434 protein-coding genes, 5 tRNA genes, 11 pseudogenes and 1 riboswitch (2 of these 451 cut by a window edge) are annotated in these 452092 nt (G+C 67.3%); of the genes and pseudogenes, 211 read left to right on the forward strand and 239 right to left on the reverse strand.

The features are described from left to right. A protein-coding gene (locus tag MKCMC460_RS25990; RefSeq protein ID WP_236977941.1) for an OmpA family protein crosses the window boundary here: on the reverse strand, positions 1-521 show its 5' portion. It extends 517 nt beyond the left edge of the window; only the first 521 of its 1038 coding nucleotides appear in the window; it begins with the start codon at positions 519-521; the stop codon falls past the left edge of the window. A 117-nt stretch (positions 522-638) separates the two neighbouring features. On the opposite strand from MKCMC460_RS25990, the gene MKCMC460_RS25995 reads away from it, so the two are divergent. Next, positions 639-902: a DUF2630 family protein gene (locus tag MKCMC460_RS25995; protein WP_238305037.1), complete on the forward strand. Its 264-nt coding sequence runs from the start codon at positions 639-641 to the stop codon at positions 900-902. Between the two features lie 6 nt (positions 903-908). Further along, positions 909-2471, forward strand: coding sequence for an NAD(P)/FAD-dependent oxidoreductase (locus tag MKCMC460_RS26000; protein WP_238305039.1), 1563 nt, complete (start codon positions 909-911; stop codon positions 2469-2471). On the opposite strand, the gene MKCMC460_RS26005 is transcribed toward MKCMC460_RS26000, so the two are convergent. From MKCMC460_RS26005 to MKCMC460_RS26015, 3 genes are all read right to left on the reverse strand, one after another. After that, positions 2468-3760 (reverse strand): citrate synthase, encoded by a 1293-nt coding sequence (locus MKCMC460_RS26005; RefSeq protein ID WP_236977942.1) that lies wholly within the window; start codon positions 3758-3760, stop codon positions 2468-2470. The two genes, MKCMC460_RS26000 and MKCMC460_RS26005, sit on opposite strands and share 4 nt — an antisense overlap. A 364-nt stretch (positions 3761-4124) precedes the next feature. Beyond that, positions 4125-4640 carry a PE family protein gene (locus tag MKCMC460_RS26010; RefSeq protein ID WP_236977943.1) on the reverse strand — a complete coding sequence of 172 codons (516 nt, stop codon included), beginning with the start codon at positions 4638-4640 and terminating at the stop codon, positions 4125-4127. Positions 4641-4689: 49 nt separating this feature from the next. Next, positions 4690-5967 (reverse strand): MFS transporter, encoded by a 1278-nt coding sequence (locus tag MKCMC460_RS26015; RefSeq protein WP_236977944.1) that lies wholly within the window; start codon positions 5965-5967, stop codon positions 4690-4692. 62 nt (positions 5968-6029) lie between these two features. Here MKCMC460_RS26015 and MKCMC460_RS26020 point away from each other — a divergent pair, with 62 nt between their 5' ends. The 3 genes and pseudogenes from MKCMC460_RS26020 to MKCMC460_RS26030 all read left to right on the forward strand — a co-directional run bounded on the left by MKCMC460_RS26020 (position 6030) and on the right by MKCMC460_RS26030 (position 14657). Beyond that, complete coding sequence (locus tag MKCMC460_RS26020; protein ID WP_236977945.1) at positions 6030-7094, forward strand: putative zinc-binding metallopeptidase; 1065 nt, start codon at positions 6030-6032, stop codon at positions 7092-7094. Positions 7095-7105: 11 nt separating this feature from the next. Continuing rightward, positions 7106-7936 carry a class II glutamine amidotransferase gene (locus tag MKCMC460_RS26025; RefSeq protein WP_236977947.1) on the forward strand — a complete coding sequence of 277 codons (831 nt, stop codon included), beginning with the start codon at positions 7106-7108 and terminating at the stop codon, positions 7934-7936. Between the two features lie 82 nt (positions 7937-8018). Beyond that, positions 8019-14657: pseudogene (locus MKCMC460_RS26030) on the forward strand (BTAD domain-containing putative transcriptional regulator). Between the two features lie 72 nt (positions 14658-14729). On the opposite strand, the gene pdxH reads toward MKCMC460_RS26030, so the two are convergent. Next, entirely contained in the window at positions 14730-15356 is a 627-nt protein-coding gene (pdxH, locus tag MKCMC460_RS26035; protein ID WP_236984422.1) for a pyridoxamine 5'-phosphate oxidase, read from the reverse strand. Between the two features lie 107 nt (positions 15357-15463). On the opposite strand from pdxH, the gene MKCMC460_RS26040 reads away from it, so the two are divergent. Both MKCMC460_RS26040 and MKCMC460_RS26045 read left to right on the forward strand, forming a co-directional pair. Next, positions 15464-16582 (forward strand): citrate synthase 2, encoded by a 1119-nt coding sequence (locus tag MKCMC460_RS26040; protein WP_236977949.1) that lies wholly within the window; start codon positions 15464-15466, stop codon positions 16580-16582. Between the two features lie 119 nt (positions 16583-16701). Continuing rightward, positions 16702-17154 (forward strand): VOC family protein, encoded by a 453-nt coding sequence (locus MKCMC460_RS26045; RefSeq protein WP_236977951.1) that lies wholly within the window; start codon positions 16702-16704, stop codon positions 17152-17154. On the opposite strand, the gene MKCMC460_RS26050 is transcribed toward MKCMC460_RS26045, so the two are convergent. Both MKCMC460_RS26050 and MKCMC460_RS26055 read right to left on the reverse strand, forming a co-directional pair. Beyond that, positions 17151-18836 carry an FAD-dependent oxidoreductase gene (locus tag MKCMC460_RS26050; protein WP_236977953.1) on the reverse strand — a complete coding sequence of 562 codons (1686 nt, stop codon included), beginning with the start codon at positions 18834-18836 and terminating at the stop codon, positions 17151-17153. The genes MKCMC460_RS26045 and MKCMC460_RS26050 overlap by 4 nt on opposite strands. Positions 18837-18855: 19 nt before the next feature. Further along, positions 18856-19881 carry a diiron oxygenase gene (locus MKCMC460_RS26055; RefSeq protein WP_236977955.1) on the reverse strand — a complete coding sequence of 342 codons (1026 nt, stop codon included), beginning with the start codon at positions 19879-19881 and terminating at the stop codon, positions 18856-18858. A 207-nt stretch (positions 19882-20088) separates the two neighbouring features. Between MKCMC460_RS26055 and serC the strand changes: the two genes are divergently transcribed. Then, positions 20089-21219, forward strand: coding sequence for a phosphoserine transaminase (serC, locus tag MKCMC460_RS26060; RefSeq protein WP_236977957.1), 1131 nt, complete (start codon positions 20089-20091; stop codon positions 21217-21219). Between the two features lie 101 nt (positions 21220-21320). Next, on the forward strand, positions 21321-22115 hold the full coding sequence (gene sepH, locus MKCMC460_RS26065; RefSeq protein WP_236977959.1) for a septation protein SepH: 795 nt from the start codon (positions 21321-21323) through the stop codon (positions 22113-22115). On the opposite strand, the gene MKCMC460_RS26070 is transcribed toward sepH, so the two are convergent. Genes MKCMC460_RS26070 through MKCMC460_RS26080 form a run of 3 tightly spaced genes read right to left on the reverse strand, consistent with a single transcriptional unit; the run spans position 22098 to position 23648 of the window. After that, the gene (locus MKCMC460_RS26070) at positions 22098-22370 is read right to left on the reverse strand and encodes a DUF2537 domain-containing protein (RefSeq protein WP_238305041.1); all 273 of its coding nucleotides are present in this window, start codon (positions 22368-22370) and stop codon (positions 22098-22100) included. The genes sepH and MKCMC460_RS26070 overlap by 18 nt on opposite strands. 10 nt (positions 22371-22380) lie before the next feature. Then, complete coding sequence (locus tag MKCMC460_RS26075) at positions 22381-23220, reverse strand: RNA methyltransferase (RefSeq protein WP_238305043.1); 840 nt, start codon at positions 23218-23220, stop codon at positions 22381-22383. Continuing rightward, positions 23217-23648, reverse strand: a complete 432-nt coding sequence (locus MKCMC460_RS26080; protein WP_238305044.1) for a MarR family transcriptional regulator — start codon at positions 23646-23648, stop codon at positions 23217-23219. Before MKCMC460_RS26080 ends, MKCMC460_RS26075 begins: the two co-directional genes overlap by 4 nt. 98 nt (positions 23649-23746) lie before the next feature. Between MKCMC460_RS26080 and MKCMC460_RS26085 the strand changes: the two genes are divergently transcribed. Together MKCMC460_RS26085 and MKCMC460_RS26090 are read left to right on the forward strand one after the other, a co-directional pair. Beyond that, the gene (locus MKCMC460_RS26085; protein WP_236977964.1) at positions 23747-24028 is read left to right on the forward strand and encodes a DUF2530 domain-containing protein; all 282 of its coding nucleotides are present in this window, start codon (positions 23747-23749) and stop codon (positions 24026-24028) included. Further along, positions 24028-24489 (forward strand): SRPBCC family protein, encoded by a 462-nt coding sequence (locus tag MKCMC460_RS26090; protein WP_236977966.1) that lies wholly within the window; start codon positions 24028-24030, stop codon positions 24487-24489. The genes MKCMC460_RS26085 and MKCMC460_RS26090 overlap by 1 nt, the downstream gene beginning before the upstream one ends. 215 nt (positions 24490-24704) lie before the next feature. Here the strand turns inward: MKCMC460_RS26090 and MKCMC460_RS26095 are convergent. Beyond that, a pseudogene (locus tag MKCMC460_RS26095) lies at positions 24705-25487 on the reverse strand (DUF3027 domain-containing protein); the annotation flags it as partial. A 136-nt stretch (positions 25488-25623) separates the two neighbouring features. On the opposite strand from MKCMC460_RS26095, the gene MKCMC460_RS26100 reads away from it, so the two are divergent. Then, complete coding sequence (locus tag MKCMC460_RS26100; RefSeq protein WP_236977970.1) at positions 25624-27285, forward strand: MFS transporter; 1662 nt, start codon at positions 25624-25626, stop codon at positions 27283-27285. A 7-nt stretch (positions 27286-27292) separates the two neighbouring features. Beyond that, positions 27293-27787, forward strand: coding sequence for a DUF2771 domain-containing protein (locus MKCMC460_RS26105; protein ID WP_370653033.1), 495 nt, complete (start codon positions 27293-27295; stop codon positions 27785-27787). A gap of 18 nt (positions 27788-27805) precedes the next feature. Here the strand turns inward: MKCMC460_RS26105 and MKCMC460_RS26110 are convergent, their stop codons facing one another. Continuing rightward, on the reverse strand, positions 27806-28810 hold the full coding sequence (locus tag MKCMC460_RS26110) for a glutathione S-transferase family protein (protein ID WP_236977971.1): 1005 nt from the start codon (positions 28808-28810) through the stop codon (positions 27806-27808). Between the two features lie 50 nt (positions 28811-28860). Next, positions 28861-29283, reverse strand: coding sequence for a cold-shock protein (locus MKCMC460_RS26115; protein WP_236977972.1), 423 nt, complete (start codon positions 29281-29283; stop codon positions 28861-28863). Between the two features lie 161 nt (positions 29284-29444). Here MKCMC460_RS26115 and MKCMC460_RS26120 point away from each other — a divergent pair, with 161 nt between their 5' ends. From MKCMC460_RS26120 to MKCMC460_RS26135, 4 genes are all read left to right on the forward strand, one after another. After that, positions 29445-29840 (forward strand): YccF domain-containing protein, encoded by a 396-nt coding sequence (locus MKCMC460_RS26120; protein ID WP_236977973.1) that lies wholly within the window; start codon positions 29445-29447, stop codon positions 29838-29840. Continuing rightward, the gene (gene moaA, locus MKCMC460_RS26125; RefSeq protein WP_238305045.1) at positions 29837-30907 is read left to right on the forward strand and encodes a GTP 3',8-cyclase MoaA; all 1071 of its coding nucleotides are present in this window, start codon (positions 29837-29839) and stop codon (positions 30905-30907) included. The genes MKCMC460_RS26120 and moaA overlap by 4 nt, the downstream gene beginning before the upstream one ends. Then, positions 30900-31190 carry a MoaD/ThiS family protein gene (locus MKCMC460_RS26130; RefSeq protein ID WP_236977975.1) on the forward strand — a complete coding sequence of 97 codons (291 nt, stop codon included), beginning with the start codon at positions 30900-30902 and terminating at the stop codon, positions 31188-31190. Before moaA ends, MKCMC460_RS26130 begins: the two co-directional genes overlap by 8 nt. Before the next feature lie 215 nt (positions 31191-31405). Continuing rightward, positions 31406-31612: riboswitch (cyclic di-AMP (ydaO/yuaA leader) on the forward strand. A gap of 9 nt (positions 31613-31621) precedes the next feature. Further along, positions 31622-32461: a transglycosylase family protein gene (locus tag MKCMC460_RS26135; RefSeq protein WP_236977976.1), complete on the forward strand. Its 840-nt coding sequence runs from the start codon at positions 31622-31624 to the stop codon at positions 32459-32461. 29 nt (positions 32462-32490) lie between these two features. Here MKCMC460_RS26135 and MKCMC460_RS26140 read toward each other — a convergent pair whose 3' ends face one another. From MKCMC460_RS26140 to MKCMC460_RS26155, 4 genes are read right to left on the reverse strand one after another with little or no spacing between them, the layout of a single operon-like run. Further along, positions 32491-32916, reverse strand: coding sequence for a molybdenum cofactor biosynthesis protein MoaE (locus MKCMC460_RS26140; RefSeq protein ID WP_236977977.1), 426 nt, complete (start codon positions 32914-32916; stop codon positions 32491-32493). Then, positions 32913-33392, reverse strand: coding sequence for a molybdenum cofactor biosynthesis protein B (locus MKCMC460_RS26145; RefSeq protein ID WP_236977979.1), 480 nt, complete (start codon positions 33390-33392; stop codon positions 32913-32915). The genes MKCMC460_RS26140 and MKCMC460_RS26145 overlap by 4 nt, the downstream gene beginning before the upstream one ends. Further along, a complete protein-coding gene (gene moaC, locus MKCMC460_RS26150) occupies positions 33389-33886 on the reverse strand; it encodes a cyclic pyranopterin monophosphate synthase MoaC (RefSeq protein ID WP_236977981.1) in 498 nt (165 codons plus the stop codon). Before moaC ends, MKCMC460_RS26145 begins: the two co-directional genes overlap by 4 nt. Positions 33887-33894: 8 nt before the next feature. Continuing rightward, the gene (locus tag MKCMC460_RS26155) at positions 33895-34089 is read right to left on the reverse strand and encodes a hypothetical protein (RefSeq protein ID WP_180919196.1); all 195 of its coding nucleotides are present in this window, start codon (positions 34087-34089) and stop codon (positions 33895-33897) included. 63 nt (positions 34090-34152) lie between these two features. On the opposite strand from MKCMC460_RS26155, the gene MKCMC460_RS26160 reads away from it, so the two are divergent. Both MKCMC460_RS26160 and MKCMC460_RS26165 read left to right on the forward strand, forming a co-directional pair. Further along, a complete protein-coding gene (locus MKCMC460_RS26160) occupies positions 34153-36411 on the forward strand; it encodes a helicase-associated domain-containing protein (protein ID WP_238305046.1) in 2259 nt (752 codons plus the stop codon). A gap of 81 nt (positions 36412-36492) precedes the next feature. After that, on the forward strand, positions 36493-38142 hold the full coding sequence (locus MKCMC460_RS26165; RefSeq protein WP_236977982.1) for a DNA repair helicase XPB: 1650 nt from the start codon (positions 36493-36495) through the stop codon (positions 38140-38142). Positions 38143-38761: 619 nt separating this feature from the next. Here the strand turns inward: MKCMC460_RS26165 and MKCMC460_RS26170 are convergent. From MKCMC460_RS26170 to MKCMC460_RS26180, 3 genes are all read right to left on the reverse strand, one after another. After that, complete coding sequence (locus MKCMC460_RS26170) at positions 38762-39907, reverse strand: thiolase family protein (protein WP_236977983.1); 1146 nt, start codon at positions 39905-39907, stop codon at positions 38762-38764. 1 nt (position 39908) lies between these two features. Further along, on the reverse strand, positions 39909-40334 hold the full coding sequence (locus tag MKCMC460_RS26175; protein ID WP_236977984.1) for a Zn-ribbon domain-containing OB-fold protein: 426 nt from the start codon (positions 40332-40334) through the stop codon (positions 39909-39911). Positions 40335-40460: 126 nt separating this feature from the next. Next, entirely contained in the window at positions 40461-41456 is a 996-nt protein-coding gene (locus MKCMC460_RS26180; RefSeq protein WP_236977985.1) for an LLM class F420-dependent oxidoreductase, read from the reverse strand. Between the two features lie 92 nt (positions 41457-41548). Here MKCMC460_RS26180 and MKCMC460_RS26185 point away from each other — a divergent pair, with 92 nt between their 5' ends. Beyond that, the gene (locus MKCMC460_RS26185) at positions 41549-41809 is read left to right on the forward strand and encodes a hypothetical protein (protein WP_236977986.1); all 261 of its coding nucleotides are present in this window, start codon (positions 41549-41551) and stop codon (positions 41807-41809) included. A gap of 15 nt (positions 41810-41824) precedes the next feature. On the opposite strand, the pseudogene MKCMC460_RS26190 reads toward MKCMC460_RS26185, so the two are convergent. Then, positions 41825-42070, reverse strand: a pseudogene (locus tag MKCMC460_RS26190) (TetR/AcrR family transcriptional regulator); the annotation flags it as partial. A gap of 106 nt (positions 42071-42176) precedes the next feature. Between MKCMC460_RS26190 and MKCMC460_RS26195 the strand changes: the two are divergent. Continuing rightward, positions 42177-43040: an LLM class F420-dependent oxidoreductase gene (locus MKCMC460_RS26195; protein WP_236977987.1), complete on the forward strand. Its 864-nt coding sequence runs from the start codon at positions 42177-42179 to the stop codon at positions 43038-43040. Positions 43041-43046: 6 nt separating this feature from the next. Here MKCMC460_RS26195 and MKCMC460_RS26200 read toward each other — a convergent pair whose 3' ends face one another. From MKCMC460_RS26200 to MKCMC460_RS26215, 4 genes are all read right to left on the reverse strand, one after another. Continuing rightward, positions 43047-43379, reverse strand: a complete 333-nt coding sequence (locus MKCMC460_RS26200; RefSeq protein WP_236977989.1) for a rhodanese-like domain-containing protein — start codon at positions 43377-43379, stop codon at positions 43047-43049. A 35-nt stretch (positions 43380-43414) separates the two neighbouring features. Next, the gene (locus MKCMC460_RS26205; RefSeq protein ID WP_236977991.1) at positions 43415-43843 is read right to left on the reverse strand and encodes a MarR family winged helix-turn-helix transcriptional regulator; all 429 of its coding nucleotides are present in this window, start codon (positions 43841-43843) and stop codon (positions 43415-43417) included. An 84-nt stretch (positions 43844-43927) separates the two neighbouring features. Next, positions 43928-46072 carry a 3-hydroxyacyl-CoA dehydrogenase NAD-binding domain-containing protein gene (locus tag MKCMC460_RS26210; protein WP_236977993.1) on the reverse strand — a complete coding sequence of 715 codons (2145 nt, stop codon included), beginning with the start codon at positions 46070-46072 and terminating at the stop codon, positions 43928-43930. A 17-nt stretch (positions 46073-46089) separates the two neighbouring features. Continuing rightward, a complete protein-coding gene (locus tag MKCMC460_RS26215) occupies positions 46090-47301 on the reverse strand; it encodes an acetyl-CoA C-acetyltransferase (protein WP_236977995.1) in 1212 nt (403 codons plus the stop codon). Between the two features lie 359 nt (positions 47302-47660). On the opposite strand from MKCMC460_RS26215, the gene MKCMC460_RS26220 reads away from it, so the two are divergent. Continuing rightward, a complete protein-coding gene (locus MKCMC460_RS26220) occupies positions 47661-48839 on the forward strand; it encodes a pyridoxal phosphate-dependent aminotransferase (RefSeq protein WP_236977997.1) in 1179 nt (392 codons plus the stop codon). On the opposite strand, the gene MKCMC460_RS26225 is transcribed toward MKCMC460_RS26220, so the two are convergent. The 3 genes and pseudogenes from MKCMC460_RS26225 to MKCMC460_RS26235 all read right to left on the reverse strand — a co-directional run bounded on the left by MKCMC460_RS26225 (position 48832) and on the right by MKCMC460_RS26235 (position 50297). Beyond that, positions 48832-49269 (reverse strand): SRPBCC family protein, encoded by a 438-nt coding sequence (locus MKCMC460_RS26225; protein WP_236977999.1) that lies wholly within the window; start codon positions 49267-49269, stop codon positions 48832-48834. The two genes, MKCMC460_RS26220 and MKCMC460_RS26225, sit on opposite strands and share 8 nt — an antisense overlap. Next, positions 49269-49733: an SRPBCC family protein gene (locus MKCMC460_RS26230; protein ID WP_236978001.1), complete on the reverse strand. Its 465-nt coding sequence runs from the start codon at positions 49731-49733 to the stop codon at positions 49269-49271. Before MKCMC460_RS26230 ends, MKCMC460_RS26225 begins: the two co-directional genes overlap by 1 nt. Before the next feature lie 120 nt (positions 49734-49853). Beyond that, positions 49854-50297 (reverse strand): annotated as a pseudogene (locus MKCMC460_RS26235) (SRPBCC family protein). A 51-nt stretch (positions 50298-50348) separates the two neighbouring features. On the opposite strand from MKCMC460_RS26235, the gene MKCMC460_RS26240 reads away from it, so the two are divergent. Further along, entirely contained in the window at positions 50349-52046 is a 1698-nt protein-coding gene (locus MKCMC460_RS26240) for an alpha-keto acid decarboxylase family protein (RefSeq protein ID WP_238305047.1), read from the forward strand. 3 nt (positions 52047-52049) lie between these two features. On the opposite strand, the gene MKCMC460_RS26245 is transcribed toward MKCMC460_RS26240, so the two are convergent. From MKCMC460_RS26245 to MKCMC460_RS26275, 7 genes are all read right to left on the reverse strand, one after another. Continuing rightward, a complete protein-coding gene (locus MKCMC460_RS26245) occupies positions 52050-52235 on the reverse strand; it encodes a bacterioferritin-associated ferredoxin (protein WP_238305048.1) in 186 nt (61 codons plus the stop codon). Between the two features lie 9 nt (positions 52236-52244). Continuing rightward, positions 52245-52874 carry a fatty-acid--CoA ligase gene (locus MKCMC460_RS26250; protein ID WP_238305049.1) on the reverse strand — a complete coding sequence of 210 codons (630 nt, stop codon included), beginning with the start codon at positions 52872-52874 and terminating at the stop codon, positions 52245-52247. Between the two features lie 7 nt (positions 52875-52881). Next, positions 52882-53490: a twin-arginine translocation pathway signal gene (locus MKCMC460_RS26255; RefSeq protein ID WP_370653034.1), complete on the reverse strand. Its 609-nt coding sequence runs from the start codon at positions 53488-53490 to the stop codon at positions 52882-52884. Further along, on the reverse strand, positions 53487-54410 hold the full coding sequence (locus MKCMC460_RS26260; RefSeq protein WP_236984424.1) for a hypothetical protein: 924 nt from the start codon (positions 54408-54410) through the stop codon (positions 53487-53489). The genes MKCMC460_RS26255 and MKCMC460_RS26260 overlap by 4 nt, the downstream gene beginning before the upstream one ends. 383 nt (positions 54411-54793) lie before the next feature. Continuing rightward, on the reverse strand, positions 54794-56239 hold the full coding sequence (locus tag MKCMC460_RS26265; RefSeq protein ID WP_255731005.1) for a FadD3 family acyl-CoA ligase: 1446 nt from the start codon (positions 56237-56239) through the stop codon (positions 54794-54796). Beyond that, complete coding sequence (locus MKCMC460_RS26270) at positions 56236-57426, reverse strand: amidohydrolase family protein (protein WP_236978005.1); 1191 nt, start codon at positions 57424-57426, stop codon at positions 56236-56238. Before MKCMC460_RS26270 ends, MKCMC460_RS26265 begins: the two co-directional genes overlap by 4 nt. A gap of 107 nt (positions 57427-57533) precedes the next feature. Continuing rightward, the gene (locus tag MKCMC460_RS26275; RefSeq protein ID WP_236978006.1) at positions 57534-57956 is read right to left on the reverse strand and encodes a lipoprotein LpqH; all 423 of its coding nucleotides are present in this window, start codon (positions 57954-57956) and stop codon (positions 57534-57536) included. Positions 57957-58098: 142 nt separating this feature from the next. Here MKCMC460_RS26275 and MKCMC460_RS26280 point away from each other — a divergent pair, with 142 nt between their 5' ends. Both MKCMC460_RS26280 and MKCMC460_RS26285 read left to right on the forward strand, forming a co-directional pair. Further along, positions 58099-58863, forward strand: coding sequence for an enoyl-CoA hydratase/isomerase family protein (locus MKCMC460_RS26280; protein WP_238305050.1), 765 nt, complete (start codon positions 58099-58101; stop codon positions 58861-58863). A gap of 38 nt (positions 58864-58901) precedes the next feature. Continuing rightward, positions 58902-59300 carry a hypothetical protein gene (locus tag MKCMC460_RS26285; protein ID WP_236984426.1) on the forward strand — a complete coding sequence of 133 codons (399 nt, stop codon included), beginning with the start codon at positions 58902-58904 and terminating at the stop codon, positions 59298-59300. Here MKCMC460_RS26285 and MKCMC460_RS26290 read toward each other — a convergent pair. After that, a complete protein-coding gene (locus MKCMC460_RS26290; protein WP_238305051.1) occupies positions 59216-59911 on the reverse strand; it encodes a TetR/AcrR family transcriptional regulator in 696 nt (231 codons plus the stop codon). The genes MKCMC460_RS26285 and MKCMC460_RS26290 overlap by 85 nt on opposite strands. A 214-nt stretch (positions 59912-60125) precedes the next feature. On the opposite strand from MKCMC460_RS26290, the gene MKCMC460_RS26295 reads away from it, so the two are divergent. Then, positions 60126-61397, forward strand: coding sequence for a cytochrome P450 (locus MKCMC460_RS26295; protein WP_236978007.1), 1272 nt, complete (start codon positions 60126-60128; stop codon positions 61395-61397). A gap of 113 nt (positions 61398-61510) precedes the next feature. Here the strand turns inward: MKCMC460_RS26295 and MKCMC460_RS26300 are convergent, their stop codons facing one another. From MKCMC460_RS26300 to MKCMC460_RS26315, 4 genes are read right to left on the reverse strand one after another with little or no spacing between them, the layout of a single operon-like run. Continuing rightward, positions 61511-61792: a cytochrome C oxidase subunit IV family protein gene (locus tag MKCMC460_RS26300; protein WP_236978008.1), complete on the reverse strand. Its 282-nt coding sequence runs from the start codon at positions 61790-61792 to the stop codon at positions 61511-61513. A 3-nt stretch (positions 61793-61795) separates the two neighbouring features. Next, positions 61796-62383 carry a cytochrome c oxidase subunit 3 family protein gene (locus MKCMC460_RS26305; protein ID WP_236978009.1) on the reverse strand — a complete coding sequence of 196 codons (588 nt, stop codon included), beginning with the start codon at positions 62381-62383 and terminating at the stop codon, positions 61796-61798. Then, positions 62380-63210, reverse strand: a complete 831-nt coding sequence (locus MKCMC460_RS26310) for a hypothetical protein (RefSeq protein ID WP_236978010.1) — start codon at positions 63208-63210, stop codon at positions 62380-62382. The genes MKCMC460_RS26305 and MKCMC460_RS26310 overlap by 4 nt, the downstream gene beginning before the upstream one ends. Next, positions 63207-63995, reverse strand: a complete 789-nt coding sequence (locus tag MKCMC460_RS26315; protein WP_236978011.1) for a hypothetical protein — start codon at positions 63993-63995, stop codon at positions 63207-63209. The genes MKCMC460_RS26310 and MKCMC460_RS26315 overlap by 4 nt, the downstream gene beginning before the upstream one ends. A 107-nt stretch (positions 63996-64102) precedes the next feature. Here MKCMC460_RS26315 and MKCMC460_RS26320 point away from each other — a divergent pair, with 107 nt between their 5' ends. Both MKCMC460_RS26320 and MKCMC460_RS26325 read left to right on the forward strand, forming a co-directional pair. Next, positions 64103-64681: a TetR/AcrR family transcriptional regulator gene (locus tag MKCMC460_RS26320; RefSeq protein ID WP_236978012.1), complete on the forward strand. Its 579-nt coding sequence runs from the start codon at positions 64103-64105 to the stop codon at positions 64679-64681. Positions 64682-64727: 46 nt separating this feature from the next. After that, positions 64728-65009 (forward strand): hypothetical protein, encoded by a 282-nt coding sequence (locus MKCMC460_RS26325; RefSeq protein WP_236978014.1) that lies wholly within the window; start codon positions 64728-64730, stop codon positions 65007-65009. A gap of 126 nt (positions 65010-65135) precedes the next feature. Here MKCMC460_RS26325 and MKCMC460_RS26330 read toward each other — a convergent pair whose 3' ends face one another. After that, a complete protein-coding gene (locus MKCMC460_RS26330; protein ID WP_236978015.1) occupies positions 65136-65540 on the reverse strand; it encodes a hypothetical protein in 405 nt (134 codons plus the stop codon). A gap of 167 nt (positions 65541-65707) precedes the next feature. Here MKCMC460_RS26330 and MKCMC460_RS26335 point away from each other — a divergent pair, with 167 nt between their 5' ends. The 3 genes from MKCMC460_RS26335 to MKCMC460_RS26345 all read left to right on the forward strand — a co-directional run bounded on the left by MKCMC460_RS26335 (position 65708) and on the right by MKCMC460_RS26345 (position 67614). Continuing rightward, positions 65708-66445 carry a hypothetical protein gene (locus MKCMC460_RS26335; protein WP_236978016.1) on the forward strand — a complete coding sequence of 246 codons (738 nt, stop codon included), beginning with the start codon at positions 65708-65710 and terminating at the stop codon, positions 66443-66445. Further along, positions 66442-67008: a twin-arginine translocation pathway signal gene (locus MKCMC460_RS26340; protein WP_236978017.1), complete on the forward strand. Its 567-nt coding sequence runs from the start codon at positions 66442-66444 to the stop codon at positions 67006-67008. Before MKCMC460_RS26335 ends, MKCMC460_RS26340 begins: the two co-directional genes overlap by 4 nt. A gap of 84 nt (positions 67009-67092) precedes the next feature. Continuing rightward, positions 67093-67614: a hypothetical protein gene (locus tag MKCMC460_RS26345; RefSeq protein ID WP_236984427.1), complete on the forward strand. Its 522-nt coding sequence runs from the start codon at positions 67093-67095 to the stop codon at positions 67612-67614. A 68-nt stretch (positions 67615-67682) separates the two neighbouring features. Here the strand turns inward: MKCMC460_RS26345 and MKCMC460_RS26350 are convergent, their stop codons facing one another. From MKCMC460_RS26350 to MKCMC460_RS26395, 10 genes are all read right to left on the reverse strand, one after another. Further along, positions 67683-69380 (reverse strand): MCE family protein, encoded by a 1698-nt coding sequence (locus MKCMC460_RS26350; RefSeq protein WP_236978018.1) that lies wholly within the window; start codon positions 69378-69380, stop codon positions 67683-67685. Then, positions 69381-70547, reverse strand: a complete 1167-nt coding sequence (locus MKCMC460_RS26355; protein WP_236978019.1) for an MCE family protein — start codon at positions 70545-70547, stop codon at positions 69381-69383. Then, positions 70544-71968 (reverse strand): MCE family protein, encoded by a 1425-nt coding sequence (locus MKCMC460_RS26360; protein ID WP_236978020.1) that lies wholly within the window; start codon positions 71966-71968, stop codon positions 70544-70546. Before MKCMC460_RS26360 ends, MKCMC460_RS26355 begins: the two co-directional genes overlap by 4 nt. Continuing rightward, on the reverse strand, positions 71965-73047 hold the full coding sequence (locus MKCMC460_RS26365) for an MCE family protein (protein WP_236978021.1): 1083 nt from the start codon (positions 73045-73047) through the stop codon (positions 71965-71967). Before MKCMC460_RS26365 ends, MKCMC460_RS26360 begins: the two co-directional genes overlap by 4 nt. Further along, positions 73040-74071 (reverse strand): MCE family protein, encoded by a 1032-nt coding sequence (locus tag MKCMC460_RS26370; protein ID WP_236978022.1) that lies wholly within the window; start codon positions 74069-74071, stop codon positions 73040-73042. Before MKCMC460_RS26370 ends, MKCMC460_RS26365 begins: the two co-directional genes overlap by 8 nt. After that, a complete protein-coding gene (locus tag MKCMC460_RS26375; RefSeq protein WP_236978024.1) occupies positions 74068-75264 on the reverse strand; it encodes an MCE family protein in 1197 nt (398 codons plus the stop codon). Before MKCMC460_RS26375 ends, MKCMC460_RS26370 begins: the two co-directional genes overlap by 4 nt. A 5-nt stretch (positions 75265-75269) precedes the next feature. Continuing rightward, positions 75270-76115, reverse strand: a complete 846-nt coding sequence (locus tag MKCMC460_RS26380) for an ABC transporter permease (protein ID WP_236978026.1) — start codon at positions 76113-76115, stop codon at positions 75270-75272. A 24-nt stretch (positions 76116-76139) separates the two neighbouring features. Next, positions 76140-76946 carry an ABC transporter permease gene (locus MKCMC460_RS26385; RefSeq protein WP_236978028.1) on the reverse strand — a complete coding sequence of 269 codons (807 nt, stop codon included), beginning with the start codon at positions 76944-76946 and terminating at the stop codon, positions 76140-76142. Between the two features lie 310 nt (positions 76947-77256). After that, entirely contained in the window at positions 77257-78462 is a 1206-nt protein-coding gene (locus MKCMC460_RS26390) for a CaiB/BaiF CoA-transferase family protein (RefSeq protein WP_236978030.1), read from the reverse strand. Further along, on the reverse strand, positions 78459-80006 hold the full coding sequence (locus tag MKCMC460_RS26395) for an aldehyde dehydrogenase family protein (protein WP_370653035.1): 1548 nt from the start codon (positions 80004-80006) through the stop codon (positions 78459-78461). The genes MKCMC460_RS26390 and MKCMC460_RS26395 overlap by 4 nt, the downstream gene beginning before the upstream one ends. Before the next feature lie 260 nt (positions 80007-80266). On the opposite strand from MKCMC460_RS26395, the gene MKCMC460_RS26400 reads away from it, so the two are divergent. The 3 genes from MKCMC460_RS26400 to MKCMC460_RS26410 are packed head-to-tail and all read left to right on the forward strand — an operon-like array spanning position 80267 to position 82581. Next, positions 80267-80968 carry an SDR family NAD(P)-dependent oxidoreductase gene (locus MKCMC460_RS26400; RefSeq protein WP_236978034.1) on the forward strand — a complete coding sequence of 234 codons (702 nt, stop codon included), beginning with the start codon at positions 80267-80269 and terminating at the stop codon, positions 80966-80968. Positions 80969-80977: 9 nt separating this feature from the next. After that, entirely contained in the window at positions 80978-81172 is a 195-nt protein-coding gene (locus MKCMC460_RS26405; protein ID WP_236978036.1) for a ferredoxin, read from the forward strand. Between the two features lie 20 nt (positions 81173-81192). Continuing rightward, positions 81193-82581, forward strand: a complete 1389-nt coding sequence (locus MKCMC460_RS26410) for a cytochrome P450 (protein ID WP_238305053.1) — start codon at positions 81193-81195, stop codon at positions 82579-82581. 46 nt (positions 82582-82627) lie between these two features. On the opposite strand, the gene MKCMC460_RS26415 is transcribed toward MKCMC460_RS26410, so the two are convergent. Next, on the reverse strand, positions 82628-83803 hold the full coding sequence (locus MKCMC460_RS26415) for an acyl-CoA dehydrogenase family protein (protein WP_236978037.1): 1176 nt from the start codon (positions 83801-83803) through the stop codon (positions 82628-82630). Further along, complete coding sequence (locus MKCMC460_RS26420) at positions 83787-84785, reverse strand: acyl-CoA dehydrogenase family protein (protein ID WP_236978038.1); 999 nt, start codon at positions 84783-84785, stop codon at positions 83787-83789. Before MKCMC460_RS26420 ends, MKCMC460_RS26415 begins: the two co-directional genes overlap by 17 nt. Positions 84786-84871: 86 nt before the next feature. On the opposite strand from MKCMC460_RS26420, the gene MKCMC460_RS26425 reads away from it, so the two are divergent. Genes MKCMC460_RS26425 through MKCMC460_RS26435 form a run of 3 tightly spaced genes read left to right on the forward strand, consistent with a single transcriptional unit; the run spans position 84872 to position 87455 of the window. Then, positions 84872-85366 (forward strand): nuclear transport factor 2 family protein, encoded by a 495-nt coding sequence (locus MKCMC460_RS26425; RefSeq protein WP_236978039.1) that lies wholly within the window; start codon positions 84872-84874, stop codon positions 85364-85366. Further along, on the forward strand, positions 85363-86460 hold the full coding sequence (locus MKCMC460_RS26430; protein ID WP_236978040.1) for an NAD(P)-dependent oxidoreductase: 1098 nt from the start codon (positions 85363-85365) through the stop codon (positions 86458-86460). The genes MKCMC460_RS26425 and MKCMC460_RS26430 overlap by 4 nt, the downstream gene beginning before the upstream one ends. Then, positions 86457-87455: an NAD-dependent epimerase/dehydratase family protein gene (locus tag MKCMC460_RS26435; RefSeq protein WP_236978041.1), complete on the forward strand. Its 999-nt coding sequence runs from the start codon at positions 86457-86459 to the stop codon at positions 87453-87455. Before MKCMC460_RS26430 ends, MKCMC460_RS26435 begins: the two co-directional genes overlap by 4 nt. Before the next feature lie 15 nt (positions 87456-87470). Here MKCMC460_RS26435 and MKCMC460_RS26440 read toward each other — a convergent pair whose 3' ends face one another. The 5 genes from MKCMC460_RS26440 to MKCMC460_RS26460 form a co-directional block, all read right to left on the reverse strand. Further along, a complete protein-coding gene (locus tag MKCMC460_RS26440; protein WP_236978042.1) occupies positions 87471-88109 on the reverse strand; it encodes a nitroreductase family protein in 639 nt (212 codons plus the stop codon). 31 nt (positions 88110-88140) lie between these two features. After that, positions 88141-88983, reverse strand: a complete 843-nt coding sequence (locus MKCMC460_RS26445) for an NAD(P)-dependent oxidoreductase (RefSeq protein ID WP_236978044.1) — start codon at positions 88981-88983, stop codon at positions 88141-88143. Continuing rightward, positions 88980-90185: a cytochrome P450 gene (locus MKCMC460_RS26450; protein ID WP_238305055.1), complete on the reverse strand. Its 1206-nt coding sequence runs from the start codon at positions 90183-90185 to the stop codon at positions 88980-88982. Before MKCMC460_RS26450 ends, MKCMC460_RS26445 begins: the two co-directional genes overlap by 4 nt. Positions 90186-90259: 74 nt before the next feature. Beyond that, positions 90260-91327: a phosphotransferase family protein gene (locus tag MKCMC460_RS26455; RefSeq protein ID WP_238305056.1), complete on the reverse strand. Its 1068-nt coding sequence runs from the start codon at positions 91325-91327 to the stop codon at positions 90260-90262. After that, the gene (locus MKCMC460_RS26460; RefSeq protein WP_236978046.1) at positions 91324-92442 is read right to left on the reverse strand and encodes a hypothetical protein; all 1119 of its coding nucleotides are present in this window, start codon (positions 92440-92442) and stop codon (positions 91324-91326) included. Before MKCMC460_RS26460 ends, MKCMC460_RS26455 begins: the two co-directional genes overlap by 4 nt. A gap of 56 nt (positions 92443-92498) precedes the next feature. Between MKCMC460_RS26460 and MKCMC460_RS26465 the strand changes: the two genes are divergently transcribed. Then, positions 92499-93119 carry a TetR/AcrR family transcriptional regulator gene (locus MKCMC460_RS26465; protein ID WP_236978048.1) on the forward strand — a complete coding sequence of 207 codons (621 nt, stop codon included), beginning with the start codon at positions 92499-92501 and terminating at the stop codon, positions 93117-93119. Positions 93120-93221: 102 nt separating this feature from the next. Then, positions 93222-94358, forward strand: a complete 1137-nt coding sequence (locus MKCMC460_RS26470) for an ecdysteroid 22-kinase family protein (protein ID WP_238305057.1) — start codon at positions 93222-93224, stop codon at positions 94356-94358. On the opposite strand, the gene MKCMC460_RS26475 is transcribed toward MKCMC460_RS26470, so the two are convergent. Continuing rightward, positions 94359-95105: an alpha/beta fold hydrolase gene (locus MKCMC460_RS26475; RefSeq protein WP_236978049.1), complete on the reverse strand. Its 747-nt coding sequence runs from the start codon at positions 95103-95105 to the stop codon at positions 94359-94361. 183 nt (positions 95106-95288) lie between these two features. On the opposite strand from MKCMC460_RS26475, the gene MKCMC460_RS26480 reads away from it, so the two are divergent. Beyond that, on the forward strand, positions 95289-95696 hold the full coding sequence (locus MKCMC460_RS26480) for a DUF4189 domain-containing protein (RefSeq protein ID WP_236978050.1): 408 nt from the start codon (positions 95289-95291) through the stop codon (positions 95694-95696). A 3-nt stretch (positions 95697-95699) separates the two neighbouring features. On the opposite strand, the gene MKCMC460_RS26485 is transcribed toward MKCMC460_RS26480, so the two are convergent. Continuing rightward, a complete protein-coding gene (locus MKCMC460_RS26485; protein WP_236978051.1) occupies positions 95700-96332 on the reverse strand; it encodes a TetR/AcrR family transcriptional regulator in 633 nt (210 codons plus the stop codon). A gap of 58 nt (positions 96333-96390) precedes the next feature. Between MKCMC460_RS26485 and MKCMC460_RS26490 the strand changes: the two genes are divergently transcribed. From MKCMC460_RS26490 to MKCMC460_RS26515, 6 genes are all read left to right on the forward strand, one after another. Next, positions 96391-96777: a carboxymuconolactone decarboxylase family protein gene (locus MKCMC460_RS26490; protein WP_236978052.1), complete on the forward strand. Its 387-nt coding sequence runs from the start codon at positions 96391-96393 to the stop codon at positions 96775-96777. Continuing rightward, positions 96774-97673, forward strand: coding sequence for an NAD(P)-dependent oxidoreductase (locus MKCMC460_RS26495; protein WP_236978053.1), 900 nt, complete (start codon positions 96774-96776; stop codon positions 97671-97673). Before MKCMC460_RS26490 ends, MKCMC460_RS26495 begins: the two co-directional genes overlap by 4 nt. A 205-nt stretch (positions 97674-97878) precedes the next feature. Beyond that, positions 97879-98976: an amidohydrolase family protein gene (locus tag MKCMC460_RS26500; RefSeq protein WP_238305058.1), complete on the forward strand. Its 1098-nt coding sequence runs from the start codon at positions 97879-97881 to the stop codon at positions 98974-98976. Between the two features lie 27 nt (positions 98977-99003). After that, the gene (locus MKCMC460_RS26505) at positions 99004-100161 is read left to right on the forward strand and encodes an amidohydrolase family protein (protein ID WP_236978054.1); all 1158 of its coding nucleotides are present in this window, start codon (positions 99004-99006) and stop codon (positions 100159-100161) included. Position 100162: 1 nt separating this feature from the next. Continuing rightward, the gene (locus MKCMC460_RS26510) at positions 100163-100573 is read left to right on the forward strand and encodes a Rieske (2Fe-2S) protein (protein ID WP_236978055.1); all 411 of its coding nucleotides are present in this window, start codon (positions 100163-100165) and stop codon (positions 100571-100573) included. 17 nt (positions 100574-100590) lie between these two features. After that, complete coding sequence (locus tag MKCMC460_RS26515; RefSeq protein WP_236978057.1) at positions 100591-101460, forward strand: alpha/beta fold hydrolase; 870 nt, start codon at positions 100591-100593, stop codon at positions 101458-101460. Positions 101461-101462: 2 nt separating this feature from the next. Here the strand turns inward: MKCMC460_RS26515 and MKCMC460_RS26520 are convergent, their stop codons facing one another. Then, positions 101463-101936 carry a hypothetical protein gene (locus tag MKCMC460_RS26520; RefSeq protein WP_236978059.1) on the reverse strand — a complete coding sequence of 158 codons (474 nt, stop codon included), beginning with the start codon at positions 101934-101936 and terminating at the stop codon, positions 101463-101465. Between the two features lie 33 nt (positions 101937-101969). Here MKCMC460_RS26520 and MKCMC460_RS26525 point away from each other — a divergent pair, with 33 nt between their 5' ends. From MKCMC460_RS26525 to MKCMC460_RS26540, 4 genes are read left to right on the forward strand one after another with little or no spacing between them, the layout of a single operon-like run. After that, positions 101970-103250 carry an NADH-ubiquinone oxidoreductase-F iron-sulfur binding region domain-containing protein gene (locus MKCMC460_RS26525; protein WP_236978062.1) on the forward strand — a complete coding sequence of 427 codons (1281 nt, stop codon included), beginning with the start codon at positions 101970-101972 and terminating at the stop codon, positions 103248-103250. Between the two features lie 8 nt (positions 103251-103258). Further along, positions 103259-103555, forward strand: coding sequence for a ferredoxin (locus MKCMC460_RS26530; protein WP_236978064.1), 297 nt, complete (start codon positions 103259-103261; stop codon positions 103553-103555). Continuing rightward, the gene (locus MKCMC460_RS26535; protein WP_236978067.1) at positions 103552-104334 is read left to right on the forward strand and encodes an SDR family NAD(P)-dependent oxidoreductase; all 783 of its coding nucleotides are present in this window, start codon (positions 103552-103554) and stop codon (positions 104332-104334) included. Before MKCMC460_RS26530 ends, MKCMC460_RS26535 begins: the two co-directional genes overlap by 4 nt. Then, positions 104322-105308, forward strand: coding sequence for a phosphotransferase family protein (locus MKCMC460_RS26540; protein WP_236978068.1), 987 nt, complete (start codon positions 104322-104324; stop codon positions 105306-105308). The genes MKCMC460_RS26535 and MKCMC460_RS26540 overlap by 13 nt, the downstream gene beginning before the upstream one ends. Here the strand turns inward: MKCMC460_RS26540 and MKCMC460_RS26545 are convergent. Further along, positions 105281-106576, reverse strand: coding sequence for an acyl-CoA dehydrogenase family protein (locus tag MKCMC460_RS26545; protein WP_236978069.1), 1296 nt, complete (start codon positions 106574-106576; stop codon positions 105281-105283). The genes MKCMC460_RS26540 and MKCMC460_RS26545 overlap by 28 nt on opposite strands. Positions 106577-106593: 17 nt before the next feature. Beyond that, the gene (locus MKCMC460_RS26550) at positions 106594-107373 is read right to left on the reverse strand and encodes an enoyl-CoA hydratase/isomerase family protein (protein WP_238305059.1); all 780 of its coding nucleotides are present in this window, start codon (positions 107371-107373) and stop codon (positions 106594-106596) included. A 77-nt stretch (positions 107374-107450) separates the two neighbouring features. Between MKCMC460_RS26550 and MKCMC460_RS26555 the strand changes: the two genes are divergently transcribed. The 4 genes from MKCMC460_RS26555 (at position 107451) to MKCMC460_RS26570 (ending at position 111514) form a co-directional block, all read left to right on the forward strand. Next, positions 107451-109106: an OB-fold domain-containing protein gene (locus MKCMC460_RS26555; RefSeq protein WP_236978070.1), complete on the forward strand. Its 1656-nt coding sequence runs from the start codon at positions 107451-107453 to the stop codon at positions 109104-109106. A 44-nt stretch (positions 109107-109150) separates the two neighbouring features. Then, entirely contained in the window at positions 109151-109996 is an 846-nt protein-coding gene (locus MKCMC460_RS26560) for an alpha/beta hydrolase (RefSeq protein WP_238305060.1), read from the forward strand. 121 nt (positions 109997-110117) lie between these two features. Beyond that, a complete protein-coding gene (locus MKCMC460_RS26565; RefSeq protein WP_236978071.1) occupies positions 110118-111323 on the forward strand; it encodes a cytochrome P450 in 1206 nt (401 codons plus the stop codon). Then, the gene (locus MKCMC460_RS26570; RefSeq protein ID WP_238305061.1) at positions 111320-111514 is read left to right on the forward strand and encodes a ferredoxin; all 195 of its coding nucleotides are present in this window, start codon (positions 111320-111322) and stop codon (positions 111512-111514) included. Before MKCMC460_RS26565 ends, MKCMC460_RS26570 begins: the two co-directional genes overlap by 4 nt. A 7-nt stretch (positions 111515-111521) precedes the next feature. On the opposite strand, the gene MKCMC460_RS26575 is transcribed toward MKCMC460_RS26570, so the two are convergent. The 7 genes from MKCMC460_RS26575 to MKCMC460_RS26605 all read right to left on the reverse strand — a co-directional run bounded on the left by MKCMC460_RS26575 (position 111522) and on the right by MKCMC460_RS26605 (position 118206). Next, complete coding sequence (locus MKCMC460_RS26575) at positions 111522-111710, reverse strand: ferredoxin (RefSeq protein WP_236978072.1); 189 nt, start codon at positions 111708-111710, stop codon at positions 111522-111524. After that, on the reverse strand, positions 111707-112990 hold the full coding sequence (locus MKCMC460_RS26580; protein WP_238306048.1) for a cytochrome P450: 1284 nt from the start codon (positions 112988-112990) through the stop codon (positions 111707-111709). Before MKCMC460_RS26580 ends, MKCMC460_RS26575 begins: the two co-directional genes overlap by 4 nt. Before the next feature lie 213 nt (positions 112991-113203). Further along, positions 113204-113707: a hypothetical protein gene (locus MKCMC460_RS26585; protein ID WP_236978073.1), complete on the reverse strand. Its 504-nt coding sequence runs from the start codon at positions 113705-113707 to the stop codon at positions 113204-113206. Further along, positions 113704-114315 carry a TetR/AcrR family transcriptional regulator gene (locus MKCMC460_RS26590; protein WP_236978075.1) on the reverse strand — a complete coding sequence of 204 codons (612 nt, stop codon included), beginning with the start codon at positions 114313-114315 and terminating at the stop codon, positions 113704-113706. The genes MKCMC460_RS26585 and MKCMC460_RS26590 overlap by 4 nt, the downstream gene beginning before the upstream one ends. 91 nt (positions 114316-114406) lie before the next feature. Continuing rightward, positions 114407-115555, reverse strand: coding sequence for a thiolase family protein (locus tag MKCMC460_RS26595; RefSeq protein ID WP_236978077.1), 1149 nt, complete (start codon positions 115553-115555; stop codon positions 114407-114409). Positions 115556-115637: 82 nt separating this feature from the next. After that, positions 115638-116804, reverse strand: coding sequence for an acyl-CoA dehydrogenase family protein (locus tag MKCMC460_RS26600; RefSeq protein ID WP_236978079.1), 1167 nt, complete (start codon positions 116802-116804; stop codon positions 115638-115640). 103 nt (positions 116805-116907) lie between these two features. Beyond that, entirely contained in the window at positions 116908-118206 is a 1299-nt protein-coding gene (locus tag MKCMC460_RS26605) for an amidohydrolase family protein (protein ID WP_236978080.1), read from the reverse strand. A gap of 312 nt (positions 118207-118518) precedes the next feature. Between MKCMC460_RS26605 and MKCMC460_RS26610 the strand changes: the two genes are divergently transcribed. Genes MKCMC460_RS26610 through MKCMC460_RS26640 form a run of 7 tightly spaced genes read left to right on the forward strand, consistent with a single transcriptional unit; the run spans position 118519 to position 124217 of the window. After that, positions 118519-119070, forward strand: coding sequence for a carboxymuconolactone decarboxylase family protein (locus MKCMC460_RS26610; protein WP_236978081.1), 552 nt, complete (start codon positions 118519-118521; stop codon positions 119068-119070). Between the two features lie 15 nt (positions 119071-119085). Beyond that, positions 119086-120378: an aromatic ring-hydroxylating dioxygenase subunit alpha gene (locus MKCMC460_RS26615; RefSeq protein ID WP_236978082.1), complete on the forward strand. Its 1293-nt coding sequence runs from the start codon at positions 119086-119088 to the stop codon at positions 120376-120378. Beyond that, positions 120359-120685: a hypothetical protein gene (locus MKCMC460_RS26620; protein ID WP_236978083.1), complete on the forward strand. Its 327-nt coding sequence runs from the start codon at positions 120359-120361 to the stop codon at positions 120683-120685. Before MKCMC460_RS26615 ends, MKCMC460_RS26620 begins: the two co-directional genes overlap by 20 nt. A gap of 3 nt (positions 120686-120688) precedes the next feature. Next, positions 120689-121897, forward strand: a complete 1209-nt coding sequence (locus MKCMC460_RS26625; protein ID WP_238305063.1) for an amidohydrolase family protein — start codon at positions 120689-120691, stop codon at positions 121895-121897. Then, positions 121887-122318: a nuclear transport factor 2 family protein gene (locus MKCMC460_RS26630; RefSeq protein WP_236978084.1), complete on the forward strand. Its 432-nt coding sequence runs from the start codon at positions 121887-121889 to the stop codon at positions 122316-122318. The genes MKCMC460_RS26625 and MKCMC460_RS26630 overlap by 11 nt, the downstream gene beginning before the upstream one ends. After that, positions 122315-123418, forward strand: coding sequence for an acyl-CoA dehydrogenase family protein (locus tag MKCMC460_RS26635; protein WP_236978086.1), 1104 nt, complete (start codon positions 122315-122317; stop codon positions 123416-123418). Before MKCMC460_RS26630 ends, MKCMC460_RS26635 begins: the two co-directional genes overlap by 4 nt. A 4-nt stretch (positions 123419-123422) precedes the next feature. Further along, positions 123423-124217 (forward strand): acyl-CoA dehydrogenase family protein, encoded by a 795-nt coding sequence (locus MKCMC460_RS26640; protein WP_236978088.1) that lies wholly within the window; start codon positions 123423-123425, stop codon positions 124215-124217. 96 nt (positions 124218-124313) lie between these two features. Here the strand turns inward: MKCMC460_RS26640 and MKCMC460_RS26645 are convergent, their stop codons facing one another. Continuing rightward, positions 124314-125489, reverse strand: coding sequence for an acyl-CoA dehydrogenase family protein (locus MKCMC460_RS26645; protein ID WP_236978089.1), 1176 nt, complete (start codon positions 125487-125489; stop codon positions 124314-124316). Between the two features lie 200 nt (positions 125490-125689). Here MKCMC460_RS26645 and MKCMC460_RS26650 point away from each other — a divergent pair, with 200 nt between their 5' ends. From MKCMC460_RS26650 to MKCMC460_RS26665, 4 genes are all read left to right on the forward strand, one after another. Further along, entirely contained in the window at positions 125690-126343 is a 654-nt protein-coding gene (locus MKCMC460_RS26650; protein WP_236978090.1) for a TetR/AcrR family transcriptional regulator, read from the forward strand. Positions 126344-126561: 218 nt separating this feature from the next. Beyond that, a complete protein-coding gene (locus MKCMC460_RS26655) occupies positions 126562-127764 on the forward strand; it encodes a cytochrome P450 (RefSeq protein ID WP_236978091.1) in 1203 nt (400 codons plus the stop codon). Positions 127765-127788: 24 nt separating this feature from the next. Continuing rightward, on the forward strand, positions 127789-128628 hold the full coding sequence (locus tag MKCMC460_RS26660; protein ID WP_236978093.1) for a mycofactocin-coupled SDR family oxidoreductase: 840 nt from the start codon (positions 127789-127791) through the stop codon (positions 128626-128628). Between the two features lie 21 nt (positions 128629-128649). Continuing rightward, the gene (locus tag MKCMC460_RS26665; protein ID WP_370653201.1) at positions 128650-129486 is read left to right on the forward strand and encodes an SDR family NAD(P)-dependent oxidoreductase; all 837 of its coding nucleotides are present in this window, start codon (positions 128650-128652) and stop codon (positions 129484-129486) included. A gap of 35 nt (positions 129487-129521) precedes the next feature. On the opposite strand, the gene MKCMC460_RS26670 is transcribed toward MKCMC460_RS26665, so the two are convergent. The 10 genes from MKCMC460_RS26670 to MKCMC460_RS26715 all read right to left on the reverse strand — a co-directional run bounded on the left by MKCMC460_RS26670 (position 129522) and on the right by MKCMC460_RS26715 (position 140915). Next, positions 129522-130325, reverse strand: coding sequence for an SDR family NAD(P)-dependent oxidoreductase (locus tag MKCMC460_RS26670; protein ID WP_236978095.1), 804 nt, complete (start codon positions 130323-130325; stop codon positions 129522-129524). Next, positions 130322-132709 carry a CoA transferase gene (locus MKCMC460_RS26675; RefSeq protein WP_236978096.1) on the reverse strand — a complete coding sequence of 796 codons (2388 nt, stop codon included), beginning with the start codon at positions 132707-132709 and terminating at the stop codon, positions 130322-130324. The genes MKCMC460_RS26670 and MKCMC460_RS26675 overlap by 4 nt, the downstream gene beginning before the upstream one ends. Continuing rightward, the gene (locus MKCMC460_RS26680; protein WP_236978098.1) at positions 132709-133695 is read right to left on the reverse strand and encodes an enoyl-CoA hydratase/isomerase family protein; all 987 of its coding nucleotides are present in this window, start codon (positions 133693-133695) and stop codon (positions 132709-132711) included. Before MKCMC460_RS26680 ends, MKCMC460_RS26675 begins: the two co-directional genes overlap by 1 nt. Before the next feature lie 2 nt (positions 133696-133697). After that, a complete protein-coding gene (locus MKCMC460_RS26685; protein ID WP_236978099.1) occupies positions 133698-134816 on the reverse strand; it encodes a Xaa-Pro peptidase family protein in 1119 nt (372 codons plus the stop codon). After that, positions 134806-136029, reverse strand: a complete 1224-nt coding sequence (locus MKCMC460_RS26690) for a Xaa-Pro peptidase family protein (protein WP_236978100.1) — start codon at positions 136027-136029, stop codon at positions 134806-134808. Before MKCMC460_RS26690 ends, MKCMC460_RS26685 begins: the two co-directional genes overlap by 11 nt. Next, a complete protein-coding gene (locus tag MKCMC460_RS26695) occupies positions 136026-137183 on the reverse strand; it encodes an amidohydrolase family protein (RefSeq protein WP_236978101.1) in 1158 nt (385 codons plus the stop codon). The genes MKCMC460_RS26690 and MKCMC460_RS26695 overlap by 4 nt, the downstream gene beginning before the upstream one ends. Before the next feature lie 38 nt (positions 137184-137221). After that, the gene (locus MKCMC460_RS26700; protein WP_236978102.1) at positions 137222-138460 is read right to left on the reverse strand and encodes a cytochrome P450; all 1239 of its coding nucleotides are present in this window, start codon (positions 138458-138460) and stop codon (positions 137222-137224) included. Positions 138461-138462: 2 nt separating this feature from the next. Next, complete coding sequence (locus MKCMC460_RS26705; protein ID WP_236978103.1) at positions 138463-138657, reverse strand: ferredoxin; 195 nt, start codon at positions 138655-138657, stop codon at positions 138463-138465. Further along, positions 138654-139325 (reverse strand): TetR/AcrR family transcriptional regulator, encoded by a 672-nt coding sequence (locus MKCMC460_RS26710; RefSeq protein WP_236978105.1) that lies wholly within the window; start codon positions 139323-139325, stop codon positions 138654-138656. The genes MKCMC460_RS26705 and MKCMC460_RS26710 overlap by 4 nt, the downstream gene beginning before the upstream one ends. Before the next feature lie 81 nt (positions 139326-139406). Continuing rightward, positions 139407-140915: an FAD-dependent oxidoreductase gene (locus MKCMC460_RS26715; RefSeq protein WP_236978107.1), complete on the reverse strand. Its 1509-nt coding sequence runs from the start codon at positions 140913-140915 to the stop codon at positions 139407-139409. A gap of 305 nt (positions 140916-141220) precedes the next feature. Here MKCMC460_RS26715 and MKCMC460_RS26720 point away from each other — a divergent pair, with 305 nt between their 5' ends. From MKCMC460_RS26720 to MKCMC460_RS26740, 5 genes are all read left to right on the forward strand, one after another. Beyond that, entirely contained in the window at positions 141221-142285 is a 1065-nt protein-coding gene (locus MKCMC460_RS26720; protein WP_236978109.1) for a glycosyltransferase family 1 protein, read from the forward strand. Further along, a complete protein-coding gene (locus tag MKCMC460_RS26725) occupies positions 142282-143529 on the forward strand; it encodes a glycosyltransferase family 4 protein (protein ID WP_236978111.1) in 1248 nt (415 codons plus the stop codon). Before MKCMC460_RS26720 ends, MKCMC460_RS26725 begins: the two co-directional genes overlap by 4 nt. After that, the gene (locus MKCMC460_RS26730) at positions 143483-144379 is read left to right on the forward strand and encodes a glycosyltransferase (RefSeq protein ID WP_236984431.1); all 897 of its coding nucleotides are present in this window, start codon (positions 143483-143485) and stop codon (positions 144377-144379) included. Before MKCMC460_RS26725 ends, MKCMC460_RS26730 begins: the two co-directional genes overlap by 47 nt. Beyond that, positions 144376-145221: a glycosyltransferase family 2 protein gene (locus MKCMC460_RS26735; protein WP_236978113.1), complete on the forward strand. Its 846-nt coding sequence runs from the start codon at positions 144376-144378 to the stop codon at positions 145219-145221. The genes MKCMC460_RS26730 and MKCMC460_RS26735 overlap by 4 nt, the downstream gene beginning before the upstream one ends. Before the next feature lie 200 nt (positions 145222-145421). Beyond that, entirely contained in the window at positions 145422-147425 is a 2004-nt protein-coding gene (locus tag MKCMC460_RS26740; RefSeq protein WP_236984433.1) for a catalase, read from the forward strand. A 6-nt stretch (positions 147426-147431) separates the two neighbouring features. Here the strand turns inward: MKCMC460_RS26740 and MKCMC460_RS26745 are convergent, their stop codons facing one another. Both MKCMC460_RS26745 and MKCMC460_RS26750 read right to left on the reverse strand, forming a co-directional pair. Next, positions 147432-147824: a hypothetical protein gene (locus tag MKCMC460_RS26745; protein ID WP_236978115.1), complete on the reverse strand. Its 393-nt coding sequence runs from the start codon at positions 147822-147824 to the stop codon at positions 147432-147434. 26 nt (positions 147825-147850) lie between these two features. Further along, positions 147851-148660 carry an SDR family NAD(P)-dependent oxidoreductase gene (locus MKCMC460_RS26750; protein WP_236978117.1) on the reverse strand — a complete coding sequence of 270 codons (810 nt, stop codon included), beginning with the start codon at positions 148658-148660 and terminating at the stop codon, positions 147851-147853. Between the two features lie 167 nt (positions 148661-148827). Between MKCMC460_RS26750 and MKCMC460_RS26755 the strand changes: the two genes are divergently transcribed. Beyond that, positions 148828-149595, forward strand: coding sequence for an SDR family oxidoreductase (locus MKCMC460_RS26755; protein ID WP_236978119.1), 768 nt, complete (start codon positions 148828-148830; stop codon positions 149593-149595). 13 nt (positions 149596-149608) lie between these two features. Here the strand turns inward: MKCMC460_RS26755 and MKCMC460_RS26760 are convergent, their stop codons facing one another. Genes MKCMC460_RS26760 through MKCMC460_RS26770 form a run of 3 tightly spaced genes read right to left on the reverse strand, consistent with a single transcriptional unit; the run spans position 149609 to position 152150 of the window. After that, positions 149609-150385, reverse strand: a complete 777-nt coding sequence (locus MKCMC460_RS26760) for a glucose 1-dehydrogenase (RefSeq protein WP_236978121.1) — start codon at positions 150383-150385, stop codon at positions 149609-149611. Further along, entirely contained in the window at positions 150385-151185 is an 801-nt protein-coding gene (locus tag MKCMC460_RS26765) for an SDR family oxidoreductase (RefSeq protein WP_236978123.1), read from the reverse strand. The genes MKCMC460_RS26760 and MKCMC460_RS26765 overlap by 1 nt, the downstream gene beginning before the upstream one ends. Next, positions 151182-152150: an alpha/beta hydrolase gene (locus MKCMC460_RS26770; RefSeq protein WP_236978125.1), complete on the reverse strand. Its 969-nt coding sequence runs from the start codon at positions 152148-152150 to the stop codon at positions 151182-151184. The genes MKCMC460_RS26765 and MKCMC460_RS26770 overlap by 4 nt, the downstream gene beginning before the upstream one ends. A 129-nt stretch (positions 152151-152279) precedes the next feature. Between MKCMC460_RS26770 and MKCMC460_RS26775 the strand changes: the two genes are divergently transcribed. Next, positions 152280-153692 (forward strand): wax ester/triacylglycerol synthase family O-acyltransferase, encoded by a 1413-nt coding sequence (locus MKCMC460_RS26775; protein WP_236978126.1) that lies wholly within the window; start codon positions 152280-152282, stop codon positions 153690-153692. A gap of 111 nt (positions 153693-153803) precedes the next feature. Further along, on the forward strand, positions 153804-155168 hold the full coding sequence (locus tag MKCMC460_RS26780) for an HNH endonuclease signature motif containing protein (protein WP_238305064.1): 1365 nt from the start codon (positions 153804-153806) through the stop codon (positions 155166-155168). 32 nt (positions 155169-155200) lie between these two features. Here MKCMC460_RS26780 and MKCMC460_RS26785 read toward each other — a convergent pair whose 3' ends face one another. Genes MKCMC460_RS26785 through MKCMC460_RS26820 form a run of 8 tightly spaced genes read right to left on the reverse strand, consistent with a single transcriptional unit; the run spans position 155201 to position 164347 of the window. After that, positions 155201-156019: an alpha/beta fold hydrolase gene (locus tag MKCMC460_RS26785; protein WP_236978127.1), complete on the reverse strand. Its 819-nt coding sequence runs from the start codon at positions 156017-156019 to the stop codon at positions 155201-155203. Next, positions 156019-157008 carry a cyclase family protein gene (locus MKCMC460_RS26790; protein ID WP_236978128.1) on the reverse strand — a complete coding sequence of 330 codons (990 nt, stop codon included), beginning with the start codon at positions 157006-157008 and terminating at the stop codon, positions 156019-156021. Before MKCMC460_RS26790 ends, MKCMC460_RS26785 begins: the two co-directional genes overlap by 1 nt. Beyond that, a complete protein-coding gene (locus MKCMC460_RS26795) occupies positions 157008-157823 on the reverse strand; it encodes a coniferyl-alcohol dehydrogenase (protein ID WP_236978129.1) in 816 nt (271 codons plus the stop codon). The genes MKCMC460_RS26790 and MKCMC460_RS26795 overlap by 1 nt, the downstream gene beginning before the upstream one ends. A gap of 3 nt (positions 157824-157826) precedes the next feature. Next, on the reverse strand, positions 157827-159140 hold the full coding sequence (locus tag MKCMC460_RS26800; protein WP_238305065.1) for an LLM class flavin-dependent oxidoreductase: 1314 nt from the start codon (positions 159138-159140) through the stop codon (positions 157827-157829). Between the two features lie 42 nt (positions 159141-159182). After that, a complete protein-coding gene (locus tag MKCMC460_RS26805; protein WP_238305066.1) occupies positions 159183-160919 on the reverse strand; it encodes an FAD-binding protein in 1737 nt (578 codons plus the stop codon). Beyond that, positions 160916-161833: a 3-carboxyethylcatechol 2,3-dioxygenase gene (locus MKCMC460_RS26810; protein ID WP_238305067.1), complete on the reverse strand. Its 918-nt coding sequence runs from the start codon at positions 161831-161833 to the stop codon at positions 160916-160918. The genes MKCMC460_RS26805 and MKCMC460_RS26810 overlap by 4 nt, the downstream gene beginning before the upstream one ends. Further along, positions 161781-163484 (reverse strand): bifunctional 3-(3-hydroxy-phenyl)propionate/3-hydroxycinnamic acid hydroxylase, encoded by a 1704-nt coding sequence (locus MKCMC460_RS26815; RefSeq protein ID WP_236978131.1) that lies wholly within the window; start codon positions 163482-163484, stop codon positions 161781-161783. Before MKCMC460_RS26815 ends, MKCMC460_RS26810 begins: the two co-directional genes overlap by 53 nt. Continuing rightward, positions 163484-164347, reverse strand: coding sequence for an alpha/beta fold hydrolase (locus MKCMC460_RS26820; RefSeq protein WP_236978132.1), 864 nt, complete (start codon positions 164345-164347; stop codon positions 163484-163486). Before MKCMC460_RS26820 ends, MKCMC460_RS26815 begins: the two co-directional genes overlap by 1 nt. A gap of 125 nt (positions 164348-164472) precedes the next feature. On the opposite strand from MKCMC460_RS26820, the gene MKCMC460_RS26825 reads away from it, so the two are divergent. Both MKCMC460_RS26825 and MKCMC460_RS26830 read left to right on the forward strand, forming a co-directional pair. Continuing rightward, on the forward strand, positions 164473-165138 hold the full coding sequence (locus MKCMC460_RS26825; RefSeq protein WP_238305068.1) for an IclR family transcriptional regulator: 666 nt from the start codon (positions 164473-164475) through the stop codon (positions 165136-165138). Between the two features lie 21 nt (positions 165139-165159). Beyond that, entirely contained in the window at positions 165160-166785 is a 1626-nt protein-coding gene (locus MKCMC460_RS26830) for an FAD-dependent oxidoreductase (RefSeq protein WP_236978134.1), read from the forward strand. On the opposite strand, the gene MKCMC460_RS26835 is transcribed toward MKCMC460_RS26830, so the two are convergent. Then, positions 166775-167992: a sensor histidine kinase gene (locus MKCMC460_RS26835; RefSeq protein WP_238305069.1), complete on the reverse strand. Its 1218-nt coding sequence runs from the start codon at positions 167990-167992 to the stop codon at positions 166775-166777. The two genes, MKCMC460_RS26830 and MKCMC460_RS26835, sit on opposite strands and share 11 nt — an antisense overlap. Positions 167993-168071: 79 nt before the next feature. Between MKCMC460_RS26835 and MKCMC460_RS26840 the strand changes: the two genes are divergently transcribed. Continuing rightward, entirely contained in the window at positions 168072-168725 is a 654-nt protein-coding gene (locus MKCMC460_RS26840; RefSeq protein WP_236978137.1) for a response regulator transcription factor, read from the forward strand. Here MKCMC460_RS26840 and MKCMC460_RS26845 read toward each other — a convergent pair. From MKCMC460_RS26845 to MKCMC460_RS26855, 3 genes and pseudogenes are all read right to left on the reverse strand, one after another. After that, positions 168722-169921, reverse strand: a complete 1200-nt coding sequence (locus MKCMC460_RS26845; RefSeq protein WP_238306050.1) for a sensor histidine kinase — start codon at positions 169919-169921, stop codon at positions 168722-168724. The two genes, MKCMC460_RS26840 and MKCMC460_RS26845, sit on opposite strands and share 4 nt — an antisense overlap. Before the next feature lie 154 nt (positions 169922-170075). Next, positions 170076-172004: pseudogene (locus MKCMC460_RS26850) on the reverse strand (APC family permease); the annotation flags it as partial. Positions 172005-172101: 97 nt separating this feature from the next. After that, a pseudogene (locus MKCMC460_RS26855) lies at positions 172102-174018 on the reverse strand (APC family permease); the annotation flags it as partial. A 565-nt stretch (positions 174019-174583) separates the two neighbouring features. Between MKCMC460_RS26855 and MKCMC460_RS26860 the strand changes: the two are divergent. Both MKCMC460_RS26860 and MKCMC460_RS26865 read left to right on the forward strand, forming a co-directional pair. Continuing rightward, positions 174584-176350: an NAD-binding protein gene (locus MKCMC460_RS26860; RefSeq protein ID WP_236978139.1), complete on the forward strand. Its 1767-nt coding sequence runs from the start codon at positions 174584-174586 to the stop codon at positions 176348-176350. A 170-nt stretch (positions 176351-176520) separates the two neighbouring features. Then, the gene (locus MKCMC460_RS26865; protein WP_238305070.1) at positions 176521-177879 is read left to right on the forward strand and encodes a PPE domain-containing protein; all 1359 of its coding nucleotides are present in this window, start codon (positions 176521-176523) and stop codon (positions 177877-177879) included. A 15-nt stretch (positions 177880-177894) separates the two neighbouring features. Here the strand turns inward: MKCMC460_RS26865 and meaB are convergent, their stop codons facing one another. Next, positions 177895-178806, reverse strand: a complete 912-nt coding sequence (meaB, locus tag MKCMC460_RS26870) for a methylmalonyl Co-A mutase-associated GTPase MeaB (protein WP_236978140.1) — start codon at positions 178804-178806, stop codon at positions 177895-177897. A gap of 165 nt (positions 178807-178971) precedes the next feature. Here meaB and MKCMC460_RS26875 point away from each other — a divergent pair, with 165 nt between their 5' ends. From MKCMC460_RS26875 to MKCMC460_RS26885, 3 genes are all read left to right on the forward strand, one after another. After that, positions 178972-179844, forward strand: a complete 873-nt coding sequence (locus tag MKCMC460_RS26875; RefSeq protein ID WP_236984435.1) for a proline iminopeptidase-family hydrolase — start codon at positions 178972-178974, stop codon at positions 179842-179844. Between the two features lie 73 nt (positions 179845-179917). Next, positions 179918-180772, forward strand: a complete 855-nt coding sequence (locus MKCMC460_RS26880) for a transglutaminase family protein (RefSeq protein WP_370653036.1) — start codon at positions 179918-179920, stop codon at positions 180770-180772. Between the two features lie 122 nt (positions 180773-180894). Then, the gene (locus tag MKCMC460_RS26885; protein ID WP_236978143.1) at positions 180895-181137 is read left to right on the forward strand and encodes a CsbD family protein; all 243 of its coding nucleotides are present in this window, start codon (positions 180895-180897) and stop codon (positions 181135-181137) included. 59 nt (positions 181138-181196) lie between these two features. Here the strand turns inward: MKCMC460_RS26885 and MKCMC460_RS26890 are convergent, their stop codons facing one another. The 4 genes from MKCMC460_RS26890 to MKCMC460_RS26905 are packed head-to-tail and all read right to left on the reverse strand — an operon-like array spanning position 181197 to position 185351. Continuing rightward, on the reverse strand, positions 181197-181964 hold the full coding sequence (locus MKCMC460_RS26890; RefSeq protein WP_236978145.1) for an enoyl-CoA hydratase/isomerase family protein: 768 nt from the start codon (positions 181962-181964) through the stop codon (positions 181197-181199). Between the two features lies 1 nt (position 181965). Beyond that, positions 181966-183060, reverse strand: coding sequence for an acyl-CoA dehydrogenase family protein (locus tag MKCMC460_RS26895; protein ID WP_236978147.1), 1095 nt, complete (start codon positions 183058-183060; stop codon positions 181966-181968). Then, positions 183047-183952 (reverse strand): acyl-CoA dehydrogenase family protein, encoded by a 906-nt coding sequence (locus tag MKCMC460_RS26900; RefSeq protein WP_236978148.1) that lies wholly within the window; start codon positions 183950-183952, stop codon positions 183047-183049. The genes MKCMC460_RS26895 and MKCMC460_RS26900 overlap by 14 nt, the downstream gene beginning before the upstream one ends. Continuing rightward, positions 183930-185351 carry a class I adenylate-forming enzyme family protein gene (locus MKCMC460_RS26905; RefSeq protein ID WP_236978149.1) on the reverse strand — a complete coding sequence of 474 codons (1422 nt, stop codon included), beginning with the start codon at positions 185349-185351 and terminating at the stop codon, positions 183930-183932. Before MKCMC460_RS26905 ends, MKCMC460_RS26900 begins: the two co-directional genes overlap by 23 nt. Positions 185352-185469: 118 nt before the next feature. Between MKCMC460_RS26905 and MKCMC460_RS26910 the strand changes: the two genes are divergently transcribed. Genes MKCMC460_RS26910 through MKCMC460_RS26920 form a run of 3 tightly spaced genes read left to right on the forward strand, consistent with a single transcriptional unit; the run spans position 185470 to position 187375 of the window. Further along, a complete protein-coding gene (locus MKCMC460_RS26910; protein WP_236978150.1) occupies positions 185470-185751 on the forward strand; it encodes a 2Fe-2S iron-sulfur cluster binding domain-containing protein in 282 nt (93 codons plus the stop codon). Between the two features lie 13 nt (positions 185752-185764). Continuing rightward, positions 185765-186073: a DUF4286 family protein gene (locus MKCMC460_RS26915; RefSeq protein ID WP_236978151.1), complete on the forward strand. Its 309-nt coding sequence runs from the start codon at positions 185765-185767 to the stop codon at positions 186071-186073. A 39-nt stretch (positions 186074-186112) separates the two neighbouring features. Next, entirely contained in the window at positions 186113-187375 is a 1263-nt protein-coding gene (locus MKCMC460_RS26920; protein ID WP_236978152.1) for an amidohydrolase family protein, read from the forward strand. Here the strand turns inward: MKCMC460_RS26920 and MKCMC460_RS26925 are convergent. From MKCMC460_RS26925 to MKCMC460_RS26940, 4 genes are read right to left on the reverse strand one after another with little or no spacing between them, the layout of a single operon-like run. Further along, on the reverse strand, positions 187372-188406 hold the full coding sequence (locus tag MKCMC460_RS26925; RefSeq protein ID WP_255731035.1) for a CaiB/BaiF CoA-transferase family protein: 1035 nt from the start codon (positions 188404-188406) through the stop codon (positions 187372-187374). The genes MKCMC460_RS26920 and MKCMC460_RS26925 overlap by 4 nt on opposite strands. Next, the gene (locus MKCMC460_RS26930) at positions 188403-189359 is read right to left on the reverse strand and encodes an LLM class F420-dependent oxidoreductase (protein WP_236978153.1); all 957 of its coding nucleotides are present in this window, start codon (positions 189357-189359) and stop codon (positions 188403-188405) included. Before MKCMC460_RS26930 ends, MKCMC460_RS26925 begins: the two co-directional genes overlap by 4 nt. After that, positions 189344-189769, reverse strand: coding sequence for a cobalamin B12-binding domain-containing protein (locus tag MKCMC460_RS26935; RefSeq protein ID WP_236978155.1), 426 nt, complete (start codon positions 189767-189769; stop codon positions 189344-189346). The genes MKCMC460_RS26930 and MKCMC460_RS26935 overlap by 16 nt, the downstream gene beginning before the upstream one ends. Further along, positions 189769-191346 carry a methylmalonyl-CoA mutase family protein gene (locus MKCMC460_RS26940; protein WP_236978156.1) on the reverse strand — a complete coding sequence of 526 codons (1578 nt, stop codon included), beginning with the start codon at positions 191344-191346 and terminating at the stop codon, positions 189769-189771. Before MKCMC460_RS26940 ends, MKCMC460_RS26935 begins: the two co-directional genes overlap by 1 nt. A gap of 207 nt (positions 191347-191553) precedes the next feature. On the opposite strand from MKCMC460_RS26940, the gene MKCMC460_RS26945 reads away from it, so the two are divergent. Beyond that, on the forward strand, positions 191554-192027 hold the full coding sequence (locus MKCMC460_RS26945) for a hypothetical protein (protein WP_236978157.1): 474 nt from the start codon (positions 191554-191556) through the stop codon (positions 192025-192027). Between the two features lie 251 nt (positions 192028-192278). Then, the gene (locus MKCMC460_RS26950) at positions 192279-193004 is read left to right on the forward strand and encodes a cutinase family protein (protein WP_370653037.1); all 726 of its coding nucleotides are present in this window, start codon (positions 192279-192281) and stop codon (positions 193002-193004) included. A 15-nt stretch (positions 193005-193019) separates the two neighbouring features. Here the strand turns inward: MKCMC460_RS26950 and MKCMC460_RS26955 are convergent, their stop codons facing one another. Together MKCMC460_RS26955 and MKCMC460_RS26960 are read right to left on the reverse strand one after the other, a co-directional pair. Next, positions 193020-193832, reverse strand: coding sequence for a class I SAM-dependent methyltransferase (locus MKCMC460_RS26955; RefSeq protein WP_236978158.1), 813 nt, complete (start codon positions 193830-193832; stop codon positions 193020-193022). Positions 193833-193890: 58 nt separating this feature from the next. Continuing rightward, positions 193891-194595, reverse strand: coding sequence for a M15 family metallopeptidase (locus tag MKCMC460_RS26960; RefSeq protein ID WP_238306052.1), 705 nt, complete (start codon positions 194593-194595; stop codon positions 193891-193893). Positions 194596-194893: 298 nt separating this feature from the next. On the opposite strand from MKCMC460_RS26960, the gene MKCMC460_RS26965 reads away from it, so the two are divergent. From MKCMC460_RS26965 to MKCMC460_RS26975, 3 genes are all read left to right on the forward strand, one after another. Continuing rightward, positions 194894-196300, forward strand: a complete 1407-nt coding sequence (locus tag MKCMC460_RS26965) for a PP2C family protein-serine/threonine phosphatase (RefSeq protein ID WP_236978159.1) — start codon at positions 194894-194896, stop codon at positions 196298-196300. A 27-nt stretch (positions 196301-196327) separates the two neighbouring features. Continuing rightward, on the forward strand, positions 196328-196894 hold the full coding sequence (locus MKCMC460_RS26970; RefSeq protein WP_236978160.1) for a TetR/AcrR family transcriptional regulator: 567 nt from the start codon (positions 196328-196330) through the stop codon (positions 196892-196894). A gap of 108 nt (positions 196895-197002) precedes the next feature. Next, complete coding sequence (locus tag MKCMC460_RS26975; RefSeq protein ID WP_236978161.1) at positions 197003-197653, forward strand: heme oxygenase (biliverdin-producing); 651 nt, start codon at positions 197003-197005, stop codon at positions 197651-197653. Positions 197654-197845: 192 nt separating this feature from the next. Here the strand turns inward: MKCMC460_RS26975 and MKCMC460_RS26980 are convergent, their stop codons facing one another. Further along, on the reverse strand, positions 197846-198127 hold the full coding sequence (locus MKCMC460_RS26980) for a GlsB/YeaQ/YmgE family stress response membrane protein (RefSeq protein ID WP_236978163.1): 282 nt from the start codon (positions 198125-198127) through the stop codon (positions 197846-197848). 501 nt (positions 198128-198628) lie between these two features. Between MKCMC460_RS26980 and MKCMC460_RS26985 the strand changes: the two genes are divergently transcribed. Next, a complete protein-coding gene (locus MKCMC460_RS26985) occupies positions 198629-200266 on the forward strand; it encodes a PE-PPE domain-containing protein (RefSeq protein WP_236978165.1) in 1638 nt (545 codons plus the stop codon). Further along, complete coding sequence (locus tag MKCMC460_RS31925) at positions 200263-200727, forward strand: protease pro-enzyme activation domain-containing protein (RefSeq protein ID WP_370653038.1); 465 nt, start codon at positions 200263-200265, stop codon at positions 200725-200727. The genes MKCMC460_RS26985 and MKCMC460_RS31925 overlap by 4 nt, the downstream gene beginning before the upstream one ends. Here MKCMC460_RS31925 and MKCMC460_RS26990 read toward each other — a convergent pair. The 4 genes from MKCMC460_RS26990 to MKCMC460_RS27005 all read right to left on the reverse strand — a co-directional run bounded on the left by MKCMC460_RS26990 (position 200657) and on the right by MKCMC460_RS27005 (position 201528). Next, positions 200657-201061: a hypothetical protein gene (locus MKCMC460_RS26990; RefSeq protein WP_236978167.1), complete on the reverse strand. Its 405-nt coding sequence runs from the start codon at positions 201059-201061 to the stop codon at positions 200657-200659. The two genes, MKCMC460_RS31925 and MKCMC460_RS26990, sit on opposite strands and share 71 nt — an antisense overlap. A 178-nt stretch (positions 201062-201239) precedes the next feature. Further along, a tRNA-Phe gene (locus MKCMC460_RS26995) sits at positions 201240-201313 on the reverse strand. A gap of 33 nt (positions 201314-201346) precedes the next feature. Then, a tRNA-Asp gene (locus MKCMC460_RS27000) sits at positions 201347-201423 on the reverse strand. A gap of 32 nt (positions 201424-201455) precedes the next feature. Beyond that, positions 201456-201528 (reverse strand) — tRNA-Glu (locus MKCMC460_RS27005). Positions 201529-201651: 123 nt separating this feature from the next. Here MKCMC460_RS27005 and MKCMC460_RS27010 point away from each other — a divergent pair. The 5 genes from MKCMC460_RS27010 to MKCMC460_RS27030 all read left to right on the forward strand — a co-directional run bounded on the left by MKCMC460_RS27010 (position 201652) and on the right by MKCMC460_RS27030 (position 203952). Continuing rightward, positions 201652-201727: transfer RNA gene (locus MKCMC460_RS27010), tRNA-Lys, on the forward strand. A gap of 102 nt (positions 201728-201829) precedes the next feature. Continuing rightward, a complete protein-coding gene (locus MKCMC460_RS27015) occupies positions 201830-202657 on the forward strand; it encodes a TIGR04255 family protein (protein WP_236978169.1) in 828 nt (275 codons plus the stop codon). Between the two features lie 148 nt (positions 202658-202805). Continuing rightward, positions 202806-203306, forward strand: a complete 501-nt coding sequence (locus MKCMC460_RS27020) for a nucleoside deaminase (RefSeq protein WP_236978170.1) — start codon at positions 202806-202808, stop codon at positions 203304-203306. Between the two features lie 47 nt (positions 203307-203353). Beyond that, complete coding sequence (locus tag MKCMC460_RS27025) at positions 203354-203725, forward strand: metalloregulator ArsR/SmtB family transcription factor (RefSeq protein WP_236978171.1); 372 nt, start codon at positions 203354-203356, stop codon at positions 203723-203725. Between the two features lie 29 nt (positions 203726-203754). Beyond that, positions 203755-203952 (forward strand): zinc transporter Slc39a7, encoded by a 198-nt coding sequence (locus MKCMC460_RS27030; RefSeq protein ID WP_236978172.1) that lies wholly within the window; start codon positions 203755-203757, stop codon positions 203950-203952. 19 nt (positions 203953-203971) lie between these two features. Here MKCMC460_RS27030 and MKCMC460_RS27035 read toward each other — a convergent pair whose 3' ends face one another. After that, positions 203972-204979 (reverse strand): oxygenase MpaB family protein, encoded by a 1008-nt coding sequence (locus MKCMC460_RS27035; protein WP_236978173.1) that lies wholly within the window; start codon positions 204977-204979, stop codon positions 203972-203974. A gap of 66 nt (positions 204980-205045) precedes the next feature. On the opposite strand from MKCMC460_RS27035, the gene MKCMC460_RS27040 reads away from it, so the two are divergent. The 5 genes from MKCMC460_RS27040 to phoU all read left to right on the forward strand — a co-directional run bounded on the left by MKCMC460_RS27040 (position 205046) and on the right by phoU (position 211043). Continuing rightward, a complete protein-coding gene (locus tag MKCMC460_RS27040; protein WP_236978174.1) occupies positions 205046-205687 on the forward strand; it encodes a TetR/AcrR family transcriptional regulator in 642 nt (213 codons plus the stop codon). A 155-nt stretch (positions 205688-205842) separates the two neighbouring features. After that, positions 205843-206865 (forward strand): acyl-ACP desaturase, encoded by a 1023-nt coding sequence (locus MKCMC460_RS27045; protein WP_236978175.1) that lies wholly within the window; start codon positions 205843-205845, stop codon positions 206863-206865. A gap of 5 nt (positions 206866-206870) precedes the next feature. Continuing rightward, positions 206871-208004 (forward strand): tRNA dihydrouridine synthase DusB, encoded by a 1134-nt coding sequence (gene dusB, locus MKCMC460_RS27050; protein WP_255731049.1) that lies wholly within the window; start codon positions 206871-206873, stop codon positions 208002-208004. 250 nt (positions 208005-208254) lie between these two features. Further along, a complete protein-coding gene (locus MKCMC460_RS27055) occupies positions 208255-210321 on the forward strand; it encodes an LCP family protein (RefSeq protein ID WP_370653202.1) in 2067 nt (688 codons plus the stop codon). 56 nt (positions 210322-210377) lie between these two features. Beyond that, positions 210378-211043: a phosphate signaling complex protein PhoU gene (gene phoU / locus MKCMC460_RS27060; protein ID WP_236978179.1), complete on the forward strand. Its 666-nt coding sequence runs from the start codon at positions 210378-210380 to the stop codon at positions 211041-211043. On the opposite strand, the gene pstB is transcribed toward phoU, so the two are convergent. From pstB to MKCMC460_RS27090, 6 genes are all read right to left on the reverse strand, one after another. Continuing rightward, entirely contained in the window at positions 211040-211816 is a 777-nt protein-coding gene (gene pstB, locus MKCMC460_RS27065; protein ID WP_236978180.1) for a phosphate ABC transporter ATP-binding protein PstB, read from the reverse strand. The genes phoU and pstB overlap by 4 nt on opposite strands. A gap of 11 nt (positions 211817-211827) precedes the next feature. Continuing rightward, complete coding sequence (gene pstA, locus MKCMC460_RS27070) at positions 211828-212745, reverse strand: phosphate ABC transporter permease PstA (protein WP_236978181.1); 918 nt, start codon at positions 212743-212745, stop codon at positions 211828-211830. Then, positions 212742-213785: a phosphate ABC transporter permease subunit PstC gene (gene pstC / locus MKCMC460_RS27075; protein WP_370653203.1), complete on the reverse strand. Its 1044-nt coding sequence runs from the start codon at positions 213783-213785 to the stop codon at positions 212742-212744. The genes pstA and pstC overlap by 4 nt, the downstream gene beginning before the upstream one ends. A gap of 81 nt (positions 213786-213866) precedes the next feature. Further along, positions 213867-214937, reverse strand: coding sequence for a phosphate ABC transporter substrate-binding protein PstS (gene pstS, locus MKCMC460_RS27080; protein WP_238306053.1), 1071 nt, complete (start codon positions 214935-214937; stop codon positions 213867-213869). A 147-nt stretch (positions 214938-215084) separates the two neighbouring features. Then, on the reverse strand, positions 215085-215993 hold the full coding sequence (gene mshD, locus MKCMC460_RS27085; protein WP_236978182.1) for a mycothiol synthase: 909 nt from the start codon (positions 215991-215993) through the stop codon (positions 215085-215087). After that, complete coding sequence (locus MKCMC460_RS27090) at positions 215990-216754, reverse strand: response regulator transcription factor (protein WP_236978183.1); 765 nt, start codon at positions 216752-216754, stop codon at positions 215990-215992. Before MKCMC460_RS27090 ends, mshD begins: the two co-directional genes overlap by 4 nt. A gap of 254 nt (positions 216755-217008) precedes the next feature. On the opposite strand from MKCMC460_RS27090, the gene lmeA reads away from it, so the two are divergent. The 6 genes from lmeA to MKCMC460_RS27120 all read left to right on the forward strand — a co-directional run bounded on the left by lmeA (position 217009) and on the right by MKCMC460_RS27120 (position 224182). After that, a complete protein-coding gene (lmeA, locus tag MKCMC460_RS27095) occupies positions 217009-217845 on the forward strand; it encodes a mannan chain length control protein LmeA (RefSeq protein ID WP_236978184.1) in 837 nt (278 codons plus the stop codon). Positions 217846-218181: 336 nt separating this feature from the next. Then, positions 218182-219015 carry a sulfurtransferase gene (locus MKCMC460_RS27100; RefSeq protein ID WP_236978185.1) on the forward strand — a complete coding sequence of 278 codons (834 nt, stop codon included), beginning with the start codon at positions 218182-218184 and terminating at the stop codon, positions 219013-219015. A gap of 1 nt (position 219016) precedes the next feature. After that, positions 219017-219319: a DUF1416 domain-containing protein gene (locus MKCMC460_RS27105; RefSeq protein WP_236978186.1), complete on the forward strand. Its 303-nt coding sequence runs from the start codon at positions 219017-219019 to the stop codon at positions 219317-219319. A gap of 129 nt (positions 219320-219448) precedes the next feature. Further along, positions 219449-220117 (forward strand): FABP family protein, encoded by a 669-nt coding sequence (locus MKCMC460_RS27110; protein WP_236978189.1) that lies wholly within the window; start codon positions 219449-219451, stop codon positions 220115-220117. 8 nt (positions 220118-220125) lie between these two features. Further along, positions 220126-222504, forward strand: coding sequence for a hypothetical protein (locus MKCMC460_RS27115; protein WP_236978191.1), 2379 nt, complete (start codon positions 220126-220128; stop codon positions 222502-222504). Between the two features lie 133 nt (positions 222505-222637). Further along, positions 222638-224182 carry a sensor domain-containing protein gene (locus MKCMC460_RS27120; RefSeq protein WP_236978193.1) on the forward strand — a complete coding sequence of 515 codons (1545 nt, stop codon included), beginning with the start codon at positions 222638-222640 and terminating at the stop codon, positions 224180-224182. Between the two features lie 240 nt (positions 224183-224422). On the opposite strand, the gene MKCMC460_RS27125 is transcribed toward MKCMC460_RS27120, so the two are convergent. Both MKCMC460_RS27125 and MKCMC460_RS27130 read right to left on the reverse strand, forming a co-directional pair. Next, positions 224423-225289, reverse strand: a complete 867-nt coding sequence (locus tag MKCMC460_RS27125; protein ID WP_236984443.1) for an aminodeoxychorismate lyase — start codon at positions 225287-225289, stop codon at positions 224423-224425. A gap of 20 nt (positions 225290-225309) precedes the next feature. After that, positions 225310-225474 carry a hypothetical protein gene (locus tag MKCMC460_RS27130; RefSeq protein ID WP_238305071.1) on the reverse strand — a complete coding sequence of 55 codons (165 nt, stop codon included), beginning with the start codon at positions 225472-225474 and terminating at the stop codon, positions 225310-225312. A 15-nt stretch (positions 225475-225489) separates the two neighbouring features. Between MKCMC460_RS27130 and MKCMC460_RS27135 the strand changes: the two genes are divergently transcribed. Beyond that, on the forward strand, positions 225490-226584 hold the full coding sequence (locus MKCMC460_RS27135) for a folate-binding protein YgfZ (RefSeq protein WP_236978195.1): 1095 nt from the start codon (positions 225490-225492) through the stop codon (positions 226582-226584). 146 nt (positions 226585-226730) lie between these two features. After that, a complete protein-coding gene (locus tag MKCMC460_RS27140; protein WP_236978197.1) occupies positions 226731-226904 on the forward strand; it encodes a DUF3073 domain-containing protein in 174 nt (57 codons plus the stop codon). A 63-nt stretch (positions 226905-226967) separates the two neighbouring features. Here MKCMC460_RS27140 and purM read toward each other — a convergent pair whose 3' ends face one another. From purM to MKCMC460_RS27155, 3 genes are all read right to left on the reverse strand, one after another. After that, positions 226968-228041, reverse strand: coding sequence for a phosphoribosylformylglycinamidine cyclo-ligase (gene purM / locus MKCMC460_RS27145; protein WP_236978203.1), 1074 nt, complete (start codon positions 228039-228041; stop codon positions 226968-226970). Between the two features lie 64 nt (positions 228042-228105). Continuing rightward, positions 228106-229641: an amidophosphoribosyltransferase gene (purF, locus tag MKCMC460_RS27150; RefSeq protein ID WP_236978205.1), complete on the reverse strand. Its 1536-nt coding sequence runs from the start codon at positions 229639-229641 to the stop codon at positions 228106-228108. A gap of 126 nt (positions 229642-229767) precedes the next feature. Continuing rightward, positions 229768-230160, reverse strand: a complete 393-nt coding sequence (locus MKCMC460_RS27155) for a sterol carrier family protein (RefSeq protein ID WP_236978207.1) — start codon at positions 230158-230160, stop codon at positions 229768-229770. Positions 230161-230179: 19 nt separating this feature from the next. Between MKCMC460_RS27155 and MKCMC460_RS27160 the strand changes: the two genes are divergently transcribed. Together MKCMC460_RS27160 and MKCMC460_RS27165 are read left to right on the forward strand one after the other, a co-directional pair. Continuing rightward, complete coding sequence (locus MKCMC460_RS27160; protein WP_236978209.1) at positions 230180-231394, forward strand: MCE family protein; 1215 nt, start codon at positions 230180-230182, stop codon at positions 231392-231394. Between the two features lie 173 nt (positions 231395-231567). Continuing rightward, a complete protein-coding gene (locus MKCMC460_RS27165; RefSeq protein WP_236978211.1) occupies positions 231568-233187 on the forward strand; it encodes a stealth family protein in 1620 nt (539 codons plus the stop codon). Here the strand turns inward: MKCMC460_RS27165 and MKCMC460_RS27170 are convergent. The 3 genes from MKCMC460_RS27170 to purL form a co-directional block, all read right to left on the reverse strand. Beyond that, positions 233108-234058 (reverse strand): phosphodiesterase, encoded by a 951-nt coding sequence (locus tag MKCMC460_RS27170; protein WP_236978214.1) that lies wholly within the window; start codon positions 234056-234058, stop codon positions 233108-233110. The genes MKCMC460_RS27165 and MKCMC460_RS27170 overlap by 80 nt on opposite strands. A gap of 76 nt (positions 234059-234134) precedes the next feature. Beyond that, on the reverse strand, positions 234135-234776 hold the full coding sequence (locus tag MKCMC460_RS27175) for a lysostaphin resistance A-like protein (protein WP_370653204.1): 642 nt from the start codon (positions 234774-234776) through the stop codon (positions 234135-234137). Further along, positions 234764-237025 carry a phosphoribosylformylglycinamidine synthase subunit PurL gene (gene purL, locus MKCMC460_RS27180; protein WP_236984444.1) on the reverse strand — a complete coding sequence of 754 codons (2262 nt, stop codon included), beginning with the start codon at positions 237023-237025 and terminating at the stop codon, positions 234764-234766. The genes MKCMC460_RS27175 and purL overlap by 13 nt, the downstream gene beginning before the upstream one ends. 147 nt (positions 237026-237172) lie before the next feature. On the opposite strand from purL, the gene MKCMC460_RS27185 reads away from it, so the two are divergent. The 3 genes from MKCMC460_RS27185 to MKCMC460_RS27195 are packed head-to-tail and all read left to right on the forward strand — an operon-like array spanning position 237173 to position 240185. After that, positions 237173-238345, forward strand: a complete 1173-nt coding sequence (locus tag MKCMC460_RS27185; RefSeq protein WP_236978217.1) for a GGDEF domain-containing protein — start codon at positions 237173-237175, stop codon at positions 238343-238345. Next, entirely contained in the window at positions 238342-239514 is a 1173-nt protein-coding gene (locus tag MKCMC460_RS27190; RefSeq protein ID WP_236978219.1) for a diguanylate cyclase, read from the forward strand. Before MKCMC460_RS27185 ends, MKCMC460_RS27190 begins: the two co-directional genes overlap by 4 nt. 26 nt (positions 239515-239540) lie before the next feature. Further along, entirely contained in the window at positions 239541-240185 is a 645-nt protein-coding gene (locus MKCMC460_RS27195; protein ID WP_238305072.1) for a GNAT family N-acetyltransferase, read from the forward strand. 2 nt (positions 240186-240187) lie between these two features. Here MKCMC460_RS27195 and MKCMC460_RS27200 read toward each other — a convergent pair whose 3' ends face one another. Further along, entirely contained in the window at positions 240188-241438 is a 1251-nt protein-coding gene (locus MKCMC460_RS27200; protein WP_238305073.1) for a M18 family aminopeptidase, read from the reverse strand. A 51-nt stretch (positions 241439-241489) separates the two neighbouring features. Here MKCMC460_RS27200 and MKCMC460_RS27205 point away from each other — a divergent pair, with 51 nt between their 5' ends. The 4 genes from MKCMC460_RS27205 to MKCMC460_RS27220 all read left to right on the forward strand — a co-directional run bounded on the left by MKCMC460_RS27205 (position 241490) and on the right by MKCMC460_RS27220 (position 245428). Next, the gene (locus tag MKCMC460_RS27205; protein ID WP_236978221.1) at positions 241490-242509 is read left to right on the forward strand and encodes a Dyp-type peroxidase; all 1020 of its coding nucleotides are present in this window, start codon (positions 241490-241492) and stop codon (positions 242507-242509) included. Beyond that, on the forward strand, positions 242506-243309 hold the full coding sequence (locus MKCMC460_RS27210; protein ID WP_236978223.1) for a family 1 encapsulin nanocompartment shell protein: 804 nt from the start codon (positions 242506-242508) through the stop codon (positions 243307-243309). Before MKCMC460_RS27205 ends, MKCMC460_RS27210 begins: the two co-directional genes overlap by 4 nt. Positions 243310-243363: 54 nt before the next feature. Beyond that, entirely contained in the window at positions 243364-244803 is a 1440-nt protein-coding gene (locus MKCMC460_RS27215) for an NAD(P)/FAD-dependent oxidoreductase (protein ID WP_236978224.1), read from the forward strand. 154 nt (positions 244804-244957) lie between these two features. Then, complete coding sequence (locus tag MKCMC460_RS27220) at positions 244958-245428, forward strand: hypothetical protein (protein ID WP_236978225.1); 471 nt, start codon at positions 244958-244960, stop codon at positions 245426-245428. Positions 245429-245433: 5 nt separating this feature from the next. On the opposite strand, the gene MKCMC460_RS27225 is transcribed toward MKCMC460_RS27220, so the two are convergent. Continuing rightward, positions 245434-246525, reverse strand: coding sequence for an NAD(P)-dependent oxidoreductase (locus MKCMC460_RS27225; protein WP_236978226.1), 1092 nt, complete (start codon positions 246523-246525; stop codon positions 245434-245436). Between the two features lie 153 nt (positions 246526-246678). Here MKCMC460_RS27225 and MKCMC460_RS27230 point away from each other — a divergent pair, with 153 nt between their 5' ends. Further along, entirely contained in the window at positions 246679-247488 is an 810-nt protein-coding gene (locus MKCMC460_RS27230) for a lysophospholipid acyltransferase family protein (protein ID WP_236978227.1), read from the forward strand. Positions 247489-247500: 12 nt separating this feature from the next. Then, positions 247501-248886: a wax ester/triacylglycerol synthase family O-acyltransferase gene (locus MKCMC460_RS27235; protein WP_236978228.1), complete on the forward strand. Its 1386-nt coding sequence runs from the start codon at positions 247501-247503 to the stop codon at positions 248884-248886. A gap of 6 nt (positions 248887-248892) precedes the next feature. Here MKCMC460_RS27235 and purQ read toward each other — a convergent pair whose 3' ends face one another. The 4 genes from purQ to MKCMC460_RS27255 all read right to left on the reverse strand — a co-directional run bounded on the left by purQ (position 248893) and on the right by MKCMC460_RS27255 (position 251402). Next, on the reverse strand, positions 248893-249567 hold the full coding sequence (gene purQ, locus MKCMC460_RS27240; protein ID WP_236978229.1) for a phosphoribosylformylglycinamidine synthase subunit PurQ: 675 nt from the start codon (positions 249565-249567) through the stop codon (positions 248893-248895). After that, positions 249564-249803, reverse strand: a complete 240-nt coding sequence (gene purS / locus MKCMC460_RS27245) for a phosphoribosylformylglycinamidine synthase subunit PurS (RefSeq protein WP_236978231.1) — start codon at positions 249801-249803, stop codon at positions 249564-249566. The genes purQ and purS overlap by 4 nt, the downstream gene beginning before the upstream one ends. A gap of 68 nt (positions 249804-249871) precedes the next feature. Next, entirely contained in the window at positions 249872-250624 is a 753-nt protein-coding gene (locus tag MKCMC460_RS27250) for an LLM class flavin-dependent oxidoreductase (protein ID WP_236978232.1), read from the reverse strand. A 49-nt stretch (positions 250625-250673) separates the two neighbouring features. After that, the gene (locus MKCMC460_RS27255; RefSeq protein ID WP_236978233.1) at positions 250674-251402 is read right to left on the reverse strand and encodes an ATPase; all 729 of its coding nucleotides are present in this window, start codon (positions 251400-251402) and stop codon (positions 250674-250676) included. Here MKCMC460_RS27255 and MKCMC460_RS27260 point away from each other — a divergent pair. Further along, positions 251379-252017, forward strand: a complete 639-nt coding sequence (locus tag MKCMC460_RS27260; RefSeq protein ID WP_236978234.1) for an MBL fold metallo-hydrolase — start codon at positions 251379-251381, stop codon at positions 252015-252017. The two genes, MKCMC460_RS27255 and MKCMC460_RS27260, sit on opposite strands and share 24 nt — an antisense overlap. A gap of 180 nt (positions 252018-252197) precedes the next feature. On the opposite strand, the pseudogene MKCMC460_RS27265 reads toward MKCMC460_RS27260, so the two are convergent. Then, positions 252198-253900: pseudogene (locus MKCMC460_RS27265) on the reverse strand (FAD-binding dehydrogenase). 32 nt (positions 253901-253932) lie between these two features. Continuing rightward, on the reverse strand, positions 253933-254637 hold the full coding sequence (locus tag MKCMC460_RS27270; protein ID WP_238305074.1) for a DUF2334 domain-containing protein: 705 nt from the start codon (positions 254635-254637) through the stop codon (positions 253933-253935). Positions 254638-254734: 97 nt separating this feature from the next. Here MKCMC460_RS27270 and MKCMC460_RS27275 point away from each other — a divergent pair, with 97 nt between their 5' ends. Next, the gene (locus MKCMC460_RS27275) at positions 254735-256336 is read left to right on the forward strand and encodes a DHA2 family efflux MFS transporter permease subunit (protein ID WP_236984446.1); all 1602 of its coding nucleotides are present in this window, start codon (positions 254735-254737) and stop codon (positions 256334-256336) included. A 1-nt stretch (position 256337) separates the two neighbouring features. Here MKCMC460_RS27275 and MKCMC460_RS27280 read toward each other — a convergent pair whose 3' ends face one another. Further along, the gene (locus MKCMC460_RS27280; RefSeq protein ID WP_236978237.1) at positions 256338-256907 is read right to left on the reverse strand and encodes a TetR/AcrR family transcriptional regulator; all 570 of its coding nucleotides are present in this window, start codon (positions 256905-256907) and stop codon (positions 256338-256340) included. A gap of 92 nt (positions 256908-256999) precedes the next feature. On the opposite strand from MKCMC460_RS27280, the gene MKCMC460_RS27285 reads away from it, so the two are divergent. Continuing rightward, positions 257000-257446, forward strand: coding sequence for a DoxX family protein (locus MKCMC460_RS27285; protein WP_236978239.1), 447 nt, complete (start codon positions 257000-257002; stop codon positions 257444-257446). On the opposite strand, the gene MKCMC460_RS27290 is transcribed toward MKCMC460_RS27285, so the two are convergent. Then, positions 257408-259525: a S9 family peptidase gene (locus tag MKCMC460_RS27290; RefSeq protein WP_236978240.1), complete on the reverse strand. Its 2118-nt coding sequence runs from the start codon at positions 259523-259525 to the stop codon at positions 257408-257410. The genes MKCMC460_RS27285 and MKCMC460_RS27290 overlap by 39 nt on opposite strands. Next, positions 259522-260427 carry a phosphoribosylaminoimidazolesuccinocarboxamide synthase gene (locus MKCMC460_RS27295; protein WP_236978241.1) on the reverse strand — a complete coding sequence of 302 codons (906 nt, stop codon included), beginning with the start codon at positions 260425-260427 and terminating at the stop codon, positions 259522-259524. The genes MKCMC460_RS27290 and MKCMC460_RS27295 overlap by 4 nt, the downstream gene beginning before the upstream one ends. A 61-nt stretch (positions 260428-260488) precedes the next feature. Between MKCMC460_RS27295 and MKCMC460_RS27300 the strand changes: the two genes are divergently transcribed. After that, complete coding sequence (locus MKCMC460_RS27300) at positions 260489-261106, forward strand: hypothetical protein (RefSeq protein ID WP_236978242.1); 618 nt, start codon at positions 260489-260491, stop codon at positions 261104-261106. Between the two features lie 29 nt (positions 261107-261135). Here the strand turns inward: MKCMC460_RS27300 and MKCMC460_RS27305 are convergent, their stop codons facing one another. From MKCMC460_RS27305 to purB, 3 genes are all read right to left on the reverse strand, one after another. Continuing rightward, positions 261136-263406, reverse strand: coding sequence for a serine/threonine-protein kinase (locus MKCMC460_RS27305; RefSeq protein ID WP_236978243.1), 2271 nt, complete (start codon positions 263404-263406; stop codon positions 261136-261138). Between the two features lie 136 nt (positions 263407-263542). Next, positions 263543-264775, reverse strand: coding sequence for a cytochrome P450 (locus MKCMC460_RS27310; protein ID WP_236978248.1), 1233 nt, complete (start codon positions 264773-264775; stop codon positions 263543-263545). Next, a complete protein-coding gene (gene purB, locus MKCMC460_RS27315; protein WP_236978249.1) occupies positions 264772-266190 on the reverse strand; it encodes an adenylosuccinate lyase in 1419 nt (472 codons plus the stop codon). The genes MKCMC460_RS27310 and purB overlap by 4 nt, the downstream gene beginning before the upstream one ends. 118 nt (positions 266191-266308) lie before the next feature. Here purB and MKCMC460_RS27320 point away from each other — a divergent pair, with 118 nt between their 5' ends. Next, positions 266309-267064, forward strand: coding sequence for a DUF429 domain-containing protein (locus MKCMC460_RS27320; RefSeq protein ID WP_236978251.1), 756 nt, complete (start codon positions 266309-266311; stop codon positions 267062-267064). Here MKCMC460_RS27320 and MKCMC460_RS27325 read toward each other — a convergent pair. Further along, entirely contained in the window at positions 267018-267683 is a 666-nt protein-coding gene (locus MKCMC460_RS27325; RefSeq protein ID WP_236978252.1) for a TetR/AcrR family transcriptional regulator, read from the reverse strand. The two genes, MKCMC460_RS27320 and MKCMC460_RS27325, sit on opposite strands and share 47 nt — an antisense overlap. A 55-nt stretch (positions 267684-267738) precedes the next feature. Between MKCMC460_RS27325 and MKCMC460_RS27330 the strand changes: the two genes are divergently transcribed. The 3 genes from MKCMC460_RS27330 to MKCMC460_RS27340 all read left to right on the forward strand — a co-directional run bounded on the left by MKCMC460_RS27330 (position 267739) and on the right by MKCMC460_RS27340 (position 272063). After that, positions 267739-268650 (forward strand): alpha/beta hydrolase-fold protein, encoded by a 912-nt coding sequence (locus tag MKCMC460_RS27330; protein WP_236978254.1) that lies wholly within the window; start codon positions 267739-267741, stop codon positions 268648-268650. A 70-nt stretch (positions 268651-268720) separates the two neighbouring features. Continuing rightward, on the forward strand, positions 268721-270304 hold the full coding sequence (gene ggt, locus MKCMC460_RS27335) for a gamma-glutamyltransferase (RefSeq protein ID WP_236978255.1): 1584 nt from the start codon (positions 268721-268723) through the stop codon (positions 270302-270304). Between the two features lie 193 nt (positions 270305-270497). Next, on the forward strand, positions 270498-272063 hold the full coding sequence (locus tag MKCMC460_RS27340) for a serine/threonine-protein kinase (RefSeq protein ID WP_236978256.1): 1566 nt from the start codon (positions 270498-270500) through the stop codon (positions 272061-272063). Positions 272064-272067: 4 nt separating this feature from the next. Here MKCMC460_RS27340 and purD read toward each other — a convergent pair whose 3' ends face one another. Then, positions 272068-273336, reverse strand: a complete 1269-nt coding sequence (gene purD / locus MKCMC460_RS27345) for a phosphoribosylamine--glycine ligase (RefSeq protein ID WP_236978257.1) — start codon at positions 273334-273336, stop codon at positions 272068-272070. A gap of 94 nt (positions 273337-273430) precedes the next feature. On the opposite strand from purD, the gene MKCMC460_RS27350 reads away from it, so the two are divergent. Further along, on the forward strand, positions 273431-274576 hold the full coding sequence (locus tag MKCMC460_RS27350; RefSeq protein WP_238305075.1) for a peptidase M42: 1146 nt from the start codon (positions 273431-273433) through the stop codon (positions 274574-274576). Here the strand turns inward: MKCMC460_RS27350 and MKCMC460_RS27355 are convergent. Genes MKCMC460_RS27355 through MKCMC460_RS27370 form a run of 4 tightly spaced genes read right to left on the reverse strand, consistent with a single transcriptional unit; the run spans position 274533 to position 278108 of the window. Continuing rightward, positions 274533-274970 (reverse strand): carboxymuconolactone decarboxylase family protein, encoded by a 438-nt coding sequence (locus MKCMC460_RS27355; protein WP_236978258.1) that lies wholly within the window; start codon positions 274968-274970, stop codon positions 274533-274535. The genes MKCMC460_RS27350 and MKCMC460_RS27355 overlap by 44 nt on opposite strands. Continuing rightward, positions 274970-275857 carry an NAD(P)-dependent oxidoreductase gene (locus MKCMC460_RS27360; RefSeq protein WP_238305076.1) on the reverse strand — a complete coding sequence of 296 codons (888 nt, stop codon included), beginning with the start codon at positions 275855-275857 and terminating at the stop codon, positions 274970-274972. The genes MKCMC460_RS27355 and MKCMC460_RS27360 overlap by 1 nt, the downstream gene beginning before the upstream one ends. Next, positions 275854-276606: an SDR family oxidoreductase gene (locus MKCMC460_RS27365; RefSeq protein WP_236978260.1), complete on the reverse strand. Its 753-nt coding sequence runs from the start codon at positions 276604-276606 to the stop codon at positions 275854-275856. Before MKCMC460_RS27365 ends, MKCMC460_RS27360 begins: the two co-directional genes overlap by 4 nt. A gap of 32 nt (positions 276607-276638) precedes the next feature. Next, positions 276639-278108, reverse strand: a complete 1470-nt coding sequence (locus MKCMC460_RS27370; RefSeq protein WP_238305078.1) for an aldehyde dehydrogenase — start codon at positions 278106-278108, stop codon at positions 276639-276641. Positions 278109-278303: 195 nt separating this feature from the next. Here MKCMC460_RS27370 and MKCMC460_RS27375 point away from each other — a divergent pair, with 195 nt between their 5' ends. From MKCMC460_RS27375 to MKCMC460_RS27420, 10 genes are all read left to right on the forward strand, one after another. Next, positions 278304-278966, forward strand: a complete 663-nt coding sequence (locus MKCMC460_RS27375; protein WP_236978262.1) for a TetR/AcrR family transcriptional regulator — start codon at positions 278304-278306, stop codon at positions 278964-278966. Beyond that, positions 278963-280180 (forward strand): cytochrome P450, encoded by a 1218-nt coding sequence (locus tag MKCMC460_RS27380; RefSeq protein ID WP_236978264.1) that lies wholly within the window; start codon positions 278963-278965, stop codon positions 280178-280180. Before MKCMC460_RS27375 ends, MKCMC460_RS27380 begins: the two co-directional genes overlap by 4 nt. Continuing rightward, on the forward strand, positions 280181-281005 hold the full coding sequence (locus tag MKCMC460_RS27385; protein ID WP_236978266.1) for an SDR family oxidoreductase: 825 nt from the start codon (positions 280181-280183) through the stop codon (positions 281003-281005). Beyond that, positions 281002-282357, forward strand: coding sequence for a cytochrome P450 (locus tag MKCMC460_RS27390; RefSeq protein ID WP_236978268.1), 1356 nt, complete (start codon positions 281002-281004; stop codon positions 282355-282357). Before MKCMC460_RS27385 ends, MKCMC460_RS27390 begins: the two co-directional genes overlap by 4 nt. Before the next feature lie 12 nt (positions 282358-282369). Beyond that, positions 282370-282576, forward strand: coding sequence for a ferredoxin (locus MKCMC460_RS27395; RefSeq protein ID WP_236978271.1), 207 nt, complete (start codon positions 282370-282372; stop codon positions 282574-282576). Position 282577: 1 nt separating this feature from the next. Further along, positions 282578-283123 (forward strand): nuclear transport factor 2 family protein, encoded by a 546-nt coding sequence (locus MKCMC460_RS27400; RefSeq protein WP_238305080.1) that lies wholly within the window; start codon positions 282578-282580, stop codon positions 283121-283123. Positions 283124-283293: 170 nt separating this feature from the next. Beyond that, positions 283294-284622, forward strand: a complete 1329-nt coding sequence (locus tag MKCMC460_RS27405) for an NAD(P)/FAD-dependent oxidoreductase (RefSeq protein ID WP_236978274.1) — start codon at positions 283294-283296, stop codon at positions 284620-284622. After that, positions 284619-285659 (forward strand): LLM class flavin-dependent oxidoreductase, encoded by a 1041-nt coding sequence (locus tag MKCMC460_RS27410; RefSeq protein ID WP_238305082.1) that lies wholly within the window; start codon positions 284619-284621, stop codon positions 285657-285659. Before MKCMC460_RS27405 ends, MKCMC460_RS27410 begins: the two co-directional genes overlap by 4 nt. A gap of 209 nt (positions 285660-285868) precedes the next feature. After that, the gene (locus MKCMC460_RS27415; RefSeq protein ID WP_238305084.1) at positions 285869-286996 is read left to right on the forward strand and encodes an NDMA-dependent alcohol dehydrogenase; all 1128 of its coding nucleotides are present in this window, start codon (positions 285869-285871) and stop codon (positions 286994-286996) included. A gap of 7 nt (positions 286997-287003) precedes the next feature. Continuing rightward, positions 287004-287420: a ketosteroid isomerase family protein gene (locus MKCMC460_RS27420; RefSeq protein WP_236978282.1), complete on the forward strand. Its 417-nt coding sequence runs from the start codon at positions 287004-287006 to the stop codon at positions 287418-287420. 4 nt (positions 287421-287424) lie between these two features. On the opposite strand, the gene MKCMC460_RS27425 is transcribed toward MKCMC460_RS27420, so the two are convergent. Together MKCMC460_RS27425 and MKCMC460_RS27430 are read right to left on the reverse strand one after the other, a co-directional pair. Then, positions 287425-288852, reverse strand: a complete 1428-nt coding sequence (locus MKCMC460_RS27425) for a hypothetical protein (protein ID WP_238305085.1) — start codon at positions 288850-288852, stop codon at positions 287425-287427. 102 nt (positions 288853-288954) lie between these two features. Next, positions 288955-289872, reverse strand: a complete 918-nt coding sequence (locus tag MKCMC460_RS27430; RefSeq protein WP_236978285.1) for a C1 family peptidase — start codon at positions 289870-289872, stop codon at positions 288955-288957. Positions 289873-289910: 38 nt separating this feature from the next. Between MKCMC460_RS27430 and MKCMC460_RS27435 the strand changes: the two genes are divergently transcribed. Continuing rightward, positions 289911-290315 carry an HIT family protein gene (locus tag MKCMC460_RS27435; RefSeq protein WP_236978286.1) on the forward strand — a complete coding sequence of 135 codons (405 nt, stop codon included), beginning with the start codon at positions 289911-289913 and terminating at the stop codon, positions 290313-290315. A 1-nt stretch (position 290316) separates the two neighbouring features. Here MKCMC460_RS27435 and MKCMC460_RS27440 read toward each other — a convergent pair whose 3' ends face one another. Both MKCMC460_RS27440 and MKCMC460_RS27445 read right to left on the reverse strand, forming a co-directional pair. Continuing rightward, positions 290317-291726 carry a cell wall metabolism sensor histidine kinase WalK gene (locus tag MKCMC460_RS27440; protein ID WP_238305086.1) on the reverse strand — a complete coding sequence of 470 codons (1410 nt, stop codon included), beginning with the start codon at positions 291724-291726 and terminating at the stop codon, positions 290317-290319. A gap of 41 nt (positions 291727-291767) precedes the next feature. Next, complete coding sequence (locus tag MKCMC460_RS27445) at positions 291768-292493, reverse strand: response regulator transcription factor (protein ID WP_236978288.1); 726 nt, start codon at positions 292491-292493, stop codon at positions 291768-291770. 159 nt (positions 292494-292652) lie between these two features. Here MKCMC460_RS27445 and MKCMC460_RS27450 point away from each other — a divergent pair, with 159 nt between their 5' ends. From MKCMC460_RS27450 to MKCMC460_RS27470, 5 genes are all read left to right on the forward strand, one after another. Then, positions 292653-293369, forward strand: coding sequence for a hypothetical protein (locus tag MKCMC460_RS27450; protein WP_236978289.1), 717 nt, complete (start codon positions 292653-292655; stop codon positions 293367-293369). Between the two features lie 50 nt (positions 293370-293419). Continuing rightward, positions 293420-293491: transfer RNA gene (locus MKCMC460_RS27455), tRNA-Thr, on the forward strand. Positions 293492-293659: 168 nt separating this feature from the next. Next, positions 293660-294148, forward strand: a complete 489-nt coding sequence (locus MKCMC460_RS27460; protein ID WP_236978291.1) for a sterol desaturase family protein — start codon at positions 293660-293662, stop codon at positions 294146-294148. Between the two features lie 143 nt (positions 294149-294291). Then, the gene (locus MKCMC460_RS27465; RefSeq protein ID WP_255731069.1) at positions 294292-296310 is read left to right on the forward strand and encodes a serine/threonine-protein kinase; all 2019 of its coding nucleotides are present in this window, start codon (positions 294292-294294) and stop codon (positions 296308-296310) included. Positions 296311-296424: 114 nt separating this feature from the next. Next, complete coding sequence (locus MKCMC460_RS27470) at positions 296425-297420, forward strand: alpha/beta fold hydrolase (RefSeq protein ID WP_236978292.1); 996 nt, start codon at positions 296425-296427, stop codon at positions 297418-297420. A 119-nt stretch (positions 297421-297539) separates the two neighbouring features. On the opposite strand, the gene MKCMC460_RS27475 is transcribed toward MKCMC460_RS27470, so the two are convergent. From MKCMC460_RS27475 to MKCMC460_RS27520, 9 genes are all read right to left on the reverse strand, one after another. Next, on the reverse strand, positions 297540-298364 hold the full coding sequence (locus tag MKCMC460_RS27475; protein ID WP_236978293.1) for an enoyl-CoA hydratase: 825 nt from the start codon (positions 298362-298364) through the stop codon (positions 297540-297542). Positions 298365-298434: 70 nt separating this feature from the next. Further along, positions 298435-299313, reverse strand: coding sequence for an MAP_0585 family protein (locus MKCMC460_RS31930; protein WP_370653039.1), 879 nt, complete (start codon positions 299311-299313; stop codon positions 298435-298437). Positions 299314-299406: 93 nt separating this feature from the next. Beyond that, positions 299407-299874: a lipoprotein LpqH gene (locus tag MKCMC460_RS27490; RefSeq protein ID WP_236978297.1), complete on the reverse strand. Its 468-nt coding sequence runs from the start codon at positions 299872-299874 to the stop codon at positions 299407-299409. Positions 299875-300001: 127 nt separating this feature from the next. Continuing rightward, positions 300002-300877: an alpha/beta fold hydrolase gene (locus tag MKCMC460_RS27495; protein WP_236978299.1), complete on the reverse strand. Its 876-nt coding sequence runs from the start codon at positions 300875-300877 to the stop codon at positions 300002-300004. 9 nt (positions 300878-300886) lie between these two features. Further along, positions 300887-302482, reverse strand: a complete 1596-nt coding sequence (locus MKCMC460_RS27500) for an MFS transporter (RefSeq protein WP_238305090.1) — start codon at positions 302480-302482, stop codon at positions 300887-300889. 134 nt (positions 302483-302616) lie between these two features. Then, complete coding sequence (locus MKCMC460_RS27505; RefSeq protein ID WP_236978300.1) at positions 302617-302772, reverse strand: hypothetical protein; 156 nt, start codon at positions 302770-302772, stop codon at positions 302617-302619. 104 nt (positions 302773-302876) lie between these two features. Continuing rightward, positions 302877-305144, reverse strand: coding sequence for a serine/threonine-protein kinase (locus MKCMC460_RS27510; RefSeq protein WP_236978302.1), 2268 nt, complete (start codon positions 305142-305144; stop codon positions 302877-302879). Between the two features lie 196 nt (positions 305145-305340). After that, positions 305341-306033: a GAP family protein gene (locus tag MKCMC460_RS27515; RefSeq protein ID WP_236978304.1), complete on the reverse strand. Its 693-nt coding sequence runs from the start codon at positions 306031-306033 to the stop codon at positions 305341-305343. A gap of 92 nt (positions 306034-306125) precedes the next feature. Then, positions 306126-307280, reverse strand: coding sequence for a TDT family transporter (locus MKCMC460_RS27520; RefSeq protein ID WP_236978306.1), 1155 nt, complete (start codon positions 307278-307280; stop codon positions 306126-306128). 166 nt (positions 307281-307446) lie between these two features. On the opposite strand from MKCMC460_RS27520, the gene MKCMC460_RS27525 reads away from it, so the two are divergent. The 3 genes from MKCMC460_RS27525 (at position 307447) to MKCMC460_RS27535 (ending at position 309791) form a co-directional block, all read left to right on the forward strand. Beyond that, positions 307447-307629, forward strand: a complete 183-nt coding sequence (locus MKCMC460_RS27525) for a hypothetical protein (protein ID WP_236984448.1) — start codon at positions 307447-307449, stop codon at positions 307627-307629. Further along, positions 307626-308009 carry an integrase gene (locus MKCMC460_RS27530; protein ID WP_236978308.1) on the forward strand — a complete coding sequence of 128 codons (384 nt, stop codon included), beginning with the start codon at positions 307626-307628 and terminating at the stop codon, positions 308007-308009. The genes MKCMC460_RS27525 and MKCMC460_RS27530 overlap by 4 nt, the downstream gene beginning before the upstream one ends. Positions 308010-308222: 213 nt before the next feature. Continuing rightward, positions 308223-309791: an LCP family protein gene (locus MKCMC460_RS27535; RefSeq protein ID WP_370653040.1), complete on the forward strand. Its 1569-nt coding sequence runs from the start codon at positions 308223-308225 to the stop codon at positions 309789-309791. A gap of 11 nt (positions 309792-309802) precedes the next feature. Here the strand turns inward: MKCMC460_RS27535 and MKCMC460_RS27540 are convergent, their stop codons facing one another. Genes MKCMC460_RS27540 through MKCMC460_RS27555 form a run of 4 tightly spaced genes read right to left on the reverse strand, consistent with a single transcriptional unit; the run spans position 309803 to position 313104 of the window. Further along, on the reverse strand, positions 309803-310579 hold the full coding sequence (locus tag MKCMC460_RS27540) for an SDR family NAD(P)-dependent oxidoreductase (RefSeq protein ID WP_236978310.1): 777 nt from the start codon (positions 310577-310579) through the stop codon (positions 309803-309805). Further along, positions 310576-311229: a nitroreductase family protein gene (locus tag MKCMC460_RS27545; RefSeq protein ID WP_236978315.1), complete on the reverse strand. Its 654-nt coding sequence runs from the start codon at positions 311227-311229 to the stop codon at positions 310576-310578. Before MKCMC460_RS27545 ends, MKCMC460_RS27540 begins: the two co-directional genes overlap by 4 nt. A gap of 49 nt (positions 311230-311278) precedes the next feature. Next, complete coding sequence (locus MKCMC460_RS27550; RefSeq protein ID WP_236978317.1) at positions 311279-312112, reverse strand: SDR family oxidoreductase; 834 nt, start codon at positions 312110-312112, stop codon at positions 311279-311281. A gap of 56 nt (positions 312113-312168) precedes the next feature. Next, the gene (locus MKCMC460_RS27555; protein ID WP_236978318.1) at positions 312169-313104 is read right to left on the reverse strand and encodes an enoyl-CoA hydratase; all 936 of its coding nucleotides are present in this window, start codon (positions 313102-313104) and stop codon (positions 312169-312171) included. Positions 313105-313231: 127 nt separating this feature from the next. Here MKCMC460_RS27555 and MKCMC460_RS27560 point away from each other — a divergent pair, with 127 nt between their 5' ends. From MKCMC460_RS27560 to MKCMC460_RS27570, 3 genes are all read left to right on the forward strand, one after another. Continuing rightward, a complete protein-coding gene (locus MKCMC460_RS27560) occupies positions 313232-313396 on the forward strand; it encodes a hypothetical protein (protein WP_099051228.1) in 165 nt (54 codons plus the stop codon). Next, positions 313396-314844, forward strand: coding sequence for a trehalose-6-phosphate synthase (locus tag MKCMC460_RS27565; protein WP_238305092.1), 1449 nt, complete (start codon positions 313396-313398; stop codon positions 314842-314844). The genes MKCMC460_RS27560 and MKCMC460_RS27565 overlap by 1 nt, the downstream gene beginning before the upstream one ends. Before the next feature lie 87 nt (positions 314845-314931). After that, positions 314932-315510, forward strand: a complete 579-nt coding sequence (locus MKCMC460_RS27570; RefSeq protein ID WP_238305094.1) for a hypothetical protein — start codon at positions 314932-314934, stop codon at positions 315508-315510. A 6-nt stretch (positions 315511-315516) separates the two neighbouring features. Here MKCMC460_RS27570 and MKCMC460_RS27575 read toward each other — a convergent pair whose 3' ends face one another. The 12 genes and pseudogenes from MKCMC460_RS27575 to MKCMC460_RS27630 all read right to left on the reverse strand — a co-directional run bounded on the left by MKCMC460_RS27575 (position 315517) and on the right by MKCMC460_RS27630 (position 327378). After that, positions 315517-316008: a mammalian cell entry protein gene (locus tag MKCMC460_RS27575; protein WP_236978320.1), complete on the reverse strand. Its 492-nt coding sequence runs from the start codon at positions 316006-316008 to the stop codon at positions 315517-315519. After that, positions 316008-316729, reverse strand: a pseudogene (locus MKCMC460_RS27580) (mammalian cell entry protein). The gene MKCMC460_RS27575 and the pseudogene MKCMC460_RS27580 overlap by 1 nt, the downstream one beginning before the upstream one ends. Before the next feature lie 13 nt (positions 316730-316742). Continuing rightward, a complete protein-coding gene (locus MKCMC460_RS27585; RefSeq protein ID WP_236978321.1) occupies positions 316743-318425 on the reverse strand; it encodes a virulence factor Mce family protein in 1683 nt (560 codons plus the stop codon). An 11-nt stretch (positions 318426-318436) separates the two neighbouring features. Further along, positions 318437-319591: an MCE family protein gene (locus MKCMC460_RS27590; protein WP_236978322.1), complete on the reverse strand. Its 1155-nt coding sequence runs from the start codon at positions 319589-319591 to the stop codon at positions 318437-318439. Beyond that, the gene (locus MKCMC460_RS27595; protein WP_238305095.1) at positions 319588-321057 is read right to left on the reverse strand and encodes a virulence factor Mce family protein; all 1470 of its coding nucleotides are present in this window, start codon (positions 321055-321057) and stop codon (positions 319588-319590) included. Before MKCMC460_RS27595 ends, MKCMC460_RS27590 begins: the two co-directional genes overlap by 4 nt. Next, a complete protein-coding gene (locus MKCMC460_RS27600; protein WP_236978326.1) occupies positions 321054-322130 on the reverse strand; it encodes a virulence factor Mce family protein in 1077 nt (358 codons plus the stop codon). Before MKCMC460_RS27600 ends, MKCMC460_RS27595 begins: the two co-directional genes overlap by 4 nt. Further along, a complete protein-coding gene (locus tag MKCMC460_RS27605) occupies positions 322117-323172 on the reverse strand; it encodes an MCE family protein (RefSeq protein ID WP_238305097.1) in 1056 nt (351 codons plus the stop codon). Before MKCMC460_RS27605 ends, MKCMC460_RS27600 begins: the two co-directional genes overlap by 14 nt. Continuing rightward, positions 323172-324374: an MCE family protein gene (locus MKCMC460_RS27610; RefSeq protein WP_236978328.1), complete on the reverse strand. Its 1203-nt coding sequence runs from the start codon at positions 324372-324374 to the stop codon at positions 323172-323174. Before MKCMC460_RS27610 ends, MKCMC460_RS27605 begins: the two co-directional genes overlap by 1 nt. A 4-nt stretch (positions 324375-324378) precedes the next feature. After that, positions 324379-325221 (reverse strand): ABC transporter permease, encoded by an 843-nt coding sequence (locus tag MKCMC460_RS27615; RefSeq protein WP_236978332.1) that lies wholly within the window; start codon positions 325219-325221, stop codon positions 324379-324381. A gap of 46 nt (positions 325222-325267) precedes the next feature. Beyond that, positions 325268-326032, reverse strand: coding sequence for an ABC transporter permease (locus tag MKCMC460_RS27620; RefSeq protein WP_236978333.1), 765 nt, complete (start codon positions 326030-326032; stop codon positions 325268-325270). Between the two features lie 193 nt (positions 326033-326225). After that, on the reverse strand, positions 326226-327161 hold the full coding sequence (locus MKCMC460_RS27625; protein ID WP_236978334.1) for a 3-oxoacyl-ACP reductase: 936 nt from the start codon (positions 327159-327161) through the stop codon (positions 326226-326228). 25 nt (positions 327162-327186) lie between these two features. Then, positions 327187-327378: a ferredoxin gene (locus MKCMC460_RS27630; RefSeq protein WP_180919227.1), complete on the reverse strand. Its 192-nt coding sequence runs from the start codon at positions 327376-327378 to the stop codon at positions 327187-327189. Between the two features lie 217 nt (positions 327379-327595). Between MKCMC460_RS27630 and MKCMC460_RS27635 the strand changes: the two genes are divergently transcribed. From MKCMC460_RS27635 to MKCMC460_RS31940, 6 genes and pseudogenes are all read left to right on the forward strand, one after another. After that, on the forward strand, positions 327596-328777 hold the full coding sequence (locus tag MKCMC460_RS27635; protein WP_236978336.1) for an acyl-CoA dehydrogenase: 1182 nt from the start codon (positions 327596-327598) through the stop codon (positions 328775-328777). A gap of 36 nt (positions 328778-328813) precedes the next feature. Then, entirely contained in the window at positions 328814-329911 is a 1098-nt protein-coding gene (locus tag MKCMC460_RS27640) for an acyl-CoA dehydrogenase family protein (protein WP_236978338.1), read from the forward strand. A 14-nt stretch (positions 329912-329925) separates the two neighbouring features. Then, complete coding sequence (gene fadD17 / locus MKCMC460_RS27645; protein WP_238305099.1) at positions 329926-331428, forward strand: long-chain-fatty-acid--CoA ligase FadD17; 1503 nt, start codon at positions 329926-329928, stop codon at positions 331426-331428. A gap of 224 nt (positions 331429-331652) precedes the next feature. After that, positions 331653-331910, forward strand: a complete 258-nt coding sequence (locus MKCMC460_RS27650) for a hypothetical protein (protein WP_236978340.1) — start codon at positions 331653-331655, stop codon at positions 331908-331910. Positions 331911-332068: 158 nt separating this feature from the next. Then, positions 332069-333981, forward strand: a pseudogene (locus tag MKCMC460_RS31935) (PE family protein); the annotation flags it as partial. Between the two features lie 2489 nt (positions 333982-336470). Beyond that, on the forward strand, positions 336471-337529 hold the full coding sequence (locus MKCMC460_RS31940; protein ID WP_370653041.1) for a hypothetical protein: 1059 nt from the start codon (positions 336471-336473) through the stop codon (positions 337527-337529). A gap of 6 nt (positions 337530-337535) precedes the next feature. Here the strand turns inward: MKCMC460_RS31940 and MKCMC460_RS27660 are convergent, their stop codons facing one another. The 3 genes from MKCMC460_RS27660 to MKCMC460_RS27670 all read right to left on the reverse strand — a co-directional run bounded on the left by MKCMC460_RS27660 (position 337536) and on the right by MKCMC460_RS27670 (position 340221). After that, positions 337536-339083, reverse strand: a complete 1548-nt coding sequence (locus tag MKCMC460_RS27660) for an acetolactate synthase large subunit (protein ID WP_236978341.1) — start codon at positions 339081-339083, stop codon at positions 337536-337538. Then, positions 339080-339253 carry a hypothetical protein gene (locus tag MKCMC460_RS27665; RefSeq protein WP_238305100.1) on the reverse strand — a complete coding sequence of 58 codons (174 nt, stop codon included), beginning with the start codon at positions 339251-339253 and terminating at the stop codon, positions 339080-339082. The genes MKCMC460_RS27660 and MKCMC460_RS27665 overlap by 4 nt, the downstream gene beginning before the upstream one ends. Before the next feature lie 200 nt (positions 339254-339453). Further along, on the reverse strand, positions 339454-340221 hold the full coding sequence (locus tag MKCMC460_RS27670) for a fructosamine kinase family protein (protein WP_236978342.1): 768 nt from the start codon (positions 340219-340221) through the stop codon (positions 339454-339456). Between the two features lie 155 nt (positions 340222-340376). Between MKCMC460_RS27670 and MKCMC460_RS27680 the strand changes: the two are divergent. Continuing rightward, positions 340377-344437, forward strand: a pseudogene (locus tag MKCMC460_RS27680) (PE family protein). 12 nt (positions 344438-344449) lie between these two features. On the opposite strand, the gene MKCMC460_RS27685 reads toward MKCMC460_RS27680, so the two are convergent. Then, a complete protein-coding gene (locus tag MKCMC460_RS27685) occupies positions 344450-346102 on the reverse strand; it encodes an acyl-CoA synthetase (protein WP_236978343.1) in 1653 nt (550 codons plus the stop codon). 64 nt (positions 346103-346166) lie between these two features. Here MKCMC460_RS27685 and MKCMC460_RS27690 point away from each other — a divergent pair, with 64 nt between their 5' ends. The 5 genes from MKCMC460_RS27690 to MKCMC460_RS27710 all read left to right on the forward strand — a co-directional run bounded on the left by MKCMC460_RS27690 (position 346167) and on the right by MKCMC460_RS27710 (position 350869). Beyond that, positions 346167-346976: a crotonase/enoyl-CoA hydratase family protein gene (locus MKCMC460_RS27690; protein WP_255731075.1), complete on the forward strand. Its 810-nt coding sequence runs from the start codon at positions 346167-346169 to the stop codon at positions 346974-346976. A gap of 172 nt (positions 346977-347148) precedes the next feature. After that, positions 347149-347496 carry a hypothetical protein gene (locus MKCMC460_RS27695; protein WP_236978344.1) on the forward strand — a complete coding sequence of 116 codons (348 nt, stop codon included), beginning with the start codon at positions 347149-347151 and terminating at the stop codon, positions 347494-347496. A 4-nt stretch (positions 347497-347500) separates the two neighbouring features. Further along, entirely contained in the window at positions 347501-349195 is a 1695-nt protein-coding gene (locus MKCMC460_RS27700; RefSeq protein WP_238305102.1) for a DUF4185 domain-containing protein, read from the forward strand. A 31-nt stretch (positions 349196-349226) separates the two neighbouring features. Beyond that, the gene (locus tag MKCMC460_RS27705) at positions 349227-349778 is read left to right on the forward strand and encodes a hypothetical protein (protein ID WP_236978350.1); all 552 of its coding nucleotides are present in this window, start codon (positions 349227-349229) and stop codon (positions 349776-349778) included. A 674-nt stretch (positions 349779-350452) separates the two neighbouring features. Further along, on the forward strand, positions 350453-350869 hold the full coding sequence (locus tag MKCMC460_RS27710; RefSeq protein ID WP_236978351.1) for an SUR7/PalI family protein: 417 nt from the start codon (positions 350453-350455) through the stop codon (positions 350867-350869). Between the two features lie 532 nt (positions 350870-351401). On the opposite strand, the gene MKCMC460_RS27715 is transcribed toward MKCMC460_RS27710, so the two are convergent. Continuing rightward, positions 351402-352622 (reverse strand): cytochrome P450, encoded by a 1221-nt coding sequence (locus tag MKCMC460_RS27715; RefSeq protein WP_236978355.1) that lies wholly within the window; start codon positions 352620-352622, stop codon positions 351402-351404. Positions 352623-352667: 45 nt separating this feature from the next. Here MKCMC460_RS27715 and MKCMC460_RS27720 point away from each other — a divergent pair, with 45 nt between their 5' ends. Next, complete coding sequence (locus tag MKCMC460_RS27720) at positions 352668-353378, forward strand: acetoacetate decarboxylase family protein (protein WP_236978357.1); 711 nt, start codon at positions 352668-352670, stop codon at positions 353376-353378. Positions 353379-353429: 51 nt separating this feature from the next. Here the strand turns inward: MKCMC460_RS27720 and MKCMC460_RS27725 are convergent, their stop codons facing one another. Further along, positions 353430-354461 (reverse strand): LLM class F420-dependent oxidoreductase, encoded by a 1032-nt coding sequence (locus MKCMC460_RS27725; RefSeq protein ID WP_236978361.1) that lies wholly within the window; start codon positions 354459-354461, stop codon positions 353430-353432. A 58-nt stretch (positions 354462-354519) separates the two neighbouring features. Between MKCMC460_RS27725 and MKCMC460_RS27730 the strand changes: the two genes are divergently transcribed. The 4 genes from MKCMC460_RS27730 to MKCMC460_RS27745 are packed head-to-tail and all read left to right on the forward strand — an operon-like array spanning position 354520 to position 358663. Further along, entirely contained in the window at positions 354520-355512 is a 993-nt protein-coding gene (locus tag MKCMC460_RS27730; protein ID WP_236978363.1) for a Zn-ribbon domain-containing OB-fold protein, read from the forward strand. Positions 355513-355527: 15 nt separating this feature from the next. Beyond that, complete coding sequence (locus MKCMC460_RS27735) at positions 355528-356592, forward strand: thiolase domain-containing protein (RefSeq protein ID WP_236978364.1); 1065 nt, start codon at positions 355528-355530, stop codon at positions 356590-356592. Next, on the forward strand, positions 356592-357785 hold the full coding sequence (locus MKCMC460_RS27740; RefSeq protein ID WP_236978365.1) for a thiolase domain-containing protein: 1194 nt from the start codon (positions 356592-356594) through the stop codon (positions 357783-357785). Before MKCMC460_RS27735 ends, MKCMC460_RS27740 begins: the two co-directional genes overlap by 1 nt. Then, entirely contained in the window at positions 357782-358663 is an 882-nt protein-coding gene (locus MKCMC460_RS27745; RefSeq protein WP_236978366.1) for a TIGR03619 family F420-dependent LLM class oxidoreductase, read from the forward strand. The genes MKCMC460_RS27740 and MKCMC460_RS27745 overlap by 4 nt, the downstream gene beginning before the upstream one ends. A 90-nt stretch (positions 358664-358753) precedes the next feature. Here MKCMC460_RS27745 and MKCMC460_RS27750 read toward each other — a convergent pair whose 3' ends face one another. The 3 genes from MKCMC460_RS27750 to MKCMC460_RS27760 all read right to left on the reverse strand — a co-directional run bounded on the left by MKCMC460_RS27750 (position 358754) and on the right by MKCMC460_RS27760 (position 361000). Continuing rightward, a complete protein-coding gene (locus MKCMC460_RS27750) occupies positions 358754-359038 on the reverse strand; it encodes a hypothetical protein (protein ID WP_236978367.1) in 285 nt (94 codons plus the stop codon). A gap of 114 nt (positions 359039-359152) precedes the next feature. Beyond that, the gene (locus MKCMC460_RS27755) at positions 359153-360433 is read right to left on the reverse strand and encodes a glycosyltransferase 87 family protein (RefSeq protein WP_236978370.1); all 1281 of its coding nucleotides are present in this window, start codon (positions 360431-360433) and stop codon (positions 359153-359155) included. Positions 360434-360475: 42 nt separating this feature from the next. Continuing rightward, entirely contained in the window at positions 360476-361000 is a 525-nt protein-coding gene (locus MKCMC460_RS27760) for a gamma carbonic anhydrase family protein (protein ID WP_236978371.1), read from the reverse strand. A gap of 128 nt (positions 361001-361128) precedes the next feature. Between MKCMC460_RS27760 and MKCMC460_RS27765 the strand changes: the two genes are divergently transcribed. The 3 genes from MKCMC460_RS27765 (at position 361129) to MKCMC460_RS27775 (ending at position 363272) form a co-directional block, all read left to right on the forward strand. Continuing rightward, on the forward strand, positions 361129-362298 hold the full coding sequence (locus tag MKCMC460_RS27765; protein WP_236978372.1) for a Rieske 2Fe-2S domain-containing protein: 1170 nt from the start codon (positions 361129-361131) through the stop codon (positions 362296-362298). Between the two features lie 5 nt (positions 362299-362303). Then, positions 362304-362750 (forward strand): hypothetical protein, encoded by a 447-nt coding sequence (locus MKCMC460_RS27770; RefSeq protein ID WP_236978375.1) that lies wholly within the window; start codon positions 362304-362306, stop codon positions 362748-362750. A 189-nt stretch (positions 362751-362939) separates the two neighbouring features. Then, positions 362940-363272: a DUF732 domain-containing protein gene (locus MKCMC460_RS27775; RefSeq protein ID WP_236978377.1), complete on the forward strand. Its 333-nt coding sequence runs from the start codon at positions 362940-362942 to the stop codon at positions 363270-363272. A 6-nt stretch (positions 363273-363278) separates the two neighbouring features. On the opposite strand, the gene MKCMC460_RS27780 is transcribed toward MKCMC460_RS27775, so the two are convergent. The 8 genes from MKCMC460_RS27780 to MKCMC460_RS27815 all read right to left on the reverse strand — a co-directional run bounded on the left by MKCMC460_RS27780 (position 363279) and on the right by MKCMC460_RS27815 (position 369974). Continuing rightward, on the reverse strand, positions 363279-364427 hold the full coding sequence (locus MKCMC460_RS27780; RefSeq protein ID WP_236978379.1) for a sulfotransferase: 1149 nt from the start codon (positions 364425-364427) through the stop codon (positions 363279-363281). Further along, on the reverse strand, positions 364427-365209 hold the full coding sequence (locus MKCMC460_RS27785) for an SDR family oxidoreductase (protein ID WP_236978380.1): 783 nt from the start codon (positions 365207-365209) through the stop codon (positions 364427-364429). Before MKCMC460_RS27785 ends, MKCMC460_RS27780 begins: the two co-directional genes overlap by 1 nt. Then, positions 365206-366345, reverse strand: a complete 1140-nt coding sequence (locus MKCMC460_RS27790; protein WP_236978382.1) for a hypothetical protein — start codon at positions 366343-366345, stop codon at positions 365206-365208. Before MKCMC460_RS27790 ends, MKCMC460_RS27785 begins: the two co-directional genes overlap by 4 nt. 91 nt (positions 366346-366436) lie before the next feature. After that, entirely contained in the window at positions 366437-366709 is a 273-nt protein-coding gene (locus tag MKCMC460_RS27795) for a hypothetical protein (RefSeq protein WP_236978383.1), read from the reverse strand. Between the two features lie 91 nt (positions 366710-366800). Further along, the gene (locus MKCMC460_RS27800; RefSeq protein ID WP_236978385.1) at positions 366801-367079 is read right to left on the reverse strand and encodes a hypothetical protein; all 279 of its coding nucleotides are present in this window, start codon (positions 367077-367079) and stop codon (positions 366801-366803) included. 117 nt (positions 367080-367196) lie between these two features. Next, positions 367197-368252, reverse strand: coding sequence for a 4-hydroxy-2-oxovalerate aldolase (gene dmpG, locus MKCMC460_RS27805; RefSeq protein ID WP_236978388.1), 1056 nt, complete (start codon positions 368250-368252; stop codon positions 367197-367199). Then, positions 368249-369166 carry an acetaldehyde dehydrogenase (acetylating) gene (locus tag MKCMC460_RS27810; RefSeq protein ID WP_236978389.1) on the reverse strand — a complete coding sequence of 306 codons (918 nt, stop codon included), beginning with the start codon at positions 369164-369166 and terminating at the stop codon, positions 368249-368251. Before MKCMC460_RS27810 ends, dmpG begins: the two co-directional genes overlap by 4 nt. Before the next feature lie 22 nt (positions 369167-369188). Further along, positions 369189-369974: a 2-keto-4-pentenoate hydratase gene (locus tag MKCMC460_RS27815; RefSeq protein WP_236978391.1), complete on the reverse strand. Its 786-nt coding sequence runs from the start codon at positions 369972-369974 to the stop codon at positions 369189-369191. A 72-nt stretch (positions 369975-370046) separates the two neighbouring features. Here MKCMC460_RS27815 and kstD point away from each other — a divergent pair, with 72 nt between their 5' ends. Both kstD and MKCMC460_RS27825 read left to right on the forward strand, forming a co-directional pair. Continuing rightward, positions 370047-371729, forward strand: a complete 1683-nt coding sequence (kstD, locus tag MKCMC460_RS27820; protein ID WP_236978393.1) for a 3-oxosteroid 1-dehydrogenase — start codon at positions 370047-370049, stop codon at positions 371727-371729. A 1-nt stretch (position 371730) separates the two neighbouring features. Next, positions 371731-372591 carry a MaoC/PaaZ C-terminal domain-containing protein gene (locus tag MKCMC460_RS27825; protein WP_236978395.1) on the forward strand — a complete coding sequence of 287 codons (861 nt, stop codon included), beginning with the start codon at positions 371731-371733 and terminating at the stop codon, positions 372589-372591. 485 nt (positions 372592-373076) lie between these two features. Here MKCMC460_RS27825 and MKCMC460_RS27830 read toward each other — a convergent pair whose 3' ends face one another. Further along, positions 373077-373949: a hypothetical protein gene (locus tag MKCMC460_RS27830; protein ID WP_236978403.1), complete on the reverse strand. Its 873-nt coding sequence runs from the start codon at positions 373947-373949 to the stop codon at positions 373077-373079. A 375-nt stretch (positions 373950-374324) separates the two neighbouring features. Between MKCMC460_RS27830 and MKCMC460_RS27835 the strand changes: the two genes are divergently transcribed. The 7 genes from MKCMC460_RS27835 (at position 374325) to MKCMC460_RS27865 (ending at position 382329) form a co-directional block, all read left to right on the forward strand. Further along, positions 374325-375209 (forward strand): cyclopropane mycolic acid synthase family methyltransferase, encoded by an 885-nt coding sequence (locus MKCMC460_RS27835; protein WP_238305103.1) that lies wholly within the window; start codon positions 374325-374327, stop codon positions 375207-375209. Positions 375210-375378: 169 nt separating this feature from the next. Beyond that, positions 375379-376035: an HXXEE domain-containing protein gene (locus MKCMC460_RS27840; RefSeq protein ID WP_238305104.1), complete on the forward strand. Its 657-nt coding sequence runs from the start codon at positions 375379-375381 to the stop codon at positions 376033-376035. Positions 376036-376114: 79 nt separating this feature from the next. Beyond that, positions 376115-376576 carry an MmpS family transport accessory protein gene (locus MKCMC460_RS27845; protein WP_238305105.1) on the forward strand — a complete coding sequence of 154 codons (462 nt, stop codon included), beginning with the start codon at positions 376115-376117 and terminating at the stop codon, positions 376574-376576. After that, positions 376573-379506: an RND family transporter gene (locus MKCMC460_RS27850; RefSeq protein WP_238305106.1), complete on the forward strand. Its 2934-nt coding sequence runs from the start codon at positions 376573-376575 to the stop codon at positions 379504-379506. Before MKCMC460_RS27845 ends, MKCMC460_RS27850 begins: the two co-directional genes overlap by 4 nt. Positions 379507-379532: 26 nt before the next feature. Further along, positions 379533-380015, forward strand: a complete 483-nt coding sequence (locus MKCMC460_RS27855) for a hypothetical protein (RefSeq protein WP_236978406.1) — start codon at positions 379533-379535, stop codon at positions 380013-380015. Positions 380016-380046: 31 nt separating this feature from the next. After that, positions 380047-380844: a TetR/AcrR family transcriptional regulator gene (locus tag MKCMC460_RS27860; protein ID WP_238306054.1), complete on the forward strand. Its 798-nt coding sequence runs from the start codon at positions 380047-380049 to the stop codon at positions 380842-380844. A gap of 234 nt (positions 380845-381078) precedes the next feature. After that, positions 381079-382329 (forward strand): KasA/KasB family beta-ketoacyl-ACP synthase, encoded by a 1251-nt coding sequence (locus MKCMC460_RS27865; protein ID WP_238305108.1) that lies wholly within the window; start codon positions 381079-381081, stop codon positions 382327-382329. Between the two features lie 19 nt (positions 382330-382348). Here MKCMC460_RS27865 and MKCMC460_RS27870 read toward each other — a convergent pair whose 3' ends face one another. The 6 genes from MKCMC460_RS27870 to MKCMC460_RS27895 are packed head-to-tail and all read right to left on the reverse strand — an operon-like array spanning position 382349 to position 388359. Continuing rightward, entirely contained in the window at positions 382349-383530 is a 1182-nt protein-coding gene (locus MKCMC460_RS27870; RefSeq protein WP_236978412.1) for a lipid-transfer protein, read from the reverse strand. Further along, positions 383531-383932 (reverse strand): MaoC family dehydratase, encoded by a 402-nt coding sequence (locus MKCMC460_RS27875; protein ID WP_236978414.1) that lies wholly within the window; start codon positions 383930-383932, stop codon positions 383531-383533. It abuts the gene before it with no gap. Next, the gene (locus MKCMC460_RS27880; protein WP_236978417.1) at positions 383929-384885 is read right to left on the reverse strand and encodes a bifunctional MaoC family dehydratase N-terminal/OB-fold nucleic acid binding domain-containing protein; all 957 of its coding nucleotides are present in this window, start codon (positions 384883-384885) and stop codon (positions 383929-383931) included. The genes MKCMC460_RS27875 and MKCMC460_RS27880 overlap by 4 nt, the downstream gene beginning before the upstream one ends. Next, the gene (fadE29, locus tag MKCMC460_RS27885; protein WP_236978419.1) at positions 384882-386045 is read right to left on the reverse strand and encodes an acyl-CoA dehydrogenase FadE29; all 1164 of its coding nucleotides are present in this window, start codon (positions 386043-386045) and stop codon (positions 384882-384884) included. The genes MKCMC460_RS27880 and fadE29 overlap by 4 nt, the downstream gene beginning before the upstream one ends. Then, on the reverse strand, positions 386045-387109 hold the full coding sequence (locus MKCMC460_RS27890; RefSeq protein ID WP_238305109.1) for an acyl-CoA dehydrogenase family protein: 1065 nt from the start codon (positions 387107-387109) through the stop codon (positions 386045-386047). Before MKCMC460_RS27890 ends, fadE29 begins: the two co-directional genes overlap by 1 nt. After that, the gene (locus tag MKCMC460_RS27895) at positions 387109-388359 is read right to left on the reverse strand and encodes a cytochrome P450 (RefSeq protein WP_238305110.1); all 1251 of its coding nucleotides are present in this window, start codon (positions 388357-388359) and stop codon (positions 387109-387111) included. The genes MKCMC460_RS27890 and MKCMC460_RS27895 overlap by 1 nt, the downstream gene beginning before the upstream one ends. A 121-nt stretch (positions 388360-388480) precedes the next feature. Between MKCMC460_RS27895 and MKCMC460_RS27900 the strand changes: the two genes are divergently transcribed. The 3 genes from MKCMC460_RS27900 (at position 388481) to MKCMC460_RS27910 (ending at position 391408) form a co-directional block, all read left to right on the forward strand. Then, positions 388481-389644: a steroid 3-ketoacyl-CoA thiolase gene (locus tag MKCMC460_RS27900; protein ID WP_236978420.1), complete on the forward strand. Its 1164-nt coding sequence runs from the start codon at positions 388481-388483 to the stop codon at positions 389642-389644. Between the two features lie 73 nt (positions 389645-389717). Beyond that, positions 389718-390173 (forward strand): nitroreductase family deazaflavin-dependent oxidoreductase, encoded by a 456-nt coding sequence (locus MKCMC460_RS27905; RefSeq protein WP_236978422.1) that lies wholly within the window; start codon positions 389718-389720, stop codon positions 390171-390173. A 5-nt stretch (positions 390174-390178) separates the two neighbouring features. Further along, positions 390179-391408 (forward strand): bifunctional 2-polyprenyl-6-hydroxyphenol methylase/3-demethylubiquinol 3-O-methyltransferase UbiG, encoded by a 1230-nt coding sequence (locus tag MKCMC460_RS27910; RefSeq protein WP_238305111.1) that lies wholly within the window; start codon positions 390179-390181, stop codon positions 391406-391408. A gap of 7 nt (positions 391409-391415) precedes the next feature. Here the strand turns inward: MKCMC460_RS27910 and MKCMC460_RS27915 are convergent, their stop codons facing one another. Both MKCMC460_RS27915 and MKCMC460_RS27920 read right to left on the reverse strand, forming a co-directional pair. Next, positions 391416-392336 (reverse strand): SDR family oxidoreductase, encoded by a 921-nt coding sequence (locus MKCMC460_RS27915; RefSeq protein ID WP_236978424.1) that lies wholly within the window; start codon positions 392334-392336, stop codon positions 391416-391418. A 15-nt stretch (positions 392337-392351) separates the two neighbouring features. Beyond that, positions 392352-393149: an SDR family oxidoreductase gene (locus tag MKCMC460_RS27920; RefSeq protein WP_236978426.1), complete on the reverse strand. Its 798-nt coding sequence runs from the start codon at positions 393147-393149 to the stop codon at positions 392352-392354. A 74-nt stretch (positions 393150-393223) separates the two neighbouring features. Here MKCMC460_RS27920 and echA20 point away from each other — a divergent pair, with 74 nt between their 5' ends. From echA20 to ipdC, 4 genes are read left to right on the forward strand one after another with little or no spacing between them, the layout of a single operon-like run. Further along, a complete protein-coding gene (echA20, locus tag MKCMC460_RS27925) occupies positions 393224-393979 on the forward strand; it encodes a (7aS)-7a-methyl-1,5-dioxo-2,3,5,6,7,7a-hexahydro-1H-indene-carboxyl-CoA hydrolase (protein ID WP_236978428.1) in 756 nt (251 codons plus the stop codon). After that, complete coding sequence (gene ipdA / locus MKCMC460_RS27930) at positions 393976-394860, forward strand: cholesterol ring-cleaving hydrolase subunit IpdA (protein WP_236978430.1); 885 nt, start codon at positions 393976-393978, stop codon at positions 394858-394860. The genes echA20 and ipdA overlap by 4 nt, the downstream gene beginning before the upstream one ends. Continuing rightward, complete coding sequence (gene ipdB, locus MKCMC460_RS27935; RefSeq protein WP_236978432.1) at positions 394857-395597, forward strand: cholesterol ring-cleaving hydrolase subunit IpdB; 741 nt, start codon at positions 394857-394859, stop codon at positions 395595-395597. Before ipdA ends, ipdB begins: the two co-directional genes overlap by 4 nt. Continuing rightward, a complete protein-coding gene (gene ipdC, locus MKCMC460_RS27940) occupies positions 395597-396664 on the forward strand; it encodes a (3aS,4S,5R,7aS)-5-hydroxy-7a-methyl-1-oxo-octahydro-1H-indene-4-carboxyl-CoA dehydrogenase (RefSeq protein ID WP_236978433.1) in 1068 nt (355 codons plus the stop codon). Before ipdB ends, ipdC begins: the two co-directional genes overlap by 1 nt. Here the strand turns inward: ipdC and MKCMC460_RS27945 are convergent, their stop codons facing one another. Both MKCMC460_RS27945 and MKCMC460_RS27950 read right to left on the reverse strand, forming a co-directional pair. After that, a complete protein-coding gene (locus MKCMC460_RS27945) occupies positions 396665-397045 on the reverse strand; it encodes a VOC family protein (protein ID WP_236978436.1) in 381 nt (126 codons plus the stop codon). Beyond that, complete coding sequence (locus tag MKCMC460_RS27950) at positions 397042-397731, reverse strand: DUF899 family protein (protein ID WP_236978437.1); 690 nt, start codon at positions 397729-397731, stop codon at positions 397042-397044. Before MKCMC460_RS27950 ends, MKCMC460_RS27945 begins: the two co-directional genes overlap by 4 nt. 85 nt (positions 397732-397816) lie before the next feature. Between MKCMC460_RS27950 and MKCMC460_RS27955 the strand changes: the two genes are divergently transcribed. Beyond that, positions 397817-398386: a TetR/AcrR family transcriptional regulator gene (locus tag MKCMC460_RS27955; RefSeq protein WP_236978438.1), complete on the forward strand. Its 570-nt coding sequence runs from the start codon at positions 397817-397819 to the stop codon at positions 398384-398386. Positions 398387-398489: 103 nt separating this feature from the next. Here the strand turns inward: MKCMC460_RS27955 and fadA6 are convergent, their stop codons facing one another. From fadA6 to MKCMC460_RS27970, 3 genes are all read right to left on the reverse strand, one after another. Next, positions 398490-399650, reverse strand: coding sequence for a steroid 3-ketoacyl-CoA thiolase FadA6 (gene fadA6, locus MKCMC460_RS27960; protein WP_236978439.1), 1161 nt, complete (start codon positions 399648-399650; stop codon positions 398490-398492). Positions 399651-399652: 2 nt separating this feature from the next. Beyond that, the gene (gene kstR2, locus MKCMC460_RS27965) at positions 399653-400255 is read right to left on the reverse strand and encodes a TetR family transcriptional regulator KstR2 (RefSeq protein WP_236978442.1); all 603 of its coding nucleotides are present in this window, start codon (positions 400253-400255) and stop codon (positions 399653-399655) included. A 67-nt stretch (positions 400256-400322) separates the two neighbouring features. Next, positions 400323-401489, reverse strand: a complete 1167-nt coding sequence (locus MKCMC460_RS27970) for a hypothetical protein (RefSeq protein ID WP_238305112.1) — start codon at positions 401487-401489, stop codon at positions 400323-400325. Between the two features lie 489 nt (positions 401490-401978). Here MKCMC460_RS27970 and MKCMC460_RS27975 point away from each other — a divergent pair, with 489 nt between their 5' ends. Next, complete coding sequence (locus tag MKCMC460_RS27975; protein WP_236978446.1) at positions 401979-403649, forward strand: PPE family protein; 1671 nt, start codon at positions 401979-401981, stop codon at positions 403647-403649. A gap of 77 nt (positions 403650-403726) precedes the next feature. Here the strand turns inward: MKCMC460_RS27975 and ipdF are convergent, their stop codons facing one another. Next, a complete protein-coding gene (gene ipdF, locus MKCMC460_RS27980) occupies positions 403727-404515 on the reverse strand; it encodes a (5R,7aS)-5-hydroxy-7a-methyl-1-oxo-2,3,5,6,7,7a-hexahydro-1H-indene-carboxyl-CoA reductase (RefSeq protein ID WP_236978449.1) in 789 nt (262 codons plus the stop codon). Further along, complete coding sequence (gene ipdE1 / locus MKCMC460_RS27985) at positions 404512-405660, reverse strand: acyl-CoA dehydrogenase IpdE1 (RefSeq protein WP_236978451.1); 1149 nt, start codon at positions 405658-405660, stop codon at positions 404512-404514. The genes ipdF and ipdE1 overlap by 4 nt, the downstream gene beginning before the upstream one ends. Before the next feature lie 76 nt (positions 405661-405736). On the opposite strand from ipdE1, the gene fadD3 reads away from it, so the two are divergent. From fadD3 to MKCMC460_RS28010, 5 genes are read left to right on the forward strand one after another with little or no spacing between them, the layout of a single operon-like run. Continuing rightward, positions 405737-407266 carry a 3-((3aS,4S,7aS)-7a-methyl-1,5-dioxo-octahydro-1H-inden-4-yl)propanoate--CoA ligase FadD3 gene (fadD3, locus tag MKCMC460_RS27990; RefSeq protein WP_236978452.1) on the forward strand — a complete coding sequence of 510 codons (1530 nt, stop codon included), beginning with the start codon at positions 405737-405739 and terminating at the stop codon, positions 407264-407266. Between the two features lies 1 nt (position 407267). Beyond that, positions 407268-408404 (forward strand): acyl-CoA dehydrogenase family protein, encoded by a 1137-nt coding sequence (locus tag MKCMC460_RS27995; protein WP_236978453.1) that lies wholly within the window; start codon positions 407268-407270, stop codon positions 408402-408404. A 7-nt stretch (positions 408405-408411) separates the two neighbouring features. Beyond that, the gene (locus MKCMC460_RS28000; RefSeq protein WP_236978454.1) at positions 408412-409347 is read left to right on the forward strand and encodes an acyl-CoA dehydrogenase family protein; all 936 of its coding nucleotides are present in this window, start codon (positions 408412-408414) and stop codon (positions 409345-409347) included. A gap of 54 nt (positions 409348-409401) precedes the next feature. Then, positions 409402-410352, forward strand: coding sequence for an acyl-CoA dehydrogenase family protein (locus tag MKCMC460_RS28005; protein WP_236978455.1), 951 nt, complete (start codon positions 409402-409404; stop codon positions 410350-410352). Further along, entirely contained in the window at positions 410349-411515 is a 1167-nt protein-coding gene (locus MKCMC460_RS28010) for a pyridoxal phosphate-dependent aminotransferase (RefSeq protein WP_238305113.1), read from the forward strand. Before MKCMC460_RS28005 ends, MKCMC460_RS28010 begins: the two co-directional genes overlap by 4 nt. Here MKCMC460_RS28010 and MKCMC460_RS28015 read toward each other — a convergent pair. Then, a complete protein-coding gene (locus tag MKCMC460_RS28015; RefSeq protein ID WP_236978456.1) occupies positions 411480-412328 on the reverse strand; it encodes an arylamine N-acetyltransferase in 849 nt (282 codons plus the stop codon). The two genes, MKCMC460_RS28010 and MKCMC460_RS28015, sit on opposite strands and share 36 nt — an antisense overlap. A 104-nt stretch (positions 412329-412432) precedes the next feature. Here MKCMC460_RS28015 and MKCMC460_RS28020 point away from each other — a divergent pair, with 104 nt between their 5' ends. Next, the gene (locus MKCMC460_RS28020) at positions 412433-412855 is read left to right on the forward strand and encodes a hypothetical protein (protein ID WP_236978457.1); all 423 of its coding nucleotides are present in this window, start codon (positions 412433-412435) and stop codon (positions 412853-412855) included. Positions 412856-412923: 68 nt separating this feature from the next. Here the strand turns inward: MKCMC460_RS28020 and MKCMC460_RS28025 are convergent, their stop codons facing one another. The 6 genes from MKCMC460_RS28025 to hsaA all read right to left on the reverse strand — a co-directional run bounded on the left by MKCMC460_RS28025 (position 412924) and on the right by hsaA (position 417898). Then, positions 412924-413274, reverse strand: a complete 351-nt coding sequence (locus MKCMC460_RS28025) for a type II toxin-antitoxin system HicB family antitoxin (protein ID WP_236978458.1) — start codon at positions 413272-413274, stop codon at positions 412924-412926. Between the two features lie 177 nt (positions 413275-413451). Continuing rightward, a complete protein-coding gene (locus MKCMC460_RS28030) occupies positions 413452-414276 on the reverse strand; it encodes a CHAD domain-containing protein (protein WP_236978460.1) in 825 nt (274 codons plus the stop codon). 80 nt (positions 414277-414356) lie between these two features. Then, positions 414357-414923 (reverse strand): 3-hydroxy-9,10-secoandrosta-1,3,5(10)-triene-9,17-dione monooxygenase reductase subunit, encoded by a 567-nt coding sequence (gene hsaB / locus MKCMC460_RS28035; protein ID WP_236978462.1) that lies wholly within the window; start codon positions 414921-414923, stop codon positions 414357-414359. Positions 414924-414939: 16 nt separating this feature from the next. Beyond that, entirely contained in the window at positions 414940-415842 is a 903-nt protein-coding gene (hsaC, locus tag MKCMC460_RS28040; protein WP_236978463.1) for an iron-dependent extradiol dioxygenase HsaC, read from the reverse strand. Next, positions 415839-416714, reverse strand: a complete 876-nt coding sequence (hsaD, locus tag MKCMC460_RS28045; protein ID WP_236978464.1) for a 4,5:9,10-diseco-3-hydroxy-5,9,17-trioxoandrosta-1(10),2-diene-4-oate hydrolase — start codon at positions 416712-416714, stop codon at positions 415839-415841. Before hsaD ends, hsaC begins: the two co-directional genes overlap by 4 nt. Next, on the reverse strand, positions 416714-417898 hold the full coding sequence (gene hsaA / locus MKCMC460_RS28050) for a 3-hydroxy-9,10-secoandrosta-1,3,5(10)-triene-9,17-dione monooxygenase oxygenase subunit (protein ID WP_236978465.1): 1185 nt from the start codon (positions 417896-417898) through the stop codon (positions 416714-416716). The genes hsaD and hsaA overlap by 1 nt, the downstream gene beginning before the upstream one ends. A 169-nt stretch (positions 417899-418067) precedes the next feature. Here hsaA and MKCMC460_RS28055 point away from each other — a divergent pair, with 169 nt between their 5' ends. Both MKCMC460_RS28055 and MKCMC460_RS28060 read left to right on the forward strand, forming a co-directional pair. Continuing rightward, positions 418068-419165 (forward strand): ferredoxin--NADP reductase, encoded by a 1098-nt coding sequence (locus MKCMC460_RS28055; RefSeq protein ID WP_238306055.1) that lies wholly within the window; start codon positions 418068-418070, stop codon positions 419163-419165. A 45-nt stretch (positions 419166-419210) separates the two neighbouring features. Continuing rightward, on the forward strand, positions 419211-419744 hold the full coding sequence (locus tag MKCMC460_RS28060) for a hypothetical protein (RefSeq protein ID WP_236978466.1): 534 nt from the start codon (positions 419211-419213) through the stop codon (positions 419742-419744). A 20-nt stretch (positions 419745-419764) separates the two neighbouring features. On the opposite strand, the gene MKCMC460_RS28065 is transcribed toward MKCMC460_RS28060, so the two are convergent. The 3 genes and pseudogenes from MKCMC460_RS28065 to MKCMC460_RS31945 all read right to left on the reverse strand — a co-directional run. Beyond that, positions 419765-422533 carry an AAA family ATPase gene (locus MKCMC460_RS28065; RefSeq protein ID WP_238305114.1) on the reverse strand — a complete coding sequence of 923 codons (2769 nt, stop codon included), beginning with the start codon at positions 422531-422533 and terminating at the stop codon, positions 419765-419767. A 223-nt stretch (positions 422534-422756) separates the two neighbouring features. Then, positions 422757-423053: a hypothetical protein gene (locus MKCMC460_RS28070; protein ID WP_236978471.1), complete on the reverse strand. Its 297-nt coding sequence runs from the start codon at positions 423051-423053 to the stop codon at positions 422757-422759. A 103-nt stretch (positions 423054-423156) separates the two neighbouring features. Beyond that, a pseudogene (locus tag MKCMC460_RS31945) lies at positions 423157-423636 on the reverse strand (MAP_0585 family protein); the annotation flags it as partial. Positions 423637-423646: 10 nt separating this feature from the next. Here MKCMC460_RS31945 and MKCMC460_RS28080 point away from each other — a divergent pair. Next, on the forward strand, positions 423647-424162 hold the full coding sequence (locus MKCMC460_RS28080) for a hypothetical protein (RefSeq protein ID WP_238305117.1): 516 nt from the start codon (positions 423647-423649) through the stop codon (positions 424160-424162). A gap of 215 nt (positions 424163-424377) precedes the next feature. On the opposite strand, the gene MKCMC460_RS28085 is transcribed toward MKCMC460_RS28080, so the two are convergent. The 3 genes from MKCMC460_RS28085 to MKCMC460_RS28095 form a co-directional block, all read right to left on the reverse strand. Next, positions 424378-424842 (reverse strand): lipoprotein LpqH, encoded by a 465-nt coding sequence (locus MKCMC460_RS28085; protein ID WP_238305118.1) that lies wholly within the window; start codon positions 424840-424842, stop codon positions 424378-424380. Positions 424843-424908: 66 nt separating this feature from the next. Then, a complete protein-coding gene (locus MKCMC460_RS28090) occupies positions 424909-425262 on the reverse strand; it encodes a hypothetical protein (RefSeq protein ID WP_236978478.1) in 354 nt (117 codons plus the stop codon). Between the two features lie 338 nt (positions 425263-425600). Further along, entirely contained in the window at positions 425601-427715 is a 2115-nt protein-coding gene (locus MKCMC460_RS28095; protein ID WP_236978480.1) for an acyl-CoA dehydrogenase, read from the reverse strand. Positions 427716-427956: 241 nt separating this feature from the next. On the opposite strand from MKCMC460_RS28095, the gene kstR reads away from it, so the two are divergent. Beyond that, the gene (gene kstR, locus MKCMC460_RS28100) at positions 427957-428556 is read left to right on the forward strand and encodes a cholesterol catabolism transcriptional regulator KstR (RefSeq protein ID WP_236978482.1); all 600 of its coding nucleotides are present in this window, start codon (positions 427957-427959) and stop codon (positions 428554-428556) included. 102 nt (positions 428557-428658) lie between these two features. On the opposite strand, the gene MKCMC460_RS28105 is transcribed toward kstR, so the two are convergent. Further along, positions 428659-429738: a substrate-binding domain-containing protein gene (locus MKCMC460_RS28105; protein ID WP_236978484.1), complete on the reverse strand. Its 1080-nt coding sequence runs from the start codon at positions 429736-429738 to the stop codon at positions 428659-428661. A gap of 126 nt (positions 429739-429864) precedes the next feature. Here MKCMC460_RS28105 and MKCMC460_RS28110 point away from each other — a divergent pair, with 126 nt between their 5' ends. Genes MKCMC460_RS28110 through MKCMC460_RS28135 form a run of 6 tightly spaced genes read left to right on the forward strand, consistent with a single transcriptional unit; the run spans position 429865 to position 434837 of the window. Continuing rightward, positions 429865-430773 (forward strand): metal ABC transporter solute-binding protein, Zn/Mn family, encoded by a 909-nt coding sequence (locus tag MKCMC460_RS28110; protein WP_236978494.1) that lies wholly within the window; start codon positions 429865-429867, stop codon positions 430771-430773. 10 nt (positions 430774-430783) lie between these two features. After that, the gene (locus tag MKCMC460_RS28115) at positions 430784-431545 is read left to right on the forward strand and encodes a metal ABC transporter ATP-binding protein (protein ID WP_236978495.1); all 762 of its coding nucleotides are present in this window, start codon (positions 430784-430786) and stop codon (positions 431543-431545) included. Next, a complete protein-coding gene (locus MKCMC460_RS28120) occupies positions 431542-432411 on the forward strand; it encodes a metal ABC transporter permease (RefSeq protein WP_236978501.1) in 870 nt (289 codons plus the stop codon). Before MKCMC460_RS28115 ends, MKCMC460_RS28120 begins: the two co-directional genes overlap by 4 nt. A gap of 34 nt (positions 432412-432445) precedes the next feature. Then, on the forward strand, positions 432446-433162 hold the full coding sequence (locus MKCMC460_RS28125; RefSeq protein ID WP_236978503.1) for a sensor domain-containing protein: 717 nt from the start codon (positions 432446-432448) through the stop codon (positions 433160-433162). Continuing rightward, a complete protein-coding gene (locus MKCMC460_RS28130; protein ID WP_236978504.1) occupies positions 433159-433917 on the forward strand; it encodes a LamB/YcsF family protein in 759 nt (252 codons plus the stop codon). The genes MKCMC460_RS28125 and MKCMC460_RS28130 overlap by 4 nt, the downstream gene beginning before the upstream one ends. Continuing rightward, positions 433917-434837, forward strand: coding sequence for an MBL fold metallo-hydrolase (locus tag MKCMC460_RS28135; RefSeq protein WP_236978507.1), 921 nt, complete (start codon positions 433917-433919; stop codon positions 434835-434837). Before MKCMC460_RS28130 ends, MKCMC460_RS28135 begins: the two co-directional genes overlap by 1 nt. A 6-nt stretch (positions 434838-434843) precedes the next feature. On the opposite strand, the gene MKCMC460_RS28140 is transcribed toward MKCMC460_RS28135, so the two are convergent. The 8 genes from MKCMC460_RS28140 to carD form a co-directional block, all read right to left on the reverse strand. Then, positions 434844-436040, reverse strand: a complete 1197-nt coding sequence (locus MKCMC460_RS28140; RefSeq protein WP_238305119.1) for a PPE family protein — start codon at positions 436038-436040, stop codon at positions 434844-434846. 63 nt (positions 436041-436103) lie between these two features. Beyond that, positions 436104-437321 (reverse strand): PPE family protein, encoded by a 1218-nt coding sequence (locus MKCMC460_RS28145; protein WP_236978510.1) that lies wholly within the window; start codon positions 437319-437321, stop codon positions 436104-436106. Positions 437322-437350: 29 nt separating this feature from the next. Continuing rightward, on the reverse strand, positions 437351-437650 hold the full coding sequence (locus MKCMC460_RS28150) for a PE family protein (RefSeq protein ID WP_236978512.1): 300 nt from the start codon (positions 437648-437650) through the stop codon (positions 437351-437353). Between the two features lie 475 nt (positions 437651-438125). Continuing rightward, positions 438126-439058, reverse strand: coding sequence for a 23S rRNA (guanosine(2251)-2'-O)-methyltransferase RlmB (gene rlmB, locus MKCMC460_RS28155; RefSeq protein ID WP_236978516.1), 933 nt, complete (start codon positions 439056-439058; stop codon positions 438126-438128). After that, entirely contained in the window at positions 439059-440465 is a 1407-nt protein-coding gene (gene cysS, locus MKCMC460_RS28160) for a cysteine--tRNA ligase (RefSeq protein ID WP_236978517.1), read from the reverse strand. Positions 440466-440502: 37 nt separating this feature from the next. After that, the gene (ispF, locus tag MKCMC460_RS28165; RefSeq protein WP_236978519.1) at positions 440503-440982 is read right to left on the reverse strand and encodes a 2-C-methyl-D-erythritol 2,4-cyclodiphosphate synthase; all 480 of its coding nucleotides are present in this window, start codon (positions 440980-440982) and stop codon (positions 440503-440505) included. After that, complete coding sequence (gene ispD, locus MKCMC460_RS28170; protein ID WP_255735373.1) at positions 440979-441680, reverse strand: 2-C-methyl-D-erythritol 4-phosphate cytidylyltransferase; 702 nt, start codon at positions 441678-441680, stop codon at positions 440979-440981. Before ispD ends, ispF begins: the two co-directional genes overlap by 4 nt. Before the next feature lie 17 nt (positions 441681-441697). After that, entirely contained in the window at positions 441698-442186 is a 489-nt protein-coding gene (gene carD, locus MKCMC460_RS28175; RefSeq protein WP_007166539.1) for an RNA polymerase-binding transcription factor CarD, read from the reverse strand. Positions 442187-442536: 350 nt separating this feature from the next. Here carD and MKCMC460_RS28180 point away from each other — a divergent pair, with 350 nt between their 5' ends. The 3 genes from MKCMC460_RS28180 to disA are packed head-to-tail and all read left to right on the forward strand — an operon-like array spanning position 442537 to position 445693. Further along, positions 442537-443109, forward strand: a complete 573-nt coding sequence (locus MKCMC460_RS28180; RefSeq protein WP_370653042.1) for a hypothetical protein — start codon at positions 442537-442539, stop codon at positions 443107-443109. 58 nt (positions 443110-443167) lie between these two features. Next, positions 443168-444586: a DNA repair protein RadA gene (gene radA, locus MKCMC460_RS28185; RefSeq protein ID WP_238305120.1), complete on the forward strand. Its 1419-nt coding sequence runs from the start codon at positions 443168-443170 to the stop codon at positions 444584-444586. 30 nt (positions 444587-444616) lie between these two features. Next, positions 444617-445693 (forward strand): DNA integrity scanning diadenylate cyclase DisA, encoded by a 1077-nt coding sequence (gene disA / locus MKCMC460_RS28190; protein ID WP_236978524.1) that lies wholly within the window; start codon positions 444617-444619, stop codon positions 445691-445693. 15 nt (positions 445694-445708) lie between these two features. Here the strand turns inward: disA and MKCMC460_RS28195 are convergent, their stop codons facing one another. Further along, a complete protein-coding gene (locus MKCMC460_RS28195; protein WP_236978526.1) occupies positions 445709-446512 on the reverse strand; it encodes a hypothetical protein in 804 nt (267 codons plus the stop codon). Positions 446513-446601: 89 nt separating this feature from the next. After that, on the reverse strand, positions 446602-447225 hold the full coding sequence (locus MKCMC460_RS28200; protein ID WP_236978528.1) for a carbonic anhydrase: 624 nt from the start codon (positions 447223-447225) through the stop codon (positions 446602-446604). Between MKCMC460_RS28200 and MKCMC460_RS28205 the strand changes: the two genes are divergently transcribed. Next, positions 447224-448135, forward strand: a complete 912-nt coding sequence (locus MKCMC460_RS28205; RefSeq protein ID WP_236978530.1) for an A/G-specific adenine glycosylase — start codon at positions 447224-447226, stop codon at positions 448133-448135. The genes MKCMC460_RS28200 and MKCMC460_RS28205 overlap by 2 nt on opposite strands. 3 nt (positions 448136-448138) lie before the next feature. Here MKCMC460_RS28205 and MKCMC460_RS28210 read toward each other — a convergent pair whose 3' ends face one another. Continuing rightward, positions 448139-448909, reverse strand: a complete 771-nt coding sequence (locus MKCMC460_RS28210; protein ID WP_236978531.1) for an alpha/beta fold hydrolase — start codon at positions 448907-448909, stop codon at positions 448139-448141. Positions 448910-448923: 14 nt separating this feature from the next. Here MKCMC460_RS28210 and mhuD point away from each other — a divergent pair, with 14 nt between their 5' ends. Further along, on the forward strand, positions 448924-449241 hold the full coding sequence (gene mhuD, locus MKCMC460_RS28215; RefSeq protein WP_236978532.1) for a mycobilin-forming heme oxygenase MhuD: 318 nt from the start codon (positions 448924-448926) through the stop codon (positions 449239-449241). Beyond that, entirely contained in the window at positions 449216-450586 is a 1371-nt protein-coding gene (locus MKCMC460_RS28220) for a serine hydrolase (protein ID WP_236978534.1), read from the forward strand. The genes mhuD and MKCMC460_RS28220 overlap by 26 nt, the downstream gene beginning before the upstream one ends. 12 nt (positions 450587-450598) lie before the next feature. On the opposite strand, the gene MKCMC460_RS28225 is transcribed toward MKCMC460_RS28220, so the two are convergent. The 3 genes in view from MKCMC460_RS28225 to MKCMC460_RS28235 are tightly spaced (at most 18 nt apart) and all read right to left on the reverse strand, a layout consistent with a single transcriptional unit that may run on beyond the window. Continuing rightward, on the reverse strand, positions 450599-451138 hold the full coding sequence (locus MKCMC460_RS28225; protein WP_236978536.1) for a histidine phosphatase family protein: 540 nt from the start codon (positions 451136-451138) through the stop codon (positions 450599-450601). Continuing rightward, positions 451135-451872: a CbtA family protein gene (locus MKCMC460_RS28230; protein WP_236978538.1), complete on the reverse strand. Its 738-nt coding sequence runs from the start codon at positions 451870-451872 to the stop codon at positions 451135-451137. The genes MKCMC460_RS28225 and MKCMC460_RS28230 overlap by 4 nt, the downstream gene beginning before the upstream one ends. A gap of 18 nt (positions 451873-451890) precedes the next feature. Next, positions 451891-452092, reverse strand: partial view of a CbtB-domain containing protein gene (locus tag MKCMC460_RS28235; RefSeq protein WP_236978539.1) — the 3' portion only. The gene runs 14 nt beyond the window's last position; only the last 202 of its 216 coding nucleotides appear in the window; its start codon lies beyond the right edge, outside the window — the gene reads right to left on this strand; its stop codon occupies positions 451891-451893.

The following is a 452092-nucleotide window of genomic DNA, read 5'->3' on the forward strand; positions in this document are numbered from 1 at the left end:
GTGACGGTCCCACTCAACGTGACGGTGTCCCTCTCCACCGTGAGGTTGAAGTCGGGGATCGGTGCGACCGCGACGAACACCGGGTCCGCGCCGGTGAAATCGAGCGTCTGCACCGTCGGGTCGGTGCGGAGCTGGTCGACGACGTTGACGCCGGGGGCCAGCAATCCCCTGAGCGACTTCATCAATGCCGCCTTCGACACGGCGTCCGGCACGTCGCCGATCAGCGTGACGCTGTTGCCGGTGTGGCTGATCGACAGCAGCGCCAGCGACAGGCTCGGCGCGATCGACACGCTGGTCGAGGGTTTGGTGAGGGTCGGCAGATCGCCGGATGGACCGTTGACGGCCATGGGTCGCCCGTCGACGCCGTACCCGATCAGGGCGAGCAGCAACGGGATCACCGCCACGCCGATCAGCCACGGCCGACCCGGCCGCACCCGACGGAACTTCGGGGTCGACGGCGCGTGGTCGACGGCTTCGGCGGTTGCGGGCGCTTCGCCAACACCCACCTCGGTACCGACCATCGCTCCTCACTCGGCTGCTATTCGGGGTTTGTCCGCGATTTCCAGGCGATATGCAGCCTACCGAGTACTTGCCGGTGCCAGCGGCATCTACGGAGAACTGTCGGGCAGACTGAGGCGATGACCCACGGGAGAAAACCCAACGAACACGACACCCTGGCGCATATCCGCGACCTGGTCGCCCAGGAGAAAACGCTGCGGACCCAGCTACAGCAGGGCGAAATCTCGACCACTGAGGAGCATGAGCGGCTGCAACGGATCGAGATCGAACTCGATCAGTGCTGGGACCTGCTGCGACAGCGGCGGGCGCTGCGCGAAACGGGCGGTGACCCCCGGGAAGCTGCCGTGCGGCCGGCCGACGAGGTCGAGGGCTACACGGGCTAGCCGCAGATGGACTACGACGTAGTCGTGGTCGGCGGGGGTCACAACGCCCTGGTCGCGGCCGGCTATCTGGCCCGCGGCGGTCTTCGGGTGCGCGTCCTAGAGCGTCAAGGCCAGGTCGGCGGGGCGGCGATCTCGGCGCGGGTCTTCGACGGCGTCGACGTGCGACTGTCCCGCTATTCGTACCTGGTCAGCCTGCTGCCGTCGCGCATCCTGGCGGACCTGGGCGCGCAGGTCCGGCTGGTCCGGCGGGCGTACTCCTCCTACACCCCGGACCCCGGCACGGGCGGCCGCACCGGGCTGCTGGTGGGCGCACCCGGCGGGTTCGGCTCGATCGGCGCCGGCGCCGACGAGCACGGCTTCGAAGACTTCTACCGGCGCTGCCGACTGGTCACCGAGCGGCTCTGGCCCACTCTGCTGGAACCGCTGCGCACCCGCACCCAGGTACGTCGACTCGTGGTGGACGGGTCGGACCGGGACTCTGCGGTGGCGTGGCGGGCGCTGACGGAGGAGCCGGTCGGCCACGCGATCGCCGCTGCGGTGGACAACGACGTGGTGCGCGGGGTGATCGCCACCGACGCTCTGATCGGCACGTTCGCCCGACTGGACGACCCGTCGCTGATGCAGAACATCTGCCTGCTGTACCACGTGCTCGGCGGCGGCACCGGCGACTGGAACGTCCCGATCGGCGGGATGGGCGCGATGACCTCAGCGCTGGCCGCCGCGGCAACTCGCTTTGGGGTCGAGATATCAACGGGCGCTGACGTTTTCGCTATCGCCCCGGACGGCGAGGTGCGGTATCGCAGCGCGGGCGACGAACATGTGGTTCGGGGCCGGTTCGTGCTGTCCGGCATCGCTCCGTCGGTGTTGGCCGGCCTGATGGGTGACACAGCGCCTGCGTCGGCGCCAGGTGCGCAAGTCAAGGTGAACATGGTGCTGCGACGCCTGCCCTGCCTGCGCGATCAGACTGTCACGCCGGAGCAGGCCTTCGCCGGGACGTTCCATATCAACGAGACCTGGTCGCAGCTGGACGCCGGCTACCTGCGGGCCGCCGGCGGTTCGGTGCCGGATCCGCTGCCGTGCGAGGCCTACTGTCATTCGCTGGCCGACCCCAGCATCGTCTCACCCGAATTGACCGGGGTGCACACCATGACGGTGTTCGGCCTGCACACCCCGCACTCGTTGCGAGCCGATGCCGCCGCACTCACCGATGCCGTGCTTGAGTCGCTGAATTCCGTTCTGGCCGAACCGATTCAGGATGTGCTGCTACCCGACGCGCACGGCCGCCCATGTATCGAGACGACGACCACGTCGGACTTGCAGGACAAGCTGGGCATGACGGCGGGCAACATCTTCCACGGTGCGCTGGACTGGCCGTTCGCCGCCGACGACGATCCGCTGGACACCCCGGCCCGCCGATGGGGCGTGGCAACCGGGCACCCCCGAATCATGGTGTGCGGTGCCGGCGCACGCCGCGGCGGCGCTGTTTCAGGCATCGGGGGTCACAACGCCGCGATGGCGGTGCTGGACACCCTCGGCGGTGGTGACCCACCCCCCGCGAGCGGAGACTAGCGCCCGTCCATGCCGACGTAGTCGCGCTCGGTGTAGCCGGTGTAGATCTGCCGCGGACGGCCGATCTTGCTGTCGCCCTCGTCGTGCATCTCGCGCCAGTGGGCGATCCAGCCGGGCAGCCGGCCGAGCGCGAACAACACGGTGAACATCCGGACCGGGAATCCCAGTGCCCGGTAGATCAGGCCGGTGTAGAAGTCGACGTTCGGGTAGAGCTTGCGCTCGATGAAGTAGTCGTCGGTCAGCGCGGCCTCTTCGAGCTGCTTGGCGATGTCGAGCAGCGGGTCGCCGCCGAGCTTGGCCAGGATCTTGTCGGCCTGCTCTTTGACGATGCGGGCGCGCGGGTCGTAGTTCTTGTAGACCCGGTGGCCGAAGCCCATCAGCTTGACGCCCTCTTCGCGGTTCTTCACCTTGCGGACGAACTCGCCGACGTCGTCGCCGCTCTCCTTGATCTGCTCGAGCATCTCGAGCACCGCCTGGTTGGCACCGCCGTGCAGCGGGCCCCACAGCGCGTTGATGCCGCCGGAGATCGAGGTGAACAGGTTGGCCTGGGACGAGCCGACCAGCCGTACCGTCGACGTCGAACAGTTCTGCTCGTGGTCGGCGTGCAGGATCAGCAGCATGTCCAGGGCACGGACCACCTCGGGGTCGGCCTGGTAGGGCTCGGCCGGCAGCCCGAACGTCATGCGCAGGAAGTTCTCCACCAGGGTCAGCGAGTTGTCCGGGTAGAGGAACGGCTGGCCCACCGACTTCTTGTAGGCATAGGCGGCGATGGTGGGCAGCTTGGCCAGCAGCCGGATGGTGGACAGCTCGACCTGCGTGTTGTCGGTCGGGTCCAGCGAGTCCGGGTAGTACGCCGAGAGCGCATTGACCGTGCTGGACAGCACCGGCATCGGGTGGGCGTTGCGCGGGAAGCCGTCGAAGAACCGTTTGAGGTCCTCGTGCAGCATGGTGTGCAGCTGGATCTTCCCGGTGAACTCGGCCAGCTGGTCGGCGGTGGGCAGTTCGCCGTAAATCAGCAGGTAGGACACCTCGATGAAGTTGGACTTCTCGGCCAACTGGTCGATCGGGTAGCCGCGATAACGCAGGATTCCGGCGTCACCGTCGATGTAGGTGATGGAACTCTTGCAGGCTGCGGTGTTGACGAAGCCGTTGTCGAATGTGGTGTGTCCGGTCTTGGACAGCAGCGGACCCAGCGCAATACCGTCGGCACCTTCGGTGGCATGGACGACCTTCAGGTCGATCTCGCCACCCGGGTACTTCAGAGATGCGGTGTCGTCGGTGTCGCCCACGAGAACCCCTTTGCGCTCAGGCTTGATATGGCTGCCCGCCCCGGTGCGTACGCGTGTGCACTGGGTGCGTCATAGGTGAAGGTAGTCGTTATCGCAGCGGCGTGCCTGCCCGGGGTCGGGTCTGCAGGTCTGCGGGCCTCCGAGCGTCAGTCCGGTGTCGCGCTGGTGTTCGAGGATGACCCCCGAAGCCCCTCGGCTGACAGAAACTACGGGTAGCCGATCACAGCCGGGGCGGTGGTCGCGACAGCGCTCCCAATACCGGGCGTATCTGGACCCGGCGGCAGCGAAGCACGCGAACGCGCGTATCTCACCGTCGTGCCAGCAACGTTGCCGGCGCAGCGGTCGAGGGGATCAACCCACCCGTTCAATCCGCATAAATGTACGGATACGAAATCGGCGCCCCGGTGAGCACCTCGAGAAACAGCGTCAGGAACTGCTGAGCGACAAGGAAGGGGAGCAAGGGCAGAATTGGCCAGAGCAGCGGAATCACCAGAAAACCCACTATTGCTGTGGGGATGTTGACCAGCATTGATAGCAACGCTCGCCCGGCGGTCGTGTAGTAGGCCACGTTGGCATCCACTGCCTGCAAGAGCGATGCGATCGAATCCTCGGCGGCGGCGTAGGACGACCCGCTCGCCGTCAAGGCCTTGACGAACTGCTGCTGGTAGGTCGTCGCCTGCTGGGCCACCGCGTGAAAGTCCTGGGCGTGTTCAGCAAAGAGGCGCGCAATGCCGGCCGACACTTCGTCCGCGGCTGGCGGCGCCACGTCCAGGGTCGCGGGGGCCACCGCTTTCTGAACCTCGCCCAGCTTCGAACCGATAGATTCCAGATCCCCCGCCGCCGCCTGCACGACGTCCGGCGCCACCATCACCTGAGACATGTCGAAAGTCTCACCCGATGCAAGTCGACCAGCTTGAGTAGCCGACTACTCAATCTCGCCGTGGGAGTGACGATGGCGCGCGGTACCGGATGAATGCCGGCGCAATCAAGGCGGCGACGACCACACCGAGCACCACCAGCGCCCCGCCACCGGCCGCCGCTGCGGTCGTTCCGACCACCGCGGCCGCGGCGCCGTGCAGGGTGTCGGCCAGCCGCGGGCCGCCGCCGACCACCACGGCGAACACCCCTTGCAGCCGCCCCACCACGTCGTCGGAGGCAGCCTGCTGCAGGATGGTCGACCGGAATGCCGCCGACACCATGTCCGCCGCGCCGCCGACGGCCAGGAACGCCACCGCGCCCCACAGCACTGCGCCTGTCCGGCCGTGCGCCAGCCCGCTGGCCAGCCCGAACCCCACCATCGCCAGGCCCCACACCACGATCGAGACGACGATCACCAGCCCCTGGCGCCGGACCTTCGGAAACCACCCGGAGAACACTCCCCCGGCCACCGCGCCGACCGCGATGGCCGCCGACAGCAACGCCATCGCCGACCCTCCTTCGATGGGGCCGCCGAAGCTCTGATGCGCCAGCTGCGGGAACAGTGCGCGCGGCATGCCGAAGATCATGGCGATCAGGTCGACGACGAACGACATCAGCACCACGGTGTTGCCGGCCAGGTACCGGAAGCCGTCCAGCACCGCCCCAAGACCCCACCGGTTTGTGCCGTCGGGTTCCAAGGCGGGCATCGGCGCCAGCCGGAATGTCGCCCAGATCGGCAACAGGCACGTCACCGCGTCGAGCAGATACAACGCGGACAGGTCGACCCAGTTCAGCAGCACCCCGGCCAGCAGCGGACCGGCAATCGCGCCGAACTGCCCCACGGTCATGTTCAGCGCATTGGCGGCCGGCAGTTGCTCGCCGGGCACCATCCGCGGGATGGCCGCCGAGCGCGCCGGCGAGTTGACGGCGAAGAACGCCTGCTGCACCGCCAGTAGACACAGCACCACCCAGACGTCGTTGAGCGCCAGCAGCGCCTGCAACCACAGCAGCACCGAGGACACCGCCAGCCCGCAAGACGCGACGATCAGCAGCACCCGCCGGTCCATGGCGTCGGCCCAAGCTCCACCCAGCAGGCCGAACACCACCAGCGGCAGCAATGAGAACAAACCGGCCAGCCCGACATACGCGGAGTTCTGGGTCAGCGCGTAGATCTGGACCGGCACCGCGAAGATCGTCAGGTTGGCGCCGATGACGGTCGGAATCCCGGCAACCCAGAGTCGGCGGAAATCGGGCGAGCGCAAGGGCGCGGTGTCCGCGAAGAGGGGCATCGTCGACGAGCGTAGTGGTGCGCCGCGAGTCAAAACGCAGCTGGCAGGGCTAGGCTCGCTGCGTGCGCGCGTTCGCATGTCCGCTCTGCCACAGCTTCGTCCCTTTCGAGTCGCGACGCTGCCCGGGCTGCGCGGTGGAACTCGGCTTGCACGTCCCCAGCCGTGCCATGGTCGCGACCTCGTCGGGCGTGGCGAAAATCGACAGCCAGACCTGGATTCCGTGTGCGAAATCGACCAGCCTGGACTGCAACTGGCTGGTGCCCGACGAACACGAATTGGGCGGTAAACGAGGGCGGTGTCTGGCCCATTCCCTGATCCGTCGCGAACCCGAAGCCGATGACACCATCGCGCAGGAAAAGCTGGTGTCCACCGGAATTGCGTTGCGGCGGTTGGTTTATCAGCTGATCGACATCGGCTTGCCCGTCGACCCGTTCTGGCGCAAAGACGGCGGCCTGGCGTTTGATCTGCTGTCCAGTCACAGCGATGGTCAGCGAGTCACGATCGGCCACGCCGGCGGGGTGATCACCATCGACTTGGTGGAATCGCTGGACGCATACCGCGAATCACTGCGGGTCCGACTCGGCGAGCCCTACCGCACCATGCTGGGCCATTTCCGTCACGAGGTCGGCCATTACTACCAGAACATCCTGGTGGAAACCGGCGACCAGCACTATCTCGCCGAGTGCCGGGAGATCTTCGGCGACGAGCGCGCCGACTACCAAGCCGAGATTGCCTGGCACTACAAGTTCGGCGCCCCGCCCGATTGGGCCGACTCGTTTATCTCCGAGTACGCGACGATGCACCCGTGGGAGGACTTCGCCGAGTGCTTCGCCCACTACCTGCACATCACCGGCACCATCGACACCGCCCGGGAGTCCGGGCTGATCCTGCATGCCGAGAAGGTCCGTTTCTTGATGCAACGTGACGTCGTGCCCCGGGAGTCCTACGAGGATGCGCCGATCGAGGCGCTGCTGGAGGACTGGAAGTGGTTGGCGCTGAGCTTCAATCGCGTCAACACCGCCATGGGCAAGAACCCGTTGTACCCGTTCGAGATTCCGCCCGCGGTGGTCCGCAAGCTGGCGTTCGTGCACAAGGTGATCCGCGAGACGGCGCGTGCAGCGCATTAAGGAGCTCAGACATGTGTCGGTGGGTTGGGTACCTGGGTGCCCCGATCGCGCCCCGCGAGCTGTTGCATGATCCGCAGCGCTCACTGATCGAGCAGAGCCGTCGGCACGCGCCGAACATGGACATTCCCAACGGGGACGGCACCGGACTGGGCTGGTATGAGCACCGCGCCGAGCCGGCTCTGTTCCGCAGCATCACCCCGGCGTGGGGTGATGACAACCTGCTCGAGCTGGCTACCGAGATCCGCACCCGACTGTTCCTTGCGCATGTGCGTGCGGGTACCGGCACTCCGGTGCAACAGACCAACTGCCACCCATTCCGTTGGCGTAACTGGCTTTTCGTACACAACGGGCACGTCGGCGAATACCGGCGGCTGCGACGGGATCTGCTGTTGGCCGTGCGCCCGGACCTGTTCGACAACATCGCCGGCTCCACCGATTCGGAGCTGTTGTTTCACCTCGCGCTCACCTTCGGTCTCACCGACGACCCCCTCGGCGCCCTGGCGCGGATGGCGGGTTTCGTCGAAGCGGCCGCCACCGCGGCCGGAGTGGCCGAACCCGCGCTGCAGATGACATTGGGGGTCAGCGACGGGCAACGGCTCTATGCCGTCCGCTATGCGAGCGGCCCGGAGGCCAACACCTTGTTCGTGAGCGAAGATCCGGATTCGGTGCGGATGTTGTATCCCGAGAGTGAACGGTTGGGGCATTTTGGTGACGCCGCCCGAGTGGTTGTTTCCGAGCCGCTGACCGAGCTACCCGGGATGTGGCGCGAAGTGTCCGCAGGGTCGGCACTGGTCATCGGCGAGGACATTGAAGAGCAGCCGTTCCGGCCGATCGGTCCGTGACGCTGTCCGCGGTCTTTACTCGACCTTGACCGCGCGTTGAATCGTCTTACCGACGATGGCTGATGTGACTACCCTTCAAGACGTGGAACTGGGGGTTTTAGGGCCTCTTCAGGTCCGGCAGGGCGGCGCGCCCGTCGTCATACCGGGCGCCAAACCACGCGCTCTGCTCACCATGCTGGGCCTGCACCTCGGCTCCGTCGTCCCCGCGGACACCCTCCTGGAACTGCTGTGGGGCACCGATCCGCCCCGCACCGCGGACAAGGCCCTGCAAACCCACATCTCCGCGCTGCGACGCACCCTGGGCGACGGCTTCGTGTTAACCGAGGGCTTGGGCTGGAAGCTCACCGGGGCGGACATCGATGCCTCGCGTTACCGGGCGGCTGCCCGCGCGGGACGGGATGCGGCCGCCGCCGGCGACCCCGGACAGGCGGTGGCCCGCTTCGAGGAAGCGCTGGCGTTGTGGCGCGGAATCCCCGAACTGCCCGACGGCCGGCGCGGCATCTCGGAAAAGACCCGCTGGATCGAAGGCCACGCCGCGCTCGTCGAAGACCGGGCCGACGCACTGTTGGCAACCGGCCGCGCCGCCGAGATAATCGGCGACCTCGAAGCCGCGGTGGCCGAGGCGCCGCTCCGCGAAAGGCGTTGGGGCCAGCTGATGCTCGCGCTCTACCGGGCCGGCCGGCAAGGGGAGGCCCTCGGCGCCTACCAACGGGCCCGGACAATGCTCGCCGACGAGCTGGGAGTGGACCCCGGACCGGAACTGCGGCGCCTCGAGGCGGCTCTGGTCGCGCAGGACGCATCGCTGGACGTCTTTGTGGAACAACAACTCCCGTCCGTAACGCGGGCAGTTACCTTCCTGCTGACCGATATCGAGGGATCTACTGCCGCCTGGGAATTGGACGCCGGAGCCATGGCGATCGCACTGGCCCGTCACGACGAACTCGTCGAGCAGGTCGTGACCGCCCGCGGCGGACGGCTGGTCAAGACGCGTGGCGAGGGCGACGCGACCTTCTCGGTGTTCGAGCGTCCGTCCGCGGCGGCCGCCGCCGCCATCGAGATGCAGGAAGCGATCGGTCACGAACCGTGGGAGTTGGCGCAGCCGATGCGAATTCGGGTGGCGCTGCATAGCGGTGAGGTCGAGCTTCGCGACGGCGACTACTTCGGCCGGGCGGTCAACCGCGCTGCGCGGCTACGCTCGCTGGCCACCGGCGGGCAGATCCTATGCTCGGGTGCCGTCGCCGAACTCGTCGTCGACTCCCTGGCCGACGATGTCGTGCTCGACGATCTGGGTATGCGCAACCTGAAGAATCTGGCGCGACCCGAGCACGTTTTCGAACTGCGGCTGGACACCGCGCCGCAGCCGCGGCCGACGGCGGCGCCCATCGAGCGGCCGGCGCTGCCGCCGGTGCTGATCGGACCCGGCCCGTTCGTCGGCCGCGGGCCCGAACTCGCGCAACTCATTTCGGCCTGGCAGGCCCGTGGCACGCACGCCGTGCTGATCGCCGGCGAACCGGGCGTCGGCAAGACGCGCCTGGCCGGCGAATGGTCGCAACAGGCGTACGGGCACGGGGCGGCGGTCCTGTACGGCCGCTGCGACGAAGACCTCGGCGCGCCGTATCAGCCGTTCGCCGAAGCGTTGCGTTGGCTGGTGCCGTGCGTCGGTGCCGATCGGCTACGGGGACTGCGCGGTGTCGAAGCGCTGCTCCCGCTGGTTCCCGGATTGCCAGACATCGTCCCGGATTTGCCGGCACCGGCCAGTGCTGATCCCGACACGGAGCGCTACGCATTGTTCGACGCCGTCGTCGCTTTGCTCGAAATAACTTCTGCTGCAGCGCCTTTGGGTCTTATACTCGACGACTTACACTGGGCCGCCAAGCCGACGCTGCTGCTGTTGCGCCACCTGCTGCGCTTCGGGGACCACGCCCGTGTCCAGGTGGTGGGGACCTACCGCAGCACCGACCTGGACCGCTCTCACCCGCTGGCGGCGATGCTGGCGGACCTGCACCGTGACGGCACCGCGAGCCGGTTGAGCCTGAGCGGCCTGGACGAGCACGACGTGACCGCCTATGTCGCCGAGGCCGGTTACGAAGACGAGCAACTCGCCCACGCGTTGGCATCGGTCACCGGTGGTAACCCGTTCTTCCTCATCGAGGCCTTACGACATGTCGACGAGAGCGGCGGTGTGTGGGACCAGAGCACCTTGCCGCAGGGTGTGCGGGAGGCGGTGAGCCGCCGGCTTTCTCGACTCTCCATGGAGACCAACAAGGCCCTTTCCGCCGCGGCGGTGGTGGGCAGCCGGTTTGCGGTTGAGCTGGTGGAGCAGGTGGTCGGTGAGGATCTCGTCGACGCATTCGACGAAGCGGCCAAAGCCGGCCTGGTCATCGAGGAGCCCGGTGGTCGTTACCGGTTCAACCACGCCCTGGTTCGTCAGTCGCTGCTCGCCGAGTTGGCTTCGGTGCGACGCATGCGGCTGCACCAGCGCATCGCCACCACGCTGGAAAACCAGCCAGGCGCTGACGACCCGATGCTCGCCGAGTTGGCCCACCACTACTTCGAATGCGCCTGGGCCGGAAACGCATCCAAGGCAGTGTTCTACTGTCGTCGGGCCGCGGATCAGGCGATGGCCCGGCTGGCCTACGAGGGGGCGGCCGACTTGTACGGCCATGCGCTGCACGCGTTGGAGGAAATCGACGAGGAACTGCCTGACCGCGACGAGCAGGCCGCCGAGCTGCTGGTGGCGCGCTGCGAGGCGCTGCTGGCCGCGGGTGACATGGCGTCGGCATCGGGCGCCGTGGCGCAACTACGTTCGGCGACAGCTCATTTGATGCGGTTGGCGGCGTGGGCGACGTGCTTCGACGGGCAACTGTCCATGCTGATCCGCCCCGAACGGCTCGACGAGGTCGAAGCCGCGCTCGGCGCGGCAGCCGCCAGGCTGGCCGAACTGGACGACGCGGCAGGGGAAGCCAAGGCTCATACCGTTCGGGCCGGGTGCCTGGCCCGCCTCGGGCGTATCGGCGACTGCGAAGTCGCCCTGGACGACGCCCTGACCGCGGCCCGGCGGGCACGCGACCACCGCCGGGTGAACGCGGTGCTGGCGGGCGCACCCGTGGCGGCGCTGTGGGGTCCCAATCCCGTTCCGCGAGCCGGTGGTCGGTGTCTTGACGTGGTGCGACTGCTGCGCATCACCACCGAATCACCCACGGTCGAGGCCACCTCGACACGGTGCCAGGCCGTGCTGGAGGCGTTTCGCGGTCGCGCGGCCGCGGGCCGGCGCATGATCGACTCGGCCCGGCGCACGGTCACCGAGCTCGGCTTGCGGCACGCACTGCTCGAGGTGGAGCAGTTCGCCGGCATCGTCGAAATGGTCGCCGGTGATCCTGCCATGGCTGAGCGGCATCTGCGCAAGGCCTACAACGGTTTCCGTCGCTTGGGCTTGGATGCCGATACCGCCGAGACCGCCGCGCTGCTGGGTCGGGCCTGTCTGCTGCTCGATCGTGAACCCGAGGCGGCCGAGTTGTGTTCGGAAAGTGAGCGGTTGGCCGGCCACGTGTTGAAGGCGTCGATTGCGTGGCGCACGCTGCGGGCGCACTTGCTCACCCGCTCAGGCGATCACGAGCAGGCCAGAAGGATCGCCGAAGATGCCGTCGCTCTGGCCGAGCGTACCGACGCGTTGGTCGATCACGGCGATGCGTGCCTCACACTCGCAACGGTCCTGCACGGCGCCGGCGACATGGCGGGATCTCGCGCGGCCGCCGAGCGAGCCGTCGATCTGTACGAGCGGAAACAGGCAGCCGCACTTGCCGATACGGCACGTCTTCTGCTCGCCGGCCACAGTTCGACGTTGGCGCCCGCCGCAGCCGTAGCAGCCAGCGTCGAACTGGACAACGCCTGTGTGCGGTCAGCCGGCCAAGTCGCGGTGGCGGTGGATCGCGAAGCTTGGGACGAGCTGGAGCGGCTGTTTTCGCCGTCGGTAATCGTGGAGAGCCGCCGCCGAGTTGTCGGCTTTGCCGTCGATGACCTGCCTGCCGGCCCGTGGCCGCAGAAAGTCAGGCGGGTATGCGAGAACGGCGCACTGCGGTTCCGCATCGTCGGCGTCGTCGCTGTACGAGGAGACCGCCTGGCACTGACTCGACTTACGGTCGGGACCGCCGACGCGAGCGCGGGATCACCACACGACGAGTTCCTTCAACTCTGCCGCATCGACGCGGACGGGCGGATCGACCTTCAGGTGTGGTTCGACCTCGAAGACATGGACGTGGCGGTCACTGAACTCGACACCACTCACGCACGGCTGCAGCAGGCACGCCCGCGAACTACGTTGCACAACAGTGCGACTCGAGTGGGCGACCAGCGCTACGCATTCTGCGCTGCTGGACGGCTGGACGAAGTCGGCGCGTTGTACGCCGACGACACCCGAGTCGATGATCGACGGCAGGGGCTACGCCGCGAGACCGGCGGCCGCGCTGCAGCGATCGACAAGGTCCGCGCGATTTCGGGCTCGGCCGCGGGCATCGCCACGACACCGCTCGCGCTGCGAGGTGAACGCCTCTGCCTTCGCCGCGTGAAGTTCGAGGCGCCTGACCCGCGCTCCGACGCGTTGGGCGTCGAAACATTGGAGATCACTGAGATCGACACCACCGGGAGGGTCTCGGGCACGGTGATATTCGACCCCGCTGACCTCGACGCCGCCTTCGAGGAACTCGATCGCCGATATCTGGCTGGCGAGGCGTCCGCGTACGCCCACACCTGGTCGGTGATCATGCGGAACTTCGCGGCGTTCAACGGACGCGAACTCCCCTCCGTGACGCCGGACTGGGTGAATCTCGACCACCGCCGAGCAAGAGCGTTCTCTCCGGGCGACCTCGTCCCGTATATCCGCGCCACCTGGGAACTCGCGCCGCAGTCCACCATCTACGTGGTGGCCGTGCATCGACTGAACGACCTCGGGGCGGTCGTCGCCGAGGCGACGGATGTGACGTCGCCGGAGGGTTTCGACGCCGAGTGGCAAGAGATCAACCTCCTAACCATCGAAGGCGACCTGATCGACCGTAGCGAGGTATTCGATGAGGCGGACCTCGGCGCTGCGCTGGCAAAGTTCGATCAGCTCAGCGAACAGGTGGTACGACCCGAAAACGCAGCGACCAGAGTGTGCCGGCGGATCGACTCGTATTTCGTCGCCGGCGACTGGGACGCAGTGGCGCAAGCGCTGGCCACCAACGCCTTCTAGGACGATCGCCGCAAGGTGGTGGGGTCTGGACTTCGGCAGGGCCGCGGCGAGGTGATGGCCGAAATCTCGGTAGTCGCCAGGGCCGGGGTTGTGAGCATGGTCACTGACACCATCGCGACCCGCGGGGAGCGTGTCGTGCTGAACCGTGTCCGTACTGCGTTCGGCGACGATCGTCCGGACGCATTCGGCATCGATGTGCTCGCCGTGGTCGAAATCGATTCCGACGAGAAGATATTAGGGCGCGTCGTGTTCGACCTCGATGACTTCGACGCCGCCATAGCGAAACTCGATGACTGCTATCTGGCCGGCGAGGCCGCCCCCTACGCACGCACCTGGTCGGCCATCACTGATGGTTACGCCGCGCTCAATCGGCGCGAAATCCCGCTGACTACACCGGATTTTGTCAATATCGACCATCGCCCGGTGGCGTTCGCACCCGGAGAGCTCACCGAATTCTTCCGTGCCTCTTGGGATCTCTATCGGGAACAAACCGTCTATATCGAGGCCGTACACCGACTGGGTGAATCCGGAGCCGTTGTCATTCACGCGGCGCGAGGGACCTCGAATCAAGGACTGCAGACAGAGTCGCGGTATGTCAACCTCGCGATGCTCGACGGGGAGGTGTGCAACCGCTGCGAGATTTTCGACGAATCCGATCTAGACCTCGCGATCGCGAGATTCGATCAGCTCAGCCAGCCAACACCGCAGCTTGAGAGCGCAGCATGCCAGGTGTACGAACGTTTCTTCAGGCGCTTCGCCGCTCGCGACTGGACTGCCCTGGCGCAGATGTATGCCGAAGACATCTGCACAGACGATCGCCGCCAGGTGGTGGGCTCGGGAACGCTCCGCGGTCGAGAGGCCAATGTCGCGAATATGCGGGCCATCGCCGAAGCCGGTACCAGCGACCTGACTTCATCTCCAATTGCGAACCGCGGCACGCGTATCACGCTCACTCTTCTGCATTCTGCGATGTTCCAAACCGACGTGCTCAACCTCGTCGAGATCGATGCCGACGAGCGGATCAAGGCGGTCGTCGTATTCGACCCCGATGACGTCGATGCTGCCTTCGCCGAGCTGGACGCCCGCTACCGTGCTGGTGAGGCCGCGCCGTACCTGGACACCTGGTCGGCGATCAACCAGGGTTTCGCCGCGCTCAACCGTCGTGAACTCTTTGCAGCAACACCGGATTGGGTGAACATCAATCACCGCAAAGGGGCGTCGATTGCGCCCGGCGAGATGCCCGCGCTACTCGACGCGGCATGGCGGGCGCCGTCCGAGCTGAGTTACCGCATTGTGGCGGCGCCACGTTTGAACGAACGCGGAGCCGTCATCACCCACTTGACCCGCGAGACCTCGCACGAGGGTTTCCAAGCCGAGTGGCGGGTGATCAGCGTGATCATCTTCGAGGGCGAATTGGTGAGTCGTTGCGAGGTTTTCGACGAAAAGGACCTTGACGCCGCACTTGCCCGCTTCGACGAACTCTCGCGAAGGTAACCCCACCGCGAAATCCAGCCCCGAAAATCTCGGCCCGGTCACACTCGCGGCTAAGGCTCAAGCCGAAATCAGTTAGGGCTGCAGCCGCTCCACGACACCACCGGCTACCCGAATCCTGTTGTGCACCCGATTCTCTCGGCCCTGCCAGAACTCCACCACCTCGGGCGCGATCACATACCCACCCCAGTTCGGCGGCACCGGCACCCGCTCCATGTCGGCGAACCGCGCCGTCACCGCCGCGAGCTGGTCGAGCAGCGCCGCCCGCGAGGCGATCGGCTGCGACTGATGGGAGGCCCAGGCCCCCAATTGCGACCCGCGCGGCCGTTTGGACCAGTAATCCTCGGTCGCCTCCGGTGCGACCTTGGTGACCGCACCCCGGACATGGATCTGACGCCCCAGCAGATACCAAGGAAAGGTCGCCGACGCGTACGGCGTCGCCGCCAACTCGAGTCCCTTGGCCGAGTTGTAGTGGGTGAAGAAGGTGATCCCGTTTTCGTCGGCGCCTTTGCACAGCACCGATCGGCTCACCGGCCGTCCCTCGGAGACGGTGGCTACCACCATGGCGTTGGGTTCGGCGACTCCGGCGCGTTCGGCGTCGTCCATCCAGCTGCGGAACAGAACCAGCCAGCCATCGGCCAACCAGTTCGCATCGAGATCCGGGCTGCCGTCCTTCTCGACGGATCCATACTCCGCCCGCATCGCAGCCAGGCGATTCTCCTCAGGTCCGGTCACCGCGCCCACGCTACTCGTCGCCGGTTACCGGCCGGTAGTAACCGACCGGCGCGTAAGTGCAAGAATCAAGCCCCATGACTGTGGTCCCCGAGGATTTCGTCCCAGGCTTGGAAGGCGTGGTGGCATTCACCACCAAGATCGCCGAACCGGACAAAGATGGCGGCGCGCTGCGCTACCGCGGCGTCGATATCGAGGACCTGGTAGGCCGCGTCCATTTCGGTGACGTCTGGGCACTCCTCGTCGACGGTGACTTCGGGCGCGGCCTGCCGCCGGCCGAACCGTTCCCGTTGCCGATCCACACCGGCGACGTACGCGTCGACGTTCAGGCGGGCTTGGCCATGCTGGCGCCCATCTGGGGGTACAAGCCGCTGCTGGACACCAACGAGCCCACCGCTCGCGACCAACTCGCCCGCGCATCGGTGATGGCGCTGTCCTACGTCGCGCAATCTGGGCGCGGCATCTACCGGCCCGCGGTTCCGCAACGCGTCATCGACGAATGCTCAACCGTCACAGAACGTTTCATGACCCGCTGGCAGGGCGAACCGGACCCCCGCCACGTCGAGGCGATCGACGCCTACTGGGTGTCGGCGGCCGAGCACGGGATGAACGCCTCGACGTTCACCGCGCGGGTGATCGCCTCCACCGGGGCCGACGTGGCCGCGGCGCTGTCCGGCGCCATCGGAGCGATGAGCGGCCCCCTGCACGGCGGCGCTCCGGCCCGGGTGCTACCCATGATCGAGGAAGTCGAGCGCACCGATGACGCCCGCGGCCTGGTCAAGGGCATCCTGGACCGCAACGAGAAGCTGATGGGTTTCGGGCACCGCGTCTACCGCGCCGAAGACCCCCGCGCCCGGGTGTTGCGGACCGCCGCCAAGCGGCTGAACGCACCGCGGTACGAGGTCGCTGCGGCTCTCGAGCAGGCCGCCCTGGCTGAACTGCGGGAGCGCCGCCCCGACCGGCCGATCGAGACCAACGTCGAGTTCTGGGCAGCCGTGATCCTGGACTTCGCCCAGGTACCCGCGGAGATGATGCCCGCGATGTTCACCTGTGGCCGCACCGCCGGCTGGTGTGCGCACATCCTGGAGCAGAAGCGGCTCGGCAAGCTGGTCCGCCCGTCCGCGATCTACGTGGGCCCCGACCCGCGCAGCCCGGAATCCGTGCCGGGTTGGGACGCCGTCCTCGCCCGGGCGTGAGCGCCCGGCGCCCTCGCCCGCTAAGGCAACTGGCGAATTCCGAGCGCTGAACAGCGATGAGTTTTCGTCATGACCCTGGTCAATACCGGCGAAGGCACATCGAACCCTAGGAGTAAGCCATGGCCATCACCGTCCAACCCACGCTGTCCCCCCACCTCGTCGTCGACGACGCTGCCGCCGCGATCGACTTCTACGTCAAGGCATTCGACGGCGTCGAACTCGTCCGCATCCCCGGCCCCGATGGCCGGCTAATCCACGCCTCGGTGCAGATCAACGGCTTCATGGTGATGCTCGCCGACGACTTCCCGGAGATGTGCGGCGGCAAGTCGATGACCCCGAAGGCCCTGGGCGGCACCCCGGTGACCATTCACCTGACCGTCACCGACGTCGAAGCCAAGTTCCAGCGCGCTCTGGACGCCGGCGCCACCGTGGTGATGCCGCTGGAAGACCAGTTCTGGGGTGACCGCTACGGCGTGATCGCCGACCCGTTCGGGCACAACTGGTCACTGGGGCAGCCCGTCCGCGAGGTCAGCATGGAGGAGATCGCCGAGGCGATGTCCGCGCAGGCTTAGCGGCGCAGCCGTGCCAGCAGGCGCTGGCCCCGGGTCGGCGCCTGCGGCAGCTCGGCGGCAACCGCGAGCATCTCGGCGACGTCGGTGAACTTGACCCGCGGCCGTCCGACCGCGCTGCCGCGCGCAACTTCGGCGGCGTCGATGGCGCGCCATCCCGCGGAGTCGACGACTGCCGGCTGGCGGGCGGCCACCAGCTTGGCCAGAGCCGCGGGCTTGGCCGCCGGGTCAGTCAGCTTCCCGGCGTTGAAGTCGGCCACTAGCGCCTGGATGGTCTGCAGCGAGCACGACTTGTTGGTGCCGATGAAGCCGGTGGGTCCGCGCTTGATCCAGCCGGCGACGTAGGCGCCGACGACGGGCTGCCCGGCGAGGTCGACGACGCGGCCGCCGTCGTTGGGGACGACGGCCGCCACCTCGTCGAACGGCAGGTCGCGAATTGCCTTGCCGCGGTAGCCGATCGAGGTCAGCACCAGGCCGGCGTCGATGCGACGTGTCTCATCGGTGCCGGTGACGTCGAACTCGACCCCGGTGGCGTGCGCAGCACCGAGGACGCGTCGCGGCGTCAGGTGATAGGCCAGCCGGATACGCGGCCGCGACGCCGGCTCCGAGCTGCCACCGAGCGCGGCCAGGATCTCCAGCTTCTTGCGGGTCAGTCGATCCGACGCGGTGGCCAGGTCCTGCTGCGCCCGTCGGTGGTCGTCGGCGTCGAGCACCACATCGGCGGTCGCAGTAAGCCCGATCAGCTCGGGCAGGGTGAACGCCGAGTGGGCGGGTCCGCGGCGGGCCGCGATCACCACCTCCCGCACCGCCGACTTGCGAAACGCCTTCAGCGCATGGTCGGCGATGTCGGTGCGAGCCAATTCGTCCGGGTCGGCGGTCAGCAGCCGCGCGACGTCGAGCGCGACGTTGCCGTTGCCGATGATCACCACCCGCTCGTGGCTGAGATCGACTGGCAGCGAAGCATATTCGGGATGGCCGTTGATCCAGGCGACCAGTTCGGTGGCGGTGCCGGTACCCGGCAGGCCCATGCCCTCGATGTCGAGGCGACGGTCGTCGGGCGCACCCACCGCGTACAGCACGGCATGGTGGTGCTCCAGCAGTTCGGCGTGGCTCAGGTGTTCGCCGACTTCGACGTTGAGGAAGAACCGGAACCGATGGTCGGCGGTCACCCGGTCGAACAACCGCGTCACCTGCTTGGTGTGCTGATGATCCGGCGCCACCCCGGCCCGCACCAAACCATATGGGGTGGGTAGCTTTTCGAAGACGTTGACCCGCACATTCTGCTGGACCAGCAGTTCGTCGGCGGCGTACATCGCCGCCGGCCCCGATCCCACGATGGCCACCGTCAGCGGCTCGTGTCGGGCGCGCACCTCGGCTGCCGGAAGCACCGCGGCCAGCTTCGAAGTCGGCGGCAACTTCTCGCCGGCGGGGCGCTCCGGATAGAACGACGCGTTGATCTCCGCGAACGGCAACTGCTTGAGGTCCAGCTTGCTGTCGGGCACGATAGCGCCGACGGGGCAGGCACTGACACAGGCGCCGCAGTCTACGCAGGCCACCGGGTCGATATACAGCATCTCCGACGTCGCGTAGCCCGGCTCGTCCGGGGATGGGTGGATGCAATTGACCGGACACGCGAAAACGCAGGACCCGTCATTGCAGCACGACTGAGTAATTACGTGCGGCACAAGTGAACTCGCGGAATCTTCAGGCGGCCGGCACAGCGGTCAGGTGCTGGCGCTGCGGCTCGCTGCGGTAGCGCGACGGCTTGCCGTTGATCTTGCAGAGCCGCCACATCAGGCGGGCCGACCGGTTTTCCATCAAACCGGTGTCGTAGGCCAGCATCCTCACGTCGGAGAACATGTCTCGCAACCACTTTCGCGACTCCGGCGAGCGGAAGAACAGTTCCTTCTTCACCGAGCGCGGGATGTCGAACTCGTCCCAGAAGGCTTTCGGCGGGATCAAGATCGCGTTGCACAGCACCCGCATGGTCAGTGGGAAGTACAGCGAGACCCAGAACCGTTGCCGCCGAGTTAGATTCGGCAACCGCCTGCGCAAAAACTCGTGCGCGAAGGAGATGTGGCGGGCTTCCTCGGCCACGTGAATCGCCATCACCCGCTCCATGATCGGGTGCAGCGCCTTGCCCTCGCGAAGCACCTGCTTCTGGGTGTGGTCGATCGGCTCCTCGCCGGCGAGCACGCCGATGAAGAACGCCACCGGCAGCGGCCCGGCCACCAGCGGCACCAGCGGCGAGATCCACTTCAACCGGCGCGGCATGCCCGGAACATCGGCGCCGACCCGGTTCACCATCTCTTGGAACATCATGGTGTGGTTGCACTCTTCGACCGATTCGTGCAGGCAGTACCGGTATTCCGGCGAGCCGTTGGGCACCCAGAAGGTGTAGGTCATCAGGCCGCGGATCAGGATGGACTCGAAGTGCAGGCCGACCTTGGCCACGTTGGCCTGGCGCCACATCCCGATCTTGATCTTCACGTCGTCTGGCTGCGCCTGATACCAGGGGTGGCGGCCCAGCGGGTCGGTCGCCGGCAGGATCCAGCGGGGGTCGTTGTCGGTGACAGCGAATTCCGGTGAGTCCCAGTCGATATCGGTGTACGGGTTGAAGTTCCGCCGCACCGACCCCTCGGACAGTGTGGCGAGCATTTCCACGTACTCGGCGTCGTCTCGAACTTCCATGTTGCGGCGCCACCGTCGAACCATGCGCGTCCTAGCCATTCAAGCCTCCCCAACGAGGTGTTTACATCGGACGTGTAAACAACACGATACCGCCGGTACCGGGAATCCACCAGACTGCGCCAACCGACTGTGGCCTAGCCCGCACCGCCCGACTCGCTGTGGGCCAGGTCACATGGAGCGCCAGTCAGCGGCCTTGCGGGGTCCCGATTTGTCGGTCACCCCACGCCGCTCACTACCCTGATCGTCATGGCTGAACAGCTCACGACTTCCCTCGAAATTCCCGCCGACCTCAAACCACGCGACGGACGCTTCGGCTGCGGCCCGTCCAAGGTGCGCCCCGAGCAGTTGCAGGTGCTCAGCACTACCGCGGCTCACTTGTTCGGCACCTCGCACCGCCAGGCGCCGGTCAAGAACCTGGTGGGCCGGGTGCGCGAGGGCCTGTCGCAGCTGTTCTCGCTGCCCGACGGGTACGAGATCATCCTGGGCAACGGCGGAGCGACCGCGTTCTGGGACGCCGCCGCCTTCGGCTTGATCGACAAGCGCTCGCTGCACCTGACCTACGGCGAGTTCAGCGCGAAGTTCGCCTCGGGCGTGGCCAAGAACCCGTTCGTCGGCGACCCGATCATCGTCAAGGCCGACCCGGGCAGTGCACCCGAGCCGCAGTCCGACCCGTCCGTCGACGTGATCGCCTGGGCGCACAACGAAACTTCGACGGGCGTCGCGGTGCCGGTGCGGCGGCCGGCCGACTCCGGTGACGCACTCGTCGTCATCGACGCCACCTCGGGCGCCGGCGGGTTGCCGGTCGACATCACCGAGGTCGACGCCTACTACTTCGCGCCGCAGAAGAACTTCGCCAGCGACGGCGGCCTCTGGCTGGCTGCGATGAGCCCGGCCGCACTGGCCCGCGTCGAGGCGATCGCGACGTCCGGTCGCTGGGTGCCGGACTTCCTCTCACTGCCGATCGCGATCGAGAACAGCGTCAAGAACCAGACCTACAACACCCCCGCGGTCGGCACGCTGATACTGCTGGCCGAGCAACTCGATTGGCTGCTGGGCAACGGCGGCCTGGACTGGGCGGTCAAGCGCACCGCGGACTCGTCACAGCGGCTGTACTCCTGGGCCGAGGAACGCTCCTACACCACCCCGTTCGTCGCCGATCCGGCGCTGCGCTCGCAGGTGGTGGGCACCATCGACTTCGTCGACGAGGTCGACGCTGCGGCGGTGGCCAAGACGCTGCGGGCCAACGGCATCGTCGACACCGAGCCGTACCGCAAACTCGGCCGCAACCAGTTGCGGATCGCGATGTTCCCCGCGGTGGACCCCGACGACATCAGCGCCCTGATCGCCTGCGTGGACTGGGTGGTCGAGCGGCTCTGACCCGCGCCCCGCGTGTCAACCAGGTTAACGGCGTTCGGCGCATTAGAGTGCGCACGTGACGGGTCCGGCGCTGACCTGCACGGAACCTGCGAGGAGAAGCCATGCGGGAACTCAAGGTGGTTGGGCTAGACCCCGACGGCAAATACGTCCTCTGCGAAGGCGCCAGCTCGGCCGAGAAGTTCAAGCTGCCCGCCGACGACCGGCTACGTGCCGTGCTGGACGGCGAGCCGATGCCCCCCGAGCAACCCGCTCTTGACATCGTGGTGACGAACATGTTGAGCCCCAAGGAAATTCAAGCCCGGATCCGGGCCGGAGCATCGGTCGAGCAAGTGGCCGCCGCGTCGGGATCCGACGTCGCCCGCATCCAGCGGTTCGCCAACCCGGTGCTGCTGGAACGCTACCGCGCGGCCGAGCTGGCAACCGCTGCGCACCCGGTGCTGGCCGACGGTCCCGCGGTAATGAGTTTGCTGGAGACCGTGACCGCAGCGCTGGTGGGCCGCGGCTTGAGCCCCGACAAGCTCACCTGGGACGCGTGGCGCAACGAGGACAGCCGCTGGACGGTGCAGCTGGGCTGGCAGGCCGGCCGGTCGGACAACGTGGCGCACTTCCGCTTCACTCCCGGCGCACACGGCGGCATGGTCACCGCAATCGACGACGCGGCCAGCGAACTGATCGACCCGGACTTCAAGCCTCGCCAGCTGGCCCCGGTGGCGCGCCTGGCCTTCGAACCCACCGACGAATCAGCGCAACCCGCCCAAGCCGTCCCCCCTGCCCAACCCGCGCAGCCGGAGGCCGCCGCACCGGCCGAGCCGCCCACCCAGGCTCGACGCGGTAAGCCGGCCATCCCGGCCTGGGAGGACGTGCTGCTCGGCGTCCGCTCAAGCGGACAGCGCTAACGCCGCCAGCGCCAACCAGGCGCCGAGGACTCCGACTCCGGCGCCCAGGACGAACCAGCGCAACACCAGGGTTCGTCGCCATCCCCAGAAGGTCGGCGCCAGTCCCCCGACCGCCACGATGTTGAGGCCGACGGCCAGCAGCGGGTGAACACGCATCAAACCCAGGCTGAGCACCACGATCGCCGCACCCACCACCGCGGCGACGAACGCGGCCACCCCCAAACCCGTTCCCCACGGCACGGACTCGTCGTTCACGACCGGAAGCCTATCCCGATCCCCGGCAAACGGTCCGTTCGTAGAACGCCAGCGCCGCGGCCGTGGCGACGTTCAAGGAGTCGGTGCCACGCGACATCGGTATACGGACCCGCGCGTCGCTGATTCGCAGCGCGGCCGGCGTCAGCCCCGGCCCCTCGGCGCCCACCAGCAGCGCGACCGGATCGTCGGCAACCGCCGCCATCGCCTCGGGTAACGGGAGCGCATCGTGGTGCGGGGTCATCGCCAGCAGACGAAAGCCCAACTCTCTGAGGCGGGCCAGGTCGGCGGGCCACTCGTCGGCGCGCGCATAGGGCACCAGCAGCGCGTGTCCCATCGATACCCGCACTGCGCGGCGGTACAGCGGGTCGGCACAGCCGCTGCCGAATACCACCGCGTCCACCCCGAGACCGGCCGCGTTGCGGAAGATCGAGCCCAGGTTCTCGTGGTCGTTGACGCCTTCGAGCACCGCCACGGTGCGGGCGCCGTCGACGACCTGGGCGACGGTGGGCTCGGCAACCCGGCTCGCCGCGGCCAGCACACCCCGGTTCAGGTGGAACCCGACAGCCTGCGCCATCACCTCTGCGGAGGCGCGATAGTAGGGCGCCGAGGCACCGGCCAGGTCGTCCCTGAGTTCGGCGAGGCGACGATCGGTACCCAGCAGCGCCCGCGGGGTGAACCGCGACGCCAGCATGCGCTGCACCACCAACACACCCTCGGCGATCACCAGGCCTTTGCCGGTGGGCAGGTCAGGACGGCGGTCGACGCTGTTCAGGTCGCGGAAATCGTCGAGACGCGGGTCGTCTGGGTCGGTGACGTCCTGAACATCGAGGCCCGGCGCCGGCGACCTCACGGACTTTCGTCGACCAGCATCGACATCAGATCGGCGGCCCTGCGCAGGATCTCGCGCTGCTCGTCGTTCAGGGTGGCCAGCCGCCCGGCCAGCCATTCCTGACGTGCCCGTCGGGCCGCCTTGACCAGCTCGGCGCCGGCTTCGGACACCGACACCAGCACCTGACGACCGTCGACCGGATGCGGAGCGCGGTCCACCAGCCCTTCGTCGGCCAGCGAGGCGATCACCCGGGTCATCGACGGCGGCCGGACGCGTTCGCGGATGGCCAGCGCACCGGGCGTCATCGCCCCCTCGTTGGCCAGCGTGGTCAGCGCCGACAGCTGCGACAACGACACCGGTGACGAGGGATTTCGGAACCGGAGCTGCCGGGACAACCGCATGACCGCCAACGACAGGTCGGCAGCCAGCCGCGCATCGCTGTCAGGCACAGCGCGAGGTTACAACGGAACCTGGCAAACAGCGACGAGAAACGGCGAACGCGCGGCACGGGTCGGCGCTGCCGGCCGGCACGTTATCTTGAGAACCGATGAGCACCGAGGCCACCGAACCCCAACCGCCGCCGCTGCCACCGGCGCTGCTCAAGATCTGGCCGATCATCATCGTCGGCGCCCTGGGCTGGGTGATCGCCGCCGCGGTCGCGTTCCTGGTCCCCAGCTGTCAGAGTTGGCGGCCCATCACCCTCGCGGGTCTCGGAGTGTCAGTGCTCGGCACCAGCATCTTCCTGCTGCAGTTGGCCGCCGCCCGGCGTGGCGCGCGCGGCGCGCAGTCCGGCCTCGAACGGTATCTCGAACAGAAATTGGAGGACTAATGGCAACCCCCACCGCCCTGTTACAAGCCCAGATCGATATCGATGCTCCGCCGGCGAAGGTGTGGGCGCTGATCTCCGACCTGCGGCGGATGCCCCAGTGGAGCCCCCAGTGCCGGTGGATGCGCCAGTTCGGGCCGTTGCGCACGGGTACCCGCACCCTGAATTTCAATCGGCGCAACAAGCTGTTCTGGCCTACCACCAGCACGATCGTGGAAGTCATCCCGGAGCAGAAGCTGGCGTTCCGGGTCGACGCCAACCGCACGATCTGGAGCTACGAGCTCGAGCCGCACGGTGCGGGCACCCGGTTGACGGAAAGCCGACACGCCGAGAACGGCGTCTCCGCGTTTTCCAGCATGACGGTCAACGCGTTGATGGGTGGGACCAGCAGCTTCGAACGCGAGCTGGTCGACGGGATGCAGACTTCGCTGGCCAAGATCAAGGCGGCCGCCGAGCAGGGCTAGTCGGCGGACGGTTCCTCCACGGCCGGTCCCTCGGCCGAGGGTTCCCGGGTCGCGTCTTCGGTGGCCGGTTGTACGACCGGTTCCGCCGCGACCGGCTCGTCCGGCACCGGCTCCGCTGCGACCGCGTCGCCCGGCACCGGCTCGCCCGTCACCGGGTCCTCCGCGACCGGCGCGGCCACGGTTTCCTCCGCCGCCACCTCGGCAACCACGGTCGTCTGAACCACCTCCAGCACGCCGTCGTCGTACGGCTCGTACATCGGCGACCCGGTGCCCGGCGGAGCCGGCGTGTCCGAGTGCGCACCGCAGCCGTACAGCTTGTCCACGACGTGGCCATCGGCGGACAGTTCGTTGCCGCACACCCCGAACATCGCGCCCAGCGACCCTGCCAGCGGCAGGAAGAACCCGCAGTCGCGGCACACCCGCTTGGTAGACCGCGACATCGCCGAATCCGGCCCGTAGTCGCCCTCGTGCCAGCGCTCGGCGGCATCCGCGCGGCCCCAGGCGCTCATCACCCAGCGACGGCCCAGCCCCAGCTCGTAGGCGACGTCGTCGACCTGCGGGTCACCGCTGGCGGTGTAACCCGGCACCAGCCGCGGGTCGTCCTTGACGGGGGCCAGCAGATCCCCCGGCCCCAAATCGCCGGGCCGCACCCGCTGCTCCCACGGCACCCACTCGGGCGCCAGCAGTGCCGTCGGCCCCGGGATCAGCACCACTTCGCTGATGGTGGCATGGTCCGCGCCCAGGTACGAGGCGACGACGACGGCCCACTGCCAACCCTGGTAACCCGGCAGGTGCGCCAGGAACCGATGGGTGGCGGCGTTCGGGTCCTCGTAGCTGACACCCAGGTAATCCCCTACGGCCTCGGCCCCGCTGAACTCCGCGACGGCGGCCCGGGCCTGCTCGGCCGCACCCGTGAGCACCTCCGCGATCTCGTCGGGCCAGGCCGTCGCCGTCACGGCACCAGCCGGCCGGGAGGACTCCTCGATGGGTCCGGTCACGCTCTCACCTCTCTGCATTGCCTCACCAATACTGCCGGAAGACACGTCCGCCCAGCCACACCGGTTTCCTCCGCCGGCAGCCGACATAAGACAGAATTGAACCGTGTCTGGACCGAGGCGTGATCAACCGGGCCGTATGGCCCCACCCCCGGGCCGCCGGACCCGAGACGAAGGATCCTTTCAGGAACATCCCGGGATGGCCAACTACCCGGCTGGCGACGCCGACCACCGCCGGTCCCGGCGGCCACCGCCGATGCCCAGTTCCAACCGGTACCTGCCGCCGCTGGGTCACGAACCGCCCCGTCGCGACACGACGCCTCCCCCGCCGCGCGGCTTCAACAACGGCGAACGCATCACCGTCACCCGTGCCGCGGCCATGCGCAGCCGTGAGATGGGCTCGCGGATGTACTGGATGGTGCAGCGCGCCGCCACCGCCGACGGCGCCGACAAGTCCGGCCTCACCGCGCTGACCTGGCCGGTGATGGCAAATTTCGCGGTCGACTCCGCGATGGCGGTGGCCCTGGCCAACACGTTGTTCTTCGCGGCGGCCAGCGGGGAGAGCAAGTCCAAAGTCGCCCTCTACCTACTGATCACCATTGCGCCGTTCGCCGTGATCGCGCCGCTGATCGGACCGGCGCTGGACAAGTTGCAGCACGGTCGCCGGGTCGCGCTGGCGCTGTCCTTCGCGCTGCGCACCGCGCTCGCGCTGGTGCTGATCATCAACTACGACGGCGCAAGCGGCAGTTTCCCGTCGTGGGTGCTCTACCCCTGCGCGCTGGCCATGATGGTGTTCTCCAAGTCGTTCAGTGTGCTGCGCAGCGCGGTCACCCCGCGGGTGATGCCGCCCAGCATCGACCTGGTGCGGGTCAATTCCCGGCTGACGGTCTTCGGGCTGCTCGGCGGCACCATCGCCGGCGGTGCGGTCGCGGCCGGCGTGGAGTTCGCCTGCACGCATCTGTTCAAGCTGCCCGGCGCGTTGTTCGTCGTCGTCGGCATCACGATCGCCGGGGCGCTGCTGTCCATGCGGATCCCGAGTTGGGTCGAGGTCACCGCCGGCGAGGTGCCGGCCACGTTGAGCTATCACCGCGACAGCGACACGATGCGGCGCAGCTGGCACACCGAGGCCAAGCCGGTTAAGGAGAAACCTCGACAGCCGTTGGGCCGCAACATCATCACCTCGCTGTGGGGCAACTGCACGATCAAGGTGATGGTCGGGTTCCTGTTCCTCTATCCGGCGTTCGTCGCCAAGGCGCACGACGCCGACGGCTGGGTTCAGCTGGCCATGTTGGGAATGATCGGTGCGGCCGCAGCCATCGGCAACTTCGCCGGAAATTTCGCCAGCGCGCGGTTGAAGCTGGGCCGCCCCGCCGTGCTGGTGGTGCGCTGCACCCTGGTGGTCACCGCGTTCGCGCTGGCCGCCGCGGTGGCCGGGCATCTGATCGCGGTCGTCGTCGCCACGCTGTTCACCTCGGGGTCCAGCGCCATCGCGAAGGCGTCGCTGGACGCGTCGTTGCAGAACGATCTTCCCGAGGAGTCGCGTGCCTCGGGTTTCGGGCGTTCCGAGTCGACCCTGCAGTTGGCGTGGGTGTTGGGTGGCGCCCTGGGCGTGTTGGTCTACACCGACCTGTGGGTGGGTTTCACCGCGGTCAGCGCGCTGCTGATCCTGGGTCTGGCCCAGACGGTCGTCAGCTTCCAGGGCCGCTCGCTGATTCCTGGGCTCGGCGGCAACCGACCGATCATGGTCGAGCAGGAGGGCTGGCACCGGGGCGCGCCGGAAACCCGGGTGACGCCGCAGTGAGTCCCCGGTGAGGCCGTCGCTCAAACCCCGCATCGTCGCACTGCTCGTCAGCGTGATCGTGCTTGCCGCGGCGGCGGGGGTCGGGACCTGGCTGCTGGTGCGTGATCGCGGCCCGTCCTACCCGGTGATCAGCGCCTATTCGAACGGTCACCTGACCAAGGTGGGCCCCTACATGTATTGCAACGTCCTGAATCTCAACGACTGCCAGGAGCCACGGACGCAGGGCGAATTATCGGTGAGCGAGCGTTATCCGGTGCAGCTCTCGGTGCCGGAGGCCATCAGTCGCGCACCGTGGAAACTGCTGCAGACATATGAGGATCCGACCAAGGACACCACCACCATCTTCCGGCCGAACAGCACGCTGGCCGTCACCATCCCCACCACCGACCCGCAGCGCGGCCGGCTAACCGGGGTGGTGGTGCAGCTACTCACCAAGCTCGTCTACAACGGGGAGGAATTCTTCCCGCCCCACGCCGAATGGTCTGTGCGCGTTAACTTTTGATCGTCCCCAGCCGGCGGGTTACGCGCCGTGACCGACCGGCACCCGTTCGCCATCGGGCGTCGGCCCCGGCGGCGTGCCGTCACCAAAAGGCCTGCCGCCCAACGCTTCACGGCCGTGCGGCGAAAGCCAGTTGGCCAGGTCCGGTCCCTTGGGGACGATACCTGTGGGGTTGATGTCGGAATGCACGATGTAATAGTGCTGCTTGATCTGGACGAAGTCGGTGGTATCGCCGAAGCCCGGGGTCTGGAACAGGTCTCGCGCGTAGGCCCATAACACCGGCATCTCGGATAGTTTCTGGCGGTTGCACTTGAAATGCCCGTGGTACACCGGATCGAAGCGGGCCAGGGTGGTGAACAATCGCACATCGGCCTCGGTAATGGTGTCGCCCACCAGGAATCGCTGAGCTCTCAAGCGTTCACTCACCCAGTCGAGCGCGGTGAACAGCCGGTCGTAGGCGGACTCGTATGCCTGCTGCGCGCCGGCGAACCCGCACCGGTAGACACCGTTGTTGATCTCGGTATAGATCCTCTTGCTCACTTCGTCGATCTCGGCGCGCAGTTCCTCGGGATACAGCTGCGGCGCCCCCGGCCGGTGGTAGCCGGTCCATTCGGTGGAGAAATCCAAGGTGATCTGGGCGAAGTCGTTGGTCACCACCGCGCCGGTCGGGATGTCCACGATCGCCGGAACGGTGATGCCCTTGGGATAGTCCGGGAATCGCCTGAAGTAGGCATCCTGTAGCCGCGGGATCTTCAGGACCGGGTCTACGCCGCCGGGATCGAGATCAAAGGTCCAACTGCGCTGGTCATGCGTCGGACCGCAAAAGCCAATGGAGAGAACCGATTCCAGACCCAGCAACCGCCGCACGATGATCGCGCGGTTGGCCCACGGACAGGCGCGGGCCACCACCAGCCGGTATCTACCCGGCTCGACCGGATAGCCGTCGCGACCATCGGCGGTGATGCGGGTGGTGATGTAGTTGGTGTCGCGGTTGAATTCGCCCTTGCCGGCCACATAAGAGGACATGTAGACAATCCTGCCCTCTCGGGCGCCGGCGTAGCACGCGCGGCGGGGCGTTACGCCTCGAACTCCCGCGCGACCGCCTTGACCACCTCGGAGATCTGCCGGGCGGTCTTGCGGTCCGGGTAGCGGCCCTTGCGCAACTCGGGCTGCACAGTGCTCTCCAGCAGAGTGATCATGTCCTCGACCATGCCGTGCAACTCGTCGGGACTGTGCTTGTGCTCGGCGGGTGGTTCCCGGCGTGAGGCCTCCCGGCGCGTCCGGGCCAGGCTCGGCGGCGGCTCGAGCAGCTTGAGGCTCAGGGCCTGCGGTCCCCGCCGTCCCGAGGCGATGCCGAACTCGACGCGCTGTCCCGCCTTGAGCCCCTCGACACCGGCGGGCAACGCCGACGAACGGACGTAGACGTCCTCGCCGTCCTCCTGCGACAGGAAGCCGAACCCCTTCTCGGAGTCGTACCACTTCACTTTGCCGGTCGGCACTGCTCTCACCTGCTTGTCTCACGGATGGGGTATTCCACACAAAGACGCGTCCCGCCTGCGCAGGACGCGATGACGATCACAGATCCTACTCGGCGCATCGGCCGCCGAGCATCCCGGTTTACCCCTAACTCGGTAGGCTGGCGGTACCGCTGGAGGAGATTATGCGCCTGATCCTGAACGTCATCTGGCTGGTATTCGGTGGCCTCTGGCTGGCCCTCGGATACCTGCTGGCCGCGCTCGTCTGCTTCCTGCTCATCGTCACGATCCCGTTCGGCTTCGCCTCCCTGCGGATCGCGTCCTACGCGCTGTGGCCGTTCGGTCGCACCATCGTGGACAAGCCCGGCTCCGGAGCGGGCGCCCTGATCGGCAACGTGATCTGGATCCTGCTGTGTGGGCTGTGGTTGGCGATCGGTCATCTGACCAGCGCGCTGGCGATGGCCGCCACGATCGTCGGCATCCCGCTGGCATTGGCGAATTTGAAGATGATCCCGGTGTCGCTGATGCCGCTCGGTAAGGAGATCGTTCCCGCCGACTGGCCGGCGCGGGCCCGAGCATGACGCCGACCGCGCTGGGATTGCCCGGGATGCCCGCCCCCAGCAAACATCGGCGGCCACCCGGCGCCGGACCGCTGCTCGACACGTACGGCCGGATCGCCACCGACCTGCGCGTCTCGCTGACCGACCGCTGCAATCTTCGCTGCACGTACTGCATGCCCGCGGACGGCTTGGACTGGCTGCCCGGCGACCAATTGCTGCGCAGCGACGAACTGGCTCGTCTGCTGCGGATCGCGGTGACCCGACTCGGCATCACCAGCGTGCGCTTCACCGGGGGTGAGCCACTGCTGGCCCGCCACCTCGAAGACGTCGTGGCCACCGCAGCCCGCCTCACTCCGCGCCCGGAGATTTCATTGACCACCAACGGCGTCGGACTGGCGCGGCGGGCGGCCGCGCTGGCGGCGGCGGGTCTGGACCGCGTCAACGTGTCGGTGGACAGCATCGACCCCGCCCACTTCGCGGCCATCACCCGTCGGGACCGGCTGGCCGACGTGCTGGCCGGACTGGCCGCCGCTGCGGCAGCCGGTCTGGCACCGGTGAAGGTCAATGCCGTTCTGGACCCCGCGACCGGTCGCGAAGACGTCGTCGAGTTGCTGAGGTTCTGCGTGGCGCACGGCTACCAGTTGCGGGTCATCGAGCAGATGCCGCTCGATGCGGGCCACCGGTGGCGCCGCCAAGCGGCGCTGAGCGCCGACGACGTGCTGGCTGCGCTGCGCCCGCACTTCCGGCTGCGACCCGATCCAGCGCCGCGCGGTTCGGCCCCCGCCGAACTCTGGCTGGTCGACACCGGCCCCGGCACGCCCGCCGCCAAGTTCGGCGTCATCGCCTCGGTGTCGCACGCGTTTTGCTCGGCCTGCGACCGCACCCGGCTCACCGCCGACGGCCAGATCCGCAGCTGCCTGTTCTCCACCGAAGAGACCGACCTGCGCGCCCTACTGCGCGGCGGCGCCGGGGACGACGCCATCGAGGCGGCGTGGCGCGACGCGATGTGGGCCAAGCCCGCGGGGCACGGCATCAACGACCCCGGGTTCGTCCAGCCCGACCGCCCGATGAGTGCCATCGGTGGCTGAGGGCCCCGTTGACGCAGCTACGACGGCCGTCCGGATCGAGGTGACCGTCCGGTACTTCGCGGCCGCCCGGGCAGCCGCGGGTATCGAGTGGGAAACGGTCGAGTTGCCAACCGGCACCACGGTGGCCGGCCTGGTTCAGAATCTGGCGCGCCGGGGTACCCGCCTGGCAACGGTATTGGAACGCTGCTCTTATCTGCGCGACGGAATTGCCGTTCGAGATGAGGCCACCGCGTTATCCGCCGGCGACACCGTTGACGTACTCCCGCCGTTCGCCGGCGGTTAAAACTGTGAAATGCCTCACATAACGGAACGATAACGGCCCGGCCACGCTCCGGTTTCGGCCGCTCCGAGCTGCGCAAATGCAGACCGTTCCTGCGGTTTTTCGCGACTTTTGTGTCCAAAACGCCGGTTTCTTCTAGACGTGACGGGATCGCCGGAACCCGCTACCGTCTCGGAAGGTTCGTCAGCCAACCCGAAAGACGGACCCTCCCTCACCTGTTACGCGCCTAGCTCCATCCAGTAGGTCGAGGGATTCCGACCCGCGGATGGAGGCGGGGGACCCACCAGGTCCGCCGAGATCGGACTGGGGCCGTCATGGTCCCTAGGGGTGAAGCCGACGTCGTGGCGACAGCCGCGAGGCGGCCGGGTGACCTCTCCCACCCGAACCCGACAGCTGACCTCGCAGGCGTGTACACGAGAGGAATTTCTGGACGTATGAGTGGACGGCACCGCAAGCCCACTACCTCCGGCGTCAGCGTCGCCAAGATCGCCTTCACCGGCACGGTCCTCGGTGGCGGCGCCATCGCCATGGCCGGCCAGGCGACCGCTGCCACCGATGCGGAGTGGGACGCTGTAGCCCGCTGCGAATCCGGCGGTAACTGGGCCATCAACACCGGTAACGGCTTCTACGGCGGCGTGCAGTTCGCGGCCGGCACCTGGGCCTCGCACGGCGGCAGCCAGTACGCCCCGTCGGCGCAGATGGCCACCAAGGACCAGCAGATCGCCGTCGCCGAGCGCGTACTGGCGACCCAGGGCCGCGGCGCGTGGCCGGTGTGTGGCACCGCGCTGTCGGGACCGTCGCCCCGCAACCCCCTTCCCGAGCCGGCCGGCTTCGGTCCGTTCGACCAGCCGCAGGAAGTGCCCGCCGCGAACAGCGAGCTGCCACCGCCCGTGGAGGAGGCCCCGGCGCCGATCCAGATGACCGGCAACGAGCTGGCCCCCGCGCCGGCCGACCTGCCGCCCGCGCCGGCCGATTTGCCGCCCGCTCCCGCGGACCTGCCCCCTGCTCCCGCGGACCTGGCTCCTGCTCCCGCGGACCTGCCCCCGGCTCCGGCCGACCTGCCCCCGGCTCCGGCCGACCTCCCGCCGGCTCCGGCGCCTGTCGATGCCGGCTTCCAGCCCGGTGACGTGCCGCCGCCCGTCGACGCCGGCCCCACCGGGGTTCACGACGTCACCACCGTCGGTTACACGCAGCAGCTGTGGCAGTCGATCGTGGGCCAGGGCATCGCCGGCAACGACGCGCTCGACGCGCTCGTGGCGGGTCCCGTCCTGTAACCGTCAGGTTCGGCCTGCGCCGCGCCGGCTCAGGCCGAACCCACCCACTCTTCGGATCCGTCGTCGAAGAATTGGTGCTTCCAGACCGGAAGCCGCTCTTTGATGCTGTCTACCAACACGGCACACGTAGCAAACGCCGCTTGGCGATGGTCGGCGGCGACGGCAGCCACCAGCGCGGCCTCCCCGATGTGCAACACCCCGACCCGGTGACTGGCCGCGACCGCTCGGACGCCGCTGGCCTGCCCGGCTACGTCGGCAACCACCTCAGCAAAAACCTCGGGGGCTGACGGGTGCGCGGTGTACTCCAGCCGCACCACCCGACGACCGCCGTCGTGGTCACGGATCATGCCGACGAAGCCGACGACGGCCCCTGCGGATTGGTGACCCACCAACGCCTCGTGCTCGGCGAGAAGGATCGGCTGCTCGGTCACTGCGGCGCGCAGGACCAGGTTCATCGCCGGTGATCTTCGCCGGCGAGTTGGGCAAGCGCGTGATCCAGTACGCCCGCGAGCACCCCGAGGCCGTCCCGCACCCCGCCGGGTGAGCCAGGCAGGTTGACCACCAAGGTGTTGCCGGCCACCCCGCAGACCCCGCGCGACAGCACCGACGTCGGCACCCGCGGCAACCCGGCCTGCCGGATCGCGTCGGCCAATCCGGGAATGACGAAATCCAACACCGCAACGGTTTGCTCGGGGGTACTGTCGGTGGGTGAGATACCGGTTCCGCCGGAGGTGATGATCACATCTACGTTGTCGTCGAGCGCGTCGTTCAGTGCATCACCGACCGGATTTCCGTCGGCCACCACCCGCGCTTCGACAGATGAAAAGCCTTGATCCTCAAGCCATTCAGTGATGATCGGCCCGCATTCGTCGGCGTAGGCACCGGAAGCAGCCCGAGTGGACGCGATCACCACTCGTGCAGATCGGCTCATTGTCTCACCCAACTTCCGCTGCGACCGCCCTCTTTGCTGAGCACCCGGATATCGTCGATGCGCGCGCCCGGATCCACCGCTTTGATCATGTCGTAGAGGGTCAGGGCCGCCACGCTGACCGCAGTCAGGGCCTCCATCTCCACCCCCGTTCGGTCGGTGCTGCGCACCGTCGCGTTGATCTCGATATCTGAGGTGCCGACGCTGAAGTCGACGTCGACCCCGGTGAGCGCCAGTTGGTGGCACAGCGGTATCAGATCGCTGGTGCGCTTGGCGGCGAGGATGCCCGCGACCCGTGCGGTCGCCAAGGCATCGCCCTTGGGCAGGCCGCCGGTCGAGATCAACGCCACTACGTCCGGGGAGGTGCGCAGCGCGCCCGCCGCGACAGCGGTGCGCCGGGTGGTGCTTTTGTCGGTGACGTCGACCATGTGCGCGGCGCCCCGCTCGTCCAGGTGCGACAGCGCGGGAACCTCTGAGTGCTCAGCCGCCCCGGACATACCGGCGACTACCAGGTGGCAATGGTCACCGGATGAACATAGGGCAACTCCTCGGCGGGCACCGGGAACACCACTTCGCCAAAGGGTGACAGCGCGCCCGTGCGGTCGGTCACGAGTTCGCTCACCGCGTGGTCGTCGGGGTCCGTAGTGGGCCAGCCGTTGTCCACATACTTTGCCTTGCCTGCGTCAGCCACGCGGTCCATTCTGACAGGTCCGCACACCGTACGCGACGGAAGGCCACCGGTCGGGCCTACGCTTGATCAGCAATGACCGAACACACCCCGGATATCCCGCTGGGGTCTTGGCTGGCCGACCTGCCCGACGAGCGGCTGATCCTGCTGTTGGAGCTGCGGCCGGACCTTGCCCAGCCCCCACCCGGCAGCATCGCGGCACTGGCCGCACGCGCCCAGGCTCGACAGTCGATCAAGGCCGCGACCGACGACCTCGACTTCCTGCGCCTGGCGGTTCTCGATGCGCTGCTGGTGCTGCAGGCCGACGTCGAGCCGGTGCCGGTGGCCAAGCTGTTGGCCCTGATCGGCGACCACGCTCCGCAGCCGGACGTGCTCGCCGCACTTGACGACCTCAGACAACGTGCCCTGGTGTGGGGCGACGCGGCGGTGCGGGTGGCCGGCGACACCGGGACCGCCCTGCCGTGGCATCCCGGCCAGGTGACGCTCGAGGATCGCTCACCCACCGCCGAGCAGATCGCCGCCCTGATCGACGGACTCGACGCACCGGAACGAGACGTGTTGGAAAAGCTGCTGGAGGGCTCCCCGATGGGGCGTACCCGCGACGCCGCCCCTGGCGCTCCCCCGGACCGGCCGGTGCCACGGCTGCTGTCGGCGGGACTGCTGCGCCGCATCGACGCCGAAACGGTCATTCTGCCGCGCCACGTCGGGCAGGTATTGCGCGGGGAGAATCCCGGTCCCATCCGACTGACCGCCCCCGACCCGGTAGTTTCGGCCACCAAACCCGCCGATGCCGATGCCGCGGCCGCCGGGGCGGTCATCGATCTGCTGCGCCAGGTCGACGTCCTGCTGGAAAACCTCAGTGCCACACCGGTCTCCGAGCTACGCAGCGGCGGGCTCGGGATTCGCGACATCAAGCGGTTGGCCAAGTCGACCGGCATCGACGAGCCCCGCGTGGGCCTGATCCTCGAACTCGCGGCGGCGGCCGGCCTGATCGGTAGCGGGATGCCCGATCCGGAACCGACCTATGGCGAGGGACCGTACTGGGCGCCGACCACAGCCGCCGATCGCTACACCACTCTTACCGCCGCCGACCGTTGGTTCCTGCTGGCCGACACCTGGCTGGACCTGCCCGGTCGGCCCACGCTGATCGGCACCCGCGGCCCTGACGGCAAAACTTATGGCGCACTGTCGGACTCGCTGTTCTCCACCGCAGCCCCGTTGGACCGGCGGCTGCTGCTCGGCATGCTCGCCGAGTTGCCGGAGGGCGCCGGGGTCGACGAAACCACCGCGTCGGCGGCGTTGATCTGGCGCCGCCCGCGGTGGTCGCGACGGCTGCAACCCGGGCCGGTCGCCGATTTGTTGTCCGAAGCGCACGCGCTGGGCCTGGTGGGCCGCGGGGCGATCAGCACGCCGGGTCGAGTTCTGCTGGGGTCCGAAGATGATCCGGGTGCGGTCATCGCCGCGATGGCCCGCGCGCTGCCCAAGCCGATCGACCACTTCCTGGTGCAGGCCGATCTGACAGTGGTGGTGCCGGGCCCATTGGAACGTGAACTTGCCGACGAACTAGCCACCGTCGCCGACGTCGAATCTGCCGGCGCGGCAATGGTTTACCGAGTCAGCGAGCAGTCCATCCGGCACGCGCTCGACATCGGCAAGACGCGGGACTGGATGCAAGATTTCTTCGCCAACCACTCGAAAACGCCCGTGCCACAAGGACTCACCTATCTGATCGACGACGTCGCGCGGCGGCATGGACAGCTCAGGATCGGCATGGCGGCGTCGTTCGTGCGCTGCGAGGATCCGGCGTTGCTCGCCCAGGCGGTCGCTGCGGCAGCTGCCAACGATCTACAGCTGCGGGCATTGGCCCCGACGGTGGCGGTGTCCCCGGCGTCGATCGCCGAGGTACTGGCGGCGTTGCGGTCGGCGGGGTTCGCCCCGGCGGCCGAGGACTCCACCGGCGCGATCGTCGACGTGCGCAGCCGCGGCGCGCGCGTACCCGCGCCACAGCGCCGCCGACCCTACCGGCCCCCGGCGCGGCCCGGCGCCGACACCCTGCAAGCGGTGGTGGCGGTGTTGCGCACGGTGACCGCGGCGCCGTTCGGCAGCAGCCGCATCGATTCCACCGTCGCCATCGCGCTGCTGCAGCGCGCCGCGAAAGACCAGGAAACGGTGCTCATCGGATACCTCGACGCCGCCGGCGTGGCGACTCAGCGGGTGGTGTCCCCGATCGTGGTCAAGGGCGGTCAGCTGATGGCGTTCGATTCGGCGTCCGGGCGGCTACGCGACTTCGCCATCCACCGGATCACCTCGGTGATGTCGCCCGACGAACGGTAGTTGTCGGTCCACCGACGATAATGAACTGATGTGCGCCGACGACGATGCAGAGCACAGCGACGGGGAAGGAGTGGCGCTGAAATGACTGACGGACCGTTGATAGTGCAGTCCGACAAGACTGTGCTGCTCGAGGTGGATCACGAGCTCGCGGGGGCGGCGCGCGCCGCCATCGCGCCGTTCGCCGAGCTGGAACGCGCACCCGAGCACGTGCACACCTATCGCATCACGCCACTGGCGCTGTGGAACGCGCGAGCGGCGGGCCACGACGCCGAGCAGGTGGTCGACGCACTGGTCAGCTTCTCGCGCTACGCGGTGCCCCAGCCGTTGCTCGTCGACATCGTCGACACCATGGCGCGATACGGGCGATTGCAACTGGTCAAGCACCCCGCGCACGGTCTGACGCTGGTCAGTCTGGACCGCGCGGTGCTCGAGGAAGTGTTGCGCAACAAGAAGATCGCGCCGATGCTGGGTGCCCGCATCGATGACGACACCGTCGTCGTGCACCCCAGCGAGCGCGGCCGGGTCAAGCAGCTGCTGCTCAAGATCGGTTGGCCCGCAGAGGATCTCGCCGGGTACGTGGACGGCGAGGCACACCCCATCAGCCTGCAGCCCGACGGCTGGGAGTTGCGTGACTATCAGCAGCTGGCCACCGATTCGTTCTGGGCCGGCGGGTCAGGTGTGGTGGTGCTGCCGTGCGGGGCCGGCAAGACGCTGGTCGGCGCGGCGGCGATGGCCAAAGCTCAGGCCACCACGCTGATCCTGGTCACCAACATCGTGGCGGCCCGGCAGTGGAAACGTGAGTTGGTGGCGCGCACGTCGCTGACCGAAGACGAGATCGGCGAATACTCCGGAGAAAAGAAGGAGATTCGCCCCGTCACCATCTCGACGTATCAGATGGTCACCCGTCGCAGCAAGGGCGAGTACCGGCACCTCGAACTCTTCGACAGCCGCGACTGGGGACTGATCATCTACGACGAGGTGCACCTGCTGCCGGCGCCGGTGTTCCGGATGACCGCCGACCTGCAGTCGCGGCGGCGACTTGGCTTGACCGCCACCCTCATTCGGGAAGACGGCCGCGAGGGCGACGTGTTCTCCCTGATCGGCCCGAAGCGGTATGACGCGCCGTGGAAGGACATCGAGGCGCAGGGCTGGATCGCTCCGGCGGAGTGCGTAGAAGTTCGGGTCACCATGACCGACAGCGAGCGGATGAACTACGCGACTGCCGAACCAGAGGAGCGCTATAAACTGTGCTCGACGGTGCACACCAAAGTTGCTGTGGTCAAGTCGATTCTGAAAAATCATCCCGGCGAGCAGACGCTGGTGATCGGCGCCTACCTGGACCAGCTCGAGGAACTCGGCGCCGAACTGGATGCACCGGTGATTCAGGGGTCGACGAAGACTCGGGAGCGTGAGGAGCTGTTCGACAAGTTCCGCACCGGCGAGGTCTCCACGTTGGTGGTGTCCAAAGTCGCCAACTTCTCCATCGATCTACCGGAAGCGTCGGTGGCGGTGCAGGTTTCGGGTACCTTCGGGTCCCGCCAAGAGGAGGCCCAGCGGCTGGGCCGGCTGCTGAGGCCGAAGGCCGACGGCGGCGGCGCCATCTTCTATTCGGTGGTGGCACGCGACAGCCTGGATGCCGAGTACGCCGCGCACCGGCAACGCTTCCTGGCCGAGCAGGGCTACGGCTACATCATCCGCGACGCCGATGACCTGCTGGGGCCGGCCATCTGAGCGACGCCGCGGCGGTCGAGGGTTTGTCGGCGGCTTCTAGGGTGAAGCGTCGGCGTTGCGGGTGAAGTGCAGGCGTTGCGTGTGAAGCCACGGCGTTGAGAGTGAGGCTTCGGCGTTGGGTGTGAAGCTTCGGCGTTGGGTGTGAAGCTTCGGCGTTGGGTGTGAAGCTTCGGCGTCGAGAGTGAACCCACGGCGGCCAAACGTCGAAAATCCCGCCACCACTACACAATCAACGCCCAGACTTCACACCCAACGCCCAGACTTCACACCCCAACGACCGCACACGCAACAACATTGCGCCGCCTGCTAATTGGGTGAACCCAAGGGATCGAGAGTGAACCCACGGCGTTGCGTGTGAAGCCACGGCGTCGAGAGTGAATCCACGGCGTCGAGAGTGAACCGACGGCCTTGCGTGTGAAGCCACGGCGTCGAGAGTGAACCCACGGCGGCCAAACGTCGAAAATCCCGCCACCACTACACAATCAACGCCCAGACTTCACACCCAACGCCCAGACTTCACATCCAACGCCAAGGCGTCGCACCCAAAGCCAAGGCACCGCACGCACCGACCCAGAGCCCACTCAAGCGACTGCAAACCCGCAAACCCACTGCGGCACAGCTAGAGCGACAGGATCGTCGCCGACGCGGTGCCCGGCGCCCCGTAGACCTGCGCCAGCCCGACCCGCGGATTGCCCGGCACCTGACGTTCACCGGCCTCCCCGCGCAGCTGACGCACCAGCTCGTGCATCTGCCGCAGCCCCGACGCGCCGATCGGCTCGCCGTTGGCGATCAGCCCGCCGTCGGTGTTGACCGGCATCGAACCGTGTATCTCGGTGGCGCCGTCTGCCAGCAGCTTCTCCTGCTCACCGTCGGCGCACAGGCCGGTCTCGGCCATGTGGATGACCTCGTTACCTGCATCGGTGTCCTGCAACTGGGCCACGTCGACGTCCTCGGGCCCGATGCCCGCGGCCTCGTACGCCGCCTTGGACGCATACACCGTCGGTGAGACGTCCTCGTCGAGCGGTGCGAACGTGGCGTGCACCTCGTAGGCGCCGTAGCGGCGGGTGCGGATTTCGCAGGCCCGCACGTAGACCGGCTTGTCGGTGTACTTGTGCGCCATATCGGCGCGGCACATGATCACCGCGGCTGCGCCCTCGTCGGGCGCGCAGAACATGTACTGCGTCAACGGGTAATTCAAAACCGGCGAGTTGAGGATCTCTTCGACTGAGATCTCCTTGCGCCGAAACGCATTCGGGTTCAGCGCACCGTTGCGGAAGTTCTTGTTCGCCACCCGCGCCAGTGTCTCTTGGGAGATGTTGTGGTCGTGCAGATACTTGTTGGCCTTCATCCCGAAGAACTTGGTGGTGACGAACTGCCCGTTCTGCGCATACCACTGGGGCAGCGCCAATTTGGCCGGGTCGTCGGTGAAGGCGCCGCGCGGGTGCTTGTCCAGACCGATGGCGATGCCGATGTCGTATTTGCCCAGCCGGATGGTGTCGGCCGTCTGCTGAATCGCGCTGGCCGCGGTGGCGCAGGCATTGAACACGTTGGTGAATGTGATGCCGGTCAGCCCGACCAGTCGGGTGACGGCGTCTGGGTTGGAGACCTCGTGGCTGCCGCCGAACCCGAACTGGATGTCCTTCCATTCCACTCCGGCGTCGGTCAGGGCGGACTGGATGGCCTCGGCGCCCATCTGCATGGCCGTCTTGTCGAACCGGCCGAATGGGTGCAGGCCCACACCGATGATCGCGACGTCGTTGGTCATCTCAGGCACCCTGTCCCACCGGCCGGAACGCGAACGTCACGACCTCGTTGCCGTCCTCGTCGGTGGTGAGCGGCACCATGGTCAGCTCGACCTCCTGGCCGAACTGCAGCTTGGCGGGGTCGTTCTCGGTGAGCCGGCCCTCGACCCGAATCACGTCGTCGAGTTGCACCAGGCCCACACCGAACGGCACGAAGTCCTTGCCGGTAGGCCCAGCATACGGGGCGCCGGGCGGGAAACCCTGCGTGGTCCATGCGACGACGGTGCCGCGGCGCGGCAGCAACACGTCGCTCATCTCACCCAGGCTGCAGCGCGGACAGCGCTCCTGCACGGGGAAGGTGGTGGCGCCGCAGCCGCCACAGCGACTGCCGATCAGCTGCGGGTCCTCGTCGGGCCAGGTCGAGATCTCCGGGGCGAGTGCCTTCTGCATCGAGGATCCTCCGTGGGACGTCAGACACGGGATAATGCAACTCACCAGACGGTACAACAGCGTTCCGCAAAAATGGAAATCTAATTCTCAGAGTCACGTGCCGGGCGCTCCCCGGCACCACCACTACTAACCGTTCGGCGAGCTCAGTGCGGGGATCACTTCCCGCTCGAACAACTCGATACCGGAGCGGTCGTAAGCCGCCTCGGGGAAGTAGCAGATCGCGTATTCGCAGCCCAGTTCGCGCACGTTGGTGAGCCGCTCGATGATCTGCTCGGGTGTCCCGGACGCCGAGTCCGGGATGGCACCCACCATCGACTCCGCCAACGACTCGGGCACGTAGCCGGCCAGCCGATCCTGGACACGTCGGACCCGGTCTGCAACCTCGGCCTCCGAGGCGCCGACAACGGCGGTGAAGTTTGCCGACCGGACGATGGCGTCGAAGTCGGTCCCGAGGTTGCGGCAGTGCTCGGCGAGGACCTGCGACTTGTGCGCAAACGCCTCCGGCTCCGGGGTGAAGTTGGTGAACTGCGCGTACTGCGCGGCGATGCGCAGCGTCTTCTTCTCGCCACCGCCGGCGATCCACAACGGAATACCATTGTCCTGCAACGGCTTCGGCGCAACGATCGCACCGTCCACCTGGTAGTGCCGGCCGTCGAAGCTGACTTTGCCGTCGCGCCAGGCATCCCGCATGATCTGCACGCCCTCGTCCAGCCTGGCCAGCCGCACGCCGGCCGACGGGAAGCCGTAACCGTAAGCGCGCCACTCGTGTTCGTACCAACCGGCGCCGATACCCATCTGGACGCGGCCACCGGAGATGATGTCGGTGGTGGCCGCCACCTTGGCCAGATAGACCGGGTTGCGGTAGCTCATTGCGGTGCACATCTGGCCGAGCTTGATCCGCGAGGTGACCGCCGCATACGCCGCCATCAACGACCACGCCTCGTGGGTGGCTTCGTCGCTGGGCAGCGGCACGGTGTGGAAGTGGTCGTAGACCCACAGTGAATCCCAGGCGCCCCCGTCCGCATAGGTGGCCAGCTCGCGCATCACCTCCCAGTGTCGCTGGGGTTCGATGCCGACGAGATCCATTCGCCAGCCTTGCGGGATGAAGAGACCGAAGCGCATGGTCGAACTCTAGCCGGGGCAGCCGACGGACTCACAGCACATCGATAAGTGCGGCCAATCCAGCGGCTAATAGCTAGCCGGAATATGGGAGCATGACCCCCACAGGCAGGACCGCTCGTCAAATACGCTTTGCGCAACTGGTATTCGCCGGCGCTGCAGCCGCGGGGTTGTTGGCGCTGTCCGGTCTTGGGCTGCTCGGTCAAACTGCCCCGGCCACGTCTGCGGTCGCTTCCCCGGGCAGCTTCGCCACCGACGACAACGGCAACTCGGTCAACGACCAGGGCCAGACGTCCGGCGACATCTTCACGCAAAACGCCCAGGACCAAAGCACCGCAGACGGGGCTGGAACGTAAGTTCCGGGCCGGGCCTCACATCTCCAATGCGGCCAGCGCTGCCTCCACCGAACGGGAGCGCAACTCGTCGTGAGGGGCCTCGGGAAACTGCATGCAGCAGTCCTGCAGGCTGCCGAAAGCGAGCACCGCGCGAGTCGCCTGCGCCAGCGTCGGCGCCGGACCGAACACCAGGCGTCCGAGCTGCTCGCTTCAGGCCAGCACGGTGTCGATCAGCCCGAGGTCGGCCAGCATGGTCAATTCGGCCAGCACCAGCACCAGATCCGTCGCCAAGTTGAACACGAAGGTCGTGCGACTCTTCGACACCATGCACTACCCGGACTACCCGTTTGGCAACATAGGACCAACCCACGGACGAGAGGCGACCTGAATGGAACTCAACGGTGTCGGAATCTGGAGTAGTCAACTGCGCTACGGTGATGCAGCCGAATCTGCCGAAGCCGCAGCCGAATTAGACGAATTAGGGTTCCCGGCGCTGTGGATCCCCGACGTCGGCGGACCGGTGTTCGACGCGGTGGGCCGCCTGCTGGCCGCCACCAAGCGCACCGTGATCGCCACCGGCATCCTCAACCTCTGGATGCACACCCCGCAGGACACCGCCGCGTCCTTCGCAAAGCTGACCGCCGAACACGGTGACCGATTTCTGCTGGGGATCGGCGTCAGCCACGCCCCACTGATCGACGCCGGCGCGCCGGGGCGCTACCGCAAACCCTTGGCCGCGACGGCATCGTTCCTGGATGGACTCGATGCTGCGGACCAGCCGGTGCCCACCGATCGGCGGGTGTTGGCCGCGCTCGGCCCAAAGATGTTGACGCTGGCGGCAACCCGGGCTCGCGGCGCGCACCCCTATCTCGTCACACCGGAGCACACCGCTTCTGCCCGTGCAACTCTGGGTCAGGGCCCGCTGTTGCTGCCGGAACAGACCGCGATCTTGACCGACGACGCCGAGGAGGCGCGCCGCATCGGAACCGATTGGCTGCGTGGCTATCTGGCGATGCCGAATTACGCCAACAATATGCTGCGCAGTGGGTTCTCCGAAGACGACGTCACCCAGATCAGCGATCGGCTGTTGAACGCGATCATCGTGTGGGGCGACGAGGCCGCAATCATGCGAAGGGTCGGCGAACATCAAGCGGCCGGCGCCGACCATGTCTGCGTTCAGATCCTCACGGCCGACCCCAAGGAGTTTCCGCGGGAGCAATGGCGTCGCCTGGCCGCGGCCATCCAGAGCTGAGACGTTTCAGCGGTCGGTCAACGGCCCGCCGGCGGCGCGCCAGTGGATCAGCCCACCACTCATGTTGACCGCCTCGAACCCGTTCTCCACGAGCAGGTTTGCCGCGCCAGCGGAGCGGAGGCCGCCGGTGCAGAAGGTGATGATGAGGCGATCCTCGGGAAGCTGAAGGCCGCGGTCCGCCAACGTCTCCAGCGGCATGTGCACGGCAGAGGGGATGTGCACCCGTTTCCACTCGAACTCGCGGCGAACGTCGACAACGAGCGCGCCCTCGCCGACAAGCCGGACGGCGTCGACCGCAGAAACGGCCGGTGGCCGGCGCAGATAGTGACGCAGACTCATGCGGCACCGGACGCGGCGAAACGCATACCTTCAGTTTAACTGAAGGTATGCGTTTCGGTAAGTGCGCGTCCGAGGTACGCGCGCAGCGCCTCGGTCAACTCGGGTTGCTGCGCGGCAAATTCGGCGTCGAGACGGTCGACCACCTCGGCGGCACGCCGCAGCAGGGCTTCGCCTGCCGGCGTCACCCGCAACGTGGACGCCGAACCCGCGTGCGCGGTCCCGTCGTCGACCAGCCCGGCGTCGACGAAGGCAGCCACCGCGGTGTGCGCGCTCTGCACGGTGATCCGCGACCGCCGGGCCAGCTCGCTGAACGAGATGCCGGGCGTGCCGCGGATATGCCCCAGTAGTCCGTACTTGCGGGTGGTCAGCCCGAGCGGTTTGAGCTGCTGCGCGAAGGCCGCCTCCCACACCCGCCCGACGGTCAACAACGCGACGGTGGGGCTGAACGGCGGTGGTTCGGCCATTCAGGCAGGCTACCGCCGGTCGCGCGAACAGACGCAAAAGCCCCCGAAAGCAAGGCTTTTCGGGGGCTTTTGCGTCTGCTCAACCTAGGTCAGCGAGTCCGGCGGCAGGAAACGGTCGCCGTACTTCTCGGCCAGCTGCCGGGCCCGGGCCACAAAGGCCTCCTTGCCCCGTCCCAGCGGGCCCTCGTAGCCGACGATGTACTGCGCGCTACCACCGGTCCACGGCGGGAAACCGATCCCCATGATGGATCCGATGTTGGCATCGGCCGTCGAGGTCAGCACGTTCTCGTCGAGGCACTTCTGGGTTTCCAGTGCCTCGGCGAACAGCATCCGGTCGATCATGTCCTGCAGCGGCGGCTGCGAGGAGCCCGACTTGAACGTCTCGCGCAGGCCCGGCCACAGACCCGACCGCTTGCCCTCGGGGTACTCGTAGAAGCCGGCGCCTTTGAGCCGACCCGAGCGGCCGAGCTCGATCATCTTCTCCACCACGGCTTCTGCCGGATGCGGCTCGTATTTGCCGCCGGCATCCTCGACGCCCTTGCGGGTAGCGACCGCGATCTTGTGCATCAGCTCCAGGTTGAGCTCGTCGGAGAGCTGCAGCGGCGGCGCCGGGTAGCCGGCCTGCGAACCGGCCTGCTCGATGGACGCCGGCTCCACGCCCTCGCCGAGCATTGCCAGCGCCTCGTTGACGAAGGTGCCGATCACCCGCGAGGTGAAGAAGCCGCGGCTGTCGTTGACCACGATCGGAGTCTTGCCGATGGCCAGCGTGTAGTCGAACACCCGGGCCAGCGCCTCGTCAGATGTCTTCTCGCCCTTGATGATCTCCACCAGCGGCATCTTGTCGACCGGCGAGAAGAAGTGGATCCCGATGAAGTCCTCCTGCCGCTTGACGCCGGTGGCCAGACCGGTGATCGGCAACGTGGAGGTGTTGGATCCCAGCACCGCGTTCGGTTCGACGATGTCCTCGATCTCCTGGAACACCTTGTGCTTGAGGTCCTGGTTCTCGAAGACAGCCTCGATGACGAAGTCGACGCCCTTCAGGTCGGCCGGGTCGGCCGTCGGATGGATCCGGCCCAGCAGCGCGCTGGACTTCTCTTCAGTGGTCTTGCCGCGCTGAAGTGCTTTGGCCTCAAGCTTTTCCGAGTATCCCTTGCCCTTCTGCGCCGCCTCCAGGGAGACGTCCTTGAGCACCACGTCATAGCCGGCCTTCGCCGACACGTAGGCGATGCCGGCCCCCATCATGCCGGCGCCGAGCACGCCGATCTTGTTGATCTTGACCGGCTGGATGCCGTCCGGCCGCGACCCTCCGCCGTTGATGGTCTGCAGGTCGAAGAAGAACGCCTGGATCATGTTCTTGGCGACCTGACCGGTCACCAGCGACGTGAAGTAACGGCTCTCGATACGGCAGGCGGTGTCGAAGTCCACCTGCGCACCCTCCACCGCGGCGGCCAGGATCGCCCGCGGCGCCGGCATGTTCGCGCCCTTGAGCTGCGAGCGCAGCAACGACGGGAACGACGGCAGGATCGCGGCCAGCGCCGGCGACGACGGAGTACCGCCGGGGATCTTGTAGCCCTTGACATCCCACGGCTGGGTGTGCGCCTCGGGGTTGGCCTTGATCCACGCCTTGGCGGCCGGAATCAGCTCGTCGACGGAGCCCACCAGTTCGTCGACCAGACCGATCTCCTTGGCCTTGGTCGGGTTGAACCGGGTGCCCTGCGAAAGCACGTTCATGAAGGCGTTCTGGATACCGAACATCCGCACGGTGCGCGCCACGCCGCCACCACCGGGCAGCAGTCCCAGGGTGACCTCGGGCAGGCCGACAACCAAGCCTTTGACGTCAGCGGCGATGCGATGGTGACAGGCCAGCGCGATCTCCAGGCCGCCGCCCAGGGCGGCGCCGTTGATGGCCGCCACCACCGGCTTGCCCAGCGTCTCCAGGGCGCGCAGGTCGCGCTTGACGCTTTCGACGAGAGCGAACGCTTCGCCCGCGTCCTCCGGGCCGAGCTTGATCATGCCCTTGAGGTCACCGCCGGCGAAGAATGTCTTCTTCGCGCTGGCGATCACCACGCCGGTGATCGTATCCTTCTCGGCGACAAGGCGTTCGACCGCCTTGTGCATGGACTCCTGGTAGTGCTCGTTCATCACGTTGGCCGACCCGGTCGGGTCGTCCAGCGTCAGGGTGACGATGCCATCGGCATCCTTGTCCCACTGAATCGTGTTCTCAGCCATGACTTTTCGAATGCCTCTCAGACTCGCTCGATGATGGTGGCGACACCCATGCCGCCGCCGACGCACAGCGTGATCAGCGCGCGTCGGGCGTTGCGGCGCTCGAGCTCGTCGACCATGGTTCCGGTGATCATGGCGCCGGTGGCGCCCAGCGGGTGGCCCATCGCGATGGCGCCGCCGTTGACGTTGAGCTTCTCGTCGGGAATGTGCAGGTCCTTCTGGAACTTCAGCACGACCGACGCGAAGGCCTCGTTGAGCTCGAACAGGTCGATGTCGTCGACGGTCAGCCCGGCCCGGTCCAGCGCTTTCTGGGTGGCCGGGGTGGGGCCGGTGAGCATGATGGTCGCGTCGGCACCGGTGGTGGCCGTCGCTACGACGCGCGCCCGCGGGGTCAGTCCCTGGGACTTGCCCGCCGCCTCGGAACCGATCAGCACCAGCGCCGCGCCGTCGACGATCCCGGAGCTGTTGCCGCCGGTGTGCACGTGGTTGATTTTTTCGACCCAGTGGTAGCGCTGACGGGCCACGTCGTCGAAGCCGGCCATCGCGGCCAGGCCCTCGAACGCCGGCTTGAGCTTGCCCAGCCCCTCGGCGGTGGTGTCGGGACGCATGTGCTCGTCGTGGTCCAGGATCACCAGGCCGTTCATGTCGCGGACCGGCACGACGGACTTGGCGAAGTATCCGCCGGACCACGCCTCGGCCGCCTTGGCCTGGGACCGCAGCGCGTAGGCGTCGACGTCGTCGCGCGAGAAGCCCTCGATGGTGGCGATCAGGTCGGCGCCGATGCCCTGCGGAACGATGTAGGCGTCGTAGCTGGTGGCCGGGTCGGCCATCATCGCGCCGCCGTCCGAACCCATCGGAACCCGGCTCATCGACTCCACACCGCCGGCGATCACCAGGTCGTCCCAGCCGGACCGCACCTTCTGCGAAGCGATGTTGACGGCTTCCAGACCCGAGGCGCAGAACCGGTTGAGCTGCACGCCGCCGACGGTGTCGGGCATCTTGGCCGCCAGCACCGCGGTGCGGGCGATGTCGCCGCCCTGGTCGCCCACCGGCGACACCACGCCCAGCACAACGTCGCTGATCAGGTTCTCGTCGAGGTCAGGGTTGCGCCGCCGCAGTTCGTCGATCAGACCGACGACCAGGTCGAGCGGCTTCACCTCGGTCAACGATCCGTTCTTCTGCTTGCCGCGCGGTGTGCGGATGGCCTCGTAGATGAAGGCTTCTTCGGACATATCGATTTCCTGTTCCAAAAGGGGTTTCGGATCCGTCTTACAGAGTAGGTCCAGTACAGGCACCCTAACAGGGCACTCGGCCAACCTGTTGGTTGGGAGCGATTTCGCAGGTCAGCCGCGCTTTGGCCGCCCCTTCTCCCGCCGAACGTCACGCCAGGGTGACGCTCGGCGCCCAACGCCACGCTGGCGTGACGCTCGCCGGGCGTGGGGGGCCGCAGTCGGGCGCGGGGGCCGCAGCCGGGCGTGGGGGGCCGCAGTCGGGCGCGGGGGCCGCAGCCGGGCGCGGGGGGCCGCAGCCGGGCGTGGGGGGCCGAAGTCGAGCGCGGGGGCCGCTGTCGGGCGCCTTAAGCTCGACCACCATGACCGTCCCGCGGCTGCGGCCCTACGCGACCACGGTGTTCGCCGAGATGTCGGCGCTGGCGGCGCGCCTCGGCGCGGTCAACTTGGGGCAGGGTTTTCCCGACGAGGACGGCCCGCCGGAGATGCTGCAAGCCGCACAGGAAGCCATCGCCGCCGGCGTCAACCAATATCCGCCGGGCCTCGGCATCGCACCCCTGCGCCAGGCCGTCGCCGCCCAGCGTCGCAGGCACTTCGGCACCGAGTACGACCCCGACACCGAGATCCTGGTCACCGTCGGGGCAACCGAGGCCATCGCCGCCGCGGTCCTCGGACTGATAGAACCCGGCTCCGAGGTGTTGCTGATTCAGCCGTTCTACGACTCCTACTCACCGGTGGTGGCAATGGCCGGTGCGCGCCGGGTGCCGGTGCCCATGGTCGCCGACGGTGACGGTTTCGCCCTGGACGCCGACGCGCTGCGCCGCGCCGTCACACCCCGCACCGCGGCACTGATCGTCAACTCCCCACACAACCCCACCGGCACCGTGCTCAGCGCCCACGAGCTGCAGGCCATCGCCGAGATCGCCACCGCCGCAGACCTTTTGGTGATAACCGACGAGGTGTACGAGCATCTGGTGTACGACGGTCACCGGCATCTGCCGCTGGCCAGCCTGGACGGCATGGCGCAGCGCACCGTCACCATTTCCAGCGCGGCCAAGATGTTCAACTGCACCGGCTGGAAGATCGGATGGGCTTGCGGCCCAGCACATCTCATTGCCGGGGTGCGGGCGGCCAAACAGTATCTGAGCTACGTCGGCGGCGCGCCGTTCCAGCCCGCGGTGGCCCTGGCGCTGAACACCCAGGACCACTGGGTCGGGGCGCTGCGAAGTTCGCTGCAGGCCCGGCGCGATCGGCTGGCCTCCGGCCTGACCGACATCGGGTTCGCGGTGCACGACAGCCACGGCACCTATTTCCTGTGCGCCGACCCACGTCCGCTCGGCTACCACGACAGCACCGCGTTCTGCGCGGCGTTGCCGGAGCGGGTCGGCGTGGCCGCCATCCCGATGTCGGCGTTCTGCGATCCGGACGCGCAGGCGGCCGAGCTTTGGAATCATCTGGTGCGCTTCACATTCTGTAAGCGCGACGACACCATCGACGAGGCGCTGCGGCGACTGGCCGCACTCAAAGACGGAATCAGGTAGGCGCGAGGACCTGCTCGCGCAGACCCTCTGTCGCCACCCACAAAACCTTGTCGCGGGCGCGCTTGACCATGAATTCCGGCAACAACGCCGAGGTCTCGACGGTGAGCGTGAATCGCACCCGGGTCCGGTCGTCTGCTTCGCGGCTGAAGTTGTACTCACCGTGCTGGGCGTGCTGCCGCCGCGTCTTTTTGGCGTCCCACACCACCCAGTCCGGGCCCCAGTGGTATTCCAGGATCTCCTTGTCGACGATGCCGGCGACCTTGACGATGACCTTGACATGCCGCGGCCGGCCGTCGGGCCAGGTATCGACGACCTTGGCCCGCTTGTGTACCGAGGACCACCCCGGCAGAGCCTCGATGTCTGCGATCGCGTCGATGATCGCCTCGGGCGGTGCGTCGATGACGATCTCGGAGGACGCTTGAACGGCCATTACTGGTTGTTCTCTGCCGGTTCGTCGTCGGCCTCGCCCAGCACCCGGTCGCGCAATCCCTTTGCGGCAGCGTCCAATACATGTTCGCTGGCTCGCCGGACGATGAAGCCCGGGATGGGACCGGCCGGTTCGACGGTGATGTCGAATCGCACCCGCGTTTTGTCGGGCCCCTCGGCTGTGACGTTGTACTCGACATGCTGGGCGTGCTGCTGGTTGGTCTTGCCGGCATCCCAGACCACCCAGTCTGGGCCCCAGTGGTACTCGAGGATCTCCTTGTCCACCAGTCCCAGGATCTTGACCGTCGCCTTCACGTGGTGCGGTTTGCCGTCGGGGTAATAGTCGAGCACTTCGACGCTCTTGTGCAGCGGCGACCACGACATCAGCACGCCAACGTCCGCCAGCGCCTCCATGACAGCTTCCTGGGGCGCCTCAATGACGAACTCTCGCGATGCTTTTACGGCCACCGCGTTCAAAACTAGCAACGTCATCCTGACATCGGGAGCGGTTGGGGCAAATTGTCTGTTACCACCCGATTTCGCTGGGCGCGTGGTGTCGGGCGGAGGGATTGCCCACCGGTCCGGGCGTCAGTTGGCCTTTTTCACCTTCAGCACCCGGTCGCGCAATCCCTTGGTGGCCGAGTCGATGGATCCCTTGACGGCCCGCTTGAGTACGAATCCGGGCAGCGGCACGTTCGGGTCGACGGTGACCTCCATCTTCACCAACGTGTCGCCACCTTGCGGCACCAGGGTGTATTTGCCGTCCTGCGCCTTCTGCTAACTGGAATTCACCAGCGTCCAGGTGACCTCGTTGCCGGCAAAGGTGTAGGCCACCACCTGGTCGTCGGTGATGCCCGCGGTCTTCACCTTCATCTTGACTTTGCTCGGGCGTCCGTCGGCCCCGGTCTCGAGGATCTCGACGCTCTGGTGCGGTTCGGACCACTCGGGCATCGCTTCGAAATCAGCGATGACATCCAGGATCTCCTGGGGACTGGCTTCGATGACGATGTCGCGGGACTCTTTGATTGCCATGGCCGCACGATATCGCGGGCGGTGTCCCGGGGGAATAGCGGTTGCGCCGAAATGTCGACCCCAAGGCGTACCGTCGTCTGCGTGACCGAATCCGTCTACACCGTCGGCGACTACCTGCTGGACCGCCTCGCGGAACTTGGCGTCACCGAGATCTTCGGCGTTCCCGGCGACTACAACCTGGCGTTCCTCGACCATATCGTCGCTCATCCGAAGCTGCGCTGGGTGGGTAACGCCAACGAGCTGAACGCCGGCTACGCCGCCGATGGCTACGGGCGTCTGCGCGGAATGTCGGCGGTGGTAACAACTTTCGGGGTCGGTGAGCTCTCGGCGACCAATGCGATCGCGGGCAGCTACGCCGAGCACGTGCCGGTGGTGCACATCGTCGGCGGTCCGTCCAAGGACGCCCAGGCCACCCGGCGGGCGTTGCACCACTCGCTCGGAGACGGCGACTTCGAGCACTTCCTCCGGATCAGCCGCGAAATCACCTGCGCACAAGCCAATCTCATGCCTGCGACGGCTCGCCGCGAGATCGACCGGGTGTTGAGCGAAGTGCGCGAGCAGAAGCGGCCCGGTTATCTGCTGATGTCCACCGACGTGGCACGCTTCCCCACCGAGCCGCGCGACGCGCCGTTGCCGCGCTACACCGGCGGCACCAGCCCACGGGCGCTGGCCATGTTCACCGAGGCCGCCGCCAAGCTGATCGGCGACCATCAGTTGACCGTGCTCGCCGACCTGCTCGTGCACCGATTGCAGGCGGTCGGCGAGTTGGAGGCGTTACTGGCGGCCGATGTGGTGCCGCACGCAACGCTGGTGTGGGGCAAGAGCCTGCTCGACGAGAGTTCACCGAATTTCCTTGGTATCTATGCCGGTTCGGCCAGTGCCGAGCGAGTACGCACCGCGATCGAGCAGGCTCCGGTGCTGGTCACCGCCGGGGTGGTGTTCACCGACATGGTCAGCGGCTTCTTCAGCCAGCGCATTGACCCCGCCCGCACCATCGACATCGGCCAGTACGAGAGCAGCGTGGCCGACGAGGTGTTCGCGCCGCTGGAGATGGGCGCGGCGCTGCAGGCGTTGGCCGCGATACTCACCGAGCGCGGGATCAGTTCGCCGGCGGTGGAGCCCCCGCCCGCCGCGCCGCCGTCGCCCATGCCGGGCCGCGACGAGGCACTCACGCAGCGGGTGTTGTGGGACCGGCTGTGCTCGGCGCTGACGCCGGGCAACGTGGTGCTGGCCGATCAGGGCACCTCGTTCTACGGTATGGCGGACCACGTGCTGCCGCAGGGTGTCACCTTCATCGGGCAACCCCTTTGGGGCTCAATCGGTTACACGCTACCGGCGGCGTTCGGCGCAGCGGTGGCACATCCGGAGCGCAGGGCAGTGCTGTTGATCGGCGACGGGGCCGCACAGCTGACGGTGCAGGAGTTGGGGACGTTCGCCCGCGAGGGGCTGTCCCCGGTCATCGTGGTCGTCAACAACGACGGCTACACCGTCGAACGTGCGATCCACGGAGAAACGGCCCCCTACAACGACATCGTCGGCTGGCGCTGGACTGATCTGCCCGAAACGCTGGGGGTGCAAAACCACCTCGCGTTCCGGGCGCAGACCTATGGCGAACTCGACGATGCGCTCACCGCGGCCGCGCAGAACCGGGACCGCATGGTGCTCGTCGAGGTGGTGTTGCCGCGGCTCGAAATCCCGCCGCTGCTGGCCCAACTCGTCGGACCGATGGCGCCGCCGGGACAACGCTGAAGCTCAGGCAGGTTGCGAAGGACGTTTCACAGTCGCTGAGGAGATGATTGCCCGCACGGTACGACGGCACCGCCCACAATCGGCGCCCGCCCCGCAGGCGGCGGCGACCTCTTTGCTGGTGCAGGCGCCGGCGGCAACGGCCTCAGCAACCATGTGGCTGGTGATGCCATTGCACAGACACACATACATGGCGCGCGGTCAGTCCGTTCCGATCCGGATCATGTCGGCGAAGCGCCCGACGAACAGCGGCGGGTAGGCACCGATGCCCACCCCCCTGAGCCATTGCGCCGCCGCATCCGGGTGCTCGATCCATTCTCGGGCGCTGTCCTCGTCGGGAAACTCCTGCAGGATCAGCACCTCGTGCGAATCGTCGAAAGCCTGGAATACCCAGGTCTTGCGGATACCGGCGGCGGTGAACCGATCCATCGCATGCCCGACTTCGGCGCTCAGCGTCGGCACGCTGTCCACCGACGCGAACGCGGCCACCACCACCCCGGGCGCCTTGGGCGTTGCCGGTGGAGGTTCGGCGACAAAGCGGTCCACGATTTCGCCGGCGAATACGGCCGGGATGTCCTCGACTCCGACCGCGTCGAACCAGTCGAAGAACACCCGCGACCGCAGCAGTTCCACGATGGGCTCGCGGCTGTGCACGCCGATCATCACCAGCACACGGCCGTAGTCATGGGTGGAGGTGTAGACCAGCACATGGTGTGCACCGATGTCGGCCAGCGCCGCCTTGCGACGCTCCAACAACGGCCACACCTTGGCCGGGTCCGGAATGCGGTAGTCCGACGCGATCACCATCGAATGAATGTCGCCGTCGGTCATCGCGTTCCTAGGCCGGATTGAACTGTGAAATAAGCCATTTGCCGTCAGCCTTGACCACGGTGACCAGCACCGTGCTGGACGCCATGGACGGCTCCGGCCGGTCCTTGCTCTGGGTGGTCTGGTTGACGAACAACAGCACGACGGCGGAGTCGGGGTGGAATTCGGTCAGCGCTCCACGCAGCACCACCGCGGTGGTCTTCAGTGACTTCTGGGTGGCGGCCGGAGCGATGACCTGCCGCGAGAAATTGTCGTAGTAGGACAGGAAGTCACCGGTCAAACGCGTTCTGGCAGCGGAGAAGTCGTGGTCGAGCGTTTCGGGTGAATAAGACAGGATGGCGACCACCCCGTCGCTGGCGGCGGTGACTGCGGCCTTAGCGGCGTCCCCGTCGAGCGCCTTGTCCTGGCGGTAGGAGAACCAGTACAGTCCGCCGAGCACCGACAGCGACGCCACCACGAGCACCGCCAACGAGATGACACCGGCTTTCGAGGACCACCGGTTCTTGGCCCGAATCGTGCTCGACCGGACGCGAAGACGCGTGAACCGGCCCGGCCGCGGGTCGTCGGCGGTGACGGACTCCTCGGTCTCCTCGACGACGGGTGCTTGCTCGGCGCTCACGGCACGAACTCCACTCTGGACATCTTGAGCTGGCCGCCGTCGCGAGTCAGTGTCACGATCAGCCGGTACTTACGTGGATCCTGTTTAGCGCCAGCCGCATTCGTGATCTCGGCGGTGCTGGCCACCAGCACGACCGCCGAGTTCTCGGTCATGGTTTCGCGCTCCACAGCGGTGGCTTGAACGCTGCCCTGCGCCACCACCTTCGACTCCTCGACGGTGCGGGTGAAGTCGTCGGCCATCTTCAGGAAGTCGGCCTTGAAGTCGCCGGTGGCGACTTCCTCGATGCGCTGGACGCCTTCTTTGGCGTGCTCGAAGTCCAGCGAGGTCAGGGTCACCACGCCTTGGCGCGCGGCGGCGGCGTACTGCTCCACCTGCTGCCGCTCCCGGACCGCGTTGCGGTGCAGAATCGACATCTCGACGCCGGCCCCGAGCGAGGCCAGCACGATCAGCGCCGCCACCACCGCGGCGACTTCGGAAAGTTTCGGGCGGTGCAGGCCGAAGAAGCGCCGGGCCGGTTCGGTGGTGGTCGATTCCGCGTCGACGTCCGCTGCGGTTTCCTCGCCCTCGACCGCTGCCTCTTGCCGGGCCTCTTGCCTGGCCGCTTCTCGAGCCTCAACCGCCGCTTCCGGCTCGTCTGCTTTGCTCAGCTCCACCTTCGCGGGGCTGTTGGTTTCGGCCGCGTCGGCGGCCTCCGCTTCATCGGCGGCCTCCGCTTCATCGGCGGCCTCCGCTTCGTCGGCGGCCTCGACGGTCAGCGGTTCTGCGGTTTTCGCTTCGGCCGTGTCCGGGCTGGTCTTCTCGGATTCGACGAGTTCGGCCTCGCGGCGCAGCCGGATGGCCCTGGCTCTCGCCCGCGCGGCGGCGGCGAGGGCTTCGGCCTCGGCTGCCTCGGCCTCGGCTTCCTCGGCCAGCGACCACATTTCCGCGACGTCCCGCGGCGTCTCATACTTTTTCAGCGGAGACAACGTCGTGTCGGCAGCGTCCTGTCGGATACCGCCGCCCTCCGCTCGTCGGCTCGAGAGCGAGACTGCTTGTCGCTCAACCTGACACTCCTCTACCACCTACCCGCCGACGACTACCGGCATCGCCGACCGGCCCAAACCCTACTCGGCACCGGCAATGCTGCGCGACAACTCGAGCGTGATCGACTCCCCCGCGCCGGTAGCCCTTGGAGAGCGAGATTATCACTCCTCTCGCGCCAGCTGCCGGCAACGGCGGACGAACCGACCGTAACAGGCATCACTAGCTGCGGAAATAGCATTCTCACTTTCGACATATGCTCCTACACCGCGAGGCCGAGGGGTCAGCGCAGCAGATCCTTGACGACCTTGCCGGTCGCATTCAGTGGCAGCGCGTCGAGAAACTCCACCGATCGCGGCACCTTGAATCCCGCCATGCGCTCGCGGCACCAGGCGATCAGATCCTGGGCGTCGACAGGGCTGTTGCACACCACGAATGCCTTGCCGACCTGCCCCAGTCGCTCGTCGGGCGCGCCGATCACCGCCGCCTGCGCGATGGCGGGGTGCTCGAGCAGATAGCCCTCGATCTCGGCCGGATAGGCGTTGAAGCCGCCGACGATGAACATGTCCTTCTTGCGCCCGTTGATGCGCAACCGTCCGGCGGCGTCGATGCTGCCCAGGTCGCCGGTGTGCAGCCAGCCGTCGCTGTCGATCGCCTCGGCGGTCGCTGCCGGATCGTCGAGGTAACCCTGCATGACGCCGTAGCCGCGGACCAGCACTTCCCCGTCGTCGGCGATGCGCACCTCGACACCGTCGCAGGGCAGGCCCGCTGTGGTGGCTACATCCTCGAAGGAGTCGCCGGGCCGGGACAGCGTCACGTTGCCGGCCTCGGTCAGTCCGTAACCGGTCATCAACGTCTGGAACGGCAGTTCCTCGTGGATGCGGCGGACCAGTTCGACCGGAATGTCGGCAGCGCCGGTCACGCCCGCCCGCAGCGTCGACAGCCGGGACTTGTCGCGCACCGTCAGCAGCGAGTGGTACAGCGTCGGTGGGCCCGGGAGCATCGTGATGCGTTCGCGCTCAATGAGATCCACCACGGCGTCGACGTCGAACGCCGCGACCGGAAGCATTGTGGCGCCACGCAGAAACGACGTGACGAGGCCCGCCTTCAACCCGAAGGTGTGGAAGTACGGGTTGATCATCAGGTAGCGATCACCCTCGCGCAGATCGGCGAGAGTGGCCCATTCCTCGTACATCCGCAGCGTCTGCTGGTGATTCATCATCGCGCCCTTGGGACGCCCCGTGGTTCCCGAGGTGAAGATGATGTCGCAGATGTCGGTGCCCGCCGACGCCGCTTCGAACGGCGTACCACTTTGCAGGAAGCCTGATTTCAGGTCGATGACCGGTACGCCGGGTGGCGCGGTGTACTGCTGGCCGAGGAATCCCTGCTGGACCAGGACGGCCTTGGCTCCGCTGCGGACGATGACGTCGCCGGCTTCCTCGAACTTGAACCGCGTGTTGACCGGAACGAGCACACCACCGGCGGTCAGCAGACCGAACGACGCAATGATCCACTCTGCGGAGTTGGGAGCCCATAGCGCGACCCGATCCCCCTTGCCAACCCCCAGGTCAGCGAAAGCACCTGCCGCGCAGCGTATTTGCTCGATGAGCTCGCTGAAGGTGAAGCGCAGCGGACCGTCGACGACCGCTTCCGCGTCGCCGAACCGGTCCGCTGCACTCAAGACCATCTCGGGGATGGTCCGCCAGGTCGGCCTGGCCGAGTCGGTCACACCGTGACGAGACGACCGAGGTTGCCGCCCATGATCTTCGCCTGGTCGTCAACGGATAGATGCGACAGCGCGTTGACGTAGAAGGTCGGCTCTGCCAACCCTTCCGGATGTGGCCAGTCCGAGCCGTACAGCACCTGATCCACGCCGACCAGGTTGACCAGGTCGTCGATGCCGTCCTCGAAGAACGGGCTGACGTAGATCCGGTTCTTGACCATCTCGACCGGGTCGCTCGGGAAAGCCTCCGGTGCCTTGCGAAATACCTCGGCCAGGCCGTCGAGCAACGGCGTCATCCACTTCGAACCGGCCTCGACGATCGCGACCTTCAGCTTCGGGTGGCGGTAGAGCGCGCCGTGGATGACCCACGACCCGACCGAGTCCTGGATCGGCCGCCACTCGTTGAGGATCCCCATCGCATTGGTCTGGAACGGCAGCATCTCCTGGTCGGCACCGTCCCACTCGGAGGTGTAGCGAGAGTAACCACTGTCGCTCGAGTGCATGCCGACCAGCACGTCGTACTCGACGACGCGCTCCCAGAACGGGTCGAATTCGGGCAGCGCGAACGACCGGGGGCCGCGGAAGCCGGGGACCGGCGCCGGGCGGATCAGGATGCAGCGCGCGCCGCGCTTGACCGCCCACTCCAGCTCCTCGATCGCCTTTTCGACGATCGGCAGGGTGATGACCGGGGTGGTGAAGATCCGGTTCTGGTAATTGAAGCCCCAGACCTCGTCCAGCCACTGGTTCAGTGCGTGGACCAGCACATGGATGGCAACCGGGTCGTCGCGCAACCGCTCCTCGAGCAGGCTGGCCAACGTCGGGAACATCAGGGTTTTGTCCAGCCCCAGCTCGTTCATCACCTCCAGTCGCGGCCCAGGTTCGAAGAACGCCGGGATCGCGCGCATCGGCTCACCGAACAATTCGCGCTTGGTCTTGCCGTCCGGGTTGCCGTACTTGAAGTACTCCTCCCAGGCCCCCGGCCGGGCGACCACCTCGAAGGTCGGGTTGGGAATGTAGTTACTGATCTGGCCCCGGATGGCGATCTTGGTGCGCCCGTTGACCTGCACGTACTGGACGTAACTCCGGTACTCCTTGGGCAGGTACTTGGTCAGCGCCTCCGGCGGCTCGTAGAGATGATTGTCGGCGTCAAAGATCGGGAAGGGAACGTCCTCCCGATGCGATAACTGGCCCATGAAATCCTCCTTCGCAATTTGCGAGAATCATATTCTCTGCCCTCGCGCGCCGCAATGGCCCCCCCGGTTTAGCGGGAATCCCGCTCCGGACTCAGCCCGTCAGGGGGTCAGCACTTGGCCGCGATTTTGAAATCGACGCTGGTCGCCTCGTTGGGCTTGGCGGTGTTGGCCCCGTTGGCCGTACCGGTGATGGTGAACGTCTCACCGTCGAAGCGGGTGCCCGCCTTGTTGGTGTCGTTGCGCGCGAAGTCTCCGGTGAAACCGCCGAGGTTGTGGAACCGGACGGACAGCGCAGTGGCCGGGTGGTCGCGTTGGTCGAGGACCACTTTCGCCCCGGATGCGTCGTCGCCCAACTCGATGGTGCGGAACCACTCTTGCTGGTAGCAGCGGACGAGATGCGGGTGCACCTCGTGTCCGTTCAGCGTCACCGTCGCGGTGCTGGCGAGTTGGTGCTGAGACGGTGTGCTGCAGGCGCCCAGCACGGCGACCGCTGCCGCCGCTGCCGCAACCGCCGCCATTCGATTCCGCACCCGGCACCTCGATCCTGGGACTGCACGACCAATGGGCAACTTCTGGACCTGCAGCGATGATGCTATTCTCCTGAGACGAGAATGCCAATATCAGCCTGGTCTTTCCGGGTCTTTTAGGCTCAAGCCAAGGAGCTGAACACGCATGGTGGACCTGGAGTTCGACGAGCTGGACCCGGGCCTGGCGGTGCTCACCATCGACCGCCCGCATGCGCGCAATGCCATCGCGCTGCAAACCATGGACCAACTCGAGGACGCACTCGGCGCCGCGGCCGGCGCTCAAGCCCTGGTGATCAGGGGCGCCGGGGACCGCGCCTTCGTCTCCGGCGGCGACCTCAAGGAACTGAGCGCGCTGCGCACCGAGGAAGACGCCGCGGCGATGGCCAAGCGGATGCGGACCGTCTGCGATCGGATCGCCGACTTCCCCGCGCCGGTGATCGCCGCGCTGAACGGGCACGCCTTCGGCGGTGGCGCCGAGGTCGCCGTCGCCGCCGACATCCGGGTGGCCGCCGACGACGTCAAGATCGCCTTCAATCAGGTGCAGCTGGAGATCATGCCGGCCTGGGGCGGCGCCGAACGGTTGGCGACGCTGGTCGGGCGCAGCAGGGCGCTGTTGCTGGCCGGTTCCGGAACCGCGGTGGACGCCACCGAGGCGCAACGCCTCGGCCTGGTGGACGTGGTGCTGCCACGCGCCTCCTTCGACTCCTCCGACCACGGCTGGCGATCGATCGCCAGGTCGCTGGCCCGGCGTCCGGCGGCCGAGATAAAGCGGGTAATCGGGGGAGTTTCCGCTGATGAGGCGATAGCATCGTTTGCACGGCTGTGGGTGTCGGATGCGCACTGGGAAGCTGCAGATCGGGTCGTGAACCGCACAGCCAATCCGCGCCCGGCAGCCGGAGGAGCGAAATGACAACCACCGCAACGAAGCACGTGGTTTTTGGCGCTGCGATGCTGTTGGCCGCCGCGGCGACGGTGCCGGCGCTCGGCAGCGGCCGGGCGCACGCCGACGACGATCCGCCGCCCATGCACCAGGTGGTGTACACGATTTCGGCGAAGAATCCGATTTATGCCGACATCTACTACCAGGATCAAGATCCGCGGGTGTTCTCCGACTACAGCCACAACCCGTACACCTTCACCCCGAACGTTCAGGCCGACATCGGGCCGGGCCGGCCGTGGGTTCAGCAGGTGATGCTGTCCAATCCCGCGCAGTGGGCGATGGTCAGCGTGAGCACCGGACGGCAGTCAGCCGTCCCGCAATTTCACTGCACCGTGTCGGTCGACGGCGCGGTCGTCGTATCCAAGGACGGTGACCGGGGCGCGCTCTGTTCGCTACGGACCTGGTGAACCAGCCAGGTGGGCGGCAGGTCGGTGATCGGTTGCGGTTCGCCCTCGAGTCGGCGCAGGTGCTCTTCCACGAACGCCTTGGTCTCGGCGTGACCACCCGACATGCCCAACGCCTGCTCGAGCACCAGAAACCGGGACAGGCTGGTCATCAGGACGGTCCACACCATCGGGGGCACCTCGTCGTGTCCGTAGCGCTGCAAGGCCGCCGCCACCACCTGGGCTTGCTCTTCACGGAAACGCTCTGCGTAGTAAGCGATTTCGGCGCGCATCTCCTTGCGATGGTTCGCCAGCGCCATGAACTCCATCGAGATGCGGGTGAACGCGGGGTCGGTGCCGAATCGCCACAGCGCCCACAGCGGTTGCGGCAACTGGAGCAGCTGCGCCTGCGCCGACAGGCCCTCGTCGGCGCGCCGGCGGAACACGGCCAGGAAAAGCTCTTCCATGGTGCGGAAGTAGTAGTGGACCAGCTGGGGCTTGAGGCCGGCCTTGTTGGCCAGGCGCCGCGACGTCACCGCGGCATAGCCCTCTTCGAGCATCAGCTGTTCGGCCGCATCGAGCAGCAGGCCGCGATTCTTCGCGTCCGGCGCCCCGATCCTGCGGGCCGAAGTCATGCCGTTACCTCGTCCTCTCTGCGCTCCCCGTACGGTCCCGACGCTCTCGAAGATCCTAGCCAGTACGTCCGGCCGCACCGGCCGTGTGACCTTGACCACGACAATACCGCCATGCTAAGCAGGTGCTCAGCACAGCATCTGATCCGGGCGGCACCAGCTCACGCCGCCGCCACATTCACTCGGTAACAGCCAGCTTCGGGAGGGCATGCACGACATGAGCGACTACGACACCATCGACTTCTTCACCGATCCGTCGCTGATCCCCGACCCCTACGAGTATTTCGACTACCTGCGCGGCCAGCACCCCGTGTTGCGGCTCCCCCACTACGGCGTCGTCGCCGTCACCGGGTATGAGGAGGCCACCGCGGTCTATAAGGACACCGATTCCTTCTCCAACTGCGTCGCGCTGGGCGGCCCCTTCCCGCCGCTGCCGTTCCAGCCCGAGGGCGACGACATCAACGCACAGATCGACGAGCATCGGGAGAGTTTCCCGATGTTCGAGCACATGGTCACCATGGACCCGCCCGACCACAGCCGGGCACGCTCGATCCTGAGCCGGCTGCTGACGCCCAGCCGACTCAAGCAGAACGAAGAGTTCATGTGGCGGCTGGCCGACCAGCAGCTCGACGAGTTCCTCGTCAACGGCAAGTGCGAGTTCATCGGCGAATACTCAAAGCCGTTCGCCACGTTGGTGATTGCCGACCTGCTCGGCGTCCCCGAGGAGGACCACAAGGAGTTCCGGGTGGTGCTGGGCGCCGACCGACCCGGCCGGGTCGGAGCCCTGGATCACGAATCGGTGGGCGTCAACCCATTGGAGTGGCTCGACGACAAGTTCTCCGCCTACATCGAGGACCGGCGCGCACATCCGCGCGACGACGTGTTGACCGCACTGGCCACCGCGAAGTACCCGGATGGGTCGACGCCTGAGGTGATCGACGTAGTCCGCTCGGCCACCTTCCTGTTCGCCGCCGGACAGGAGACCACGGCCAAGCTGCTCAGCGCCGCGCTGCAGGTGATCGGCGACCGGCCCGACATCCAGCAGCAGCTGCGCGACGACCGCAGCCTGATCCCGGGCTTCATCGAAGAGTCGCTGCGGATGGAGAGCCCGGTCAAGAGCGACTCGCGGCTGGCCCGCCGATCCACTCAGGTTGGCGGGGTGGACATTCCGGCCGGCACCGTCGTGATGGTGCTGCCCGGGGCGGCCAACCGTGACCCGCGCCGGTTCGAGAATCCACACGAATTCCGTCTCGACCGTAAGAACGTGCGCGAGCACATGGCTTTCGCGCGCGGCGTGCACTCCTGTCCCGGCGGACCGCTTGCCCGGGTGGAGGGCCGCGTCTCGATCGAACGGATCCTGGATCGGATGGCCGACATCGCCGTCGACGAGGCCGAGCACGGGCCGGCGGGCGCTCGCCGCTGGGTGTACGAGCCGACCTACATCCTGCGCGGGTTGAACCAGTTGCACCTCACGTTCACGCCGCAGTAGCTGTTGCCCCCTGCTCTTCGCGCCGAGCGTCTGCTCTTCGCGCCGAGCGTCACGCCAGCGCAACGGTCGACGCGCAGCGTCACCCTGGCGTGACGCTCGGCGTCAGTGCGGCGTCAGTGCAGGGCCAGGCCCACGAAGTAGCAGCTGAACATGGCCACGCCGATCAGCACCACCCAGGCGTCGGTCAGCCGGCGCAGCGCCGCCGGGGCTTCCCGGACCTCCATAAACTCGCGAAAGATGATGCGCACCTTCAGGAGTGCGATCACGATGACACTTGAGGTGATGACGGCGTTGGCTCTCGCCGAGTCACCGGCGGAGTGGTCTATTAACAGATAGCCCAGCGTGAGCAAGGCCAGTACCACCCACACGAGAAGAAGCCGTTTGTTCAACTTCATCCCTCATCTCACCACGTACAGCAGCGCGAAGATCATTACCCACAGGAAATCGACTGTGTGCCAATAGGTTGCGCAGGTTTCGACCAGCACCTGAGATTCCCGGGACTGCCGCGCCGGACTCCGGAGGCGGTAGACGATCACACCGAGGACCACGAAGCCGATCATCAGATGGACGAAGTGGATACCGGTGAGAAAGAAGTAGTAGGTGAAGAAGTCGTTGCTCTCGAACCCGTTTCCGGTGCGCACCAACCGGACCCACTCGAACAGCTTGAACACCAGAAAGACTGTCGCGAAAGCGGCGGTGAGGTAGACGTCCCGCAGTGCGGTCCGGTAGGCGCCGGCCCGAGCGGATTGCACGCAGCGTGCCACCGACCACGAACTCAGCAGCAGGACGAGAGTGTTGGACACGCCGATTCGCAAGTCCAGGTGCGCTTGGGAGTGCAGGAACAGCTCGGGACTTCGGGTGCGATAGAACAGGTAGAAGCCGAAATAGCCGGTGAAGACCAGTGTCTCGAACAACACGAAGGCCCACATGTCCGGCTGGCCCGGTACGAATGGTGCACGCTGCTTCTTCTCGGCGTGGTCGGTCATGACGCGCTCGCCCATCTCGTCCGCTGTCTGCGGGGCGGGTCAGGCAGCGGACCGGTTCCGAAGTCCTCCCGTCGAATCATCTTGAAGAGCATGACGACGAAAGTGACTTGGTAGATACCGAATACGACCATGTCCAGCCACCATGCGATCTGGCCGTTCCAGGCCAGCACGCCCCGCCCGAAGATCCAGCAGGGAGCCACGACGACCTCGGTGAGCGCGTTGCAGAGGTTGAGATAGCCGAACCATTTGGGGAACACCCGGTTCTTGTCGATCAGAATCGCGACCATCCAGATCAGCGAGCCGATCAGGAATACTCCCATGGTGCCGTCGAACGACAAGAAGGCGAAGTCGTAGAGCCAGCCCAGCACTTTGGGATCGCGTTGCGGGCGCAGCGTTCCGACGATCAGCGCGATGCAGAGCAGCAGCAAGCCCGGCAGCGCGCTGAGCGAGTAGATGATCAGATACGAATACCCGAACGCCGGGCTCACCGACATGCGTCGCATCGAGTACGCGATGAGGGCATTGTTGACGGCGGTCATGCCGGTGATCGCGAAGATGACGCCCAAGCCGATCGGAATGCCGAGGTGACGTTCGCTGAACCAGTGGACCTGCGTCGCGAGGTCCCAGGTGGGTTGCGGGGGAGGCTGAACCTGGGCCACCACGAAGACCATCGGAAAGAAAAGGTTGTAGAAGAGGACAAGTGCGCCCCACGCAAACCACAACTCGCGCTTGGGATTATGCCGCGCATGCCAGGCAATCCGGCGATGCAACGGACCGGACGGTGGCGCTGTCTCGAGGTTGCCACCCGGCCCGGGCGGGGTCGTCACGGTGCTCGTGGGCCGTCCAGCTCCGCACTGCGCCTTGCGATATCGGCGCGTTCCCGATACACCGCCGCGCGCAGCACGACGCCCATCACGACGACCCAGACGCCGATCGCGATGTTCTTCAACCAGAACGACAGCACGCCGTCCCACGCCAATGGGCCGGACAATGACAGCCCGACGAAGGTCGCCGGTACCAGCGCCGCGGCAACCAGCAGGTTGAAGACGGCAACCCAGCGCGGGAATATCGGCCGCGAGTTGTCGTCGAAATAGATTGCCAGGGCCAGGATTACGCATTGCCCGATCAGAAATGGCACCAACATGGTGAAGGTGATCCAGGCGAAGTCGTTGAGCAGTTGCGTCAACTCCGGGCTGCGCTCGGGCCGGAACGCGGCCAGCAGCCAGCAGACGTTGGCGACGAGGAAAAGGCTGGGGCCGCCGGCTACGCAGCCCAGCATCGCGTAGGAGAAGATCGGCGTGCGATGGGCCATCCTCCGGATCTGCAGCACGATCAGCGTCAGGATCGGAACGAGGCACACGCCGAACCAGTTGAAGACGATCATGCTGTACCGGATCTCCGGGAGATGCGCCGGATCGCGATAGAACGCCGCGACCTGCTCCGCCGACATCGTCGGCGACATCGGCGGGTTGAAGCCGGGAAACAGCACGAAGGCGGCGATCCAGATCACCACCGTGACGGGCAACGTCCAGAGCAGGATGAGCTCACCATCGTTACGTCGCAAGCGAATTCGTGGAGGTGCCGGATCTTGGTGTGCGCCGATCGCGGTCATAGACGACTCCTTCCCGCGCACGACATCGTGCGGCTACGGTCGGCTCAGCCAACGAAACTAGCCGATCGGCTATTTCGGGTCAATAGCCGGTCGGCTAGGCTGCACGTGTGGTCGATACGGAGTCGCGGAGCCAGTTCCGTTTCATCACGCGCAGCGCCGCGCAGACGCGGATCCTGGACGCCGCGTTGCAACTGATCGCCGAACACGGGGTCGGTGGAACCTCGCTGCAGATGATCGCCGACGCCGTCGGGGTGACGAAAGCCGCGGTCTACCACCAGTTCAAGACCAAAGAACAGATCGTCGTCGCACTCACCGAACGCGAACTCGGCGGTCTCGAGCAGGCTTTGGAAGCCGCCGAGGAACACCAGCAGGGGTCTCGGGCGCGCGAGGTGCTGCTGGATCGGGTCATCGACCTGGCGGTCGAACGTCGCGGCGCGGCCAGCACCCTGCAGTTCGATCCGGTCGTGGTGCGACTGCTCGCCGAGCAGGAACAGTTCCAGCAGTTCATCTCCCGGCTCTACGGGGTGCTGGTCGGCGACAGCACCGAGGACGCGCGGGTCACTGCGGCGATGCTCTCGGGCGCCATCGCGGTCGGGGTGATGCATCCTCTGGTCGCCGATGTCGACGACGCCGCGTTGCGTGCTCAACTGCTGCGAATCACCCGGCGGCTCTTCGATGCGGACTAGCCGGGTTTCGTTTTCATCGAGCGGTCGCTCGGATACCGTGCTTGGTATGAACACAGTTCGGCGTCTGGCCGCCGCGGCATTGGTGGTCAGCAGTGGCTTCGGATTGGCAAGTAATACCACCGCCGCGGCCGACGACCCACCCTGGCCGTTCGTGGGATATCACTGGTGTCCGGGCCTGCCCTTCGACCCGGCCTGGGGGCCGAACTTCGATCCGTCCACCTGCCACGACGCGCACCACCGCGATATGGACGGAACCATCCATAACCGGGATTACTTCGGGCCCAGCCCATTCCAGGACCTGCCCAACATTCCGAACAACCGGCCCTAGTCTCCTAGCCGCTCGGCCTTGGGGTGTCCGCTGTTCACCCCGAGGGTGAAAGTCCGCAAAATGCCGGTAAACCCGGCCGGTGACCGCACATTTGAGGACGCTGGCGCGAAAAACAAAGCGCAGGGCTCAGGTGTCGCCGCGTTCCCAGCGCTGCGTCCCGTCATGCGGATTGCAAACCAGGAACAAGCCGTCCGGCGCCTGTGCGACGTAGTACGACGGATACTCATTGCACGGCGAGTTCTCCACCTTGACGCCCACCATCGGTGGCGAGCGGAACCAGCGCGGCTCGTACCTGCGCGGCGAACCGCAGAACATCAGCCGGCCCGGTTCGGTCGCGAACGACACGTAATAGTCGGCGGTGCCGAATACGTAGTAGGTGGTGTTGTCACACGGGGCGCCGAGCACCATGTGACCGGCGATGCCCGGCGTGCAGTCTGGATAGTCACAGCTGGCCGGATCGGCGGCGGCCGGCGGGGCCCCCAGCACACCGACACTCAGCGCTGCGGCGACCGCTCCCACGATGAATCGCACCAACTAAATTTGCCACAGCCGTCCGGAAAATTCATTACCTTGGCCATAGCTGGTAAGAAAATTCTCCCTATCGGAGAGCGCATGCATCGAACACCACCGGAACCGGGCGGGCAGTCCCGGCAATGATAATGTGGCCCTCTCGATAGTTGCGGGCGAGGAGGTGATCCATGCCGCCGCGCGAGCTTTCCGACGAGGCGTTCGACGCCGATAATCCGCGGGCGGTTGTCCTCACCGAAGCGGCCTCGGACCCGGCGCCGACTTCGACGACCCACCACGACGATCTCGCGGCGATCGAAGCACGCGCCGAGTCCGCTCGCGCCAGAGCGACCGCCTTGCGCGAGCAGGCCGAGGCCGCCGCGGCGGGGGAAACACGCGCCGATCAAGCGGTCCGGGCGCCGCGCAGCCGCCGCAGGCTGCCTCAGCTGGGACGCAAAGGCCGAGCCGTCGTCGCTGCGCTACTGATCAGCTGCGCCGCGCTGGCGGGCAGCGGCTATCTGGTCTGGGACCACCACCAAGCCGAGCAGCAACGTCAGCGCGCCAAGGAATTCGCCGCGGCGGCCCGCAACGCCGTCCTGACGATGATGTCGATCGACGGCAACAGAGCGCGCGATGACATGCAACGGTTCGCCGACGAAACCACCGGACAATTCAAGGCCGGCGTCCTGATGGGCGCCGAGGACATGGTCAAGGCGCTCGAGCAGTCGAAGATCACGGCGAAGGCCACCATCCAAGCCGTCGGCGTGCAGTCGATGACCGAAAATTCGGCGGTGGTGCTGGTAGCCGCGAAATCCGAACTCACCAAACCCGACAAAGACAAACCCGAAATCCGGATGTGGCGGCTTGTGGTCAACGTCGAACGAGACGGTGGCCGGCTCAAGGTGGCCAAAGTCGAGTTCGTTCCATGACGGTTGTCGAGCAGCCCAGTCAGCAGTCGGCCGGTCGCCGCCGCCCGGTCCACCTCCTTGCGCGCGGGGCACGCAATTGTTTGGCGCATTGGCGTGCCATTCTCTTGACCGTTGTGGTCATTTCCACGGCCGGGTACGCCGTCGGCTACTACTTTTCCGTCTACCGCCCGGACCAGCAGACCGACCGCGCGGTGACACGCCAGGTGATCAAGGCTGCCAGCGAAGGTGCCGTGGCGTTGCTGTCCTACTCGCCGGAAACACTCGGTCGCGACCTGGCGAACGCGAAATCCCGGGTCACCGAGGATTATCTGACCTACTATCAGCAATTCGCCGATCAGATCGTGGGCCCGTCGACGCAGCGGGCCCGGATCACCACCACCGCCACCGTCGTCAAGGCCGCGGTCGCCGAACTCAACGCTAATTCGGCTGTCGTACTTGTTTTCATCAGACAGAAAACAGCGAGCAAGGAAAAGCCGGAACCCGTAGTGACATCCAACAGCCTTCGGGTAACGTTGAAAAAGGTCAACAGTTCGTGGCTTATCGAGAAATTCGAAGGCGTATGAGCGTACTAATTATTTCTGCAGAGCCGGGATTTGACGTCTGTCTATCAGTAGGTCCATAAGCAGCGCGTCGAGGAGTGACGGATGATGCGTTCGACAAAAGAGGTGACCGCACCCCTGACCGCACTGGTTGCCGCGAGTCTGGTCGGCGGCTTGCTGACAGCCGCTCCGGCGGCGGCCTATAACCCGGCCATCAACGGGACCTACACCGCCACCCAGATCGGCGACTGGGCCCGGACTCGGACCGTGTATCACGACGAGCCGGTGGTGCGCAGTACCTGGACCATCACCACGTCGTGCGAGACCGCCCAGGACTGCACGGGTCAGGTGGTCAGCGACCAGGGCTGGTCGGCGCCGCTGGTCATGCACGACGGATCCAACTGGTACCTCAAGCGCGATATCCCCAATTGGCAGACCTGCGAAGACGGCACCACCTGGGTTGGTCACGACAGTTTTTACTTCTATCCCGCCGACCCGGTGACCGGTCAGAACGTGCTCGGGTCACCGGTCCTGGCGGGCCGGGAACACACCACTTCGGTGAGCGGTGCCTGCGGCGTGAACGCCCCCCTGTATATCGAGCAGCCGTTCCGCCTGGACAAAATAGGCTGAGCCAGTCTGGCCGGCCGACGCCCAACCGCCGCGCCGACGCCCTACGGGCCCGCATGCCGAAAACCCGCTCAGATGGGGAACATGTCCTTCCACGTCTTCGGCGTCTTTGTGGGTACCAGGTCCGTCTGGCGGAAGACGTGCCCGTCCGGGGTGACGTAACTCCCGGTCTCCGGACTGTACTGAGCCACCGCAACGGAGGGTCCCGTCGGCGCACCCGATGGTAATCCGTTGTGTTCAAACGCACTTGGCGCCGCGGCGGGAGCCCCAGCCGGTGCGGCGGCCGGTGCGGGCGGTGCCGCCGCAGCCGGACCATCGAGTGGTGCGAGGGGCGATACCGCCCCCATCGGACTCAGCTGCGCCGGCGGCGGCAGATCGGGTGGCAACTGCGATCCGACCGGCGGCCCCAACCCTGGCGGTAGCGGCGCCGGTTGGCCGGGCGCAGGCGGTGCCCCCGGCGGCATCGGGGTGCCGTCCACCGGCCCGAAGATCCGTTCGCGGTTCCAGTTGACCCGGTCATCGGGCGGAATCCCCTGCGACAACAGGTTCGGGTCCAGCGGGTAGGTACCGAAGGCATGCTGCCTCATCGCCAGCGGCTGGAAAGGCTGGTCGCTGTCACAGATTTCGACGGTGGGTGCCCGCTTGCCGGGGTGCCCCATGCACGGGTAGTTGCGGGCGCCGCGCACCCCGATGGGTGAATCCTGGGGCAGTTTGCAGTACAACCCGTCCGGGGTGTCGATGGTGGTGGTGTCCGACGGCGACCGCCATTGACTCGGCGGCAGGAAGCCGACAGTGCAGGCGGGCGGGTCGCTGATGATGAGATTGAAAGCGCCCGTTGCCAATCCGGTCGGGCTCTTGGTGCCCAGGAACGACTGGATCGCCGCGGTGAACGGCGGCAACAGCACCAGGACCTGCTCGAGCGACGCGTGATAGGTGACACCGATCTGCCCGATCGTGGTGAGGTTGGCCAGCAGCACCGGCAATGTCGGCTTGATCTGGTCGAGCAACTTCGACGCCTCGTTGAAGGCTCCCGGTCCGTTGTCCAGCACGTTGCGGATCTGCGGGTCGTTGGTCGCCAGCTGCCCGGTGACTCCGGCCAGACTGCGCGCCCACGTCCGGATGTCGCCGGCGGTCTGCGCCTGACTGTCCAGCAGTGGCCCGGTGTCCTCGGTCAGCCGGCGCGTCTGCTCGGAAACACCGTTGAGGTCTCCGGAAATCTGCGTCGCCGAGTCGAACAATGACCCGAAATCGTAACTGGCACCGTTGAACGCCTTGAACGACTCGTCGAGCAACTGACTGATCTTGCCCTTGGGGATGCTGTTGATCAGGGCGCTGGTCTGGTCGAGTACCGGCCCGATCGGCTGGGGGACCTTGGTGTCTTTGACCGCGATCACCGAGCCGTTGTGCAGGTACGGCGGCGAGTCGGTGCGCGGCCGCAGGTCCACGTACTGCTCACCCACCGCCGAGATGCTGCGCACCTCGGCATCCAGACTCGCCGGGATCTTCGGCGAAGTGTCAAGGCGCATTTTGGCTTTCGCGCCGTGCCCGGTCAGCTCGACCGCAGTCACCTTGCCGATCTGCACCCCGCGGTAGGTCACGTTGCTGAACCGGTAGAGGCCGCCGGCCTCGGGCAGTTCGAGGGTGACGGTCATCTTGCCGATCCCGAGCAGCGTCGGTGCCTGGATGTAGTAGACGACCATCACGAAAATCCCGACGATCCCGACGATGGTGAAGATCGCCAGCTGGATTCGGATGAAGCGAGTCAGCATCTAGCCAGTCCCCTCCGCCGGTGCGACCGCGGCCGGCAGCCCTGGCGGCGGCGCGAACGACCCCGGTGTTCCCGGCGGTGCCCCGTAGCGGAACTGCAGATGCTCCGGGTCGCCGGGCGCCGGCACACCCTCCGCGCCCAGCCGTTCCCAGTGGGTGCCGCGCAGGATGCTCTTGCGCAGACCGGAATTCGTCAGGTCGATGATGAAGTACCCGTTGACGTAGTCGCCGCGCACATAGCGGTCGATGAAGCCCTGGGTGAACGGGAACGTCGGTGCATACGAGATGGCGGCGTCGAGGTCCGGGCCCACGTCGGCCAGGGCCTTGATGGTCGGCTCGAGGTTCTTCAGGTTGTTGACCAAGTCGGAACCCGCGTCGTTGACCAGCCGGGTGGCCGTGTCGCCGAACGTACCGAGCTTGTTCAGCGCGCTGGTGAGCCGGGGCCGCTCCCTGATCAGTACGTCGAGTGCCGGCGGAATCTTGTTGAGCGCCTGCGTGATCACGTCACGCTGACCGGCAAGTGTGTTGGACAACCGGTTCAGCGACTGGATCGAGGCGACGAGGTTTTCGCGCTGGGCGTCGAACGTGCCAACGAATTTGTCCAGCCGATGCAGCAGATCGCGGATCTCTTTCGGGTGTCCGGACAGTGCCGCGTTGAAGTTGTTGATGATGTCGCCGATCTGCCCCAACCCGCCGGCGTTGAGCACCACCGACAGCGAAGACAGCGTCTGCTCAGTCGACGGATACGTCGACGTGCGGTCCAGCGGGATCGTGGCACCCGGCTGCAGCTTGCCTTTCGGCTCCTGGCCCAGCGGGGTGTTCAGGGCCAGGTGCATCGATCCCAGCAGGCTGGTCTGCCCGACGCTGGCCACCGCATTGGCCGGGATCACCACACCGGGCTGGACCGAGATATCGACGTTGGCGTGCCAACCCCGCACCGACATGCTCCGGATGCTGCCGACGATGACGTCGTTGATCATCACCGGCGAATTCGCTTCCAGCGTACCGACATTGGCGATTTCGACGTGATAGTCGGTGGAACCCGGGCCGCGCCCGACCGCGCCGGGCAACGGCAGCGAGTTCAGGCCGCTGAACGCACACCCGGACGTGGTGAGCATCACGCAGGCGGCCACGCCCATCAGTCGTCGAATACCACGCCGCACGGTCATGGCTGCGGCCTTTCTGCCGGCAGCAGCAACTCCGGCACACTCGCCGGGGCGGGCGGCGGCTCCTGCGGCACGCTCGGGGGTGGCGGCTCGGGCATCGCGGCGCCAGGGATCCGCGCCGGCGGACCGGGCGGCGGCGGCGCCTCCGGAACATCGCCCGGCAGTCCGGTGTACGCCGACACCGCGGGCGGCAACTCCGGTGCTGCCGGTTTCGGACCGGCCCCACCGGGTGCCAATCGCTGCTCGCTGTACACCACGTTGCTCGGGTCGAAAGCCGGTGCCAGGATCGGGTTCACCGGGATGGGCAGGTAGTTGAAGTTGAAGAACGTCAACGGGTTGAACACCTTTAGCGCCGGGCTCAGGTACAGGCCGCACAACTTGCCCGTCTCGACCGAGGTGGCGTTCTCCAGCGCTCCGATCTGGGAGCAGAAGGCGTTCGTCGGATTGCTGAGGTTCTGCACGCCGACCCCACCGCGGACGTTGCCGACGTCGGGGTCATAGTCGTTGTAGGCGTTCGCGATTGCGTTCGGCGCCACGTGCAGCACGTTCTGCAGGGCCATCTTGTTGTCGACGAGAATCTGGGTGAGGTCAGCCAACCGGGTGATCTGCTCCGCGGTCTGTTCGCGGCTGCCCGCGATGAATCGCTGGACTTCGCCGACCGCGCTGGACAGGTCGGTCAGGGCCGCGTCGAGGGTGGGCTTGTTGTCGTCGAGCACGCTGCTCAGGGTGGCCAGCCGATCGTTGAAGTGCACGAGCTGGACGTTGCTGTCCCGCAGCGCGCCCACGAAGGCCTGCAAGTTCTTGATGATGTCGACGAAATTACCGCTGCCGCTGGCGAAAGTCCTTGCCACCGCTGACAATTGGGCCAGCGTATCGCGCAACTTCTGGCCGTTGCCGCCCAGAGCGTTGGCCGCCGAATCGATGAAGCGTGCCACCGCCGGCGTCGACACCTGGCTGTTGGGCCCGAAATCCGTTGCCAATTTCATCAATTGATCTTTGATCTCGTCCCATTCGACGGGCGTCGCGGTCCGCTCGACCGGTATCACCGCGCCGTCCTTCATGGTGGGGCCACTGGACCGATACGCGGGCGTGAGCTGGACATAGCGTGCCGCCACCAGGTTCTGGGCCACGATCACCGCTTTGGCGTCCGCGGGAATGGAGATCCCGTGATCGACGTGCATCACCAGTCTGGCCTGGGTTCCCGCCGGCTCGATCGCTTCGATGGTGCCCACTTTCAGGCCCGATACCCGGACATCGTCGCCGGGATAGATCGCGGTGGCGGTATGGAAGTAGGCGGTGATCTTCGTCGGCCGGAACACCGTGTTGCGGACGGCGATCACTGCGCCCACGACCACCAGCAGGGCCAGCAGGACGGCCAGCGCGACCTTGAACTTGTTGCGCAGCAACGACTCGAGCCGCGTCATCGCGACCCTCCCGGGTTCTGGTTGAAGGGGAACGGGAACAGTGCCCGCGGCCCGGCGTTGTCCGGCGGCTGCCCTGGCGCGCCGTTGGCGCGGAAGCCGAAGGAGTAATCGAACAACCACTGGAAGAACTGCAGCGTGAACAGGTTCGGGATGAACGGGTTGTAGTAGAACCCGCTGGACACCGTCTCGCCCTGGGTCAGTTCGAATTTCGCCAGCCCCGGTATCGCCTTGGCGAGGTTGTCCCGGTTGCTTTCCAGCATCGCGGTCACCGAGTTGAGCTTCGCCAGCGTCGGCGCCAGCTTGGCTTCGTTGTCGTGCACCAGACCGGACAGTTGCTTGGCCACCGCCGACGTGCTGGCCAGCAACCGCACGATCGCCTGCCGCCGCTCCACCAGCATGGAGAGCAGTGCGTCGGAGTTGAGGATCAGCGTGTTCACCTGCTGACTGCGCTCGGACAGGATGTGCGTGACGTCCGCGGCGCCCTTGAGCAGCTGGCTCAGAGTCTGATTGCGGGCGTTCAAGGTTGACGACAGCCGGCTCACCCCGTCGAACGTCGGACCCAGTTGCGGGGCGATCTGATCCAGCGTCGTCGACAGCGTGTTCAGGGACCGGTTCAGCGAGTCGGTGTCGGTGCCCTCGACGTCGGTGGCCAGGTCGCCCACCGCCTCGGACAACGAATACGGCGACGAGGTACGCGATATCGGGATCACCGCGTTGGGGCGCATGGTGCCGCTGCCGGTGGAGTCGACGGTGAGCACCCGCTGTCCGAGCAGCGAACCGGTCTTGATGTGCGCGGTGCTGGCCGAGCCCAGTTGCACCGCACCTTTTACGGTGAACGTCACCAGGACGTCGCCGTTTTTGAGTGACATGTCCGAAACGCTGCCCACTTTGATGCCCGACACCGTCACGTCGTTACCGGTTACCAGGCCGCCCGCGTCGGCGAACACCGCCTGATAGCGGACCGTCGTCGCCCGTTGCAGCAGCGCGTCGGGCGACAACCCGACGGCAATCACCAGCACGATCAGCACCACACCGATGAATCCGGCCCGAATGAGTTGAGTCCCGCGGTATTTAAGCATCGGGTTCCGCGCACCTCCCGGTGACCTGGTGGGTGATGCCGACTTCCACCGTCCGGTACTGCAGGTCGGAGACGCGCAACGCAAGCCCGCACAAGTAGTAGGGGAACCAGGCGCCGTAGGATCCCAGCCTCGTCAGCTTGCGGTAGTTGTTCGGCAACTTGTGCAGCGAGACATCGATGAGGTTCTTGTCCTTGTCCAAAATCGGTGCCAGCCGGTTCAATTGGTCGACGGTGCCGGCCAGCGGCGGGCGGGCCCGGGTGAGCAGGTCAGCGATCGAGGCGGTGCCGTTGTCCAGGGCGGTGATGGCCGCGCCGATGGTATCCCGGTCCGACGCCAGCCCGCTGATCAGCCGTTCCAGCCGATCGATCGCACCGGAGAACTTCGTGCCCTCCGCATTCACGGTGCCCACCACGGTGTTGAGGTTGTCGATCAATGCCTGCACGGTTTCACCGTTGTCGGCCAGCGTGTTCGAGAACGACGACGTTCGGGACAGCAACGACTGCAAGGTGCCGCCTTCGCCCTGGAAGACCTCGAGGAGCGCCGCGCTGAGCGCGTTGACGTCTTCGGCCTTGAGGCCTTTGGTGACCGGCTTCAGCCCGCCCAGCAGCAGATCGAGGTCAAGGGCCGGTGCGGTGCGGTCGATGGGGATCTGCGCGCCGGCGGGCAGTGGGCTGGTGGATCCGGGACCGTCGAGCAGTTCCAGGTATCGGTCGCCGACCAGGTTGAGGTAACGGATCACGGCCCGGCTGCCGTTGGTGAGCACGACGCTGCGGTTGGCGTCGAATTTCACCAGAACCTTTTTGTCCGACCGCAATTCGACGCTGTTCACCGTGCCCACCCGGACGCCCGCGACCCGCACCGTCTGCCCCTCCTTGAGGCGCGACACGTCGGTGAACAGCGCGGAATACTCTGTGGTGGAACCGGTTTGGTACTGCCCGAAGATGAAGAACAACGAAATGGTGAGCAGTATCATGATCAGCGCGAAGGCGCCGAACTTGATGATCATTCCGCGTGAGCCGGTCATCCGGGTTGTCCTACCTGGAAGGAGTTGCGTGGCGGTCCGTCGATCGGACCGTACAGCAACTGCTTGAGCCCGTCAGAGTTGAGCAGCAACTGCGGGTTTCCGTACTCCTGGGGGTTCGCGCCGACGTCGGCAACCACGAAGGGCGGCGCCTTGTCGAACGGCACCACCGGCAGGTCGTAGCATTGCGGCCCGCCGGTGGCGGCGACCTTGGGCAGGTTGCTCGGGTAGCGGTAGCGCTCGGCGCCGAAACCGAGATAAACCAGCACTTTGATCATCGGCTCGGGCAGGTTGGGTGCGTGCAGGTTGACCAGCGATCCGGACAGACCGCACCAGAGCGCTTCGTGGTACTCGTTGGTGAGGTTGGTGGTGGGCAGCAACAGGTGCAGGGTATCGGTGAGTCCCTGCCGGTTTCCACCGACCACCTCGTTGCCGATGTCGGCCAACCCGATGGAACTGATCAGGAACGCGTCCAGGTTCTGTTGTTCTTCCACGATCGACTTGCTGATCCGGATCGTGTTGTCGGCCGCACCGATCAAGTTGGGCGCCGCGTCCGCGTAAGCCGCACTGACCACCGGCAGCACGGAAAGGTCGTGACTGAACGCGGGCAGGGCCGGATCCTGGCTCGCCAGAAAGGCATCCAGGTCGGCCAGCGCCTGGCCGATCTTGTGACCACGGCCGTTCATCGCCGACGCGATGGCGCCGAGAGTCTCGTTGAGTTTGGCGGGATCGATGTTCGACAGCAGTGAGGTGAGCTGCTGGAAGACCGTGTTGATCTCCACCGTCACGTTCTTGCCCTGCAGCACCTGGTGGGGTTGCAGGCTCTGCTGCGACGGTTGGTCGGGTGCCATCAGTTCGACGAACTTGGCGCCGAACACCGTGGTGGACGCGATGTCGACGAGCACATTGTGCGGAATCAGATGCATCTGCGACGGCTGCATCGCCAGGTGCAGAACAGCTTCCCCGTTCGGGCGCTCCTCGATCGATTCGACCTTGCCCACCACCACGCCGCGCATCTTCACCTTGGCGTCCGGGTTCATTACCAGGCCGGCCCGCGGCGACACCACGGTGACGGGCACGCTCTCGGTGAAATCGCTACGGAACAAGCCCACTGCGACGGCGACGATCGCCAGGATCACAAGGATGGTCGCCAGGCCCGTCAGCGGGCGTAGATATGCGCGTGTTTCCTGCACCATCCTCCCTATCCCGACAGGTTGAAGTTGCCGTTGGCACCGTAAATGGACAACGAGATCAGCAGGGTCACCGAGACGACCACGATCAGCGAGGTGCGCACCGCGTTACCGGTGGCCACCCCGACGCCGGCCGGCCCGCCCGAGGCGAAGAAGCCGAAGTAGGTGTGGATCAACAGAATCGTGATCGCCATCAGCACCGCCTGCAGGAACGACCACAGCAAGTCGATGGGATTGAGGAATGTGGTGAAGTAGTGCTGATACAAGCCACCCGACTGGCCGAACAGGACCACGGTGGTGAACTGGCTGGCCAGAAACGACAGGCTGACGGCGATGCTGTACAGCGGCGTGATCGCCAGCATCCCGGCCACGATTCGAGTGCTGACCAGATACGAAACCGGCCGGATAGCCATCGATTCCAGCGCGTCGATCTCCTCGTTGATCCGCATCGCACCGAGTTGTGCGGTCACACCCGCGCCGAAGGTGGCGGCCAGGCCGATTCCCGCAACGATCGGCGCCGCGATGCGGACGTTGATGAAGGCGGCCAGGAATCCGGTGAGCGCCTCGATGCCGATGTTGCCCAGCGAGCTGTACCCCTGCACCGCGAGCGTGCCGCCGGCGGCCAGCGTCAAGAAGCCCACGATCACCAGCGTCCCGCCGATCATCGCCAATGTGCCTGCGCCCATGCTGATTTCGGCGATCAGGCGGATCACCTCGCGCCGGTAGTGGACGGTCGCGAAAGGTATTCCGGCTATTGCCTTCCCGTAGAACAGGGTGTGATCGCCAACCCGGCCCAGGCTGCCGACCGGCTTCTGCAGGGTCCGCGTCAAGCGCGGATAGGTGGCTCGCAGCGTCACAGTGTGTCCTTACACCCCCATCCGCTACTTCGCCGACATCCGGATACCGATGGCGGTTACCACCACGTTGACCACGAACAGTGACATGAATGCGTACACCACTGTCTCGTTGACCGCGTTGCCCACCGCTTTGGCGCCGCCGCCGGTGATCGTCAGGCCGCGGTAGCAGGCGACCAATCCGGCGATCAGGCCGAAAAGCGCTGCCTTGACACAGGAGATGATGACCTCGGGGACGCCCGTCAGCAGGGTGATGCCCGCGGCGAAGGCGCCTGGATTCACGTCCTGGACGAATACCGAGAAGATGTAACCGCCCAGAATCCCGATGATGACGACCAAGCTGTTCAGCAGCAGCGCCACCAGCCCGGAGGCCAGCATGCGCGGCGTCACCAACCGCTGAATCGGGTTGATGCCCAACACCTCCATGGCGTCGATCTCTTCGCGGATCGTCCGCGAACCCAGATCCGCGCACATCGCGGTGGCGCCGGCGCCGGCCACGATCAGCACCGTCACCAGCGGGCCGACCTGCGTCACCGCCCCGAACGCGGCACCCGCACCGGACAGGTCCGCAGCGCCCAGCTCCCGCAACAAGATATTGAGGGTGAAGCTGACCAGGACGGTGAACGGGATGGCCACCAACAATGTCGGCGCCAGTGCGACGCGGGCCACGAACCAGGACTGCTCCAGAAACTCCCGCCACTGAAAAGGCCGACGGAACGCGAACCTGATGGCGTCGGCCGACATCGCGAACAGAGCCCCGACCGCCTCCATGGGCTTGGAACCGCGCCCCAGCGAGATGCCGGCGGTCCAGCGCTCCGCGCCCTTACTCGCCATCGGCCACGGACCCCTTCCAGACGGCAGGAACGAACTGGGGCCTTACCGCAACGACGCTGTCCGGCATCGCGATCCACGGGGCGAATGCCAAGGGACGGCGCGTCCTTCCGGTGCGGCCCCTACCGATTACCATCCGCACGACCGTCCTCCGCTCCGTTGCGTGAGCTGGCGCTTCCAAGCGATGCCGGGCGCCCGAAGCCGCACGCCTTGACGCGTTCGGCGATTATTACTCATAGCTCGTCCAGTGGGAATGGAAAACGCATAACCGTTATCGGGCGATCCGAGTGCGCTTGAGCTGGCATCCGCGGTCCTAGGTGACCGCGCCGGCGGTCTTGAGTTCGATGATGCGATCCCAGTCCAGTCCGAGTTCTTCCAGAATCTCCTCGGTCTGCTCGGCGAATCCGGGAGCCGGCCCGGTGTGCGGAGCGGTGACGTCGAACTGCACCGGGTTGGCGACCAGTTCGAGTTCGCCTGCGCGCACGATGTATTCGTTGGCCCGGATCTGTGCGTCATCGGCCGCCTGCAGCGTGTCCTGCACCGGCGCCCATGGTCCCGCGAGCGTCGCAAAGCGTTCGCTCCACTCGGCAAGCGTGCGGGTGGCGATGACTTTGGTCAAGATCTCGACCGCATCCGCGGTGTTGGCTGCGATCGTCTCCGCGTCGGCGAACCGGGGATCGTCGATCAGGTCTTCCCGGTCGATGTGCCGGCACACGTCGGCCCAGAACTTGCCGGGCTGCATCATCACCAACGAGATGTAGCGGCCGTCGGCCGTCGGATAGACACCCACCAGGGGGTTCACCGGCGAGCCGTGGATGCCGGGCGGTGGGGACACCATGAGCTGCTTGAGGTGGTTGGTCAACGCCACCGTGTGTCCCAGCGACCACAGCCCGCTGCCCAGCAGTGACACATCCACGATCGACGGTTCACCGCTGCGTTCGCGCTTGAGCAGTGCGGCCGCGATGCCGCCGGCGAGGTTGGTGCCCGAGATGGTGTCGCCGTAGGCCGGGCCGGGCGGATTGATCATGCCCTCATAACCCATCGGCGTGATGGTGGCCGCCGTTCCGGCCCGGCACCAGAAGGCCGTCATGTCGTAGCCGCCCTTGACCGACTCCGCACCGCGCGGGCCGAGCGCACTGCCGCGCGCGTAGATGATCTTCGGGTTCACCGCGCGGATGTCGTCGACGTCGATGCCGAACTTCTGCCGATGGTCGGGCAGGAAGCTGGTCAGGAAAACGTCGGAGCGACGGGCGAGTTCATAGAGCACTTCCTTGCCTTCGGGCACCGACATGTCCAGGCCGATGCTGCGCTTGCCGCGGTTGGCGTGCTCGATGTTGGGATTGGGGTCACCTTCGACGCGCAGCATGCCGGTTTGGCGCAGCCCCCGCTGCGGGTCTCCGGTCACCGCGTGCTCGACCTTGATCACCTCGGCGCCCCACTCGGCGAGCACCGCACCGGCCGACGGGACGAACCCGTACATGGCGACTTCGAGAACACGGATTCCGTCGAGCGGCTTCATGCCGGGACTTCTCCTTCTGCCGCTGACACGGCTGGGATGACTGGGACGGCAAATGTCTTGCGCTCCAAGAACTCTTCGAGTCCGGCGACGCCCATCTCGCGACCCACCCCCGACTGCTTGAAACCGCCGAACGGGCTGTCGGCGCCAAAGTAGTTGCCGCCGTTGATGGAAAACGATCCGGCCCGGATTCTGCGGGCCACCGCCAGCGCACGATCCTGGTCGCGGCTGAACACCGCTCCGGCCAGTCCGTAGATGGAGTTGTTGGCGATGCGAACGGCGTCGTCGTCGTCCTCGAACGGGATCACCACCAGCACCGGTCCGAACACCTCGTCCTGGGCGATCTCGCTGTCCGGGTCGACGCCGGCGAGCAGGGTCGGCGCGTAGAAGTAGCCGGGGTCGAGTCTTTTGCCGCCGGTGACCAATGTGGCTCCGGCGGCGACCGCACGGGCCACCATGCCGTCGACCTTGTCCCGCTGGGCCTCGTTGATCAGCGGCCCCATGTAGGTCTTCGGGTCGGCCGGGTCGCCGTGCCGCACCTTGGCGAAGTTCTGCGCGATCAGGTCGACGATCTCGTCGTGGTGGGCACGGGGCACCAGCAGCCGGGAGGTGAGCGCGCACCCCTGCCCGGCGTGGGTGACCATGCTGAAGGCGGCGAACATGGCGGCGGCGGCGAAGTCGGCGTCGTCGAGCATGATGACCGCCGACTTTCCACCCAGCTCCAGGAAGACACGCTTCACGGTGTTGCTGGCGGCGGCCATGATCTTGCGCCCCACCGCGGTGGATCCGGTAAAGGTGATGACGTCGACGTCCGGGCTGGTGGTCAGTGCGACACCCGTCGCGGGGTCCGACGAACTCAGCACGTTGACGACGCCGGCCGGGATGTCGGTGTGGTCGGCGATCAGCTCACCGAGCGCCAGGGTGACCAGCGGGGTGTCCGGTGCGCCTTTCAAAATAACCGTGCAGCCCGCGGCAAGTGCCGGAGCCAGCTTGGCCAGCGCGAGCTGGTTCGGATAGTTGTAGGCGATGATCGCGCCGACGACGCCGGCCGCTTCCTTCTCCACCCAGCGGTGGTGCTTGATCCCCCGGGATTCCCTGATGCCGAGGTCTTCGGAGAATTCGTAGTCGCGCAGCAGGTCGGCGTAGAACCGTACGATGCCGATCGGCTCGTCGAGCTGAGCGCCGTGGGTCAGTGCGCGGGTGGCGCCGACTTCGGCGATCGTCAACTCACGCAGTTCCTCGGCGTGGTCGAGCAGCGCCTGATGCAGTTGGTCCAGGCAGCGGATCCGCAGATCGACGTCGGTGGACCACGTCGTGGTGTCGAACGCGCGCCGGGCTGCCGCGATAGCCTGTTGCGCTGCCGCGGCGCCGGCCTCAGGTGCGTATCCCAGCACTGCGCCGGTGGCCGGGTTGATCGAGGGAAAGGTCTGATCCGTGGTGACGAGTCGCCCGTCGATCAGCAGCCGGCGGGCAGCTGCGATCTCCACCGCGTCCTGCACTGACATGGCGAAACCCCCTACCCGGCCGGCTGATGTGGTGACGGTCACGATAATTTCATTCTCATCCCGGGCGAATCTTACATTCGGCAGACGAGAACTCAAGAAAGCCGCCGAACCGAATCCACCCTTCTGTAGGCTGTGCAATCGCTCAGCGGTCGGCCGGCGGCACCCCTTGTCGCAGGCCGGACGGGGTTTCACGGCTCACTTGCCACCAACTTCAGCAGGAGAGTACGATTCTCATAATTGTAAGGGAGATTCTTTGTGGGTGAGATGACTACGCCGCCACCCGGGCCCGGGGCGTCGCCGAAATGAGGACTGCGGTGGTCACCGGAGGCGGGTCCGGCATCGGGCTGGCCGTCGCGCAGCGACTGCGCGCCGACGGGCGCAACGTCGCCACGATCGACCTCAAACCTTCCGACGACGACCTCTGCTATACCGCCGACGTGACCGACCGTTCACAGGTGGACGCGGCGCTGTCGGCGATACGTGAGCGCCTGGGACCGGTCACCGTCCTGGTCAACGCCGCCGGCCTGGACGGGTTCAAGAAATTCACCAACATCTCGTTCGCGGACTGGCAGCGGGTGATCGACGTCAACCTCAACGGCGTCTTCCACATGATTCAGGCGGTGCTGCCCGACATGCTCGAGGCCGAGTGGGGGCGGATCGTCAACATCTCCTCGTCGAGCACCCACTCGGGGACTCCCTACATGTCGCACTACGTGGCGGCGAAGTCGGCAGTCAACGGGCTCACCAAGTCCCTGGCACTCGAGTACGGACCGAAAGGCATCACCGTCAACGCCGTGCCGCCGGGGTTCATCGACACCCCGATGCTGCGCAACGCGGAGACCCAGGGGTTCCTCGGCGACGTCGAGCAGAACATCGCCAGGACACCGGTGCGCCGGATCGGCAAGCCCGAAGACATCGCGGCGGCATGTTCGTTTCTGACGTCCGATGAAGCCAGCTACATCACCGGTCAGATTCTGGGTGTCAACGGCGGCCGAAACACCTGAGGAGGTTGCGTGAAAGTCTGGGTAGATCCGGAACGCTGCCAGGGGCACACCCTGTGCGCCATGATCGCGCCGGATTCGTTCCAGCTCAGCGACATCGACGGCAGCTCGTCGGCCGTCAATGAAGTGGTCCCGGAGGATCAAGTGGACGCAGTGCGCGAGGCCGCGCAGTCCTGCCCCGAGCAAGCCATCGTGCTCAGCGACTGAACATCAAGGGAGACCCGGCTTTGAGTGTGGATGACATCGTGACCGACAGCGATCGAGATCGTGATCCTGATCGCGAACGCAAGAAGAACACCTACCACTTCGACCGGCACTCTCCGGAGTACCGCTCGCAGTTCACCCGCATCACCGAGGAGATGCACGCCAAGTGTCCGATGGCGTGGACCGACACCTATGGTGGGCACTGGGTCGCCGCGGGCAGCAACGAGGTGTTCGAGTTGGCACGGTGCCCCGCGGTCTCCAACGACCATGACATCCACGGGGAACGCCGTGGCTACAAAGGGATTTCGATCCCGACCGCGCGACGGGTCAGCGTGGTGCGCGGTGGCATCCTGGAGATGGACGATCCCGAGCATCGCACCTACCGCAACGTGCTCAACCCCTACCTGTCGCCGGCCGCGGTCAAGCGCTGGGAGCCGTTCATCGCCGAGGTAACGCGGGCGTGCCTCGACGAGAAGATCGAAGAAGGCCACATCGACTTCGTCGACGACCTGGCCAATATCGTGCCCGCCGTGCTGACTTTGGCGATGCTGGGCATCCCGCTGAAGAAATGGAACATGTACAGCGAGCCGGTCCATGCCGCGGTGTACACCCCGGAGCACTCGCCGGACATCGAGCGAGTCACCGAGATGCACCGCAACATGGGACTCGACATGGTCAACAACATGATCGAGATCCGGGAGAACCCTCGGCCCGGAATCGTCAACGGGCTGCTGCAGATGCGCATCGACGGCGAACCGGCGCCGGATCTGGAGATCCTGGGCAATCTCGGTCTGGTGATCGGCGGCGGTTTCGACACCACCACCGCGCTCACGGCGCACTCGCTGGAATGGCTTTCGGACCATCCCGACGAGCGGGAGCGACTGCGCCGCGAGCGCGGCGCGCTGCTCGACGCGGCTACCGAGGAATTCCTGCGTTACTTCACCCCGGCACCGGGTGACGGCCGCACGTTCTCCGACGATGTCGAAGTCAACGGCACCCAATTCAAAGAGGGTGAGCGGCTATGGATTTCGTGGGCGATGGCCAACCGCGACCCGGCCGTATTCCACGACCCGGGCGAGGTCATCTTGGACCGCAAGGGCAACCGCCACTTCAGCTTCGGCATCGGCGTGCACCGCTGCATCGGGTCCAATGTGGCTCGCACGGTGTTCAAGTCGATGCTGAACGCCGTGCTGGACCGGATGCCGGATTACCGCTGCGATCCCGAGGGAGCGGTGCACTACGAGACCATCGGCGTGATCCAGGGCATGCGCAAGCTGCCGGCCGACTTCACCCCGGGTCCCCGCGTCGGCGCCGGCCTGGACGAGACTCTCGAGAAACTGCAACGCATTTGTGAGGAGCAGGAGCTGGCCCGGCCGATCACCGAGCGTAAGGAAGCCGCGGTCATCGACTGAGCCGGCCCCGCGCGAGCGCCACCCCCGGCGTCCCAGGCGTCGCCACTCAGGCGCGCGGCAGGCCCAGCACCCGCTGGGCGATGATATTGCGCTGGATCTCCGAGGTTCCGCCGGCGATGGTGCCGGAGAAACTGCGCGCGTACCGCTCGAACCAGCTCGCGAAGTAGTGGTCCAGGTTCATCGGGGCGTACGGTCCGGTGAGCCCAGGGTGCACCAAACCGTCGCCGCCCGCGGCCGCCAACGCATGCTCGGAAATCCGCAATTCCGCTTCGGAGCCAAGCAGTTTCAGCACCGAGATCGCCGCCGTGTCGTCCTCGCCGCGCGAGGCGCGGGCCAGCGCCACCGAGCCCAGCAGCCGCAGCGCCTGCTTGTCCATGATCGTGCTGGCGTACTGGTCGCGGTCCAGCTCCGACACGGGATGGAAGTCGGCGAGCATGTTGTCCATCCGGTCGGCGAAACCCAGCCACATCATCGTGCGTTCATGTCCCAGTGAGCCGTTGGCGACCCGCCAGCCCTGGTTGAGCTCACCGACCAGGTTCTCCGCCGGCACCTTGACGTCGGTGAAGAACACCTCGTTGAAGTCCAGGTCGTCGGCGGCGCACACCGATGGGAAGGGCCGCCGCACCACACCCTCGGTGTCGGTCGGTATCACCAAGGCGCTGATGCCCTTGTGTTTCGGCGCGTCCGGGTCGGTGCGGACGAACGTCAGCAGCACGTCGGCGTCGTGCGCGCCGGAGGTCCACACCTTCTGCCCGTTGACCACGAAGTGATCACCCTGCAGCTCCGCACGAGTGCGCAGCGAGGCCAGGTCCGAACCCGCGCTGGGCTCGCTCATCCCCAGCGAAGCGGTGATTTCGGCGCGCAGGATGGGCACCGCCCAGCGTCGCTTCTGCTCGTCGCTGCCGAACGAGATCAGCGATGCCGCAACAATATTCACACCCTGCGGGTTGAGGCTGTGGTAGATCCGGCGCCGGCACAGTTCTTCCAGGTACACGTACTGCTGCAGCACGGTCGCGTTGCGGCCGCCGAACTCCGGTGGCTGGGTCGGCAGCAGCCAGCCGTTGTCGAAAAGCAGCCGCTGCCAACGCCGGGCCCAATCCGGCATATGGGAGACGGAGCGGGGCCGCTCGATGCATTCGCTTGCCGGAGGCAGGTTTTCGTCGAGAAAGGCCGAGAACTGCGCCCGGAACTCCTCGACGTCGGCATCAAAAGTCAGCTGCACGGTACTCCTCGGCGATCAGGGCGCGGTGCTCTGCCGCGCCGCCGAGCATCAGCTCTCCCGCCTTCGCGCGCTTGAGCGCGAACTGCACGTCGTTCTCCCAGGTGAATCCCATGGCGCCGTGCAGTTGCAGTCCGTGCCGGAATACCAGCGACTGGCATTCCCCGGCCGACGCCTTGGCCATCGCCGCGGCCAGCCGTCGGCGGGGGTCGTCGGCCGAGATCGTCAGTGCCGCATAGTAGGACAACGCGCGGGCTCGCTGCACGGCGACGTGCATATCGGCGGCTTTGTGCTGCACTGCCTGGAATGAGCCGATGGGAACCCCGAATTGGTGGCGGCTGCGGACATGTTCGAGCACCATGTCCAGGATGCGTTGGCACGCACCGACCATCGTGATCGCCATGCCGGTCAGCGCGATATGACGGGCTCGCTCGCGGTCGACGACCAACCGGTCGCTGTCCGGCACCCGAATCCCGCTGAACGACAGATCGGCGACATGCAGCACCGGGTCGAACACCGATTCGCGCCGCGCCGACAATTGGCCGGCGTCGACGGCGAACACACCGGCCTCGGTCACCACCGCCACCCGCTCGACCCGGTCACCGTCCAGCACATGTCGCGCGGTGCCGTCCAGTACCCACCCGTCGGCGTCCCGGCGCGCCGACACCCCGCTGTACACGGCGGTGCCGGACTGGTTCGGATCGAACCGGTCCCCGGCCAATGGCGCGAACTGGGTCATGGTCGCCAGGAACGGGGTCGGGTCGGCGGCGTGGCCGAGCTGCTCGAGCACGATCGCCAATTCCACCGCACTGGCCGGGTCGTTGAGCTCCGTCCAGCCCAGTTCCCGGTAGAGCTTCCACAGCGGTTCGGTATCCGCGCCGTCCTCGGCGACACTGCGCACCAGGGACGGCGGACACTGCTTGGTGACGACGTCACGCACGGTGTCCTGCCACAGCCGCTGGTCGGCATCAAACTCCAAGAGCATCCACGGAGAATATCATTCTCACTGCCGGAAGTAGTAATCTCGAAATCCGGATACCGCGGTTAAGCCGATACCACGAAGGGGCCGGGATGCAGGACGCCGCAGCCGCGCTGTGGGAGGTCGAGTTGATCAAGCAACTCAAGGCCCGATACTGCCGCTACCTGGACACCAAGCGCTGGGACGAGTGGCGTGCGCTATTCGCCGACGATTTCGTCAGCGACACCTCACCGTCGGGCGGAAAGCGGATTACCGGTGCCGACGAGTTCGTCTCGTACGTCCGCGGGACGCTGGGTACACAACCCACCGTGCACCAGGTGCACGCACCCGAGATCGAACTGACCTCCCCGACCACCGCCGCCGGCGTCTGGGCGCTCGAAGACGTGGTGCGCCTGGCCCCGGGAGTCAACCTGAACGGTTTCGGGCATTACCAGGAGACGTACGCGAAGGTCGACGACCGTTGGCTGATCAAGACATCGACCCTGACCCGGTTGCGTGAAGACGTCTTCAATCCGCTGTTCTCCGTTCGGATCTCGCCTCGGCTGCGCGACGCCGGGGCAGCGTTGGCCCGCAGGTTCGAGCGATGATTGGGACCACTCTGGTCACCGGCGCCTTCGGCCAGGTGGGGACGCGCTGCGCGGAAATCCTGCTGAGCCGGGGGCACACCGTGATCGCGGTCGACCTGCCAAACGACAACGCGGCGGAAGCGCTGGCACGACAAGCCCACCCGGGCGCCTTGGTCACCGAGTACACCGACCTCACCGACGCCGGCGCGGCCGCCGCCGTGATGCACCGGCACCGCCCCCAGGCGATCGTGCACCTGGCCGCGATCGTGTCGCCGCCGTCGTATCGCAATCCGGGACTGGCCCGCAAAGTCAACGTCGAGGGCACCCGCAACCTGGTGACTGCGGCGCAGCGCCTCGCCGAGCCGCCGCTGTTCGTATTCGCCTCCAGCGCAGCCGTTTACGGATCCCGCAACCCGAACCGGCACCCGGAACGCATCACCGGTGCCACTCCGGTCAATCCGATCGACCAGTACGGCGAAGACAAAGTGCTGGCCGAAGCGGTCATCACCGAAAGTGGGCTGCCACACGCGATACTGCGACTGGCAGCGATCGTCTCCCCCGACGGCGCCACCAACTTCGACGGCGACTACATGACCCTGGTGCGCGCCACCCCGGTGGACAATCGCATGCACGCGACCGACGCCCGCGACGTCGCGTTGGCATTCGCCAATGCCGTGCAACGGCGCGACGCGGTCGATGGCAAGGTGCTGGTGATCGCGGGCAACGAAACCAATGTGCAGCTGATGAGCGATCTGCAGGACGACGTGATGGCCGCCGTGGGCATCGGCCGGCTGGGCCCCTCCGCCGGGCTGCCCGGCGACCCCGACGACGACCGCGGCTGGGCCTTCACCGGATGGTTCGACACCACCGAATCCCAAGCTCTGCTCGACTATCAGCAGCACGACTGGCGCGACAGCCTGACCTGGATCGGCGAGTCGATGGGCCGGCAGCGCATCCTGTTGCGTGCGATCGGGCCGGTGGTGCGGCCCGCGCTGCGTGCGTTTCTGGCGGTGCAGCGAAGACTCGAACACCGCGGCCGCTACGCCGACCCCTGGACGTTCCTGAGCCACAAGTACGGACCCCAGATGCTGGCACAGATCCCCGAGGCAACATGACCAAGAAACTCGTGATCGGAGCCAGCGGCTTTCTGGGCTCCCACGTCACCCGCCAACTCGTGGAGGCCGGCGAAGACGTCCGGGTCATGCTCCGAAAGACCAGCTCCACCAAGGGAATCGACGACCTGAAGGTGGAACGGCAGTACGGAGACATCTTCGACGACGCGGCGCTGCGCGCGGCCATGGACGGCTGCGACGTCGTCTACTACTGCGTGGTGGACGCCCGCATGTGGCTGCGCGATCCCGCGCCCCTGTTCCGCACCAATGTGCAGGGCCTGCGCCACGTCCTCGACGCGGCCGTGGCGGCCAACCTGCGCAAGTTCGTATTCACCAGCAGCTCCGGCACATTGGCGATCAACGACCACCGGCTGGTCACCGAGGCCGACCCACACAACTGGACCGACGGCGGCGCCTACATCGAATCGCGGGTGGCAGCGGAGAATCTGGTGCTGCAGTACGCCCGCGAAAAGGGGCTGCCTGCCGTGGCGATGTGCATTTCGACCACCTACGGGCCGCGAGACTGGGCACCGACGCCGCACGGCGGCGCCATCGCGCGGGTGGCCGCCGGCCAGATGCCCTTCTACATGGGCTTCGCCTTGGAGGCCGTCGGTATCGAAGATGCCGCCCGTGCAATGCTTCTCGCGGCCGAAAAAGGCCGCAACGGTGAGCGTTACATCATCTCCGACCGTTCGATCAGTACCAAGGAGCTACACGCCATCGCGGCCCGTGCCGTCGGCCGGCGGCCACCGCGCATCCCCATTCCGATGCCGGCCCTGCTGCTGGCCTCGCGCATCAACGACCTGGCCGCCCGTCTGCTGAACCGTGACCTGCCGTTCGCCTACGTGGGGGCCAAAATGGCGCAGCTGATGTCGCCGCTGGATCACAGCAAGGCCGAGCGCGAACTCGGCTGGAAGCCCGAGCCGGTCGAGGATTCCATCGCCAAAGCGGCGCAATGGTTTGCCGCGCAATCCGCGAGTAATCCGCCGCAGCGGTGATCACCCGCCCAGCGCTCACAGCGGGAACGGCTCGTCCCAGTGGTCGAGATTGACGGCCTCGGCGAGCGGGCGCCGGCGCACCGGCCCGTGATTGCCCCGAGGCCAGCCGATCACGATGTGACCTGCCAGCATCCAGTCGTCGGGAACGCCGACAGCCTCGCGCAAGAGTTGTTCGCCGCCATAAGACGCCCAGCTGGTCATGCAGGCGCCGAGCCCCTGCGCGCGGGCTGCCAACAGGAAATTCTGCATCGCCGGAAAGATCGATCCGCCGAGCAGCAGTTCGGACGCCGTCGGATAGTGCAGCTGCGCGAACAACAGGGAGGTGAATTCACCTGCCCGGTCATGCAATTCGTAGGTGGCTCGGTTGTCGCGGGCGCGGCGGCTGTTGTCACCGGGCTGGGGCCGGCTCATTCCGTAGACCGGCTCGATCACCTGCAGGGCCTGCGCGGCCGCCTTGGCCACCACGGCCCGCTGTTCGGGTGATCGGAGCACGATGTAACGCCAGGCTTGCGCGTTGGCCCCCGAGGGCGCCCACCTGGCTGCCTCCAGACAACGCTTCAAGGTTGCGTCGTCGACTGGGTCGTGGGTGAAGCGGCGAATGGTGCGGGCGGTGGACATCACCTCCCAGATGTCATCGCTTGCTCCGGAAGTCATGCTCGCGCCGACGAGTTTGTCGCAGCGTCGGTCATCGGTGATCACCCGGCGGGAACTCATCGAGAAACAGGTCGAGGATCGGGTCGGGCCCGCCGCCGTACTCGCTGAGGTCTCGTTTGCCCGCCGCCCGCAGCACGTCTGCATCGATCAGGCATTCCCCGGTCACCGAAACCGCCGGGCGGCAGACGATCTCCACGGCCGCGTCGGCCATGATGGTCGGTTGGCGCGATCTGGCCAGTTCGGTTTCGGCATCCGGCGAGTTGGCGACCGCGGCGGTGGCGATATACGTCTGCGGCCACAGACAGTTGAAAGCTATACCGTCATCGGCATATTCGGCGGCCCAACCGAGCGAGAGCAGCGTCATGCCGTACTTGGACAGCGTGTAGGACGGATGCGCGCCCAGCCATCGCGGGCTCAGGTTCAGCGGCGGCGCAATGGTCAACACGTGCGGGTTCGGCGACCGCCGCAGGTGCGGCACGCCGGCTTTGGTCAGCAGGAAGGTGCCGCGGATGTTGATGTCCTGCATCAGGTCGAACTTCTTGGCCGACAGCAATTCGGTGGGCTCGGTGGCAATCGCGCTGGCGTTGTTGACGCAGATGTCCAGGCCACCGAACTCCGCGACCGCGGCGTCGACCGCACGCTGCACATCCTCTTCGCGACGCACGTCGCCGACCACCGCCAGCGCCCTGCCACCGACGTCTTCGATCTCGCGTGCCGCAGTGTGGACAGTGCCCGGCAATTTCGGATGTGGCTCAGCGGTTTTGGCGAGCAGCACGACATTGGCCCCGAGCCGGCCCAACCCGATGCCGATGGCTAGGCCGATGCCCCGGCTGGCACCGGAGATGATCGCGGTGCGGCCCGCCAACGCGCTCATCGGTGCACCCGCACCGGGACGTTGGCGTAGCCGGCGACGCTGGTCATCGACACGCGCCGTAGGCCGTCCTCGTCGAGGGCGAAGTCGGGCATGAAGTCCAGCAGATGTTCGATCGCGATGACGCTCTCCATCCGGGCCAGTGCGGCGCCGAGGCAGCTGTGCACGCCGTAGCCGAAGCCCAGATTCGGCGCCTCGCTGCGGTTGCGGTTGATGTCGAAGACGTCGGCATCGGTGAAGGCACGCTCGTCACGGTTGGCCGAGGCACCCAGCAGCATCACCGCCTTGCCGGCCGGGATCGTGACGCCGTGCAGCTCAACGGGTTTGAGCGTGTAACGGCAGTCGTACTGCACCGGGCCCTCGTACCGCAGCACCTCCTCGACGGCGGCGGGAACCTTGCTGCGGTCGGCGAGCAGCTGCTGCCACTGCTGCGGGTGCCGGGCGAACAGCACCACGGCCGTACCGACCAGCTTGGTCACCGTTTCGGCGCCGCCGCCACCCAACAGCGTTGCGAAACCGGCGATCTCGACGTCGTCCAGGCGGGTCGTCCCGCCTTCGTCGCGTTGAATCTCGGCGTTGATCAGGGCGGTGATCATGTCGTCACCCGGTTTTTCGCGTCGTTGCTGGATCAGGTTGTAGTAGAGCATGCCGGTCTGCATCATCGCCTCGGCGCCGGCGCGGCTCATCTTCACCTGGCCGGGTTCGCGGTGCAGCGCCGCGTCGATCCACAGCCGGATGTTCTGCCGCTGGTCTTCGGGCACGCCCATCATGATGGTGATGATCTCGACGGGGAACAGCGCCGAGAAATCCTCGACCACGTCGAAGGCCTCGGGGTTCACGCGCGACAGGTGGTAGCGGATCCGGTCGCGGACCATGGCCTGCTGAGAGGTGATGGCGCGCGGGGTGAACACCTTGTTGACCAGGCTGCGCATCCGGCGGTGCTCGGGCGGGTCCATCCAGATGATCGATTGCTGGTGGGAATGCCGGCCGGTCTGGATTTCCTCGAGCGTGACGCCTTTCGACGACGAGTACGTCTCGAAATCCTTGAACGCCGCCGCCACGTCTTGGTGGCGGCTCAGCGCATAGAAGTCGTACTGCTCGCTGTAGTACACCGGCGCCTCGTCGCGCAGCCGCCGGTAGGTCTCATAGGGATTGGCGTAGTACTCCGCAGAGAACGGGTCGAAAACCAACTGAGACGTGGTCACCGCATCATCCTTCGTACACTTCTCGGTCCGTCACCGGCGGCTACAGCGTGACAGTTTAGGGGAAATCTGTAAAGTCAGCTCCCGGCCAGCAGCTGCTGGATCCGTTCGTCGCGGGGCAGCACCGGGCCGTCTTGCAGCGGTTCGTCGATACCGAGTTCGGCCAGCCCCGCCTTGGTCAGCAGCGCGGTGCCGTAGGAGGCGAGCACGAGTTTCTGGTCGTCGCTGTGGCCGTCCTCGATCAGCATCGCCCCAATCAGGCAGATGACCGCCATCTTGTAAGCATTGAAAGCGCGGTACCACGAACGATTTTCCAGCGTGATACCGCTGAGCCTCTGGTAGTGCGCCAGCAACTCGTCGATGGGCAGTGCGGCCGGGTGGCTGGTTATCCCGACCGGCTGCGCCCACAGCATCTCCAGCCAGCCGATGTCAGTGCGCGGGTCGCCGACCGTAGTCATCTCCCAGTCGAACACTGCACTCACCTCGCCGCCGGTGAACGCGAAGTTGCCGGGTTTGGCGTCGCCGTGCACCAGGCAGACCCGAGGGCAGGGTTCCGGCCGACGTTCCCGCAGCACCGCCAGCAGCCGCTGCAGCGCGGGCAGCTCCCCGCGCTGGACGCGATGCATTTCGCCGGCCCAGCGATCGAGCTCGCGGTCCAGGTGGTTGCGGCCGTCATCGAGGGTGACCAGCCCCGTCTGGTCCAGGTCGACGGCGTGGATAGCGGCGAGTTGTTCCGCCAGGCTCTGACACATCCGCACCACGGTCGCGTCGTCGCCGGCGGGGGTTTCCATCTCGTAGACGTCACCGCCGAGGTGTTCCATCACCAGGAACGGGCGACCCAGGACCTCGCCGCTGTCCTCCAGCCACAATGCCCGCGGAGCTCGCACATCGGTGCCTTCCAGGGCGCGCAGGATGTCGAATTGTCTTGCTAGATCATACGGTTCCAGCAGTGCGGGCGGCTTCGGCCGCAACCGCAGTACCGCTGCGATGCGGGTGTCGTCGGCCGCGATGGTGAGCAGCATCATCTCCGCGGAGTGCCCGAAGTCGACCCGGTCGAGGCCCTCGACCCGCACCTGCCGGGCGTCGGGCAACCGGGTGCGCAGCCAGCCGGTCAACCGCTCGGTTACGTCGGTGCCCGATGTCATTGATCTGCCAATCTTTCGGCCGGGGTTTTGTCCTGGGTGAACGCGGACATGTCCATCGCCGTCCAGTTCGGGTAGCGCCGGTATCCCTGCCCGCCGAGCAGCAATTCGAAGATGCCCCAACCGGTCTGGCCGCCGACTTCAAACCGCATCAGCTGGTCCAGTGCCATCGACTTGCCTTCGGCCTCGGCCAGTTGGTCGGGATCGTTGCTGTCCCAGCGGAAGTGGATGAAGTATCCGCCGCCACCCTGGTCCTGGTATTGGCAGTGCGCCATGGGCAGCCCGTAGTAGGCGTTGACATCCTGGTGTGGGGTGTCGGCGGTGACGCGGTAGGTCTTGCCGTCCTCGTCGGTGAAGTCGAGGACGGCGCGGGCCGGGCGCTTGCGGTCGCCGTCGAATTCGACGTCGTGGCTGATCCCGACGAACCTCTTGGACAGCGTGCCGTCGTTGTGGGTGATGCCGCCGTCGACGTAACGTACTGTGCCGTCATGTGATTCGATGATCCAGGCCTCGATGGCGCGGTCTTCGAAACCGGCGTCCAGCCACAACCAGAAGTCGATTTTGTCCGAAACCCGGACGCCGAACGTCCGGTCGCGGCCACCGTGGAAGCCGTCGACGCTGATGCGCTGGCCGTCGATCTGCACCCATCCGGTCCAGCGGCCCGGTTCTTTCATGTGGTACATGTCGGCCAGCAGTCGGCCGTCGGCATCGCGCACCTTCATGGGGAGCAACTCCCACATCGGTGCGGTGGGTTCGTAGTGAAGCTCCCATTCGATGCCGGAGTCGTTGGGTTCGACGTCGAGTCGCCACTGCTTCAGCGGTTCGACGCAGGTCCAGCGCATCGGCCCGGCCCGCAGGTCATCCCGATCGCCGCCGGCCACCGGTCGGCCCGCCAGCAGATCCCAGTGCCGGCCGTCGGCCAGACTGACCTTGACGTAGCCCAGGCCGGAAGCGGTGTTGGGGTTGTTGCCGTAGCCACTGGCCAGCAGCATGGAGCCGTCCGGTGCCGCCGCGAAAAAGTAGCAACGGTCCGACCACGTCGGGTCCGGGTCGTGCACCTGATCGAACGTGACCGGGAGTTGATGGGTGAACGACTCGTCGGCGGCGGAGTATCCCATGTCATTGCTCTTTCATCAGATAGTGCCTGGCGCAACGGATCCCGTAGCATCGCGGGATGGAACCGAGCCGGCGGTGGGGTGACGACCGGGCGATCCTCGACGACGAGGAGGCACGCCGACTGTTGCTGGACGCGGCCAGCCGGTGCATCGTGCGCCGGGGCAACGCACAGATCCGGATGGCCGAGGTCGCCGACGAAGCCGGTGTCTCCCGGTCGACGCTGTACCGCTACTTCCCCGGCCGCGACGACCTGCTGCTCGGCCTGATGCTGGCGCGCATCGATGCCGCGCTGGGTGCGCTGGTGCGTTCGCTGCGCCATCCCGACGATCCGGCTCGTTCGCTGCCGGAGATGATTCTGGCCCGGGTGGAATCGGTCGAGGGCGACCCGCTGAACGAGGCACTGTTCGCCGCGGAGAGCACCGCGGTGTCCAGTGCGCTGGAGCGCGGCTCGCAACCCCTGGTGGATCTGCTGCTGCGCCACTACGGTCCGCTGCTGCAGCGGTGGAAGGACTCCGGGCGCCTCTATGCTGATCTCGATCCCAGCGCCGTCGTGCAGTGGCTGAACACCACGACGCTGTTCCTGCTCGCACCCTCCTGGCGACACCGCTCGGTGGCCGACAAACGACGCTTCGTCGTGCAGTTTCTGGTGCGGGCGCTGGTGCCACAGATCAGACAATAACGAACTATTGTCTGATCTTTGCGAAATAGGCTATTTTCCTTGTGCCCGGGCGACGCGGCGGGCGCTGCCGGATCGGGCCGGCTCGACTGAGAATGGATCGTGATGAAAAACCCTGTACCACAAGCGATCGCCGCGCTCGGGTTGGCGATGCATCTGGGTCGGGGGGTAGGCCGGGTCGCCACCGACGCTATTGTCGGGCGCCGCGCGGGCCTGCCGCGCAGCGTCGATCAACTCGACGCTGCCACCCTTTCCGATGTGCTGGGGACCAAGGTCAGCTGGGTGCGCCTGCTCGGCGACCACGCCGGGACGTCGTCGCGGGCACGCCTGGCAGTGAGCGGGGACGGCCTACCGGAGACGTTGTTCGTCAAGCTCACGGCCCAGACCGCCGCGACCCGATTGATGGGTGAACTCGGCCGGCTCGGGCACACCGAAGTGCGCTTCTACAGCCAGCTGGCTCCGGAACTTCCTGGGGTCCCGCAGTGCTACGGAACAGCTTTCGACCCGTGGACCGGGCGGTACCTGCTGGCTCTGGAAGACCTGCCGACCGACTCCTGCCAGTTTCCCGACACCCTGCACCCGCTGTCGGTGGATCAGGCCAGCCTGATCGTCGAACTGCTGGCCAAGCTGCACGCCACCTTCTGGGGACGGCTGCCGGTCGGTGGCCGCGGTCCGCTGGGCTGGCTCTACACCCCCTCGGGCGACGTCACGTCGCTGCTGACCGGCTCACTGATGAACACCTCGATCAAGCGGCTCGGTGAACGCACCGACATCCCGGTGGAGAAGGGCCGTTTCATCGCCGAGAACTACCGCGCCGTCGCCGCCGTCATCGACACCGAGCCGCACACCGTCATGCACGGCGACGCGCATCCGGGCAACGTGTACTTCCGCGACGGCGCGGCCGGCCTGCTGGACTGGCAGGCGGTGCGCCGCGGCCACCCGTCCCGCGAGCTGGCCTACACGCTGATCACCAGCCTGACCCCGGCGGACCGCATCGACGCGCAGCGCGAGTTGCTCGACGACTACCGACGCGCGCTGGCTGCCGGCGGTGGACCCCATCTCGACGCCGACGACCTCTGGCTACGGTTCCGGCAAGGCGCGCTCTATGCGTACGTGGCGTCGCTGATCACCGCGGGGATGGGCGGAATGCAAGTGGAAGACATCGCACTGGAGGGGCTGCGGCGCGGCGTCGCGGCTTTGGACGACCTGGAAACCATTGCCGCACTGAAGCTTTCCCTGTAGTCACGATCGAGCCCGGCAACGTTCCAGCAGGATCGCCGCCAGTCGTTCCGGTTCGCTGTACATCAGGTCGTGGCAGGTGTCCAGGCACACCAGCGTGTCGACGCCGCCGAGCGCGGCGACACAGCGCTGCTGCTGACTCGGTGACAACGCCCTGTCGCGCAGGGTCATGATCCAGGTCCGGGGAACCTCGTCGGGCAGGTCCGCGCGATCGACGCATTCGACGATCACACCGGCGTTCTCCGGATAGAGCCGTTTTCGGGCGAGGCGGCGCCGGTCCGCGGGCAGACCATTCCAGAACGTCAATCTTGCTGCCGCGGAAGGCATTACGAAGGACGAGCCCGGCCGCCCGAGCCGGGATCCGAACCTGGCCAGCGGCGCCAGCGGTCCCCGCAGGTTTTTCACCACGCTGGACCCCTGCGGCGGCACGAACGCGGCCGCCAGAATCAGCTCACGCACCCGGGCCGCACCGAGCTTCGCCGCCACCGCAGTTACCACCAATCCGCCCAGCGAATGCCCGACCACCACCACCGAGTCCAATCCGGCGCGGTCTACGTCGGCCACCACGCAGTCCGCCCAGTCCGCGATGCTCACCTTCGCCGGGTCGGCCTCGTTGCGGCCCCGACCGGGCAAATCGACCGCCAACACGCGCAATTCCGGTGCCCGGCTGAACAATTCGGCGACCGTAAGCTCCCAGCAGTCACCGGCATGAGCCCCACCGTGGATCAGCACCAGACCGGGCAGGCTCATCCACCCGATCCTGCTACAGCCCGGACCAAAAAGTCAGCCCGGCCGCCGCGCGAGCGTGTGCCCTGAGGACGGAAAACGGCGCTCCCCGCAAAATCTCGGTAGTGTAGAAGGCGCATGTTTCGTTCTTGTAAACATGTGCTCACATGACTGTCCCGCCACGATTCGAGAGAAAGGAAACGGCACATGACGACACGACAACGGCGTCGGGTCGCACGCGTATTCGCAGGTCTGGTTGCCGCCCTCGCACTGGTCGCCACCCTGGTTCAGCCGGCCCACGCCCGGGTCCACACGGACGCGACACCGCAGAACATTCCGCCGCTGCTCACCAAGTACGGCGCGATCGCCTACTCCCCGGACGGCAGCTCCGGCAAAGCGCGGCGACATGTGAGCAAACTGGGGGCCGAGCAGCTCGCGCTGTCCCGCTGCGGTTCGCCCTCCTGCATCGTGGTCAGCACTTTCACCAAGTGCGGCGCAGTCGCGCATGACGGCACCACGTACCACGGCGGCATCGGACTCACCCGCACCGCCGCCGAGATCCACGCGGTCAACAGGCTCGGTGGCGGCTGGCCGGTCGACTGGGCCTGCAATTAGCTGTCAATCCCGCGGCAGGACGCCGCGCAGGAACAGCTCGACGGCGTGCTGGACGTGTCGCTCATCGTCTTCGGCACTGCGGTAGATCCCGCAGTCGGCCAACCGCCCGGGCAGATGCTCGACCATGCCGATGAACTGGCCCGCCGCCACTTCGAGATCGTCGACTGCTATCGCGCCTTTCTCCTGATGGCGGCGCAGCAGGTCCATGACCTGCCGGTGGCGGGCCGACCACGTCATCGAATGCGCGCTGAGTGCGAACTCGGGAAACCGGGCCGATTCGTTAATCGCCAGCCTCGTCAGTCGCACGATGTCCGGGTCGATCGCGCGGGCGAGTCCTGCGCGTCCGATCGCCAGCAGAGCAGCACGCAGGTCGCCACTGTCCAGGTCCTGACTGCCGTCGTCCTCGGTCCGGCGCGTCAGCGCCCACGGGATGACGTCGAGAAAGACGGCTCGCTTGTCGGAGTAACGCGCATACAGCGTTCTGCGCGTGATCCCGGCTGCGCGGGCGATCGCATCCATGGTGGTGCCGTCGTAGCCGTACTCGAGAAAGGACGCGGCGGCGGCCCGGCGCAACTTCTGATGCAGCTTCTTGGCCTCGGCTTGAGTCGGCCGTCCGCGCCGGGCAGCAGTCACCACCCGGAAAAGTATACTGCTATGTATATTTAGAATCGTCCGTCAGCCGACAGGAGAGCCGTTGAACAGCGAGACGTACGACCGCGGGCGACAGATCCGCTCCGAGGTCCTGGGCAAGGACTACGTCGACAAGGCGATCGGCGAGGCCGACGACTTCACCGGTCCCCTGCAGGATCTGGTCACCGAATACTGCTGGGGCGCGGTGTGGGGACGCGACGGCTTGACCCGCAAGACGCGCAGCATGCTGAACCTGGCCATGACCTCGGTGCTCAACCGGCCCCACGAACTGCGCACTCACATCAGGGCCGCGCTGACCAACGGCGTCACCCGCGAGGAGATCCGTGAGGTTTTCCTTCAGGTCGCCATCTATGCGGGAGTGCCCGCCGCGGTCGACAGCTTCCGCGCGGCCGGCGAGATCTTCGCCGCCCTGGACAAGGCCGACACGTGAGCGTCGGATTCGTCGGGCTGGGGCACATGGGTTTTCCGATGGCGCGCCGTCTCGTCGAGGTCGGCCATGACGTTGTCGCCTTCGATGCACAACCAGCGGCCCTCGAACGCGTCATCGCCCTGGGCGCTCGAGGGGCGTCGTCGGCGAAAGACGTCGCCGACCGGGCCGAGACCGTATTGGCCAGCCTGCCGACTCCGGCCGCGTCGCTCGCCGTGGCTACCGGTCCGGCCGGGCTGATCGAGGGTTCGCGGATCCGTCGCTTCGTCGACCTGTCCACGGTCGGCAGCACAATGGCGGCGCAGATCCATGAACGGTTGGCCCGACGCGACATCGTCGCGATCGACAGCCCGGTCAGCGGCGGCGTCGGCGGGGCCGAAAAGGGCACGCTGGCCCTGATGGTGTCGGGTCCGCGCGCCGAGTTCGACGACGTGCAAAGCCTGCTCGCGACGCTGGGCCGGCCACTCTACGTCGGCGACAAACCCGGTTCCGCGCAGACCATGAAGCTGGCCAACAACATGCTGGCCGCCAACGTCTTGGTCGCCACCGCGGAAGTGGTGGTGATGGGCGTCAAGGCGGGTCTGGACCCGGCCGTCATGATCGATGTGCTCAACGCCGGCTCGGGTGCCACCAGCGCCAGCCGCGACAAGTTCCCGCGCGCGATCCTGCCGCGCACCTTCGATTACGGATTCGCCACCGGACTGATGGTCAAGGACGTGCGGCTCTACCTCGAGGAAGCCCGTGCGCTGGGGGTGGCCACCGCCCTCGCCGAGACCGTGGGACAGCTGTGGGAAACCGCGGCGCGTTCCCAGGGGCCCGACTCGGACTTCACCGCGGTGATCAAGCCGTTCGAGGCGGTCGCTGGCGTCACGGTGGGCTCGGCAGATCCCAAGACATGAGTTACATTCGGCGGGGAGAATGTTAATATCAATATTGAAGAACTTGACTTACGCCAAGGCCGAAAAAAGCCCCTTGAACTGGACAGATGGGTAACCGAAATGCTTACCGGAAATCCACTGAAGGACGATCAGGACAAATGTTAGGTTATCTATCCTGTAGGCCGGTCGGACCGGCCCGCGTCGCCGCGGCCGAAAGGTGGCTGTCGTGATCGAGCACGCTGACGGGACGCGCACACCGGTTATCGACGCCAGCGTGCACATCTTCTTCCCCTCGAACAAGGACCTGCGCAGCTTCTTGCGCGAGCCGTTCAAGAGCCGCGGCTTTCCCGACTACGAGATGGACTGGTACGGGGCTCCGGGCGGCGAGTACGCGCCCAACACCGAAGGCCCGGAGCGCGGCCGCAGCTATCCGGGATCCGACCCGGAATTCGTTGCCACCGAACTGTTTTCGAAACGTGGCGTGGATGTGGCGATCCTGCACCCAATGGGCCGCGGCATCATGCCGGACCGTCACCTGGGCAGCGCCCTGCACGCCGCGCACAACGAGATGCTGGTGTCGCGCTGGCTGGACTCGGAGAAGTTCGGGGACCGCTTCCGCGGCACCATCCGGGTCAATCCCGACGACATCGCCGGCGCGCTGCGCGAGCTGGACAAGTACCGCGACCATCCCCGAGTGGTCCAGATCGGGGTGCCGCTGCAGTCCCGCGAGGTCTACGGCAAACCCCAGTTCTGGCCGCTGTGGGAGGCAGCGGCCGAGGCGAACCTCCCGGTTGCGGTGCACATCGAATCCGGCTCCGGCATCGGTTTCGCACCGACACCGTCCGGCAACACCCGCACCTACGAGCAGTACGTCAGCTTCATGGCGCTCAACTACCTCTATCACCTGATGAACATGATCGCCGAAGGCGTGTTCGAACGCTTCCCCACGCTGAAGTTCGTCTGGGCCGACGGCGCCGCCGATTTCCTGACGCCGTTCAGCTGGCGGATGGACACCTTCGGGCGGCCGCACCTGGAGCAGACGCCGTGGGCTCCCCGCATACCCAGCGACTACCTGCCCGGCCACGTGTACTTCATCCAGGGCGCCATGGACGGACCCGGTGACGCCGAGTTCGCCGGAGAGTGGCTGGGCTTCACCGGCAAGGACGACATGGTGATGTTCGGCTCCAGCTATCCGCACTGGCAGTGCGCCGACATCCGCAAACTGCCCAAAGCCCTGTCGTCGGAGCAGCGCGAGAAGTTGTGCTGGCGCAACGCCGCACAGCTCTACGGGATAGACATCCCCGCCGGGGTGGGCGCACAGTAGAAGCCAGGGAGATCGAGGAGATCGAAGATGACCGTGACCCATTCCACGACGCATACCTCGGAGCGGGTTCCGCCCGCCGAGCGCATCCCCGTCCGATGCGTGGACTCCGACGTTCACCCCGCACCCAAGCGCGGTGAACTCGTCCCGTACATCCCAGAGCCCTGGCGCAGCAAGTACTTCCTCACCCGCAACGTCGGCGAACAGATCTACTACGACGCCCCCGACTACGCGCACAGCTACGCGATGCGGGTGGACTCCTTCCCGTCCAACGGCGAATTCCCCTGCAGCGACCCAGATCTGGCGTTTCGCCAGTTGATCATGGAAGCCGGCTCCGACATCGCGATCCTGGAACCGGCCGCCTACCCGGCGCGCATCCCCGAGGCGCAGCACGCCATGTCGGTGGCGTTGAACGACTGGCAGGCCAACCACTGGCTGGACAGCCACAACAACTGGCACCAGCGGTGGCGCGGCTCGATCTGCGCCGCCATCGAGGATCCGGACGCCTCGGTGCGCGAAATCGAGCGGTGGGCCGGGCACCCCTACATGGCACAGATCCTGATCAAGGCCGAACCGCGGCCGTCCTGGGGCAACCCGAAGTACGACCCCATCTGGGCCGCCGCCACCAAACACGACATCACGGTCAGCTGCCACCTGTCGCGCAGTCACTACGAGGAGCTACCCACGCCGCCGGTGGGCTTCCCCAGCTACAACCACGACTTCATGGTCACCTACTCGTTGCTGGCGGCCAACCAGGTGATGAGCCTGATCTTCGACGGCGTCTTCGACCGCTTCCCCACGCTGCGAATCGTTTTCGTCGAGCACGCGTTCACCTGGATCCTGCCACTGATGTGGCGCATGGACTCGATCTACGCGGCCCGCAAGTCGTGGGTGGACATCAAGCGCAAGCCAAGCGAATACGTCAAGGACCACATCAAGTTCACCACCCAGCCACTGGACTACCCGGAGGACAAGACCGAGTTGACCCGCGCACTGGAGTGGATGGAGTGCGAGAAGATCCTGCTGTTCTCCTCGGACTACCCGCACTGGACGTTCGACGACCCGCGCTGGCTGGTCAAGCACCTGCCCAAGGCGGCCCGCGACGCGGTGATGTACAAGAACGGCATCGCGACCTACCACCTCCCCGAGACCGTTCCGGTGCTCGAGGGTCAGGTACGGGTGCTCTGAGTTGACTCCTGACGAAACCGGGGCAGTCGCCAGGCCCCAACCCCGCCTTGCCCAAGGCCGTGAACACGTCGTCGCGACGGTCGACGAAATCCCGCCGGGCACACACAAACTGGTGCCGATCGGACGGCACGGCGTCGGTGTCTACAACGTCCACGGCTCCTTCTATGCGATCGCGAATTACTGCCCGCACCAAGGCGGACCGCTGTGCTCGGGCCGCGCCCGCGGACGCACCATCGTCGACGAGACCGCCCCCGGCGACGCCGTCATGGTACGCGACCTGGAGTACATCTACTGCCCTTGGCACCAATGGGGTTTCGAGTTGGCGACCGGCACCACCGCCGTTAAACCGGAGTGGAGCATCCGCACCTACCCGGTCCGGGTGGTCGGCAATGACGTGGTGGTGATGGCGTGACGAACCAGGAGAGCAATGTGTCATCCCTCGAGATCAACGGTGGCAACGTCGTATACGAAATCCTCGGCGAGAAAGGCGATCTCATCGCCCTGACGCCGGGCGGGCGGTTCAGCAAGGAGATCGAGGGGCTGCGGCCACTGGCCGAAGCGCTGGCCGCCGGCGGCTACCGGGTGCTGCTCTGGGACCGGCCCAACTGCGGCGCGTCCGACGTGCAGTTCTACGGGCAGAGCGAATCGCACATGCGCGCCGAAACGCTGCACAAGCTGGTGACCGGCCTGGGCTTCCAGCGGTGCATCCTGGCCGGGGGATCCGGTGGCGCAAGGGATTCCATGCTCACCACCATGCTCTACCCCGACATGGTCACCAAGCTGGTGGTGTGGAACACCGTCGGCGGCGTCTACGGCACGTTCGTGCTGGGGTCCTTCTACATCGTGCCGAGCATCCTCGCGGTCCGCGGCACCGGCATGGACGGCGTGATCAAAGTCCAGGAGTGGCGCGACCGCATCGCGGAGAACCCGGCCAACAAGCAACGGTTCCTCGACTTCGACAGAGACGAATTCCTGAAGATCCAGCTGCGCTGGCTCAACGCGTTCGTCTCCAAGCCCGGACAGACCATTCCGGGTGTCGAAGACGAGATGTTCGACCGCATCAAGGTTCCCACGCTGATCATCCGCGGCGGTGAAAACGACCTGGATCACCCTAAGCGCACCTCGCTGGAAGTCAGCTGCCTGATCAAAGGTTCGAAACTGATCGACCCGCCGTGGCCGGAGGACGCCTGGGAACGTGCCTCCGAGGACCGGGCGGCGGGACGCGTCAAGCACTTCAACATGTTCGACACCTGGGTGCTGGCCGCCCCGCCGATCCTGGAATTCCTGGGCCGATCATGAGGTCAGCCGGTCCGGATGTGGACCTCACAGTTCAGCGACGCCTCGAGTGCGGTGTGGATGCGGCTTTCCGGGACTCTGTCGAGGTCTTCTTCGCGCAGCGTGACGTAGACGATGTCGTAGCCGTCGTCCCCGGGCTGACGCACGATCTGGCCGGTGAGCCCGAAACCCGACAGCACGCCGTGGGCGTCGTCGTCGGTGCCCCGACTGATGAACGTCGTCACGCCGACCATCGGCTGAGTGCCAAAAGATCTGGCGCACAAGTCGATTGCGGTTCGCTTCGTGTCCTCGACATCGTCACCGGTGACGAGGACTTCGAGTTCGCGCCGGCCCGGCGGCCGGTTCGGCAGGTCGATCTCGACGACGTCGGCGCCTTTCTGCCGCACGAGTCCCAGGAGCGTTGCCATGCCCTCCGCTAACTGTCCGGCCGTGAGTACACCGGTCGGGTCGACGTTGACGCGCACCACCGCAGTCCGCATGCGGGCAAGCCTAACTGCCGGACGGGTTGTCTCATGACGACGACAGACTCGGTACTTCGCACCACCGCGTGGCCCGGCTGTCCGCCGCGGCTGCTCGGCTCGGGTCGGGAGGATCTGGCGGCCTACCGCGAGCGCGACGGATACCGTCCGCTCGCCGATGCCGAACGGTTGCTTGCCGAGGTCGAGGCGGGTGGACTGCTCGGTCGCGGCGGTGCGGCCTTCCCCCTTGCGGTGAAGTTGCGCACGGTCCGCACCAACGGCGCCAAGTACGGCCGCCCAGTCGCGGTGGCGAACGGCGAAGAGGGAGAACCGGCTTCGATCAAGGACCGGTGGCTGCTGCGCAACCGTCCGCACCTGGTGCTGGACGGTCTGCGGCTGGCCGCGGCGCTGGTGGCCGCCGAGCGGGCCTACGTCTTCGTCTCGGATGCCGAGTCGGCGCGCAGTGTCGAGGCGGCGCTCAGCGAACTCGACCCGACCTGTCTCGGTGGTGTCAGCGTCGACGTCGTCGCCGTCGACCCGGGGTACGTCGCCGGGGAGGAGACCGCCGCCGTGAACGCGATCAACGGCGGCCCTACCAAGCCCACCGACAAGCCACCGCGCCCGTTCGAGGTCGGTGTCGGGGGACGGCCCACATTGGTGAGCAACGTCGAGACGCTCGCCCAGCTGGCTTACCTGCAGAATCACGGCGCCGCGGAGTTCCGTTCGCAGGGCACCGCGCAGTCGCCGGGAACCTTCCTGGCCACCATTACCGGCGCCGGCCGGCCAGCAGTGCTCTACGAACTGCCGCACGGTGTCGCGTTTGCTGAACTGCTTGCGCTGCATGGTGTTTCGGCCGAGAAGGTACGCGGTGTGTTGATGGGCGGCTACTTCGCCGGATTGCTCGACCGGCGCGTGCTGGACGCCACCCTGGATCACGAGACCATCCGCGGGCTCGGCAGCGGGCTGGGCTGCGGAGCGATCTCGGTGATCGTCGACGAGTGCCCGGTGGCGGTCGCGGCGTCCGTGCTGGCCTACTTCGACCGCGAGAACGCCGGGCAGTGCGGTTCGTGCTTCAACGGCACGGCGGCCATGGCGGCCGCCGCCGGGGCGCTGCGGGACGGGGTGGCAGCCGTCGAGGATCTGGATCGGTTGCGCCGCTGGTCGCTGGTGTTGCGCGGTCGCGGCGCCTGCGGGACGCTGGACGCCGCCTGCAACATCGCGGCCTCGCTGCTCGACCAGTTCCCCGACGAGGTCGCCCGTCACCTGCACGGCACCTGTCCGGATTGCCGCGACGGCGCGTATCGCGCCGACCGTCCCTATCAGGTAGCGGGGTGAGGCGGGCGATGAGGATCAAGTTGGACCGCACCGTCTGTGATGGTTTCGGTTTGTGCGCCAAGCATGCTCCCGAATATTTCTCCCTCGACGACTGGGGCTACGCCTGCGTGATCGGCAACGGCGATGTGCCGCAGCAGGATCGCGACGCGGTGATGCGCGCGCTACTGGACTGCCCGGTGCATGCGATCACCGAGGTCGGCGAGCCCAAACCCAGCATCCCGCACCCGGAGTTGCACGACGAGGACGACCCGGCGTCACGGGTTAAGACCGAATCCAACGAAGCGGAGTGGGGATTCATCCGTTGACGAGGTGTGCCGGGCGGACCGCCTTGGTGACCGGAAGCAGCAGGGGTCTGGGCAAGGCGATCGCGCAGCGACTGGCAGCTGAGGGCGCCACCGTGGCCCTGACCGCACGGACACTGGATCCCGACCCGAAATACCAAGGTTCGCTGCGGGATACACTGGCGGAGATCACCGCCGCGGGTGGGTCGGCAATCGCGGTGCAGGCCGACCTGTCCAAGACCGAAGAGCGCGAAAGGCTCTTCGCCGAAGTCGTCCAACAAGTCGGTGCGCCCGACATCCTGGTCAACAACGCGGCGGTCACTTTTCTGCGACCGCTCGAAGATTTTCCGGAACGACGGGTGCGTCTGATGATGGAGATGCACGTCCTCGCGCCGCTGCACCTCACCCAACTGGCCATCCCAGCGATGCGGGAACGCCGGCGTGGCTGGGTGCTGAATGTGACGTCGGTAGGTGGGGATCTACCGTCCGGACCGCCGTTCGACGAGTTCGACCGCAGCGCGGGCTTCGGCATCTACGGGACCGTCAAAGCTGCCCTCAACCGGCTCACCAAAAGCCTTGCGGCCGAGCTGTACGACGACGGTATCGCGGTCAACGCGGCCGCACCGTCCAACCCGGTCGCCACACCCGGTGCGGGCACCCTGGACCTGGCCAAGACCGACACCGAGGACATCGGGCTGATCACCCAGACCGCACTCGAACTGTGCACCTGCGACCCCGCAACCACCACCGGCCGCATCGCGCACACCCAACCTTTCCTGCGTGAAATCGGTTGGCTGAGCTGACTTTCCATCAGTTGAGTGCCCGGCTCGCCCAAATCGAGGGCCTGGCGCCGCTGGCCGGCGGGGCATCCAGCCTGACCTACGCGGGCTCACTGTCCGGCCGGCCCGTGGTGGTGAAGGTGGCCCCGACCGGCGTCGCCCCGACCGGCCATCGCGACGTGTTGCGCCAGAGCCGCATCATCGCCGCCCTCAGCCGCACACCGGTTCCTGTCCCCGAGGTGTTGTGGGAAGACCCTGGCGACCCACCGGAGATACCGCCGCTGTTCGTGATGTCCTGGATCGAGGGCAGCTCGCCGGAGCCGCTGTTCGACCTCGACACCGCGCCACTGTCGAGTAACGTTGTGGCCGAGCGATTCCGACGCGCGGCCGCCACCATGGCTCGGCTGCACCGCATCGAGCCCACCGCCCTCGGGCTACCCGACGAGCCGATCGTCGGCGCCGCAGACGAGATCGAACGCTGGTGCCGCACACTGCAGACGGTGGACCCCGCACTGGCGCCGGGTTGGCACGATGTGGCGGGCGCGCTGCGGGACTCGGTTCCGCCGCCGGCGGGGCCGGCTCTGGTGCACGGCGACTTCCGGCTCGGTAATCTGCTCGCCGAGCGGGACCGGATCACCGCTGTGATCGATTGGGAGATATGGTCGGTCGGTGATCCACGCATCGACGCGGGGTGGTTTCTGATCAACAGCGATCCGCAAACCTACCGGCGTGCAACGCCTTACATTTCCTGCGCACCGCCGACCGACGAATTGTCCTCGATCTACCAGGAGGCCGTCGGAACCACGATGGCCGATCTCGACTGGTTTCAGGCGTTGGCGTGTTTCAAGTCCGTGGCTACCTGGTCGCTGATCGTCAAGCACAACCGCCGCCGGGACCGGCCGGATCCGGGCCTGGAAGACATGTCGCGCACCTTGCCGCACTTGCTGTCCAGAGCGCGTCAGCTGCTCGATCAGGAGCGCGGGATGCCCGCCAGTTGAGCGGCGAACTTGCGTTCGGCCGCCTCGCGCAGCCGCAGCAGGTGCTCGGAGGGAAACAGGTCCGGTGCCGGCTTGCGGTCTTTGAGTAGCAGCCGGGCCAGCACCGTCTTGTGCACCTCGGTGGGGCCGTCGGCCAGGCCGAGCACGAACGACTCGACCAGATGCTGCACGAACGGCATCTCGTGCGTCGTGCCCAGCGAACCGTGCACCTGCAACGCGCGTGCCGACACGTCGTGCAGGACCTTCTGCATCATCGCCTTCACCGCCGAGATGTCGGCGCGAACCGCCTTGTAGTCGTTGTGCTGATCGATCTTCCACGCCGTCTGCAACGTCAGCAGCCGGAACGCCTCGATCTCCATCCACGAGTCGGCGATCATCTCCTGCACCAGCTGCTTGTTGCCCAGCATGTCACCCTGCGTGCGTCGGGAAACCGCACGCTCGCACAGCATGTCGAAGATGCGCCGCACCAGGCCGACGGTACGCATGGCGTGGTGGATGCGGCCACCGCCGAGCCGCGTTTGGGCTACCACGAAAGCGCCGCCGCGCGGACCGAGCATGTGGTCGGCGGGAACCCGGACGTTCTCGTAGCGCACATAGCCTTCGCGGCCACCGCCGACCGGTTGGTAGCCCAAACCGACGTCGCGCAGCACATTGATGCCCGGCGTCTCGGCGGGCACCACGAACATCGAATGCCGTTCGTAGGGCGGGGCTTCCGGGTCGGTCACGGCCATCACGATCAGAAAGGAGGCCATCGACGCGAACGAGGAGAACCACTTCTCGCCGTTGATGATCCACTCGTCGCCATCGGGGACCGCGGTGGTGGTGAACACCTTCGGGTCGGCACCACCCTGCGGTTCGGTCATCGAGAAGCACGACACAATCCGGTTGTCCAGCAGCGGTTCGAGATAGCGCTTCTTCAACTCCGGGGTCCCGTAGTGGGCCAGGATCTCGCTGTTGCCGGAATCCGGTGCCTGGGATCCGAATACGATCGGAGCGCATTCGGAGCGGCCCAGAATCTCGTTGAGCAGCGCCAGTTTAAGTTGCCCGTACCCCGGCCCGCCGAGGTGCGGCCCGAGGTGGGTTGCCCACAGGCCGCGCTCTTTGACGATCTGCTGCAGCGGCGGAATCAGCGCCTGACGCACCGGGTCGTTGAGATCGTGAGACTCTTTGACCAACAAGTCAACCGGCTCGCACTCCGAGCGCACGAAGTCGTCCACCCAGGCCAGTTGCGCCGCCCAGTCCGGGTCAGTCGAGAAGTCCCACGCCACAAGCCGATCCTCTCGGGTTAACGCTGCGCCCACTTGCGACGAAGCGCGGCAGCCTCGTCGGTGGCGTGCGTAAGCACCTGATTGCGGTTCTCCAATTCGATGGCCGGGCCCAGGCCGGCAGCGTCGGTATTGACCTGCAGCGCACGCTTGGTCAGCTGCACCCCGAGCGGTGTCAGGTCGGCGATACGCCCCGCCGACTCGATCGCGCAGTCCAGCAACTCATCGGGTTCCACCAGTTGGCTCACCAACCCGCGCCGGTCGGCCTCCTGCGCGGTCACCGGCCGCCCGGTGAGCATCCAGTCCGCGGCGACGCTGGTGCCGACAATGCGCGGCAGGTGATAGCTCATGCCCATCTCGGCACCCGACAATCCCAGCAGGATCGCCGCATTGGCGAATGACGCTGCCGTCGAACAGATCCGGATATCCGCCGCCAGACACAACGCGAGCCCGGCACCGACACACGGCCCGTTGACCGCGGCGATCACCGGCTGCGGCAAATCGCGGATCGCCTGCGGTAACGCGGCCATGGATTCCTGAAACCTCAGCCGGTCGATCACGGGATCGTCGGCCGCCGGGATACCGGGTCCGAAGTCGCGAACGTCCAGACCGGCGCAGAACCCACGCCCGGCGCCGGTGAGAACAACCGCCTGCACCGACGTGTCGCGGGCCAGCGCTGCGAACGTCTCGGTCAGATCGGCCAGCAGCGCGCTATTGATGGCATTCAGTTGCGCCGGGCGGTTCAGCCGCAGCACTTCCACACCGGAGCGTGGTGTCTCACGCACCAGCGTCTCCGTCACCCAAAGATGATAACGTAATTCTCGTATTCGCATAACGGGCCTACCAATGCGGTGGCCGTTCTATTTGCGGAGGTGACGTGTCAGCTGCACCGGGTCGCCCGCTGCCCCAGCTCACAGACGAGAACGAGTTCTTCTGGACCGCCGGCGCCGACGGGCAGTTGCGGTTCCGGGAATGCCGGGCCTGCCAGGCGCTGATCCATCCGCCCGCACCGGTTTGCCGGTACTGCCGCTCCCGCGACATCGGCGTGCGCGACGTTTCCGGCCGGGCGACGCTGGCCGGGTTCACCGTCAATCACCGCTTCAGCATCCCCGGCATGCCTGCGCCGTACGTGGTCGCTCAGGTGGCGATCGCCGAGGATCCGCGGGTTCGCCTGACCACCAACATCGTGGACTCCGACCCAGAGGCGCTCGAGCTGGGCCAGCAGGTGCAGGTGGTCTTCGAGCAGGTCGATGACGTCTGGCTGCCGCTGTTCCGTCCGGTCCCCGGCGTCGACCCCGGCCCACTCCCCGACGACGCGATCGCCCCGGAACGTTTCGGCGAGCACGTCCGCCCGATGCTGACCACCGAGAAGTTCGAGGACAAGGTCGCCCTCACCGGTATCGGCATGTCGAAGATCGGCCGTCGCCAGATGCTGCCGCCGCTGTCGCTCACCATCGACGCCTGCGAGGCGGCGATCGCCGACGCGGGACTGACCTTCGCCGACATCGACGGCCTGTCCACCTACCCCGGCGGCGGCAACCTGGGCGGATTCGGCGAGGGCGGGGTGACCGCGCTGGAAGCCGCGCTGGGCATCCGGCCGACCTGGCACAACGGCGGAATCGAGACGTTCGGCCCGGGCGGGTCGGTGATCGCGGCCATGCTGGCGGTGTCGGCCGGCCTGGCCCGGCACGTGCTGTGCTTCCGGACGCTGTGGGAAGCCACCTTCAACGAGCAGATGAAGCGGGGCAAGATCGTCCCGTCCGGCGGCCGCACCACCAGCTGGCAGTGGCCGTTCGGCGCGACGTCCGCCGCACACACGCTGGCGCTCAACGCCCAGCGCCACTTCCACCGGTACGGCACCACCAAAGAGACGCTGGGCTGGATCGCGCTCAACCAGCGCGCCAACGCCGCACTGAACCCGACCGCGATCTATCGCGACCCGATGACGATGGAGGACTACCTGGGCGCCCGGCCCATCACCACGCCGTTCGGGCTCTACGACTGCGACGTGCCCTGCGACGGCGCCGTCGCCGTCATCGTCTCGGCCGTCGACGCCGCCCGCGACCTGGCCAAGCCGCCGGTGCTGGTGGAAGCGGTGGGGACGCAGATCATCGAGCCCATCGACTGGGACCAGAGCACGTTGACCCACGAGCCGCAAGTACTGGGGCAAGCGGCGCATCTGTGGACACGCACCTCGCTGCGGCCCTCCGACGTCGACGTCGCCGAACTGTACGACGGGTTCACCATGAACTGCCTGTCCTGGATCGAGGCGCTGGGATTCTGCGGCATCGGTGAAGCCCGCGAATTCCTGGACGGCGGCCGCAACATCGCCCGCGACGGCGTGATCCCACTCAACACCCACGGCGGGCAGCTCTCGCACGGCCGCACGCACGGCATGGGTCTGCTGCACGAGGCGGTCACCCAGCTGCGCGGCGAGGCCGGCGCGCGCCAGGTCGCCGACGCCCGCGTCGGCGTGGTCAGCAGCGGCGGCCTCACGCCCAGCGGCGTGATCCTGCTCCGGGCCGACGCGTGAACAGTCCGGTAAGACCACGGGTCGTCATCGTCGACGGTGTCCCCATGTCGGGCGTCATCGCCGAGGCCGACAACCCCAAAGCGGTGCTGCTGGCCATTCACGGCGGTGGCACCAGCGCCGTCTACTTCGACTGCCCCGGGCATCCCGAGCTGTCACTGTTGCGGCTGGGAGCGACGCTGGGATTCACCGTCGTCGCGATCGACCGGCCGGGACACGGCAGCTCCGCGGCATATCCGGAGGCGGTGCAGACCCCCGAGCAGCGCGTCGATCTCGCCTACGGCGCGCTCGACCGGATCTTGGGCGAGCGGCCCCGCGGTGCCGGGCTGTTCCTGCTGGGCCATTCGGGTGGGTGTGAACTGGCCACCCGGATGGCCGCCCACGCGGGCGACCACCGCGGCGCCGGCCTGCTGGGCCTGGAACTCGGTGGCACCGGCAGGCGCTACCACGACGCCGCCAAACAGATCATGAAAGCGGCCGAGGTCAAGGAACGGCCACCGGGCACCCGCGAACTGCTGTGGGAGCCGACCCGGCTGTATCCCCCGGACATCCTGCACGGCGTCACGAACTCGTCGTCGGCTCCGCCGTACGAACGGGACGTGGCGCTGAACTGGCCGCACCGCTATTTCCCGGAGCTGGCGCCCGCGGTCCGCGTGCCGGTGCGCTACAGCCTCGGCGAGCACGACAATGTCTTCCGGTCCGACCCGGCCGCGCTCGCCGAAATCGGCGGGATGTTCCAGACGGCACCGTCATTCGTCACCGAATTGCATTCCGACGCCGGACACAATCTGAGCCTCGGTCATTCCGCGGCCGACTACCACCGCACCGTATTCGCGTTCGTGGACCAGTGCGTGAGCGCGCGCGGCGGCGCCGGTGCGCGGGAAGCCGGTTGATGCTTCCGATTCGGGTCTTTCGGTCCTTTCCGCAACGCCCGGAAGCCGCTACCGTTAGCGTTACAGTCAGACGTTCAGCTGTAATGGTGTCAGCCCGCAGCTCATCAGCGAGGAGCGTTCCATGACCAAATCGAAGGTCACCTTCGATCCCTTCTCCGAGGACTTCTTCAACGGCGCCTGGGATACCTACCGGCGCATGCAGGAGGAAGCGCCGGTCTATTACAGCGAGGAGTACGACTTCTATGCGCTGACCCGCCACGCGGACGTCGCCGCGGGCTTGAAGAACTTCGAGACCTACTCCTCGGCCTTCGGCATCGACCTGTCGATGGTGCGCACCGGCAGGCCGCCGGAGCAGAAGTCGATCATCTTCATGGACCCGCCGGACCACCGGCACATGCGCAGCCTGCTCAACAAGGTGTTCACCCCCCGCGCGATCCAATCCCAGCGCGAGATGGTCGGCCAGAAGATCGACAAGTACCTGGCCAAGGTGGACCCGGAGAACTTCGATGTGGTGCAGGACTTCTCCGGCCCGTTCCCGGTCGAGGTGATCACCACGATGCTCGGCGTGCCGGAAGAGAACGCCCAGCGGATCCGCTACCTGATCGACGAGTCACTGCATCGCGAGCCCGGGCAAGTCGAGGTCGGCGAACGCGGCATGCAGGCCAACATCGAAACCGGGATGCTCTATTACGACATCCTGCAACAGCGCCGTGCCGAACCGCAGGACGACCTGTTCACCAAGCTGATCAACGCCGAGATCACCCGCGAGGACGGCCATCCCACCAAGCTGGACGACGTCGAAATCGCGGGATTCGCAACACTTTTGGGCGGTGCCGGCGCCGAAACCGTCACCAAGCTGATCGGCAACGCACCGGTGGTGTTCGCGCGGTTCCCCGGCGAGTGGCAGAAACTGCTCGACGACCGCAGCAAGATTCCCGCCGCGGTCGAGGAACTGCTGCGCTACGAGGCGCCGTCGCAGTACCAGGTCCGCTGCTCGGTCAAAGATGTTGAGCTGCACGGAGTCACCATCCCGGCGATGAAACCGGTGTTCCTGATCAACGGAGCGGCCAACCGCGACCCGCGGGCGTGGACCGACCCCGACACCTTCAACATCGACCGCAACAGTCACGAGGCGCTGAACCTGAGCTTCGGCTACGGAATACACAGCTGTCTGGGCGCGGCGCTGGCCCGGATGGAGAGCGCGATCGCGCTGGACAAGCTGCTGGACTTCATGCCCCGCTACGAGGTGGACTGGGAGAACTGCAACCGCGTGCAGATGCAGAATGTCGCGGGCTGGAAGAACGTGCCGGTGAAGGTAGTCCGATGAGGATCGAAGTCGACTGGGACCTGTGTGAAAGCAACGGCGTGTGCATGGGCATCATCCCCGAGGTATTCGAACTCGGCGACGACGACATGCTGACGGTGCACCGGACCGAGGTCACCCCGGACATCGAGGAGCAGGTGCGCGAGGCCGTTCGACAATGCCCGCGCCAAGCGATCCTGCTCGTCGAGGACTAGAAACCCCTCAACGCTCCTTGATCGCCTGCTCCGGACAGCATTCGATGGCCTCACGGGTAGCCGCCTCGAATTCGGTTGGAATTTCCGAGGTTATCGCCTCGGCGTAGCCGTCGTCGGTGAGGGTGAACACTTCCGGGCACAACGTCAGGCACATGCCGTGCCCGCGGCAGAACCCGTCGTCGACCCAGACCTTCATGCCGGCGTGAACTCCAGGTGCAACTCGGTCAGGCCACGCAGGATGTAGGTCGGAACGTATTGGTAGCGGCGCTGATTCTCGGGACCGTGCACCTGTTCGTCGACTTTGATCTCGGAGGTCCGGTCCAGCAGCCGCTCGATCGCCACCCGGGTCTCGGCCCGTGCCAACGGGGCGCCGGGGCAGCTGTGAATGCCGCGGCCGAACGAGATGTGCTGCCGGGCGTTCTTGCGGGCCGGGTCGAAGGTGGCCGGGTCGTCGAAGCGGCGCGGGTCGCGGTTGGCCGCGGCTTGCACGATCATCACCGTGGTTCCCGACGGCAGATCGACACCACCGACATTGACCGGCACCCGGTTCATCCGGAAGTCGCCCTTGACCGGGCTCTCGATGCGCAGCGATTCCTCGATGAAGTTGGGGATCAGGCTGCGGTCCTTGCGCAACTGCGCCTGGATGTCGGGGCGCTCCCCGAGCGTCTGCAGCGCGGCCCCGAGCAGCCGGACGGTGGTCTCCTGCCCGGCCGAGAACACGTTACTGGCAACGCGCGCAACGTCTTCGACCTCCGGAATGGACCCGTCCGGATATGTGGCCGTGGCCAGGCCGGTGAGCACGTCGTCGCGGGGCTCGCGGCGGCGATCCCGGACATAGTCGGAGAACAGGCCGTAGAGGAATTCCAGCGGGCTGTGCGCCAGCGCTTCCTTGCCGGTGCCGCCGATGCCGCCGCCGGAGTGCTCGCGGATGCCCTTGACGAACTTGTCCCGGTCCTCCATCGGCACACCCAGCAGGTCGGCGATGACGAGCAGCGTGAACGGGCCGGCGAACCCTTTGATGAACTCGCCCTTGCCCGGCGCCAGGAAGTCGTCGAGCACCTGATCGGCCAGCGCCCACATCGCGTCCTCGTTCTCCTTGAGGCGCTTGGGGGTGATCAACCGCATCAGCAGCGAGCGGTGGTTGGTGTGGGTGGGCGGGTCCAGGGTCGGCAGCTGGTCGCTGAACGGCAGCTTGTCGCGGTTCTGCTCGATCAGCTCGGTGAGGTCGGAGTCGCCCAGCCCTTCCAGTGACACCGGGAAGCCCGGGAAGGGTCCGGTCACCGAGATGCACGACGACCAGGTATCGGCGTCGTTCAGCACGGCGCAGGCTTCTTCCCAGCCGGTCACCATGGTGACGCCGTGGTGCTCTTCGCGCGTGACGGGGCACTGCTGGCGAAGGGCCTCGTAGTACGGGTAAGGATCCTGGACCAGCTGCTTGTCGCGGAAAAAGTCCAGCTCGGTGAGGTCGTTCACCATCTGCAGCTCCTTGATCTCAGCTAGCGAGAATCTGGCTCTCATTGTTGAGTATTACATTTTCACAGGCGCCGGCGAAATCGCAACGGCGATTGCGAGGACATCCGGGCCCGCCGGGTCCGGTCGGGCGCCGAGCCGGCCGCCGACTGCGAAATGCCCGACGCGACACGCCGATCGAGCGTCGCGGCATGCACCGTGGGCGCCGACGGCGCTGCGTCAGGCCGGCAGCAGGTCGGCCGCAACCGACCGGCAGGCCATCAAGCCGCTGCGGAACGACTCGACCGGACCGATGGAGCTCAGCGGCGCCGCGGCCGCGGCCAGCGCCCGCGCCTTGAACTTGCGGGCCGCCATGCTCAGCTGGTGCTGCACCCGGCCCACGCTGTCGTCCAGTTCGGCCGGCCAGGTCTTGCCCCACAGGATGACTTCGGTGACGCCGTGGTCCAGGGCCTGCAACACCCCCGCGCGCACCCGCGGGTCCGAGCCGACCAGGTCGGCCGCGGCCGCCAACGCCTGCGGCCGGGGTCGCGTCTGCGCCGAGGCCAGTGCCAATTCCAGGTCGAGCGTCTTCGCGCCCAGGATGTGCAGCGGCCGGTCGTCGGGGTGGTCGGTCAGCAGCACGGTGACGTCCCAGCCGGCCATCGACCGGTCGAACAGCCAGCCCCCGGCAAACGTCACGACATCGGCGACGCTGGAGGCCACGACGTCGAGGCGGTACCTCATGTCGTGCTCGCTGCCGACGGGGAGAAGTCGCGCGCCAGAGACTCCGCGTACTCCTTGAACACCTCGGCCAGTGGTATCGACGGGTCGAGCAACCATGTCATTTCCATTCCGTGGGTGAAGGCGAGGATTTCCACCGCCTTGACGGCTGGGTCTATGTCATCGCGATACCGGCCTTCGGCCTGACCTCGGCGGATGGCGGCAGCGACGATTTCGGTGGCGTCCCGCTGGCGGGTGACCAGACGGTCGTGCAGCGGCGCGTCGGGGTCGATGTTCTCCACCAACAGCACGGTGAACGTGCCGACCAGTTCCGGCGCCCGGTTGAACCGGTCGGCGACCTGCGCGATCTCGCCGAGCAGATCGCCGCCGCGGTCGGAGTGCGTGTCGTCGTCGAGGTCACGGGCATCCAGCACCGCGTGCAGCAACTGTTCCTTGGACTCGAAGTGGTGCAGCAGCCCGGCCGGGCTCACCCCGGCCTCCCTGGCGATCTGGGCCAGGGTGGTGGTGCGCCATCCGTTGCGAGACAGCAGTCGTTGTGCCACCGCGAGGATCCGCTGCTTACGGTCCTCGCCCTTGGCGAGCAGCGTGTCGTACGGCCGCGCTTCGGGCACCGCGCTCCTAGGAATTGGGCTGTAGCAAAACCTACTGAACACACAGTAGGTTGGTTTGGCTACGCTGACAAGGGGGTGGCGGCGCCGATTTTCAGCCGACCAGCTCGACGATCGTCGCGTTGGCGGTACCGCCGCCCTCACACATGGTCTGCAGCCCGAATCGGATGCCGTTGGCGCGCATGTGGTGGATCATCCGCGTCATCAGCACCGCACCGGAAGCACCCAACGGGTGGCCCAGCGCGATGGCGCCGCCCAGCGGATTGAGCCGTTCGGGCTCCGCGCCGGTCTCGGCGAGCCAGGCCAACGGCACCGGCGCGAAGGCCTCGTTGACTTCGAAGACCCCGACGTCGCCGATCTTGATGCCGGACTTGGCCAGCACCTTCTTGGTGGCCGGAATGGGGCCGGTCAGCATCAGCACCGGGTCGGCGCCGGTGACCGCTCCGGCGCGATAGCGCACGATCGGCGTCAGCCCCATTTCCAGCGCCAGGTCGGAGGTGGTCACCAACAGCGCGGCCGCACCGTCGGAGATCTGCGAGGAGTTGCCCGCGTGGATCACCCCGTCCTCGGCGAAGGCCGGTTTGAGCCCGGCCAACTTCTCGACGCTGGTGCCGCGCCGCACCCCTTCGTCGGCGTCGACGACGGCCGCTTCCCCGGGGAAGACCGGCACGATCTGCTCGGTGAAGGCGCCGCTGTCCTGCGCGGCGGCGGCGCGCTCGTGGGACAAGGCGGAGTACTCGTCCAGCCGGGTGCGGGAGAGCCCCCACTTCTTGGCGATCAGCTCCGCCGACAGACCCTGGTTGAACGAGAAATTGTCATAGCGGGCAAGGACTTTCGGGCCGTAGGGCATGCCGGTCGCCCGCGCCGCCCCGAGCGGGACGCGGCTCATCACCTCGACGCCGCCGGCCACCACGACGTCCTGCTGACCCGACATCACCGCATGCACGGCGAAGTCCAGAGCCTGCTGGCTGGACCCGCACGCCCGGTTGACCGTGGTGCCCGGGATGCTCTCCGGCCAACCCGCCGCCAGCACGGCGAAGCGCCCGATGTTGCTGGACTGGTCGCCGACCTGGGATACGCAACCCCAGATCACGTCGTCGACGATCTCGGGGCTGACGCCGGTGCGTTCCAGCAGTTCGTTGAGGACCACGGCGGACAGGTCGGCGGCGTGCATGCCGGACAAACCGCCGTTGCGTTTACCCACCGGGGTGCGCACGGCTTCGACGATGACCGTTTCACGCATGTTCGGCCGCCTCTCGCTCGCCGAAGTGCACTGCGGGCGAAAAACCCGCCGCCAGTGCACGTTCGATGATCAACAACCTACGTCAGTAACTGCGCGGCAGTTTAAGCACGTTGGATCCCAGGAAGTTCAGGATCATTTCCTGGCTGACCGGCGCGATCTTCATCAGCCGGGCCTCGCGGAAATAGCGCGTGATGTGGTACTCCTCCGCATAACCCATGCCGCCGTGCGTCTGCAACGCCCGGTCGGCGGCGGCGAAGCCCGCGTCGGCACACAGGTACTTGGCCGTATTGGCTTCGCGCCCACAGGGTTTGCCGTTGTCGTAGAGCCAGGTGGCCTTGCGCAGCATGAGTTCGGCGGCGTCGAGGCGGGCCAGCGAGTCGGCCAGCGGGAACTGCAGGCCCTGGTTCATCCCAATCGGGCGGCCGAACACTTCCCGCTCGTTGCCGTACTTGACCGCCTTCTCCAGCGCCACCCGCCCGATGCCCAGCGCCTCGGCGGCGATCAGCATCCGCTCCGGGTTCAGGCCGTCGAGGATGTACTGAAATCCCTTGCCTTCCTCGCCAACCCGGTCCTCGACCGGCACCTCGAGGTTGTCGATGAAAAGCTCGTTGGAGCTAACGGCGTTGCGGCCCATCTTGCGGATCGGCCGGATGTCGACCCGGCTGCGGTCCAGGTCGGTGAGGAACAACGTCATGCCGTCGGTCTTCTTGGTGACCTCGTCGTAGGACTGCGTCCTGGTCAGCAACAGAATCTTGTCGGACTCCATCGCCTTGGAAATCCACACTTTTCGGCCGTTCACCACATAACGGTCGCCGTCCCGCTTGGCGAAGGTGGTGATGCGCGAAGTGTCCAGGCCGGCACCGGGTTCGGTCACACCGAAGCAGATGTGGGTCTGCCCGGTTGCCACCGGCGGCAACGTACGGGCCTTGAGTTCGTCGGAACCGTGCACCACCACCGGTTGCATGCCGAAGATCGACAGATGGATGGAGCTGGCGGCATTCATCGCGCCGCCGGACTTGGCGACCTCCTCGAGCAGGATGGTGGCCTCGGTGATGCCCAGGCCGTGTCCGCCGTATTCGGTCGGGATGGTCATCCCCAGCCAGCCGCCGTCGGCGATGGCGCGGTAGAACTCCGTCGGGAATTCGTGCGCCTGATCTTTCTCCATCCAGTACTGGTCGTCGAACTTCGACGCCAGCTCCGCCACCGACCGGCGGATCAACTCCTGGTCTTCGGTCAGCTCAAAATTCATCCCACCCACGGGGCACTTCCTTTCAGCGCGAGTAGACGCAAACGCACCCGGAATCGGTCATCTTCAGGGGCTTTTGCGTCTGCTCGCGGGTAGACCGGACCGTCTAGTCCTTGTTGCCGGTAAGGGCTTTCGCGTTAGCCGCGAAGTCGGCGAACGACGAACCGCCACGACTGTCCTTTTCGTGACCCTGCGCCTTGATGGAGACGTCGTGTCCCTCGGCGGCCTTGCGCAGCGCACCGACGCTCGCCTGTTCGCGACTGATGTGGGTGAACGGGTCGAACGAGTACCAGCGCATGGCGTTCTCGTGGGTCATCTTGTTGATCTCGTCGTCGGGCACGTTGTTCAGCGACAGCACATCCCACAGCTCTTCGGGGGCACCCGGCCACATGGAGTCGCTGTGCGGGTAGTCGGCTTCCCAGCAGATGTTGTCGATGCCGATCATGTTGCGCAGGGCCACACCGACCTTGTCGCTGATGAAGCAGGTCAGGAAGTGGTCACGGAAAACCTCGCTGGGCAGCTTGCCCTTGAAGTCCTGGTGCGTCCAGGCCGAGTGCATCTCGTAGGTCCGGTCCGCGCGCTCCAGGAAGTAGGGAATCCAGCCGGTTCCGCCCTCGGACAGCGCGATCTTGAGGTCCGGGTATTCCTTGATCGGCCGCGACCACAGCAGGTCGGCGGCGGCTTGCACGATGTTCATCGGCTGCAGCGTGATCATCACGTCCATCGGGGCATCCGGCGCGGTGATCGCCAACCGCCCCGAGGAACCGATGTGCACGTTCATCACTGTGTCGGTGTCCACCAAGGCTTTCCACAGCGGGTTCCAGTACTCGTCGTGGAAGCTGGGATAGCCCATCGCAGCCGGGTTCTCGGTGAAGGTCAGCGCGTGCACACCCTTCTTGGACACCCGGCGCACCTCGGCGGCGCATGCCTCGGCATCCCAGATCACCGGGATCGCCATCGGGATGAATCGCGCCGGATAGGCGCCGCACCACTCGTCGATGTGCCAGTCGTTGTAGGCCTGCACCAGCGCGATCGAGAAGTCGTGGTCGTCGGTGGCGAACAGGCGCCCGGCAAAGCCGGGGAACGACGGGAAGCAGATCGAGGCCAGGATGCCCCCGGCGTTCATGTCCTTGACGCGCTCGTCGACGTTGTAGCAACCGGGCCGGATCTCATCGAGCCCAGTCGGCTCGATGCCGTACTCCTCCTTCGGCCGGCCGGCGACGGCGTTGAGCGCGACGTTCGGGATCACCGTGTCGCGGAACTTCCACATGTCCGAGCCGTCGGCATTGTGCACCAGGCGCGGCGCGTCGTCCTGATACTTCTTGGCCAGATGGTTCTTGAACATGTTGGGCGGCTCGACGGTGTGGTCGTCCACGCTGATCAGGATCATGTCCTCTTTGTTCATGGGCTGTTCCCTCCTAATCGGGGTCCATTCGAGCGCGCGGCGGCACCACCTTCGCAAAGCTCGCTATATGTGAAAACTATCTTCTCGCGAAGCGAGAATCAACATCCAGCATCGGCGCCGCGCGCACTGTCGGCCCCGTAGCGGGCGTTTCGGCCGGGCGAATCGCCGGCTTCGCCGGGTCACCGCCGGGCAGTCCCGCAGCCGGCCGTCCGGCCGCCCATCGAGCCAGGATTGACCAGCCGAGCGATTCATGCAAGTCTATTAGTTGGAAATGAGAATAGGATTCTCCTTGATCGAGAGGAACCCAGGTAGATGCGTCTGCCGCCCCTGCCCGCCGACCAGTGGGACGAGTCCGTCGACCAGGCGCTGGCCGTCATGCTGCCCGCCGAGCGCCGCAATCCGCGCGACGCGTCCAACATCCTGGCGACCCTGGTCAACCATCCGGCGCTCACCAAGGCGTTCCTTCGGTTCAACGTCCACCTGTTATTCACCTCCACCCTGCCGCCGCGCATCCGCGAGTTGGCCATCCTGCGGGCCGCGCACCGGCGCCAGTGCGCCTACGAGTGGAACCACCACGTCAACCTCGCCAAGCGTGAGGGCGTGACCGACGACGAGATCGAGGCGGTGCGAAGCGGCGGCGACGCCTGGGCGGGCGACGAGTTCGAGCGCGCCGTCATCGTCGGAGTCGACGAACTCGACGAGAAATCCCAGTTGTCCGACCAGACCTGGGCGACCCTCGGCACCCGCTTCGACGATCGCCAGCGCATGGACTACGTGTTCACCGTCGGCTCTTACATCATGTTGGCCATGGCGCTCAACACTTTTGGCGTTCAGGTCGAAAAGACCCACCAGACTGAAGACTGAGAGAAAGGTAGGACGTTGGCCCACTTCCCCAAGCCAGCTGCCGGCAGCTGGACAGAGAATTATCCCGAGCTGGGGACCGACCCGGTCGACTACAGCGACTCGATCGACCCGGCGTTCTTCGAGGCCGAGCGCGAAGCGGTGTTCCGCAAACAGTGGCTCAACGTCGGACGGGTGAACCGGCTGCCGCGCACCGGCAGCTACTTCACCCGGGAACTGCCCTCGGCCGGACCCGGTACCTCGGTGATCATCGTCAAGACCAAGGACGGCTCGGTCAAGGCGTACCACAACGTCTGCCGGCACCGCGGAAACAAGTTGGTGTGGAACGACTTTCCCAACGAGGAGACCTCCGGAACCTGCCGGCAGTTCACCTGCAAGTACCACGCCTGGCGGTACAGCCTGGACGGCGACCTCACGTTCGTCCAGCAGGAGGACGAGTTCTTCAACCTCGACAAGAGCCGCTACGGCCTGGCGCCGGTCCGCTGCGAGGTGTGGGAAGGCTTCATCTTCATCAACTTCGACAACAACGCGGCGCCACTGGTCGACTACCTGGGTCCACTGGCCAAGAGCATCGAGGGCTACCCGTTCGGCGAGATGACCGAGACCTACTCCTACCGCGCCGAGGTCGGCAGCAACTGGAAGTTGTTCATCGACGCGTTCGTCGAGTTCTACCACGCGCCGATCCTGCACCAGGGGCAGTACACCAAGGAGGAAGCCGCCAAGATCCAGAAGTTCGGCTACGAGGCGCTGCACTACGAACTGGCCGGCCCGCACAGCCTGCAGTCGACCTGGGGTGGTCAGGCGCCACCGCCGGACATGTCCATGGTCAAGCCGATGGACCAAGTGCTGCGCAGCGGCCTGTTCGGGCCTTGGGACAAGCCCGAGATCATCGAAAAGCTGGAGCTGCCCCAGGGCGTCAACGTCAAGCGGGTACCGCAGTGGGGCATCGACTCGTGGCTCTTCTACCCCAACTTCATGTTGCTGATCTGGGAGCCGGGCTGGTTCCTGACGTACCACTACTGGCCGACCGCGGTGGACAAGCACATCTTCGAAGCCGTGCTGTATTTCGTGCCGCCGCGCAACGCGCGCGAACGCCTGGCCCAGGAGCTGGCCGCGGTGACGTTCAAGGAGTACGCGCTGCAGGACGCCAACACCCTGGAAGCGACCCAGACCATGATCGGGACCCGGGCCGTCCAGGAGTTCCTGCTGTGCGACCAGGAAGTCCTGATCCGCCACCTGCACAAGACGACCGGCGACTACGTGCACAACTGGGTGAAGGAGCGCCAGAACAATGGCAAAGTTACCGTCTGAATTCGCTGCGCTGGAACCGTTTCTGGATTGGGATCTGGCCCACGAGCCGGACCGCTACGCCAAACGGCTGGCCTCGACGATGGCCGAGATGCAGGAGTTCTACGACGTCGCGTTCCCACTCCTCAACGACGTCATCGCCTACTGCGACCAGTTCCCGCTGGACGACCTGCCCGACGACGCGAAGTCCCTCATGCACATCATGCAGTCGCTGGTCATGGTGTCGTTCCCGATCGAGGCCTGGAAGCAGCCGCGGGTTCCCGACAGCGGCGCCGCGTGGGTGGAAGTGCTCCACGAACCGGTGATCTGACCGGTGCAGACGCTCAAGGCCGCCGGGCTGCTCGACGTCGAGACCGGCGAGATCGTCTCCCCGGGCATCCTGCGCGTCGACGGCGACCGCATCGTCGGCGTCGGTGGCGAAACCGCGGGCGAGACAATCGATCTCGGTGACCAGATCCTGCTGCCGGGCCTGATGGACATGGAGGTCAACCTGCTGATGGGCGGGCGCGGCGAGAAGCCGGGCCTGTCCCAGGTGCAGGACGACCCACCGACCCGGGTGCTGCGTGCGGTGGGCAATGCCCGCCGCACGCTGCGCGCCGGCTTCACCACCGTGCGCAACCTCGGGTTGTTCGTCAAGACCGGCGGCTACCTGCTGGACGTGGCGCTGGGCAAGGCGATCGACGCCGGCTGGATCGAGGGGCCCCGCGTGGTGCCGGCCGGGCATGCGATCACGCCCACCGGCGGACACCTGGATCCGACGATGTTCGCCGCGTTCGCCCCGCACGTGCTGGATCTGACGATCGAGGAAGGCATCGCCAACGGAGTCGACGAGATCCGCCGGGCGGTGCGCTACCAGATCAAGCACGGCGCCCAGCTGATCAAGGTCTGCTGCTCCGGCGGTGTCATGTCGCTGACGGGACCCCCTGGCGCACAACACTATTCAGACGATGAGTTGCGTGCGATCGTCGACGAGGCACATCGGCGCGGACTCCGGGTGGCTGCGCACACGCACGGCGCCGATGCCGTCAAGCACGCGGTGCAGGCCGGCATCGACTGCATCGAGCACGGCTTCCTGATCGACGACGAAGCCATTGCACTGATGGTCGAGCACGGCACGTTCCTGGTCAGCACCCGGCGCCTGGCCGAGGGCATGGACGTCTCGCACGCGCCACCGGAGTTGCAGGCCAAGGCGGCCGAGATGTTCCCCAAGTCGCGGACCTCGATCCTGGCGGCCTACCGGGCTGGGGTGAAGATCGCCGTCGGCACCGACGCACCCGCGATTCCGCACGGGCGCAACGCCGACGAACTGGTCACCCTGGTGGAATGGGGCCTGCCGCCGCTGGCGGTGTTGCAAGCGGCCACGGTGACCGCCGCCGAGCTGATCAACTCCCGCGATCTGGGCCGGCTGGCCGAAGGTATGCTCGCCGACGTCATCGCCGTGCCGGGAAATCCGTTGGAAGACATCACCGTTACCCGAGACGTCAGCTTTGTCATGAAAGGCGGGAAGGTCTTTGTCCAGTAACCAACCGACCAGAACCGACGATCTGGTCGAGATCCAGCAACTGCTCGCGCGCTACGCGGTGACCATCACCCAGGGCGACATCGACGGGCTGATCGCAGTGTTCACCCCGGACGGCACCTACAGCGCGTTCGGCGACACCTACACCCTGGACAGATTCCCGGAACTGGTCGCCGCCGCCCCCAAGGGTTTGTTCATGACCGGCACCGCGCTGGTGGACCTGGACGGCGACGAGGCCAGCGGCACCCAACCGCTGTGCTTCATCGAACATTCCGCCCACGACATGCGCATCGGCTACTACCGCGACACCTATCTGCGCACCGATGCCGGGTGGCGGCTGAAAACCCGTGCGATGACCTTCATTCGGCGCAGCGGCGTGCACGACTCCGGGCGCCCGCACGCGGTGGGCCGACCCACGCCGTGACATCGCCACCGGTTGACGTCGGCCAGTTCCGCGCGGACCTGTGCGCGTGGCTCGACGAGCACGACCTGTCCCCCGGCCCCGATCATTCGTTGCAGGGCCATATGCGGCAGTTCGGCCGCGTCAGCGCGGCGCTCTACGAGGCCGGCTGGATGCGCTACGGCTGGCCGGTAGAGGTGGGCGGGCTGGGGGGACCGGCCCTGCTGCGCGCCATCGTCGGCGAGGAAGTGGTGGGACGCCGACTGGCCGAGCCCGGGCCGTATTCGATGCTCGAGGTGCTCGCACCCACGATGATCGATTACGCCTCAACCGAACTCGCAGCCGAGATGGTCCCCTTGCTGCTCAGCGGCCGCGAGCAGTGGTGCCAGGGATTCTCCGAGCCCGGCTCCGGCAGTGACCTCGCGTCGTTGACCACCCGAGCGGTTCAGAACGGCGACAACTGGATCGTCAACGGGCAGAAGGTCTGGACCAGCTTCGCGCAGTATTCCAGCCGGTGCATCCTGCTCACCCGTACCGCGCCGGGCCATGACGGCATCACCGCGTTCTTCGTCGACCTCGACACCCCGGGCGTCACCGTTCGCCCGCTGCGCACCATGCACGACGTCGACGAGTTCTGCGAGGTCTACTTCGACGACGTGGTGATCCCGTCGAGTCGGATGCTGGGCCGGCCCGGGGACGGCTGGCGACTGGCGATGGACCTACTGCCCTTCGAGCGCTCGACCTGCTTCTGGCAGCGCATCGCCTACCTGTACTCCCGCTTCGACGCGCTGATCGAGCAGGCCGTCGAGCCCGACGAATCCGCCTTGGGCGCAGCCTATCTCGCGCTACACACGCTGCGCTGCCGGTCGCGGGCCACCCAGCACCGACTGGCCGGCGGGACGAGGCTGGGGCCGGACACCTCTATCGACAAGGTGCTGCTGGCCGGAGCCGAGCAGAAGCTCTACGACACCGTCCACGACTTGCTGCCCGGGACGCTGGAGCTCGACGACACGCCATGGCGCCCCGAGTACCTGTACTCGCGCGCGGCCACCATCTATGGCGGCACCGCGGAGATCCAACGCAACATCATCGCCCGCCGACTGCTCGACCTCGGGAAGGAGTGAGCTCATGAGGGCCGATCCCGAGCTGCAAATGCTGACCGAGTCGCTGCGATCGGCGATGCTGACGTCGTCGGGCGCAAAGCTCGACGACGCGCTGGCCGAGCTCGGTTGGCTGGATATGCTCGACGAAATACCCGAAACCGCAGTACCTTTGGTGTTCGGTCTGCTCGGCGAAACCGGCGCACAGGCACCGCTGCTCAACGACGTGCTGCTGCAGGCCGCCGGCCGCGCGGCCGGCGGCACCGTGCCGATGCCCTACGCCGGCGGTTCTTGGGTGCTGTGGGAGCGAGGCGACGAAGCCACCGCGACGTTGGGTGGCGATCTGCCGATACACCGGGTGCCGCAGGGAGATCCGATTCCGCTGGCGGCCGGCCGGCGGGCCCTGGGTTGGTGGCTGGTCGGCTGCGGCCGGGCCATGTTGTCGCTGGCCCGGCAGCACGCACTGGACCGCGTCCAATTCGGCCGTCCCATCGCCTCTTTCCAGGCGGTGCGGCACCGGCTTGCCGAGACACTGGTCGCCGTCGAGGGCGCCGAGGCTGCCTTGCACATCGCCACCGACCATCCCGAGGAGTTGGCCAGCCTGCTGGCCAAAGCCGCTGCGGGCCAAGCGGCATTGACCGCCGCCCGGCATTGCCAGCAGGTGCTCGGCGGGATCGGCTTCACGGCTGAGCATCAGCTGCACCGGCATGTCAAACGGGCGTTGGTGCTCGACGGGTTGCTCGGCAGCTCACGCGAGCTCACCCGCGAGGCCGGCGCAGTCCTTCGGCAGCGGGGATCCGCGCCGCGGCTGGCGCAGCTGTAGCCTGCCTCTTTTTCCCGCGAAAGTGAATCGTACGACGCGACTCGCCGCAATTCCGTCGTGAAAGTCACACTCGCGCAGGAGGTTTAGGGCACGGCTTCAGCCGCGGGGGAGCCCGAGGATTCTTTCCGCGACGATGTTGCGCTGGATCTCAGACGTACCGCCGGCGATGGTGCCGGCGAAGCTGCGCGCGTAGCGGTCGAACCAACTGCCCGAGTGCGCATCCAGGTCCAGCGCAGCGAATGGGGCCGTGATCGCGGGATGAACCAATCCATCCGCGCCACTGGCATTCAACGCATCTTCGGAGGCGCGCTGCAGGGCCTCCGATCCGAGCAGTTTGAGCACCGATTGCGCGGGCACGTCTTCTTCGCCACGCGCGGCTTTCGCCATCGCCGCCGACCCCAACAGCTGCATCGCGCGTGCGTCCATAACCAGGGTGGCGTAGCGGTCCCGCTGCAACGGACCGGCCGGCGTGAAATCGATTGTCATCTGGTCCAACAGGTTGGCGTAGTCCATCCACAGCATGGCCCGTTCGTGGCCGAGCGAGCCGGTGGCCACTCGCCAGCCGTCGTCGAGCTTGCCCACCAGATTCTCCGCCGGCACCCGCGCGTCGGTGAAGAACACCTCGTTGAACTCGACGTCGTCGCGGTCGCATACCGACGCGAAGGGGCGACGGACCACCCCGGGGGTGTCCGTCGGGATCAGTAAGACACTGATGCCCTTGTGTTTTGGCGCGTCGGGATTGGTGCGCACGAAGGTCAGCAACACGTCGGCGTCGTGCGCGCCGGAGGTCCAGACTTTCTGCCCGTTGACCACGAAGTGATCCCCGTCCAGCACCGCCTTCGTTTTCAGCGACGCCAGATCCGAGCCCGCGCCGGGTTCGCTCATCCCCAGCGACGCGGTTATCTCGGCCCGCAGGATCGGCACGGCCCAGCGTCGCTTCTGTTCCTCGGTGCCGAACGACAACAGCGACGCCGCGATGATGCCGACACCCTGCGGGTTGAAGCTGCGATAGATCCGGCGGCGAGCCATCTCGTCGGCGTGCACGTACTGCTGCAGCAGCGTGGCATTGCGTCCACCGAACTCCGGCGGATTGCCGGGCAGCAGCCAGCCGCGGTCGAACAGCGTCCGTTGCCAGCGGGCCGCCCACGGGGGCAAGTGCGAGCACGAGCGCGGCCGCTCTATTCCCTGTGCCTCGTCGGGCAGATGTTCGTCGAGAAATGCCACGAATTCCGCCCGGAATTGTTCGACGTCGGAGTCAAAACTCAGCTGCACGGGGTTCCTTCCAACCTTCGCGTGCCTTGCTCTCACAAATCTGCTTCCCAAACACGCGTCAAAGAGAATAGTATTCTCGTCGTGAGGAAGTTACAATCTCCAAGACATCGTCCGTGAGGAGGTCGAGCGCACCGATGGCACGGCGTTCTCCGGTACAGTCCAACCATGTTCTCACCTCGCGGCAGCCTGCAGAGCCGCCCGTGACAACCCCCAGCGAAGAGCCGGCCTGGAAGCAGCGCGCCGTCGAGCGGTCCATCAAGACCGCGAAGCTGCGTGCGGCGCAACGCGTCCAGCGCTTCCTGGACGCCGCACAGGCCATCATCATCGAAAAGGGCAGCACCGACTTCACCGTGCAGGAGGTCGTGGACCGCTCGCGGCAGTCGCTGCGGAGCTTCTACCTGCAGTTCGACGGCAAGCACGAGTTGCTGCTGGCCCTGTTCGAGGACGCCCTGAGCCGCTCCGCCGACCAGATCCGGGCCGCCACCGAAAGCCACACCGATCCGCTCGAGCGGCTCAAAGTGGCCGTCGAACTGCTCTACGAGGCCTCCCGCCCGGACCCGACGGCCAAACGACCACTCTTCACCGACTTCGCCCCGCGTTTGCTGGTGACCCATCCCACCGAGGTCAAGGTCGCGCACGCGCCACTGCTGGCGTTGCTTACCGAACTCACCGAGGCCGCGGCGGAGGCCGGCAAACTGCGCGCCGACGTCAACCCCAAACGAGCGGCCGCCATGACCATGCAGACCGTGATGTTCATCGCACAATCCAGCGGCGGCACGGACGACGCGACGGTCAAACCCATCTCCGCCGACGAGGTCTGGGACTTCTGCTCACGCGGATTCGCCGGCAAATAATTTCGCCGGCCGTCACCCGGCCGCAAATTCGACAATGTGCGAATATCGCACGTCGCCGCCTCGACGAGAACTAGATTCTCTGTTATCAAGAATGAGAAATAGCCAAAACGGATTCCACGTTGACACTCCTCGGTGGGTGATGACAGAGTTCTAGGGCGGCACGAACGCGCACCCGTGAGGACGGGAAGGCGCGGCTTCCGGCGAGAGGGCAATTACCCGTGACAGTCAGCGCAGCCAACGACGTCTATTTCGACCCCTACGACGTCGAACTGAATGCCGACCCCTACCCGATGTTTCGGCGCCTGCGCGAGGAGTCGCCGCTCTACTACAACGAGCAGCACGACTTCTACGCACTGAGCCGGTTCGCCGACGTCGATGACGCAATCGTGGACTACCAGACGTTCAGCTCGGCCCGGGGCGCCATCCTCGAACTCATCCGGGCCAACATCGACATGCCGCCGGGTGTGCTCATCTTCGAGGATCCACCGGTACACGACATCCACCGCAAGTTGTTGTCCCGCATGTTCACTCCGCGCAAGGTCAACGATCTCGAGCCCAAGATCCGTGAATTCTGTGCGCGCAGTTTGGATCCGCTGATCGGCAGCGGCAGGTTCGACTTCGTGACCGACCTCGGTGCGCAGATGCCGATGCGGGTGATCGGCATGCTGCTGGGTGTACCCGAGGAAGATCAGGAAGCCGCAAGGGATTTCGCCAACGCACAGATGCGGACCGAAGCCGGCAAGCCGATGGAGTTCTCGGCCGAGGCCATGCTCAGCGGCGAGTTCTTCGGCCAGTACATCGACTGGCGTGCCGAACATCCGTCCAACGACATCATGACCGAGCTGCTCAACGCCGAGTTCGAGGACGAGACCGGCACCGTGCGCCGGATGCGCCGGGACGAACTGCTCACCTACGTCACCGTGGTGTCCGGCGCGGGCAACGAGACCACCACCCGGCTGATCGGCTGGGCCGGAAAGGTGCTCGCCGAACACCCGGATCAGCGGCGCGCCCTGGTCGAGAATCCGGCGCTGATCCCGGCGGCCGTCGAGGAACTGCTGCGCTACGAACCGCCGGCACCGCATGTGGCGCGATACGTGACCCGCGATGTCGACTACTACGGCCAGACGGTGCCCGAGGGCAGCGTGATGATGATGCTGATCGGTGCGGCGAACCGCGACCACCGCCAATTCCCGCCCGACGGCGACGTTTTCGACATCCGCCGCGAGCCGCGTCAACACCTGACGTTCAGCGTGGGTACCCACTACTGCCTGGGGTCGGCGCTGGCTCGCCTGGAGGGCCGGATCGCGCTCGAGGAGATCTTGAAGCGGTTCCCCGAATGGGACGTCGACCTCACCGACGCGAAGCTTTCCCCGACGTCCACCGTCCGGGGTTGGGAATCCATGCCGGCCGTAATCGGCTGAATCACTTAGGAAAAGGGGTAGCTCATGGCAGGTCGTGTGGAAGGCAAGGTCGCCTTCGTCACCGGGGCCGCGCTCGGACAGGGCCGCAGCCACGCGGTGCGACTGGCGCAGGAGGGCGCCGACATCATCGCCATCGACGTCTGTAAGCGGGTGGTGGAGACCAGCCCGATCCCGGCTGCGACGCCGGAGGATCTGGCCGAGACCGCTGATCTTGTCAAAGGCCTCAACCGGCGGATCTTCACCGCCGAGGTGGACGTTCGCGACTACGACGGACTCAAGGCCGCGGTGGATGCCGGCGTCGAGCAGTTGGGCCGGCTGGACATCATCGTCGCCAATGCCGGGATCGGCAACGGTGGGGACACCCTGGACCAGTGCAGCGAACACGACTGGCAGGAGATGATCGACGTCAACCTCTCCGGCGTCTGGAAGACGGTGAAAGCCGGTGTACCGCACCTCATCTCGGGCGGCAACGGCGGGTCGATCATTCTGACCAGCTCGGTCGGCGGGCTCAAGGCCTACCCGCATTGCGGCAATTACGTCGCGGCCAAGCACGGTGTGGTGGGCATCATGCGTTCCTTCGCGGTCGAGCTGGGCCACCACATGATCCGGGTCAACTCCGTGCACCCCACGCACGTCAGCACGGGCATGATCATGAACGAGGGAACGTGGAAGATGTTCCGTCCGGATCTGGAGAACCCGGGTCCCGACGACATGGCGCCGATCTGCCAGATGTTCCACACGCTGCCGGTCCCGTGGGTGGACGCGCAGGACATCAGCAATGCGGTGCTCTTCCTCGCCTCTGACGAGGCTCGCTACATCACCGGTGTCACCCTGCCTGTCGACGCGGGTAGCTGCCTGAAATAGGGTTCCGTCGGTATGGACGGAATTTCTAGCTTCGAGGGTCGTGGCGCGGTCATCACCGGCGGCGCCAGCGGTATCGGCTTGGCCACCGCCACCGAGTTCGCCCGCCGTGGCGCCCGGCTGGTCCTGGCCGACGTGGACGGGCCGGGGCTGGAGCAGGCCGTCACGCACCTGCGCGGACAGGGCTTCGACGCCCACGGCGTGCTGTGCGATGTCCGGCATCTCGAGGAGGTCGTGCATCTGGCCGACGAGGCGTTTCGGCTGCTCGGCCAGGTCGACGTGGTGTTCAGCAACGCCGGCATCGTGGTGGCGGGCCCCATTGCGGAGATGACGCACGAGGACTGGCGCTGGGTGATCGACATCGACCTGTGGGGCTCGATCCATTCCGTCGAGGCGTTCCTGCCGCGGTTGCTCGACCAGGGCAGCGGCGGTCACCTCGTCTTCACCGCGTCGTTCGCCGGGCTGGTGCCCAACGCCGGACTCGGTGCGTACGGCGTGGCTAAGTACGGCGTCGTCGCACTGGCCGAAACCCTGGCCCGCGAGGTGAAAAACAACGGCATCGGCGTCTCGGTGCTGTGCCCCATGGTGATCGAGACCAAGCTGGTGTCCAACTCCGAACGCATCCGCGGCGCCGATTACGGGCTGGCGTCTTCGCCTGAGGTGACCGGTTCATTCGGGCCGCTGCCCGCGCAGGACGACACCGTCAACGTCGCCGAGTTCGCCCGCCTCACCGCCGACGCGATCCTGGCCAACCGGCTGTACGTGCTGCCGCACGAGGCGTCCCGCGCCTCGATCCGCCGCCGCTTCGAGCGCATCGATCGCACCTTCGACGAACAGGTCGCCGAGGGCTGGCGGCACTGAGCGGCTGAGACGTCCAGCGAGCGGGTCGCTCCGCTCTAACCGGGTCCCAACCGGTACACGCCGGTCTCACGATCGCGGAACCAGCCACCTGCAGCGTGCGTACCGCCGTCGACGTGAATGGTCTGCCCGGTGATGTAGGTCGACATGTCCGAGGCGAGAAAGACTGCGGTGCTGGCGATTTCGTCGACATTTCCGGCGCGGCCCCAGGGCACGACGGCACCCGCCGCGGCGGCAGCGGTCTCCCCGCCGAGTTGCGCCAGACCTTCGGTCATGGTGATGTCGGGAGCGATCGCATTGACCCGGATGCCGTGCGGAGCCAACTCCAATGCCGCGGTCTTGGTGTAGTTAACCACACCGGCTTTCGCGGCGGCATAGGCCGCATAGCCCGGCGCGGCCCGCACCCCCTCGATGGAGGTCACCGCCATGATGCTGCCGGGCAGTCCGGCCGCAACCAACTGCCGCGCCACCCGTTGGGTACACAGCAGCACGTGTCGCAGATTGGCGCGATACAGTGCGTCCCAACCGTTTTCGCTGGTCTCCAGCAGGGGTGAGGAGAATGTCCCGCCGGCGTTGTTGACCAGGATCGTCGGTGTGCCCAGTTCGCAGCTGGTGCGCTGCAGCGCCGCGTCGACCTGGCTGCTGTCTCGCACGTCGGTGGGGATTCCCAGTGCGCCGATGGACTGGGCGGCGTCTTGGCAGCTTTGCGGGTTACGTTCCCAGATAGCCACTTTCGCACCGAATGCCGCCAGACCTGCGGCCACGCCGCGACCGATGCCCGCTCCCCCGCCGGTGACCACCGCGACACGGTCGGTGAGCAGAATGTCGGAGGGGGCGATCATCCGGGTGCCTGACCGATGACGCCGTCGGCTTCCAGCTCGGCGATCTCTCGGTCGTCGAGGCCCAGCTCGGTCAGCAACTCCCGGTTGTGTTGGCCCAGCAGTGGTGCGGGCTGTGCGTGGAATCGCTCGGGTCCGTCGGATAGCCGCATCGGCACGGTGCTGAGTCTAGCCGGGCCGTTGACCGGGTGGTCGACGAGCTCGAAGAAATTGCGTGCCGCCAGCTGAGCCAGTTCGGTCTGCCGATGTGGCTGCATCACTTTGGCCACCGGTACGCCGTTGTCCCACAACGCGGCAACTACCTGGTCGCCGGTCCGCTGCGCGCACCACGCGGCGAGCTGCTCGTCGATCCGGTCGTGCTGCGCCCGGCGTCCCGCGGTGGTGCCCAGCACCGGATCCGCTGCCCACGAGGGTGATCCGAGCGCGGCGACCAGTGCACACCACTGCTCGTCGGTGGCAACCGCGATCGCGACCCAGCTGTCGAGGCGACCGAACTCGTCGATCTCGTTGGTGCGGTACAGGTTCTGCGGTGCCGCGGTGGGCCCGCGGTTTCCGGCGCGTTCCAGCAGGCTGCCGTAGGCGGAGTATTCGATGACCTGCTCGGCTGCGACATTGAGCGCCGCGTCCACCATCGCCGCTTCCACCAGCACGCCCTGCCCGGTGTTGCGGCGGTGTTCCAGTGCCAGCAGTACCGCGTTGACGGAGTGGATGCCGGCGTTGGGGTCGCCGACCGAGTACGGCTCGAACGGCGTGCGGTCCGGGTAGCCGGTCAGCCAGCTCACCCCCGACGCCGACTCGATGACGTAGGCGAAGGCCGGGTTGTCCCGCCACGGTCCGTCGAGCCCGAAGCCGGGCATCCGCATCAACACCGCGTCCGGCCGAAGTGCTTGGACCGCAGCAAAATCCAAGCCGATCTGATCCAGCACCCGGGGTGTGAAGTTCTCCGCGACCACGTCGCAGGTGGCGACCAGCCGGCGCAGCACGTCCCGGCCGCGCGGACTCTGCAGGTCGAGGGTCAGTCCCTTTTTGTTGGTGTTCAGCGCCGCGAAGATCGGCGACTTCTCCCACCAGAGTTCTTCGGTGGCCGGTATGCCGGCGATCAACCTGGTGCCGTCGGGCCGGCGGGTGGATTCGACGTGAATCACCTCAGCCCCGAGCATCGCCAGGAAGTGCGTGCAGGACGGCCCTGCCCAGAAAGTGGTCATGTCCAGCACCCGAAGCCCGCTCAGCGGCAATCCGTTCTCGGGCTCGGTCGGCGCCTTCCGGGACGGCTTCAGACCCCGGTATTGCACCGTGTGCTCACCGAGTCGGGGCGCCGCACCGGGTGGTCGAAGTTGCGCCGGCGACATTCGATAGGGATGCCCGGGCTGGGTGAATCCGTCGCGTGGATTGCGCAGGAAGCTTCCACGCGCCACGAAATGGTCCAGCGTCGCAGCGTTGCCGCCGTTGGCAACCGGGGCGTTGGGAATCCGGAAGGCGGTCGCGAGTTCTCGGATGTCGTCGACGCGGTGACTGCGCACCCACGCGTAGATCTCGTCGGCGTGCACGTTGGCCTGCTCGGTGATCGACAACGGCGAGTTCTCGTCGATCCACTCCGGGTGCCCGACCATCGCACACAGATCGAACCATTGCTGTGCGGTGCCGCAGCCGAGGTCCACCAATCCGTCCTGTGCGGCAGCGACCCCCGGCACGGTCGGACGCCGGGCGTCGCGCCACGGCCGGCCGAGCATCTCGTAATAGCTCACCGGATAGTAAGTGAGGCCCAGGATCTGGGTCTCCAGCATGGACAGGTCGATCAGCCGGCCACGACGTTGGTGGTGCGCCGCCAAGGTGGCCGCGCTGGCGTAGGCACCGGCCAGGTACTCACCGATTTGTCCACCGACGAACACCGGGGCCCGGTCGGCCACCCCGCGACCCAACCCGACGATGCCGCCGGACCAGGCCTGTAGGGTGAATTCGGTCGCCGCGCGCTGCGACCACGGACCCTGTCGGCCGAACGGCGTAATCGCCGTGACGACGAGGTGTGCGTACCGGCCCGAAATATGCTCCGGGGTGAACGATTGATGCTCGGCCACTTTCGAGCCACCCGACCAGACCACCGCGTCGGCGCCGGCCAGCAGCGCCTCGACCAGTTCGAGATCGGCACCGTCCGCCGGATCGGCCACGACACTGTGTTTCGAACCGGCCAGAAAGCTGAACAGAGCACCGTCGGTGCCCGGTTCGTTCCGAGCGCCGGACGCCGACCACAACCGAAGCGGATCACCTTCCGGCGATTCAACTTTCACGACGTCCGCACCGCCGTCGGCGAGCAGCTTGGTGCAGTAGGCACCGGCGATCCCAGTGGAGAGGTCGATCACCGTGAAACCGGTCAACGGCGAATCGGCCACTACCGCTTCTTCTTTCCGGCAGCGGCTTTGCGCGCCTTCTTGCTCAGCCGCCACTCCGGCGGAAATCTGTCGTCGTTGGCCTTGACCGCATCGCCCAGACCCTGTGCGATAGCGGCGTCCAGAGCGAAATCGCCCCCGTCGGAACGCATTCCACCGCCCATTGATTCGAACACGCCGCTGAGCACACTGCCCAGATACTCACCCTGAAACTGCTTCATCACCTCGAAGAAGGTCTTCTGCAGGAAGACGGTGTCGGTGGGCCGGTTATGGGCGCAGGCCATCGCGTACTTGGCCACCTCGGCCTCGAGTCGATCGCGGGGTACCACACTGTTGAGGAAATTGCAGTCATACATCTCGGCCGCGGTGAAAGCCCTTCCGGTGAATACCATTTCCTGAAACTTTCGGATGCCCATGGTCTGCGCCCACCACCACATGCGCGGACCCCACCCGTAGTACCGGAAGGAGGGGTGCCCGAACAGCGCGTCGTCGCTGGCGATCACCAGGTCGGCGTCGGCGGCCTGGTAGAAGTGCCATCCGTAGCAGTAGCCCTTGGCTTCCACGATGCTGATCTTCTTGAAGTCCTGCAGGCCGCGAATGCCCGAGTTCGGGTTAGCGTACCACTGCCCGATGGTGGCTCCGTGCCGGAAGCTGCCCTTCGGCGGGTACGAGACATCGTCCGCGCCGAGACCGAATTCGGCGAGCAGTTGGTCCGGGTTGGCAGCGTTCTTGGCGTGCATGAATTCTTCGAGGTCGGCACCGGAGCCCAGATCCTCCCCCGCGCCACGGATCACCACCACCTTGACGTCGTCGTCGATGCTGGCGCGGTGCAGCAGGTCGGCGTAGCGCCGCCGCGCGGCGGTGGTGGGCGCGTTCAGCTGCTCGGGCCGGTCGAAGGTGATGGTGGCGATGCGGGTGGCGACGTCCTTTTCATACCGGATGATCTTGCCCGCCTTGCGATCCGCTTTCTGACCGGCGTGCGTGGCCATGCTCAGCCGCGCCAGAACGGGCTGTTCGTCAGGACTTCCGGCCCGTCGGGTGTGACCAGCACGGCTTCGCGCCCGAACACCGCCCCGACTCCGGGTTCCCAGACATAACCGGTGACGGCCAACACCATGCCGGGGTCCAACCGCTCGGTTGCCGCCGTGTCCGGCAGCGCTGCCGAGACCACGGGCGGGTCGAAACCCATACCGAGGCCGCGGGCCACCGGCATCACCGGCAACGGTTCCCCGGCGGCCTGGTAGGCGCCCAGCAGGCCCGCGGCCGGCGCGCCGGGCTGGCAAGCTGCAATCAGCTTGTCCCACAGCCGTTCCCAGCGGCCGAAGACGGCTGCCGCACCAGGCACGGAACCGACCGGCCAGGTTCGGCCGACCTCGCCCACGTAACCGCCGGCCACCACTCCCGACGACAGCGCCACCAGGTCACCGGTCTGGATACGACCGTCGCCTGCAGCGCGCCGCCAGGGATGCTCCCGCGAAGTCACCCACGCGACATCCTGGTTCGACGGCGTGCTCACGCCGCCGGCGGCCAGCGCCTCGAGCAGCACACCGGCGAGGGTCTTCTCGTCCACCCCGGGGCGCAATTCGGAAACTGCTGCGGCCAAGGCTATCTCGGCGACGCCGATCGACTCGCGCAGCGCGCGGATCTCGTCGCCGGTCTTGACCCGCCGCGCGGCCCGCATCGCCGGCTCGCCGTCCACCAGCTCGGCGCCGGGGAACGCGGTCGGTAGCAGTTGCGCGAAACCCGGTGACAGCGCATCGGTTCCGACCCGGCGGGCGGTGGCGGCGCCCTCGATGCGCTGCAGGGCCGCGATGGTGTTCACCGGGTTCCATGAGATGCCGTACAGGTTCTCGTGCGGGATGTCCTCGGGCACACCCTCATCCCAGGTGCTGAGCAGATGGATGGCGCCGGTGGCCCGCACCAGCACGCAGCTCGGGCCGAACGGCCGGGTGCCGGCCACCCAGAGTTGCGGCGCACCGGTGATGTAGCGGATGTTGGCCTGCCGGCCCAACACCAGCACATCCAGGTCGTGCTCGGCCATCTGGGCCAGCGCGCGTTCCCGACGACCGCACCGCAGTGCCGTGTCGTCGGCGAGAACCTCAGTCGACATAGGGGTCGTATGGGTAGTCGGTCAATTTCATCGAGCCTTCCTCGGTGATCACCAGGACTTCCTCGCTGCGGTAGCCGCCGGTGCCGTCTTCCCAGACCACCGGCTCGAGCACCAGCACCATGCCCGGTTGCAGCACGAAGTTCTCGTCGAACTCGTCGCCGAGATCGGTTCCGATCATCGGCATCTCGGCGGCGTTGACGCCGATGCCGTGACCGAGGTAGAAGTGCGGAAGCCATGGCCGCACACCGCCATTGGCCGCCGTGGCGGCCCGGCCCAGGTCGGCCGCGGTGGCCCCGGCGCGCGCGACGCCCAGTACGGCGTCCATGATCTGTCGCCACTTGTCGAATTGCGCCTGCTGGCGCGGCGAGGGGTCCTGTCCGACGATCCAGGTCCGCCCGAAGTCCGAGCAGTAGCCCTGGTAGGTGATGCTGACATCGGTCCACAGCACGTCGCCGCGGCACAGCTCGCGCTCGGTGCTCAGCAACGGCAGGGCCAGGTCGCCGTGGGTGGTCCACACGCCCTCTGCCCTGCTGTTCGGCATCACCTGCCAGATCGGTTCCAGCATGCTGGCCATTGCGCCGAGTTCGAACGCGCGGCGCAGAAAGCGTCCGGACAGGTCGACCTGGCGGATTCCGGGCGCCAGCGCCTGCTGCACCTCGACCATGGCCTGGTCGGTGATCCGGACGGCGGTGCGGATGCAGGCCAGTTCGTCCGGCGTCTTGACCGCCTTGGCGGCGCTGATCACCGCCGCGGCGTCTACCGGTGTTCCGTTGGGAAACAACAGGTTGCGCGCCCGAGACATGGCGCCGGTGAATTCGTCGACCGCGACGGTCGACCCAGCCGGGATGAGCTCGGCCAGCTTACCGGCGAAATCGGCTACCCCCTCGTCGAATTCGAGATAGACCGGCCCGTGCCGATGGTCGGCCGGAAGGTCCGACTCCTGCGCGGCGCCTTCCCGGAACGGCAGGAACAGGTGCGGCGACTCGTCGTCGGCGAGCACCACGGCGACCGGACGTTCGACGTAGGACAGTCCGGCGTCACCGAGCGGCCAACTTGTTCCGGTCGCGTAGACGACGGCGTTGTTGCCCAGCAGCACCAGAGCATCGACTCCGCGGTCGGCCATCGCCGCCCGCAGTCGCGCGCCGGTCTCGCGGCGCAGCCGGGGCAGGTCGGGAGCCTCCGGGATGACCATTCCGTCGGTGATTGTGCTCATAGGCCGAGGAATTCACTGATGTTGCCGCTGACGATCCGGGCCGCCCGCTCGGGTCCGACGGCCTCGACGACGGCCGCCAGCGACTTCTCCGAATAGCCGTAGGTGCTTTCGTTGTGCGGGTAATCGCTGGACCACATCACCTTGTCGACGCCGATCCGGTCGATCAACTCCAGGCCCAGCGGATCGACCATGAACGAGGCGCTCATGTGGGTGTCCCAGTAGTAACGCACGTCGTGCTGCAATGGCCGGTTGAACATGTGCTGGTACGAGGCCACCAGATGTTCGGCGTCCTGCAGAGCCCAAGGCACCCAGGCGATCCCGCCCTCGAACCAGCCGATCCGCAGCCCCGGGTGGTCGTCGAGGATTCCGGAGAAGAGGTACTTGGCGAACTGCTCGCGGAAGCCGTCGATGTTGATCATCATGCCGACGACGACGCTGTTGAACTGACACGGGGTTTTCGGCGGGGTCTCACCGATGTGGTGCGTGATCGGCAGCCCGGCGGCCTCGATCTCGTCCCACACCGGCCGCATCGAGGTGCTGCCGTAGTCGATGATGTTTCCGTCGTCGTCCTTGCCCGGGTTCAGCGGGAGCAGGAAAGTCTTGAGCCCCAATGACTTCAGCTCGGCCAGCGTTTTGCGGGTACCTTCCGGGTCCCACCAGTTGATCAGCCCCGCACCGTAGAAGTGGCCGTGGGAGCGCTCCTGCAACTCGGCGATGTACTCGTTGTAGATGCGGAAGGTGAGCTCGCGAAGTTTCTTGTCCGGGTAGTGGAACAGCGCCAGCACCGCGTTGGGGAAGGCGAGCTCTTTGTCGACACCGTCCTCGCGCAGCTCCTGGATGCGGGCCTCGATGTTGGTGCTGGCAGCTCCGGGCAGATCGTCGTATTGCATCAGCACCGCACTGAAGTCACCCGGCAGGAACGACTGGCCCTTGCGACCGACCTGGTAGGCGCCGTCCTCGTACCAGATTCGCGGCGCCTTGTCCTTGAGGTCTTCGGGGAAGCGCTCGTAGAAGATGTCGGAGGCCAGCGAGATGTGATTGTCCGCCGAGAAGACTTCGGTCCCGGCGGGCAATCCGACGTTGCTGCCCAGCGCGTGGCCTTTGCGATCCTTCGGCGCGCCAAAGCCTTTCGGCGGATACAAAGTGCTTGTCATCGTTGACCTCTCGAACGGTGTGGGCTGAAACTCGGGACTTACCAGGTGACCGGCAGTTCGTAGACGCCGTAGGCGAGCCGGTCGTCCTTGAACGGGATGTCATCCAGCGGCACCGCCAATTCAAGCGTCGGTACCCGCTGGAACAGGGTGCGGAAGACGATCTGCATTTCGGCCCGGGCGAGCTGCTGGCCGACGCACTGGTGCCGGCCATATCCGAAGGCGACATTGCGATCGGCGTTGGACCGGTGCAGGTAGAGCCGGTCCGGGTCGGTGAACGCATGTGCGTCCCAGTTCGCCGGAGCCAGGTCGATGATGATGCCCTCCCCGGCGCGGATCACCTCGCCGGCGATCGGGATGTCCTCGACGGCGACGCGCCGCTGGCCGTTCTGAATGATGCTGAGGTAGCGCAGCAACTCCTCGACCGCGTTGGCCACGATTTTGGGGTCTTCGGCGTCGCGGATCGCGGGCAGCTGGTCGGGATTGCGCAGCAGCGCCAGCACCCCGAGACCGAGCATGTTCGCGGTGGTCTCGTGCCCGGCGATCAACAGCCCGGTGCCCAGCTGCGCGGCTTCTTTCACGCTCAGTTCGCCTGCCTTGACCCGCTCGGCCAGGTCGGAGACCGCGTCTTCGGCGGGGTTGTCCATCTTCGCTTCGACCAGTTGGCACAGATACTTGTGCAGGCTCATCGCACCCTTGACGGTGTCCTCACCGGTCGCGTAGCGCGCCAGCCCGACATTGGCGTGGTGCTGGAACATCTCGGCGTCTTCGTAGGGCACCCCGAGCAGCTGGCTGATCACCAGCGAGGGCACCGGCAACGCGATGGCGGTGACGATGTCGGCTGGCTGCGGCCCGGCCAGCATCGCGTCGATGTGATCGTCGGTGATCTGCTGGATGACCGGACGTAGCGCTTCTACCCGCCGAAAGGTGAACGGCTTGGACAACATTCGGCGGAAGCGGGTGTGCTCCTCGCCATCGGAGGTGAACACCGAACGGGGTCGTTTGTGCACCGTCGACAACATGCCGGCGTTCCAGTGCGGGAAGCCCGGCACCCGGTCGTCCACGCTGACCCGTGAATCCGAGAACAGCTCGCGGCACTGCTCGTAGCCGGTGATCAGCCAGGGCGTGCTGCCGTCCCAGATCCGTACTCGGGACAGTGGTCTGGCTGCGGCCAGCGCCATGACGTCCGGCGGCGGCGCGAACGGGCAACCCGCGGCCCGCGCCATCGGGTACTCGGGGATATTGGTGTCGGTCGTGTGGTCGGTGAGCGTGTCGGACAAAGTCACTCCTCGATCTGGATTGCCAGCGCCGGGCAGAATGCGGCGGCTTTACGGGTCGCCTCGGCCTGGTCGGCGGGCGGGTTCGGGTTGAGCAGGACGACGACGCCGTCCTCGTCACGCTGGTCGAACACCTCTGGGGCGTTCATCACGCAATTGCCCGAGGAAGCGCAGATGTCTTGATTGACAGTGACTTTCATCTCTTCGGCTCTTCAGTTACCGGAGTCACGGGTGCCAGCCACAAGCCCACGATCGCGTCGATGAGGCCGGTGGCGGCGGCCCGCCAGGACGGTCGTGGCAACGAAGTGCCCTCAGCGAGGGCACGTTCGAGGTCCGCGCAGGTGTGCATCAACAGGTTGCGCGCCATGATGTTTCGCTCGAACCGGACCGCGACCGGCAGGTCGGGCAGGCAGCTGTTGATCCCGTCGATCACCTGAACCAGCGACGACGAACTCAGCGCGTCTTTGACGACGATGTTGTGGTAGGCCGGGTCGGTCATGGCTTGCGCGGCGAATCGGGCGTACCACGTCGGGTTGCCCAGTTCCTCGAGGTGCTCGGTGAGCGGACAGACCAGGCAGGCAACCCAGTCCCGCATCCCGGCGGGGTCGGGCAGGGCGGCCACCATCTGCTCGCGCAGTTGCTCAACCGGTCCGCGATGCTTCTGCTCGATGGCACGCACCAGATCCGCCTTGGTGCCGAAGTGGTAACCCACGGCGGCGTTGTTGCCCTGCCCGGCGGCCTCGCTGACCTGCCGGTTGGACACCGCGAATACGCCGTGTTCGGCGAACAGTCGCTCGGCGGCGACCAGGATCGCCTCTTGGGTGGAGCTGGCCCGGTCGCTGCGCACGGGTCGACCGACTGTGGTCATACCGCACAGTCAACCGCGCCCGCAGGCGTTAAGTCAAGCGATTGATTTAAAGTTTGGCGCAGTTTGGGGTCCGGCCGCGCGCTACGCGGTCAGGTCGGTGGTCGCCGGGCCTTCCAGCAACGTCCCGTCGGGCGCGAAACGCGACCCGTGCAGCGGACATTCCCAGGCCTGGTCGGCGTCGTTCCAGTTGACGATGCCACCCAAGTGCGGGCAGACGGGCGAGACGCGGTGCTCGGTGCCATCGACCCGTGACCGGGCTTCTAGATGCCACGGAGGTCCGCTGACCACGCCTTGGCCGTCTTCGGTCGGACTGCGGTGCGCGAGGTGCACCGATGGTGTGATCCAGCCTTTGGCCAGGTTGAAGCCCACCTCGAGGTTGGACTGCATGGCGGTTGCCAGGCCGGTCAGCTCATGGCGGCTCCAGCTGGCGAATGCGCCCGCCCAGTCCATCCGTCCGCCCAGCATCCGGCTCGACAGCGCCAACGCGGCAGCGGGCCCGTTGGTCATCCCCCACTTGTTGAAACCGGTTGCCACGAAGATGCTTTCGAAATTGGGCAAGATCGGGCCGACATAGGGCAGCTCGTCGATCGGTTCGTAGTCCTGCGCCGACCAGAAATGCGTCTGCTGCGCTCCGGGATAGTGCAGGCGTGTCCACGACGACAGCTCGTCGAGCGCCTTGGACGGGCTCTTCTCCCGGCCGACGGTGTGTCCCGCCCCGCCTACGATCAACACCTCGCCGTCGCCGACCGGGGCGTAGCGGACCGAGCGCGTCGGCGAATCGGTGGAGATCATCATCGGCCGGGTGATGGTGCCGGGCACCTTGAACGCCATGCAGTAAGACCGCTGCGGCTTGACGCGGGCGAAGTAGCCGCCGCGGTCCAGGATCGGGATGCCGGTGGCCAGCACCAGTTGCGCCGCCCGCACTTCGACGTCTTGCCGCGACTCGTCGTTGACCTGCACGCGCACCCCGTCGCCGCGGCTGGACACCTTGCGTACCCGGCAGTTCTCGACCAGTCGCCCACCGTGCTCGAGCAACTCGACGGCCAGCGCGTCCAGCAGCGACATCGGATCGAACTGCGCCTGCTGGGGCAGCCGCACTCCGCCGTGGTAGGGAAACGGCACCGGGGCGTCGTCGTCCCAGGAGACGGGCAGGCCCACGGTCTGCGCGGCCTTGAATTCCGCGCGCGCCGACGCGATGCCCTGCTCGGACTGGGCGTAGGTGTAGGCGTCCTCGTGCTGGACTGCCACGCTGTGCTGCTCGCAGTACTTGAGCAGCCATTCCATACCTTCCCGGTTGCCCTCGACGTAGGCCCGAGCGGTGTCCCGGCCGTGCTTGGGCAGGATCTTCGACAGGTGCGTGGCCTGCAGCAGGCTGATCTTGGCGGTGGTGTTGCCGGTGGCGCAGGCGCCCACCGTGCGTCCCTCGACCACCAGCACATCTTTGCCTGCGCGCGCCAGCAACACCGCAGTCACCAGCCCGGTGATGCCGGCGCCCACCACGATGACGTCGGCCGATTCCGGGCCGTCGGCGAGTATGTTTGCCGCCCAGGGCTTTTGGTTTCGCTGGGCAAGCCAGAGGGAAGTCCGCACGCAGGTCATTGGAAGCTGATACCCGCGGACAGCGCCGTCAAACGCACCTTGGCGCTGGCCAGGAAAATGCACCGCAATGCCACGGCCGGCCGATCGGCCGTGGCGGCCCGGGGCAACCGTGCCTCCGCCGAAGCGCCCGCCGCCTGCTGTCCGGCCGCGGTGGCTGGCGTTTGGCGCGAACGATGACGGGTACTACACGTGGGCTCTGTTCTTCAGCCCAGCAGGAACAACTCCGCGACCGGCCACCGTTCACCGCGGCCTGGCCTCACTGTGCCCATTCGCATCATCAACTCGGGAAGGAACTCGTGGTACGCGTCGCCTCGGTACCTGCCTCCCACGTCTATGTACGGCACCTGGCCGATCTAGACGTGGATTGTGTTGTCCGCCTTGATGATCCGATTCCTCCGGACGGGCGCACAGTGCCTGGCGGCTGGTGGCCGCCGCTGATGCTGGAGCCGGGCTGGGTTGACGACAACCATCAGAGCTTCGACGTCTTCCACGTCCATTTCGGCTTCGATGCCCTGGGCCCCGAGGTGCTGGCCGAGGTCGTCCAGGAGCTCAAGATGCACGACAAGCCGCTGGTGTACACGGTGCACGACCTGCGCAATCCGCATCACCTGGATCCGGCGGCCCACAGCGAGCAGCAGCAAGTGCTGGTGGCCGCGGCCGACGAACTGATCACCCTCACCCCTGGTGCAGCACAGCAGATTTGGCTTCGCTGGCAGCGACACGCACAGGTGTTGCCGCATCCCCACGTGCTCGACCGCGACCTGATCGAGCGACGCCGGTCCCGCGACAGCACTTTCGTGGTGGGCCTGCACGCCAAGAGCTTGCGCGCCAACATGGATCCGTTGCCCGTGGTGGACGCGCTGGCCGGGATCGTCGCCGAGTTACCGCGCGCGACGCTGCGGGTCGACGTCCACGACGAGATCTTCGATCCGGACAACCACTGGTTTGCCCCCGACGTAGGCGCCGCCCTGCTGCGGTACCGCCGTCACCGGCAGGTGCGGGTCGAGGTGCATCCATACTTCACCGACGACGAACTCTGGGCGTACCTCGCGTCGCTGACGGTATCGGTGCTGCCCTACCGTTTCGGCACCCACTCGGGCTGGCTGGAGGCCTGCTTCGATCTGGGCACCGCCGTCATTGCGCCCACCTGCGGCTTCTACCACGAGCAACGGCCATGCGGCGTCTTCGACTTGCACGACGCCGGCTTCGACGAAGCGTCGCTACGGCACGCGGTGCAGGAGGCCTACGCGCGCTGGGCGGCCGGCGAACCGGCCCCACGCGCACGGTGGGCAGCCCGGATGGCCGAACGCCGAGAGCTGGCCGACGCCCACCGAGACATCTATCGAAGCGTGCTGGCATGACGACTGCCGTGCCGGGATTGCGCGTCGCCCTGATCGCCTCGAACCGCTACCCCATCCGCCAACCCTTCGCCGGCGGCCTCGAGGCGCATGTCTGCCAGCTGGCGCGCGGGCTGGCCGAGGCCGGGTGCCAGGTGACCTTGTTCGCCGCGGCGGGTTCGGACCCCGCGCTGGGATGCGCCACCCTCGAAGTGCGGCCGTTGGGGCTGTCCGAGGCCGCCCGCCACGACGTGTCCATGCCCCCGGCCGCGTTCATGGCCGACCACCACGCCTACCTGTCGCTGATGCTTGGGCTCGCGGGTTCGGCCGGCGCCGATTTCGACATCATCCACAATCACAGCCTGCATTACCTGCCGGTCGCGATGGCGCCGACGCTGCGGACTCCGATGCTCACCACCGTCCACACGCCGCCCACGCCCTGGCTGGAATCGGCGATCGACGCCGCAGTCAGCACCGGCACCCGATTCGCCGCCGTATCCGGTCATACGGCCGCCGCGTGGAAGGACGTGGCCGGGCAGATCACGGTGGTACCCAACGGCGTCGACAGCCGGCAATGGCCGTTGGGGCCGGGTGGGAAGTCGCTGGTGTGGTTCGGCAGGATCACCGCGGAAAAGGCACCCCATCTGGCGATCGACGCGGCGCGACGTGCGGGCCTGCCACTGGTGTTGGCCGGTCCGGTCTGCGACGACGGATACTTTGCCCGGCACGTGCGGCCGCGGCTGCTGGGCGACATCGGGTATGCAGGTCACGTCGACCATGACCGGCTGGCCGACTTGGTCGGCAACTCCGCCGCGGCGCTGGTGACTCCGGCCTGGGATGAACCCTACGGTCTGGTCGTCGCCGAGGCGATGATGTGTGGCACGCCGGTGGTGGCGTTCGACCGTGGCGGTGTCCCGGAGGTAGTGGACGACCGCTCGGGCCGGATCGTGGCCGCCGGCGACGTCGACGCAATGGCCGCGGCCGCACGCGAGGTAATCCTGTTGCCCCGAGAGCAGGTGCGTGCTCACGCCATTGCGCACTGCTCGGCGACGGCGATGGTGGCTACCTACTTGGACATGTACCGGCAGATGATCGACGACACGACGGGTATGCCAGATGATCGGTTACTACATTCACCACGAGGGTTTCGGGCATCTGGCGCGGGCGGTCAGTGTCTGCGCGGCGATGCGTCGCCCGGTGACGGCCTTGACGTCCCTGGATATCCTGGAGCCGCATCCGTTTTCGGCGATCGTGAAGCTACCGCGTGATGACCAAGACCCGGCATCCGAACCAACGGCGCACGGTGCCCTGCACTGGGCCCCGCACCACGACCCAGGATTCCGCGCCCGGATGAGCGCGATCGCCGACTGGGTGGCGCGGGCGCAGCCCGAGGCCGTCGTCGTCGACGTCTCGGTCGAGGTAGCGACATTTGTTCGGCTGCTTGGTATTCCGGTCATTGTGATGGCACTGCCGGGCAACCGGGTGGACGGGCCGCACCAATTGGTACATCGCCTCGCCGATCACATCGTGGCCGCGTGGCCACGCCAGCTGTGTACACCGCCATGGCTCCAGCAGTACTCGAACAAGACGAGCTACGTCGGGGGCATAAGCCGTTTCGAGGGGCGAAGCCGCGGCCCCGGGGCCAGGCCGGCGTCGCCGCATACATTGCGTGTCCTCGTACTGGGCGGCGCCGGCAACGAATTCGGCGCTGCCCCGGAGCAGTCACCCGAGCCTGCCGCCACTTGGACCAGACTCGGCGGCGACAGCGGCACGTGGCAGGCCGACCCGTGGCCGGCCATCTGTGCCGCAGATGTGGTCGTCACCCACGCCGGCCAAGGATGCATCGCCGACGTCGCGGCTGCGCAACGACCGGCCGTAGTCATCCCGCAATCCCGGCCCTTTGACGAACAGCTTTCCACAGCAACGGTTCTGCGGCGCCATCAGCTGGCCGCGGTGGCGCGCCGGTGGCCCGAATCGCGGGCCTGGCCGGCACTTCTCGACCACGCGTGCGCGGCCGACACGCAACGCTGGACGCGCTGGCGGGTGGACGGCGCCGCCGGCCGCGCGGCCGCCACCATCGAAGCCACCGCGCAGCGGTGCCGGCGAGGTGCAGCGTGAAAACTGCTGTCATCACCACCGTGCACGGCCGGGCCGGGCATCTTCGTCGTCAACTCGAAGGCTTGCAACACAGCGTGCGGCGACCGGACCTTCACGTGATCGTCGCGCTCGGCGATCCCGGCGTTGCCGATGCCGTGTCCGGCGCGGGGGCGGCCGTGGTCGACTGCCCGGCGCAGCACCCGTTGCCCATCGCGCGCGGGCGCAATCTGGGCGCCGACACCGCGATCCGCGAAAACGCTGAGCTGCTGGTCTTTTTGGATGTCGATTGCATTCCCGCAGCCGCCCTAATCGACCGCTACCACGCCGTCGCCAGCGGGCCCGACCACGCCGACGCCCTGCTGTGCGGACCGGTGACATACCTGCCCCCGACCGGGCCGGGCGGGTATTCACTGTCGGAGATCCGGGCGCATCCCGAGCCTCACCCGGCCCGGCCATCGCCAGCGGACGACGAGGTGTTCGACACCACGGACTATGCCCTGTTCTGGTCGCTGTCGTTCGCCGTGCGGACCAGCACCTGGCAGCGAATCGGCGGATTCTGCGAGCTTTACTGCGGTTACGGTGGTGAAGACACCGACTTCGCGCAGTGCGCCGCAGCGCGCGGCGTGCCGATGCGCTGGGTCGGCGGGGCGCACGCATTCCACCAACACCATCGGGTCACCAACCCGCCCGTGGACCATCTCGACGACATCGTGCGCAACGCCGCCGTGTTCCACCGGCGCTGGGGATGGTGGCCGATGGAAGGGTGGCTGTCGTCGTTCGAATCCGACGGCCTCATCCGCCGGCGAGCCGACGGCCGACCGGTGAGCGCGGTCACCGCAGAACGTTCCCCGCCCCTCGAATAGCGCAATTACGTTGCCCAACAACATCTTTGGTCCAAACAAAAAATCCCGTCGAATATATCAGGAGTTGACATGCCCCCCGCCCGCAAGCCCTCGCAATCCACCCCCGCCGCACCAGCCCGACCGGGGCCACCACCAACGGCGACAGTCCCGAGCACGACCCGCGCGCTCAGCAGGGTTCATACCTCACCACGGCCCAGGGGGTGCGACTGCCCGACACCGACCGCTCCCTCAAGGCCGGCAGCCGTGGTCCGAGTCTGCTGGAAGACTTCCATCTGCGGGAGAAGATCACCCACTTCGACCATGAGCGCATTCCCGAGCGGGTCGTGCACGCCCGGGGCGCGGCGGCGCACGGCGTGTTCGAGGCCTACGGCAACGCGTCGGACTACACCCGGGCTGAGTTCCTGGCCCGCAAAGGCAAGAAGACGGACGTGTTCTGCCGGTTCTCCACCGTGCTGGGTTCCCGCGGATCGGCCGACACGGTACGTGACACCCGCGGCTTCGCGGTCAAGTTCTACACCGACGAGGGCAATTTCGACCTGGTGGGCAACAACATTCCGGTGTTCTTCATCCAGGACGGCATCAAGTTTCCCGACATCATCCACGCCGGCAAACCCCACCCGGACCGTGAGATCCCCCAGGCCCAGTCAGCCCACGACACGTTCTGGGACTTCGTGTCGCTGCACACCGAGGCGACTCACCACGTGTTCTGGAATATGAGCGACCGTGGCATCCCGCGCTCCTACCGGACCATGGAGGGGTTCGGCGTGCACACCTTCCGGCTGGTGAATCGCCGCGGCAAGACCAGTCTGGTCAAGTTCCACTGGAAGCCGGTGGCGGGTGTGCACTCCCTGGTCTGGGAAGAGGCGCAGATTGCCGCCGGGTGCGATCCCGACTTCCATCGACGCGACATGGCCGACGCCATCGACGCGGGCGCGTTCTTCGAATACGAGCTCGGAATCCAGGTCATGCCTGACGACGGCACCGACACCTACGACGGCATCGACTTGCTCGATCCGACGAAACTCGTTCCCGAAGAACTGGTTCCGGTCACGTTGATCGGCAAGCTCACGCTCAACCGCAACCCCACCAACTACTTCGCCGAGACCGAGCAGGTCGCGTTCCACACCGGCAACTTCGTGCCAGGCATCGAGCCCACCAACGACCCGCTGATGCAGGCCCGGCTATTCTCCTACCTGGACACCCAGCTGACCCGGCTCGGCGGACCAAATTTCACTCAGCTACCGATCAACCGCCCGCACTGCCCGGTCAACGACATGCTGCGCGACGGAATGCACCAGACCGCCATTCATCAGGGCCTGGCCCCCTACCGTCCCAACAGCATCGACGACGGCGAGCCGGAGGTGGCCGACGCCGGCGACGGCGGCTACGTGCCGACTCCGCGCAAAATCGAGGGAACCGCGGTGCGCGCGAATCCGGTGTCGTTCGAAGACCATTTCAGCCAGGCGGCGATGTTCTATCGCAGCCTGAGCCGCGTCGAGCAACTGCACGTGATCGAGGCGTTCACCTTCGAGCTGGGCAAATGCTACGAGCAGGCGATCAAGGAACGTCAGCTGGAGGTGCTTGCCAACGTGGACACCGACCTGTGTGAGCAGGTCGCCGCCGGCCTGGGGTTGCCAGCGCCGAAAGGCAAGCCGCCGAAAGAGGTTTCGAAGTCTCCGGCATTATCCCAGGTGTATGCCGAGCCCGGTCCGGTGGCGGGCCGCAAGGTGGGCATCATCGCCGACGCGGGCTCGGATCTCGCGGGCGTGGGGAATCTGATCAAGGCGGTGACCGCCGCGGGCGCGGTTCCGCTGCTCACCGCGCCGGTGGGCGGAAAACTGAAGTCGGGCCGGCGGATCGAGGTCGTGGAGCGCACCCTGTTGACCGCACGCTCGATCGAGTTCGACGCAGTGGTGGTGGCTGCGGGCACCACCCCCAGCGGAGACATCAAGCTGGTGACGTTGCTGCAGGAGGCTTTTCGGCACTGCAAGCCGGTGGCTGCATGGGGAGACGGTGTTGCCGTCCTGGAATCGGCCGGCATCTCGCCTGACGATCCGGGGGTGCTGATTGCCGACGACATCGACAAGAAAGCCAGCGCAGCACTGCTGGCCGCGCTGGGCATGCACCGGGTATGGGACCGCGCAGCGGCCGTCATGGCTTCGGCGGTGCCTCCGTCGAAGAAGTCGCCGGCGAAGAAGAAGTAATCGGGATCAATTCTGAGCCCGGGCCTGGGTGCACCACAGCGCCCAGACCACCAGCAGCGGCTGAAACAACAACCGGATGGCCCGGGACAGGTCGGAGTCGAGCCCGAACGCGTTTGTGTGCGTCACGAATTGGGAGATATTGCCGGGAAACACCAAGACGAAGAACACCGCCACCGCCCAGCCCACGAAGGTGCGCCGCCGGGTCAGCAGTAGCAGCGCCGCTCCGAGAAGGATTTCCACCACACCCGAGGCGACGACCACAAAGTCGGTGTCCAACGGCAGCCACCGGGGCACCTGCGCGTGAAAAGTGGTTCGGGCAAAGGTCAGATGCCCGATGCCCGCGAAGATCAGCACGCCCGCCAGAGAGATTCGGGCGATGTTTCGCGACAGGGCGGCCATGGGGATATTGTCGCGGCGCGATGGGCTCAATTCTCGCGTTTGCGCGAGCGATTCACCTTGCCCGCCACCGTCCCCCCGTCCACCGGCAACACCGTCCCGGTGACGTACCGCGACCGGTCGGTGGCGAAATACAGGGCCGCCTCCGCGACGTCGTCGGGCGTGCCTTCCCGCTTCAGCGGGCGGTCGTCGCGCATCGTCTGGCGAATCGTCGCCTCGAAACGCGCCAGCTCCGCGGGATCCGTCGCGTTGGCCGAGGTGGACAAGATCGCGGTCGCGATGTTGCCCGGGGCGATGGCGTTGACCCGAATCTCGTAGCGGGCCAAGTCAATCGCTGCCGACTTGGTGAATTGGATGACCGCGGCCTTGGATGCGCGGTAGGTCATCACGCCGCCGCCTGCCTGAATTCCGCCGATGGAGGTCACGTTGATGATGGAGCCACCGCCGTGATCGGCCATGTGCCGGGCGGCATCCCGGGTGCCGGCCATCACGCCGAGCACGTTGACCCCCATCACCCGGTGGAAGTCTTCGAAGTCCTCGTCGAGCAGGCGACGCAGCGGCCCGGATATTCCGGCGTTGTTCACCATGACATGCAGTCCGCCGAATCTTTCGACGGCCGCCGCGACCACGGCTGCCACCTGTTGCTGATCGGAGACGTCGGTCTGCTGGAACACCGCGGCCGGGCCGAGGGACTCCGCGAGCTCCTCGCCTCGGTCTCGCGCCACATCGGCGATGACGACCCGCGCACCCTCGGCGACGAAGCGCTCCACCATGCCCCGGCCGAGACCCGCAGCGCCTCCGGTGACGGCGGCAACTTTGTCCGTCAATTCGTTGACCACCCGTCGAGTAAATCGGCGCAGCCCTCGTTAAGTCAAGCAGTTGATTTAACGAGGGTGTATCGGGAGAACAGCCAAACCGTGGACTGGTGTCTGCGAGCAGCGTTTGCCAAGCTCGTAAACAGTCGCATCGACGACTGGGTAAGTCGCAAACTGCGGAAGGCAACACGATGAAGATCTTGGTCGTCGGCGGCACGGGACTGATCGGGTCGCAGGTCGTCGCCAACCTCGCCGAGCTCGGTCACGAAGCCGTTTCGGCGTCACCGAGTTCCGGTGTCGACACGGTGACCGGCGAAGGCGTCGAGCAAGCGGTGACCGGCGCGGACGTCGTCGTCGACGTGTCCAACTCGCCGTCATTCGCCGACGACGACGTGCTGAGATTCTTCACCACCTCGACCCGGAACCTGCTACAGGCAGAACAGGCCGCCGGAGTGCACAACCACGTCGCGCTCTCGATCGTGGGAACCGATCGCGTCCCGGAGAGCGGATACCTGCGCGCCAAGGCCGCCCAGGAGAAAATCATCATCGAGTCCGGAGCCCCATATTCGATCGTGCGGGCCACCCAGTTCTTCGAGTTCGTCACCGGAATCGCCGACTCGGCGACCGAAGGCGGGGTCGTGCGTCTGTCTCACAAGGCGGCGATCCAACCCATCGCGGCCGCCGACGTTGCCACCGCGGTCACCCGCGCGGCGCTCGACGAGCCACTCAACGCGATCATCAACGTGGCCGGGCCGGAAAAGTACAGCATGGACGACTTCGTGCGCATCGGCCTAGCCGCACATCATGATTCGCGCGAAGTCGTAAACGATCCCGCGGCTCGCTATTTCGGCGGCCTCCTAGACGACCACAGCATCGTGCCACTCGAGGACGAAGACGTGACGATCTTTCCGACGTCCTTCGGCGACTGGGCCGCTGACCACCTGCCCAACGCCACCTAGTCGTCTGCCGGGGCTACTGCCCCATCACGTACTGCACGGTGGGACCTGCCGTCCAGCCGCCGTCGACGGCGATCTCCGCACCGGTCGTGTAGGCAGCGTCATCAGAAAGCAGATAATCCACCGCGCCGGCGATTTCCTCCGGCAGCCCGACTCGGCCCATCGGCGTATTCGGATAGTTGCCCTCGCCGATCTGAATACCGACCTGCTCGGTCATCGGGGTGTACGTCATTCCGGGATGGACGGAGTTGACCCGAATCCGGTCACCGGCCAGTTCCACCGCGGCGACCTTGGTCAGCCCGCGCACACCCCACTTGGAGGCACCGTAGCCGGCGGTCAGCGCCAGGCCGAAAAGCCCTGCGGCAGAGGAGATATTGACGATGGAGCCGCCACCTGCGCTCCGCATGGCCGGTATCGCGGCCTGGATACCGTTGAACACTCCTACCAAGTTGACTTCCAGGACCGCCCGGAAATGGTCGAGGGGTTCGTGCTCGATGAACTGCCCGGTGGACACGCCGGCGTTGTTGACCAGCCCGTCGAGTCGGCCGAATTCGTCGGTGGCGGATCGGACGGCCTGCACCCACTGTCCGGGATCGGTCACGTCCAGATGCACGAAGCGGGCCGACTCCCCCAGCTCACCGGCGAGGCGATTGCCGTCGTCGTCGAGCAGGTCGGCGAGCACCACCTTGCCGCCGCGGCTGACGATGTGGCGCCCGAAAGCGGCACCGAGCCCCCGCGCACCGCCGGTGACGATGATCACCTTGCCCGCCAGCTGTGTTGCCGTAGCGCTCATTACGCGTCTGCCCGCATGTCGATACCGGCCAGCATGGCCGCGCTCATCCGCCGGGGCAGCTCGGTCATGATCGCCGACGCCGCGATGCGGCGCGGCAGGGTGACGTAGCGGCGGTTGCGTTCGATCGCGTCGGCGATCGCCTCGGCCACGACAATCGGTTCCAAGTCTTCGCGCGGCAGCATGTGCATTCGCTGCGATCGCTCGATCGCACGTCGTGCCGGACCGAATTGCCTTATGCCATCCAGCATGTCGGTTTTGACCGCACCGATCTGGACCAGCGTCGTTCCCACCGGCGTGCCCTTGAGTTCCTGGCGGATTCCAGCGGTGAAGTGACTCAGCCCGGCCTTGGACGTCGCATAGACAGTGACCCCGGGGCTCACGCTCACCGCACCCACCGATGAGACGTTCACGATGTGTCCGCGCCCGCGGCCGACCATCCGGGGCATCAGCTGGCGGCACAGCTCCATCGGAGCTAACAGGTTGACCTGTAACAAGTCTCGCACTTCCCGAGCGGAGGTGTCCGGCAGCAGCCGACAACAGTCCAACCCGGCGTTGTTGACCAATATGTCGACCGGGCCGTCGGCTTCGACCCGGCCGGGAAGTGCTTCGACGGCCGCCGGATCGCTCAAGTCGGTCGGATACGCCTTGCCGCCGAGTTCCGTGGCGAGCAGATCCAGCGCCGCTCCGTCGCGGGCGACAACGGCGACCTCGGCACCGCGACGAGCCAGCACTTCGGCGATACTGCGACCCAATCCGCGGCTGGCGCCGGTGATCAATGCGCGGGTGTTGGTCAATCTCATCGACATTCCTCCGGAGGGCGTGGGCCGATCAGGGCTTCGCGTACCACCCGGCAGGCGTCGGCGTTGGCTTGTTCGGCGATGGGAATGTCGTCGGGCAGATTGAAGAAGCCGTGGAACATTCCCGGGTAGCGGCGGACGGTGGTGGGCACACCGGCGGCTTGCAGCAATTGGGCGTACTCCTCGTCCTCGTCGCAGAGTGGATCGATCTCGCCGGTGATGACGTGAGCCGGGGGCAGGCCCGCCAGGTCGGCGAGGATCGGGGACGCGCGAACGTCGCTGCGGTCACCGTTCGGTCCCAGATATTGTTCGGTGAACCAGCGTTGGTGGTCGATGGTCAGCACGCCGAGAGCCGAACGGGCATGCGCCGCAGACGCTTTGCGGCGCTGGTCCACCACCGGGTAGATTAGCAACTGAAACGCGATCGGCGGTCCTCCCTGATCGCGGGCCAACAGGCACACTCCGGTGGCCAGGTTCCCGCCGGCGCTGTCGCCGGCCAGTACCAGCCGGCCCGGGTCGCCGCCGAGTTCGGCCGCGTGCGCCGCTACCCATCGTGTCGCCGCCCAGGCGTCGTCGAGCGCGGCCGGAAATCGATGCTCCGGGGCGAGCCGGTAGTCGACCGAGACAACAACGGCGCCAACGCCATTGGCGAGCCGACGGCAGCACGCATCGTGGGAGTCGAGGTCGCACAGCACGAACCCGCCGCCATGCAGATAGACGATCACCGGAGCCGGCGGCCCGGTGTGCGGCTGGTAGATCCGTACCGGTAGCTGCGCGCCGTCCGGTCCGGAGATGTGGCGATCCACCACCCGCGCCACGGGTACGTGCCGGCGCGGCTTGCGACTGGCCCGCAGACTCTCCCGGACTTGTTGGGCGTCGGCGCTGCCGTCGCGCATCGAGGCGAAGGCCGCGGCCATCCGTTGCGCGACTTCAGGGCCCGGCCCCAACCGCGTCGTCGATTCCGTCACGGTCGTCACGCTACGGCTTCGGAGGGTTGCGACGGCGACGTCCTCCCGTTCATCGGGAAAACACGCCGCCGGGTCAGCTGCGACACGGTTGGATGTGACCCAGCGGAAATGGAAGTGGAGGTGCGCCGGATGCGTCGTCTCACCGGTGTCGACAACCTGTTTCTCAAACAGGAGAAGAGCACGCAACCCCAGCACACCATCAAGGCCGTCGTCCTCGATCCCGCCGCGGCACAGCAACCACTGACCTTCGAGGCGATCCGGGCGGCGTTACCGGCTCTGGTGGAACGGATCGAGCCGCTGCGCTGGCAGTTGCTGCGATCGCGGCTGGGCCGACCCTGGTGGATCGAGCGTCCCAATATCGACCTCGACCACCACGTCAAGCGGGTTTCCGTGCCGGCTCCCGGCGGTGACCGGGAGTTGTCCGCGCAGATCAACGAGATCAACATGGGCGGGCTCGACCACAGCCGGCCGTCCTGGCAACTGTGGTATGTCGACGGGCTCGTCGACGGCCGAATCGCGTTGGTGCTCAAGCTGCATCACACGCTGGCCGATGGTATGGCGTCATTGCGTCTGCTCGAGACGATGCTCAGTGCCGATCCCGACGAACCCTTGCCGGGCGTCACACGCAGCCTGACCGATGAGCGCCGGCCCGGTGCGGCTCGGTGGTATGGAACGCTGTTGCGGCACCAGGCTGCGGCGGCCGCAAGGTTTCCCAATGTGCTGGCCCGATCGGCGCGCACGATCCAGACGGTCCGTGCCCGCCGTAAGGCCGGTCGCCCCGGCTTCGCCGAGGCTTTCGCGGCTCCGTCCGCCCCGTTCAACGCTCCGTTCACCGAGCGGCGCGAATTCGCCTTCGTGACTTGCGATCTCGATCAGATCAAGACGGTGAAGACGGCGTTCGGGGTGACGGTCAACGACGTGTACCTGGCTGTGTGCAGTGGCGCCGTCCGGTCGTACCTGCAGCGGCACGGCGAGTTGGCTGCCGAATCGTTGTCCGCCGTTGTCCCAGTGGCGATTCGGCCGCGCGGCGCCGAAGTGGACTGGGGCAATCAGGTCACTACTTGGTACACCTCGCTGGCCACCGACATAGCCGATCCCGTCCGGCGGTTGCACCAGATCTCGGCCAACACCAAGGCCGCGCGAGCGGTCCACGACGAGCGCGACCTGTGGTTGTTCGGCGACTGGATGGAGTACTGGCCGTTGTTCTGGTTCTACGGGCGCGCCCTGCCGATCCTCGGGGCGGCGACCAAAAAGCGTCCGACGTACAGCCTGATCGCCTCCAACGTTCCCGGACCTCGGGGTCGGCTGTATTTCGGTGGGGCGCCGGTGGAGAAGCTGATCTCGGTGGGGCCCATCGTCTATCCGTACGGCTTGAACTTCACCGGCTGGAGCTACAGAGACGATATGACCATCGGGATGCAGGCATGCAGCGACCACATTCCGGACATCTGGGAGATTGCCGACGGCATTCAGGTCGCGCTGGCCGAATTGTGTTCGCTGGCAGGGGAATCGGTCGCTGTCGGTCAGGCGGGCACGGGGTAGGACGACGCGGAGCTGCGCCGGCGCGGCTTGGATTATCCACAGTTGGGAGTTTGTCCACAGGGTCGCGCTCGGGGGCGGTGTCGTGTCACACCCCGGCGATATCATTCGAACATGCTTGCGAACACGCGTGAGGAGATCGTCGAGGTTCTCGACGCGTGCGATGCGGCCGTCGAGCGGTTGTGCGAGTTGCGGTTTGAGGTGCTGAGCACCCCGGAGCGGATGGCGATCCTGGAGCGCTTGGAGACGGTGGTGCGGCGGCTGCCGGTGCCCCAGCATCAGTTGTTGAATCAGCTCGCCGCGGTGAGCAAGGAGGAGTTGGGTGACACCCTGCGTAACGCGCTGGCCGATCGGCTGCGGATCACGACTTCGGAGGCTGGCCGGCGGATCGGCGACGCCGCCGATCTGGGCGAGCGGGTGTCGCTGACGGGGGAGCCGTTGGCGCCGCGGTTGGAGGCCACCGCCGCCGCCCAACGCCGCGGCCGTATCGGTAGCGGCCACGTGAACGAGATCCGCGACTTCGTCAAACACTTACCGACGGAAGTGGATGCCGGCACCCGCGAACAGGCCGAAGCCGACCTGGCCGGCCAAGCCGCCGCCATGCGCCCCGACCAACTCAAGGACTACGCCCTCACGCTGCTGGCCTACCTGCACCCCGACGGGGAATTCTCCGACGACGAACGCGCCCGCAAGCGCGGCCTGAGTCTGGGCAAACAAGACCCCGACGGCATGTCCAAACTCACCGGCTGGATCACCCCCGCGCTGCGCGCCGCCCTGGAAGCCGCCTGGGCCAAACTGGCCGCCCCCGGCATCGCCAACCCCGAGGACCACCTGCCCCACATCGACGAGGGCGAGCCGGACCCCGAAGCGGTCCGCCGCGACACCCGCGGTACCGCTCAGCGTCAGCATGATGGGCTGCACGCCGGGCTGATGGCGCTACTGGCCTCCGGGGACCTCGGCCGCCACCACGGGCTGCCCGTCACCATCGTGGTCACCACCCCCCTGGCCGAACTGGAAGCCGGCACCGGCACAGCCCGCACCGGCGGCGGCAGTCTAGTGCCGATGTCCGATGTGATCCGCTGGTCGGGCGCCGCGCACCCCTACCTCGCCCTGTTCGACGGCGCCACACCCCTGGCGCTCTACCACACCAAGCGGCTGGCCAACCGCGCCCAACGCCTGATGCTGTATGCCCGCGATCGCGGCTGCACCCGACCCGGCTGCACCGCTGCGGCGTATCACACCGAGGTCCATCACCTCACCGCCTGGCACACCTGCCTGAGCACCCACATCACCAACCTCGCCCTGGCCTGCGGCATCCACAACCGCCTCGCCGACAAAGGCTGGACCACCCGCACCAACCACCGCGGCCTCATCGAATGGCTACCCCCGGCACACCACGACCGGGGCCAACCACGCATCAACACCATCCACCACCCCGAACGACTCTTCGCCCCCGACGAAGACAACGACGATCCCTAGGTAGGCAAGAGTTTTGGCACACGTCTTCGGCCCTACAGGTCGAAGAACTCCAGCAGCAGTTCGTTGACCACGGCGGCCTGCTCGATCTGCGGGCAGTGCCCCGCACGATCGACCACGACCGAACGCGCGCCGTCGATCTGCCCGGCGATCGCGGCTGCCCAGCCCGACGGGAGCAGCTTGTCACCTCTGCCTTCGATGACCAGCGTCGGCACCCGGATGCGCTGATAGGCCCGTTCACTCGACGGCGTCGTCATAGCGGCGGCGTTGGGCCGCCGAAAACGGGCTGCCGCCACCGCTTCCCACGCTCCGGGCGCGATGCTCGATTGGTAGCGGCGCCAGACGTAATCGTCGTCAGCCGGATAGCCGGGGCCGTAGAACAGCGCTTCGACGATGTTGCGCATCGCCGGCAGCGTCGCGTCGTACTGCTGCAGCGCGTCGAAGTGGTGGTTCTGCTGAATCTCCCCGCCCCCACAGATGATCGCCATGCTGCGCACCGGCAGCAGCGGTGTCTCCGACGTGGTGTCAGTCAGCAAATTGATTGCGCCCATGGAGTTTCCGGCGAAATGCGCGGCTTCGACGCCGAGGATCTCGCAGAATCGTGCCACGTGCCTGATCCGCATCGCACGGCTGTTGACGAAGTCGATGACCTTCGCCGATTCGCCGAACCCGAGCTGGTCGGGCGCCAGCACGTGAAACCGGTCGGCAAGCGCGGAAATGTTTCGCTCCCAGCCCAATTCAGCGCTGGCACCGAATTCGCCACCGTGCAGCAGCACCACCGGGTCACCCGCACCCGCCTCGAGGTAGGCCGTGGTGAGTCCGTCGACCTCGACGGTTCGGCGCTGCACCTCCATCACTTGATCGCGATCGGGTTCAACGGCGAACCCACCGCACCGGTGAACCGCAGCGGTGGCGCGATCAGCTGGAACTCGTACACGCCGTCGGCCGCACAGTCTTCGGCGAGCGCGGTGAAGTCCCAGTACTCCCCGAGCATCAGCCCCATGTCGCGTAGACACAACAAATGGAAAGGCAGGAACAGCCCCTCGACCCCCGACACCGGATCCTCGACCTGCAGGTTGTCGGCCGCCACGGCGGCCACCTCGTTGTCGTGCAGCCACTGTGCGCAACGCCAGTCCAGCCCGGAATAGGGCTCGACCTTATCGCCGGTCAACGCAAACCTCGTCCACCACCCGGTGCGGACCAGCACGATGTCGCCGGTCTCGATGGTCACTCCCTGAGCCCGCACGACGTCGTCCAATTCTTCGGGCGTGATCGGGTTTCCGTGTTCCAGAAAGACATCGGCGCCGCGGTGCCGCACCAGGTCCAGCAGCACACCGCGCGAGGTGATCCCCTTGACGTCGACCTTGTCGATGCCGCAGTGCAATGCCCCCAGGCTGGTCACCGAGTCAGCCGGAAAACCGTTGTACAGCTTGCCCTCGTAGTAGACGTGCGACAAGGCGTCCCACTGGGTCGCGGCCTGCAACGGCATGATGATCATGTCGTCGTTGAAGCGAAATGGATTGTCGGCGAAGTAACCGCTCAGCTGCGCCGCTGTCGGGTTCTTCGCCCACCCGGGCCCGTACTGCGCCAGCGAGGTCGCATCGCCACCGTCGACCGTCATCACATGAATCGGGTTGTGCCGGAAACCGAATGCCCCCTGCGGACCCGACGAACCGAAGTCCACGCCCAGCGGGAACACCTTGCCGTGCCGGACCAGGCCGGCCGCCTGCCGCACCTTCTCGGGGGTGATCAAGTTCAGGGTGCCCAGCTCGTCCTCGTCACCCCACCTGCCCCAGTTGCTGACATCGGCGGCGACCCGGCGAAAGTCGGTCATGGTGGCCATCAGGCCCGTCCTTCCTCGATTTCCGCCGCGATTGCGGCGCCCACACTGCCCCCGTCGACCCACACCACCTGGCCCGAAATATAGCTCGCCGCGCGGCTATTCAGGAACAACAGCACCGCGGCCTGCTCCTGCGGATCCGACACCCGCCCGAGCGGCTTGGGAATGTCGTCGAGGAACTGCGGCCCGTAGGCGGTGCGCAGCTGGTCGAGGATCGGTGTCTCGGTGACACCCGGCCCGGTGCAGTTGATCCGGATCCCGCGCGCCCCAAGATCGTTGACGCTGCGCATCGTGTAGAGGATGAGGGCTTCCTTGGATAGCTGGTAGCCGGTGCCCACTAGGTCCGGGTGACGCTTGCACCACTCGATGCCCTCCGGCATGGTCGCCGTCCGCAGCAGCGGAGCCACGTCGCGCAGATGCTCCCGGTAGGCCGACGCCGCCAGCGACGACACACTGACGATCGACGATCCCGCGGCCAGCCGCGGCAGCAGCGCCTCGGTCAGATGGCGCAAGCCCAGGAAGTTGATCGTGACCACCAACAGCGGGTCGCCGATTCCCGACGAGACACCGGCGATGTTGAACAAGGCGTCGACCGGCCCGGCGATGCACGCCACAGCCTGGTCGATCGACGCCGGCTCGGACAGGTCGACTTCGTGAAATTCGTTGAGCCCCAGCGCAGGTCGGCGCCGATCCAGCCCCACCACCTCCGCTCCGAGTTCGCCGAGTTGCGACACCACCTGCGCGCCGATGCCCGAGGCGCATCCGGTGACCACGGCACGGCGGCCGTCATAACGCAGCAGCTCGTCGACTCTGGCCAACGCTCAGTTACCCTCGGACGCTGCCTGCTCCTTCAGCCGCTGCGCGGCCTGCACGCGGCCCTCGTTGATCTCGGCCATCGCCTCGGGAATCTCACTGGCGGTGAACTTTCCGCCGCGCCCGGTCGGCAGGCCGCCGAACGAGTAGTGCTCGTCGAACGGCGGAGTGGTCGACTCGGGCCGGCGTGCCTCCACCTTCTCGATCACCGGCGCCAACCGGGCGGCCTTCTCGGCGACCTGCTTGGCGTCGCGTTCGATGAACTCGGGCAGCACCTCCTTGCCCATCAGCTCGATGGACTCCATGGTGCCCTCGTGGCTACGCGGGTTGAGCAGCAGGATGATCTCGTCCACGCCGCTTTCCTCATAGCCCCGTAAGAACTCCCGCACCGTGGCCGGCGAGCCGATCGCCCCGCGTCCCGGCCCGTACGCCAGCGTCGGATCCTTCTCCACCTCCTCGAGGTAGCGTTCCCACACCCCGGTACGCCCCGGCGTGTGCACGCCGGTCATGTAGTAGTGCATGATGCCGAACGAGAAGAATCCGCCGCCCTGGCCCAGCCGCTGCAAGGCCACCTCGTCGGTCTTGGCGACCATCATCGACAGGTCGCCGCCGATGGCCAGGATGTTCGGGTTGATCTGCGGGGTGATCGGCACCCCGTTCTCCTCGAACTCCTTGTAGTAGCCGTTCACCCGCTCAGTGAGCGGCCCGGGCCCGGTGTAGGCGAAACTCAGTGCGCCGATGCACTTTTGCGCCGCCATCTGCACGCTGGCCGGCCTTGTGCAAGCCACCCAGACGGGCGGGTGCGGCTTTTGCAGCGGCTTGGGGATGACGTTGCGGGCAGGCATCTGGATGTGCTCACCCTTGAAGCCCGAGAAGGGCTCCTCGACCATGCAGCGGATCGAGACCTCGAGCGCTTCCTCCCACTGGGCGCGCTTGTCCGCGGGGTCGATGTTGAAGCCACCGAGTTCGCCCACCGACGAGGATTCGCCGGTACCGAACTCGACGCGACCGTTGGAGAGCAGATCCAGGGTGGCGATGCGCTCGGCCACCCGGGCCGGGTGATTCACCGCAGGAGGCAGGTGCATGATGCCGAAGCCCAGTCGGATGTTCTTGGTGCGCTGGCTGGCTGCCGCCAGGAATATCTCCGGTGCGGTGGAGTGACAGTACTCTTCGAGGAAGTGGTGCTCGGTGAGCCAGACGGTGGAGAAGCCGGCTTTGTCGGCGGCCTCCACCTCGTCCAGGCAGTCCTGCAGCATCTGGCGCTCGTCGTCGGGAACCCAGGGCCGCGGTAGCGCGAACTCGTAGAACAGCGAGATTTTCATTGCTTCCTCCTATGGGGGTCAAAGTCCGGTGGGCTGTGGGCGTCATGGTCCGGTGGGATAGAGGGATCGTGCGGCGGGCTGTTCGGCGATGTGCTTGGCCGCCACGTACCCGAAAGTCATTGCCGGCCCGATGGTTGCGCCCGCACCGGCGTAGCTGCGGCCCATCACCGGCGCGGAAACATTGCCCACCGCGTACAGCCCGGGCACCACCGTGTCGTCGGCGCGCAGCACGCGGGCGAACTCGTCGGTGCGCAACCCCCCCGAGGTGCCCAGGTCACCGAGCACGATGCGGAACGCGTAATAGGGCGGATCACCCAGCGGATACAGGTTCGGGTTGGGCAGCGTCGGGTCGCCATAGTAATTGTCGTAGACACTGTCGCCGCGATTGAAGTCGTCATCGTGCCCGCGACGCGCCAGCTCATTGAACCGGGTGGCAGTGGCCCGAAGTTGTTGCGCCGGAACGCCGATCTTCTCGGCGAGTTCCTCCCAACTCGACGCTGCCTTGACGACGCCGGAATCCAGCCAGGCCGCCGGCACCTTGCGTCCGGTAGGCACCGGCGCGCCGGGGATCTTCGGAATCGGCAGGTGGCCGCCGACCACGTAGCGGTTGAACGAGCGGTGGTCGGTGACAAGCCAGCACGGGATATGCGTGACACCGGACTTCTGGCCTTCGATCATCGCGTGGCCGAAATCCATGTACGGCGCCGCCTCGTTGATGAACCGCTTGCCGTCGCCGTTGACGATGAACTGCGCTGGCATCATCCGCTCGTTGAGCATGAATTGCATTCGCCCGTCCGGCCATTGGATGGCCGGGAACCACCACGCCTCGTCCATCAGCTCGGTGGCGGCACCCACCTTTTCCCCGGCGCGGATCCCCTCGCCCAGTGCCGCCGGGTTGCCGAAGCTCCAGTCCTGGTCGATTACGGGCTGATGTTCCTTGCGCCGTGCCATGTCGTGGTCGAAGCCGCCCGAAGCCAATATCACTCCGCGGCGCGCACCGATCCGCAGCTGTTCGCCGCCGCGCTGGACCAGCGCACCAACCACGGCTCCTTTTGCATCCGTGAGCAGTTCGAGCATCGGCGTGTCCAGCCAGAGCGGGATCCCGCGATCCTTCATCGCCAGCCGCAACCGCGCCGCCAGCGACTGCCCGATCGCCGCCATCCGCTCCCCGAACACCCTGGCCCGGACCATCCGCGACACCAGCTTCAGCAACACCCCTTTGCCGGCCCAGGACTGCCGGATCCGGTAAAACGAACGAAGTTCCTTGGGACCCAGCCAGATACCCTTCGGCGCCAACGCCAACGGCGTCAGCAGCCGCTGTTCGTCGTCACCCAGTGCGCGCAGGTCGATCGGGGGCACGTTGATGGTGCTGCCGAGTTCCGAGCCGCCCGGCAACTCCGGGTAGTAGTCGGCATAGCCCGGCTTCCAGACGAATTCGAGCCACGGGCTGAGTTTCTCGAGAAACTCCAACATTTGCGGCGCCGCCTCGACGTAGCGGCGCAGCCGCGCCTCGCTGACCAGTCCGTCGGTGATCTGCCGCAGGTATTCCACGACGCCTTCCGGGGAAGGCCAGTAGCCCGCGCGGCGCTGCGCGGGTGCGCCCGGCACCCAGATGCCACCGCCGGACAGAGCAGTGGAACCACCGAACTGCGGCGACTTCTCGATGACCAGCGCGTCCAGACCCGAGGCGTTCGCGGTCAACGCGGCCGTCATACCGCCACCGCCGGACCCGACCACGAGCACATCCACCACTCGATCGAAACCCGCTGATCCAGTCATGCGCTGACCGCCGTCCGGATGGCGAATCCGGCGATCAGGTCGGCGGCCTGCCGGTAGTAACGCGTGATTGTGCGGTAGGGTCCGGCGCTCGCCATGGCCGCGAAAGCCGCAACCCAGGTGCGGATCTCATGCGCCGAGCTGCCCCCCTCGTGCGTCACGAACGAATTGGACCACTGATCCAGCTGAGCCAGTTGCCCGGTATCGACGATATCCAGAAATTGCCGGTCCCAGACCGGGTTCAGCGGTTGCAGGTCGCTGTCGCCCCCGGCGAAACTGCGGGCCGCCTCGATCACCTGCGTCTGCCGGGCTTGGCGCTGCTCGGCGGTCATCGGCCGGCCCTGCACGATGCGTTCCAGCACCGCCGGCGCGGCCGTGGCCAGGGTGGGCACCGGGGGGCTGTGCGACAGGCCGCCGGAGCCGACCAGCAGCACCCTTTTGTCCAGCTTGCCAACGAAATTGCCGACAGCGGTGCCCAGCGCCCGGCAGCGGTGCAACGGCCCCAGCGGAACCGCGATCGCGTTGACGAAAATCGGGATCACCGGCACGGCGGTCGCCGAACCACACAGCTTCTCCAACGGCTGCACGGTGCCGTGGTCGACATCCATGCCCGCCGACACCGCGACATCGACGCCGGCGTCCAGCACGGCTGTCGCACAGTCGAGGGCGAGGTCTTCGGCCACCTCGAGTGGGCCGGCGTGGGTGCCGTAGTCGCCGACTCCGCTGGCGCGCATGCCGATACAGAACGGTGGCATCACCTTGTAGAAGAACCCATTGTAGTGGTCCGGGGAGAAGATCACGACGAGTTCGGGGTCGTAGTCGGCGACGAAGGCGCGGGCACGGGCTATCTCGGCCTCGACCTCGTCAAGCAGACTCCGCGGCGGCCCCGGTAGATTCAGCAGCGGGCTGTGGGACATACAGCAAAGAGCTAGTGGCACTGTCGTTTTCACCCCCCTCCGGTGTCAGCGAGAGGGCGTCGATCAGCGCGGCGCTCAATTCCGGCGATCGTTGTGCGATGCAGGCACCGGCGATGCACCGGTCCGGGCGCAGGAAAACCACCGATTCCGGATGGGTGTCGAACCAGGCCTTGAGATCACCGCACCGGTCACCGACGATCACGACGTCGGGATCGTCCTGACCGGTCCAATGCAGCTGCGTGGCCGGCCGCAGCGCAACGAACTTGGCGCCCAGCGCTTTCCAGTCCGCGAAGGCCTGCTCGCCGAGGATCTTGCGTGGGTTGTTGTTCCAGCACGCGACCGCAAACCAGGTGCCCAGCACATCGTCGAGCAGCACGTTCTGCTGGGTACGGGTGTCGACGCGGGGCTGAATGAACAACGTGCCGGCCGGCGAGCTTGCCGCGGGGGTCGAATGCACCACCGCACCCTGCTCGTAGCGCGGCATCGGCTTGAACCGCATTTCCAGCACATACCGTTTGAGCGTCGGCACGATCGACGCCGAACGGATCAGCAGGTCCCGCGCGCCGGCGACCCGGCGATTGGTCGGCGAGATGACGCGGCCCACCATGGTCGACAGGTCGATCATCGCGCGTGCATGCTTGCGCCGTTCCACGTCGTAGCTGTCCAGCAGCGTCTCGCCGGCGCGGCCGTTGACGACGGCCGCCAGCTTCCAGCCCAGGTTCGCCGCATCGCGGATTCCGCTGTTGTAGCCCTGTCCCTGCCACACCGGCATCAGGTGTGCGGCGTCCCCGGCAAGCAGCAGCCGTCCGCTGCGGAAGGAGCCGGCGATGCGCGAATGGTGGGTGTAGACGCGGCGGCGGATCACCTCGACACGCTCGGGGTGCGGGACCATCCGGGCCAGCATCCGGGTCAGAAACGCCGGGTCCTCGGCCTGCTCGTCGGTCTCGTCGGCGTGAATCATGAACTCGAAGCGACGAATTCCGTGCGCGATCGAGATGGAGGCGTACGGGCGTTCCGGATCGGCGCCGACCTCGCTGTTGGGGTGGCCGAGCGGATCGTTGGCGATGTCCACGACCAGCCACCGGGTAGCCGAGGTGGTGCCGTCGAACGACACGCCCATCATGCCGCGGGTCATGCTGCGCCCGCCGTCGCAGCCCACCACGTAGCGCGCCCGCACGAAACTCCCGTCGCTGCCGCCCAGCTCGACGGTCACCCCGCCGTCGTCCTGCACGCACGCGGCCATCGGGCTGCTCCAGCGCACCTGCACATGGTCGAATCTGTCCAGCCCGCGCAGCAATTCGGCATCGACGAGCGGCTGGACAAACCCGTTGCGCTTGGGCCAGCCGAATCGCGCGTCCGGCGGCGCCATTTCGGCCAGCACCCGGCGCTTGGCATCGTAGAAGCGCAGTATCTGATTCGGCACGGTGTGCGGCAGCACCCGTTCCACCAGGCCGATCGCCTGAAAGGTGCGCAACGACTCGTCGTCCAGCCCGACGCCGCGGGGATAGTCGATCAGCGACACCCGTTCCTCGACGACCAGCGTCCGAACCCCTTGCAAACCAAGGATATTGGCAAGAGTGAGGCCCACCGGCCCGGCGCCGACGACCAGGACGTCGACGTCCGCGACACCAGTGCCGTCACCCTGGGCCATCAGCGACCCAGCAGGAAATCGATGTGCAGGCGGTTGAATGTCTTGGCGTCTTCGTACTGCGGCCAGTGGCCACAGCCCGGCATCACCTCGAACCGCGCACCGGGAATCATCGACGCGATGCGGCGACCTTCGGGCACGTCGGCGGTGGGGTCGTCGCTGGTCCACAGCACCAGCGTGGGAGCGGTGATCGCGTCGTATTCGTTCGGGCCCAACAGGTTCCGGGCCCGGACCTCGGGGTCCTGCAGCGCCATGATGTCGCGCATCGCGGCCACGAAGCCCGGCTGACGGTAGATCCGCTGCCGACTGGCCACCAGGTCGTCGTAGCCTTTGGACTTGTCCGCCATCAGCCATTTGATGCGGGCCTGCACAGTCTCCCAGGACGGGTCCTCGGCGGCGGCCATCGACAGGGTGATGATCCGTTTCATCACCTCCGGGTCGGCCTGCGAGCCGCCGGCGGTGTTGAGCACCAATCGGTCGATGACGTCGGGGTGATCGATAGCGGCGCGTGCCGCCACCCAGCCGCCCAGCGACTCACCGCTGAGCTTGATGCGGTCGGCGCCGATGGCGTGCACCACTGCCATCAAATGCGCTACGTAGTGCGGTATTTCGAGCGGGTGCCCGGGCTTGTCGGTGTAGCCGTGTCCGAGCATGTCGATCGACCAGGTCCAGAAGTGCTCGGCGTGCGCGGCGAGGTTGCGGACGTAGGCCTCGGCGTGGCCACCCGAGCCGTGCAACAGGATCAGCACCGGCTGGCCGGGGTCGCCGGCCCGCAGGTAGCGGGTCCGCACTCCGCCGGCGCTGAGGTATCCCTGCTCAAACGGCACGCCCTGCAGGTCGCTCCAGACGCTCTCGAACTCCGTCACGGTTCCCCTCTGCCTGGCCCGGTGAAAACTTTGCTCTCGTTTCCGGCATATCTGCTGTGCTAATATCGCACACTGATGTGCGTTATATATAGAGCTTGGCTCTCCCGCCGAGGTCTGTCAAGACCGTGAGCGGTTCCCAGACGCTGGCCCGTGGGCTCACCGCACTGCAGCTGGTGGCCGCTGCCCCGGGCGGGCTCACCATGCAGGAGGTCGCCGATCAAGTCGGCGTGCACCGAACCATCGCCTACCGGCTACTAGCCACATTGACGCAGTTCAAGCTGGTCGCGAAGGGAGAAGATGGGCGCTATCGGCCGGCTGCGGGGCTGGTACCGCTGGGCGCGTCGTTCGACCGCAACGTCCGCCAACTGTGCCTGCCGACACTGCGCTGCCTGGCCGATGAACTGGGTACCACGGTGTCGCTGCTGGTGGCCGAGGGAGACGAGCAGGTGGCGCTGGCGGTGATCGTGCCGACGCAGGTCGCCTACCAACTCGCCTTCCACGAGGGCAGCCGGTATCCACTGGACCGCGGCGCCGCCGGAATCGCGTTGCTCGCGGCCATGCCGCCCCGTCCCGCGGAACGCGACCTGGTCAGTGCGACCCGGCAACGAGGCTGGGTCACCACCCACGGGGAGATCGAACCGAACACCTACGGTCTGGCGGTCCCGGTCATCCGGCCGACGCCGTCACCACCCACCTGCATCAACCTCATCTCGCACCGCGAAGACGTGGTGATGCGCGGCAAGGATGCCGTCATCCGGGCCGCCGCGAAATTATCGGCGCTGTTGAGCTAGCAGCTGGAAGGGGACACACCGATGCCAGAGGACCGACCTTGGGACCACGAATGTGATGTCGTGGTGCTCGGCAGCGGCGCCGCCGGCCTGACCGCCGCGCTAGCTGCGGCCGTCACCGGCGCTACGGTGGCGGTTTTCGAGAAGGCGGCGACGGTCGGCGGCACCACCGCCGTCTCCGGTGGGATCGCCTGGATTCCTGCGCACAATCGTTGCCCTGGAAGGGAATTGACGACCGAGGACGCGTTGCGCTACCTGCGCGCACAGTCGTACGGCTCGATGGACGACGAACTGGTGGAGACGTTCGTGCGGACCGGCCCGGTGATGCTGGATTTCGTCGAATCGCACAGCGGCCTGCGCTTCGAGGTGGCCGCCGGATTTCCCGACTACCAGCCCGAGTTACCGGGTGGCCAACCAACCGGCGGTCGATCGCTCAGCGCGGCGCCGTTCGACCTGGGCCTGCTCGGCGACTGGGCCACCCGGATCACCGCGTTTCCCGCGGACTGGTCCAACGTCGGATTCGACGCCGAGACCCGGGCCCGACTGCACGCCGACATCGAACGGGCCGGCGAACTCTGCGTGGCCGGCACCGCGCTGATCGCCGGACTGCTCAAGGGCCTGCTGGACATCGGGGTCACGCCGGCCACCGGGTCGCGCGCAACCGAACTGCTCACCGACCGTGACGGCGGTGTCGCGGGCGTGCGCATCGCCGGGCCCGAGCGGACCACGGAGGTGCGGGCCCGCCGCGGCGTCATCCTGGGCACCGGCGGCTTCGAATGGGATCCGTTGTTGGCGCAGGCTTTTCTGCGCGGACCCATGCACGGCGCCGTCTCGCCGCCCAACAACACCGGCGACGGATTGCGCATGGCGATGGCCCTGGGCGCGGACCTGGCCAACATGGGCGAGGCCTGGTGGGTGCCGATCGTACGGATTCCCGACGACACCATCGAGGGCAAGCAGCGCAGCCGCAGCGTGCGACTGGAACGCACCCGGCCGCGCAGCATCATCGTCAACCGCGCAGGCCGGCGGTTCGTCAACGAGGCCGGCGAATACAACTCGATGGCCGGAGCGTTCCACTACCTCGAACCCGGCAAGGGCTACGTCAACGATCCCGCGTGGATGGTCTTCGACTCGGTTCACCTGCGCCGCTACGGTTTTCTCGGTATCGCGCCGGGCGACCCGGTGCCCGACTGGTTCTGCGGGTCCGCTGACCTGGCCGAGCTGAGCGCAAAGACCGGCATCGACGCCGCCGGACTCGCCGACACGCTGCAACGGTGGAACCGCAACGTCGCCGCCGGCAGCGATCCCGACTTCGGCCGCGGCTCCAGCGCCTACGACGGTTATTGGGGGGACGACAGCGCCCCCACCCTGGCCGGAAAAACATTGGGGCCCATCGACACCGGCCCCTTTTACGCGGTGCCGATCAGCGTGGGTTCGATGGGCACCAAGGGCGGACCGCGGACCGACGCCGACGGCCGCGTCCTGCACGTCACCGGCCGGCCGATACCCGGGCTGTTCGCGGCGGGCAACGCCATGGCCGGCGCGACCGGCCGCGCCTACGGCGGCGCGGGCGGAACCATCGGGCCGGCAATGGTTTTCGGATACCGGGCCGGTTATGCCGCGGCGACCGGCGAGTCGGTCAAGGTTTGAGCGGTAACTCGACACAGACGTGTGTGCCCGCCGGCGCGTCCAGAAAGACGAAGGTACCTCCGGCGGCGTCGACACGAGCCCGGTGTGAAGCCAGCCCGATGTGCCCCTCCCCCAACCGCCGGGCCATGGTCTCGCCGTTGACCCCCACCCCGTCGTCGGACACCTCCAACACACACATCCCCTCGGCCACCCGCAGTCTCACCGAAGCGTGCGCCGCCCGGGAATGACGCACCACATTGGACAACAACTCCCGCACCACCCCGAACACGATCGGGTCCACCTCGCTGCGCACCGGATAGTCGATCTCGGTACGCACCTCGATGCCCGACCGCTGCGCGGTGAAACCCGCCAACTGCTGCACCGCCGGACCCAGCCCGACCTGCTCGAGCACCGCCGGATGCAACTCGAAAGTGGCCTGCCGCAACCGTTCCGAGGCACTCTGCAGTCCCACCAGGGCACGGCCGACCCGATCGTCATCCGGATCTTCGGTGGCCAGCTCCACCATCTCTTGACGCGCGGCCAGCACATCCTGCAACGGCCCGTCGTGAATGGCCTCCGAGATGCGGCGCTGCAACTCCTCCGAGGCCGTCATCGTCTGCGCCAGCAACTCCTCGCGCAACGCGCTCAACCCTGCGACCGAGCGTGCGTGCCGTTCCTCGATGCGCACCACCACCAGCGCGGTACCGCACAGGAAGGCGTACAGCGCGAACCGAAAGACGGCTTCGGGCCAACCGATCGCACGCACCATCACCGGGTCCTCGACGACGGCGATCGCGAAGCCGACCAACGTGAACGCCAGCACCACCGCCGCCCGCCGGGTCGACACGTCGAGGCCTACGAACACCGGCAGCAGGGTCATGATCAGCAGCGGATAGATCCCGTCTGAGGACAGCAGCTGGAAACCGGTCAGTGCCACCACGTCGAGCACGGTGAAAGCGAACGGCTCCAGCCGCCACGCGCCGACCTTGGGTCCCATGCCCACCCGCCGGCGCAGCGGCGCAAACGCCAGTACCACCGAACACAGTGCGATGAACGCGTACACCGCGATGAGGACTGTTTGCTGAGGCCACTCCGAGTGGCGGGTGCCGATGCGCATGGCAGCCACCATGAGCGCCACCACGCCGATCCGCAGCACCGAGGCGATGCGAAAGGAGCGCAACCGGTGCACGGTACGAACGCGATCCAGTTCCACGTCGCTGGCCGCCACACGAACACCGTACTAACGGCGGCCGCCCGTCCGGCGGTCGCGAACAGTTCTTTGCGAGGCAACCACTAGACTTTGCGCCATGGTCGGCGCTGTGACGCCCGAAAAGGTGCGTGTGGTGGTCGGCGATGATCACCCGCTGTTTCGCGAGGGTGTGGTGCGCGCGCTGTCGTTGAGCGGCTCGGTGAACGTCGTCGGCGAAGCCGACGACGGCACGGGTGCCCTGGAACTGATCAAAGAACACCGGCCAGATGTCGCGCTACTGGACTACCGCATGCCCGGAATGGACGGCGCTCAGGTGGCCGCGGCCGTCCGCAACAACGATCTGCCCACCCGGGTGCTGCTGATCTCGGCGCACGACGAATCCGCGATCGTGTATCAGGCCCTGCAACAGGGGGCCGCCGGATTTCTGCTCAAGGACTCGACGCGCACCGAGATCGTCAAAGCGGTGCTCGATTGCGCGCAGGGCCGCGATGTCGTCGCACCGTCACTGGTCGGCGGCCTCGCCGGTGAGATCCGCCAACGGGCCACCCCGGCCACTCCGATGCTCAGCGCACGTGAAAAGGAAGTGCTGCAACGCATTTCCCGCGGGCAGAGCATCCCCGCAATCGCCGCGGAGCTGTATGTGGCGCCGTCGACGGTCAAGACGCACGTGCAGCGCCTCTACGACAAGCTCGGCGTCAGTGATCGCGCCGCCGCGGTGGCCGAGGCGATGCGCCAGGGGATACTCGACTAATCGGTTGTTCGCAACGGAAGTCGCACGCTGACGTGCGTGCCTGCCGGCGCATCGGAGAAGACGAAGGTGCCTCCGGCGGCGTCGACACGAGCCCGGTGCGAGGCCAGCCCGATATGCCCCTCCCCCAACCGCCGGGCCATGGTCTCGCCGTTGACCCCCACCCCGTCGTCGGACACCTCCAGCACGCACACGCCATCAGCCACCCGCAGCCTCACCGAGGCATGCGCCGCCCGGGAATGACGCACCACATTGGACAACAACTCCCGCGCCACCCCGAACACGATCGGGTCGACCCTGTCGCGTACCGGATAGTCGATGTCGGTACGCACCTCGATGCCCGACCGCTTCGCGGTCAACTCCGCCAACTGCTGCACCGCCGGACCCAGCCCGACCTGCTCGAGCACCGCCGGATGCAACTCGAAAGTGGCCTGCCGCAACCGTTCCGAGGCACTCTGCAGTCCCACCAGCGCACGGCCGACCCGATCGTCATCCGGATCTTCGGTGGCCAGCTCGGCAACCTCGAGCCGCGCGGCCAGCACATCCTGCAACGGCCCGTCGTGAATGGCTTCCGAGATGCGGCGCTGCAACTCCTCCGAGGCCGTCATCGTCTGCGCCAGCAACTCCTCGCGCAAGGTACACAGACCCGCCACCGAGCGCACGTGTCGTTCCTCGATGCGCACCATCACCAACGCTGCCACACACAGAAACGCGTAGAACCCGAACAAGAACGCGGTATCCGGCCAGCCGATCGCCCGCTTCTGCAGATGGTCCTGGATCCCGGCGAACGCGAACCCGACCAGGGTGCACGCCAGCAACGCCGCGGCCCGGCGGGTCGACATGTCCACGCCGACCAGCACCGGCAACAGGATCATGATCAGCAGCGGATAGATCCCGTCACTGGACAGCAGTTGCAGGGCAGTCAAGACGACCACGTCGATCGCGATGAAGGCGACCGGCTCGATCGGGCTCAGCTCGGCGAACCGGCTCATCCCGAATCGCCGAAACGGCATGAACGCCAGTATCAGAGCGCTGACGGTGGCAACCGAGTAGAGGGCGACGAGCGTGAGCTGCCCACCCCACTCCGAACGGGGGGTGGCCACCACCATGGCGCCGACCACGAACGCCAGCACACCGATCCGCAGCACGGAGACAACTCGATAGGAGCGCAGCGTATGAACCCTGCGCACCCGCTCCATCTCACGGTCACCGGCCCGCCCAGCAGCACTGGCCACCGGAACACCGTACTCACATGACGGGCTGCTGTTCAGAGTCGCGCGCCGGTGCAGTTTCGGTGCTTTGCGGTGGCGCAGCGACGACCGCCGCCGGCCGGGACGCACGCTGTTCGGCTCCGGCGCGCGCTATTCGCGACTCGATGTCGTAGGGCACGATGATCGCGGTCGCCCCCCGGATGCGACTGACGGCGCGCGCCATCTTGTCGGCGGTGCGATCGTGCAGCAGCCTGCCCAGCAGTGGCGAGTAGGTCCGGCGCGGCAACAGCACGGTCACCTTGCTGTCGGGGTGCTCGCGGAGCACCCCGACGACCAACTCGTAGGCGGCCTTACTCAGATGACGATCCGGACAGTCGACCATCCGCAGCGCGGTGTCGTGCTCGAAACGCTCCCAGCGTTGTCGCAGCAGCGCGGCATGATCGGCGTCGATCACGAAGTGCACCGCGGTCAGATCGTCGGCGTGCAGCCCGTTTCCGTAGCGCAGCGCCTCGATCTCGGCGAGGTCGACCGAATCCACGAAGATCAGCACCCGCAGTCGCGCATGCTTGGCCACTACCGGCTTTTCGGTCCGCGACATCTCCAAAACCGATGCCTCCGAACGATATTGGCGGTTGAGCCGCATCAGGATCAGCACCAGCAACGGGAAGATGACGACCACCAGCCACGCGCCCTCGGTGAACTTGGCCACCGCGAAGATGCCGACCACGATCGTCGACAGGACTCCCGCCGCAAGATTGACCGCCACGTTGACCCGCCAACGCTTTCCACGATGGACCAGGTGGTGCTTGGTCATGCCGTAACCGGCCATGGAGAAACCGGTGAACACGCCGATGGCGTAGAACGGCACCAACGCGGTGACCGAGCCCTCGGTGACCAACAGCAACGCCACGGCCAGCGCGGCCAGGGTGATGATGCCGTTGGAGAACACCAGGCGATGACCCCGCTTCATCAGCGGGCGTGGCAGAAAGCGGTCCTCGGCCACGAAACTGGCCAACCCCGGAAAGCCGTTGAAGCTGGTGTTGCATCCGGTGAACAGAATCGCCGCGGTCGACGCCTGCACCAGGAAGTACAAGGTGTTGCCCAGAACGCCCTTCCCGAAGACCGCCCGGGTGATCTCGGACAGCATCGAGGGGTATTCGTGCAGGTAGGGCGTGGCGTGAGTGACGTGCGCCAGCCAGGCCACCCCGAACAGCAGAAAGCCCAGAATGCAGGCCATCACGGTCAGCACCCGGCGCGCGTTGACACCCTCGGGCTTGCGGAAGGCACTGACGGTGTTCGAGATCGCCTCGACCCCGGTCAACGAGGTACCGCCGTTGGCGAAGGCACGCAGCACCACCAGAACGGTTGCGCCCATCACCAGACCGCTGCCCTGGTGCACCGGCACCGTGCCGACCAGCTTGTGCGGATCGTATTTCGGTAAGCCCCAGAGGATTTCACGAACAAACCCGGTCACGATCGTCAGCGTGATCATCGCCACGAACGAATATGTGGTGATCGCGAACGCCCGGCCCGACCGCCGCAATCCCCGCAGGTTGGTCAGACACATCAGTACCACCACACCGACAGTGAGCTCCAGGTGGTAGGGGCGCAGCTCGGGAATCGCGGAGACCACCGCCAACGTGCCGGCCGCGGGTTGGACGGCCACGGTCACCACATAATCGATCAGCAGCGCTGCCGCCGCGACCTGTGCGGTGCGGGGACCGAAGTTCTCCCGCGCAACCATGTATGCGCCCCCGGACCGGGTGTAGGTCGTCACGACCTGGCGGTACGAGGCGGTGACCAACACCAGGATCAGCAGCACCACACCGGTAATCGGCAGCAGCAACGTGAATGCCGCCATCCCGGCGGCAGGCAGCAACTCGATCATCACCTGCTCGGGGCCGTACGCGGTCGATGAAATCGCATCGGGCGCAAGTGCGCCCAGCGCAATGGGATTGGACAATCGCTCGGAGTCCAGTTGATCGCTGGTCAGTGTCTTGCCGAGGAAGATCCGCTTCCAACGGTCGGAAAACGACTGCGGTATACCGCCAGCCGGGGTCGTCGTCACGATAGGTTCGCTTTCTTGTAGTACATCGGGGATTCCGGCGCGCTCCTACAGCGGGTCCACTCCGGATGGGACAACCTGCCGATCAGCCCACTCCGGTCACTTCCGCCACCCGGGATTCGATGTCGAAGGGCACGATCTGCGCGGTGGCGCCGGGAATTCGGCTGACCGCGCGGGCGATCTTGTCCGCGGTGCGGTCGTGCAACAGCCGGCCGACCAGCGGCGAGTAGGTTCGCCGCGGCAACAGCACCGTCACCTTGCTTTCGGGGTGGTCACGCAGCATCCGCGCGATCAACTCGTGCGCAGCCCTGCCCAGATGGCGGTCGGCGCAGTCGACCATTTGCAGTGCGGTGCCGTGCTCGAAGTGCGCCCAGCGCTCGGTGAGTCGCGCCGCGTGGTCGGCGTCGATCACGAAATGCACCGCGGTCAGTTCGTCGGCGTGCAGTCCGTTCCCGTAGCGCAGCGCCTCGACCTCCGCCAGATCGACGGCATCGACGAAGACGACGACCCGGTGTTTGGTGTAGCGGGCCAAATCCGGCGGTTCGGTCTGAGACAACTCCAACACCGAGGCCTCGGCTCGGTACTGCCGATTGAGCCGCATCAGCACCATCACCAGCAGCGGGAAGACGACTACCACCAGCCACGCGCCCTCGGTGAACTTGGCCACCGCGAAGATGCCTACCACGATCGTGGACAGGATCCCGGCCGAGAGGTTGACCGCCAGTTTGCGCCGCCACCCCTGGCCGCGATGGACCAAATAGTGCTTGGTCATGCCATAGCCCGCCATGGAGAAACCTGTGAATACCCCGATCGCGTAGAACGGCACCAACGCGTCGAGCGAGCCGCCGGTGACCACCAGCAAGGCCACCGCCAGCGCGGCCAAGGTGAGGATGCCGTTGGAGAAGACCAGCCGATGGCCCCGCTTCATCAGCGGACGCGGCAGGAAGCGGTCCTCGGCGACGAAGCTGGCCAGCGCCGGAAAACCGTTGAAGCTGGTGTTACCGCCGGTGTAGAGGATCGCCGCGGTCGACGCCTGCACCAGGAAGTACAAGACGTCGCCGATGGCGCCATGGCCGAAGACCGCGCGGGCGATCTCGGACAGCATCGACGGATACCCGTTGACGTACGGGGTGGCATGGGTGGCGTGCGCCAGCCAGGCCACCCCGGCCAGCAGAAACGCCAGGATGCACGCCATCACGGTCAGCACCCGGCGAGCGTTGAGACCCTCGGGCTTGCGGAAGCTGGTCACGGTGTTGGAGATCGCCTCGACACCGGTCAGCGACGACCCGCCGTTGGCGAAAGCCCGCAACACCACCAGGATCGTGGCGCCCATCACCAGTCCGTTGCCCTGATGGACCGGTACCGCGCCGGCAATGTGCGCCGGGTCGTAGACGGGCAGAGTTCCCATGACTTGGCGGACGAGGCCGACCACGATCGTCAGCGACACCATGACGACGAATGCGTAGGTCGGCACCGCGAACGGCGCCCCGGCCTCCCGCAAACCACGCAGGTTCGCCAGGCACATCGTCAACACCACACCCACCGTGATCTCGAGGCTGTACGGGCCCAGCACCGGCACCGCGGAGACCACCGCCACCGTCCCGGCCGCACATTGCACCGCGACGGTCACCACATAGTCGATCAGCAGGGACGCCGCTGCGATCTGGGCCACTCGCGGGCCGAAGTTCTCCCGGGCCACCACATAAGATCCGCCGGATCGGGTGTAGACCATAACCACCTGGCGGTACGACGCGGCGACCAGCACCAGGATCAGCAGGATGACTCCGGTGATCGGAAGCAGCAACGCGAACGCTGCCATGCCGGCCGCGGGCAGCAACTCGATCATGATCTGCTCCGAGCCGTAGGCGGTCGACGAGATCGCGTCCGGCGAGAGAACACCCAGCGCGACGGGATTGGACAACCTCTCGTGCTGCAGCTGATTGTTAATCAACGGCCTGCCGAGGAAGCCTCGTTTGCACACGTCGGAAAACGACGACCAGCTTTTTTGTCCGTGATCCAAAGTTGTTGCCAAGACGCAATATTCCTTTACCCAATCGGCAATTGACGTCAAAAGCCTAGCGTCTCAGCACACCTCGTCAGCCGGTCAGAGGGCCACAGACAGGATGTTGTCAGGATATTCCCAAGATAACTTGATATCGATGTAATTATGACAAGCCAGTATGGAGTCCGGAGCGCGCCACGGCGGCCGCTGCGCAAGTACGATTCCGACGAAGATGGAGGTTGGCGCGCCATCACAGCCAGGCACGGCAACACAGTCCGCCGCGACCTCGTAGGCTCGCCGGCGCCCGCCCCGGCTGTTGTTCGGCGTTCATCGGGCACCGCACCATTGACGAGTTCTGTCGCAGATCGACTGACGCGGCAACCATTCAGCACGGCCAAATTGGCTATGGCAGCAGCGTTTAGCGAAACGACTGCGAATAGCCGAAACAATAGGGGAACGGATGTTGCAGCAAGATCAATGCTCATGTCAGACGAACAATATTGATCAGCAAAAACATTCGCGTCGATCACGCCGCAATCTGGTCGTAGCCAGCGCAGGTCAGCACCGCGAGGAGTCGAATCAGATGCAGCAGCGTGTAATCGTCAGCGGTGACGACGCGCTCGCCACGACGATCATCGACGAATTGAAGCGAGCGGGTGCCAGCGTCGTCAAGCTCATCGGTCCAGAACTGGCCGGCACCAGAGTCAAGGCGGAGCTGGCTCGGGCCGGAGTTGCCGAGGCGGTAGCCGTCATCTGCGCCGGGGACGACGATGCGACCAACCTCGAGATCGCCTTGCTGGCAAGAAAAGCCAACCCGGAAATCCGGGTGGTGTCACGGCTGTCGAACGAAGTGCTGCGCGAAGCGGTGGCCGATGACGAGGGACCCAGCGCAATCTTCGGTGTCGCCGAACTCGCCGCACCGGCGGTCGTCGAGGCATGTCTGTCGCGCACCACGCACCCCTTCGAGGCGGCCGGCATCCAATTCGCGGTTTTCGGCACCGAGGCGCCGCGCGGGGGAACGCTGCGCGAAATCTACGGAGACCTCGCCCCAGTGGCGATCATGCACGGCCAGAACGCATCTGCGCCCGGTCAGGTCGTGGTGTGCCCAGGCCGCGATGAAGAAGTCTGCGCGGGCGACTGGACGGCGTTGATCGGAACACAGGACGAATTAACCACTTTCGGTGTTCAGGTTCCGCAGCAGACGCGGACGCTTTCGCACCATTCTCGATTGCGCCGGATGCTCGACGCCGCTCGCATCCTGCCCGCCGAGGTCAACCCGGCTTTCTACCCGGTGATAATCGCGCTGTTCGTGCTGATTCTCGGCTCGACCATGCTGCTGCACTTCTCCTACACGCACCCCGGTATGTCATGGGTCGACGCGTTCTACTTCACCATCGAGACCATCACGACGACCGGTTACGGCGACTTCAGCTTCGCCGAGCAACCCACTTGGCTGCGCGTGTATGCGGCCGTGTTGATGCTGGGCGGGGTCACCACCACCGCCCTGCTGGTCGCCTTCGTCGCCGACGTGCTGTTGTCCCGTCGCTTCGTCTGGTCGTCCGGACGACCACGGGCACGCCACCTGCGCAACCACATCATCGTCGTCGGACTCAGCGCCCTGGGCATCAAGGTCGTCCGTGACCTGACCGAGGCCGGACACGACGTCGCGGTGATCGAACGAGACCAGGGCAACCCGTTCGTGGCGGAGGCGAACGAATTGGACGTCCCGGTCATCTACGGCGACGCCACGCTGCGCCAGACGCTGGAGTCCGCCCGGGTCGACACCGCGCGTGCCGTGGCGGTGCTGACGCGTGACGACATGGTCAACATCGAGGCGGGAATGGTGCTTCGGGAGATGCTGAGCGCCCAGGTGACCCCGGAGGTCAACCGGTGGAACGAGGTACCGCTGGTCTTGCGGGTCTTCGACCACGACCTGGGCTCCGCGGTGGCGCAGCGCTTCGGCTTCGACAACGTCCGCTCCACGGTGGAGATCGCCGCGCCGTGGTTCGTCGGCGCCGCACTGGGCCTGGAGATACTCGGCACTTTCTCGGTGGGCAACCGCTCCTTTCTGATCGGAAAGATGCATGTCCAGCCGGGCAGCGAACTCGACGGTCTGCAAATGTTCGAGATGTCGACCCAAACCCGCGTCTTCGCCATCACCCGGGACGACACCCCGATTCAACTGCATCCGCGCCGCGATGCTCGGCTCTGCGCCGGTGACACCGTGTACCTGGCCGGGCCGTACCGGGAACTGCTGGCCACATTGCGTAAGGGACAGCAGTCCAAGCCGATTTCTGACGACGAGTCCCTGGGCGCTGAACAAGGGGTGAGTGCCGGCTCGAACAACTGACGTCCGTCCGGCTGGTGTGACCGGCATCTGACTGGACAGCAACGCCTTTGACGGATGCACACGGTTGCCACTCACGTTCAGCCACGGACGCCACCGTTTTCCATCGTTGTCCATGACCGACCAGGACGGGGCAAAAACGCTCCGTCTGACTTGAATTGTGAATCACTGCAATGTATTTCGCTGCTATACCACCTGAAGTGAATTCCGGCCGAATGTACACCGGCCCGGGTTCGGCACCGATGCTGGCCGCCGCCGCGGCGTGGGAGAGTCTGGCATCCGAGCTGCATTCGGCGGCCGGCTCCTACCAAGCTGTGGTGTCGGGGCTGGCCGCGGGACCGTGGCTGGGTCCGTCGTCGGCGATGATGGCCGGCGCCGCGGCAACCTATGTGAGCTGGCTCAGCGGCGCCGCGGCGCAGGCCGAGGAGACGGCCGACCAGGCCACCGCCGCGGCCGCGGCCTTCGAGTCCGCGTTCGCCGCCACGGTGCCCCCCGAGGTGGTGGCGGCCAACCGCAGCCTGCTGGCCGCGCTGGTGGCTACGAACCTGTTGGGGCAGAACACACCTGCCATCGCTGCCACCGAGGCCCAGTACCTCGAGATGTGGGCGCAGGACGCCACCGCGATGTACGGCTACGCCGGTTCGTCGGCGAGCGCCACACGGTTGACTCCGTTCAGTGCGCCACAGCAGGTTGCCAGTCCGGCCGCAGCGGCCAACCAGTCCGGTGCCGTCAGCCAAGCCGCCGACACCGCCGCCGGCTCCGCGCAGAGCACGGTGTCGCAGCTGGCGCAGATCTTCTCCGCCGTGCCCGACGCGCTGGGCAGTCTGCTGACCTCGTCGCCGAGCGCCGCCGGCGTGTCGTTGTCACCGCTCGACCTGCTCGACATCGGGGCCGACCTGATCGCGTTCGGGATCGATGCGCCGATGTCCCCCCTGGGCGTGATCTCGCTGCCGATCGACCTCGTCGGCGCGCAGACCGGTTTACACACCGACGACATCGTCTCCGGCTGGGATGACGCGGGCGCCACCGCCCCCGAGTTACCGGAAGGGTCAACGTTCGAGCCGGTGCCGCAATCGGTTTCGGCGGGTTTCGGCGAAGCCAACGCCGTCGGCGCGCTGTCGGTGCCGCCGACCTGGACCGCCGCCACACCCGCGGTGCGGCCGATCGCGCTGGCCCGACCGGCCAGCTTCGGTGTCGACCAACAGGCGCTGACGGCCGGCCTGTCGAACAGCCTGCAGAACAGCGTCGACAACGCCGCCGGCGACATGGCCATGGCGAGCGCGGCCGGCCGAGTCGTCGGCGACACCGCAGGCGGCCGGGGCGTCCAGGTCGCCCAGGCCGCCACCAGGGGCCGGAAAGCCGCGGCCGAGAACACCAAGGCCGGCGCCGACGAGGCACCCGATCACGAGGAACCGCGCGCCGTGGTGACCGGAATCGCGGCCGAGATACGCGAATTCGCCAGACTTCGCGACGAAGGCCTGATCACCGACGAGCAGTTCGTCGAGCAGCGGAATCGGCTGCTCGGCCTCTAGCATTCGGGCGCGATGCTAGTCCGGGGGCGCCGACAGCAGTCGCTCAGCCGCCGCGTAGGGGTCGTTGCGGCCGTCGACCACCGACTCGGCGAGCAGCTCGAGGTCCGGCCGGGTCCGCAGCCGGGTCTGCGCCAGCGACAGGATCTGCGCCCGCGCGCGGGCCAGCCGGCGCGCACGATTGTCGGCGCGGTGATGCACCTCGATCGCCTCGACCAGGTCGGCCAGCCCCGCACCGCGGGCGGCGACCAGACTCACGATCGGGGCCTTGGTCTCGGCCCGCAGGTCCCGCACGGTTTGTTCGGCGCCGTCCCGATCCGCCTTGTTCACCACCACGATGTCGGCGACCTCCAGGAGACCCGCCTTGGCCGCCTGCACCGCGTCGCCGGCGCCAGGATTGAGGATGACGATGGTCGGATCGGCGACGGCGGCGATCTCGATCTCGGACTGGCCGACGCCCACCGTCTCGGCGAGCACCACGTCGTAGCCGATGGCCCCGACCAGCCGGATGGCCGCGGGCACCGCCGCGGCCAGGCCACCGAGGTGCCCCCGGCTGGCCACCGATCTGATCAACACATCGGAATCGTTGATGTGCGCGGTCATTCGAATGCGATCGCCGAGCAGCGCACCGCCGCTGAACGGTGACGAGGGATCCACAGCCAGCACCGCCACCCGGCACCCGCGCTGCCGGTAGGCGCCGACCAGTGCCCCGATCGTCGTCGACTTGCCCGCTCCGGGCGGCCCGGTGATGCCGATGACACGTACGTCGGATACCGGCGCCCCCAGGGCGGCGAGGGTGGACAGCACCTCGTCGCGGCGGTCGCTTTCCACCAGGCTGAGCAGCCGGCCCGCGGCGCGCGGAGATCCGTTGCGCGCCTTGATGATCAGCTCAGAGACGTCCGTAGGGTGGTTGCGCACGGCGTCGGGCACGGACCGTTCTCCACTTCGGTGGCGCGCGGCGGAAGATCCGGCCGCGCGTTTGTGAGAATTATATTCTCTCAGTTTGAGAGTACGAGTTGCAAGCGGGCTCCGGCCCGCCCGTCCCGATCGCGGCATGGGACTCTGTGTGCTCACCGACGAAAGGACGCCCGGGTGATGACGCCGCAGCCGACGATCTCCGTCCCCGGCGGACTGGTGTGGGCAAAGCGGGTCCGACCCGCTCAGCCGAGCGCTGCCCGCCCACTGCTGGTGGTGCACGGCGGACCCGGGTTGCCGCACTATTACCTGAGTGCGCTGGAACGCCTGTCCGACGAGCGCGAGGTCATCTTCTGGGATCAGCTGGGCTGCGGCAACTCGCAGCGGCCCGCCGACCGGACGCTGTGGACCATGCCGCGCTCGGTAGCCGAAATGGCCTCGGTGATAACGACTCTGAGACTGTCCGACTTCCACGTCTTCGGCAATTCGTGGGGGGCCATGCTCGCCCTGCAGTACCTGCTGGATGCGCCCGGCGGCGTGCGCACCCTGACCCTGTCCAATAGCGCAGCCTCCATTCCGGTGTTCGCCGCCAACGTGATTCGGCTCAAAGCCGACCTGGACTGGGCGACCCGGGACGCCATCGACCGGCACGAGGCCGCCGGCACCACCGGCTCCGCCGCGTACCGGGCCGCGGTCACCACGTGGAACCAGACACACCTGTGCCGCCGCCAACCCTGGCCCGACGACCTCTACGACGCCTTCGCGGACATGGGCACCGAGATCTTCGAGACGATGTTCGGGCCCAGCGTCTTTCGTATCGTCGGGACGATGCGGGACTGGGATGTGGTCGATCGGCTCGGCGGGATCACCACGCCGACGCTGCTGCTCGCCGCGCGCTACGACGAGTTTCCACCCGAGCACATGCGCGAGATGCACCGCCGCATCCAGGGTTCGAGCTTCGAGTTTTTCGAGCACAGCGCCCACCTGCCGTTCATCGAAGAGCCCGAACGCTTCGACGCACTGATGCGCGATTTCCTGCGTCGGCACGATTGATGCACTCGGCGGCGGCAAGGGGGGTTCGAAACTGCGGATGCGGGTATAGGCCCGGCGTGATTGGCTTCAGAGGATGAAGTTGCGACGGGATCGAAATAGACATCGGGATCGGGGAAAAACAGTGACCAAGCGTGAGGTCGGGGCCAGCCTGCAAGTTCGCGTGACCGAGCCGACGACGCTGGAGTTCCAGATCGCGGTGGCAGCCCTGCCCGGCTTGCAGGTGAACGAATCGCTGAAGGTGACCCTGGACGGCACCCCGGTGACAGTTCGGGAGGTCGCCGGCGACCACGGCTCCCGGATCCACACCGGCGAATTCGGTGTCGGGGATGTCCGGATCGACTACGAGGCGACCGTCACCGGCCGGGCCGAGCCACCTCCGATCAACGAGATCGACGCCTCGACCTACCTGCGGCCCAGCCGGTACGCCGAAGCCGACAAGTTCTTCGGTTTCGCGGGCACCGAGTTCGGCCAGTTCACCGACTCGGTGACCGTGCTGGAGAAGGTGTCGTCGTGGGTGGGCACCCGGCTGAAATATGTTCCAGGTTCCAGTGATCCGATCGACGGCGCGACGGACACGCTGCTCGCCGGCGCCGGGGTGTGCCGCGACTACGCCCACCTGGTGATCGCGTTGCTGCGGGCGGTCAACATCCCCGCCCGACTCGTGTCGGTGTACGCACCGGGATGTGACCCGATGGACTTCCACGCCGTGGCCGAGGCGTTGATCGACGGACAGTGGCGCGTTGTCGACGCGACCTGCCTGGCCCCGCGGCAGGCCATGCTGCGCATCGCCACCGGCCGCGACGCCGCCGACACCGCCTTTCTGGACAACCACCGGGGTGCAATCGAGCTGAGCGACATGGTGGTCACCGCGGTAACCAGCGACGACCTGCCCCGGGACTCCGTCGAAGACCTGGTGACACTGGGCTGAGCCCCTGGGCCGGCTGGAGTGATTGATCCCATAATCAGGTGGTCGCTCGACCCCGCGCGGGGTATGCGCCGGCTAGACGTGATTCCACGGAATCAAACCAGTCAAGCGAAGGGAGCGCAGCAGTGAGTAACCGCGACAGTGGCCCGGTGGCGGCCGTCAAGGGCATCGTCGAAGACGTTATCGGCAAGTCCAAGGAAATCGCCGGCATCGTGATCAACAACGAGAACCTTCGCAACGAAGGCCGGGCGCAGCAGGACAAGGCGCAGGCCCAGCGCGACGTCGCGAAGAAGGAAGCCCAAGCCGAGTCGGCGCGGGCGGCCGCGAGCGCGGCCGAGGCCCGGCAGAAGACCAAGTCGGCTAAGTAACTCGCGCGTGCGGTGGGGCCGTCCCGGTGTGGGCGGCCCCATCGTCGTGTGGTGGCGCGCTAGTTTTTAGTCGCGTTGAGTTTGGTGACGATCGAGCGGAAGTCTTCGGTGACGAAGGACTGATGCTCCGCAGATAGCGCGTAGTCGATGCTGGCGAGCACCGCGCGCTCCAAATGGATGTTGAGCACCCGCTTGGTGCTTTCCACCGCCTGCTGCGGCAACTTCAGGATGCGCTCTGCGCAGGCCACCGCCTCGGCGACCGGATCGTCGGCGACATGGTTGGCCAGGCCGAGCTCGACTGCCCGCTCGGCGCGAATCCTGGTGCCGGTCAACGCATATTCCTTGGCCAGCAACAGGCTGATGTGCAGCGGCCAGGTCAGCGGGCCGCCGTCGGCGGCCACCAGTCCCACCTGCACGTGCGGGTCGGCCAGAAAGGCGTGCGGCGCGATGTAGACGATGTCGCTGAGTGCCACCAGGCTGCAGCCCAACCCGACCGCGGGGCCGTTGACCGCCGCCACCACCGGGATTCGGCAGCGGGCCATGCCCAGCACGATTTCGCGGCCGTCCCGGATGGTCTTGGCGCGCAGGTCGGCGTCCTCGGCGAGTTCGGCCAGGTACGCGAAGTCACCGCCGGCGGAGAATGCCTTCCCGGCGCCGGTCAACACCGCCGCGCGCGCCGACGCATCGTCGGTGAGCCGCTGCCACAGCCGCGCCAGGCCGACGTGCAGGTTGTCGTTGACCGCGTTGAGGTCGTCGGGCCGGTTGAGCGTGATGATCCGCAGCGGCCCGTCGGCGCGGACGTCGATTTCGCTTGGCATGTCGTACATTTCAGACTCCCAATCCCAGGATTCGTGAGGCGATGATGTTCTTCTGTATCTGTGACGTGCCGCCCATGACGCTTTGCGCGCGGCTGTAGAGGTAGGCGCTGAGCAGGTCCGGGTCGCGGGTGCCGCCGACGGCCAGCGCGGCGTGCCCGACGGACTGTTCCACCCAGGTCATCAACAACTTGTCCAGCGAACCTTCCGGGCCGTGCGACACACCGTCGAGTTGTTCGGACAGCCGCCGGCGCACGTGGTGGGTCAGCATCTGCGCCTGCACCGCCGCCCACGCCACATCGTCGTCCACTTCCCCTTGGCTACGGTCCACCAGCTGCGCCACCAGTTTGTTGTATCGCGCGGCGTAGCCCAGCGTGGACGGTTCACGCTCGTGCCCGACGACGGTCATCGCGACCGCCCAGCCGTCGCCGGGGGCGCCCACCATCCGATCCGCGGGCACCCGGGCGCCGTCGAAACTCACCTGCCCGAATTCGTTGGTGACGCCGTTGATCATCTGCAACGGCCGTTGTTGCACCCCATCCTGTTTCATCGAGATGACGAACGCGGAGATGCCGCGGTGCCGCTTGGCGACCGGGTCGGTGCGCGCCAGCAGCAGGCACCAGTCGGCGACGTCGGAGTAGCTGGTCCAGATCTTGTGGCCGTGGATCACGTACTCGTCGCCGTCCGGCCTGAGGGTGGCGGTGGTGGTCAGCGACGCCAGGTCCGATCCCGCGCCCGGCTCGCTGAAGCCCTGACACCAGCGTTCGGTGCCGTTGATGATGCCCGGCAGGAACCGTTGCCGCAGTTCGTCGCTGCCGTGCCGGCCGATGCCGATCACCAGGTAGCCGACGCTGGGCCGCGGCGGGGCACCGGCGCGCGCGATCTCCTCGTCGACGATGACGTCGTAGACCGGCGGCAGCTCCCAACCGCCGTACTCCCGCGGCCACGACAAACCGAAGAACCCCTCCTGGTAGAGGGCCCGATGCCAGTCCGCCTGGCGCGCCCAGTACTCGTCACCGGAGCCGCCGAACTCCTTGGCGTGCAAGGCAAGCCACGACCGCAGCCGTTCCCGGAACTCCGCCTCCTGCGGTGAGTCACGAAAGTCCACGGCCGACCTCCCTCAAAGTGACCGGCCACAGCTCGGTCGACGTCAGGGCCCGGCGCAGGTACACGTGCACCAGGCATTCCCAGGTGTTGCCGATCCCGCCGTGCACTTGGATGGCGGTCTCGCACACGGTTCTGGCGGCGCGGGCACAGTAGACCTTGGCCACCCGCGCGGCCTGGACGGCCTCGGTTGGTTCCAGTTCGTCGACGGCCCACGCGGCGTGGCGCAGCACGCTCACCGAACCCTCGATGAGCGCCAGGGATTCGGCCAGCAGGTGGGCGATCGCCTGATACGACCCGATCGGTTTGCCGTACTGCTCGCGGATCTTCGCGTAGTCGCAGGCGACGGCGTGTGCTCCGCGCGCGGCACCGACCAGGTCGGCGGCCGTGGCGACCAGCGCCAGCGCTCGCCACCGCTCGGCGGCTTCGGCGGACACCTCGCCCAGCGGCGTCGGCGACCCGGTGAGCCCGACGCAGGACCGGGTCAGGTCGGCGCCGTCGGCGTCCGCACCGAGGTCGCAGGCCAGGACCGTGGTGCCCGAAAGCGTAACGGCGCGTTGGTAACCGCGGGCGTCGATGGCGCGATCGTCGACGGCCACGGTGGCCTGGCCGGCGCCCGAGTCGAGATGGCGGGTCAGGTCGTCGGCCAGCACCGGGCCCAGGAACGGGGCGTCGACGAGCCGGCGTCCGAATTCCTCTGCGACGATGGCAACTTCGACGCCCGAGGCGTCATCCGAGCGCAGCGACCGCCATCCGGTCAACTCGATCTGCTTGTCCAGCCGGGCGATTCGGCTCTGGTCGGCCAGGTCTCCCACCGCGCCCGGCCCGAGGTCGTCGGCCAGCTTCGCGGCGGCGTCGCGCAATTGCTGCTGTTCAGCCGTCAGACGTACATCCATAGCTCTCCTTGAGCACTCTGCGTAACACCTTGCCCGAGGGCAGGCGGGGAATATCGGGCACGAACACCACCCGGCTCAGCCTTTTGTAGGACGCCAGCTTCGCGTCCACCCGCGCACTGAGTTCCGCGGCGAGTTCGGTGTCGTCGAACGCGGCTTGCGTGCCCTGCCTGGCGATGGCGGCCACCACCGCCTCGCCGTTGACACCGTCGGGAACGCCGAAAACAGCGCAGTCCCGCACCGCCGGATGGCCGTGCAGCACCGTCTCGATCTCGGCGGGCGCGACCTGGAAGCCGCGCACCTTGACCATCTCCTTGAGGCGGTCGGTGATGCGCAACCAACCGTCGCCGTCGAGGTGGCCGACGTCCCCGGTTCGGTACCAACCGTCGTGCAACACCTCGGCGGTCGCCTCGACCGGCAGGTAGCCGGCCATCAGGGAGTCCGACCGCGCCTGGATCTCGCCGACCTCGCCGGGCCCGACCGGCTCACCCGTCTGCAGCGACACCACCCGCACCTGCACCCCGGACACCGCGCGGCCGACCGAGTCCAGCCGGGGCGCCTCGATCGGGTTGCACGCGATCACCGGCAACTCGGTGGTGCCGTACGCCGGAACCCACCGAACGCCGGTGCGCCGGGTGACCGTCTCGGCGACGGTGGCGGTCACCGGCGTCGCACCCCACATGAAATACCGCAACGACGAGAGGTCGTAGGACTCCAGGCCGGGGTGCGAGGCGATGGCCAGCGCGATCGGCGCCACGGCCATTTCGACTGTGATGCGGTCTGTTTCGATGTGCCGCAGCATCCGGTCGACATCGAAGCGGCGGTGCAACCGCACCCAGATGCCGGTGCGCAACGCGGTCAGGATGTTCAGCAGACCGAGGATGTGCGACGGCGGGGTGGCGACCTGGATGCGGTCTCGGTAGCTCAACCCGAGCGCGTCGCGCCAGTGCCGCACGGCCGCATCCAGCGACGCGTGCGTGTGCCGCACGGCCTTCGGCAAGCCGGTGGTGCCGGAGCTGAACACCAGCACCGCGTCGCCGCCGGGCGGCACGGCGCCGGCGGTGTCACCGGGGTCGATCGGTTCGTCCAGGTGCAGCATCGGCATCAGTCCGGCCAGGACCGGGTGGTCCCCCACGGCGTCGGTGGGTCCGGTGAGCGCGACGGCGTGCTCGACCTCAGTGCGCTTCCAGGCCGGGCTGACCAGTACCGCCGCCGCACCGAGGCGCCAGATCGCCAGCACGGCGGCGACGAACTCGGGCCGGTTGGACGACATGACCGCCACCCGGTGGCCTGGACCTACCCCCCGTTTGCGTAAAGCGGCGGCCAGCCCACCGGTCAGCGCGTCGAGTTCAGGCAGGCTGAATTGCTGCTCCTCGAACACGAGCGCGGCCGGCTCGGTCACGTCCCGCCCTCCTAGCTGCCTGAGAGAAGATACTATCGCTAGGTGAGAATAGTATTCTCTATACTGAAGAACGCAAAGTACGCAGCAATGGTGGCGACCCGGTGGTAGATAGGCGGTCATGACGGAGCTGGGCACGGTAACGATTCATCTCGACCGTAAGAAAGTCACGGTGCCGCTGGTTCCCGGCGAAACACTGCTGGAGAGCGCGCGCCGCGCCGGGCTGGAACCACCGTTCAACTGCGAGGCCGGCAACTGCGGCACCTGCATGGCCAGGCTGACCGAAGGCACCGCGACGATGCGGACCAACGACGCCCTCGACGACGACGAGGTCGAGGACGGTTACATTCTGACCTGCCAGGCCGTACCGGACGCGGCACCGATCACCGTGCTGTACGAGTAACCAGGAGGCGACGATGGCAAAAGGCATCATCTACGTCGAGACGTACCCCAGTTCGCCGGACCGCGAGCAGGAATACAACACCTGGTACGACGAGGTCCACCTGGGCGAACTCGTCGCACTCGACGGCATCGTCTCGGCACGCCGGTTGCGGCCGGTCAACGGCGAAGGTCCTTACATCGCCCTCTACGAGATCGAGGGCGACGACCTCGAGGCCGTGCTGCGCGGTATGAGCGGCGCAAAGCTGACCATGTCCAGTGCGCTGCAACTCGATCCGCCGCCGATTCCGCGGCTGCTGGAGACCATCACGGAGCACCACGGCTGACCGGGTCAGCTCGGGCCGCTGCGCGGAAAGGACTGCTCGATGAAGGATGACGACCTGATTCTGGTGAGCATCGACGACCACGTGGTCGAACCGCCGGACATGTTCCGGCGGCACGTGCCCGCCAAATATCGAGACGAAGCCCCGATCGTCGTCACCGACGACAAGGGTGTGGACCAGTGGATGTACCAGGGCAGGCCGCAAGGGGTGAGCGGACTGAACGCGGTGGTGTCCTGGCCGGCCGAGGAATGGGGCCGCGACCCAGCCGGTTTCGCCGAGATGCGCCCCGGTGTCTACGACGTCCACGAACGCGTCCGGGACATGAACCGCAACGGAATCCTCGCGTCGATGTGCTTCCCGACCTTCACCGGATTCTCGGCCCGGCACCTCAACATGACGCGCGAGGACGTCACCCTGGTGATGGTGTCGGCCTACAACGACTGGCACATCGACGAGTGGGCCGGGTCCTATCCCGACCGGTTCATCCCGATCGCGATCCTGCCCACCTGGACGCCCGAGGGGATGTGCGCCGAGATCCGCCGGGTGGCCGCCAAGGGCTGCCGAGCGGTCACCATGCCGGAATTGCCGCATCTGGAAGGACTTCCGAGCTATCACGACGAGGACTACTGGGGACCCGTGTTCCGCACCCTGTCCGAGCAGAACGTGGTGATGTGCCTGCACATCGGCACCGGGTTCGGCGCGATCAGCATGGCGCCCAACGCGCCGATCGACAACCTGATCATCCTGGCCACCCAGGTCTCGGCGATGTGCGCCCAGGACCTGTTGTGGGGCCCCGCCATGCGCAACTATCCGGACCTGAAATTCGCCTTCTCCGAAGGCGGTATCGGCTGGATCCCGTTCTACCTGGACCGCAGCGACCGCCATTACACCAACCAGAAATGGTTGCGCCGCGACTTCGGGGACAAGCTGCCCAGCGACGTCTTCCGGGAGCACTCGCTGGCCTGCTACGTCACCGACAAGACGTCGCTGAAGCTGCGCCACGAGATCGGCATCGACATCATCGCCTGGGAGTGCGACTATCCCCACTCGGACTGCTTCTGGCCGGACGCCCCGGAGCAGGTGCTGGCCGAGCTGAACGCGGCCGGTGCCGACGACGCCGACATCAACAAGATCACCTGGGCCAACGCCTGCCGGTTCTTCGGCTGGGACCCGTTCGCCCGAACCCCGCGCGAGCAGGCGACGGTTCAGGCGCTGCGCGCCAAGGCAACCGACGTGGACGTGTCGATCCGGTCGCGGGCCGAGTGGGCACGGCGCTACCGGGAAAAGCAGCTCGAGACGCTTTAGCTTTGCGGCAACTCCGGCGGCGGCCGGTACTCGGGTTCGTACCCTGAGACGTGAATGGGGCTGCCGACCAACCGGAATTCGCCCGCTCGCACCACCACTTCCGGAGTGGCTTCCAGCGCCTCGGGCAGGGTCCGCACGGCGGCCGCCGGAACACCGAGCGGACGCAGTCGTCGTTCCCACCCGACGGCACTGTCGGTGGCCAGCATCGCGGTGACGACGGCGAGTACTTCGTCGCGGCGGGCGACCCGCTCGGCCATCGTCTCGAAACCTCCGATGCCGGCTTCGGCGGCGAAGGATTTCCAGAATCCGTCGTGCGTGATGAACAGCGCCAGATAGCCATCGGAGGTCGGAAATAGTTGCGCGGGAACGTAATACGAGTGAGCACCGTACGGGCGGCGCTGCGGTTCGATGCCGCTGTTGAGATAGGCCGAGGCATGGTAGTTCAGCTGCGACAGCATCACGTCGCGCAGCGACACATCGACCTGGCCGCCGGTGCCGGAGATGATCTTGGCCAACAGCCCCAGTGCCGCGGTCATTCCGGTGGAGTTGTCGGCCGATGAATAACCGGGCAGGGTGGGCGGACCGTCCGGGTCACCCGTCAAGGCGGCGGTGCCGACGCCGGCCTGCACCACGTAGTCGAACGCCGGGTCGTCGCCACCGTACAGACCGAAGCCGGTGATCGCCACGCAGACGATCTGCTCGTTGTGCCGCTTCAACTCGTCGTAGGTCAACCTCAGCCGGCGGATGGCCGACGGCTTCAAATTGACCAGCAGCGCGTGCGAGTCGGCCACCAGTTCGCCCAATCGCCGTTGTCCCGCATCGGAATTCAAGTCCAGTACGATACTGGACTTGTTGCGGTTGAGGCTGGCGAAGTAGGTGGCGCCAACGCTGCGGGATATCTCACCGCCGGGCGGCTCGATCTTGGTGACCTCGGCACCGAGGTCGGCCAGCAGCATAGTCGCGTACGGGCCCGCCAGCATGGTGCCGACCTCGAGGATGCGTATCCCCGACAGCGGCCCGGCTCCGGTCACCGCAGCTCCCTGGCGAGTTCGGCGATCATCTCCCGGGTCCGGCGCTTGGACGCGACGAGTTCGTCGCGGTTCTCGCCGATCGGCAACAACCGCACCGACAGATCTGTCACACCGGCGTCGGCGAAACGTCGCATCCGCGCCAGGATCTGTTCCGGGTCACCGGCCGCGCACAGGTCGCCGACGTCGCGGGCGTCGCCACGCTCGAGCAACCGCTGATAGTTGGGCGACACCTCGGCCTCGCCCAGGATACGGTTGGCCCGCTCTTTGGCCTCGTCGACTTGCGAAGGCGCACAGAGGCATACCGGGATACCCGCGACGATGCGCGGCGCCGGGCGGCCGGCGTCCGCGGCGGCCTTGGTGATCTTCGGCGCGATGTGCTCGCCGATGGCGCGTTCGTCGGCCATCCACAACACGGTGCCGTCGGCCAGTTCGCCGGCCAGCTGCAGCATCACCGGACCCAATGCGGCGACCAGCACCGGCATCGGCGTGTCGGCTCCGATCGCCAGCGGGTTGTGCACGGTGAACGAATCATTCTCGACGTCAACGGGTCCCGGCCCGGCGATAGCGGCATTGAGCACCTGCAGATAGTCGCGGGTGTACGCGGCCGGCTTCTGGTACGGCAGGCCGAGCATGTCCCGGATGATCCAGTGGTGCGACGGCCCGACACCGAGCGCCAACCGGCCGTCGGCCACCGCGTGCGTCGAAAGTGCCTGGCGGGCAAGGGCAATCGGGTGTTGGACCTGCAGTGGAACCACTGCGGTGCCCAGCTCGATGCGCGAGCTGTGCGCGGCCATCAAAGTCACCATGGTCAGGCAGTCGAAGTCGTTGGGCACCTGCGGCATCCACGCCGTGTCCAGGCCCGCCGATTCGGCCCACTCGATATCGGAGACCAGCTTGGCCACCTTGCGGGCCATGTCGCCGCGCTCGGCGCCGATCATCACTCCGATACGCACGGTTCCTCCTGTGCCGGTTCGGCCGTGCCGGTCAGTTGGCGGATCTCGCGCACCAGTGCATCCAGCGGCGTGCCGGTCGGAAACACCGCTGCCGCACCGGCTTCCAGCAGCTTGGGGACGTCGGCGTGCGGAATGGTGCCACCCACCACCACGGCGATGTCGCCGGCGTCGGCGGCGCGCAGCGCCTCGATGGTGCGCGCGGTCAGGGTCAGGTGGGCACCGGACAGGATGCTCAGGCCGACCACGGCCACGTCCTCCTGGACCGCGATCGACGCGATGTCCTCGATGCGCTGCCGGATGCCGGTGTAGATGACCTCGAAGCCGGCGTCGCGCAGGGTGCGGGCGACGATCTTGGCGCCGCGGTCATGTCCGTCCAGACCGGGCTTGGCCACCAGGATGCGGGCGGTCATCAGAACACCACCGGCTGCTGGAATTCGCCCCAGACCGCCTTGAGCGTGGAGACCATTTCGCCCACCGTGCAGTACGCGTTGGCGCAGTCGATCAACTTGTGCATCAGGTTGTCGTCTCCCTCGGCGCTGCGGGCCAGCGCGGCCAGGCTGGATTGCACTGCGCCGCTGTCCCTTTCGGCCTTCACCTTGGCCAGGCGCTTGAGCTGCAGATCGCGGCCCTCGGCGTCGAGTTCGTAGGTGGCGATGTCGGGTTCGGGTTCCTCGGAGACGAACCGGTTGACCCCGACCACCGGCTTGGCGCCGCTCTCGATGTCCTGGTGCATGCGGTAGGCCTCGTCGGCGATCAGGCCCTGCAGATAGCCGTCTTCGATCGCGCTGACCATGCCGCCGTGAGCCTCGAGGTCGGCCATGATCTCGATGATGCGGGCCTCGGTGGCGTCGGTGAGCGCCTCGACGAAGTACGAGCCGCCCAGCGGGTCGGCGACCTGGGTCACCCCGGTCTCATACGCCAGCACCTGCTGGGTGCGCAGCGCCAGGGTGGTGGACTCCTCGGAGGGCAGCGCGAACGGCTCGTCCCAAGCGGCGGTGAACATCGATTGCACGCCGCCCAGCACCGCCGCCATCGCCTCGTAGGCCACCCGCACCACGTTGTTCTGCGCCTGCGGTCCGTACAGCGACGCCCCGCCACACACGCAGCCGAACCGGAACATCGACGCCTTGTCCTTGCTGGACCCGTAGCGTTCCCGCACGATCGTGGCCCAACGCCGCCGTCCCGCACGGTATTTGGCGATCTCCTCGAAGAAGTCGCCGTGGGTGTAGAAGAAGAACGAGATCTGCGGTGCGAACTCGTCGATGCTCATCCGGCCGCGTTCCACCACGGTGTCGCAGTAGGTGACACCGTCGGCCAGCGTGAAGGCCATCTCCTGCACCGCGGTGGCCCCGGCGTCGCGGAAATGCGCGCCGGCCACCGAGATGGCGTTGAACCGGGGCACCTCGGCGGCGCAGAACTCGATGGTGTCGGCGATCAGCCGCAGCGACGGTTCCGGCGGCCAGATCCAGGTGCCGCGGGAGGCGTATTCCTTGAGGATGTCGTTCTGGATGGTCCCGGTGAGCTTGGCGCGCGGTATCCCCTTCTTCTCGGCAGCGGCGACGTAGAACGCCAGCAGGATCGCCGCGGTGCCGTTGATCGTCATGCTGGTGCTCAGCTTGTCCAACGGGATGCCGTCGAACAGGATCTCGAAGTCGGCCAGGGTGTCCACCGCGACACCCACCCGGCCGACCTCCTCGCCGAAGTCCGGATCGTCGGAGTCGTAACCGCATTGGGTGGGCAAGTCGAGCGCGACCGACAGGCCGGTACCGCCCTGGTCGAGCAGATAGCGATAGCGCCGGTTGGACTCCTCGGCGGTGCCGAAGCCGGAGTACTGCCGGAAGGTCCACAGCTTGCCCCGGTATCCGGACGCGAAATTGCCCCGGGTGAAGGGGAACTCGCCGGGCGGCGGCGGCTCGGTGTGTCGGTCCCCCGGGCCGTACACCGGCGCGAGCGGTATGCCCGATGGGGTCTGGGCTGCGTTATTCATCGGTGAATAACGTACTTGCAAAAAAAGAGAATGCCAATACCAGTAGGTTGACCTGGCGAAATGCCCCGCCGCGACGGGTTTGGGAACCCTTTGCGGCGTTGATTCTGCGCTGGGGGCGCGGTGGTCTCGTACTTTTGCGCCCTGGACGCAGGATCGACGCGTGGCGCCGGTTTCGACCCGGCGCCGGTTTTGACACAATTGCCCCTCGTGGCTGACGAGTCCGATCGCGTGCGCAACGGGAGCCTGCCAATCGTCGGGAACCTGTTGCGCCGGCAGCGACGGGAAGCCGAACGGGCCCTGCACGGGCTCGTCGACACCGTCGTGCGGGACGGCAAGAGCCTGGAGAGACTCGTGCGGCGGATCAACATGGACGCGATCATCGCCCGGTTGGACATCAACGGCATTGTCGCGCGCATCGACCTCGACGCATTCCTTGCCCGGCTGGACATCAACACCATCGTGCAGCGGCTCGACGTCGACGCCATGCTGGCCCGCCTCGACATGCAGGCCATCGTGGATCGGCTCGACGTCGACGCGATGCTGGCCCGCCTGGATATGGACGCCATCGTCGCCCGAGTCGACCTGGACGCCCTCTTGGCGCGACTGGACCCTGCCGCGCTGGACGCCCTGGCCGCCAGAGTCGACCTGGCAAAGCGGGAAAATCGCCCACAAGACTTGTGAACATGGCCACACCTACTCGTGCCGACGGGCGTCGAGGCCCAATCTGAACACCACCGGTCACCCGCCGAAATGACTGCGTGCGCCCCGTATTGCCGGCCTGCTCGGCCGGGGTCGTCGGCGCTGCACCGGCCCGACCCGTGTTTTAAGCTCACCGAGTTGCCTTGCACAGCGTGGGCCCGGAACAAATCGCGGCGCCACGAGTTCGTACTCGGCGAATTCCCTGCATACCCTCTCAAACGAAAAGAGTTAGCGTGCGCCGCACCGGTTCTCCCGCCCCGTCGGTTCAGCGGACGGCTCGTTGGCTGGCGGCGGCTTCCGTTTCCGTCGCGGCCCTGCTGACGCCGGTGCCGGGCGACGTCGCGCGGGCCAACGCCGATCCCGGGTGCCCGGATGTCAAAGTGGTATTCGCGCGCGGGACGTTCGAGGCGCCCGGCATCGGGGCCACCGGACAGGCGTTCGTCGATGCCCTCAGCGCCCGACTGGGAGGCAAGAACGTCGCAGTCGAACCCGTCGACTATCCGGCATCGCTGGACTTCGGCAGGGCGGTCGACGGAGTCGCCGATGCCAGCACCAAGGTTGAGGCCACGGCGGCGAATTGCCCGAGGACCAAGATTGTGCTGGGTGGCTATTCCCAAGGTGCGGCCGTCGCCGCCTACACGACGGCCGACTCCGTTCCGGACGGTATTTCGCTGCCCGACGGGATAACCGGGCCGATGCCGCCCGCGGTCGCCTCCAACGTGGCCGCGGTGGTGCTGTTCGCGGCTCCCTCAGACGCGTTCCTGCACTTCGTCGATCACAGCGCACCGCCGATCAACATCGGTCCGCTCTACGCCGCCAAGACCCTGCAACTGTGCGCCGACGGAGATCCGGTGTGCTCCCCGGGCGGCCGGGACCGCGCCGCGCACAGCACTTACCGCGACAACGGCATGGCCAACCAAGCCGCCGAGTTCACCCGCAACGCCATCGTTTCCGCCTGACGTAATCACGTATCGTCATGCGCGGCAGAGGATTTCGCCGTGCGGGATGGCCAGCCAACCGTCCGGGTCGGCGGCCCACGCTCGCCATGCCGCCGAGATCTCCTCGAGCTCGGCGCCGGTGGCCAGGCCGGAATCCGCCAGTTGGCCTCCCAGATCCGAATGCAGGATCCGGTCGGCCCACATGCCGCCCCACCACTGTCGGGTGTCCTCGGTTGCGTAACACCACATGCTGGCACCGGCGGTGATGTCGGTGAAGCCGGCTCGACGGGCCCACGACAGCAGGTGCCGCCCGGCATCCGGTTCGCCGCCGTTGTGCCGCCCGGCTTGTTCGTAAAGGTCGCGCCAGCGATCCAGTGGCGCAAGCCGCGGATACCAGATGAACCCGGCATAGTCGGCGTCCCTGGCGGCGACGATTCCGCCCGGTGCGCACACCCGCTTCATCTCGCGCAGCGCCTGCACCGGGTCGGCCACATGCTGCAGCACCTGATGGGCGTGCACGACGTCGAAGGCGCCGTCGGGCAGGTCGAGCGCATGCACGTCCGAGGTCAGGAACGTGACGTTGGTCAGACCTCGCGACCGCACCTCGGCGTGGGCAAGACTGAGCGCATCGTCGGTCTGCTCGACGGCCGTCACCAGGCCGGGCGCGATGCGGGCGGCGAAGTCCGCGGTGATGGTGCCGGGGCCGCAACCGATGTCGAGCAGGGAGATGCCAGGCCGCAGCTGCGGCAACAGGTACCCCGCGGAGTCCTCGGCGGTGCGCCGCCGGTGGCTGCGCAACACGGACTCATGATGACCGTGGGTGTAGGTGGCCCGAGGTTGCTCCGTCATGCGCCCAGGCTAACGCTTATCTCACATTTTGGGTTATTCGTCTCGAATCATGAGACGCTTAGTCGACCGGGACGTTCAGGATGGGGCGCTGCACCCCGGCGCCGCGACCGTCGAAGTGCCACCACTCCCCCGCGTACACCGACAGCCCGCCGTACTGCATCGCCTCACGCAGCCGAGCCCGATTCGCGTAGGCGGCGGCACTGACATCCTGGGTGGCGAAAGCCTTTGCACGGTCGGTGAAGTCGTCGAAATCCGTGCCCATATCGGCCAGGCAGAAATACCCCGCCCGGCGTTCGGTAGGACACGGTTGCTGCGAGCTGGTGAAGGTCACATCCACCGAACGCCCGGCCTCGTGGCTGGTCGCGTACGGGCCCGGGCGCGCCACCCAGGCCGGATTCGGCACCACCTGATACATCTTCACCTGGACCTCGTGCGGCCGATAGCAGTCCCAGAAGACCAGGAACTGCCCTTGCGGTCGCAGCGCCGCGGCGGCGGACTCCAGTCCGTGCGCCATCGACTGGTGCACCAAACAACGCGCGTCGGCGGGGTAGAGCTGAGTGTGGGTGAAATTGTCGGTTGTGGCGTAGCGCAGATCGATCACGGCATCGGGAACCACGCTGCGCACGTCGACGAAACCCGCCGCGGCGGCGTCGGCACTCACCGGGGGGACGCTGGGACTGAGCGCCACCGTGGTACCCACCGGCCGGACCGACGGCCCGGCCACCTGCCAACGCGCACCGCACGCAGCGACCGCACCCACCATCCAGGCGATCAGCAAGACCGACAACGCACGACGCATGGACGTCATTGTCCCGTCGCGAGCGCCGCGGACGCGGAACGCCACGACCGGGCGTCAGCGAATCCGGTCCGGCGCCGGCTGCAGGACAGCCCCGGCGATCTGGGCGGCCGGCTCGACGCCGAGCAGGCCCGCAACCCTGCTGGGAGTTCGTTCCACGGCCTGACAAGCGGCGTTCGGACTATAGTCGGGCGCATCGGGCTGTTGGTTTTTTCTGTCAGATTCCGGCGCGGAGTGAGCCATCATTTCCAGAAATAGTTTTGCCGTGACCGCCGCCGAGACGGCCCGCGTGCAGGCATTCGAGCGGTACCGCTTGCACGAAACATCGCCCGACCCGGTGCTCGGGCGAATCGCCGCGCTGGCGGCGCGACTCTTCGGTGTGCCAATGGCGCTGGTGTCGGTCGTCGGTGGAGACCGCAGCTGTTTTCTGGCCACCCACGGATTGGCAGGCGCCCCACCGGCCGCCGGCGCCGAAGGCTTGGCAGCAAGCATTGGCGTGGCCGGTCAGGCGGCCTCGGTCGAGGACGCCCTCACCGATCCGCGTACCGCCGGCAATGTGTTCGTCCAAGAACGCCGGATCCGCTTCTATGCGCAGGCACCGATCACGACCGCCGACAACCATCGACTCGGCGCCGTGGCGGTGTTCGACACCGAGGCCGGTGCCGCCAGCGAAGAACAACTGGGTCTGCTCGGCGATCTCGCCGCCCTGGTGATGGCTCAGCTGGATAGCCGGCTGTCGTCGCTGGACGACCTGCGCACCGAGCGGCGGCAACGGGACGCGGCCGAATTCGCGCGCGACGACGCCCGGCACGACCGCGACGCAGCACAGCTGGACCGCGACGATGCCCGTCGCGCACGCGACGATGCCCAGCTGGACCGCGACGACGCGATCCGCACTCGGGACATCGCACAGCACACCCGCGACGTCGCGGAGCACGAACGGGATCTGATCACGCAGTATGCGAACGTCCTGCAACGGACCCTGCTGCCACCTTCACTGCCGGAGATCGACGGGCTCGAGCTGGCCGCGCACTACTATCCGGCATCGCCACGGCAGGTCGGCGGCGACTTCTACGACGTCTTCGCCCTCGGTGACAACCGGTGGGCGTTCTTCATCGGCGACGTCGAGGGCCATGGCGCGGAAGCCGCCGTGGCGACGTCGCTGATCCGCTACACGCTGCGCGCCACTGCGCTGCACTTCGCCGATCCCACCGACGTGCTGGCCGAACTCAACACGGCGTTGCTCCGCGAGCTGGACCCGCGGCGATTCTGCACGGCACTGTTCGGGAACTTAGAACCCGACCCCGACGGCCAGGGTTTCGACGTCACCATCGCCACCGGCGGTCATCCTCCGGCGCTGCTGCTCAACCCCGGCAACGGCAGCGCGACACAAGTCCGCTCCGCCGAAGGAATGCTGGTCGGGATGACACCCAAAGCCACCTTCAACTCGTGCCGGGTTCGGCTGCGAGCGGGCCAGACGTTGCTGTTCTACACCGACGGCATCATCGAATCCCGCCAAGCCAGTCCACCGTTCGACGAGGCCAGTCTGGCCGAGTTCGCCGTCGAACACGCCGGCCTGGGCGCCGCCAGCCTGATCGACCGGTTCGTCACCCTGGTTCCCAAGTTGCATCCCGACGACGACATAGCCCTGCTGGCGATCGGTGCCCACTAAAACCTGTTGTCGGCGTTAGAGTCGCGTGTGCCTAAGATCAGCGCCTCGTCGGTGGAGGAGCACCGCGAGCAGGTCCAGCGACGAGTATTCGAGGCGTTCGCCACCCTGATGGCCGAGCAGAGCTTCGACGCCATCACGATGGCCAAACTGGCGGCGGCCGCCGACATCGGCCGCACCGCGATCTACCACCATTTCGCCGACAAAGAAGCGGTGGTGGTCGCCTTCGCGTCGCACGAGACCAGCCGCTACATCGACGGGCTGCGTGGTGACCTGGCCGACGTCGACGACCCGGTGGAACGGCTGCGGATCTACATCCGGCATCAGCTCGGCGCCGGCGAGCAGTTCCACATGGGGCTCGGGCCGCAGCTCTACGGCGCGCTGTCACACGACACGATGCGCGCCATCCGCGACCACGTGGTGGCCATCGAGGACGTGCTGCGCGAGATCCTGGCCGACGGCGTGGCCAGCGGGCAGTTCGTGATCGAGGACGAGGCCGCCACCATGTCGTTGTTGCACGCCTGCCTTGCGCCGCGCGAATTGCCGGTCGCAGCCATCGAGCGGTTTATCCTGCGCGCGCTCGGGGCACGACCTTAGGGCACGACATCCGCCGCAGGCTGTGCTATCTTTTCTGACACGTTGTCAGTATCGTTTTGACACGTTGTCAGAGTTGTTGGAGCAGAGGCCGAATACCCGGGAGTAAACGTGTCACTCAGCGCAGCCGAGGCCGTGCGACCCTTCTCCGTGGCGATGAAAGAAGGTTCGACCGCCGAGCACGAAGCCGCCGAACACTCGCCCTACGTGTCTGAGTTGCTGTCCGGTCGGGTCAACCGGCAGGGCTACGCCGACTACCTGCTACGGCTCCGGGTGATCTACCAGGCACTCGAGGAAGCCGTGCGGGCGCACCGTGACGACCCGCTGGTGGCCGCCGTCTACGACCCGGCATTGGAGCGTCTGGCCGCAATAGATGCCGACCTGGAGTACTGGGCACCCGGCGCCGGGCACCAGGTGGACTCCCCCGCCGCCCGCGCCTACCGCGACCGGCTCGCCGCAGCGTCCTGGGGCGGCGCGCTGGTGGCGCATCACTACACCCGCTATCTCGGCGACCTGTCCGGCGGGCAGGCCATCGGCAAGATTCTGGACCGCACCTTCGGCCTGGACGGCGCCGGCCTGTCGTTCTACGAGTTCCCGATGCGTCCCAAGCCGTACAAGGACGCCTACCGCGCCCGCCTGGACGGCCTGGACCTCGACGCCGAGCAGATCGACCGTGCCGTCGACGAGGTCAAGATTGCGTTCAACCTCAACCAGGCCCTGTTCAACGAACTGGCGGAGAACCTGCCGGCCTATCGGAGCTGATCCGTCACAGACTCGGGCGTAACGCCGCTGGAAGATACCCCTCAATTTTCTCAGCGGCGTTACGCTCGTTCCGCCGTTCTGGGCTGAGTTACGCTGGCCCGCAATGACTTTGAAGATTTCGTCGGGCGTTCACCGCATAAAGCCGCCGCCGACGGTGATCGTCGGCGGCGGGCTTTGTTTCGAGGGGGACGATCAGTGCGGCAACCGGGTGCGCCGGCGACCGGTGACCGCTTCGTAGATCGCGATGAACACGATCGCCACCGCGATACCGACGAAGAAGGGCACCCAGGCGACGCCGCCGTTGGCGTTGGAGTAGCCGAATTGCGCGGCCACCGCCGAGCCGACCAAACCACCGAGGGCGCCCAGTACCACCGTCATGATCATCCCGATGTTCTGTTTGCCGGGCATGACGAGGCGCGCCACCACGCCAATCACCGCGCCGACGATGAGGGAGAGGATTATTGCTCCGATCATTTTGGATCTCCTTGTCCTGGCGGGCGCCTGATCGGCCCCGTCTGCGACAACGGATTCCCCAATTCGTGCAGCCCTAACACGTCCCGAAGCGTCATTTACCCGTTGGTATGAAGGCGTTTAGCTGACCGTGACCGCGGGTAGATCGAAGGGGCGTTCGACGCACGTTCACTAGGAGGTCTCGCCGTGAGCACCAATGCCTGCCCCGCATGCGGCTACCCCACGCTGGAGCCTGTGCTGTGTGCTTTCTGCGGTCCTGACGCCATGTTTGCCGGAGACCAAGTGTTCGGATCCATCTCGCCGGTCGCAGCGCTGCGCGGCAGTTCGCTTGCCGGCGTTGCGGACGTTCGCTCGGTCGCGGCGCTACACCCCACGCTCGGACCCGCCGCATAGTCGGCGAGCGCTTTCGAATCCTGCTGCGGCACCTGTGAATCGGCTGATTCTTCGCGGGTGAACATCGTGTTCGACTGCGCGTGACCGGCTGGGCGTGGCAGCCTGCTAGGCGTGCTCACGACGCAATTGCCGGCACTGACAGCAGCGGCCACCGACGTGGCCGCCATCGGTTCTACAGTCCGTGCGGCCACCTCGACCGCGGCCCGCGCCACCACCGGGCTGGTGGCGGCCGCCGCCGACGAGGTATCCGAGGCCATCGCAGGCCTGTTCAACGCGTATGCCGTGGAGTGCCAAGCGGTCCTGCGCCAGCTCGCGGCGTTGCAAGCCGAGTTCGGCCAGGCGCTGGCCGCATCCGGCGCCGCGTACGCCGGCACCGAGTCCGCCAACCTGAGCGCCCTGGCCGCGGACCCGACCGTCACCTTCGTGATGGCCGGCAGCGGCACGCCGACACCGTCGTCGCAGTTCGTGGCCGACGTCGTCAGCCGCTACCTCACCCCCAATTTCCCGGCCGGAATCATCCAAGCGCTGACGCTGCCGGCCGGGGAATACCCCGACAGCGGAATCAAGGACCTCACCCAGGCGGTGTCGCTGTCGCGCGGCGTGACGATCCTGAACAACGCGGTCCAACAGCAACTCGCACTCGGCAACAGCGTCAACGTGCTGGGCTATTCGCAGAGCGCCAACATCGCCTCACTGCTGATGCAGCAGTTGGACCCTTCCGGGACTCCCAGCTCGTTACCGATAAACTTTGTGCTGCTTGGCAATTCGATGAATCCCAACGGCGGCTGGGACGCACGCTTCCCCGGTTTGAGTCTGCCGACCCTGGGCTTCAGCACGCTGGGCGCGGCGCCCACCAACAGCTTCCACACCATCTCCTACACCCTCGAATACGACGGCTGGGCGGACTTCCCGCGCTACCCGATCAATATCGTGTCCGACCTCAACGCGCTGTTCGGGATGGTCACCGTGCACGGGACCTACGACAGCCTGACCGCCGCGCAGCTCGCCTCGGCGGTCATGTTGCCCACGGCCGGGTCCACCATGACCACCTACTACATGATTCCCAGCCAAAACCTGCCGCTGCTGGAGCCGCTGCGGTACCTCCCGGTGGTCGGCGACCCGCTGGCCGACCTGATCCAGCCGGTGCTGCGGCCATTGGTGAACTGGGGCTACGGCGACCCGAACTACGGCTGGTCCACCGGGCCGGCCAATGTGCCCACCCCATTCGGCTTCCTGCCGCCGCTGAGCGACACCATGGCACTGGGTCCGGCGATGCTGGCTGGGATCCCGGCGGGAATCACGGCCGCTGTCAACGACATTCAGGGGATCGGCATGCCGTCGTTCGGTTCGCTCGGGTCGCTCGGGTCGCTGCTGTCGGGGACCGGAGCCCTGACCCTGCCGAAGGTGCCGATGTCGATCCCGGACCTGCTGGCGGGGCTGCAGATGGCGAACACCCAGATCATCGGTGGCGCCACGACGGCCGTCTCGACGGCCTACGCGACTCTGCTCCCGACCGCCGACATCGCCACGGCGGCACTGGTTTCGCTGCCGTCCTACGACCTGAACCTGTTCCTCGGCGGCATCAGCCAGATGGTGACCGGACAACCGCTGCAGGGGCTGCTCAACGCGCTCGGCGACCCGATCGCGGCGAACTTCGGCCTGCTGCCGTTCCTGGGCGGTCTGGAACTCACGGTGCTGGCCGAGGCGGCCGATTCGATCGTGACCGGGACGCCGTACCCGAGCCCGTGAGGAACGCCACTTACGGTGCGTCGCCATCGGAGATCGACAGAGTCGCGGATCATGCTGAAAGCCAAGGTCTTACGATCGTCGACACCTGCATCGCGCGGCGGACCGTGTGGGCTACCGGGACAGTCGAACAGATGCAGAACGCGTTCGGCGTCCGACTCAACCACTACCAGACGGCCGAACAGACCTATCGCAGCTACGAGGGGACCGCGACGGTGGACTCGACCGTCGCCGAATTCATCGAGGGCATCTACGGGCTCGATATCAAACGCACCCTGCAGCGCATCAAGCTGCGAAAGGGTGTGCGGCCGATTGTTTCACGTGGCCGGCCGACCGGGCATACCGTCCGCTGGCGCGAGGACCTCTGGTGCAGAGCAAATCGGCTCCACCTCGTTACGCGCTGGGCTGGCCGAATTCGAACCGGACCTTTTGCGGGTCGGCGGGATCAACCTGTACCGGGATAGTCGCGCCGACCTGGACGCGGGGCACATGGATAAGGTCGATGTCCCGCTCAACGTCGACGTCATAGGGTTGGCGGCCAGCGATTTCCACCCTGAGGCCAAGCCGGACCGTGAGCCGACGGTACTGATGCTCGTCGCCGCCGCCACCTACTTGCTTCACCGATAGAACCCGCGCCGTCCCCGTCAGCGCGGTACCGCGAATTTCGGGATTCCGTCGCTTCCTGTCCCGTACGAAGATGAAAGCCAGCAGGGCGAGGATGATCGGTCCGTAGACGTACGGATGATTCAGGAAGTGGCCGACCCGCGGCACTATCCCCAGGGCGTGAGCGACTTCCATTGCCGCACGCTAGCACCGGTTTCACCGCTACCGATCCCAAACTGAGCCAGTGCCCGGGGTGCTGAAAGTCGACCGTGGAAACGGTCGTCAGGTCTGCCGCTGAGAGGTCGGAGGCCGGGCCCATCCGGCCACCCGGAGCACTAGGTACAGACGGGTGCTGACAGCAGTTGATACAGGGTGGCCAGGGGCGGGATCGAACCGCCGACCTTCCGCTTTTCAGGCGGACGCTCGTACCGACTGAGCTACCTGGCCGGAAGCCGGCAGGCAGCGTGTGCCTCGCCGTGCTGGCGACCCTGACGGGACTCGAACCCGCGACCTCCGCCGTGACAGGGCGGCGCGCTAACCAACTGCGCCACAGGGCCTTGCTGCTGCCCCGCGCGATCCGCGGCGCAAGTACCCCCTACGGGATTCGAACCCGCGCTACCGCCTTGAAAGGGCGGCGTCCTAGGCCGCTAGACGAAGGGGGCCAGAACCGAATCTCTCCGGGGCACTCGCAACGAGATCAACGTTGGGAGCCAAGCCAGCTTAGGGCACCCCGGCCCCAATCCTCAAACGAGGGCTACACCGGCAGGCAGTATCCTGAGTCTCCCGCCCCTATAGCTCAGTTGGTAGAGCTACGGACTTTTAATCCGCAGGTCGTAGGTTCGAGTCCTACTGGGGGCACCAGCCGAGCGTCATTTGAGCACGTGTCGGGCCCCTTCGGGGAGCAATCGAGCACCAATCGGGGCAGTCCTTTTCAATGCCGCCCGCTTGGTTATGCTCGCGGCTATGCTTCCCGACGTGAATCAGGCTGACCAACCCAACGCCCCCGTAGCCCTGGTGACGCTCGAAATCCGTCACCCCGCAACAGACTCGCTCACCGAAACGGCAAACCGCGAACTCAAGCAGCTCCTGCTCAACGATCTGCCGATCGAGCGCCAAGCCCAGGACGTCCAGTGGGGCGTGACCGCCCCCGGCCAGCCCCCCCAGCCGGTTGCCGACCGCTTCGTGCGCTTCTCCAACCGCGACAACACCACGGCCGCGTCGCTGAAGAACCAGGCGATCGTCGTCGAGACCAGCGCGTACACCAACTTCGACTCCTTCCTGGACATCGCGATGCGGGTGGTCGACGCCCGCGCCGCGGTCTCGTCGATCGTGGGCGTCGAGCGCATCGGCCTGCGCTACGTCCTGGAGGTCCGGGTGCCCCCCGGCGTCGACGGCCGCATCGAGTGGAGCAACTGGATCGACGACAGCCTGCTCGGTCCGCAGCGCCTGGCTCCCAGCGGCCTGGCCCTGACCGAATGGCAGGGCGCCGCGGTCTACCGCGAGGCACAGCCCGGCAAATCGCTGATCGTGCGGTACGGCCCGGGTGTCGGCCAGGCGCTGGACGCCAACTACCACCTGCGCCGGGTGACCCCGCCGGCAACCGGTCAGTTCTTCCTGATGGACCTCGACAGCTTCTGGACCCCGCCCACCGGGGCGATTCCGGAGTACAGCCGCGAAGCGCTGGTGTCGACCTTCCGGGACCTGTACGCCCCGGCGCAGACGGTGTTCCAGGACATGCTGACCACGCGGCTCAAGGACGAGCTGCTGCGCAATTCCAGCACCACCAACTAACCCTCGGGCACCGCGCTGGTGCGATGACTTCGGCGAAGGCCTCAGCGACTTCGTCGTTGGGGTGGCCGAGGTCGTTGAAGGCGCGCAATCGTCGCGCAGGCCGGCGGACACGGTTCGGCGCTCGGTGGTCGGGACTACCCTGCCAGCTGTGACCGACTTCGCCCAGCGCACCATCGACCTGGCCCGTCGCAACGTCGCCGAAGGCGGCCGGCCGTTCGCGACCGTCATCGTCAAGGACGGGGCGGTACTGGCCGAGAGCGCCAATAGGGTCGCCCAGACCAACGACCCCACCGCGCATGCCGAGATCCTGGCGATCCGCGCGGCGTGCACGAAGCTTGGCACCGAGCACCTGGTCGGCACCACCATCTACGTCCTGGCCCATCCGTGTCCGATGTGTCTGGGCTCGCTGTACTACTGCTCACCCGACGAGGTGGTGTTCCTGACCACCCGCGAGGCCTACGAGCCCCACTACGTCGACGATCGCAAGTACTTCGAGCTGGCCACGTTCTACGACGAATTCGGCAAAGACTGGCGGGACCGACGGCTGCCGATGCGCCACGAGCCGCGCGACACCGCGGTGCAGGTCTACCGGTTGTGGCAGGAGCGTAACGGCGGCGACCGCGCCGCGACCCGGGTCCCGCCCGGCTGAGACCCCGGCCTTGACACCCGGACCCGCCTGTTAACTATTATCTGCGCATGCATGCAGATAACAAGCTACGGCGCCTGCCGCCGGACCAGGTCGCGTTGGTGGTCGAGGTCTTCCGCATGCTCGCCGACGCCACCCGGGTGCAGGTGCTGTGGTCGCTGTCCCACCATGAGATGTCGGTGAACGAGCTCGCCGAACACGTGGGCAAGCCCGCCCCCTCGGTCTCCCAGCACCTGGCCAAGCTGCGCATGGCACGGCTGGTGCGCACCCGCCGGGACGGCACCACGATCTTCTACAGCCTGGAAAACGATCACGTGCGCCAACTCGTCATCGACGCCGTCCACAACGCCGAACACGCCGGCCCCGGCGTCCCCCGTCACCACCGCGGCGCGGACGGGCTGCACGCCGTCAGCGAAAAATGAAGTGGCACAACCTTATAGAGGAGTCAGAAATGTCAGAGCACAGCCACGACGCCCCCCACGCGCACGAACACCAGCACGGCGGCGTATCCCACAGCCACCCCCACACAGCTCATGACCACGACCACGTGGTGCACGAGCACACCCACACCCATGACGACGGCACCCAGCACACCCACCAGCACGTGCACCAGTCCGGCCTGGAAGCCACGCACAGCCACCCGCATTAGGTAGGCCGGCGCCTCGGCGTCAGACCGTGGGGCAGTAATGCATCGGGTTGTCCCGCTCGTCCAGCGGCGGCAAGTTGCGCGCCGGCGTCTGCGGCAGCGGTGCGTCGGCGGGGATCCGACCCCTGACGCGATCCAGGCCGGCCCGGGGCCGCGGATGCTTGCGGTACCGTCGCGGCACGAAGGTGAAGACCACCCGCACCAGGTCTCCGAACCGGCGGTGCAACCATTCGTCGCGCGCGGACCAGCTGTAGCCCATCAGGTCTCGGACCGGCTGGTCGTAGAGACCCACGGTCAGCCAGACCATGAACGGGGCGAGCAGCTTGCGCTGGGCGGCCCACAGCCGATCGGGAATCCAGCTCGCGAACGGCGGCTGCGGCAGTTCGGAGAGGTCGAGTACGGCACGCGCGGCGTAGTTGTTCTCCAGCACGTTGCGGCACATGTGGTCCCAGTACTGCTGGAACTCCTCCCACGAGCCCGGCACCGGGCGCATGCTCATCCCATACATCCGGTACCACTGCACGTGCTCGTCGAAGAGCTGGCGCTTCTCCGCCTCGGTCAGACCTCCGCAGAACCGTTCGGCAACCAGGATGGTGCCGACGAAAAAGGTGGCGTGCGCCCAGTAGAAGACGTCGGGGTTCAGCGCGTGGTAGCGGCGGCCCTGCGCGTCGACGCCCTTGATGGTGACGTGATAGTCACGCACCTCCGCGGCGGTCGCCGGGGCCCGGTCGCCGTCGAACACCACCCCGCCGATCGGGTACAGCGAACGCATCAGCCGCGGCCAGCGCTCCCGGAAAAACGTCGAATGCTCCTCGACCGCGGCGCCCAGCTGCGGATGCATGTTCTGCATCGATCCCGCCCACGGACCCTGCAGCATGCCGCGCCAGTCACCGAAGTACTTCCAGGTCAACGATTCCGGCCCGAGCGGCACCGGTGGAGCGTCGTATCCCAGCGGCGATACCGGGCAGCCGCCGGCGACGGTGTCCTCGGTGGTGGTCATCGGGCAGGCAGCGGACGTATCTTGGGTCACTGGTAGCTTTCCTCGGTGTTCAGCATTTTGACTACAAGCGTTGTCAAATCGATCTTAGGAGCAGAAGTGCAGGCGGGTCAACGACGGGGCCGCTGGTCGGGCGTCCCCTTGCAGGACCGCCACGCCCTGCGCCGCGACGATCTGCTCGCCGCGGGTGTGCAACTGCTCGGCAGCGAAAACGGCCCGGCCCTCACCGTGCGCGCGGTCTGTCGCCAAGCCGGACTGACCGAGCGGTACTTCTACGAGAGCTTCACCGACCGCGAGCACTTCGTCCGCGCGGTCTACGACGACGTCTGCACCCGGGCGATGAGCACCCTGGCCTGCGCGAAGACACCACGCGAAGCCGTCGAGCAGTTCGTCGCGCTGATGGTCGACGACCCGGTGCGGGGCCGGGTGCTGCTACTGGCGCCCGCGGTGGAGCCGATATTGACCCAGTCCGGCGCCGAATGGATGCCGAATTTCATCGAATTACTGCAGCGCAAGCTGTCGCGGATCGTCGACCCGGTGGTGCAGAAACTGGTCGCCACCAGCCTGATCGGCGCGCTGACCGGGCTTTTCACGGCTTACCTGAACGGGCAACTCGGGGCCACCCGCGAGCAGTTCATCGACTACTGCGTCGAGATGCTGCTCAGCAGGGCCACCAGCTACGTCCCGCAGCCGGAGCATGGCGGCATCGAAATTCCCGTCGGTGCCCGCCCGCACGATTGACACCGCGAGCTGCCGGGCACCCTTTTCGGACAGCGGCCCATCAGGGCACACACCGTAATAATGGCGTAATACGCCACACCGCGACCAAACTTGATGCTACCGGTAGACACAGATATTCTGACTGCTACCCAAAGACACAGATAACTGGAGGGGCTATGTCAGCGGAGCTGACCAACCTGCAGCTTTTGCACGAGCTCGAGCCGGTCGTCGAGAAATACATCAACCGGCACGAAAAGATGCACAAGGACTGGAACCCGCACGACTACATTCCGTGGTCGGACGGCAAGAACTTCTACGCCCTCGGTGGCCAGGATTGGCATCCCGAGGAGAGCAAGCTGTCCGACGTCGCCCAGGTGGCGATGGTCCAGAACCTGATGACCGAAGACAACCTGCCGTCCTACCACCGCGAGATCGCGATGAATTTCGGCCTGGACGGCCCCTGGGGCCACTGGGTCAACCGGTGGACCGCCGAGGAGAACCGGCACGGCATCGCGCTGCGCGACTACCTGGTGGTGACCCGCGCGGTCGACCCCTACGAGCTGGAGAAGCTGCGAATCGAGGTGATCAACCGCGGCTTCAGTCCCGGCCAGAACCACCAGGTCCGCGAAGATCTGTTCGCCGAGAGCCTGTTCGATTCGGTCATCTACGTCACCTTCCAGGAGTTGGCGACCCGGATCTCGCACCGCAACACCGGTCGCGCCTGCAACGAGACCATCGCCGACCAGATGCTGGCCAAGATCTCCGCCGACGAGAACCTGCACATGATCTTCTACCGGGACGTCAGCGAAGCCGGCTTCGACGCAGCGCCCAACCAGGCGATGAAGTCGCTGCACAAGGTGCTGCGCAACTTCCAGATGCCCGGCTACCAGGTGCCGGAGTTCCGGCGCAAGGCCGTGATGATCGCCGTCGGTGGGGTCTACGACCCCCGCATCCACCTCGACGACGTCGTGATGCCGGTGCTGAAGAAGTGGCGCATCTTCGAGCGCGACGACTTCACCGGTGAGGCGGCCGCACTGCGTGACGACCTCGCTCTGCTGATCAAGGAACTGGAGACCACCTGCGACAAGTTCGAGGTGTCCAAGCAGCGCCAGCTCGACCGGGAAGCCCGCACCGGCAAGAAGACCACCGCGATGGAACTGCACAAAACCGCCGGCACGCTGACGATGAGCCGCCGGTAGCGGTCTTGCGCATCGGTCCGATCACGCTGGCCAGCCCGGTGGTGCTGGCGCCCATGGCCGGCGTGACCAACGTCGCATTCCGCACGCTGTGCCGCGAGCAGGAGCAGGCCAAGGTCGGCACGGTCAGCGGCCTGTACGTCTGCGAAATGGTCACCGCCCGCGCGCTCGTCGAGCGCCACCCGGTGACGATGCACATGACGACGTTCGCCCCGGACGAATCGCCGCGGTCGCTGCAGCTCTACACCGTCGACCCCGACACCACCTACGCCGCGGCCAAGATGATCGCCGACGAAGGCCTGGCCGACCACATCGACATGAACTTCGGCTGTCCCGTGCCCAAGGTCACCAAGCGCGGCGGCGGCGCCGCGCTGCCCTACAAACGTCGGCTGTTCGGCCAGATCGTCGCCGCGGCAGTGCGCGCCACGGCAGGGACCGACATCCCGGTGACGGTCAAGTTCCGCATCGGCATCGACGACGAGCACCACACCCACCTGGACGCCGGACGCATCGCCGAGGCCGAGGGTGCGGCCGCTGTCGCGCTGCACGCCCGCACAGCCGCCCAGCGCTACTCCGGGACCGCCGACTGGGACCAGATCGCGCTGCTCAAGCAGCAGGTCCGCACCATTCCGGTGCTGGGCAACGGCGACATCTACGACGCCAGCGACGCCCTGGCCATGATGGCCGCCACCGGATGCGACGGCGTGGTCATCGGCCGCGGCTGTCTGGGTCGGCCGTGGCTTTTCGCCGAACTGTCGGCCGCGTTCACCGGCAGCCCGGCACCCGTCCCGCCCAACCTGGGCGAGGTCGCCGACATCATCCGCCGGCACGGCGAGCTCCTGAGCCAGCACTTCGGCGAGGACAAAGGGATGCGCGAGATCCGCAAGCACGTCGCCTGGTACCTGCACGGGTTCCCGGCCGGCTCCGAGCTGCGGCGCGGATTGGCGCTGGTCAAGACGCTCGCCGAGCTCGACGAACTGCTGGCCAAGCTGGACCGCGACGTGGCGTTCCCGGTGGCCGCCACCGGCCCACGCGGCCGGCAGGGCTCGCCGGCGCGGGTCTGCCTGCCCGAGGGCTGGCTGGACGATCCCGACGACTGCAGGGTGCCCGAGGGCGCCGACGTGATGCACTCGGGGGGCTGATCCGCAAGGGGCAGTGGCCGAACCGAAACGGTCTCGAAATCGCGTCTCGGCCGACTAGTCAGTACGATATGAGCCTTACTGCTATTCTGCGGCGCCGATCGACGCGCTGCTGCGTTTACCTGCGCGCATCTACACGCACGCGACTGTTGGAGGCCAGTAGGACATGAGTGACGGCGATAAGGACGCCACTCCTGACCCTCGGCGCAGCTCCGGCAGCGGTAATGACTTCAGTACCGCAAACCCGCACCAGATGCCAGGCGCCGCGCCGTGGGAGCGCTTCTCCGCGCCGGTGGTGGACGAAGAACTGTGCCGGTGGTCGCCCAAACCGCGCCCGAAGGAGCCGACCGAGCACACCGCCACGCCGTCCGGGGACGCCGGCGGCCGCACCAGCGGCGCGCTGAGCGTCGCCGAGCTGATCGCCAGGCTCGGCGCCACGCTGCCGGAGCGCCCCACCCACCATCACGTGGCCGACGAGCCGGAGCCGGCCGGCGAGCAACCGGAAACCGAGCCCGAACCGGAACCGGAACCAGAGCCCGCCGAGATCGACCTGTCCGACACCCAGGTCCTGCCGATCCCCGCCTACTCACTGCAGCTGCAATCCGAGTTGCCCGACCTCGGCGCCACCAACTACCCGGCCGACTCCGCCGAGGAAGACCTGGCCCCGAAGCGACGGCTCAGGCGGTTCGGCAAGACGGCGCCCGCCACCGGCCGCCCCCCGAAGAACCGCGAGCCCAAGCAGCGAAACCGTCGACACCGGATCCTGATCGCGGGCCGCGCATTGGCCGTCGTCATCGCCATGATGTCGCTGGCGATGACCGGCGGTGCCTACCAATGGAGCGCGTCGAAGAACAACAAGCTGAATACCGTCAGCGCGCTGGATCCGCAGTCGACCGACATCGTCGATCCCAACGCGCAATACGGTGACGAGAACTTCCTGATCGTCGGCATGGACTCCCGGCTGGGTGCCAACGCCAACGTCGGGGCCGGCGACGCCGACGACGCCGGTGGCGCCCGGTCGGACACCGTCATGCTGGTCAACATCCCGGCCAACCGGCAGCGGGTGGTCGCCGTCTCGTTCCCCCGCGACCTGGCGATCAGCCCGATCCAATGCGAGGCGTGGAATCCCGAGACCGGCAAGTACGGCCCCATCTACGACCCCAAGACCAAAACCACCGGCCCACGGATGGTCTACACCGAGACCAAGCTGAACTCCGCCTTCTCCTTCGGCGGACCCAAGTGTCTGGTCAAGGTCATCCAGAAGCTCTCGGGCCTGAGCGTGAACCGCTTCATCGCCATTGACTTCGTCGGTTTCGGCCGGATGGTCGAGGCGCTCGGCGGGGTGGAGGTATGTAGCACCACGCCGCTGAAGGACTACGAGCTGGGCACGGTGCTCGAGCACGCCGGGCGGCAGGTCATCGACGGACCCACCGCGCTGAGCTACGTGCGTGCCCGCCAGGTGACCACCGAGGTGAACGGCGACTACGGACGCATCAAGCGGCAGCAGCTGTTCCTGTCGTCGCTGCTGCGCACGATGATCTCCGAGGACACGTTGATGAACCTCAACAAGCTCAACAACGTCGTCAACATGTTCATCGGCAACAGTTACGTCGACAACGTCAAGACCAGAGACCTGGTCGAACTCGGACGCTCGCTGCAGCACATGGCCGCCGGCCACGTCACGTTCGTCACCGTCCCCACCGGGGTCACCGACCAGGACGGCAACGAGCCGCCCCGCACGGCCGACATGAAAGCGTTGTTCGCGGCCATCATCAACGACGATCCGCTGCCCAAGGAGAACGACAACAACGCCCAGAGCCTGGGCAACTCAGCGGCGTCGGGCGGGGCCAGCTCGCCGTCGCCCGCCAAGAAGCCTCCGGCCAACCCGTCCAACGAGACCCGCCACGAGCAGGTGACCACGACCTCGCCGCAAGAGGTCACCGTGCAGGTCTCCAACGGGACCAGTACCGAGGGGCTGGCCGCCACCGCCGCCGGCCAGCTCAAGCGCAACGGCTTCAACGTCATGACGCCCGACGACTACCCGAACGCGCTCAAGGCCACCACCGTGTTCTTCTCGCCGGGCAACGAGCAGGCGGCCGCCACCGTGGCTGCGGCCTTCGGCAACTCGAAGACCGAGCGGGTCACCGGGATCGGCTCCGTGGTTCAGGTGGTCCTGGGCGCCGACTTCAGCACCGTGAGCGCACCCCCGCCCAGCGGCTCGTCGGTGAGCATGCAGATCACCCGCGGCACCGTCAGCACGCCCACCAAGCTGCCCGAAGACCTCACGATCACCAACGCCGCCGACACCAGCTGCGAATAACCTGTAGGTGAGCGGCATGCCTCCGTTTGACCTGATTGGACCGTAGGCTTTACCCCATGCGGACCGCGTATCACGAGCAACTCAACGAACTGTCGCAACGGCTCGGGCAGATGTGCGGGCTGGCGGGTGCGGCGATGGAACGGGCCACCCAGGCTCTCTTGCAGGCCGACCTGGTGCTGGCCGAACAAGTGATCTCCGACCACGAACAAATCTCAGCGCTCAGCACCCAGGCCGAAGAGAGCGCGTTCGTGCTGCTGGCCCTGCAAGCGCCGGTCGCCGGCGACCTGAGGTCCATCGTGAGCGCGATCCAGATCGTCGCCGACATCGACCGGATGGGCGCGCTGGCCCTGCACGTGGCCAAGATCGCCCGGCGCCGCCATCCCCAACACGCCCTGCCCGAAGAGGTGAACGGCTATTTCGCCGAAATGGGAAGGGTCGCAGTCGAACTGGGCAACAGCGCGCAGGAGGTGCTGATATCCCGCGACCCCGAGAAGGCCGCGCGGATCCGCGAAGAAGACGACGCGATGGACGACCTGCACCGGCACCTGTTCAGCGTGCTGATGGACCGCGAATGGCGCTACGGGGTGGCGGCCGCCGTCGACGTGACGTTGCTGGGCCGGTTCTACGAGCGCTTCGCCGACCATGCCGTCGAGGTCGCGCGCCGGGTCATCTTTCAGGCCACCGGCAAATTCGAGGACGACCTCCCGACCGCGTCCGGCTAGCCGAACCGGCCGGAAATGTAGTCCTCGGTGGCTTTCTGGGTGGGGTTGGAGAAGATCTTCTCGGTGTCGTCGATCTCGACCAAGCGGCCGGGTTTTCCCTGCGATTCCAGGTTGAAGAACGCCGTCTGATCGCTCACCCGGGCGGCCTGCTGCATGTTGTGGGTGACGATCACGATGGTGTAGTCCTGCTTGAGTTCGCTGATCAGTTCTTCGATCGCCATCGTCGAGATCGGGTCCAGCGCCGAGCACGGTTCGTCCATCAGCAACACGTCGGGTTGCACCGCGATGGCCCGCGCGATGCAAAGTCGCTGCTGCTGCCCACCGGACAAGCCGCCGCCGGGCCGGTCCAGCCTGTCCTTCACCTCGTCCCACAGGTTCGCCCCGCGCAGCGAATGTTCCGCGGTCTCGTTGAGTACCTTGCGATTTCGGACACCCTGCAACTTCAGACCGGCCACCACGTTGTCGCGGATCGACATGGCCGGGAACGGGTTCGGCCGCTGGAACACCATTCCGATCGCCCGGCGCACCCCCACCGGGTCGATGCGGGTCCCGTAGATGTCTTCGTCGTCGAGCATCACGCTGCCTTCGACCCGCGCGCCCGGAATCACCTCGTGCATCCGGTTCAGGGTGCGCAACACCGTCGTCTTGCCACAGCCCGACGGCCCGATGAACGCTGTGACGCTGCGCGGCAGCACCGACAGCGAGACATCGGCGACCGCGTGAAACGAGCCGTAATAGATGTTGACCTCTTTGAGGTCCAACCGTTTGGCCACGGCAAACTCCCCTAACTACGACTTCTCGGGTCAAAGATCTTCGCCACCACTCTGGCTCCCACGTTGATCATCCCAATCAATACGATCAGTGTCAGGCCAGCGCCCCACAACCGCTCGGTGGAGACCGGATCCGCGCCCGCCCCCGCCGTCGTCTGGAAATACATCATTCCGGGCAACGTCCCGATGAACCCGCTGAATACGTCGAAATTCATCGCGCGGGAGTAACCCACCAGGATCAGCAACGGTGCCGTCTCCCCCAGCACGCGGGCCAACGCCAGCAGGATGCCCGTCAATATGCCGGACCGGCCGGTGGGCAGCACCACCCGTGTGATCGTCTTCCACTTCGTCACTCCCAGCGCATAACTGGCCTCGCGCAGGTCGACCGGAACAATCCGCAACATCTCCTCGGTCGCGCGGACGATCACCGGCAGCATCAACAGCACCAACGCCAGCGAAACCGCGAACTCCGAACGAGGCAGACCCATCGCCGAAACCCACACCGCATAGATGAACAGCGCGGCAACCATCGAGGGAACGCCGGCCAAGATGTCCACCATGAAGCTGACCAGCCGCCCCAACGGGCTGCAGCCGCCGTATTCCACCAGGTAGATCCCCACCAAGACACCGATCGGAATGGACATCGCCGCACACATCAACCCGAGCAGCAGGGTGCCCACGATCGCGTGGTAGGCACCCCCGCCCGGTTCGAAGGCCGTGGTACCCGCCTGCGAATGGGTCCACCAGACGCTCGAGGTCAGCGAGCGAAACCCACGGACGACCACTGACCACAACACCCAGATCAACGGCGCCAACGCGATCAGCATCGCCGACGTCACCAACACGGTGGCGACGGAGTCGGCGAGACGACGCCGCCGGCTGATGCCCGAGATTCGGCGCCACTTCAGCGGGCGATCCAGCATCGAGGTCATCGGAGTTCCCTGCCGCCCCGGGTTCCGGCCACCACCGCGCGCGCCAGCGCGTTGACCACGAACGTGAGCAGGAAAAGCACCAGACCGGCGGCGATGTAGGCGCCGGCCTTATATGGATTGTCGAACTCGGGCGCCGCCGCGGCGATCTTGGTGGCGAAGGTGGAACCGCCGTCGAACAGCGACCAGCCGAACGCCTCCTGCGTACCGCGCAAGATGATCAGCAGCGCCATCGTTTCACCCAGGGCGCGGCCCAAACCCAAAATCGCGCCGCTGACGAATCCCGACCGGCCGAACGGCAGCACGGTCGTCTTGACCACCTCCCAACGGGTGGCGCCCAGCGCCAGCGCGGCCTCGATCTCCTCATGCGGTGTCTGCACGAACACTTCGCGGGTGACCGCAGTGATGATCGGCAGGATCATCACCGCCAGCACCATCCCGCCGGTGAAAATCGTGCCGCCACCGGACACCGAGGCGTTGCCGGTGGCGAACAGGAAGCAACCACCCAGGTGGGCGTTCAGCCAGGTGGCGACCGGCCGCAGCTGAGGCGCCAGCACGTACAGTCCCCAGACGCCGTAGATGATCGACGGCACCGCGGCCAACAGATCGACCAGGTAGGACATCGGCCCGCCGAGCCGGCGCGGCGCGTACTGGGTGAGGTAGATCGCCACCCCGAGCGCCACCGGCATCGCCACGAGCAGGGCGAACACCGCCACCAGCACGGTGACCTGCAGCAATTCGAAGATCCCGAACCGCATCGCCGAGGTATCCGCGGTAGACCAGCTTCCGGCGTAGGTGAAGAAGTTCACCCGGTTGCGCGCCAACGCCGGAAGCGCGCTGGCCGACAGGAACATGCCGATGGCGGCGATCAGCACCACGATGAGCACACCGGCGCCCTCCGCCAGCCGACGGAAGATCCGGTCGCCCAGCGACGGCCGAGTATGGCCCCACGGACTGATCGGAACGACCGGTGGTTCCGGGTATGGCGCAGCGACCACCTCACCCGAACCCGCAGCGGCTGGGTCTGGAATCGTCACTGCTATCCCGTCGCTCCCGTATCCCGCGGCTCGGCCGATCCTCGGCAGCCCACTTGTGCGCGTGCCCGGGTCATCCGTGGTCGAAAGTCACTGCAGTGCGTTGATCGCGGCGACCAGGCGCTCCTTGAGCGTATCGGGCAACGGCACATAACCGGCGGACGGAAGCTCGGTTTGGCCGTGATCGACAGCGGTGGTGAGGAACGCTCTGACAGCGGCGGCGGTGTCGGCGTCGTATCCCCTGGAACACACCACCTCGTAGGTGGCCATCACCAGGGGATACGCGGCCGGGTCCTGGATTCGGTAGATCGAGCTCAGCTCCAGCACGAGGTCGTGGCCGGAGGCGGCGAACGTGACGGAGCGGACGGCGTTGCGGGCGGTGTCGTCGCTGAGCGGCACGACACCGTTGCCGTTGTCGATCTGCGCGAACGGCACGCCGGCCCGATCCGCGAAACCTTTCTCCACATATCCGATCGCTCCCGGGGTGGACTGCACCGCCTGGATCACCCCGCCGGAGCGCTGCGCTCCTTCGCCGACCCCGCCCTGAAACTCGGTGCCCACCCCTTTGGTCCAGCTCTGCGGGGCGGCTGCGGTCAGGTACTTCTGGAAATTGTCAGTAGTGCCCGAGGAATCCTTGCGGTAGATCGACGTGATCCTGGTGTGCGGCAGGGCCACACCGGGATTGAGCGCGATCAGGATCGGGTCGTCCCACATCCGGATTCCGCCACTGAAAATCTTGGCCGCCGCGTCGGCGTCCAGGACCAGCTTCGAAACGCCAGTCAGGTTGTACACCAACGCAATTGGTCCGAAAACCAGGGGCAGGTCCCACGCCGGATTGCCGCCGCAGCGGCTGGCGGCCGGCCCGATCTGGGTGGCAACCAGCGGCGAGTCCGAGCCGGCGAAGTCGACGTGGCCGGCGATGAATTGTTCGCGCCCGGCACCAGACCCCGTCCCGTTGTAGGCGACCTGCTTGCCCGGGCACAGCTGACCCCACACCTTGTTGAACAACCCCATCGCGTTCTGCTGGGCGGTCGACCCCTCGGCGGTCACCACGTTCTTTCCGCCGCATGACCCGGCCCCGGCAGCGGCACCGGACATTCCGGTTGTGCCGCGATTGTCGTCGCTGCCGCAGCCGGTCACGACGGCACCGCACACCGTCATGGTCGCCACCAAAGCAGCCGTCGTCCTGAGTATCGAACCGGGTTTCACCAACCCCACTTCCCCAACGCCTCGCCACGGTCGGCCGGCGGACTGGCCGCCCCCTGGTTCATTGCCAACCCGCGGGCAAAGTATGCGCGCCGGCGAAGATCAGCCGGCGCCCGCCGCGTACGCGGTGTCGACGCTGTAGACCACAAAGCCCGTCTTCTGGTAGGTCCGCACCGCGGCGAGGTTGTCGGACTCCACGTAGAGCAGCGCGGTCGGCTCGGGCTTGTCGGCGAGCCGCTGCGCCAACGACGCCAGGCCGATCGCCGTCAATGCCTGACCCAGACCGCGGCCCTGCGCCGCGGGATCGACACCCAGTACATAGACCTCACCCAGGCCCGCGGGATCGGGATGCACCTTGGTCCAGTGGAAGCCCAGCAGCGTGTCGTCTGCCCCGAAAGCCAGGAACAATCCGTCCGGATCGAACCACGGCTCGCTGCGCCGCTCATCCAAGTCGCGTTCGGTCCAACCGCCCTGCTCGGGATGGTAGGAGAATGCGGCGTTGTTGACCCGCAGCAGTTCGGCGTCATCGGACGGCCCGGCATAACTGCGAATCCGCACCCCGGGAAGCTGCACCGGGCCCGGTTGTCCGGTCCGCAGGGGTCGGCGCATCTGGAGCAGCTCCCGGACCGGAACCAAACCCAACGCCGCCGCGGTCGCGCGGGCCGGCTGGAGGGTGCCGTGCGCCCAGAACTGGTTGTTCCCCTGGGTTTTCTCCAGTGCCGCGCGCGCCAGGGCGGCGCCGACGCCACGCCCCCGGTTCCGCGGATGCACCACCAGCTCAGCCATCGCGGGAGAAGCCTCCCGGGCCGGGCTGAGGTTCAGATATCCGATGACCGAACCGTCAGCTGTATCCGTGGCCAGCAGATGGCCGGTGCGCCCGTGCGGCAACTCCCGAAGCACCTGTTCGCCTACCGGCGCAACACCATCGAATTCTGTTGCCGCATCGATTAATTCGCGAATCGTCCGCTGTTCGTCGGCGGTCGGGGCCGAGCGCCAGCCCAGTGTCGTCACTGACTGCGCAGCGGGTCGGCGAGGGGGTCGGCCAGACCGTCGCCGCTGGGATCCGCAGCCGAATCGTCGTCGGCGGATGCAGTTCTGCCGCGGGCCGGGCGGACCGCCTTGTAGCCGACGTTGCGCACCGTGCCGATCAGCGCTTCGTGCTCGGAGCCGAGTTTGGCCCGCAGCCGACGCACGTGCACGTCGACGGTGCGGGTGCCGCCGAAGAAGTCGTAGCCCCAAACCTCGTGCAGCAACTGCGCGCGCGTGAAGACCCGCCCGGCATGCTGCGCCAGATACTTCAACAGTTCGAACTCTTTATAGGTCAGGTCCAGCGGACGGCCACGCAGGCGGGCGGTGTACGTACCCTCGTCGATCACCAGCTCGCCCAGACTGACCTTGCCGACGCTCTCCTGATCCGCCAGGCCGCCGCGCCGACCGACGACCAGCCGCAGCCGGGCGTCGACCTCGGCGGGACCGGTGGTGGGCAACAGAATCTCGTCCAGCCCCCAGTCGGCGCTGACGGCCACCAGACCACCCTCGCTGACCACCGCCAGCACCGGCACCGACCGGCCCGCCGTGCTCAGCAGCCGGCACAGTCCCCGCGCCGCCGACAGGTCGTTGCGCGCATCGACGAGCACGACGTCGGCGTTACCCGCCTCCAGCAACGAAGAGGCCTCCGCGGGCGCTGTCCGCACGGTATGAGGGAGCAGCGACAGCGACGGCAGGACCGGGTCGGGATACAGCTCCGAGGTCAGCAGTAGTAGCTCCAACAAGCCCCTCCAGCGTCGTGGGCAAGGCCTCCAGACTCATCGCGAAATATGACGTTAGCGGCCAGAACATCTAACGATAACTTGCAACCTGGCCTTTTGCCTCGCGACGCAGCCCGCACGGACGGGCTGCAACCGCGACCGGACCAGCGGGTTCCGACCGGATGAGAAGGCCCGGCGGGGTTAGGTCGCCGCATGCCAGGCACTTTGACCTAGCGGCGCCGCGGCACCCGGCCGGGCTCGGCTGTGATCAATACAACATGGGCGACCGGCGGTGTCACAATGTCCGGGTGCGCAAGATCCTGCTCGGTGCAACCGCCGCGGCGATCACGATCGGCGTCGTCGGGCTGGGCGCCGTCGGCGTCGACTTCGGCGCCAGCATCTACGCCGAATACCGGCTATCGCGGGCCGTCCGCGACGCTGCCGACCTGGGCACCGACCCCTTCGTAGCCATCCTGAGCTTCCCGTTCATCCCGCAGGCGATGCGCCGCCACTACAACGAGCTGGAGATCAAAGCCAACGCCGTCAACCAGCCGAAGGTCGGCAAGGCCACCCTCGAGGCCACCATGCACTCCATCGGCCTCACCGACGCGTCCTGGCTGATCCGACCGGACGCCAAACTGCCGGTGGGCGAGCTGGAGAGCAGGATCATCATCGATTCGGTGCACCTGGGCCGATACCTGGGGATCACCGACCTGATGGTCGAGGCGCCGCCCCAGGAGTCCAACGACGCCACCGGCGGCACCACCGAATCGGGCATCTCGGGCAACCACGGCCTGGTGTTCAGCGGCACACCGACGTCGGCGAAATTCGACCACCGGGTCAGCGTCTCGGTGGATCTGTCCATCGCCGCCGACGACCCCGCGACCCTGGTGATCACCCCCACCGGTGTGCTGCTCGGCCCCGAAACCGCCGATCAGCCGGTCCCCGCCGACCAGCGCGACGCGGTGCTGCGCGCCTTCAGCAGCAGGTTATCCAGCCAGAAGCTGCCGTTCGCGGTGGCCCCAAACACCGTCGGCGCCCGCGGTTCCGACGTCATCATCGAAGGCATCACCCGTGACGTGACGGTCACACTCGACGATTTCCGTCAGCCGTGACCCCCGGCCACCCGCAATTGGCCTGATCACCATGCCATTAGGTAAGCTGGCCGGCGTGTCAACCCGCACCGAGCTTTCGCTCACCAAGTGCCGCGCAGTCGAACTGTGCCGCACCGCGGGTTGTTGCTGTTGCTGTAGCTGCTGAGTAGCCGCGCCGATCTGCGCAGCACTCGGAACAGCCCGGAGCCCCCACCGCGGCATGTCTCCCACGCGCAACAGGCATACCTAGGAGTAATCCGTGTCGAGCACCATCCCCACCCGAGTGCGCGGACGGCCGCGCCGAGCGGTCCGGTAGCGCCCGCACGTTCATCAGAAGAAATCGAAAGGATCCACACCATGGCACGCTCCGACGTCCTGGTCTCCGCCGAGTGGGCGGAGAAGAATCTGGATGCCGCAGGCGTCGTCTTCGTCGAGGTCGACGAGGACACCAGCGCTTACGACGGCGGTCATATCCCCGGCGCGGTCAAGCTGGACTGGCGAGACGACCTGCAGGACCCGGTCAAGCGGGACTTCGTCGACGCCGAGCAGTTCTCCAAGCTGTTGTCCGACCGCGGCATCGCCAACGACGACACGGTGATCATCTACGGCGGCAACAACAACTGGTTCGCCGCGTACGCGTACTGGTACTTCAAGCTGTACGGCCACCGCGACGTCAAGCTGCTCGACGGCGGCCGCAAGAAGTGGGAGCTCGACGGCCGCCCGCTGTCGTCCGAGCCGGTCAGCCGGCCCGCCACCTCCTACACCGCCGCGCCGCCGGACACCTCGATCCGCGCCTTCCGCGACGACGTGATCGCCGCCATCGGGGTCAAGAACCTGGTCGACGTCCGCTCCCCCGACGAGTTCTCAGGCAAGATCCTGGCTCCGGCCCACCTGCCCCAGGAGCAGAGCCAGCGGCCCGGCCACGTCCCGGGCGCCATCAACGTGCCGTGGAGCAAAGCGGCCAACGAGGACGGCACCTTCAAATCCGACGAGGAGCTGGCCAAGCTGTACGCCGACGCCGGGTTGGACGGCACGAAAGAGACGATTGCCTACTGTCGGATCGGGGAGCGTTCGTCGCACACCTGGTTCGTGCTGCAGGAATTGTTGGGCCACAAGAACGTCAAGAACTACGACGGCAGTTGGACGGAATACGGCTCCCTGGTGGGTGCCCCGATCGAGTTGGGAAGCTGACATGTGCTCTGCACCAAAGCAAGGACTGACATTGCCCGCCAGTGTCGACCTGGAGAAGGAAACGGTGATCACCGGCCGCGTCGTAGACCGGGACGGTCAGGCGGTCGGCGGAGCGTTCGTGCGTCTGCTGGACTCCTCCGACGAATTCACCGCCGAAGTGGTCGCCTCGGCCACCGGTGACTTCCGCTTCTTCGCCGCGCCGGGTTCGTGGACGCTGCGCGCGTTGTCCAGGGTGGGCAACGGCGACGCCGCGGTGACGCCGTCGGGGGCGGGCATCCACGAGGTGGACATCAAGATCGCCTGACGGCAACGCTCGCGGGCAGAATAGACTCGTCGCCGTGGTGCTGTTCTTCGAGATCATGCTGGTCCTGTCGACCGGGGTCATCTCCTGGTTTGCGCTGTACGCGCTGTACCGGCTGATCACCGACGAGTCGTGACGTCCAACGAGGGCGATGACGCGGTCGGCGACCTGGCGAGTTCGGGAGACCGGGCCGTCGCCGCCGCGGCCGAACGCGCCAAGCTGACCGCCGCGCGCAACATTCCCGCGTTCGACGACCTGCCGGTTCCGCCGGACACGGCGAACCTGCGTGAGGGCGCCAGCCTGCACGACGCGCTGCTGGCGCTGTTGCCGCTGGTCGGGGTGTGGCGCGGCGAGGGCGAGGGCCGCGGAACGCACGGCGACTACCGGTTCGGCCAGCAGATCGTGGTCTCCCACGACGGCGGCGACTACCTGATCTGGGAGGCCCGGTCCTGGCGGCTCGACGACGCCGGCGAATATGAAGAGCCCGGCCTGCGCGAAACCGGCTTCTGGCGCTTCGTCAGCGACCCCGACGATCCCACCGAGTCCACCGCGATCGAGTTGTTGCTGGCCCACTCGGCGGGGTACATCGAGTTGTTCTACGGCCGGCCCCTGACCCAGTCGTCGTGGGAACTGGCCACCGACGCCCTGGCCCGCAGCCGGTCCGGCGTGCTGGTCGGCGGCGCCAAGCGGCTGTACGGCATCGTCGAGGGCGGTGACCTCGGCTATGTCGAGGAGCGGGTGGACGCCGACGGCGCGCTGGTGCCGCACTTGTCGGCGCGGCTGACCCGATTCGTCGGCTGACCACCCGGATGCGCACCCGCAAGACGGCCCCGCCTCGGCTGCGGTGGGCGGTGTCCGCGCTCGCCGTGCTGTTGATCGGTTACCTCGCCGCGGTGGCGGCCCGGCCCGCCATCTTGGGCGCGCTGCCCGGCTGGCTGCGCTGGTTCGGCCGGCCCGGATCGATGGCGACGACCGCGATCGTGGTCGGCGTGCTGGTCACGGCCTGCGTGATGACGTTTCGCTCCAGTGCCAATCACCGGGTGGTGGGCGTTTCGTTCACCGTGATCGCTGCGCTCATCACGATGAGCGCGGTGCTGGGCCTCAGCGCGTACTGGGGCTGCCACGACACCAACCACCCCGCCGTCTTCACGCCGTTGATGTTGACGGCCCAGCTGATCAAGGGCAGCAGCAGCGACTACTCGCTCGGCGGCCACGTGTGCCCGGATCCCACCCCTGTCGGACTCGAATTAGCCCGGCTGGCAGCGGTTTCGGCGATCTTCACCGGTCTGGGCGGCGTGGTGGTCGGCGTGTTCCGATCCCAGGTGGACCGGCTGCGGGCCAATCTCGCCGACTCCGTCACGGCGGTCGTCGGCGTCGACGACGACACCGAGTCGATGGTCAGCGGCATCGCGCGGACGCTGGACCGGCGCAGCACGCTGGTGGTCATCACCGGCGCCAGCGACGACCGGGTGAACCGGGTCCGCAGGCTGGGCGCCCGGGTGGTGTTGGTGGACTTCAACACACCGTCCACCCTGGTGTCGCTGCGGCTGTGGCGCCACCTCGGCCGCCTCTACCTGATGGCGCCCGACCCCGCGGTCAACCTGCTGTGGCTGGACCTGATCAGCCGTCGACTCGCCGAGGTCGCCGACAAGCGCCGGCTGCCGCTGATCGTGCGTATCGACGACCCGTGGCTGGCCGAAGCCTGGCGAGCCCAGCAGTTCGGCGGATCCGACACCCGCTGGGCCGCCGACGTGGTGGGCAAGTACGAGGTGACCGCGGCCCGGCTGCTCGACGGCATCATCGCGACGGGCCGGATCAAGCGCGTGTTCGTCTGCGGCACTTCGCAATTGACCCTGGCACTGTGTGCGGATCTGACCCGGCGCGCCTTGGAGCGCGACTTCTACGCCCCGCCCGGAGCGCATCCGCTGCCCGCGCTGACCCTGGTCGAGAGGGACGCCGCGGAATACCTGCAGGATCATCAGTTCTACCGCCGGCAAGCGGGTTTCGCCTCCGACGGGCCGTCGATCGACGCCGTAGCGGAAGCGCCGAGCATTCCCACCGTGCTGCGACTGCTGGCCGACACCGAACCCACCACCTGCGCGGTGATCCTGGTCGACGCCCATACCGCGACCACCGGCACCCGGCTGGCGGCCCGCTTCCCCGACATGCCGGTCTACACCTCGGATCTGAACACCAGCATCGACGACGACTCGATTCAGGTGGTCGGCATGCTGCAGTCTTACTCGCTGGTGTTGGACACCCGCGAAGGGCAGGTGCAAGACGCCTGGGAACGCGCCGCGCGGCTGATTCACGAGCGTTATGTCGCCACCCTCGACCCCAGTTGGCCGCGTGGGCCGGCCGCGGTGCCGTGGGTCGAGCTCGACGAGTTCTACCGCGGCTCCAACCGTCGTCAGGTCCGCAACGCCCTGTGGATGGTCGAACAGATCGCCGGGCACACGTGGAACACCTGGGGCAGCCCGCCCGCGCAGTTGTCCGGCCGGCAGATGGCTGATTCGCCGCCGCTGGAGCAGCTGGCGATGATGGGTTTCGACGAAGCCTCGGCGCTGGCCATGGCGCGGGCCGAGCACGAAGACTGGTGCCGCTACTACCGCCGCAACGGCTGGAAGTACGGCACACCCCGCGACGACGCGCGCAAGATCCACGACAAGCTGGTGGACTGGTCGGTGGTCGAGAGCAACCCGGACCTGCTCGGCGCCGCCGTGCGCAGCCTGGCGGCCACGCTGTGGAGTCTGCGCCAGCTCGGTTACCGATCACGCCCGCTGTGGCGCTCGTTCACCCGGGTCGGCACGGTGGCCGCCGAACAACGGCACGAGGCGTGGACGTGGAAGTCGGACTCGGGGCAGACCATGCGCGCCGACGCCGGCGACTGGGAGGTCCGATGCGACGGCAAGACGTGGTCGGTGCGCGACGACATCTTCCACGCCACCTACGAACCGGCCGGCCCTGGCGACGAAGGCTTGTGGCGCCGCAAGGGCCGGGTGCAGGCGCGGCCGGCGCAGCCCGGCGAGACCGTCAACACCCTGGAAGGACCCACAACCGCGGCCGACGGCGACTGGGTGGTGCGCGGCGCGGAGGGTGAGCAGTGGCCGGTCCCGGGCCCTGAATTCGCGCGGCGGTACGCCGAGATCCATGCCCCGGCCGACGCCGCGGTCCCCGACCGGGATTGACCGCGCACGCCGTTCGCCCGATGACCGCCCCGGGTTTGCCGGAAGCCGGTCGCCCGGGAACGGAAATGCGCTACGGTCGCAGGACGGTTTTCACCGTATTGACTTCCCCCTGCCCTCAATTGAGGAGACCGCTGTGGCCATATTCATCAGCTATTCGAGCCAGGACAGAACGTCGCTGGACGCGCTGACGACCGCACTCAAGCGCGCTCAGCAGAAAGTCTGGTTCGACCAGGAGCTCGGCGGCGGCGACGCGTGGTGGAACGCCATCCTCGAGCAGATCCGTTCCTGCGACGTGTTCATCGTCGCGCTGTCCAACAACTGGCTGCAGTCCAAGCCAAGCCAGGCCGAGCTGCGTTACGCGCAGGCCCTGAACCGGCCGATACTGCCGGTCCAGGTGGGCCCGGTCGACAGCGTGCGCGTCAACCCCGTCTCCGCGCTGCAGATCATCGACTACCAGAACCCGACGGTGGACGCCGGGATCCAGTTGGTCACCGCCATCCACGGGCTGGCCGCCAAGGAGTCGCCGCTGCCGTCCCCGCTGCCCGACGAGCCGCCGCTGCCGTTCGGCTACATCATGCGCTTGGGCAACACCCTCTCGGAGAAGGAACTCACTCCGCAGCAGCAGCTGCAGCTGCTGGTCGAGTTGCGGTCGGGCCTCGACGAGGATGGCAGCGACCCCAGTGCCCGCAGCGACATCGCCCAGCTGCTGCGGATGCTGCGGATGCGCCATGACGTCACGTACCGCACCCGCACCGAGATCGACAATGTGCTGGCCGAGATCGAGGCCAAGGACGGCTCGCCGGCCGGCCCGAAACCACCGGCACCGGCCGCCACCGAAGCCGCCGCGCCCACCTCCGCCGCGCCCACACAGCCGGCTATCGCTGCGGCGCGCCCGGCGACCGGTTCGGGCACCGCGTCGGCTGCCGGTCCGGGTGGCGGATCCAGCAAGCGACTGCTCCTGATCGGCGGCGCCGCCCTGGCCGCCGTGGTGGCCGTGGTGCTGATCGTCGTCTTCGCTACCCAGGGTGGCGGTCGCAAGCCGGCCGCCAAACCGAGCGCGTCCAGCGCTGCGACGGCTGCCCCGGCGGGGGCTGGTGCTCAGAACGCCGACAAGCTCGATTCGTTTCTGCTCAGCGCCGCCGAAATCGGCACCATCATGGGCGATCCTGGTATGGCGGTCGCCGGTAAGACCGACGAGCTGCGCCCCAGCCCGGGCACCCTGTCCGCTCCCGAGTGCTTCGGAGCGTACGAACCATTGCTTCGCGAGTCCTACGAAGGCGCCGACGGCTTCGTCGCGGCGCGGGGTCAGGCGATCCAGACGCCGGGAGAGGACCCGGCGCACCGGACCTACGAGGCGGTGGTCGCGTTCGGGTCCGCCGAGAAGGCGCATGCGTTCGTGCAGGCGTCCGCGGACAAATGGCGGCCCTGCGCTGACCGGGCGGTGACCCTGACCACGCAGAAGCGGACCTTCGAGTGGACCTTCGGGCGCCTCGAGGGTGAACCGCGGAACAGAATCTGGATGGAGAAAGTGGAGACGGGCGGAGCGGGCCGCACCTGCCACCGTCTGTTGAGCGCGCAGACGGACGTGGTGGTCGACGTGCTGGCCTGCGCCGCGGCCGGGACGGAGAGCCCCGCCGGTAAGGTCGCCGATCAGATCGCGGCCAAGATCGAGCACTAGCCGGGCCGAGAAATGGAGCGGCCCCCGAGCCGTACTCCGGTTGGACAGACCGAAGACTCGGGGGCCGGGTGGCTGCGGGAAATTCGCCAGCGCGCGTTGATCGCTGACTCTTCCGAGCCATGCAGCTAGCGCGCAGCCACCTCACATGTCCATGCAGCTATCAATTTCGCGGACCACCTCCCTTCTTGTGTACGACCGACGCTACCGCGGCTTCCGTCCGCCGACAACAGATTTAACGCCTCAGCGATCGCTGACGATTGCGGCGTCGACCAGTTCGGCGAAGCGGTCGGCGAACGCGGCGCGAGGCAGCGGCCGACCGTCGAGGGTGTGCACGCGCGCCGCCAGCGTCATGCTGGAGATAAGCCAAATACCTTGGGCGGCAAACAGATCCGGTACGCGCAGGGCGCGATAGTCGCAGTCGTAGCCCTTGGCGCGAGCGACCTCGAAGAGCGCCTGCTGGGTGGTGCCGCGCAGGATGGGGAACCAGGGCGGCGGGGTGAGCAGGCACGGGTTGCCGTCGTCGCCTTCGGTGGCGATGACGACAGTGGACCGCGGGCCCTCCAGCACAAAGCCGTCGGTGCTGACGAAGACGACGTCGCCGGCGCCGTGACGGGCTGCGTGGCGTAACACCGCCATGTTGACCGCATAGGAGAGCGTCTTGGCGCCGGCCAACAGCCAGGGCATGGCGTCGATCCCCTTGGCCGGCAGCCCTCGGTCCAATGTGATCGCCGCTACGCCGTCGCGCCGCACCGCCGCGACCCGGTCCGGGACCGGGCTGACCGCGACGTAGGCGGTCGGCACGGTCGGCGCGCTCTCCCGGCCCCGGCTGTAGATCAGCCGCATCGCGGCTTCGTCGGCGCTGCTCGAGGTCCACTCGCAGGTCGCCGCGTCGATCGCGCGCCGCCAGGCCGGCAGATCCGGTGCGGGCAGCTCCATGAGTGCGGCGGATTGGGTCAGCCGCTGCAGGTGCGCCTCGATCAGGCAGGCCCGGCCGTCGCGCACCAGCAGCGTCTCGAACACCCCGTCACCGCGCACCGCGGCCAGATCGTCGGCGTGCAGCAGCGGTGTCGCGGGATCCAGGACTGCACCGTCAAGCGTGACCACCACTCCAGCCATGGAGTGAGAGCCTAACGACACCCGCCCGCCAGCCGCCCGCCACCGCCGTCAGCCGCCGCCATCCCGCCGCCCTCCCACGCCGCCCGCGGCCCGCCGCCCTCCCCCGAACGTTGCGCCAGCGTGACGGTGGGCGCCGAACGCCACGCTGACGTGACGCTCGGGGCGGTTGGAGGCAACCGTAGAGTTGACACATGAATCCAGTTCCCGCTCCGGATCCCGGACCCGACGCCGGCGCGATCTGGCATTTCGGCGATCCGCTGGGCGAGCAGCGGGCCGCCGAGACCGCGGCCGTGGTGGTGGATCGTTCGCACCGCGCGGTGCTGACCCTGACCGGCAAGGACCGGCAACCCTGGCTGCACAACATCTCCACCCAGCACGTCAGCGACCTGCCCGAGGGCGCAAGCACGCAGAACCTGAGCCTGGACGGCCAGGGCCGGGTCGAGGACCACTGGTTGCAGACCGAGCTGGGCGGCACCACCTACCTGGACACCGAACCGTGGCGGGGCGAGCCGCTGCTGAACTATCTGCGCAAGATGGTGTTCTGGTCCGAGGTCACCGTCGAGGCCGCCGACCTGGCGGTGCTGTCGCTGATCGGTCCGCAGCTAGCCGACCGGGGCGTGCTCGACGTCCTGGGGCTCGCAGCGCTGCCCGACGAATGGCGGGCCGTCCCGCTGGCCGGGGGCGGTTTCCTGCGGCGGGTGGCCGGCACGCCCGGCGGCCCACCCGAACTCGACCTGCTGGTACCCCGTGCAGAAGCGGCAGAGTGGCGGCAGCGTCTGACCGCGGCGGGCGTGCGCCCGGCCGGAGTGTGGGCCTATGAGGCGCACCGGGTGGCGGCCCTGCGGCCGCGGTTGGGCGTGGACACCGACGAACGCACCATCCCGCATGAAGTGCGCTGGATCGGCGGGCCGGGCGCAGGAGCCGTGCACCTGGACAAGGGGTGTTACCGCGGCCAGGAGACCGTCGCACGGGTGCATAACCTGGGCAAACCGCCGCGGATGCTGGTGTTGTTGCACCTGGATGGCTCGGCGGACCGGCCGTCGACCGGCGACGCGGTGCTGGCCGGTGGCCGGTCGGTGGGCCGGCTGGGCACGGTGGTCGAGCACGTCGATCTGGGTCCGGTGGCGCTGGCCCTGGTGAAGCGGGGCATACCCGGCGACACCGAATTGGCGACCGGCGCCGACGGCGCGGTGGCCGCGGTGATCGACCCCGAATCCCTGCCGCCGGCCGACGAGCTGGGCGCCGGACGCCTCGCGGTGGAGCGGCTGCGCGGCGGCGGCCGCTGATCTCGAGGGCCGTTAAGGCTAGCTGGCAGGGCGCGCCTACGTTAGGCCGCGCGGCACGGTAAGCTGTCGGCAGGACAATAACGACACTAAGAGATCGGAGCCGCCTACTCGTAGGCCGCTCCGTTATTTCGCGAGGGGGTTCCCCCATGGGCCGCGGCCGGGCTAAGGCAAAGCAGACCAAGGTTGCTCGAGAACTGAAATACAGCTCCCCCCAGACCGACTTCCAGCGGCTTCAGCGCGAGCTGTCCGGGACGAGCACCGACGAATCCGACCCCCTGGGCGGTGACGACTCGTGGGAAGACGACGACTGGCGCCGCTAGCTCGCTGATCCAGACTGTGCCGATGCTCCTTCGCATCGGCACAATGCTGTGCGAGTCCTCGCTTTAGAATCGCGGGTGCTGCCCGACGAGGGTCGCTCGCGGGCCTTCCTTGCCGCCCTTGCACACGGTGCCCAGCTCCCAGCAATTGAGGTGCCGCGCCGTCAGGATGGCCTGGGCCCGATCGGTGTCCTCGGGGGCGACGACGGCGATCATGCCGACGCCCATGTTGAATGTCTTTTCCATCTCCGCCTGGGTGACGCGGCCACGCTGGGCGATCATCGCGAACACCGGAGCGGGCGTCCAGGTGCCGCGGTCCACCTCGGCGACCAGCCCGGGCGGGATGACGCGGGACAGGTTCCCGGCCAGCCCGCCGCCGGTGACGTGGCAGAACGTGCGCACCTGGGTTTCGGCCGCCAGCGCCAGGCAGTCCTTGGCGTAGATGAGCGTGGGCTCGAGTAGTTCCTCGCCCAGCGTGCGGCCGAATTCCTCGACGTAACCGGCCAGGTTCATCCGGTCGATGTCCAGCAACACGGTGCGGGCCAGCGAGTAGCCATTGGAATGCAGGCCCGAGGATCCCATCCCGATGATGACGTCGCCGGGTTTGACGCGGTCCGGCCCCAGCACGTCGTCGGCCTCGACCACGCCGACGCCGGTGGCCGAGATGTCGTAGTGGTCGGGTTCCATCAGGCCGGGGTGCTCGGCGGTCTCCCCGCCCAACAACGCACACCCGGCACGCACGCAGCCCTCCGCGATGCCGCTGACGATCGCCGCCACCCGCTCTGGGACGGTGCGTCCGACCGCGATGTAGTCCTGCAGGAATAGCGGCTCGGCCCCGCACACGACGAGGTCGTCCACCACCATGGCGACCAGGTCGAGTCCGATGGTGTCGTGCTTGTCCATCGCCTGTGCGACCGCCAGCTTGGTACCTACGCCGTCGGTGGACGCCGCCAGCACCGGTTCGCGATAGTCACCGCGCAGCGCGAACAGACCGGCGAACCCGCCGAGCCCCCCGCGTACCTCCGGCCTGGTGGCCTTGGTGGCCAGCGGCTTGAACAAGTCGACAGCGCGGTCACCGGCTTCAATGTCCACCCCGGCCGCTGCGTAGGTGACGCCCTGGTTGCGTTCGGGATCCGTCATCGCGATAAAGGCTACCGTCCGGTGCGCACCGTCGGCAGCAGTTACCGCTTGTTGCGCGCTCGGGTCAGCGCCCGACGGGGACTTCCGGTACTTCGGGACCGGACAGTTCGCCCAGTCCGGCGCCGCGCGCTGCGTTGGCGAGCATCTGCTCGATGACGTTCTTGCCCAACGCGCTGCCGCTGGGCAGCTCGATCGGGTAGCTGCCGTCGAAGCAGGCGGTGCACAGTCGCGAGGCGGGTTGCTCGGTGGCGGCGATCAGGCCGCGCAGCGAGATGTAGCCGAGCGTGTCGGCGTTGATCGCGTGCCGAACCGCCTCCAGCATCTCGCTCTGATCCTCGACCGCGTTGGCGATCAGCTCGGCCGGGGACGGGAAGTCGATGCCGTAGAAGCAGGGCCATTTCACCGGCGGCGAGGCGATCCGGACGTGCACTTCCACCGCCCCGGCTTCGCGCAGCATGCGTACCAGCGCGCGCTGGGTGTTGCCCCGCACGATCGAGTCGTCGACGACGATGAGCCGCTTGCCGCGGATCACCTCTTTGAGCGGGTTCAGCTTGAGCCGGATGCCGAGTTGGCGGATGGTCTGCGACGGCTGGATGAAGGTGCGCCCGACGTAGGCGTTCTTCATCAGGCCCTGACCGTAGGGAACGCCGGATTCCTGGGCGTATCCCACCGCGGCCGGGGTACCGGACTCCGGCACGCCGATCACCAGGTCGGCGTCCACCGGGCACTCGCGGGCCAGCCGACGGCCGATCGCCAGGCGGGCGCCGTGGATGGAGCGTCCGGCGATGACACTGTCGGGCCGGGCCAGATAGACGTATTCGAAGACGCAGCCCTTGGGCGAGGGGTTGGCGAACCGGGTGGACCGCACCCCGTCGGCGTCGATGGCCAGCAGCTCGCCCGGCTCGATGTCGCGGACGAAGGAGGCGCCGACGATGTCGAGCGCCGCCGTTTCGGAGGCGACCACCCAGCCGCGGTCCAGCCGCCCCAGCGATAGCGGACGCACGCCGTGCGGGTCGCGGCAGGCGTAGAGGGTGTTCTCGTCCATGAACGTCAGGCAGAACGCGCCACGCACGGTCGGCAGCAGTTCCAGGGCGGCCTGTTCCAGGCTGGAGTCGGCCGCTCCGTGGGCGAGCAGCGCACCCAGGATGTCGGAGTCCGTCGTCGCCGGCGCCGGGTACCGTTTGGCCATCAACCCCGCGTCGCGGGCCCGCGCGGCAAGTTCGGCCGCGTTGACGAGGTTGCCGTTGTGTCCCAACGCGACACCGGTTCCGGCGGCGGTGTTACGAAAGACCGGTTGGGCATTCTCCCAGGTGGTGTCGCCGCTGGTGGAGTAGCGGCAGTGCCCGATGGCGACGTGGCCGTCCATGGCGGCCAGCGTCTGCTCGTCGAATACCTGACTGACCAGGCCGAGGTCCTTGAAGACCAGGACCTGAGAACCGTCGGCGACCGCAATGCCGGCGGCCTCCTGACCGCGATGCTGCAACGCATACAGTCCGTAGTAGGTGAGTTTGGCGACATCTTCGCCGGGGGCCCAGACCCCGAATACGCCACACTCTTCACGAGGCGAACTGAAGTCTTGCTCGGGCTGCTGCGCGGTCACGGTTTGGCGACTCCCTAGGGCGCGGTTGGTGACGCCTCGGAGTCTACGGGCCGCATCGCCCGGCCGTGCAATCCAACCCGCGTGTCGGGCCGCGACGCGCCGTGCGTATGGGCACAAAACCTATGGTCAGTACCCCAATTGCAACACTGGTAACCAGTGATCAATGTCACGGGACCGGGAGCCCGAGAGGGCCAGTGCGCCGGTCGCAACCGCCTCGTCCACGCTCAGCAGCCCCGTTGCCAGCAGTAACCAGGTCCTGGGGTCGGTCTCCACGACGTTGGGGGGCGTGCCCCGGGTGTGCCGGGGGCCCGAAATACATTGCACGGCGACGAACGGCGGCACCCGTATCTCGACGCTGGCCCCCGGTGCCGAGGTGGCCAGGGTGCGGGCGGTGAGCCGCACGGCCGCACCGAGCGCGTCCCGGCCCGGCTCCGGGGCCGATTCGTCGCGCAACCAGTCCGCGAGGACCGACACGGCCTGCCGGGTCTTCGCCGGATCTGTTCTGTTGCGGACAGCCATACCCTAGGGTCTCAAAGTCATGGAGCGCCGTCGCTCGGGCACGCGACCGCCATTCAAGACCATCGGGCTGGTGGCACTGATGGTGGTGGGGCTCGTGCTCGGGGCGCTGTACTGGCAGTTCCGCGGGAACTTCACCCCGAAAACCAAGCTGACCATGATCGCCCCACGCGCCGGTCTGGTACTGGACCCGGGCGCCAAGGTCACCTACAACGGTGTGCAGATCGGCCGGGTCTCCGACATCGCCGAGATCACCCACGACGGCGTGCCGGCGGCGCAACTGGTACTGGACATCTACCCGCGCTACATCCCGCAGATCCCGGCCAACGTGGCCGCCCAGATCACCGCGACCACGGTGTTCGGCAACAAATACGTGTCGCTGACATCGCCGCAAAACCCTGCGCCGCAACACATCACACCGTCGATGGTGATCAACGCGACACACGTCACCACGGAGTTCAACTCGCTGTTCCAGACCCTGACCGCGCTGGCCGAGAAGGTCGATCCGGTCAAGCTCAACCTCACGCTCAGCGCGGCCGGCCAGGCCCTGACCGGATTGGGGGACAAGTTCGGCGCTTCTGTGACCAACGGCAACGCGATCCTGGACGACCTGAACCCGCGGATGCCGCAGGCCCGCTTCGACATGCAGCGGCTGGCGGCGCTGGGCGACGTCTACGCCGACGCCGCACCCGACCTGGTGGAAGCGCTGAACCAGGCCGCGACGACGGCGCGCACCGTCGACCGGCAACGCGACGCCCTGGATGCGGCGCTGCTGGCGGCCGCCGGTCTGGGCAACGATGCGGCACCGGTTTTCGAGCGGGCCGGGCCGTATCTGGCGCGCGGCGCCACCGACCTGGGTGCGACCGCAGCGCTGTTCGACGAGTACAGCCCCGAGATCTTCTGCACGCTGCGCAACTACAACCTGGTGGCGCCGCGGATCCACAACGCGCTCGGGTTCAACGGCTACGCGCTGGGGGCCACCTCGGCGGGCGCCATCTCCGGTTCCCCGAACCCGTACATCTATCCGGACAACCTGCCCCGGATCAACGCGCGTGGCGGGCCGGGAGGCAAACCCGGCTGTTGGCAGACCATCACCCGCGACCTGTGGCCGGCGCCGCTTCTGGTGATGGACGTGGGCGCCAGCCTGGCGCCCTACAACCACTTCGAAGTCGGGACGCCGGTCGTCGTCGACTACGTGTGGGGCCGCCAGGTGGGCGATCCCACCATCAACCCCTGAGGTCGGCATACATGACGTCAGGGTAAACCAGCAGTTACGAACCGATGTTGCACCGAGCCTAAATCGACTGTCCTGCAACAGTTATCGGAATTTGCCCGCGACACCGCGCGGGCAAGTCGCAAGTGTGAGATTCTCCGGTTGCCGTGCTCCCTTCTCACTAAGGCGGTGTTCCGATGCCCAGAACCTCTTCGCGCAGCAACCGGGACGCCCAATGCCGGTCGAACCCGATCGTGGTGAGCCGACGCGGCAAGATCGCCCGGGTGGAATCGGGTTTGCCCCCGCACGAGGCACAGATCGAAGATCTGGTGTTTCTGCGAAAGACGTTGAACCGGGCGGATATTCCGTTCCTGCTGATCCGCAACCATAAGAACCGGCCGGTGCTGGCGGTCGATCTGCGACTGCGCCCGCACGTCGAACGGGCTCTCGCGGCGGCCTGCGCCCGAGAACCGATGTACGCGAAAACCCTTGACGAGAAGGGGTTTTCACCGGTCCTGCTGGCCGAGGGTCGACTTTCGGAACACCCGGATGCGCGTATCCTGCGACTGTACCGGCGACGGATAGCTCCGGGCGGGTTCCGATACGGCTCGGCATTCGGGGTGGACCTGCAGTTCTGGACCTTCGGGGACACCGTGATCGGCTGCCCGGTGGAGAATGCGTTGACCCGCAGGGAGCTGCCGCGCGCAGAACTCACGCCTGCCACGGTCCGGCTGCACGGCTACAAGTGGCCGACGATGCAGGGAATGTTCACCCCGCACGCCAGCGATGTGACGTTCGACATCGATCTGGTGTTCTCCTGGGTCGACGGCAGCGATCCGGAGTTCCGGGCCCGGCGCGCCGCGCGGATGTCCGGTCATGTGGTGGGCGAAGGTGACGACGCGGACGCGCGGATCCGCCAGATCGACGAGCTGAAATACGCACTGCGGTCGGTGAACATGTTCGCGCCGTGGATCCGGCGCATCTTCATCGCGACGGATTCGGCGGCACCGGCGTGGTTGGTCGACCACCCCAAGATCACCCTGGTGCGGGCCGCGGAGCACTTCTCGGACACCGCCGCGCTGCCCACCTACAATTCGCACGCGGTGGAGAGCCAGCTCCACCACATCGCCGGCCTCAGCGAGCATTTCCTGTACTCCAACGACGACATGTTCTTCGGACGGCCGGTCCGGCCCGGCATGTTCTTCTCACCCGGCGGCGTCAGCCGGTTCATCGAAGCGGACACCCGGATCGGCCTCGGCGCAAATCATCCCGGCCGCAGCGGATTCGAGAACGCGGCCCGGGTCAACCGCCAACTGCTGCGTCAGCGCTTCGGGCAGACCATCACCCGTCATCTCGAGCACACCGCCGTCCCGCTGCGCAAGAGCGTGCTGCGCGAGATGGAGCAGGAGTTCGGCGAAGAGTTCGCCCGCACTCAGGCCAGTGCATTCCGGTCCAGCACCGACATCTCGGTGACCAACTCGTTCTACCACTACTACGCGTTGCTGACCGGACGCGCTGTGCAGCAAGAGAAGGCGAAGGTTCGCTACGTCAACACGACGACCCAGGCGGGGCTGAGCCTGCTGCCCAAGCTCCGCAAGAGCCGCGGCTACGACTTCTTCTGCCTCAACGACAGCAGCTTCCCGGAGGTGTCGGCGGCGCGGCGCGCCGAGCTGGTCGTGGACTTCCTGGAGCGCTACTTCCCGATCCCGGCTCCGTGGGAGCGGGTGGCGGCCGGGATCAGTCGACAGCATCCTGGGTCGACGTCAACGCCAGCTGCGGGTGCCGAAACAGCGAATCGCGGCGCGACGGTTCGATGAAGATGCCGGCCTCGGCCAGGTTGCGTTGCGCCTGACCCGGAGAAACGAAGGTGCCCACCGTCTTTCCGCCGCCGAGCGGAACGACCGAGTGCACCACGGTGTCGGGGTAGACGTGCACGAGGTTGCAGGCCTGCGCCGCGTCGCGGCCGCGGGTGCCGCCGGCACAGACCGTGAGGTCCTGGGTGTAGCAGGTCGCCGAGGCCACCGACACCGGGATCCCGACGAACGTCGCGTTCGTCGAGTAGTGCAGGTGCCCGGCCAGGATGGCCCGTACGTCAGTGCCTTTCAGCACCCGACCGAGCGAGGCCTGGTCGCGCAGTTCCACGGTGACGGCCATGTCCAGCACGCTCGGGATCGGCGGATGATGCAGGGCAAGGATGGTGCCGTCGGGCGCGGGGCTGGCCAATTCGTCTGCCAGCCAATCCAATTGGGCTGGGCGCAGCTCACCGTAGTGGTGACCGGGTACCGAGGTGTCCAGCGTGACGATGCGCAGCCCGTCGATCATCCGCACCGCGTCCAGCGGCGCCAGCGACGGGGCCTCGTCGAGCAGCTGCCTGCGCAGCTCGGCGCGGTCGTCATGATTGCCCATCACCCAGACCAGTTCGGCACCCAATTCGGTCGCGAACGGCTCGACCAAATCTCGCAGTTTGCGGTACGCCGCGGGCTCCCCCTTGTCGGCAAGGTCGCCGGTGCAGACGATCGCGTCAGGACGCAGTCCGGATCGGTCCAGCTGGTCCAGCAGTTCGGCCAGCCGGCCGTCGGCGTCGACATCGCCGTAGAGCGGGCCGTCGCCGCCGGCGAGGTGGGTGTCGCTGATGTGTAGCAGCACGTAATCCGGCCGCGGGTGTTCCGCGGCACGCAGCCTATGCACCGAAGGTGCCAACCTCTCTTGGGCTTGAATCCGGGCGATTTAACACGCAGTTAACAAGTGTAGGGCGCCGGGCCGCTCACCGCAGCGCGTGTGAGCCGTTGCACGTCCAGCGCTGGACGGCTACCGCGGCCACCGCCCCGGACTCGTTGATCGCCAGGTGCGCAAGCATCGGTGCGGCCAGGCTGCCGGACCGCTCGGCCAGCCAGCCGAACACCCAGCCGGCAACGGCGGTGACCAACGCGACGGGCACCACCGGCTCGCCGGTCGCCCGCGCGTCGGCGATGTGGGACAGCCCGAATGCCCCGGCCTGCAGCAGCCGTCCACCGGTGGTGCCGAAGGCGCGGGCCGCCGTGACGCCCAAGGCGGCGCGGAAGGCAGCCTCCTCGGCCCACACCGTGCCTATCGGTATCTGCAGCCCGAGCCAGCTCGGCACCGACGGCGGCAGCTCACGCGCGGCCATCGAGAGGCGCACGATGGGCACCGGTGTGCTGGCCCCGATCGCCGCCGACACGACGGCCGCGGCCACCGACCCGGAGCGCAAGCCCGACCACACCTGCGGAGCCCGAAAACCCAACGGCGCCCGCGTGATCCACACCAGCAGGGCGCCGGCAACGGCCTGCACCGGGGATCGCCAGACGGTCGGGAGCCGCAGGCCGATGAAGCTCCAGCCGACCAGTGCGGCCGCCAGAGCCAGTGCGCGCAGACTCACCCGAACAATCGCGGCAGCACCGCCTCGGAAGTCTCGCGCAGTTCGGCCAGTGAAACGGTGAACAACCCCTGCACCTCGATCTGGTCGGAGGCCTGGTCCACCACACCGATGCGGACGGCCGGCAAGCCGCGTGCCTCGCACATGGAACGGAACCGGCTCTCCTCGGTGCGCGGCACGGCGACCAGCACCCGGCCGGCCGACTCGGAGAACAACGCCACGAACGGGTCGGCCGCCTCGGGAAGCACGATGCGGCAGCCGGTTTCACCGGCGAGGGCGGCTTCCACGACGGCCTGGGCTAATCCGCCCTCGGACAGGTCGTGCGCGGCGGTGATCAACCCGTCCCGGGACGCGGCACGCAATACCTCGGCCACCAATTTCTCGCGGGCGAGATCGACCGCGGGTGGCGAACCGCCCAGGTGTCCGGCGGTGACCTGGGCCCAGACGGATCCGTCGAACTCGTCGCGGGTGTCGCCGAGCAACAGCAGGGTTTCGCCGGGCTCGGTGCCCAGGGCGGTGGGGACACGCCGGGCGACGTCGTCGAGGACGCCGAGCACGCCGACCACCGGGGTCGGCAGGATCGCCGACGAGCCGGTCTGGTTGTAGAAGCTGACGTTGCCGCCGGTGACCGGAATGCCCAGGGCCGCACAGCCATCGGCCAGACCGTGTACCGCCTGGGAGAACTGCCACATCACACCGGGATCTTCGGGTGAGCCGAAGTTGAGGCAGTTGGTCACCGCGACCGGGGTGGCGCCGGTGACCGCGACGTTGCGGTAGGCCTCCGCCAGCGCCAGCTGGGCGCCGGTGTAGGGGTCCAGTTGGGTGTAGCGCCCGGACGCGTCGGTGGACAGCGCGATGCCGCGGCCGGTGGTCTCGTCGATACGCAGCACGCCACCGTCGGCGTGCTCGGCCAGTACGGTATTGCCGCGCACGTAGCGGTCGTACTGCTCGGTGATGAAGGCGCGACTGCACAGGTGCGGACTGCCAAGCAGCGCAAGCAAAGTCGCCCGCAGTTCGGCGCCGGTGGCCGGGCGGGGCAGCTTGGCCGACGTGTCGGCGACCAGCGCGTCCTGGGTGTCCGGGCGGGCGACCGCTCGCTGGTACACCGGCCCCTCGTGGGCCACCGTGCGCGGCGGTACGTCCACCACCGTCTCGCCGTGCCAGGTGATGCGCAGCCGGTCGCCGTCGGTGACCTCGCCGATCACCGTGGCCAGCACCTCCCACTTGCGGCACACCGCCAGGAACGCATCGACGTTCTCCGGTGTCACCACCGCGCACATCCGTTCCTGCGACTCACTGCACAGGATCTCGGCGGGCGTCATCTGTTTGGCCCGCAACGGGACCGCGTCCAGGTCGATCACCATGCCACCATCACCCGCGGAGGCCAATTCAGATGTGGCACAAGATAATCCGGCACCGCCCAGATCCTGGATGCCCACCACGAGTTTGCCGGCGTACAGCTCCAGGCAGCACTCGATCAGGACCTTCTCCATGAAGGGGTCACCGACCTGCACCGACGGCAGTTTCTTGCGGGAATTCTCCGCGTCGAACGTGTCCGAGGCCAGCACCGAAACCCCGCCGATCCCGTCCAGGCCGGTGCGCGCCCCGAACAGGATGATCTTGTTCCCGGTTCCGGAGGCGAATGCCAGGTGCAGGTCCTCCTGACGTAACACACCGACGCACAACGCATTCACCAACGGGTTGCCGGCGTAACACTCGTCGAAGACGGTCTCGCCGCCGATGTTCGGCAGGCCCAGCGAGTTGCCGTACCCACCGACGCCGCGGACCACCCCGTCGAGCACGCGGCGGGTGTCGGGCGCGTCGGCGGCGCCGAACCGCAGCTGGTCCATCACCGCCACCGGACGCGCTCCCATGGCCATGATGTCGCGCACGATGCCGCCGACTCCGGTGGCCGCGCCCTGGTAGGGCTCGACATAAGAGGGATGGTTGTGCGACTCGACCTTGAAGGTGACCGCCCAGCCGTCGCCGATGTCGACCACGCCGGCGTTTTCGCCGATGCCGGCCAACATCCCGGTGCGCATCTCGTCGCTGGTGGTCTCACCGAAATAGCGCAGGTGCACCTTGGAGGACTTGTACGAGCAGTGCTCGCTCCACATCACCGAGTACATGGCCAGCTCGGTGTCGGTGGGCCGGCGGCCGAGGATCTCGCGGATCCGCTGGTATTCGTCCTCTTTGAGGCCGAGCTCACCGAATGGTTGCGGGTACTCCGGAGTGGTTGCGGCGTGTTCGACGGTATCGATCGTGTGGGTGCTCGCGCCTGTCACGACGACAGTCTAGAGTCCGGCGGTCTGTGGTGCTCAGGACGCGCGCGGCGACCCGTGGGATGCGCCGGACCGGCAGGCGTGCCGACTTCAACCGACTTGCCCCGGCAACTAAAATTCAGTGACGTGCCATCCCCGGAGCAGTGGTTGTCCACCCTGACGTCAGCCGGGGTGCCCGCATTCCGGTGCCGCGTCGACAACTCCGGACCCTCCATCGTGGCGCGCACGCCGGAGTTCATGGCGATGATGCAGGACCTGACCGGCCAGCTGGACGAATACACGCTGTTGGCACGGCTCGCCGCCGCGTGGCCGGCGGACCCCGGCGACGCACCGTTCATGCTCGGAGCCGCGAACCTGGACTGGCAGTGTGTGCTGACCCGCTTCGACGCCCCGAGCGCCGACTACCTGGCGATCTTTCGTGTCTGCGAACGACTGCAGGTGCCCAGCGTCGCCTTCTCGACGATGATCGACAACCTGCCGGACGTGGTGACGCGCCATGACCGCCACTTCCGTTGCGTCTACGCCAATCCCGCCATCGAGCAACTGACCGGGATCAGCGCCGATCAGCACATCGGCCGGGACCTGCGAACGCTGTTCATGGCCGAGGAGCGCAGAGCCAACACCGATTCGGTCTATCAACGGGTCTTCGACACCGGCGAGATCGTCACCGTGGACTTCGGTTACGCCGGACCAGGCGGCCTGCGCAACTACCAGGCCCGGGCAATGCCGGAATTCGACCATGACGGTCGCGTACAGACCGTGTTGTCGATCATCCGCGACGTCACCGAGCTCACGCAATTGCAACAGCAGTTGGAGCGTCTGGCCCGCACTGACCCGTTGACCTCCTTGTTGAATCGGCGCAGTTTTCTCGAATGCGCCGGCGCGGCGCTGGATCGGGCTCGGCGCGGGCACTGTGAGCTGAGCCTGCTGATGCTCGACGTGGACAACATGAAGTGCATCAACGATCGATTCGGCCACGCGGCCGGGGACCGGGTGCTCGAGGCGCTGAGCCGCATGCTGGTCACCGAGACCCGCGCCCAAGACTTCGTCGCACGATTGGGCGGCGACGAGTTCTGCATCGCGTTGATCGACACCGACGCCACCCAGGCCGACGCGGTTGCCGAGCGACTGTGCCGGCGCGTCAACGACATCGCTGTCTGCGACGACCGCTCGGTCGAACTCAGCGTGAGCGTCGGAGTCACCCAGGCGGGACCGACGGATACCTGCGCGGCCGACCTGATCGCCCGGGTCGACACCTTGATGTATCAGGCGAAGTTACGCGTCCGGGAAATGTCATGAGCGACCGGTGGCTGCAGGCCATGTGTCTGGCCGGCGTGCCCGCCTGCACCTGTCGACACAGCCGCGATCTGGTCGAGATATGCACGCGTACACCGAAATTCGTTTCATTGATGGAGTCGGGTGCGTTGACGGAGTCGGCGTTGACCGCGCAGCTGGCGGCGGAATGGCCATCCGAGGCCGCGGACTTCACCTTGAGCGGCACTGGCCCGCCGGTCTGGCAGTGCGTGATCACGCCCCTCGACGAGCCGGACGGCTCGGCTACTCATATGGCGATCGTTCGGCTGCCCACCGACAGCCAGTTGCGCAACGATGCGGACTTCGCGTTGGTCGAAAGCCTGCCCGACATCGTGTCACGGTACGACCGCAACCTGCGCCACCTCTACGTCAACCCGAGCCTGGACAAGGTGACGGCGCCACTGACGGCGCAAGACCATATCGGCAAGGACCATTACGAGCTCAACAACGCCCCGGAGATGGCCGCGCTGTTCCAGTCGGTGTATCGCACCGTGTTCGCCACCGGCGAAGTGACGCAACAGGATTTCGAATACCCGGCGCTGGACGGCCCGCGCCATTTCGTGTTCCGCGTGGTGCCCGAGTACGGGCCGGATGGCGAGATTCGCACCGTGCTGAACACCGCCCGGGATATCACCGAAATCAAAGCGCTGCAGCGGGAGTTGGAGAAGCTCGCCCGGTCCGATCCGCTGACCTCGCTGTTGAATCGGCGTGGTTTCGTCGACCGGGCCGAGGCCGAGTTGCAGCGGGTCCGCCGCGGTGACGGCCGGTTGAGTCTGCTGCTGCTCGACATCGACGATTTCAAGTTGGTCAACGACCGGTCCGGCCACGGCGCGGGCGATCTGGTGCTGATCGCCATCGGCGACGTCCTGCGCGAGGAGCTTGCGTCGGGTGACTTCGCCGGCCGTGTCGGCGGCGACGAGTTCTGCGTCGCCTTCGTCGACAGCCCGGCCGCCGAGGTGCGCGCGCAACGGATCCGGCACCGCATCAGCGGACTCGACGAGCGGTACGGATGCACTCCGGGGGTCGGCGTGAGCATCGGGCTGACCGCGGCCGGCGCCGACGACAGCTTCGCGGATCTGATCGTGCGGGTCGACGAGGCGATGTACCGGGAGAAGGCGGCCAACCGAGCGCGCGCGAATCATGGTTCTGCGTAGCGCATTTCGCGGGGGAAGATGATCCGATGTCCCGTCACTGGCCGCTGTTCGACCTGCGGATCAGCACCCCCCGGCTGCAGCTGCGGCTGCCCACCGAAGAGCTGATCGACCAGCTGATCGACACGATTCTCGACGGCGTGCACGATCCGGCTCGGATGCCGTTCGCGGTGCCGTGGACGCGGGCGCCCCGCGAACAGCTGCCGTTCAACACCTTGTCTTTTCTGTGGCGGGAATTGGCCGCCTTCCGAGCTCATGGTTGGCACCTGCCGCTGGCGGTCGTCGTCGACGGAAAAGCCGTCGGCGTTCAGGCGCTGATCGCCGAGGATTTCCCGATCACCCGGCAGGTACAGTCCGGTTCCTGGTTGGGCCGGCGTTACCAGGGGCGCGGCTACGGCACCGAGATGCGCTCAGCGGCTTTATCTTTCGCGTTCGAATCGTTGGGCGCCCAGGTGGCCACGTCGACCTCGTTCGTCGACAACCCGGCTTCGATCGCGGTGTCGCGCCGCGTCGGGTATCGCGACGACGGCGTGGAACGGGTGCAGCGCGAGGGATTGATGGTCGAGCAGCTCCGGTTTCGGCTGACCCGCGCGGATTGGCATCGGCGCCGCGACCTGGATGTGCGGGTGGACGGATTCGAGCGGTGCCGCCCGCTGTTCGGCCTGGGCCGCTGACGTCAGCCCGGTGCGAGAAACGCCCGTAGCGCGGCGGCATACCGGGCTACGTCGTGGGCGCCCATCAACTCGCGCGCCGAGTGCATGGCGAGTTGGGCAGCGCCGACGTCGACGGTCGGAATCCCGGTCCGCGCCGAGGCCATCGGCCCGATGGTCGACCCGCACGGCAGGTCGGCGCGGTGTTCGTAACGTTGCAGCGACACCCCTGCCTGCTCACAGGCCAACGCGAACGCCGCGGCCGTGCGTCCGTCGGTGGCGTAGCGCAGGTTGGGGTGCACCTTGAGCACCGGCCCGCCGTTGACCTCGATCCAGTGGCCCGGCTCGTGGCGCTCCGGATAGTTGGGATGGGTGGCGTGCGCCATGTCGGCCGAAGCCAGCAGCGAGGCGGGCAGCAGCCGCAGGTAGTCCTCCCGGCCACCGCCGCCGGCCAGCACCATGCGCTCCAGGATGGTGGTCAGCAGGTTGGATTGGGCACCGTGGTCGGAGGTCGACCCCACTTCCTCGTGGTCGAACAGCGCCAGCACCGGCACGAATTCGCCCGGCTCGACGGCCAGCAGGGCCTCCAGTCCGGCGTAGCAGCTGGCCTGGTTGTCCAGCCGCGGCGCGCTGAGCAGGCTGGCGTCCGCGCCGATCACCGCCGACGGGGTCAGGTCGTGCGTCATCAGGTCCGCGGCCAGCAAGTCGGCCACCGCGACGCCCGCGCGGCCGGTGACGTACTCGAGGAACGACCCCTCCCCGACCCCCCATACCGCGTTGAGGTGGCGCTGCGGATCCAGCGTCACCGACTTGCGGTCGTCGGCCAGGTGGATGGCCAGCTGCGGCACCCGCAGGATGGGCTCGTCGATCCGCACCAGCCGATGGCTGACCCCGGTGCCGTCGCGCACCGACAACCGCCCGCTGATGCCCAGGTCGCGGTCCAGCCAGGAGTTCAGCCACGCGCCGCCGTACGGTTCGAGCGCCACCAGCCGCCAGCCGGCGACCGCGCGGTCCGGGTGCTGCTTGACCCGCAGGTTCGGACTGTCGGTGTGGGCGCCGACGATGCGAAACGGCGTGCCCGGCGCCCCGCCGTGCCAGGCGACCAGCGATCCGGCCCGCACCACGAAATAGCGGCCCGGCTCGGCGGGCCAGCGGTCGGGCTCGCGCAATTCGGTGTACCCGGCATCGAGCAGACGTACGGCCGCCGTCGCGCAGGCGTGAAACGGCGACGGGGACGCGTCGATGAATTCACCCAGCCCGGGCGCGGTGGCCACCATGTAGCCAGGTTAAGCACCACTGCGTGGACCGGGGAGGTTAGGGTCGACCCTGTGCCCGCTGTTCAGCCACAGCCCATTCTGGCGCCCCTGACGCCCGCCGCGATCTTCCTGGTGGCCACCATCGACGAAGGTGGCGAGGAGACAGTCCACGACGCATTGGCCGACATCTCCGGATTGGTGCGCGCGATCGGCTTTCGCGACCCGGCCAAACGACTGTCGGTGATCACCTCGATCGGCTCGGATGCCTGGGACCGGTTGTTCTCCGGACCGCGGCCCGCCGAGTTGCACCCGTTCGTCGCGTTGCAGGGTCCGCGCCACACGGCGCCGGCCACCCCGGGTGACCTGTTGTTCCACATCCGCGCCGAAACCATGGACGTGTGTTTCGAACTGGCCGGGCGCATTCTCAAGGCGATGGCCGGCGCGGTGACGGTGGTCGACGAGGTGCACGGCTTCCGTTTCTTCGACAACCGCGACCTGCTCGGCTTCGTCGACGGCACCGAGAACCCGGACGGCCCAATCGCGGTGAGCGCCACCGCAATCGGCGACGAGGACCCCGACTTCACCGGCTCCTGCTACGTGCACGTGCAGAAGTACGTGCACGACATGACGTCGTGGGAATCGCTGTCGGTCACTGAGCAGGAGCGGGTGATCGGGCGGACCAAACTCGAAGACATCGAGATGGACGACGACGTGAAGCCGTCCAACTCGCACATCGCCCTCAATGTGATCACCGACGACGACGGCACCGAGCTGAAGATCGTGCGGCACAACATGCCGTTCGGCGAAGTCGGCAAAGGCGAGTACGGCACCTACTTCATCGGGTATTCGCGCAGCCCCGCCGTCACCGAACAGATGTTGCGGAACATGTTCCTCGGCGACCCGCCTGGCAACACCGATCGGGTGCTGGACTTCTCCACCGCCGTCACCGGCACCATGTTCTTCTCCCCCACCGTCGACTTCCTCGACGACCCGCCGCCGCTGCCCCAGACGCCCGCGCCCGCCCCGGCGATAGCTGCACCCTCCTCCGACGGTTCCCTCTCGATCGGCAGCCTGAAAGGAATGTCCCGATGAACAACCTGTACCGCGATCTGGCACCGGTCACCGAAGTCGCTTGGGCCGAAATCGAATTGGAGGCCTCGCGCACCTTCAAACGGCACCTCGCCGGGCGCCGCGTGGTTGACGTCAGCGAGCCCGGCGGCCCGGTTACCGCGGCGGTCAGCACCGGCCGCCTGCTCGACGTGGCGGCACCCACCGACGGCGTGGTGGCCCACCTGCGCGCCAGCAAACCGCTGGTGCGGTTGCGGGTTCCGTTCACCTTGTCCCGCGCCGAGATCGACGACGTGGAGCGCGGGTCCAACGACTCCGACTGGGACCCGGTCAAGGCGGCCGCCAAGAAGCTGGCGTTCGTCGAGGACCGCGCCATCTTCGAGGGCTACCCCGCGGCGTCGATCGACGGCATCCGCAAGTCCAGCTCCAATCCGCCCCTGACGCTGCCGGAGGATCCGCGCGACATCCCCGACGTGATCACCCAGGCGCTGACCGAGCTGCGGTTGGCCGGGGTGGACGGACCGTACTCGGTGCTGCTGTCGGCGGACGCCTACACCAAGGTCAGCGAGACCACCGCGCACGGCTATCCGATCCTCGAGCACCTCAACCGGCTGGTCGACGGCGACATCATCTGGGCGCCGGCCATCGACGGCGCCTTCCTGCTGACCACTCGCGGCGGCGACTTCGACCTGCAACTGGGTACCGACGTGTCGATCGGCTACCTCAGTCACGACGCCGACACCGTGCAGTTGTATCTGCAGGAGACCCTGACGTTCCTGTGCTACACCGCCGAGGCGTCGGTGGCGCTGAGCCCACCCGCATAGCAGGTCTGCGGGGCCGGACTGAACTGCGCTGCCGGACTGAAAGGACGATCGACGATGACCGAGCGGGACTTCGACGTGGTGGTGCTGGGCGCTGGGCCGGTCGGCGAGAACGTCGCGGACCGGGCCCGGGTGGCCGGCTTGAGTGTCGCGATCGTCGAGCGCGAACTCGCCGGTGGCGAGTGCTCGTACTGGGCCTGCGTGCCGAGCAAGGCGCTGCTGCGTCCGGTCCTCGCCTTAGCCGATGCGCGCCGCGTCGACGGCGCACGGCAGGCGGTCAGCGGCTCGATTGACGCCGCCGCCGCGTTCGCCCGTCGCGACCACTATGTCGGCAACTGGGACGACTCCGGTCAGGCCGATTGGATCGCCGGTACGGGCGCGACGCTGATCCGTGGGCACGGCCGGTTGGCGGGTCCGCGTCGGGTCACGGTAGCCGAGCCCGGCGGCGGCCAGAGCACCCTGACCGCCCGGCATGCCGTCGTCGTGTGCACCGGTACCCGCGCCGCGCTACCCGAACTGCCGGGCATCGACGACGTCCGGCCGTGGACGAATCGCCAAGGTACCGATAGCAGTTCGGTCCCGGGCCGGCTCGCGATCGTCGGTGCCGGCGGTGTCGGCGTCGAATTGGCAACGGCCTGGCAGGGTTTGGGTGCGTCGGTCACGCTGCTGGTCCGTTCGCGGCTGTTGCCGCGGATGGAGCCGTTCGTCGGCGAACTCATCGAGAAGGGTCTGCGCGATGCCGGCGTCGACGTCCGCAAAGGCGTTTCGGTAACCAAGCTGAGCAGACCCGGACCGGTGCTGGCCGAGCTCGACGACGGCAGCACACTGGAGGTCGACGAGATCCTGTTCGCCACCGGCCGGGCACCGAGCACCGACGACATCGGTTTGGAGACAGTCGGATTGGAGCCGGGCAGCTGGTTGGACGTCGACGACACCTGTCGGGTGCGGGCCGTCGGCGAGGGGTGGTTGTATGCCGCCGGTGACGTCAACCACCGCGCCCTGCTCACCCATCAGGGCAAGTATCAGGCGCGGATCGCGGGGGCGGCCATCGCCGCTCGCGCGCAGGGCCGGCCACTGGACACCTCGCCGTGGGGCGAGCACGCCACCACCGCCGACCACTATGCGGTGCCGCAGGCATTCTTCACCGACCCGGAAGCGGCGTCGGTGGGGCTGACCGCCGAGCAGGCTGCGCAACACGGGCACCGCGCCAAGATCGTCGACGTCGAGATCGGCGACGTCGTGACCGGTGCCAAGCTGTTCGCCGACGGCTACACCGGGCGGGCCAGGATGGTGGTCGGCGTCGACGACGGCCGCGTACTGGGCGTGACGCTGGTGGGGCCCGGTGTCACCGAACTGCTGCATGCGGCCACCGTCGCCGTTGCCGGGCAGGTTGCCATCGACCGGTTGTGGCATGCGGTGCCGTGCTTTCCGACGATCAGCGAGCTGTGGCTCAGACTCCTTGAGGCGTACCGGGATTCGGACTATGTGCTGGTCTAGGAAGAGACGGCCGGCGGCGACCTCGGACGGCTCCTAGCACCGGGGAACCGGAAACCGCGGAAACCGACTCGCTCAGCGAATTCTCAACTGATTCTTCGCCATCCCTGGCTTTGCCGAAAGCGTCCGCATAGCCGGGTGCCGGAGCATCGACATCATGACTGACTTCTCGGCCGAGCCGCTGAGCACCGACTTGATCGAGCGCTACCTGCGCACCCGCGGGCGGCGGTACTTCCGCGGCCGCCACGACGGCGAGTTCTTCTTCGTCCTCGACGTCGAGCGGCGCCTGCATGTGCACTTGGAGATACCGCCCGCGCACCCCGATGTGTTCACCATTCGGGTCACTCCCGCGTGCTTCTTTCCGGCCGACGATCGTCGGCGGCTGACCCAGTTCGCCGACAGCTGGAACCGGGTGAACCGCGACGTCACCGCCGTGGTGCACGGGTCCTCGGACCCGCAGCGAATCGGAGTCAGCGCCGAGCAGACCCGCCGGGTCGGGGGCCGGGTGGACTTCCACGAATTGACCGGCTTCGCCGACCGTGCCATCGCCGCCGCGATCGATCTTTTCAGCAGGTTGGCTCCGGTCGTCGAATTGCCTTCTCCGACACTGGTACTGGATGCCGGCTGAACCTCTCAGACCAGGCGCCCGGCGAGCACCCTGTCCGGCCGTGGTTCGCCGAGCTTGGTACGCATAGCGCCCCACGGGTCCGCGTAGCGTCCCGGCGCGTCCCGATAAGCCGCACGCCGCTTGAGCACCAACCGGGCCAGGGGCGCCAGCAATCGCATCGGGTGCCGGCGCCAGCCGGTGGCCGCACGCATCTCGGCCAGCATGTCCGGCCACCGGTGGTGCTGGAAGTCCAGCAGCTCCTGGGATCGGGTGGTGTCCATCCAGTCGGTGACGAACCAGTTCTCGTCGCTGTCGGGGTCACCGGGCCGTCCTCCGGGTAATACGTCGTCCAGGCCGCGGGTGGCCGCCAACGCCGCGCCCACCTCGCCCTGCAACAGCTGGTGCGATTCGTCGCCGGCGATCAGCAAGATCTCGCCGACCACGTCTCGCGCGGGAGCGGTTGTTGCGGCAGCGAACGCGACCGCGACATCGCGGACGTCGACGCTGTGCATCCGCCCGTCGGTGGGCAGCGCGCTTTCGAAGTAGAGCGCGTCGAACGTGAACGGCATCGCGCCGGGGTCGACGCTCATCACGCCGCCCAGCCGCAGGATCACCCACGGCAGGCTCGAGCTCCGCACGTGGCGCTCGGCTTCCGCCTTGTGTGCCCCGTAGCTGTCCGACGGGGCGAGGGGGCTGTCGGCGGTCAGCAGCTGCGGGTGGCGGTGCGGATTGCGGGCCCCGTGCACGGCGTTGCTGGACGCCTGGATGAAGCGGGGCGGTTGCCGGCATGATTCGGCAGCCCGCAACAGCGACACCGTCGCGTCGACGTTGACCCGGCGCGCGAGCTCGGGCTGGCCGTAGATCACCGGCGGGATCACCGCGGCCAGGTGGATGACCACGGCCGGCTCGACCTGGGCGATCAGCTTCGCGACGGCCTGCGGATCGGTGAGGTCCGCCCAGTACGCCTGGGCGCCGGCGGGCAGCGACCTGGCCGCCTTGCGCTGCGCCGGGGTGCCGAGGTCGGTGGCCACCACCTGGTGGCCACCGGCGGCCAGCCGGCGCACGGTTTGCGATCCGACCAGCCCGAATCCTCCTGTGACAAGCACTATTTCGGCCATGGCGCCTCCCCTGACTCGTTGCTGTGCGGTATGCCACACTGTGTGATAATGACATTCTCTTTATTCGAGAGTAGCATATTCTCTACATACGTAGAGCGGCGGAACGGGTAATCCCCATCACAACGCCACCATCGCCGACCATCGGAGAACGCCATGACCGCCAGCGACAATCCGGACGCACGCGAGATCGCCAAGTGGGATCCCGCATTCACCAAGCAGGTCATCGACACCGTCGCACCGATGGTCAGGCGGTGGCACCGCGCCGAAGTACGAAATCTGCAGAACATCCCTGCCGCCGGCGGCGCGCTGGTGGTCTCCAACCACTCCGGCGGCATGTTCACCCCGGATGTGTTCATCTTCTCGCCGGCCTACTACGACACCTTCGGCTACGACCGCCCCGTCTACACCCTCGGCCACTACGGACTGTTCATCGGTCCGATGGACGGCTGGCTGCGCCGGCTCGGGGTGATCGAGGCTAGCCGGGAAAATGCCGCCGCCGCACTGCATTCCGGCGCGGTGGTGCTGGTCTTCCCAGGCGGCGACTACGACTCCTACCGACCGACGTTCGAAGCGAACACCGTCGACTTCAACGGCCGCACCGGCTACGTCACCACCGCCGTCGAAGCCGGGGTACCAATCGTGCCGACGGTGTCGATCGGCGCGCAGGAAACCCAGCTGTTCCTCACCCGCGGCAACTGGCTGGCCCGCAAACTGGGGCTGACCAAGGCCCGGATGGACATCCTGCCGGTCAGCTTCGGTTTCCCGTTCGGCATCAGTGTGATCTTCCCGCCCAACCTGCCGCTGCCGGCCAAGATCGTGACCGAGGTGCTCGAGCCGATCGACGTCGTCGCGCAATTCGGCACCGACCCCGACGTCGCCGAAGTGGATGCTTACGTCCGCTCGGTGATGCAGCGCGCGCTGGACCGGTTATCCGCCCAGCGCCGGCTGCCCGTGTTGGGTTGAGAGCAGGTCGTAATGAAACGGCTGAACGGCATGGACGCGATGCTGCTCTACAGCGAAACGCCCAACCTGCACACCCACACCCTGAAAGTGGCCGTGATCGATCCGGGCACAGCACCTTTCGGCTTCGAGGCATTCCGCCGCCACCTGTCCGGGCGGATGCACCTGCTGGAGCCGTTGCGCTACCAGCTGGTCGAGATGCCCTGGCGGCTCGGCCATCCGATGTGGCGAGAGAACTGCGAGGCGGACCTGGACTACCACCTGCGCCGGGTACAGATCCCGGCACCGGGTGGTCGGCGCGAACTGGACCAGGTGATCGGTGAGATCGCCTCGACGCCGCTGGACCGCGGACGTCCGCTGTGGGAGTTCCATTTCGCCGAGGGACTGGCCGGCGGCCGGTGCGCGGTGATCGGGAAGGTACACCACTGTCTGGCCGACGGCATCGCGTCGGCGAACCTGTTGGCACGCCTGATGAACCTGGTTGACGTGGCCGCAACCGACTGCGAGACGGATTGCACTGCAACGACTTTCGGTCTGGTCCGGGCAGCGCTGGCGGACCAGTTCCGCCAGCTCGCGGCGTTGCCCGGGTTGATCAGGGACGCCGCGCGGGGCGTGGCCGGGGTGCGCCGACGCTCCCGGGAACGCGGCGGCCACCCCGATCTCGCCGCCGCATTCGACGCCCCACCGACCTTCCTCAACAGTCACGTGGTGTCGCCCCAACGCCGATTCGCCAGCGCGGCGCTGCCATTGGCCGAGGTCAAGGCCACCGCCGCGGAGCTAGGTGTGACGATCAACGACCTGATCCTTTCGATGGCCGCCGGGGGCCTGCGCACGCTGCTACTGGACTACGACGGAGTCGCCGACCGGCCCATCGTCGCGTCGGTCCCGACCGCCACCGACAAGTCGGACCGAATCACCGGCAACGAGATCAGCGGTCTGTCCGTCTCGCTGCCGGTGCACATCGACGACCCGGTCGAACGGGTACGGCTGGTGGCGCTGGCCACCCGGATCGCCAAGGAGGACCACGAGATCCTCGGCCCCGGCCTGTACGGGCGGATGATGAGCTACCTGCCCGCGGCAATCGCGCCGGCGATGTTCCGCTGGCTGGGCCGGCGCGACGCGCCGAACAAGATCATGAACGTGGCGGTGTCCAGCGTGCTGGGCCCGCGCCGGCGCGGGAACTTCGCCGGTGCCCCGGTCAGCGAGATCTACTCCACCGGGGTACTCTCCCCCGCGGCGCCGGTCAACATCACCGTGTGGAGCTACGCCGACCAGCTCGGCATCGCGGTGCTGACCGACGACAAGACCTTCACCGACACCCACGACGCGACCGCGGCGCTCACCGCGGCGTTCGACGAGTTACGCAGTGCCGCAACACCTTACGCGACGCTCACGGCCTGATCAGGTTCAGGCGGCCAGCACCGCGTCGAGCGCGGAGTAGAACAGGCCCAGCCCGTCTTCGGACGGCCCGGTCAGCGCTTCGATCGCGTGCTCGGGGTGCGGCATCAGGCCGACCACGCGCCGGTTGGCCGAGGTGACACCGGCGATGTCGTGCTGCGAACCGTTGATGTTGTCCCGGTAGCGGAACACCACCCGGCCCTCGCCCTCCAGCTCGTCGAGCACCTGCTTGGGTGCCACATAGCGACCCTCGCCGGACTTCAGCGGGATCAGCAGGTCGGCGTCGGGCTCGAAGCGCGACGTCCAGGCCGTCGCCGTCGAGGCCACCCGCAGCCAGACGTCGCGGCAGACGAAATGCAGGCCCACGTTGCGGGTCAGCGCGCCGGGCAGCAGGCCCGCTTCGCACAGCACCTGAAAACCGTTGCAAATACCCAACACCGGCATGCCGCGGCCGGCGGCGGCGACCACTTCGCCCATCACCGGAGCGAACCGGGCGATCGCTCCCGCGCGCAGATAGTCCCCGTAGGAGAAGCCGCCCGGTACCACCACCGCGTCGACGCCTTTGAGATCGGCGTCGGCGTGCCAGAGGTTGACCACCTCGGCGCCCACCTTGCGCGCCGCTCGCGCGGCGTCCACGTCGTCGAGGCTGCCGGGAAAGGTGATGACGCCGATACGGGCCGTCACCGCGGTTCCCGGCTGATCGTCCAGTCCTCGATCACGGTGTTGGCCAATAACGACTCGGCGATCTCGGCCAGCGCGACGTCGTCGACGGTGTCGTCGACCTCCAGCTCAAACCGCTTGCCCTGACGGACATCCGAAATACCCCGATGACCCAGCCGGCCCAGCGCGCCGACGATTGCCTGACCCTGCGGATCGAGAATCTCCGCTTTGGGCATCACATGCACGACCACCCGGGCCAACGCGCTCCTCCTCAGCTCCGATCCCCGTCTCGCCCGACGGGCGGACAGACGGGCCAACTCTACCGCGCCTAGCCGACCAGGATCAGGCCGTCGCCGCCCAACTCGGCGATGCGGCGCTGCGCTGCGCCGTCGGGATCGAGTGCCGCCTCGGACAGCGCCGTCCAGGCGTTGAGCAGCAGCGCAGCATCCGGTTGCGCCGACGCCGCGCGGGCGGCGCGGGCCGCCTCGAAAAACTCGCCGATGCGGGGGTGCTCGAGTGCGACGTTCACCGCATCGCATCGCTGTCCGGCGAGCTCGGCCAGGGCGATGCTGTTGACTCCGAGCAGCACCGGCGGACGCGGGTCGGGCAGCGGAAACCCCGTCCACTGTGCGGCCCGGTTCGGGTCCCACTGAGCGTCGCACAGGTCGAGCACGTCGCGCAGGTGCCGGTGCCGCTGCCGCATCGAGTCGCTGAGCGCGATTCCGACAAGTTCGTGCTCACGCGACCAGGGGCTGCCCGGCGCCGCTCCCGCGCCCAGCCCGAACACGAAGCGGCCGCCACTGATTTCCTGGACCGAGGCGGCCGCCGCCACGGTCACCCCGGCGGGCCGGTTGGCCGCGTTCACCACCAGGGTGCCGACCTTTATCGAGGACGTCGCCGCGGCCAGCGCCCCGGCCAGCGTGAAGCACTCCAGCATCCGGGAGCCGGACAACATCGCGCCGGAGAGGTGGTCGAACACCCACGCGGTGCCGAACCCGTCGGCTTCGGCTCGCAGCACGCTGTCCCGCAACTGCGGCCAGGGATGGGAAGCGGCGCTGTAGAGCACGTCGAGTGTCACCATCGACCCAACATACCGGTTAAAAATACGGCGCCGGAACGGATTTCGCGCGTCACGAACAGGACGCGATGTAGGCCTCGCACAGCGGAGCGGTCATCGCGTCCAGGACGGCGGCGTCGGAGATCACCGGCCACGCCACTTCGGGGGACCCGCTCGCCCACAGCGTCAGCTCGCTGATCGTGCTGCTGGCGACGTGAGCCAGCAGATAGGTGTGCACGAGGACCGGTCCGCTGATCACCGCCGCCATCCGGGTGGGCTCGTCATCGGTGACCGACGGCGACTGTGCCGGTGCGCCCAGCTGGCAGGCGCGCAGTGCGGCGACCGCGCTGCCGAAGACCGATGCGGCCAGCGCGCCGCCGCGGGCGGTGTCACCGCGCCAGTGCATGATCTGGGCGTGCAGTTGCCACTGGCCGTCGGGACGGGTCACCGTGACGCGGGCCGCGACGGTCGAGTTGCGAGTGTCCTGCGGGACGGCCGGGGTTGCGCAGACCTGCTCGAACTTGAACTGCGGCGTCGTGCCGGTCACCGGCACCGCGCGGCCGGCGAGCGGCGGCCAGCCGGACACCGCATCCAGCGGCACCGACCGATGGGCGATCCACGCGGTTGACGGGATCTGGTCACAGATCGGCGGGCAGGTCTGCGGCTCGGCGTGTGCGGGCGCCACCACGATCAGCGCGACGACGACATTGCCGGCGACCAGCATCGTCGCCAGAATCATCCGCAGCTGCACGGCCCCCATCAGGGCACAATCGTAGACATGCAACTGACGCATTTCGGCCATTCGTGCCTTCTCGCCGAGTTCGGTCAAACGAAAGTCTTATTCGACCCGGGCAGCTTCGCCCACGGCTTCGAGGGCATCACCGGCCTGTCGGCGATCCTGATCACCCACCAACACCCCGACCACGTCGACGTCTCGCGGCTGCCGGCGTTGCTGGAAGCCAACCCGGACGCCCCGCTGTACGCCGACCCGCAGACCACCGCGCAGCTGGGCGAGCCCTGCCAGGCGGTGCACGTGGGTGACGAACTTTCGGTGGGGCAGCTGACCATTCGCGCCCTGGGCGGTCGGCATGCGGTGATTCATCCGGAAATCCCGGTAATCGAGAACATCTCGTTTGTGATCGGCGACGGCGACCACCCGGCCAGGTTGATGCATCCCGGCGATGCGCTGTTCGTGCCCGACGAACCCGTGGACGTGTTGGCCACTCCCGCGGCGGCGCCGTGGATGAAGATCTCCGAAGCTGTCGACTACCTGCGGGCGGTGAACCCTGTCCGGGCGGTCCCCATCCACCAGGGCATCGTGGCGCCCGCGGCGCGCGGCATCTACTACGGGCGGCTCACCGAGATGACCGACACCGACTTCCAGGTGCTACCGGAGGAGGACGCGGTCAGCTTCTGACCGCGAGTCAGCCGTGCTGTTTGCGGCGGCGCCGCGGCCGGTGGTATCGCCGAGCTGCCGACGTCAGCCGCGAGCGTTGCGCTGGCGTGACGCTCGGCGCCGACTGCTGCGCTGGCGTGACGCTCGGCGGGGTAGACGCGGGGTAGACGTGGGGTAGACGTGGGGTAGACGCGGGGTGGACTAGGCGATGTCGGCGGCGGCGCCGCGGCCGGCGGCCCGGCCGGAGAAGATGCAGCCGCCCAGGAAGGTGCCCTCCAGCGCACGGTAACCGTGCACGCCGCCACCGCCGAAGCCGGCGACCTCGCCGGCCGCATACAGCCCGGCCACCGGGCTGCCGTCGGCCTTGAGGACCCGCGAGTCCAGGTCGGTCTCTATGCCGCCCAACGTCTTCGGGTGAGGATGTGCAACTTGACCGCGATCAGCGGGCCAGCCTTGGGATCGGCCAGACGATGCGGCGCGACCACCCGACCCAAACGGTCACCCAGATAGGTGCGGGCGGCGCGGATCGCGGTGATCTGACCGTCCTTGGTGAACCGGTTGGCCACCTCACGATCGCGCGCGGTGACGGCCGCCGCCACGGTGTCGTAGTCCAGCGGCTGCACGTCGGGCAACTCGTTCATGGCGGCCACCAGCCCGGGCAGTGAATCGGCGGTGACGAAGTCCACGCCCCGGTCGATGAACGCCTGCACTGGCGCCGGCGGACCGGAACTGGCCCGCGAGCGCAGCAACTGGCGCACGCTCTGCCCGGTCAGGTCCGGGTTCTGCTCCTGGCCCGACAGCGCGAATTCCTTCTCAATGATCTTGGCGTTCAACACAAACCACGTGTAGTCGTAACCGGTATGGGCGATGTGCTCCAAGGTGCCCAGCGTGTCGAAGCCCGGATACAGCGGCACCGGCAGCCGATTGCCCTCCCCGTCCAGCCACAGCGACGACGGCCCGGGAATGATCCGGATACCGTGCTGCGGCCAGACCGGTTCGTAGTTGGTGATGCCTTCGGTGTAGTGCCACATCCGGTCGGGGTTGATCACCCGCGCACCGGCTTTCTGGGCGATGCCGAGCATCCGGCCGTCCACGTGCGCGGGCACCCCGCTGAGCAACTGCTTGGGCGCGCGGCCCATCCGACGCGGCCAGTTCTTGCGCACCAGATCGTGGTTGCCGCCGATGCCCCCGCTGGTGACGATCACCGCGCCGGCGCGAAACTCGAACTTTCTCAACCCTTTCCGTGAGGACGGCACCCCGCGCGGCTGATCGGACGGTTCCAACACGGTGCCCCGGACACCGGTCACCGCGTCGCCCGCCACGATCAACCGGTCCACCTGATGGCGGTGCGCGAACCGCACGTTCGGCCGGTTGCGCAGCTGCCGGGCGAAGATCTCGACCAGCGCGGGCCCGGTGCCCCAGGTGATGTGGAACCGCGGCACCGAATTGCCGTGTCCCTGTGCGTCGTAACCTCCCCGCTCGGCCCAGCCGACCAGCGGGAAGATCTTCAGGCCGCGGGCCCGTAGCCAGCTGCGCTTCTCCCCCGCCGCGAAGTCGACGTACGCGTGCGCCCACTGCTCCGGCCAGTAATCCTCGGGCCGGTCGAACGCTGCGGTGCCCAGCCAGTCCTGCAGCGCGAGTTCGTGGCTGTCGCGAATGCCCAGCCGACGCTGCTCGGGGCTGTTGACGAAGAACAGGCCACCGAACGACCAGTACGCCTGCCCGCCCAGGTTGGCGCTGTTCTCCTGGTCCAGGATCAGCACCCGCAGACCGCGTTCCGCCAGTTCGCAGGCCGCCACCAGTCCGGCCAGCCCGGCACCGACGACGATCGCGTCCGCCGTGAAGGCTTTCAACTCGTCGGAACCCGCAGTCGCTTCGCTCATGTCGGTACAGGGTAGTGCCACCGATGTGGTGGCCGGCCCGCCGCGCGAAGACGCTACGCGGCGTCTAGAACCGCCTTGTCGGCGCGCCACCGGTACACCATCGGCGTGCATTGCTGCAGCAGGGCAAGGTCGACGGCGTCGAGCATGGCTTGGCGCGGTCCGGGCTTACGCAAGTGGCGGGCGGCGACCGCGATGCGCACCACCCCGCCGCGCCGCGCGGTGCGCTCGGCGGACATCACCACCATCCGGCACCACCACGGCTCGGCCAGATACCCTTCGCCGATGCCCAGCACGCGGGCCCGCACGGTGGTGTCGCGCACCAGGTCGCTGATCCCGTAAGCATCGGCGAGCAGGCGAAAGCCGTTGCCCGGCAACGCCTTGACCACGCCCGGTGAAACCAGCCAGCCCTGCGCCGCGAACAGCCGGGTGCGCAGCCCGAGATGCTCGAGCACCCGGTCGGCGCCCTTGAGCCGGAGGCTGGCCTCGTGGGCGTGCAGCGTGGCGAACTCGCCGCGGCGCTTCTTGACGGCGGATTCGTCGAAGCCGTGCAGCACCAGCGCGTCGCCGCCGGAACGCCGGGCGGCCAGCCAGTCGACGGTGCGCGGGTCGCGGTCGAGGCGGTAGCGGTCGCCGAGGCGCGGTGCCACCAACAGCGACACCGGGACGGCGCGGGAGTCCATCTGCGCGCAGAAGTCCTCGACGTCGGACAGGGTGTGCTCACCGATACCCGAGACCGAGACGATCAGTTTTCCAGACACGCTTGTAGTTTGCCGATCGCAGGTGTCACGACAGTGAAGGACACGCAGACTCCAGACGTCCATCCGCCCGCTGATCAGGTCGAACGATCCGTTAGATATCCTCAGTAACGCCATGGATAAGGCGCCTTCCGCACCGGCTGACGCCGCGCTGCCCGCCACCGCCACGGGGCAGTCGAATGTCCACCACGACTACCCCGACAAGCTCGACGCCGCGACTTTCCGGACGGCCGGGGTGTGCATCCTGGCGTCGATGATGATGGCGGTCGACGCCACCATCGTCAACGTCGCCCAACGCACCTTCATCGTCGACTTCGAGTCCACTCAGGCCGTGGTCGGCTGGACCATGACCGGCTACACGCTGGCGCTGGCCACCGTCATCCCGATAGCCGGCTGGGCGGCCGACCGATTCGGCACCAAGCGGCTGTGGATGGGTTCGGTGCTGGCGTTCATCGTCGGTTCGCTGCTGTGCGCGATGGCGCCGAACATCCTGCTGCTCATCATCTTTCGCGTGGTGCAGGGCATGTGCGGCGGGATGATGATGCCGTTGGGATTCACGATTCTGACGCAGGTGGCGGGTCCGAAACGGCTCGGCCGGCTGATGTCGATCCTGGGTATCCCGATGCTGATCGGCCCGATCAGCGGGCCGATCCTGGGCGGCTGGCTGATCGGCGAATTCGGCTGGCCGTGGATCTTCCTGGTCAATCTGCCGATCGGATTGTGCGCGTTCTGCTTGGCGTTGTTCGTGTTCCCGCGCGACGAGCCGGCGCCGTCGGAGACCTTCGACGTGGTCGGCGTGCTGCTGCTGTCACCCGGCCTGGCCACCTTTCTGTTCGGGGTGTCGTCGGTTCCCGGCCGCGGCACGGTGGCCGATCGGCACGTGCTGATACCGGTGATCGCCGGCCTCGCCTTGATCGTGATGTTCGTCCTGCACGCCTGGTTCCGCGCCGAGCATCCGCTGATCGACCTACGCCTGTTCAAGATCCCACTGGTCACCCGCGCCAATGTGACGGCCCTGCTGTTCGCGATCGCCTTCTTCGGCAGCGCGCTGCTGTTGCCGAGCTATCTGCAGCAGGTCTCCCACCAGACGCCGCTGCAATCCGGGATGCTGCTCATCCCGCAGGGCATCGGCGCGATGCTGACCATGCCGTTGGCCGGCGTGTTCGTGGACCGCAGCGGACCCGGGAAGGCGGTGCTGTTCGGCATCGGGCTGATCACGGTGGGCATGGCCGCGATCACCTTTGCCGTCGCGCGGCATGCCGACTATCTGCCGACGATGTGCGCCGGGCTGGTGATCGTCGGGATGGGCATGGGTTGCACGATGATGCCGTTGTCCGGGGCCGCGGTCCAGGCCCTGAGCCCGCACGACATCGCCCGCGGTTCGACGTTGATCAGCGTGAACCACCAGGTCGGCGGATCCATCGGCACGGCGCTGATGTCGATGGTGCTGACCTCCCAGTTCAACCGGAGCGAGACCATCACCGCGGCGAACAAACTCGCGCGTCTGCAGCAGGAGTCGATCAGGCGCGGGGTACCGATCGAACCGTCGGCGATACCGCGGCGGACGCTGGATCCGGAGTTCGGCACCGTTTTGCTGCACGATCTGTCGCACGCCTACACGGTGGTGTTGGCGATCGCGGTGGTGCTGGTGGCGTTGACGCTGATCCCGGCGGCGTTCCTGCCGAAGACTCCGGCCCTCTGACTCAGCCGTCGAAGAGCATCGTCGCGATGCGGGCGACGGTGTCCATCGGGTCGGCCGCCTTCACCCGGACCGCGCCGTTGAGCCACAACATCGAAAAGCCGTGCACCAGAGACCACGCCGCCAGTTCGGCACCCGCGGGATCGGCACGAGCCTTCGGGTCGTGCAACGTCGCCACCCCACGGGACAACTCGGCCGCCGCGGCGGCCTCGGCGGCGGCGAGTTCGGCGTCGGAGCCGTCCAGCAGAGACCTGTTGAACATGACCTGGTAGTGGCCGGGGTGCTGCAGGGCGAACCGCACATAGGCCAGGGCCGCGTCGGAGAACTGAGCACCGGGCGCCGGCATCGCCGCGATGAGGGCCGCGGCCAGCAGCTGGAACCCCTGGGTGGCCAGCGCGGTGAACAGGCCCCGGCGGTCGGTGAAATGGTGGGCCGGGGCGGCGTGCGACACTCCGGCATCGCGCGCGAGTTCGCGCAGCGAAATCCGTTCGGCGCCGCGCTCGGCCACGGCTCGGGCGGCTTCGGCCAGGATGACGGCCCGCAGATCGCCGTGGTGGTAGGTCGGCCGGCTCACGCCGAACAGCATAGCGAACAAATCTTGACAATGGCTAGATAACCCCCATAACCTGACGGAGCGATCTTGTCACTGTCTAGATTGGAGGTGCGATGGCTCCGCCGATCGCTCTGCTGTTCGGCACTCTGCTCGCCCGCATCATCGGCTGGTTCGGCGTGAGCTACCTCGACGGCTGGCCGAAGGCGGCCGCGGTCGGCCTGGCCGTGATGTTCGTGGTCACCGGCGTGGCGCATTTCGTGCCGCCACTGCGCCGGGATCTGATCGCGATCGTCCCGACCCGCCTACCCGCGCCGGTCCTACTCGTGACCGTTACCGGCGTGCTGGAACTGCTCGGTGCGGCGGGCCTGCTGCTGCCCGCCACCCGGGTGATCGCCGCTGTCTGCCTACTGCTGCTGATGCTGGCGATGTTCCCGGCCAACATCTACGCCGCGCGGATGCCCGACCCGCCGGAGTCGATGACAACGCGTCTTTCGGTGCGCACCGCCGAGGAAGTCGTGTTTCTAGGCGCCGCGCTCGTCGTCGCCCTCGGCGGTGCTTAGCAACCACGCGTACTGGAACGCGGTCTCCTTCCAGCGTTCGTAACGTCCGCTGATTCCGCCATGACCGGCCTTCATCTGAGTCTTCAGCAGCACCCGATTACCCTCGGCGTTGGCGTACCGCAGCGCGGCGACCCATTTGGCCGGTTCGACGTAGTAGACCCGGGTGTCGTTCAGCGACGTCATCGCCAGGATCGCCGGATACCGCTGGCGCACCACGTTCTCGTAGGGCGAATACGACTTCATATACGCATAGACATCGCTGTCGCTCAACGGATTTCCCCACTCGTCCCACTCGGTGACGGTGAGCGGCAGCGACGGATCCAGGATGGTGGTCAGCGGGTCGACGAACGGCACCTGGGCCAGGATCCCGGCGAACAGGTCCGGGGCCATGTTGGCCACCGCACCCATCAGCAGACCACCGGCGCTGCCGCCCAGGGCCACCAGTTGCTGCGGCCGGGTCAGCCCCGAATCCACCAGATGCCTTGCCACCGCGATGAAGTCGGTGAAGGTGTTCTTCTTACGCAGTAGCTTGCCGTCCTCGTACCACAGCCGGCCCATCTCGCCGCCGCCACGCACATGCGCCACGACGAACACCATGCCCCGATCGAGCAGCGACAACCGGGCGATGGAGAACCGCGGGTCCTCGCACATCTCGTAGGCGCCATAACCGTAAATCAGTGCCGGAGCCGGGAATTCGATGTCAGCGCGGTGCACGATCGAGACCGGGATGCGGGCGCCGTCCGCGGCGATAGCCCAGTCGCGCCGTTCCACGTAGTCTTCGCGACGGTAATCACCGAGCACCGGCTGTTCCTTGAGCAGGGTGCGTTCGCCGGTCACCAGATCCATGTCGTAGATCCGGACCGGCGTCACGAACGACCCGGCGCCGACCCGCAACTTGGGTGTCACCCAGTTCGGGTTGGCGCCCAGACCGGACGACATCAGCTCCGAGTCGAACTCCAATTCCGTCGGGGTGCCGTAGCTCCCGTCAGAACCGAACGGCCACAACTGGATTCGCGGCAGCGCCGCGCGGCGGTAGCTGACCACCAGGTGGTCGGCGAAGGCGTCCACACCGTCGAGGCGGACGTCGTCGCGGTGGGCAATCAGGGTGGTCTGCCGCGACGGGTCCTCGACCGGCGCCTGCACCAGCGTGAAGTTCACCGCTTCGTCGTTGTGCAGGATCAAGAACCGCTCCTGGCCGCCGATGACGGCGTGCTCCACCGAGTACTCGACACCCTCGCGGCGCGGCAGCACGACGCGGAACTGCGCGTCGGGGTCGGCCGCGTCGGCGTAACGCACTTCCGAGGTGATCGACGATCCCGCCGCGATCACCACGTAGGCGTCGCTGCGGGTACGTCCCACGCCCAGCCAGAACCGTTCGTCGGGTTCGTGGTAGACCTGCACCGGAGGGCCGCCGGAACCGAGTCGGTAGCGCCACACCGTATCCGGTCGCCAGGCGTCGTCCACCGTGCTGTAGTAGACGGTGGCGTTGTCGGCCGCCCAGGTCACCCCGGCGCCGATGCCGGTGATCTCGTCGGGATACAGCTCGCCGGTGCGTAAGTCCTTGAACCGCAGCGTGTATCGCTCGTCGCCGACCACGTCGACGGAGTACGCCAGCAGGTTGGCGTCCAGGCTGACACTGGCGGCACCGAGCGCGAAGAAGTCGTGGCCGTCGGCCTCGCTGTTCTCGTCCAGCAGCACCTGCTCACCGGGGATCTCGGTGCGCTCGTCGAACTGCGGCGGGGACCAGTCGTCGGGATCGCTTACCGGACAACGACAATGGACCCCGTACTGCTTGCCCTCGAAGGTACGGGCGTAGTACCACCAGTCGCCGCGCCGGGTGGGCACCGACAGATCGGTCTCCTTGGTGCGCGCCTTGATCTCCTCGAAGATCTGCTGCCGCAACGGCTCGAGGTGGCTGGTGACCTGATCGACGTAGTCGTTCTCGGCTTCCAGGTAGGCGATCACCTCGGGATTGTCTTTGTCGCGCAACCACTCATAGGGATCGACGAAGACGTCGCCGTGATGCTCGCGGCGGGTTTCCACCCGCTTGGCAACGGGTGGTGCCGAATGTCCGGTCATGCGCCGGGACCGATCCAGTCGTCGAACTTCAAGCCCGAAATACGTTCGTATGCTTCGATATACCGACCGCGGGTGGCGTCGATGACCTCGTCGGGCAGCGGCGGCGGCGGCTCGGTGCCGTGCCGGTCCCAGCCGGACTCGGCGCTGGTGAGCCAGTTGCGCACGAACTGCTTGTCGAACGCGGTCTGCACCACGCCCGGCCGGTACTCGGCGGCCGGCCAGTACCGCGACGAATCCGGTGTGAAGATCTCGTCGGCCAGCACCAGCTGTCCGCCGGCGTCGGTACCGAACTCGAACTTGGTGTCGGCGATGATGATTCCTCTGCTCAGCGCATGATCGGCGGCCTGCACGTAGATCTGCAAGGTACGGTCACGCAACTGGTTGGCGCGCACCGCGCCGACCAGCTCGATGACCCGGTCGAAGGCGATGTTCTCGTCGTGGTCGCCCAGCTCGGCCTTGGTGGCCGGGGTGAACAGCGGCGTGGTGAACTTGCTGGCCTCCACCAGCCCCGGCGGCAACGGAATGCCGCAGACGCTGCCGGTCGCCTGATAGTCCAGCAGCCCCGAGCCGGTGAGATAACCGCGGGCCACGCATTCCACCGGCATCATCTCCAGGCGCCGCACCACCAGCGCCCGGCCCAGCACCTCGTCCGGGATCCGCGGGTCGTCCGGCGGGCCGGCCAAGTGGTTGGGGAAGTCGGTGAGCCGGGAGACGAGGCCGAAGAAGAACACGCTCATCGCGGTCAGGATGCGGCCCTTGTCGGGGATGGTGCTGGCCAGGATGAAGTCGTACGCGGAGATCCGGTCGGAGGCAACCAGCAGCAGGTGGTCATCGTCGACGACGTAGATCTCGCGAACCTTGCCGCTGGCCAGATGCCGGTAATCGGACAATGCGGGTCGCATCGGGTCAGCCTATCGGGCCAGCCGGCACCATTCGGATGCGAGCTGTGCTGGTATCAGTGTCATGAGCCGGTACCTGCCCTACTCCACCAGACCCGTTCGCCTGTTCGGTCAGCTGATCAGCGACATCACCATCTCGATATGGACGGTGATCTGGGTGTTCGTCGGCCTCGCCGTGCACGAGGCGATCGCCGCCATCGCCGAGGCCGGACGCCAGGTCGAGTCGGGCTCGAAGGGGCTGGCCGGCAACCTCGCGTCGGCCGGTCACGGCGCGCACAACGTGCCGCTGCTCGGTGACGCACTGGGCAAGCCCCTGGACGCGGCCAGCCAGGCGGCCCTCGACGTCGCCGGCGCCGGCCACGACCTGAGCACCACGGCGACCTGGCTGGCGGTGGTGCTGGCGCTGGCCGTGGCCCTGCCGCCCATCCTCGCGGTGACCGTGCCGTGGCTGTATCTGCGAATCCGGTTCTTCCGCCGCAAATGGGTGGTGACCGCGCTGGCGGGCACCGCGGCCGGCCAGCAGCTGCTGGCGTTGCGGGCGCTGGCGAACCGGCCGCCGGCCAAGCTGGCGGCCGTCAGCGCGGACCCGGTCGGCGGCTGGCGTTACGAGGACCCGATGGTGATCCGCGGCCTGGCCGCACTCGAACTGCGGGCGGCGGGAATCCGGCTCCGGATGGACTGAGCGCCGACGAGCCCGGCCATCCGGCGCGGTCAGGCGCTGTTGACCAGGATGGCGTACTGGGCGGCGGCCCGCTGACGAACGTCCTTCTCCTCGTTGCTGTGCACCGAGGCGATGTAGCGCCCGAACGTGACGAAACACGAGAAGCGCGCATCGGGGTTGTCGGACACGATGTCCGGCTTAATCTCATGACACCGCGCGTCCGGCAACCGGTCCGGCGGGGCGATGTCGTGGGCGATGTACTCGTTGCGGCCGGCCTCGACTATTTTCGGCATGAACGCTTTCGCGGTGGCCTCGTCCTTCGCCCGCAGCAACGACGCATCCATGCTGAACGCGCATCGGTCGATCCCGGCTTGCTCGAACAGCCCGTCTTTGACGGCTTGGCTGTCTGCACAGAAGGCGGCCGCGCGTGGACCGATACTGCCGAACGTGCCGGACACCTTCGGCTGGTCGCCCGCGAAGAAGATCCGGCTCAGCATGCGGTCGGGGTCCAGTGGTAGCTCGGTCAGTGCCACCGCATTGGTGGGGATCACCTTGGCCATCAGCGGCACCTGCAGGTCGAGGGCGCGTTTGATCCGCTGCGTCAGATTGCCGAGGTCGGGGTTCGCGTCGCTGCGCACGACGAACGAAATGACCATGGCACCCGAGGCCATGGTGGCCCCGATCGACGGAGAACCCGGCCGGTAATGGGCCATGGCTTGCTTGTAATCGGGAATTTGGACTGTCCGGTTCTCCGGATTGACCGCGAAATCGGTCGCGTCGATCTCGGTGGCGGCCCGCGCGGCGGCGTCGTCGTTGGGAAAGCTGGTCACCATGGTGAGCAGCAGTTCGCCCTCGTGGTCGCGGGCAAAGTCGTTGATGCGCTTGTTCAAACCTTCGACGACGTAGCCCGAGACCATGTGGTACTTCTCGAACACGGGTTGGGTCAGTGGCTCTCCGGTGCCCGAAATAGTGGCGGCCGCCTTGTCGGGGGTTGGAACCGCATCACCGTAGATGTGGTCCAGGACGGAGTCCACCGCGTGCGGGTCCGCGATGCCCTCGGCGAGCCGGAACCCTTCCAGCACTCGGCCTTCGTCGACCGTGGTGGGACCGGGCAGCGGCCGCGGCTGGGTGCCGTAGCGCCCTACGTCGAGTTTGCTGATGTCCACCGCGTTTTCGGACCCGGAATTGTTTTTGGTCAGCTGCCAGATCGCGACCCCGGCCACCAGGGCGACCACGGCAAGGATTGCCGCCCCCACGAGGATCCACCGGTTGCGCTTGCCGGCCGCCGGTTGCGGGGGCCCGCCGGGAATCGGCGGCGGATACTGGCCGGGCGGCGGTGTCCACTGTCGCGCAACGGGCTGTTGCGCAACGGGCTGCTGCGCCGCCGGAGGCGCTGTTTGCGTTGGCGCCACCTGGGTGGGCTCGGGTTGGTTCGGCACGATCGGGGCGGTGGCCGCCGGAACGGTGAAGGCAGATGTCGAACTGCCCAGCGACGCCAGGGCCGCCTCGGCCGCTCGGGCGAACTCACCGCTGGTCGCGTACCGCTGCGCGGGATCTTTGGCCATGCCGCGGGCGATCACTTCGTCCAGCGCGGGGGGCAGGCCGATGCGTGCGCTGAGTCGGGGCGGCGGCTCACTCAGGTGCGCACCGACCAGGCTCGCGGTGTCACCCGCGAACGGCGGTGCCCCGGTGAGGGCTTCGAACAGCACACAGGCCAGCGCGTAGGTGTCCGAGCGCAACGTCACCTGGCTCTCGTCGCCCCGGAACCGCTCGGGTGCCATGTAGGTCCAAGTGCCCAGGACGTCGCCCATCTGGGTCAGCCTGGACTCGGTGGCCGCGTTGGCGATTCCGAAATCGACCAGGTAGGCGAAGTCGTCCGGGGTGATCAGGATGTTCCCCGGCTTGACGTCGCGGTGCAGCACACCGGCGGCGTGGGCGGCATCCAGCGCCGAGGCGATCTGGCGCACCATCGCCACCGCCTTTTCCGGCGGCAGCGGTCCCGACTGCTGCAGGATCGTCTCCAGGTCGGTGCCGTTGATCAGCCGCATGTCGACATAGAGTTGCCCGTCGATCTCACCGGTGGAGTGGATCGGCACCACATGGGGGTCCTGCAGCCGCCCGGCGATGCGGGCCTCCCGCTGCAGCCGTTGCCGGTAATTCGGGTCCTGCGCGTACGGCCCCGAGATGAGCTTCAACGCCACCACCCGGTCCATCGTGGTGTCCTGGGCTTCATACACGGTGCCCATGCCGCCGCTGCCGAGCATCCGCTTGAGCAGATATGGCCCGAACTGCGTTCCAACCTCTGGCCGTGCCTCAGTCATCGCCCCTCCTGTGCCGGGCATCCGCGCAAACGTCGCAGGGGCATCCTAAACCCGACACCTGGCTGGTCGCACTACCTGACCGGCGCCACTCAGCAACCGGCTTTCGGTGCGGCTGCCGGACCGACGACGCGCAGCGCTACGCCTCTCGCAATTCCACCACCAGATGGCGCAGGCCGGTGTGCCGGTTGCTGCGGGTCCACTCCGGTGGTTGCACCAGTCGCACCGAGCCGAACCGGGACCACAGTTCCTCGTAGAGCACCCGCAGTTCCAGCCTGGCCAGGTTGGCCCCCAGGCAGTAATGCACACCCTGGCCAAAACCCAAGTGCGGATTGGGTTTACGGGTGATGTCGAATCGGTCGGCCGACTCGAACACGGTGTCGTCGCGGTTGGCGGAGCCTTCCCAGATCTGCACCTTTTCGCCGGCGCGGATGGCCTGGCCACCGAGCGTGACGTCGCGGGTGGCGGTGCGCCGCTTGGACGGCGACGGCGTGGTCCAGCGCACGATCTCCTCAACGGCGGTGGGCAGTTTCTCGAGATCATCACGCAGCGAACGCAATTGGTCGGGGTGCTCGGCCAGCGCCAACATTCCCCCGGCGACGGCGTTACGGGTGGTCTCGGCGCCGGCGCTGAACAGCAGGCTGAAGAACAGATACAACTCCAGATCCGACAGCACGGCGCCACCCCCGGCGTTGGCGACGACCGAGAGCATGTCGTCGGTGGGCCGGGCACGTTTGGCCGCGATCAGCTCCTGCCCGAAGGCGTACATCCGCGATCCGGCCTCTTCGACGGAGAGTTGCGACAGCGACGCCTTACGCGAACCGCCGAAGTCGAACTGCGGCTCGATCGCCTCGAACAGCCAATGCCGTTCGGACTCAGGCACTCCCAGCAGAATGCAGATCATCTGCATCGGCAGTTCGGCGGCCACTTCGACCACGAAGTCGAACGGCTCGCCCGGTACCACCGCGTCCAGCAACCCGCGCGACCTCGACCGCAGATCGTCCTCCACGCGCCGGATCATCCGCGGCGTCAGCCCGGAGCTGACCAGCCGGCGAATCTGGGAATGCCGCGGGTCGTCCATCATGTTGAGCACCTGGCCGGCGATGGCCAGATCCTGCAACAGCGTGCCACCGAACGGCCGGTCCCCACCGGTCACCGACGAGTAGGTGACCGGATCACGCAGCACCTCCAGGGTCTCCGGGTAGGCGGCCACCGACCAGAAGCCCTCGCCGTCGGGGGTGTGCTCGGTGGGCTCATGCCAGTACACCGGCGCCTCGCGGCGATGCACGGCGAACAAGTCGTGCGGAAAACCGTCGGCGAAGTTGTCGAGGTCGGTGAAGTCGATCTCGGCCAGCGCGGCCGTCACCGTCACAGAATCGCCCCGGGCACGTACTTGGCCGCCTCCGGATACCGCGCCACCAGTTGCTGCACCGCTGCGGCGATTTCGTCGACCTGATCACCGGCCGCCCCGGTGAACGCCGCCTTGTCGGCCAGCGCCGCATCCAACGCCGCCCGATCCAGCGGCAACCGCGCATCGGCGGCCAACCGGTCCAGCAGGTCGGGCTCGGCGCCGTGTTCACGCATGGCCAGCGCGGTGGCCACCGCGTGCTCGCGGATCACGTGGTGGGCCGCTTCCCGCCCCATGCCGGCGCGCACCGCGGCGATCAACACCTTGGTGGTGGCCAGGAATGGCAGGTAGCGGTCCAGCTCACGCTGGATCACCGCGGGGTAGGCGCCGAACTCGTCGAGCACCGTCAGGAACGTCTCGATCTGTCCGTCGATGGCAAAGAAGCTGTCCGGCAACGCAACCCGGCGCACCACCGAGCAGAACACGTCACCCTCGTTCCACTGCGCGCCGGCCAGTTCGGCGGCCATCGAGGCATACCCGCGCAGCACCACCTGCAGGCCGTTGACCCGCTCGCAGCTGCGCGTGTTCATCTTGTGCGGCATCGCCGAGGAACCGACCTGGCCCGCGGCGAAGCCCTCGGTGACCAGCTCGTGGCCGGCCATCAACCGGATGGTGTGGGCCAGCGACGACGGCCCGGCACCCAACTGCACCAGCGCGGAAATCACGTCATGATCCAGCGAACGCGGATACACCTGGCCGACGCTGTTCAAAACCGTTGCGAAGCCCAGGAATTCGGCTGTCTGGCGCTCGAGTTCGGCCAGTTTGCCGGCGTCGCCGCCGAGCAGGTCGAGCATGTCCTGCGCGGTGCCCATCGGCCCCTTCACGCCGCGCAGCGGGTAGCGGTCGATCAACTCGCGCAGCCTGGTCAGCGCGATCAGGGTCTCCTGCGCGGCCGAGGCGAACCGTTTGCCCAAGGTGGTGGCCTGGGCGGCGACATTGTGACTGCGCCCGGCCATAACCAGGTCGCGGTGGGACACCGCCTTTTCCGCGAGCCGGGCCACCACCGCCACCCCGTGGGCGAACACCAGCTCCAGCGACTGCCGGATCTGCAGCTGCTCGACGTTCTCGGTGAGGTCGCGGCTGGTCATCCCTTTATGCACGTGCTCGTGACCGGCCAGGGCGTTGAATTCCTCGATGCGGGCCTTGACGTCGTGGCGCAGCACCCGCTCGCGGGCGGCGATGGAGGCCAGGTCCACGTTGTCGAGAACCCGCTCGTAGTCGTCGATGGCCGCGGCGGGAACCTCGACGCCGAGGCGGGCCTGGGCCCGCAGCACCGCCAGCCACAGCCGCCGCTCCGCGACGATCTTGGCCTCGGGCGACCAGATCGCCACCATCTCGGCGCTGGCGTACCGCGCCGCCAGAACGTTCGGAATGCTCACTTGGCCATCACGGACACACAGTTTACGGCTGCCGACCCGGCGATTTGATGCTGCGCTCAGGCCTGCGTTCGGTCCAGTGGGTTGCGCCCGCACCGCGGCGTGAAGGCAGGATCGACGAATGTTCTTCGGCGGGGTCGACCTGGCCTGGGCGGGCCGCAATCCGACCGGCGTCGCGGTGCTCGACGACGTCGGCACCCTGCTGACAGTCGGAGCGGTCCGCGACGACGCCGATGTGCTGGCCGCGCTGCGGCCCTACACCCAGGGCGATTGCCTGATCGGGTTCGACGCACCGCTGGTGGTGACCAACCCGACCGGTCAGCGCCCGGCCGAGACCGCGCTCAACCGCGACTTCCGCAGCTTCCAGGCCGGTGCGCACCCGGCCAACACCAGCAAACCGGAGTTCGCCCACGGCCCACGCGCCGGACGACTGGCCCGCATCCTGGACCTGAACCTGGATCCACGCTCGGGCGCGGCCCGCCGCGCGATCGAGGTCTACCCGCACGCGGCGACGGTGGCACTGTTTCGGCTGCCCCGGACGCTGAAATACAAGGCCAAACCCGGCCGCGACGTCGACGGGCTCAAGTCGGAGTTGCTGCGGCTGATGGACGGTGTCGAGTCACTCGCGGCGGCGCCGGTGCCGCTGCGGGTCGCCGGTCAGGCCGGTTGGGCCGAACTGCGGCGCTCGGTCGTGGCCGCCCGGCGCAAGTGCGAGCTGCGGCGCGCGGAGGACCCGGTCGACGCCGTCGTCTGCGCGTATGTGGCGCTGTACGCGCACCGGCGCCCGGCGGCCATCACCATCTACGGCGACGTAGCCACCGGCTGCATCGTCACGCCGTCTCTACCGGCAGACCTGGCTCCGGCGGCGCCAGGCTGATCCGAACCGGCGGCTGCTCGACCGGTGCGAGCACGTCGATCAGGTCGATCACGGTGGCCAGCGCCGCGGCCCGCGGGTCACGCCCCTCGACCAGCGCGGAAACCACCGAACCATCGACCGCGCAGATCAGCGTGCACACCAGCTCGATTTGGACCGCTCGCCCCGATCTTTCCACCGCTTCGGCCACCGCCTCCGCGCGTTGGCGCAGGCTGCGCCGCATGCTCTCCTGCAGCGCGGGCAGGCGGGTGCAGGCGATGTGCCGCTCGTACCGGGATATCAGCTGTTCGGCGAGCCCAGGACCGGACACGTCGCCCACCAGCAGGTCAACCAGCACCTCGGCGGTGGTCTCCGGTCCGCGCCGCCGCCGCGACAGGGCGTTGACCCGGGCCCGTAGCTGGGCCACCTCGATCATCCCGATGTGTTCGACCGCGCGGGCTATCAAGTCGTCGAGCGAGGAGAAGTAGTAAGTGGTGGACGCCAGGGGCAAGCCGGCCCGCCGGGCCACTGCCCGGTGGCGCACAGCTTCGAACCCGCCCTCGCCGAGCAGCTCGGCGGCGGCGCTCACAAGCGCGTACCGCCTGCGTTCCCCTTTGGGGGTCACTGCTGCTGTCACGCCCACCCATGCTGCCAGTCAAAGTGGTACTGCATTGCCATTTTAGCGAAACGGGCATGGCATGATGGCCCGCATGTCCGCCGTCAGCCGCCGTACCGTGCTGCGCCTCGGCGCGGGCGCGGCATGCGGTGCGGTCGGCGCATATGCGCTCGACATGCTCGTCCAGCCGCACCCGTCCGGCGCCGCCCCGATGTCCGGGAGTGGGACAAACGTTCCATTGGCCCCGGCACGTCCGCTGGATCCGGCTCCGTCCGGACAGGTGGCCCCGACGATGGTGACGGGTTCCTTCAACTCGGCCGCGCGGGGCGGGATTCCCACCAACTGGGCGATCGCGCGGCCGCCCGGTCAGACCAAACCGTTGCGGCCGGTCATCGCGCTGCACGGCAAGGGCAACGACGCGGCCGGCGTGATGGCCGGCGGCGTCGAGCAGGGTCTGGCCCAGGCCGTCAATGCCGGGCTGCCGCCGTTTGCCGTGGTCGCCGTCGACGGCGGTGGCAGCTACTGGCACAAGCGCGCCTCCGGCGAGGACTCCGGCGCGATGGTGCTCGACGAGTTAATCCCGATGCTGGGGGGCCAGGGCCTGGACACCTCGCGGGTGGCGTTCCTGGGCTGGTCGATGGGTGGCTACGGTGCGCTGCTGCTGGGCGGCCGCCTGGGGCCGGCCCGCACCGCGGCGATCTGCGCGGTCAGCCCGGCGTTGTGGACGTCGGCGGGAGCGGCCGCACCCGGCGCTTTCGACGGCGCCGACGACTTCGCGGCCAATTCGGTGTGGGGCATGCCGACGTTGGGTTCGATCCCGATCCGCATCGACTGCGGCGACAGCGACCCGTTCTATGCCGCGACGAAGCAGTTCATCGCCCAGCTGCCCAACCCCCCGGCGGGCGGGTTCTCTCCGGGTGGGCACAACGGCGGTTTCTGGAGTTCGCAACTGCCGGCCGAGTTGACCTGGATGGCGCCGATTCTGACGGCGTGAGCTGGTTTCCCCAAGTGACCGGGCTGCAATCTGCCGTGCGTGGTTTCGCGGTGGCGTTAGGCTCGTGTGAGTGAATGCACCGTTCAGCTGGGACTTCCCGTACGCGTGGCCGCGGATGCCGGTGCTGGCCGCCAACGCGGTCTGCACGTCGCAGCCGCTGGCCGCCCAGGCCGGGCTGCGGATGCTCGCCGACGGCGGCAACGCGGTCGACGCGGCCATCGCCACCGCCATCACACTCACCATCGTCGAACCGGTGTCCAACGGCATCGGATCCGATGCGTTCGCCATCGTCTGGGACGGCGGCCAACTGCACGGCCTGAACGCGTCCGGCCGTTCCCCCGCGGCGTGGACACCCGAATACTTTGGCGGACAAGGGGTCCCGGCGCTGGGCTGGAACGCGGTGACCGTGCCGGGTGCCGTGTCGGCCTGGACCGAGCTGCATGCAAAGTTCGGCCGGCTTCCGTTCGATCGGCTCTTTGCGCCGGCTATCTCCTACGGTCGCAACGGTTTTCTGGTCTCGCCGACGGTGGCGTCGCAGTGGCAGGCCCAGGTTCCGCTGTTCGCCGACCAACCCGGATTCGCCCAAGCGTTCCTGCCCGGCGGCCGGGCACCGAAACCGGGGGAACTGTTCAGTTTTGCAGACCATGCCGCCACGCTGGAGCGGATCGCTGCGACCGGTGGTGAGGCGTTCTACCGGGGCGAGTTGGCCGAAAAGCTTGCGGCACACTCGCGCGCCAACGGCGGCGCGATGCGGGCCGACGACCTGGCCGCGCACCGCGCCGACTGGGTCGGCACCATCAGCGCAGACTATCGCGGGTACACGCTGCACGAAATACCGCCCAACGGTCAGGGCATCGTCGCACTGATCGCACTGGGGATCCTGGAAAACTTCGACTTGTCATCGCTGCCAGTCGATTCCGCCGACAGTGTGCACCTGCAGATCGAGGCGCTGAAGCTGGCGTTCGCCGATGCCCAGGCTTACATCGCCGATCTCGACCACATGGTGGTGCCCGCCGGGCGGTTACTCGACCGGGATTATCTGAAACAACGTGCCGCGTTGATCGACCCCAGCCGGGCTCGGGACGCCACCGCCGGGACACCAAGGGGCGGAACCGTTTACCTGACGGCGGCCGACTCCGCCGGACTGATGGTGTCGATGATCCAGTCCAATTACCTGGGCTTCGGTTCTGGCGTGGTGGTGCCCGGTACCGGCATATCGCTGCAGAATCGAGGAGCGAATTTCACTGCAGAACCGGGACATCCGAACCAGGTTGGTCCGGGTAAGCGCCCGTTCCACACCATCATCCCCGGTTTCGTGACCAAGGACGGCGCACCGGTGATGAGCTTCGGGGTGATGGGCGGCCCGATGCAGCCGCAGGGCCATGTGCAGGTGCTGGTCCGCATCGCCGACTACGGCCAGAACCCGCAGGCTGCCTGCGACGGCCCCCGGTTCCGCTGGGTGCAGGGCCTGCAAGTGAGCTGCGAGACCAGCTTTCCCGCAAAGACTCTCGACGAGTTGGGCCGGCGCGGGCACGAATTGCTCACCACCGACGACTACAACTCTTTCGGTAGCTGCCAGGCGATCTGGCGGCTCGACGACGGGTATCTTGCGGTCAGCGATCCGCGCCGCGACGGCCAGGCCGCCGCATTCTGACCCCGCAGCAGCCTCGATCGGACCGCGCTTCTCGTTTTGCCCGCACTCCCCGACCGAGGTCCGTTCAGGTCAAATTCAAAGGTGAACAAATGGTGAACTGCGGGTAGCTCGGTAGTAAATCGCAGGTGACGGCCATACACTATCCGCAGGCCAGCGACGGAGCCGGTCTGACATGGGTACGGGAGAGAGTTCGATGGTTGGGATAGCTGACATGACCCCTGGCGGCAGGTTGACTGCCGGTGAGGTGTTTGCCGACTACACGATCGTCCGGTTCTTGGGATCCGGCGGGATGGGCGAGGTCTACCTCGCCGAACACCCCCGGCTGCCCCGGCGTGAGGCGCTCAAGATCTTGGGCGGCGAAGTCTCCGCCGACGACGACTACCGGCGCCGCTTCATCCGAGAGGCCGACCTGGCGGCCGAACTCTGGCATCCGAACATCGTGCGCGTCAACGACAGAGGCGAGTTTCACGGACAGCTCTGGCTCGCAATGGACTTCGTCGACGGATCCGACGCGGCGACGCTGGTGCGGGAGCACTATCCGGTCGGCATGCCGGCAGATCAGGTGGCCCCGATCCTGTCGGCGATCGCCCGCGCCCTCGACTACGCCCACGAACACCATCACCTGATGCACCGCGACGTCAGCCCCGCCAACATCCTGCTGACCAAACCACAGCACGACAATCAGCGAATCCTGTTGAGCGACTTCGGAATAGCCCGCAGCATCAGCGACACCAGCGGCCTGACCGCGACCAACATGACGATCGGCACATTTCCCTACGCCGCGCCCGAACAGCTCACCGACGAGCCGATCGACGGACGCGCCGATCAGTACGCATTGGCGGCCAGTGTCTACCATCTGCTGACCGGATCGCCGCTGTTTCCGCACACCAACCCGGCGGTCGTGATCGGCCGCCACCTGAGCGCGCCGCCTCCCAAACTCGCCGAAACCCAGCCCATGCTGCGGGTTTTCGATCCCGTGCTCGCCGTGGCGCTCGCGAAGGATCCGGCCGATCGCTTCGCCCGCTGCACCGATTTTGCCGAAGCGTTCATCCGCGCCACCAGAACCGGCCGACACCCGGCGACGTCGGTTTCCACCATGCCCAGACCGCTGGCCATCAGACCGGCGAAAGCCGCGCCAGCCACGGATGCGGATACCGATAGCCCGCAGCGGCGCGGCAGTGGGTGGGCGGTGCTTGCGGCGGCATCCGCGGTCATCGGATTGACCGCGATAGCCGCCAGCGGCGGGCAACCGGAGGCCGGCAGGACCGCCGACGGGCAGAATACGCCGTCGGTGGCGTCCCCGGTTGCGGCGCCGCCGCAGCACCAAGTCGCCGAACCACCACCCGCCGCGCCTCCCGCGCCTCCCGCAGCTCCCACCCCGCAAGCGGCACCATCGCCGGCACTTCCCGCTGCGGCCGCGCCGGCTCCGCGAGCGCCGGCGGGGCTACCGAAACCACCGGCCGCGCCGGCACCCGCCGCCAAGCCACCGGTCGCGCAACCGCCGGCGCCGCCGCAACCGCCGGCCAACCCCGACCAGACCTACCTGAATCTGGTCTCCGGAATTCCCGGGGTCACCGTCACCGACCCCTCCGTGGCGGTGACCACCGGCCGAAACCTGTGCACGGTCCTGCAGAACGGCGGCAGTCCGAGCGACGCCGCCAACGCGACCGTCAACAACAACGAAGGAATCACACCCGCGCAAGCCGCCGCCGGAGTCAACGCGGCCATCACCGTGTACTGCCCGCAGTATCAGCGGTAAGGACTTAGACGCTGATCTTGCCCTCGGCCGCCCGCTGGCCGATGTCGGTCCGGAAATGGCTGCCCGGCAATCGAATTGAGTCCAGAATGTGGTAGGCATTTGCCCGCGCCTCGGACAGGTCGCTGCCCGTCCCCACCACCGAGAGCACCCGCCCGCCGGAGGAGACCACCGCGCCGTCGTCACGCCGCGCCGTCCCCGCGTGCAGGACGCCGTCCGCCTCGGATCCGGTCACGACGTCGCCGACCCGGGGCCGGCCCGGATAGTTCTCGGCGGCCAGCACCACCGTCACCGCGGCGCCGTCGTGCCAGCGCAGTTCGCCGAACTCAGCCAAGTTGCCACTGCCGGCGGCATACAGCAGCTGCCCCAGCGGTGACTCCAGCAGCGCCAGCACCGCTTGGGTTTCCGGATCGCCGAAACGGCAGTTGAATTCGACCACCGCCGGCCCGGCGGGCGTGATCGCCAGCCCAGCATACAACAACCCAGTGAACGGGCTGCCTCGCCGAACCATCTCGGCCGCAACGGGTTTCACGATCTGCTCGACGATCTCACGGTAGACGGTGTCGGGCAGCCAGGGCAGCGGCGCGTAGGCGCCCATGCCACCGGTGTTGGGACCGGTGTCCCCGTTGCCCACTCGCTTGAAATCCTGGGCGGGCAGCAGCGGCACCACGGTGGCGCCGTCGACCACACAGAACAGCGACACCTCGGGGCCGTCGAGGAACGTCTCCAGCAAGACCGGGTGCCCCGACTCGAGCAGGGCCGACGCATGCGCGCGGGCGACGTCACGGTCGGCTGTCACGACCACACCTTTGCCGGCCGCCAGCGAGTCGTCCTTGACCACCCACGCGGGTTCGCCGACCGGCGGCCCGAACCGGCCCAGCGCCGCATCCAAATGCGCTGGGTTGTCCACGATTTCGCTGGACGCGGTGCGCACCCCGGCCGCAGCCATCACATCTTTGGCGAACGCTTTGGAGCCCTCGATCAGCGCGGCACCCTTGCTGGGACCGAAGCAGGTGATGCCGGCGGCGCGCACCGCATCGGCCACCCCGAGCACCAACGGCACCTCGGGACCGATGACCACCAGGTCGGCTTCGACCTTGCGGGCCAGCGCGATGACCGCCGCCCCGGAGGTGATGTCGACGTCGTGCTGCTCGGCCAGCCGGGCCGTGCCGGCGTTGCCGGGCGCCACACTGAGCCCCGTCACCTGCGGGTCCCTGCTGAGGGCCAGCAGCAGGGCATGTTCACGGGCACCGGAACCGATCACCAGGACGCGCACGAGAGGTCAGACTAGCCGCAACCCGGCGGCCAGTCTTTTCCAGCGCATATCTGCTGACGCGGACGGGTAGCCACTGCCCGGAGAAGGAGGCGGGATGACTCAAGACGACGGCGCCGTCGACGACTTGCTGCAGGAACTGCTGTGGACCTACGGGCCGTGCGGTCAAGAGGACGCCGTGCGCGCGGTCTGCGCCCGCGAACTCCAACCGGTCGTCGACGACATGTGGGTGGACGAGGCCGGAAACCTGATCGGGTTCGTCGGCGCCAGCGCGCAGTCCGGGGCGGGCGGCCACCGGGGGAAACAGCCGGGGGCCCGCGGGACCGCCACACTCGTCATGGCGCACCTGGACGAGCTGTCCATGCTGGTCAAGCGGGTGGAACCGGACGGCACGCTGCACGTGACCCAACTGGGCGTGATGTATCCGGGCAACTTCGGCCTCGGACCGGTCGCCGTGCTGGGCGACCAGGAAACCTTCACCGCCGTGCTCACCCTGGGCTCCGAGCACACCACCAAGGAGAGCCCGCGGATCTGGGAGACCAAACCCGATCAGGGCGATCGGGCGCTGGACTGGCAGCACGTCTACGTGTTCACCGGCCGCACCCCCGAGCAACTCGCCGCCGCCGGAGTACACGCCGGCACCCGGCTGTGCGTCGACCGCAGCAAGCGGACGCTGGTCGACGTCGGCGACGACTACATCGGCTCGTACTTCCTGGACGATCGCGCCGCGGTGCGGGCGCTGCTACGCGCCGCCCAGCTGCTGCGCGCACCGGACCGACGTCCCACCGCCGACGTGTACCTGGTGTTCACCACCAACGAGGAGATCGGCGGCGTCGGTGGCAGTTATGCCAGCGCGACGCTGCCCGGCACCCTGACCCTGGCGCTGGAGGTCGGCCCCACCGAGCGGGAGTACGCGACCAGTGTCACCGGGGGTCCGATCGTGGGCTACAGCGACGCCCTGTGCGTCTACGACAAGGACGTCGCCGACCGGTTGATGCAGACCGCGAGCGCCCGGGGACTCTCACCCCAACCGGCGGTGCTCGGCGCTTTCGAGTCCGATGCCTCGCACGCGAAAGCCAACGGTTTGACGCCGCGCGCCGGGCTGCTGTGCCTGCCCACCCTCAGTACCCACGGATTCGAGGTGATCGCCCGCTCCGCGATCGAGGACATGGCCGGAATCGTCGCCGACTTTCTGACGCTCAGTCCCGCGTCTTGCCCGAGTGCATCTTCAACGCATCGTTGACGTTGCCCTTCTTGTCCTCGGCGGCGCCCTTGGCCGCGGCCTTCCTGCGCTTGGCCACCACGGTGTCGACGGCGCCGTTGAACGCCGAGCCCAGCGGGAAACCGAGGTAGTGGGTGAGGAACAGGGCCATCTCCTTGAGTTCGGTCTCGTCGAGTTCGCCGTTGAGCAGCGCAGCGTTGATCTGGATCTCGGCCAGGTCGCGGCTGCCCAGAGCCGTCACCGCGGTCAGGGTCATGATGCGTTTGTCCCGCATCGACAGCCCCGGCCGAGTCCAGATGGAGCCGAACAGGTGGTCGACGGTGAGGTCGAAGTAGGCGTCGCCCTCGATGTTGGGCATCTCCCAGCCGTAGACCTCGTTCATCTTGTCGAGACCCTTGCGGCGTAACTCGTCCATCAGGCTTCCTTCTGTGTGTGCGGGGCCTGTGCTTGCCCGACCTGTGTGTGCGGGACACCGAGCGCGGCCCCGAGCCGATCGAGCGCCAGCCTGGCCAGCGGTAAGTCCACCGAAAGCGAGTCCGCCAACGCCAGGGCCAGGCTCAGGTCCTTCTCCCCGAGCTCCCGGGTGTGGGTGAACCCGTCGTACAAAAAGTGGCCCGGCTCAAGGTCTTTCGCGTCATCGCGGTACATGATCGACCCGGCCCCGCCGGTCAGCTTGTCGGTGTGGCGCACCACCGCGCCCAGATCCTGCAGATTCAGCCCGGCGGCGTCGGCCAGCTTCCACGCCTCCCCTACCGCCGCCCACGTGGTGAAGGTGATCATGTTGCGGGCCAGCTTCATTCGGGTACCCGCACCGGGCGGTCCGGCATGCACCACCAACTCCGCCCAGTGTTCGAAGGGTTCCTTCACCCGGGCGAAGACCTCGTCGCTGGCGCCCACCATGGTCGCCAGTTGACCGAACCGTGCGGCCCGCCCGCCGCCGCTGACCGGCGCATCGATCACGTGAATGTTCTGCGGTTCCAGCTCGTTGGCCAGCTCTTCGGCGGTGCTCTGGCTGATCGTGGAGTGAATGGCGATGATGGTGCCCGGTTTGGCATGTGCTGCAAGCTCGCTCACCACGCTGCGCACCTGTTCGTCGTTGAGCACGGTGACGCTGATGATGTCGGCGCCGGCGACGTCGGCGAGGCTGTCCGCCAAGATGGCGCCGCGTTCGGCCAGCGGGGTCATGGCCTCGGGCCGGATGTCGTAAATCGTCAACCCGCCGGGCCATTCGACCATCTTCTTGGCCATCGGCGTGCCCATGTTGCCCAGGCCGACGTAGCCCAGCTTCAGCTGCGAACTCATGACCGGATGATCTGTCCGCCGTCGACGTTGAAGATCTGCCCGGTGATCCAGGATGCCTGATCGCTGAGCAGGAACAGGCACATACCCACCAGATCCTCCGGAGTCCCCATCCGGGACAACGGAAGTCCCTTCACGATGTCCTGCACGATCTCCTGGGGTGTGGTGGTGCGATTGGCCTCGGTGTCGATGGGGCCGGGCGCGATGGCGTTGATCCGGATGTTCTGGCCGCCCAGTTCCCGCGAAAGTTGTTGCGTCAGACCGTTGATGCCGACCTTGGCCAGACCGTAGAAGTTCGCGTACAGCCACGCCGCGGTGGACGACTGATTCACGATCGCCCCGCCGCCGCGCTTGGCCATCTTCTTGTAGACGGCGCGGGTGCACCACAGGGCCCCGTCGAGGTTCACGCTCATGAACCTCCGGTAGTACTCGGGGTCGACGGTGAGCAGGAAGTCCAGCTTCATGCCGCCGAAGATCGCGGCGTTGTTCACCAGGTAGTCGATGCCGCCGAACTCGGCCAGGGTGCGGTCCGCCATCGCCTTTGCCGACGCCGGGTCAGACACGTCGACCGGGACACTGATGGCGGTGCCGCCGTCGGCGACGATCTGTTTGGCCACCGCATCGGCCGCCTCGGCGTTGATGTCGGCCACCACCACGGCCGCGCCCTCCCGCGCCAGCGCCTCGACGTACGCTTGGCCGATGCCACCACCGGAACCGGTGACGATCGCAACCTTGTTCTCGAACTGTCCCACGCGGTGCTCCCTCTGATTCGCTCTAATTCGCTTTAATTCGCTGCCGTCGCAATAAGTTTGATTTCCAGGTACTCCTCGAAACCGGCCAGGCCCATCTCGCGGCCGTTGCCCGACTGCTTGTAACCGCCGAACGGCGCGTCGGCCGAGTACCAGACGCCGCCGTTGACGTTGATGGTGCCGGCCCGGATACGCGCGGCGACGCCGGCGGCCCGGTCCGGGTCGGCGCCGTACACGGTGCCGGACAAGCCGTACGGGGAGTCGTTGGCGATGCGCACCGCGTCGTCGTCACCGTCGTGGGCGATCACGGTGAGCACCGGCCCGAAGATTTCTTCCCGCGAAACCTTCGCGTCGTTGCCCAGGCCCGCGATCACGGTCGGTTCGATGAAGAAGCCGACGTCGCGGCCTTCCGGGCGGCCCCCGCCGCAGGCGAAGGTTCCTCCTTCGGCGATCGCCGAGTCCAGGTAGCCCTGCACCCGGTCGCGTTGCCGGGCCGAAATCAGCGGTCCGCAAATGGTTTTCGGGTTGGTGGGGTCGCCGGCCCGGATCCCGCCCATGGTGGCCGCCGCGATGGCGACCGCCTCGTCGTAGCGGGCCCGCGGCACCACCAGCCGGGTGGTGATCGCACACCCCTGCCCGGCGTGCATGCACACCGAGAAACCGGCCACCCCGGCGGCGGCACCCAGATCGGCGTCGTCGAGCACCACGAACGCCGACTTGCCGCCGAGTTCGAGGAAGACCTTCTTGATGGTGGCCGCACCGTCGCTCATCACGCTGCGTCCGGTGGCGGTGGAGCCGGTGAACGAAACCATGTCCACCCGAGGGTCTTTGGCCAGCATCGCACCCACACCGTGGTCGCTGGAGGTGACGATGTTGACCACGCCGGGCGGAAAATCGGTGTGCTCGGCGATCAGTTCGCCGAGCACCGCCGCGCACCACGGGGTGTCGGGCGCCGGCTTGAGGACGACGGTGTTGCCCGCGGCCAGGGCGGGTCCGAGCTTGGCCAGGTTGATCTGGTGCGGGAAGTTCCACGGGGTGATAGCGCCGACGACACCGACCGCCTCCCGGGCGATGGTGCGTTTGGTGGGGATGCCCATCGGCGCCGCCAGGCCCAGATCCTGTTGCCATTCATAGGATTCGGCGGTGTCCGCCGCGAAGGCGAGGTCGTTGACCGGCCCTTCCAGCTGTGCCATCGAGGTGAGCATCCGGGGCGCGCCGACCTCGGAGATGGTGATATCGCGCAGTTCTTCGATGTGCTGTTGCATCGCCTCGCGCAGCTGCCGCACGCAGCGCACCCGCAGTTCGGTGTTGCGCGACCAATCGGTGTCGTCGAAGGCCCGGCGGGCAGCTTCGATGGCGCGGTCCATGTCGGCCGCGTCGGCGTCGGCCGCCACGCCCAGCACCTCTTCGGTGGCCGGGTTGAGAGTCGGGAATGTTCCCGCCCCGCCTTGCGTCAACTTGCCGTCGATGAACAAAGCACTTGCGCCGTCGGCCAACAGGGCCATCTACCACTCCCACCAGAGTTCAGACTGAAATGGACAACTGTCCGATATTCTCGTTTCGAACCATAGCCCTCAGGTCCGCAGCAGGGCAAGGCCCGATCCCGTCGGGCTTTCGTCGACATCCCGATAATCTATCTTGACGTGCATATTCGCCTGGAGACCTTGCTTCCCGCCGTGCTGATCCTCTAGTTTGGACATGTGTCCAGCGATGCTCTGGCGACCACGCCGGTGACAGCACCGGCGGCGGCCCAGCCCCAGCCCCCGGCGGGGAGAATGCCGCGCAACCGCCGGCAGGAAGAGACCTTTCGCAAAGTGCTGGCCGCCGCTATGGAGACGATGCGGGAGAACTCGTTTGCCGACCTGACGGTGCGCATGGTGGCGGCGCGGGCCAAGGTCGCCCCGGCGACCGCCTACACCTACTTCTCGTCGAAAAACCATCTGATCGCCGAGGTGTATCTCGACCTGGTCCGGCAGGTCCCCTACTTCACCGACGTCAACGACCCCATGCGCACCCGGGTGCAGCAGGCGCTGCGTCATCTGGCGCTGGTGGTCGCCGATGAACCCGAAGTCGGCGCTGCGTGCACGGCAGCCCTGCTCGGCGGCGGCCCCGACCCCGCGGTGCGCGCGGTTCGGGACCGCATCGGCGCCGAGATCCATCGGCGCATCGCCTCGGCGATCGGGCCCGGCGCCGAACCGGGCACCGTGGCTGCGTTGCAGATGGCGTTCTTCGGCGCCCTGGTGCAGGCCGGCAGCGGGGAAATCACCTATCACGAGATCGCCGACCGGTTGGCCGGAGTGGTGAGCCTCATCCTTGCCGGGGCCGGCTCCGGTAACAGTGCCGAAAAGGGCGGTGACGCATGACCATTCACGTGGGTGGCCCCGAATTGGTGCTGGATCCCTACGATTACGACTTCCACGAGGATCCGTACCCCTACTACCGGCGACTGCGCGACGAAGCCCCGCTGTATCACAACGCCGAACTGGGCTTCTGGGCCGTGTCCCGGCACAGCGACGTGCATCAGGGATTCCGCAACAGCACCACCCTGTCCAACCGCGACGGCGTCTCCCTGGACCCGGTGTCCCGCGGGCCGCACGCGTCCAAGACGATGTCGTTCCTGGCCATGGACGACCCAGCGCACCTGCGACTGCGCACCCTGGTGTCCAAGGGCTTCACCCCGCGCCGAATCCGCGAATTGGAGCCCCGGGTAACCGAACTCGCCGTGCAGCACCTCGACGTCATGCTGGAGAAGTCCGGATCGGAAACGGTCGATTATGTCGCCGAGTTCGCCGGCAAGCTGCCGATGGACGTGATCTCGGAGCTGATGGGCGTGCCGGTGGCGGACCGCGACAACATCCGGGCCATGGCCGACGGAGTGATGCACCGCGAAGATGGCGTCACCGACGTGCCCGCCTCGGCGATCGAGGCGTCGATCAATCTGATCGTCTACTACCAGGGGATGATCGCCGAGCGCCGTAAGAAACTGACCGACGACCTGACGTCGGCGCTGCTGGAAGCCGAGATAGACGGCGACCGGCTCACCGACGAAGAAGTGCTCGGGTTCATGTTCCTGATGGTGATCGCCGGCAACGAGACCACCACCAAACTCCTTGCCAATGCCGCGTTCTGGGGCCACAAGTATCCCGATCAGCTGACGCCGGTGTATGACGACCTGTCCCGGGTGCCGCTGTGGGTCGAGGAGACCCTGCGCTACGACACGTCCAGCCAGATCCTGGCCCGCGTCGTCTCCGGGCCGCTGGAACTGTACGGCACCACCATTCCCCAGGGCGAGGTGATGTTGCTGTTGCCCGGCTCGGCGCACCGCGACGAACGTGTCTTCGACAATCCCGACGACTACGTGATCGGTCGCGAGATCGGGTCCAAATTATTGAGTTTCGGCAGTGGCGCGCACTTCTGCCTGGGCGCGCACCTGGCCCGGATGGAAGCCCGGGTCGCGCTCACCGAACTGTTCAAACGAATCCGTGGATACGAAGTCGACGAGGCCAACGCCGTCCGCGTCCACTCCAGCAATGTCCGCGGCTTCGCCCACCTACCCATGACCGTGGAGGTTTCCTAGATGCCCCGCTTCGATCCGCACCCCGCCCGCCGGCCCGCCATCGTGGCGGGCGCGTCTTCGGGCATCGGTGCGGCCACTGCGGTCGAGCTTGCCGCACATGGCTTTCCGGTGGCGCTCGGGGCACGCCGGGTGGAGAAATGTCAGGAGATCGCCGACAAGATCCGCGCCGACGGTGGCGAGGCCGTCGCGCTGCCCCTCGACGTCACCGACCCGGAGTCGGTGAAGAACTTCGTCCACCAAGCCACCGAACAGCTTGGCGACATCGAGGTGCTGGTCACCGGCGCCGGCGACACCTACTTCGGCAAGCTGCACGAAATCGACACCGAGGCTTTCGAATCGCAGCTGCAGATCCACCTGATCGGGGCGAACCGGTTGGCCACGGCCGTGCTCCCGGGCATGATCGAACGCCAGCGCGGCGACCTGATCTTTGTCGGATCGGATGTGGCGCTGCGCCAGCGCCCGCACATGGGCGCCTACGGCGCGGCCAAGGCCGCACTGGTCGCGATGGTCACCAACCTGCAGATGGAACTCGAGGGCACCGGCGTGCGGGCCTCGATCGTGCACCCCGGTCCGACCAAGACGGGAATGGGCTGGAGCCTGCCCGCCGAACTGATCGGCCCCGCCCTGGAGGACTGGGCCAAATGGGGCCAGGCCCGGCACGACTATTTCCTGCGCGCGGCCGACCTGGCCCGCGCGATCACCTTCGTCGCGGAGACCCCGCGGGGTGGCTTCGTGGTCAACATGGAGCTGCAACCCGAAGCGCCGTTGGCCGCGACGAAGGAACGCCAGCAGCTCAAAGTCGACGAGAAAGCGTTGAACAAATGACCGCGACAGTTAGTGTGCCCCGGGTTTCCGGCGGCGAGGAAGAACACGGCCATCTCGAGGAATTCCGCACCGACCCGATCGGGCTGATGCAGCGGGTCCGCGACGAGTGCGGCGACGTCGGCTGGTTCCAGCTGGCCGACAAGCACGTCATCCTGCTGTCCGGCGCCCAGGCCAACGAGTTCTTCTTCCGTTCCAGCGACGAGGAGCTCGACCAGGCGGCCGCCTATCCGTTCATGGCGCCGATCTTCGGCAAGGGCGTGGTGTTCGACGCCAGCCCCGAGCGGCGCAAGGAGATGCTGCACAACTCCGCGCTGCGTGGCGAACACATGAAAGGGCACGCCGCCACCATCGAGGACCAGGTGCGCGGAATGATCGCCGACTGGGGCGACGAAGGCGAAATCGACCTGCTCGACTTCTTCGCCGAGCTGACCATCTACACCTCGACCGCCTGCCTGATCGGGGTCAAGTTCCGCAACCAGTTGGACAGCCGATTCGCCCACTTCTACCACCAGCTGGAGCGCGGCACCGACCCGCTGTGCTACGTCGACCCGTACCTGCCGATCGAGAGCTTCAGGATCCGCGACGAGGCGCGTGTCGGCCTGGTGGCCCTGGTCCAGGAAATCATGAACCAGCGAATCGCCAACCCGCCCAAGGATAAATCCGACCGCGACATGCTCGATGTGCTGGTGTCGATCAAGGACGAGGAGGGCAACCTGCGGTTCTCCGCCGACGAAATCACCGGGATGTTCATCTCGCTGATGTTCGCCGGGCACCACACCAGCTCCGGTACCTCGGCGTGGACGCTGATCGAGCTGATCCGCCATCCCGACATCTACGCAGAGGTACTCGCCGAGCTCGAGGAGCTCTACGCCGACGGTCAGGAAGTGAGTTTCCATGCGCTGCGCCAGATTCCGAAGTTGGACAACGTGGTCAAGGAGACGCTGCGCCTGCACCCGCCGCTGATCATCCTGATGCGGGTCGCCCATGGCGAGTACGAGGTCGAGGGCTACCCGATCCACGACGGCGACTATGTCGCCGCGTCGCCGGCGATCTCCAACCGGATTCCGGAGGACTTCCCCGACCCCGACGAGTTCAAGCCGGACCGCTACAACAAACCGGAACAGGCCGACATCGTCAACCGGTGGACGTGGATTCCGTTCGGCGCCGGACGGCACCGCTGCGTCGGGGCGGCCTTCGCACAGATGCAGATCAAGGCGATCTTCTCAGTGCTGTTGCGCGAGTACGAGTTCGAGATGGCGCAACCGGCCGACAGCTACCACAACGACCACTCGAAGATGGTCGTGCAGCTGGCCCGGCCGGCCAAGGCCCGCTACCGCAAACGCGGCGCGTAGGGGTTGCAGCGCATGGGCTTTCGTATCGAGGTTGATCTGGACCTGTGCCAGGGCCACGCCATGTGCGAACTGGAGGCACCGGACTATTTCCGCGTGCCCAAGCGGGGCAAGGTCGAGATTCTCGACGCCGAGCCGCCCGAGGACGCCCGCGACGAGATCGAGCGAGCTGTCGAGATGTGCCCAACCCAAGCACTATTCATCAAAGAGAAAGAAGATTGACATGGCTTCACATCCTCGTGAGCAACTCGAGGCCTGGGTCGAGCGGTGGCTGGAAGCCAACCGCCTCGCCGAGCGGGAGGGCGATTGGAAGCCACTGGCCGACTTCTACGCCGACGACGCGACCTACGGCTGGAACATCGGGCCCAAAGAGGACGTGATGTGCGTGGGCATCGACGAGATCCGCGACATCGCGCTGGGCCTGGAGATGGAAGGCCTGGAAAACTGGCAGTACCCGTACCAGAAGGTTCTGATCGACGACAAGCAAGGCGAGATCGTCGGCTTCTGGAAGCAGATCGCCACCGACGCCGACGGCACCACCTCGGAGATCTACGGTATCGGCGGCAGCTGGTTCCGGCTCAACGCCGACGCGAAGATCGAGTGGCAGCGCGACTTCTTCGACTTCGGGCACGTGCAAGCGCTCTACCTGGATTTAATGAAAGCCGGCAAGTTGTCTCCGGGCATGCAGAAGCGGATCGAGCGCAGCCTGGCCGGGGAGAAGCTGCCGGGCTACTACCCGCTGGGTAAGGCACCCGCCCCGATCTGGTGAGGGCCCTGCCTTGCCCGCGGCGCGGGCAAGAGCTGTTACAGTTAACGACCGTTCCCGTCAGAGAAATTGCATGACGCGACGAGTTCCCTGCTGGGAACAATGTCGTCCGGCCCGCACGAACGATCGTTACGGACGGCCGAGGCGTCGCGTCCGTTCGGAAGGAGCGGCGGGTGGATCGATCCGCGGTGGTCGTCGGCGCAGGATTGTCCGGACTTGCAGCGGCCCATCGTCTGCGGCAGGCGGGCCTGCAGGTCGTCGTCCTCGAGCGGGCCTCACGCCCCGGCGGGCTTGCCCGCACCGAGATGCACGACGGCTACCTGATCGACACGGGTCCGGATCTGATCAACTCGAGCTTCACCCGCTATCTCGACCTGGCCCGCGAGGTAGGGCTGGGCGACCGGATCGTCCCCAGCAGCCAAGTGGTCGACGTGCTGCGCGACGGGCACGCGGTGACGGTCGACCGCAGCCGGCGACTGGCATTGGCCACCAACCCGGTGCTGTCGGTGCGCGGCAAACTCGCCCTGGCGTCCGGATATCTGCGGCTGCTGCCGCGGCTGCGGCGGCTTGACCCCTATGCGCTGACCGATCACGCCGCGTCGGATCATGGGACCGCCCACGATCTGTGCGGCGACTACTTCAACGACGAAGTGACCGAGCAACTGGTGGATCCGATCCTGCGGGGATTCGCGGGCACCGGCACCAAGAACGCCAGCGCCCTGTCGGTGCTCGCCGCCTTCTCGATCGGGACCAAGCCGATGCTGGCGCTGCAGGGTGGCATGGCAACTCTGCCCGAGGCCCTGGCCGCGCGCCTCGACGTCCACTACCAAGCCGAAGTCACCTCGGTCGAGGAAACCCGCGACGGCGTCGCCGTCGGTTTCCGGGCGAACGGCAGTGTCACCAACGTCGAAGCCGGCACCTGCGTACTCGCGGTGCCCTACCACCAGGCGATTTCGCTGTGGCCCGCGCTGGACGACGCCGGAGGCGATTTCGGCCGCAGCCTCAAAGACGTTCCGCTGCTGAGCATTTCACTCGGATATGCCGCACCGTCGCCCACGCGCTCGTACGCGGTGCTGGTGCCGACCAAGGAATCCCCGGAGGTGTTGTTGGTGATGATGCAGCAGAACAAGTCGCCGGACCGCACGCCCCCCGGCAAGACACTGGTCACGCTGTACACCGAGGCCTCCGTCACCGCGAAGATGCTGCAGCGCAGCGATTCCAGGCTGGTGGACTGGGCGTCGGGATTCGTCGAGAAGTATTACCCGAGCCTTCGGGGGCACCTCGAGATGTCCACCGTGGCCCGCTGGCCGCACACCGGCTATTGGCCCTCGCCGGGCTACTGGAAGGGGATCGCCGATATGCGTGCCCGTCTGCCGAAGGGCAACATCCACACCACGAGTACCCTGTTCGGCTCCGGCGGCATGGAGCGCGCCGTGCTCGGCGGGCAACGCGCGGCGGACAGGGTGCTGCGCAGCGCCAAGCTCGAGATCGGGGCCGCATGAAACTCGGGGTGACCTTGCCGAGCCGGGTCGGGTCGATGGCCAACGTCAGCGCGCTGGCCGGCCTGGCCGATGCCGCCGGATTCGACGCGCAGTGGTCCTACGAGGTGTTCCGCAACCCGCTGTTGGTGACCGCGGCAGCAGCGATGTCCACCAGAGTCTCGCGCGTGGGCACCGGGATTGTCGCGGCGCTGTCCCGCAGCCCGTTCGACCTGGCCAACTCCGCCGCCGATCTCGACGACCTGTCCGGCGGACGGATGATGCTCGGTATCGGTACCGGAGCGCCCGAAGCCCTGCGCGCATTCCACAGCACCCACGGCGAGAGCCCCATCCCCCGCATGCGCGAGTACCTCGACGTGCTGCGGCGGTCCTGGGAATACCTGGCGACCGGCACCGCGCAACCTTTCGAAGGCGAGCACTTCAGCTTCCGCCCGCCGCCGATAAATCCTTGGGGTGCAAGGGAAATGGTGCGCGCGCAGATCCCCGTCTATCTCGCGGCGATGAGGCCGCACATGCTGCGCCTGTGCGGCAGCCGCGCCGACGGGTGGATCGGCTACTTCTACACCCCCGAACTGCTCGACTCCCACGTCCGCCCGCATCTTGCCCAAGGCGCGGCGAAAGCAGGGCGCGGCGACGTCGACATCGAAGTCTGCGTCGAGATGGTCTGTTCGATATCGCCAGATCGCGAGCTGGCGATGATGCGCGCTCGCCGCCAGGTCGGGTTCTACGCCGTCCATCCGATCACCGACTCGCTGCTGACCCAATACGGACTGATCGACGACGTGTGGGAGTTGCGTAAGCGGTTCCGGGCGCAAGGCGTGGACGCTTTCGCGCACACCAGCGACCGTCTGGTCGAAACGCTCTCGGTCACCGGCACACCCGACGAGGCCCGGCAAAAGCTGGCGGCCTACCGCGGCCATGTCGATCTGATGATGTTGCACACCCCGTACGTGCCACCGCTGACCGTCGACGACGCGACGGACGCGTTTTCCAACATCGTGACCACGTTCGCGCCGGGAAGGGTGGACGGCGCCTGCTGACTCGGCCGTCGTTCGGCCGATGCCAGGCGGCGACGACCCGTCTTGATACCAGCGCCCTCCCTACCGGTTGGTGGACCCCCCGGCTGTTTACGCACCGGTGACACAAGTCATAATGGTCGGCGAATGAGAACACGTTCTAAATCGTCATCCGGCCGCGGCCGGACCCTTTCACCGGCATTCGGGTCAGGGCTCGTTAGTGGAGGTCCTTCGTGAAGACAAAAGGCGCACTGATCTGGGAGTTCAATCAGCCCTGGTCAATCGAGGAAATCGAGATCGGGGACCCGCAGGCCCACGAGGTCAAGATCCAGATGGAAGCCGCCGGCATGTGCCATTCGGATCACCATCTAGTTACCGGCGGCATCCCGATGGCGGGCTTCCCGGTGCTCGGCGGCCACGAGGGCGCCGGCATCGTGACCGAGGTCGGGCCCGGCGTTGAGGACATCGCCCCGGGCGACCACGTGGTGCTCTCCTTCATCCCGTCCTGTGGGCAGTGTCCGACCTGTCAGGCCGGCATGCGCAACCTGTGCGACCTAGGCGCCGGCCTACTCGGTGGCGCCGCCGTGTCCGACGGCACCTTCCGCATCCAGGCCCGCGGCCAGAACGTCTTCCCGATGACGCTGCTCGGCACGTTCTCGCCGTACATGGTCGTGCACCGCAGCTCGGTGGTGAAGATCGACCCGTCGATCCCCTTCGAGGTCGCCGCCCTGGTGGGCTGCGGCGTGACCACCGGCTACGGTTCGGCGGTCCGCACCGCCGACATCCGGCCGGGCCAGGACGTCGCGATCGTCGGCGTCGGCGGGGTCGGTATGGCCGCGCTGCAGGGCGCCGTCGCCGCGGGTGCGCGCTACGTCTTCGCCATCGACCCGGTGGAGTGGAAGCGCGACCAGGCCCTGAAGTTCGGCGCCACCCACGTCTACCCCGACATCAACGCCGCGTTGATGGGCATCATGGAGGTCACCTACGGCCTGATGGCCCACAAGGTGGTGGTCACCGTCGGCGAGCTGCAGGGTGCCGACATCGACAACTACCTCAACATCACCCAGAAGGGCGGCACCTGCGTGCTGACCGCCATCGGCAGCCTGCTGGACACCAACGTCAACCTGAACCTGGCGATGCTGACCCTGATGCAGAAGAACCTGCAGGGCACCATCTTCGGTGGCGGCAACCCGCAGTACGACATCCCGCAGCTGCTGTCGATGTACAAGGCCGGCAAGCTCAACCTCGACGACATGGTCACCACCCAGTACCGGCTGGAGCAGATCAACGAGGGCTACCAGGACATGTTGGACGGCAAGAACATTCGCGGCGTCATCCGCTACACCGACGCCGACCGGTAGGTCCACCATGACGCAAACCGCGCAATCCCCGGCACTGACCGCCTCCCAATCGTCGTGGCGCTGCGTGCAGGCTCACGACCGGGAGGGCTGGCTGGCCCTGATGGCCGACGACGTGGTGGTCGAGGACCCGATCGGCAAGTCGGTCACCAACCCGGACGGCACCGGGGTCAAGGGCAAAGACGGCGTTGCGGCGTTCTACGACACCAACATCGCCGCCAACCAGCTGACGATCACCTGCGAGGAGACCTTCCCGTCCAGCTCGCCCAACGAGATCGCCCATATCCTGGTGCTGGACAGCCAGTTCGAGGGCGGCGTCACCAGTTCGGTGCGCGGGGTGTTCACCTATCGCGTCAACGACGAGGGACTGATCGAGAGCATGCGCGGCTACTGGAATCTGGACATGATGAAGTTCGGCCAGGAGTGAGTCGCTAACCGATCCGGCCCAGTCCGGTGATATTGCCCTGCATGATCTTGTTGTCCATCAACACCATCGACGCCGTCTGAATCGGGTCGCTGAGGATGGTCGCCGACTTCGGTTGCTGATGAAGCAATTTGCCGGTGTTGGGGTCGATGACGGAATAGGCGAAAATGTCCAGCGGCGTGGTCTGGTCCAGCCCGATCCGGGTGATCGTGTAGATCAACCCGTCCCCGGTGGACAGGTGCGGCAGCGCCGCGCTGCGAACCTTGCTCTCCCACACCGTATGACACCCCGGGTTGTCGACGTCGACCCGGGTCATGCCCCCCACGAACGGAGCCGTCGCCGGTACGGCCGGACCGGCGTTCGCCGGCACCTGCGGGTAGGGATAGCCGTATGTGCTGGCGATGAACAGCGAATTGCCCACTCCGATAGGCGAGTTCTCGCTGCCCGGTCCGCCCTGGGTCAATACCGGTTGCTGACAGATCGGCACTCCGGTGCCGGCTTGGTAGACCAGGGCGTGCACCTGCGTGTCGGCGTTGTCGACAATCGTCAGGTAGTCGGCCCCGTTGGGTCCGAAATACGTTGGGGTGGAACCAGTTCCCCAACTCAGCTGGCCGGGCTTGCGTGCCGAGCCCCGATCGTAGGGTTGTCTCCACACCTGCTGCGGGGTACCGCCGCCACCGAGGTCTATCTCGTAGAGCGCGAAGGTGGTGGCCACCGCGATGTGGTTCTGCGGTGAGGCCGAAATGCTGTTCGCCACTTGCTCTCCGGCCGGCAGTTGCAGACTGGCGACGCCGCCGCCGATCTTCGCCACCCCCACCACGCCGTTGGCCGTGGCGAACCAGACGTTGCCCTGGTAGTCGGGAACCACGCCAACGGAGCTGTCCCCGGCCGGGATCACGCCCGAAAGGTCGGTGGACTGGGTGACCTGCAGATGCCACGCACCGCGCTCGTCCCGGTTGTGCGCGATGCGTAGCAGGTGGTTGGTGCCGTCGATCAGCACCATCTGGTTGTTGTTGTCCAGGTAGGCGTAAACACCGCCCAGCAGACCCCCTTTGGCGATATCCATGCTGGCCAGTGGGATGACATCGGGCAGGATTCCGCCGGGGTTGATCAGATGCAGCACCGGCGCCTGTGCGGTGATCGTGGTACACAGCGCCAGCACCAGGCCGTCGGTGCCCTGCGTGATCGTCGGGCAGGCCGCCAGCAACGGGAAGGCGAAGACAGGCACCAGCCGGGCCCCCGGGCCGGGCAACGGACCCGCGTCGGCCGATCCGGCGTCGTTGTGCATCGACGCGATACCGTTGGGCGCCATGAACGGATTCGGCGGCGCCAGTGGCCCGAACGCGTCGGCGGCCCGTGCCGGGGTGATCAGGGACATCGCGCAGGCGGTCACCAACGCCACCGGAATCGCCAGCAGCGCTTTGGGAAACCGCACCAAGGTCCCCTATCGTGAGTTGGGTCACCTGGGATTCTGGCGTGGTTCGGGAACGACACCGCAACGGTGCGTTAACGATTCGGCCTCACCGGTTTAGCAGCGCTAAGCGTTGTGCGGTACGTACACTCCGATGCCCTGGGACATCCGCTGCAGCGTGTCATAGGCGATCCACACGAATCCCTGGTCGCCCCACCGTTTTCCGAAGCTGTTCTGCACACGGACCGCCGACAGGTGGTCGTCGTAGGCGGTGACGAGCATGACGTGGCCGGCCTTCTTGCCGGTGCTGTCGTGCATCCATTGCCCGTTTCCCACGTAGGGCGAGGGCTTGGCGCGGTAGTGCGGGAAGTCCGAATAGAGCCAGACTCCGAAGGCGACCGGCATGCCGTTGGCGACGACGGTCCGCAGATTGTCCAGACCGGCCGGCCCGGTGATCTTCGTGGTCTTGTGCTCAGGGATGCGGAACATCGGGTCGGGCGCGATGGTCTGCGACCCGTAATCCGCCCAGTTGGCGGCACAGGACGACGTGGCTTTCCGCCGGCCGAGGTTCGGTGCCGCCTGCAGCGACGGGGTGCCGCCGTTGTCGCGCAGCCAGTTCAGGCACTTGACGATCTGTCCTCCCTCACAAGTGTTTTCGGCAATCTTGTTGGCCTGCTGATAGCGGATGTAGGCGTAGTCCGGCCCGGCCCGGCGGGCGGGTGTGGTGGGCGCGATGTTGGACTTGCGGGCGGCATAGAAAGTCGCCAGCCCGTACACGGTGGCCCACACGAAACAATTCGGCATGGTCTGGCGGCCCACCGGGGGTAGCCACTCGGTTCGTACCGACGCTTTGGCCGGCAACTGACCGCGCCGCTCGGGCCGCTCCGGGTTTCCGGGCTCGGGGACGTCGGGGTCGTAGCCGTAGGCGGTGAGGTCGACGGGTTCCTCGTCGTCGGCCGCGTCACCGCAGCCCGGCAGCGCCGCGGCGGCTGCCGTAGCGGCCGCCAGCGCCAGCATCGAACGTCTGCCGAACCGTGCCTCCATCCGACTGACCCTAATTCGGCCCCACCTATGCTGGGGCGATGGCATCGATCTTCACCAAGATCATCAACCGTGAAATCCCCGGTCGCTTCGTCTACGAGGACGACGACATCGTCGCGTTCCTCACGATCGAGCCGATGACGCAAGGCCACACCCTGGTGGTGCCGCGCGACGAGATCGACCAGTGGCAGAACGTCGACCCCTCCGTGTTCACCCGGGTCATGGAGGTGAGCCAGCTGATCGGCAAGGCCGTGACCAAGGCGTTCGACGCCGACCGCGCCGGGCTGATCATCGCCGGACTCGAAGTGCCGCACCTGCACGTGCACGTGTTCCCCGCCCGCGATCTCAGCGATTTCGGCTTCGCACACGTCGACCGCAATCCGTCGGCGGAATCGCTGGACGAGGCGCAGGCCAAGATCAAGGCGGCGCTGGCCGAGTTGGTGTGATCTAACCGACCTGCGCCGGCACCTCGCTGATCCGCGGCAGCGCGACGCGGAAACAGCACCCCTGCCCCGGCGCGGTCGTCACGGTGACCCGGCCGCCATGCGCCTTGACCAGCGAGTCGACGATCGACAGTCCCAGCCCGGTGCCGCCGCTGGCGCGCGCCCGCGACGAGTCGGTGCGATAGAAGCGCTCGAAAATCCGGTCGGCATCCTGCTGGCTCATGCCCGGCCCCTGGTCGGCGACCTCGAGGACGGCGTCGTCACCCTGAGTGCCGACCCGCACCGTGATGTCGGCGGTGTCCGGGGTGTGCTGAATCGCATTGGCGACCAGGTTGCTCAGTACCTGGCGCAGCCGCGGTTCGTCGCCGAGCACTTCGGGGGTGCCAGGACCGTCGAGAACTTCCATCGTGATGTTGCGTCGGGGGCCCATCGCGCGCCCGTCGTGCACGGCGTCGCTGGCCAGCGCGAGCAGATCCACCCGATGGCTCTCCAGCGGCCGTTGCACGTCCAGTCGGGCCAGCAGCAGCAGGTCCTCGACCAGCAGACCCATCCGGCTGGCTTCACTTTCGATGCGCGACAGCAGCATGGACACGTCCGACGCGGCGCCCTGCCGGTACAACTCGGCAAACCCGCGAATAGTCGTCAGCGGGGTCCGCAGTTCATGACTGGCGTCGGTGATGAAGCGGCGCATCCGCTCCTCGGAGGTGCGGGCCGTCTCCGCCGAAGCCTCCGAGGCGGCCAGCGCTTCCTGAATCTGGGCCAGCATCCCGTTGAGCGCCGACGACAGCCGGCCCACCTCGGTACGAGGGTCGCGTTCGGTGACACGTCGATCGAGCTGTCCCCCGGCGATGGCCGCCGCGGTCTCCTCGACCTCGCCCAGCGGACGCAGACTGCGATGCACGACGGCGAAACTGGCGATCCCCACCACCACCAACACCACCGCCCCGATACCGACCTGCAGCCAGACCAGCGCCCGGACCGTGTGGTCCACGTCGGACAGGTCGATGGCCACGGTGGTCAACCCGCCCTGCGGACCGTGCACCGAGACCACGCGCCACTCGATGTCGGAGTCGCTGACCGAGGGCAGCGTCGTGGGATTGGGGCCGACATCGTTGTCGGCGGGCAGCGCCGGCTCGGCATTGCGGTCGTTGATCGCCGTCATCGTCTTGCCGTCGGGGCTGATCGCGCGGACGTAGAACTTCGACGGCGGACGGGCTGGGTCGGGACCGTCGGCGGTGGGCGGAGTGTGCTTCCACGGCGCCTGCGCCCAGCTGCGGGTGGCGTCCATCAACGCCGAGTCGATGCGGCTGATCAGGCTGTGCCGCAGGATCGAGGTGACCGCCACGCCTGAAGCCAGCAAACCGCACAGCACCAGCGCCAGGGTGGCCGCAACCAAACCCACCCGCAACGGCACGCCGCGCCGGTATCTTCTGGCCGTGCCGGCCCGGGGCACGCTCAGCGGGGCTCCCGCAACACGTAGCCGACCCCGCGCAACGTGTGCAGCAGCCGCGTCTCGCCGGTGTCGATCTTGCGGCGCAGATACGACACGTAAGACTCGACGACGTTGACGTCACCACCAAAGTCGTAGCGCCACACATGATCCAGGATCTTGGGCTTGCTCAGCACGGTGCCCGCGTTAATGACGAAGTAACGCAGCAGCGTGAATTCGGTGGGCGACAACGAGACCGGCTGCCCAGCCTTCCACACTTCGTGCGTTTCCTCGTCGAGTTCGATGTCGGCGAACGTCAGGCGGGAGTTGCGCGGCTCATTGTTGTTGCCCTTACCCGCTCGCCGCAGGATCACCCGCAGCCGCGCGACCACCTCTTCCAGACTGAACGGCTTGGTCACGTAATCGTCGCCGCCGAGGGTCAGCCCGGCGATCTTGTCCTGCAACGAGTCTCGCGCGGTGAGGAACAACGCCGGCGCGTCGATGCCGTCGGCGCGCAGCCGGCGCAGCACCCCGAACCCGTCCATACCGGGCATCATCACATCGAGAATCACTGCGTCCGGCCGGGATTCACGGGCCCGGTCGAGCGCTTGCGGCCCATTGGAGGCGGTGAGAACCTCGAAACCCTGGAATTTTAAGCTGACAGACAGCAATTCGACGATGTTGGGCTCGTCGTCGACGACGAGGATGCGCGCCTCCGGCTGGGCGGCGGCTCCAGGATTTCCCATAGTCATTATCAGTACCTCAACCCGATCTTGTGTATTAGCTCCACACTAGTTGGAAGCTTCCTGTGAGGTAGGTGCGAGACTCCTGCAAGCATCCTGCCAGTGGGTCGTCGAATCGGCTCGGACCCGAGCGGCAAAATCGGGGTGCGCCGCTCGTAGACTCGCAGGATGAACCTCGTCAAAGCCGCCCTGGGCATCGCGACCGCACCCGCGCGTGCCGGCCTCGCGGCGGCCGAAGCCAGCCTGAACCTCGCCGGCGCGGCGGTGGGTGTGGCCAAGCAGGCACTGGGCGAGACCGGCGGCACCGGGTACAACCCGATGGCCAACATGCTGGGCCTTGACGACACGCTGGCGCGGGCCAACCGGCTGGCCCGGCTGCTCGACGACGACATGCCCCTGGGGCGGGCCATCGCGCCGAACGGGCCGATGGACCGGATGCTGCGTCCCGGCGGACTGGTCGACCTGCTGACCTCCGACGGCGGGCTCATCGACCGCCTGACGGCCGAAGGTGGCGGGCTGCAGCGCGCGCTTCAACCCGGCGGGCTGGCCGATCAGCTGCTCGCCAACGACGGGCTGGTCGAACGGGTGCTGGCCGAAGACGGGCTGGCCGACAAGCTGCTCTCCGAGGGCGGCCTGGTCGACAAGCTGACCGCCAAGAACGGTCCGCTGGAACAGCTGGCCGACGTGGCCGACACGCTGGCCCGGCTGGCGCCGGGGATGGAGGCGCTGGAACCGGCGATCGCCACGCTGCAGGAGGCGGTGATCTCGCTGACCATGGTGGTCAACCCGCTGAGCAGCATCGCCGACCGCATCCCGCTGCCGGGACGTCGTCCGCGGTCGTCGCCGCGGACGGTGCGCTCGCAGCGGATCGTCGACAGCGACTGACCCCAGCTAGGCTTTTACCGGTTTCACCGGTATTCACCGGTAAATCACCGGCCTCCTTAGCTCAGTGGTAGAGCACTCGCCTTGTAAGCGAGCGGTCGTCAGTTCAATCCTGACAGGGGGCTCCGAGCTGCTATCGGGTCAACTCCGGCACGCTGAGCACCGCGTCCAAGAACTCGGCGCTCCTCCGACCGATCGGCTACCACGAGATCCGCCTGCTGTGGGCCGTGCACGTGGTGCACCACAGCAGCCAGCGGTACAACTTCTAAGTCGCGCTGCGCCAACCCTGGGCGGTGCTCACCACCCTGCCCTTCCTGGTGCCGGTCGCACTGCTGGGCATCGACGCGCGGATCATCCTGGCCTGCTACGGATTCAACCTGCTCTACCAGTTCTTCCTGCATACCGAGCTCGTCGACAAGCTCTGGGCGCCAATCGAATTCGTGTTCAACACGCCCAGCCATCACCGCGTGCACCATGGATCGCAGGCCCGCTACCTCGATACCAACTACGGCGTCATCCTGATCATCTGGGATCGGTTGTTCGGCAGCTTCGAACCCGAGGGTGAGCGGGTGCGCTTCGGACTGACCAAGAACATCGACACCTACAACATCGCCAGGGTCGAGACCCACGAATTCGTGGCGATCTGGCGCTGCATGCGAAGCGCCGGCAGCCGGCGGGACCGATTGGGGTACCTGCTGCGCAGGCCGGGCTGGGCACCCGCGGTGAATCAGCGGGGCGGTGCCGCAGAACTGCGACCTCAACCACTGCCGGCCAGCGCCTGACCGCGGCCGCCGGGCCGCCGCCGCACGAACGTATGTGGAATATATGACCTTCGCCTGAATCCCCTGTTCAGCGCCTGCCAGGCCTTGATTTTGCCGGTTGAATCAGCTGCTTAACGGTTTTTGACAGCTGCACAGGGGGTCTGGTGGACCACGAGGGGACGCCGTTCGGCCGGTACCGGTTGATCGACTTGCTAGGCCGCGGCGGCATGGGCGAGGTGTGGCGGGCCTACGACACCGAAACCCAGCGGGTGGTTGCGGTGAAGGTGCTGCCGCCCAACCTGGCCAGTGATTCCACCTTCGTACAGCGATTCCGCCGCGAGGCGCTGGCCGCGGCGGGCCTCAGCGACCCGCACGTCATTCCGATCCACCACTTCGGCGAAATTGACGGCCGCCTCTACGTCGACATGCGGCTGATCACCGGCCGCGATCTGCACTCGATCATCGCCGACGGCGCCATGGACCCGGCGCGCGCCGTAACGATCATCGAACAGGTCGCCGCCGCCCTGCACGACGCGCACCGGATCGGGCTGGTGCACCGCGACGTCAAGCCCTCCAACATCCTGGTCACCCCCAACGACTTCGCCTACCTGATCGATTTCGGTATCGCCGCCGCCTCCGGGGACACCAGGATGACGGGTACCGGCAGCGTGATCGGGACCTGGGCCTACATGGCGCCCGAACGGCTCAACAGCGGCCAGAACGATCCGCGCAGCGACACCTACGCGCTCGCCTGCGTGCTGCACGAGTGTCTGACCGGGAGCCAGCCGTACCCGGGCAACAGCATCGAGCAACAGATCGGCGGGCACCTGGGACTGCCGGCGCCGCGACCGTCGGCCTTGCGCAGAGACTTGCCGGTACAGCTGGACGGGGTCATCGCCATCGGCATGGCCAAGAAACCCGAACAACGCTATTCGACCCCGACGGAGATGGCCGCGGCCGCCCGCGCGGCGATCACCCAGCCGACCCGGCTGCCACCGCCACCGCCGCGCGACACCGACCCGGGCCCATCCGATTCGCACACCATTGCCATCCCGACCGGCCCGCCGCGCAACTACTACCCGTCCAATCCCCAGGGCAGTGTGTCGAACACCGATCCGACCCAGTACCAGCAACTGGCCCCCGCGGGGGGACCGGACGTATCGGCGGGCCGACCCGGCGGTCAGCTGCCCCCACCGCCGTCGGCGGGGCCGGCCAGACCCGCATCGAACCCGTCACCGAACAAACGGCGGCGCAACATCATCCTCGCCAGCAGCATTGCCGCGGCGCTCGCGGTAATCGGTCTGGTCGCCGCCCTGGTGCTGCTCCCGGGAGACAAGAGCGCCCCCACAGCCGTTGCGCCGCAAGCGAATTCCGGACCGCTGACCGGAACCTACACCCTTGCCTTCGGCCAGAGCATCGGCATTTCGGGCAAGCCCGAACCGAACCAGGAACCGCCGGGCAACGAGACCTGGAAGCTGCGCTCGGTATGCGGCGCCAAAGGGTGCGTGGCAACCGCCGCGCGCAGCTCCGGATCCTTCAAGCACCCGGCAAGCCTGGTGTTCGACGACATCAACGGACGCTGGATCGCCGTCACCCTGGACACCGAACGATGCAACAACCAGGACATCGAGGAGTGGCACTGGATCTATCTGCTGCCGCGTCCGGACGGCAGCATGGCGGGCGAATGGATCGACGATTCCGTCCAGTGCTACAGCAAACGCAGCGTGACGTTCACCCGCACCGGTGACGCCGACCTCGCCGGGCTGCCCGACCCCGCCGCACTGCCGGCCCGGGTGGCATCACCGGCCCTGGGCCTGCGCGGCTTCTACCGCTCCCGGGTCACCACCGCCTCCGGCCAACCCAAGCTGGCCGACCAGGACTTCAGTGTGGACACCTTCTGCCTGCGCGGCGGCGATCGCTGCCTGAGTCGTTTCGTGCTGACCGATCTCACCGACCATCAACTGTTCATCTTCGCCAACAACGCCTGGACGGAGAACTCCGAAGAGGACGTGCCCTGCCCCGCCGGCGGGACGAGTCACGTCCGGATGACCGGCGTGTTCCCGCTGCCGAAGCCTGCCGCGGACCCCATCACCACACTGTCCGGCCACGGCATGGAGGACGTCTCGGGCAGTACCTGCAAAGGCGGCCCCTACGACCAGGTCTTCAACCGGATCAGGGACTGAGCGCGCCGGTCGGAGGAGCGCATCGGGCGCATTTAGAAAGTCTCAAGGCCGCCATCCCAGACTTCACTTCACCAGGAACAGCCCGTCCACACCGAAGTGAGCAAGCAGGCCAAAATGAGCAACCTCCGAACGATCAACCTGCACGGTGACCGTATCGCTTACCGCGACGAAGGCGCCGGCGACGTGCTGCTGCTGATCCACGGCATCGGCGGCAGCTCGAACAACTGGCGCGAGATCATCCCGGCCCTGTCCAAGAGGTTCCGCGTCATCGCCCCCGACCTGCTGGGCCACGGCCAGTCCGACAAGCCGCGCGGCGACTACTCGCTGGGCGCCTTCGCGGTGCTGCTGCGCGACTTCCTCGACGCGCTGGGCATCCCGCAGGCCACCATCGTCGGTCACTCCCTGGGCGGCGGCATCGCGATGCAGTTCGCCCACCAGCACCGCGACTACTGCGAGCGGCTGATCCTGATCAGCAGCGGCGGCCTGGGCGCCGAGGTGAGCCGGATGCTGCGGCTGGCTTCGCTGCCGGGCTCGGCGAGCGTGTTGCGGCTGATCTCGTCGAAGCCGGTGATCGCCGGGCGCAAAGCTATTTCGGCGCTGCGGACCACCGAACGAAGCGAGGCCAGGGCCAGCGACCACTGGGAAGCGCACGCGGCGCTGTCGAACCCGGAGAACCGCAAGGCATTGCTGCGCACCCTGCGCGCCGTCGTCGACAGCCGCGGCCAGTACGTGTGCGCGCTGAACCGCCTGCACTTCAACTCCGCCGTGCCGGTGCTGATCATCAGCGGCGACCAGGACCGGGTCATCCCCGTCAGCCACGCCTACGCCGCGCACGAGGCGATGCCGCACAGCCGCCTGCACATCATTCCCGGCGCCAAGCACCACCCCCACATGGAGCGCACCGACACCGTCGCGGCCCTCATCGACGACTTCATCGACGCCTCCGCCGACGCCGACGCCTACCCGCACCCGGCCCCGGCCGCGGTGTCCCTGGCCGACTGGTCGGCCACCCACTCGCCGCGCTCGGGTCTGCGGTCGGCGGCGGTGATGCAGCGCATGAACCGCCGCCGCGGTCGCCGCCACCTGCAGGCGGTGTCGGAAGCCAGCTGACCCGAAGCGGGAAGCCGCTCAGGCCACCGGCCGGCGAGGTCGTCGACCACCCCGACCGGGAAGCCGAGGGCCGCCCGCGGTCATCGCGTGCAGACCGTCGCGCACAGCACTGAGCAACGCTAAATCGCGCCCCTCGTGCCGGGCTTGCCGGACTTGCCGGACTTGCCGGACTTGCCGGACTTGCGGGACAGGAACGCACGCATGTGCTGCTGGGGTTCGCCGGTGAGGAACGCCAGGCCGAACTGTTCCACGCTGTCCTCGATCGCACCCTGCACCGTCATGTCGAACCACTTGTTGAGCAGTCGCTTCTGCTGCCGGACCGCGTGCGGTCCGAACCCGGCCAGCCGCGCGGCGAGCTGGGCGATGCGGTCGTCCAGCGTGTCGGGGGCCACGACCTCGTGCACCAGACCCCAGGTCGCGGCGGTCTGCGCATCGATGGTCTCGCCCGTCAGCAGCAGCCAGGCCGAGTGCGAGGCCCCGATCAGTGCCGGCATCAGCGCCGCATGGATCACCGACGGGATGCCGACGGCCACCTCCGGCATGCCGAACTTCGCGCCGGACTCCGCGATGCGCAGATCGCAGCACATCGCGACTTCCAGACCGCCGCCCAGACACCAGCCCGCCAACCGGGCGATGACCGGGACCGGGCACTGCCGGATCGCCTCGCAGAGCCCGGCCAGGCCGCGGATGAAATCTTCGGCGCTGGATCGGTCGAGGGTGACCATCTCGTTGATGTCGGCGCCGCCGATGAACGCCTTGTCCCCGGCGCCGCGCAGCACCACCACCCTGATCCCGTCGTCGCGCCCGACGGCGCGAAATGTTTCGGCGAGTTCCGAATTAGCTTGGCTGCCAATGATATTCAACGGTTGGGAGTAGATCAGTTCGATGGTGGCCAGACCATCGGCGCGCTGGTATCTGACCAACCGCCCTTCGGTGCTGCTCATCGGCTTGAGTGTCTTTTCGCGTTACGGCGCGCTGCGCCGGCCGAACCGAAACCGGCGCGATCGGCGCCCGTCAGTACAGCGGAACCCAGGTACCGAAGAACCAGTAGCCCCAGCCCCCGTACTGCCAGTTGAAGACCGGCAACACGGTGAAGGTGTTGTAGTTGAACGGGCCGAAATCACGCTGCCCGTAACCGATGTCGCGTGCCGGCGGGCCGTCCCACGGCCGGTTCCAGCCACCCGGAGGCGGCGGGCCGTTCCACCCTCCGGGAGGCGGCGGGCCCTCCCAGTTGGGCGGCGGGTGGCCGGGGGCGGGCCCGTCGTTGTAGCCGAAGCCACGCTGCGGCGGCGGAGGCGGCGCGCCGCGGTCGGGGAAGAGAATGCCGGCCAGGGTGTTCCGGGGCCCGCCGAATTGGTTGTTGGGTTGCGCCAGCGGACCGCGCGGGATGAACGGGGGATGCGGCGGCTGGGTGGCCGGTGCGTTGATGACGATAGTGATGCCGGGAGCGGCCGTCGTCGAGGTACTCGACTGCCCCGCCGGCACCGTCGTGGTCGTCGACCCACTCGCGGTGGTGGTCGACCCGGCCGCCGTGGTGGTGGTCACACCCGAGGAGGTGGTCGTCGTGGTGGTGGGCGTCGCAGCCGTCGTCGTGGTCTGCGAGGACGGTGCCGCACTGGATGCCGTGGTCGACGGCGGCGCCGACGTGGTCGCCGGAACCGTCGTGGTGGCCGGCGGCGCGGTGGTGGCCGGCGGCGCTGTAGTGGCCGGCGGCGCGGTGGTGGCCGGCGGCGCGGTGGTGGCCGGCGCGGCCGTGGTCACCGGCGCCGGCGAGTTCGTCTGCGCGGGCGGGGTGTGGGGTCCCGGCGTGTTCGGCCCCGGAGTCGGGGTGTCCGGCGCCAACGGACTGGGCACGAACGGCGCGGAGCTAGCGGTGCCCGCGTCGAACAGCACCGCCGAGATCCCAGACCCGCCGCGACAGCCGCCGCGCCGACGACACGTTTCATGGTCATAGCTGCGTCCCCTCCTGGGATTCGACTGCCCGCCCTACGGGCAGGTCACGCTCATCTCGAACGGTTTGGTCACCGGCTTCGGGTCCTGCGGGTTGCTCACGTCGACACCCGAGGCGGTGCCCTTGATCGCGTACGTCTTGTCTTTGAGCGCGGCCCCGGCGTTGGTGGCCTGGTTGGGAGCGGCGTCGGAGAACCCGAGGGTGACGCCGTTGACCGGCCCCAGTCCGACCGCGTGCACGATCGGCGGATTGTCCTTGCTGACCACCGCGCCGATTCCGGCCGACGCGTCACCGATGCCGATGTTGATGTTGTTGCCGGACGGGTTGCACGTCACCGCGCCGGTGACATTGAGGTTCTGACCGTCGACGATCACGACCGGTCCGGAAGGCGCCGCGGCCTGCGGAGCCGAGGACGCCGCGCCCTTGTCGGACTTGCTCGAACAGCCGACGCAACCGCCCACCAATGCCAAACCGGCCAGCCCGGCCGCGATACCACGCTTCAAGACGCTTCTCCTCGTGTCGCAGGTGTCACAGGTGTCGCCCCAAACAAATGCGCGCTGCGCGCGGATACCCAATGCGCGGACACCGCAAACTAAGTCATACAACGTTCAGATGTCACCGACAAGGCCGTCAGCCAGCATCAACGTGCCGCTGGATGAATTCCAGGACGGCGTCAGCAAAGATGTCGTTACGGTCGCCGGCGACCATATGGCCGGCGCCGCGGACGTCGGTGAATTCGACCTGCGGGAAACGTTCCAGGAATTGGTCCGCGCGTTCCTGGCTGACCAGGTCACTCACCTGACCACGGACCAGCAGCATCGGCACACTGTCGGCGAGGATGGCGGCTACCGCCGCGTGCATGCGGTCGGATTCGACTACCTCCAGCGGCGGGTAGGCCGAGGAACCGTTGATGAACTGTGGATCCCAGTGCCAGTACCATCGGTCGCCGCGGCGGCGCAGATTGGTGGTCAACCCCTGCAGATCCGTGGGCCGCGGCCGGTGCGGGTTGTACTCGGCGATCGCGTCGGCCACCTCTTCGAGCGAGGCGAAGCCGGACTCCATCCGGTCGGCCATGAAGTTGTGGATGCGGTTGGCCCCGGACTGTTCCATGTCGGGCACGATGTCGACCAGCACCACGGCGCTGGCGATGCCCGGCGCCAGTTCTCCGGCCAGCAGCATTGAGGTGAAGCCGCCCAGCGACGCCCCCACCAGCACCGGGCGCGGGGGCAGGCCGCGCAGCACCTCGTGCACGTCGGAGGCGAAGCTGACCACGCGATAGTCGCCCTCGCTGGACCAGTCGGATTCGCCGTGGCCCCGCAGGTCGACGGTGACGGCCTGATAGCCGCGCTTGGCGACGGCGCTGGCCGCCCGGCCCCACGAGCGCCGGGTCTGGCCACCGCCGTGCAGGAAGACGACCGCGCGGGCCTGCGGATCGCCGTGCCGGTCCGAGACGATGCGAACCCCGCCGGGACCGTGCGTGATGAATGGTTCGGCTGCCGTCACCATCAGGAAATACTAAGACGCCGCCCGCTCGCGGCGGCGCCGCGTAAGCCGCAACCGTCGGCCGTCCCGGCCCGGTGCGATCAGCGAGATCAGGACGGCTGCTACGGCCACGATGACGGCCATCACCGTGTAGGAGGTGTTGGCGGCCGCCACGAACGCTTCCTTGCTGCGCTCGGCGAGTGCAACACCCTGCGGACCCAGTCGATCGGCGACAGCCAGGGCCGTGGCCAGTGAGTCCGACGCCGGAGCGCGCACCTGCTCGGGGTAGCCGGCCAGCGCGGCGCCGACGTGACGGCTGTAGCTGCCGGCCAGGATGGAACCGGCCAGCGCGATCCCGAACGCGCCACCCACCTCCCGGGTGGCATCGTTGACCGCCGACGCGACACCCTGTTTCTTCTCCGGCGCCGCGGTCATGATCGCCGATGTGGTTGGCGCCGTGCACAATCCGAAGCCGGTGCTGATCACCACCAGCGGCCAGGCCACCTCGAGGTAACTGGAGTGGGTGGTCAGCGTGCCCATACACAGGAACCCGATCGCGACCAGCGCCATGCTCGCGAACACCACGGCACGCAGCCCCAGCCTGGGCAGGTACCAGGGCGACAGGATCGACAGCGACAGCAACGGTAAAGCCATGGGGCTCAAGGCAATTGCGGCTGTCAACGCCGAGTAGCCGCGGACCTGCTGCAGATATTGGACCACCAGGAAGAACAGCGCGAAGGTGGCGAGAAACACCACGGTGATGGCGGCGGCGCCGGTGCCGAAGCTGGGATCGCGGAACAACCGGATGTCCAGCAGCGGTTGCCGGCGCCGCAACTCGACGAAACCGAACATCACCGCCAGCACCGCCCCGGCGAGGAGGCACCCGATGACGCGGGCGTCACTCCAACCGTGCGCGGGCGCCTGCAGGATGCCGAACACGAAGACGGCGACCGCCGCCCCGATGGTCACCGCACCCGGCACGTCCAGGCGCGGGGCGTCGTCGTCGCGGGACTCGGCGATGGTCAGCGTCAGCGCGAAAACCATCGCCGCGCCGATCGCCAGGGTCCAGAAGATCGACCGCCAATCCCAGAGCTGCACCAGCACTCCGGCGCCCAGCAGGCCGAACACCCCGCCGCAGCCGGCGACCCCGGCCCAGATGCCCACCGCTTTGGTGCGCGCCTCGGGCGGGTAGGCGGCCGTCAGCAACGACAGCGTCGCCGGCATCACGAACGCCGCCCCGGTCCCGGCCAGCCCCCGGGCGGCGATGATCTGCAGCGGAGTGCCGAACACCAGCGGTGCGGCCGAGGCGACAGCGAACGTGGCCACCCCGACCAGCAATGCGCTGCGGCGCCCGTACCGGTCGCCGATCGCACCGGCCGGCAGCAGCAGGCAGGCCAGCAGCAGGGTGTAGCTGTCCACGATCCAGGTCAGCTGCGTCTGGCTCGCCGAGGTGGCTTTGGCGATGTCACCCAGCGCGGTGTTCAGCGCCACCATCGACGCGATGACCAGCACGACACCCGCGCACGCGATGAACAGAGTCCAGCCGCGCCGGGCCCGGGAGCCCTGGGCGAACGAGTCGGCGGGGGCGCCGTCGGCAAGACTGGATGTGGTGACCGTAGGACCAGTCATGGGCCCGCTTCCTATGGACAGGAGCAAATCAAGACTGACAGTCTCGGTACGGGACTAATGGCCTCAGTACCCGTCCGGTAGCGGGGAGAAACGGCCGAGGCCTGATTCGGGCCCTGATTCTCGCCGATGCGGCGTCAGGCCCGGGACGCTCCGGGCAGCCGGTCGCGCACCCAGCCCGCGGCTCGGGCCAGCGGGTTGTCCGACCTCGTCGACTTCTTGATCCTGTCCAGGGCTTGCTCACCCTCGATGGCGTAATCCCTGACCGATTCGTCGCCTTCTTCAGCACGCATTGCCGAACTCCGTTCTCGTCTTCCACGTCGCGATCTCGACGTTGGACCTTCAACGGCCTACCCGCGCGGCGCGCGTTTGAAAACCGGCCCGGCCCAACCGGCGGTCAGCCGCCGGTGCGGGTGAACTTCATGTCGTACGGGCCGCCCTTGCACGAACTCCCGGATTCGTCCTTGACACCGTTACCGCTGAGAACGGCTATCGGGTCCTCCGGCGGTTCGGGCAGCGGAAAGGTCCCCTTGATCTTCACGTGCGAGGTGCCGCCGGCCGGACAAGCCGCGTCGTACTCGTCGTCGCGGGTCCAGACATTGTTGGCGAACTGCAGTAGCTGGGTGCCAGTGCTGGCGTTTCTGACAAAGCGGCTCAGACAGCGGTCACCGGTGCGCAGACAGAAGGTGTCCACGCTGTAGTCGGCTTCCTGCGGCTTGGGCGCGTCCGGGCCGGTATAGGTAGTCAGCAGGTGGTAGTTGCCGCGCAGCGCCTCGGCCGGTGAAACCACGCGGGCGGCCAGCTTGGTGGGGTCGGGCACGTTCGTACCGTCCGGGTCACCGGTCCGGGTGAACGTCACTGTCCGTTTGCTGTAGCAGTCCAGTGAGTCGGTGATCCATTCGCCGACCATGGTGCCGTCAGCGTGCGGCTGCAGCCAGACGTAATTCCATTTCTCGATGTTCTTGTCGTTGCACTTGCCGCCCTCCAGCGCCACGGCAATCCAGCGCCCCCGCACATAGTCGAAAGTCAGCCTCGGCGTGTGGTTGTAGGTGCCGTCGGTTCGCTGCGCCGAGGCCACGCATCCGTTGCCGTCACTGCCGCACGCTGAATGCAACACCCAGGTCTCGTGATCCGGCGGCTCGGAGTTTTCCACCGGCTTGCCCGCCAACGAGACCTTCGGACCGAAGTCGGCGGTGTAGGTGCCGGTGAACGACCCGGCCCCGGCTGCTCCGCCGGTGGGCTCGGCACCGCCGGGATGCGCTGCGGGCTGCTCGCTACCGCTGCTGCCGTGGCCGCCGGTCAGCACGATCGCAGCGACGACCCCGACGACGGTCACCAGCGCACCCACCCCCGCCAGCAGCAACGCAGTGCGGCGCCGCTTCGGCGCTGGCGCGGCGGGGCTGGGGCTGCTCTCCTCGGCAGGTGCCGGCCACGGCGGTGGCGTCTGAGGATCGCTCGGCAGCCGGAACACGGTCTGCTCTCCGCTGTTGGGGCGATAGATCTTCGGGTCGCTACTCGGCCGCCGCAACGTCGGGTCGGTGTTGGGTCGCTGCACGGCCGGTTCGGCCGGCGGGCGCTGCGGCACCGGTTCGGGGGCCAGCCGCTGCGGCTCGGCGGGCGGACGGTACCGATTCGGGTCGGCCGTCGGCCTGGGCTGGCTCTGCCGAACCGGCCCGCGGCGCTGGTTCGGGTCAGCGGGCGGGCGGCGGTGTCCAGGATCGGCATACCCCTGCCCCGGAGCGCCCCGCATCGGCGGTGGCTGGTTCGGCGGCGGCTGCTTCGGCGGGCCGGGCGGCGGCGCCAACTGAGTGCGTTGCTGCACGGGTTCGGGCCGGCGCACCGGAATCGGGCGGGTTCCGGTGACCGCCTCCCGCGCCGCCACCGCCAGATCGGTCACCGTCGGATAGCGCTGCTCGGGGTTCTTGGCCATCGCGGTGGCGATGACAGTGTCGAGTTCCTCCGGAATGCCCCGACGCAAGGTGGACGGGCGCGGCGGCGGCAGACTCAGATGGCCACCGATCTGCTGTTCGAGGCTGGCGCCGGGGAACGGTTGGCTGCCGGTCAGGCACTCGTGCAGCACACATCCGAGCGCATAAGTGTCACCGCGTGGGTCGGTCCGGCCGTTCGTGACCCGCTCAGGCGCCATATACGCCCAGGTCCCGATCACGTTGCCGGTCCCGGTCATGTGCGAATCGCCCTCCGCACGGGCGATCCCGAAGTCGATCAGGTACGCGAAGTCGTCCTCGGTGACCAGGATGTTGGATGGCTTGACGTCGCGGTGCACCAACCCGATCCGATGCGCGGACCGCAACGCCGAAGCGATCTGCTCGATGATGTTGACCGCACGCTCGGGGTCCAGCGGGCCTTCGGCGATGATGGCCTGCAGGTCGCGGCCCACGACCAGGCGCATGTCCACGTACAGCCGGCCCTCGATCTCGCCGAAATGGTGGATGGGCACCACGTGCGGATCGTTGAGCCCCGCCGCCGCCAGTGCCTCGCGCCGGAATCGCTGTTCGAAAGTGGGGTCGTTGGCCAGATTCGCCGGCAGGACCTTCACGGCGACGACGCGCTGCGTCTCGGTGTCGTAGGCGCGCCACACTTCGCCCATACCGCCGCGGCCCAGCAACTCGATGAACCGGTAGCGGCCGAAGGTCGTACCTTCCACTCCGCCCCCTCAAGCGAATTCTCGTCGATACTCAGCAAATACATTAAGGCCGCACATGCAGGGATGCACGACTGCACCGACAAGCTAAGCACGAAAGGGCACCGGCGCATACCACGGTTCGTCGCTCAGGATGCGCCGCAGCGGAACCGGCCTGCGCCATGCGACGGTGACCTCGGCCGTGACGCCGCCCGGCTCGTCAGCTCAGCGCACTGATCCCGTTGTAGAGCACCATCAGACCGATCAGGATCAGGACGGCGGCCAGCATGCCCAGGTGATTGCTCTCCATCCAGTCCTTGAGTTTGGTCAGTTGGTCCTCGAGGCGGTCGCCGGCGCTGAGGTAACCCAGGATCGGGAGGGCGGCCGTTGACGCGGACAGGACGACGAACACCGTGGCCAACACCCACTTGCCAGCCACCCCGAGTGAGCTGGTGCCGATAGCCAAGCCGCCCGCCAGGCACATGATCGACACCTCGAGTCGCACCACCGTGAGCACCAGCCCGGTGAGGCCTGCCCGTCGCGGGGTGATGGTGTCGAACGCCCGCATCCACCGGGGCGTGTCGGACTCCCGGTGCCGGGTCAGCCACCGGTAGATGCCGAACAGGATCAGCGCCGAACCCAGCACCACACGCGTCCAGGATGCCCAGTGCGGCGGCGACTTGTGCAGGCCGCCGAACAGACCGGATCCGGCCGTGAAAACGGCGGTCAGCGCGGCCAACCCGAGCACCCATCCGCCAAGGAACGCCAGACTCGTGGGCCGGGGCCGCGGCGAGTGCAGGACCAGCACCGCCGGGATGATCGTCAACGGTGACACCGCGATCACCAGAGCCAGCGGTATCAGCGTGGCCAGCAATGAACCCCAACTACCCGTCACGGGCAGCAATCTTCGCATTGAAACGCGCACCCTGACCGCATTGGGCGCAAAACCTCGCTTTCCGGCCATTTGCGTGCGTTGCCGGACCGGCACGAGTGGCTAGGCGCGGATCACTGCGTCCTACTTTCCTTGCTGGCCCTGACCGGATCGGCGCTCGGGGGCAGTTTGAGCAGGTTGCCGTGCCAGCTGCCCCGCGCGGTGCGCACCGTCACCAAGATCCAGGTGAACAGCAGGCCGACATACGCGGCGGCCGCGGCCACCTTGAACGCGGGCAGCTGGGTGTGCGAAGCCAGCTGCGAAGTTCCGGTGACGAAGGTGCCGACCGGAAACGTCAGGCTCCACCAGGTCAGGGCGAACGGCATGCCGCGCCGCAGGGTGCGCACCGTCAGCGAGGTGGCCAGCGCGATCCATAACACCGCGAAGCCCCACACCGGGACACCGAACAGGACGGCGAACGCGTTCATCGCCGCGGCCAGTCGGTGGTCGATCGCGCCGGTCGCCGCAGCCGACGCGAGCAGACCCGCGGCGGTGATGGACTGGCCGAGCGGCCCCAGCACGATCCACAGCGTCGGCACCCGCGCCGTGCCGGAGGTGCCGTACAGCACCAACCGGCTCCAGATCATCGCGATGATGTTCAGCGAGGCGAACAGCGAGAGTCCGAACATCGCGTAGCAACCGAACAGCATCGTCTCGCGTGGGGTGCCCGGCGGCAGGTGCGGCAGCAACAGCGCGCCCGTGGCGGCCGACACCATCGGCGGCACCACCGGCATCAGCCAGCCTCCGAACGCCGCGTCGGGCTCCACCTCCAACTGGGTGAACATCAGGTACGGGATGCTCACGGCGGTGAACAAGCCGCCGAGGGTGCCCGCCGTCCACAGCACCCAGTCCAGGTCGACGGCGACGCGCTGCCCGATCAGATCCCCGCTCACCAGCACCGCGCCCGCACCGACGGTCATCAGCGCCATCGGCGCGGCCCCGTAGAAGTGGGCCATCTGCGGATTGCGGGCATGGGCGCGCGCCACCCTCGGGTTGCGCAACCAGTGTCCGCCGACCAGCACGATCAACAGCACCAACAGGGTGGCGGCCAGCATCCACACACCGTGGGTGAAGCCACGCAACCCGGGCACGTGGACGGGCAGCGTCGCCCCGGCGATGGCCACGATCCCGGTGCCCATCACCGACGCGAACCAGTTCGGGCCGACATTGCCCAGGACTTCGACGCGGGTGGTCGGCGCCGGGGCGTCACCCGGGCTGGCAGGGGCCATAGCTGTGCAACCTACTGCCTTGCGGGGCCGTGCCCAGCGTCAAGACGCGCCTACACTGCGGTCAGGTGCCCCTCAGGAGTGGAAAGTGCAGATACGGACCCGCGCTCGAACCAAGACGTCGTTGGTGATCACGCTCGCCGCGGTGGCGGTGATCGCGGCGCTGGCGATGCCGATCAAGCAGCGATGCGGCGCCCCCGGCCATACCTGCGGCACCGCGGTGGACACCGACGGCAACGTGCATTACTACTACGAAGTCGAACCCTTCGGGATCGTACTGACCGAGATGGTGACCGGTTCGGACATCCCGCTGTTCTACCGGTCCGGCGAGGAGATCGTGAAGGTCCGATGAACGCGCGAATCGCGGCAGTGGTGGCGGTGGCGCTGCTGCTCGGCGGCGCCATCGCGGCGATCCCGATGACCGACGTGTCGCTGGCGACCAGGACCGAGAATTTCTGCGTCGTGGGCTATTCCTGTCCCGCCAGTCCCGCCGCCGACGGCGGCGACCAGGCCACCGCGGAGCGCCGAATCATCGACGGTTATGTGGCCAAGCAGGCCGGCTGCACACCGGAGGCCACGGCCGATCCGCAGTCGGTGACTTGGCAGCCGCCGGGGTTCACGCCCAACGTCGGCGGTGCGGGCAACGTCAACGACGCGGACGCGAGCCTGGGGGGCCATTTCGTCGCCGCCTACGTCAACGGCCGCTGGCATATCGACTACCAGTACTGCTGACGCCGCCGCAGCAGGCCCCCGGGCCGGGGCAGAACGTTCTGCTCAAGGCGGTTTTGGCGACTGGATCCCGGCACTCGGCTGGGCAGGATACCGGGCCTGGAGTGGGGGCTGCACAGCAATCTGCCGCATACTAGACGTCATGTCTGGAATGCCGTCACCGCAAACCGCCGGCCGTACGCCGGCCGGGCGGTGGCCGCTGGGCCGAGGACATTAGTGACACGTTCCGGCGGTGCTCACCGCCTCCGATCAAATCGACGTGCGGTCAAGCGGACGACGCTGCGCAAACGCGTCGCGCGCACCTTCATGACCGTGGTCTCGGTGGTGGCTGTCGGAACGACCGGCGCGGGTTACTGGGTAGCCCACGGCGCCCTCGGCGGCATCACGATCTCGCAGGCGCTGACCCCCGAAGACCCCAGGTCCAGCGGCAACAACATGAACATCCTGCTCATCGGCCTGGACTCGCGCAAAGACCAGGACGGCAACGACCTACCCTGGTCGATCCTGAAGCACCTGCACGCCGGCGACTCCGACCAAGGCGGCTACAACACCAACACGCTGATCCTGGTACACGTCGGATCGGACGGCAAAGTCGTCGCCTTCTCGATCCCGCGCGACGACTGGGTGGCCTGGAACGGCATCCCCGGCTACAACCACATCAAGATCAAAGAGGCGTATGGGCTGACCAAGCAGTACGTCGCCAACCAACTCGCCAACCAGGGCAACCTCTCGCAGCGTGAACTCGAAGCCCGCGGCCGCGAGGCCGGCCGGGCGGCAACGCTGCGCGCGGTGCGCAACCTGACCGGCGTCCCGATCGACTACTTCGCCGAGATCAACCTGGCCGGCTTCTACGACCTGGCCCAGACCCTGGGCGGCGTCGAAGTCTGTCTGAACCACCCGGTCTACGACTCGTACTCCGGCGCCGACTTCCCGGCCGGCCGCCAGCGGCTGGACGCGTCGCAGGCGCTGTCGTTCGTCCGGCAGCGACACGGCCTGGAGAACGGCGACCTGGACCGCACCCACCGGCAGCAGGCGTTCCTGTCGTCGGTGATGCACGAGCTGCAGGACACGGGCACCTTCACCAACCTCGACCGGCTCAACAGCCTGATGGCCGTGGCGCGCAAGGACGTGGTGCTGTCGGCGGGCTGGGACGAAAACCTGTTCCGCCGGATGGGTGAGCTGGCCGGCGGCAATGTGGAGTTCCGCACGCTTCCCGTGGTGCGCTACGACAACATCGACGGCCAGGACGTCAACATCATCGACCCGGCCGCGATCAAAGCCGAGATCGCCGCGGCTTTCGGTACAGCCGCCACCCCGTCGACGGCGGCGACCACGTCGACGAAGCCGAACCCGTTGACCGTCGTCGACGTGGTGAACGCCGGCGCCATCAGCGGGATGGCCTCCCAGTTGTCCAGCGCGCTGAAGAAGCGCGGCTACACCGCGGGTCAGGTCCGTGACCGCGAGTCCGGCGACCCGACGTCCACCACCATCCAATACGGCGCCGGAGCGGAGACGGACGCGCAGAACCTGGCCAACGTGCTGGGGGTGGACCCGCCCACCAAGCCGGACCCGAGCATCGCTGCCGGGCACATCCGGGTGACGGTGGACACCAACTTCTCGCTGCCCGTCGCCGAAGAGAGCGCGTCCACGACGACGTCCACCACCACCACGACGACCACGACGGCCCAGTCCAACGGCTACTACTACAACGGCACCTTCACGCCGTACCCGACACCCGATCGGGGCAAGCCGATCGACGGCGGCGGGGTGCCCTGCGTCAACTGACCGACGACCGCTCAGGCGTGCGTGCCGCCGTCGATACGGATCTCGGTTCCGGTGATGAACTGGCCGTCGTCGGACACCAGCATGGCGATGACGCCCGCCACCACCGACGGGTCGGCCATTCCGGCGCCGCTGGAGGTCTCGGTGGTGGGCAGGATCGGCATCAGCCGGCCGAACAGCGACCAGTCGGCGTCGGTGGGTATGTATCCGCCGGTGGCATCGGTGATACCGGACTTGATGCTGCCGGGCGCCACGCACACCGCGCGCAGCCCGGCCTTGGCGTATTCCAGCGCCACCGCATGCGTGAAGGACTGCACCCCACCCTTGCTGGCCGCATAGGCTGCCATGTATGGGTGCGCGAAGCTGGCCGAGGTCGAACTGAAGTTGACGATCGAGCTGCGCGGGTTGGCCAGCAGCGCCGGCAGCGCCTCGCGGACCACCAGGAACGTGCCGGTCAGGTTGACGGTGATGATCTGGTTCCACAGTTCGAGGCTGGTCTGGGTGGTGTGCGCGGCCCGCAACATGCCCGCCGCATTGACCACCGAATCCAGCCCGCCCAGGATGTCGACAGCCGAGCGCACCCCGTCGACCACCGAACGCTCGTCGGCGACGTTCATCTCGAGCGGGGTGAACCGGTCACCGCGGTTGCCGCGGGTTACGGCAAGGCCCGCTGTGTCGATGTCCGCGCCGACCACCGTCGCCCCCTCGTCGACCAGTCGCAGCGCTGTCGCCTGACCGATCCCCGACCCGGCGCCGGTGATCAAGATCCGCCGGCCCGCCAGCCGGCTCACCGGAATGCCCGGTTGCCGTACCGGTCCAGCGACACGAACTCGCCGACCGGCCGACGGCTGGTGGGACCGTACTTACCCATCGGCCAGCCCAGCGGGATCACCGCGCACGGGGTGACATTCCACGGCAGGCCCAGCACTCGCTTGGCGGCGAACGTGCTCCACAGCGGCATCGTGATCAGCGCCGCGCCCAGTCCGGCCGCGCGGGCCGCCAGCAACAGGTTCTGCACCGCGGGATAGATGGAGCCGTAGGCGCTGCTGGCCGCGATCGGCGGCACCGGCGGGATGATCCCTTTGAGGCAGGCCACCACGACGACGGGGATGTCGTCGAAGTGCTCTGCCTGCCAGCGCACGGCCTTCTCGACGCGCAGCATCTTGTCGTCCATCCGCTTTTCCAGGGTGCGCTTGTACAGCGGCCCGAAGGCCTTCATCGCCGCGCGATTCAACCGGCCCAGCCTGGCGACCACCTGGCGGTCCTTGACGACGATGAACTCCCAGTTCTGCGCGTTCGAACCGGTGGGTGCCTTCATCGCCAGTTCGAGGATGTGCAGGATCAGCGAGTCGTCGACCGGATCACTCTTGAGCCGACGGATCGCACGCTGGGTGCGCATCGCCTCTTCGAGCGGCATGTTCAGTGGTTCTTGTTGGGCCATGGCCCTCATTCCAGCACGGCCAGGCCACCGCCGGAACCGGCGGTGACCCTCAGACCACGCCGCGCAGCGCGTCGGCGCCGAACATCTGCTCCATCATCGACGAGTAGTCCGGGCCGCGGCGCACCATGTGGCCACCGTCGACGTTGATGCACTGCCCGGTGATGTAGCTGGCGGCGTCGCTGAGCAGGAACATCGCCAGGTTGGCCACATCCTCGACCTCGCCGACCCGCGGCAGCGGCGTGCACTGCGCATAGTCGCCGCTGATCTCCGGTGACTGGATGACGCTGGCGTCCACCAGGTCGGTGCGGATCAGACCCGGACGGATGCTGTTGGCCCGCACCCAGGAGGCGCCGAGTTCGTCGGCGGCCAGTTGCATCATGTGGTCGATGGCCGACTTGGTGACGCCGTAGGGACCGAACCAGCGGTGGGTGTTGCTGGCGGCGATCGACGAGATCGCCACGAACGATCCGCCGCCACCGCGCACCAACTCCCGCGCCACGTGTTTGAGCACGTACATCGTGCCGTTGACGTTGAGGTCGACGGTGCGACGCCACTGCTCGGAGTCGGTGTGGGTGAGCGGTCCGATGGTCAGCGAACCGCCGGCGCTGTGGACGGCGCCGTGCAGCCGGCCGTGCCACGCCGTGGCGGCGTCGACCACCCGGGCTACCTCGTCCTCGTTGGTCACGTCGGCGGGTTCATAGCGGATCGAGCCGGGCAGTTGCAGGCCCTCGATCTCCTTGACGGCCGCGGCCAGCCGGTCGGCGCTGCGGCCCATGATCATCACCGAAGCGCCGCCTTCGACCAGCCCGGTCGCCACCCCCTTACCGATACCGCTGCCGCCGCCGGTGACCAGATACGTCCGGTCCTGGAATGAAAGCTGCACTGGAAGCCTCCCGCGCCGAAAACTGAAACAGGTTCTAGCTATCGAATCATTGCGCGTCAGGGCTCGTCGCGGCGGGCGACCTGGGTGGGCCGGGCGGTGCGCCAGTCCTCGACTTCCGGCGGCAACCCGACCGGCATCCGGTTCTCGTTGTGGGCCGCCCAGTGCGCGTGGCCCAGTTCGTGGATGTGGAACGCGTGCCGCAGCGCCTCGGTGAAGCCCATCGCGTCGGACGCCGCGTTGACCGACGACTTCACCAGCAGCGCGGCCATCGTCGGACGCTCGGCGATGCGCCGCGCGAAAGCCAGCGTCTTCTGTTCCAACTCGTCGAGCGGGAAGACCTTGGACACCATGCCGAGCCGGTAGGCCTCGTCGGCGTCCAGCGAATCACCGGTCAGCAGCAGCTCTTTGGCTTTGCGCGGGCCGAATTCCCAAGGGTGCGCATAGTATTCGACGCCCGGCATGCCGAGCCGCACCGCGACCACGTCGCTGAATTTCGCGTTGTCGGCGGCGACGATCAGATCGCACGCCCAGATCAGCATCAGCCCCGCCGAGATCGCGTTGCCCTGCACCTGCGCGATGGTGATCTTGCGCAGGTCGCGCCAGCGGGCGGTGTTCTCGAAGAAGAAATGCCACTCCTGGTGGTAGAGCTTCTCCACGATCGGTTCCAGGGTGGCCCCGTGCGAACGGAACGTCGGGTGCTGCGTCGGACCCGGCTTACGCTCGGCCAGCGCCGCCTCCGAACCCAGGTCGTGGCCGGCGGAGAAGTTGCGGCCGCGGGCGGCCAGGATCACCACCCGGACGGTGTCGTCGGCCTCGGCCCGCAGGAATGCCTCGTCGAGCTGCACCAGCAGGGTGCGATTCTGCGCATTGTGCTCCGCCGGCCGATTCAGCCAGATACGGGCGATGCGTCCCTCGTCGAGGGTTTCGTAAACCACCATCTCGGGGGCCGCGGGCGCCTCGGCGTTGGTGTCGGTCTGGTCGGAGAGTGTCATTGCCCACCTCACTAGTCACGGGCTGGTCTTTACACATTACGGCCAGTGTGTAAGCGGAAATCGCTGGGGCTGCCGCGGCTGCCGACACCGAAAGAGATACTCGAGTGGCTTCCCTTACAGTTGAGGAATGCCTACCAAGACCGACCACGGTGATATCGGCGACGTCGAACCGCTGGCGGACAGCACCGCCAGCCAGGCCCGGCGCGTCGTCGCCGCCTACGCCAACGACGCCGACGAGTGCCGCGTCTTCTTGTCCATGCTCGGCATTGGTCCGGCGAAACACGAGAGCTAATGGCTCGAAAAGGCGGCGCCCGCTACGGCGACTCTGACTTCGTCGTCGTCGCCAACCGGCTGCCGGTCGACCTGGAACGCCTCCCCGACGGCAGCACCACCTGGAAACGCAGCCCCGGCGGCCTGGTCACCGCGCTGGAGCCGCTGCTGCGCAAACGCCGCGGGGCCTGGGTGGGCTGGCCCGGTGTGGTGGATGCCGACGAGGACCCGATCGTCCAGGACGAACTGACGCTGCATCCGGTGCAGCTCAGCGCCGACGACGTCGCGGAATACTACGAAGGTTTCTCCAACGCCACGCTGTGGCCGCTGTATCACGACGTCATCGTCAAGCCGATCTACCACCGCGAATGGTGGGACCGCTATGTCGACGTCAACCGCCGCTTCGCCGAGGCCACCTCCCGCGCCGCGGCCGAGAACGGAACCGTCTGGGTACAGGACTACCAGCTGCAGCTGGTGCCGAAGATGCTGCGTGAGCTGCGTCCGGACCTGACCATCGGGTTCTTCCTGCACATCCCGTTCCCGCCGGTGGAGCTGTTCATGCAGCTGCCGTGGCGCACCGAGATCATCGAGGGACTGCTCGGCGCCGACCTGGTGGGCTTCCATCTGGCCGGCGGCGCGCAGAACTTCCTGATCCTGGCCCGACGGCTGCTCGGTGCCGAAACGTCGCGGGGAGCCGTCGGGGTGCGATCCCGGTTCGGCGAGGTGGTGCTCGACGCGCGCCGCATCCGGGTGGGTGCTTTCCCCATCTCCATCGACTCCAGCGCGCTCGACCAGGCCGCGCGGGACCGGAGCGTGCGGCGCCGGGCCCGCGAGATCCGCGCCGAGCTGGGCAACCCGCGCAAGATCCTGCTCGGCGTGGACCGGCTCGACTACACCAAGGGCATCGACGTGCGGCTCAAGGCGTTCAACGAGCTGCTCGACGAGGGCCGCGCCAAGCGCGACGACACGGTGCTGATCCAGCTGGCCACCCCGAGCCGGGAACGGGTGGAGAGCTACCAGATCCTGCGCAACGACATCGAACGGCAGGTCGGGCACATCAACGGCGAATACGCCGAGGTCGGCCACCCGGTGGTGCACTATCTACACCGGCCCGTCCCGCGCGACGAACTGATCGCGTTCTTCGTGGCCAGTGACGTCATGCTGGTCACCCCGCTGCGCGACGGCATGAACCTGGTCGCCAAGGAGTACGTCGCCTGCCGCAGCGACCTGGGTGGCGCCCTGGTGCTGTCCGAATTCACCGGCGCCGCAGCCGAACTGCGTCAGGCCTATTTGGTTAACCCGCACGACCTCGAAGGCGTCAAGGATGCCATCGAGGCCGCGCTCACCCAGTCCGACGAGGAGGGCCGCCGCCGGATGCGCGCGCTGCGCCGTCAGGTGCTCGCCCACGATGTGGACCGGTGGGCCCGCGCGTTTCTCGACGCGCTGGGCGAAAGCCGTCCGCAGGGCTGACCGGCAAGTCCCACCGAACCCGTGGTGTTGGCGGCGATTCGCTGTGATACTCAGATGCGGCGCTGCGGCGCGGAGGGAGGGGTGCAGGTGAAGATCCGTCGCGGGCTGGCCGCCGGTGCCGTCGTCAGCACAGCCGTCGCATTCGGCATGGCGCTGGATTCGGACACCCCGGCCTACGCGATCGGGCCGCCCCCGGACGGCACCTACGCGTTCAACCAGGCCGGCGTGTCCGGCGCCACCTGGACCATCGGCGCGCTGTGCGTGCAGCCGTCGGGAACGCGCAACATGAACGACTATTCGGACCCGATCGTCATCGCGATGAACTGCGCGCTGAACATCGTCAGCACCACCCCGGCGAACAACACCCGCGCCGAACATCTGCAGAACTTCAGCGGCCGGGCCCGGATGACCAGCATGCTGTGGACGCTGCAGGTCAGCAAGGCCGAAGGCGTGGTGTGCCCGGACGGCACCTTCGCCCCCAGCAGCGAGACCTACGCGTTCAGCGACGAAACCCTGACCGGCACCCACACCACCCTGCACGGGGCGGTGTGCGGCCTGCAGCCGGACATGAAGAAGGAGCCGTTCTCGCTGTCGCAGGTGGGGCCGCCGCCCAGCCCGATCGAACGTTATCCGTTGGAGTGCAACGACATTGCGATCTGCTTCTGATCGCGATCAGATCGGTTTGATGAAGGCGATCAGCCACTTGCCGCCGATGCGCTGGAACTCCACCCGCACCCGGATGCCTTCGTAGATCGGCTGGCGCGCCTTGTCGGTGACGGTGCGGTTCATGAACACCATCACCGCGGCGGAATTGCGGTTGGCCTCCATGACGCCCACGCCCACGACGTTGGCCTGGATCACCACCTCGCGCTTCTTGGCCTCCGGGATGATCTGCTCGTTGGCCCGCTTCTTGAACTCTTGGCGGTAGTCGGGCGTCATCATCGGATAGGTGTCGCCGAGGCTGCGCTCGACGGTTTGGAAGTCGTAGCCGAGGACCTGCGGCATCTCCTTGGCCACCAGCGTGGGCAAAGCGTCGCGCGCCGCCTGGGCACCGCGCGCCTGGACCCGGTCCCAGTAGTACCAGCCCCCCACGGCCGACAGCCCGACGATCGCGACGATCGCCAGGTAGGCGGCGGCGGTGGCAAGCCACCGCGACCATCGCATCAGTTGCCCCCGTCGGGGTACATCAGGTCGTAGGCGGTCATCCGGCCCGTCTCGTCCCGTGCACGATGACCCGCATCCGGTAGGGCTCCGACGGCTTGTTGACCCCGTCCATGTCGGCGACCGTCACCCGAACCGCCACCAGCACCGCCGCGTTGTCGCTGACCGAGTCGATGCTCTCCAGGCCAGCGCCGGTGATGACCGCTTCCGAGGACGAGTTGGTCTTGCGGAAGATCGTCTTGAGGATCTCGATGTTCTCCGCGCCGAACTTGGCGCGCAGCGGGCCGCTGGTCCCGTTGACGAAACGGCTCACCGCCTCGTCGATGTTGTCCATGGTGTGGCTGTACATGTTGACCACGGTCTGGGTGGCGGTGTCGACGAACCGCTGCTCACGGGCCTGCTCGGCCCGCGCGTTCCGATGTTGGGTCACCAGCGCGGTGACGCCGGCGGTCAGTGCGGCGATCACCATCACCGCCGCCACCAGCGACACCCAGCCGACCACGCGGCGGTTGGGCTGCCGGCGCCGCGGCGGCCGGACCGTCGGGCGGGTCTTGCTGGCTGCGGCCGGGTGTGCGGTCTTCTTCGGGGCGACGACGACGGTCTCGGCGGCACCCGCCGTCGCCTCGCGTTCGACCTGTTGGGTTTTCGGGGGGCCTGCTGCGCGCGCGGCCTTGCGGCGCACACGCTGCGTCGTCGGTACTTCTTCGGTCACCACTGAATCCACGTCGGCTGCTCGGCTAAAGCGGTTTGGGCGCGAGCATCAGGTCCACCCAGTTCTCGGCGCCGGCTGCGCCGGTCACGCCGGACGCGAAGATACCAGTGCCGCCCGCCGGATCCTTGAACAGGCCGGTCGACGGGTCATAGGTGGTGTAGGCCGGACCACTGGCCTGCGGTTCCGGACCGGGCGCCGGACCGGTGCCCAGCGGTGGCGGCGGCGGCTCGAGGTACTTGGGGTACGGCAGCTGCGGCGGCACCGGCGGGTAGTTCGGCGGCATGTACGACGGGTTGCCCGGCGGCGGCGGGACGTTGTTCGGCGGCGGCGGGTCGTAGGCCGGCTGATGCGGAGCCGGACCGGGGCCCGGGGTCACTCCGGGCGGCGGCGGGCCGACGATCGGGATGCCCGGGTCTGGGTCCGCACCCGGCGGAATGAAGGGGAAATGGTTGGGCGGCAGGATGTTCAGCCCGTTGGTGACCGGTGTGCCGTACGGGATCGGCGGTCCGCGCCACGGGTTGGTGCCCAGCGGCACGTACCCGCGCGGGTCACGGCACATCTGCACGGTGGGTGCCCGCTTGCCGGGGAATTCCTGGCAGGGATAGTTGCGGGCGCCACGCACCGTGGTCGGGTCGTTCTGCGCGGCCTTGCAGTACATGTCGCGCGGGACTTCGCGCACCGTCTCGTCGGCCGGTGTGCGCATCAACGGGGCCGGGATGAAGCCGGTGCTGCATGGCGGCGGGTCGTTGAGGTCCAGCTTGAAGTCCAGTTTCGCGCCCTCGTCCTGGGGTGCGCCGCCGGCCGCGGTGGTGATCGCGGCGAACAGGGCCGGGAACACGACCAGCAGCTGCTCGATCGACTTGTGATAGATCACGCCCACCCGGCCCAGGTTGGCCATGTTCGCCGCCAGCGCCGGGAACGACGGGCGGATCCCGGTGAGCGTCTCGTTGGCCTGGTCGATCGCCCCGGGCGCGATGGCCAGCGTGTCACGCAGCCGCGGGTCGGCCTGGCGGACCTCGGAGGTGAACCGCGCCAGCCCCTCGGCCAGCGTCTTGATGTCGGCGCCGGCGCGGACCTGTGCCTGCAGGAACGGCCCGGCCTGGTCGATCAGCTGCGACACCTGCGGGTAGTCGGCGTTGGCCTCGTCCACCAGCAGCCGGGCCGACTCGATCATCCTGGCCAACTCCGGACCGGTGCCGTTGGTGGCCAGGAACGCTTCGTGCAACACCTCCCGCAGCCGGGTGTCACCCAGGCTGTTGACCAGCGTCTCGGCCTTCTTCAGCAGGTCCGCGACGTCCTGACCGATGCGGGTGTTGGCGCGTTCGATCTTGGCTCCGTTACGCAGCTTGCCCGGCGCCGGATTCGCCGGGGGCACCAGGTCGATGTACTGCTCGCCGATCGCCGACACGCTCTTGACGGTGGCGGTGACGTTGGCCGGGATCGGGGTCCCGCTGTTGAGCCGCATTTGCGCGGTGACGCCGCTGGGGTTGAGCCCGACGGATTCCACCCGGCCGACGGCCACCCCCCGGTAGGTGACGTTGGCGTTCTTGTACAGCCCGCCGCCGGCCTCGAAGTCGGCGCTCACACCGTAGGTTCCGATGCCGAACGTGGCCGGCAACCGCAGGTAGAAGACGCCCATCACGGTCAGGGTGATGACCGTGATGATGGCGAATATCCACAGCTGGATTCTGGTGAGTCTGTCGATCATCTGGGCCGCCTCTACTGTGACGCCGTGCCGGGCGGGATCTTGAACGGGTCGGCCGCTTGTCCGGACAGGTTGGCCAGCTCACCCATCAGGAAGTTCGGCGCGTTGAGCACTTCGTCCATGTGCATCATGTTCGGGTCCAGCGCGTAGCTGGTGGTGAAGAACGTCTCCCCGATCCGGCGCAGGGTCAGGTCGAACGTGGTGAACACGTTGAGGTAGTCACCGCGCACCGCCTGCTTGATGCCGAAGTTGGGGAACGGGAACGTCAGCATGATCTGCAGCGACGTGACGAAGTTCTTGCGATTGTCGTTGAGCGCCTTGATCGCCGAGTACAGATCTTTGACGTCGGCGGCGAAGTCCGACTTGGTCTTGGACAGCACGTTGGAGGCGACGTTGGCCAGTCGCCGCAGCGAGCTGAACGCCTCCACGATGTGGTCACGGTTCTTGTTGAGCACGCGGATCGCTTCGGGCAGCGTGTCCAGCGTGCGACCCAGGTTGTCCTTGTCGCGCGCCAGGATCGACGAGAACCGGTCCAGCCCCTCCATCGCGCCGATGATGTCGTTGACCTGGCGGTTGAGGCCGGCGGTCAGCTCGGCCAGCCGGGGCACCAGGTCGACGAACTGGCCTTGGCGGCCGGCGACGGCCTGATACGTCTCGTCGGTGATCTCTTCCAGCGCACCGACATTGCCTTTGTTCACCACCACGCCCAGCGCCGAGAAGACCTCCTCGGTAGTCGGGAAGCGGCCGGTGTTGGCCTCGGGGATCCGCGCCCCGTTGCCCAGCCGGCCCTGCGCGGGCTTGTCGGTGGGCGCGGCCAATTCGATGTGCAGCGAACCCAGCAGCGAGGTCTGGGCAACTCTGGCGACTGCGTTGGCGGGCAGCACCACGTTTTTGTCCAGCGCCAATTTGACTGCCGCATAGAAAGATCCGTCGGCGCGCTGCTCGGCCGCGACACCGGCGACGCTGCCCACGGTGACGTCGTCGACGAACACCGGCGAGTTCTGCGGCAGGGTGGAGATGTCGGGCAGTTCCACGGTCACCGAATAGGCCCCGCTGCCGTGGCCCGCGGTTCCGGGCATGGACAACGAGTTCAAGCCGCCGAACGAGCAGCCGGCCAGCAACGTGCAGCCGACCAGCAACACGCTGCCGCGCAACAAGATTCGCCTCATCGGCCGCCCCCTTGTTCGGCCGGCAACGGGCCGGGGGCGGGTCCCGGGAGTGGCCCGGGGGCTGCGGCAGGCGCGGCGGGACCGGGAGCTGCGGCGGGGCCGGGACCGGGCGCTGCGGCAGGGCCCGGGGCGGGACCGAAGCCCGGTGGCGAGCCCGCGGCCGGGGCCGGAGCCGCCGGCGGGTTCAACAGGCTCTGCAGGTCGGTGACGTTGCTGGGCGCCGGTCGTCCCGAACCGGGCGCAGGAATCCAGGTCAGCTCCGGAACCGGCGTCTCCGCCTTGGCCTGGGTGGCGGGCGTGTCGTAGATGATCTGGCCCTTGTAGGCGGTGATCGTGTTGATCGGGTGGAACATGATCGGCGGATAGTTCACGGTGAGCCGGCGCAGCACCGGCCCCAGCCGCTCGCGGCAGATCTCGGCGCGCCGGTAGTAGTCGGGCGCCGACGGCCCGCCCGCGGTGTCGAAGGATCCGCCGCAGATGAATTGCACCGGGTTCAGGAAGTTGGGCAGCGACAGCAGACCGTTCAGGGTGCCCTGCGCCGGGTCGTAGATGTTGTAGAAGTTCGAGATGCCGGGCCCCGCGACGTGCAGCACCTGCTCGATGTTGTCGCTCTGATCGCTCAGGGTCTGGGTGAAGTCCTTGAGTTGGTTGACAGTTTCGATCAGGTTCGAGTTGTTCTCCTGCAGAAAACCCCGCACGTCGGACAGCGCCTGGTTCAGGGTGCCCAGCGTCTGGTCGAGGTCGCGCGAGCTGTCCGCCAGCACCTGCGACACCGACGCCACATGGCCGGCGAACTGCACGATCTGCTCGTTGCTCTGGGACAGCGCGTCGACGAGAACCTGCAGATTCTTGACCGTGCTGAAAATGTCGCTACGCGAATCCCCAAGGCGCCCAGCCACTTGCGCGAGCTCGGTGAGTGCGCTGTGGAACGACTGGCCGTTGCCGTCCAGGGTGTTGGCGGCCTGGTTGATCGCCGCGCCCAGCGGACCCTGCATTTCGCCCGCGGCCGGGCTGAGCGACACCGACAGCTGGGTCAGCGCTTCCTTGACCTCGTCCCATTCCACCGGCACGCCGGTGCGGGTCAGGTCGATGACGGCACCCTCCGGTAGCACCGCGCCCCCGGTGTAGGCCGGCGTGAGCTGAATGAACCTCGCCGCCACCAGGTTCGGCGAGATGATCACGGCCTTGGCGTCCCTGGGGATCTTGACGTCGTCGGACACCTTCATGACGATCACCACGCGTTTGTCCTGCGGCTCGATCGATTCGATCTTGCCCACCGGCACACCCAGCACACGAACCTGGTCGCCCGGGTAGAGCCCGACGGCGGAGGTGAAGTACGCGGTCACCTTGCGGCCGCCGCCGCCGGCGGAGAACAGCACGTAGGCACCGCCCACCAGCGCCGCGACCAGCGCGACGATGGTGATGGTCCGCAGCCCCTTGCTGCCGAGTCGTCTGGGGCCGGTCATGGTGACTTCGGCCTGATCGTCCAGCGTTCCTGGATCATTCCGCGCAGGTAGTCGGCCAGGCTGTCGGGCAGCTTGCCGGGCTGGAAGACCACGTCGAACATGGTCGCCACCAGCGGGGCCGGGATCGCACCGAAGACGTTGACGTTGAATCCGGGACCCGAACCCACCACCTCGCCCAGGGTGGTGGCGTAGGTGGGCAGCCGCTTGAGCGCCTCGGTGATGTAGTCCCGGCGTTCGTTGAGATTGGCCAGCACCTGGTTGATCTTGGTCAGGGCCGGGCCGAACTCCCGGCGGTTGTCGTTGACGAAACCGGAGAGCTGCGCGGAGACGCCCTGGATGCCGGAGATCAGCGAACTCAGTGCGGCGCGGCGCTCGTCGAGAGCGGCGAACAACGCATCGCCGTCGTCCACCAGTTTGCGGACCTGCCCGGCCCGGTCGGACAGCACCGCCGTCACCGACTTGGCGTGCGCCAGCAGGCCCTGCAGCGCCTCGTCGCGGCTGTTCAGGGTGCGCGACAGCGTGGTGACGCCGTCCAGCGCGCCGCGCAGACCCGGGGTCGCGTCGTGCAGCGTGTCGGTGAGCACCTTCAGTGCGTGCTCGAACTGCGGCTTGTTCAGGTTGTTGGCGTTCTGGCCGAGATCCTCCAGCGCGCCGGCCAGCGTGTACGGCGTGGTGGTCCGGCTCAGCGGGATCGTGGTGGCATGCCCGGAGCCGCCCGGGCTCACCGAGATGGAGCGCTCACCGAGGATGGTGTCGGTGCGGATCGCCGCCAGCGACTGGTCGCCGACCACCACGTGGCGATCGACGCTGAACGTGACCTTGGCGCTGTCTCCGGCCAGGGCCACGTCCGACACCTTGCCCACCTTCACGCCCGACACCGTGACGTTGTTGCCCGGCGTGATGCCGCCGGCGTCGCTGAAGTAGGCGGTGTAGCTGTTGCCCTGCGGCCAGAACGGCAGGCTGGCGTAACCGAAGGCGATGAGCACGACGAAGGTGACCACCGCAAGGCCGATGATGCCGGTGCGCAGTGGATCCTGGTCGCGCTTGCTGGCCGGCTGTTTACTGCTTGGCAAAGGCACACCTCCCCTTGCTGGAGTCGACCTGGCCACCGAGTCCCAAGCGGATGTCCGAGCCGGCCGGCCCGTTGATTTTGATGGTGACCGAGCAGAAGTAGATGTTGAAGAACGATCCGTAGGTGCCGAGCGCGGCCAGCCGCAGGTAGTCCTCGCCCAGTTGCTCCACGTCGTTGTTGATCTCGGCTTTGCGGGTGTCCAACTCGGTGGCCAGCGGCCGGGCGTTCTCCAGCACACCCTGCAGCGGCCGACGCGAATTACGAAGCAGCTCAGCCAGATTCGTCGTGGTCGAGGCCAGCGGCGGGATGGCGCCGGCGATTGGATCACGGTTTTTGGCCAGCCCTTCGATCAGCTGCTGCAGTTGGTCGACGCTGGTGGAGAACTGAGCGCTGCGTGCATCGACGGTCCCCAGCACGGTGTTGAGGTTGGTGATCACGTCGCCGATGAGCTGGTCCCGCCTGCCCAGCGCCGAGGAGAAGGAACTGGTGTCGGCGAGCAGATTGGACAACGCCCCGCCCTGGCCCTGCAGCAGTTCGATCAGGGCACCGCTGATCGCGTTCACCTTGTCCGCGTCCAGCCCCTTGAGCACCGGCTTGAGCCCACCCAGCAGGGCGTCGAGGTCCAGGGCCGGCTGGGTGTGCGAGGAGTTGATGGTGCCGCCGGGCGGCAGTTTGCGCAGCTCGCCGGGCCCGGAGGTGATCTCCAAAAACCGGTCACCGACCAGGTTCTCGTAACGGACCACCGCGCGGGTGGACGAGTACAGGGTGTAGCGCTCGTCGACGCCGAACTCGACGTCCACGGTGTTGTCCGGGTTCAGCTTGACCCCGGAGACCGCACCGACGGGCACGCCCGCGATCCGGACCTTCTGGCCGCCCTTGAGCCGGGACGCGTCCAGGAAGGTGGCGTGATACGTACGCTCCGAACCGAATCGGAAGTCGCCGAACACCACCACCAGCGCCGCACTCACCAACAGCATGACCACGGTGAAGATGCTCACCTTGATCACCATCGAGCGGTGCGACGGAACTGACCCGGCGGCCATCAGAAGTCGTCCCGTTCCGCGAGGGCGCCGTGGAAGAGGAACTGCAGCGTCGAGGGCGCGTCGAACTGGAACTCGGTGAACGGCTCGTAGGGAATCAACGCGTTGTCGGTGACCAGGAACGGCGCCCGGTAGAACGAGCCGCCGGTCTGCTTGGTCGGAATGTCGGGCAGGCCACGACAATTCGGCCCACCGGAGGCGTTGACCAGCGGCAAGCTCTCCGGATAGGTGTAGGCAGGCGAGCCGATGACGAAACTCGACGAGGTGAACAGGCCGGCCTTGCGCACGCCGAGCAGCGGGGCGAATTCCTTGACGCCACGGTCGATACCGGCCAGCAGGCAGCCGAACTCCGGTGAGTAGTCCGCGGCCACCTTCAGCGGGGCGCGCAACCGGTTGACGGTGTCGATCAGGTTCTGCTCGGCCGGGGCCAGCGTCTCATAGCCGTTGTTGGCCAAGCCGATTGCGGCCAGCAGCGTGGTGTTGAGGTTGTGCTGCTGATCCACGACCGTGCGGTTGATCGTCGGCAGGTTGTCGAACAGTGTGTTGAGGTCCGGTGCCGCGTCACCGTAGACGTTCGTCACGATGCTGGCCTTGCGGAAATCCTCCTGCAGCGTAGAAAGTTTTGGATTCGCTTGGCGGGTAAGGGTATTGAGGCCCGTCAGCAGCGACCCGAGGTCGTCGCCGTGGCCGCGCAGACCCTCGGACAAGGCGCTCAGCGTTCCGTTCAGTTCCACCGGGTCGACCTTGTGCAGCAGGTTGATCAGCGACTGGAACAGCGTGTTGACTTCCAGCTGCACCGCCGATGCCTGCACCTGTGCGCCCGGCCGCAGCGAGGTGGCGGCCGGGTCCTTAGGAGCAATGAACTCCACCGACTTGGCGCCGAAGATGGTGTTGCCGGCGATATGCACGGTCGCGTTCGACGGAATCCAGTGCAGATCACCGCTGTAGATGGCCAGCTTCAACCGGGCCTGGTCGCCGCTATAGGAGATGTCCTCGACCTTGCCGACCTGGATGCCGCGGAACTTGACCTTGGCGCCCTGCTCCATCACCAGGCCGGCGCGCTGCGACGAGACGGTGACGGTTTCCACCGGGGTGAAGTACGCGGTGTAGGACAGGTAGGTCAGCACGGCCGAGGCCACCAGCAGCCCCGCGAGCACCGCCGCGGCCACCCGGCCCGCGGTCTTACGTGATTGCGTATCTGACATCGCCTCAGCCCGAAAGGTTGAAGTTGCCGGTCGCGCCGTAGACGGCGAGCGAGATGAACAGGGTGATGACCACGACCACGATCAGCGAAGTGCGCACCGCCTGGCCGACGGCGACGCCCACCCCGACCGACCCGCCGCTGGCGTTGTAGCCGTAGTAGGTGTGCACCAGCATCACCGCGATCGCCATCGCGATGGCCTGCAGGAACGACCACAGCAGATCGGACGGGATCAGGAAGGTGTTGAAGTAGTGGTCATAGAGGCCCGCGGACTGGCCGTTGACGAACACCGTGGTGAACCGGGCGGCGAAGAACGCGGCGAGCACCGACAGCGAATACAGCGGAACGATCGCGACCAACCCCGCGACCAACCGGGTCGACACCAGATACGTCACCGAGTGCACCGCCATGCATTCGACGGCGTCGATCTCCTCGGATACCCGCATCGCGCCGAGCTGGGCGGTGGCGCCGGCGCCGATGGTGGCCGCCAGCGCGATGCCGGCGATCACCGGCGCGACGACGCGGACGTTGAGGAAGGCGGACAGGAACCCGGTGAGCGCCTCGATGCCGATATTGCCCAGCGACGAATAACCCTGCACCGCGATGACGCCGCCGGAGGCCAGGGTCAGGAACGCCGCCACCCCGACCGTGCCGCCGATCATCACCAGCGCGCCGGCGCCCAGCGTCATCTCGGCGATCAGCCTGATCGTTTCCTTGCGATACCGGGTGATGGCGCTGGGGACGAAGCGCAAGGTATCCCCGTAGAACAGCGCCTGCTCGCCGAAGTTGTCGACCGGTTCGGCGAACCTTGAGAAGAAGCGCTTGAAGCGGAGGGTGGAGTCGTAGCTCATCGCATCAACACCATCGCCGCTGCGTCGCCCATCGTTACGGTCATCCCTACTTGGCCGAGATTCTGACGCCGATGGCCGTCATGACCACGTTGATGACGAACAAGCAGATGAATGCGTAGACGACGGTTTCGTTGACCGCGTTGCCGACCCCCTTGGGGCCGCCCTTGACGGTGAGCCCGCGGTAGCACCCGACCAGTCCCGCCATCACCCCGAACAGGAGCGCCTTGACTTCGGCGAGGATCAGCTCGCGCAGACCGGTCAGCACGGTCAGGCCGTTGATGAAGGCGCCCGGGTTCACGCCCTGTAGGAAGACCGAGAACGCGTAGCCCCCGGACAGCCCGATGATGCACACCAGGCCGTTGAGCAGCAGGGCGACCAGTGTGGAGGCCAGCACCCGGGGCACCACCAGCCGCTGAATGGGGTCGATGCCGAGCACCCGCATCGCGTCGATTTCCTCACGGATGGTGCGCGCGCCCAGGTCCGCGCAGATCGCGGTGGCGCCGGCGCCGGCCACCACCAGCACGGTCACGATCGGCCCGAGCTGGGTGATGGTGCCGAAAGCCGTGCCCGCACCGGACAGGTCGGCCGCGCCGATCTCGCGCAACAGGATGTTCAGGGTGAAGGCGACGAGCACGGTGAACGGGATGGACACCAACAGCGTCGGCACCAGCGAGACCCGCGCGACCATCCAGGTCTGCTCCATGAACTCCTGGAACTGAAACGGCCGCCGAAAGGCGGCACGCGCTGTCTCGATCGACATCTCGAAAAATCCACCGACCGCACGGGCCGGTACGGCAAGTCGCTGCAACAACCGGGTCCCCCAATCTGCGGCTCGCGGCGTAGTTTTCGTGACCGGAACACACCGTTGGATGACTCGTTGCTTGGTGTGAGCGCGCTCATAGTAACTAGAACATGTTCGGGGTGTCGATGAACCCCGATATTTTTGCGGCAATAATGTCTAGCTGGTACTTCTCCTCCACAGACGCGCAATAAGGGCGATCCGGTCAGTCCATCAAATGGGTGGCGGCGAAGGTCACTTCCGGGTCCCGGCCGGCGAAGTAGCCCTGCAATGTGGTGCTCAGCTGGGCGGGATCCCAGGCCGCCGCGCCGGCGTCGAAGCGCTGCTCCACCGTCGGCGCGGCGACCAGTGTGACGCGCGGGCCGTACACGATGAACACCTGACCGTTGACCTCCGCGGCCGCCGGTGACGCCAGGAATCCGACCAGGGTGACCACGTGCTCGGGAGACAGCGGGTCCACCTCAGCGTCTTCGGGGGCGGCGCCGAACACGTCGGCGGTCATCGCGGTGCGGGCGCGCGGCGCGATCGCGTTGGCGCACACCCCGTACCGTCCCAGCCCGCGCGCGGCGGTCAGGGTGAGCGAGATGATGCCGGCCTTGGCGGCCCCGTAGTTGGCCTGCCCCACCGGTCCGACCAGGCCGGCCTCCGAGGAGGTGTTGATGATGCGGCCGAAGACCCGGCCCTCCTTGGTGTCTTTCGCCTTGGCGCGCCAATAGGTTGCGGCGTTGCGGGTGAGCAGGAAGTGGCCGCGCAGGTGCACGGCGATCACCTGGTCCCAGTCCTCGTCGGTCATGTTGAACAACATCCGGTCGCGGGTGATGCCGGCGTTGTTCACCACGATGTTCAGGCCACCCAGGCCGTCGGCCGCGGTGAGCAGGTCGTCGGCGGTGGACCGCGCGCTGATGTCGCCGGCCACCGCCACACCCTTGGAACCGGCCGCCTTGATCTCGTCGAGCACGTCGGAGGACTCCAGCGCCGGGGCGATGTCGTTGACGACGACGGTCGCGCCGAGTCGGGCCAGGCCGATCGCCTCGGCGCGGCCCAGGCCCGCCGCGGCGCCGGTCACCACGGCGACCTTGCCGGACAGATCGGTTGCGCTCGCCTCGCCGGCCGGAGCAGCGGGGTCAGTGGGTGCAGTCAATTTATGAATACCTCTAGTTTCGGTGTCAGTCTTCTCTTAGCAGGGCGGCGCGGGGGCATTCGGCGATCGACTGCTCAGCCAGATCCTCCTGGTCGGCCGGAATCGGATCCGTCTTGACCACGGCGTAGTCCTCGTCGTCCAGGTCGAAGATATCCGGCGCTATTCCCACGCAAACGGCATTACCTTCGCAACGGTCACGGTCTACTTTCACTCGCACGGCATCCTCCTTGAACTTGGGCTGGAAGTTGGGGAACACGCCTCTTTCGTCGGCAAATCAGTATGCAGCACCACCATAGAACGCACGCCCGCCTGAACAAACGGTCGCTGGATTCCCAGACTAGAACGTGTTACAACCGGGGTGACGAATGGGTGGCCGCCGCGCGTGTCAGGTGCCTGCCCTCAGACGGACGATCGCTCGATCGGAGGCGGCGGGAATGCAGATCAGTTACACCCCTGAACAGGAGGAGCTGCGTCGCGAGCTGCGTTCGTACTTCACCGCGCTGATGACCCCGGAACGTCGGGAGGCGCTGACCTCGACGCAGGGCGAGGTGGGAACCGGCACCGCATACCGGGACACGGTGGCCCAGATGGGCAAGGACGGCTGGCTCACCCTGAACTGGCCCAAGGAGTACGGCGGCCAGGACCGCTCCCCGATGGACTCGCTGATCTTCACCGACGAGGCGGCCGTCGCCGGTGTGCCGGTGCCGTTTTTGACCATCAACAGTGTGGCGCCGACCATCATGGCGTTCGGCACCGAGGAGCAGAAGAAGTTCTTCCTGCCCAAGATCGCCGCCGGCGAGCTGCACTTCTCCATCGGCTACTCCGAGCCCGAGGCCGGCACCGACCTGGCGAACCTGCGTACCACTGCGGTGCGCGACGGCGACGACTACGTGATCAACGGCCAGAAGATGTGGACCAGTCTGATCGCCTACGCCGACTGGGTGTGGCTGGCGGTGCGCACCAACCCCGAAGCCAAGAAGCACCGCGGCATCTCGATGTTGGTGGTGCCCACCACCGCCGAAGGTTTCTCGTGGACGCCGGTGCACACCATGGCCGGTGTGGACACCAGCGCCACCTATTACTCGGACGTGCGGGTCCCGGTGACAAACCTGATCGGCGAGGAGAACGGCGGCTGGAAGCTGGTGACCAACCAGCTCAACCACGAGCGGGTCGCCCTGGTGTCGCCGCAGCCGATCTTCCTGGCGCTGCGCGAGGTTCGGGAGTGGGCGCAGAACACCAAGGACGACGGCGGCGCCCGGTTGATCGACTCGGAGTGGGTGCAGCTCAACCTGGCCCGGGTGCACGCCAAGGCCGAGGTGCTCAAGCTGATCAACTGGGAGCTGGCCTCGGCATCCAGTGAAGCCCTGAACCCGGCGGATGCGTCCGCGGCCAAGGTGTTCGGCACCGAGCTGGCCACCGAGGCCTACCGGCTGCTGATGGAGGTGCTCGGCACGGCGGCCACGCTGCGCCAGGACTCCCCCGGTGCACTGCTGCGCGGCCGGGTCGAGCGGATGCACCGGGCGTGTCTGATCCTGACCTTCGGCGGCGGCACCAACGAGGTCCAGCGCGACATCATCGGCATGGTTGCGCTCGGCCTGCCGCGAGCCAACCGCTGATTCCCCTCTTTTTCCTCTCCAAAGGACGGTCCCCCCATGGATTTCTCGACGACCGAAGCGGCCCAGGACCTCGGCGGCCTGGTCGACAGCATCGTGAACTCGGTGTGCACCGCCGAGCACCAGCGTGAGCTCGACAAGCTGGACCAGCGCTTCGACCGGGACCTGTGGCGCAAGCTGGTCGACAGCGACATCCTGACCAGCGCGGCCGCCACCCAGGTGGGTGGCGATGGTTTCGGGGTGCTCGAGCAGGTCGCCATTCTGGTGGCGTTGGGTCACCAGTTGGCGGCGGTGCCGTATCTGGAGTCGGTGGTGTTGGGCTCCGGTGCGCTGGCCCGGTTCGGTTCTGAAGAGCTGCAACAGGATTGGGGCCGTGCCGCGGTGAGCGGCGAGAAGGTGCTGACGGTCGCGCTGGACGGTGAGATGGGCGAAGGGCCGGTGCGGGCGGTGAGCTCTGGTGACGGTTACCGACTCACCGGGACCCGCACGCAGGTGAGCTACGGCCCGGTCGCCGACGCTTTCCTGGTTCCCGCCGAAACCGATTCCGGCACAGTGGTATTCCTCGTCGCCGCCGATGACCCAGGGGTGACGGTGACGCCGCTGCGCACCACGGGTCTGGGCAGCGTCGGGCATCTGGCGCTGGACGGCACCGAAGTGCCGGTGGCCCGCAAGGTAGGTGACGCGGTGACGGTGGCGTGGCTGCGGCTGATCTCCGCGTTGGGTCGCAGCGCCTACCAGCTCGGCGTGCTCGAGCGCGGCCTGCAGATGACGGCCGAATATGCGCGCACCCGGGAGCAGTTCGACCGCCCGATCGGCAGCTTCCAGGCGGTGGGTCAGCGACTGGCCGACGGTTACATCGACGTCAAGGGCCTGCGGTTGACGCTGACCCAGGCCGCCTGGAAAGTGTCCGAGGACATTCCGGCCGAGGTCGACGTGGCGTCCGCGGCGTTCTGGGCCGCCGATGCCGGGCACCGGGTGGCACACAGCATCGTGCATGTCCACGGCGGCGTCGGCGTCGACACCGACCATCCGGTGCACCGATACTTCTTGGCGGCCAAGGAAATCGAGTTCGCGCTGGGCGGCGCCACTGGTCAGCTGCGCCGGATCGGACGCGAGCTAGCCGAGACCCCGGCTTAACCCGGTCGCGCGCGTTGACCGAGCCCACCGTCACCGACCTGCTGGTGCCGCTGGCCGAAATCGAGGACCGCGGCGTCTATTTCGAGGACACCTTCACCAGTTGGCGGGAGCACCTGCGGGACGGCGCTGCCCTGGCGGCTGCGTTGCGTGCCCGGTTCGATCCCGCGCGGCCGCCGCATGTCGGGGTGCTGTTGGAGAACACGCCGTCGTTCTCGGCGGCGCTGGTTGCCGCCGGGCTGTCCGGCATCGTCCCGGTGGGCCTGAACGCGGTGCGCCGCGGCGCGGCACTGATCCGCGACATCCGGCACGCCGACTGCCAACTGGTGCTGGCCGATGCGAATTCGGCTGCCGCGCTGGGTGATACCGAATACATCGACGTGGATTCGGCGGAGTGGGCCGAGGAGGTGGCCGCCTACCGGGACGCCGAGTTTCGGTTCCAATCCGCTTCTGCGGCAGATCTATTCATGCTGATTTTCACGTCGGGCACCAGTGGTGAACCTAAAGCGGTGAAGATCACCCACCGCAAGGTGGCCAGCGCCGGCCTGGGCATGGCAATGCGATTCGGCCTGGATGCCGACGACGTCTGCTATGTGTCGATGCCGTTGTTCCATTCCAACGCCGTGCTGGTGGGCTGGGCGGTCGCGGCGGCCTGCCGGGGCTCGATGGCGTTGCGGCGCAAGTTCTCTGCGTCGGGTTTTCTGCCAGACGTGCGCCGCTACGGCGCCACCTACGCCAACTACGTGGGCAAGCCGTTGTCCTATGTGCTGGCCACCCCCGAGCAGCCCGACGACGCCGACAATCCGCTGCGCGCGGTCTACGGCAACGAGGGCGTTCCCCGCGACATCGAGCGCTTCGCCCGCCGCTTCGGTTGCCGGGTGCAGGACGGCTTCGGTTCCACCGAGTTGGGGGTGGCCATCGCCCGGCTACCCGGCACTCCGCCGGGGTCGCTGGGGCCGCTGCCCGACGGGGTGGCGATCCTGCATCCCGAAACCGGACAGCCCTGCCCGCCGGGTGTGGTCGGCGAACTGGTGAACACCGCCGGCGCCGGCGGCTTCGAGGGCTACTACAACGACGCGGCCGCCGAGGCCGAGCGGATGCGCGGCGGCGTGTACCACAGCGGCGACCTGGCCTACCGCGACGAAGACAACTACGTGTATTTCGCTGGGCGACTAGGCGACTGGATGCGAGTCGACGGCGAGAATTTGGGCACCGCTCCCATCGAGGCAGTGCTGCTGCGCCATCCCGCGGTGACCGAGGTCGCGGTGTATCCGGTGCCCGACCCGGTGGTCGGCGACCGGGTGATGGCCGCTGTGGTGCTGGCGCCCGGTACCGGTTTCGACGCCGACGAGTTTCGCGCGTTCCTGGCCGAGCAGTCCGACCTCGGTCCCAAGCAGTGGCCGTCGTACGTGCGGGTCAGTACGGGGCTGCCCGGGACGGTGACCTTCAAAGTCCTCAAGCGACAGCTGTCGGCAGAGGGCGTGGACTGCGGCGAACCGGTGTTCGAGATTCGCCGGTAGGCGAGTCGAATCGCGGTCCTCGAGAACCCCTTTCAGCGGCGTCGACAGCCCCGTTCGGGGTTGCGTGGTCGCTGGTGCGTCCGATTGCGCGCGAATCCGGCCCGGCTTCACCGCGTTCGGTCAGACCAACTGGCCGCTGGCCCGGCAGGCACGGGTCGCCGCCAGCTCCACCGGACACCTGGCGCCGATCGGTGAATCTGCTTGTTCCCGAGCATCGTTGGGGGTTGTCCGGTGCCGGCTTCGCCGCGAAGAGCGGCTGGGGCCCCGGCGTCAGCGGCGACGACTACCTGGTCCGCCAGTTCGGCATGGTGCCCGCCGGCTCGACGCGCCTCGGTGTCGCCCTGGCCGCCGAGGCACCGAAGTTCGAGTCGGGCGTAGCTGTGCTCGACCAATTGGTGGAGTGGTTTATCCACCATTTGTTGGACCTCACGAAAATGTTTTCTGATTCAAATTTGATTTGGCGTTCTAGAACAGCACTCTAGAATCTGAACCCGCAAATATTCACTCGAAATACATTGCAAAATAAAATCTTCCGAACTTCATCATCCATTCGGCAGCTGCGTAATACTATCCCCGCATAAATAGCTGCGTCGCCATCGAGTGTTGCTGGCCCGCACTTCGAGCGACGGGAAATGTTGCCATGTCATTCGTCTCGATTTCACCCGACTTTGTGGCGGCGACGGCCGGCGAAGTGGCCAGAGTCGGCTCCACGATCGAAGCGGCCAACTCGGCGGCCGCAGCGTCCACGACACACATCCTGACCGCCGCCGCTGACGAGGTGTCCACGCGCATCGCAGCGCTGTTCGGCTCCTACGGCCAGGAGTATCGGGCGATCAGCGACCAGGTGGCTGCCTATCACAGCCAGTTCGTCGCCACGCTCAACGCCGGCTCCGGCGCTTACGCCACGGCTGAGGCACTCAACGCCGAACAGGCCCTGTTGGACGTCATCAACGCACCGACCCAAACCCTGTTGGGACGACCGTTGATCGGCAACGGCGCGAACGCCACCACGCCGGGCGGCGCCGGCGGTGCGGGCGGGATTCTTTACGGCAACGGCGGCAACGGCGCGGCCGGAACCGCCGGGCAGGCCGGCGGCGCCGGGGGCGCAGCGGGATTGTGGGGCAACGGCGGAACCGGAGGCACCGGCGGCGCGGGCGGCGCAACCGGAGGCGCCGGCGGCGCGGCCGGGCTGCTGTTCGGTGTGGGCGGCGCCGGCGGTGTGGGCGGCACCGGTGGCGGTACCGGTGGAGCGGGCGGCAGCGGCGGCTGGCTCTGGGGCGGCGGCGGAACCGGCGGAACCGGCGGGTTCGGGGCGGTACCGGCGGCGCGGGCGGTCGCGCCGAGCTGCTGTGGGGTACCGGCGGTGCGGGTGGTGACGGCGGGGCGGGCACCGACGCGTCGGCCGGCGGCAGCGCCGGCGCCGGCGGCACCGGCGGTCATGGGGGCGGCGGCGGACTGTTCGCCGGTGGCGGGGCCGGCGGCAATGGTGGAGCCGGTGGGGCCGGCGCGGCGGGCAGCACCGGCACCGCGGTCGGGAACAGCGGCGGGGGCGGCGGTGCCGGTGGCAATGGGGGCGCCGGCGGCCAGGGCGCTGTGTTCTTCGGGGCGGGTGGACACGGTGGCCTGGGCGGTTCCGGCGGCGTCGGCGGTCTGGGGGGTCACGGCGGCGACGGCAGCGTGGCCGGTCTCGGCGGTATCGGCGGGGCCGGTGGAACCGGGGGAACCGGCGGACACGCCGGTCAGGGCGGCGCGGGCGGTTCCGGTCAGTTGTTCAGCGCCGCAGGCTCGGTGGGTGCTGCCGGTATGGGCGGTCTGGGTGGCGACGGTGGCGCAGGAGGCGCCGGCAGCAACGGTGGTGCTGCAGCAGCGGGGACAGGCGCGGCCGGCGGCACGGGCTTCGCCGGCGGCGTAGGTGGCGCCGGCGGTGCGGGCGGTGATTCCGGCGCGGGCGGGGTCAATGGTTCCGGCGGCCGCGGCGGGGCCGGTGGCCTCGGCGGCGTGGGAGGCAACGGCGGCTCTGGCACCGTCGGCGGCTCCGACGGGGGCGCCGGCGGAGACGGCGGCCAGGGCGGTGCCGCAGGTGCCGGCGGGGCGGCCGGGACCGGCGGCAGCGGCGGCACCTCGGGCAACGCGGGCACCGGAGGCCATGGTGGCGACGGCGGCAAGGGCGGCGCGGGCAGCAAGGGTGCCAACGCGGCCGCAGGCTCGGGCGCGACGGGGCAGACCGGGTTCCGTGGCGGCGCGGGCGGCCAGGGTGGCGCAGGCGGCGACACGTTCCTGGGCGGAACCAACGGCACCGGCGGCACCGGGGGCTCAGGCGGGGGCGGCGGCCAGGGCGGCACTGGTGCGGCCGGCTTGACCTCGGGCGGTGACGGCGGCGCCGGCGGTGGCGGCGGCGACGCGGGCGCGGGCGGTAACGCCGGATCTGGCGGCTCGGGCGGCGCCGTCGGGAAGGCCGGCACCGGCGGCAGTGGCGGAGCCGGCGGCGACGGTGGCGCCGGTGCGGTGGGGATCGGCGTCGGTCAGGGCGGCTTCACCGGTGGTGACGGCGGCGTGGGCGGCGACGGCGGTTCGGCGGGTGAAGGCGGCACCAACGGCGCGGGTGGTGCCGGCGGCCACGGCGGCAACGGCGGTGCCGGGAAGGCGGCCGCCAACGGTTTCGGTGGCACCGGCGGACTCGGCGGTGACGGCGGCAACGGCGGCAATGGCGGCAAAGCGGGCGACGGGGCCGGCGCCGTGGCCGGCGGCGGCGCCGCCGGTACCGGTGGCGACGGAGGCGCGGGCGGCCGCGGTGGCGACGGCAGCCTCAACCGGGGCGGCGGCGACGGCGGTCAGGGCGGTCGCGGTGGTCAGGGTGGCATCGGCGGCCTGGACACCGGCTCTGCCGGCAGCGCCGTCAGCGGAACCGGTGGCAACGGCGGACTCGGCGGGAACGGCGGCACCGGCGGCAATGGCTCGGTCGGCACCGCCGGCATGGGCGGCGCCGGCGGGGCGGGCGGCGAGGCCGGTACCGGCGGTGTGGCCAATACCGGTGGCGTCGAAGGAAACGCCGGCACCGGCGGCGCCGGAGGCAACGGCGGAGACGGTGGAGTCGGCAGCGCCGCCGGGGGTGCCGGTCAGAACGGCTACCAGGGCGGCGACGGAGGTCGGGGCGGCGACGGCGGCGCCGCGGCCGCCGGTGGCACCAACGGAGCCGGCGGTGCGGGCGGGCACGGCGGAAACGGTGGTGCGGGCAAGGCTGCGGCCAACGGGTTCGGCGACACCGGCGGGCAGGGCGCCGACGGCGGGCAAGGCGGCGACGGCGGCAACGCCGGCTCCGGAGTGGGCGCGGCCGCCAGCGGCGGTGCGGCCGGTACCGGCGGCAACGGCGGCGACGGCGGCCGCGGCGCCGACGGCGGCCTCAACCAGAGCGGCGGCCAGGGCGGTCACGGCGGCCAGGGTGGCCGTGGCGGTCAGGGCGGCCTCGACACCGCTGCCAGCAGCAGCGCCGCCAGCGGAACCGGCGGTGACGGCGGCCGCGGCGGAGCTGGCGGTACCGGGGGTACCGGCACGGTCGACACCGCAGGAATGGGCGGCACCGGCGGGTTCGGCGGGGACGCCGGCGCCGGCGGTCTGGCCAACATCGGCGGGACCGAAGGCAGCGCCGGCAACGGTGGCAGAGGCGGAGACGGCGGCAACGGTGGCATCGGTGCCGCAGGCACTGCTCCGGGCCAAGCGGGTTATCAGGGTGGTGAAGGCGGTCTCGGCGGCAACGGCGGCTATGCCGGCGCGGGCGGTATCAACGGCGCCGGCGGCAACGGCGGTAACGGCGGTGACGGCGGTGCCGGTAAAGCGGCCGCCAACGGCTTCAGCGGGACCGGCGGCCAGGGCGGCGACGGCGGCGACGGCGGGGCCGGCGGAATCGCTGGATCGGGCACTGGCGGGGTCGCCAGCGGTGGCGCAGCGGGTACCGGCGGCGACGGCGGCGCTGGTGGCCGGGGTGGTGACGGTGGCATCAACCAAGTCGGTGGCGACGGTGGCAACGGCGGCCGCGGCGGCCAGGGCGGCGCCGGCGGCATCAACACTCCCGTAGCCGGCGGTGCCACCAGCGTCGCGAGTGGCACCGGCGGCGACGGCGGCCGCGGCGGCGACGGCGGTACGGGTGGCGCCGGCACCGCCACCAACGCGGGCTCCGGCGGCAACGGCGGACAGGGCGGCGACGCAGGCGCGGGCGGCCTCCCCAACCTCGCCGGTACCGTCGGTAACGCCGGCACCGGCGGCGACGGCGGCACCGGCGGGTCCGGCGGAAACGGCAACGACGGTCCCAATCTCGGCCAGAACGGCTTCTACGGCGGCAGCGGCGGCCAGGGCGGTGGCGGTGGCAACGCCGGTGTCGGCGGCACCAACGGCGACGGGGGCGCGGGCGGGCGAGGCGGCAACGGCGGCGACGGCAAAGTCGGCGCCAACGGCGTCGCCACCTCCGGAAGCGACGGCGGGTACGGCGGCAATGGCGGGGCCGGCGGCGACGGCGGCAACGCGGGTACCGGCAGCGGCGCGAGCGGCAGCGGCGGGGCCGGCGGGCTGGGCGGCAACGGCGGCGACGGCGCGCGGGGCGGAACCGGAGATGCCTACTTCGAGGGCGGCTTCGGCGGCAGCGGCGGCGAAGGAGGCCAGGGCGGCAGAGGCGGTCTCAACACCGATGGCGTCAGCAGCGTCACCAGTGCCAACGGCGGTAACGGTGGCACCGGCGGTACCGGCGGCACCGGCGGAGCCGGGGTCCTGGGGCCCGCCGGGAGCGGCGGCACGGGTGGCATCGGCGGCGACGCGGGCGCGGGCGGTGACGCGAACGTCGGCGGCGCGCAGGGCTTCGCCGGTACCGCCGGCGACGGCGGTCAGGGCGGCGCCGGCGGCACCGGATCCAACGGCGCTACCGGTACCGGCAACGACGGCGCGGGCGGCGGCACCGGTGGCCGCGGCGGCGACGGCGGCCGGGCCGGTGTCGGGGGCGCCAACGGCAACGGCGGGGCCGGTGGCCGCGGCGGCGACGGGGTGACGGCGCCGGGGTGGACATCGTCGGCGGCGGTCCTGGCGGGCACGGCGGGAACGGCGGCGACGGTGGTCAAGGCGGCTTCGCCGGCAATGGTGCCGGCGCGACCGCTCTCGGTGGTGCCGCGGGCACCGGCGGGAACGGCGGCGACGGCGGTCGCGGCGGTGACGGCACGGCGAGCCAGACCGGCGGCCTGGGCGGTGACGGTGGCCGCGGGGGCGCGGGCGGCATCGCCGGCCTGAACTCCGGCGGAAACGGCAGTGTCGTCAGCGGTCTCGGCGGCAACGGCGGCAACGGCGGCACCGGTGGCACCGGTGGCGACGGGTCTGGCGGCGTCGTGGGCGCCGGCGGCCGGGGTGGCCTCGGCGGCGACGCCGGCGACGGCGGAGTGGCCAACACCGGCGGCGCCGACGGCAACGCCGGAGTCGGCGGTGACGGCGGCAACGGCGGTCGCGGCGGCAACGGCCTCAACGGCAATGTGGGCGGCCGCGGAGGCAACGGCGGCGGCGGCGGATCGGCGGCACTGGGCGGCACCAACGGCAGCGGTGGCGACGGCGGCAACGGCGGGCAGGGCGGCGCCGGTACCCAAGGCGCGAGCGGCACCGGCGGCACCGGCTCACCCGGCGGCACCGGCGGTGACGGTGGAGATGGCGGCAACGGCGGTGCGGGCAGCGGTGCGCCCGGCAATGGCGGCGACGCGGGCAACGGCGGCGCCGGAGGGGACGGTGGCAAGGGTGGTTACGGGTCGAACGCGAATAGGGGCGGCAACGGTGGCAGCGGCGGACATGGCGGCGAGGGCGGCCACGGCGGCCACCCCAGCGCGGGCGGCACCGGCGGGGAGGGTGGCGACGGCGGCACCGGTGGCACCGGCGGCGACGGCGGCGATTCGCAGTACGACCAAGCGGGCAATGGCGGCACGGGCGGCAACGGTGGCGACGGCGGTAACGGCGTCGGCTCGCCCGGCGGCACCGGCGGCAGCGGCGGCAGCGGCGGCCACGGCGGCACAAGCGGTGGCAACCTCAACGGCACGGGTGGCTCGGCCGGCAGCCCCGGCCACCACGGCCAGGTCAGCTGAGCACGGCTACCCCAGCAGCGACGGCACCACCGCGTCGATCAGGTGCGGACCGGGTTCGGCGAAGGCGTCCCGCAGCGCCTCAGCCAGCTCCTCGGCCGTCGTGGCCCGCCGCGCCGGCACCCCCATGCCTTGCGCGATATGCACGAAATCCATTGTGGGACGGGATATGTCGAGCAGGTCCAGCGCCTTGGGGCCGGGGGCCGACCCGGCGCCGACGCGTTGTAGCTCCAGTCGCAGGATGTCGTACCTGCCGTTGTTGTAGATCACGGTGGTGACGTCGAGGTTCTCTCGCGCCTGGGTCCACAATCCCGAAATCGTATACATGGCAGAGCCATCCGATTCCAGGCACAGCACCGGGCGGTCGGGGGCGGCGACGGCGGCGCCGACCGCGGTCGGGATGCCGTAGCCGATCGCCCCGCCGGTCAGGGTGAGCCAGTCATGGGCGGGCGCGCCGGCGGTGGCCGCGGGGAGCAGCAGGCCCGAGGTGTTCGACTCGTCGACGACGATGGCCCGTTCCGGCAGCAGCGCACCGACCACGTCGGCCGCCGACGCCGCCGTCAACGCACCCGACGGCAGCGCCGGACGCGATGCGGCCGCTACCGGAGCGCAGACGCCGGGCGCCACTTCGTCGGCCAATGCCGTCAAAGCTGCTGCGGCACCGCCGAATTCGGCGAGCGCATGGACTTCGCAGCCAGCCGGCACCAGATCGCTGGGCATGTCGGGGTAGGCGAAGAACGACACCGGGGACTTGGCACCGGCCAGCACCAGATGCTTGCTTCCGGTCAACTGCGCGGCGGCGGCTTCGGCGAAGTAGCCGAGTCGTTCGATCGCGGGCACCCCGGCGCCGCGCTCCAGCCGGGTGGGGAATGTCTCGCACAACAATCGGGCCCCGGTTGCTGCGCCGATCCGTGCTGCAGCGGCCAGGCCGGCGGCGCGGGTGGCGTCTCCCCCGACCAGGATCGTGGTGGGTTCGCCGCTGCGCAGCACCTCGGCCACTGCTCGCACGTCTGCGGGAGCCGCGGCCGCGCTCACCGCCACCGGTGTAACCGGTTGCCCGCCTTCGGACCACGAGGTGTCGGCGGGCAGAATCAACGTCGAGATATGCGAGTTCGAGAGGCTGGTGGCAATCGCTTCGGCGGCATCAGCGCCGACTTCGGCAGCGGTGGCGGTGCGGCGCACCCAGCCCGAGACGGTGCCGGCGACCGAATCGATGTCGGATTCCAGTGGGGCGTCGTACTTCTTGTGGTAGGTGGCGTGGTCGCCGACCACCACCACCATGGGCACCCGGGCGCGACGCGCGTTGTGCAGGTTGGCCAGACCGTTGCCCAGTCCGGGTCCCAGGTGCAGCAGCACCGCGGCGGGCCGACCGGCGATGCGCGCATAGCCGTCGGCGGCACCGGTGGCCACACCCTCGAAAAGGGTTAGCACGCCACGCATTTGGTCGACTGTGTCCAGGGCGGCGACGAAGTGCATCTCCGAGGTGCCCGGGTTGGAGAAACACACGTCGACCCCGCCGTCGACCAAGGTCTTGATCAGCGCCTGGGCACCGTTCATCGGTCCGCCTTTCCTGGGTGCATTTCGCGTGGGTCTTGCGGCGGCGCCGGCAGTTTGAACACCCGCTCGGCATTGCCGTGCACGACGTCTCGGCGAGACTGTTCTCCGAGTCCGAGTTCACTGCGCAGTAACCGCTGGGTTGGATGCTGCATCCACACGTCGATCGTCATCGCGCCTTGACTTTAGCTCGCTGACGATGCGCGCCGCGGAGCGGCGTGAGAAGGAAGCGGGCCATCCAACACAACTCGCTGACGATGCGCGCCGCGGAGCGGCGTGAGAAGGAAGCGGGCCATCCAACACAACTCGCTGACGATGCGCGCCGCGGAGCGGCGTGAGGAGGAAGCGGGCCAGGCCGGCCCCGGCAACGACGTCAGGATTCGAACGCGGCACGCGCCGCCGCACGCGTCTGACCCAGGTACCCCGTCCCGAACAGCACCACGTGCGCCAGCAGCGGGAACAACTGGTGCAGCCCCGCCCGCTCCCGCCACCCGGCCCGCAGCGACCGCACTTCCTGGTAGCCGGCGATCACCGCCTCGTAGTGCGGGCAGCCGAACAACGCCAGCATCGCCAGGTCGGTCTCGCGGTGACCGGCGTGCGCGGCGGGATCGATGAGCACCACCCCGTCGCGTGTCCACATCACATTGCCGCTCCACAGATCCCCGTGCAACCGGGCCGGCCGGTCGTCGTCGTCGAAGTCGCCTGCGCGACAACGTTTTACGACGCTCTCGACAGCGTCGCGGGTTGCTCCGTCGAGTCGCGAGCCGGCCAGCTCGGTCATCGGGACCAGCCGCTCGTCGGCGTAGAACTGCCCCCAGCGCTGGTGTCGTCGCAGCGACATCGGCAACGGTTGCGACAGCGGCCCGAAGAACCCCGGCCCGTCCCAGCCGTCGGGTCCGGCGCCGAACGCCGCGGCTCCGGCGTCGTGGGTGACGGCCAACCGGTTGCCGAACACCCGCGCCGTATCGATGCCCGGGCGCACCGATTCAAGTCGTTGCAGCGTCAGGCTGGTCGGCCCCACCGACACCACCCGCGCACACGGCACGCCGCCGTCGACGTCGGCGAGCCAGCGCAACCCGGCGGCCTCCCACGCGAAGAACCCGTCGGGTGCGTCGGCCCGGCCCTTGACGAAGTCGCTCACGACGCGACTGTAGACACCGGCTCCGGGTTCAGCCCGACGGCCCGGCTCGGCTTCCGGAAAACGCCACGCGCACAGCGCAATTGCGATAGATTTCAAATTAGTTGACGTTGACGTTAATTCTAGAATGATCCTCCAATATTCGTCGGAGTCGCGTGATGTCGTTCCTATTCGCCTCGCCCGCTGTGATCGCCGCCGCGACCGAAGACCTGACCGAGATCTGGTCGGCCCTGCACCAGGCGAACGCTGTTGCCGCACGTTCCACCACCAACCTGGCCGCAGCGGCCGCCGACGAGGTATCGGCGCAGATCGCCGCGCTGTTCGGTGCGCACGGCAGCGCCTACCAAGCGGTCAGCGCGCAGGCGGCCGCCTTCCACCAGCAATTCACCGGCGCGATCAGCGCCGCGGCCGCGGCCTACTCGAGCACCGAGTCCGCGTCGGCCGCCGCCATCGCCCAGCCCGCCATCTTCGGGCGACCCCTGTTCGGCAACGGCGCCGACGCCACCACCCCCGGCGGCAACGGCGGCGACGGCGGCTGGTTGTTGGGCAACGGCGGTAACGGCGCGGCCGGCGCCGCGGGACAGGCCGGCGGCAACGGCGGGTCGGCGGGGTTGTTGGGCCGTGGCGGCGCCGGCGGCACCGGCGGCGCGGGCAGTAGCGGCGGTGCGGGTGGCAACGGCGGCTGGCTACTCGGCGTCGGCGGCACCGGCGGCACGGGCGGCTCCGGCGGCGGCACCGGCGGTGCCGGAGGCAACGGCGGGCTGCTCTGGGGCGGTGGCGGCGCCGGGGGTACCGGTGGAACGGGAGGTGGCACCGGCGGGGCCGGCGGACGCGCGGAATGGCTGTTCGGTGCCGGCGGTGCCGGCGGGGCGGGCGGCGCCGGCGACCGGGGATCGACGGCGGCGGCACCGGCGGCGGCGGCGGGCACGGCGGGACCGGCGGCGCTGGTGGCCTGCTGGCCCGCGGCGGTGCCGGCGGCGCAGGAGGCATCGGTGGCACCGGCGGCACCGGCGCTACCGGCTCCGCGGGCGGCACCGGCGGAATCGGCGGCGACGGCGGAGCCGGTGGCCACGGCGCGCTGCTGCTGGGCCCGGGCGGGCACGGCGGAGCGGCCGGCGCGGGCGGCACCGGCGGCGTCGGGGGAACCGGCGCGGACGGCGCACTCGCCGGGCTTGGCGGTATCGGGGGCAGCGGCGGCACGGGCGGTCAGGGCGGTGTGTCCGGCCACGCCGGTGCCGGCGGGGCCGCCGGCGGGTTGTTCGGTGTCGCCGGCCATGCGGGCAGCACCGGCACCGGCGGCACCGGCGGCACGGGCGGCGCCGGCGGGACCGGACTGCAGGGCACGAACTCCGGAACCGGGCTGGTAGGCGGTGACGGCTTCGCCGGCGGGCGGGGCGGTCAAGGCGGCCAAGGCGGCAACGCGGTCGACGGTGGAATCAACGGCTCGGGCGGCACCGGCGGTAACGGTGGCGGGGGCGGCAAGGGTGGGTCGGGCGGCGCAGCCGCGGCCGGCAGCAACGGGGCGACAGGCGGAAGCGGCGGCGCGGGTGGCGATGCCGGACTCGGTGGCGCGGCCGGCACCGGCGGCCAGGGCGGCGCCGTCGGCAACGCCGGCACCGGCGGCACCGGAGGCCGCGGCGGAGACGGAGGCACCGGCAGTAACGGCACCGACGCCGCCGCCGGCTCCGGCGCCCCGGGCAATGCCGGGTTCGCCGGCGGTGCCGGCGGACAGGGCGGGGCGGGTGGCAACACCGGCACCGGCGGCACCAACGGCACCGGTGGGCAGGGCGGCACCGGCGGGCAGGGTGGCACCGGCGGCACCGGCGGGTCGGGTGCCACCAACCCCAGCGGTATCGGCCACGACGGTGGCGCCGGCGGCACCGGCGGAGACGCCGGCCAGGGCGGCGCGGGCGGAGCCGTCGGCAGTGGCGGGCACGGCGGTGCCGATGGTGCCCACGGCGACGCCGGTACCGGCGGTACCGGCGGAACCGGCGGCACGGGCGGGACCGGCGGCAACGGCACCACCGGGGCGTCGAATACCGGAGCCGACGGCACCGACGGTTTCGCCGGCGGCAAGGGCGGCAGAGGCGGCCAGGGCGGCAATTCCGGCGCCGGCGGCACCAACGGCAGCGGCGGCCACGGCGGTCTGGGCGGTGGCGGCGGCTACGGCGGCAACGGCGGATCCGGGTTCGCCAACGACACCGGCGTCGGGGGTGACGGTGGTAAAGGAGGCGCCGGCGGCGATGCGGGCGCGGGCGGGGCCGGTGGCGACGCCGGCAGCGGCGGAACCGGCGGCACTACCGGCGCCCAGGGACAACTCGGGTCCGGGGGTAACGGCGGCAAGGGCGGCAACGGTGGTGGCGGCGGGCCCGGCGGCAAGTCGACCAGCACGCCGGGCGCGTCGGGTGCCGCCGGCTTCGCCGGCGGCAACGGTGGCCAAGGGGGCGCCGGCGGCGCGGGCGGCGGTAACGGTGGCGCCGGCGGCAACGGCGGGCAAGGGGGCGACGGTGTCCGCGGCAACGACGGCGGCGCCCTCGGTCAGGCCGGCGGTGACGGTGGTGGCGGCGGTAGAGGAGGCAACGCCGGTGCCGGTGGCGCGGCCGGTGCCGGCGGCGGTAAGGGCGGCGACGGTGGCATGGGAGGCAGGGGCGGCGCGGGCGCCCGAGCCGGGGCCGGCACCACCGACGGTGCCCGGGGCGGCGACGGCGGCGACGGCGGCCGCGGCGGCAACGCCGGAGCCGGCGGCGACGCAGGCGTGGACGGCACCGCCGGCAACGTGGGCCAGGGCGGTCTCGGCGGAAATGGCGGCAATGGTGGCCAGGGTGCCACCGGTGCGCGCGGCGCCGACAGCACCGACGGCAGCACCGGCGGCACCGGAGGCACCGGCGGCCAGGGCGGCAACGGAGGGAACGGCGGCAAGGGCGGTGACGGCGTCGACGGTGTCGGCGGGGGCACCGGAGGCGACGGCGGGAAGGCCGGCAACGGCGGCCAAGGCGGGGTAGGCGGAACCAGCACCGGCGCCGCTGCGCACACCACCGGCGGCGACGGCGGCCGGGGAGGGATCGGCGGGAACGGCGGAAACGGCGGCCTGGCCGGTGCGGGCGGCGACGGCGGCGGCGCAGACGGCAACCCGGGCACCGTCGGCAACGGCGGAACCGGCGGGCAAGGCGGCTCGGGCGGTACCGGCGGCAAGGGCGTCAATCCCCCGCAGATACACATCGACAATGCCGTCGACGGCGCCGACGGCAAACCCGGCATCCCCTGGGGTACGGACGGTGCAGACGGCGTAAATGGCGTGACGACCGGCCAAAAAGGTGGCAACGGCGGCGACGGCGGCACCGGCACCAGCGGCAACATGATCGTCGCCAAGGGCGGCGCCGGTGGCGACGGCGGCAATGGCGGCACCGGCGCGAACGGCGGCAACGGTGGGCGCGGCGGCGACGCCGACCGCACCGTCAACAACAACTTCCCCAGCCAGGGCGGCCACGGTGGTGACGGCGGTACCGGGGGCGACGGCGGCAACGGCGGAAACGGTGGCGACGGCGGAGAAGTGCTCAGTCCGAACGCCTTTGATGTCGACTTCTACTACCACGCAGGCGACGGTGGCAACGGCGGAGCGGGAGGCATCGGCGGCAACGGCGGCAACGGCGGCAACGGTGGCCTTAGCTACAGCGCGTACGAGCCAGGTGGTAACGGTGGAACCGGTGGCCGCGGCGGCGACGCCGGCGGACTGAACAGCACCGGCGGCACCGGCGGCAACGGCGGCACGGGCGGCGCGGGCGGCAATGCCGGCACGATTGGCGATCTGACCGGCGCGGTCGGTGGCAAAGGCGGCCTGGGGGGCGAGGGCGGCACCGGCGGGGTAGGCGCGGCCGGCGGCGACGGCGGCAGTGGCGGCAACGGCGGTCCCGCCGCATCGAATGCCGCCAGCGGTAACGGCGGCAACGGCGGAAACGGCGGACACGGCGCCGACGGCGGGCAGGGCGGCAACGGTGGGCAGGGCGGGGCCGGCGGCTTCGGACCCACCGGTCAGGCCGCCGGCGGCTCGGGCGGCGATGCGGGCTTCGGTGGCCTCGGCGGAGCGGGCGGCGACGGAGGTGACCGTGGCGCCCCGGGCACCGCCGCCAATCCCGCCAATGTGGGTGAGTACGGAGTTGACGGCGTCGACGGCACCGCCGGGAACACCGGCGCCCGGGGCACGGTGGGCGCCCCGGGCTAGCAGCCGGCTATGTCAGGCGGTCACGTGTGCGGCGTGCACGTCGTCGGCCGGCCGGGCCTCGGTCTGCTCCTTGGCCCAGCGGTAGTCCGGCTTGCCGGCCGGTGAGCGCTTCACCTCGTCGACGAACCAAAGACTGCGCGGCACTTTGTATCCCGCGATCTCCGAGCGCACGAACCGGTCCAGCTCGGCCAGCGACGGGCGTGCTCCCTCCCGGGCCTGCACCACAGCCGCGACGTGCTGTCCGTAGCGCGGGTCGGGGACCCCGACCACCAACGCGTCGAACACGTCGGGATGGCCCTTGAGCGCCGCCTCTACCTCTTCGGGGTAGATCTTCTCACCGCCGCTGTTGATCGACACCGAGCCGCGGCCCAGCATGGTGACGCTGCCGTCCTCTTCGACCAGTGCGTAGTCACCGGGGATCGCGTAGCGCACTCCGTTGATGGTCTTGAACGTCTCGGCGGTCTTCTTCTCGTCTTTGTAGTAGCCGACCGGAATGTTGCCCTTTTTGGCGATGAAGCCGCGCTTACCGCTGCCGGGCTTGACCTCGTTGCCGTCTTCGTCGAGGACGACGGTGCGGTGGTCGATGGTGACGCGGGGTCCCCCACTGGGCGGGGAATCCTTTGTGACGATGCTGGTGCCGCCGAATCCGGTCTCGGATGCCCCGATCGAGTCGGTGATGACCCGGTTCGGCAGCAGCTCGAGGAATTTCTCCTTGATGCTCGGCGAGAACAGCGCGGCGGTGCTGGCGAGCAGGAACAGCGACGACAGGTCGTACTCGTTGCCGGCGTCCTGATGGGCCAGCAGAGCGTCCAGCAGCGGGCGGGCCATCGCGTCACCGGTGAAGAACAGCAGGTTCACCTTGTGCGTGTGGATGGTGCGCCACACCTCGTCGGCGTTGAATTCCGGTGCCAGCACGGTGGTTTGGCCGCTGAAGATCGACATCCAGGTGGCCGATTGGGTGGCGCCGTGGATCATCGGCGGGATCGGGTAGCGGACCATCGGCGGGTTGGCGGCCGCGGCCTTGGCGAGGTCGTACTCGTCTTTGATGAATTCGCCTGTGGCGAAGTCGGTTCCGCCGAACAGCACCCGGTAGATGTCCTCGTGGCGCCACATCACGCCCTTCGGGAAGCCCGTCGTGCCACCGGTGTAGAGCAGGTAGATGTCGTCGGCGCTGCGCTCGTCGAAGTCCCGCTCCGGGGAGCCCTCGGCGATCGCTTCGTAGAACTCGACGCCGCCGTAGCGCCGGTAGTCCTTGTCGGAGCCGTCCTCGACCACCAGGATCGTCTTGACGTTGGGGGTGTCCGGCAACACGTTGGCGACCCGGTCGGAGTACTGGCGCTCATGTACCAGCGCCACCATGTCGGAGTTCTCGAACAGGTAACGCAGTTCGCCCTCGACATAGCGGAAGTTGACGTTGACCAGGATGGCGCCCGCTTTGATGATGCCAAGCATCGCGATCACGATCTCGATGCGGTTGCGGCAGTACAGGCCCACCTTGTCGCCTTTTTGCACCCCGTGGTCGAGCAGGTAGTGCCCGAGGCGGTTGGACTTCTCTTCCAGTTGGGCGTAGGTCAACTGCTCGTCACCGCAGATGAGGGCTACACGGTCGGGCACAGCGTCGATGGCGTGCTCGGCGAGGTCAGCAATATTCAGAGCCACGGCCACCAAATTAGAACGTGTTACATTTCTTGACAAGCTGACTCCCCCTGACGCGCGAAAGGCGGTTGTAGTGTCTGAGACGCCAGCAAACGAATCTGGACCGGACGCACTGGTCGAGCAGCGTGGTCATACCCTGATCGTGACGATGAACCGACCGCATCGCCGCAACGCGCTGAGCACCGAAATGATGCAGATCATGGTCGAGGCGTGGGACCGCGTCGACAACGACCCCGACATCCGCGTCTGCGTTCTGACCGGCGCCGGTGGCTACTTTTGCGCTGGGATGGACCTCAAGACGGCAACCGCGAAGCCGCCGGGCGACTCGTTCAAGGACGGCAGCTACGACCCGTCACGGATCGATGCCCTTTTGAAGGGCCGGCGGCTGACGAAACCGTTGATCGCGGCCGTCGAGGGCCCCGCGATCGCCGGTGGCACCGAGATTCTGCAGGGCACCGATATCCGGGTGGCGGGCGAGAGCGCCAAGTTCGGCATTTCCGAGGCGAAGTGGAGTCTGTATCCGATGGGCGGATCCGCGGTGCGCCTGGTCCGCCAGATCCCCTATACGGTGGCGTGCGACCTGCTGCTGACCGGACGACACATCACCGCCACCGAGGCCAAGGAGATCGGGCTGATCGGCCACGTCGTGCCCGACGGTCAGGCGCTGACCAAGGCGTTGGAGATCGCCGAGGTGATCTCCAACAACGGGCCGTTGGCGGTCCAGGCGATCCTGAAGACCATCCGCGAGACCGAGGGCATGCACGAGAACGAGGCGTTCAAGCCCGACACCGCTAACGGTATCCCGGTGTTCTTGTCCGAGGACGCCAAGGAGGGGCCCCGGGCGTTCGCCGAGAAGCGAGCGCCGCAGTTCAAGATGCGCTAAAGCCCTCCCCCGGTGCCGAAACCGCCACACATCGCAGCGCGCGATCAGCGTCATCGACCGTGCGCCGCGCAGTGCTGCTGAATAGACCGGCCCTTTTTGCGATGCACGCCGGTAGGATTTCTTGGCATCAGTTAGCTGTCGGCTAGCTGCGGGGGAAGGAGCGGGGCAGCCGATGACTCTCAGGGTCACTCCGAGCGAGTTGCGTTCGGGCGCAAGCAAACTCGACGCCGAGAAGGCGGTGATCGCCGGGATTGTCGTGCCCGATGAGACAGCCGCAAAAGCAGGGCTGGAAGGTTTCGAGACCGCCGGCAAGCTCAGCGCGGCTAATGATGCGGTGAAGTCAGCGTTGAAAATCGTGGGGGGACGCGACGAAATCATGGCGAATCTGTTTCGCAACACGGGCAACGCGTACGAGCTGTCAGACTTGACCCTGGGGGGCACCGTGAAGCCGCCGTGGATGTCTGAGCAGGTCGCCGCCGGCTTGACCGGTATGGGCGATATGAACCTGTCCCGCAAGTAGCGCCATGGGTCGCCCGCAGAAGAGTCAGGTGTTCAAGGCCAACGTCAACGCCCTGGGGAATATCGCCCAGCCGCTGCGCGATGCCGCGAAAACCCTGGCCTCCTCCGGCGAAAGGGTCCACACGACGGTCCAGGAGTTCGACTGGGAGGGAGCGGCCCGCGAATCGGCCGTAGCCCGCTCAGATCGTGAGCTGACCCAGAACCGTATCGTTGCCGCCGACCTGGACGCGTTGGCCGATGCCTACGAGAACGGCAAGAAGACCATGGGGCCGATGATTGACGGCCTGAAATCCAAGGCCCGGGGCTTGGAAGGGAACCACTTCGAGGTTTCCGAAAACTGGGATGTCAAAGACACCTACGACTACGCCGCTGCTCGGAAACTCGCCACAATGATGGACCCCGCCGACACGGCGGGCCTACAAGAGCAGATCACCCAGCTACAGAACCGGCGAGCAAACGAGGCCGCCACCGAGGGCGGGAACCTAGGGCGATTGGCCGACGAGTTAGGCGTAGCCGACACCAACACCGCCACCGCCATCAGCAACGCAGTCGCCGCGCTGGGCGGAGCGAACGGACCGAAGCTGGCACCCCCGCCGCTGGCACCTGGTCAAGTCGCCAATCGCGGCGCTGTCGCCGGCACCGACAACCCAGGCGCCATTCCGGGCATCAGGGCTGCTGATCTCGGCGAAGTCATCCAGCTCCCCAACGGCAAATACGTGGCCATATTCGGAGATTCCTACGCCAACCCCGGGGTCGGTGGTGAAGGCAACCCGCACTACTCCTCGGTGGCGGTACCCGTCACTTTCGACGAACAGGGACGACCACATTTCGGGTCCCCGTTGAATGGGACAACGCTCAATCCGGGCTTACCCAACGAGGTGCAGGGTTCGAGCCCGTTGTTCCCGTTGCCGCAAGCAGCCATCAAGGCAGGAGCCAACAACACCCTGCCGGCAGGCAGCATCACTACCCGCGACGGACGCACCTACATGATGGTCGTGGGCACCAACACCACCGCCGCCGACCCACTCAAACCCGTGGGTTCCTGGCTGGTCGAAGTCAACAACAACCCGGCCGGAGGGTGGCGCGCAGTCGAGACCGACGGCCACGGCCACCCCCTGGACACCTACCGGTCCACCGGATCAAGCAGCGCACCCACCCAAATCAGCGGCTTCCAAGGAAGCGACGGCAACGTTTACATCGCGGCCGATAACTTCGACCGCAACAGCGGCGTCAGCGTGTACCGCGTGGATCCCGAACACATCGCCGACCGCGGCGCCTGGCAGCCCTACAACCCCGCCAACAACTCCTGGGGAACCGCAGGGCAACCAGCCACCGCCACGATCACCCCGCCCAATCAGAAATGGGGAGAAATCAGCTTCCGCGAAATCGACGGCAAAGCCGTCCTTGCTGGAGCAAACTTTCGCAACGGTCAACCGGAGAATTTCACCGTCGAGGTTCACGTCGGTGACAGCCCTACCAGCGTAGTACGGTCTAGCCCTATCGTGGTGATGAGCAACGCCCCTGGATCCCCCAACAACGTCCCAGCCCCCTACGGCGGCTACATCCTGCCAGGATCAACCCTGAACAACGTTGGAATCTTCGGTAGTCAGTGGTGGGGACCCAAAGACGCATTGGGCAATCCGCTCCCTGTGCACTACGACGTGCAGGACATCCGAGTGAATACGCCCGAACAACGATGACCGATGCTTCCAGGAGCTATAGGACAGCCCGATGATTCGCCTCATAACGGCACTCTTGCTCACCCTCGCGGGGCTGGCTTCGGCGTGCACAGCCACCGCCGACACACCCACACCCACCACCGAGCCCAGATTTGCGGATGCCGCACGGTTCCCCAACATGGACAGTTACACGGCAGCAAACCCCGACAACTACAAGACTGAATACGAAACCCCAGGCCGACCCGGTGCCAAGATGACCAGATACGGCTTCACCACACCAGACGGGATCGAGTGCGGCTTCGAACAAAGTCCGTCAGCAGGCTGTACCGGAATCCATTTCCCTTCGATGCCCCGAGCACTATGTGATCCATCGAATCAAAAATTCGCATTGTACGGGATAAGTACTAATAGCGGATTGCAACAATACGGCGACAGCAAGTGCGATGCGCCACCCGCCGCGAAGGTATTGCCGCCATTCCACACCCTCACGGTGTACGGCGTGACATGCGGCGTCGATGACAAGGGAACGACGGCCTGCAAAGACCCGCAAGGACAGGCTTTCGTGTTGTCACCGACGTGGTCCGGCTGGATTCCGAAAGTCTGAACATGTCAGACAATGCAGCGGACTGGCAGGCGGGCGAGCTGGACGTGATGCGTGCCTTGACTGATTTCGGCGGCCGACCCCGTTACTGCCCACGCGCGCGAGCAGATCGAGCAGAACTGTGAACGCCGAATCTAGCCACCGTTGGGGCTCTCTGTCGTACGTCTACGCAACCCACCCGACGGCGACCGCGAAATCGACGGCAAACCTTTCGGGTAACAACTTCAAGACAACCACGCGAAATGAATTCCGACTTTCGAAGTTCACGTCGGTGATAGCCCCGCCTGCGTCGTACCGCCTAACACCACCATGGTGATGAGTAACGCGCCCCTGGATCTCCCAACAGCGTCCCAGCCCTTGAGGCGGCTATATCCTGCCAGGATCAACCCTGGACAATCTTGGCCTTTTTGGCAGCCAATGGTTCCAACCAAAAGATCACCAAGGCAACCCCATCGGACCCGTGCACTACGACGTACAGGACATCCGTGTGAACACCCAATCAGCACAGCGATGACCTACATTTCCCCGATCCACAGGACGATTTGATGATTCGTCTCATAACGGCACTGCTGTTCTCCACCACCGCAGGGCTAGCCTCGGCGTGCACGGCCACCGCAGACACACCTACACCCACCACCGACCCATCCAAATCACCCGAAGCCGCCAGATTCCCAGACATGAGCAACTACACCCCAGCCAACCCCGACGACTACATGTGGCAAACCGAAAACCCCGGACGACCCAACAAGTTGACTACCTACGGTTTTCGAACCCCTGATGGTGTCGAATGCACTTTCGGGCAGTCATCGTCTGCAAGCTGCGTAGGCAACAGGCTTCCGTCCATACCCCCGGTATGTGATCCGCCAAAACGAAATTACGGCGCGAATGAGATCAGCACAGACATCGGGTTACGAGAGGTTGGAATGCCCTGCGATGACACCTCGCTCAGCAACGTGTTGCCGCCATTCCACACATTGACGGTGTTTGGCGTGACGTGTGGTGTCGATGACAAAGGAACGACCGCCTGCAAAGACCCGCAAGGACGGGGTTTTGTGTTGTCACCGACGTGGTCTGGCTGGATCCCCAAGATCTGATCATGTCGGACATCCCGCATCTACACCCGTTGATGCAGGAAGCTCTGCGCTCAGGCACGGTGCCGTCGCGGGAAGAGCTGGCCCGCGCGTTGGGTAAGCGGGTCGAGGACATCCCTGACCTCGACACCGGAGACGAGGAAGACACCGCAGAGCTGGAGGACCCGGCTGCTGAGGAGTTCCGTGCCCGCTACCACCACATGGTGGCGCAGCAAATCGCGGACTGGCACGCCGCCGAGCAGGAACGTGAGGTGCGTGCATTAACCGATTCGGCGACCGACCCATTCCTGCCCACGTGCGAGAGCAGATCGAGCAGGACTGTCAACGCCGAATCCAGCAAGCGTGGCGCACTTTCTTGCATCAGCGCAACCAACCCGACGACGACCCCGACGGTGAAGGCGGTAGCCCTGCCTCATGGATGCAGTCGGTCCTGTAGAAACACACCCTGGTCACGTAGGCGGCCCCTTGGGCGATGCCGGGTCGGCGGGCTGACGATCAAATGCGCTGGCGCCGGACCTCTGCGCGTGTCCCGAACCTACGACAACACCGGCGCGCTCGGCGTGAACACCACCGGCATCGACTCCAGCCCACTCACGAAGTTCGCCGGCCGCAGCGGCAACGCCGACTCGTCGGCCAACCGCAGATCCGGCAGCCGCCGCAACACCCGTTCGGTCATCATCGACAGCTCCAGCCGGGCCAGCTGATTGCCCATGCAGAAGTGCGTTCCGAAGCCAAAGGCCAAGTGCGAGTTAGGGTTCCGCCGGATATCGAATACCTCTGGCTGATCGAACTGCGACTCGTCGAAGTTCGCCGACTCGAACAGCAGCATGATCTTCTCCCCGGCCTTCAGCGAGGTGCCGTGGAATTCGGCGTCAGCCGTCAACGTCCGGCACATGTTCTTCACCGGCGAGGTCCAGCGCAGCATCTCCTCGATCGCACCCGGCAGCAACGACGGGTCGGCCACCAGCTCCGCAAACTGCGCACGGTTGCGCACCAGCTGTTCGGTGCCGCCGCTCAGCGTGTGCCGGGTGGTCTCGTCGCCGCCGATCAGGATCAGCAGCGTCTCCATGACGATCTCGTCGTCCGACATCCGCTGGCCCTCGACCTCGGCGTTGATCAGGATCGAGTAGAGGTCGTCGGTGGGCTCGGCGCGACGCTTGCCGATCAGGTCCATGGTGAACGCGGTGTATCCGGCGAACGCCTCCATCACCGTCTGGAATTCCACGGACGTCGGGTCGATGTGCGACGAGAGCCCGCACACCAGGTCGTCGGACCACTTCAGCAGCATCTCCCGGTCCGAGGGCAGCACCCCGAGCATGTCGCCGATCACTGCCATCGGCAGCGGCGCGGCGATGTCGCGGACGAAGTCGCACTCGCCGCGTTCGCACACCGCGTCGATCAGCGTGTCGCACAGTTCGCCGATCGCGGCTTCCTTGTCCTTGACCCGCTTACGGGTGAAGCCCGCGTTGACCAGCTTGCGCCGCACCAGGTGCGCCGGATCGTCCATGTCGATCATGTACGGCATGCCCGGCTGGTCGGGCCGGATTCCGCCGGTGCTGGAGAACAGCTCCGGATTGCGTTCGGCATCGAGGATGGCCTGATACGTTGTCGCGCCGGCCAATCCGTTGCGGTCACGAAAGATGGGCTGATTCAACCGCATCCAGCGATACGCCTCCCGCGCCCCGACTCCGTCGGCATAGAAGTTGCCGTCGGCCAGGTCGATGTTCAGGATCGTCTCAGGGATAGTCGAAGTCATCTACAGCCTCCAGTTTTCTGCCTCGAGCCCATTACAGTAAGCCCCATGTCTGTCTCGCAACACACCATCGCCGGCACGGTCCTCACCATGCCGGTGGTCATCCGCAAAGCCGACCAGCACTCCGCGATGTTCTCGGTCGACGCCAAAGCCGCGCAGCGGCTGATCGACTACAGCGGCCTGCAGGTCTTCGAATACCTGCCCGGTCGGGCGATCCTGCTGCAACTGCTGGTCCGCTACATCGACGGCGATCTGGGCCGCTACCACGAGTACGGCACGGCGTTCCTGGTGAACCGGCCGGGCACCCACGCCAAGGGTTTTCGCGCGATGGCCGATGCGGCGACGTTCATCCACCGTCTGCCGGTCGATCAGGAATTCACCCTCGAGGCCGGCCGCACCATCTGGGGCTACCCGAAGATCATGGCGGACTTCAACGTTCAGGAGGGCCGCAAGTTCGACTTCGACGTCAGCGCCGACGGCCAGTTGATCGCCGGGATCGAATTCAGCCCCGGCCTGCCGCACCCGGCGATGAAGGCGCAGACCCTGACGACGTATTCGCATTTGGACGGCGTCACCCGGGAGACGTCCTCGACGATGACGACGACGGGCGCCCGAACCCGACTCGGCGGCGCCCGCATCAGGCTGGGCGACCACCCTTACGGCAGGGAGCTGGCGTCGCTGGGCCTGCCCAAGCGGGCCTTGATGACGCAGTCGGTCGCCAACGTGGAGATGTCGTTCGACGACGCGCGTCCCCTGTGAGCCCACCGGGCCAATCTAGAACGTGTTCTAACGAAGCCGCAAGCCGCCCCGTCAGGTCAGCGCGGCGAGGTCGCGTACCTGCTCAACGCTGCGGGCGCCGACCACCATCATGGTGACGCCGGCCGCCTCCCAGACTTCGATTTGCTTACGCACGTAGTCCAGGTCGCCGACGATCATGGCGTCGTCGACGAGTTCGTCGGGGATCACCTTCGCCGCTTCGTCCTTGCGGTCGGACCGGAAGAGTTTGGTGACCTCGTCGACCACCTCGGCGTAGCCCATCCGGCGGTAGACGTCGGCGTGGAAGTTGGTGTCCTCGGCACCCATGCCGCCCATGTACAACGCCAGGAACGGCTTGACCGCGGCGAACGTCCCGGGCCGGTCGTCGGTCACCACCACCTGCGCCGTCGCGCAGATCTCGAAGTCCTCTCGCGAGCGCCGGGCACCCGGCCGGGCGAACCCCTCGTCCAGCCATTCGTTGTAGGTGTCGGCCATCCGCGGCGAATAGAAGATGGGTAGCCAGCCATCGCAGATCTCGGCGGCCAGCGCGACGTTCTTGGGCCCCTCGGCGCCCAGCATGATCGGGATGTCGGCACGCAACGGGTGTGTGATCGGCTTCAACGACTTGCCCAAACCCGTTGTGCCCGCACCGGTCAACGGCAGCGGGTAGTGCGGGCCGGCACTGGTGACCGGAGCCGAGCGGGCCCACACCTGGCGCACGATGTCGATGTACTCGCGGGTGCGGGCCAGCGGCTTGGGGAACTTGGCTCCGTACCAGCCTTCGACCACCTGCGGCCCGGACACGCCGAGCCCCAGGATGTGCCGCCCACCGGAGAGGTGGTCCAACGTCAGCGCGGCCATCGCACACGCCGTCGGGGTACGCGCGGACAGCTGCACCACCGAGGTGCCCAGTCGTACCCGCTTCGTCTCCCGCCCCCACCAGGCGAGCGGCGTGTAGGCGTCCGACCCCCACGCCTCGGCGGTGAAGATCGCATCGAATCCGGCCTCTTCGGCTGCGGCGACAAGTTCCGCGTGGTTCTCCGGCGGCCGGGCGCCCCAATATCCGAGTTGCAGACCGAGCTTCATCGATGTCTCTCCCAGACCAGTGTTGAAACGATTCTTAGAACCTGTTCTACTCGAAGGCGTGACAGCCAGTTCGAGCGGCCCAGCCCTGATCGATCACCCTGAGCCGCCCCTCTCCGCGCCGTTGACATTGTCCTTCGACTACACCCGTTCGGTGGGTCCCACGCTAGGGAAGTTCTTCACCGCACTGCGTGATCGCCGCGTTCTGGGAGTACGCGGTTCCGATGGCCGGGTGCACGTGCCGCCACCGGAATATGACCCGGTCACCTACGAGCCGCTGGGCGAAATGGTACCGGTGGCCAGCGTCGGGACCGTGGTGTCCTGGACCTGGCAGCCCGAGCCGCTCGGCGGTGAGCCGCTGGACCGCCCGTTCGCCTGGGCACTGATCAAACTCGACGGCGCCGACACCCCCCTGATCCACGCGGTCGACGCGAAGACGCCGGACCAGATCAAGACCGGCGACCGGGTGCGCGTGCACTGGGCCGACGAGACGGTGGGCGCGATCACCGACATCGCCTACTTCGTGCCTGGCGACGAGGAAGAGCCGGTCGAACCGGCCTCCTCCGATAAAGACCCGGTCACCATGATCGTCACCCCGGTCTCGCTGACCATCCAGCACACCGCCTCGCACGAGGAGAGCGCTTACCTGCGGGCGATCGCGCAGGGCAAGCTGATCGGGGCCAGGACCGGCGAATCCGGAAAGGTGTACTTCCCGCCGCATGGCGCCGACCCGGCCACCGGCCTGCCCACCACCGAATTCGTCGAACTGCCCGACAAAGGCACGGTGACGACGTTCGCCATCATCAACATCCCGTTCCAGGGCCAGCGCATCAAACCGCCGTACGTGGCGGCCTACGTGCTGCTCGACGGCGCCGACATCCCGTTCCTGCACCTGGTCGCCGACGTCGACGCGCACGAGGTCCGGATGGGCATGCGGGTGGAGGCGGTCTGGAAACCCCGCGAGGAGTGGGGATTCGGCATCGACAACATCGAGTACTTCCGGCCCACCGGCGAACCGGACGCCGACTACGACACCTACAAGCACCACCTGTAAAGGGCTCAACCACACATGAGTGATCGCAACGTTGCGGTGGTCGGCTTTGCCCACGCTCCGCATGTCCGCCGCACCGACGGCACCACCAACGGTGTCGAGATGCTGATGCCGTGCTTCGCCCAGCTCTACCAGGACCTGGGCATCACCAAGTCCGACATCGGCTTCTGGTGCTCGGGTTCCTCGGATTACCTTGCCGGACGGGCCTTTTCGTTCATCTCGGCGATCGACTCGATCGGTGCCATGCCGCCGATCAACGAGTCGCACGTCGAGATGGATGCGGCCTGGGCGCTGTACGAGGCTTACATCAAGATCCTCACCGGCGAGGTGCAGACCGCGCTGGTGTACGGATTCGGCAAGTCCTCGGCGGGAATCCTGCGCCAGATCCTGACCCGGCAGACCGACCCCTACACCGTCGCGCCGCTGTGGCCGGACTCGGTGTCGTTGGCCGGCCTGCAGGCTCGGGTCGGTTTGGACTCCGGTAAGTGGACCGCCGAGCAGATGGCGCAGGTCGCTCTCGACTCGTTCGCCCAATCGGAGCGCAACGACTCGGTGCAGCCGGCCGAGAGCATCGACGAGCTGCTCTCGCGGCCGTTCTTCAACGACCCACTGCGACGGCACGACATCGCCCCGATCACCGACGGCGCCGCGGCGATCGTGCTGGCCGCCGGTGACCGGGCTCGCGAGCTGCGCGAAAACCCGGCCTGGATAACGGGAATCGAGCATCGGATCGAGACGCCCGCGCTCGGGCTGCGCAGCGACCTGACGGTGTCGGCGTCCACCGCGGCGTCGGCCAAAGCGGCCAAGAACGGCAACGACGCGATCGAGGTCGCCGAGATCCACGCCCCGTTCACCCACCAGCATCTGATCCTGACCGAGGCGATCGGGTTGACCGACAGCACCAAAGTGAATCCGTCCGGCGGCGCGCTGGCCGCGAACCCGATGTTCGTCGCCGGGCTGGAACGTATCGGCTTTGCGGCACAACACATCTGGAACGGCTCGGCGGGGCGGGTGCTGGCGCACGCCACCAGTGGGCCTGCGCTGCAACAGAATCTGGTCGCGGTCATGGAAGGACAGAACTGATGGCCGGCGCAGGAGCCAACCTGGCCGCGGTGCTGGGCACCGGGCAGACCAAGTACGTCGCCAAGCGCAAGGACGTGTCGATGAACGGCCTGGTGCGCGAGGCCATCGACCGCGCACTGGAAGACTCGGGGTCCACCTTCGACGATATCGACGCGGTCGTGGTGGGCAAGGCGCCCGACTTCTTCGAGGGCGTGATGATGCCCGAGCTGTTCATGTCCGACGCGATGGGCGCCACCGGCAAGCCGCTGATCCGGGTGCACACCGCTGGCTCGGTCGGCGGTTCCACCGCGATCGTGGCGGCCAGCCTGGTGCAGTCGGGCAAGTACCGCCGCGTGCTGGCGATGGCGTGGGAGAAGCAGTCGGAGTCGAATGCCATGTGGGCGTTGTCGATTCCGATCCCGTTCATCAAGCCGGTCGGTGCCGGTGCGGGCGGATACTTCGCGCCGCACGTGCGGTCCTACATCCGCCGGTCCGGGGCGCCCAATCACATCGGCGCCATGGTGGCGGTCAAGGACCGGCTGAACGGGGCGCGTAACCCGTTGGCGCATCTGCACCAGCCCGACATCACCGTCGAGAAGGTGATGCAATCCCCCATGCTGTGGGACCCGATCCGTTACGACGAGACTTGCCCGTCCTCCGACGGCGCCGCGGCCGTGGTGATCGGCAACGAGGAGAGCGCCGATGCGCGGCTGGCGCAGGGACATCCGGTGGCCTGGATCCACGCCACCGCGCTGCGCACCGAGCCGCTGCAGTTCTCCGGTCGCGACCAGGTGAACCCGCAAGCCAGCCGGGACGCTGCCGCCGCGTTGTGGAAGGGCGCCGGGATCACCAGCCCCATCGACGAGATCGACGCCGCCGAGATCTATGTGCCGTTCTCCTGGTTCGAGCCGATGTGGTTGGAGAGCCTGGGTTTCGCCCCGGAGGGCGAAGGCTGGAAGCTCACCGAGGCCGGCGAGACGGCGATCGGCGGACGGCTTCCGGTGAACCCGTCCGGCGGGGTGCTCTCGTCCAACCCGATCGGCGCCTCCGGCCTGATCCGCTTCGCCGAAGCCGCGATTCAGGTGATGGACAAGGGCGGCGACCACCAGGTGCCGAATGTGCGAAAGGCGTTGGGCCACGCCTACGGTGGCGGCGCCCAGTACTACTCGATGTGGGTGGTCGGTAAGGACAAACCGCAGCGGACCGGCGAATGAAGTACACCTGCAGCATCGCGATGGGTCAGATCGACCAGCTGATCGAACTGGCCAAGACCGCCGAAGAGGTCGGGTTCGACTCGATCGCGCTGCCGGATTCGATCTTCTATTTCGAGAAGCAGTCCGTCGACTACCCCTATACCGCGGACGGTAAGCGGATGTTCGACGAGAACACGCCCTGGGTGGACCCGCTGATCCTGGCGGGCGCGATGGGCGCGGTCACCACCAAGCTGCGGTTCTACACCAACGTGATGAAGCTGGGGTCGCGCAACCCGTTGTTGGTGGCCCGACAGGTGGGTTCGGTGGCCAACCTGACCAACAACCGGTTCGGCTTCGGGGTCGGGATCGGCTGGGCGCCCGAGGAATTCGAGTGGTGCGGGGTGCCTTATCAGCGCCGCGGCAAGCGCGTCGACGAGATGATCGAGGTCATCAAGCTGGTACTGGCCGGCGGCATGGTCGAATTCCACGGCGAGTTCTACGATTTCGACCGGCTGCAGATGAGCCCGGCGCCCAGCGAGCCGGTGCCGTTCTACGTGGGCGGCCACACCGACGTGGCGCTGCGCAGAGCGGCCCGCGTGGGCGACGGCTGGACCAGCGCGATGATGACGCATGCCGAGCTGGCCGAGACGATCACCAAGCTCAACGAGCTGCGCGCCGAATACGGCCGCGCGGAAAAGCCTTTCGAGTTCCAGGCGGTGTGCATCGACAAGTTCGGGCTGGACGGACATCGCGAGCTCGCCGAGATCGGGGTGACCGACTACATCACCGTGCCCTGGATTTTCGACGGTCACGGCTTCGACGCGCCGCTGGACAAGAAGCAGGATTCGTTGAAGCGCTTCGCCGACAACTACATTCATTCCGGTTGGCAGGACAAGTGAGCAAGGTCGACGACGAAGGCCGAATGCTGGCGCTGCGCGCCTATTGGGAGCTGGATAAGGCCACCGCCTCCGCGCGGCGGATGTAATCCCTCAGTACCCGCGCGTATTGGCGACTTCCGCACCGTCGACCCTGACGACATAGTGTGCCGGCCGCAGGCCGCCGAACATCTGCGGACGCACTTTCTCGATCTCTACCGTGTGCCCGCGGTGGGAAACTCGCCAGGTCTTGAGCGTTTTCATGCTGAAGTACGTGGCGGGGTTGAAAGGGCTTGACACCGAAGTTTTCTGGGAGTCGACGATCACGGATGCGCTTCCGGTGATCGGACTCCGACGGAACTGCGCCGCGCTCCCGCCGACCTGAAAGTTGATCTCCATGGCTCCCTCCGGGGGTCGGGTTCATCGAAACGCCGTTGCACGAGGAGCCGCGCTTGACGTCTCAGCACGGTCGCATGCGGTACTTGACGGATTCTTGAAGCAGGCCGCCCCTCTTCAGGCCTTCATTTCCGGCACGGGTTTGCGCGCGCGCACCGCGAACAAAACCAGCAAAACCAGCGCGGTCATGCCCCAGACGCTGCCCAGCAGATGCTGCCCGGCACTCCACAGGCGTTCGCGGTCGTCGCTGTTCGGCAGGTGCGCCCACGGCGCCCACAGCGAGATGCCCGCGACCAGCACCCCGGCAACTACGTCGGATGCCGCCCCCACCGCGGCCCAGCGCACCAGGAAGTACACCGCAGCCGCCGGCAGCCACACCCAGTGGTGACCCCAGGACACCGGCGAGCACAGCAACCCGATGAACGCGGCGGACAGCAGCGCGGCGACCGTGTCGCCGCGCCGCCGGTTGACCTCGATCGCCGTCACGGCCAGCGCCAGCACCAGCACCGTCGCCACCATCCAGACCGCGCCGTGCACGGAATCGAGCTTCGGCAGGCGCTCGAGGATTCCGCGCACCGACTGGTTCGAGGAGTAGGCCAGCCCGCCGATCCTGGCCGGGTCGAACGCGGTCGAGGTCAGGTAGCGCACTGTGTCGGCGGGCAGCACAAGCCAGCCGACCAGCACCGCAAGCACCGTCGTCACCACCGAGACGACCAGCGGCCGCCACGCCCGGGTCACCAGGAAATAGCCGACGAAGACGGCGGGCGTCAGCTTGATCGCGACCGCGATGCCGACCAGCAGGCCCCGCGGCCACGGCACCCGCGGCGGCAGAATGTCCAGGGCGACCGCGGCCGCCAGCAGCAGGTTGACCTGGCCGTAGGTCATGTTGTGCTCCACCGGCACGCTCAGGGTGAACACGATCGCGGCGATCACCAGCACGACCGCGGTCTTGACCGAGACAGCCCCGGTCAGCGCGTGCCGGCTGCGCAGTCGGTCCCAATTTCCTTGCGTCGCAACAACGATCAGCGTGAACAGCAGCAACGCGGCGGAGGTGTTGAACAACAGCATCAGGGTCTTGGCGACACCGACCGGGACGATCGCCAGCGGCACGAAGACCACGGCGGCGAACGGCGGATAGGTGAACGACAGTCCGTTCGGCGACTGGTTGGCCGCGGCGAAGTCGGCCGCGTAGATCGAGTGGCCGTGCAGCACCGCGTGACCACCGGCGCGGTACACCAGCAGGTCGATCAGGTCGGTGTAGCTGCGCGCCCACAGCAGATATCCGACGAACAACCAGGCGAACACCGCGGCCACCACCGCCAGCGTCACCAGTGTCAACCTGCGCCCGGCTCGGGTCTCGGGTGAGCTCTGGGTCGCGCTGTCCTCGATAATCTGCAACGTCCAATCGGTTGTCGACGCCGCTGCGGCGTCGGCGTAACCCTAAACCGGTTTCAACCCGGCGATGTGCCGCTGTGCCAGATCACGATAAGCCTGCGGGTTGACGTTGACCCACATTTCGGCGCCGGTTCCCTCAATGGGCCCCTTGACCTTTGCCGGGGTGCCGGTCACCAGCATCCCCGGCGGTACCTGGGTGCCCCCGACGACCAGCGACCCCGCTGCCACCATGCAGCGAGCGCCGATCACGGCGCCGTCCAGCACCGTGGCATGGTTGGCGATCAGGGCCTCCGAGCCGATGTGGGCGCCGTGAATGACGCACAGGTGTGCGACCGTGGCGCCAGGACCGATGTCGACGGGGATACCGGGCGGCGCGTGCAGCACCGACCCATCCTGGACGTTCGCGCCCTCGCGAACGACTACCGGCGCATAGTCACCGCGCAGTACCGCGTTGAACCAGACCGACGCGCCCGCTTCGACGGTGACGTCACCGATCAGGGTCGCCGTCGGGGCCACGAACGCGGTGGGATCGACCTTCGGCGCGCGACCCTCGAAACTGAACAGCGGCATGTTCTAGATATACCGTAGCCATATACCGCACCATGCATATGCCGTGGTTAGGGTCACCGTCGTTGCGCTCTCCCGCCCCAAAACTGTAACGTGTTCTAGTTAGCAGCCCAATCTGGAGGTGACAGCGGATGACTACCGACACAAGCGACGTCGGCGTCCGGGAGATCGATGCCGGCGACCTGCCGACCCGCTACGCGCGCGGCTGGCACTGCCTGGGCGTCGCGAAGGACTTTCAGGACGGCAAACCGCATTCGGTTCAGGCGTTCGGCACCAAGCTGGTGGTGTTCGCCGACTCACAGGGCGACATCAAGGTTCTCGACGGCTACTGCCGGCACATGGGCGGCGACCTGTCCATGGGCACCGTCAAGGGCGACGAGGTGGCCTGCCCGTTCCATGACTGGCGCTGGGGCGGCGACGGTCGCTGCAAGCTGGTGCCGTATGCCAAGCGCACCCCCAAGCGGGCCCGCACCCGGGCCTGGACCACCGACGTGCGCGGTGGCCTGCTGTTCGTCTGGCACGACCACGAGGGCAATCCGCCCGACCCGGCAGTCCGCATTCCCGAGATTCCCGAGGCGCACAGCGACGAGTGGACCGAGTGGCGGTGGAACCGCATCCTCATCGAGGGATCCAACTGCCGCGACATCATCGACAACGTCACCGACATGGCGCACTTCTTCTACATCCATTTCGGGTTGCCGACGTACTTCAAGAACGTCTTCGAGGGTCACATCGCCTCGCAGTACCTGCACAATGTGGGCCGGCCCGACGTCGACGACCTGGGCACGTCTTACGGTGAGGCGCACCTGGATTCGGAGGCGTCCTACTTCGGACCGTCGTTCATGATCAACTGGCTGCACAACAGCTACGGCGGTTACAAGGCCGAGTCGATCCTGATCAACTGCCACTACCCGGTCACGCAGGATTCGTTCGTGCTGCAGTGGGGTGTGATCGTCGAAAAGCCCAAGGGCATGGACGAAAAGATGACCGACAAGCTGTCGCGGGTGTTCACCGAGGGGGTCAGCAAGGGCTTCCTGCAGGACGTGGAGATCTGGAAGCACAAGACCCGGATCGACAACCCGCTGCTGGTCGAGGAGGACGGCGCCGTCTACCAGATGCGCCGCTGGTATCAGCAGTTCTACGTCGACGTCGCCGATATCACCCCAGAAATGGTGGAGCGCTATGAGATCGAGGTCGACACCTCCCGCGCCAACGAGTTCTGGAACGCCGAGGTGGCCGAGAACATGAAGGCCAGGGAGGCCGAAGCGGTGTCCGACGAAGTTCCCGCCGAGCAGCACTAGTCGCCATGGCTGACGATCGTCCGGAGGTGCCCGACGTCGATCGCCTGGCGCGGTCGATGCTGCTGCTGCACGGCGATCAGCACGACCACGACGAGGAGCCCACCAGCAACGACGGGTCCGGATCGTGGTCGAAGTCAAGGGATTTCAGCAATGATCCACAGCGCGCCGCGTCGGTGGCCGAAGCCAGCCGCGCCGACCGGGAACGCTACCTGACCGCGGGTCTGCAGCCGGTGGACTGCCGGTTCTGCCACGTCACGGTGAACGTGCGGCGGCTCGGGCCGGGGCACACGGCGGTGCAGTGGAATACCGAGGCATCGCAGCGGTGTGCTCACTTCGCGCAGGTGCGTGCCGCCGGCGGTGACACGGCGCGAACCAGATCGTGCCCGCGGCTGTCCGACAGCATCGAGCACGCGGTGGCCGAAGGCTACCTCGACCGCAGCGCGGAAGACTGACAGCGAAGCCGAGTCTGCGAGCACCGGACAATCGTCGGTGAACTCTGTCTACATTTCATGTGAACTTCTCCGGCGAGCAGTGTGATGCCCGTAGTAGAGGGTTACCCATCCGCTACGCGATGCTGCGTCGTTGCAGCGCAACAGCACCAAAGCGCAACAACACCAAAGCTTTTTCAGGAGGTATCTCTCATGCGGAAGCGCCTTCTCATAGCCGTGGCGTTCGGGTTGCTCGGACCCCTGGCGTCGGTCTCGGCCGCTCACGCCGACGCCAACGATGCCAAATTCCTCTCTACGCTGCGCTCTGAGGGCATCACCGACCACGTACCGGACGACTACGCGATCCAGGCAGCTCATGCCGTCTGTGACAACCTGGACAGCGGCAAGTCGCCCAAGGAGATGGCGGCTGAAATGGTCGACAAGGCTGGGATGACCGCCTACCACGCCGGCTACTTCGTCGGGGCCAGCATCGACGATTACTGCCCGAAGCACCTACCCGAACTCTTGGGCAAGAAGTCCAGCTGACGTGCCTCACAAGCCGGCGAAGCGCTCCTTGACCTGCTCGGCGGTCAGCCCGTAGTCGGCCAGCGAGTACTTGTGTTTCGGCGCGCGCTCACCCTGCTGGCTCTCGGAGTGGCTGGCTTCCATGGCCTTTCGCGCCTCGTCGGTCAGCGTCAACCCGAAGTGGCGGTAGATGTCGGCCACCGTGCCGAGCGGGTCGGCGACCAGGTCCTGGTAGTCGACGTCGTAGAACTGCGCCGAGTCGTAGTTGGCGCGGGCGGTGTTGAACCGCTCCAGCCCGCGCGACCAGGTGTCCATCGAGTCGGTACCGATCTGCTCCGGGGTGAACGCCTTCGACCAGCCTTCGGCGGTGTGCTGGGCCAGCGAGCACATCGAGGCCATGATCGTCTCCACCGGCCGGTGGGTCTGAATCACCAGTGCGTCAGGGTAAGTCGCCATCAGCGCATCCAGCGCGAACAGGTGGCTGGGGTTCTTGAGCACCCAGCGCTTGTCGGTGTCGTTCATCCCGATCAGCTGTAGGTTGCGGCGATGCCGTTGGTAGGACGGCGTCCAATCCTGCTCAGATAGCCACTTCGCGTAGCTCGGCACGTGCGCCAGCGTCTCGTAGGACACCGAGTGCACCGACTGGCGCAGCAACTGCCAGCACTCCTCGAGCTCGTAGGCGGCCATGAAGTGCAGACCGGTGTAGCCGGGGTTGTCGGCGTGGTGCTGGTTGAACTGGTCATCGAGCCTGCGGTACAACGGGTTCGAGTCCCAGGTTTCGCGCGGCGGTCGCGGCTGCGGGAACTCGGCCAGCCACATGTGCAGGCCTTGGGCCGCCGGGTCGGCGCCCAGCAGCCGGTGCAGCACGGTCGTCCCGGTGCGCACCAGGCCCGTCACGAAGATCGGCCGCTGGATCGGTACGTCGGCGTACGCCGGGTGCTGCTTCCACGCGGATTCGGACAGCAGCCGGGCCACCAGCGCGCCGCGCAGGAAGAACCGATTCATCTTGCTGCCCAACACTGTCAGGTCGGCCTCGCGCCGATAGGCGTCCAGCAGGACGCCGAGCGCTTCCCGGTAGTTGTCGTCGTCGGTGCCGAAATCGTCCAGCCCGGTCAGCTTGGTCGCCGACGCGTGCAGTTCTTCGACGGTGCCGACGTCAGTGCGTTCGGGGCTCATCAGGCGTGGTACTCCCCGCAGTTGACGTCCAGGGTCTGCCCGGTGATGCCGCTGGACAGATCGCTGGCCATGAACAGGATCGCCGAAGCCACCTCGTCTTCGGTGGGCAGCCGCTTGAGGTCGGAGTTGGCCGCGGTGGCCTGGTAGATCTGCTCGGCGGTGGTGCCGTACTTGCCGGCCTGGTGATTGAAGTAGCCCTGCAACGTGTCACCCCAGATATAGCCGGGCGCAACGGAATTGACCCGGATGCCCTGCTCGCCGAGCTCGGTGGCCAGGGACTGCGACATGGCCAGCAGCGCCGACTTGGCCATCTTGTAGGCGCCGTACTTGGCTTGCGAGTGTCTGATCACCATCGAGTTGACGTTGACCACCGAGCCGTGCGTCTGCGCCAATACCGGGGTGAAGCCCTGGATCAGCCGCAGCGCGCCCAGCGCGCTGAGCTCGATGGCGTCCCGGATGTGCTGGAAGGTGGTGCCGGCCAACGGTTTCATCGACGGCACCCGGAAGGCGTTGTTGATCAGCACGTCGATTTTGCCGAACGCCTCCAAGGCGGCGTCGACGAGGTTGTTCACCTGGTCGTCGTCGGTGATGTCGGTGGGCACCGGCACCGCTTTGCGGCCCAGATCGACGACCTGCTTGGCGACGTCGTCCAGGCGGTCGGCGCTGCGCGCCGCCAGCACCAGGTCGGCGCCTTCGGTCGCGCACCGGCGCGCCAAGGTGGTGCCCAGGCCGGGACCCACCCCGCTGATCACCACCACCTTGCCGTCGAGCAGCTTCGTCATCCCAGCATCCTTGCCGCAATTTGGATCTGGCGCAGCGCAATTCGCGCCCGCCAGTCGTCGTCGGAGATCTTGTTGTGGTCGAAGTACGGCAGCGCCGCGGGCACCGCGTCGATGTCCACCAGTTCGACGGTGGGGCCGTCGGCCTCGGTGAGCTGCCGGGACACCCGTTGCCAGCGGAACTGTAGAAAACCACGTCGATGACCCAGTGTCTCAACCCAATTGGTCACGCCCGGGTTCTGGTCGCTGACGACGATGCGCGCCTTGCCATCCGGATCCGGCTGTGCCTGGGTGTTGTTCAGCGACGTCTGGTGGTTGATGTAGTCCAGCGAGATGTACCACAGGCTGCCCAGCTGGAAGCCGAGGTAGGGCGCATCGCTGACCGGCACCGTGATCACCAGCGCCTGGTCCGGGCGCAGGTCGAAGTGACCCACCGAGGAGTACTGCGTCGCCAGCCCACCCGGGGTGAGCCGCGGCGGCACCATCGTGTTGACCGGGAGGTCTAGGTAGAACCACTGCGGGAACTGCAGCCAGGTCTTGACCCGGTTGATCAATTGCTTTCCGGCTGTGACATAACGTTTTTCGATCGTCGCGCGGGTCAGCGGCGGCGGCGCGGTGCCGGCGGTGTCCAACCGTTGGATGGTCAGCGTGCCGCGCCGGGCGGACCAGTCGCCGTACACCTCGCGCATCACCAGTTGCCCCGGAGCGGTCGGCCGGAAGCGCCACTCGAAGCTGCCGTCGGGGGCGATGTCGAGTTCGCGGTCGTCGAACGCGGCCTGGCTGGCCGGCACGTTGTCGTCGGTGTACTCGCCGCCGAGCAGTTGGAAGCTCAGGTCGGTGGTGGTGCCGCGCACTCCCCGGACCACGTAATCGCGGTCGGCGTGCACGCGGGTGCCGAAGTAGAGGGTGTCGGGGTTGTCCAGGCCCATTTTGGTGAACGGCCCGGTGCCCGACTGCAGGAAAGGGTGGTCGCGGTCGTAGTCGAACGCCAGATGGATGCAGGCGGACACGCAGCCGGCCAGGTACTGCAGCCCTTCCAATAGGTCGGCTTCGGTCTCGATGAATGGAGCTGCGGCCACCAATTTCTCGGCTTCCGCGATTGCGGCGGTCAAGGGCTCGGAGACGCGTGGGTCGGACACGACATCGACGCTAGAACGTGTTCCTGTTTTGAGTCAACCGCTAACATTTCCGCGCGTCGTAGGCGCGGCCTCGGGACGAAGCCCGCTCACCTCACGGCATGCAGGTGTTGGCCCCGTCGACCAGCGTGTGCCGCACGTCGGGGTGCTGATTCAGGAAGTCGACCACGGAAAGGCCGTTGTTCGCGGCGCGCGCGGTGATCGTAGCCTTCACGTCCGGGTGGCGGTCCAAGTAGGCCATCGCCTCTTGGATAGCAGTTTGCCCAACGGTGGTGCACGGGGGTGCGGCATTGGACACGGGCGCGGCGATCACTGCCGTAGCAGCAACACCGGCCAGCAGCGCGGCAATACTCGGGATCTTGATCATCAATAGAGGTTACTGCGACGTCAGGTATTTATATATCGCTATTTTGCTGGGCCGCTATTCTGCTCGCGCCGGGCTGCGATCGCAGCGCAATTCACGACGTGCATTCGTTGGCCAGGGTGATCAGCGCCTGCCGGACATCCGGGTGCCGGTTGAGGTAGTCGATCACGTTGGTGCCCGACCCTGCCTTGGCTTGCAGTTGTGCCTTCACGTCGGGATGGCGGTCCAGGTAGCCCTGGACCTGTTGGGACGCGGTCTGGCCGAACGTGGTGTTGCACGGTTCGGCGCCGGCGACCGGCAACGCGATGGTCATCGCTGCGACTGCGCTCAGCATGCCGCCGACAACCAGGCCGGCAGTCCTCGAAATCGCCATCGGAATACCCCTTCTACCGGTGCAAGCTGCTGGTATTTCGAGGCTACGCGCGCCGAAGCCGGCATCGCTGTGAGCGGTCTGGCCTCACCGGGAAACCGCGTCAGCCGGCCGCCGAACTCACCTGGGGGTTGCGCCGCTTTCCTGCTCGCGTTTGATCTCCAGCGCAATGTCGATGAGTTGGTCTTCCTGACCGCCGATCAGCTTGCGCTGCCCGGCCCGGTGCAGCAACTGGTGGGCCGGTACGCCGTAGCGCTCCGACTGGCGCACGGCGTGCTTGAGGAAGCTGGAGTAGACGCCCGAGTAGCCCATGATCAGCGCGTTGCGGTCCAGCAGGCATTCGGCCGGCATGGCCGGGCGCACCACATCCTCGGCGGCATCGGCGATGTCGAAGAAGTCGATGCCGGTCTTGACGCCGATCTTGTCGAACACCCCGATCAGCGCCTCGACGGGCGCGTTGCCGGCCCCGGCGCCGAACCGGCGCACGCTGCCGTCGATCTGCTTGGCGCCGGCGCGGACCGCCTCCACCGAGTTGGCTACCCCGAGTCCGAGGTTCTCGTGTCCGTGGAAGCCCACCTGGGCGTCGTCGCCGAGCTCGGCGACCAGCGCCGACACCCGGTCGGCGACGCCGTCGAGCACCAAGGCACCCGCCGAGTCGACGACGTAGACGCACTGACAGCCGGCGTCGGCCATGATGCGCGCCTGGGCGGCCAGCTTCTCCGGCGGGATGGTGTGCGACATCATCAGGAAGCCGACGGTCTCCAGACCGAGTTCGCGGGCCAGCCCGAAGTGCTGGATGGAGACGTCGGCCTCGGTGCAGTGGGTGGCGATGCGGCAGATCGATCCACCGTTGTCCTGGGCCTCTTTGATGTCTTCCTTGGTGCCGACCCCGGGCAGCATCAGGAAGGCGATCTTGGCCTCGGTCGCGGTCTCGGCGGCCAGCTTGATCAGTTCCTGCTCGGGGGTCTTGGAGAAGCCGTAGTTGAAGCTGGAGCCGCCCAGGCCGTCGCCGTGCGTCACCTCGATCACCGGCACCCCGGCGGCGTCCAGCGCCGTGACGATCGCCCGCACCTCGTCCTTGGTGAACTGGTGCCGCTTGTGGTGCGACCCGTCCCGCAACGACGTGTCGGTGATCCGGATGTCCCAGGCCGCGTCGAAGAAGATGTCGGTACTCATGCCTGCGCGCCTCCCGTCACGGCCAGTGTCTCCTTGGCGATCTCCTCGCCCACCTTGGTGGCGGCCGCGGTCATGATGTCCAGGTTCCCCGCGTAGGGCGGCAGGTAGTCCCCGGCGCCTTCCACCTCGACGAACGTCGTCACCAGGTGGTTACCGCCGTTGACCACCGAGGGCTCGTCGAACTGCGGCTCGTTGAGCAGCCGGTAGCCGGGCACATATGTCTGAACCTCGGCCACCACCTCTTTGATGGACTTGGCGATCGCGTCGTGGTCGGCGTCCTCGGGGATGGCGCAGAAGATGGTGTCGCGCATGATCATCGGCGGGTCGGCCGGGTTGAGGATGATGATCGCTTTGCCGCGGGCGGCACCGCCGATGGTTTGTACGCCGCGCGACGTGGTCTTGGTGAACTCGTCGATGTTGGCGCGGGTACCCGGCCCCGCCGAGACCGAGGCGACGGAGGCGACGATCTCCGCGTACGGCACCTGCACCACGCGGCTCACCGCGTAGACGATCGGGATGGTGGCTTGGCCACCGCAGGTGATCATGTTGACGTTCGGGGCGTCGAGGTGTTCGCGCAGGTTCGCCGGCGGGATCACCGCCGGACCCACCGCGGCCGGGGTCAGGTCGATGGCGCGGATGCCCGCCGCCTCGTACTTGGGTGCGGCGTCGCGGTGCACGTAGGCGCTGGTCGCCTCGAACACCAGGTCGGGCTTCTCGGACTGCTCCAGCAGCCAGTCGGCGCCCTTGTGGCTGGTCTCCAACCCGAGCTTGCGGGCCCGCGCTAGGCCTTCGCTGTCCGGGTCGATGCCCACCATCCAGCGCGGCTCCAGCCAGTCCGAGCGCAGCAGCTTGTAGAGCAGGTCGGTGCTGATGTTGCCCGACCCGACGATGGCCACAGATGCCTTAACCGGCATGAGATCGCTCCTCTTATTCGAATTATTCGAATGACAGCCGGACCGGACCCAGGCCCGCGAAGTCCGCGACGAACTCGTCGCCGGCATGCACGTCGACCGCGAAGGTGCACGATCCGGGTAATACGATGTCACCTTTTTTCAACCGCACCCCGAAGCTTTCCACCTTGCGGGACAGCCAGGCCACCGCGGTCGCCGGATTCCCCAGCACCGCGTCGCTGCGGCCCTCGGCGATCAGCTCGCCATTGCGGGTCAGCTTCGCGTCGATCGCGGTGACGTCGATGTCGGCCGGCGCCACCCGTGCCGCGCCCAGCACGAAGCCTGCCGAGGAAGCGTTGTCGGCGATGGTGTCGCACAGCGCGATCTTCCAGTCCCTGATGCGGGTGTCGATCAACTCGATCGACGGGACCACGGCCTCGGTCGCGGCCAGCACGTCGGCTTCGGTGCAGCCCGCGCCGGGCAGGTCGTCGCCCAGGATGAATCCCACCTCGACCTCGACCCGGGGCAGCAGGTAGCGGGCCGTCTTGACTGGGACGTCCTCGAACACCTGCATCTCGTCGAGCAAATGCCCGTAGTCCGGCTCGTCGACGCCCATCATCTGCTGCATCACCTTCGACGACAGACCCACCTTGTGCCCCACCACGCGGGCGCCCTCGGCCACCCGTTGCCGGATGTTGATCAGCTGGATCTCGTAGGCGTCGACGACGTCGATCTCGGGGTGGAGGGACGTCAACGGGGCGATGCCGGTCCGGTTGCGCTCGGCCTCCGCCAGGTCGGCAGCCAGCTCGTCGCGGGTCGCAACATCGAGCATTTACCGAATTCCCTTCGCGCTTGTGACCGGGCCAGTAGCGCCCGACCGGGGCAATTCTATAACGTGTTCTACATGACAGCACAGGAGTACGACGTCGTCGTGGTTGGCAGCGGCGCCGCCGGCATGGTGGCTGCTCTCACCGCAGCGCACCGCGGCCTCTCGACAGTAGTCATCGAGAAGGCCGCACACTTCGGCGGCTCCACCGCCCGCTCGGGCGGCGGCGTCTGGATTCCCAACAACGAGGTCCTGCAGCGGGCCGGGGTCAAGGACACACCCGAAGCGGCGCGCAGGTACCTGCACGGCATCATCGGCGACGTCGTGGAGCCGGAGCGCATCGACACCTATCTGCAGCGCGGACCGGAGATGCTGTCCTTCGTCCTCGAGCACACACCGTTGAAGATGTGCTGGGTGCCGCGCTACTCCGACTACTACCCGGAGGCGCCGGGCGGCCGGGCCGAGGGCCGGTCCATCGAGCCGAAACCGTTCAACGCCCGCAAGCTGGGCCCCGACGAGGCGGGGCTGGAGCCTGCCTACGGCAAGGTGCCGCTCAATGTCGTTGTGATGCAGCAAGACTACGTGCGGCTCAACTTGTTGAAGCGACACCCGCGGGGAGTGCTGCGCAGCCTGAAGGTCGGCGCCCGCACCATGTGGGCCAAGTCGACCGGCAAGAACCTGGTCGGCATGGGCCGTGCGCTGATCGCTCCGTTGCGAATCGGGCTGCAGCGCGTCGGTGTTCCGGTGGTGCTCAACACCGCCCTGACCGACCTCTATGTCGAGGACGGCGTGGTGCGCGGAGTTTACGTGCGCGATTCTGGATCGGCCGAGTCTGACGAGCCGCGGCTGATCCGGGCCCGGCGCGGGGTCATCCTGGCCTCGGGCGGATTCGAGCGCAACGAGCAGATGCGGGTGAAGTACCAGCGCGCACCCATCACCGCCGACTGGACCGTCGGCGCGCAGGCCAACACCGGCGACGGCATCGTGGCCGGCGAAAAGCTGGGCGCCGCATTGGAATTCATGGAAGACGCCTGGTGGATCCCCACAGTGCCGCTGGTCGGTGCGCCGTGGATCGCTCTGTCCGAGCGCAACTCACCCGGCGCGATCATGGTCAACATGTCCGGCAAGCGGTTCATGAACGAATCGCTGCCCTACGTCGAAGCCGGTCACAAGATGTACGGCGGCGAGCACGGCCAGGGCCCCGGGCCAGCCGAGAACATTCCGGCCTGGCTGGTGTTCGACCAGCAATACCGCGACCGCTACATTTTCGCCGGACTGCAACCGGGGCAACGTATTCCGCGCAAGTGGCTGGAGTCCGGCGTCATCATCACGGCCGACACCATCGAGGAGCTGGCCACCAAAGCCGGCCTGCCGGTCGACGAATTCACCCGGACCGTCGCGCGGTTCAACGGCTTCGCCCGCTCCGGCGTGGACGAGGACTTCCACCGCGGCGAGAGCGCCTACGACAAGTACTACGGCGACCCGACCAACAAGCCCAACCCGAACCTCGGTGAGATCAGCCACGCACCGTACTATGCGGCCAAGATGGTCCCCGGTGACCTGGGCACCAAGGGCGGCATCCGCACCGACGTGCACGCGCGTGCCCTGCGCGACGACGGCAGCGTCATCGAAGGTCTTTACGCCGCAGGCAATGTCAGCGCGCCGGTGATGGGCCACACTTACCCGGGGCCGGGCGGCACCATCGGTCCGGCCATGACCTTCGGTTACTTGGCAGCGCTGCACATCGCGGGAGAGAACTGACATGCCGATCGACGTCGACGTCGCGCTGGCCGCCGAGTTGGAGCCCATCGAATTCTCTTGGACCAGTAGCGATATCCAGCTGTATCACCTGGGTCTGGGTGCCGGCGCGGATCCGATGGACCCGCGCGAGCTGCGCTATCTGGTCGACGACACCCCGCAGGTGCTGCCGACCTTCGGCAACGTGGCGGCCAGCTTTCACATGACGGCGCCGCCGACCGTCCAGTTCCCCGGCATCGACATCGAGTTGGCCAAAGTGCTGCATGCCTCCGAGCGAGTGGAAGTGCCTGCGCCGCTGCCCCCTTCGGGCTCAGCCAATGCAGTTACCCGGTTCACCGACATCTGGGACAAGGGCAAGGCCGCGGTGATCTGGAGCGAGACGACGGTTACCGACCCGTCCGGTGAGCTGCTGTGGACGCAGAAGCGGTCGATCTTTGCCCGCGGCGAAGGCGGATTCGGCGGCGATCGCGGCCCGTCGGGGTCTGATGCCGCGCCGGACCGGGCCCCGGATCTGGAGCTGTCAGTGCCGCTGCTGCCGCAGCAGGCGCTGTTGTATCGCCTGTGCGGCGACCGCAACCCGCTGCACTCGGATCCCGAATTCGCTGCTGCAGCAGGTTTTCCCAGGCCGATTCTGCACGGTCTATGCACCTACGGCATGACCTGCAAAGCGATCGTCGACGCGTTGCTGGACGGCGACGCCGCCGCCGTCCAGGCCTACGGCGCCCGCTTCGCGGGTGTGGCGTTCCCCGGCGAGACGCTGCAGGTCAACGTCTGGAAGGAGTCCGGCCGATTCCTGGCCGGGGTCGTCGCGCCGGCACGCGACAATGCAGTGGTGCTCTCCGGCGTCGAGCTGGTGCCGGCCTAGCCGCAGTTCGCCCCGGCCGACCCCGGTCCCATCTCGCCGGTACCCCTTTCCCGTTCCCCTTTCCATTCTCTTCTCGCCGAGCGTCACCCCAGCGCAACACTCGACACCGACCGTCACGCCAGCGCAACACCCCGCAACCGGTCGGTGCACCCCCAACCACCCCACCTCGCCCAACATCACCCCAGCGCAACACTCGACACCGACCGTCACGCCAGCGCAACAGCCCGCAACCGGTCGGTACACCCCCAACCACCCCACCTCGCCCAGCATCACCCCAGCGCAACACTCGACACCGACCGTCACGCCAGCGCAACAGCCCGCAACCGGTCGGTACACCCCCAACCAGCCCACCTCGCCCGACATCACCCCAGCGCAACACTCGACACCGACCGTCACGCCAGCGCAACACCCCGCAACCGGTCGGTACACCCCCAACCACCCCACCTCGCCCAACATCACCCCAGCGCAACACTCGACACCGACCGTCACGCCAGCGCAACACCCCGCAACCGGTCGGTGCAGCCACAGCTGGCCCGCGCGGCAGCGACCCGCCGAATGATGACGGCCGGCCGATCCCCCGCCACGACCCGGACCACAATCCAGCCGCATCGCTGAATCTTTTCTTGCCGCTGGATATCCCACGTGTACCGCCACCTGTTGGTTCGATGTTGTTCACCGTCGTATTCGACGGCAACCTGCACGTTTTCCCATCCCATATCCAGGTGGGCGAACTCGTCTCCGAGTCCGTCACTCACGGCGATCTGCGTCTGTGGACGCGGGAAACCGGCCCGGATCAGCAGCAGTCGTAGCAAAGTTTCCTTCGGCGATTGCGAACCACCATCGGCCAGGTCGAAAGCGATCCGCGCGTTGCGGATCCCACGCCGGCCGCTATAGCGCCCGGCCAGTGCCTCGACCTCACTGATCTTCACGTCGACAGATGCCAGCAAGGCGTCGATTGCAACGACCGCGTCGTCCGTCGGATACCAGCAGCCCAAGTCGAGGACTGTTCGCGCCGGAATCGTCACCGGCATCCCGTCGATCCGGGCGATCTCGTCGGCTTCGATGTGATCGCCACGAACCTGTAAGCCCGGCAACGAGTTTCGGTTGGTGTGCAGTATCTCCAAGGGCGCGTCGGGCGCAACCCATTCGGCACCGTGCACCGCGCTGGCAGTCAAGCCGGCAACGGTGCCCCGCCGTCGTGACCACAGCCACACCGCTCTGGCCCTGAGCTCGGGCGTCATCTCGACGTACGGGCCGACGTACACGTCACGAAGTAACTTCTTGTACCGCGCCCGCAGCTCGGTCTTGGTGACGTCCCCATTGGCAACGGCTTCGCTGCCGATAAATGGCTGTGACATGGGGTAGGAGAGTTTCACGGTCGCGGCCAGTGGGCACTTTAGCGGTGGTGAACAGTCCACAAACCCCCATGAAGCAGCACGCCGGCTTGACGTGCGGGGAGAAACCCGTGCGGCGAGATGCCCCCACCGGGTGTCACGCTGGCGTGACGCCCGGCGACACAAGTCACGCCAGCGTGACGTTCGGCGCGAAGACCGGCGGCGCGAAGACCGGCGGCGCGAAGGCGGTCGACGCGGAAACGGACGGACAACCTGCGGCTTTCGGGGGAATCGGCCCAGCACCGGTAAGGTGGGCCGACTGGTCTGCGCTGACCGACCTATGCCTGGCGAAGCGCCGCTGAACCGCGCTAATCAAACAAAAAACGGAAAGTTGTTGCGATGCCCGAAAAGCAATCAAATACTGAGCAACTGAAGCCGCATTTCGACGATGTTCAGGCACATTACGACCTTTCCGACGAATTCTTCCGGATCTTCCTCGATCCGTCGCAGACCTACAGCTGCGCTTACTTCGAGCGCGACGACATGTCACTCGAGGAAGCCCAGCTAGCCAAGATCGACCTCTCGCTGGGCAAGCTCGGCTTGGAGCCCGGTATGACGTTGCTGGACATCGGCTGTGGCTGGGGCGCCACCCTCGCGCGGGCGCTCGACCGCTATGACGTGAACGTGGTGGGTTTGACACTGAGCCGCAATCAGCAAGCGCACACCCAGCGGTTGCTCGAGGAGCATCCCAGTTCACGTAGCAAGCGGGTGTTGCTGCAGGGCTGGGAGCGGTTCGACGAGAGCGTGGATCGCATCGTCTCGATCGGGGCGTTCGAGCACTTCGGCCGTGACCGCTACACCGACTTCTTCAAGATGGCCTACGCGGCGCTTCCCGATGACGGCGTGATGCTGTTGCACACGATCATCCAGCCCAGCGGGGAAGAGTTCAGCGAGCGTGAACTGCCCGTCACCATGACCAAGCTGCGGTTCATCAAGTTCATCATGGAAGAGATATTCCCTGGTGGCGATCTGCCGGCCGCGCAAGCCGTGGTGGACCATGCGGAGGCCGCCGGGTTCTCGGTAAAGCGAGTGCAGCAGTTGCGCATGCACTACGCACGCACCCTGGACATCTGGGCCGCCACTCTGGAGTCTCGTCGCGACGAGGCCATCGCCGTGCAGTCCGAGGAGGTTTACGACCGGTACATGAAGTACCTGACCGGTTGCGCCGACCTGTTCCGTGAGGGCTACACGGATATCGCCCAGTTCACTCTCGCCAAGGACTAACCGGCCCCGACTCCCGTTGGTCGACCGACGGCCCGCACCGAACGCGTTTCCCGTGCATATTTCGGACAGTAGCGGGTCAGGTCCTCCCACCGCGTGATACGGTACTGCATGTTGCATAAGCCGTTATGCCACCCGCGCCGGCGGCACGAGGTGACCAGGAGGCCGCGTCATGAACACGCTGGAGCAATATCGCCGGAACTGGCCACGGGTGGGTGCGGTGATCGGCATGGCCGCCGGCGGCGCACTCGCGTTGGCCTCCCGCGGCCGGATGACGAATCTGCGCGCGCTCTCGGCATTTAACGGCATCGCGCTACTCGCGCACCAGTATGAGGAGTACGAAGACCCGGGCTACTTCCCCGGACAGTTCAACCGCGGACTGTTCAACAGCGACCAGCCCCGGAACTATCCGCTGAACACCCAGACCGCGATGTGCATCAACACCGCCGTTGCCTACCCGTTCTACGCGCTGCCCGTGTTGTTCCCCAAAGTGAAGTGGCTGGGCATTGGACCGGTGCTGTTCGGAATGGCGCAAGCGGTCGGACACGGCGTCGTCTTCCCGGTGCTTTCGCGATCCAGGTACAGCCCCGGCTTCTTGGCATCGATCTTCTTGCACACCCCCATCGGCTTGGCCTACTTCGCCGCACTGAAGGCGGAAGATCCTGTGGCAAAGGCTGATTGGGCTAAGGGCATCGCCTATACGGTGAGCGTCGCGGCGCTCGGGGTGGCGGCTCCCAACGTGCTGGCCAGGAACAGGCACAGCCCCTACGCCTTCACGGAAAAACAAATGGGCCGGTTCGCCGTCCCAGCCGTCGGCGTTGCCGACTGAAGCGATGAACGTCGCCAATTACGAGCCCCCCGGGCCGGCTTCGCCAGGAACACCACCCACGGGCCACCAGCTTGATGCATTGAAAACGTCAAGGACACAGCGGTTCTCGTTGTTACGCAAACTCGGTCGACGCTGGGTGCTGGTAGTCACCGTGGTAGTCGTCGCGCTGGCCGGCTTCACGGTATATCGCCTACACGGCATCTTCGCGTCCCAAGACGTGACGTCGACACCTAAAGGCATCAGCGACGACTCGGCTCCGTTCAACCCCAAGCACGTGGTCATCGAGGTTTTCGGTCCGCCCGACACACAGGCAACCATCACTTATCTCGACGTGGACGCCCAGCCTCAGCGCGCCGACGCCGTGATGCTGCCGTGGTCTTACGATACGACCACCACCCAACCGGCGGTGTTCGTCTCCGTCTCCGCTCAGGGCAACCGCGACTGGATCGGCTGCCGGATCAAGATCGACAACGACGTCAAGGACGAGAGAAGGGTGAACACCTTGCACGCCTTCACCTACTGCCTGGACAAGTCCGGATGAGCACTCAGAGCGGCTCGCGACAACATTCGGTCCCGAATTTCATCCGCCGGTTCGCCGTCCTGATCGCATTCTTCTGGATCGCGGTGGCCATGGTCACGAATGTCTTTGTGCCGCAGCTGGAGAAGGTCGCCCAGGCGCATAACGTGTCGCTGAGTCCGCACGACGCGCCATCGCTGCAAGCCAGCAAACGCATCGGCAAGGTCTTCGGAGAGTTCGACTCCGACAGCGCGGCGATGATCGTGCTGGAAGGAGATCGGCCGCTGGGCGCCGAGGCACACCACTACTACGACGGCTTGGTCGACCAGCTCACCCGAGACACCAAGCATGTCCAGCACATTCAGAATTTCTGGGGGGACCCACTGACCGCCGCCGGCTCGCAGAGTTCCGACGGCAAGGCGGCATTGGTGCAGGTGTACCTCGCCGGTAATCAGGGCGAGTCGTTGGCCAACCAATCCGTCGATTCGGTGCGCAACATCGTCGACCACTCCACACCGCCGCCGGGTGTCAAAGCTTATGTCACCGGTCCCGCGCCGCTGGTCACCGACCAGTTCGAAGTAGGCGGCAAGGGGACGCTCAAGACCACACTGATCACCATCGGGGTGATCCTGGTGATGCTGATCTGGATCTACCGGCGGGTCAGCACCGCGGCGCTGGTGCTTTTCACTGTCATGATCGAGTTGACCGCATCGCGCGGAGTCGTCGCGGTGCTGGCCAACGCCGGCATCATCGAACTCTCGACGTACTCGACCAATCTGTTGACGCTGCTCGTCATCGCCGCCGGCACCGATTACGCGATCTTCATCCTCGGCCGCTTTCACGAGGCGAGATACGCCGGGCAGGACCGGGTTTCGGCATTCGAGACGATGTACCACGGGACCGCCCACATCATCCTGGGCTCCGGCCTGACGATCGCGGGCGCAGTGTTCTGTCTGACTTTCACGCGGCTGCCGTATTTCCAGAGCCTCGGCATCCCCGCGGCATCCGGGGTCCTCATCGCGGTGCTCGCAGCCCTGACCCTGGCACCCGCCATGCTGATCATCGGACGGCATTTCGGTTTGCTCGAGCCCAACCGCCAGATGAACACGCAGCGGTGGCGGCGGATCGGCACGTCCATCGTGCGCTGGCCCGGCCCCATCCTGCTGGTCACGCTCGCCATCGCCCTCATCGGTCTGCTCGCCCTGCCGGGCTTTAAGACGAGCTACGACGTCCGCCCCTACATGCCGGCCAACGCCCCGGCCAATGTCGGTTATGCCGCTGCCGAGCGCCACTTTTCGCAAGCGCGGCTCAATCCCGAACTGCTGATGATCGAAGCCGACCACGACCTGCGCAACTCCACCAGCATGATCCTGCTCGAGCGGGTCGCCAAGGCGATCTTCCATACCGACGGCATCGCGGAGGTGCAATCGATCACCCGTCCATTGGGTACACCGCTGGATCACACCTCGATCCCGTTCCAGATCAGCGCGGGCAGCGCGTCGCAGATCAATAACCTCCCGTTTCAGCAGTCCCAGACGTCGGATCTGCTCAAGCAGGTCGCGGTGATCAACAACTCGATCGACATTCTGCGGCAGCAGTATGCGCTGCAGCAGCAGTCCAGCGCCGTCACCGACGAGCAGGCGAAGGCATTTCAGCGCACGGTTGCCATCGCCCAGGATCTGCGCGACAAGATCGCTAATTTCGACGACTTCTTCCGGCCGATCCGCAGCTATTTCTATTGGGAGAAACACTGTTACGACATACCGATCTGCGCCACGCTGCGGTCGTTGTTCGATGCCCTCGACGGTATCGACGCGCTGACCGACGAACTGAGCAGCGTCTCGAGCAGCATTGCGAAATTGGATGCGCTGCAACCGAAGCTGCTCGCGCTGATACCGCCGCAGATCGCGAGCCAGGAAACCAACCGCGACCTGACGATGTCGAATTACGCCACCTCCTCGGGGCTGAACAATCAAGCGGCAGAGGCATTGCAGAACGCCACCGCCCTCGGTCAGGCTTATGACGCGTCGAAAACCGACGATTCGTTTTATCTACCGCCGGAAGCGTTCACCAACCCCGAATTCCAGCGCGGCCTGAAGTTGTTCCTGTCGCCGGACGGTAAGGCCGCCCGGATGATCATCACCCATGACGGCGATCCGGCTACGCCCCAAGGCATTTCGCACATCGCCGCGATCAGGCACGCTGCGCAGGAGGCCGTCAAGGGCACCCCGCTGGCCGGATCCAAAATCTACCTCGCCGGCACCGCCGCCACCTACAAGGACATCCAGGACGGCGCCAAATACGACCTCATGATCGCCGGAATCGCTGCGCTCAGCCTCATTCTGCTGGTGATGATGGCCATCACCCGCAGCGTCGTCGCCGCGCTGGTCATCGTAGGCACCGTGGCCCTGTCGCTGGGTGCGTCGTTCGGACTTTCCGTGCTGATTTGGCAGGATATCCTCGGCATCCAGCTGTACTGGATTGTGTTGGCGCTGGCCGTGATCCTGCTGTTGGCGGTCGGTTCTGACTACAATCTGTTGCTGATCTCGCGGTTCAAGGAGGAGATCGGTGCCGGCCTGAAGACCGGCATCATCCGGTCGATGGGCGGCTCCGGCGCAGTGGTGACGTCGGCCGGTCTGGTGTTCGCGGCCACCATGGCTTCTTTCATATTCGCAGACCTGCGCATCCTTGGGCAGATCGGAACCACGATCGCTCTCGGCCTGCTGTTCGATACGCTGATCGTGCGCTCGTTCATGACGCCCTCCATTGCCGCGCTGGTCGGCCGATGGTTCTGGTGGCCGCTCAAGGTGCGCCCGCGCCCCGCCAGTCAGATGCTGCAGCCCTACGGATCACGCCAGGCGGTCCGCCAATTACTGCTGTGGGAGGACGACGATCCGGTGGCGCCCGGGTCGCTGCCACGGTCGTCGCCCACCGCCGGCAGCACGCACACCTGAGATACGAAAGCAAAGGAACAAGCAGCATGGTTTCCGGACCCTGGGGGTTCCTCACCGTCGTCGCGGCGGTGTCCGCGGTGGCCTGCGCCGCATGCGTGTTCGTCTACATCGGGCGGCTGGAGAATCGAACGCCGGCACCGCTGGGCGAGAAAGTGGGCGCCCACAAGGCCGTGCTGGCCAAACTGCGCAAACGGGAACCGCTGACCCAGGACGAATTCGACTACGCGAAGGAACTGGTGGCCGACGCCCGATCACCGCTGGCCTATGCGGTACCCGCCACCTTGTTCTCCGCCGGATTCTTCTACATCGTCGGCTGTCTGTTCGAGCTAGAGATGTACGGCGGAAACCCCTCGTTTCGAACGTTCATCGGGCTACTCCCGATGTTGGGCTCCTTCAACATATTCGCTCAGCTGCGCCGAGTCGCGCGACTGCACAAGCGGCTCGAGGGTGTCGAGATCGTCGCCGATGACCAGACCGACGACGCCGATGTCGCGCAGAGCAAGCGCTGACCGGGCCGCCATCGTGGTCGACCATCCCCCCGTGCCCCCGGAGTTGATCGAGGCCGCGGTGCGGGCCGCCGAAGTCCTGAACCGCGACATCGCCGAGGTTCCGGTCAGTGCCATTGCCGCCGAGGCCGGCATCTCCCGCAGCACGTTGCTGCGCAGACTCGGCGGATCACGTAGCCCGCTGGATGCCGCAGTTCGCGCCGCCGGCATCGATCCTGGTGGCCGGCCGCCGGTACGCCTGCGGGCACTGACCGCTGCAGCGGCCCTGATCAGTGAGAACGGCTTGGCGGCAGCCACACTCGAGGCGATCGCCGAACGCGCGGACTGCTCGGTGTTCAGCTTGCACGCCGCATTCGGGGGGCGTGACGAGCTCATGCGCGCGGTGTTCGATCAATTCAGTCCCATTCGCGACATCGAGGAGTTCCTGGCCCGGGCGCAGGGTGATTTCGACGCCACGGTGCACGGCTTCTACCGCACCGTGGCCAACGCGCTCAACCGTGAACCCCGCGTCACACCAGCGGTGTTCGCCGAGGCGTTCTCGCGGCCGACGAGTACCGCGGTGCAGTCGCTGGCCCGCTATGCGGTACCTCGGATGTTCGGCACGCTCGGGGTGTGGTTCGAGGCCGAGATCCGCGCGGGACGCATCCGCGATCAGCCGGTAATCGTGCTGACCCAAAACCTTCTGGGACCGATCCTGATCCACATGCTGATGCGTCCCGCCTTCCCCGATGTTCCCGGGCTCGCCCTGCCGGACGTCGACGACGTCTGTGATGCCTTCGCCGCCAACTTCATTCGCGCGGTGGCGACGCCGGAGCACCGGAAGCCCACGTGACCGCCGAGAAAGTTGCACTGTCTGCAAGGTTTTCGCCGCGATGGCGGGGATCAACCGCCCGGCGTAGGTACCGCCCGGTGGCCGATTCACGAATATGTTGCCGTTGGCGATTGCCTCGTCTCGCCGCCGCTCGATAATCTCGGGTGCGATGACTTTCGCAACGGTACCTCAGCACCTCGGAACCGGTTCCGGGATCACACCGGTTCGGCTCCACCCAACACAACGGCGGCCAGCATGGCAGCGCTGAGAACGGGTGAGGGCTTTCCCGACGTCGTCGTCACCGCGGTGGCATCGACCACGTCGATCGCCCCGGACGCCGAGGAGACCTGGCAGCAGCTGCTGCAGGGGCGCAGCGGGATCCGGGAGCTCGACAAGCCGTTCGTCGCGGAGTTCCACTCGCCGGTTCGGATCGGCGGCGCGCTGCGGGAGAACTTCGACGAGCATCTGAGCCGGATCGAACTGCGCCGATTCGCATTCATGCAGAAGATGGCCGCTGTGCTGGGCCGGCGGGTGTGGGAGCAGGCCGGGTCGCCCGAAGTCGACGTCAACCGGCTGATGGTGTCGGTCGGCCTGGGCCTGGGCAGCACCGAAGACATCCCCTACTGGTACGACATCTGGAAGGTCAAGGGCCTGCGCGCGGTCACGCCGCTGTCGGTGCAGAAGTACATGCCCAACGCGCCCGCCGCCGCGATCGGGCTGGACCGCAAGGCCAAGGCGGGTGTGGTGTCGCCGGTGATGGCCGACGCGTCGGGCACGGCGGCGATAGCGCAGGCCTGGCAGCACATCGTCCTGGGCGAGGCCGACATCGCGATCTGCGGCGGCATCGAGACCGTGGTCGAGGCCGTCCCGGTCGCCGCGTTCTGGCGGCTGGGCATCCTGTCCACCAACAACGACGACCCGCCGGGCGCCTGCCGCCCGTTCGACGCGCAGCGCGACGGGATGGTGTTCGGCGAGGGCGGCGCGCTGCTGGTCATCGAGACCGAGGAGCACGCCAAGGCGCGGGGCGCGCCGATCCTGGCCCGGCTGATGGGCGCGGCCGTCACCTCGGATGGATACGACATCGTGCAGCCCAACCCGACAGGCGAGCGGGCCGGGCACGCGATCATCCGCGCGGTCGAGCTGGCCGGGTTGACGCCGGCCGACATCGATCATGTCAACGCGCATGCCGCCGGCACCACCTTCGGCGACGTGGCCGAGGCGCGCGCCATTCGCCGGGCGCTGGGCGACCACGCGCCGGCGGTGTACGCGCCGAAGGCGGCGCTGGGTAACTCGCTGGGAGCCGCCGGCGCCATCGAGGCGGTGCTGACCGTGCAGGCGCTGCGCGACGGAATAATTCCGCCCACACTGAATCTCAGCGAGCCCGACCCCGAGATCGACCTCGACATCGTCGCCGGTGCGCCCCGCCGCGGGAACTACCGCTACGCCGTCACGGAGTCGTTCGGCCTCGGCGGCAACAACGCCGCGGTGGTGTTCGGCGCCGCCTGACCGCGCCCAAAGCCGGGGATCAGCCCAGTATCAATCCCGATGTCGGCACGCCGGTGCCGGCGGTGACCAGCACGTGCTCCACGTCGGGTACCTGGTTGACCGAGGTGCCGCGCAATTGCCTTACCCCCTCGGCGATTCCGTTCATGCCGTGGATGTAGGCCTCGCCGAGTTGCCCACCATGGGTGTTGATGGGCAGTCGCCCGCCGATCTCGATCGCGCCCTCGGCGATGTAGTCCTTGGCTTCGCCGCGGCCGCAGAATCCCAACTCCTCCAACTGAATCAGGGTGAACGGCGTGAAGTGGTCGTAGAGCACCGCGGTCTGGATGTCGGTGGGCTTGCACCCCGACTGCGCCCACAGCTGCCGGCCCACCACGCCCATCTCGGGCAGCCCGAGTTCGGGCCGGTAGTAGCTGACCATGGTGTACTGGTCCGGGCTGGAACCCTGCGCCGCCGCCTCAATGACGGCTGGGCGGTGTTTGAGGTCACGCGCCCGCTCCGCCGAGGTCACCACGATCGCCACCGCGCCGTCGGTCTCCTGGCAGCAGTCCAGCAACCGCAACGGCTCGGCGATCCACCGCGAATTCTGGTGGTCCTCAATGGTTATCGGCTTCTGGTAGAAGTACGCCTTCGGGTTTTTGGCGGCGTGCCTGCGGTCGGCCACCGAGATGGCGCCGAAGTCCCGGCTGGTCGCTCCGGACATGTGCATGTAGCGCCGCGCAATCATGGCCACCTGGGCGGCCGGCGTGGACAACCCGTGCGGGTAGGAGAAGGAGTTGTCTGCGGTGGTCGAATCCGCTTGGTCCCCGCCGCTTCCCACCAACCTGGTCTGCACCTGCCCGAACCGCATCCCGGAGCGCTCGTTGAATGCCCGGTAGGCCACCACACAGTCGGCGACCCCGGTGGCGACCGCGATTGCGGCCTGCTGCACGGTCGCGCACGCCGCGCCGCCGCCGTAGTGGATCCTGGAGAAGAACTTCAGATCCCCGATACCGGCCGCGCGTGCCACCGCGACCTCGGTGTTGGTGTCCATCGTGAACGTGGTCAAGCCGTCCACGTCGGACGGCGACAGGCCCGCGTCGTCGAGCGCGTCCAACACGGCCTCGGCGGCCAGCCTCAACTCGGAGCGGCCGGAGTCCTTGGAGAAGTCGGTGGCCCCGATCCCGACAATGGCGGCTCGACCACTGAGTAATCCGGTCGACATCTACACGTCCCCCATCGTCAGCGTCACCGTGGCAATGACATGGTGGCCAAGACTGTTGGCGCCCAACACTTTCACGGTGATCAGGCCGTCCTCGACGGCGGTCACCTCACCGGTGAACGTCACCGTGTCGTAGGCGTACCAGGGCACGCCTAGTCGCAGCCCTATCGACTTGATCCGCGCCGACGGTCCGGCCCAGTCGGTGATGAAACGCTGCACCAGCCCGGTGTCGGTGAGGATGTTGACGAAGATGTCCTTGGAGCCTTTGGCCTGCGCCTTGTCCCGGTCGTGGTGCACATCCTGAAAGTCCCTGGTGGCCAGGGCTGTCGAGATGATGAACGTCGGGTCGCCGTACAGCTTGAGTTCCGGCAGCACGGTGCCGACCTCGACGGTGGGGGCGCTCATGCGTCCGGCTCCCAGGCGTAGAGGGTCCATTCGGGGCCGCTGTCCCCGGCGGGGAAGTCGATGTATGTGGCCCGCACCGGGGTGCCGATCTGCACCGCCGCCGGGTCGATACCGCGCAACTCGCCGAGCATCCGCACCCCTTCCTCCAGTTCCACCAACGCGATCACGAAAGGCAGTGTGCGGCCTGGGACTTTCGGTGCGTGATGCACCACGAAGCTGAACACGGTGCCGCGTCCGCTGGACACCACGTAGTCGATCGGGGCGGCGGGGTCCTGCCACAGCGCCGGCACCGGTGGGTGCTGCAGCGTGCCGTCCGCCAGCTTCTGGATCCGTAACTCGTGCGCCTTGACGCCGTCCCAGAAGAACGCGGTGTCCCGCGACGACGACGGCCGCATCATCGCATCGGCATCCAGATCGTCGGGCACCGAGCCGCCCGAAGCCGAATCACTCTCGGCCGGGCGGAATTTGAGGATGCGCCACTCCATCTCGGCGACGTCCTCGTCTCCCACCCGCCACACGATGTGCTGGTTGATGAAGAAGCCTTCACCGAGCGCGGTCCGCTTGGGGCCCACCACGTCGCGCATCTCGGAGTGGATGGTGACCTGCTCGCCGGGTCGCAGATAGCGGTGGTAGGTCTGTTCGCAGTTGGTCGCCACCACACCGATGTAGCCGTTGTTGTCGAACAGCTCCATCATCGGGCCCATCGGGTCGTCGGTGGGACGCTGCCCGCCGAGGCCGAACATGGTCCACACCTGGATCATCGCCGGTGGAGCGACCAACCCCGGGTGCCCAACCGCGCGCGCGGCGTCCTCGTCGATGTAGATCGGGTTGCGGTCGCCGAGGGCTTCCACCCAGTTGTTGATCATCGGCTGGTTCACCGGGTCGCGACCGGTGCGCGGCTTGGGGCCGCCGGCCGCGACGATTTCCGCGACGGCTGCGTGAATGTCGGTCATCGAGGAACCCTCGGCACCTTCAATCCGGACGCGGCGATCATCTCCCGCATGACCTCGTTGACACCGCCGCCGAAGGTGATCACCAGGTTTCGCTTGGTCTGGGCATCCAGCCATTGCAGCAACTCGGCGGTCTGCGGTTCGGCCGGGTTGCCGTACTTGCCGACGATCTCCTCGGCGAGCCGCCCGATGTACTGAATCTTCTCGGTGCCGAAGACTTTCGTCGATGCGGCGTCGGCCACGTTGATGTCCTCGCCGGCGGCGGCCACCTGCCAGTTCAGCAGTTCGTTGATCCGCCACAGCGAATAGATCTCGCCCAGTGCACGTTTGACGTCGTGGTGGTCGATCGGGGTGACGCCGTTGCCGCCCGGCTGGGACGCCCAGTCGCGCACGCGGTCGTAGATGCCGGCGGTGCGGCCCGCCGGCCCCAACATCACCCGTTCGTTGTTGAGCTGCGTGGTGATCAGCCGCCAGCCGCCGTTCTCCTCGCCGACCAGCATGTCGGCCGGCACCCGTACGTCGTTGTAGTAGGTGGCGTTGGTGTGGTGGGCGCCGTCGGACAGGATGATCGGCGTCCAGGAATAGCCGGGGTCCTTGGTGTCGACGATCAGTATCGAAATACCTTTGTGTTTAACGGCTTCCGGGTCGGTTCGGCAGGCCAGCCAGATGTAGTCGGCGTCGTGGGCGCCGGTGGTGAAGATCTTCTGGCCGTTGACGATGTATTCGTCGCCCTGACGCACCGCGGTGGTGCGCAACGCCGCCAGGTCGGTGCCGGCATCCGGTTCGGTGTAGCCGATCGCGAAGTGCACCTCGCCCGCCAGAATGGCCGGCAGGAACTTCTTCTTCTGCAGTTCGCTGCCGAATTGCTGCAGGGTCGGGCCGACGGTCTGCAGCGTGACGGCGGGCAGCGGCACGTCGGCGCGGTGCGCCTCGTTGACGAAGATGGACTGCTCAATGGGGCCAAAACCCAAGCCGCCGAACTCTTTCGGCCAGCCCACGCCAAGTTTGCCGTCTTTGCCCATCCTGCGGATCACCGCCCGGTAGGCCTCATTGTGCCGGTCGGACTCCATCGCTTTCGCCTCATCGGACGAAATCAGGTTCGAGAAGTATTCGCGAAGCTCCGCCTGCAGCTGCCGCTGCTCGGGAGTCAAGTCGATGTACATTACGGAGCTCCCACCAGATTGTCTGGGCGGCGACCCGCAGCGCCCGGCTCCGCCGCGCTCGCGATCCCCACCAAATCAAGACGATGCGAGGGCCCGCCCAGCAACCGGGTCAGGTCCTTGATCGTGGAGTAATACCGGTGCATCGGATAGGTGACGTCCATACCCATGCCGCCGTGCAGGTGATGGCAGATCTGCATCACCGGCGGCGCCTGCGACGCCAGCCAGTAACCGAGCACGTCCAAATCGGTTGCGGCGTCCCGATCTTCGGACAGCTGCCAGATCACCGCCTTGGCCGCCAAATCGATGGTGCGCGAGGCGATGTACACCTCGGCCAGCTGCGCGGCCACCGTCTGGAAAGTCGAGAGCGGTTTGCCGAACTGTTTGCGGCCTGCGACGTAATCGGCCGTCAGCCGCAACGCGCCGGCCACCAGTCCGTCGGCGTAGCCGCCGATCGCGGCCAACGCCAACTGGTTCACCCGAGCCGCTGTCGCGCCCGCCAGCACATCGGAGTCCGGCACGGCCACATCGGCGAACGTCACGGTGTATTCGTCGGAACCGTTGGAGGTGGGCGTGCGTACCACCGCCACGCCGTCGGCCTTCGGTGAGACCACCACCACCGCGCTGTCGGCGGTGACCACCATCCAGTCGGCCGAATCGGCATATCCGACACCGACTTTCACACCCGACAGTCGACCGCCACGGAACGCGGTCGACGGCCGGTCGGGCAGCGCCGCCCCGGGCTCGTTGAGCGCGGCGGTCAGCACCGAGCCCTTGGGCACCCCGGCCAGGAACCGGTCCTGCTGCTCCTCGGACGCCAGGTCCAGCAGCGGCAACATCCCGAAACCCAGCGTCGCCAGGGCGGGGGTGATCGCGCCATGCCGGCCTACCTCGGTCAACACGGTGCCCACCTCGGGCAGGCCCACCCCGTCGCCGCCGAGGCGCTCAGGTACCGGCAGTGCCGTCACTCCCCCGTCGACCAACGCCGTCCAGGTCAGCTCGCGCTCCAGCACGGACGTGACGACGTCGGCGACGGCTTGCTGCGTCGCGGTGAGTTCGAAGTCCATCAGGACGTCACCGACGCGTTGCCCGCGTAGTCGACCTGCCAGTGCTTGATGCCGTTGAGCCACCCCGACCGCAACCGCTCCGGCTCCGAGAGCGGCGTCAGATCCGGCATGTGGTCGGCAACGGCGTTGAAGATCAGGTTGATCGTCATCCGGGCCAGGTTGGCGCCGATGCAGTAGTGCGCGCCGGTGCCACCGAAACCGACGTGCGGGTTGGGGTCGCGCAGGATGTTGAACGAGTACGGGTCGACGAAGACGTCCTCGTCGAAATTGGCTGAGCGGTAAGACATCACCACCCGCTGGCCCTTTTTGATCAGCACGCCGCCCAGCTCGATGTCCTTGTTGGCGGTGCGCTGGAAGGCGCTGACCGGCGTCGCCCAGCGGACGATCTCGTCGGCCGTGGTGGACGGGCGTTCCTTCTTGTACAGCTCCCACTGGTCCGGGTTGTTCGCGAAGGCGATCATGCCGTGGGTGATCGAGTTGCGGGTGGTCTCGTTGCCCGCGACGGCGAGCATGATGACGAAGAAGCCGAATTCGTCGTCGGAGAGCTTCTCCCCGTCGATGTCGGCCTGGATCAAGGCGGTGACGATGTCCTCGGTCGGGTTTTTCGTCCGCTCCTCGGCCATCGCCATGGCGTAGGTGATCAGTTCCAGCGAGGACTGCGCGGGATCGATGTCGGCGTATTCGGGGTCCTCGCCGCCGGTCATCTCGTTGGACCAGCGGAACAGCTTGTCGCGGTCGTCCTGCGGCACGCCCAGCAGGCCGGCGATCGCCTGCAGCGGCAGCTCGCAAGAAACCTGCTCGACGAAGTCGCCGGCACCCGCGGCGGCGGCGGTCTTGGCGATGTTCTGGGCGCGCTGGTTGAGTTCGTCCTCCAGCCGGCCGATCGCGCGCGGGGTGAAGCCGCGGGAGATGATCTTGCGCAGCCGGGTGTGGTGCGGGGCATCCATGTTGAGCATCACGTTGCGCTGCAACTCGACGTTCTCGCGGGTCATCTCTTTGGGCCAGGTCGGTATCGCGCCGTTCTCCCAGCTGGAGAAGTCGTCGCTGCGGCGCGACACTTCCTTGACGTCGGCGTGCTTGGTGAGCAGCCAGTAGCCGTGGTCCCCGAAACCTCCGCAGCCGTCGGGCACGTCGACCCAGTGGATCGGCTCGGATTTGCGGAGCTGCGCGAGCTCCTCGACGGGGAGACCGGCCAGGTTGATGTCGGGGTCGAGAAAGTCGTAGTCGGCCGGAATATTCGGGGGTGCCATTAGGGTGATCTCCTAAATTGCGACGTGGTCTAGTGTCAGTAAAACATGCCTCTACCGCAGACAAAAGGCGCTAAGGCATCCTCGCTTGTCATAGTAATGAAACGTGTTCTAGCCTGACCTCATGGGTAACCCGGTAATCGTCGAAGCCACCCGTAGCCCGATCGGCAAGCGCATGGGATGGCTGTCAGGGCTGCACGCCACCGAACTGCTCGGGGCTGTCCAGAAGGCGGTTGTGGAGAGGGCCGGCATCGACGCGGGCGACGTCGAACAACTCATCGGCGGCTGCGTGACGCAGTTCGGCGAGCAGTCCAACAACATCACCCGGGTGTCCTGGTTGGTGGCCGGGCTGCCCGACCATGTCGGCGCCACCACGGTGGACTGCCAGTGCGGCAGCGCCCAGCAGGCCAACCACCTGGTGGCCGGGCTGATCGCCGCGGGTGCCATCGACATCGGCATCGCGTGCGGCATAGAGGCGATGAGCCGGGTGGGCCTGGGCGCCAACGCCGGGCCGGACCGCGGGATTCTGCGGCCCGCGTCCTGGGACATCGACCTGCCGGATCAGTTCACCGCTGCCGAGCGGATCGCCAAGCGGCGCGGCATCACCCGCGAGGACATCGACCAGTTCGGTTTCGATTCGCAGCGCAAGGCCAAGCAAGCCTGGGCGGAGGGCCGGTTCGACCGGGAGATCTCGCCGATCGAGGCCCCGGTGCTCGACGAGAACAAGCAGCCGACCGCCGAACGCGCCCCGGTCACCCGTGACCAGGGCTTGCGCGACACCACCCTCGAAGGCCTCAGCCAGCTCAAGCCGGTGCTGGAGGGCGGCATCCACACCGCGGGCACGTCCTCACAGATCTCCGACGGCGCGGCTGCGGTGCTGTGGATGGACGAGGACAAGGCCAAGGCTTTGGGTCTGCGGCCGCGGGCCCGGATCGTCGCCCAGGCCAATGTCGGCGCCGAGCCCTACTACCACCTCGACGGCCCCGTGCAGTCGACGGCCAGGGTGCTGGAAAAGGCCGGGATGAAGATGGGCGACATCGACATCGTCGAGATCAACGAGGCGTTCGCGTCGGTGGTGCTGTCCTGGGCGCGGGTGCACGAGCCCGACATGGACCGGGTGAACGTCAACGGCGGCGCGATCGCGCTGGGACACCCGGTGGGCAGCACCGGCAGTCGGCTGATCACCACCGCCCTGCACGAGCTGGAGCGCACCGACCAAAGCACCGCGCTGATCACCATGTGCGCCGGCGGCGCGCTGTCGACCGGGACCATCATCGAACGTCTCTGATCCGCGGATCCAGCTGCCGCGAGCGGGCCGGGCCGGGCGCCTGACCCAGGATTCCGACGACAAAGGAGTGGTGATGCCGAAATCCCGTCCGCGGTTTCTGAATTCGCCGTTCACCGACCACTTCATGAAGTGGATGGCGCGGGCGAACACCTGGATGTACCGCCGCAACGGCGGGGAGGGCATGGGCAGCACGTTCCAGAAGAGCCCGGTGGCGCTGCTGACCACCACCGGCCGCAAGACCGGTGAGCCCCGGGTCAGCCCGCTGCTCTTTCTGCGCGACGGCGACCGGGTGATCCTGGTGGCCTCGCGCGGCGGCTCCGACAAGAACCCGATGTGGTATCTCAACCTGAAGGCCAACCCCGCGGTCAAGGTGCAGATCAAGCAGGAAGTGCTGGATCTGACCGCACGCGACGCCACCGACGCCGAGCGCGACCGGTACTGGCCACAGCTGGTGCAGATGTACCCGGCGTTCGAGGACTACCAGTCCTGGACCGATCGCAAGATTCCGATCGTCATCTGCGACCCTTAGCAGCTATGACCGATCGGCTGAACGACGTCGTCTCCAACCAGTACGAAAAGTGGACCTACCCCGAACCGATCCAGGACATCGGCGAATGGCTGGTCGACGGCTGGCAATGGTTCGACCCCAGCCACGCCTACCTGCAGTTCTGGCCCGACCGCGAGTACAAACCCGACCTGGACATCCTGATCGCGGGTTGCGGTAGCAATCAGGCGGCGATCATCGCCTACAACAACCGCGCCGCCCGGGTGGTGGCGATCGACGTCAGCCAGCGGTCGCTGGATCACGAGCAATACCTCAAGGACCGGCACGGGCTGTCGAACCTGGAACTGCATCGGCTCCCCATCGAAGAGGTGTCGACGCTGGGCCTGGATTTCGACCTGATCATGTCCACCGGCGTGCTGCATCATCTGGCCGATCCCCCGCTGGGCATGAAGGCTCTGGCTGATTGCCTGCGGCCTGGTGGCGCCGTCGGCCTGATGCTCTATGCGCGGTACGGCCGCATCGGTGTCGAACTGATGCAGTCGGTCTTTCGCGACCTGGGGTTGCGGCAGGACGAGGACGGCATCCGGGTGGTGAACGAGACCATCTCCATGCTCGACCCCAACCACCCGTTCCTGGTCTACCGGGACGCCGCGCCCGACCTGTATTACGATGCGGGACTTGTCGATACGTGCCTGCACGGCCGCGACCGCAGCTTCACCACCGAGGACTGCATCGACCTGCTCGGCTCGGCCGGGCTGGTGTTCCAGCGCTGGTTTCACAACGCGCCGTACTACCCGCACGACATCAACAGCCTGTCGTCGCCGGCGACCGAGTTCTACGAGATCATGAGCGCGTTGCCGGAGCGGAAGATGTGGTCGCTGCTGGAGAAGATGCGTACCTCCAACTCGTGTCACTTTTTCGTTGCCGCCCATCCCGACCGTCCGAAAAGCAGTTACCTCATTGACTTTTCGTCGCCGGAGGCGCTGGACTACGTGCCGCGGATGCGGCTGAGCTGCGGGCTGTCCGGCGCGGAGCTCCATCGCCCGCATTGGGACATGACGCTCAACGCCGCCGAACTGCCCTACGTCCAGCACATCAACGGGCAGCGCACCATTCGCGAGATCGCGGCCGCCGTCGGACGTAACGAGACCGACAGCTTCAAGCTGGGCCTGTACGAGAACTTCGGCCGCGGGCTGTTCCAGTCGCTGTGGCGACTGGACTTCATCGAGATGAGCCTGGAAGCGGTGCGCCGATCCTGAGCGGGCGCTAGGAACCCGCGCCGTAGACCGGCACCGGTGGGCGCGACTTTGCCAGCAGGTCGCTGACGACGGGCCCCAACTCAGCGGGCTCCCACCGTGCACCCTTGTCGATCTGCGGGCCATGGGCCCAGCCCTCGGCGACCCGGATCAGGCCCGCCTCCACCTCGAACACCTTGCCGGTGACGTCGCGCGACTCGACGCTGCCTAGCCAAACCACCAGTGGGGAAACGTTTTCCGGTGCCATCGCATCGAACCCGCCGTCCTCGGGTGCGGCCATCGTCTCGGCGAACACCGCCTCGGTCATCCGGGTTCGGGCGGCCGGCGCGATGGCGTTCACGGTGATGCCGTAGCGCCCGAGTTCGGCCGCGCCGACCAGGGTCAGCGCGGCGATCCCGGCCTTGGCCGCCGAGTAGTTACCCTGCCCGACGCTGCCCTGCAGTCCGGCCGCCGAACTGGTGTTGATGATGCGGGCATTGAGATCGTCGGGCCCGACGGTGCCGCCCTTGATCTGCCGGCGCCAGTAACCTGCCGCGTGCCGCAACGTCGCGAAATGTCCCTTGAGGTGGACGCGGATCACGGCATCCCACTCACTTTCGCTGGTGTTGGCCAACATTCGGTCGCGAATGAAGCCGGCGTTGTTCACCAGGACGTCCAGGCCGCCGAAGGTGTCCACCGCGGTGTCGATCAGATTCTGCGCGCCCGTCCAGTCGGCGACGTCGTCGCCGTTGGCGACGGCCTCGCCGCCGGCCGCTTTGATCTCGTCGACGACCTGCTGGGCCGGGCTTTCGCCGGCGGACCCGTCCAGGCCGACACCGATGTCGTTGACCACCACCCGGGCCCCCTCGGCCGCGAAGGCCAAGGCGTGCGCGCGGCCGATGCCGCGGCCGGCTCCGGTGACAATGACCACTCGGCCGTCAACCACACCCATATTTCCTCGTCTCCTCTACTTGATCGCGCTCGCGTTCGTGGTGGCCAGATAGTGCGGCGGCTCGCCCCCGCCGTGTACCTCCAACGCGGCCCCGCTGATGTAGGCCGCCGCGTCGGAAGCCAGAAATGCTGCAGCCCAACCGACATCCTCCGGTTTGGCCAATCGGCCCAGGGGCACGTTCTTGGAGATCGCGGCGATCGAGTCGGCGTCGCCGTAGAACAGGTCGGCCTGCTCGGTCTCGACCATGCCGACCACGCAGGCGTTCACTCGGACCTTCGGTCCCCATTCGACAGCCAGCGTCTCGGTGAGGCTTTCCAGGCCGGCTTTGGCCGCCCCGTACGCCGCGGTGCCCGGGCTGGGCCGTCGGCCACTGAGACTGCAGATGTTCACGATCGACCCGCCACTGGGTTGGGTTTGCATCTTTTCGTTGGCGAATTGCGAAACCAGCAGGCCGCCAATCAGATTGAGTTCGATGATCTTGCGGTTGAACTTGGGGCTGGAGTCGGCGGTCAGCACGTAGGGCGAACCGCCGGCGTTGTTGACCACGACGTCGAGCCGGCCGTGCCGTTCGACGATCGAGTCGATCAGCGACTGGACGGCGTGTTCGTCACGGACGTCGCAGCTGTGGAACTCGTGCGGGAAATCTTCGACGGACCGTCGCGCACAGGCGATCACCGTCGCGCCCTGCGCGGCGAAAACCGCGCTGATACCGGCGCCGACACCGCGGACGCCGCCGGTCACCAGCACCACGCGGCCGGCCAGACCGAAGTTGAGGCCGTCGGTGCTCGGGGGGGCTGAGTCCGATCGGGTCACTGTGCTAGCGTACCAAGCAAGTGCTTGCTTAGGTAATTGCCCCCCAGTTCCGAAGGCCCCGACCAGGAAGTGCCATGACCATCACCTCCAAAACACTCGAGCCCGGCATCGTGGCGGTCACGGTCGACTACCCACCGGTCAACGCCATCCCGTCCAAGGGCTGGTTCGAACTCGCCGACGCCATCACCGCGGCCGGCGCCGACCTGAGCACCCACGCGGTGATCCTGCGGGCCGAGGGCCGCGGCTTCAACGCCGGCGTGGACATCAAGGAGATGCAGCGCACCGAAGGATTCACCGCGCTGATCGACGCCAACCGCGGCTGCTTCGCCGCGTTCCGCGCGGTGTACGAGTGCGCGGTGCCGGTGATCGCCGCGGTCAACGGGTTCTGCGTGGGTGGCGGCATCGGTCTGGTCGGCAACGCCGACGTGATCGTCGCCTCCGACGACGCCACGTTCGGGTTGCCGGAGGTGGAACGCGGGGCGCTCGGTGCGGCGACCCACCTGTCCCGGCTGGTGCCGCAGCACATGATGCGGAGGTTGTTCTTCACCGCGGCCACCGTGGACGCAGCCACCTTGCACCACTTCGGCTCGGTACACGAGGTGGTTCCGCGCGAGCAGCTCGACGAGGCCGCACTACGCGTAGCCCGCGACATCGCCGCCAAGGACACCCGGGTCATCCGGGCCGCCAAAGAGGCGCTGAACCTCATCGACGTGCAGCGGGTCAACTCGAGTTACCGCATGGAGCAAGGGTTTACCTTCGAGCTGAACCTGGCCGGAGTGGCCGATGAGCACCGCGACGCGTTCGCCGGCACCGAGAAGGGCAAGAAGTGAGCAACAAGCTGACCTCTCTCGACGACGCCGTCGCCTGCGTCGAAAGCGGCATGACCATCGGCATCGCGGGTTGGGGTTCGCGCCGCAAGCCGATGGCGTTCGTGCGCGCCCTGCTGCGCACCGATGCCACCGACCTGACCGTCGTCACCTACGGCGGTCCCGACCTGGGCCTGTTGTGCTCGGCCGGCAAGGTCAAGCGGGTCTACTACGGGTTCGTGTCCCTGGACTCGCCGCCGTTCTACGACCCATGGTTCGCCAAGGCCCGCACCAGTGGCGCCATCGAGGCCCGCGAGATGGACGAGGGCATGCTGCGCTGCGGGCTGCAGGCGGCAGCACAACGGTTGCCGTTCTTGCCGATTCGTGCCGGGCTGGGCAGCTCGGTGCTCGACTTCTGGGAAGGTGAACTGAAAACCGTCACTTCGCCCTACCAGGCGCCCGGTGGCGGACACGAGACATTGATCGCGATGCCGGCGCTGAAGCTCGATGTCGCCTTCGCGCACCTGAATATCGGTGATGCCCGTGGTAATGCCGCCTACACCGGCATCGACCCCTATTTCGACGACCTGTACCTGATGGCCGCCGAAAAGCGATTCCTGTCGGTGGAGCGGGTAGTGCCCACCGAGGAACTCGTCAAGTCCGTGCCCCCGCAGGCACTGCTGATCAACCGGATGATGGTCGACGGCGTCGTCGAGGCTCCGGGTGGAGCGCACTTCACCACGGCCGCACCGGATTACGGCCGCGACGAGAAGTTCCAGCGACACTACGCCGAGGCCGCGTCGACCGAGGACGGCTGGGCGCAGTTCGTGGCTACCTACCTGTCCGGCAGTGAGGACGACTACCAGGCCGCGGTACGCAAGTTCGGCGAGGAGGCAGCCAAGTGAGCACCCGGGCAGAGGTCTGCGCGGTCGCCTGCGCTGAATTGTTTCGCGACGCAGGCGAAATCATGGTGAGCCCGATGACCAACATGGCTGCGGTCGGTGCCCGGTTGGCTCGGCTATCGTTCTCCCCCGACATCCTGCTGACCGACGGTGAAGCCCAGTTGCTGGCCGACACACCCGCGTTGGGCAAGACGGGAGCCATCGAAGGCTGGATGCCGTTCGGCCGCGTTTTCGAGACCCTGGCCTGGGGACGGCGGCACGTCGTGATGGGCGCCAATCAGGTTGACCGGTATGGCAATCAGAACATCTCGGCGTTCGGTCCGCTGCAGAAGCCGACCCGGCAGATGTTCGGCCTGCGCGGCTCGCCGGGCAACACCATCAACCACGCGACCAGCTACTGGGTGGGCAACCACTCCAAGCGGGTGTTCACCGAATCCGTCGACATCGTCTGCGGCATCGGCTACGACAAGGTCGACCACGACAATCCGGCGTTCCGGTTCGTCAACGTCTACCGCGTCATCTCGAATCTGGGCGTGTTCGATTTCGGCGGCCCGGGCCGAACCATGCGGGCGCTGTCCCTGCACCCCGGGGTTACGGCCGACGAGGTCCGCGAGGCCACGTCGTTCGAGATACACGGACTCGACGAAGCCGGCGAGACCCGGCAGCCGACCGACGAGGAGCTGCGGCTCATCCGCGAGGTAATCGACCCGAAAGCACTGCGCGACAGAGAGATTCGCTAGTGAGGATCAAGACGCCGCTGACCGAGTTGGTCGGTATCGAGCATCCGGTGGTGCAGACCGGGATGGGCTGGGTGGCCGGTGCGCGGCTGGTGTCGGCCACGGCCAACGCCGGCGGCCTGGGCATCCTGGCCTCGGCCACCATGACGCTGGACGAACTGGCTACGGCCATCGGCAAGGTCAAGTCCGCCACCGACAAGCCGTTCGGCGTGAACATCCGCGCGGACGCCGCCGACGCCGGCGACCGCGTCGAACTGATGATCCGCGAGGGCGTCAAGGTGGCGTCGTTCGCCCTGGCTCCCAAGAAGGAGCTGATCGACCGGCTCAAAGAGGCTGGCGCGGTTGTGGTTCCGTCGATCGGCGCGGCCAAACACGCCCGCAAGGTCGCTGCCTGGGGTGCCGACGCGATGATCGTGCAGGGCGGCGAGGGCGGCGGGCACACCGGCCCGGTCGCGACCACGCTGTTGCTGCCGTCCGTACTGGATGCCGTTCAAGGGACCGGAATCCCGGTGATCGCCGCGGGCGGCTTCTTCGACGGCCGCGGCCTGGCCGCCGCTTTGTCCTATGGCGCGGCCGGGGTGGCGATGGGGACCCGCTTCCTGCTCACTTCGGACTCCACCGTGCCCGACGCCGTCAAGCGCCGTTATTTGGATTCCGCGCTGGACGGCACGGTGGTGACCACCCGGGTGGACGGCATGCCGCACCGCGTGTTGCGTACCGGCTTGGTGGAGAAGCTGGAAAGTGGCTCGCCGATCAGGGGTTTGACCGCCGCAGTGCGCAACGCCGGCAAGTTCAAGCACATGTCGGGGATGACGTGGCGATCGATGATCCAGGACGGCCTGGCCATGCGGCACGGTAAAGAACTGACCTGGTCGCAGGTGGTGATGGCGGCCAACACCCCGATGCTGCTCAAAGCCGGCCTGGTCGAGGGCAATACCGAGGCCGGGGTGCTGGCGTCGGGCCAGGTGGCCGGCATCCTCGACGACCTGCCGTCGTGCGCCGAGTTGATCGAGTCCATCGTCGCCGACGCCGTCAAGCACCTGCAGGCCGCGTCGGCTTACATCGAGTAGTCAAGCCTCGACGACCATCAGGGTGTGCCCGGTCGGGTCGCGGAACCAGAACAGCGGCGGAACCGGCTCGCCCATTCGCGAGACCTGGGGGTCGATATCGACACCGAGCTCTTTCATCGCCGCGTGGGTGGCGTCGATGTCGTTGGTGTTCAAGGTGATTCCGGTGACCGTCGGCTGCACCGGCCCGCTGTCCGGCGGCGGCGGCGCGAGCGCGATGCCAGTCGTTCCACCCGGCAGGTACACCTCGATCCACCGCTGGCCACCGTGAAACGGCGTGTCGGTGCGCTTCTCGAACCCGAGCGACTCGTAGAACGCGACCGCCTTGTCCTGTTCGATTGTCGGCACACAGACCAGGTTGATTCCCTGCAGACCAGTCGTCATCGGGCATCCTTTCCGTAAGCACGTGCGATGTCCTGCGAGCTCCCCCAGCGACTGAAGGTCGGTGACTGCGGCCAGCCGTCCGGCGAGTCCTGCCACTCCTCCTGACGGCCATAGGGGAGGAGGTCGAGCAGGCCGAAGACGTGTTGCATCAGCTCGGTGCCGCGGCCGTTGGTGTGCCAGGTCCGGTAGACGTTATCCCCTGCGCGCAGAAAGACATTCACGCCGAATCCGCCGCCCGCCGGGGCATCGACGTCGGCGCCGAACGGGCTGTTGGCGGTGGAGTACCAGGTCATCTGGTTACCCACCCGCGCCTTGTAGGCCAGCGCTTCGTCGATCGGCCCCTGGGTGACGACGACGAAACGGGCGTCCCAGTTGTCCAGGAACTCCAGCCGGGTGTATTGCGACGTGAGGCCGGTGCATCCGGGGCACTGCCACTCCTGGCCGGCAAACCACATGTGGTGGTAGACGATCAGCTGCGACTTACCGTCGAAGATGTCGACCAGCCGCACCGGTCCGTCCTCGCCTTCCAGGGTGTATTCGGGCATTGCGACCATCGGCAGCCGGCGCCGCTGCGCGGCGATCGCGTCGAGTTCACGAGTGGCGGCCTTCTCCCGGACTCGCAGCGCCTGCAGTTCCCGTTCCCAGGTCCGCTGGTCCACAACGGGCGGCAAAGCTGCTGTGCGCAACACAATCCCCCTCCAATTCAAATGTTCACGGCGTACACATGGTAATGTTCACACCGTACACTTCTACGTCGGGAAGGGTCAAGAGTTGGCCACCGCGAAGACCGGCTACCACCACGGCGATCTGCGGACGGCGTTGATCGACGCCGGCTTGGCGCTGACTCGGACCGGCGGACCGGAGGCGTTGACGATCCGGGAAGCGACTCGGCGAGTGGGCGTTTCACCCAACGCCGCCTACCGCCACTTCGCCGACCGGGAAGCTCTGCTGAGTGCGGTTGCGTCGGCGATCCAGCATCAGATGGCGGCGCGGATGGCGCGCAGACACGGTTCGGAGCTTCAACTGAGCGCCGTCGGGTTGGGCTACATCAAATTCGCGCTTGACGAACCGGGATGGTTCGCGGTGGCATTCTTCGGCGCCGGTGCCGGCGAGACGGCTGGCGCACCGCCGTATCTGGCATTGGTCGAGGCGCTGGACGCAATGGTGGAGTCCGGTCAGCTCTCGGCGAAACGCCGTGCGGGCGCGGAGTGGCCGTGCTGGTCGGCAGTGCACGGGTTCGCCGAACTGGCGCTGCGCGGACCGCTCAAGAACGCGGGCCGCCGCGACGTCGAGGCGCTGGCGCGGCGGACCGTCGACGACATCATCGCCGGAATACGGTAAACCGGCGCGCGGTACCGGTCGATGTCCCGTTTACGCTGCTGCGGATCGTCCAACGGTGCGAACGACAGGGCATCGTCGGATGCACGCCCGGCGGGAAAGCGAACTAGAGTCGCTCGATGATGGTGACGTTGGCGGTGCCGCCGCCCTCACACATCGTCTGCAGACCGTAGCGGCCGCCGGTGCGCTCCAACGTGTTGAGCATCGTAGTGAAAAGCTTTGCGCCAGTGGCACCCAACGGGTGGCCCAGTGCGATTGCGCCGCCGCTGGGGTTGACCTTCTCCGGGTCGGCCTTGATCTCCTTGAGCCAGGCCATCACCACCGGCGCGAACGCCTCGTTGATCTCCACGGTGTCGATGTCGTCGATGGAGAGCCCGGTCTTCTCCAGCGCGTAGCGGGTGGCCGGAATGGGACCGGTGAGCATGAACACCGGGTCGGCGCCCCGGGTGCTGATGTGGTGGATGCGAGCGCGCGGAGTCAGCCCGTGATCCTTGACGGCCTGCTCGGAAGCCAGCAGCACCGCCGAGGCGCCGTCGGAGATCTGGCTGGCCATCGCCGCCGTCAACCGACCGCCTTCGACCAGGGTCTTGAGCCCGGCCATCTTCTCCAGCGACGACTCGCGGGGTCCTTCGTCGATCCGGAACGGACCGGTTTCCGTTTCTACCGTGAGGATTTCGTTGTCGAAGTTGCCGCCGCGGATTGCGGCGAAGGCACGCTCATGACTGGTCAGCGCGTACTGTTCCATCTCTTCGCGGGACAGGTTCCACTTCTCGGCGATCAGCTCCGAGCCGCGAAACTGAGAGATCTCCTGATCGCCGTAGCGGTGCAGCCACTGCTTGGATTCGTTTGTGGGCGAAGTGAATCCGAATTGTTCGCCGACGATCATCGCCGACGAGATCGGGATCTGGCTCATGTTCTGCATGCCGCCAGCCACGATCAGGTCGGCGGTCCCGGACATGATCGCTTGTGCGCCAAAGGAAATCGCCTGTTGACTGGAGCCGCATTGGCGGTCCACGGTGACGCCGGGCACCTCTTCGGGATAGCCCGCGGCCAGCCAGGACAGCCGGGCGATGTTGCCGGCCTGACCGCCGATGGCGTCGACGCAGCCGGCGATCACGTCGTCGACCGCGCCCGGGTCGACGTCGTTGCGGTCGAACAGTCCACGCCATCCCAGCGCGCCCAGGTCCACGGGGTGGACTCCGGCCAGCGCGCCACCGCGCTTGCCAACCGCGGTACGCACAGCGTCGATGACGTACGCTTCCGGCATTTTCAGACTCCTTCTTTCTGGATTCCGCCCAGGACTATGGCGAGGTATTTCTGGCCCACCTGTTGGGCGGTGAGCGGTCCGCCGGGTTGATACCAGCGCACCGACACCCAGGTGGTGTCACGGATGAAGCGGTAGACCAGATCGACATCGAGGTCGGTGCGAAAATAACCGCCCTCGATGCCCTGGTGCAGCACGTCCAACCACATCTGGCGCTGCTGTTTGTTGCGTTCCTCGAGGTAGGAGAACCGCGGTTGCGAGGACAGTCGCTGGGCTTCGTCCTGGTAGATGACGACTTGTGCATGCCGATGCTCGATAGCCTCGAACGACGCCATGAACAGGCCCTTGAGCCGTTCCAGCGGGTTGGGTTCGCTGTCGACGATCTCGCGGTACCTGGTGAATAGCCAGTCCAGGAAGCCGCGCAGCAGTTCGTCGACCATCTCCTCCTTGGAGGCGAAATGGTGGTAGAGGCTGCCGGACAGGATGCCGGCGCCGTCGGCAATGTCGCGCACGGTGGTGGCGCGCAGGCCACGCTCGGCGAACATCACCGCGGCGAGCTCCAACAACTCGTCGCGGCGGCTGTTCGCCTGACCGGCCACCCGTTCCACCGAATCAGCGTATCAACCAAGCGCTTGCTCGGCCAGCGGGTGCGGCACCCGCTCCGCAGAGCGGGCGTCAGGTCAACGTCACCACTGGCGGGGTCTGGGAGACGTCGGCCTTAGCACCCACGAAGGCGCGGACCTGACCCGTCTTGGTTCCGCCGGATTTCGTCTGGGCGCTGAGCGGGAACACCACTTCGCCCATCACCCGGACCTCCAGCTGGTACGGGTCGAAGAAGGAGACCTTCAACCCACTCAAATCCGGTTGACCCCAGGCCACAGTGCCGTCGACGATCTCCGGGTCGCGGGCCCGTTGCGGGCAGTTGGGCGGCGCCAACTGGTTGGACCTGGTGCAGGCGGCCAGGCTCGCCGAGATTCCCGACATGATCGCCGACTGTCCGTTGTCGCTCAGCGAGTAGTCCATGTCGTTGAAATAGCCACCGCCGGAGAGGCTGTCGAGCAGGAATGGCTTTTTCAGCTTGACCGCCACGTTCGCGTTGTCGCTACCCACTTCGACGTAGCCGGGGAACACATACGTCGGCGACCTGCCGACCGAACTTCCGAAGAACGTCAAGGTATCCCGGGCCTTGTTTTCGGACACGGTCGACGGGTCCACCTTGATCGCACTGTGTTCCAGCTTCCAATCCTTGCCGGACTTCTTCACCGACAGCGTGACGTCGGAGACGTTGTCACCGAATTTGGCCGAGACGTGCACCTGTCCGTAGGAGAACGCCCCGCTGTCGCTGAGGATCCTGATGTCGCTAATCGGCCACCGAGCGATCTGCTTCTTGAGGATGTCGTCGGTGAGCAAATCCCTCGACCCGGGCTGGTCGTCGCTGTAACTCAACGCCGCGGCCGCATCACCCTTGGCGAGCGCTTCGAGGTAACCCCGGACGGCGTCGCCCGCGCTGCCCGATTTGCTGCTGCCGGTGAGCGCGATCACCGCCACGACGACGACGATCACGATGACGACGACGGCCGCGACGCTCAGGCCGATGATCAGGGGCTTGCGGCTGCGTTGCCCCGGCGGGCCCGGCGGGGGCCCGAATTGGCCGCCCATCGGAGGGCCCGACGGCCACGCCTGGTAACCGGGCGCCGAATTTCCCTGCGCAGGCCAGCCCGACGGTGGCGCCGGTGGCCCCGGTGGCGCCGGTGGCCCCGGTGGCAACCAAGCGGCTTGGGTGGCGTCGTCAGCCGGATTGGGAGGTTGGCCCCACGGATGCGGACCCGGCCCATAGTTCACGGACAACCCCTCCTACCGAAGCTTTAACTGACCATCGAATTCCCCCGTTGGACGGCTACCGATGGGCACGCCACATCGTGAGCTCGCAGGTAATCGTAAGTCACCTGCACGGAGCAATTGCTCACCGGAATTCACGGACGGTCTGCAGCCTCGTTCGCCGGCCTCAGTTCAGTCCCACGAGGTTCCACGGGTCGGGTTGATGTTGATCACCGCAGACCTGCCGAGCGCGCGACGAGGTATTCCAACTGGGGCTTGTCCTGACGAATGTCGCCGACGTCAGCAGGATCCGCGGCTTCGGCATCGGAAACTCGAGCGACATCGGATTCCGGAATTCCGACCGGGCGAACTTCGGTCTCGGGATTGAGCTACGCATTTTGCTCACTTCGGCCGCTGGCAGAGCAAATTCCGCGAAACCGCATACCAACTCCGCCCCAGCGCCGTATGTTCTCTGCGTCGGGTCTCGGTTGGCGGGTAATGGAGGTCAGCGCAATGAGCTTTTTCGGATTCCCACCGGAAGTCAATTCGTGGCGAATGTTCAACGGCGCGGGACCAGCCCCCATGTTGGCCGCCGCCGCATCCTGGACCGGGCTCGGTGAAGAACTCGAGACCGCCGCGCAGTCCTTCGCCTCGGTAACGGCCAACCTGGCCGGCCAAGCCTGGCAAGGCCCCGCCTCGCTGGCCATGACGCGGGCGGCCGCACCCTATTCGGCGTTCCTGCAAGCCGCAGCCCAGCAGGCGCACAACGCATCCCGGGGCGCCAACGCCGTGGTCGCGGCCTTCGAACAAGCCCAGGCCGCCACCATCCACCCGCTGGAAGTCCTGGCCAACCGCAACGCATTCGTGCTGGCCGCCCGCACCAACCTCTTCGGCCTCAACAGCCACCTCATCGCGTCGCTGGAAGGCCTCTACAACGACTTCTGGGCCGCCGACGTGACCGCGCTGGCCAACTACCATGCGGGCGCCTCCGCGGCAGCCGCACAACTCTCCTCCTGGCAAACCACCCTGCAGAACCTGCCCGGCATCGGCCAAATCCTCAGCGGTGCAGCAGCATCCACCAGCCCCAACATCGGTGTAGGCAATAAGGGTGGCGGCAACTTCGGTGGTGGCAACACCGGTGACAGCAACATCGGTAATGGAAACACCGGCAACTCCAACTTCGGCGGTGGCAACCACGGCAGCAACAATGTCGGCAGCGGAAATATCGGCAACGGGAATTACGGCCTGGGCAACCTCGGCGACAAGAACATCGGCCTGGGCAACGTCGGTAGCGTCGGGGGCAACGTCGGCCTGGCCAACGCCGGAAACAACAACATGGGACTGGCCAACTCCGGCACCGGAAACCAGGGTGCTGGAAATACCGGCAACAACAACGTGGGCTTCGGACTCACCGGCAACAACCTGACCGGCATCGGCAACGCCTATTACGACCGGACGAACGGCACCTTCCACTTCACCGGCCTGAACTCCGGCACCGGCAACATCGGCTTCGGCAATTCCGGCACCAACAACATCGGGTTCTTCAACTCCGGCGACGGCAACGTCGGCCTCTTCAGCTCGGGTGCCCACGTCGCCAACCCCGCCGACATCGGCAAGATCCAGAGCTTCGGCATCGGCAACACGGGCCTCGGCAATATCGGTCTGGGAAATTCAGGCCAGGGAAACTTCGGGTTCGGCAACGCCGGTCAACTGAATACCGGCATCGGGAACGGGGGCAGCTTCAACACCGGCATCGGAAACGCCGGAGGGTTGAACACCGGCATGGACAACTCCGGGACCGCAAACACGTTCGGGGGGAACTCGGGCAGCATCAACACCGGCTACTGGAATTCCGGCAACTTCAACACGGGCCTCGGCTCCGCCACCAACGTCAGCGGCACCACCACCTCAGGCTTCTTCAACAGCGGTTCCTACGTCTCGGGCATCAACACCCACCTCAGTGGCAACGGGAACGCCTATGCTTCGGGCTTCTTCAACAGCGCCAGCGGCGGTTCATCGCAGAACGGCTACGTGACGGGCTTCTTCAACACCGGCATCACCGGCCCAATCCAGACTGCCCCGAGCGGTGTGATCAGCGGCTACAACACCGGTGTGTTGAACTTCGGCACCGGCCTGTCAGGGTTGTTCAGCATCACCCAGTTACTCAAACTCGTGACCGGCTGATCGGCCCACCGAGTGTGAAATCGACGACGCGACACGCCGATTAACCGTCGCTAGATTGCGCCGCCAACCACAAAAGCTCAGGGGTGCTGGCTGGAAACCGAGATCACCTCTCCGGTCAGGTAACTCGAGTAGTCACTGGCCAGAAAAGCTATGGTGGCCGCCACCTCCCACGGCTCGGCGGCACGGCCGAACGCCTCACCGGCCGAGAGCCGGTCCAGCAGTTCAGACGACGACGTCTTGTCCAGGAATTTGTGCCGCGCAATGCTGGGTGACACCGCGTTGATGCGCACCCCATATTCCGCGGCTTCGATTGCGCTGCAACGGGTTAACGCCATGACGCCGGCCTTGGCCGCGGCGTAGTGCGATTGCGAGTGCTGCGCCCGCCAGCCCAGCACGCTGGCGTTGTTGACGATCACCCCGCCGTGATCGGCGTCCCGGAAGTATCGCAACGCCGCCCGGGTGGCACGGAACACCGACGTCAGCGAGACGTCCAGCACCCGGTCCCACTCCTCGTCGGTCATGTCTGCCACTGGCGTCTGCCCACCCAACCCGGCGTTGTTGACCAACACGTCCAGGCGCCCGAAACGCGCTGTCGCCGTGGAGATCAACGCGTCGACCTGGGCGGTGGATGCCACGTCGCACACCACGTGCTCCACCCGGCCCAGTCCCAGCGAAGCCAATTCCGCGGCGGTCTCACCCAACCGTCGTTCGTGGTGATCGGAGACCAGCACGTCGGCCCCTTCCACCAGGGCACGGCGGGCAGTCGACGAACCGATACCGGTTCCCGCGGCCGCGGTCACCACCACCACCTTGCCGTCCAACAGGCCGTGTCCGGCAATCTCTTTCGGCGCCTCGGACAAGCTCACCCTTTTACCTCCCTGGGCAGGCCGAGCACCCGCTCGGCGATGATGTTGCGCTGAATTTCGTTGGAGCCGCCGTAGATGGTGTCGGCACGGGTGAACAGGTACAGGCGTTGCCATTCGTCGAACTCGCCGTCGGTCAGCGTCAGCCCCGGCTTGCCGATGACGTCCATGGCCAGCTCGCCCAGGCTGCGATGCCAGTTGGCCCACAACAACTTCGACACGTTGTCCTGGCCCGGTTGCTCGACATCCATGGTGGCCAGCGCGTACGAGCGCATCGCCTGAAGACCGGTCCACGCCCGGGTCAACCGCTCCCGGATGAACGGGTCGTCGATCGCGCCGGTGCGCCGCGCGAGGTCGATGAGGTTGGAAAGCTCACGGGCATACACGATCTGCTGGCCCAGCGTGGAGACCCCACGTTCGAACGTCAACGTCCCCATCGCCACCCGCCACCCGTCGCCGGGCTGGCCGACCACCAGCGAGGCGTCGGTGCGCGCGTCGTCGAAGAACACCTCGTTGAATTCCGCGGTCCCGGTGATCTGGATGATCGGGCGCACCTGCACGCCCGGCTGGTCAAGTGGCACAAGCAGATACGACAACCCGGCGTGCCGCTTGGAACCTTTCTCGGTGCGCGCCACCACGAAACACCACTGCGACAGATGTGCCAGCGACGTCCACACCTTCTGGCCGTTGATCACCCACTGGTCGCCGTCGAGTTCGGCGGTGGTGGCGACGTTGGCCAGGTCGCTGCCCGCGCCGGGCTCGGAATAGCCCTGACACCACAATTCGGTGACGTCGAGAATCCGCGGCAGGAACCGCTGCTGTTGCTCCGGGGTGCCGAACGCGATCAGGGTGGGCCCCAGCAGCTCCTCACCGAAGTGGTTGACCTTGTCCGGGGCGTCGGCCTTGGCGTACTCCTCGTAGAACGCCACCCGGTGCGCGGTGGACAGCCCGCGACCGCCGTGCTCGACCGGCCAACCCAGGCACGTCAGCCCCGCAGCGGCCAGATGTTGATTCCAGGCCCGGCGTTCCTCGAACGCCTCGTGCTCGCGCCCCGGGCCACCGAGACCCTTGAGTGCTGCGAATTCGCCGACCAGATTGTCCGCGAGCCAATCGCGGACCTCCGACCGGAACTCTTCGACGTCCTGCATAACCTGTAGGCTAACCTACCAAGCACTTGCTTTGTTCGCCCGGTCCGGCTCGGCCGGGCCCAGAAGGAGCATCCCCGTGACCGGCGTCCCCCGCACCATTCCCGCGGCGCTGGATCGTCTCGCGCGCTCCTACCCCGACCACGACGCGCTGATCACCGACGACCGCAGCTTCACCACCACCGCCCTGCGCGACGAGGTCCATCGCGCCGCGGCCGCCCTGGTCGCGCTCGGCGTCGAACCGAACGACCGGGTGGCCATCTGGTCGCCGAACACCTGGCATTGGGTGATCGCGTGCCTGGCCATCCACCACGCCGGAGCGGCCATGGTTCCGCTGAACACCCGCTACACCGCCGAGGAGGCCTCCGACATCCTGGCCCGCACGCACGCGCCGGTGCTGTTTGCCGCCGGCCGGTTCCTCGGTGTTGATCGCGCGGCCGACCTGGACCTTGGTGCGCTGCCCGCGCTGCGTCACATCGTGCGCATCCCGATCGACGAAGACGACGGAACCTGGGCGCAGTACGTCTCCCGCGGCGACGACGCGCAAGCCGCCGCGACCGCACGCTCGCGCGCCGCCGCCGTCAGCCCCGAGGACGTCAGCGACATCCTGTTCACCTCCGGCACCACCGGCCGCAGCAAAGGCGTGTTGTGCGCGCACCGCCAGTCGCTGAGCGCCTCCGCCGCGTGGGCGGCCAACGGGAAGATCACCAGCGCCGACCGCTACCTGTGCATCAACCCGTTCTTCCACAACTTCGGCTACAAGGCCGGCATCCTGGCCTGCCTGCAGACCGGCGCGACGCTGATCCCGCACCTGACGTTCGACCCGTTGCGCACCCTGCAGGCCATCGAGCAGCACCGCATCACCGTGCTGCCCGGCCCGCCCACCATTTACCAGACGCTGCTGGACCACCCCGCCCGCGGCGACTACGACCTCAGTTCGCTGCGGTTCGCGGTGACCGGGGCGGCCACGGTTCCGGTGGTGCTGGTGGAGCGCATGCAGTCCGAACTCGACATCGACATCGTTCTGACCGCCTACGGTCTGACCGAAGCCAACGGCATGGGCACCGCCTGCCGCCCCGAGGACGACGCGGTGACGGTGGCCACTACCTGCGGCCGCCCGTTCGCCGATTTCGAACTGCGCATTGACGATTCGGGTGAAGTCCTGTTGCGCGGCCCGAACGTGATGCTGGGCTATCTCGACGACCCGGAGGCGACCGCGGCCGCCATCGATTCCGACGGCTGGCTGCACACCGGGGACATCGGCGTCATCGACGACGCCGGAAACCTGCGGATCACCGACCGACTCAAGGACATGTACATCTGCGGCGGGTTCAACGTCTATCCGGCCGAGATCGAACAGGTGCTGATGCGACTCGACGGCGTGGCCGACGCCGCGGTGATCGGGGTTCCCGACGAGCGCCTCGGTGAGGTGGGCCGCGCGTTCGTGGTGACCCGGCCCGGCGCTGATCTCGACGAGGCAGCGGTGATCGCCTACACCCGTGAACATCTGGCGAACTTCAAGACACCGCGATCGGTACGGTTCGTCGACGCGTTGCCGCGCAATCCGGGCGGCAAGGTGCTCAAACCACAACTGCGAGAGTTGGCTTGAATTGGATCTGAACTTCGACGAAGAAACATTGGCCTTTGCGGCCGAGGTACGCGAGTTCCTCACTGCCCACCGGGACTCGATTCCCACCAAGTCGTACGACAACGCCGAAGGCTTCGCCCAGCACCGCGTTTGGGACAAGGTGCTGTTCGACGCCGGCCTGTCGGTGATCACCTGGCCGAAGAAGTACGGCGGCCGGGAGTCGCCGCTGCTGCACTGGGTGGTCTACGAAGAGGAATATTTCCGCGCCGGCGCACCGGGGCGGGCCAGCGCCAACGGCACCTCGATGCTGGCGCCGACCCTGTTCTCGCACGGCACCGAGGAACAACTGGACCGTATTCTTCCGAAAATGGCCAGCGGGGAACAGATCTGGGCACAAGCGTGGTCGGAGCCGGAGTCCGGCAGCGATCTGGCATCGCTGCGGTCCACCGCAACCAAGACCGACGGCGGCTGGCTGCTCAACGGGCAGAAGATCTGGAGTTCACGAGCGCCGTTCGCCGACATGGGATTCGGGTTGTTCCGCTCCGACCCCGGCTCGCAACGCCATAACGGGCTCACGTACTTCATGTTCGACCTGAAAGCCGACGGCATCACGGTGCGCCCCATCGTCCAACTCGGCGGCGACACCGGGTTCGGTGAGATCTTCCTCGACGACGTCTTCGTGCCCGACCAGGACGTGATCGGCACTCCGCACGACGGCTGGCGCGCGGCGATGAGCACCTCGAGCAACGAGCGCGGCATGTCGCTGCGCAGCCCGGCCCGCTTCCTGGCCGCGGCCGAACGACTGGTGCAGCTGTGGCGGGACAACGGTTCGCCCCCCGAGTTCGCCGACCGCGTCGCCGACGGCTGGATCAAGGCACAGGCCTACCGGCTGCAGACATTCGGGACGGTAACCAGGCTGGCCGGCGGCGGCGAGCTCGGCGCGGAATCCTCGGTGACCAAGGTGTTCTGGTCGGATCTGGATGTGCAGCTGCATCAGACCGCGCTCGACATCCGGGGCGCCGACGGTGAATTGGCCGGCCCGTGGACCGAGGGGCTGCTGTTCGCGCTCGGCGGCCCGATCTACGCCGGCACCAACGAGATTCAGCGCAATATCATTTCGGAACGGCTGCTCGGACTGCCCCGAGAGAAGAAGGGGTAGAAGCGATATGGACTTCGCACTCGACGATCAGCAGCGCGATTTCGCTGCCAGCATCGACGCAGCCCTGGGTGCCGCGGATCTGCCCGGCGCGGTGCGGGCCTGGTCGGCCGGCGACGCCGCACCCGGCCGCAAGGTGTGGCAGCAACTGGCCAACCTCGGCGCCACCGCGCTGCTGGTGCCCGAGAAGTTCGACGGTATCGACGCCGCACCGGTGGACCTGGTGGTCGCGTGCGAGCGGCTCGGCTATTGGTGCGTGCCCGGCCCGGTCACCGAATCCATTGCCGTCGCACCGATATTGCTTGCCGACGACGAGCGGTGCGGCGAGCTGGCCGCCGGTGAGCTGATCGCCACGGTGGCGTTGCCGCCGGACGTGCCGCGCGCCGTCGACGCCGATACCGCGGGCCTGGTGTTGTCGGTGGGGCCCGATGGGGTGCGGGAAGCCGAAGCAGGCGACCGCCACGAGTCTGTCGACCCCAGTCGCCATCTGTACGACGTGACCGCGACCGGCGACCCCTGGCAGGCAGACATCCAGCGCGCCTACCAGTTCGGCGTGCTGGCCACCGCTGCGCAACTGGTGGGCGCGGCCGAAGCGTTGCTGGCCGGCAGCGTCGACTACGCCAAGCAACGTTCCCAGTTCGGCCGGGTGATCGGCTCCTACCAGGCGATCAAGCACAAGCTCGCCGATGTACACATCGCGATCGAGTTGGCCCGGCCCCTGGTGTACGGGGCGGCGGTGACGATGGCACCGCGCGATGTCAGTGCGGCCAAGGTCGCCGCCGGAGAGGCCGGGCTGCTGGCCGCACGCTCCGCGTTGCAAACTCATGGAGCGATCGGTTTCACCCAGGAACACGACCTGTCGCTGCTGTTACTGCGGGTGCAGGCGCTGCGCTGCGCCTGGGGTACCCCGGAATCGCACCGACGCCGAGTACTGGAGGCGCTATGACGTCCGATACCGCCGGCGACGACGCAGCGCGAAGCAATGAGGAGGAGCGGCGCCATGTCTGAAGAGCGGGCGATGCTGGCCGACACCGTGGCGGCCCTGGTGGCCAAGCATGCCGGTCCGGCTGCCGTGCGTGCGGCGATCGAATCCGAGCACGGCTACGACGAGTCGCTGTGGCAGCTGCTGTGTGAGCAGGTCGGTGCCGCCGCCCTGGTGGTGCCCGAGGAGCTGGGCGGCGCCGGGGGCCAATTGGCCGATGCCGCAACGGTTCTACAGGAGTTGGGTCGCGCATTGGTGCCGTCGCCGTTGCTGGGCACCACGCTCGCCGAGCTCGCCCTGCTGGCGGCGGGGGAACCCGACGAGGAAACACTCGGCGCGCTGGCCGAAGGCAGCTCGATCGGGGCGCTGGTGCTCGACCCGGACTACGTGGTCAACGGCGACATCGCCGACGTCGTCGTCGCCGTCGAAGGCGGCCGGCTGAGCCGGTGGACCAGGTTCAGCGCGGAGCCGGTCACCACCATGGACCTGACCCGCCGGCTGGCCCGGTTGACACCCGAGGAGACCGCCGAACTGGGCGAGGATCCGGGTCTTGCCGACGCGGCGTCGATCCTGCTGGCGGCCGAGCAGATCGGTGCCGCCGAGCGCTGTCTGGACCTGACCGTCGAATACACGAAGAGCCGGGTGCAGTTCGGTCGCCCGATCGGCAGCTTCCAGGCGCTCAAACACCGGATGGCCGACTTGTACGTCACCGTCGCAGCTGCCAAGGCCGTGGTGAACGACGCCTGCAACGAGCCCACCGGGCGCAACGCAGCCGCGGCGCGGCTGGCCGCTACCGAGGCGCTGAATATCGTTGCCGCCGAGGGTATCCAGCTCCATGGCGGCATCGCGATCACCTGGGAACACGACATGCACCTGTACTTCAAGCGTGCACACGGCAGTGCGCAATTGCTCGACCCGCCGCGTGAGCTGCTGCGCCGACTGGAGCCCGAGATACTCTCGAAATCGTGACCGGACATGTCGCCCTGCGCGCGGGCATCCCACCGTTCTACGTGATGGACGTCTGGCTGGCCGCCGCGGAGCGGCAACGCACCCACGGCGATCTGGTGAACCTCTCCGCCGGCCAGCCCAGCGTCGGCGCCCCGGAGCCGGTGCGGGCCGCAGCCGCATCCGCCCTGCACCTCAATCAGCTCGGTTACACCGTGGCGCTGGGCATTCCGGAGTTGCGGGCCGCCATCGCGACGGATTATCAACGCCAGCATGGCCTTTCCATCGAACCCGACGCGGTGGTGGTGACCACCGGATCATCCGGCGGCTTCCTGTTGGCATTCTTGGCCTGCTTCGACGTGGGTGACCGGGTAGCCATGGCCAGCCCCGGCTATCCCTGCTACCGAAACATCCTGTCCGCGTTGGGTTGTGAGGTGGTGGAGATCCCGTGCGGACCCGAGACCCGGTTCCAGCCCACCGCCGCGATGCTCGCCGAACTCGATCCGCCGATCAAGGGCGTCATAGTCGCCAGCCCGGCCAACCCCACCGGCACCGTGATTCCGCCCGAGGAACTGGCGGCGATCGTTTCCTGGTGCGACGACAACGATGTGCGGCTGATCAGCGACGAGGTCTATCACGGACTGGTCTACCAAGGGGCGCCACCGACCAGCTGTGCGTGGGAGACGTCGCGAAATGCCGTGTTGGTCAACAGCTTTTCCAAGTATTACGCGATGACCGGATGGCGACTGGGCTGGCTGGTGGTACCCGAAGAGTTGCGTCGCGCGGTGGATTGCCTGACCGGCAATTTCACCATCTGCCCACCGGTGCTGTCCCAGATCGCGGGCGTGTCGGCGTTCACGCCCGAGTCGAGGGCCGAGGCTCAGGCGAATCTGCAGCATTACGCCGTCAACCGGCTGATGCTGCTGGACGGGCTGCGCCGCATCGGAATCGAGCGACTGGCGCCGACCGACGGGGCGTTCTACGTCTACGCCGACGTCTCCGACTTCACCACCGATTCGCTGGCGTTCTGCTCGAAGTTGCTGACCGATACCGGAGTTGCGATCGCGCCGGGCATCGACTTCGACCCGACCCGCGGCAATTCCTATGTCCGGCTGTCGTTCGCCGGGCCGACCAGTGATATCGAAGAGGCGCTACGCCGGATTCGCGGCTGGCTGCCGAGCCAGTAGCGCTTCGACGCGCGATTGCAGCGCGGCGCGGTCGAAGTCTGCCAGGTTGATCCCGAACCGCTCCTGAAGGGCGTCGAGCACCGCGGCGGCACCGTCCAGCCCGATCTTCTCGCTGCCGTCGCCACGGTGGATGACCAGGTTACGGCCGGCCAGATTCAGCCGCGCATCGCCGGCCACCCGCGCCACCATCAGGCCGGTGACGAAATGCGACGACGGGTGCGTGGAGACCCACCAACTGCCCACCGCCAGGTCGATCTGTGGGCAGGTCTGGGTGGTGAACTCATACAGCGACTGCCACCCGTCGCGGATCTTCGCCTGCAGCACCAGGCCGTCGCCGTGGTCCTCGAGGCGGTACGGCTCGTGCGTAGTCGCCTGCTCCCCGCCGGTCAGCAAGCGCAACGGTGAGGTGGGGGTCTGCCCGCCGAATCCGACGTCGACCAGGTACGGACCCGCGCCCCCGGGGAAGGTCACCGCAAGCACGGTGTGAGTCATGGCCGGGGTCGGGGCACCGGTCGGCTGCATCCAGACCACCCGGCCGGCCAGCCGACGCACCCGGAAGCCGAGTTCGGCCAGCACGTAGCCCATCAAGCCGTTCTGTTCGTAGCAGTACCCGCCGCGGCGGCGGTGAACCAGCTTGTCGGTCAACGCTTCCGGGCTCAGGTCATCGACCGGTATGCCGGTGAACGGGTCCAGGTTCTCGAACGGGATGGCGCCGGTGTGCGCGGTGATCAGGTCCTGTAGCACAGCCAGGCCCGGCCTCGTGTCACCCCCGTAATCGACCCGGTCGAAGTATGCGGAGAGATCCATGTCCATGAAGGTAGCCGCCGACCACCGCGGGCGGTGTTTTATCTCTGTCGAATATGGGGACCCGTTGAAGACGACAGCTATGCACACCGATCTAGCAACGGGAGTCAGTGATGAGTACCAGCAACATCGTCTGGATTGTGATCGCCGCACTGGTGGTCGTCGCGCTGATCGTGGCAGTGGTCGCTGTGTCGGCCCGTGCCAAGCGGCGCCGCCGCGTGCAGCAGGCCGAGGAGATCCGCGAGCAGGCCAGATTGGAATCCGCGCGCGTCCAGCGTCGCGAAGCGCTCGCCGAGGAGACCGCCGCCAAGGCCCGTGCCGCGCAGGCCGAGGCCGAGGCCAAGGCCGCCGAGGCGGCCCGACTGCAGGACCGCGCCGCCGCGCACCAGAACGAGGCGGCCACATCTCGCGAACAACTCGACGAACAGTGGAAGCGCGCCGACGACCTCGACCCGACAGCCCGCACCGAGCCACCCCACACCGAGCAGCCCGGCCAGGCCCGCGACACCGAGCACTACCGTGGGGCACACACCTGAGCGGTCCCGATCCCGTAACGCTGCTGCGACCCCTCCACTCACTTTGTCGCAGCAGCGTTACCTGGTACCTAGTCCCAGGGATAGGCTGGTTCGCCACGCCGCCGGCCAGTCAACTGCTGTACGACCCACTGGTTCATCGACACTCCCTCTTCCTGGGCTTCCAGCGCAAGGCGCAGGTGCAGCGCAGTCGAGGTTCGGACGATGAAGGTGCCGCTGTAGTTGCGGTCGGTGAGCGACGGCGGCGGATGCTCGCCCAACTCCTGCATGATCGCCAATTTCTCGTCGAGGGCTGCCACCACCAGAGCGACGGCCTGTTGCGCGGTTGGCGCCCGCTCCCTCAAGTACGGGAATTCCAGACACTTTGCGACGTATTCGTCGTTGTCCGGGCACCACTGCGCGCGGTACGTGTAGCGGTTCACCCGGGATTGTTAACACCCGCGGCACTGGGTTCGGTAGTCACCCGGCGGACCGGCTGGCTAAATGGAGTCATCGCTCTTTTCGCGAAAGCGCTAGCGCCGGTGATATCAACTTTCAGAAAAGACAACCGACTACTGGCGGGGCTCCTGCGTGCCCGGCGGTCTGGCGGCCGATGCCGCTCAGAGCCCCCGCACCGCCTCCCGGCTGCGCGCCGCGACCTGCTGCTCGCGCGCATAGAGCAGCCCGTAGGTAAAGCCGTTCTCACCCTGAGCCGTTCCCGCTGTCACCGCCAGGCGACGCAACACATCGCAAGCCACCACCGCATCCTGATGATCACCCAGAACGGTCTGAATTCGCTTGTACTTCTTGATATTTCGACGATATCCCGGCTGCACAGGCCGGCACAGCTCGGCGGCGTAGCGGGCCCGCTTGGCGGCCTTCCGGGCGCGGTGCAGCATCTCACCCGAACCGTCGGCCAGGGCGGCCTCCAACCGGCGATCCGCCTTACGGCGCGCGTGGTCCGCCCGTTTGCGTAGCCGCTTCTCCGTGATTCCTGCTACGACAGGCGGTTTGGTGCGCAGTTCGAGCAGCGTCGCCATCAGTTGCTGGTAGCGTTCGGAATCCATCTCCTCGCCCACCCGGGCACGCGCCGGCAGTTCGATCGCTTTGAGGTCGTTGCGGATCCGCGACTTGACCGGACCCAGCACCAGCACGTCGGGAAGCTCGTCGACGGCCTCGGCGAAGCGGCGCAACTGCACTTGACAGTCACGCACCTCGCCGAGCAGGCCGGCGAACCACTTCAGCTCGTCGTCCAGGCCGTCGATCGCCGCGCCGTCCAGCACCGCACCGAACACGCGCAGTGTGCTGCGCAGCCGGCGGATCGCCACCCGGGTGTCATGTATCGGGTCGTCCCCGCCTCGCAGGCCGACGTCACCGGCCATGACCTGATCGATCTGCGTGTTCAGATATCCGACGAGTACGTTGGTGGCGGGCTTTTTCGACATTCCCAACGTATTTCCGCGTCAAGCGGTGCCAAACCTGCGTCAGCGAGCGTTCTTGTGGGACAAGGTTCCGCGCACCCGCATCAGAGCCAGGTGTCCTCGGTGGTGGTGGTCAGGAACGCCTCCAGGTCGTCGCGCCACTGCGCCGGGGTGTTCTTGTCCGGCTCGATGCCGGTGTACTCGCCGCGATAGAACAACAGCGGACGGGGCTTGATCTTGGGCGCCTCCGACAAGGACTGCACCGCACCGAACACCACGAAATGGTCGCCGCCGTCGTGCACCGAGGCCACCGTACAGTCGATGTAGGCCAGCGAACCGTCGATGATCGGTGAACCGAGTTCCGAAGGGCGCCAATCGATCCCCGCGAACTTGTCCGGCTCCTTGGAGCCGAACCGGGCCGAGACGGGTTTCTGCGCCTCGGTCAGCATGTTCACGCAGAACCGGCCGCTGGCCTCGATCGCCTGCCAGGACCGTGACACCTTGGTGGGGCAGAACAGCACCAGCGGGGGATCCAGCGACAGTGCCGCGAACGACTGGCAGGCGAAGCCGACCGGTACGCCGTCATGCACGGTGGTGATGATGGTGATCCCGGTGCAGAACTGGCCCAGCACATTGCGGAAGGTGCGCGGGTCGATCGGCGGAGCGGCCATGATGCAGGGTAGGAATCTAAGCCTTGAAGCCGACGCTGAAGTCGTGGCCCCACAAGCTGATTGCCGTGCTCTCCCGGGCGATCCAGTCGTCGTCTTCGACTTGTCTTCCCTCGCAACCGAATTCGACATCGAATCCACTGGGGGTCTTCATGTAGAAGGACAGCATCAGATCGTTGACGTGGCGACCCAGCGTCGCCGACATCGGTACCTTCTTCCGCAGCGCGCGGTCCAGGCACAGCCCCACGTCGTCGGCCTCTCCCACTTCGACCATCAGGTGCACGATGCCGCTGGGGGTCTGTCCGGGCATGAAGGCAAGGCTGTGATGACGCGGGTTGCAACCCAGGAACCGCAGCCAGGCGGGTGGACCGTCGGCCGGCCGGCCTACCACCTGCGGCGGCAGTCGCATCGAGTCACGCAGCTTGAAGCCCAGGACGTCGCGGTAGAAGTGCAACGTCTCTTCGTCGTCGCGAGTGGTCAGCACCACATGCCCCAGGCCCTGCTCGGCGGTGACGAACTTGTGCCCGTACGGGCTGACCACCCGACGGTGTTCCAGCGCGGCGCCGTGAAAGACCTCCAGGCAGTTACCGGACGGATCGGAGAACCGGATCATCTCGTCGACCCGGCGGTCAGCCAGTTCGGCGGCGGTGGCTTCCTTGTAGGGCGTGCCCTCGACATCGAGCCGGTTCCGGATCTCCTGCAGCCCAGCGGCGTTCGCGCATTCCCAGCCGGCCTCGATGAGCCGGTCCTGTTCGCCCGGCACGATCACCAACCGGGCCGGGAAATCGTCCATCCGCAGATAGAGCGCGCCCTCCGTGGTGCCCTTGCCCTCGACCATGCCGAGCACCTTAAGACCGAATTCACGCCAGGCGGCCATGTCGGTGGCCTCGATGCGCAGGTAACCCAATGACCGGATGCTCATCTGGAACCTCCCAGGAAATCGATGGTCAGGTTGTTGAACTCGTCGAACTTCTCCACCTGAGCCCAGTGCCCGCACTGCCCGAACACATGCAGCTGCGCGCGGGGAATGGTCTTGAGCGCCACCAACGCACCGTCGAGTGGGTTGACACGGTCTTCCCGGCCCCAGATCAACAGCACCGGCTGGCGCAGCTTGTACACCTCTCGCCACATCATGCCGAGCTCGAAATCGGCCCCGGAGAACGACATTCCCATTGCCCGGGTGGCGGCCAGCGACTCCGGGGTGCTGGCCAGCTCGAAACGCTGGTCGATCAACTCGGGGGTGATCAGCTTCTGGTCGTAGACCATTACGCGAAGGAACGCCTCGAGGTTCTCCCGGGTGGGCTCAACGGAGAACTTGCCCAGCCGCTTGACCCCCTCGGTGGGGTCGGGCGCGAACAGGTTGACGCTCAGACCACCCGGCCCCATCAGCACCAGCTTGCCTGCCAGCTCCGGGTAGTCCAGCGCGAACCGCACCGCAGTACCGCCGCCCAGCGAATTGCCGACCAGCGGAACGCGTTTGAGGTCGAGTTGGTCGAACAGGCCCTTGAGCGCCCGGGCCGCGTAGCGGTTGAACTGCCCGTGCTCGGCGCGCTTGTCGGAGTGCCCGTAGCCCGGCTGGTCGACGGCGAGGACGTGGAAATGCTGGGCCAGCACCGCGATATTGCGGGAGAAGTTCGACCAACTCGAGGCCCCGGGCCCGCCACCGTGCAGCAGCACCACCGTCTGATGGTTGCCTGCCCCGGCCTCGTGATAGTGCAGCTTCAGCGGCCCGTCGACGTCGACTTCGGCGTAGCGCGAGGTGGATTCGAACGTGAGCTCGTCGGTACTGGTCATCAAACCATGGTGTCGCCGGGCGGCAACCCGAACTCGTTGTTGCCGAAGATCACATACGCCCGCTCGGGGTCGTTGGCCGCGTGCACCCGGCCGGCGTGGGCGTCGCGCCAGAACCGTTGCACCGGTTGGTCGATGCCCAGCGCGGTGGCGCCGGATGCCTCGAAGAGCCGGTCGATCGAGGCGATCGCGCGGCCGGTGGCACGCACCTGGTCGCGACGGGCGCGGGCGCGCAATTCGAACGGGATCTCCTTGCCGGCCGACAGCAGCGCGTACTCGTCGGCGACGTTGCCGCTCAGCTGGCGCCACGCGGCGTCGATGTCGCTGGCCGCCTCGGCGATGCGGATCTTGGCGAACGGGTCGTCCTTGGCCTTCTCGCCGGCGAACGCGGCGCGCACCCGCTTGCCCTGATGCTCGACATGCGCGGCGTAGGCGCCGTAGGCCATTCCCACGATCGGAGCCGAGATAGTGGTGGGATGCATTGTGCCCCAAGGCATCTTGTAAACCGGTGCAGTGTTGCGCTGGTACCCCCCGGCGGTGCCGTCGTTCATCGCCTTGTAGGACAGGAACCGGTGCCGGGGCACGAACACGTCCTTGACGACGACGGTGTTGCTGCCGGTGCCCTTAAGACCGACCACGTGCCAGACGTCGTCGATGCGGTAGTCGCTGATCGGGATCAGGAAGCTGCCGAAGTCCACCGGCCGGCCGTCCTTGATCACCGGCCCGCCCAGGAAGGCCCAGGTGGCGTGGTCGCAACCCGAGGACCAGTTCCAGGAACCGTTGACCAGGTAACCGCCGTCGACCACCACGCCGGCACCCATCGGGGCGTAGGAAGACGAGATGCGCGTCGAGGTGTCCTCGCCCCAGACCTCCTCCTGAGCCTGCTGGTCGAACAACGCGAGGTGCCAGTTGTGCACCCCCAGGATCGAGCTCACCCAACCGGTGGAGCCACACGCACTGGCGATCCGCCGCACCGCCTCGTAGAACAGCGCGGGGTCGCACTGCAGGCCGCCCCACTGCTCGGGCTGCAACAGGGTGAAAAAGCCCGCTTCGTCGAGTTCGGCCACCGACTCCTCGGGCAGCCGGCGTAGGTCTTCCGTCGCCTGCGCACGTTCGCGAATCCGCGGGAGCAGATCGTCGACGGCAGCTAACACCTGCTGCGCATCACGCTGTTGAATGGTGGTCACTTACGTTTGCCTCCTGTGGGAGTGCGGGCTGAGTCGCACCTAGACCAAGACTAGACAAAGACTAGAACACGTTCCGATTTGTGTCGAGCAGGGTATTCCTGCGGCTGGTAGAGATATGAATCGGGTTTTCTATAACATGTTCTAGTTGAACCGGAAGAGAGGGCGCGCCTTGACCGAGGCGGATCTGGACCAACTACCCGACGAACCGCTCGGCGACCACGTCCTTACGCTGCGGATCGCCGAGGTCGTCGCGGAAACCGACGATGCGCGGTCGCTGGTGTTCGCGGTCCCCGACGGACCAGACGACCCGCAGATCCCGCCCGCCCGGCTGCGCTACTCCCCCGGCCAGTTCCTGACCCTGCGGGTGCCCAGCGAACGCACCGGATCGGTGGCGCGCTGCTACTCGCTGTGCAGCTCACCGTTCACCGACGAGGCGTTGACGGTGACGGTCAAACGCACCGCCGACGGCTACGCCTCCAACTGGCTGTGCGACCACGCGCACCCGGGCATGCACATCCACGTGCTCGCCCCGTCGGGCACCTTCGTGCCCAAAACCCTCGACGACGATTTCCTGCTGCTGGCCGCCGGCAGCGGCATCACCCCGATCATGTCGATCTGCAAGTCGGCGCTGTCCGAAGGCAGCGGCCAGGTGACGGTCATCTACGCCAACCGCGACGAGAACTCGGTGATCTTCTGCGATGCGCTGCGGGAGCTGTCCGGAAAGTACCCCGACCGGCTCACCGTGCTGCACTGGCTGGAATCGCTGCAGGGACTGCCCAGCGCGGCCGCGCTGGCCAAACTGGCCGCCCCGTTCACCGACCGGCCGGTCTTCATCTGCGGACCCGGCCCCTTCATGGAAGCGGCGCGGGTTGCGCTGGAAACACTGAAAGTCCCTGCGGCGCAAGTGCATATCGAGGTGTTCAAGTCGCTGGAATCGGACCCGTTCGCGGCGGTCAAAATCGACGACGCCGCCGACGAGGACGACGCGGGTCCGGCTACCGCGGTCGTCGAGCTGGACGGGGAAACCTACACGGTGTCGTGGCCGCGCAGCGCCAAGCTGCTCGACGTGCTGCTGGCCAAGGGTCTGGACGCGCCGTTCTCCTGCCGCGAAGGCCACTGCGGCGCGTGCGCCGTCACCCTGCGCGGGGGCAAGGTGAGCATGGAGGTCAACGACGTGCTGGAGCAGCAGGACCTGGACGAGGGCCTGATCCTGGCCTGCCAAGCGCACCCGGAGACCGATTCGGTGGAAGTCACTTACGACGACTGATCACAGCGGTTAAGTTCAGCTGGTACCCGGCGGAAGGGGAGCAGGATGAAGCGGCTGATACCGGGTGTTGCGCTGGCCGGGCTCCTGACGGCGCTGCTGCCCACTCCGATCGCCGGCGCCGGCGCCAACACCGCAACCACGCTGTTCCCGGTGGACGACGTCACCCAGATCGAGACGCACTCCTTCGTCGACTGCCACGGCGGTGGCAACTGCGACTTCGTCGCGGGCGCCAACCTGCGCACCCCGGACGGGCCGGCCGGCTTCCCGTCCGGCCTGTGGGCGCGCCAGACCACCGAAATCCGGTCGAACAATCGCCTGGCGTACTTGGACGTGCACGCCACCAGCCAATTCGAGCGGGTCTTCAAAGAAGGCGGGATCGACACGGTCACCACCGTGTATTTCGGCGACGGACCACCGGAGAAGTACCAGACGACCGGGGTCATCAACTCGACGAGTTGGTCGACGGGCCAGCCGCTGTCGGCGAACACGGTGGTATACGTGTGCACACACATGCAGGTGGTCTATCCGGGAGTCAACCTCACCTCGCCCAGCACCTGCGCACAGACGCCGATCACCTGAAAGCTCGACCGAGCCAGCGGCTACGGTGACTCAGAAGGCGACTTTTCCTCCCAGGCCTGAAGTGCCTGATGGAGCTCGGCGCGGGATCGGATGCCGAGTTTGCGATAGATGTGGCTCAGGTTGACCTCCACGGTTTTCGGGCTCACGAACATGGCGGCGGCAATGTCGCGGTTGGTCATGCCCAGGACGGCCATGCCGGCGACGCGTTCCTCGGTGGCGCTCAAACCTGGGTTGCGGTCCCGGACCGGCACGCCGCGTGCCAGTTCGTAGTCGGCGCGCTCGACCCACACCGCAGTCCCGAGTTGCTCGAATGTCCTCCGCGCCTCGCGCAGCGCCACACCAGCCGCGTCGCGGCGGCGCTGACGGCGCTGCAACTGGCCGGACAACAGCAGGGTGCGAGCTCGTTCGAACGGCATCGGAAGGCGCTGGTGCTCGGATAAAGCCTGCTCGACACTAGCGATGGCGCCTGCGACGTCACCGCGCGCGGCCTGCAGCATGGCACGACAGCGCAGACCCACCGCCAGCGTCCATGCGCGGTCGAGTCGGCGGCCATTGCGTTCCAACTTGTCCACCATCGGCTCGGCCTCGTCCAATCGACCAAGACCTATCAGGGCCTCGACGGCCTCGGGGACAAACGACGACGAGATGATCTCGCAGGTGTCCGGAAAGAGTTCCAGCATGGGAAACAGCGGTTCGAGCGCATCCAGGGCGGCGTGGTAGTTACCCGCCGACACCTCGACGAATCCGGCCAACGTCGCCGACCACTCGCCCAAACGTGTTGAGCCGCAACGTCTGGCAGCTGCTATCGCCTGGCTCAGATCGCTTCGCGCGTCGTCCAGGTGGCCGACATAGGCGGCGACCGCCGCCCGAAGGGTGAGTGCGATGAACAGGGGGAAGTCTCCGCCCAGCTGGAGTGCCCGTTCCATGGTGACGTCGGCGACGGCCGCCGCGCCGGTGAGGTCGCCGCGCCAGATATCGATCATCACCAGGTGAAAGCCGATGAACACCAGCTCGGCTTCTTCACCGAGGGCAAGACACTCCTGTTCCACCTGCGCCAACTCCGCACGCGCACGGCCCAATTCGCCCGTCCAGGCCCGCAGCAGGTTCATTTGTACGCGAGGCCGCTGAGCCAACGGGACGAGCGAACGCGGCACCTCGATTTGCACCGCGCGGTGGAGGGTCGGCTCGTCAAACCCCTTGCCGCCCATGAAGTCCAGCACCGCGCGCATGCCCAGAGCGGGAGCGAGCAGAGCAGCGGCCCCCAACTGCTCGGCATCGGCCACCGCCTGCCGGACGCGGTCGCAGGCGTCCTCGTGCCGGCCGGCGTTGACGAGGGCGAACGTCAAGCTGATCAGGATGAGCACCCGCAACCCGGTGTCGGCGTCACTCTCGTTCAGTGCCTCTTCGAGTAGTTGCGCTGCCTCGTGGAAGCTGTCGTCGGAGAGGACGACCAGCCCCAGTTGATGCAATGCCTCGGCGCGGATCGGGCCGGACGGGACCGCCCCGACAGCCACGTCGAGCATCCGTCTAGCTCGGCCGGTGTCGCCTGCAATGAAATAATCTGTCGCACAGCGAATTTTGCGTCGCGGATCGTTGTCACCGGCTAGACCGACGGCTAGTTCGAGAAGTTCGGCGGCAGCGGCCGGCGCTCCTCTGTCACGGGCGATCGCGGCGGCCGCGTCCAGCGCGGCGATGGTCTCCGGCTTCCCGGATGTATCGGCAAGCGCGAGGTGTCGGGCGTGCAATTCGGGCTGATCGATGAGTTCGGCTAGCCGCCGGTGCATTTCGCGGCGACGACCGGGCTCCGTTGTGCTGTAGACGCCATGCGAAAGAAGGGGATGGGTGAAGCGGAGTCGGCTCCCCTCGATGGTCACCACCGCCTGGTTCTCGGCTGCACTGAGCGATTTCACCACCCGCTCCGGCGTCGAGTTGGTGGCCTGCGCCACCATCGTCACCGTCGGATCAGGCAGGCTCGCGATGGCGAGCAGAACATCTTCGGCGCCGACCCGACTGATCCTCGCACGGACCAGGCCACTGAGGCTGTCCGGCAAGCTCCATTCGACGGCTCGGTCGCCGGTGTCGAGCTCTCGGGCCAACTCGAGTGCGTAAAACGGGTTGCCGCCGGTCATTTCGTGAATGCGCAGCAGGGTGGGACGCGCCGCTGACTGCCCCAACCGGATCAACAGCAACTGATGTAACTCGCCCACGGTGAATGGCCGCATCCGGACCCGACGTACTGCGTCGGAACTCGGCAACTGCAACCGCGCACCGGCCTCCTCCGTGCGCGTCGTGCACAACAGACCAGCACCGGACGGCAGCCGGCGCGCGGTATACGCCACCACATTGGCGCTGGAGGCGTCTGCCCACTGCAGATCGTCGATGGCGATGACGATGGGACGAAGCGCCGAGAGCCGAACAACAACCGCCAGGAACGCCGCCGCCACGGCCCTGGGATCAATCCCGGAAGCCGCGACCGGGCGCCGCAGCAGCGCACCATCCAGGGCCTGCTGCTGCGGAGCGGGCAGGTCCGCCCACACGGTGTCGTCCACGGCACCGAGCAGATCGGCCAGCACCGTATATGCCAGCACCGACTCGGCCGCGGCGGCGCGGCAACTCAACACGCGATATCCGCGCTCGCCGGCCCGACGGACCGCGTCCCCCCACACCGTCGTTTTGCCGATCCCCGCCTCGCCCTCGATGACCAGGGCACCCGGCCTGACTGGCACAGAGTCGAGGAAATCGCCGACGGCCAGCTCTTCGGCCTGCCGACCGACAATTCGCTCCGTCACATCAAACTCACACAATCCAAATATTCTGCCCCCTCGCCTTCACCGGCAACGTAGCGACAGCGGCCTGTCTTCATGCCCGACACGCATGCCGTTGACTCCTTACAATCTTGGAGTCCGACCGGCCGGTGTTACCTAGAATATTCTCGCAGAACTGCGCTGACCCGGTCGATGTACTGACTCGAGGACGTGCCGGGGCGGCTTGGCGGCGCCGTCGAGCCGGGCGTCAGCAATTCTCGGGCCGCACCCAACCGACGCCGCCGCTGATCCGTTCCGCGGGTGCGCCGACGTCGCCGCAGATCAGCGCGACGACCTCGGCTGATTCGGCGGCGAAGACCCCGAACGTGTAATTGTCGCCCGGCACCGTCATCGCCGTCAGGAGCCGGACCACCGTCCCACGAGTAGCCATGAATTCAGCCCGGCCGTTGAGCAGATCGACGATCTCCCCTATCGGGCGGGCGCACGTTCGCGGCCCGTACCACTCGACGAGGAACTGTTGTGGTTGCGCCATGGTGTTCGCCACCGTTCCAGAGGATATGGACGCCGTCGATCCGGGTTGTGCGCACGTCACACCCATTTCCGTTGCCGCAGTGCAGGATTGCCTGCGGGCTGAGTTACCGTCGCCGTCAGTACAGCGGTATCCACGTACCGAAAAACCAGTAACCAAAGCCCCCGTAGTCCGCGTTGAAGACGGGTAGGACGGTGAAGTCGTTGTAAGTGAACGGCGCGTAATAGTTCTGTCCGTAGGACGCGTCTACCGGCGTCCCTTGCCAGGGTTGGTTCCAGCCGCCGGCGGGCGCCGGCCCGTTCCAGCCACCGGCGGGCGGCGGGCCTTCCCAGTTCGGGGGCGGGGACCCGGGGGCGGGACCATTGCTCCACCCGTAACCGCTGGGCGGCGGCGGAGGCGGCGCTCCCTGCCCTGGCACGCAGAAGCCACTCGGCACGTTGGCGGGACCACCTATTTCACCGGTGGGACGCAAGATGGGCGGGCGCGGCGGGTAGTACGGCGGGTGGGGAGGTTGGGTCCACGGCGCGTTGAGGACGGGGCGAGTAGCCGTCGGCGGGTATGAGGTGCGCTGGCCCGGTTGACTGGTGGTTCCGGTCCAGGGTGCCCCGGTGGTTGGCGACGTACCGCTCCATTGCGCCCCGGTGGTGGGTGGCGTCGAGCCCCCGTATCCGGGACCGGTGTTGGGGGCCGCGGTGCAGTTCTTGTACCAGCTGGGACATTCCGTCGGCAGCGATGACGTGGTGCCGATCGTCGGCGTCTGCTTCCAGGAGCTCGGTGGCGTGGTACCGGCGCCCCCGGTCCCGGGCGTGCTGGGGGCCGCGGAGCAATTCCTGTCCCAGCTGGGACATTCCGTCGGCATCGGGGACGATGTGCTATTCGCGGGCGGCTTCTGCCAGGTACTGGACGTCGGCGGTGGTGTGCTGCGCGTCGGGGTCGACTGCCAGGTGGTCTGCGGTGGCGGCGTGCTGTGCGTCGGGGTCGGCGTCGTCTGCGGCGGCGTGCTGTGCGTCGGAGTCGGGGTCGGGGTCGGCTGCCAGGTGGTCGGGGGCGGCGTGCTGTGGGTCGGCGGCGGCGTGGTGCGCGGCGCGGGGGCTGCCGGCGGCAGCGTGGCGGTGCCCCCGTAACCGGGATTGGGATTAGCGGGATTGGGGTTACCGGAGCAGCCCCGCTCCCAACTGGGACATGGCGACGGGTCCAGCGGGGCCGAATTCGCCGGTCGCTCGTTGACCGCCAGCACCGATATGCCCAGGCCCGTCGCCACCGCCGCTGCTGCGGCTAAACGCTTGACAGACATTGCATTCGTCCCCTCTCGGGCGTTCTAACGATTGCTGGGCCAGGGCTACGGACAGGTCACGTCCATCTCGAACTGTTTGGTCACGGGCTTGGGCCGGTGCGGATCGCTCACATCGGCCCCGCTCGCCGTGCCCTTAATCTGGATCGCGTTGTCGGCGACCGCTGCTCCGGCGTTGCCGCCCTGACCCTTTGCGGCGTCGGAAAAACCGAGCGTAATGCCGTCGACGTTGCCCAGTCCGACCGCGTGAACGATGGGCGGATTGTCCTTACTGACCACTGCCCCAATGCCTTTGGACGGGTCACCGATGCCGATGTTGATCGTGTCGCCGGTCGTCTTGCAGGTGACCGGACCGCTGACGTTCAGGTTTTTACCGTCCACGATCACCTGTGGCTCAGCCGCGGCCGGTGCCGAGTTCGACGCTGACGAGTTCGAATTATGGCTGGAACATCCAGCAACACAGGCGATTACCGTGACCAGGCCGATGAGACCGACGACGATCTGACGCTTCACCGCTGCTCTCCCTTACCTCGGCGGGTTTGCACTGTCCGAGACTCTCACTTCGCAGCCCCGATGCAATTACTGTGCGGGGCCGGGGATTTGGTAGGCGCACCTACCGGCCTTGTGTTCGGTGAGCGCGACGGGTTGGCCGTCCACCTCGATCGCGCAGTCGTGCGGTCCACCGGATTTGTCGGTGTAGTTCAGCGCCAGGTACGGGCTTCCGGTGACCTTCACGGTCTGCGACCAGGGGACCGGGACCCAGGTCGTGGTGCTCGCCGGATAAACCGCGGTCCCGGGGTCGGGTATGACCGAGTACACATCGCCGCCGCCGAGGATCCGGTAGACGACGGTGTGCCGTGCCGGATCGGCATTGGCTGCGGGCGGGATGCCCAGCGGGACAACAACAATCGCTGCGGCCGCAGCAGCGAGCAATCCGGCGGAGGCGCTCGGCCCCCGCCCCCGGGCCGCACGACCCCGTGGCCGAGAGCCGACGTGGCTGCGTTGGCAAGCTGAATCCCTCGACATGGTCTCCCTTTCCACGCGACTGCGCGACACGCAGTCATGCCGCCCGATCTCGTGTGTTCGGCGATGTTGGCAACTACGCCTCCGCGATGGCTCAACCTAAAGCCGCTGGCGCACCCGTCTCAATTAGGGATTTCCCTATGTTTTCAGTCCCGACGGTTTCGCCGGCTCGCGGTCGACCGGCCACACCGGCGGTTGCCCGTCGCGCACCCGAGCAGCCGGCTGGGGACCGGCGTTGGATGAACCCGCTAGCGGGGCAGGCCGAGCAGCCGCTCGGCAGCGACGGTGAGCAGGATCTGCTCGGTGCCCCCGGCGATGGTCAGGCAGCGGGTGTTGAGGAAGTCGAACACCGCCCGGTCGTTTCGCGCCCGGTTGTCGACGAGTCCGCCGCCGTCGGAGACGTCCATGGTGAACTCGGCCAGTTCCTGCCGATACCGCACCCCGATCAGCTTGCGCACGCTGGACTGGGCGCCGGGGTCCTGGCCGCCCACGGCCAGCTGGGCGATGCGCTGATCCAGCAGCGCGCCGGTCTGTGCCAGCAGGATCAGCTGGGCGAGCCGTTCCTGTTGGGAGACGTCAAGATCGAGCGCGGCGAGCAGTTTGAGCAGCTCCTCCATCGGATTTCCCAGCGCGGTGCCGTTGGCCATCGCGATCCGCTCGTTGGCCAGCGTGGTGCGGGCCAGCCGCCAGCCGTCGTTGACGTTGCCGACCACCATCTCGTCGGGAACGAAGACGTTGTCCAGAAAGACCTCGTTGAACAGTGAGTCGCCGGTGATCTCGCGCAGCGGTCGGATCTCGATGCCCGGTGCCTTCATGTCGACCAGGAAGTAGGTGATGCCTTTGTGCTTCGGGACGTCCGGGTCCGTGCGGGCCAGGCACACCCCCCAGGCGGCCTTGTGCGCCGCCGACGTCCACACCTTCTGGCCGGTGAGCAGCCAGCCCCCGTCCCCCCGGACCGCCTTGGTGCGCAGCGACGCCAGGTCCGACCCGGCGCCCGGTTCGGAGAACAACTGGCACCACAGGAAGTCGCCGCGCAGGGTGGCCGGCACGAACCGCTCGATCTGCTCGGGCGTGCCGTGCTCGAGGATGGTCGGCGCCGCCCACCAACCGATCACCAGATCGGGTCGCTCGACGCCGGCGGCGGCCAGCTCCTGGTCGATCAGCAGCTGTTCGGCCGGACCCGCGCCGCGCCCGTAGGGCGGCGGCCAGTGCGGTGCCTGCAGGCCCTTTTCGGCCAGCGCCGCCTGCCGCTGGTCGGCGGGCAGCGCGGCCACCTCGGCGACGGCCGCGGCGATCTCGTCGCGACGACCCTCGACCTCGGTGAGGTCGATCGACAGTTGCCGACGGACGCCGTCCTGGGTGAGCGCGGCGACCCGGCGCAGCCAGCGTTGCGGACCGCCCAGGAATCGGCCGATGCTGTGGGCACGACGTAAATACAGATGCGCGTCGTGTTCCCAGGTGCAGCCGATGCCGCCAAGCACCTGGATGCAGTCTTTGACGTTGGCCTTCGCGGCGGCGATGCCAAGGCTGGCGGCCAGCGCAGCCGCGATGGCGAACTGCTCGCCATCGGATTCGCCGGCGGCGCGAGCCGCGTCGGCGGCCGCCACCTCGGCCTGCTCGGCGCGGCACAGCATCTCCGCGCAGATGTGCTTGATGGCCTGGAAACTGCCGATCGGCCTGCCGAACTGCTCGCGCACCTTGGCGTAAGCGACCGCGGTTTCCAGCGCATAGCGGGTGACGCCGGCCGCCTCGGCGGCCAGCAGGGTGGCCGCGAGGTCCGTCACGTCGGTGGCCTGCAACGCGACCGCGGGCGCCGACGTCAGCGTCACCCGGCCCAGCGGCCGCGAGAAGTCGGTGGCCGGCAACGGCTCCACGACGACGCCCTCGCCGTCCAGGTCGACCAGCAGCCACACCCCACCCGAAGACACCAGTAACACACCGCCGGCCGCGGCGCCCAACGCCCAGGGAACGGCACCGGAGGCGGCCTGACCGTCGAACTGCACGTCACCTTCCAGCGCCAGCCCGGCGAAGCGCTCACCCGTCGCCAGCGCGCCCAGCAGGTCCGCGTCGGTGACAACAAGAGTGGCCAGCGCCGTCGTTGCGACCGGCCCGGGCACCAGCGCCTTGGCGGCCTCCTCGACCATCGCGCAGAGGTCCTCGACGCTGCCCCCGGCACCACCGGCGTCCTCGGACACCGCGACACCGAACAGCCCCAGCTCGGCCAGCCCGGCGAACACCGGCCGCCAGGCGTCGACGTCGCCCTGTTCGACTTCCCGGATCGCGGCGATCCCGGCCGCACTGCGCGCCCAATCGCGCACCAGTTCGCGCGCCGCGAACTGTTCATCGGTGACGGTCGCTACCACCAGCAGTCCTCCGAGTCGTCAAATTCACACACCAAGATATCTTTTCTCCACACTAGAACGTGTTCTAATAGTGCATACAATCGACCGTCAAGTAGGCGGTTATCGAGCCAGTACACGTCGTTGTCCCGGCTGCGGGGAGGTGGGAGATTCACGCCGAGAATGCGTATCGTTTTCAACCATGTCGCCACCGAACGCCAGCCAGGGCCGCGCTCCTGACAATCAGCCTCGCGAGGTTGTGAACGTGGCGGTGCTGGCTGAGTCCGAGCTCGGTTCCGAGGCGCAACGCGAACGCCGCAAGCGCATCCTGGACGCCACCATGGCCATCGCCTCCAAGGGCGGCTACGAGGCCGTGCAGATGCGCGCCGTCGCCGACCGCGCCGATGTCGCCGTCGGCACCCTGTACCGGTACTTCCCGTCGAAGGTGCACCTGCTGGTGTCGGCGCTGGGCCGCGAGTTCAGCCGCATCGACGCCAAGACCGACCGGTCCGCGGTGGCCGGCGGCACCCCTTTCCAGCGGCTGAACTTCATGGTCGGCAAGCTCAACCGGGCGATGCAGCGCAACCCCCTGCTCACCGAGGCGATGACGCGGGCCTACGTGTTCGCCGACGCCTCGGCGGCCAGCGAGGTCGACCAGGTGGAGAAGCTGATCGACTCGATGTTCGCCCGCGCGATGGCCGACGGCGAACCGACCGAGGATCAGTACCACATCGCGCGGGTGATCTCCGATGTGTGGCTGTCCAATCTGCTGGCCTGGCTCACCCGCCGCGCCTCTGCCACCGACGTGAGCAAACGCCTCGATCTGGCGGTGCGGCTGCTGATCGGCAACCACGAGAACTGCTAGTCGCGATCGCAAGCGCGGCCGCAGGCGCGGCCGCAGCGGGTCGCGACCATCGGGCTAGTCGCGATCGCAAGCGCGGCCGCAGCGGGTCGCGCGATGATCGGGCTAGGCCGGCGGCCCGCAGGTACGACCGCGGACCAGCTCGGTCTGCAGCAGTTCGACCACCGGCAGACCGTTGCGTGGCGGATTTAGCACCAACTCCCCCGCCCGGCGACCCTTCTGCAGGCTGGGTTGCGCGACCGTGGTCAACCCGCGTCCGAGCGCTTCCTGCACGCCGTCGAAACCGGTGACGGTCAGCTGCCCCGGCACGTAAATGCCATGTGCGCGAAGGTAATCCATCGCCGACAAGGCCAGGATGTCCGCGGTGCACAGCAGCGCGGTGATCCTCGGATTGGCCTCCAGCGCCACCTTGGCCGCATCCCCGCCCGAAGTCGGCAGATGCTCGTCACTTTCCACCACGGTCAACGAATCCGGGTCCAGGCCGGCGGCCGACATCGCCTCCCAGACACCGATGATGCGCTCACGCTGCACGTCGAACGTCGGGGACCTGAGCCGTTCGGGATCAACCAACCCCTGACGCCGGACCCGACCCAGCCGCATGGTCAGCAGCCCGATCTCGCGGTGGCCGAGCCCTAATACGTATTCGGCCAGCTCCCGCATCGCGGCCCGGTCGTCGATGCCCACCCGGGACACTCCGGCCAGACCAATCGGCTGATCGACGACCACCACCGGCAGCCGCCGCTGCAACACCACCTGCAGATAAGGATCGTCGTCACGGACCGAATACACCACGAAGCCGTCCACCCCGGCGCCCAGGATGGCGGTGGTGCCGTCTTCGATGCTGCGACCGGGGCCGACGGCTACCAGCAGCAGGCCCTGCCCCAGCTCCTCGCACGACTGTGCCACCCCCGCAACGAAATCCCGCGCCGCCGGATCGCTGAACGAGTAAGTCAGCGCCTCGGTCATCACCAGTCCGACGGCGCCGGCCTTGCGGGTGCGCAACGACCGTGCCACCGGGTCCGGTCCCGCGTAACCGAGCCGTTTGGCGGTGTCCAGCACCCGCTGACGAAGTTCGGGCGAAAGCTGATCGGGCCGATTGAAGGCGTTCGAGATCGTGGTGCGCGATACCTTGAGCTCGGCCGCCAACGACGCCAGAGTCGCCCGCCTGCGCGGTGTGGGACTCACGTTTCGTGAGGCTACCGGGCGTTCAGCGGGCGTTCGCGCAGGACGACGCGGTCGACTTTCTAATGGAAACGATTTTCATTATGATGGTGTGTCGGCCTACCGGCCCCGAGAGGACACCGAGTGCGAATGAGCTGGCGCAGACTGCTGCGCGTCGGCGTTCCCGCGCTCGGCTCCTGCCTGCTGGCCGCGACCGCTCTGAGCGGCTGCGCCAGCAATGGTCCTTCCCACCCGGGCGCCGTCGCGGTGGTGGCCTCCACCGAGGTGTGGGGCAGCGTGGCGCGCGCCGTGGCCGGCAACCACATCCCCGTCAAGTCGATCCTCTCCGGCGCGGGCGCCGATCCGCACTCCTACCAGGCCACTCCTGCCGATGCGGCGGCATTGGCCGATGCCGACCTGGTGGTCTACAACGGCGGCGGCTACGACCCCTGGGTCGACCGAGTGCTGGCCGGCCACCCCGACATCCCGGCGGTGGACGCCTACACCTACCTGGGACCGCACGCCGGGTCACCCGACGAACACGTCTTCTACAACCTCGGCGTCGCCAAAGCGGTGGCCACCGAGATCGCCGAACGGCTGGCGGTCATCGACCCGGGCCACTCCGCGGACTATCGCGCCAACGCGGCCACCTTCGGACACGGCGCCGACGCGATCGTCAGCGCCGAACGCGCGATCGCCACCGACTACCCCGCCGCCGGGGTGATCGCCACCGAACCCGTCGTGCATTACCTGCTGGACGCGTCGGGACTGATCGACCGCACCCCGGTGGCCTTCGCCGCTGCCAGCGAGAACGACAACGACCCCGCCCCCGCCGACCTGGCCTCGGTGCTCGATCTGATCAACCACCGGCAGGTCGCGGCGCTGCTGGTCAACCCGCAGACCGCCACCGCCACCACGGCAGATCTGCAAGCCGCCGCCCGCCGGTCGGGGGTACCGGTGACCGAGGTGTCCGAGACCCTGCCGAGCGGTTCGGACTACCTGAGCTGGCAACGCGACACCGTCAACCGGCTGGCCGCGGCGCTGCGGTCCGGCCGCTGATCACCCCGCCATGAGCACTGTCGCGTTGACCGGCGCCCGGCTGGCCTTCGGGAACCGCGTGCTGTGGGACCACCTCGACCTGTCGGTGTCACCGGGCGAGTTCATCGCCGTGCTGGGCCCCAACGGCACCGGCAAGACCTCGCTGCTCAAGGTGCTGCTCGGCCAGCTGCGGCTCAGCGCCGGCTCGGTGCGGGTAGCCGGCCCGATAGGCTATGTGCCGCAACATCATCCGATCGACCCGGACGTGATGTTGCGCGGGCGCGACCTGGTCACGCTGGGCGTGGACGGGCATCGCTGGGGAGCGATGCCGCTGCGCCGGGCGGGTCGGTCCCGCCGCCGCGAGGCGGTGCATCGGGCACTGCAACAGGTCAACGGCGAGGCGCTGGCCGACGTGCGGGTGGGACTGATGTCCGGCGGCGAACTGCAGCGGATGCGCATCGCCCAGGCCTTGGTCAGCGACCCGGCTCTACTGCTGTGCGACGAGCCGCTGCTGACCCTGGACCCGGCCCACGCCCGGACGGTCGCCGGCCTGATCGACCGCCGCCGGCGCGAGGCCGGAACCGCGGTCATCGTGGTCACCCACGAGGTCAACCCACTGCTGCCCTACGTCGACCGGGTGCTCTACCTCGTGGACGGGCGGTTCCGGGTCGGCACCGTCGAAGAGGTGATGACCAGCGAGACACTCTCGACGCTGTACCGGTCCGACATTCAGGTGGTCCGGGTGCAGGACAACTACATCCTGGTCGGCGGGCCGCCCGAGCAGGGCCGATGAACGACCGGCTCACCGACCTGTTCGGTCACCTTTTCGCGTTCGACCTCACCGCCCATCTGCTGCGACACGACTTCGTCCAACAGGCGCTGGTGGCGGCCGCGCTGCTGGGTTTGGTCTCCGGGCTGATCGGGCCGTTCATCGTGATGCGGCAGATGTCTTTCGCCGTGCACGGTTCGGCCGAATTGTCGCTGACGGGAGCGGCATTCGCGTTGCTGACCGGTTTCGAGGTGGGGCTGGGGGCGCTGATCGGCAGCGCACTGGCCGCGGCGCTGTTCGGCATCCTCGGCCGCCGGGACCGGGAACGCGATTCGGTGATCGGGGTGGTGCTGGCGTTCGGGCTGGGTCTGGCGGTGCTGTTCATCCACCTCTACCCCGGCCGCAGCGGAACCAGTTTCGCGCTGCTGACCGGCCAGATCGTCGGGGTGGGGTATTCCGGCCTGACCATGCTCGCGGTGGTGTGCGCGCTGGTGATCGTAGTGCTGGTGATCTGTTATCGGCCACTGCTGTTCGCCACCGTCGATCCCGACGTCGCGGCCGCCCGCGGGGTGCCGACCCGCGCGCTGGGCATCGTGTTCGCCGCACTCGTCGGTGTGGTCGCCGCCCAGGCGGTGCAGATCGTCGGGGCGTTGCTGGTGATGTCGCTGCTGATCACCCCGGCCGCCGCGGCCACCCGGGTGGTGTCCGCGCCGGTCGCGGCAATCGCCGTCTCGACGGCCTTCGCCGAGGTGGCCGCGGTGGGCGGAATCGTGCTGTCGCTGGCGCCGGGCGTGCCGGTATCGGTGTTTGTGGCCACCATCTCGTTCGTGATCTACCTGGTTTGCTGGTTGCTCGGGCGACATCGTCGGAGCCAGCGCATAAGCTGTTGAGCACCCAGTGAGCGAGGTTAGGGGAAGGGGGAAGGTGCGTCAGCAGATTGCCGCAGTAGCCGCACTGACCGGTGCGTGTGTGCTCTTAGCCGCCTGCACGAACATCGTCGAGGGTAAGGCCGCACCCGGCCCGAAAGCCGGGCTGGCGAATCAAGCCGAAATCCCGGTCGGTTCGCTGGACAACGTCTTGCTGGACACCAGCCAGATCAACACCGTGCTGGGCGCCACCTCGATGAAGGTCTGGTTCAGCGCCAAGGTCATGTGGGACTGGAGCAAGAACGTGACCGACATCGGCTGCCTGGCGATCGACGGGGCGGCCCAGGAAAAGGTGTACTCCGGCACCGGTTGGACGTCGATCCGCGGACAACGCCTCGACGACAGCCCCGACAACAGCACCAATCGCTCGAATCTCGCGATCCAGGCCGTCGTCGCGTTCCCGAAGGCGACCGACGCCAACAACTTCTACAACAACTCGGTCCAGAGCTGGAAATCCTGCTCGAACCGTCAGTACAGCGACGTCAACAACTCCGGACACGAAACGGTCTGGTCGGTGAGCGGAGCGAACAACGACAACGGCATGCTGAGTTCGGCCCAGGTAGAACAGGCCGGCGGCGGCTGGGGCTGCCAGCGTGCCTTGACCGTCCGCAGTAACGTCGCGATCGACATCATGACGTGCAAGAACAACGCCAACGGAAACCCCGCGGTCGACATCGCCAACCAGATTGCCGGCAGGATCGCCAAGCTGCAGTGACCCGCATCGATCTCAACGCGGACCTGGGCGAAGGATTCGGCGCCTGGCAACTCGGGGACGACGAAGCCATGCTCGAGATTGTCACCAGTGCCAATTTGGCTTGCGGCTTCCACGCCGGCGACCCGGCCGGACTGCTCCGCGTATGCCGGTCGGCAGCGCAGCGCGGGGTACGCATCGGCGCGCAGGTCGGCTACCGCGATCTGGCCGGATTCGGTCGACGCTTCATCGACGTCGCCCCCGAGGACCTGCTCGCCGACGTGGTGTATCAGATCGGCGCGTTGCAGGCGCTGGCGCACGGTGCCGGCTCGGCGGTTCGTTACGTCAAACCGCATGGGGCGCTTTATAACTCGATTCTCACCCATCGGGAGCAGGCCGCCGCCGTCGCCGAGGCGGTGCATCTGGCGGATCCGTCCTTGCCGGTCCTCGGAATGCCGGGATCGGCGTTCTTCGAAGAAGCCGACCGGCTCGGCTTGCGCACCGTTGCCGAAGCCTTCGCCGACCGCGCCTACACCCCGGAGGGGCATTTGGTCTCCCGCCGCGAGCCCGGCGCCGTGCTGGACGATCCGGCGGCGATCGCCCACCGGGTAACCACCCTGGTCACCTCCGGAGAGCTGACGGCCGTCGACGGCACCACCGTCAAACTGAACGTGGAATCGATTTGCGTGCATGGTGATTCACCCGGGGCCGTCCAGATCGCCGCTGCCGTACGCGACGGCCTGCAAGCCGCCGGCCTGCAGCTGGAAGCGTTCTGCTGATGCGCCTCAAACTGGGTCGTCCCGATCTTGCCGACTATGCGAACCGCTTCGATGTTCCTGTTGCAGAGCAGGATTCGCCGCTATCGGCGACTTGGCTGGGCGTGGCCACCTTGCTACTCGACGACGGCTCGTCGGCGCTGATGACCGACGGTTACTTCTCCCGCCCGGCACTGACGCGGGTGGTGGCCGGCAAGGTGGCACCGTCGGCGGCGCGGGTGGACGGCTGCCTGGCCCGGGCCAACATCTCCCGACTCGTCGCCGTCATTGCGGTGCACACCCACATCGACCATGTCATGGACTCCGCCCTGGTCGCCGAACGCACCGGCGCACAGTTGGTCGGCGGTGAGTCGGCCGCCAATGTCGGCCGCGGACACGGGCTGCCGGAGGACCGGCTCGTCGTCGCGGTCTCCGGTGAACCAATCACGCTGAGCGCCTTCGATGTTACGTTGATCGAGTCACACCACTGCCCACCGGACCGGTTTCCCGGCGTGATCGCCGCGCCGGTGGTGCCGCCGGTGCGGGCGTCGGCCTATCGTTGCGGCGAAGCATGGTCCACGCTGATCCGGCACCGTCCGTCGGGGAGAGGCGTGTTGATCCAAGGCAGTGCCGGTTACGTCCCCGGCGCACTGCAGGGCAGGCAGGCCGACGTCGTCTACCTGAGCGTGGGGCAACTGGGCGTGCAGCCCCGGTCGTATGTCGTCGAGTACTGGAACCAGACGGTGCGCGCCGTGGGCGCCCGCCGCGTCGTCCTCATCCATTGGGACGATTTCTTCCGCCCACTGTCAAAACCGTTGCGGGCCTTACCCTATGCCGGTGACGACTTGGACGTATCCATCCGGGTGCTCGACGAACTGGCCGCACGGGACGGCGTCGGGGTGCACCTGCCAACACTGTGGCAGCGTGCCGACCCCTGGGCTTAGCCGGTTTCAGCCTGCCGCCGGAGGCCTGGTCATGAATGTCAGCCGCTGCCCGTAGGCGGGAGTTCTGCGGCCGTTGCCGGCGTTGACGAACTGCCCGAACGGCGGGGCAACCGGGACATTGCTGCCGACGGCGCCTTCGGCCGCGGCCGAAATAGAGGTGGCGTTGCTGATGGCGGTCACCCCGGATCCGGCCTGCGCGGTCGCCGAAGTCCAGCTCACCGGTACCGACAACCCGCTGCTCAGCGGAACGGCCCGACCCAGGCCCGCCGCAACTCCCCCGACGCTGCTGGACAGTTTGGGTACGGCAGCGGTGGCGGCTTGCGCTGCCGCCTCGGCCGCCTGCGCCGCGCTGCCGATGTCGTTGGCGACGCTGCCGAGTTTGGCGAAGCCCGCGGTTTCGTCGCCCACGAAAAGGGTGTCCTGGAAGAAGAACGCCACCGAATTCATGTACGGCGAAATGTATTTGGTGTAGAGCGGCACGAGGTCGTCGAACGGCGTGTCGGCAACCAGCCACTGATCAATCAAGCTGCCTTCGCCATTCAACGGCGACGAAAGCGTCTGTAGCACATCACCGATTCGTGGTATCAGCTGTGCCCCAACGTTGTTCAGCTGGGTCTGGACGGCCTGACCCGCGCTCTTGAACACCGCTACCGCTTGGTCGGCCACTCCGCCCGGATTCACGACCTCGGCCGGTTCCGGTAACTCGGTCAGCTCGGAGGCTGCCGCCGAACTTCCCGCATAGTTGTACATGGCCGCGGCGTCCTGCGCCCAGAATTCCAGGTAGAGGGCCTCGGTTGCCGCGATCGCCGGGGTGTTCTGCCCGAGGAAGTTGGTCGCGACCAACGCCGCCAGTAGCGCCCGGTTGGCTGCGATCACCGGCGGCGGAACCGATGCCGCGAACGCAGTCTCGAAGGCGGCCGCGGCGGCGAACGCCTGAACCGCCGCCTGCCCGGCCGAGTCGGCGCTGCCGTCCAACCAGCTGATGAACGGTGTGGCGGCCGCGACCAATGCCGCCGAGGCCGGCCCCACCCACGGGCCACCGGTCAGCTCGGAGATCACCGATCGATGCCCCGCCGCGGCGGCGGAAAAGTCCGCGGCCAGTCCGCTCCATGCGGCCGCGGCGGCCAGCATCGGCCCTACCCCCGGCCCGGTGTAGATGCGCCCGGAGTTGATTTCGGGCGGCAAAAGGCCATAGTCGACCATCGCTTGTATCCTCTGATGCCTGTTGACAGCTCAGCTTTGTGAATGTTGCGGTGATCGTGCCGGTTAACCGGCGGCCGGCGGTTTGGCCATGATCGACGGCTTGAAGCCGTACTGCGGGGCATTGCGTCCGTAACCGCCGTTGACGAACTGCCCGAACGGCGGTGCCATCGGGAAGCTGTTGGAGCCTGCCCCCGTCTCCAGAGCGGCCGGAATCGCGCTAGCCACACCGGGATTGGTGGTTGATTGCCATGGGACCCAGTTCGCGGGCACCGACAAGCCTCCGATCGGCACCGCCTTGCCCAGGCTGCCGGCCACCCCGCCCAGACCCGCTCCCAGATTGCCCGCGGCGCCTGCCGCGGCCTGGCCGGCTCCGCTGGCCGCCGCTGCCGCGCCTTCGGCCGCCTTGGCCGCTGCCGGGGCAGCGGGCTTGAGCAGCGTGTTGGCAAGGTTGCCGATACCCGACCAACCGCTGGTGTTCTGCCCGATCGTCTGCGTCGACTGGATCATCGCCGCGAGCGAGTTGACGTACGGCGAAAGGTATTTGCTGTAGAGCGGGACGATGTCGTCGAACGGCGTGTTGGCGACGATCCACGAATCGATCGCGGTGCCCTGCCCGTTGAGCGGCGAAGAAAGCGTCTTCACCACGTCACTGAATTCCGGAACCACCTGTGCGCCTATGGCGTTGAGTTGGTTCTGCACGCCTTGGCCCCCGGCCTTGAAGACCGCGACAGCCTGGTCGGCCAGCCCCTTCGGATCGACAACCTCGGCCGGCGCTGCCAACGGCGTCAATTTGGTTGCCGCCGCGGAACTTCCGGCGTAGGTGTACATCGCCCCCGAATCCTGCGCCCAGAACTCGCCGTACTGAGCCTCGAGCAGCGAGATCGCGGCGCTGTTCTGGCCGAGCAGGTTGGTGGCGACAAGCTGTTGCAGCAGGGTGCGGTTTGCGGCGATCAAGGGTGGGGGGACGCTGGCGGCGTACGCCCTCTCGTAGGCGGCCGCGGCGGCGGTCGCCTGCCGGCCTGCCTCGGCGGCCTGCTCAGAGCTGCTGCTCAGCCACGAAATGAACGGCGCGACAGCCGAAGCCAGCTGCGCCGAAGCCGGACCCAGCCATTGCCCGGTGGTCAACGCCTCGATCACCGAACGATGCCCCGCGGCCGCAGCCTGAAAATCAGCGGCCAGCCCATTCCACGCCGTCGCCGCGGTTACCAGCGAGGCCGCTCCGGGCCCGGCATAGATACGCGCAGAGTTGATCTCGGGCGGCAACATACCGTAGTCCACCATCGCTATGACTCCTATTGCCTCGGGGTCGGTCAGTGCGCCGATGCGGCGTTGGCCGCTTCGGTTTCGGCGTAGGAGCCCCCACTGGTGGCCAATGTCGCCGAGAGCATCGCCTGGATCCTGGACGCCTGCGCGCTCAGCTCCTGAAACCGCTGCGCATGCGTCGCGAACTGCATGGCCGTCAGAATCGACACCTCGTCGACGGCCGCGGGCACCACGGTGGTGATTGGCACGTCAGCAGCCGCGCTACCGACGTTCAGTGCCGCACCCAATGACTGCAGGTTGCTGGCGGCGGCCGCCAAGTGCTCTGGATACGTGCGTACGAAAGACATGCGGATACCTCCGGCGAGACGTGTGGGGTTGCTGCAACACCCAGCTGCGTTGTCTGGGTGTTGCCATTGATGAGCCGTCGTTAGATTCAGGCACTCACGGGGTATTCAGCGCCAAAAAACGGCGCATTATACCCGTAGTTGGTGTTCTAGACCAGAATCAGCGGTCGACTCATGCGACACACAGTAAGTTGAAAGCTATTGCGCAGAAAGCAGAAGCGCCGACTGTTCACCTCGCGAGGACTTTTGTTCAGCGTGCGTTCAATGCAGCGCAAGCGGTACGGCCCAGTGAGCTGCGGAAATGACCGGCCGCGCACTGATCGCCCGGAAGAGTTGTCGGCTCGCCGACGTCTATGAATCCCTTATGCGGCGGCTGGATTCTGTGAACGCTCACAGGAAAGCGGCTGCGCATGACCGAACCGCAACGAGCCGACGCTCGACCCTCGAGGGGTCCGGTGGCCCGGTGTGCGCCCGACGATCACCGAATGCGACGTTGGCGCGCGATCTCGGCGAGCACTACTCCGGCGGCCACCGCGGCATTCAGCGACTCGGTCTGACCGGCCATCGGGATGGACACCACTTCATCGCAGGTTTGGCGCACCAGGCGGGACAGTCCCTTGCCCTCGGAGCCGACCACCACCACGGTCGGGTCGCGGCCGTCGAGCTCGTCCAGCACGGTGTCACCGTCGGCATCCAGCCCGACCACCCGCAGGCCGCGGCCGGCCCAATCCTTCAGCGTCCTGGTCAGATTCGTTGCCCGGGCCACCGGGATCCGCGCCGCCGCGCCGGCGCTGGTGCGCCAGGCCACCGCCGTCACCGAGGCCGACCGGCGCTGCGGGATCACCACGCCGTGGCCGCCGAACGCCGCGACAGACCGCACGATCGCGCCCAGATTGCGCGGGTCGGAGATGTTGTCCAACGCGACCAGCATCGCCGGCGGCGCTGCGATGGCGGCGGCGACCAGGTCGTCGGGGTGGGCGTAGTTGTAGGGCGGCACCTGCAACGCGATGCCCTGATGCAGGTGGTTGGCCGTCATCCGGTCCAGGTCGCCGCGCGGCACCTCCAAGATCGAGATACCGGAATCGGCTGCCCGGGAGACGGATTCGGTGAGCCGCTCGTCGGCCTCGGTGCCCAGCGCAACATAGAGTGCGGTCGCCGGCACCCCGGCACGCAGACATTCCAGCACCGGGTTGCGTCCCAGCACGGTCTCGGCTTCGTCGACCTTCTTGGCAGGGCGCTGCTGCGTCGGCTTGGACCGCTTGGCGGCCGGATGGTGGGGGCGCAGGTGAGCCGGCGGAGTGGGGCCACGGCCTTCCAGGGCGCGGCGCCGCTGGCCGCCCGAGCCGACGGTCGGCCCCTTTTTGCTGCCGGCCTTTCGGATCGCCCCCCGGCGTTGGGAGTTGCCGGCCATCTACTTGCCGCCCCCGCCCAGCGTCCATTGCGGACCGTCCGCGGTGTCGGTGACCTCGATACCGGCCCGCTTGAGCCGGTCCCGGATTTCGTCGGCCAACGCCCAGTTGCGTTCCGCACGGGCCTTCTGCCGGTTTTCCAACTCGGCCCGGACCAGCACGTCCACCGCGGCCAGCGCGGCCAGCGTCTCGTCCTTGGACTCCCAGCGCTCGTCGAGCGGGTCGCAGCCCAGGATGCCCATCATCGCGCGGATGGCGGCGGCGCTGCGCAGGGCGCCTTCGTGATCCCCCGCGTCCAGGGCGCGGTTACCCTCGGCGCGGGTGTGGTGGATCTCGGCCAGTGCCGCCGGGACCGCGAGGTCGTCGTCCAGCGCCGCGGCGAATCGCGGGGTCCATTCCCCGGGGCATACCGCCCCCACCCGGCTGCGCACCCGGTGCAGGAACTCCTCGACACCGACGTAGGCGTTGACCGCGTCCTGCAGTGCGGTCTCGGTGAACTCCAGCATCGAGCGATAGTGCGCGCTGCCCAGGTAGTAGCGCAGTTCGGCGGGACGCACCCGCTGCAACATCGCCGGGATGGCCACCACGTTGCCCAGCGATTTGCTCATCTTCTCGCCGCCCATCGTCACCCAGCCGTTGTGCAGCCAGTAACGGGCGAACCCGTCCCCGGCAGCGCGGCTCTGGGCGATCTCGTTCTCATGGTGCGGGAAGATCAAATCCATTCCGCCGCAATGGATGTCGAACTCGGGACCCAGATAGGTGCGGGCCATGGCCGAGCATTCGATGTGCCAGCCCGGGCGGCCGCGCCCCCACGGCGACGGCCAGGACGGCTCGCCGGGCTTCTCGCCCTTCCACAGGGTGAAGTCGCGCTGGTCCCGCTTGCCGGTGGCCACCCCCTCGCCCTGGTGGACGTCGTCGATCCGGTGCCCGGACAGCTGGCCGTAGTCGGGGTAGCTGAGCACGTCGAAGTAGACGTCGCCGGCCGCTGCGTAAGCGTGCCCGGTTTCGATCAGCCGTTGCATTAATTCGATCATCTGGGTGATGTGGCCGGTAGCCAGCGGCTCCGCCGAGGGCGGCAGGACGTCGAGGGCGTCGTAGGCCGCGGTGAACGCGCGCTGATGGGTCGCGGCCCATTCCCACCACGGCCGCCCCGCGGCGGCCGCCTTGTTCAGGATCTTGTCGTCGATGTCGGTGACGTTGCGGATGAAGGCGACGTCATAGCCACGCGCCAGCAGCCAGCGGCGCAGGATGTCGAAGGCCACGCCGCTGCGGACGTGGCCGATGTGCGGCAGCCCCTGCGGAGTTGCGCCGCACTGGTAGATGGAGACGTGCCCGGCCCGCAGCGGCAGAAAATCACGCACGGCGCCGGTCGCCGTGTCATGGAGCCGCAGGACGGCACGATCGGTCACGACGTGCCAGCTTACTGCCTATGCCCTGCGGTCCCATTCAGCGGAGCGGAATCAGCATCGCCGTCGCGATAGCTGCCAGGCCCTCGCCACGTCCGGTGAGACCGAGTCCGTCGGTGGTGGTGGCCGCCACCGATACCGGCGCGTTGAGCAGCCGGGACAGCACCGCCTGAGCCTCGGAGCGTCGCGGACCGATCTTCGGCCGGTTACCGACCACCTGGACCGCGGCATTACCCACCCGGTATCCCTCGCCGGTGAGCAGCGCCACGACGTGCCGGAGCATGTCGGCGCCACTCACCCCCTGCCAGCGCGGATCGTCGACACCGAACACACCGCCGATGTCGCCGAGCCCGGCGGCCGAGAGCACGGCGTCACACAAGGCATGCACCGCCACGTCGCCGTCGGAGTGGCCGGAGCAGCCGTCCGCACTGGGGAACAGCAGACCCACCAGCCAGCACGGGCGGCCGGGCTCGATCGGGTGGACGTCCACCCCCAACCCCACCCGGGGCAGCTGCATCATCGGCCCACGATCGACTTGGCCAGCAACAAGTCCAGCTGGGTGGTGATCTTGAAGGCCAGCGGATCGCCGTCGACGACCTGGATCTGGCCGCCGATCTGCTCCACCAGTGCTGCATCGTCGGTGAACTCGGCTCCACCTGGCCGTGCGAAGGCCTGTTGGTAGGCGCGCAGCAGCAGGTCGGTGGCGAAACCCTGCGGTGTCTGCACCGCCCGCAGCCCGGCCCGCTCCGGGGTGCCCAACACCACCCCGTTGGCGTCGACGGCTTTGACGGTGTCCGACAGCGGCAATCCGGGCACCACGGCGTCGTGGCCCGCCCGCAGCGCGTCCACAACCCGCACGATCAGCGACGGTGGCGTCAGCGCGCGCGCTGCGTCGTGCACCAGCACGAACGACGGACGCGACCCGGAAAGCTCGGAAATGGTTGAAAGCGCCAGATTCACCGATTCGGGACGGCTGCGGCCACCGGCCACGATCGTCGCCAGATGTCCGAGGATCAGTTTGGCCTCGTCGGTGCGGTCGGCGGGCACCGCCACGATCACGCTGTCCACCACGCCGGACGCCCGCAGACCTTCGACGGCCCGCTCGACCAGCGACTCACCCTCGAGTTGATAGAACGCCTTCGCCATACCGGCGCCGAGCCGCTCACCGGACCCCGCGGCCGGGACGATCGCGACTACGTCTTCGGCTCCCGTGCCCACTCAGAGCCCCGGGCTATTCAGGAGGCGGCAGCCAGAACCTCGTCCAGGATGGTCTCGGCCTTGGCGTCGTCGGTGCTCTCGGCCAACGCCAGCTCACCGACCAGGATCTGCCGCGCCTTGGCCAGCATCCGCTTCTCGCCCGCCGACAGGCCTCGCTCCTGGTCACGACGCCACAGGTCACGCACGACCTCGGCAACCTTGTTCACGTCGCCGGAAGCCAATTTTTCGAGGTTGGCCTTGTACCGGCGCGACCAGTTGGTGGGCTCCTCGGTGTGCGGAGCACGCAGCACCTGGAAGACCTTGTCCAGACCTTCCTGGCCTACGACATCGCGGACGCCGACGTACTCGGCGTTGTCGGCAGGGACTCGAACGGTCAGGTCGCCCTGCGCAACTTTCAAGACGAGATACTCTTTTTGCTCCCCTTTGATGGTTCGAGTTTCGATCGCCTCGACTAACGCAGCACCGTGGTGTGGGTAGACAACGGTGTCACCGACCTTGAAGATCATCTGATTCGAGCCCCTTTCGTTAATTCAGTCTAACACGCGGGACCGACGCGTGCGGATCAACGGTGCAGGTCAGGGGCATGCCACGCGCATATTGAGGGTTGACAGGCGGGCTCTGACGTGCAGGGGGACCAGCTCTGGCGTCGCATTCGGCCCCGGTGCACGGGCCCGAATCCGCCCATAAAGAATAGCTGGTCGACCGGTCCGAAATTCAACGGGGACCGGGACGGGGCCCGCCCAGATGTCCGGCAGGGGTCCGGCGCCCGACATCGGGAGTCCCGCGCTACCGCGGACGGTGCCTTGCTACTACTGTGCATAGTTGAAATTCGGGGTTGAGCAGCAGGAGGCACTGAGTGAACCGCTTCGACATCCGCCTGCCGTTGCGCCCGGCCAGGCTCACCACCTGGCTGGCGGCCGTCGGCTTGGCCGCGACCGTGCTCACCGGCTGCGGAACCGGCCAGATCGCCCAGACCGCGGCGCAGGAGCCCGCCGTCAACGGCAACCGGGTCACCATCGGCAACTTGGCGCTGCGCAACATCCGCATTCAGGCCACCCAGACCGGCGACTTCCTGCAGCCCGGCCGCAGCGTGGAACTGGCCTTCGTGGCGGTGAACAATTCGGCGGACGTCGACGACCGCCTGACCGGCATCAGCAGCGACATCGGCCCGGTGGCGCTGTCCGGGGACGCCAAGCTGCCGGCCGGCCGGATGCTCTTCGTCGGGTCGCCGGAGGGGCAGGCCGCGGCGCCGGGGCCGCCCGGACCCAACGGGGCCGCCAAGGCGACCGTCAACTTGACCAAGCCGATCAGCAACGGCCTGACCTACAAGTTCACCTTCAAGTTCGAGAAGGCCGGCGAGGGCAGCGTCGAGGTGCCGCTGGCCGCCAGCTCGGAACAGCCGCGCGAACAGGGCGCCAACCACTCCTAGGCCCGCCGGTCCGGCCTGTCGGCACCGGCCTGTCGGTCGCCGGAGATACGGTCACGGCGTGGCCAATGCACGTTCGCAGTATCGCTGCTCGGAATGCCGCCATGTCAGCGCCAAATGGGTCGGGCGCTGCATGGAGTGCAACAGCTGGGGCACGGTCGAAGAGGTCGCCGTGCTCGCCGCGGTGGGCGGCGGACGGCGCGCAGCCGCCACCGGTTCGCAGGCGGTGCCGATCAGTTCCGTCGAACCCAACACCAGCCGGCATCGCTCGACCGGAGTCGACGAACTCGATCGGGTGCTCGGCGGCGGGGTGGTGCCGGGATCGGTGACGCTGCTGGCCGGGGAGCCCGGCGTCGGCAAGTCCACGCTGCTGCTCGAGGTCGCCCACAGCTGGGCGCAGCGCGGCCAACGGGCGCTGTACGTATCCGGCGAGGAATCCGCCGGGCAGGTGCGGTTGCGCGCCGACCGGATCGGTTGCAGTGGTGGCGGGTTCGACGAGGTCTACCTGGCCGCCGAGTCCGATCTGCACACGGTGCTGGGCCACATCGACACGGTGCATCCGGAATTGGTCGTCGTCGACTCGGTGCAGACGATGTCCACCAGCGAGTCCGACGGCGTCACCGGCGGTGTCACCCAGGTGCGCGCGGTGACGGCCGCGCTCACCGCCGCGGCCAAGACCAAGGGCGTCGCGATGATCCTGGTCGGGCACGTCACCAAGGACGGGGCGATCGCCGGGCCGCGGTCCCTCGAGCATCTCGTCGACGTCGTCCTGCACTTCGAAGGCGACCGAACCAGCTCGCTGCGCATGGTCCGCGGCATCAAGAACCGCTTCGGTGCGGCCGAGGAGGTCGGGTGTTTCCTGTTGCACGACAACGGGATCGAAGGTGTTGCCGACCCGTCGCACCTATTCCTGGACCAGCGCCCGGCGCCGGTGCCCGGCACCGCGATCACGGTGACCCTGGACGGCAAGCGCCCGCTGATCGGGGAAGTCCAGGCCCTGCTTGCGGTGCCGAACGGCGGTTCGCCGCGGCGGGCGGTCAGCGGTATCGACCACTCGCGAGCCGCGATGATCACCGCCGTGCTGGAGAAACACGGTCGGCTCAAACTCGGCGCGGTCGAGATCTACCTGTCGACGGTGGGCGGCATGCGGTTGACCGAGCCGTCCTCGGACCTGGCGGTCGCGGCGGCGCTGGCCTCGTCGTACACCGGCCTGGCTCTGCCCACCACCGCGGTGGTGGTCGGGGAGGTGGGGCTGGCGGGCGACCTGCGCCGCGTCCACGGCATCGAGCGGCGGCTGGCCGAAGCCGCCCGTCAGGGCTTCACCGTCGCGCTGATCCCACCGGGATGCAAGGAAGTCCCGGCCGGCATGCGGGCGTTGAGCGCGGCGACCATCGGCGAGGCGCTGAACCACCTCGTCGACATCGCCGAGCGGCGCACCCCCACGCGCGTGAAGTCGTATCGGCTCGACAGCGCCGAGTAGGGGTCCCGCATCGATGGCCGGCGTAGCAGAATGCACGCTGTGACTCGTCCGACCCTGCGTGAGGCCGTCGCCCGACTGGCACCCGGCACCGGGCTGCGCGATGGCCTGGAGCGCATCCTGCGCGGCCGCACCGGCGCCCTGATCGTCCTCGGGCACGACGAGAACGTGGAAGCCATCTGCGACGGCGGCTTCGCGCTCGACGTGCGGTACGCGCCGACCCGACTACGCGAACTGTCCAAGATGGACGGAGCGGTGGTGTTGTCCACCGACGGCAGCCGCATCGTGCGGGCCAACGTGCAGCTGGTTCCGGATCCGTCGATCCCCACCGACGAATCGGGAACCCGGCACCGCTCGGCCGAGCGGTCGGCGATCCAGACCGGATACCCCGTGATCTCGGTGAGCCACTCGATGAACATCGTGACCGTCTACGTAGCCGGCGAACGTCACGTGCTGACCGATTCCGCGACGATCCTGTCCCGCGCCAATCAGGCCATCGCCACCCTGGAGCGCTACAAGACCAGGCTCGACGAGGTCAGTCGGCAGCTGTCGCGGGCCGAGGTCGAGGACTTCGTCACGCTGCGGGACGTGATGACGGTGGTGCAGCGGCTCGAACTGGTCCGCCGCATCGGGTTGGCGATCGACTACGACGCCGTCGAACTGGGCACCGACGGGCGGCAGCTGCGGCTGCAGCTGGAAGAGCTGCTGGGCGGCAACGACACCGCCCGCGAACTCATCGTGCGCGACTACCACGCCAATCCCGAACCGCCGTCCAGGGCGCAGATCGCCGCCACGCTGAGCGAGCTGGACGCGCTGTCGGACAGCGACCTACTGGAGCTGACCGCGCTGGCCAAGGTCTTCGGGTATCCGACCACGGCCGAGGCGCAGGATTCGGCGCTCAGCCCTCGCGGCTACCGCGCCATGGCCGGCATCCCCCGGCTGCAGTTCGCCCACGTCGACCTGTTGGTCCGCTCGTTCGGCACGCTGCAGGGGCTGCTGGCCGCCAGTGCCAACGACCTGCAGTCGGTGGACGGGATCGGTGCTATGTGGGCCCGGCATGTGCGCGAGGGATTGTCCCAGCTGGCGGAGTCGACGATCGCCGACCACTGATATCCCGCGAATGTGTTATCCGCCCGCGGCAGGCGGTGCTTCCGGAGGCGGCGCCTGGGCCGGCCCCGGCGCGGGCACCGGGCCCGGTGGCTGCGGCGGCTGGTTCAGCACGAAGGGGACCGGTTGCGAGCGCAGGTTGCCCAACTGGACCACCAGGTTGTAGGTGCCCGGCCCGATCGCCGGCCTCGGCAACGGGCATTTCGGCGCCGAACCCATCCCGGTCCAGGTCACGGCGGTGGTCACCTGCTCGCCCGGGGTGAACGTCTTGACCAGCGTCTCGTTGGAGGGCGCGCAGTCCAGGTTGGACCACAGCCGCTTGTTGTCCAGCGAGTACACGTAGGCCGCCAGCACCGCCGCGCCGACATCGCGCTTGCAGGACACCAGCCCGATGTTGGTCACCACCATGGTGAATTTGGGCTGGTCGCCGATGTAGTACTGGGGCGCGTTGGTCAGCCCCTTGACGGCCAGCGTCGAGTCGGGGCAGTCGTCGCCGTCCTTGAGTACGGGTGGCGGCTGCACCGCGGCGGTCGGGGTGGGCGACTCCGGGTTCAGGGTCCCCGGCGGCGCGCCGGGCGCGGGGGATGCGCTCTGTCCGGCCGGCTCGGGGCCGGCCGGGGCGCCGGGAGCCGGGGACGCGCCGGGATGCTCCTGGGCCGCCGCGGGCTTATTCGCGGGCTTGCTGCCCGAGTTGCTGCTGACGACGGCGATGACGATTGCGACGGCAATCCCGATCACGACGGCCGCGATGCCCAGGGCAAGTCCCCTGCGCCGCCAATAGATCTCGGTAGGTAGCGGGCCCCGCGGTTCTAGATCCAGCACGTTCACACCGTAAGGCCAGGTCACACCGACTCGGCTGACCCGCCTCGGCGTGTCGTCAGGTTAGTCGGTGAGCGGTCGTGTAGTGACGGTCACGCCTGCTCGCCGATGTCGCCGATGTGGTCGACCAGCGCCGCCTTGCCGTCGGCCAGCTTGTAGGTGACCCCGGCGAGCGCGAGGGTCCCGGCGGCGACCCGCTCCGCGATGGCCGAGGAGCGCGACACCAGCTGGGCCAGCGTCTCGCTGACATGCCGCGCCTCGATCTCGTCGACGCGGGTCAGGCCGTCCCGCCGGCCCGCCAGCACCGACGGCACCACGCGCTCCACCACGTCACGCACGAAACCACCGGGAATCTCGCCTTCGTCGAGGGCGGCGATGGTGGCCTTGACCGCGCCGCAGCTGTTGTGGCCGAGCACCACGATCAGCGGCACGTTGAGCACTGCGACGGCGTATTCGATGGAGCCCAGCACGGCGGTATCGATCGCCTGTCCGGCGGTGCGCACCACGAACACGTCGCCGAGGCCCTGGTCGAAGATCAGTTCGGCCGCCACCCGGCTGTCCGCGCAACCGAAGATCACCGCGGTCGGCTTCTGCCCGCCGGCCAGGCTGGCCCGGTGGTCGACACTTTGGCTGGGGTGCTCGGGCTTACCGGCGACGAATCGCTCGTTACCCTCTTTGAGTGACTTCCAGGCGCTTATCGGGTTGCTGCTAGGCATGGCACACATTGTGCCGCACGGACCCGCGCACGTCTGCCCAAACATATCCGCCGCAAATCTGCTGTCCTGGTACCGGAGTTCGCGCCGCGACCTGCCCTGGCGGGAACCCGGCGTCGACGCCTGGCAGATCCTGGTCAGCGAGTTCATGCTGCAACAGACACCGGTCTCCCGGGTGCTGCCGATCTGGACCGAGTGGGTGCGCCGGTGGCCCACCCCGTCGGCCACCGCGGCAGCCACCGCCGCGGACGTACTGCGCGCGTGGGGCAAATTGGGCTACCCAAGGCGGGCCAAGCGTCTGCACGAGTGCGCCGTCGTCATCGCACGCGACCACGGCGACGTGGTACCCGACGATGTCGATGTGCTGCTGACACTGCCCGGCGTCGGAAGCTACACGGCGCGCGCGGTGGCCTGCTTTGCCTACCGGCGGCGGGTACCGGTGGTGGACACCAACGTGCGCCGGGTGGTCGCCCGCGCGGTACACGGCCGCGCCGACGCGGGCCCACCTTCGGCCACCCGCGATCACGCCGACGTGGCCGCACTGGTACCGAATGACGAACGCGCACCTGAGTTTTCGGTGGCCTTGATGGAGTTGGGTGCGACGGTGTGCACGGCGCGAAGCCCGAAGTGTGGGCTGTGCCCCCTTGATTCGTGCGCCTGGCGCCAGGCCGGCTACCCGCCGGCGACCGGACCCGCCCGCCGTGTGCAGACCTACGCCGGCACCGATCGCCAGGTTCGCGGACGACTACTCGATGTGCTGCGCGACAACAACTCTCCGGTCACCCGCGCTCAACTCGACGTGGCCTGGCTGACCGATACCGCACAGCGGGACCGGGCGTTGTACTCGTTGTTGGACGACGGCTTGGTAGTGCAGACCGCTGACGGGCGATTCGCGCTGGCTGGCGAGGAGTAACGGCTAGCCCAGGCCGGAAACGAACGACTCGACCGCGTGCCGGTAGGCCTCCGGAGCGTCGTCGTGCACCAGGTGGCCTGCCCCTGCAACATGCAGATATGTTGTCGGAGAATCTGTTTCGTGCATCTGGCGCATCTGCCCCGGCGGGGTGACCGAACTGCCGGCCTCGATCAGCAGCGCCGGTGCGCGGACCGCCCGCCACTGCGACCAGTAGTCGCGGGTACCCCACTCCGCGGCGATCTCGATCCAGCGCGCCGTGTGCCCGTGCAGCCGCCAGCCGGTGGCGGTGCGGTCGAACGCCTCCAGGAAGTACTGTCCGGCGACCGGCCCGAACTCGGCGAATACCCGTTCAGCAGAGTCGAATTCGACGGGCAAGGCGTGCAGCCACGGCTCCCACGGCCCAGTGGTCCGGCCGACGAAATCCGGGGCCATGTCCTCCACCACCAGCGCGCTGACCAGGTCGGGACGTTCGGCGGCCAGGCACCAGGAATGCAGGCCACCCATCGAATGCCCGACGAGTGTGACCGGCACTTCCAGCCCGCTCACCGCGTCGCCCAAGTCGGCCACGAAACGCTCGGTGCTGATCGGATGCGGGTCCGCGACGTCCCGGCCGCGGTGCCACGGCGCGTCGTAGGTGTACACCGAGCCCAACCGGGCCAGCCACGGCAGCTGACGTGACCAGGTCGTTCCCCGGCCCATCAGTCCGTGCACCAGCACCAAGGGTCTGCCCTGTCCGCCGCGATGGGTCAACAGATCGGTCGGCATGCGGGGCACGGTAACCTAACCGCATGCCAGTGGTGAAGATCAACGCAATCGAGGTGCCCGCCGAAGCTGGCCCGGAGCTGGAGAAGCGATTCGCTCACCGCGCTCACGCGGTGGAGAATTCGCCCGGGTTTCTCGGCTTCCAGCTGCTGCGGCCGGTCAAGGGTGAGGACCGCTATTTCGTGGTGACGCACTGGGAGTCCGAGGAGGCCTTCCAGGCCTGGGCCAACGGGCCCGCCATCGCAGCGCACGCCGGGGAGCGGGCGAACCCGGTGGCAACCGGGGCGTCGCTGCTGGAGTTCGAGGTTGTGATGGACGTTGCCGGGAACCCGAAGGCTGAATAGCCGCCCGAGTCAACGACGCACCCGGGTCCTGGCGTCGAGCGCCGCGGCGGTGCTGGTGTTGGCGCTGGCGCCCGGGTGTGCCACGTCACCCACCCCGTCGGCCAACGCAGCCGACGTCGGGCATCGGATCGACACCACGACGCCCCCCGGGCTGCGGGCACAGCAGACGATGGACATGCTCAACTCGGACTGGCCGATCGGGCCGGTCGGGGTCGGCACCCTGGCCGCACCGGAGAAGGTCGAGTCGGTGGAAGCCACCATGGAAAGTCTCTGGTGGGACCGTCCGTTCACGCTGGACAGCGTGGACGTCGGCGCCAGCGCGGCCACCTTGCACCTGATCTCGTCCTACGGCGCGCACCAAGACATCCGGATCCACACCAACGACGGCGGCTGGGTCGACCGTTTCGAACTCGAAACGCTCCCGCCACCGACGATCAAGGCCTGGCGTGACATCGATGCCGTGCTGAGCAAGACCGGCGCCCGCTACTCCTATCAGGTGGCCAAAGTCGACGACGGCCAGTGCAACCGGGTTGCGGGCACCAACACCGCCGAGTCCCTGCCACTGGCGTCGATTTTCAAGTTGTACGTGCTGCACGCGCTCGCGAACGCCGTCAAGAACGGGACCGCATCCTGGGACGATCAGCTGACGGTGACCGCCAAGGGCAAGGCCGTCGGCTCCTCCGGCTTGGAACTTGCTGTCGGCGAACATGTCTCAGTTCGCACAGCGGCCGAGAAGATGATCGCCACCAGCGACAACATGGCCACCGATCTGCTGATCGGCAGGCTGGGGACCCATGCCATCGAGCAGGCCCTGGCCAGCGCCGGCCACCACGACCCGGTCAGCATGACGCCGTTTCCCACCATGTACGAACTGTTCTCGGTCGGCTGGGGTCAGCCCGATCTGCGCGAGCAGTGGAAGAACGCCTCCCAGCAACAGCGCGCTGCACTGCTGCAAGCAGCGAATTCCACCGATTACCAACCAGATCCGACCCGCGCCCACACTCCCGCCTCAGCGTTCGGCGCCGAGTGGTACGGCACCGCCGAAGACATCTGCCGGGTGCACGTGGCGCTCCAGGCGGATGCCGTCGGCGAGGCCGCGCCAGTCCGCAAGATCCTGTCCGCCGTCGCCGGCATCCAGCTGGACCGCAACGTGTGGCCCTACATCGGTGCGAAAGCCGGTGGCCTGCCCGGGGATCTGACGTTCAGCTGGTATACGGTAGACAAGACGGGGCAGCCGTGGGTGGTCAGCTTCCAGCTGAACTGGCCTCGTGACCACGGCCCCACGGTGACCAGCTGGATGTTGCAGGTCGCCAAGCAAGCCTTCGCGCTGGTCGCCCCCAACTAAGCCGTCACACAACTAAAGTCGCAGCGTCCAGCGTTGCCCACGGTAATGCAGACTGGTCCGGCTCAGTGGAGCAACGTCGATGCGCCAGAACGATTTCGGCGGTATCTCCAGGGCCACCAGCAGCGCGGCGCGCACCACCGCCGGATGCGTCACCGCCACCGTCCGGCCGGCCTGGGACGCCACTCCGGCCAACCAGCCGGCCACCCGATCGACGAGGTCGACGACGGATTCGCCGCCGTGCGGGGCCTGACCCGGATCGGTCAGCCAGGTCTGCAGATCGGCGGGCGCCACGTCGGGCAGCGCGGTACCGCGCCATTCGCCGCAATCCAGGTCGGCCAGCCGGGGTTCAAGCACGGGTTGCAGCCCGAGGAGTTCCGCGGTCTGCCGGGTCCGCCGCTCGGGGCCGGCGAGCTGACGCGTGTCGTCGTTGATCCGCAGCGCCGTGACCTGGCGGCCGGTGTCACGCAGCGGCTCGTCGGCGGGAAACCGTCCGGCCGCCATCGCTTCGGTCATGGCGTGCGACACCAGGGTCAGCCGCGACACCGCACTCACCGGGGGGTGCTCGCCTCCTGCTGCGCGCCGGCGGGCAGTGCCCGCGTTGCGAGCACCCCGAACACCAGCCCGATCCCCACCCACAGCACCAACTGCGTGGCCAGCGACACCAGCCTGAATTCGTAGAGGACATCCGCGGGAAATCCGGCGGGTACCTCGGCCACCGCAGGCAGCACCAGCGCCACCAGCGCGACTGCTGCGGCATAGGCGGCCGCGGCCACCCAGCCGGCGTTGAACGCCCCGAACCGCGCCGCCAGCCGCCGCGCCAGCCAAAGCGCGGCGATGGCCAGCACCACCGACGCCAGCACCATGATCAAATACCACCAAGTGCGCGCGCCGATGGTGTCCGCTTGACCGACGGCAGGCGGATTCGCCGGGTATTTCAGGAACGGCACCAGGTACGCCGCTACCAACCCGCCCAGCGCCAGGCGAATCGAAAGTAGCTGCGGCGCAACACATTCCGAGTTCCGGTAAGCGAGGCAGAACGCTACCGCGAACAGCGCACCCAGCGCGACGCCGAAGACGAGCACGCCGAAACCCAGCCCGGCATTGCCCTGTACCCCGCGGGAGAACAGCTCGGCACCGTGTTCATGCACCCCCGGGGCGGTGCGGGCTTCCTCGAATTGCACCGCACGGGAAATGACCGGCTCGGCGAACACGCGGCCGAAGACGAACGCCAGCACCGCGCCCACCGCACCCGCCAGCAGCCCGCGAAGGATCAGCCGCTGCTCCACCTGTCAGCCGACCGCGGGTCAGTGGCAGGGAAACCCGAGCAGATGCCTTGCGTCGTGGAAGAATTCGTGCACATGCGTGTCGCTGCCGAACAGCGACACGGCGCCCTGGTCGACGCCGACGAAGTAGATCGCGAGCAGCGCCAGCACGGCGGTGGCCACCAGCCACACCGTTGCGCGTGCCCCCGACAGGTCAACCGATCCGGCCCGGGCGGTCTGCGAT

It is taken from the genome of Mycobacterium sp. 20KCMC460 (genome assembly GCF_022179425.1).
Lineage (GTDB): Bacteria > Actinomycetota > Actinomycetes > Mycobacteriales > Mycobacteriaceae > Mycobacterium > Mycobacterium kiyosense.

What these genes read in the sequence shown, in the direction of transcription:
- MKCMC460_RS25995 (WP_238305037.1), top strand. Translation starts at nt 639, where the DNA reads ATGACCCACGGGAGAAAACCCAACGAACACGACACCCTGGCGCATATC.
- MKCMC460_RS26000 (WP_238305039.1), top strand. Translation starts at nt 909, where the DNA reads ATGGACTACGACGTAGTCGTGGTCGGCGGGGGTCACAACGCCCTGGTC.
- MKCMC460_RS26010 (WP_236977943.1), bottom strand. Translation starts at nt 4,640, where the DNA reads ATGTCTCAGGTGATGGTGGCGCCGGACGTCGTGCAGGCGGCGGCGGGG.
- MKCMC460_RS26015 (WP_236977944.1), bottom strand. Translation starts at nt 5,967, where the DNA reads ATGCCCCTCTTCGCGGACACCGCGCCCTTGCGCTCGCCCGATTTCCGC.
- MKCMC460_RS26025 (WP_236977947.1), top strand. Translation starts at nt 7,106, where the DNA reads ATGTGTCGGTGGGTTGGGTACCTGGGTGCCCCGATCGCGCCCCGCGAG.
- pdxH (WP_236984422.1), bottom strand. Translation starts at nt 15,356, where the DNA reads ATGCGGGCGGAGTATGGATCCGTCGAGAAGGACGGCAGCCCGGATCTC.
- MKCMC460_RS26040 (WP_236977949.1), top strand. Translation starts at nt 15,464, where the DNA reads ATGACTGTGGTCCCCGAGGATTTCGTCCCAGGCTTGGAAGGCGTGGTG.
- MKCMC460_RS26045 (WP_236977951.1), top strand. Translation starts at nt 16,702, where the DNA reads ATGGCCATCACCGTCCAACCCACGCTGTCCCCCCACCTCGTCGTCGAC.
- MKCMC460_RS26055 (WP_236977955.1), bottom strand. Translation starts at nt 19,881, where the DNA reads ATGGCTAGGACGCGCATGGTTCGACGGTGGCGCCGCAACATGGAAGTT.
- serC (WP_236977957.1), top strand. Translation starts at nt 20,089, where the DNA reads ATGGCTGAACAGCTCACGACTTCCCTCGAAATTCCCGCCGACCTCAAA.
- sepH (WP_236977959.1), top strand. Translation starts at nt 21,321, where the DNA reads ATGCGGGAACTCAAGGTGGTTGGGCTAGACCCCGACGGCAAATACGTC.
- MKCMC460_RS26085 (WP_236977964.1), top strand. Translation starts at nt 23,747, where the DNA reads ATGAGCACCGAGGCCACCGAACCCCAACCGCCGCCGCTGCCACCGGCG.
- MKCMC460_RS26090 (WP_236977966.1), top strand. Translation starts at nt 24,028, where the DNA reads ATGGCAACCCCCACCGCCCTGTTACAAGCCCAGATCGATATCGATGCT.
- MKCMC460_RS26100 (WP_236977970.1), top strand. Translation starts at nt 25,624, where the DNA reads ATGGCCCCACCCCCGGGCCGCCGGACCCGAGACGAAGGATCCTTTCAG.
- MKCMC460_RS26110 (WP_236977971.1), bottom strand. Translation starts at nt 28,810, where the DNA reads ATGTCCTCTTATGTGGCCGGCAAGGGCGAATTCAACCGCGACACCAAC.
- MKCMC460_RS26120 (WP_236977973.1), top strand. Translation starts at nt 29,445, where the DNA reads ATGCGCCTGATCCTGAACGTCATCTGGCTGGTATTCGGTGGCCTCTGG.
- moaA (WP_238305045.1), top strand. Translation starts at nt 29,837, where the DNA reads ATGACGCCGACCGCGCTGGGATTGCCCGGGATGCCCGCCCCCAGCAAA.
- MKCMC460_RS26135 (WP_236977976.1), top strand. Translation starts at nt 31,622, where the DNA reads ATGAGTGGACGGCACCGCAAGCCCACTACCTCCGGCGTCAGCGTCGCC.
- MKCMC460_RS26140 (WP_236977977.1), bottom strand. Translation starts at nt 32,916, where the DNA reads ATGAACCTGGTCCTGCGCGCCGCAGTGACCGAGCAGCCGATCCTTCTC.
- MKCMC460_RS26145 (WP_236977979.1), bottom strand. Translation starts at nt 33,392, where the DNA reads ATGAGCCGATCTGCACGAGTGGTGATCGCGTCCACTCGGGCTGCTTCC.
- moaC (WP_236977981.1), bottom strand. Translation starts at nt 33,886, where the DNA reads ATGTCCGGGGCGGCTGAGCACTCAGAGGTTCCCGCGCTGTCGCACCTG.
- MKCMC460_RS26155 (WP_180919196.1), bottom strand. Translation starts at nt 34,089, where the DNA reads ATGGACCGCGTGGCTGACGCAGGCAAGGCAAAGTATGTGGACAACGGC.
- MKCMC460_RS26160 (WP_238305046.1), top strand. Translation starts at nt 34,153, where the DNA reads ATGACCGAACACACCCCGGATATCCCGCTGGGGTCTTGGCTGGCCGAC.
- MKCMC460_RS26165 (WP_236977982.1), top strand. Translation starts at nt 36,493, where the DNA reads ATGACTGACGGACCGTTGATAGTGCAGTCCGACAAGACTGTGCTGCTC.
- MKCMC460_RS26170 (WP_236977983.1), bottom strand. Translation starts at nt 39,907, where the DNA reads ATGACCAACGACGTCGCGATCATCGGTGTGGGCCTGCACCCATTCGGC.
- MKCMC460_RS26175 (WP_236977984.1), bottom strand. Translation starts at nt 40,334, where the DNA reads ATGCAGAAGGCACTCGCCCCGGAGATCTCGACCTGGCCCGACGAGGAC.
- MKCMC460_RS26180 (WP_236977985.1), bottom strand. Translation starts at nt 41,456, where the DNA reads ATGCGCTTCGGTCTCTTCATCCCGCAAGGCTGGCGAATGGATCTCGTC.
- MKCMC460_RS26185 (WP_236977986.1), top strand. Translation starts at nt 41,549, where the DNA reads ATGACCCCCACAGGCAGGACCGCTCGTCAAATACGCTTTGCGCAACTG.
- MKCMC460_RS26195 (WP_236977987.1), top strand. Translation starts at nt 42,177, where the DNA reads ATGGAACTCAACGGTGTCGGAATCTGGAGTAGTCAACTGCGCTACGGT.
- MKCMC460_RS26200 (WP_236977989.1), bottom strand. Translation starts at nt 43,379, where the DNA reads ATGAGTCTGCGTCACTATCTGCGCCGGCCACCGGCCGTTTCTGCGGTC.
- MKCMC460_RS26205 (WP_236977991.1), bottom strand. Translation starts at nt 43,843, where the DNA reads ATGGCCGAACCACCGCCGTTCAGCCCCACCGTCGCGTTGTTGACCGTC.
- MKCMC460_RS26210 (WP_236977993.1), bottom strand. Translation starts at nt 46,072, where the DNA reads ATGGCTGAGAACACGATTCAGTGGGACAAGGATGCCGATGGCATCGTC.
- MKCMC460_RS26215 (WP_236977995.1), bottom strand. Translation starts at nt 47,301, where the DNA reads ATGTCCGAAGAAGCCTTCATCTACGAGGCCATCCGCACACCGCGCGGC.
- MKCMC460_RS26220 (WP_236977997.1), top strand. Translation starts at nt 47,661, where the DNA reads ATGACCGTCCCGCGGCTGCGGCCCTACGCGACCACGGTGTTCGCCGAG.
- MKCMC460_RS26225 (WP_236977999.1), bottom strand. Translation starts at nt 49,269, where the DNA reads ATGGCCGTTCAAGCGTCCTCCGAGATCGTCATCGACGCACCGCCCGAG.
- MKCMC460_RS26240 (WP_238305047.1), top strand. Translation starts at nt 50,349, where the DNA reads ATGTCGACCCCAAGGCGTACCGTCGTCTGCGTGACCGAATCCGTCTAC.
- MKCMC460_RS26245 (WP_238305048.1), bottom strand. Translation starts at nt 52,235, where the DNA reads ATGTATGTGTGTCTGTGCAATGGCATCACCAGCCACATGGTTGCTGAG.
- MKCMC460_RS26250 (WP_238305049.1), bottom strand. Translation starts at nt 52,874, where the DNA reads ATGACCGACGGCGACATTCATTCGATGGTGATCGCGTCGGACTACCGC.
- MKCMC460_RS26260 (WP_236984424.1), bottom strand. Translation starts at nt 54,410, where the DNA reads ATGTGGTCGCTGGCCGAGGAAGCCGAGGCCGAGGCAGCCGAGGCCGAA.
- MKCMC460_RS26270 (WP_236978005.1), bottom strand. Translation starts at nt 57,426, where the DNA reads ATGGGCCAGTTATCGCATCGGGAGGACGTTCCCTTCCCGATCTTTGAC.
- MKCMC460_RS26280 (WP_238305050.1), top strand. Translation starts at nt 58,099, where the DNA reads ATGGTGGACCTGGAGTTCGACGAGCTGGACCCGGGCCTGGCGGTGCTC.
- MKCMC460_RS26285 (WP_236984426.1), top strand. Translation starts at nt 58,902, where the DNA reads ATGCTGTTGGCCGCCGCGGCGACGGTGCCGGCGCTCGGCAGCGGCCGG.
- MKCMC460_RS26290 (WP_238305051.1), bottom strand. Translation starts at nt 59,911, where the DNA reads ATGACTTCGGCCCGCAGGATCGGGGCGCCGGACGCGAAGAATCGCGGC.
- MKCMC460_RS26295 (WP_236978007.1), top strand. Translation starts at nt 60,126, where the DNA reads ATGAGCGACTACGACACCATCGACTTCTTCACCGATCCGTCGCTGATC.
- MKCMC460_RS26300 (WP_236978008.1), bottom strand. Translation starts at nt 61,792, where the DNA reads ATGAAGTTGAACAAACGGCTTCTTCTCGTGTGGGTGGTACTGGCCTTG.
- MKCMC460_RS26305 (WP_236978009.1), bottom strand. Translation starts at nt 62,383, where the DNA reads ATGACCGACCACGCCGAGAAGAAGCAGCGTGCACCATTCGTACCGGGC.
- MKCMC460_RS26315 (WP_236978011.1), bottom strand. Translation starts at nt 63,995, where the DNA reads ATGACCGCGATCGGCGCACACCAAGATCCGGCACCTCCACGAATTCGC.
- MKCMC460_RS26325 (WP_236978014.1), top strand. Translation starts at nt 64,728, where the DNA reads ATGAACACAGTTCGGCGTCTGGCCGCCGCGGCATTGGTGGTCAGCAGT.
- MKCMC460_RS26335 (WP_236978016.1), top strand. Translation starts at nt 65,708, where the DNA reads ATGCCGCCGCGCGAGCTTTCCGACGAGGCGTTCGACGCCGATAATCCG.
- MKCMC460_RS26340 (WP_236978017.1), top strand. Translation starts at nt 66,442, where the DNA reads ATGACGGTTGTCGAGCAGCCCAGTCAGCAGTCGGCCGGTCGCCGCCGC.
- MKCMC460_RS26345 (WP_236984427.1), top strand. Translation starts at nt 67,093, where the DNA reads ATGCGTTCGACAAAAGAGGTGACCGCACCCCTGACCGCACTGGTTGCC.
- MKCMC460_RS26350 (WP_236978018.1), bottom strand. Translation starts at nt 69,380, where the DNA reads ATGCTGACTCGCTTCATCCGAATCCAGCTGGCGATCTTCACCATCGTC.
- MKCMC460_RS26355 (WP_236978019.1), bottom strand. Translation starts at nt 70,547, where the DNA reads ATGACCGTGCGGCGTGGTATTCGACGACTGATGGGCGTGGCCGCCTGC.
- MKCMC460_RS26360 (WP_236978020.1), bottom strand. Translation starts at nt 71,968, where the DNA reads ATGACGCGGCTCGAGTCGTTGCTGCGCAACAAGTTCAAGGTCGCGCTG.
- MKCMC460_RS26365 (WP_236978021.1), bottom strand. Translation starts at nt 73,047, where the DNA reads ATGCTTAAATACCGCGGGACTCAACTCATTCGGGCCGGATTCATCGGT.
- MKCMC460_RS26370 (WP_236978022.1), bottom strand. Translation starts at nt 74,071, where the DNA reads ATGACCGGCTCACGCGGAATGATCATCAAGTTCGGCGCCTTCGCGCTG.
- MKCMC460_RS26375 (WP_236978024.1), bottom strand. Translation starts at nt 75,264, where the DNA reads ATGGTGCAGGAAACACGCGCATATCTACGCCCGCTGACGGGCCTGGCG.
- MKCMC460_RS26385 (WP_236978028.1), bottom strand. Translation starts at nt 76,946, where the DNA reads ATGGCGAGTAAGGGCGCGGAGCGCTGGACCGCCGGCATCTCGCTGGGG.
- MKCMC460_RS26390 (WP_236978030.1), bottom strand. Translation starts at nt 78,462, where the DNA reads ATGAAGCCGCTCGACGGAATCCGTGTTCTCGAAGTCGCCATGTACGGG.
- MKCMC460_RS26400 (WP_236978034.1), top strand. Translation starts at nt 80,267, where the DNA reads ATGAGGACTGCGGTGGTCACCGGAGGCGGGTCCGGCATCGGGCTGGCC.
- MKCMC460_RS26420 (WP_236978038.1), bottom strand. Translation starts at nt 84,785, where the DNA reads ATGCTCTTGGAGTTTGATGCCGACCAGCGGCTGTGGCAGGACACCGTG.
- MKCMC460_RS26425 (WP_236978039.1), top strand. Translation starts at nt 84,872, where the DNA reads ATGCAGGACGCCGCAGCCGCGCTGTGGGAGGTCGAGTTGATCAAGCAA.
- MKCMC460_RS26430 (WP_236978040.1), top strand. Translation starts at nt 85,363, where the DNA reads ATGATTGGGACCACTCTGGTCACCGGCGCCTTCGGCCAGGTGGGGACG.
- MKCMC460_RS26435 (WP_236978041.1), top strand. Translation starts at nt 86,457, where the DNA reads ATGACCAAGAAACTCGTGATCGGAGCCAGCGGCTTTCTGGGCTCCCAC.
- MKCMC460_RS26440 (WP_236978042.1), bottom strand. Translation starts at nt 88,109, where the DNA reads ATGACTTCCGGAGCAAGCGATGACATCTGGGAGGTGATGTCCACCGCC.
- MKCMC460_RS26445 (WP_236978044.1), bottom strand. Translation starts at nt 88,983, where the DNA reads ATGAGCGCGTTGGCGGGCCGCACCGCGATCATCTCCGGTGCCAGCCGG.
- MKCMC460_RS26455 (WP_238305056.1), bottom strand. Translation starts at nt 91,327, where the DNA reads ATGACATCGGGCACCGACGTAACCGAGCGGTTGACCGGCTGGCTGCGC.
- MKCMC460_RS26460 (WP_236978046.1), bottom strand. Translation starts at nt 92,442, where the DNA reads ATGGGATACTCCGCCGCCGACGAGTCGTTCACCCATCAACTCCCGGTC.
- MKCMC460_RS26465 (WP_236978048.1), top strand. Translation starts at nt 92,499, where the DNA reads ATGGAACCGAGCCGGCGGTGGGGTGACGACCGGGCGATCCTCGACGAC.
- MKCMC460_RS26470 (WP_238305057.1), top strand. Translation starts at nt 93,222, where the DNA reads ATGAAAAACCCTGTACCACAAGCGATCGCCGCGCTCGGGTTGGCGATG.
- MKCMC460_RS26475 (WP_236978049.1), bottom strand. Translation starts at nt 95,105, where the DNA reads ATGAGCCTGCCCGGTCTGGTGCTGATCCACGGTGGGGCTCATGCCGGT.
- MKCMC460_RS26480 (WP_236978050.1), top strand. Translation starts at nt 95,289, where the DNA reads ATGACGACACGACAACGGCGTCGGGTCGCACGCGTATTCGCAGGTCTG.
- MKCMC460_RS26505 (WP_236978054.1), top strand. Translation starts at nt 99,004, where the DNA reads ATGACCGTGACCCATTCCACGACGCATACCTCGGAGCGGGTTCCGCCC.
- MKCMC460_RS26520 (WP_236978059.1), bottom strand. Translation starts at nt 101,936, where the DNA reads ATGCGGACTGCGGTGGTGCGCGTCAACGTCGACCCGACCGGTGTACTC.
- MKCMC460_RS26525 (WP_236978062.1), top strand. Translation starts at nt 101,970, where the DNA reads ATGACGACGACAGACTCGGTACTTCGCACCACCGCGTGGCCCGGCTGT.
- MKCMC460_RS26530 (WP_236978064.1), top strand. Translation starts at nt 103,259, where the DNA reads ATGAGGATCAAGTTGGACCGCACCGTCTGTGATGGTTTCGGTTTGTGC.
- MKCMC460_RS26560 (WP_238305060.1), top strand. Translation starts at nt 109,151, where the DNA reads ATGTCGGGCGTCATCGCCGAGGCCGACAACCCCAAAGCGGTGCTGCTG.
- MKCMC460_RS26565 (WP_236978071.1), top strand. Translation starts at nt 110,118, where the DNA reads ATGACCAAATCGAAGGTCACCTTCGATCCCTTCTCCGAGGACTTCTTC.
- MKCMC460_RS26570 (WP_238305061.1), top strand. Translation starts at nt 111,320, where the DNA reads ATGAGGATCGAAGTCGACTGGGACCTGTGTGAAAGCAACGGCGTGTGC.
- MKCMC460_RS26575 (WP_236978072.1), bottom strand. Translation starts at nt 111,710, where the DNA reads ATGAAGGTCTGGGTCGACGACGGGTTCTGCCGCGGGCACGGCATGTGC.
- MKCMC460_RS26580 (WP_238306048.1), bottom strand. Translation starts at nt 112,990, where the DNA reads ATGGTGAACGACCTCACCGAGCTGGACTTTTTCCGCGACAAGCAGCTG.
- MKCMC460_RS26585 (WP_236978073.1), bottom strand. Translation starts at nt 113,707, where the DNA reads ATGAGGTACCGCCTCGACGTCGTGGCCTCCAGCGTCGCCGATGTCGTG.
- MKCMC460_RS26595 (WP_236978077.1), bottom strand. Translation starts at nt 115,555, where the DNA reads ATGCGTGAAACGGTCATCGTCGAAGCCGTGCGCACCCCGGTGGGTAAA.
- MKCMC460_RS26600 (WP_236978079.1), bottom strand. Translation starts at nt 116,804, where the DNA reads ATGAATTTTGAGCTGACCGAAGACCAGGAGTTGATCCGCCGGTCGGTG.
- MKCMC460_RS26605 (WP_236978080.1), bottom strand. Translation starts at nt 118,206, where the DNA reads ATGAACAAAGAGGACATGATCCTGATCAGCGTGGACGACCACACCGTC.
- MKCMC460_RS26610 (WP_236978081.1), top strand. Translation starts at nt 118,519, where the DNA reads ATGCGTCTGCCGCCCCTGCCCGCCGACCAGTGGGACGAGTCCGTCGAC.
- MKCMC460_RS26620 (WP_236978083.1), top strand. Translation starts at nt 120,359, where the DNA reads ATGGCAAAGTTACCGTCTGAATTCGCTGCGCTGGAACCGTTTCTGGAT.
- MKCMC460_RS26640 (WP_236978088.1), top strand. Translation starts at nt 123,423, where the DNA reads ATGAGGGCCGATCCCGAGCTGCAAATGCTGACCGAGTCGCTGCGATCG.
- MKCMC460_RS26660 (WP_236978093.1), top strand. Translation starts at nt 127,789, where the DNA reads ATGGCAGGTCGTGTGGAAGGCAAGGTCGCCTTCGTCACCGGGGCCGCG.
- MKCMC460_RS26670 (WP_236978095.1), bottom strand. Translation starts at nt 130,325, where the DNA reads ATGATCGCCCCCTCCGACATTCTGCTCACCGACCGTGTCGCGGTGGTC.
- MKCMC460_RS26680 (WP_236978098.1), bottom strand. Translation starts at nt 133,695, where the DNA reads ATGGCCACGCACGCCGGTCAGAAAGCGGATCGCAAGGCGGGCAAGATC.
- MKCMC460_RS26685 (WP_236978099.1), bottom strand. Translation starts at nt 134,816, where the DNA reads ATGTCGACTGAGGTTCTCGCCGACGACACGGCACTGCGGTGCGGTCGT.
- MKCMC460_RS26690 (WP_236978100.1), bottom strand. Translation starts at nt 136,029, where the DNA reads ATGAGCACAATCACCGACGGAATGGTCATCCCGGAGGCTCCCGACCTG.
- MKCMC460_RS26695 (WP_236978101.1), bottom strand. Translation starts at nt 137,183, where the DNA reads ATGACAAGCACTTTGTATCCGCCGAAAGGCTTTGGCGCGCCGAAGGAT.
- MKCMC460_RS26705 (WP_236978103.1), bottom strand. Translation starts at nt 138,657, where the DNA reads ATGAAAGTCACTGTCAATCAAGACATCTGCGCTTCCTCGGGCAATTGC.
- MKCMC460_RS26710 (WP_236978105.1), bottom strand. Translation starts at nt 139,325, where the DNA reads ATGACCACAGTCGGTCGACCCGTGCGCAGCGACCGGGCCAGCTCCACC.
- MKCMC460_RS26725 (WP_236978111.1), top strand. Translation starts at nt 142,282, where the DNA reads ATGACGACTGCCGTGCCGGGATTGCGCGTCGCCCTGATCGCCTCGAAC.
- MKCMC460_RS26745 (WP_236978115.1), bottom strand. Translation starts at nt 147,824, where the DNA reads ATGGCCGCCCTGTCGCGAAACATCGCCCGAATCTCTCTGGCGGGCGTG.
- MKCMC460_RS26755 (WP_236978119.1), top strand. Translation starts at nt 148,828, where the DNA reads ATGAAGATCTTGGTCGTCGGCGGCACGGGACTGATCGGGTCGCAGGTC.
- MKCMC460_RS26760 (WP_236978121.1), bottom strand. Translation starts at nt 150,385, where the DNA reads ATGAGCGCTACGGCAACACAGCTGGCGGGCAAGGTGATCATCGTCACC.
- MKCMC460_RS26765 (WP_236978123.1), bottom strand. Translation starts at nt 151,185, where the DNA reads ATGAGATTGACCAACACCCGCGCATTGATCACCGGCGCCAGCCGCGGA.
- MKCMC460_RS26775 (WP_236978126.1), top strand. Translation starts at nt 152,280, where the DNA reads ATGCGTCGTCTCACCGGTGTCGACAACCTGTTTCTCAAACAGGAGAAG.
- MKCMC460_RS26780 (WP_238305064.1), top strand. Translation starts at nt 153,804, where the DNA reads ATGCTTGCGAACACGCGTGAGGAGATCGTCGAGGTTCTCGACGCGTGC.
- MKCMC460_RS26785 (WP_236978127.1), bottom strand. Translation starts at nt 156,019, where the DNA reads ATGGAGGTGCAGCGCCGAACCGTCGAGGTCGACGGACTCACCACGGCC.
- MKCMC460_RS26790 (WP_236978128.1), bottom strand. Translation starts at nt 157,008, where the DNA reads ATGGCCACCATGACCGACTTTCGCCGGGTCGCCGCCGATGTCAGCAAC.
- MKCMC460_RS26800 (WP_238305065.1), bottom strand. Translation starts at nt 159,140, where the DNA reads ATGAAAATCTCGCTGTTCTACGAGTTCGCGCTACCGCGGCCCTGGGTT.
- MKCMC460_RS26805 (WP_238305066.1), bottom strand. Translation starts at nt 160,919, where the DNA reads ATGACTGGATCAGCGGGTTTCGATCGAGTGGTGGATGTGCTCGTGGTC.
- MKCMC460_RS26810 (WP_238305067.1), bottom strand. Translation starts at nt 161,833, where the DNA reads ATGTCCCACAGCCCGCTGCTGAATCTACCGGGGCCGCCGCGGAGTCTG.
- MKCMC460_RS26815 (WP_236978131.1), bottom strand. Translation starts at nt 163,484, where the DNA reads ATGGCCCAGGGTGACGGCACTGGTGTCGCGGACGTCGACGTCCTGGTC.
- MKCMC460_RS26830 (WP_236978134.1), top strand. Translation starts at nt 165,160, where the DNA reads ATGCCAGAGGACCGACCTTGGGACCACGAATGTGATGTCGTGGTGCTC.
- MKCMC460_RS26840 (WP_236978137.1), top strand. Translation starts at nt 168,072, where the DNA reads ATGGTCGGCGCTGTGACGCCCGAAAAGGTGCGTGTGGTGGTCGGCGAT.
- MKCMC460_RS26845 (WP_238306050.1), bottom strand. Translation starts at nt 169,921, where the DNA reads ATGGAGCGGGTGCGCAGGGTTCATACGCTGCGCTCCTATCGAGTTGTC.
- MKCMC460_RS26860 (WP_236978139.1), top strand. Translation starts at nt 174,584, where the DNA reads ATGCAGCAGCGTGTAATCGTCAGCGGTGACGACGCGCTCGCCACGACG.
- MKCMC460_RS26865 (WP_238305070.1), top strand. Translation starts at nt 176,521, where the DNA reads ATGTATTTCGCTGCTATACCACCTGAAGTGAATTCCGGCCGAATGTAC.
- MKCMC460_RS26875 (WP_236984435.1), top strand. Translation starts at nt 178,972, where the DNA reads ATGACGCCGCAGCCGACGATCTCCGTCCCCGGCGGACTGGTGTGGGCA.
- MKCMC460_RS26880 (WP_370653036.1), top strand. Translation starts at nt 179,918, where the DNA reads ATGAAGTTGCGACGGGATCGAAATAGACATCGGGATCGGGGAAAAACA.
- MKCMC460_RS26890 (WP_236978145.1), bottom strand. Translation starts at nt 181,964, where the DNA reads ATGTACGACATGCCAAGCGAAATCGACGTCCGCGCCGACGGGCCGCTG.
- MKCMC460_RS26900 (WP_236978148.1), bottom strand. Translation starts at nt 183,952, where the DNA reads ATGGATGTACGTCTGACGGCTGAACAGCAGCAATTGCGCGACGCCGCC.
- MKCMC460_RS26910 (WP_236978150.1), top strand. Translation starts at nt 185,470, where the DNA reads ATGACGGAGCTGGGCACGGTAACGATTCATCTCGACCGTAAGAAAGTC.
- MKCMC460_RS26915 (WP_236978151.1), top strand. Translation starts at nt 185,765, where the DNA reads ATGGCAAAAGGCATCATCTACGTCGAGACGTACCCCAGTTCGCCGGAC.
- MKCMC460_RS26920 (WP_236978152.1), top strand. Translation starts at nt 186,113, where the DNA reads ATGAAGGATGACGACCTGATTCTGGTGAGCATCGACGACCACGTGGTC.
- MKCMC460_RS26935 (WP_236978155.1), bottom strand. Translation starts at nt 189,769, where the DNA reads ATGACCGCCCGCATCCTGGTGGCCAAGCCCGGTCTGGACGGACATGAC.
- MKCMC460_RS26940 (WP_236978156.1), bottom strand. Translation starts at nt 191,346, where the DNA reads ATGAATAACGCAGCCCAGACCCCATCGGGCATACCGCTCGCGCCGGTG.
- MKCMC460_RS26955 (WP_236978158.1), bottom strand. Translation starts at nt 193,832, where the DNA reads ATGACGGAGCAACCTCGGGCCACCTACACCCACGGTCATCATGAGTCC.
- MKCMC460_RS26960 (WP_238306052.1), bottom strand. Translation starts at nt 194,595, where the DNA reads ATGGTGGGTGCGGTCGCTGCGTGCGGTGCGCGTTGGCAGGTGGCCGGG.
- MKCMC460_RS26980 (WP_236978163.1), bottom strand. Translation starts at nt 198,127, where the DNA reads ATGATCGGAGCAATAATCCTCTCCCTCATCGTCGGCGCGGTGATTGGC.
- MKCMC460_RS26990 (WP_236978167.1), bottom strand. Translation starts at nt 201,061, where the DNA reads ATGGAAGTCGCTCACGCCCTGGGGATAGTGCCGCGGGTCGGCCACTTC.
- MKCMC460_RS27015 (WP_236978169.1), top strand. Translation starts at nt 201,830, where the DNA reads ATGCTTCCCGACGTGAATCAGGCTGACCAACCCAACGCCCCCGTAGCC.
- MKCMC460_RS27025 (WP_236978171.1), top strand. Translation starts at nt 203,354, where the DNA reads ATGCATGCAGATAACAAGCTACGGCGCCTGCCGCCGGACCAGGTCGCG.
- MKCMC460_RS27030 (WP_236978172.1), top strand. Translation starts at nt 203,755, where the DNA reads ATGTCAGAGCACAGCCACGACGCCCCCCACGCGCACGAACACCAGCAC.
- MKCMC460_RS27045 (WP_236978175.1), top strand. Translation starts at nt 205,843, where the DNA reads ATGTCAGCGGAGCTGACCAACCTGCAGCTTTTGCACGAGCTCGAGCCG.
- MKCMC460_RS27055 (WP_370653202.1), top strand. Translation starts at nt 208,255, where the DNA reads ATGCCAGGCGCCGCGCCGTGGGAGCGCTTCTCCGCGCCGGTGGTGGAC.
- phoU (WP_236978179.1), top strand. Translation starts at nt 210,378, where the DNA reads ATGCGGACCGCGTATCACGAGCAACTCAACGAACTGTCGCAACGGCTC.
- pstA (WP_236978181.1), bottom strand. Translation starts at nt 212,745, where the DNA reads ATGACCTCGATGCTGGATCGCCCGCTGAAGTGGCGCCGAATCTCGGGC.
- pstS (WP_238306053.1), bottom strand. Translation starts at nt 214,937, where the DNA reads ATGACGGTGTGCGGTGCCGTCGTGACCGGCTGCGGCAGCGACGACAAT.
- lmeA (WP_236978184.1), top strand. Translation starts at nt 217,009, where the DNA reads ATGGGCGACCGGCGGTGTCACAATGTCCGGGTGCGCAAGATCCTGCTC.
- MKCMC460_RS27100 (WP_236978185.1), top strand. Translation starts at nt 218,182, where the DNA reads ATGGCACGCTCCGACGTCCTGGTCTCCGCCGAGTGGGCGGAGAAGAAT.
- MKCMC460_RS27105 (WP_236978186.1), top strand. Translation starts at nt 219,017, where the DNA reads ATGTGCTCTGCACCAAAGCAAGGACTGACATTGCCCGCCAGTGTCGAC.
- MKCMC460_RS27115 (WP_236978191.1), top strand. Translation starts at nt 220,126, where the DNA reads ATGCGCACCCGCAAGACGGCCCCGCCTCGGCTGCGGTGGGCGGTGTCC.
- MKCMC460_RS27135 (WP_236978195.1), top strand. Translation starts at nt 225,490, where the DNA reads ATGAATCCAGTTCCCGCTCCGGATCCCGGACCCGACGCCGGCGCGATC.
- MKCMC460_RS27140 (WP_236978197.1), top strand. Translation starts at nt 226,731, where the DNA reads ATGGGCCGCGGCCGGGCTAAGGCAAAGCAGACCAAGGTTGCTCGAGAA.
- purM (WP_236978203.1), bottom strand. Translation starts at nt 228,041, where the DNA reads ATGACGGATCCCGAACGCAACCAGGGCGTCACCTACGCAGCGGCCGGG.
- MKCMC460_RS27155 (WP_236978207.1), bottom strand. Translation starts at nt 230,160, where the DNA reads ATGGCTGTCCGCAACAGAACAGATCCGGCGAAGACCCGGCAGGCCGTG.
- MKCMC460_RS27160 (WP_236978209.1), top strand. Translation starts at nt 230,180, where the DNA reads ATGGAGCGCCGTCGCTCGGGCACGCGACCGCCATTCAAGACCATCGGG.
- MKCMC460_RS27165 (WP_236978211.1), top strand. Translation starts at nt 231,568, where the DNA reads ATGCCCAGAACCTCTTCGCGCAGCAACCGGGACGCCCAATGCCGGTCG.
- MKCMC460_RS27190 (WP_236978219.1), top strand. Translation starts at nt 238,342, where the DNA reads ATGAGCGACCGGTGGCTGCAGGCCATGTGTCTGGCCGGCGTGCCCGCC.
- MKCMC460_RS27195 (WP_238305072.1), top strand. Translation starts at nt 239,541, where the DNA reads ATGTCCCGTCACTGGCCGCTGTTCGACCTGCGGATCAGCACCCCCCGG.
- MKCMC460_RS27200 (WP_238305073.1), bottom strand. Translation starts at nt 241,438, where the DNA reads ATGGTGGCCACCGCGCCCGGGCTGGGTGAATTCATCGACGCGTCCCCG.
- MKCMC460_RS27210 (WP_236978223.1), top strand. Translation starts at nt 242,506, where the DNA reads ATGAACAACCTGTACCGCGATCTGGCACCGGTCACCGAAGTCGCTTGG.
- MKCMC460_RS27215 (WP_236978224.1), top strand. Translation starts at nt 243,364, where the DNA reads ATGACCGAGCGGGACTTCGACGTGGTGGTGCTGGGCGCTGGGCCGGTC.
- MKCMC460_RS27220 (WP_236978225.1), top strand. Translation starts at nt 244,958, where the DNA reads ATGACTGACTTCTCGGCCGAGCCGCTGAGCACCGACTTGATCGAGCGC.
- MKCMC460_RS27225 (WP_236978226.1), bottom strand. Translation starts at nt 246,525, where the DNA reads ATGGCCGAAATAGTGCTTGTCACAGGAGGATTCGGGCTGGTCGGATCG.
- MKCMC460_RS27230 (WP_236978227.1), top strand. Translation starts at nt 246,679, where the DNA reads ATGACCGCCAGCGACAATCCGGACGCACGCGAGATCGCCAAGTGGGAT.
- MKCMC460_RS27235 (WP_236978228.1), top strand. Translation starts at nt 247,501, where the DNA reads ATGAAACGGCTGAACGGCATGGACGCGATGCTGCTCTACAGCGAAACG.
- MKCMC460_RS27250 (WP_236978232.1), bottom strand. Translation starts at nt 250,624, where the DNA reads ATGGTGACACTCGACGTGCTCTACAGCGCCGCTTCCCATCCCTGGCCG.
- MKCMC460_RS27260 (WP_236978234.1), top strand. Translation starts at nt 251,379, where the DNA reads ATGCAACTGACGCATTTCGGCCATTCGTGCCTTCTCGCCGAGTTCGGT.
- MKCMC460_RS27255 (WP_236978233.1), bottom strand. Translation starts at nt 251,402, where the DNA reads ATGGCCGAAATGCGTCAGTTGCATGTCTACGATTGTGCCCTGATGGGG.
- MKCMC460_RS27285 (WP_236978239.1), top strand. Translation starts at nt 257,000, where the DNA reads ATGGCTCCGCCGATCGCTCTGCTGTTCGGCACTCTGCTCGCCCGCATC.
- MKCMC460_RS27290 (WP_236978240.1), bottom strand. Translation starts at nt 259,525, where the DNA reads ATGACCGGACATTCGGCACCACCCGTTGCCAAGCGGGTGGAAACCCGC.
- MKCMC460_RS27295 (WP_236978241.1), bottom strand. Translation starts at nt 260,427, where the DNA reads ATGCGACCCGCATTGTCCGATTACCGGCATCTGGCCAGCGGCAAGGTT.
- MKCMC460_RS27300 (WP_236978242.1), top strand. Translation starts at nt 260,489, where the DNA reads ATGAGCCGGTACCTGCCCTACTCCACCAGACCCGTTCGCCTGTTCGGT.
- MKCMC460_RS27305 (WP_236978243.1), bottom strand. Translation starts at nt 263,406, where the DNA reads ATGACTGAGGCACGGCCAGAGGTTGGAACGCAGTTCGGGCCATATCTG.
- MKCMC460_RS27320 (WP_236978251.1), top strand. Translation starts at nt 266,309, where the DNA reads ATGTTCTTCGGCGGGGTCGACCTGGCCTGGGCGGGCCGCAATCCGACC.
- MKCMC460_RS27330 (WP_236978254.1), top strand. Translation starts at nt 267,739, where the DNA reads ATGATGGCCCGCATGTCCGCCGTCAGCCGCCGTACCGTGCTGCGCCTC.
- MKCMC460_RS27340 (WP_236978256.1), top strand. Translation starts at nt 270,498, where the DNA reads ATGGTTGGGATAGCTGACATGACCCCTGGCGGCAGGTTGACTGCCGGT.
- MKCMC460_RS27350 (WP_238305075.1), top strand. Translation starts at nt 273,431, where the DNA reads ATGACTCAAGACGACGGCGCCGTCGACGACTTGCTGCAGGAACTGCTG.
- MKCMC460_RS27355 (WP_236978258.1), bottom strand. Translation starts at nt 274,970, where the DNA reads ATGGACGAGTTACGCCGCAAGGGTCTCGACAAGATGAACGAGGTCTAC.
- MKCMC460_RS27360 (WP_238305076.1), bottom strand. Translation starts at nt 275,857, where the DNA reads ATGAGTTCGCAGCTGAAGCTGGGCTACGTCGGCCTGGGCAACATGGGC.
- MKCMC460_RS27370 (WP_238305078.1), bottom strand. Translation starts at nt 278,108, where the DNA reads ATGGCCCTGTTGGCCGACGGCGCAAGTGCTTTGTTCATCGACGGCAAG.
- MKCMC460_RS27380 (WP_236978264.1), top strand. Translation starts at nt 278,963, where the DNA reads ATGACCATTCACGTGGGTGGCCCCGAATTGGTGCTGGATCCCTACGAT.
- MKCMC460_RS27385 (WP_236978266.1), top strand. Translation starts at nt 280,181, where the DNA reads ATGCCCCGCTTCGATCCGCACCCCGCCCGCCGGCCCGCCATCGTGGCG.
- MKCMC460_RS27390 (WP_236978268.1), top strand. Translation starts at nt 281,002, where the DNA reads ATGACCGCGACAGTTAGTGTGCCCCGGGTTTCCGGCGGCGAGGAAGAA.
- MKCMC460_RS27395 (WP_236978271.1), top strand. Translation starts at nt 282,370, where the DNA reads ATGGGCTTTCGTATCGAGGTTGATCTGGACCTGTGCCAGGGCCACGCC.
- MKCMC460_RS27400 (WP_238305080.1), top strand. Translation starts at nt 282,578, where the DNA reads ATGGCTTCACATCCTCGTGAGCAACTCGAGGCCTGGGTCGAGCGGTGG.
- MKCMC460_RS27410 (WP_238305082.1), top strand. Translation starts at nt 284,619, where the DNA reads ATGAAACTCGGGGTGACCTTGCCGAGCCGGGTCGGGTCGATGGCCAAC.
- MKCMC460_RS27420 (WP_236978282.1), top strand. Translation starts at nt 287,004, where the DNA reads ATGACGCAAACCGCGCAATCCCCGGCACTGACCGCCTCCCAATCGTCG.
- MKCMC460_RS27430 (WP_236978285.1), bottom strand. Translation starts at nt 289,872, where the DNA reads ATGGAGGCACGGTTCGGCAGACGTTCGATGCTGGCGCTGGCGGCCGCT.
- MKCMC460_RS27435 (WP_236978286.1), top strand. Translation starts at nt 289,911, where the DNA reads ATGGCATCGATCTTCACCAAGATCATCAACCGTGAAATCCCCGGTCGC.
- MKCMC460_RS27445 (WP_236978288.1), bottom strand. Translation starts at nt 292,493, where the DNA reads ATGACTATGGGAAATCCTGGAGCCGCCGCCCAGCCGGAGGCGCGCATC.
- MKCMC460_RS27450 (WP_236978289.1), top strand. Translation starts at nt 292,653, where the DNA reads ATGAACCTCGTCAAAGCCGCCCTGGGCATCGCGACCGCACCCGCGCGT.
- MKCMC460_RS27470 (WP_236978292.1), top strand. Translation starts at nt 296,425, where the DNA reads ATGAGCAACCTCCGAACGATCAACCTGCACGGTGACCGTATCGCTTAC.
- MKCMC460_RS27475 (WP_236978293.1), bottom strand. Translation starts at nt 298,364, where the DNA reads ATGAGCAGCACCGAAGGGCGGTTGGTCAGATACCAGCGCGCCGATGGT.
- MKCMC460_RS27495 (WP_236978299.1), bottom strand. Translation starts at nt 300,877, where the DNA reads ATGGTGACGGCAGCCGAACCATTCATCACGCACGGTCCCGGCGGGGTT.
- MKCMC460_RS27500 (WP_238305090.1), bottom strand. Translation starts at nt 302,482, where the DNA reads ATGACTGGTCCTACGGTCACCACATCCAGTCTTGCCGACGGCGCCCCC.
- MKCMC460_RS27505 (WP_236978300.1), bottom strand. Translation starts at nt 302,772, where the DNA reads ATGCGTGCTGAAGAAGGCGACGAATCGGTCAGGGATTACGCCATCGAG.
- MKCMC460_RS27515 (WP_236978304.1), bottom strand. Translation starts at nt 306,033, where the DNA reads ATGCGAAGATTGCTGCCCGTGACGGGTAGTTGGGGTTCATTGCTGGCC.
- MKCMC460_RS27520 (WP_236978306.1), bottom strand. Translation starts at nt 307,280, where the DNA reads ATGGCCCCTGCCAGCCCGGGTGACGCCCCGGCGCCGACCACCCGCGTC.
- MKCMC460_RS27525 (WP_236984448.1), top strand. Translation starts at nt 307,447, where the DNA reads ATGCCGATCAAGCAGCGATGCGGCGCCCCCGGCCATACCTGCGGCACC.
- MKCMC460_RS27530 (WP_236978308.1), top strand. Translation starts at nt 307,626, where the DNA reads ATGAACGCGCGAATCGCGGCAGTGGTGGCGGTGGCGCTGCTGCTCGGC.
- MKCMC460_RS27545 (WP_236978315.1), bottom strand. Translation starts at nt 311,229, where the DNA reads ATGGCCCAACAAGAACCACTGAACATGCCGCTCGAAGAGGCGATGCGC.
- MKCMC460_RS27555 (WP_236978318.1), bottom strand. Translation starts at nt 313,104, where the DNA reads ATGACACTCTCCGACCAGACCGACACCAACGCCGAGGCGCCCGCGGCC.
- MKCMC460_RS27560 (WP_099051228.1), top strand. Translation starts at nt 313,232, where the DNA reads ATGCCTACCAAGACCGACCACGGTGATATCGGCGACGTCGAACCGCTG.
- MKCMC460_RS27565 (WP_238305092.1), top strand. Translation starts at nt 313,396, where the DNA reads ATGGCTCGAAAAGGCGGCGCCCGCTACGGCGACTCTGACTTCGTCGTC.
- MKCMC460_RS27575 (WP_236978320.1), bottom strand. Translation starts at nt 316,008, where the DNA reads ATGCGATGGTCGCGGTGGCTTGCCACCGCCGCCGCCTACCTGGCGATC.
- MKCMC460_RS27585 (WP_236978321.1), bottom strand. Translation starts at nt 318,425, where the DNA reads ATGATCGACAGACTCACCAGAATCCAGCTGTGGATATTCGCCATCATC.
- MKCMC460_RS27590 (WP_236978322.1), bottom strand. Translation starts at nt 319,591, where the DNA reads ATGAGGCGAATCTTGTTGCGCGGCAGCGTGTTGCTGGTCGGCTGCACG.
- MKCMC460_RS27595 (WP_238305095.1), bottom strand. Translation starts at nt 321,057, where the DNA reads ATGACCGGCCCCAGACGACTCGGCAGCAAGGGGCTGCGGACCATCACC.
- MKCMC460_RS27605 (WP_238305097.1), bottom strand. Translation starts at nt 323,172, where the DNA reads ATGGCCGCCGGGTCAGTTCCGTCGCACCGCTCGATGGTGATCAAGGTG.
- MKCMC460_RS27610 (WP_236978328.1), bottom strand. Translation starts at nt 324,374, where the DNA reads ATGTCAGATACGCAATCACGTAAGACCGCGGGCCGGGTGGCCGCGGCG.
- MKCMC460_RS27615 (WP_236978332.1), bottom strand. Translation starts at nt 325,221, where the DNA reads ATGAGCTACGACTCCACCCTCCGCTTCAAGCGCTTCTTCTCAAGGTTC.
- MKCMC460_RS27635 (WP_236978336.1), top strand. Translation starts at nt 327,596, where the DNA reads ATGCAGATCAGTTACACCCCTGAACAGGAGGAGCTGCGTCGCGAGCTG.
- MKCMC460_RS27640 (WP_236978338.1), top strand. Translation starts at nt 328,814, where the DNA reads ATGGATTTCTCGACGACCGAAGCGGCCCAGGACCTCGGCGGCCTGGTC.
- MKCMC460_RS27660 (WP_236978341.1), bottom strand. Translation starts at nt 339,083, where the DNA reads ATGAACGGTGCCCAGGCGCTGATCAAGACCTTGGTCGACGGCGGGGTC.
- MKCMC460_RS27665 (WP_238305100.1), bottom strand. Translation starts at nt 339,253, where the DNA reads ATGACGATCGACGTGTGGATGCAGCATCCAACCCAGCGGTTACTGCGC.
- MKCMC460_RS27695 (WP_236978344.1), top strand. Translation starts at nt 347,149, where the DNA reads ATGACTCTCAGGGTCACTCCGAGCGAGTTGCGTTCGGGCGCAAGCAAA.
- MKCMC460_RS27700 (WP_238305102.1), top strand. Translation starts at nt 347,501, where the DNA reads ATGGGTCGCCCGCAGAAGAGTCAGGTGTTCAAGGCCAACGTCAACGCC.
- MKCMC460_RS27705 (WP_236978350.1), top strand. Translation starts at nt 349,227, where the DNA reads ATGATTCGCCTCATAACGGCACTCTTGCTCACCCTCGCGGGGCTGGCT.
- MKCMC460_RS27710 (WP_236978351.1), top strand. Translation starts at nt 350,453, where the DNA reads ATGAGCAACTACACCCCAGCCAACCCCGACGACTACATGTGGCAAACC.
- MKCMC460_RS27715 (WP_236978355.1), bottom strand. Translation starts at nt 352,622, where the DNA reads ATGACTTCGACTATCCCTGAGACGATCCTGAACATCGACCTGGCCGAC.
- MKCMC460_RS27720 (WP_236978357.1), top strand. Translation starts at nt 352,668, where the DNA reads ATGTCTGTCTCGCAACACACCATCGCCGGCACGGTCCTCACCATGCCG.
- MKCMC460_RS27725 (WP_236978361.1), bottom strand. Translation starts at nt 354,461, where the DNA reads ATGAAGCTCGGTCTGCAACTCGGATATTGGGGCGCCCGGCCGCCGGAG.
- MKCMC460_RS27735 (WP_236978364.1), top strand. Translation starts at nt 355,528, where the DNA reads ATGAGTGATCGCAACGTTGCGGTGGTCGGCTTTGCCCACGCTCCGCAT.
- MKCMC460_RS27740 (WP_236978365.1), top strand. Translation starts at nt 356,592, where the DNA reads ATGGCCGGCGCAGGAGCCAACCTGGCCGCGGTGCTGGGCACCGGGCAG.
- MKCMC460_RS27745 (WP_236978366.1), top strand. Translation starts at nt 357,782, where the DNA reads ATGAAGTACACCTGCAGCATCGCGATGGGTCAGATCGACCAGCTGATC.
- MKCMC460_RS27750 (WP_236978367.1), bottom strand. Translation starts at nt 359,038, where the DNA reads ATGGAGATCAACTTTCAGGTCGGCGGGAGCGCGGCGCAGTTCCGTCGG.
- MKCMC460_RS27760 (WP_236978371.1), bottom strand. Translation starts at nt 361,000, where the DNA reads ATGCCGCTGTTCAGTTTCGAGGGTCGCGCGCCGAAGGTCGATCCCACC.
- MKCMC460_RS27765 (WP_236978372.1), top strand. Translation starts at nt 361,129, where the DNA reads ATGACTACCGACACAAGCGACGTCGGCGTCCGGGAGATCGATGCCGGC.
- MKCMC460_RS27770 (WP_236978375.1), top strand. Translation starts at nt 362,304, where the DNA reads ATGGCTGACGATCGTCCGGAGGTGCCCGACGTCGATCGCCTGGCGCGG.
- MKCMC460_RS27775 (WP_236978377.1), top strand. Translation starts at nt 362,940, where the DNA reads ATGCGGAAGCGCCTTCTCATAGCCGTGGCGTTCGGGTTGCTCGGACCC.
- MKCMC460_RS27780 (WP_236978379.1), bottom strand. Translation starts at nt 364,427, where the DNA reads ATGAGCCCCGAACGCACTGACGTCGGCACCGTCGAAGAACTGCACGCG.
- MKCMC460_RS27785 (WP_236978380.1), bottom strand. Translation starts at nt 365,209, where the DNA reads ATGACGAAGCTGCTCGACGGCAAGGTGGTGGTGATCAGCGGGGTGGGT.
- MKCMC460_RS27795 (WP_236978383.1), bottom strand. Translation starts at nt 366,709, where the DNA reads ATGATCAAGATCCCGAGTATTGCCGCGCTGCTGGCCGGTGTTGCTGCT.
- MKCMC460_RS27800 (WP_236978385.1), bottom strand. Translation starts at nt 367,079, where the DNA reads ATGGCGATTTCGAGGACTGCCGGCCTGGTTGTCGGCGGCATGCTGAGC.
- dmpG (WP_236978388.1), bottom strand. Translation starts at nt 368,252, where the DNA reads ATGAGTACCGACATCTTCTTCGACGCGGCCTGGGACATCCGGATCACC.
- MKCMC460_RS27810 (WP_236978389.1), bottom strand. Translation starts at nt 369,166, where the DNA reads ATGCCGGTTAAGGCATCTGTGGCCATCGTCGGGTCGGGCAACATCAGC.
- MKCMC460_RS27815 (WP_236978391.1), bottom strand. Translation starts at nt 369,974, where the DNA reads ATGCTCGATGTTGCGACCCGCGACGAGCTGGCTGCCGACCTGGCGGAG.
- kstD (WP_236978393.1), top strand. Translation starts at nt 370,047, where the DNA reads ATGACAGCACAGGAGTACGACGTCGTCGTGGTTGGCAGCGGCGCCGCC.
- MKCMC460_RS27825 (WP_236978395.1), top strand. Translation starts at nt 371,731, where the DNA reads ATGCCGATCGACGTCGACGTCGCGCTGGCCGCCGAGTTGGAGCCCATC.
- MKCMC460_RS27830 (WP_236978403.1), bottom strand. Translation starts at nt 373,949, where the DNA reads ATGTCACAGCCATTTATCGGCAGCGAAGCCGTTGCCAATGGGGACGTC.
- MKCMC460_RS27835 (WP_238305103.1), top strand. Translation starts at nt 374,325, where the DNA reads ATGCCCGAAAAGCAATCAAATACTGAGCAACTGAAGCCGCATTTCGAC.
- MKCMC460_RS27840 (WP_238305104.1), top strand. Translation starts at nt 375,379, where the DNA reads ATGAACACGCTGGAGCAATATCGCCGGAACTGGCCACGGGTGGGTGCG.
- MKCMC460_RS27850 (WP_238305106.1), top strand. Translation starts at nt 376,573, where the DNA reads ATGAGCACTCAGAGCGGCTCGCGACAACATTCGGTCCCGAATTTCATC.
- MKCMC460_RS27855 (WP_236978406.1), top strand. Translation starts at nt 379,533, where the DNA reads ATGGTTTCCGGACCCTGGGGGTTCCTCACCGTCGTCGCGGCGGTGTCC.
- MKCMC460_RS27865 (WP_238305108.1), top strand. Translation starts at nt 381,079, where the DNA reads ATGGCAGCGCTGAGAACGGGTGAGGGCTTTCCCGACGTCGTCGTCACC.
- MKCMC460_RS27870 (WP_236978412.1), bottom strand. Translation starts at nt 383,530, where the DNA reads ATGTCGACCGGATTACTCAGTGGTCGAGCCGCCATTGTCGGGATCGGG.
- MKCMC460_RS27875 (WP_236978414.1), bottom strand. Translation starts at nt 383,932, where the DNA reads ATGAGCGCCCCCACCGTCGAGGTCGGCACCGTGCTGCCGGAACTCAAG.
- MKCMC460_RS27880 (WP_236978417.1), bottom strand. Translation starts at nt 384,885, where the DNA reads ATGACCGACATTCACGCAGCCGTCGCGGAAATCGTCGCGGCCGGCGGC.
- fadE29 (WP_236978419.1), bottom strand. Translation starts at nt 386,045, where the DNA reads ATGTACATCGACTTGACTCCCGAGCAGCGGCAGCTGCAGGCGGAGCTT.
- MKCMC460_RS27890 (WP_238305109.1), bottom strand. Translation starts at nt 387,109, where the DNA reads ATGGACTTCGAACTCACCGCGACGCAGCAAGCCGTCGCCGACGTCGTC.
- MKCMC460_RS27895 (WP_238305110.1), bottom strand. Translation starts at nt 388,359, where the DNA reads ATGGCACCCCCGAATATTCCGGCCGACTACGACTTTCTCGACCCCGAC.
- MKCMC460_RS27900 (WP_236978420.1), top strand. Translation starts at nt 388,481, where the DNA reads ATGGGTAACCCGGTAATCGTCGAAGCCACCCGTAGCCCGATCGGCAAG.
- MKCMC460_RS27905 (WP_236978422.1), top strand. Translation starts at nt 389,718, where the DNA reads ATGCCGAAATCCCGTCCGCGGTTTCTGAATTCGCCGTTCACCGACCAC.
- MKCMC460_RS27910 (WP_238305111.1), top strand. Translation starts at nt 390,179, where the DNA reads ATGACCGATCGGCTGAACGACGTCGTCTCCAACCAGTACGAAAAGTGG.
- MKCMC460_RS27915 (WP_236978424.1), bottom strand. Translation starts at nt 392,336, where the DNA reads ATGGGTGTGGTTGACGGCCGAGTGGTCATTGTCACCGGAGCCGGCCGC.
- echA20 (WP_236978428.1), top strand. Translation starts at nt 393,224, where the DNA reads ATGACCATCACCTCCAAAACACTCGAGCCCGGCATCGTGGCGGTCACG.
- MKCMC460_RS27945 (WP_236978436.1), bottom strand. Translation starts at nt 397,045, where the DNA reads ATGACGACTGGTCTGCAGGGAATCAACCTGGTCTGTGTGCCGACAATC.
- fadA6 (WP_236978439.1), bottom strand. Translation starts at nt 399,650, where the DNA reads ATGCCGGAAGCGTACGTCATCGACGCTGTGCGTACCGCGGTTGGCAAG.
- MKCMC460_RS27975 (WP_236978446.1), top strand. Translation starts at nt 401,979, where the DNA reads ATGAGCTTTTTCGGATTCCCACCGGAAGTCAATTCGTGGCGAATGTTC.
- ipdE1 (WP_236978451.1), bottom strand. Translation starts at nt 405,660, where the DNA reads ATGCAGGACGTCGAAGAGTTCCGGTCGGAGGTCCGCGATTGGCTCGCG.
- MKCMC460_RS28000 (WP_236978454.1), top strand. Translation starts at nt 408,412, where the DNA reads ATGGACTTCGCACTCGACGATCAGCAGCGCGATTTCGCTGCCAGCATC.
- MKCMC460_RS28005 (WP_236978455.1), top strand. Translation starts at nt 409,402, where the DNA reads ATGTCTGAAGAGCGGGCGATGCTGGCCGACACCGTGGCGGCCCTGGTG.
- MKCMC460_RS28015 (WP_236978456.1), bottom strand. Translation starts at nt 412,328, where the DNA reads ATGGACATGGATCTCTCCGCATACTTCGACCGGGTCGATTACGGGGGT.
- MKCMC460_RS28020 (WP_236978457.1), top strand. Translation starts at nt 412,433, where the DNA reads ATGAGTACCAGCAACATCGTCTGGATTGTGATCGCCGCACTGGTGGTC.
- MKCMC460_RS28030 (WP_236978460.1), bottom strand. Translation starts at nt 414,276, where the DNA reads ATGTCGAAAAAGCCCGCCACCAACGTACTCGTCGGATATCTGAACACG.
- hsaB (WP_236978462.1), bottom strand. Translation starts at nt 414,923, where the DNA reads ATGGCCGCTCCGCCGATCGACCCGCGCACCTTCCGCAATGTGCTGGGC.
- hsaC (WP_236978463.1), bottom strand. Translation starts at nt 415,842, where the DNA reads ATGAGCATCCGGTCATTGGGTTACCTGCGCATCGAGGCCACCGACATG.
- hsaD (WP_236978464.1), bottom strand. Translation starts at nt 416,714, where the DNA reads ATGACCAGTACCGACGAGCTCACGTTCGAATCCACCTCGCGCTACGCC.
- MKCMC460_RS28060 (WP_236978466.1), top strand. Translation starts at nt 419,211, where the DNA reads ATGAAGCGGCTGATACCGGGTGTTGCGCTGGCCGGGCTCCTGACGGCG.
- MKCMC460_RS28110 (WP_236978494.1), top strand. Translation starts at nt 429,865, where the DNA reads ATGAGCTGGCGCAGACTGCTGCGCGTCGGCGTTCCCGCGCTCGGCTCC.
- MKCMC460_RS28115 (WP_236978495.1), top strand. Translation starts at nt 430,784, where the DNA reads ATGAGCACTGTCGCGTTGACCGGCGCCCGGCTGGCCTTCGGGAACCGC.
- MKCMC460_RS28120 (WP_236978501.1), top strand. Translation starts at nt 431,542, where the DNA reads ATGAACGACCGGCTCACCGACCTGTTCGGTCACCTTTTCGCGTTCGAC.
- MKCMC460_RS28135 (WP_236978507.1), top strand. Translation starts at nt 433,917, where the DNA reads ATGCGCCTCAAACTGGGTCGTCCCGATCTTGCCGACTATGCGAACCGC.
- MKCMC460_RS28140 (WP_238305119.1), bottom strand. Translation starts at nt 436,040, where the DNA reads ATGGTCGACTATGGCCTTTTGCCGCCCGAAATCAACTCCGGGCGCATC.
- MKCMC460_RS28145 (WP_236978510.1), bottom strand. Translation starts at nt 437,321, where the DNA reads ATGGTGGACTACGGTATGTTGCCGCCCGAGATCAACTCTGCGCGTATC.
- MKCMC460_RS28150 (WP_236978512.1), bottom strand. Translation starts at nt 437,650, where the DNA reads ATGTCTTTCGTACGCACGTATCCAGAGCACTTGGCGGCCGCCGCCAGC.
- rlmB (WP_236978516.1), bottom strand. Translation starts at nt 439,058, where the DNA reads ATGGCCGGCAACTCCCAACGCCGGGGGGCGATCCGAAAGGCCGGCAGC.
- ispF (WP_236978519.1), bottom strand. Translation starts at nt 440,982, where the DNA reads ATGATGCAGCTGCCCCGGGTGGGGTTGGGGGTGGACGTCCACCCGATC.
- carD (WP_007166539.1), bottom strand. Translation starts at nt 442,186, where the DNA reads ATGATCTTCAAGGTCGGTGACACCGTTGTCTACCCACACCACGGTGCT.
- disA (WP_236978524.1), top strand. Translation starts at nt 444,617, where the DNA reads ATGCACGCTGTGACTCGTCCGACCCTGCGTGAGGCCGTCGCCCGACTG.
- MKCMC460_RS28205 (WP_236978530.1), top strand. Translation starts at nt 447,224, where the DNA reads ATGGCACACATTGTGCCGCACGGACCCGCGCACGTCTGCCCAAACATA.
- MKCMC460_RS28200 (WP_236978528.1), bottom strand. Translation starts at nt 447,225, where the DNA reads ATGCCTAGCAGCAACCCGATAAGCGCCTGGAAGTCACTCAAAGAGGGT.
- mhuD (WP_236978532.1), top strand. Translation starts at nt 448,924, where the DNA reads ATGCCAGTGGTGAAGATCAACGCAATCGAGGTGCCCGCCGAAGCTGGC.